At 53.4% G+C, this 461,373-nt stretch carries 373 protein-coding genes, 2 tRNA genes and 5 pseudogenes (2 of these 380 running past the window's edge); 158 read left to right on the top strand and 222 right to left on the bottom strand.

The features are described from left to right. Positions 1 to 511 carry the final stretch of a chloride channel protein gene (locus ABGT88_RS05105; protein ID WP_258326671.1) on the top strand. It extends 1,253 nt beyond the left edge of the window, so the window shows 511 of its 1,764 coding nt (coding positions 1,254–1,764); its start codon lies off the left edge, out of view; it ends in the stop codon at positions 509 to 511. A 6-nt stretch (positions 512 to 517) separates the two neighbouring features. Next, complete coding sequence (gene fmt, locus ABGT88_RS05100) at positions 518 to 1,486, top strand: methionyl-tRNA formyltransferase (RefSeq protein WP_258326444.1); 969 nt, start codon at positions 518 to 520, stop codon at positions 1,484 to 1,486. Between the two features lie 15 nt (positions 1,487 to 1,501). On the opposite strand, the gene ABGT88_RS05095 is transcribed toward fmt, so the two are convergent. From ABGT88_RS05095 to ABGT88_RS05050, 10 genes are all read right to left on the bottom strand, one after another. Continuing rightward, on the bottom strand, positions 1,502 to 2,440 hold the full coding sequence (locus ABGT88_RS05095) for an EamA family transporter (RefSeq protein ID WP_346700792.1): 939 nt from the start codon (positions 2,438 to 2,440) through the stop codon (positions 1,502 to 1,504). A gap of 85 nt (positions 2,441 to 2,525) precedes the next feature. Continuing rightward, on the bottom strand, positions 2,526 to 3,884 hold the full coding sequence (locus tag ABGT88_RS05090; protein WP_346700790.1) for an undecaprenyl-phosphate glucose phosphotransferase: 1,359 nt from the start codon (positions 3,882 to 3,884) through the stop codon (positions 2,526 to 2,528). 153 nt (positions 3,885 to 4,037) lie between these two features. Beyond that, positions 4,038 to 5,813 carry a DUF349 domain-containing protein gene (locus ABGT88_RS05085; protein ID WP_346700788.1) on the bottom strand — a complete coding sequence of 592 codons (1,776 nt, stop codon included), beginning with the start codon at positions 5,811 to 5,813 and terminating at the stop codon, positions 4,038 to 4,040. Between the two features lie 127 nt (positions 5,814 to 5,940). After that, positions 5,941 to 6,765: a CRISPR-associated endoribonuclease Cas6 gene (gene cas6, locus ABGT88_RS05080; protein WP_258326449.1), complete on the bottom strand. Its 825-nt coding sequence runs from the start codon at positions 6,763 to 6,765 to the stop codon at positions 5,941 to 5,943. Positions 6,766 to 6,770: 5 nt separating this feature from the next. Continuing rightward, positions 6,771 to 8,039, bottom strand: a complete 1,269-nt coding sequence (locus tag ABGT88_RS05075; RefSeq protein WP_258326450.1) for a pitrilysin family protein — start codon at positions 8,037 to 8,039, stop codon at positions 6,771 to 6,773. A 4-nt stretch (positions 8,040 to 8,043) separates the two neighbouring features. Next, positions 8,044 to 8,817, bottom strand: coding sequence for a peptidylprolyl isomerase (locus ABGT88_RS05070; protein WP_087408094.1), 774 nt, complete (start codon positions 8,815 to 8,817; stop codon positions 8,044 to 8,046). A 273-nt stretch (positions 8,818 to 9,090) separates the two neighbouring features. Continuing rightward, positions 9,091 to 11,679, bottom strand: a complete 2,589-nt coding sequence (locus tag ABGT88_RS05065) for a T9SS-dependent choice-of-anchor J family protein (RefSeq protein WP_087408095.1) — start codon at positions 11,677 to 11,679, stop codon at positions 9,091 to 9,093. 125 nt (positions 11,680 to 11,804) lie between these two features. After that, positions 11,805 to 14,387, bottom strand: a complete 2,583-nt coding sequence (locus ABGT88_RS05060) for a T9SS-dependent choice-of-anchor J family protein (protein ID WP_346700785.1) — start codon at positions 14,385 to 14,387, stop codon at positions 11,805 to 11,807. Positions 14,388 to 14,404: 17 nt separating this feature from the next. Beyond that, positions 14,405 to 18,067 carry a T9SS-dependent choice-of-anchor J family protein gene (locus tag ABGT88_RS05055; RefSeq protein ID WP_346700783.1) on the bottom strand — a complete coding sequence of 1,221 codons (3,663 nt, stop codon included), beginning with the start codon at positions 18,065 to 18,067 and terminating at the stop codon, positions 14,405 to 14,407. Positions 18,068 to 18,670: 603 nt separating this feature from the next. Further along, a complete protein-coding gene (locus ABGT88_RS05050) occupies positions 18,671 to 19,048 on the bottom strand; it encodes a hypothetical protein (protein WP_087408098.1) in 378 nt (125 codons plus the stop codon). A gap of 265 nt (positions 19,049 to 19,313) precedes the next feature. Between ABGT88_RS05050 and ABGT88_RS05045 the strand changes: the two genes are divergently transcribed. From ABGT88_RS05045 to ABGT88_RS05035, 3 genes are all read left to right on the top strand, one after another. Then, a complete protein-coding gene (locus ABGT88_RS05045) occupies positions 19,314 to 20,276 on the top strand; it encodes a hypothetical protein (protein WP_346700781.1) in 963 nt (320 codons plus the stop codon). Continuing rightward, positions 20,245 to 22,425: a hypothetical protein gene (locus tag ABGT88_RS05040; protein WP_346700779.1), complete on the top strand. Its 2,181-nt coding sequence runs from the start codon at positions 20,245 to 20,247 to the stop codon at positions 22,423 to 22,425. The genes ABGT88_RS05045 and ABGT88_RS05040 overlap by 32 nt, the downstream gene beginning before the upstream one ends. Before the next feature lie 136 nt (positions 22,426 to 22,561). Further along, a complete protein-coding gene (locus tag ABGT88_RS05035) occupies positions 22,562 to 23,212 on the top strand; it encodes an AAA family ATPase (RefSeq protein WP_087408101.1) in 651 nt (216 codons plus the stop codon). A 6-nt stretch (positions 23,213 to 23,218) separates the two neighbouring features. Here the strand turns inward: ABGT88_RS05035 and ABGT88_RS05030 are convergent, their stop codons facing one another. Beyond that, positions 23,219 to 24,118: an exopolyphosphatase gene (locus ABGT88_RS05030; RefSeq protein ID WP_087408102.1), complete on the bottom strand. Its 900-nt coding sequence runs from the start codon at positions 24,116 to 24,118 to the stop codon at positions 23,219 to 23,221. Between the two features lie 353 nt (positions 24,119 to 24,471). Here ABGT88_RS05030 and ABGT88_RS05025 point away from each other — a divergent pair, with 353 nt between their 5' ends. Then, entirely contained in the window at positions 24,472 to 27,051 is a 2,580-nt protein-coding gene (locus ABGT88_RS05025) for a hypothetical protein (protein WP_300130313.1), read from the top strand. A gap of 49 nt (positions 27,052 to 27,100) precedes the next feature. Here ABGT88_RS05025 and sprA read toward each other — a convergent pair whose 3' ends face one another. Both sprA and ruvA read right to left on the bottom strand, forming a co-directional pair. Beyond that, positions 27,101 to 34,540 (bottom strand): cell surface protein SprA, encoded by a 7,440-nt coding sequence (gene sprA, locus ABGT88_RS05020; RefSeq protein WP_346700776.1) that lies wholly within the window; start codon positions 34,538 to 34,540, stop codon positions 27,101 to 27,103. A gap of 60 nt (positions 34,541 to 34,600) precedes the next feature. Beyond that, positions 34,601 to 35,182 carry a Holliday junction branch migration protein RuvA gene (ruvA, locus tag ABGT88_RS05015; protein ID WP_258326460.1) on the bottom strand — a complete coding sequence of 194 codons (582 nt, stop codon included), beginning with the start codon at positions 35,180 to 35,182 and terminating at the stop codon, positions 34,601 to 34,603. A gap of 368 nt (positions 35,183 to 35,550) precedes the next feature. On the opposite strand from ruvA, the gene ABGT88_RS05010 reads away from it, so the two are divergent. Genes ABGT88_RS05010 through miaA form a run of 3 tightly spaced genes read left to right on the top strand, consistent with a single transcriptional unit; the run spans position 35,551 to position 39,958 of the window. After that, positions 35,551 to 37,731 carry a S9 family peptidase gene (locus ABGT88_RS05010; RefSeq protein WP_346700774.1) on the top strand — a complete coding sequence of 727 codons (2,181 nt, stop codon included), beginning with the start codon at positions 35,551 to 35,553 and terminating at the stop codon, positions 37,729 to 37,731. Positions 37,732 to 37,749: 18 nt separating this feature from the next. Continuing rightward, complete coding sequence (locus tag ABGT88_RS05005; protein ID WP_346700772.1) at positions 37,750 to 39,048, top strand: hypothetical protein; 1,299 nt, start codon at positions 37,750 to 37,752, stop codon at positions 39,046 to 39,048. Continuing rightward, complete coding sequence (gene miaA, locus ABGT88_RS05000; protein WP_346700770.1) at positions 39,041 to 39,958, top strand: tRNA (adenosine(37)-N6)-dimethylallyltransferase MiaA; 918 nt, start codon at positions 39,041 to 39,043, stop codon at positions 39,956 to 39,958. Before ABGT88_RS05005 ends, miaA begins: the two co-directional genes overlap by 8 nt. An 83-nt stretch (positions 39,959 to 40,041) precedes the next feature. Here the strand turns inward: miaA and ABGT88_RS04995 are convergent, their stop codons facing one another. From ABGT88_RS04995 to ABGT88_RS04985, 3 genes are read right to left on the bottom strand one after another with little or no spacing between them, the layout of a single operon-like run. After that, the gene (locus ABGT88_RS04995; protein ID WP_346700768.1) at positions 40,042 to 42,333 is read right to left on the bottom strand and encodes a hypothetical protein; all 2,292 of its coding nucleotides are present in this window, start codon (positions 42,331 to 42,333) and stop codon (positions 40,042 to 40,044) included. 18 nt (positions 42,334 to 42,351) lie between these two features. After that, entirely contained in the window at positions 42,352 to 42,849 is a 498-nt protein-coding gene (locus ABGT88_RS04990) for a hypothetical protein (protein WP_087408110.1), read from the bottom strand. Positions 42,850 to 42,863: 14 nt separating this feature from the next. Then, positions 42,864 to 43,364 carry a hypothetical protein gene (locus tag ABGT88_RS04985; protein ID WP_087408111.1) on the bottom strand — a complete coding sequence of 167 codons (501 nt, stop codon included), beginning with the start codon at positions 43,362 to 43,364 and terminating at the stop codon, positions 42,864 to 42,866. A 195-nt stretch (positions 43,365 to 43,559) separates the two neighbouring features. Between ABGT88_RS04985 and ABGT88_RS04980 the strand changes: the two genes are divergently transcribed. Next, a complete protein-coding gene (locus ABGT88_RS04980) occupies positions 43,560 to 45,125 on the top strand; it encodes a fibronectin type III domain-containing protein (RefSeq protein WP_346700765.1) in 1,566 nt (521 codons plus the stop codon). Between the two features lie 215 nt (positions 45,126 to 45,340). On the opposite strand, the gene ABGT88_RS04975 is transcribed toward ABGT88_RS04980, so the two are convergent. Further along, positions 45,341 to 46,084 carry a WG repeat-containing protein gene (locus ABGT88_RS04975; RefSeq protein ID WP_158096841.1) on the bottom strand — a complete coding sequence of 248 codons (744 nt, stop codon included), beginning with the start codon at positions 46,082 to 46,084 and terminating at the stop codon, positions 45,341 to 45,343. A gap of 228 nt (positions 46,085 to 46,312) precedes the next feature. Between ABGT88_RS04975 and ABGT88_RS04970 the strand changes: the two genes are divergently transcribed. From ABGT88_RS04970 to ABGT88_RS04955, 4 genes are all read left to right on the top strand, one after another. Continuing rightward, on the top strand, positions 46,313 to 48,517 hold the full coding sequence (locus ABGT88_RS04970) for a sodium-translocating pyrophosphatase (RefSeq protein ID WP_346700763.1): 2,205 nt from the start codon (positions 46,313 to 46,315) through the stop codon (positions 48,515 to 48,517). A 535-nt stretch (positions 48,518 to 49,052) separates the two neighbouring features. Continuing rightward, positions 49,053 to 49,625 (top strand): RNA polymerase sigma factor, encoded by a 573-nt coding sequence (locus ABGT88_RS04965; protein WP_258326472.1) that lies wholly within the window; start codon positions 49,053 to 49,055, stop codon positions 49,623 to 49,625. Continuing rightward, positions 49,603 to 50,745, top strand: coding sequence for a RyR domain-containing protein (locus ABGT88_RS04960; protein WP_346700761.1), 1,143 nt, complete (start codon positions 49,603 to 49,605; stop codon positions 50,743 to 50,745). Before ABGT88_RS04965 ends, ABGT88_RS04960 begins: the two co-directional genes overlap by 23 nt. A gap of 214 nt (positions 50,746 to 50,959) precedes the next feature. Continuing rightward, positions 50,960 to 51,472 (top strand): ferritin-like domain-containing protein, encoded by a 513-nt coding sequence (locus ABGT88_RS04955; protein WP_346700759.1) that lies wholly within the window; start codon positions 50,960 to 50,962, stop codon positions 51,470 to 51,472. Positions 51,473 to 51,565: 93 nt separating this feature from the next. Here ABGT88_RS04955 and ABGT88_RS04950 read toward each other — a convergent pair whose 3' ends face one another. Beyond that, positions 51,566 to 53,485, bottom strand: a complete 1,920-nt coding sequence (locus tag ABGT88_RS04950; protein ID WP_346700757.1) for a hypothetical protein — start codon at positions 53,483 to 53,485, stop codon at positions 51,566 to 51,568. 311 nt (positions 53,486 to 53,796) lie between these two features. Between ABGT88_RS04950 and ABGT88_RS04945 the strand changes: the two genes are divergently transcribed. Together ABGT88_RS04945 and ABGT88_RS04940 are read left to right on the top strand one after the other, a co-directional pair. Then, positions 53,797 to 54,399, top strand: a complete 603-nt coding sequence (locus tag ABGT88_RS04945) for a porin family protein (protein ID WP_346700755.1) — start codon at positions 53,797 to 53,799, stop codon at positions 54,397 to 54,399. Between the two features lie 222 nt (positions 54,400 to 54,621). After that, positions 54,622 to 55,887, top strand: a complete 1,266-nt coding sequence (locus tag ABGT88_RS04940) for an ATP-binding protein (RefSeq protein WP_087408121.1) — start codon at positions 54,622 to 54,624, stop codon at positions 55,885 to 55,887. A gap of 86 nt (positions 55,888 to 55,973) precedes the next feature. Here the strand turns inward: ABGT88_RS04940 and ABGT88_RS04935 are convergent, their stop codons facing one another. After that, positions 55,974 to 56,831 carry an enoyl-ACP reductase gene (locus ABGT88_RS04935; protein ID WP_087408122.1) on the bottom strand — a complete coding sequence of 286 codons (858 nt, stop codon included), beginning with the start codon at positions 56,829 to 56,831 and terminating at the stop codon, positions 55,974 to 55,976. A gap of 310 nt (positions 56,832 to 57,141) precedes the next feature. Between ABGT88_RS04935 and ABGT88_RS04930 the strand changes: the two genes are divergently transcribed. Beyond that, positions 57,142 to 58,113: an ROK family protein gene (locus ABGT88_RS04930; protein ID WP_087408123.1), complete on the top strand. Its 972-nt coding sequence runs from the start codon at positions 57,142 to 57,144 to the stop codon at positions 58,111 to 58,113. A gap of 83 nt (positions 58,114 to 58,196) precedes the next feature. Here ABGT88_RS04930 and gltA read toward each other — a convergent pair whose 3' ends face one another. The 5 genes from gltA to ABGT88_RS04905 all read right to left on the bottom strand — a co-directional run bounded on the left by gltA (position 58,197) and on the right by ABGT88_RS04905 (position 65,938). Beyond that, positions 58,197 to 59,675: an NADPH-dependent glutamate synthase gene (gene gltA, locus ABGT88_RS04925; protein WP_346700753.1), complete on the bottom strand. Its 1,479-nt coding sequence runs from the start codon at positions 59,673 to 59,675 to the stop codon at positions 58,197 to 58,199. A gap of 23 nt (positions 59,676 to 59,698) precedes the next feature. Continuing rightward, positions 59,699 to 60,490: a sulfide/dihydroorotate dehydrogenase-like FAD/NAD-binding protein gene (locus ABGT88_RS04920; protein WP_346700751.1), complete on the bottom strand. Its 792-nt coding sequence runs from the start codon at positions 60,488 to 60,490 to the stop codon at positions 59,699 to 59,701. A gap of 192 nt (positions 60,491 to 60,682) precedes the next feature. Next, entirely contained in the window at positions 60,683 to 61,849 is a 1,167-nt protein-coding gene (locus ABGT88_RS04915; RefSeq protein WP_346700749.1) for a DUF6359 domain-containing protein, read from the bottom strand. 51 nt (positions 61,850 to 61,900) lie between these two features. After that, on the bottom strand, positions 61,901 to 62,923 hold the full coding sequence (locus tag ABGT88_RS04910) for a DUF5689 domain-containing protein (RefSeq protein ID WP_346700747.1): 1,023 nt from the start codon (positions 62,921 to 62,923) through the stop codon (positions 61,901 to 61,903). A gap of 24 nt (positions 62,924 to 62,947) precedes the next feature. After that, a complete protein-coding gene (locus ABGT88_RS04905; protein ID WP_346700745.1) occupies positions 62,948 to 65,938 on the bottom strand; it encodes a TonB-dependent receptor in 2,991 nt (996 codons plus the stop codon). Positions 65,939 to 66,502: 564 nt separating this feature from the next. Here ABGT88_RS04905 and ABGT88_RS04900 point away from each other — a divergent pair. Beyond that, positions 66,503 to 67,564 carry an endonuclease gene (locus ABGT88_RS04900; protein WP_087408129.1) on the top strand — a complete coding sequence of 354 codons (1,062 nt, stop codon included), beginning with the start codon at positions 66,503 to 66,505 and terminating at the stop codon, positions 67,562 to 67,564. Positions 67,565 to 67,674: 110 nt separating this feature from the next. Here the strand turns inward: ABGT88_RS04900 and ABGT88_RS04895 are convergent, their stop codons facing one another. Beyond that, positions 67,675 to 68,556 (bottom strand): hypothetical protein, encoded by an 882-nt coding sequence (locus ABGT88_RS04895; protein ID WP_346700742.1) that lies wholly within the window; start codon positions 68,554 to 68,556, stop codon positions 67,675 to 67,677. A 185-nt stretch (positions 68,557 to 68,741) separates the two neighbouring features. On the opposite strand from ABGT88_RS04895, the gene ABGT88_RS04890 reads away from it, so the two are divergent. Continuing rightward, the gene (locus tag ABGT88_RS04890) at positions 68,742 to 69,659 is read left to right on the top strand and encodes a bile acid:sodium symporter family protein (RefSeq protein WP_087408131.1); all 918 of its coding nucleotides are present in this window, start codon (positions 68,742 to 68,744) and stop codon (positions 69,657 to 69,659) included. Positions 69,660 to 69,750: 91 nt separating this feature from the next. On the opposite strand, the gene rmuC is transcribed toward ABGT88_RS04890, so the two are convergent. Next, positions 69,751 to 71,115, bottom strand: a complete 1,365-nt coding sequence (gene rmuC / locus ABGT88_RS04885) for a DNA recombination protein RmuC (protein ID WP_346700740.1) — start codon at positions 71,113 to 71,115, stop codon at positions 69,751 to 69,753. A 35-nt stretch (positions 71,116 to 71,150) separates the two neighbouring features. After that, entirely contained in the window at positions 71,151 to 71,966 is an 816-nt protein-coding gene (locus ABGT88_RS04880) for an SGNH/GDSL hydrolase family protein (RefSeq protein ID WP_258326493.1), read from the bottom strand. 238 nt (positions 71,967 to 72,204) lie between these two features. On the opposite strand from ABGT88_RS04880, the gene ABGT88_RS04875 reads away from it, so the two are divergent. Then, positions 72,205 to 72,681, top strand: coding sequence for a DUF695 domain-containing protein (locus ABGT88_RS04875; protein WP_087408134.1), 477 nt, complete (start codon positions 72,205 to 72,207; stop codon positions 72,679 to 72,681). Between the two features lie 109 nt (positions 72,682 to 72,790). Here ABGT88_RS04875 and ABGT88_RS04870 read toward each other — a convergent pair whose 3' ends face one another. The 9 genes from ABGT88_RS04870 to ABGT88_RS04830 form a co-directional block, all read right to left on the bottom strand. Then, positions 72,791 to 73,522 carry a YebC/PmpR family DNA-binding transcriptional regulator gene (locus ABGT88_RS04870; RefSeq protein WP_087408135.1) on the bottom strand — a complete coding sequence of 244 codons (732 nt, stop codon included), beginning with the start codon at positions 73,520 to 73,522 and terminating at the stop codon, positions 72,791 to 72,793. 43 nt (positions 73,523 to 73,565) lie between these two features. Beyond that, the gene (pheT, locus tag ABGT88_RS04865) at positions 73,566 to 76,025 is read right to left on the bottom strand and encodes a phenylalanine--tRNA ligase subunit beta (RefSeq protein WP_346700736.1); all 2,460 of its coding nucleotides are present in this window, start codon (positions 76,023 to 76,025) and stop codon (positions 73,566 to 73,568) included. Between the two features lie 137 nt (positions 76,026 to 76,162). Beyond that, complete coding sequence (locus ABGT88_RS04860) at positions 76,163 to 77,107, bottom strand: RluA family pseudouridine synthase (protein ID WP_087408137.1); 945 nt, start codon at positions 77,105 to 77,107, stop codon at positions 76,163 to 76,165. Between the two features lie 130 nt (positions 77,108 to 77,237). Beyond that, entirely contained in the window at positions 77,238 to 77,615 is a 378-nt protein-coding gene (locus ABGT88_RS04855) for a hypothetical protein (protein ID WP_087408138.1), read from the bottom strand. Between the two features lie 6 nt (positions 77,616 to 77,621). Further along, positions 77,622 to 78,860 (bottom strand): ThiF family adenylyltransferase, encoded by a 1,239-nt coding sequence (locus ABGT88_RS04850; RefSeq protein ID WP_258326504.1) that lies wholly within the window; start codon positions 78,858 to 78,860, stop codon positions 77,622 to 77,624. 6 nt (positions 78,861 to 78,866) lie between these two features. Beyond that, positions 78,867 to 79,070: a hypothetical protein gene (locus tag ABGT88_RS04845; protein WP_087408140.1), complete on the bottom strand. Its 204-nt coding sequence runs from the start codon at positions 79,068 to 79,070 to the stop codon at positions 78,867 to 78,869. Positions 79,071 to 79,113: 43 nt separating this feature from the next. Continuing rightward, the gene (locus ABGT88_RS04840) at positions 79,114 to 79,557 is read right to left on the bottom strand and encodes a hypothetical protein (RefSeq protein WP_087408141.1); all 444 of its coding nucleotides are present in this window, start codon (positions 79,555 to 79,557) and stop codon (positions 79,114 to 79,116) included. Next, positions 79,554 to 80,504 (bottom strand): Mov34/MPN/PAD-1 family protein, encoded by a 951-nt coding sequence (locus tag ABGT88_RS04835; protein ID WP_346700732.1) that lies wholly within the window; start codon positions 80,502 to 80,504, stop codon positions 79,554 to 79,556. The genes ABGT88_RS04840 and ABGT88_RS04835 overlap by 4 nt, the downstream gene beginning before the upstream one ends. 150 nt (positions 80,505 to 80,654) lie before the next feature. Beyond that, complete coding sequence (locus tag ABGT88_RS04830) at positions 80,655 to 81,620, bottom strand: IS30 family transposase (RefSeq protein ID WP_346699950.1); 966 nt, start codon at positions 81,618 to 81,620, stop codon at positions 80,655 to 80,657. Between the two features lie 361 nt (positions 81,621 to 81,981). Here ABGT88_RS04830 and ABGT88_RS04825 point away from each other — a divergent pair, with 361 nt between their 5' ends. From ABGT88_RS04825 to ABGT88_RS04810, 4 genes are all read left to right on the top strand, one after another. Then, complete coding sequence (locus tag ABGT88_RS04825) at positions 81,982 to 83,325, top strand: ATP-binding protein (RefSeq protein WP_346700730.1); 1,344 nt, start codon at positions 81,982 to 81,984, stop codon at positions 83,323 to 83,325. A 193-nt stretch (positions 83,326 to 83,518) separates the two neighbouring features. Continuing rightward, complete coding sequence (locus tag ABGT88_RS04820) at positions 83,519 to 84,178, top strand: phosphatidylserine decarboxylase family protein (RefSeq protein WP_346700728.1); 660 nt, start codon at positions 83,519 to 83,521, stop codon at positions 84,176 to 84,178. A gap of 3 nt (positions 84,179 to 84,181) precedes the next feature. Beyond that, a complete protein-coding gene (gene pssA, locus ABGT88_RS04815) occupies positions 84,182 to 84,883 on the top strand; it encodes a CDP-diacylglycerol--serine O-phosphatidyltransferase (protein ID WP_346702820.1) in 702 nt (233 codons plus the stop codon). A 58-nt stretch (positions 84,884 to 84,941) separates the two neighbouring features. After that, positions 84,942 to 85,211 (top strand): DUF4834 family protein, encoded by a 270-nt coding sequence (locus ABGT88_RS04810; RefSeq protein WP_346700726.1) that lies wholly within the window; start codon positions 84,942 to 84,944, stop codon positions 85,209 to 85,211. A gap of 90 nt (positions 85,212 to 85,301) precedes the next feature. On the opposite strand, the gene ABGT88_RS04805 is transcribed toward ABGT88_RS04810, so the two are convergent. The 3 genes from ABGT88_RS04805 to ABGT88_RS04795 all read right to left on the bottom strand — a co-directional run bounded on the left by ABGT88_RS04805 (position 85,302) and on the right by ABGT88_RS04795 (position 88,438). Continuing rightward, complete coding sequence (locus tag ABGT88_RS04805) at positions 85,302 to 85,730, bottom strand: hypothetical protein (RefSeq protein WP_087408145.1); 429 nt, start codon at positions 85,728 to 85,730, stop codon at positions 85,302 to 85,304. 169 nt (positions 85,731 to 85,899) lie between these two features. Further along, complete coding sequence (locus tag ABGT88_RS04800) at positions 85,900 to 87,369, bottom strand: aminoacyl-histidine dipeptidase (protein WP_087408146.1); 1,470 nt, start codon at positions 87,367 to 87,369, stop codon at positions 85,900 to 85,902. A gap of 28 nt (positions 87,370 to 87,397) precedes the next feature. After that, on the bottom strand, positions 87,398 to 88,438 hold the full coding sequence (locus ABGT88_RS04795) for a lysylphosphatidylglycerol synthase transmembrane domain-containing protein (protein ID WP_346700723.1): 1,041 nt from the start codon (positions 88,436 to 88,438) through the stop codon (positions 87,398 to 87,400). 137 nt (positions 88,439 to 88,575) lie between these two features. Here ABGT88_RS04795 and rsmA point away from each other — a divergent pair, with 137 nt between their 5' ends. The 8 genes from rsmA (at position 88,576) to ABGT88_RS04755 (ending at position 95,937) form a co-directional block, all read left to right on the top strand. Beyond that, positions 88,576 to 89,361, top strand: a complete 786-nt coding sequence (rsmA, locus tag ABGT88_RS04790; RefSeq protein WP_087408148.1) for a 16S rRNA (adenine(1518)-N(6)/adenine(1519)-N(6))-dimethyltransferase RsmA — start codon at positions 88,576 to 88,578, stop codon at positions 89,359 to 89,361. Positions 89,362 to 89,426: 65 nt separating this feature from the next. Beyond that, positions 89,427 to 90,776: a magnesium transporter gene (gene mgtE, locus ABGT88_RS04785; protein ID WP_087408149.1), complete on the top strand. Its 1,350-nt coding sequence runs from the start codon at positions 89,427 to 89,429 to the stop codon at positions 90,774 to 90,776. A 108-nt stretch (positions 90,777 to 90,884) separates the two neighbouring features. After that, positions 90,885 to 91,715 carry a lysophospholipid acyltransferase family protein gene (locus tag ABGT88_RS04780; protein ID WP_143240907.1) on the top strand — a complete coding sequence of 277 codons (831 nt, stop codon included), beginning with the start codon at positions 90,885 to 90,887 and terminating at the stop codon, positions 91,713 to 91,715. A gap of 306 nt (positions 91,716 to 92,021) precedes the next feature. Then, positions 92,022 to 93,287, top strand: a complete 1,266-nt coding sequence (locus ABGT88_RS04775; RefSeq protein WP_346700720.1) for a sigma-54 dependent transcriptional regulator — start codon at positions 92,022 to 92,024, stop codon at positions 93,285 to 93,287. Positions 93,288 to 93,300: 13 nt separating this feature from the next. Continuing rightward, entirely contained in the window at positions 93,301 to 93,801 is a 501-nt protein-coding gene (locus tag ABGT88_RS04770; RefSeq protein WP_289540482.1) for an LptE family protein, read from the top strand. Between the two features lie 4 nt (positions 93,802 to 93,805). Next, positions 93,806 to 94,555 carry a hypothetical protein gene (locus ABGT88_RS04765; RefSeq protein WP_346700717.1) on the top strand — a complete coding sequence of 250 codons (750 nt, stop codon included), beginning with the start codon at positions 93,806 to 93,808 and terminating at the stop codon, positions 94,553 to 94,555. Positions 94,556 to 94,561: 6 nt separating this feature from the next. Further along, positions 94,562 to 94,960 carry a preprotein translocase subunit SecG gene (gene secG / locus ABGT88_RS04760; protein WP_346700715.1) on the top strand — a complete coding sequence of 133 codons (399 nt, stop codon included), beginning with the start codon at positions 94,562 to 94,564 and terminating at the stop codon, positions 94,958 to 94,960. 65 nt (positions 94,961 to 95,025) lie between these two features. Beyond that, positions 95,026 to 95,937 carry a YwqG family protein gene (locus tag ABGT88_RS04755; RefSeq protein WP_143240908.1) on the top strand — a complete coding sequence of 304 codons (912 nt, stop codon included), beginning with the start codon at positions 95,026 to 95,028 and terminating at the stop codon, positions 95,935 to 95,937. A 90-nt stretch (positions 95,938 to 96,027) separates the two neighbouring features. Here the strand turns inward: ABGT88_RS04755 and recA are convergent, their stop codons facing one another. The 20 genes and pseudogenes from recA to ABGT88_RS04655 form a co-directional block, all read right to left on the bottom strand. After that, on the bottom strand, positions 96,028 to 97,074 hold the full coding sequence (recA, locus tag ABGT88_RS04750) for a recombinase RecA (RefSeq protein WP_087408155.1): 1,047 nt from the start codon (positions 97,072 to 97,074) through the stop codon (positions 96,028 to 96,030). 18 nt (positions 97,075 to 97,092) lie between these two features. After that, on the bottom strand, positions 97,093 to 97,545 hold the full coding sequence (bcp, locus tag ABGT88_RS04745) for a thioredoxin-dependent thiol peroxidase (RefSeq protein WP_346700712.1): 453 nt from the start codon (positions 97,543 to 97,545) through the stop codon (positions 97,093 to 97,095). 200 nt (positions 97,546 to 97,745) lie between these two features. After that, positions 97,746 to 98,852: an ABC transporter permease gene (locus tag ABGT88_RS04740; protein WP_298663405.1), complete on the bottom strand. Its 1,107-nt coding sequence runs from the start codon at positions 98,850 to 98,852 to the stop codon at positions 97,746 to 97,748. Then, complete coding sequence (locus ABGT88_RS04735; RefSeq protein ID WP_300130239.1) at positions 98,852 to 99,952, bottom strand: ABC transporter permease; 1,101 nt, start codon at positions 99,950 to 99,952, stop codon at positions 98,852 to 98,854. Before ABGT88_RS04735 ends, ABGT88_RS04740 begins: the two co-directional genes overlap by 1 nt. 1 nt (position 99,953) lies before the next feature. Further along, positions 99,954 to 100,691, bottom strand: a pseudogene (locus ABGT88_RS04730) (ABC transporter ATP-binding protein); the annotation flags it as partial. Continuing rightward, positions 100,691 to 101,605: an ABC transporter ATP-binding protein gene (locus ABGT88_RS04725; protein ID WP_258326526.1), complete on the bottom strand. Its 915-nt coding sequence runs from the start codon at positions 101,603 to 101,605 to the stop codon at positions 100,691 to 100,693. The gene ABGT88_RS04725 and the pseudogene ABGT88_RS04730, both read right to left, overlap by 1 nt. A gap of 37 nt (positions 101,606 to 101,642) precedes the next feature. After that, positions 101,643 to 102,536, bottom strand: a complete 894-nt coding sequence (locus ABGT88_RS04720; protein WP_346700709.1) for an HlyD family efflux transporter periplasmic adaptor subunit — start codon at positions 102,534 to 102,536, stop codon at positions 101,643 to 101,645. Between the two features lie 12 nt (positions 102,537 to 102,548). Continuing rightward, positions 102,549 to 103,835, bottom strand: coding sequence for a TolC family protein (locus tag ABGT88_RS04715; RefSeq protein WP_346700707.1), 1,287 nt, complete (start codon positions 103,833 to 103,835; stop codon positions 102,549 to 102,551). 4 nt (positions 103,836 to 103,839) lie between these two features. Beyond that, complete coding sequence (locus ABGT88_RS04710; RefSeq protein WP_298663394.1) at positions 103,840 to 104,460, bottom strand: TetR/AcrR family transcriptional regulator; 621 nt, start codon at positions 104,458 to 104,460, stop codon at positions 103,840 to 103,842. 389 nt (positions 104,461 to 104,849) lie between these two features. Further along, on the bottom strand, positions 104,850 to 106,046 hold the full coding sequence (locus ABGT88_RS04705; protein WP_087408165.1) for a saccharopine dehydrogenase family protein: 1,197 nt from the start codon (positions 106,044 to 106,046) through the stop codon (positions 104,850 to 104,852). 25 nt (positions 106,047 to 106,071) lie between these two features. After that, complete coding sequence (gene pdxA, locus ABGT88_RS04700) at positions 106,072 to 107,172, bottom strand: 4-hydroxythreonine-4-phosphate dehydrogenase PdxA (RefSeq protein WP_346700704.1); 1,101 nt, start codon at positions 107,170 to 107,172, stop codon at positions 106,072 to 106,074. Between the two features lie 113 nt (positions 107,173 to 107,285). Beyond that, positions 107,286 to 108,311, bottom strand: coding sequence for a 23S rRNA (adenine(2503)-C(2))-methyltransferase RlmN (gene rlmN, locus ABGT88_RS04695; RefSeq protein ID WP_346700702.1), 1,026 nt, complete (start codon positions 108,309 to 108,311; stop codon positions 107,286 to 107,288). Positions 108,312 to 108,416: 105 nt separating this feature from the next. After that, positions 108,417 to 110,513, bottom strand: a complete 2,097-nt coding sequence (locus tag ABGT88_RS04690) for a SurA N-terminal domain-containing protein (RefSeq protein WP_346700700.1) — start codon at positions 110,511 to 110,513, stop codon at positions 108,417 to 108,419. A 119-nt stretch (positions 110,514 to 110,632) separates the two neighbouring features. Then, a complete protein-coding gene (locus tag ABGT88_RS04685; protein WP_346700698.1) occupies positions 110,633 to 111,889 on the bottom strand; it encodes a hemolysin family protein in 1,257 nt (418 codons plus the stop codon). Continuing rightward, positions 111,886 to 112,557 (bottom strand): LPS export ABC transporter periplasmic protein LptC, encoded by a 672-nt coding sequence (gene lptC, locus ABGT88_RS04680; protein ID WP_258326538.1) that lies wholly within the window; start codon positions 112,555 to 112,557, stop codon positions 111,886 to 111,888. The genes ABGT88_RS04685 and lptC overlap by 4 nt, the downstream gene beginning before the upstream one ends. A gap of 185 nt (positions 112,558 to 112,742) precedes the next feature. Further along, positions 112,743 to 114,410 (bottom strand): C10 family peptidase, encoded by a 1,668-nt coding sequence (locus ABGT88_RS04675; RefSeq protein ID WP_346700695.1) that lies wholly within the window; start codon positions 114,408 to 114,410, stop codon positions 112,743 to 112,745. A 249-nt stretch (positions 114,411 to 114,659) separates the two neighbouring features. Continuing rightward, positions 114,660 to 116,111 carry a hypothetical protein gene (locus ABGT88_RS04670; RefSeq protein WP_346700693.1) on the bottom strand — a complete coding sequence of 484 codons (1,452 nt, stop codon included), beginning with the start codon at positions 116,109 to 116,111 and terminating at the stop codon, positions 114,660 to 114,662. 19 nt (positions 116,112 to 116,130) lie between these two features. After that, complete coding sequence (locus tag ABGT88_RS04665) at positions 116,131 to 117,006, bottom strand: hypothetical protein (protein WP_346700691.1); 876 nt, start codon at positions 117,004 to 117,006, stop codon at positions 116,131 to 116,133. A gap of 19 nt (positions 117,007 to 117,025) precedes the next feature. Next, complete coding sequence (locus ABGT88_RS04660) at positions 117,026 to 118,495, bottom strand: RagB/SusD family nutrient uptake outer membrane protein (protein ID WP_346700689.1); 1,470 nt, start codon at positions 118,493 to 118,495, stop codon at positions 117,026 to 117,028. A 22-nt stretch (positions 118,496 to 118,517) separates the two neighbouring features. Beyond that, positions 118,518 to 121,502: a TonB-dependent receptor gene (locus ABGT88_RS04655; RefSeq protein ID WP_346700687.1), complete on the bottom strand. Its 2,985-nt coding sequence runs from the start codon at positions 121,500 to 121,502 to the stop codon at positions 118,518 to 118,520. Positions 121,503 to 122,189: 687 nt separating this feature from the next. On the opposite strand from ABGT88_RS04655, the gene ABGT88_RS04650 reads away from it, so the two are divergent. Further along, complete coding sequence (locus ABGT88_RS04650; RefSeq protein WP_298663381.1) at positions 122,190 to 122,918, top strand: type III pantothenate kinase; 729 nt, start codon at positions 122,190 to 122,192, stop codon at positions 122,916 to 122,918. Continuing rightward, on the top strand, positions 122,905 to 124,149 hold the full coding sequence (locus ABGT88_RS04645; protein ID WP_346700685.1) for a hypothetical protein: 1,245 nt from the start codon (positions 122,905 to 122,907) through the stop codon (positions 124,147 to 124,149). The genes ABGT88_RS04650 and ABGT88_RS04645 overlap by 14 nt, the downstream gene beginning before the upstream one ends. Positions 124,150 to 124,271: 122 nt before the next feature. Here ABGT88_RS04645 and ABGT88_RS04640 read toward each other — a convergent pair whose 3' ends face one another. Continuing rightward, on the bottom strand, positions 124,272 to 124,961 hold the full coding sequence (locus tag ABGT88_RS04640; protein ID WP_143240911.1) for a hypothetical protein: 690 nt from the start codon (positions 124,959 to 124,961) through the stop codon (positions 124,272 to 124,274). Between the two features lie 130 nt (positions 124,962 to 125,091). Between ABGT88_RS04640 and ABGT88_RS04635 the strand changes: the two genes are divergently transcribed. Next, positions 125,092 to 127,989, top strand: a complete 2,898-nt coding sequence (locus ABGT88_RS04635; RefSeq protein ID WP_346700683.1) for an insulinase family protein — start codon at positions 125,092 to 125,094, stop codon at positions 127,987 to 127,989. 227 nt (positions 127,990 to 128,216) lie between these two features. Here the strand turns inward: ABGT88_RS04635 and ABGT88_RS04630 are convergent, their stop codons facing one another. Then, positions 128,217 to 128,768 carry a DUF4251 domain-containing protein gene (locus tag ABGT88_RS04630; protein WP_087408180.1) on the bottom strand — a complete coding sequence of 184 codons (552 nt, stop codon included), beginning with the start codon at positions 128,766 to 128,768 and terminating at the stop codon, positions 128,217 to 128,219. 289 nt (positions 128,769 to 129,057) lie between these two features. Between ABGT88_RS04630 and ABGT88_RS04625 the strand changes: the two genes are divergently transcribed. The 6 genes from ABGT88_RS04625 (at position 129,058) to ABGT88_RS04600 (ending at position 133,524) form a co-directional block, all read left to right on the top strand. Next, entirely contained in the window at positions 129,058 to 129,378 is a 321-nt protein-coding gene (locus ABGT88_RS04625) for a septum formation initiator family protein (RefSeq protein ID WP_258326558.1), read from the top strand. A gap of 11 nt (positions 129,379 to 129,389) precedes the next feature. After that, entirely contained in the window at positions 129,390 to 129,740 is a 351-nt protein-coding gene (locus ABGT88_RS04620) for a hypothetical protein (RefSeq protein WP_087408182.1), read from the top strand. Between the two features lie 315 nt (positions 129,741 to 130,055). Continuing rightward, entirely contained in the window at positions 130,056 to 130,418 is a 363-nt protein-coding gene (locus tag ABGT88_RS04615; RefSeq protein ID WP_087408183.1) for a BlaI/MecI/CopY family transcriptional regulator, read from the top strand. Between the two features lie 21 nt (positions 130,419 to 130,439). After that, on the top strand, positions 130,440 to 131,705 hold the full coding sequence (locus ABGT88_RS04610) for a M56 family metallopeptidase (protein WP_346700680.1): 1,266 nt from the start codon (positions 130,440 to 130,442) through the stop codon (positions 131,703 to 131,705). Positions 131,706 to 131,739: 34 nt separating this feature from the next. Then, positions 131,740 to 132,204 (top strand): TonB family protein, encoded by a 465-nt coding sequence (locus tag ABGT88_RS04605; RefSeq protein WP_346700678.1) that lies wholly within the window; start codon positions 131,740 to 131,742, stop codon positions 132,202 to 132,204. 120 nt (positions 132,205 to 132,324) lie between these two features. Next, a complete protein-coding gene (locus ABGT88_RS04600) occupies positions 132,325 to 133,524 on the top strand; it encodes a PDZ domain-containing protein (RefSeq protein WP_346700676.1) in 1,200 nt (399 codons plus the stop codon). A gap of 513 nt (positions 133,525 to 134,037) precedes the next feature. Here the strand turns inward: ABGT88_RS04600 and rodA are convergent. The 7 genes from rodA to ABGT88_RS04565 form a co-directional block, all read right to left on the bottom strand. Then, entirely contained in the window at positions 134,038 to 135,489 is a 1,452-nt protein-coding gene (gene rodA / locus ABGT88_RS04595) for a rod shape-determining protein RodA (protein ID WP_087408187.1), read from the bottom strand. Beyond that, complete coding sequence (mrdA, locus tag ABGT88_RS04590) at positions 135,470 to 137,332, bottom strand: penicillin-binding protein 2 (RefSeq protein ID WP_087408188.1); 1,863 nt, start codon at positions 137,330 to 137,332, stop codon at positions 135,470 to 135,472. Before mrdA ends, rodA begins: the two co-directional genes overlap by 20 nt. Further along, the gene (gene mreD / locus ABGT88_RS04585; protein WP_346700673.1) at positions 137,316 to 137,834 is read right to left on the bottom strand and encodes a rod shape-determining protein MreD; all 519 of its coding nucleotides are present in this window, start codon (positions 137,832 to 137,834) and stop codon (positions 137,316 to 137,318) included. The genes mrdA and mreD overlap by 17 nt, the downstream gene beginning before the upstream one ends. Beyond that, entirely contained in the window at positions 137,827 to 138,672 is an 846-nt protein-coding gene (gene mreC / locus ABGT88_RS04580; protein ID WP_087408190.1) for a rod shape-determining protein MreC, read from the bottom strand. Before mreC ends, mreD begins: the two co-directional genes overlap by 8 nt. A 114-nt stretch (positions 138,673 to 138,786) precedes the next feature. Next, positions 138,787 to 139,806, bottom strand: coding sequence for a rod shape-determining protein (locus ABGT88_RS04575; protein WP_087408191.1), 1,020 nt, complete (start codon positions 139,804 to 139,806; stop codon positions 138,787 to 138,789). Positions 139,807 to 139,834: 28 nt separating this feature from the next. Further along, positions 139,835 to 141,358: a bifunctional phosphoribosylaminoimidazolecarboxamide formyltransferase/IMP cyclohydrolase gene (gene purH, locus ABGT88_RS04570; protein ID WP_346700670.1), complete on the bottom strand. Its 1,524-nt coding sequence runs from the start codon at positions 141,356 to 141,358 to the stop codon at positions 139,835 to 139,837. A 130-nt stretch (positions 141,359 to 141,488) separates the two neighbouring features. Beyond that, positions 141,489 to 142,454, bottom strand: coding sequence for an IS30 family transposase (locus tag ABGT88_RS04565; RefSeq protein ID WP_346699950.1), 966 nt, complete (start codon positions 142,452 to 142,454; stop codon positions 141,489 to 141,491). Positions 142,455 to 142,752: 298 nt separating this feature from the next. Between ABGT88_RS04565 and ABGT88_RS04560 the strand changes: the two genes are divergently transcribed. Together ABGT88_RS04560 and ABGT88_RS04555 are read left to right on the top strand one after the other, a co-directional pair. Continuing rightward, positions 142,753 to 145,962 carry a SusC/RagA family TonB-linked outer membrane protein gene (locus ABGT88_RS04560; protein WP_346700668.1) on the top strand — a complete coding sequence of 1,070 codons (3,210 nt, stop codon included), beginning with the start codon at positions 142,753 to 142,755 and terminating at the stop codon, positions 145,960 to 145,962. A gap of 20 nt (positions 145,963 to 145,982) precedes the next feature. Continuing rightward, entirely contained in the window at positions 145,983 to 147,425 is a 1,443-nt protein-coding gene (locus tag ABGT88_RS04555; RefSeq protein ID WP_346700666.1) for a SusD/RagB family nutrient-binding outer membrane lipoprotein, read from the top strand. 126 nt (positions 147,426 to 147,551) lie between these two features. On the opposite strand, the gene ABGT88_RS04550 is transcribed toward ABGT88_RS04555, so the two are convergent. Continuing rightward, positions 147,552 to 149,057 (bottom strand): potassium/proton antiporter, encoded by a 1,506-nt coding sequence (locus ABGT88_RS04550; protein ID WP_346700664.1) that lies wholly within the window; start codon positions 149,055 to 149,057, stop codon positions 147,552 to 147,554. Between the two features lie 251 nt (positions 149,058 to 149,308). Here ABGT88_RS04550 and gnd point away from each other — a divergent pair, with 251 nt between their 5' ends. Genes gnd through pgl form a run of 3 tightly spaced genes read left to right on the top strand, consistent with a single transcriptional unit; the run spans position 149,309 to position 153,031 of the window. Beyond that, complete coding sequence (gnd, locus tag ABGT88_RS04545) at positions 149,309 to 150,769, top strand: decarboxylating NADP(+)-dependent phosphogluconate dehydrogenase (RefSeq protein WP_298663371.1); 1,461 nt, start codon at positions 149,309 to 149,311, stop codon at positions 150,767 to 150,769. Between the two features lie 13 nt (positions 150,770 to 150,782). Further along, positions 150,783 to 152,303 carry a glucose-6-phosphate dehydrogenase gene (gene zwf, locus ABGT88_RS04540; RefSeq protein ID WP_346700662.1) on the top strand — a complete coding sequence of 507 codons (1,521 nt, stop codon included), beginning with the start codon at positions 150,783 to 150,785 and terminating at the stop codon, positions 152,301 to 152,303. Then, positions 152,300 to 153,031, top strand: coding sequence for a 6-phosphogluconolactonase (pgl, locus tag ABGT88_RS04535; protein ID WP_258326573.1), 732 nt, complete (start codon positions 152,300 to 152,302; stop codon positions 153,029 to 153,031). Before zwf ends, pgl begins: the two co-directional genes overlap by 4 nt. Here pgl and trmD read toward each other — a convergent pair. Both trmD and ABGT88_RS04525 read right to left on the bottom strand, forming a co-directional pair. Further along, positions 153,023 to 153,697 carry a tRNA (guanosine(37)-N1)-methyltransferase TrmD gene (gene trmD, locus ABGT88_RS04530; RefSeq protein WP_206422479.1) on the bottom strand — a complete coding sequence of 225 codons (675 nt, stop codon included), beginning with the start codon at positions 153,695 to 153,697 and terminating at the stop codon, positions 153,023 to 153,025. The two genes, pgl and trmD, sit on opposite strands and share 9 nt — an antisense overlap. Before the next feature lie 98 nt (positions 153,698 to 153,795). After that, the gene (locus ABGT88_RS04525) at positions 153,796 to 154,935 is read right to left on the bottom strand and encodes a PDDEXK nuclease domain-containing protein (protein WP_346700660.1); all 1,140 of its coding nucleotides are present in this window, start codon (positions 154,933 to 154,935) and stop codon (positions 153,796 to 153,798) included. Positions 154,936 to 155,132: 197 nt separating this feature from the next. Between ABGT88_RS04525 and ABGT88_RS04520 the strand changes: the two genes are divergently transcribed. Further along, positions 155,133 to 156,749 carry an ABC-F family ATP-binding cassette domain-containing protein gene (locus ABGT88_RS04520; protein WP_087408200.1) on the top strand — a complete coding sequence of 539 codons (1,617 nt, stop codon included), beginning with the start codon at positions 155,133 to 155,135 and terminating at the stop codon, positions 156,747 to 156,749. A gap of 15 nt (positions 156,750 to 156,764) precedes the next feature. Then, the gene (locus ABGT88_RS04515) at positions 156,765 to 157,058 is read left to right on the top strand and encodes a Dabb family protein (protein ID WP_025278172.1); all 294 of its coding nucleotides are present in this window, start codon (positions 156,765 to 156,767) and stop codon (positions 157,056 to 157,058) included. 118 nt (positions 157,059 to 157,176) lie between these two features. Here the strand turns inward: ABGT88_RS04515 and ABGT88_RS04510 are convergent, their stop codons facing one another. After that, positions 157,177 to 157,308, bottom strand: coding sequence for a hypothetical protein (locus ABGT88_RS04510; protein WP_255376493.1), 132 nt, complete (start codon positions 157,306 to 157,308; stop codon positions 157,177 to 157,179). 291 nt (positions 157,309 to 157,599) lie between these two features. Between ABGT88_RS04510 and metA the strand changes: the two genes are divergently transcribed. After that, complete coding sequence (gene metA / locus ABGT88_RS04505) at positions 157,600 to 158,517, top strand: homoserine O-succinyltransferase (protein WP_298663368.1); 918 nt, start codon at positions 157,600 to 157,602, stop codon at positions 158,515 to 158,517. Further along, entirely contained in the window at positions 158,514 to 160,340 is a 1,827-nt protein-coding gene (locus tag ABGT88_RS04500) for a U32 family peptidase (protein ID WP_346700657.1), read from the top strand. Before metA ends, ABGT88_RS04500 begins: the two co-directional genes overlap by 4 nt. A gap of 186 nt (positions 160,341 to 160,526) precedes the next feature. Here ABGT88_RS04500 and ABGT88_RS04495 read toward each other — a convergent pair whose 3' ends face one another. Continuing rightward, positions 160,527 to 162,110, bottom strand: coding sequence for an IS1182 family transposase (locus tag ABGT88_RS04495; RefSeq protein WP_258328254.1), 1,584 nt, complete (start codon positions 162,108 to 162,110; stop codon positions 160,527 to 160,529). A gap of 373 nt (positions 162,111 to 162,483) precedes the next feature. Between ABGT88_RS04495 and ABGT88_RS04490 the strand changes: the two genes are divergently transcribed. Further along, positions 162,484 to 164,178, top strand: a complete 1,695-nt coding sequence (locus ABGT88_RS04490) for a serine protease (protein WP_346700655.1) — start codon at positions 162,484 to 162,486, stop codon at positions 164,176 to 164,178. A 111-nt stretch (positions 164,179 to 164,289) separates the two neighbouring features. Here the strand turns inward: ABGT88_RS04490 and ABGT88_RS04485 are convergent, their stop codons facing one another. The 4 genes from ABGT88_RS04485 to ligA all read right to left on the bottom strand — a co-directional run bounded on the left by ABGT88_RS04485 (position 164,290) and on the right by ligA (position 171,063). Continuing rightward, positions 164,290 to 167,277, bottom strand: a complete 2,988-nt coding sequence (locus ABGT88_RS04485) for an AAA domain-containing protein (protein ID WP_346700653.1) — start codon at positions 167,275 to 167,277, stop codon at positions 164,290 to 164,292. A gap of 264 nt (positions 167,278 to 167,541) precedes the next feature. Further along, positions 167,542 to 168,435 (bottom strand): 4-hydroxy-tetrahydrodipicolinate synthase, encoded by an 894-nt coding sequence (gene dapA, locus ABGT88_RS04480; protein WP_087408209.1) that lies wholly within the window; start codon positions 168,433 to 168,435, stop codon positions 167,542 to 167,544. 33 nt (positions 168,436 to 168,468) lie between these two features. Then, entirely contained in the window at positions 168,469 to 169,047 is a 579-nt protein-coding gene (locus ABGT88_RS04475; RefSeq protein WP_346700651.1) for a DUF6913 domain-containing protein, read from the bottom strand. A gap of 12 nt (positions 169,048 to 169,059) precedes the next feature. Next, the gene (gene ligA / locus ABGT88_RS04470) at positions 169,060 to 171,063 is read right to left on the bottom strand and encodes an NAD-dependent DNA ligase LigA (protein ID WP_346700649.1); all 2,004 of its coding nucleotides are present in this window, start codon (positions 171,061 to 171,063) and stop codon (positions 169,060 to 169,062) included. Between the two features lie 135 nt (positions 171,064 to 171,198). Between ligA and ABGT88_RS04465 the strand changes: the two genes are divergently transcribed. From ABGT88_RS04465 to ABGT88_RS04455, 3 genes are read left to right on the top strand one after another with little or no spacing between them, the layout of a single operon-like run. Further along, positions 171,199 to 171,978: an alpha/beta hydrolase gene (locus tag ABGT88_RS04465; protein ID WP_346700647.1), complete on the top strand. Its 780-nt coding sequence runs from the start codon at positions 171,199 to 171,201 to the stop codon at positions 171,976 to 171,978. After that, entirely contained in the window at positions 171,975 to 173,537 is a 1,563-nt protein-coding gene (gene murF, locus ABGT88_RS04460) for a UDP-N-acetylmuramoyl-tripeptide--D-alanyl-D-alanine ligase (RefSeq protein WP_346700645.1), read from the top strand. The genes ABGT88_RS04465 and murF overlap by 4 nt, the downstream gene beginning before the upstream one ends. 49 nt (positions 173,538 to 173,586) lie before the next feature. Then, the gene (locus ABGT88_RS04455; protein WP_346700643.1) at positions 173,587 to 174,768 is read left to right on the top strand and encodes a D-alanine--D-alanine ligase family protein; all 1,182 of its coding nucleotides are present in this window, start codon (positions 173,587 to 173,589) and stop codon (positions 174,766 to 174,768) included. 92 nt (positions 174,769 to 174,860) lie between these two features. Here ABGT88_RS04455 and ABGT88_RS04450 read toward each other — a convergent pair whose 3' ends face one another. From ABGT88_RS04450 to ruvX, 7 genes are all read right to left on the bottom strand, one after another. After that, positions 174,861 to 175,559, bottom strand: coding sequence for a hypothetical protein (locus ABGT88_RS04450; RefSeq protein ID WP_346700641.1), 699 nt, complete (start codon positions 175,557 to 175,559; stop codon positions 174,861 to 174,863). 1,106 nt (positions 175,560 to 176,665) lie between these two features. Further along, the gene (locus ABGT88_RS04445; protein ID WP_346700639.1) at positions 176,666 to 177,232 is read right to left on the bottom strand and encodes a hypothetical protein; all 567 of its coding nucleotides are present in this window, start codon (positions 177,230 to 177,232) and stop codon (positions 176,666 to 176,668) included. A gap of 239 nt (positions 177,233 to 177,471) precedes the next feature. Further along, positions 177,472 to 178,857 (bottom strand): transposase, encoded by a 1,386-nt coding sequence (locus ABGT88_RS04440; protein WP_346700154.1) that lies wholly within the window; start codon positions 178,855 to 178,857, stop codon positions 177,472 to 177,474. Positions 178,858 to 179,157: 300 nt separating this feature from the next. After that, entirely contained in the window at positions 179,158 to 181,311 is a 2,154-nt protein-coding gene (locus ABGT88_RS04435; protein ID WP_346700637.1) for a leucine-rich repeat domain-containing protein, read from the bottom strand. A 410-nt stretch (positions 181,312 to 181,721) separates the two neighbouring features. Beyond that, positions 181,722 to 183,407 (bottom strand): energy-dependent translational throttle protein EttA, encoded by a 1,686-nt coding sequence (gene ettA, locus ABGT88_RS04430; RefSeq protein ID WP_087408218.1) that lies wholly within the window; start codon positions 183,405 to 183,407, stop codon positions 181,722 to 181,724. A 33-nt stretch (positions 183,408 to 183,440) separates the two neighbouring features. Next, on the bottom strand, positions 183,441 to 184,007 hold the full coding sequence (gene def, locus ABGT88_RS04425) for a peptide deformylase (protein WP_346700634.1): 567 nt from the start codon (positions 184,005 to 184,007) through the stop codon (positions 183,441 to 183,443). 3 nt (positions 184,008 to 184,010) lie between these two features. Further along, complete coding sequence (gene ruvX / locus ABGT88_RS04420; protein WP_087408220.1) at positions 184,011 to 184,427, bottom strand: Holliday junction resolvase RuvX; 417 nt, start codon at positions 184,425 to 184,427, stop codon at positions 184,011 to 184,013. A 370-nt stretch (positions 184,428 to 184,797) separates the two neighbouring features. Here ruvX and ABGT88_RS04415 point away from each other — a divergent pair, with 370 nt between their 5' ends. The 3 genes and pseudogenes from ABGT88_RS04415 to ABGT88_RS04405 form a co-directional block, all read left to right on the top strand. Next, complete coding sequence (locus tag ABGT88_RS04415; protein WP_346700632.1) at positions 184,798 to 187,083, top strand: GH92 family glycosyl hydrolase; 2,286 nt, start codon at positions 184,798 to 184,800, stop codon at positions 187,081 to 187,083. A 33-nt stretch (positions 187,084 to 187,116) separates the two neighbouring features. After that, positions 187,117 to 188,067, top strand: a complete 951-nt coding sequence (locus ABGT88_RS04410) for an endonuclease/exonuclease/phosphatase family protein (RefSeq protein ID WP_258326605.1) — start codon at positions 187,117 to 187,119, stop codon at positions 188,065 to 188,067. Positions 188,068 to 188,242: 175 nt separating this feature from the next. Further along, positions 188,243 to 189,559 (top strand): annotated as a pseudogene (locus ABGT88_RS04405) (glycoside hydrolase family 125 protein); the annotation flags it as partial. A 514-nt stretch (positions 189,560 to 190,073) separates the two neighbouring features. On the opposite strand, the gene ABGT88_RS04400 reads toward ABGT88_RS04405, so the two are convergent. The 4 genes from ABGT88_RS04400 to ABGT88_RS04385 all read right to left on the bottom strand — a co-directional run bounded on the left by ABGT88_RS04400 (position 190,074) and on the right by ABGT88_RS04385 (position 194,854). Further along, positions 190,074 to 190,158 (bottom strand) — tRNA-Leu (locus tag ABGT88_RS04400). A gap of 87 nt (positions 190,159 to 190,245) precedes the next feature. Further along, positions 190,246 to 191,280 carry a S41 family peptidase gene (locus ABGT88_RS04395; protein ID WP_087408223.1) on the bottom strand — a complete coding sequence of 345 codons (1,035 nt, stop codon included), beginning with the start codon at positions 191,278 to 191,280 and terminating at the stop codon, positions 190,246 to 190,248. A 14-nt stretch (positions 191,281 to 191,294) separates the two neighbouring features. Beyond that, a complete protein-coding gene (locus ABGT88_RS04390) occupies positions 191,295 to 192,176 on the bottom strand; it encodes a DUF3316 domain-containing protein (RefSeq protein ID WP_298663349.1) in 882 nt (293 codons plus the stop codon). A 2-nt stretch (positions 192,177 to 192,178) separates the two neighbouring features. Then, positions 192,179 to 194,854, bottom strand: coding sequence for a DNA gyrase/topoisomerase IV subunit A (locus tag ABGT88_RS04385; protein WP_346700629.1), 2,676 nt, complete (start codon positions 194,852 to 194,854; stop codon positions 192,179 to 192,181). A gap of 215 nt (positions 194,855 to 195,069) precedes the next feature. Between ABGT88_RS04385 and ABGT88_RS04380 the strand changes: the two genes are divergently transcribed. From ABGT88_RS04380 to ABGT88_RS04355, 6 genes are all read left to right on the top strand, one after another. Beyond that, positions 195,070 to 196,614: a glycine--tRNA ligase gene (locus ABGT88_RS04380; RefSeq protein ID WP_087408225.1), complete on the top strand. Its 1,545-nt coding sequence runs from the start codon at positions 195,070 to 195,072 to the stop codon at positions 196,612 to 196,614. Between the two features lie 18 nt (positions 196,615 to 196,632). Further along, positions 196,633 to 197,211, top strand: coding sequence for a LemA family protein (locus tag ABGT88_RS04375; protein ID WP_087408226.1), 579 nt, complete (start codon positions 196,633 to 196,635; stop codon positions 197,209 to 197,211). A gap of 22 nt (positions 197,212 to 197,233) precedes the next feature. Further along, on the top strand, positions 197,234 to 197,794 hold the full coding sequence (locus tag ABGT88_RS04370; RefSeq protein WP_087408227.1) for an FKBP-type peptidyl-prolyl cis-trans isomerase: 561 nt from the start codon (positions 197,234 to 197,236) through the stop codon (positions 197,792 to 197,794). A gap of 172 nt (positions 197,795 to 197,966) precedes the next feature. Further along, positions 197,967 to 198,638, top strand: a complete 672-nt coding sequence (phoU, locus tag ABGT88_RS04365; protein WP_162611673.1) for a phosphate signaling complex protein PhoU — start codon at positions 197,967 to 197,969, stop codon at positions 198,636 to 198,638. 201 nt (positions 198,639 to 198,839) lie between these two features. Continuing rightward, on the top strand, positions 198,840 to 199,538 hold the full coding sequence (locus tag ABGT88_RS04360) for a DUF4919 domain-containing protein (protein WP_346700625.1): 699 nt from the start codon (positions 198,840 to 198,842) through the stop codon (positions 199,536 to 199,538). A gap of 66 nt (positions 199,539 to 199,604) precedes the next feature. Next, positions 199,605 to 200,168: a peptidylprolyl isomerase gene (locus ABGT88_RS04355; RefSeq protein ID WP_087408230.1), complete on the top strand. Its 564-nt coding sequence runs from the start codon at positions 199,605 to 199,607 to the stop codon at positions 200,166 to 200,168. Positions 200,169 to 200,257: 89 nt separating this feature from the next. Here ABGT88_RS04355 and ABGT88_RS04350 read toward each other — a convergent pair whose 3' ends face one another. The 4 genes from ABGT88_RS04350 to ABGT88_RS04335 form a co-directional block, all read right to left on the bottom strand. After that, positions 200,258 to 200,968, bottom strand: a complete 711-nt coding sequence (locus tag ABGT88_RS04350) for a DUF3667 domain-containing protein (protein WP_346700623.1) — start codon at positions 200,966 to 200,968, stop codon at positions 200,258 to 200,260. A 77-nt stretch (positions 200,969 to 201,045) separates the two neighbouring features. Beyond that, a complete protein-coding gene (locus ABGT88_RS04345; protein WP_258326616.1) occupies positions 201,046 to 201,543 on the bottom strand; it encodes a hypothetical protein in 498 nt (165 codons plus the stop codon). Positions 201,544 to 201,548: 5 nt separating this feature from the next. After that, positions 201,549 to 202,013, bottom strand: a complete 465-nt coding sequence (locus ABGT88_RS04340; protein ID WP_346700620.1) for a hypothetical protein — start codon at positions 202,011 to 202,013, stop codon at positions 201,549 to 201,551. Further along, positions 202,010 to 202,414 carry a hypothetical protein gene (locus ABGT88_RS04335; RefSeq protein ID WP_143240913.1) on the bottom strand — a complete coding sequence of 135 codons (405 nt, stop codon included), beginning with the start codon at positions 202,412 to 202,414 and terminating at the stop codon, positions 202,010 to 202,012. Before ABGT88_RS04335 ends, ABGT88_RS04340 begins: the two co-directional genes overlap by 4 nt. A gap of 215 nt (positions 202,415 to 202,629) precedes the next feature. On the opposite strand from ABGT88_RS04335, the gene ABGT88_RS04330 reads away from it, so the two are divergent. Together ABGT88_RS04330 and ABGT88_RS04325 are read left to right on the top strand one after the other, a co-directional pair. Then, on the top strand, positions 202,630 to 203,619 hold the full coding sequence (locus ABGT88_RS04330) for a GSCFA domain-containing protein (protein WP_346700618.1): 990 nt from the start codon (positions 202,630 to 202,632) through the stop codon (positions 203,617 to 203,619). Then, entirely contained in the window at positions 203,616 to 206,084 is a 2,469-nt protein-coding gene (locus ABGT88_RS04325) for a bifunctional UDP-N-acetylmuramoyl-tripeptide:D-alanyl-D-alanine ligase/alanine racemase (RefSeq protein ID WP_298663346.1), read from the top strand. Before ABGT88_RS04330 ends, ABGT88_RS04325 begins: the two co-directional genes overlap by 4 nt. 212 nt (positions 206,085 to 206,296) lie before the next feature. Here the strand turns inward: ABGT88_RS04325 and ABGT88_RS04320 are convergent, their stop codons facing one another. Both ABGT88_RS04320 and ABGT88_RS04315 read right to left on the bottom strand, forming a co-directional pair. Further along, on the bottom strand, positions 206,297 to 207,871 hold the full coding sequence (locus tag ABGT88_RS04320) for an Rne/Rng family ribonuclease (protein ID WP_087408237.1): 1,575 nt from the start codon (positions 207,869 to 207,871) through the stop codon (positions 206,297 to 206,299). A 350-nt stretch (positions 207,872 to 208,221) separates the two neighbouring features. After that, positions 208,222 to 208,494, bottom strand: coding sequence for an HU family DNA-binding protein (locus tag ABGT88_RS04315; RefSeq protein ID WP_025278206.1), 273 nt, complete (start codon positions 208,492 to 208,494; stop codon positions 208,222 to 208,224). Positions 208,495 to 208,882: 388 nt separating this feature from the next. Here ABGT88_RS04315 and ABGT88_RS04310 point away from each other — a divergent pair, with 388 nt between their 5' ends. The 3 genes from ABGT88_RS04310 to queF all read left to right on the top strand — a co-directional run bounded on the left by ABGT88_RS04310 (position 208,883) and on the right by queF (position 211,554). Next, positions 208,883 to 210,163 (top strand): hemolysin family protein, encoded by a 1,281-nt coding sequence (locus ABGT88_RS04310; RefSeq protein WP_087408238.1) that lies wholly within the window; start codon positions 208,883 to 208,885, stop codon positions 210,161 to 210,163. A 242-nt stretch (positions 210,164 to 210,405) separates the two neighbouring features. Then, positions 210,406 to 211,089, top strand: coding sequence for a queuosine precursor transporter (locus ABGT88_RS04305; RefSeq protein WP_346700615.1), 684 nt, complete (start codon positions 210,406 to 210,408; stop codon positions 211,087 to 211,089). Positions 211,090 to 211,098: 9 nt separating this feature from the next. Further along, complete coding sequence (gene queF, locus ABGT88_RS04300) at positions 211,099 to 211,554, top strand: preQ(1) synthase (protein ID WP_087408240.1); 456 nt, start codon at positions 211,099 to 211,101, stop codon at positions 211,552 to 211,554. A 153-nt stretch (positions 211,555 to 211,707) separates the two neighbouring features. Here queF and ABGT88_RS04295 read toward each other — a convergent pair whose 3' ends face one another. After that, on the bottom strand, positions 211,708 to 213,456 hold the full coding sequence (locus ABGT88_RS04295) for a choice-of-anchor J domain-containing protein (protein WP_298663343.1): 1,749 nt from the start codon (positions 213,454 to 213,456) through the stop codon (positions 211,708 to 211,710). A 72-nt stretch (positions 213,457 to 213,528) separates the two neighbouring features. Beyond that, on the bottom strand, positions 213,529 to 217,227 hold the full coding sequence (locus ABGT88_RS04290; RefSeq protein ID WP_346700613.1) for a T9SS-dependent choice-of-anchor J family protein: 3,699 nt from the start codon (positions 217,225 to 217,227) through the stop codon (positions 213,529 to 213,531). Between the two features lie 429 nt (positions 217,228 to 217,656). Between ABGT88_RS04290 and ABGT88_RS04285 the strand changes: the two genes are divergently transcribed. Continuing rightward, positions 217,657 to 219,408: a tetratricopeptide repeat protein gene (locus ABGT88_RS04285; RefSeq protein WP_346700611.1), complete on the top strand. Its 1,752-nt coding sequence runs from the start codon at positions 217,657 to 217,659 to the stop codon at positions 219,406 to 219,408. A 12-nt stretch (positions 219,409 to 219,420) separates the two neighbouring features. Here ABGT88_RS04285 and ABGT88_RS04280 read toward each other — a convergent pair whose 3' ends face one another. The 4 genes from ABGT88_RS04280 to ABGT88_RS04265 form a co-directional block, all read right to left on the bottom strand. Continuing rightward, complete coding sequence (locus tag ABGT88_RS04280; protein WP_346702817.1) at positions 219,421 to 220,353, bottom strand: TIGR01212 family radical SAM protein; 933 nt, start codon at positions 220,351 to 220,353, stop codon at positions 219,421 to 219,423. A 2-nt stretch (positions 220,354 to 220,355) separates the two neighbouring features. Further along, positions 220,356 to 221,714 (bottom strand): dipeptidase, encoded by a 1,359-nt coding sequence (locus tag ABGT88_RS04275; RefSeq protein ID WP_346700609.1) that lies wholly within the window; start codon positions 221,712 to 221,714, stop codon positions 220,356 to 220,358. Positions 221,715 to 221,728: 14 nt separating this feature from the next. Further along, a complete protein-coding gene (gene aroC, locus ABGT88_RS04270) occupies positions 221,729 to 222,802 on the bottom strand; it encodes a chorismate synthase (protein WP_346700607.1) in 1,074 nt (357 codons plus the stop codon). Between the two features lie 215 nt (positions 222,803 to 223,017). Next, positions 223,018 to 223,407, bottom strand: coding sequence for an IdeS/Mac family cysteine endopeptidase (locus ABGT88_RS04265; RefSeq protein ID WP_087408247.1), 390 nt, complete (start codon positions 223,405 to 223,407; stop codon positions 223,018 to 223,020). An 800-nt stretch (positions 223,408 to 224,207) separates the two neighbouring features. Here ABGT88_RS04265 and ABGT88_RS04260 point away from each other — a divergent pair. After that, positions 224,208 to 225,431, top strand: a complete 1,224-nt coding sequence (locus ABGT88_RS04260; protein WP_025279191.1) for a site-specific integrase — start codon at positions 224,208 to 224,210, stop codon at positions 225,429 to 225,431. A 21-nt stretch (positions 225,432 to 225,452) separates the two neighbouring features. Next, positions 225,453 to 226,775 (top strand): site-specific integrase, encoded by a 1,323-nt coding sequence (locus ABGT88_RS04255; RefSeq protein WP_025279190.1) that lies wholly within the window; start codon positions 225,453 to 225,455, stop codon positions 226,773 to 226,775. A 60-nt stretch (positions 226,776 to 226,835) separates the two neighbouring features. On the opposite strand, the gene ABGT88_RS04250 is transcribed toward ABGT88_RS04255, so the two are convergent. From ABGT88_RS04250 to ABGT88_RS04165, 18 genes are all read right to left on the bottom strand, one after another. Beyond that, positions 226,836 to 227,147 carry a helix-turn-helix domain-containing protein gene (locus ABGT88_RS04250; RefSeq protein WP_016273983.1) on the bottom strand — a complete coding sequence of 104 codons (312 nt, stop codon included), beginning with the start codon at positions 227,145 to 227,147 and terminating at the stop codon, positions 226,836 to 226,838. Next, on the bottom strand, positions 227,144 to 227,437 hold the full coding sequence (locus tag ABGT88_RS04245) for a helix-turn-helix domain-containing protein (protein WP_025279189.1): 294 nt from the start codon (positions 227,435 to 227,437) through the stop codon (positions 227,144 to 227,146). The genes ABGT88_RS04250 and ABGT88_RS04245 overlap by 4 nt, the downstream gene beginning before the upstream one ends. A 34-nt stretch (positions 227,438 to 227,471) precedes the next feature. Then, a complete protein-coding gene (locus ABGT88_RS04240) occupies positions 227,472 to 227,771 on the bottom strand; it encodes a helix-turn-helix domain-containing protein (protein ID WP_025279188.1) in 300 nt (99 codons plus the stop codon). Positions 227,772 to 228,001: 230 nt separating this feature from the next. Then, positions 228,002 to 228,418, bottom strand: a complete 417-nt coding sequence (locus ABGT88_RS04235) for a hypothetical protein (RefSeq protein ID WP_025279187.1) — start codon at positions 228,416 to 228,418, stop codon at positions 228,002 to 228,004. Positions 228,419 to 228,712: 294 nt separating this feature from the next. Beyond that, the gene (locus ABGT88_RS04230) at positions 228,713 to 230,029 is read right to left on the bottom strand and encodes a sigma-54 dependent transcriptional regulator (RefSeq protein WP_025279186.1); all 1,317 of its coding nucleotides are present in this window, start codon (positions 230,027 to 230,029) and stop codon (positions 228,713 to 228,715) included. After that, the gene (locus ABGT88_RS04225) at positions 230,004 to 232,343 is read right to left on the bottom strand and encodes an ATP-binding protein (RefSeq protein ID WP_346700604.1); all 2,340 of its coding nucleotides are present in this window, start codon (positions 232,341 to 232,343) and stop codon (positions 230,004 to 230,006) included. The genes ABGT88_RS04230 and ABGT88_RS04225 overlap by 26 nt, the downstream gene beginning before the upstream one ends. A gap of 106 nt (positions 232,344 to 232,449) precedes the next feature. Beyond that, positions 232,450 to 233,928, bottom strand: a complete 1,479-nt coding sequence (locus ABGT88_RS04220; protein ID WP_025279184.1) for a glycoside hydrolase family 30 beta sandwich domain-containing protein — start codon at positions 233,926 to 233,928, stop codon at positions 232,450 to 232,452. Then, on the bottom strand, positions 233,925 to 235,364 hold the full coding sequence (locus tag ABGT88_RS04215; protein WP_143240976.1) for a hypothetical protein: 1,440 nt from the start codon (positions 235,362 to 235,364) through the stop codon (positions 233,925 to 233,927). The genes ABGT88_RS04220 and ABGT88_RS04215 overlap by 4 nt, the downstream gene beginning before the upstream one ends. A gap of 31 nt (positions 235,365 to 235,395) precedes the next feature. Beyond that, entirely contained in the window at positions 235,396 to 236,505 is a 1,110-nt protein-coding gene (locus ABGT88_RS04210) for an aldose epimerase family protein (RefSeq protein ID WP_025279182.1), read from the bottom strand. Positions 236,506 to 236,509: 4 nt separating this feature from the next. Next, positions 236,510 to 238,777, bottom strand: a complete 2,268-nt coding sequence (bglX, locus tag ABGT88_RS04205) for a beta-glucosidase BglX (protein ID WP_025279181.1) — start codon at positions 238,775 to 238,777, stop codon at positions 236,510 to 236,512. A gap of 18 nt (positions 238,778 to 238,795) precedes the next feature. Further along, on the bottom strand, positions 238,796 to 241,939 hold the full coding sequence (locus tag ABGT88_RS04200; protein WP_289541439.1) for a glycoside hydrolase family 3 C-terminal domain-containing protein: 3,144 nt from the start codon (positions 241,937 to 241,939) through the stop codon (positions 238,796 to 238,798). Positions 241,940 to 241,982: 43 nt separating this feature from the next. Then, entirely contained in the window at positions 241,983 to 243,815 is a 1,833-nt protein-coding gene (locus ABGT88_RS04195; RefSeq protein WP_084547047.1) for a glycoside hydrolase family 127 protein, read from the bottom strand. Positions 243,816 to 243,919: 104 nt separating this feature from the next. Next, positions 243,920 to 245,188, bottom strand: coding sequence for a SusF/SusE family outer membrane protein (locus ABGT88_RS04190; RefSeq protein ID WP_087409434.1), 1,269 nt, complete (start codon positions 245,186 to 245,188; stop codon positions 243,920 to 243,922). A gap of 36 nt (positions 245,189 to 245,224) precedes the next feature. Next, positions 245,225 to 246,637, bottom strand: a complete 1,413-nt coding sequence (locus ABGT88_RS04185) for a glucan 1,6-alpha-isomaltosidase (RefSeq protein WP_346700601.1) — start codon at positions 246,635 to 246,637, stop codon at positions 245,225 to 245,227. Between the two features lie 17 nt (positions 246,638 to 246,654). Next, positions 246,655 to 248,217, bottom strand: a complete 1,563-nt coding sequence (locus tag ABGT88_RS04180; protein WP_346700599.1) for a SusF/SusE family outer membrane protein — start codon at positions 248,215 to 248,217, stop codon at positions 246,655 to 246,657. A gap of 26 nt (positions 248,218 to 248,243) precedes the next feature. After that, positions 248,244 to 249,977 carry a RagB/SusD family nutrient uptake outer membrane protein gene (locus ABGT88_RS04175; RefSeq protein WP_087409438.1) on the bottom strand — a complete coding sequence of 578 codons (1,734 nt, stop codon included), beginning with the start codon at positions 249,975 to 249,977 and terminating at the stop codon, positions 248,244 to 248,246. 21 nt (positions 249,978 to 249,998) lie between these two features. Further along, entirely contained in the window at positions 249,999 to 253,289 is a 3,291-nt protein-coding gene (locus ABGT88_RS04170) for a SusC/RagA family TonB-linked outer membrane protein (RefSeq protein WP_346700596.1), read from the bottom strand. A 127-nt stretch (positions 253,290 to 253,416) separates the two neighbouring features. Then, positions 253,417 to 253,812, bottom strand: coding sequence for an STN domain-containing protein (locus tag ABGT88_RS04165; RefSeq protein ID WP_346700594.1), 396 nt, complete (start codon positions 253,810 to 253,812; stop codon positions 253,417 to 253,419). Positions 253,813 to 254,008: 196 nt separating this feature from the next. On the opposite strand from ABGT88_RS04165, the gene ABGT88_RS04160 reads away from it, so the two are divergent. Genes ABGT88_RS04160 through ABGT88_RS04150 form a run of 3 tightly spaced genes read left to right on the top strand, consistent with a single transcriptional unit; the run spans position 254,009 to position 257,745 of the window. Further along, positions 254,009 to 254,596: an RNA polymerase sigma-70 factor gene (locus tag ABGT88_RS04160; protein ID WP_087409591.1), complete on the top strand. Its 588-nt coding sequence runs from the start codon at positions 254,009 to 254,011 to the stop codon at positions 254,594 to 254,596. Positions 254,597 to 254,605: 9 nt separating this feature from the next. Beyond that, entirely contained in the window at positions 254,606 to 255,625 is a 1,020-nt protein-coding gene (locus ABGT88_RS04155; protein WP_087409592.1) for a FecR family protein, read from the top strand. Between the two features lie 23 nt (positions 255,626 to 255,648). Further along, on the top strand, positions 255,649 to 257,745 hold the full coding sequence (locus ABGT88_RS04150; RefSeq protein WP_087409593.1) for a glycoside hydrolase family 97 protein: 2,097 nt from the start codon (positions 255,649 to 255,651) through the stop codon (positions 257,743 to 257,745). A gap of 65 nt (positions 257,746 to 257,810) precedes the next feature. Here ABGT88_RS04150 and ABGT88_RS04145 read toward each other — a convergent pair whose 3' ends face one another. From ABGT88_RS04145 to ABGT88_RS04120, 6 genes are read right to left on the bottom strand one after another with little or no spacing between them, the layout of a single operon-like run. Then, positions 257,811 to 258,599 carry a PRTRC system ThiF family protein gene (locus tag ABGT88_RS04145; RefSeq protein ID WP_025279170.1) on the bottom strand — a complete coding sequence of 263 codons (789 nt, stop codon included), beginning with the start codon at positions 258,597 to 258,599 and terminating at the stop codon, positions 257,811 to 257,813. Then, positions 258,596 to 259,300, bottom strand: coding sequence for a prokaryotic E2 ligase family D protein (locus tag ABGT88_RS04140; RefSeq protein ID WP_025279169.1), 705 nt, complete (start codon positions 259,298 to 259,300; stop codon positions 258,596 to 258,598). The genes ABGT88_RS04145 and ABGT88_RS04140 overlap by 4 nt, the downstream gene beginning before the upstream one ends. Then, positions 259,297 to 260,394 carry a hypothetical protein gene (locus ABGT88_RS04135; protein ID WP_025279168.1) on the bottom strand — a complete coding sequence of 366 codons (1,098 nt, stop codon included), beginning with the start codon at positions 260,392 to 260,394 and terminating at the stop codon, positions 259,297 to 259,299. Before ABGT88_RS04135 ends, ABGT88_RS04140 begins: the two co-directional genes overlap by 4 nt. Positions 260,395 to 260,429: 35 nt before the next feature. Beyond that, a complete protein-coding gene (locus tag ABGT88_RS04130) occupies positions 260,430 to 260,651 on the bottom strand; it encodes a PRTRC system protein C (RefSeq protein WP_016274015.1) in 222 nt (73 codons plus the stop codon). A gap of 4 nt (positions 260,652 to 260,655) precedes the next feature. After that, positions 260,656 to 261,741, bottom strand: coding sequence for a PRTRC system protein E (locus ABGT88_RS04125; RefSeq protein WP_025279167.1), 1,086 nt, complete (start codon positions 261,739 to 261,741; stop codon positions 260,656 to 260,658). 45 nt (positions 261,742 to 261,786) lie between these two features. Continuing rightward, a complete protein-coding gene (locus tag ABGT88_RS04120) occupies positions 261,787 to 261,996 on the bottom strand; it encodes a hypothetical protein (protein ID WP_025279166.1) in 210 nt (69 codons plus the stop codon). Between the two features lie 402 nt (positions 261,997 to 262,398). On the opposite strand from ABGT88_RS04120, the gene ABGT88_RS04115 reads away from it, so the two are divergent. The 4 genes from ABGT88_RS04115 to ABGT88_RS04100 all read left to right on the top strand — a co-directional run bounded on the left by ABGT88_RS04115 (position 262,399) and on the right by ABGT88_RS04100 (position 265,299). Next, complete coding sequence (locus ABGT88_RS04115; RefSeq protein ID WP_025279165.1) at positions 262,399 to 262,749, top strand: DUF488 domain-containing protein; 351 nt, start codon at positions 262,399 to 262,401, stop codon at positions 262,747 to 262,749. Between the two features lie 22 nt (positions 262,750 to 262,771). Next, a complete protein-coding gene (hcp, locus tag ABGT88_RS04110; protein ID WP_346700590.1) occupies positions 262,772 to 264,442 on the top strand; it encodes a hydroxylamine reductase in 1,671 nt (556 codons plus the stop codon). A gap of 5 nt (positions 264,443 to 264,447) precedes the next feature. Then, positions 264,448 to 264,870 (top strand): hypothetical protein, encoded by a 423-nt coding sequence (locus ABGT88_RS04105; RefSeq protein WP_025279163.1) that lies wholly within the window; start codon positions 264,448 to 264,450, stop codon positions 264,868 to 264,870. Positions 264,871 to 264,999: 129 nt separating this feature from the next. Further along, on the top strand, positions 265,000 to 265,299 hold the full coding sequence (locus ABGT88_RS04100) for a cupin domain-containing protein (RefSeq protein ID WP_025279162.1): 300 nt from the start codon (positions 265,000 to 265,002) through the stop codon (positions 265,297 to 265,299). 60 nt (positions 265,300 to 265,359) lie between these two features. Here the strand turns inward: ABGT88_RS04100 and ABGT88_RS04095 are convergent, their stop codons facing one another. The 4 genes and pseudogenes from ABGT88_RS04095 to ABGT88_RS04080 form a co-directional block, all read right to left on the bottom strand. Beyond that, positions 265,360 to 265,650: a nitrous oxide-stimulated promoter family protein gene (locus ABGT88_RS04095; RefSeq protein WP_025279161.1), complete on the bottom strand. Its 291-nt coding sequence runs from the start codon at positions 265,648 to 265,650 to the stop codon at positions 265,360 to 265,362. After that, the gene (locus tag ABGT88_RS04090; RefSeq protein ID WP_025279160.1) at positions 265,651 to 266,133 is read right to left on the bottom strand and encodes a pyridoxamine 5'-phosphate oxidase family protein; all 483 of its coding nucleotides are present in this window, start codon (positions 266,131 to 266,133) and stop codon (positions 265,651 to 265,653) included. A gap of 157 nt (positions 266,134 to 266,290) precedes the next feature. Continuing rightward, positions 266,291 to 266,491, bottom strand: coding sequence for a hypothetical protein (locus ABGT88_RS04085; RefSeq protein ID WP_087409611.1), 201 nt, complete (start codon positions 266,489 to 266,491; stop codon positions 266,291 to 266,293). A 241-nt stretch (positions 266,492 to 266,732) separates the two neighbouring features. Beyond that, positions 266,733 to 268,493: pseudogene (locus ABGT88_RS04080) on the bottom strand (DNA topoisomerase); the annotation flags it as partial. Between the two features lie 175 nt (positions 268,494 to 268,668). Here ABGT88_RS04080 and ABGT88_RS04075 point away from each other — a divergent pair. Genes ABGT88_RS04075 through ABGT88_RS04065 form a run of 3 tightly spaced genes read left to right on the top strand, consistent with a single transcriptional unit; the run spans position 268,669 to position 271,919 of the window. Further along, positions 268,669 to 269,913 (top strand): site-specific integrase, encoded by a 1,245-nt coding sequence (locus ABGT88_RS04075; protein WP_057256750.1) that lies wholly within the window; start codon positions 268,669 to 268,671, stop codon positions 269,911 to 269,913. Continuing rightward, a complete protein-coding gene (locus ABGT88_RS04070) occupies positions 269,900 to 270,904 on the top strand; it encodes a tyrosine-type recombinase/integrase (RefSeq protein ID WP_206422497.1) in 1,005 nt (334 codons plus the stop codon). Before ABGT88_RS04075 ends, ABGT88_RS04070 begins: the two co-directional genes overlap by 14 nt. Then, positions 270,894 to 271,919 carry a tyrosine-type recombinase/integrase gene (locus ABGT88_RS04065; RefSeq protein ID WP_057256749.1) on the top strand — a complete coding sequence of 342 codons (1,026 nt, stop codon included), beginning with the start codon at positions 270,894 to 270,896 and terminating at the stop codon, positions 271,917 to 271,919. The genes ABGT88_RS04070 and ABGT88_RS04065 overlap by 11 nt, the downstream gene beginning before the upstream one ends. Before the next feature lie 105 nt (positions 271,920 to 272,024). Here ABGT88_RS04065 and ABGT88_RS04060 read toward each other — a convergent pair. The 3 genes and pseudogenes from ABGT88_RS04060 to ABGT88_RS04050 form a co-directional block, all read right to left on the bottom strand. After that, a pseudogene (locus tag ABGT88_RS04060) lies at positions 272,025 to 272,363 on the bottom strand (toprim domain-containing protein); the annotation flags it as partial. A gap of 93 nt (positions 272,364 to 272,456) precedes the next feature. Further along, the gene (locus ABGT88_RS04055; protein WP_346700586.1) at positions 272,457 to 272,720 is read right to left on the bottom strand and encodes a DUF4099 domain-containing protein; all 264 of its coding nucleotides are present in this window, start codon (positions 272,718 to 272,720) and stop codon (positions 272,457 to 272,459) included. 45 nt (positions 272,721 to 272,765) lie between these two features. Further along, positions 272,766 to 274,538 (bottom strand): DUF3945 domain-containing protein, encoded by a 1,773-nt coding sequence (locus tag ABGT88_RS04050; RefSeq protein ID WP_346700584.1) that lies wholly within the window; start codon positions 274,536 to 274,538, stop codon positions 272,766 to 272,768. Positions 274,539 to 275,291: 753 nt separating this feature from the next. On the opposite strand from ABGT88_RS04050, the gene ABGT88_RS04045 reads away from it, so the two are divergent. Both ABGT88_RS04045 and ABGT88_RS04040 read left to right on the top strand, forming a co-directional pair. Beyond that, entirely contained in the window at positions 275,292 to 276,107 is an 816-nt protein-coding gene (locus ABGT88_RS04045) for a type IV toxin-antitoxin system AbiEi family antitoxin (protein WP_148330878.1), read from the top strand. Further along, positions 276,104 to 276,898: a nucleotidyl transferase AbiEii/AbiGii toxin family protein gene (locus ABGT88_RS04040; RefSeq protein WP_148330877.1), complete on the top strand. Its 795-nt coding sequence runs from the start codon at positions 276,104 to 276,106 to the stop codon at positions 276,896 to 276,898. The genes ABGT88_RS04045 and ABGT88_RS04040 overlap by 4 nt, the downstream gene beginning before the upstream one ends. A gap of 54 nt (positions 276,899 to 276,952) precedes the next feature. Here ABGT88_RS04040 and ABGT88_RS04035 read toward each other — a convergent pair whose 3' ends face one another. The 9 genes and pseudogenes from ABGT88_RS04035 to mobA all read right to left on the bottom strand — a co-directional run bounded on the left by ABGT88_RS04035 (position 276,953) and on the right by mobA (position 284,713). After that, positions 276,953 to 277,243, bottom strand: coding sequence for a DUF4120 family protein (locus ABGT88_RS04035; RefSeq protein ID WP_005801808.1), 291 nt, complete (start codon positions 277,241 to 277,243; stop codon positions 276,953 to 276,955). A 12-nt stretch (positions 277,244 to 277,255) separates the two neighbouring features. Then, the gene (locus ABGT88_RS04030) at positions 277,256 to 277,753 is read right to left on the bottom strand and encodes a hypothetical protein (RefSeq protein WP_005801807.1); all 498 of its coding nucleotides are present in this window, start codon (positions 277,751 to 277,753) and stop codon (positions 277,256 to 277,258) included. 12 nt (positions 277,754 to 277,765) lie between these two features. Continuing rightward, positions 277,766 to 278,017, bottom strand: a complete 252-nt coding sequence (locus tag ABGT88_RS04025) for a DUF6926 domain-containing protein (protein ID WP_289574491.1) — start codon at positions 278,015 to 278,017, stop codon at positions 277,766 to 277,768. Positions 278,018 to 278,027: 10 nt separating this feature from the next. Further along, entirely contained in the window at positions 278,028 to 278,285 is a 258-nt protein-coding gene (locus tag ABGT88_RS04020) for a hypothetical protein (RefSeq protein WP_005801804.1), read from the bottom strand. A gap of 228 nt (positions 278,286 to 278,513) precedes the next feature. After that, positions 278,514 to 279,746 carry a TraM recognition domain-containing protein gene (locus tag ABGT88_RS04015; RefSeq protein WP_346700580.1) on the bottom strand — a complete coding sequence of 411 codons (1,233 nt, stop codon included), beginning with the start codon at positions 279,744 to 279,746 and terminating at the stop codon, positions 278,514 to 278,516. A gap of 4 nt (positions 279,747 to 279,750) precedes the next feature. Continuing rightward, a complete protein-coding gene (gene ltrA, locus ABGT88_RS04010; RefSeq protein WP_346700578.1) occupies positions 279,751 to 281,403 on the bottom strand; it encodes a group II intron reverse transcriptase/maturase in 1,653 nt (550 codons plus the stop codon). A gap of 639 nt (positions 281,404 to 282,042) precedes the next feature. Next, positions 282,043 to 282,963: pseudogene (locus tag ABGT88_RS04005) on the bottom strand (YWFCY domain-containing protein); the annotation flags it as partial. Positions 282,964 to 282,999: 36 nt separating this feature from the next. Continuing rightward, complete coding sequence (mobB, locus tag ABGT88_RS04000; RefSeq protein WP_346700576.1) at positions 283,000 to 284,253, bottom strand: conjugal transfer protein MobB; 1,254 nt, start codon at positions 284,251 to 284,253, stop codon at positions 283,000 to 283,002. Continuing rightward, complete coding sequence (gene mobA, locus ABGT88_RS03995; RefSeq protein WP_346700574.1) at positions 284,243 to 284,713, bottom strand: conjugal transfer protein MobA; 471 nt, start codon at positions 284,711 to 284,713, stop codon at positions 284,243 to 284,245. The genes mobB and mobA overlap by 11 nt, the downstream gene beginning before the upstream one ends. Positions 284,714 to 285,386: 673 nt before the next feature. Here mobA and ABGT88_RS03990 point away from each other — a divergent pair. The 5 genes from ABGT88_RS03990 to ABGT88_RS03970 all read left to right on the top strand — a co-directional run bounded on the left by ABGT88_RS03990 (position 285,387) and on the right by ABGT88_RS03970 (position 289,093). Next, entirely contained in the window at positions 285,387 to 286,154 is a 768-nt protein-coding gene (locus ABGT88_RS03990; RefSeq protein ID WP_072545507.1) for a ParA family protein, read from the top strand. After that, complete coding sequence (locus tag ABGT88_RS03985) at positions 286,151 to 286,588, top strand: DUF3408 domain-containing protein (RefSeq protein ID WP_346700572.1); 438 nt, start codon at positions 286,151 to 286,153, stop codon at positions 286,586 to 286,588. The genes ABGT88_RS03990 and ABGT88_RS03985 overlap by 4 nt, the downstream gene beginning before the upstream one ends. A 2-nt stretch (positions 286,589 to 286,590) precedes the next feature. Continuing rightward, positions 286,591 to 287,046, top strand: coding sequence for a DUF3408 domain-containing protein (locus ABGT88_RS03980; RefSeq protein ID WP_346700570.1), 456 nt, complete (start codon positions 286,591 to 286,593; stop codon positions 287,044 to 287,046). 2 nt (positions 287,047 to 287,048) lie between these two features. After that, positions 287,049 to 287,804, top strand: coding sequence for a DUF4122 family protein (locus ABGT88_RS03975; RefSeq protein ID WP_346700568.1), 756 nt, complete (start codon positions 287,049 to 287,051; stop codon positions 287,802 to 287,804). Positions 287,805 to 288,187: 383 nt separating this feature from the next. Then, entirely contained in the window at positions 288,188 to 289,093 is a 906-nt protein-coding gene (locus ABGT88_RS03970; RefSeq protein WP_270361011.1) for an energy transducer TonB, read from the top strand. Positions 289,094 to 289,109: 16 nt separating this feature from the next. On the opposite strand, the gene ABGT88_RS03965 is transcribed toward ABGT88_RS03970, so the two are convergent. Continuing rightward, positions 289,110 to 289,553, bottom strand: a complete 444-nt coding sequence (locus ABGT88_RS03965) for a hypothetical protein (protein WP_346700566.1) — start codon at positions 289,551 to 289,553, stop codon at positions 289,110 to 289,112. A gap of 524 nt (positions 289,554 to 290,077) precedes the next feature. Here ABGT88_RS03965 and ABGT88_RS03960 point away from each other — a divergent pair. From ABGT88_RS03960 to ABGT88_RS03900, 13 genes are read left to right on the top strand one after another with little or no spacing between them, the layout of a single operon-like run. After that, positions 290,078 to 290,374 carry a DUF4134 domain-containing protein gene (locus tag ABGT88_RS03960; RefSeq protein ID WP_072531852.1) on the top strand — a complete coding sequence of 99 codons (297 nt, stop codon included), beginning with the start codon at positions 290,078 to 290,080 and terminating at the stop codon, positions 290,372 to 290,374. A 2-nt stretch (positions 290,375 to 290,376) separates the two neighbouring features. Continuing rightward, on the top strand, positions 290,377 to 290,709 hold the full coding sequence (locus tag ABGT88_RS03955) for a DUF4133 domain-containing protein (protein ID WP_346700564.1): 333 nt from the start codon (positions 290,377 to 290,379) through the stop codon (positions 290,707 to 290,709). Then, a complete protein-coding gene (locus tag ABGT88_RS03950; RefSeq protein WP_346700562.1) occupies positions 290,706 to 293,204 on the top strand; it encodes a TraG family conjugative transposon ATPase in 2,499 nt (832 codons plus the stop codon). The genes ABGT88_RS03955 and ABGT88_RS03950 overlap by 4 nt, the downstream gene beginning before the upstream one ends. 32 nt (positions 293,205 to 293,236) lie before the next feature. Further along, a complete protein-coding gene (locus tag ABGT88_RS03945; RefSeq protein WP_346700560.1) occupies positions 293,237 to 293,869 on the top strand; it encodes a DUF4141 domain-containing protein in 633 nt (210 codons plus the stop codon). Between the two features lie 18 nt (positions 293,870 to 293,887). Then, a complete protein-coding gene (gene traJ, locus ABGT88_RS03940; protein WP_032944415.1) occupies positions 293,888 to 294,892 on the top strand; it encodes a conjugative transposon protein TraJ in 1,005 nt (334 codons plus the stop codon). A 20-nt stretch (positions 294,893 to 294,912) separates the two neighbouring features. Next, positions 294,913 to 295,536 carry a conjugative transposon protein TraK gene (gene traK / locus ABGT88_RS03935; protein WP_029426967.1) on the top strand — a complete coding sequence of 208 codons (624 nt, stop codon included), beginning with the start codon at positions 294,913 to 294,915 and terminating at the stop codon, positions 295,534 to 295,536. 12 nt (positions 295,537 to 295,548) lie between these two features. After that, entirely contained in the window at positions 295,549 to 295,842 is a 294-nt protein-coding gene (locus tag ABGT88_RS03930; protein WP_346700558.1) for a TraL conjugative transposon family protein, read from the top strand. Positions 295,843 to 295,846: 4 nt separating this feature from the next. After that, positions 295,847 to 297,139, top strand: coding sequence for a conjugative transposon protein TraM (traM, locus tag ABGT88_RS03925; protein WP_346700556.1), 1,293 nt, complete (start codon positions 295,847 to 295,849; stop codon positions 297,137 to 297,139). Between the two features lie 20 nt (positions 297,140 to 297,159). After that, positions 297,160 to 298,131, top strand: coding sequence for a conjugative transposon protein TraN (traN, locus tag ABGT88_RS03920; RefSeq protein ID WP_346700554.1), 972 nt, complete (start codon positions 297,160 to 297,162; stop codon positions 298,129 to 298,131). 2 nt (positions 298,132 to 298,133) lie between these two features. Beyond that, on the top strand, positions 298,134 to 298,706 hold the full coding sequence (locus ABGT88_RS03915) for a conjugal transfer protein TraO (protein WP_346700552.1): 573 nt from the start codon (positions 298,134 to 298,136) through the stop codon (positions 298,704 to 298,706). 6 nt (positions 298,707 to 298,712) lie between these two features. Further along, entirely contained in the window at positions 298,713 to 299,591 is an 879-nt protein-coding gene (locus ABGT88_RS03910; RefSeq protein WP_346700550.1) for a toprim domain-containing protein, read from the top strand. A 45-nt stretch (positions 299,592 to 299,636) separates the two neighbouring features. Beyond that, entirely contained in the window at positions 299,637 to 300,128 is a 492-nt protein-coding gene (locus ABGT88_RS03905; RefSeq protein WP_346702815.1) for a DUF3872 domain-containing protein, read from the top strand. Between the two features lie 13 nt (positions 300,129 to 300,141). Further along, positions 300,142 to 300,654 carry a glycoside hydrolase family protein gene (locus ABGT88_RS03900; protein ID WP_217304510.1) on the top strand — a complete coding sequence of 171 codons (513 nt, stop codon included), beginning with the start codon at positions 300,142 to 300,144 and terminating at the stop codon, positions 300,652 to 300,654. Positions 300,655 to 300,744: 90 nt separating this feature from the next. Here ABGT88_RS03900 and ABGT88_RS03895 read toward each other — a convergent pair whose 3' ends face one another. Beyond that, a complete protein-coding gene (locus tag ABGT88_RS03895) occupies positions 300,745 to 301,668 on the bottom strand; it encodes a DUF932 domain-containing protein (protein ID WP_346700547.1) in 924 nt (307 codons plus the stop codon). A gap of 41 nt (positions 301,669 to 301,709) precedes the next feature. Then, the gene (locus tag ABGT88_RS03890) at positions 301,710 to 302,000 is read right to left on the bottom strand and encodes a DUF4120 domain-containing protein (RefSeq protein ID WP_258328191.1); all 291 of its coding nucleotides are present in this window, start codon (positions 301,998 to 302,000) and stop codon (positions 301,710 to 301,712) included. 332 nt (positions 302,001 to 302,332) lie between these two features. Between ABGT88_RS03890 and ABGT88_RS03885 the strand changes: the two genes are divergently transcribed. Next, on the top strand, positions 302,333 to 302,677 hold the full coding sequence (locus ABGT88_RS03885) for a hypothetical protein (protein ID WP_346700545.1): 345 nt from the start codon (positions 302,333 to 302,335) through the stop codon (positions 302,675 to 302,677). 63 nt (positions 302,678 to 302,740) lie between these two features. Here the strand turns inward: ABGT88_RS03885 and ABGT88_RS03880 are convergent, their stop codons facing one another. The 16 genes from ABGT88_RS03880 to ABGT88_RS03805 form a co-directional block, all read right to left on the bottom strand. Further along, positions 302,741 to 303,454, bottom strand: coding sequence for a hypothetical protein (locus tag ABGT88_RS03880; protein WP_338335946.1), 714 nt, complete (start codon positions 303,452 to 303,454; stop codon positions 302,741 to 302,743). Positions 303,455 to 303,458: 4 nt separating this feature from the next. Continuing rightward, positions 303,459 to 303,791, bottom strand: a complete 333-nt coding sequence (locus ABGT88_RS03875; protein ID WP_346700543.1) for a hypothetical protein — start codon at positions 303,789 to 303,791, stop codon at positions 303,459 to 303,461. Further along, positions 303,788 to 304,858 carry an LPD29 domain-containing protein gene (locus ABGT88_RS03870; protein ID WP_300131498.1) on the bottom strand — a complete coding sequence of 357 codons (1,071 nt, stop codon included), beginning with the start codon at positions 304,856 to 304,858 and terminating at the stop codon, positions 303,788 to 303,790. The genes ABGT88_RS03875 and ABGT88_RS03870 overlap by 4 nt, the downstream gene beginning before the upstream one ends. A gap of 11 nt (positions 304,859 to 304,869) precedes the next feature. Beyond that, positions 304,870 to 305,079 (bottom strand): hypothetical protein, encoded by a 210-nt coding sequence (locus ABGT88_RS03865; RefSeq protein ID WP_300131501.1) that lies wholly within the window; start codon positions 305,077 to 305,079, stop codon positions 304,870 to 304,872. Between the two features lie 11 nt (positions 305,080 to 305,090). After that, complete coding sequence (locus tag ABGT88_RS03860) at positions 305,091 to 305,687, bottom strand: hypothetical protein (protein ID WP_346700540.1); 597 nt, start codon at positions 305,685 to 305,687, stop codon at positions 305,091 to 305,093. Between the two features lie 10 nt (positions 305,688 to 305,697). Further along, positions 305,698 to 305,928 (bottom strand): hypothetical protein, encoded by a 231-nt coding sequence (locus ABGT88_RS03855; RefSeq protein ID WP_005801758.1) that lies wholly within the window; start codon positions 305,926 to 305,928, stop codon positions 305,698 to 305,700. 13 nt (positions 305,929 to 305,941) lie between these two features. Beyond that, positions 305,942 to 306,523, bottom strand: coding sequence for a hypothetical protein (locus tag ABGT88_RS03850; protein WP_346700538.1), 582 nt, complete (start codon positions 306,521 to 306,523; stop codon positions 305,942 to 305,944). Positions 306,524 to 306,562: 39 nt separating this feature from the next. Further along, the gene (locus ABGT88_RS03845; RefSeq protein ID WP_055172621.1) at positions 306,563 to 307,051 is read right to left on the bottom strand and encodes a DUF4313 domain-containing protein; all 489 of its coding nucleotides are present in this window, start codon (positions 307,049 to 307,051) and stop codon (positions 306,563 to 306,565) included. Positions 307,052 to 307,082: 31 nt separating this feature from the next. After that, entirely contained in the window at positions 307,083 to 308,015 is a 933-nt protein-coding gene (locus ABGT88_RS03840; RefSeq protein WP_005801755.1) for a hypothetical protein, read from the bottom strand. A gap of 84 nt (positions 308,016 to 308,099) precedes the next feature. Beyond that, positions 308,100 to 308,387 (bottom strand): hypothetical protein, encoded by a 288-nt coding sequence (locus ABGT88_RS03835; protein ID WP_343020447.1) that lies wholly within the window; start codon positions 308,385 to 308,387, stop codon positions 308,100 to 308,102. Positions 308,388 to 308,399: 12 nt separating this feature from the next. Further along, positions 308,400 to 308,714, bottom strand: a complete 315-nt coding sequence (locus ABGT88_RS03830) for a hypothetical protein (protein WP_005801751.1) — start codon at positions 308,712 to 308,714, stop codon at positions 308,400 to 308,402. A 12-nt stretch (positions 308,715 to 308,726) separates the two neighbouring features. Continuing rightward, complete coding sequence (locus ABGT88_RS03825) at positions 308,727 to 309,218, bottom strand: hypothetical protein (protein WP_346700535.1); 492 nt, start codon at positions 309,216 to 309,218, stop codon at positions 308,727 to 308,729. A gap of 1 nt (position 309,219) precedes the next feature. Next, positions 309,220 to 309,429 (bottom strand): hypothetical protein, encoded by a 210-nt coding sequence (locus ABGT88_RS03820; protein WP_225226238.1) that lies wholly within the window; start codon positions 309,427 to 309,429, stop codon positions 309,220 to 309,222. Positions 309,430 to 309,440: 11 nt separating this feature from the next. Next, complete coding sequence (locus tag ABGT88_RS03815; protein ID WP_346700533.1) at positions 309,441 to 312,443, bottom strand: N-6 DNA methylase; 3,003 nt, start codon at positions 312,441 to 312,443, stop codon at positions 309,441 to 309,443. Positions 312,444 to 312,523: 80 nt separating this feature from the next. Then, positions 312,524 to 313,465, bottom strand: coding sequence for a hypothetical protein (locus ABGT88_RS03810; RefSeq protein ID WP_057281942.1), 942 nt, complete (start codon positions 313,463 to 313,465; stop codon positions 312,524 to 312,526). 12 nt (positions 313,466 to 313,477) lie between these two features. After that, the gene (locus ABGT88_RS03805; RefSeq protein ID WP_072544942.1) at positions 313,478 to 314,308 is read right to left on the bottom strand and encodes a DUF4121 family protein; all 831 of its coding nucleotides are present in this window, start codon (positions 314,306 to 314,308) and stop codon (positions 313,478 to 313,480) included. Between the two features lie 568 nt (positions 314,309 to 314,876). Between ABGT88_RS03805 and ABGT88_RS03800 the strand changes: the two genes are divergently transcribed. After that, positions 314,877 to 315,590: an OmpA family protein gene (locus ABGT88_RS03800; RefSeq protein ID WP_346700530.1), complete on the top strand. Its 714-nt coding sequence runs from the start codon at positions 314,877 to 314,879 to the stop codon at positions 315,588 to 315,590. Positions 315,591 to 315,734: 144 nt separating this feature from the next. After that, on the top strand, positions 315,735 to 316,280 hold the full coding sequence (locus ABGT88_RS03795; RefSeq protein WP_087408249.1) for a DJ-1 family glyoxalase III: 546 nt from the start codon (positions 315,735 to 315,737) through the stop codon (positions 316,278 to 316,280). A 91-nt stretch (positions 316,281 to 316,371) separates the two neighbouring features. Here ABGT88_RS03795 and alaS read toward each other — a convergent pair whose 3' ends face one another. Continuing rightward, on the bottom strand, positions 316,372 to 318,990 hold the full coding sequence (gene alaS / locus ABGT88_RS03790) for an alanine--tRNA ligase (RefSeq protein ID WP_346700528.1): 2,619 nt from the start codon (positions 318,988 to 318,990) through the stop codon (positions 316,372 to 316,374). 217 nt (positions 318,991 to 319,207) lie between these two features. Between alaS and ABGT88_RS03785 the strand changes: the two genes are divergently transcribed. Beyond that, the gene (locus ABGT88_RS03785; RefSeq protein ID WP_087408251.1) at positions 319,208 to 320,179 is read left to right on the top strand and encodes a M23 family metallopeptidase; all 972 of its coding nucleotides are present in this window, start codon (positions 319,208 to 319,210) and stop codon (positions 320,177 to 320,179) included. 16 nt (positions 320,180 to 320,195) lie between these two features. Further along, on the top strand, positions 320,196 to 320,534 hold the full coding sequence (locus ABGT88_RS03780) for a MerR family transcriptional regulator (RefSeq protein ID WP_087408252.1): 339 nt from the start codon (positions 320,196 to 320,198) through the stop codon (positions 320,532 to 320,534). Here ABGT88_RS03780 and ABGT88_RS03775 read toward each other — a convergent pair. Next, positions 320,531 to 320,929, bottom strand: a complete 399-nt coding sequence (locus tag ABGT88_RS03775; protein ID WP_298663624.1) for a hypothetical protein — start codon at positions 320,927 to 320,929, stop codon at positions 320,531 to 320,533. The two genes, ABGT88_RS03780 and ABGT88_RS03775, sit on opposite strands and share 4 nt — an antisense overlap. Positions 320,930 to 321,203: 274 nt before the next feature. Here ABGT88_RS03775 and ABGT88_RS03770 point away from each other — a divergent pair, with 274 nt between their 5' ends. The 4 genes from ABGT88_RS03770 (at position 321,204) to cdaA (ending at position 324,617) form a co-directional block, all read left to right on the top strand. Next, on the top strand, positions 321,204 to 322,553 hold the full coding sequence (locus tag ABGT88_RS03770) for a sodium-dependent transporter (protein ID WP_346702813.1): 1,350 nt from the start codon (positions 321,204 to 321,206) through the stop codon (positions 322,551 to 322,553). After that, complete coding sequence (locus ABGT88_RS03765) at positions 322,554 to 322,841, top strand: hypothetical protein (protein ID WP_346700525.1); 288 nt, start codon at positions 322,554 to 322,556, stop codon at positions 322,839 to 322,841. Positions 322,842 to 322,984: 143 nt separating this feature from the next. After that, positions 322,985 to 323,851 carry a dihydropteroate synthase gene (folP, locus tag ABGT88_RS03760; protein ID WP_346700523.1) on the top strand — a complete coding sequence of 289 codons (867 nt, stop codon included), beginning with the start codon at positions 322,985 to 322,987 and terminating at the stop codon, positions 323,849 to 323,851. A 1-nt stretch (position 323,852) separates the two neighbouring features. Continuing rightward, positions 323,853 to 324,617, top strand: a complete 765-nt coding sequence (gene cdaA / locus ABGT88_RS03755) for a diadenylate cyclase CdaA (RefSeq protein ID WP_087408257.1) — start codon at positions 323,853 to 323,855, stop codon at positions 324,615 to 324,617. Between the two features lie 136 nt (positions 324,618 to 324,753). On the opposite strand, the gene ABGT88_RS03750 is transcribed toward cdaA, so the two are convergent. Both ABGT88_RS03750 and typA read right to left on the bottom strand, forming a co-directional pair. Beyond that, positions 324,754 to 325,722, bottom strand: coding sequence for a DNA methyltransferase (locus ABGT88_RS03750; RefSeq protein WP_087408291.1), 969 nt, complete (start codon positions 325,720 to 325,722; stop codon positions 324,754 to 324,756). 148 nt (positions 325,723 to 325,870) lie between these two features. Further along, positions 325,871 to 327,670: a translational GTPase TypA gene (gene typA / locus ABGT88_RS03745; RefSeq protein ID WP_087408258.1), complete on the bottom strand. Its 1,800-nt coding sequence runs from the start codon at positions 327,668 to 327,670 to the stop codon at positions 325,871 to 325,873. Positions 327,671 to 327,961: 291 nt separating this feature from the next. Between typA and rpsO the strand changes: the two genes are divergently transcribed. Then, entirely contained in the window at positions 327,962 to 328,237 is a 276-nt protein-coding gene (gene rpsO, locus ABGT88_RS03740; RefSeq protein ID WP_025278228.1) for a 30S ribosomal protein S15, read from the top strand. A 135-nt stretch (positions 328,238 to 328,372) separates the two neighbouring features. On the opposite strand, the gene ABGT88_RS03735 is transcribed toward rpsO, so the two are convergent. The 8 genes from ABGT88_RS03735 to ABGT88_RS03700 all read right to left on the bottom strand — a co-directional run bounded on the left by ABGT88_RS03735 (position 328,373) and on the right by ABGT88_RS03700 (position 341,776). Continuing rightward, entirely contained in the window at positions 328,373 to 328,966 is a 594-nt protein-coding gene (locus tag ABGT88_RS03735) for a hypothetical protein (RefSeq protein WP_346700520.1), read from the bottom strand. 42 nt (positions 328,967 to 329,008) lie between these two features. Next, complete coding sequence (locus ABGT88_RS03730) at positions 329,009 to 329,611, bottom strand: hypothetical protein (protein WP_346700518.1); 603 nt, start codon at positions 329,609 to 329,611, stop codon at positions 329,009 to 329,011. Positions 329,612 to 329,833: 222 nt separating this feature from the next. Further along, positions 329,834 to 330,703, bottom strand: coding sequence for a nucleoside phosphorylase (locus ABGT88_RS03725; RefSeq protein ID WP_346700516.1), 870 nt, complete (start codon positions 330,701 to 330,703; stop codon positions 329,834 to 329,836). A 170-nt stretch (positions 330,704 to 330,873) separates the two neighbouring features. Next, the gene (locus tag ABGT88_RS03720; RefSeq protein ID WP_346700514.1) at positions 330,874 to 332,247 is read right to left on the bottom strand and encodes a glycoside hydrolase family 57 protein; all 1,374 of its coding nucleotides are present in this window, start codon (positions 332,245 to 332,247) and stop codon (positions 330,874 to 330,876) included. 20 nt (positions 332,248 to 332,267) lie between these two features. Then, entirely contained in the window at positions 332,268 to 333,536 is a 1,269-nt protein-coding gene (locus tag ABGT88_RS03715) for a glycosyltransferase family 4 protein (RefSeq protein ID WP_087408263.1), read from the bottom strand. 18 nt (positions 333,537 to 333,554) lie between these two features. Next, positions 333,555 to 335,501: a glycogen debranching enzyme N-terminal domain-containing protein gene (locus ABGT88_RS03710; protein WP_087408264.1), complete on the bottom strand. Its 1,947-nt coding sequence runs from the start codon at positions 335,499 to 335,501 to the stop codon at positions 333,555 to 333,557. A gap of 275 nt (positions 335,502 to 335,776) precedes the next feature. After that, positions 335,777 to 340,924, bottom strand: a complete 5,148-nt coding sequence (locus ABGT88_RS03705; protein ID WP_346700512.1) for a hypothetical protein — start codon at positions 340,922 to 340,924, stop codon at positions 335,777 to 335,779. A gap of 255 nt (positions 340,925 to 341,179) precedes the next feature. Next, positions 341,180 to 341,776: a MarC family protein gene (locus ABGT88_RS03700; RefSeq protein WP_258326640.1), complete on the bottom strand. Its 597-nt coding sequence runs from the start codon at positions 341,774 to 341,776 to the stop codon at positions 341,180 to 341,182. A gap of 304 nt (positions 341,777 to 342,080) precedes the next feature. On the opposite strand from ABGT88_RS03700, the gene ABGT88_RS03695 reads away from it, so the two are divergent. Then, positions 342,081 to 342,695 (top strand): Crp/Fnr family transcriptional regulator, encoded by a 615-nt coding sequence (locus ABGT88_RS03695; protein WP_298663607.1) that lies wholly within the window; start codon positions 342,081 to 342,083, stop codon positions 342,693 to 342,695. A 226-nt stretch (positions 342,696 to 342,921) separates the two neighbouring features. Here ABGT88_RS03695 and ABGT88_RS03690 read toward each other — a convergent pair whose 3' ends face one another. The 12 genes from ABGT88_RS03690 to ABGT88_RS03635 form a co-directional block, all read right to left on the bottom strand. Further along, positions 342,922 to 344,385: a chitobiase/beta-hexosaminidase C-terminal domain-containing protein gene (locus tag ABGT88_RS03690; protein ID WP_346700509.1), complete on the bottom strand. Its 1,464-nt coding sequence runs from the start codon at positions 344,383 to 344,385 to the stop codon at positions 342,922 to 342,924. A gap of 474 nt (positions 344,386 to 344,859) precedes the next feature. Then, on the bottom strand, positions 344,860 to 348,423 hold the full coding sequence (gene nifJ, locus ABGT88_RS03685) for a pyruvate:ferredoxin (flavodoxin) oxidoreductase (RefSeq protein WP_298663603.1): 3,564 nt from the start codon (positions 348,421 to 348,423) through the stop codon (positions 344,860 to 344,862). Between the two features lie 44 nt (positions 348,424 to 348,467). Next, positions 348,468 to 349,646: an ATP-binding protein gene (locus tag ABGT88_RS03680; RefSeq protein WP_300130761.1), complete on the bottom strand. Its 1,179-nt coding sequence runs from the start codon at positions 349,644 to 349,646 to the stop codon at positions 348,468 to 348,470. Between the two features lie 277 nt (positions 349,647 to 349,923). Next, positions 349,924 to 351,099, bottom strand: a complete 1,176-nt coding sequence (locus tag ABGT88_RS03675; RefSeq protein ID WP_346700506.1) for an OmpA family protein — start codon at positions 351,097 to 351,099, stop codon at positions 349,924 to 349,926. 220 nt (positions 351,100 to 351,319) lie between these two features. Then, positions 351,320 to 353,353: a transketolase gene (locus ABGT88_RS03670; protein WP_346700504.1), complete on the bottom strand. Its 2,034-nt coding sequence runs from the start codon at positions 353,351 to 353,353 to the stop codon at positions 351,320 to 351,322. 140 nt (positions 353,354 to 353,493) lie between these two features. After that, the gene (locus ABGT88_RS03665; protein ID WP_298663600.1) at positions 353,494 to 354,978 is read right to left on the bottom strand and encodes an MFS transporter; all 1,485 of its coding nucleotides are present in this window, start codon (positions 354,976 to 354,978) and stop codon (positions 353,494 to 353,496) included. A gap of 225 nt (positions 354,979 to 355,203) precedes the next feature. Beyond that, on the bottom strand, positions 355,204 to 355,875 hold the full coding sequence (locus tag ABGT88_RS03660) for a YggS family pyridoxal phosphate-dependent enzyme (RefSeq protein ID WP_346700502.1): 672 nt from the start codon (positions 355,873 to 355,875) through the stop codon (positions 355,204 to 355,206). Next, positions 355,875 to 356,339, bottom strand: a complete 465-nt coding sequence (locus ABGT88_RS03655; RefSeq protein ID WP_087408274.1) for a DUF4494 domain-containing protein — start codon at positions 356,337 to 356,339, stop codon at positions 355,875 to 355,877. Before ABGT88_RS03655 ends, ABGT88_RS03660 begins: the two co-directional genes overlap by 1 nt. A gap of 56 nt (positions 356,340 to 356,395) precedes the next feature. Then, positions 356,396 to 356,866, bottom strand: a complete 471-nt coding sequence (locus ABGT88_RS03650) for a nucleoside deaminase (protein WP_258326647.1) — start codon at positions 356,864 to 356,866, stop codon at positions 356,396 to 356,398. Between the two features lie 184 nt (positions 356,867 to 357,050). After that, a complete protein-coding gene (locus ABGT88_RS03645) occupies positions 357,051 to 358,016 on the bottom strand; it encodes an IS30 family transposase (protein WP_346699950.1) in 966 nt (321 codons plus the stop codon). Between the two features lie 179 nt (positions 358,017 to 358,195). Then, entirely contained in the window at positions 358,196 to 358,813 is a 618-nt protein-coding gene (yihA, locus tag ABGT88_RS03640; protein WP_258326648.1) for a ribosome biogenesis GTP-binding protein YihA/YsxC, read from the bottom strand. Positions 358,814 to 358,980: 167 nt separating this feature from the next. Continuing rightward, positions 358,981 to 360,180, bottom strand: coding sequence for a WG repeat-containing protein (locus ABGT88_RS03635; RefSeq protein WP_346700499.1), 1,200 nt, complete (start codon positions 360,178 to 360,180; stop codon positions 358,981 to 358,983). Positions 360,181 to 361,564: 1,384 nt separating this feature from the next. Between ABGT88_RS03635 and recR the strand changes: the two genes are divergently transcribed. Genes recR through ABGT88_RS03620 form a run of 3 tightly spaced genes read left to right on the top strand, consistent with a single transcriptional unit; the run spans position 361,565 to position 363,957 of the window. Beyond that, entirely contained in the window at positions 361,565 to 362,188 is a 624-nt protein-coding gene (gene recR, locus ABGT88_RS03630) for a recombination mediator RecR (RefSeq protein ID WP_087409033.1), read from the top strand. 60 nt (positions 362,189 to 362,248) lie between these two features. Next, the gene (locus tag ABGT88_RS03625) at positions 362,249 to 363,424 is read left to right on the top strand and encodes a glycosyltransferase family 2 protein (RefSeq protein ID WP_346700497.1); all 1,176 of its coding nucleotides are present in this window, start codon (positions 362,249 to 362,251) and stop codon (positions 363,422 to 363,424) included. Beyond that, positions 363,421 to 363,957, top strand: a complete 537-nt coding sequence (locus ABGT88_RS03620) for a GNAT family N-acetyltransferase (protein ID WP_087409031.1) — start codon at positions 363,421 to 363,423, stop codon at positions 363,955 to 363,957. The genes ABGT88_RS03625 and ABGT88_RS03620 overlap by 4 nt, the downstream gene beginning before the upstream one ends. Here the strand turns inward: ABGT88_RS03620 and ABGT88_RS03615 are convergent. Next, positions 363,954 to 364,541: a YqgE/AlgH family protein gene (locus tag ABGT88_RS03615; RefSeq protein ID WP_158096865.1), complete on the bottom strand. Its 588-nt coding sequence runs from the start codon at positions 364,539 to 364,541 to the stop codon at positions 363,954 to 363,956. The genes ABGT88_RS03620 and ABGT88_RS03615 overlap by 4 nt on opposite strands. A 190-nt stretch (positions 364,542 to 364,731) precedes the next feature. Here ABGT88_RS03615 and ABGT88_RS03610 point away from each other — a divergent pair, with 190 nt between their 5' ends. Beyond that, positions 364,732 to 365,652: a cation diffusion facilitator family transporter gene (locus ABGT88_RS03610; RefSeq protein ID WP_346700495.1), complete on the top strand. Its 921-nt coding sequence runs from the start codon at positions 364,732 to 364,734 to the stop codon at positions 365,650 to 365,652. Between the two features lie 60 nt (positions 365,653 to 365,712). Here the strand turns inward: ABGT88_RS03610 and ABGT88_RS03605 are convergent, their stop codons facing one another. Then, a complete protein-coding gene (locus tag ABGT88_RS03605; protein ID WP_346700493.1) occupies positions 365,713 to 366,468 on the bottom strand; it encodes a helix-turn-helix transcriptional regulator in 756 nt (251 codons plus the stop codon). A gap of 104 nt (positions 366,469 to 366,572) precedes the next feature. On the opposite strand from ABGT88_RS03605, the gene ABGT88_RS03600 reads away from it, so the two are divergent. The 8 genes from ABGT88_RS03600 (at position 366,573) to ABGT88_RS03565 (ending at position 375,897) form a co-directional block, all read left to right on the top strand. Continuing rightward, positions 366,573 to 367,229: a DUF1349 domain-containing protein gene (locus ABGT88_RS03600; protein ID WP_346700491.1), complete on the top strand. Its 657-nt coding sequence runs from the start codon at positions 366,573 to 366,575 to the stop codon at positions 367,227 to 367,229. A gap of 530 nt (positions 367,230 to 367,759) precedes the next feature. Then, entirely contained in the window at positions 367,760 to 368,167 is a 408-nt protein-coding gene (locus tag ABGT88_RS03595) for a hypothetical protein (RefSeq protein WP_300130790.1), read from the top strand. Between the two features lie 19 nt (positions 368,168 to 368,186). Further along, a complete protein-coding gene (locus ABGT88_RS03590) occupies positions 368,187 to 368,870 on the top strand; it encodes a hypothetical protein (RefSeq protein WP_346700488.1) in 684 nt (227 codons plus the stop codon). A gap of 350 nt (positions 368,871 to 369,220) precedes the next feature. Continuing rightward, positions 369,221 to 369,694, top strand: a complete 474-nt coding sequence (locus ABGT88_RS03585) for a phage holin family protein (protein ID WP_346700486.1) — start codon at positions 369,221 to 369,223, stop codon at positions 369,692 to 369,694. A 90-nt stretch (positions 369,695 to 369,784) separates the two neighbouring features. Further along, complete coding sequence (lysS, locus tag ABGT88_RS03580; protein WP_087409025.1) at positions 369,785 to 371,518, top strand: lysine--tRNA ligase; 1,734 nt, start codon at positions 369,785 to 369,787, stop codon at positions 371,516 to 371,518. Positions 371,519 to 371,544: 26 nt separating this feature from the next. Next, positions 371,545 to 372,543, top strand: a complete 999-nt coding sequence (locus ABGT88_RS03575) for an NAD(P)H-dependent glycerol-3-phosphate dehydrogenase (protein ID WP_087409024.1) — start codon at positions 371,545 to 371,547, stop codon at positions 372,541 to 372,543. Positions 372,544 to 372,564: 21 nt separating this feature from the next. Further along, positions 372,565 to 373,908: a glucose-6-phosphate isomerase gene (locus ABGT88_RS03570; protein ID WP_300130797.1), complete on the top strand. Its 1,344-nt coding sequence runs from the start codon at positions 372,565 to 372,567 to the stop codon at positions 373,906 to 373,908. A gap of 135 nt (positions 373,909 to 374,043) precedes the next feature. Next, positions 374,044 to 375,897: a T9SS type A sorting domain-containing protein gene (locus ABGT88_RS03565; protein ID WP_346700483.1), complete on the top strand. Its 1,854-nt coding sequence runs from the start codon at positions 374,044 to 374,046 to the stop codon at positions 375,895 to 375,897. A gap of 117 nt (positions 375,898 to 376,014) precedes the next feature. Here the strand turns inward: ABGT88_RS03565 and ABGT88_RS03560 are convergent, their stop codons facing one another. The 3 genes from ABGT88_RS03560 to ABGT88_RS03550 form a co-directional block, all read right to left on the bottom strand. After that, a complete protein-coding gene (locus tag ABGT88_RS03560) occupies positions 376,015 to 377,385 on the bottom strand; it encodes a hypothetical protein (RefSeq protein WP_346700481.1) in 1,371 nt (456 codons plus the stop codon). 15 nt (positions 377,386 to 377,400) lie between these two features. Further along, positions 377,401 to 379,710, bottom strand: a complete 2,310-nt coding sequence (locus ABGT88_RS03555; RefSeq protein ID WP_346700479.1) for a TIM-barrel domain-containing protein — start codon at positions 379,708 to 379,710, stop codon at positions 377,401 to 377,403. Positions 379,711 to 379,921: 211 nt separating this feature from the next. Further along, entirely contained in the window at positions 379,922 to 380,728 is an 807-nt protein-coding gene (locus ABGT88_RS03550) for a hypothetical protein (protein WP_143240958.1), read from the bottom strand. 135 nt (positions 380,729 to 380,863) lie between these two features. Here ABGT88_RS03550 and ABGT88_RS03545 point away from each other — a divergent pair, with 135 nt between their 5' ends. The 3 genes from ABGT88_RS03545 to ABGT88_RS03535 all read left to right on the top strand — a co-directional run bounded on the left by ABGT88_RS03545 (position 380,864) and on the right by ABGT88_RS03535 (position 382,872). Beyond that, entirely contained in the window at positions 380,864 to 381,607 is a 744-nt protein-coding gene (locus tag ABGT88_RS03545; protein ID WP_346700477.1) for an HAD-IA family hydrolase, read from the top strand. A 14-nt stretch (positions 381,608 to 381,621) separates the two neighbouring features. Continuing rightward, positions 381,622 to 382,680, top strand: a complete 1,059-nt coding sequence (gene aroB, locus ABGT88_RS03540; protein ID WP_346700475.1) for a 3-dehydroquinate synthase — start codon at positions 381,622 to 381,624, stop codon at positions 382,678 to 382,680. 116 nt (positions 382,681 to 382,796) lie between these two features. Next, positions 382,797 to 382,872 (top strand) — tRNA-Pro (locus tag ABGT88_RS03535). A gap of 134 nt (positions 382,873 to 383,006) precedes the next feature. Here ABGT88_RS03535 and ABGT88_RS03530 read toward each other — a convergent pair. Next, positions 383,007 to 383,690, bottom strand: coding sequence for a hypothetical protein (locus ABGT88_RS03530; RefSeq protein WP_346700473.1), 684 nt, complete (start codon positions 383,688 to 383,690; stop codon positions 383,007 to 383,009). 1,271 nt (positions 383,691 to 384,961) lie between these two features. On the opposite strand from ABGT88_RS03530, the gene ABGT88_RS03525 reads away from it, so the two are divergent. Together ABGT88_RS03525 and ABGT88_RS03520 are read left to right on the top strand one after the other, a co-directional pair. Beyond that, the gene (locus ABGT88_RS03525; protein WP_241147844.1) at positions 384,962 to 385,843 is read left to right on the top strand and encodes a hypothetical protein; all 882 of its coding nucleotides are present in this window, start codon (positions 384,962 to 384,964) and stop codon (positions 385,841 to 385,843) included. 8 nt (positions 385,844 to 385,851) lie between these two features. Then, positions 385,852 to 389,709 (top strand): T9SS type A sorting domain-containing protein, encoded by a 3,858-nt coding sequence (locus ABGT88_RS03520; RefSeq protein ID WP_346700471.1) that lies wholly within the window; start codon positions 385,852 to 385,854, stop codon positions 389,707 to 389,709. Between the two features lie 139 nt (positions 389,710 to 389,848). Here ABGT88_RS03520 and ABGT88_RS03515 read toward each other — a convergent pair whose 3' ends face one another. Next, positions 389,849 to 391,087, bottom strand: a complete 1,239-nt coding sequence (locus ABGT88_RS03515; RefSeq protein WP_346700469.1) for a multidrug effflux MFS transporter — start codon at positions 391,085 to 391,087, stop codon at positions 389,849 to 389,851. Positions 391,088 to 391,319: 232 nt separating this feature from the next. Here ABGT88_RS03515 and ABGT88_RS03510 point away from each other — a divergent pair, with 232 nt between their 5' ends. Both ABGT88_RS03510 and ABGT88_RS03505 read left to right on the top strand, forming a co-directional pair. Then, positions 391,320 to 391,814 (top strand): outer membrane beta-barrel protein, encoded by a 495-nt coding sequence (locus tag ABGT88_RS03510; protein ID WP_346700467.1) that lies wholly within the window; start codon positions 391,320 to 391,322, stop codon positions 391,812 to 391,814. Between the two features lie 8 nt (positions 391,815 to 391,822). Next, on the top strand, positions 391,823 to 392,962 hold the full coding sequence (locus ABGT88_RS03505; RefSeq protein WP_346700465.1) for a glycosyltransferase family 1 protein: 1,140 nt from the start codon (positions 391,823 to 391,825) through the stop codon (positions 392,960 to 392,962). Between the two features lie 73 nt (positions 392,963 to 393,035). On the opposite strand, the gene ABGT88_RS03500 is transcribed toward ABGT88_RS03505, so the two are convergent. Continuing rightward, on the bottom strand, positions 393,036 to 393,539 hold the full coding sequence (locus ABGT88_RS03500; RefSeq protein ID WP_025278265.1) for an RNA polymerase sigma factor: 504 nt from the start codon (positions 393,537 to 393,539) through the stop codon (positions 393,036 to 393,038). A 288-nt stretch (positions 393,540 to 393,827) separates the two neighbouring features. On the opposite strand from ABGT88_RS03500, the gene ABGT88_RS03495 reads away from it, so the two are divergent. The 3 genes from ABGT88_RS03495 to ABGT88_RS03485 are packed head-to-tail and all read left to right on the top strand — an operon-like array spanning position 393,828 to position 397,291. Beyond that, positions 393,828 to 395,192 (top strand): NfeD family protein, encoded by a 1,365-nt coding sequence (locus ABGT88_RS03495; RefSeq protein WP_346700463.1) that lies wholly within the window; start codon positions 393,828 to 393,830, stop codon positions 395,190 to 395,192. Between the two features lie 36 nt (positions 395,193 to 395,228). Beyond that, a complete protein-coding gene (kdsB, locus tag ABGT88_RS03490; RefSeq protein WP_298663069.1) occupies positions 395,229 to 395,972 on the top strand; it encodes a 3-deoxy-manno-octulosonate cytidylyltransferase in 744 nt (247 codons plus the stop codon). Beyond that, on the top strand, positions 395,969 to 397,291 hold the full coding sequence (locus ABGT88_RS03485) for a pitrilysin family protein (protein ID WP_346700461.1): 1,323 nt from the start codon (positions 395,969 to 395,971) through the stop codon (positions 397,289 to 397,291). The genes kdsB and ABGT88_RS03485 overlap by 4 nt, the downstream gene beginning before the upstream one ends. Before the next feature lie 83 nt (positions 397,292 to 397,374). On the opposite strand, the gene ABGT88_RS03480 is transcribed toward ABGT88_RS03485, so the two are convergent. The 12 genes from ABGT88_RS03480 to ABGT88_RS03425 all read right to left on the bottom strand — a co-directional run bounded on the left by ABGT88_RS03480 (position 397,375) and on the right by ABGT88_RS03425 (position 412,415). Further along, entirely contained in the window at positions 397,375 to 397,581 is a 207-nt protein-coding gene (locus ABGT88_RS03480) for a hypothetical protein (RefSeq protein ID WP_346700459.1), read from the bottom strand. 106 nt (positions 397,582 to 397,687) lie between these two features. Continuing rightward, a complete protein-coding gene (locus ABGT88_RS03475; protein ID WP_087409007.1) occupies positions 397,688 to 398,173 on the bottom strand; it encodes a ferritin in 486 nt (161 codons plus the stop codon). Positions 398,174 to 398,650: 477 nt separating this feature from the next. Then, complete coding sequence (locus tag ABGT88_RS03470; RefSeq protein ID WP_087409006.1) at positions 398,651 to 399,661, bottom strand: GGGtGRT protein; 1,011 nt, start codon at positions 399,659 to 399,661, stop codon at positions 398,651 to 398,653. 18 nt (positions 399,662 to 399,679) lie between these two features. After that, a complete protein-coding gene (locus ABGT88_RS03465; protein WP_025278272.1) occupies positions 399,680 to 400,381 on the bottom strand; it encodes an iron-sulfur cluster assembly scaffold protein in 702 nt (233 codons plus the stop codon). Positions 400,382 to 400,673: 292 nt separating this feature from the next. Beyond that, on the bottom strand, positions 400,674 to 402,728 hold the full coding sequence (locus ABGT88_RS03460; protein WP_346700456.1) for a hypothetical protein: 2,055 nt from the start codon (positions 402,726 to 402,728) through the stop codon (positions 400,674 to 400,676). 202 nt (positions 402,729 to 402,930) lie between these two features. Next, the gene (locus ABGT88_RS03455; RefSeq protein WP_346700454.1) at positions 402,931 to 404,061 is read right to left on the bottom strand and encodes a helix-turn-helix transcriptional regulator; all 1,131 of its coding nucleotides are present in this window, start codon (positions 404,059 to 404,061) and stop codon (positions 402,931 to 402,933) included. 87 nt (positions 404,062 to 404,148) lie between these two features. After that, positions 404,149 to 405,981, bottom strand: coding sequence for a MutS-related protein (locus ABGT88_RS03450; protein WP_346700452.1), 1,833 nt, complete (start codon positions 405,979 to 405,981; stop codon positions 404,149 to 404,151). Positions 405,982 to 405,985: 4 nt separating this feature from the next. After that, the gene (locus tag ABGT88_RS03445) at positions 405,986 to 408,160 is read right to left on the bottom strand and encodes a hypothetical protein (RefSeq protein WP_346700450.1); all 2,175 of its coding nucleotides are present in this window, start codon (positions 408,158 to 408,160) and stop codon (positions 405,986 to 405,988) included. Further along, the gene (locus tag ABGT88_RS03440) at positions 408,157 to 408,453 is read right to left on the bottom strand and encodes a RyR domain-containing protein (RefSeq protein ID WP_258327883.1); all 297 of its coding nucleotides are present in this window, start codon (positions 408,451 to 408,453) and stop codon (positions 408,157 to 408,159) included. The genes ABGT88_RS03445 and ABGT88_RS03440 overlap by 4 nt, the downstream gene beginning before the upstream one ends. A gap of 109 nt (positions 408,454 to 408,562) precedes the next feature. Continuing rightward, positions 408,563 to 409,786, bottom strand: coding sequence for a hypothetical protein (locus ABGT88_RS03435; RefSeq protein WP_258327882.1), 1,224 nt, complete (start codon positions 409,784 to 409,786; stop codon positions 408,563 to 408,565). Positions 409,787 to 409,884: 98 nt separating this feature from the next. Next, positions 409,885 to 411,123: a hypothetical protein gene (locus ABGT88_RS03430; protein WP_346700447.1), complete on the bottom strand. Its 1,239-nt coding sequence runs from the start codon at positions 411,121 to 411,123 to the stop codon at positions 409,885 to 409,887. 92 nt (positions 411,124 to 411,215) lie between these two features. Continuing rightward, complete coding sequence (locus tag ABGT88_RS03425; protein WP_346700445.1) at positions 411,216 to 412,415, bottom strand: hypothetical protein; 1,200 nt, start codon at positions 412,413 to 412,415, stop codon at positions 411,216 to 411,218. 294 nt (positions 412,416 to 412,709) lie between these two features. On the opposite strand from ABGT88_RS03425, the gene ABGT88_RS03420 reads away from it, so the two are divergent. From ABGT88_RS03420 to ABGT88_RS03385, 8 genes are all read left to right on the top strand, one after another. After that, complete coding sequence (locus ABGT88_RS03420) at positions 412,710 to 413,099, top strand: DUF1573 domain-containing protein (protein WP_298663062.1); 390 nt, start codon at positions 412,710 to 412,712, stop codon at positions 413,097 to 413,099. Between the two features lie 2 nt (positions 413,100 to 413,101). Further along, entirely contained in the window at positions 413,102 to 414,172 is a 1,071-nt protein-coding gene (locus ABGT88_RS03415) for a DUF1573 domain-containing protein (protein WP_346700443.1), read from the top strand. Between the two features lie 22 nt (positions 414,173 to 414,194). Further along, positions 414,195 to 415,292 (top strand): methylmalonyl Co-A mutase-associated GTPase MeaB, encoded by a 1,098-nt coding sequence (meaB, locus tag ABGT88_RS03410; protein WP_298663060.1) that lies wholly within the window; start codon positions 414,195 to 414,197, stop codon positions 415,290 to 415,292. 11 nt (positions 415,293 to 415,303) lie between these two features. Then, on the top strand, positions 415,304 to 415,825 hold the full coding sequence (locus ABGT88_RS03405; protein ID WP_087408994.1) for an FHA domain-containing protein: 522 nt from the start codon (positions 415,304 to 415,306) through the stop codon (positions 415,823 to 415,825). A gap of 270 nt (positions 415,826 to 416,095) precedes the next feature. Next, the gene (locus ABGT88_RS03400) at positions 416,096 to 417,577 is read left to right on the top strand and encodes a TaqI-like C-terminal specificity domain-containing protein (protein ID WP_346700440.1); all 1,482 of its coding nucleotides are present in this window, start codon (positions 416,096 to 416,098) and stop codon (positions 417,575 to 417,577) included. After that, positions 417,570 to 418,304, top strand: coding sequence for a hypothetical protein (locus tag ABGT88_RS03395; RefSeq protein ID WP_346700438.1), 735 nt, complete (start codon positions 417,570 to 417,572; stop codon positions 418,302 to 418,304). The genes ABGT88_RS03400 and ABGT88_RS03395 overlap by 8 nt, the downstream gene beginning before the upstream one ends. 17 nt (positions 418,305 to 418,321) lie before the next feature. Further along, on the top strand, positions 418,322 to 420,823 hold the full coding sequence (gene galB, locus ABGT88_RS03390) for a beta-galactosidase GalB (protein WP_258327873.1): 2,502 nt from the start codon (positions 418,322 to 418,324) through the stop codon (positions 420,821 to 420,823). 121 nt (positions 420,824 to 420,944) lie between these two features. After that, on the top strand, positions 420,945 to 421,142 hold the full coding sequence (locus ABGT88_RS03385) for a hypothetical protein (RefSeq protein ID WP_298662999.1): 198 nt from the start codon (positions 420,945 to 420,947) through the stop codon (positions 421,140 to 421,142). 951 nt (positions 421,143 to 422,093) lie between these two features. Here ABGT88_RS03385 and ABGT88_RS03380 read toward each other — a convergent pair. The 4 genes from ABGT88_RS03380 to ABGT88_RS03365 form a co-directional block, all read right to left on the bottom strand. Next, positions 422,094 to 423,650 carry a leucine-rich repeat domain-containing protein gene (locus tag ABGT88_RS03380; RefSeq protein WP_346700435.1) on the bottom strand — a complete coding sequence of 519 codons (1,557 nt, stop codon included), beginning with the start codon at positions 423,648 to 423,650 and terminating at the stop codon, positions 422,094 to 422,096. Between the two features lie 814 nt (positions 423,651 to 424,464). Continuing rightward, on the bottom strand, positions 424,465 to 426,117 hold the full coding sequence (locus tag ABGT88_RS03375) for a diphosphate--fructose-6-phosphate 1-phosphotransferase (RefSeq protein WP_087408988.1): 1,653 nt from the start codon (positions 426,115 to 426,117) through the stop codon (positions 424,465 to 424,467). Positions 426,118 to 426,315: 198 nt separating this feature from the next. Next, complete coding sequence (locus ABGT88_RS03370; protein ID WP_346700433.1) at positions 426,316 to 427,704, bottom strand: tetratricopeptide repeat protein; 1,389 nt, start codon at positions 427,702 to 427,704, stop codon at positions 426,316 to 426,318. 84 nt (positions 427,705 to 427,788) lie between these two features. Then, on the bottom strand, positions 427,789 to 429,603 hold the full coding sequence (locus ABGT88_RS03365; protein ID WP_346700431.1) for an LTA synthase family protein: 1,815 nt from the start codon (positions 429,601 to 429,603) through the stop codon (positions 427,789 to 427,791). Between the two features lie 195 nt (positions 429,604 to 429,798). Here ABGT88_RS03365 and ABGT88_RS03360 point away from each other — a divergent pair, with 195 nt between their 5' ends. After that, positions 429,799 to 430,647 carry a glycosyl transferase gene (locus tag ABGT88_RS03360; protein ID WP_258327869.1) on the top strand — a complete coding sequence of 283 codons (849 nt, stop codon included), beginning with the start codon at positions 429,799 to 429,801 and terminating at the stop codon, positions 430,645 to 430,647. 90 nt (positions 430,648 to 430,737) lie between these two features. Here ABGT88_RS03360 and ABGT88_RS03355 read toward each other — a convergent pair whose 3' ends face one another. The 5 genes from ABGT88_RS03355 to ABGT88_RS03335 all read right to left on the bottom strand — a co-directional run bounded on the left by ABGT88_RS03355 (position 430,738) and on the right by ABGT88_RS03335 (position 435,246). After that, complete coding sequence (locus ABGT88_RS03355; RefSeq protein ID WP_087408984.1) at positions 430,738 to 431,361, bottom strand: hypothetical protein; 624 nt, start codon at positions 431,359 to 431,361, stop codon at positions 430,738 to 430,740. A gap of 2 nt (positions 431,362 to 431,363) precedes the next feature. Then, the gene (locus ABGT88_RS03350) at positions 431,364 to 432,464 is read right to left on the bottom strand and encodes a hypothetical protein (protein WP_143240953.1); all 1,101 of its coding nucleotides are present in this window, start codon (positions 432,462 to 432,464) and stop codon (positions 431,364 to 431,366) included. After that, complete coding sequence (locus ABGT88_RS03345) at positions 432,461 to 432,844, bottom strand: hypothetical protein (protein ID WP_087408982.1); 384 nt, start codon at positions 432,842 to 432,844, stop codon at positions 432,461 to 432,463. Before ABGT88_RS03345 ends, ABGT88_RS03350 begins: the two co-directional genes overlap by 4 nt. A gap of 156 nt (positions 432,845 to 433,000) precedes the next feature. Continuing rightward, complete coding sequence (locus ABGT88_RS03340) at positions 433,001 to 434,392, bottom strand: DUF5309 family protein (RefSeq protein ID WP_241147843.1); 1,392 nt, start codon at positions 434,390 to 434,392, stop codon at positions 433,001 to 433,003. Positions 434,393 to 434,484: 92 nt separating this feature from the next. Then, complete coding sequence (locus ABGT88_RS03335) at positions 434,485 to 435,246, bottom strand: hypothetical protein (RefSeq protein ID WP_346700427.1); 762 nt, start codon at positions 435,244 to 435,246, stop codon at positions 434,485 to 434,487. Between the two features lie 316 nt (positions 435,247 to 435,562). Here ABGT88_RS03335 and ABGT88_RS03330 point away from each other — a divergent pair, with 316 nt between their 5' ends. Next, positions 435,563 to 437,203 carry a fumarate hydratase gene (locus ABGT88_RS03330; protein WP_087408979.1) on the top strand — a complete coding sequence of 547 codons (1,641 nt, stop codon included), beginning with the start codon at positions 435,563 to 435,565 and terminating at the stop codon, positions 437,201 to 437,203. Between the two features lie 75 nt (positions 437,204 to 437,278). On the opposite strand, the gene ABGT88_RS03325 is transcribed toward ABGT88_RS03330, so the two are convergent. From ABGT88_RS03325 to ABGT88_RS03295, 7 genes are all read right to left on the bottom strand, one after another. After that, the gene (locus ABGT88_RS03325; RefSeq protein WP_346700425.1) at positions 437,279 to 437,923 is read right to left on the bottom strand and encodes a DNA alkylation repair protein; all 645 of its coding nucleotides are present in this window, start codon (positions 437,921 to 437,923) and stop codon (positions 437,279 to 437,281) included. 43 nt (positions 437,924 to 437,966) lie between these two features. Continuing rightward, a complete protein-coding gene (locus ABGT88_RS03320; RefSeq protein ID WP_346700423.1) occupies positions 437,967 to 438,989 on the bottom strand; it encodes a PDDEXK nuclease domain-containing protein in 1,023 nt (340 codons plus the stop codon). A 189-nt stretch (positions 438,990 to 439,178) separates the two neighbouring features. Then, positions 439,179 to 439,925 carry a bifunctional demethylmenaquinone methyltransferase/2-methoxy-6-polyprenyl-1,4-benzoquinol methylase UbiE gene (gene ubiE, locus ABGT88_RS03315; RefSeq protein WP_300130858.1) on the bottom strand — a complete coding sequence of 249 codons (747 nt, stop codon included), beginning with the start codon at positions 439,923 to 439,925 and terminating at the stop codon, positions 439,179 to 439,181. Positions 439,926 to 439,952: 27 nt separating this feature from the next. Next, on the bottom strand, positions 439,953 to 440,906 hold the full coding sequence (locus tag ABGT88_RS03310; protein WP_258327865.1) for a phosphoribosylaminoimidazolesuccinocarboxamide synthase: 954 nt from the start codon (positions 440,904 to 440,906) through the stop codon (positions 439,953 to 439,955). Between the two features lie 248 nt (positions 440,907 to 441,154). Further along, positions 441,155 to 442,171, bottom strand: a complete 1,017-nt coding sequence (locus ABGT88_RS03305; protein WP_346700420.1) for a PhoH family protein — start codon at positions 442,169 to 442,171, stop codon at positions 441,155 to 441,157. 130 nt (positions 442,172 to 442,301) lie between these two features. Next, positions 442,302 to 443,405 carry an A/G-specific adenine glycosylase gene (mutY, locus tag ABGT88_RS03300; RefSeq protein ID WP_346700418.1) on the bottom strand — a complete coding sequence of 368 codons (1,104 nt, stop codon included), beginning with the start codon at positions 443,403 to 443,405 and terminating at the stop codon, positions 442,302 to 442,304. A 214-nt stretch (positions 443,406 to 443,619) separates the two neighbouring features. Continuing rightward, the gene (locus ABGT88_RS03295) at positions 443,620 to 443,931 is read right to left on the bottom strand and encodes a hypothetical protein (protein ID WP_346700417.1); all 312 of its coding nucleotides are present in this window, start codon (positions 443,929 to 443,931) and stop codon (positions 443,620 to 443,622) included. A gap of 280 nt (positions 443,932 to 444,211) precedes the next feature. Between ABGT88_RS03295 and ABGT88_RS03290 the strand changes: the two genes are divergently transcribed. The 10 genes from ABGT88_RS03290 to ABGT88_RS03245 all read left to right on the top strand — a co-directional run bounded on the left by ABGT88_RS03290 (position 444,212) and on the right by ABGT88_RS03245 (position 455,026). Beyond that, complete coding sequence (locus ABGT88_RS03290) at positions 444,212 to 445,540, top strand: DUF3843 family protein (protein ID WP_346700416.1); 1,329 nt, start codon at positions 444,212 to 444,214, stop codon at positions 445,538 to 445,540. A 34-nt stretch (positions 445,541 to 445,574) separates the two neighbouring features. Further along, a complete protein-coding gene (locus ABGT88_RS03285; protein WP_298662989.1) occupies positions 445,575 to 446,405 on the top strand; it encodes an alpha/beta hydrolase family protein in 831 nt (276 codons plus the stop codon). A 105-nt stretch (positions 446,406 to 446,510) separates the two neighbouring features. Beyond that, on the top strand, positions 446,511 to 446,927 hold the full coding sequence (gene uraH / locus ABGT88_RS03280; protein ID WP_087409038.1) for a hydroxyisourate hydrolase: 417 nt from the start codon (positions 446,511 to 446,513) through the stop codon (positions 446,925 to 446,927). Positions 446,928 to 447,328: 401 nt separating this feature from the next. Then, a complete protein-coding gene (locus tag ABGT88_RS03275; protein WP_346700414.1) occupies positions 447,329 to 448,573 on the top strand; it encodes a 3-phosphoshikimate 1-carboxyvinyltransferase in 1,245 nt (414 codons plus the stop codon). Further along, complete coding sequence (locus ABGT88_RS03270) at positions 448,570 to 448,986, top strand: phospholipase (RefSeq protein WP_346700412.1); 417 nt, start codon at positions 448,570 to 448,572, stop codon at positions 448,984 to 448,986. Before ABGT88_RS03275 ends, ABGT88_RS03270 begins: the two co-directional genes overlap by 4 nt. 12 nt (positions 448,987 to 448,998) lie before the next feature. Next, entirely contained in the window at positions 448,999 to 449,820 is an 822-nt protein-coding gene (locus ABGT88_RS03265) for a metal ABC transporter permease (protein ID WP_087408968.1), read from the top strand. 48 nt (positions 449,821 to 449,868) lie between these two features. Then, the gene (locus ABGT88_RS03260; RefSeq protein WP_346700410.1) at positions 449,869 to 452,652 is read left to right on the top strand and encodes a tetratricopeptide repeat protein; all 2,784 of its coding nucleotides are present in this window, start codon (positions 449,869 to 449,871) and stop codon (positions 452,650 to 452,652) included. Further along, positions 452,639 to 454,180 carry a bifunctional response regulator/alkaline phosphatase family protein gene (locus ABGT88_RS03255; RefSeq protein ID WP_258327858.1) on the top strand — a complete coding sequence of 514 codons (1,542 nt, stop codon included), beginning with the start codon at positions 452,639 to 452,641 and terminating at the stop codon, positions 454,178 to 454,180. Before ABGT88_RS03260 ends, ABGT88_RS03255 begins: the two co-directional genes overlap by 14 nt. A gap of 9 nt (positions 454,181 to 454,189) precedes the next feature. Next, complete coding sequence (gene tsaE, locus ABGT88_RS03250) at positions 454,190 to 454,612, top strand: tRNA (adenosine(37)-N6)-threonylcarbamoyltransferase complex ATPase subunit type 1 TsaE (protein ID WP_087408966.1); 423 nt, start codon at positions 454,190 to 454,192, stop codon at positions 454,610 to 454,612. A 30-nt stretch (positions 454,613 to 454,642) separates the two neighbouring features. Then, a complete protein-coding gene (locus ABGT88_RS03245; protein ID WP_346700407.1) occupies positions 454,643 to 455,026 on the top strand; it encodes an immunity 17 family protein in 384 nt (127 codons plus the stop codon). Here ABGT88_RS03245 and ABGT88_RS03240 read toward each other — a convergent pair. Beyond that, entirely contained in the window at positions 454,930 to 455,382 is a 453-nt protein-coding gene (locus ABGT88_RS03240; protein WP_346700405.1) for a hypothetical protein, read from the bottom strand. The genes ABGT88_RS03245 and ABGT88_RS03240 overlap by 97 nt on opposite strands. Before the next feature lie 212 nt (positions 455,383 to 455,594). On the opposite strand from ABGT88_RS03240, the gene ABGT88_RS03235 reads away from it, so the two are divergent. Beyond that, a complete protein-coding gene (locus ABGT88_RS03235) occupies positions 455,595 to 456,569 on the top strand; it encodes a FimB/Mfa2 family fimbrial subunit (RefSeq protein ID WP_346700403.1) in 975 nt (324 codons plus the stop codon). Positions 456,570 to 456,698: 129 nt separating this feature from the next. On the opposite strand, the gene ABGT88_RS03230 is transcribed toward ABGT88_RS03235, so the two are convergent. Further along, the gene (locus ABGT88_RS03230; protein WP_346700401.1) at positions 456,699 to 457,235 is read right to left on the bottom strand and encodes a methylated-DNA--[protein]-cysteine S-methyltransferase; all 537 of its coding nucleotides are present in this window, start codon (positions 457,233 to 457,235) and stop codon (positions 456,699 to 456,701) included. Between the two features lie 82 nt (positions 457,236 to 457,317). Beyond that, positions 457,318 to 458,139 carry a hypothetical protein gene (locus ABGT88_RS03225; protein WP_346700399.1) on the bottom strand — a complete coding sequence of 274 codons (822 nt, stop codon included), beginning with the start codon at positions 458,137 to 458,139 and terminating at the stop codon, positions 457,318 to 457,320. Between the two features lie 157 nt (positions 458,140 to 458,296). Between ABGT88_RS03225 and ABGT88_RS03220 the strand changes: the two genes are divergently transcribed. From ABGT88_RS03220 to ABGT88_RS03210, 3 genes are all read left to right on the top strand, one after another. Continuing rightward, on the top strand, positions 458,297 to 458,986 hold the full coding sequence (locus ABGT88_RS03220) for a B3/4 domain-containing protein (RefSeq protein ID WP_087408961.1): 690 nt from the start codon (positions 458,297 to 458,299) through the stop codon (positions 458,984 to 458,986). A gap of 225 nt (positions 458,987 to 459,211) precedes the next feature. Then, positions 459,212 to 460,174, top strand: coding sequence for a hypothetical protein (locus ABGT88_RS03215; RefSeq protein ID WP_300130886.1), 963 nt, complete (start codon positions 459,212 to 459,214; stop codon positions 460,172 to 460,174). 61 nt (positions 460,175 to 460,235) lie between these two features. Beyond that, on the top strand, positions 460,236 to 461,373 hold the 5' portion of the coding sequence (locus ABGT88_RS03210) for a dicarboxylate/amino acid:cation symporter (protein WP_087408959.1). The gene runs 50 nt beyond the window's last position; only the first 1,138 of its 1,188 coding nucleotides appear in the window; it begins with the start codon at positions 460,236 to 460,238; the stop codon falls past the right edge of the window.

Genomic DNA, 461,373 nt, shown 5'->3' with positions numbered 1-461,373 from the left:
GACCGTGGCCTATGCCACCATCCGCATATTCGAACCTCACAGCATCTACACCATGCGTCTGGCCAAGAAGGGCGAGCTGCTCACCCACCACAAGGACAAGGCGGTGCTCACCCTGCTGAAGATGGACAGCGTAATCGAAACCGACTTCATAGAGGTTCACCCCGAGATGACTCTCGGCGACATGGTCAAAGTGATTTCGCAATCGCACCGCAACATATTCCCGGTTACCGACCAGGATGGCACGCTGCTGGGTATCGTCATACTCGACGACATCCGCAACATCATGTTCCGCCCCGAACTCTACAAGCGCTTCTATGTGCGCAAGTTCATGACCATGCCACCGGCCAAAATCGAGGTGGGCAGCAGCATGGACAGCGTGATGAAGACCTTCGACCAGACCAACGCCTGGAACCTGCCGGTCGTCGAGAACGGGAAGTATGTAGGATTCGTGTCGAAATCGAAGATTTTCAACTCGTACCGCCGTGTGCTGGTACACTTCTCACAAGACTAAACGAATATGGAAAAGAAAGATTTACGCATCGTCTATATGGGCACTCCCGATTTTGCCGTGGAGAGCCTGCGCCGCCTCGTCGAAGGGGGTTACAACGTGGTAGCCGTCATCACCATGCCCGACAAACCGGCCGGGCGCGGACACAAGATTCAGTTTTCGCCGGTCAAGGAGTATGCCCTCTCCCAAGGGTTACCGGTGCTGCAGCCCGAACGGCTGAAGGACGAGGCCTTTGTCGAGCAGCTGCGCAGCCTGCATGCCGACTTGCAGATTGTCGTGGCTTTCCGCATGCTGCCCGAGGTGGTGTGGAACATGCCGCCGATGGGCACCTTCAACCTGCACGCCTCGCTGCTGCCGCAATATCGGGGTGCCGCCCCGTTGAACTGGGCCATCATCAACGGCGACACCGAGACGGGCATCACCACCTTCTTCCTGAAACACGAAATCGATACGGGCGAAATCATACAACAGAGACGCATCCCTATCCTGCCCGAGGATAACGTGGGTACCATACACGACAAACTGATGGTGCTGGGTGCCGACATGGTGGTCGAAACGGTCGACGCCATCCTGGCCGGGACGGTGAAACCCATTGAGCAGGAGTCGATCCAGACCGACGAGCCACTGCGTCCCGCCCCCAAGATTTTCAAGGAGACCTGCCGCATCGACTGGTCGAAGCCCTGCGTGCAGATTCACAACCTGGTGCGGGGTCTGTCGCCCTACCCGGCCGCCTGGTGCGAGTGGGTATCGGCCGACGGCAACCGGTTGAGCGTGAAGATATTCCGAACCACCCCCGTACCGGCCGCTCACCACTTCGAGCCGGGCAGCATACACACCGACGGCAAGAGCCGCATCGACGTGGCCTGCGCCGACGGTTATGTGCGCATCGAGGAGCTGCAACTTGCCGGCAAGAAGCGTATGGCTGCCGCCGACCTGTTGCGGGGATTCCACCTCGACGACACGTTCAGATGCGAATAGAAATCTCTCCGGGATTCAACGCCTGTGCAGAGGGACGGACCGCAGGGCATGCCCGATGACGGTGGCCACCTTGTGCACCGGTATCGCCTTGGAGGCGATGATGAGCAACACGGCTACCAGAATCATAAAGATACCTATACCCAACCGCAGCGTAAAGGCTTCGCCGAAGACAGTTACCCCCACGACTACGGCCGTGAGGGGTTCGAGTGCGCCCATGATGGCCGTGGGTGTAGAGCCTATGGCGTGGACGGCCTGCGTCATGGTGACCAGCGAAATGACCGTGGGCACCAAAGCCAGCATGATGGAGAAGAACCACATGCGCGGCGTGGTGAGCGGCTGCAGCGGCGTGTGACTGCCGAGCGAGGCTTGCAAGGCGATGGCCGCCATGCAGACGAGCAGGACATAGAAGGTGAGTTTGATCGACGACATGACGATGGATGAGCGGTTGACCACCACCATATAGAGGGCATAGGTGAGGGCCGAAACCAACACCAGCACCACCCCCGTGGTGCTGAGCCCCACATTGCTGCCGCCCCGATAGAGCAACGCGATACCCGAGAGGGCCAACAGTATGGAGAAGATGGTGACTCCCGAAAGATGCTCCTTGAAAAAGAGGGCCATGATTACAGCCACCATGATGGGATAGACGAAGAGAATGGTGGCGGCAATGCCGGCATCGAGGTAGTGGAAACTGGTGTAGAAGGTGAGCGACGATACGGCAAAGAGGATGCCCAGCGTAGCGAGGGTCTTCAGCTCCTTGCGCGACAGCTTGAACGACTGATGCTGCACCCACATGATGCCGGCGAGAATAATCACCGCAAACAGAAACCGATAGAAAAGTACCGAACTGGAATTCAAACCCTCGCGGTAGAGGTAGAGGGCTCCCAGCGGATTGGTGCCGTAGCTTACTGCCGAAACGATACCGAGTATCGTGCCTTTGACTTTTGTACTCATTTGCTATCCCTTTTTCGGGGTGCAAAGATACACACGACATTGGTCTCGAAGGATAGGTTTCCGGCTGTTTTTTTCGGAGGAGTTATCAGAAGGCGTTCTTCTCGCCCTTGAAGGCATTGACTACGGTGAGGAAAATAATCTTGATGTCGAGCCAGAAATTCCAATGCTCGATATACCACACGTCGTACTCGACCCGACGCTCCATCTGCCACAGTTCGCGAGTCTCGCCCCGGTAGCCGTTCACCTGCGCCCAGCCGGTGATGCCCGGCTTGATGAGGTGTCGCAGCATGTACTTGTCGATAATCTTGGAGTAGTCGTGGGTGTGCTTGACCATGTGGGGACGTGGCCCGACAACCGACATATCGCCCAGGAATACGTTGATAAACTGGGGCAGCTCGTCGAGGCTCGTCTTGCGCAGGAACTCGCCCACCCGCGTCTTGCGGGGGTCGTGACGCGTAGCCTGCAACTCGTCGCTGGCGGCATTGACCCGCATGGTGCGGAACTTGTAGCAGTTGAACTCTTTCCCCCGGAAACCGGTGCGCTTCTGCTTGAAGAATACGGGGCCCGGCGACGAGAGCTTGACGGCTATGGCAATGGGGATGAAAATCACAGGCGAACATACCAGCACGACTGAAGAGAAGGCCAGGTCGAAGGCCCGCTTCAGCATGCGGGAGTAGATGTTTTGCAACGGCTCGGGATGGAGCGAGAGCACCGGCACGTTGCCGACCAGCTGGAACTCGAGCTGCCGGTGGATGTAGCGCCCTACGTCGGGCACCATGAAGAACGAGATGTTGTGCGACTCGGCAAACTTGAGCAGGCGGGTAATCTTCTCCTCCTGCCGCATGGGCAGGGCGCAGTAGATTTCGTCGACGTTGTTGGCCGTTGCAAAGGCCTCGACGGCCGAGCAGTCGCCCTGGAAGTTGGGCAACGACTTCTTCAAGGCAAGGTTGTCGTCGAAGAATCCCATGAACTTGTAGCCGTAACCGGCATCGGAACGCAGCTCGTCGAGCAGCTTCGTACCCATGGCACCGGCCCCTACAATAACTACCCGCTTGAAGTTGTAGCCCTTGCGGCGGAAGTATTTGAGCAGCTTGCGCGAACCTACCCACCAGACGGCCAGCAATACCGAGAGGAGCAGGTAGAACTTCAGCAGCACCAGCGAGCTGATGTCGTCGATTTGCAGGAAGAATATCAACAACAAAAATGCCGCCAGATGGCTCAACACCGACTGCGACACTTTAATCAATACTCTGTCTACATGGAGGATACGCAACTCGTGCACCTTGCCGAAGAAGAGGAAAACAGGGAAATACGAAAGATTGAGCAGGAGCCAGATAATCTTCTCGGCAAAGCCCCCTTCGAAGCCCCCACCCCACAGGCACACGGCGGCATAGGCGATGTTCAAACAAAAGAAATCTCCGATGATAATCAGCGACTTTATCATATGTCCATACCGACCTCGTGCCATTGTTTCTCTCTCTTGTTCCGATCTATTTTTATTCGACAAACCTGCGCTCCCCACCCGGTTTGGGTACCGCGGGGGAAATAACAGGGCAACCCGGTTTGGAAGGGTCGCCCTGCGTTGGCATCTTATTTACTACAAATTCTTATCTATAAGTTGCACCTTCTGCTCGATAAGCTGCATCTCTTCGCGGATTTTCTGCATCTTCCGCTCCATCTCCTTCAAGAGGCCGCTCGACTTCTTCGACGAGATGTTCAAGAAGCCGATGTTGTTTTCGTAGGTTTGCAGCTCGGCTTTCTTCTGGTCGTACATGCGCAACAGTTTTTCGCGCTCGCGATAGAGCTTGTCGTGGTTGCCGTCGGCCATTTGCTGAACCGAGGCCGAGAAGTTGCTCAGGCGGTTGCGAGTCTCGGTCATGTTGAGGCGGGCAAAGAGGATGTCGAGTTGAGCCTGATACTCTTTATAGATTTTGTCTTTCTCCTTGAAGGGTACATAGCCGATGGTGCTCCACTGGGCCATCAGTTCGCGTACGGTCTTTTCGGCTTCGGCCGGGTCGACCGACTCGTCGATGGCCTTGAGGCGGGCAATGATGTCGCGCTTCTTCTCGAGATTCTCCTGCTCGGTTTGACGAGTAGAAGCCAGCTGGCTGTTCTTCTGAGCAAAGAAGTAGTCGCAAGCGGTTACGAAGCGTTTCCAAATGGCGTCGGAGTGTTTCTTGGCTACGGGGCCAATGGTCTTCCACTCTTTCTGCAGAGCTACGAATACGTCGGTCGTCGCCTTCCAGTCGGTGCTGTCCTTGAGAGCCTCGGCCTTTTCGCACAAGGCTTTCTTCTTCTCGAGGTTGGCGGCCATCTTCTCTTTTACCGTCTTGAAATACTCAGCCTTGCGGGCAAAGAACTCGTCGCAGGTCTTGCGGAAACGCTCGAACAGCAGGTTGTTCATCTTGCGCGAAGCGAAGCCCAGGGTTTTCCAACGGCTTTGCAGGTCGAGCACGTGCTTGGTGGCCTCGTCCCACTGGGCAAACGAGTTAAGGGCATTCATGTCGATGGCCTCGATCTCTTCGCAGAGGGCCGTCTTGGCCTCTTCGTTCTTGCGCTCCACCTCCTTGCGGGCTTCGAAGAAGCTCTGGTAGCGCTTGTTCACCTCGGTCGAAGCATCCTTGAAGCGATTCCACAGCTCCTCGCGCAGCTCCTTGGCCACGGGGCCGATGCCCCGCCACTCGTCGTGAAGCAGTTGCAACTGCTTGAAGGCGGCCACCACGTCGTCGTTGGTGAGCAAGGCTTCGGCGGCCTCGCACAGAGCGGTTTTCTGCTCGAGGTTCTTCTTGAAGTCGTAGTCGCGCAGCTCCTTGTTAATCTTCAACAGGTCGTAGAAGTTCTCGACGCAAGCCTGGAAACTCTTCCACAGGCCCGATACCGCAGCCGAGGGGAGGTCGCAAGGTTCTTTGAAAGCCTGCTGCAACTCCTGGAAGCGGGTATATTGCTTGTTTATGTTGTCCGAATCGGCGGTAATAGATTTCATCTCTTCCAAAATCTGCTGCTTGCGGGCCAGATTCTCCTCGCGTTGTTTCTCGAGCGAGGCGGTATATGCGGCCTTTTTCTCGCGGAATACAGCCAACAGCGATTTGAGCGTCTCTTCCTGCTCGTCGGGTGTGGGGACGAACTCCGACTCGGGGTTACCGGCAGCGACGAAAGCATTGCGAGCCTCTTCTATTTCGATTTTTTTCTGTTTATAATAGGCTTGTTTCAATTCATCGACCTCTTCCTTCACCTCTTCAACCGGGCCCTCAATCAACTTTCGCAACTCGTCGATAATCTCTTCTCTCGAAAGTTTCGGAGCCGGCTGTGCCGAATTTTGTTCCTCCTCGGCGGGAGTCATAGTTTGACCTGCATGGAGTTCTTCTGCATTCATATCAGGTTTTTCAAGCTCTGTTGTCATAGTATATTCAGTTTTATGAAAGATAAAATCTTTATTCTCTATACAAATTAAAAAAATTTTTTTGTCATTTCATACAAAAAAGTCATATAATTTTCACGAATCAATCCTCTTTTTCGGGAAGTGGCGCCTCTTTCCCGGCAGGAAGGGCCTCACGACGGAGTATTTCGATGCAGCCGAAACCCAGGTTCACCTTCTCGCCGATGCCGGTCTCGTACATGATTTGATGCAACAGAGGGTCCATCGACACCCTGAATTTGTACATGTAGCCGATGACCTTCGACTCGTCGGGGGTAAATCGCATCATAAAGATGCCTTTACGCTTGGGCTCGGATAGAAGAGTCCACGAAAAATCGGTATTCCCCTCGAAGGGGTGACCGAATATTCTTTCGTACTTGGACAGAATCGAATGGTAGAAACAGTCGGCATACGAGGGATGGTCGGGCCCGATGTACTCCATGCTGCGGTTGGAACGAGCCACCATGAAGACAATGGGCGAGAGGGCCAGATACTCCGACACGGGGCCGAACTCGGGCGCAGGACAGTCGATAATCTCCTCGACCGCGAGCTCTACCCGGCTGCGGCGATCGCCCAGCACAAAGGTGGTATCTGCAAAAAGCGTCTCGACAAACTCGCGTGTCCCCCGTACGGGCAGAAACGAAATCCACATCTGTACCTTCTTGACCAGAATGTGCAGCCTATCGTTCTCGACCCGGATGCGCGGAATGTAGAGGTTGGAAAACGAAAAGAGCCGGTTGCGACAATCGTCGACCGGGGCAAACCCGTTGCTGGAAAGCCAGTGCAAGTAGGCATCGAAATTTTCACGAATGCGCCGATACACGGCTGCCGACAACTCGTACTGATAGCTTACCGGCAAAATGTTGCCAAAACTTTCGGACTTAACCGCCAAGACTAATTTGAATCGCATAATAACTACTCTATATCATTTATCAAAGGTGCACCGGAGGGTATCGACTTATACCACAAAGTCGAACTGTTTTCCGGCACAAACAAATCTCTTGCAACTCGCTGTAAATCGTGTGGAGTAAGACGCTTGTAACGGTCGACTTCACAATCGATATTTTCGGCTCCGCCCAACAATTCGTAATAGGCCAGGTTGGTAGCCTTGTTCAAATAGTGCAAATTGGAAAACAGGTCGTTCGACTCGAAACGATTGACCACCTTGTCGAGCTCACGCTGGTCGACAGGCGTGTCGCAAATGCGGCGCAACTCGACGTCGATGGCTGCCTCGCCCTGCTCGAGCGAGACGCCCGGCGAGAGTTTGCCCTTCACCAGGAAGAGCCCCGGCTCGATGTCGCCGGTTACCGAGGCGTCGAGCTCGGTGAAGAGTTTTTCGTCCATGACCAACCGACGGTAGAGCCGCGACGAACGGCCCGAGGAGAGCACATCGGAAAGGGCATCGCAAGCCTGATAATCGGGGTGCCGACGGGCCACCATGTGATAGGCCTTGAAGATGGCATCGAGCGGCACATCGCGCTCGACCGTCTGACGACGGGGCTGGGTCTGCACCGGCTCCTGCGGCAGATGGCGCGGAGCAATCTGTCGGCTGGGTATGGGGGCAAACCACTTTTCGCACAACTCGACAGCACGCTCGAAAGGCAGACTGCCCGAGATGCACAGGATGGCATTGTTGGGGGCATAGTGGGCAAAGAAGAACTGCTTCACCTCGTCGAGCGTAGCCTCGGCTATGTGCGAGACCTCACGGCCGATGACAGGCCACCGATAGGGGTGCACCCGATAGGCCATGGGTCTGAGCAGCAGGTACGAGTCGCCATAGGGTTGATTCAGATTCCGCTGCTTGAACTCCTCGATGACCACCTGTTTCTGCACGGCCAGCGACTCGGGCGAAAAGGCGAGGCTGAGCATGCGGTCGGACTCCAGCCAGAAGGCGGTCTCTATATTGTGTGTGGGAGCAACCGTGTAGTAATTGGTCACATCGTTGCTGGTCCAGGCATTGTTCTCACCCCCGGCCTTTTGCAGCGGAGTATCGAAATCGGGGATATGCACCGACCCACCGAACATGAGGTGCTCGAACAGATGGGCAAATCCGGTGCGCGAGGGTGACTCGTCTTTCGACCCTACATCGTACAGCAGATTCAACGCCGTCATGCGCGTAGAGGCGTCGTAGTGGTGTATGATGCGCAAACCATTGGACAATATGTGACGACGAAACGGTATCACTCTCTTACTCCTCGATTTTCATTTTTATGATTTTGACATCGGCCACAGGGCGATCGGCGGCACCGGTCTCGACCTGCTGTATCTTGTTGACCACGTCCATTCCCTCGATTACCTCGCCGAATACGGTATACTCACCATCGAGATGGGGCGTACCGCCCACCGTGGTATAGGCCTCGCGCTGTGCCTGAGTAAAGGTGCGCTTGCCCTCACGCTTGATCTGCTCCTGCATCTGGGCTACAAGCGTATCTTGCAAAGCCTGCAACCCCTGCATGTCGCGAGCCTTGCGCATTTTGATAATCTCCTCACGATGGTTGGCGGCCAAAGCCTGGAATACCGACTGTTGCTGTTGCATCTGCATCTGACGCTCCATCTGGTCGAGTTGCTGCGGGTTGTACACTTTGCCGGTAACGATATAGAACTGCGAGCCCGACGATGCCTTTTCGGGATTCACCTGGTCGCCCTGTCGGGCCGCAGCCAATGCCCCGCGTTTGTGGAAATACTTGGGGTAGACAAACTCGGCCGGGAGGGTATAACCCGGGTCGCCCATGCCCAGCATCTTGCCGGCGGGGGCATTTCGGGAGGTACCGTCGCCTCCCTGTATCATAAACTCGTTGATTACACGATGAAACAGTGTTCCGTCGTAATATCCCTCCTTGACCAGCTTCACGAAGTTGTCGCGATGCGCGGGGGTATCGTCGTACAGTTTCACCTTAATGTCTCCCATTGTAGTCTCCATAAGGACAACTGTCTCCTTATGGCCGTTTGAGGCACAACTCATGTTGAATATTATTAGCGATAAAAAAATAAAACAAATACTCTTATTCATATAACTCCTGTTTAGCCGCGTCGGTGCGAATCATGAAAGTATGCAAATAAAAAAACATCGGCCGTATGGACCGGGCCGAGCGACTTCTATTACCCGTACTTCATTTACAAAGGTACAAAATTAAATGATTTCTTAACATAGGAAAATAGAAATTTATATTTATCAAAAAAGGCGCCCCGGATTCAGTTGTACCGAGGCGCCTTTAATTTACTTATTTTCAGCGAGTTATCTTATCAGCACTTTTATCGTAGCGGGACCTTTATCGGTGGTAAAATATACCAGATAGAGTCCGGCATCGACCGGGATACAGATGTTTTGCTCGATTTCGGGAATCGAGGCGACCATCTGGCCTGCCGCATTATAGACCGTAGCCGACACCTTCTCGCCCGACATCGGCTCGACCCAGATGGCCCGGTCGCGGCCGTAAACCTTCGCGGCAGGGAGAGCAGCAGACTCTACCCCACTGTACTGGGTGGTGAAGAGATACTCGACCGTTTGCGACTCGCCCGACTCGTAGACCGCCTTGACACCGGCCGTGTAGGTGCCGTCGGGGAGCGACTCGAAGGTGTAGAAGTTGTCGGTTATTGCCGTGGCCTTCGTCTCGCCGTTGAGATAGACGTTGTAGGTAGCCTCGCCCACTTCGGGGGCAGGAGCGTCGACCGCAGGACCTACGTAGAAGTTGTCGACCTTGAGCATCCAACCGTCGTAAGAGACGTAATTGACGGCCAGGTAGACTTCACGATTGACAAAGTCGGGCAGGTCGACCGTCACCTCGTACCAGCCACCCTCCTCGAATGTACACTTATACAGCTCGACAAACGACGAGGGGTCGGTCGACGACTCGGAGGCCAGTACCCGAATCGACTCGGGTATGCCGGTAATCTCGCCCGGATTGCCGTAGACGTGTGCATAGAAGCGCAGCACATACCCTTCGTTGATCTTCTGCTTGGGAGCGATAAGCCAGTCGTCGGAGGCGGCCTGCTGGGCTCCGAAGAACATCACATACTTCTTGCCCCACATCGTGTTGAGGTAGCCGTCGACATCGCACGGAGGTGTCGTGGCTTCGGGATTGAAGATAAAGACAGGCGACTCGCCGGCATCGAATCCCGGGAAGGTGACATTCTGCCCGTTGACCGAGAGCAGATAGTGCTGCAGGCGGTCCTGGTCGTAGGTAACCCAGTCGCCGAAACGGGTGGCAAAGTCGTCGTACTCTTCGAAGCTATCGCTCCAGCCCAAATCCTGATTCCAACGGAAGAGGGCGTCGGTCGTATGGCTGTCTTCACGGTAGGTAAAATCGACCGAAAGGTTGTAGGGTTCGGTAATCTTCTCGACCAGCGAGAGGTCGATGGTCATGTCCCGATCGATATTGACAAAGGTATCGAGCGGCATGTAGCGGTCGTCGTTGATGCCGATTACATACTCGCCCTTCTGCAGCGAGGCAAAGTGCGATAGGCCCGACCGTATGGTGTCGGTCACCTGGTAGCTGCCCGAAAGATAGCTCACGGCAATTCCATCGGCCGACCCTCCGTTGACGGTCACCTGTACCTTGACATCGGCATAGGCCGAGGCTGCCGGAACTTCGATTTGGGTAGTAGCCACCGACGACTCGGAAACCCGGTAGACCGACTTCACACCCAAGGTGTGAACGCCGGCCTCCAGATTGTCGAAGAAGAAGGAATTGGTCTGCACCGAACCTACCTCGCGATTGTCGAGATAGACGGTGTAACTTTGCGGGTCGTCGCCAGCCGCTATATTGCGATGACGAATTGCCCGCGGCAACCGCGCCTTTACCTGCGAGGGGTTCAGCTTGGCCGACCCTACGAAAAAGTCGTCGACCATCAGCATCCACCCCGCCTGGGTAATATACTGAATGGCTATATAGACATCTCGACCTTCGTATTTCGAGAGGTCATACTCGATTGTACTCCATGCGCTCCACTCTACCGACTCGTAGTTGCCTTGCGTCAACGGGATGAAATCGCTCTCGGCGGTTCCGGTCGTCGAAATCCACACCTTGAAACGCTCGACAGGTGCATCGGCAGCCTTGGCCTTGAAACGCACGACGTTGTTCACTCCCACATGTATCTGGGGCGTGATGGCCCAGTCGTTATTGGTGGTACCGCTGGCCGTGCGGATAAAACCCATGTACTTCTTGCCGCTGTACGACCGCAGTTGCGGTGCGTAGAACCACCACGAGACGGGATAGACATCGCTGCCGTCGGAGGTTACCGAGACATAGGCTTCGTCGGGAGCCACAATCGTGGCATACTGCTTCAGCCCACTGTTGGGATAACCGCCCTGCATGAGTACAGCGGCCGACTCCTGGTCCTTGTCGATACCGGTCCACGGCGTAAGGTCGAGAGTAAACGAGGGGTAGTCTTCAAAATCGTCGAAGAAGTAGTCGGTCTCTTCGTTCCACACCAGCGAGGCATCGTTGGTGCCCGTCTTGGGGTCGTGCGCCAGTACCGCCTGCAGGTTGTAGGGGGTTCGCACCGGCTCTTCCATCACAATCTTGAGCACCGTATCGCTCTGTATGTCGAGCTCGGCATTGTCGTAGGTCTTCAATCCCTCTTTCTCAATAACCAGCCGGTGAATGCCCGGATATATACTTTTCTCGGTATAGACTCCGTTAGCTCCCAATACCCGGTTATAGACCAAACCCGACTCGGTTCGCTCCAGATAAAAGGGGGTTCCGCTCATGTCTTCGCCCGTAACGGAGGTGACCTGCAAGGTGAGCGAAACAGTCTGCTGAGCCATCGCCGCCAGGCCCCAGCCGGCGAGGGTCATTACCAGAGCTAAAATTTTTTTCTTCATTGCTTTTCTATAAAAATTTGGTATTTACGTATCGTTGTCGTGTGCTGTTCGCAAAAGGAACAAAGAGGGCTCCATCGACCAGGAGCCCTCCGGGTATATTCTCCCCCACCCTGCGGGGGTAGACTTTAGCGCTTCATCACCCGTGTCGTAACGACGGTGTCGCCCTGAGTGAGAGTTACGAGATATATGCCAGCAGCCAGGTCGTGCATCGAGAGCGACTCGACATCGGCCGCCTCGCGCACACAGTTGCCGGTCAGGTCGTAGACCCGCACGTGAGCCACACCACCGCTCCAATAGAGGTAATCGGTCGTGGGGTTGGGATAGATGGCCAGACGGGGTTGCGACAGTTCGTCGACGGCCAGGGTGGGCATACCGGCCAGGTCGCCCACATAGATTTCGTCGAGTGAACCGCCCGCAGACGAACCGGCATTCTCGGTGGCGACAAAACGCCAGCGCAGATTCACACTCTTGCCGGCATAGGGAGCCAGCGATACATATTTGTGACGCCACCGGGTGCGGTCCTGGGTATAGGCCAACGTAGTCCAGTTGTCGGCATCGACGGCCCGAATCTCGAAATAGAGGGTACCCTCGGTATCGTCGACCTCGTCGAGCGGCAATTCGGTAACGGCTTCATTTTCATATCCTGTCTCCAACCGGTTGCACAAAGCTCCACCCCAGGCAAAAGAGGCCACCATGTCGCCCGTTGCAGGGAGGACAATGACCGGCGTGGTGAGCGTAGACTCCTCGCCGGCATAGTTGTGCCATACCGAGGCCGAATATTCTCCGGCATATGGGCCGATATTGTTCGATTTCCACTGCTGTATGCCATCGCCCTGATGATTGGCGGCCCAACCCATGGGCGGCACGGCACCCGTCTCGAATCCTTGGGTGTAGGGGAAGTCGCGAATCGACTGGTCGGCCATGGTGGTAAACGACCAGGTGGCAACCTCGTTGCACTTACCTACGGCATTGTAAGGTACAACTTTCCAATAATAGGTCGTGGCAGGTGTGAGCATGGGAATCGTATAGGATACCGAAGCGTTTCCATCGAGCAGAATGCCATCGAGCAGCGAAGTGGGATTGTTTTCATCGGTTCCTACCGAGAGTTCATACCCCTCGGCAAAAAGGGAGGGCTCCCACGAAAGGGTGAGCCGTGCGTAGTCGACATCGGTAGCTCCGTTGGCAGGAGTGGGCGTAGTGATAGCCAGGGGAAGGTCGCCCACGCCATAGAGTTTGGGCAATACCACATTGTCGAAATAGATGTCGGTCACCACCATGTTGTCGAGGCCGCCGTCGCCGATTTCGAACTCGTAGGTCCAGCGCAGATAGACATCGTCGCTCACTACGAAGTTGCCGTCCCGGTCTTTGATTTCAATCTCTTTTTGTACCCACTCGTTGTAGCGGCTGTCGTCGAGCGAACACCACAACTCGGTCCAATCGGTGTCGGAACCCTTCTTGTAATAGCAAATGAAGTAGGTGGTGGGAAGGAACGAGTCGTCGATATACTCCTCGCCGGTGGTTTCGATGTAGTCGAATTTCACCTTACCGTTCCCGGCCGAGAGGTCGAGACGGGGCGAAACGATGTCGCAGGTAGTCATGCCGTCCACGGTTACCGACTTCACACCCGAGGTAGCTATGCCCTCGATCGTGCGCCAGCCTTCGTTGCGCGACCAACCGGCCGGCGGGAAGATGTCGCCCTCGAAACTCTCGAGCGTATACCCCTCTTCGAGCATCACTTTGGTTCCCGAGAGGTTGACCGAAAGGGTTCCGCCATTGGTGTGAATCTTCATTACCGTGCTGCGGGCCCCTTCGACCGTGGGGTTGTAGTTGATGCGATACTCAACCTCTTCGCCCCGCTTCAGCGACACCGTGGCGGGATCGAGCGTGGTAGAGAAGTCGGTACCCTCGAGGCCTTCGATACCGGTGATGGTCAAGACACCGTACCCGATGTTGCGAATCGTCATGGGCTCGGACTGAGCCAGATAACCGATGTAGGAGTTGGAGAAGGCATACGACGTAGAGCCTTCGACCTCGGGAAGCTGCTCAATCTTCTGATTCCCCACCTTCACATCGTCGACAGCCAGCGTGGCAGCGGTGTAGTTCTTGTACAACACCGACTGAAAATAGAAGGCAATCGACACGTTTTTACCCTCATAAGCCTTCAGACTTATGTTGGGAGTCAGTTTCTGCCAGTTAGTCACACTGCCGGTAGCCGTTCTATCCCACGGCCAGGGCAGACCCGAGTTTTCTATATCTTCCTGTGAAGCCACATCCCAAAGGTCGTTCCAGGAGGCCCCGTTGTCGGTCGATACCTTGATAACGAAACGACCGTATGTTTTTTCAGACGGGAGAAAAGCCGAGGCATTGCACCAGAAGACAAACGACAGTGTAGCATCTTGAGCTATATTTACAACCGGAGTAATGAGCCACTCCTCCTTCGAGATACCGGCTGCACCTTCGGAATAATTGCTTACTACCTCGGCACAACCCGACCCGGCGATGGGCGACCCCGTGATTTCGTTCCAATTCAAATCCCAATGTGCAAAGGCCATCGCCTCGAGGTTATCCGGCAGTTCGGTACCTGTGACAGTCCACCCTTGCGGCGGGAAATTCTGACTCTCGAAATTCTCGTTCAACACAAGATTTTCGGCGGCAAAAGCCCCTGCGCTGCCAATCAGCAGCGCGAGGGAAAGAAAAAGTTTTTTCATAGTAAACATAGTTTCGATTACTTTTTAACGATTTGGGTGGTTCGATGCTCACCGGCAGTTTGTACCGTCACCAGATATACTCCAGGAGCCAGCGCCGACATGTCGAGACTCTCGACCTGCTGAGCGGACAATACCTGTTTGCCCGTAATATCGGTAACGACTACACGGTCGCACGTTTCCTTGAAATAGAGCGTAGATGCCACCGGGTTGGGATAAACCTCGAGGCAATCGCCGTTCACCTCGTCGATACCCGAACCGTCGGTAATATTGAGTACAATCTCCTGTACCGTAGTTTTGGAGCCGTCGGTCACCGAAAGTTTCATAATAATCTCTTCGGCCTGTCCGGGGATACCCGACAATGTACCGCCGTTGGTACCCGGGGTATGGGTAATCCAGAAGGGTTTGCCTTGCAGCGTCACGGTCAAGGCATCGCCATCGGGATCGGCTACGGCATAGTTGTAGGTCCAGCGTTTGCCCACGGTAGCGGTAGTCTCGGGCACCGTAGTAAAGTAGGGCGCATTGTTGTCGCTGGCTACGTATTCGAAATTCTCGAAATAGAAGTCGTCGAAGAAGGTGACAAAGCCCTGACCCGGCGTATTGTTGCGGATGGCCACGTAGATGGGTTGTCCGGCATATTGACTCAGGTCGACATCAAACTCGGTCCACGACGTCTGGCTGTCGCTGTTGTTCTTGTGGGGTACCTGTACCGATTCGAATCCCGAAACGGGCGAGAAGCTCGACACGGCATTGTCGGTGGTACTTACCAGTACGGTGAGAGCGGCAAAGGGGTGATAGGTGTTGTCGCCGTCGTACGACTTGGCATAGAAGCGGAAGTGTGCATCGTCGCGAGCGGTCATCTGGTCGCTGATAATCCAGTCGACGGCCTCGGTGGCATCGCTGGTAGCCATGGTAGCCAGCAACTGGTTGCCCGAACGAGGATAGATGTTGCGCCAGTCGGCACCATTGGGAGCCGGCAACTGGTTGATGACGATGTAGGCATAGGGGGTGCCGATATTGGGGTAGTTGATCATTACCGGCGAAACCGTGGCTGCATGGTCGGCATCGACCGTGGTAAAGCCCTTGGGAGCAATGGAACCGAACTCGTCGTCTTCGAAACTGAAGTAGCGGGTGTACCTGCTCAGAGCATTACCCGATACGGGGAGCGAAATGGAAGGAGCGTTGTCGAAGGTGATGGTCATCTCGTCTTCGACCAGGGCCGAGGTGGTTCCGGCTGCAAAGGTGATGTTGAAGTCGACACTCTCGCGGCTGTCCAGTACCAGGTCTTTGTGCAACGAGGTAGAGAAGTTGGAACTGCGGAACGATACCCCGGTTATTGTCATCGCCTCTTCACCGTCGTTCAAGAGGTTCAACATCGCAGAGGTAACGGCTTTGTTGTAGTTGACATCGCCAGCTTCCCACGAGGTGGTATTGATGACGGCTTTGCCGGCTGTGGGCGCCTCTTCGAGCAGAATCTTGTCGAGCGAAGCACCCGAACCCATATAGTCGACCGTGCTGTAACGCCAGCGGAAGTTCACCGTCTTGCCCCGATAGTCGGAGAGGACGATGCGCTGCCGTTCCCAGCTTTGCCCCTCATCCTGAGCTGCCGAGATGAATGCCAACTGGTGCCAAGCGTTATCAACTTTGATTTCGAAATAGAGCGTATCCTTATTGATGATGGTCGTGCCTTGTACCGATTTGCTCAATCCGGCCGGTACGGCATTGCCCCAATAGAAACTGATCTGCATGTCCTTATCGGCAGGCAATGCAAAGGCAGGCGTCTGCAGAATGCCCTGCTGATGGGAACCGCCGGCCGAAATGTAGGCCGAGCCCTTGCCGTCGTACGTGGTGTAGTTGGTCAAATCCCATTCGGTATACCCCTCGCCGATGTTGCGCCAGCCCAGCGGCGGGAATGTCTCGCCGTCGAAACCTTCGGACCAGGGGAAGGTGCTCACGGTCTGGTCGGCCAGCGTGGTGAAACTCCATACCTCGGGCGAAGGCGTTTCACCTGCTTCGTTGCAGGCAACGACTTTCCAGTAATAGGTAGTAGCATAGTCGAGTACGGGGAGGGCATAGGAACACTCGGTCACCTCGGCACCATTGACTACCGAGAAGTCGGAGGCCGATTTTCCTACATACACCTTATAGGTCTGTGCAAACTGTACACCACCCCAGGTGAGCACGAGTTCTTCGTTGAAGACATCGACAGCCCCATTCTCGGGCGAGGGAGTCGTAGCAGCCCCGGGTATCGAAGAGCTTCCGTAATAGGGCGGCAAGATTACATCGTCGAGGAAAGTCGTAGAGTACTCGGGCAGGTCGTCCCAACCGCCGGTCGACAAATCGACGTCGAGCACATATTTGAACATCACATAGCAGTTGTCCGAAGCCGGAGTACCCAGGTCGATAGCCAGGTGCTCCCAACGGTTGATGGAGTCGCAAGAGGCAATCTGGGTCCAGGTATTCTTACCGTCTTTGGAGAAGTAAACCTCGAATCCGCTCTCGGAGGTGGCGGCATCGTCGGCCGTGGGTTCCCACACGTTGGCATAATTGAACTGCAACTCATACGAACCCTCGGAACAGTCGAGACGAGGGGTTACCAGCGTGGGGTTGTTCTCGGCAAAGCTACACGAAGCGGAATAATCGCCCGAGGTAGCATAGGCTCGTCCCTGAGACCAGCCCTCGTCAGCCGTCCAGCCCAACGGCGGGAAGGTGCCGCCCTCGAAACTTTCGAGATTGTAGTTGTCGGGAAGAATGATTTTGGTTCCCTCCAAAGCGATGGAGACATCGCCGCCATTGGTGTGAATCGTCATCGTGGCCGACTTGGCGCTCAAGGCCGAAGAGGGAGTATAGCGTACATAAAATTCATATTCGGCACCCGGTTTTATCGAAACATCGGCCGGGACCAAATCGGTAGAGAAATCGGTACCGTCGAGTCCCGAAATGCCGGTTACGGTAAGTAAACCTACACCCTTGTTGCTGAGGGCAAACTTGTCGGACCACTTGCCTACCCCGATGTAGGTACCCGGGAATACATACGAGGTGGGAGTTACTTCGGCTATGGGAGCCTCGATAGCAGCACCCGATTCGACTACCACATCGTCGACCCAGGCACAATTACCTTTACCCGAACCGCTCACCAGCAGGCAATGGACAAAGGCTATCTTTATTGTCTTGCCGGCATAAGCCTTCAGGCTGAGCAACGACGAGTTTACCGTCCAGGCAGTCCAGGGATAGACTACACCACTGTTCTCGACCTGTTCCTGATTGAGAAACGAGAAGATGGTCGTCCACGACTCCCCGTCGTTGTCGCTCACGCGCACCTGCAAGTCGTATTCGTTTTTGAAAGCGGCAGCCGACGCCCCTTCCCACAGGAACGACAAATTGTAATTGGTATTGCTCAACGTAATTGCCGGAGAGATAATCCACTCCTCCTTTACCGGTTCAACAGGATCCCACGATCCGCCGTCACAAAACAGACTTATCGAGCCAGAAAGCGCCGACCGCCCCGTCTCGAGAGTCCAATGGTAAATGGCTCCCTCCTGGGTATCGTTTACTACCGTCCAGCCATTCGCTGGGAAATTGGTTGCCGTCCAAGATTCAAAATTCTCGTTCAGCAAAACCTCTGCTCGCAATCCCACTATAAACAGGAAGAAAGCACAAATAAGCGTAATTCTCTTTGCCATCGTAAATATATTATTAGGTTTATTATGAAATTACATTACATGCAAAAACCAACAAAATATTACAACTATTTATTCATCTCTTGCAAATATAAAAAATTATTCGGAATAAACCTATATTTTCTATAAAAATATCACCATATAAAGCCGCATTTTTTAAACTTAGAATATTTATACAAGATAAAACAAATGTTATTTTTATAAAATTATAACTATTCCAATTGAGCTTTACAGTCAAATCCTGCGTAAGTATAGAAATTATTTCAAGTCTATTTAGCTATATAAACAATTAAGAATCAACCATATAAAAATTTATTCCACCAAAAGCGGCTACTAACAAAAAAATACTTCAAGAGTAAAAATCGCTACAAAAAGATTGATTTTATCGAGCAAAAACAACAAACATAAAAATCTCCAAGAAAAGCCAGAAGGGGGACAGGATAAATGGCCGGGAAGAAAACGGAGATGCCTTACAAGGGAAGAACAGGAGAGAGGAGCATCAGAAACAAGAACGCCGCCTCCTGCCCTGCTGCGAGCAGAAAAGCGGCGTATCGTTTATACGGATAACCGGGTAGATGCCGAGTTGTACCTTATTATATAATACAATTACATCACATCGTTGGCATAGACCCGCTTGTAAATACGGCGGAAATTGTCGCTCTGCCGATTCAACTCATCGACATGCGTCTTATAATCCTCGCCCCAAATACCCGACAGCAAATCGACAATGTATTTGTGTTCACGATCCTTTTGGAGCGAAGCGGCAATGAGCTTATCGATAATCTCCCTGTATTTGTCGGGGCCGGTGGCATGCAGATAGAGCGCAGCACTCACGGTAATCTGGCCGGTGAGGTCGACCCGGATGATATTGTCGGCCAAAGCAGGCATATCGTCGTCGCAGGTACCCATGTGGTTGGCAATATACTCATAGGTGAGCAGGCCATCGGTATCGCTGCTTAATATCTTTTTCAAATCGTTATTCATAGTTTGCCTTCTTTTGAATGACACAAATTAAATAAAAACTTTTGTCGCCACAAAATATTTCATAAAACAGTTTGTGCGAGGAGGCCAAAAAGCCTCACTTTTCGAAGCGGATTCCCAACCCAAGGAGCCTTCTTTACGAAATAGGTCGCACAGAAGCATTTCATACAGCCCGATAGCCATTTCGTACAGTCGGACCAAAAACAGTGCTGTCCATGCAACCATTTCACCATCTTTGCAACAGACTCCTCAAAAACAAAAACAAACTATGAAACTGCTACACCCCATCGGCCTGGTACTAATCGCGACAAGTGTGCTTATCGCGGGATGCACACGCCAGAACAAGACAACCGCGGAGTTTGCGAAACACAACTCGGTCTATTACTGGAAAACGACCTTTGCCCCCGACTCGGCCGAACGAGCCTTCCTGGCAGAACACGACATCGACCGCATCTACCTGCACATGTTCGATGTGGCCGTAGAGCCCGACTACGAGACCGGCGGCTCCGAAGTCGTGCCCATCGCCACGACTCGGTTCGAAGCACGGGTACCCGACGAGATAGAGATTGTACCGGTCGCCTATATCACCCTCGACGCCCTGCGGGTCATGGCGGGGAAAGAGCGGAAGTTCGCCCCCCTCATCGTCGACCGGCTGCTGGCCATGAGTTCGTATAACGAGTGCGGAAAGATAAACGAGATACAACTCGATTGCGACTGGACGGCATCGACCCGCGAGAGCTACGCCGTGTTGTGCCAGACGGTCAGAGACTCGTTGCAGAAAAAGGAGATAGAGCTGAGCATAACCGTGCGGCTGCATCAGTTGCGCGAACCGGCACCCCCGGCCGACCGGGGTGTACTGATGCTGTACAACACGGGGACATTGAAGGGGCACGACACCCGTAACTCGATACTGGACATCGCCGATGTAAAACCCTATATGACCCGGAAACGGTACCCGATTCCCCTGGACTATGCCTACCCCGTATTCGGCTGGGGTGTCAAATTCGAGGGAGAAAAATTCGTATCGATTGTGACCGAGGCCGACACGGTGTCGCAGCCCGGCGAGTCGGTGCGGCGAGAGCGGCCTGCCGCAGCCGAAATAGTAGCCGTCAAGAAGCTGGTCGAAAGCTATTTGGGCCAACCGGCAAGCGGCAACCTGCTGTATCACCTGGATTATGCACAACTCAAACACTACACCCATGAAGAGATCGATCAGATTCTTGGCCGTTAGTCTGGCCGCTCTGTTTACCAGCCACGAAGTTGCTGCCTGCTGGGAGCCCTGGTATGCCCCGGAAGAGTATTATATGTATAGAGTGTATGAGTCCGATTCTGCCGACCCATCGCCCCTCCGGGAGGACGAGGAGAATTGCCGGGAGTGGCAGCGGCTAACCTCGCCCGATATTCCTACGGCCGATATTTACCAAGCCGTATACAAGATGCCGCTCGAGGAGCTCGAACGGGTAGAGACTCACCGAATGGGAAAACACGACAACCCTTTCGTCGCGTGGATTGCCCAACGCGATACGGCCCTGCTCGACTTCCTGCTGCTGGCCAAGACCAACGAGTACATCCGCCTGAAGCGCAACTCGCGCTGGTACTACCCTTCGATGAAAATCGGGGCACGTATGACGCTCGAAGAGGTGGCCGAACATGCCCTGTCGAACCGGGAACCCAGACTGCGCGACCGCTATCTGTTGCAAGCAGTACGGGCACTCTTCACGCTGGGGCGATACGAGAGCTGCATCGACCTGTGGGAGTCGGAGGTGTCGCGACTGCCGGCCGACAACCTGATGCGCCGCCTGATCGAGCCCTACATAGCGGGGGCCGAGGTACGCACGGGACAAGCCGAGAAGGCTCTCCCCTACTTTGCCCGGACCGGTGACGTGGGCTCCATTCTCTTCTACACGGGGCAAGGCAGCAAGAACGTGTCGACCGTCGACGCCCTCTCGCTCGTGTGCCAATATGCACCGAACAGCCCTTACATAACTCAGACGTTGCAGAGCTACATACGCAGTCTCGAGGTGCCCGACACCTTCTATCCCTGCGATACGGCAGCGATCCGGGCCGAAAAGGCGAAGCTGCATGACCTGTGTATGAAGATGGCCCGCAACAAAGAGACGGAGATACCGGCCATGTGGTACTACACGGCCGCCTTCCTGTCGGGCCTCGACGGAGAGACCAGCCAGGCCTATCGACTGCTGCGGCTGGCCGAGCGGGCCCGGTCGAACCCGTTTATCGACGAGTCGATTGCGGTATTCCGCATCTACCTCGATGCCCGCACACAACCCTGCAACCAGGCTTACGAGAGGCGGCTGTTCAAGCAGCTCGAGTGGCTCGACAAACAAATCGCAAACCGCCTGACCGAGCCGGTGCGCGACGAGACCACCCACGGGTACAAGCTGATACGATGCGCCAGCTTTTACTACTGGAACGACATGATGCGCCGCATCGTGCTGTCGGAGGTGTGTCCCCGCATGCTCAAGGCCGGCAAAACGACCCGGGCTCTGCAACTGGCCAACATGGCCGACAACCGGCTGCTGGGGCTCGTCGGCAAGCAGGAGGTGACACTTGTCATAACCGACGAGAACGGAGATTGCCAGTTTGTGCAGCAGGTTCTGCCGCTGGACAAATACCGATACTCGGGCGAGTTCAACTCATACGATTACAGCAACCACTTTTTCGAGATGATCGACAGCCTCGGGACCGACGCCGCCATCGCCTACGTGCGGCAGGTACAACGGCCGCAAACGGCATTCGACCGATTCCTCAACGCCCGGGGCTACACGGGCAACGACTACCTCAACGACATAGCGGGCACGCAATGCCTGCGCGCCATGCGATACGGCGAGGCCATCGGCTATCTGGGTGCCGTGAGCGAGGCCTACAAGCACCACCTCAACGTCGAATCGAAATACGACCCCTTCGCCATACGGGCTACCCCGACCGAGAATCCGACCGACTTCAAATTTGCCTTTGCCCGGGAGATGCTCTCGCTGGAGCAGAGCATGAAGGCGACCCGGGAACCCAACCGCAAGGCCCGGCTGATGGTGCGCTATGCCATCGGGCTGCGCAACTCGTTCGACCGTTGCTGGAGCCTGACCCAATACTACCGGGGCAGCTGCTACTGGGGGCAGGTGTGCGAGAAGCGCGACTGGGAAAACGACCGATATACCCGCGCGGCCCTGGCCCGAGCCGAAGCCCTCGTACGGCAGGCTACCGACCTGATTACCGACGACGAAACGGGAGCCGACATACACTACACCCTGTGCAACTTCCGCACCGTGGCCCGGCGATACCCCCACACCCAAAAAGGGAAACTGGTTCGGGGTCATTGCGACCATCTGGCTGACTATCACGCCGAAAAGGTCGGACGTCGTTGAACCGGACCTTTTGCCGATGAAGCCCTGAACGACACATCGAAAAGCAGCCAAGCACGCAAAAAAAATATATCGGGATATAGGATTTCCTATTTTTTTAATGTAAGTTTGTTGGATAATCGAATCTATACACGACATTATGAACAACAACCTCATCATCACCATAGGCCGGCAATTCGGCAGCGGCGGCCGTGAAATCGGCAAGCGGCTCTCCGAACTGTTCGGTATCGCCTACTACGACAAGGAATTGATAAACGAAGCCTCGAAGTCGAGCGGACTCAGCACCGAATATTTCGAGAAGGCCGACGAACGCGCCCCGAGCGCCCTGCTCAATTCGTTCTCGATCAACTGGCTCACGGGGGCCGGAGGCTTGTGGGGCGACGGAGGTTTGTCGAATGAATACATCTTCAAATTCCAGTCCGACGTAATCCGCAAACTGGCCGAGACCCAATCGTGCGTAATCGTAGGACGATGTGCCGACTATATCCTGCGCCAATATCCACGATGCTACAACGTGTTCATACACGCGCCGCTCGAGGATCGCATTGCCCGCATACTGAGCCGCTCGCAAGGAATGACACGCAAGGAGGCCATCGAACTGGCCGAAAAGAAAAACAAACTGCGCGCCGCCTACTACAACTTCTATACCGACAAGGGTTGGGGGGTATCGTCGTCGTACGACCTGTCGATAGACTCGTCGATACTGGGCAGCGAAGAGACGGCTCTCTTCATACGCGACTTTATCCTGAAGAAAGACCAACGTCCCAAGTGGGAGAAGAAGAAAAAATAGAAGCCCTTACTTTTTGTGCATCTCCAGATAATCGGAGCAGAGCGAATAGATGATACCGTCGACGATACCGATGGTAGGCACCCATATCTCCTGCGCGCCGATGTGTGTGGCTATCTGCAGATAGATGTCGGCTGCAGGCACAATGACGTCGGCACGGTCGGGCTTGAGGCCGAAACGCTCGATGCGCTCGACAATGGGATAGCTGTTGAGCTCGTTTCTCAACTCGAGCAGGCGCTCTACGGTGAGGGGCTCGCGAGCCGGTATTTTGGCCAGATGGTGCAGCTTGTTGATGTTCCCGCCCGAGCCGATGATGGAGATTCGGGGATATGACTCTTTCACCCGCCTCAAGTCGCGGTACATGCGGAAGAGTTCGCTGCGACTCAACTTCTTGTTGAGGATACGCACCGTACCGATGTTGTACGACTGGGACTGCAACAACGAGCGGTTGCTGATGATGCTCACCTCGGTACTGCCGCCACCTACATCGACATAGACAAAATTGCCCTCCTGCTCAAACTGGTCGACAATGTGGCTGTCGTAGACGATACGAGCCTCTTCGAGACCGTCGATAACCTCGATGTGAATGCCGCTCTTTTCGGAGATATAGCGCACGATTTCGGCCCCGTTCGACGAGTCGCGCATGGCCGAGGTGGCACAAGCCCGGTAGGAGACTACGTTATAGACCTGCATCAACTGCGAGAAGGCGTGCATGAGTCGCAGCAGCTTCTCGGTCTTCTCGGTAGAGATACGCCCTTTGGTAAAGGTATCTTGCCCCAACCGCAACGGCACACGCACGATGAAGACCTTGGATAAATCGGTTACGTTCTCATCCGGATTGATACCCTTGATAAGCAGTCGCACGGCATTGGAGCCAATATCTATTGCAGCAAAATTGAGTTTGTCCATAAAGCCTATCTCCTTTCTGAGCGAAGATACGCATTTATCCCGTATGTTGAACGTCGCAAAGGCAAGAATATCGCCCCCGCCCCCCTATTTTTTGCATGTACGGCTCACCCCCGACTCAACCATTTGCCCCGCTCGCATGTTATACTCAGGTACAAACTCAGGCGCAAAACAGTGATTGGTTATGCTTGGGCAATGCGCCTTCTACCCCGCACCAAGGGGGCAAGGAGGCCCCTCCTGTTTTATTATCAGGTATTTATCAATAGTCGGGAAGGGCCTCCTTCTTTCAAAGAGTATCATCATGCCACAAGTCGAGAGAGAGCCGGCATTACTTTTACCGGAAATTTTTCTGTCCTATGAAATCGAGAATTATCTTCAACGGCATGAATCGCCATGCTTCGCCTGCGACTGCCCAGCCGGGCGACTGCTCGTCGGTGGTCAATCTGCGCAAACAATCGGGCCACCTGATTCCCGTGGGCACCCCCAAGTATCTGTACAATACCCAGGAGAAAGACCGCCGACTGCTCTATGTGCATACCTGCTACGACGGAGAGCATCACATCACGGCCAACGACTATGCCCTCTACTACGAGGTGAATATCGACCGGGATAGCGAAAAGATAACGCCTGTCGAAAAAGAGCTGTTTACCCTCAACGGGAGTACCGCTCTGTCGGTTCAGTCGATTGGCAACACCCTCATCGTCATCTGTGCCGAGCATACCTACTACCTGCTCTACAAAGAGGGCGAATATATATTTTTGGGCGAGCAACCCGACTTTCCCGAGATTTCGTTCTCGGCCTATACCCGCTATACCGACGCTTATATCGTGCCCGAGCACACCTTCTCCGAGACCTACAACAACCCGACCTACCTTAAGACCGAGGAGACCAACTTCTACAACGGGGCCTACTACGATGCCTTTTTCCAACTGCAGGAGCAGGCCTGGAAACGGCGTTATTTCATTCAGCCCATACTCATTCGATATGCACTCACCCTCTACGACGGCAGTCGCATATTCTCGTCGACTCCCGTCATGCTCTCGCAGGCCAACCCCATACAGCCTTCGCAACTGAGAATCCGCATCAAAAACTCGAACAACATCTGTACGGGAACCTACGAGGGACAGATTATTGCCGAAAACTTCATCGTCAAATATTTCATTCACAGTCTGAACCTCGAAAACTGGAAGGACATCGTGAAGAGTATCGACTTCTTCGTAACCCCCGAAGCCACGATTTTCGAGACGGGCGAAACGCTGCAAGGCATGGACTTCAAAATCGAGCGTACCCAAGAGAACGGCAACACCGTCTTTTACGTCACGGGCGACATCTCGTTTCTGGACCGGAACGAAATCAAGAAACAATACATGCAAAGTTCGCTCTTCTACAAAATAACTTCGATCGAAGACTGGAGCAACCTGAAGGTGGGCGAATGGTACGACTTTTACAGCGACATACGCCCCGACATGCTGGTACACGAAGAGGTGCTATCGCCCGACAATACGACCCTGCTCTCAACCGGAGCGCAAGTGAGCTACGTGCTCAACAAGCGGCTGCACCAGGCCAACCTGAGCCGCAAGATGTTCCCGGGGTTCCCGCTGATCATGCAGACTACGGGGCGAACCAATGCCGAACCGGCCGAGGCCTATATCTGCACCTACCTCAAAACCGAGCGAGGCGAAAGCATGGTGGTGTGGAGCGGGACGACCGACTACTTCTACAACCAGCTCTCGCCCTTCATCTCCTACCCCGACAGCAATGCCTACCTGATGGAGATTGTCGTGAAAAGCGCGTCGGGACTGTACCGCAAGCGCATCGAGCTCACCCCCTCGGAGTATGAAAACCGGGCCGACTACCTCGACGATTCGTTTGTGGCAGCACCTCTGGAGGTCGATTCGGCAGCGGGCTCGAGTGCCCTGACCATCCCCTCGCCCAGCAACGACGTCTATACGCAGGACAATATTCTGCGGGTATCGAAGTATGAAAACCCGTTTGTCTTTCCGGCCGAACAAACCTACTCGGTATCGAACGGAGCCATCACCGGCATCGCGAGCATTACCACCGCCCTGTCGGAGGGACAGTTCGGCGAGTTCCCGCTCTACCTTTTTACCGAAGAGGGCATCTGGGCCCTGCAAAGCGGCTCGGGCGAGGTGTGCTACAGCAACCAGCATCAGTTGAGCCGTGAACCTATTTCGAGGGAATATCCCATCATTCCCCTCGAAGAGGCTATCCTGTTTGCCACTCCAAAAGGGCTATCGATTTTACAGGGTGCAACCACGCAGCAGCTTCTGGCATTCGACGAACTGCCCTACGAAGACAATTCGAAGCTTCAAGACTATCAGCTCTCGAGCAATATATTACAGGCAACCTGCGACACGACACCGCTCTCCGACTTCATTCAAGGGTGTATCATCGCCTATAACCCCATCGAAAAAGAGTTGCTATTCTGCCAACCTCGACTCGGATATACGGTGGTTCTGCATCTGCCCTCGATGTATATATACCGCACGACACAAGTCTACACCTCGTATCTTTACGATGCCACACATCTGTTGGGTCAGGATGAACAAGGGAATATCTTTGATCTGCAAAAAGAGATACGGAACAATACGGCACAGATTGTACTGCTCACCCGTCCCATCACGCTCCAGAGCGAGAGCTATCAACGGTGGAGGGAACTTTCGCTGCGGGTCTCGTCGTCCGGGAAGAAAACGATTCTCTCGTTATGGGGAGGCAACGATGCCGAAAACAAGTTTGTCACCGTGGGGCAGCTGTCGAACAGCGGCAAAATACCGGGAAAACTGACCCTGCGCATTACGGGCCCGGCCTACAAATATTATCGGATTTTCTTTTCGGGCGACGTGATGCCCGACTTCCATCTGTGGGCGGCCGACACGCTCGCTATTCCTCTCGACCTCAACTCCCGACTGTACTGACAGAAGACCGACGTGAAGATACTCGCCTCCGTCCGGCTCCTGATGCAGACTATTTCACCAGCGAGAGGCGCACCGAGATACCGTAGTTGCTGTTGGTTATCGGGTAGGACGACGAGGATACCAGCGGGGTGTTGATCTGGTGGTCGAAGTAGGCTCCCACCGTGATGCGCTTGCTCAGCACGTAATTGGCCGTGAGCTCGATCATGGTGGTGCGGGTGCCGCTGGTGGCCTGGGTAAAGTTCTGCTCGATGCGGCGGATGAGCGACTGATTCTTGCGGAACGAGAAATCGGCGTTGATGGTGAGGTCGTTGCTGACACCCGTTTGCGAGCCCCGCAGCTTCAGGATGGTGTTGAAGTTGGCAATCTTGTACCCGGCCCCGATAGTGAAATCGGTAGTTGTGGCCTCTACAATCTGGCCGGCGGCCGAGTTGAGGGTGAGGGTACGGGAGTCGTTGAACTTGATATTGCCGGTAATGTTGTTCTTCAGCGTGACCGAGAGACCGATAAGGGGGGCGAAACGCTCGGTAATCATCACCGACGAGATGTCGAAGGGCGACGAGGGTATGGGGTTGCCCGAGAGTTCGTCGCGGATGAAACCGAAATCGCCGTCCGACTCCACCCAGTTGAGGTACGACGAGTAGGAGCCCACCGAATAGGTACACTGGTAGGTATGCGACAGGGTGAAGGCCTTGAAATACTTCTTAATCAGAGGCACCTGCATGAGGCCGTCGTAGGTGATGCGCCAGTTGGGCAGAATGGCCGTAATGTCGGGGAAGGGCGAGAGCCCTACCTTGTTGGCATCCATACCCGAATAGGCGGCCAGGAAGGCGGGTATCATCACGTCGGCCGAACTGCGGTTCACCCCGCCGTTGGCCACGTCGTAAGGCTGCCCGGCCAGGCCGGTCGAAGCGATAAATCCCCGGTTGGGATAGTTGCCCTGGGCATAGCGGGCCTCGAGACGCGAAGCGATAATCTCGCGGTTGCGCAGGAAGTCGTTGAAGGCTTGCGACGCATAGCCGTCTTTCGACGAGCTGCTGCGGAAGGCGGTCTTCAGGGCGATGTGGGTCTTGGTATAGCTTCCGCCCCGGGTGGTAGGCATGTCGGCATACATGAACTGCATCTGCGAGCTGCGCGTGTCGGTGCGGTTGCCCGTGAGGTTGATTTTCAACCCCCGTATCGGCTCGAGGGCAATCTCGATGTTGAACTCTTCGGTACGACCGATTACGGCGGGGCTTATCTGGGTAGAGTCGCACAGCAGCCAGCCGCGCTCCTTGGCCCGGTAGACATAGCTCTCGTCGGTAAAGCCGAAGGCAAAGTCAAGACCGGGCGACATGGGACCGTAGGAGTTCGACTGCCCGAATATGTCGCCGATGTTGGGCGAGAAGAGGGGCAGCGAGGTGGTGTTGGTCTTGCGGTAGCGCACGCTGGCGTTGCGCACCATCATCAGCCCCCGCAACGAATACTCGGCCGCCTCCTTCCAGAAGTTGGGTTTCTCCTTGCCGGGGGTAATCACCACATTCAGCCGCTGGGTACCCTTGTCGAGAATCATCACGCTGTTGGCGTCGATGACCTTGGTGCGCAGGGCCACCCGCTTGCCGGCATCGTCGCGGGCCACCACCTTCACCTTCTTGTTGTTGAGGTTGTGCCGCAAGGTCACCGTGGTGTCTTCGCGCAGCAGAATGGTGCGCTCGAACTTGCGCTCCTTCTTTTTAATCGACTGTCCCCGATTGCTCGACGAGAAACGGCGGTTGATCTTCTGCAGATATTTCGACTTGTTGTAGAGCTGCTCGAAGTTGAAGCGGCCATCGAGGCTGAGCTGTCCCTGGTTGCTGATGGTGTTGCCCAGATCGATGTCGCTCGATACCTGAGCTCCGCGGTCCCAGGTATAGGTGGCGTTGTACTTGGCCGTGAACGACATGTAGTCGATGACCGGTATCTTGCTGAACGGCGCGGTATACGAGGCGTTGAAAGTCTGGTTGTAGTTCCAGGGCGTACCCAGGTTCTTGATGCTGGTCATCACGGTATCTTTCCAGGCCCTATACTCGTCGGGGAAAAGCTCTTTGTTGACGGCCCCCACAGGCTCCTCGATATGAGCGTTGGTCATGGTCTGCAGCGAGAAGTTGAGCGACTTGGTGAGATTCCACGACAGCGAGAACTGGCGGTCCCACAGGAAGTTCTTGCTCACGCTGATGGGTAGGGCCATACCGCCCGAACCGTTCACGTCGCGAATCTGCTGCTCGTAGTAGTAGCGCGACATGTTGGTATTGAACGCGATGTTGCTGGGCAGGTAGTAGAGTTCCCACTCTTTCAGGAACTTGAGGTGCTTCGACTTGCTCTTCAACCCCTTGAAGGGAACCCACGGTTTCACAAACGGCGTGTAGGAGTAGGTGAAGCTGCCCCGGTAGTCGTAGGTATTCTCGAACTCGGTCGTGGGGTCCTGGTTGGACTGCCGGTTATAGGAGTAGCTGATCGAGAAGTTACCCGGGTCGTAGGGCATGGGGTTCTTGCTGCGGATGTCGAACATCACGCCCGAGAGGCTGAGGCTCTCGACCGTCGACCGCTCGATAGAGGCGTCGTTTATGGAGTCGCGCTCGTGCTGGCTGCCGGCATTCCGCAAGGCATCCTTGAGGAGAATATCCTGGTCGAGCGGGTTGTACTTGGGCGAAGTGCGCTGCTCGGTGAGCGAGTAGAACAGGGGGGCTCTGAGCTTGACCTTGTCGGGCAGGAAACGGCCCAACTCGACCATCGTGGCGATGTTGTACTGGTAGTAGTCGTCGAGGCGCCGCTCGGTGAGGCTCTGGTCTATGCCGCCGAAACCGGCCGTCTCGACATGGCCGGCAATATTGAGCGTGGCAATATCGGACAGTCCCAGGTTCATGTTGGCCTTGGCCGCCCAGCCGCCCGACTGGTCGAAATCGGTCAGGCGCATTTCGTTCACCCAGATGGTAATCGACTTGGTGGAGTTGGAGTTGTTACGCACACCAATCATCATGGTGCGCACGTCGCTCAACGAGGGGTTGCCCACGATGGTCACCTTGTTTTGCGCCTTGTCGGGGTCGTAGATCGAATAGCGGGTTTGGAAGGTTACGCCCGAACTCTCTTGCCGTTTCTTGGCATTCCGCTCCAGCTTCAGGTCGGTGAAGACCGAAAGCGGAAAGTCGAACATGTTGGACGAGGGCCAAACAGCCTCCTGGTCCTGCGTATTGTAGGTGCTGTATGTACCGGGCTCGGTGAGCGAGAGCGGTATCTCGTATTCGTAATAGTTCGATTTGTTGTCGGAACCCAACCGCAGGAATACCGACACGTCGCCATCGCGCAGGTTGGTGTTGTCGTCGATGAGTTTCTCGGCGTGGACAAACATCTGCAACCGCTTGTAGGTACGCATGTCCATGCCGCTGTTTTTGTAGACGGCACGACCCTCGCCGGTAGGCAGGTCGGTCACCTTCAACGACATGGCCTGCTCGTTGAGCTGGGTTATCTGCGACTGTCCCGGGTCGATGATACGGGTTACCCCCGGCGGCAACACATAGTTGACGGGCTCTTGACCGGCATTCTCCTCGATATTGACTACCGAGACGTCCAGGTTGCCCTGGGCCGGCGAGTTGGTGGCCTTGTCTACGGCGTAATCGTAGGTGCGCCATTCGCCCCGCACCAGCTCGAGGGTGGCAAAGCGCAAGTGGGTCTCGACCTCGAAGCCGGTCATAAACATACGGATGAAGCGGATGGTCTTGAAATCCTGAATAGAGCCCACCTTCTTCTGCGGTTGAGAGAGGGGCACCTTGAACTGGTACCACACGGCCTTGCCCTCCTGCCCGTTGCGGAGGGGTACGGTGGTCTCGCGCTTGTCGGTGATGTAGTTCTTGCCCACCACGAGGCTGTCGGGACAGAGCGAGATGCGGTATTGGTAGTAGCGTTCGTACTCGTTGAGGGTGTTGTCCTGGTTGATGTCCTCGACGTCGGGCACACTCTTGGACGACTGGTAATAGGAGTCGGCCACATCCTCGGTCGAGAGCGAGTTGCCCTCGGTACCGTTGTAGTGCTTGTAACGGTCCAGAATCGAGGTCTGGGCATCGTCGTAGTCGTGGCCGCGGTAGAAGTGATAGTTATCGCCGGCGGGGTCGTTGAAGGGCGAGAACTGGTCTTGCCGCATCTCCTCAACCACGGCAGGCGACAATTTGGCCTCGAGCTTGGCCAGATAATCCTTATACGACGAAAAGCCGTACTCCTCGTCGTTGGTCAGACCGTCGAGACCCACATCCTGCAGGGTGCGGGTTCCGCTCGTGTTGTCGAAGGCGTAGGTAAGCGACTGCCGCTTGGAGACCTTACCCCAGGCCGTAGTGGCTATTTGGGTGGTGTCGCCATCGATGGGCAGACCGTTTTCGAACGACTTCATTCCGTCTTTCAGAATATCTTCCGACACCTCACCCAGGTTGAAGTAGAGTTCTCCGCCCTTGTGGTTGGTCTGGTTCTCGTCGAGGAAGGGGTCCATGAGCCAGAACTGGATATACTCGATGTTGGACGATTCGAAGTCGGTATAGTCCATTTTGCGCATGATACCGCCCCACCGTTTTTCGGGATTGAGCAACCGGCCCTGCTCGTCGATGTTGTCGGCATCGAGGTTGTAGGGGCCCCGCTCCTGCGGATAGTACGAGAGGTTGAGTGTCTGCTGCGTCGTGGATTCGCCGTAGTTGATCTCCTTGTTGGGGAAAATCTCGCGCACGCTCACCTCGCGCACGTAGGGGTTGGAGAGCTGGTCCAGGTCGTTCTTCAAGTGAGCGGGTATGAGGCTCGAGGTCTTCTGCGTGAACATGCGGTCGATGTAGTACCACGACAGCAAGGCGCGGTTCTGCCCGTAGCGCACGTCGTTGGAGTAGCGGGCTTCGGGGAAAAGCGCGTCGGAGGCGGCATCGTAGGGAGTCGAAGCCAGCGTCCACGAGTAGGGCGACTTGAGGTCGAGGCCCGTCTGGGTCGACTCGAAGTCGTCGATATAGGAGGAGCCTTGCGAGCTGCCGGTCTTGGACTGGTGGGGAATGAGCTGGGCAAACTCGGCGGTGAGGGCCAGAGTCGACGGCGCCGTAGCGTTGACGGTGGGAATCTTGTTCATCCAGTTGGTGAGCCACTGGAAACTGGTGTTGTACGACAGGTTCACACCCCACAGCGTGTTGTTGAGCACCTCGTCGCCCATACTCACCTTCTCGGTCAGGGGCTTTTCGCTCAGGTGCATGATGGTGGCCCCTATGTTGAAGTCTTTGGAAAAGGCGTAGTTGAGGTCGAGACCCAACATGGTCTTGCGCTGCATGTTGAACATCGACTGGTTCTCGAGCGATACGCTGATGGGGGTACCCGACTCGATGATGCTCTGGTTCAAGATGGTAACGACACCCATGGCATAGTCGACAATGTAGTCGGAGTTCTCGACCAGCGTCATACCGCCGGCGGTCACCACCACCGACCCCCGCGGCACGTTCATGGCGTTGAGGCTTATCTCGGCACCCGACGAGGCCTTGTATTCACCGGTCATAATGAACTTGTTCTTCTCGGAGACCTGCTGGGCCACGGTGAGAGTCGAGTCGTACAACTCCTGATAGACATACTTCTCGGCAATGGCCGCGTTGCCTATCTGTTCGGCCAGGTGGCTGCCGAAGGGCTCGATGACCGGAAAGATGATGCGGCCGTTCGACGACTGTACGGTATAGCCCTCGATGTAGTCGAAGATACCGTCGGAATACTCGGTTTCGTTGGCATCCAGGCGGTCGAGGTTCATCACCTGCAAGAGGGTCTTGTTGGCAATGTTGCCCTCGGGTATGTTGTTGACGGCCACGCCGGTGGAGTCGCTCATATACTTGATATAGAGGCGGAACTTGTCTTTCTGCACCTGATAGGCGCCTAACGAATAGACGTTTTTCATCATCAGGTCCCAGATGGGCAGCGCGGTCGATACGGTCGAACTCTTCAGCATCTTCAGGTAGAGGCACTGGTCGGTATCGGTCACATCGCCCGAAAACTCGCCCACCTGGTAGACCTGCCCGTTGTAGGTATACTCGTAGGCCACGGCCAGCATCTCGTCGGCATTGAGCTTGCTCTTGAGCGAGATGTAACCCAACTGCGCATTCAACGTATACTCCGACGAGGAGAGCTTGCGGGCACTCTCGATCTTCACATAGTCCTGACCGCCCTCGATTCCGTAGGCCGAGAGGGGCTCCAGCGCCTGGGTCACCAGGTTGATGTTGCGGGCATCGGGGTAACCGTTCTTGATTTCGGAGTAGAGCGAGTTGGAGTTGTTCATCGGGTTGGGCTGGGCCGTCGTCGAAATCCAGTGCGAGTTGCCTATGCGGCTGTTCTCGGCCAAATCCATGAATCCCACGATGTTGCGCGACTCTTCGTAGCTGCCCTGCTTGTTGGTAATCCACACCTCGATGCGGTTGATGCTCACCCCCGACGATACGTAGGGCAGCTTCGAGGCAAACTTGTCGTAGTTGTCGCGGAAGAAGTGGGCCAGGAAGAAGTGGCGGTTCTCGTCGTAGGCATCGGCCTGAATCTCGAAGGGGGTCGTCTGGGCACCGCCGCTGGCGTTGACCGTCTTCGACTCGGACTGCTGCTGCGAGATCAGGGCCGTGGCGGTGAGCTTGCCGAACTGCATGGTAGTCTTGATACCGAAGAGGGCCGTGCTGCCTCGTATGAGCGACGACCCGGTAGTCATGCTCACGTTACCGGCCTCGATGTTCTTGATGATTTCGTCCTCCTTGCCCTCGTATTGCAACTTGAGGTTCTTGGAGTCGAAGTCGAAGGTCGCATCGGTGTTGTAGTTCATGTTGAACGACATCTTGTCGCCCACCTTGGCGGTGACCGATGCCTGTATCTTTTCGTCGAAATCGAAGTAGGTCTTTTTACGCGAACTCATCGGCAGGGCCGGGTTGTCGAGCTTGTTGTACTTCAAGCCCATATTCAGCTCGATAGAGCCCTGGGTGGTCAACTGCACGCCGCCGGGGCCGAAGACCTTCTCGAGGGGCCCGAGCGAAAAGTTCATGTCGAGGAAGTTGAACTCCGACTTGCTGTTCTCGGCAAAGTTCTGGGCATTGCGCTCGCGGTAATACTGCTGCATCGACTTGCGCAGCGTGTATTCGTTGTACTCGTCGGCCGAGAGCATGAAGGGGGTAGTGACATCGACACCGGCCACTCGCGTGTGAATCACATAGCAGTTGGTCTCGGGGTCATACTCCACCTCGGTCTTCAGGTTCGACGGGTTCTCCAGGTCTACGGGGGCCTTCTTGTCAATCTCGTCGTACGACTCGGGCACCGTTTTGGCCACGGGGAAACGCATCTCTATCGAGTCGGAAGCCGGACGATCGGCACTCCCCGCCTGCGCCGCCTGGGCGTTGCGCGCGGTATTCTGCGGCTCGGCCACCTGCAAGGCAGCAAAAGCGGAATAGACACCTAATCCGCTCAAAGCCAAAGCCACTATCGTTCCAATCCTTATCCGTCTTCTCATTCGATACTCCTGCACATAATCCCCGCTCGCCTTTCAAAGAGAAAAGGCACTGCGTCGGTATCAGAGCATTTTCAGAGCCTGTTTGATGACCGCCTCGACCTTCATCGAAGGGGTCTCGCGCAACAGTTTCTGCACCGCCTTTTGCGATTGAGGCTGCGAAAAGCCAAGCATCACCAACGCCGCCACGGCTTCCTCGTAAACCTCGGAGGCTGCGGGCGTACTTATTACTAACGGATTGTCGGTAGGTTTTATTTTATCCTTCAAGTCAACAATTACACGTTGTGCCGTTTTCGCCCCGATTCCCTTCACCGATTTCAGCAAATTCAGATTCTCCGAGACGATGGCCTGCTCCAGTTCGGCCGGATTGAGCGACGACAGAATCATGCGCGCCGTGTTGGGCCCCACCCCCGAAACCGAGATGAGCGACACAAACAGCTCCCGCTCGTGACGGTCGCCGAAACCGTAGAGCTGGTAGGCATCTTCGCGGATAGCCTCATACACATAGAGCCGCGCCGTTTTCCCCTTGGCCAGACCCGAATAGGTGTTCAACGAAATATTGAGCAGATAGCCTATGCCCATGCACTCGATTACGGCCGTGGCAGGAGTCACCTCTACCACCTCGCCGGTAATATATTCGATCATAATCCTCTCTTTTTCAAATTATTCATATTCAATAACCCGGACCTCGACCGGGATGCTCCCGGCATCGGCCCCTGCCGCTTGCCGGCCACGGCGGCCCTCGCCCGTATCGGATTGCAAACTTAGCAATTTATCGGGAATCGGGGAAATATCGCCCCGCCAAATCGCACGGGATGCACCCCCGCCGACCGGCCTGTGGCCGAAATAATTTGGCCGGATTGTACGTTTATCGATATAGAAATAGTTGTCTTTGTGGTATTTTTTCTACTTTTGTATAGATAAACGGAGCGGCCGCCGGGCACCCGGGCAGGAGTTCTGCCGGAGGAGCTGCGGGCGTTCCATGGAGTTACGAATCTATCATCACTCTCGAAATGAAAAGAATAGCATTTACCCTCATGTGCGCCATCGCACTGATTTCGTTCCGGGCCCAGGCCTTTACACTGGAAGATATTACGTCCGAAAAATTCCGTCCGCACGATGTGGCCGAGACCTACCCCTCGACCGACGGGGTGCACTACTACGCCGCCACCAACGGCAACACCCGCATTGTCAAGTGCGAGTACCGCACCGGCCACGAGGTCGACACCCTTTTCGACGTGAAGACGGCCCGCGAGTGCAACCTGAAGAGCTTCGACGGCTTTTCGCTCAGCCCCGACGAGAAGCACCTGCTCATCTATGCCGACTCCGAACCCATCTACCGCCGCTCGTTCAAGGCTACCTACTACACCTTCGAGATACGCCGCAACCTGCTCAAGCCGCTCTCCGAGGGGGGCAAGCAACAGGTGGCCGTCTACTCGCCCAACGGCCGCATGGTGGCCTTCGTGCGCGACAACAACATCTATATCAAGAAACTCGACTACGGCACCGAGGTGGCCGTGACCCGCGACGGCCAGCGCAACCAGATTATCAACGGTGTGCCCGACTGGGTCTATGAGGAGGAGTTTGCCATGACTTCGACCCTGCAATGGTCGCCCAACGACGAGACGCTGGCCTTCGTCAAGTTCGACGAGAGCCAGGTGCCCATGTATGCCTTCCAACTCTACGAGGGCTACTGCCCCGCCTACCCCGAATACCGCTTCTACCCGGGCAGCTTCACCTACAAATACCCGGTAGCGGGCGAGACCAACTCGCGGGTATCGGTCTACTCCTACACCGTCGACACGCGTGCCCTGAAGGAGATGAAGCTGCCGATTTCGGCCGACAGCTACATCCCCCGCATCCAGTTCACCCCCGACCCCGACCGGCTGGCGGTGGTCACCCTCAACCGCACCCAGAACGAGATGGACATCTACGCCGTCAATCCCAAATCGGGCGTGTCGAAACTGCTGTTGCGCGAGACCGACAAGGCCTGGATCGACGAGCCCATCCTCGACAACCTCGCCTTCTACCCCGACTTCTTCATCCTGGCCAGTTGCCGCAGCGGCTACCAGCACCTCTACCGCTACAACTACAACGGCACGCTGGCCCGCCAGATTACCCGCGGCGAGTGGAACGTGTCGAGCTTCCTCGGCTACGACGCCAACAGCGGCTCCTATTTCTACGAGTCGAATCAGGAGGGCCCGCTCTACAAGGCCATCTACAAGATAAATGCCAAGGGGGTGGAGACCAAGCTCTCGACCCTGAAGGGCACCAACACCGCCGTGTTCAACCCCTCGTGCACCTATTTCATCAACCGGTACAGCAGCAGTAGCGAGCCGCTGGTGGTGACGGTGTGCGATGCCCGCGGCAAGACGCTGCGCACCCTCGAGGACAATGCGGCTCTCAAGACCTTTGCGGCCCAGAGCCAACTGCCGGTGAAGGAGTTTTTCACCTGCCCCAATGCGGCGGGCGAACCGATGAACGGCTACATGCTCAAGCCGCTCAACTTCGACCCCTCGAAGCGTTACCCGGTGGTGATGTCGCAATACAGCGGACCCGGTTCGCAATCGGTACTTGACGACTGGAAAGTCGATTGGGAGTATTACCTGGCCAGCCAGGGATTCATCGTGGCCTGTGTCGACGGTCGGGGTACCGGCGGCCGCAGCCGGGCCTACGAGACGGCCGTCTACATGCACCTGGGCAAATACGAGACCGAAGACCAGGTGGCCGGGGCGCGCTACATGAGCTCCCTGCCCTATGTCGACGGTAACCGCATCGGCATCTACGGCTGGAGCTACGGCGGATACGAAACCCTCATGGCCATGTCGACCGGCGGGGGCATCTACCGCGCCGGAGTGGCCATCGCTCCCGTGACCGACTGGCGTTACTACGACACCATCTACGCCGAGCGTTTCATGCGCACCCCGCAGGAGAACGGCGACGGCTACCGCCAATCGGCCCCCATCACCCACGCCGCCAACCTCAAGGGCAATCTGCTCATCGTCTCGGGCACAGCCGACGACAACGTACACTATCTCAACACGTTGCAATATTCGGCCGCCCTGGTCGAGGCCGGTATCCAGTTCGATTCGCAGATCTACACCAACAAAGACCATCATATCCGCGGCTGCAACACCCGACTGCACCTGTTCACGCGGGTGTGCAACTTCTTCAACGACAAGCTGAACCGATAAACACCCGCCTACCCCGTGATGAAGAATCGTGAAATAAGCTGGACCAACATCTACTCGCTGCAGCTCCTGCCGGCTGTCGTGCTGTGGGTGCTCACGCCTCTGCTCGAAGCGCGGACGACGATAGTCGCCTCGATGGCCGTGGGGGTGGTCTGGATTGTGGTCTCGATTTTTCTCAGCAAACTCTACAAGGGGTGCGGCACGATTGGCTGGGTAGTCGGCTGGGCGCTGGCCGTGAGCGGCGTGCTGTGGCTCGGCCTGGCGCTGCTTCACCTCCCGTTTGTCCCGATGGTCCTCTTCCAGGCTCCCTTCATGGCGTTGCTCACCTACCTGTTCGAGCAGCGCAACATACAGCCCCCTTTCTGCCAGCAGTGCGTCATCAAACGGGGCGGCATCTGGGAGCGCAATCTGCTGGGCGACTATACCCGGCTCGAGGCCTACAACATCATTCGCATCCTCCTCTTCGGAGCCCTTATCGTGGCGGCGGTCGCGTGGGCGCTCTTCCTCTGGGGCATCGATACCCAGAGCCGGCTGGGCCGCTATTTCTACCTCTTCTTTCCGGCTGCCCTGTGCGTGGCCCTTATCCTCTTCGAGACCATTCGCCGCTGGCTCTTGGAGATGACGATTCATCCGTCGGGGAAAGGGTTGAAGTTGGCGATGAATGGAGAAGAGGGCATGGACGATTTTTTAGGAATTATACGAATAATAGTAATTGGTCAAGAAAAAATATTTTTAATAGAGCACCAGAGCAATAAAGAAATATGGAACAGTGGTTCTGGATTAGATATTCCTATACAGTATTATTATTCTAAGCATTATTTATCTCAAAAAGAAATAGCGCAACAAACCAGTCAAGTTATAAAGAAAGAATTAAACATTGAGTACCTTAATGTGAAACATTTAAACTCTGTCATTTCTGAAAACAGGCTACGCCATATTGATCATTATATCTTATTTCTCTCCGACAAAGATATACCCAAAATGGACCGCTACCCCGGCCGTTGGTATACGGTCGAAGAGATTGCCCGGCTCAACCGGGAGCACCGGCTTCACCCCCTCTTCCGGGAGTGCTACGCCCGCCTCTGCACGGTAGTCAATGCCGCCCGCACCTACCGCATGAGCGGCGAGCGACGATACCCCATCCGGGGCTACAAACCGGCCTTCACCCTGCGTCACCTGCAAGAAATGAATATCGAGTTCGACGACCCTATCTGGCTCTACGTGAGCCGGCACAACGAAGACCGGCTGCTGGGCCGCATCGATCTCTGGTTCCAAAAACTTTTACGAAAACATCACTCTTCAACCTGCTGCGATGCTTGACTTGATAACCATACTGGGCCCCACCGCTTCGGGCAAAACCTCGCTGGCCGTCGCCCTGGCGGCCCGCCTCGATACCGAAATCATCAGTGCCGACTCGCGCCAGATATACCGCTCGATGGATATCGGCACGGGCAAAGACCTGGCGGAGTATACCGTGGGGGGCAAGATCATTCCCTACCACCTGATAGACATCTGCCCCCCGGGCTACAAGTACAACCTCTTTGAGTACATCCGCGACTACCACCGGGCCTACGACGAGATTGTGGCTCGGGGCAAAACACCCATCCTCTGCGGGGGGACCGGCCTCTACATAGAGGCGGTGCTCAAAGGCTACTCCCTCCCCCCGGTGCCCGAGAACCCCGAGCTGCGCCGGTCGCTCGCCGACAAGTCGCTGCCCGAACTCGAGGCGATACTCAAGACGTACAAGACGCTGCACAACCAGACCGACACCGACACCTGCAAGCGGGCGATACGGGCCATCGAGATAGCCGAGTACTATTCGCGTCAGGAGCCTTCACAACTGGTTCCCCACCCGGTGGAGCATGCCCTCATCGTGGGGGTGAATATCGACCGGGAGAGCCGACGGGCCCGCATCACCCAACGGCTGCACGACCGCCTCGAGGCCGGCATGGTGGCCGAGGTACAGGGGCTGCTCGACCGGGGCATCGACCCCGAGGCCCTCATCTACTACGGGCTGGAGTATAAATACATCACCGAGTACCTTATCGGCCGCACTACCTACGACCAGATGGTCTCGCTCCTCGAGATAGCCATACACCAGTTTGCCAAGCGGCAGATGACCTGGTTTCGCGGCATGGAGCGGCGGGGATTCCACATCTTCTGGCTCGATGCCTTCCTCCCGATGGAGGAGAAGCTGGCCCGCATCGAGGCCGAGATAGCCCGCCGATAGAGCGCTGTCTGTTGGATATTTGGCCGCAACTTGACCGATATACAAACCGAGGGCCGTGCCGATACCGGCACAGCCCTCGCTGTTCAGTTCCCCGCCGATGGCTTGGGTGGGTTTGTGTTGGATCGCTTTTGCGGCTCACCATAGACCTCGTCGTAAAAGCGTTTGTAGCGCTGCCACTGGGGGTCCTCCTCCCACAGCAGGCGGTAGGGCTCCCGCTCCATCTCGGTCAGGGGGGTACCTAATCGATTGTTATACTCCACCTCACCCAATTGTCGCCGCACCTCCCGATTCCAGGCCGAAATAGATTCATCATCTCGTAAAACTCTACGGGACAACATAATAATATGCCGTAACTCCCCGTCCGAGAAATTCATGCCCGGCCAGAAAAGCCGAAGCATACCGCGCAGTTCGGTACAAATCTCCTGCCAAGTCGATTTATATGTATTGATGGATGCCATATCGGCTAAATACTCTTCGGCATCCGTTTTACGGGCCTCCCACGAACTTCCCCGCAATTTCCACACATTGGGCATGGAGCGATAAACCTTCATCAAAAATTCATCCTTAAAGTAAGAATTGCCAAAGAGAGCTTCAAGTCCCCGATGCCCTACCGCCTCATGTAACAGAACATGCTGTAAAATTTCATACGAAGGGATATTATCGAGGACAATACCTATAATTCCATTACTATATCGATAAAAACCGGCAATTTTCCTTTCTTTTTTGTTTGAAAACGAATCCGGCAAATCCGACTGATGTTCATAGATATAGACATTGTCGAGCCCCATGCGATCGGCCAAATCTTTGGTAAGGTGGTATTTCCCGCGGGTAGACATCTCGCGCCAAGCCTGATCTTTGGCGGGGTCGCGCAACACCGTCTCCAGCGGGTCGGGTTCGTGCAGCGCCCGGGCCTCCCGGGCACGCTGTTTCAATTCACCCGTGGAGATGGGGCGCATCATGTCGATGTCGACATCGGGGACCTTCACCGGCTTTTCGTACTGCGGGTGCATCACGGTAGCAGTGCGGGTCTCGGGGTCGTAGTCGACGACATCGGTGGTAAAACCGTCGTACTCGAGGGTGCCGATAATCTCCTGCCGGTCGCGCAGGGCGGCATTGCGTCGGCGGTTGACCACCCGGCCCAAGCCTCCGGCCACGCTCCCGACCGTAGCCCCCGCGGCCATACCGACGGCGGCATTCTGCAAAATGGAGCTGAGGGTGGGATAATCTTCGGGATTGACATAGACCATGCGCCCCACGTCGTGGATGGCCGAGTTGGCCCCCTCGGAAACGGCACCGACCCCCGCATCCTTGACTACCCCGAGCGTAGTGCGGGCAAAATCGGTATAGTGCAGACTGTTCATCAACTTGGTCGCCTCGCGCCGCGCCTCCTTGTTCTTGAGCAGCTCATCCTTGAAATATTGCGAAGCCCGCCGCTTGACGCCCCTCGAGAGGTTGCCGAGGTAGCGGCTCTGGAGCAGGGCATCGAAGAGGAAATCGGCCCCCATGCTGATGGCGGTATAGGCCGCCCGCTGTCCGGCCGAGAGCGGTTCGCCCGTCTCCTCCTCGTAGTTGTCGAGCTCCATTTGCGCCTGGGCATGGCTCTCGGCTACCGACGCCCCCACGCTGGCCACCCCGGCGGCCACACCCATCGGCGCCGAGATAGCCCCCAACGCCACGGGGATACCCATGCGGGCCACATCGGAGAGGATTTCGCCGGCCACGGCCGCCCCCTCGGTCTCGGGGAAGGCGTTTTCGGTGGCGCGAGCCTCCTCCATGATGCGCCGCCCTTCGTTGCCCCACCGGGCCGTCTCGGAGAGTTGGCGGGCAATCTCGCCCTGCGGCAGTCCCTCGCCCTGCAAACGGCGATACTCCTCGAGCCCCTCCAGCTCGATGCGGGGGCGGTCGACGGGTTTCTGCTCGGGCTCACGGCCCAGCGAATCGGCCTTCTGCTGCAACTGCTCCGGCGTGCTGCCCGCATACTCGGGCAGGTGCTCCAGCGCGCTTTTGGCCGCGTCGCTCTTGTCGTCGGAGAAAAGGTCCTGAATATACCCTTTGGAATATTTCAGGTCGTTCCAGATGCGTTTCCCCGCCAGGTTCAACCCTTCGGTGAGCGACTGCAGCTTGCGCGGCTCCTCAACCTTGGGGTCGGGATTGACGGGAAAATCGGGCTGAAGCGGAACGGTCACCTGGTGCGACGGCACGGCACCCGCGCCCGCCGGGAGGTTCTCGCCCGGCAGCGGAACCGTATAGGCCGGCAAGTCGCCGTCGGCCCCCTCCTCCTGATTCCGATACAACTCTTGCAGATAGGGATTGATAAGGTCCCAGCCATATATTCCGTTGCCCTCGACAGAGGGCATGCTTTGTAACTTGTTCATACTCTTCGACAGATAAAATTAGTTTGTAACTCGATGGCCCAGATACTTGGCCAGCAGGCAGGCCAGTTTGCGGGGGAAGCCGGCCGATACCAGCAGGTTGAAAAGGTGGTGTTTGCACTCGAAATCGTTGTGCCCCGCCTGCAACGCCTTCAGCAGCGCCTTCTCGCTCAGGGCGGGACAGCGCGACTCGGGCCGGTATTGCCCCGACGCGAAGTCCGACCACAGCCGGAAGTTGCGGTATCGACGCTCTTTCTCGTCGAACGAGCGGGGAAGCCAGATGGCGGCGATACCCGAGTCGATGTCGCGGTCGGGTTGCCGCAGCAGCTCCAGCACTTCGCGCAGGGCCGCAAGCTCGCGGCGGGCCTCCCCGCGACGGTCGTCGGGGTCGTCCTCGCGGTGCAGGTCGTCGAGGTAAGCCCGGCACGACTCCAGGAAACACTTCCCCCCGCCCATATAGTCGGCGAGCTGGGGCGATTGGGGAGCCGACTCCCCGTTGGCAGTTATGCGATTGCTCATTGTAAAATGGATTTTTAGTTAAACAAATTCTTCAGCGTGTTGAAAGTCGACGAGAAGGAACTGCCGAGGATATTGCCCATGTAGTTCGACTTCACCGGTCGGTAATACTCCTCCAGAGCCGTACGGGCCGAGAGGTAATTCTTGAGTGCATTCTCCTTCCAGCCGGTCGCATAGCTGGCCACCTGGCTCACCGCCTTGCCGTAGGCCTGGTTTTGAGCCTTCTGGGCAGCCGTAATCGACTCGGGAGTAGCCCCGGTGACACTGGCCTTGTTTTTCAGAGCCTGGGTCGAGGTAGCCATCTGCTCGCGCATATCGCTGAGCAGCCCCCTCACGTCCGACCGGTCGAGCATGTTGCTGTAATAGGTGCGGTTGAAGAGGTTGTCCAGTTGCGACAACTCCTGCTCATACTGCTGTTGCTGTGCCTGCAGGGCCTGGTTGGCCTGCTGTTTCCCCTTTTGCGTGGCAAAGAGACTGCCCAACAGAGGAATGGCGGTAGAAAGTACATTGTAAATCATCTCCTGCTTGTTTGTTTATGGGTTGGTAATATCTGCCGCAAATATCTGTCGCCCTGCGGCGATAATCGTGGCACGATTGAAAAATGCGCGGCATACCGGCTGCATCCCGGTCTGTCATTACGATAGCAAAAAAGTCATAACGGTTCCATTTTTTACTATAGGTTTAATTTAGGAATAAACTCTTTTCTTATTTTTGTGACAAGACTTCTGGATGGCGCCACCTCGTATCTCGTAGACCTCTATTACAAGGATGAGAACAACCAAAAAGTCTACAAACTGAAAGATGAAGAGACTACGACCACGAGCCTTCAGGTTACGGGTCTGGAGGTTGAGACCACCTACTTCTTCACCGTTCGCGGCAAGAACGCCGCCCAGCTTTCGCCCTACTCCGAAGAGTATGCCATCTTGTCCGAGCTCGTTTCGCCCGACCTCATGTCGTGTGTCGAGTATACCGGCGACTCGTTCAAGGCCCGCTGGCGTCCGGTCGAGGGTGCTACCTCCTACCTGGTAAGCGTCTATAATCTGGTGGTCGACAACTACACGATGGAGCCGAATTATCTGCTGCGCCAGGAAGAGACGACCGACACCTGCATGACGGTAACCGGCTGCGACCCCTCGCTCACCTACTACTACATTGTACAATCGAAGGGTGCCGGCGTATCGGCAGAGTCGGGATATGCCATGCCGGCCGTTCCGCAACTCACCGCTCCCCTGCCGCTCGAGCCTACCAACATCACTTCGAACAGCTTCACCGCCAACTGGGAAGAGGTTCCCTATTCGCAAGGCTACACCCCCTTCCTGTATAAGGAGCATACGGCTCTGGCCGACGAAAAGCTGTCGATTATCGACACCGACTTTGCCGATGCCGTTTGCCCGCCCAGCTATCAACCTTGGGGCGACATGACCATCACCGATCCCTTCGAATCGTTCAGCCCCTACTACTTTGACGAATTTGCCGGCATGGCCGACTGGTACATCAGTGTAACCGCCTTTGCCGACGGTGCCCTGGGTATCGACAACATGTATTCCGACTTCTTCGACATGGGCTACATGATTTCGCCGAAACTCGACTTCTCGCTGGGCGACGGTACCGTAACGATCGACGTCGACTGGTTGAGCATCCACGCCTCGTCGACTACCGATGTATTTGCCATCGTTGCCTTTGCCACGGTAGGCGAAGACAATAGCATCAACATCGAGGGTACGCCGCAAACCTTCCTGGTTCCCAAAGGCACCTTGAAGCACGAGACCATTACGCTCACGGGCGGACAACCCGACAGCTACCTCATCATCTTCACCGAAGACAACGGTATCATCATGCTCGACAACCTGAAGGTAGAGATGAGCATGAACAAGGACCAGAAGGTGATGCTCCCCTTGCAATCGCTCTTCACCGAAGAGACCCACATGGACTTCACCAACCTCGACAACTTCCCCGGCGAGCGTTATGCCTATAACGTATCTTCGGCCTACCTGGGCGACGGTACCTTTGTATACCAGAGCGGATACTCCGACCTGCAATTCATCGACCTCCTCCCCTCGTCGGTAACCAGCGAGAAGTTCGACGGTGTCAAGGCCTACGTGAGCGAAGGCAAGCTGCACGTTGTCAACCCCGACAACGAGCCGGTCAACCTCTACGACGTCAAGGGAGCCCTGCTTCTGTCGGTTCCCGCAGGTGAATCGGAGGGCGTCTACGACCTGCCCGGTGCGGGACTCTACATTGTAAAAGTGGGTAACCATGCCATCAAGGTGGTTCGGTAACAATCCACATATAGTTCAACCTATATAAAAGCGGGGGCGGCACAATTCGTTGAGTCGCCCCTCTTTTTTCAACCGTTTATCGCCGTACGGACGACTCGCCCGCCCCAGCCTAAGCCGGGCAACAGCAGAGTCAAAAAAAGAGCCAGCCTCACCTCACAGGAGGCGAGACTAGCTCTTTTATCCGTATAAATAGTGATATGGTTCGTTGCGTGTTTTCAGATGCACTCTTCGTTTCTCTGCCAGGTACCCGTCTTGTCGATGACACCCCACAGCGTATCGAGTTTCACCTCGGCGAGCCCTTTGGAGAAGGAGTCGGCCTCGTCGTAGAGGAAGGGCAGAAACTCCTGCCCGGCCTTGTCGATGTAGCCCCATTTCCCGTTTTGTTTCACGGCGGCGACATCCTCCTTGAAGTTCCAGGCAAAATCGTATTGCAGCGGTATGAGCAGGTGGCCCGTCTTGTCGATGAAGCCCCACTTCTCGTCCATCCGCACGGCAGCCAGCGATTCGTTGAAACACCACGAGTCGTCGAAGCGCGGCGGAATCACCACCTTGCCCGAGGGGTCGATAAAGCCCCATTTGTCGTGCAGCTTCACCGGGGCGAGGCCTTCGTGAAAATCGGCAATATGCTCATATACGATAGGGACTATCTCCTTACCCTCCTGGTTGATGTACCCGTATCGGCCGTTTCGCTCTACCAGGGCCAGACCGTTATGAAAAGAGTGAGCCCAATCGTAGTCGAACTTGACTACTGCCAGCCCGTGCCGGTCGATGAACCCATACTTGTGGTCGATCATCGCCACGGCAACCCCCTCGTGAAACGAGTGGGCGGCGTCGAATTGAGGAGCAATAAATACCTTACCGGAGTGCTTCTCCCGGTAGCCATATTTCCCCGATTCGTCCTTGAACGACTCCAAATCGGGGAACCCTCCCAACGAGTTAAACTTCGAACTGCTTTTCATAAGTCGGTAAGAATAAAAAGGAAACATCAACAAATATATTTTTTTTAATTGACAATTCCAAGAAATATCCCGAAAAATATTTGTCTCAGAAGCGCATGGACCCATTGTTTTGAGCCGGGATGTCGAGCCTCTAAAAAAACAAAAATTAGAGAAAAAGATTTGGCTGTTTATACAAACAGCCGTACCTTTAACCTCTATAAAATGTTAACTTAATTTCAATATTTTGCTATGACAAATGCGTTATTCTGGCTTGTACCCATCTCTTCGGTACTGGCTCTACTCTTTGCTTGGTATTTTTATAAGCAGCTGATGAAAACCGACGAGGGAACCCCTCAGATGCAGAAGATTGCGCTCCACGTGCGTAAGGGAGCCATGTCTTACTTGCGTCAGCAATACAAGGTCGTCGGGCTTGTTTTCCTGGTTCTGGTCGTTTTGTTCTCGATCATGGCCTTCGGATTCGGGGTTCAGAACAAATGGGTTCCGGTAGCCTTCCTCACCGGCGGTTTCTTCTCGGGCCTGTCGGGCTATCTGGGCATGAAGACAGCCACTTACGCGTCGGCCCGTACGGCCAATGCCGCCCGCACCTCGCTCAACAGCGGCTTGCGCATCGCCTTCCGCAGCGGCGCCGTCATGGGCCTCGTGGTAGTGGGTCTGGGACTGCTCGACATCTCGTTCTGGTATCTGCTGCTCAATGCCGTGATTCCCGACGAAGCCTTGAACCCGGCGCATAAACTCTGTGTCGTCACCACCACCATGCTTACCTTCGGTATGGGAGCCTCTACCCAGGCCCTCTTTGCCCGTGTAGGCGGCGGTATCTACACCAAAGCCGCCGACGTGGGTGCCGACCTCGTGGGCAAGGTCGAAGCCGGTATCCCCGAAGACGACCCCCGCAACCCGGCTACCATTGCCGACAACGTGGGCGACAACGTGGGCGACGTGGCCGGTATGGGCGCCGACCTCTACGAGTCGTATTGCGGCTCTATCCTGGCCACCTCGGCGCTGGGTGCCGCAGCCTTTATCGGTGCGGGTGAAACCGAAATGCAGATGAAGGCGGTCATCGCCCCCATGCTCATCGCCGCCGTAGGCATTCTGCTCTCCATCATCGGTATCTTCTCGGTACGTACCCACGAAGATGCCAAGATGAAAGACCTGCTGAAGTCGCTTTCGTTCGGTACCAACCTCAGCTCCATACTCATCGTATTTGCCACCTTCGGTATTCTGTGGGCTCTGCAACTGCAAAACTGGGCCCTGATAGGCGGCTCGGTAGTGGTGGGTCTGCTGGTGGGCATCATCATCGGACGCAGCACCGAATATTACACCTCGCAATCGTACCGCCCCACCCAACGCCTCTCCGAGAGCGGTAAGACCGGCCCCGCCACCGTCATCATCTCGGGTATCGGTCTGGGCATGATTTCAACGGCTGTCCCCGTCATTGCCGTGGTAGCCGGTATCATCCTCTCCTACCTCTTTGCCTCGGGCTTCGACCTGAGCAACGTGACCCTGGGCCTCTACGGTATCGGTATCGCAGCCGTGGGCATGCTCTCGACGCTGGGTATCACCCTGGCTACCGACGCCTACGGTCCCATTGCCGACAACGCCGGCGGTAACGCCGAGATGAGCGGCTTGGGCGAAGAGGTACGCAAGAGAACCGACGCCCTCGACTCGCTGGGCAACACCACCGCCGCTACCGGCAAAGGCTTTGCCATTGGCTCGGCCGCCCTCACGGGTCTGGCTCTGCTGGCCTCGTACATGGAGGAGATTCGCATCGGTCTGACCCGCATCGGCGAGACCGTCCTCGAGTTTGCCGACGGCACTACGGTGATGATCAGCGAAGCCTCGTTTACCGACTTCATGCGCTACTACGACATTACCCTGATGAACCCCAAAGTGCTCTCGGGCATGTTCATCGGTTCGATGATGGCCTTCCTCTTCTGCGGATTGACCATGAACGCCGTAGGTCGTGCCGCCGCACACATGGTCGAGGAGGTGCGCCGCCAGTTCCGCGAAATCAAGGGCATCCTCACCGGCGAGGCCGAACCCGACTACGAACGCTGCGTGGCCATCTCGACCCAGGGAGCTCAACGCGAAATGGTCGTACCCTCGCTGCTGGCCATCGTGGCTCCCATCGTGACGGGATTGATATTCGGTGTATCGGGCGTGGTAGGCCTGCTCATCGGCGGCCTCAGTGCCGGCTTCGTGCTGGCCATCTTCATGGCCAACGCCGGCGGTGCCTGGGACAATGCTAAGAAATATGTCGAGGAAGGTAACTTCGGCGGCAAGCACAGCGACGTGCACAAGGCTACCGTCGTGGGCGATACCGTGGGCGACCCCTTCAAGGATACGTCGGGCCCGAGCCTGAACATCCTCATCAAGCTGATGAGCATGGTAGCCATCGTCATGGCCGGTTTGACCGTGGCCTGGAGTCTGCTGTAAAAGCAATCGTTCATAACCATAACCCCGAGAGGCCGTACCGGAAATTCCGGTACGGCCTCTTCTGTTTACCGATGAATACGAAATATTCTCATCCTCCACTGATAGATTCGCGGCACAAGAGCCCTCTCTTATTCCAAACGGCCCCAGCTGTCGCCTACCCTCTTCGAGGTACAGGATGCCGACAGCCGGGATTGGTATCTGCTCGATACTCACGGCTACATAGTCGAATAGATTTTGACACACCAACGGGAACGACGATAAACGGTTTCCCGCCTTCTTCTCTTTCTTGAGCAGGGCTGTACAGGGGGCTATCGGCCTCGGCACAGCCCTCGCTCTGTTTCCATTTCAACCTCGAGCCGCCACATTCGGGCTATCTTTTAGCTGCAAAATATAGGGCGTTGAAATAAAAATCGCTATTTTTGCAAATGTCGAAACACACCTCGACATACAAGGACAAAACAAGAAAGGGATCATATTTCATACCGTGGGACTATAGACCGGGCTATGAAACACAGACAGTTCAAAGCGAACAGAAATGACAGATAACCAACTGATACAATCACTGATTGACCGGGACGAACGCATCACGCAGCAATTCTTTTTTCAGAACTGCCGACCGCTTTTCAAGAAGGTCATAAGCCTGGTATTCTCCTATCCGGTCGATTACGATGAATTTGTCAACGAGTTTTACCTCTACCTCATGGAAAACGAGGCCTGCCGCCTCAAACAGTTCCAGGGCCGGAGCTCCATCTACCAGTGGTTGAAAACCGTGGCCATACGCTACTTTATCCACAAACGCGACTGCCTGATAGATATGGAACCTCAAGAGCCTCTGTTAGATAAGACCCCGGTCGACGAAACCGTCGACGAGGAAAAGAGGCTGACGTCGCGACTGGACCTGGAATATCTGCTGGCCCGGATGACCAACAAACGTCAGGTCTACGTCATCAGAGAGCTGGTACTGCACGATGCCGAACCCCGCGAGGTGGCCCTCGCCCTGCAAGTGACGGTAGATAATCTATATAACATCAAGAAACGGGCTATTGAGGCGCTGACTAAAATAGCCATTAACGAAGCAGAAAAGTATGAAAAAAGAAGCGACCGATAACAACTACATATCGTCCGAACTGCTGGCGGCCTATCTGGACGGGAGAGCTACGGCAGCCGAGAATGAACGTGTGCTCAAGGCTCTGGCCGAGGATTCCCGGTTGCGCGAGGTCGTGAAAATAGCACAAGCCGTTGACGAGCCCGAGAGCTTCGAAGCCGACGAAATCGACCTCCTGCCCATGACGGCTCTGGCCGCTTCGTGTGGCGACGAGAACTATTGCTGCCTCGAGTGCGAAACCTATATCCTCAACCGCCACCCAATTGCCTTCGACGAAAAAGAGTTGTTGGCCGACGCCGTGCGCAACAAGTGGCAGAAACCCGACGGCACCCCGCTGCACCACATCGGGCGGCATCTCGAGCGATACGGCCTGTCGGTGACTCGCCGCTACCAGTGCAGCCTGTCGGACATCGTCGCCGCCCTCGACGCCGGGTGCGACGTGATTGCCGCCGTCGACGGAGGCGAACTGCTGGGCCACCCGAGCGACGAACTGGCCGAAGACCTCTTCGTCGGGCAGATACCCGACCACACGGTGGTAATACTGGCCTGCGATACGGCGCAGCACACCATCACACTCCACGACCCCAACAGCTCCCGGCCAAGCGACAGCTACCCGACCGAACAGTTTATGAACGCCTGGGCCGACTCCAAATACTATTTGGTAACCGCAACCAACGACAACAGCATGAACCAATATACACCCCACCCCATCGACCTTACCGATGTAGTGCTGGACGACGATTTGAACGACCTGCGCGAAGCCATCGCCGAGAACGCCCACGAAATCTGGGCCGAGAACCGAAAGGCCGAAGGCTGGACCTACGGTCCGCAGCGCAACGACTCGCTGAAGCAGACCCCCGACATGGTGTCCTACGGGCAACTGCCCGAATCGGAAAAACGGTACGACCGCGAGATGGCCATGCAGACCATCAAGCTGCTGAAAAAGCTGGGCTACGACCTCATCAAACGGGAAGATACCGAGCTCTATCAGGTACTCAAGCGCCGCATACAGGAGTCGAAGCTGGAGTACCGCTGCCCGCAATGCGGCAACACGGTCTACCGCCACCAGCACTTCTGCGACCAGTGCGGTACCCGCCTCGACATGACGTGGGACAAGGAGTGAGTAATGGGGCTCCTTTGATAATCAATAATACCCAACGACAACAAGAAAAACAGTTGACCCTCCTCGGAAAAAGCGGGCGCTTTGTCAGCCAAGCAGGCTTCGCTTTTCTGCAGGAGGGCAGCTTCCTTTTACCCCCAACGTCTCACGGGGGCGAACCAACCGGCGACACGGGTTGTTATAGGTACAGTTTCTAATCTAAAAAAACAGAAGTCCTATGGCAAAAGAAAGTGTTGCTATCTTGAGTGGAAAAATCGACGTGGTAGAGGTCCTCGCCGAGTTGAATGCCGCCTTGTCGGAAGAGTGGTTGGCCTTTTATCAATATTGGGTAGGAGCTCTGGTCGTGAAGGGCACGATGCGGGGCGACGTGCAACGCGAATTTCAGGCGCATGCCCTGGAAGAGTTTGAACATGCCCGCCTCCTGGCCGACCGTATTGTCGAACTCGAAGGAATGCCGGTTCTCGACCCCAAACAGTGGTTCGAGTTGGCCAAGTGCCCCTACACGGCTCCGACCGATACTGATGTCGTGAAACTGCTGAAACAGAACGTAACCGGCGAGCGGTGCGCCATCCTGCGCTACCAGTCCATTGCCTCGCTCACCGACGGAAAAGATTTTACCACCTGCGATATGGCCAAGCACATCCTGGCCGAAGAGGAAGACCACGAACAGGAGTTACAGGACTTCCTCGACGATATTGCCCACATGAAATCGTACGTGTCGAAACAATAATACTCATATTTAGGATAACAAGCAATGCAAAGGCAGCCCCCGGGAAACATCGCGGAAGGCTGCCTTTATCATTCTGTACAGGGAGGCGACGGCTCAACCCTGCGGCGGGTTGGCTGCCGGGATTCCCTGCCCCCCGGCCTGTGCGGCCAGAGCAGCCGCCTGTGCCTGACTGGCCGCCTGTGCCTGCTCGAGCTGACTTTGCCGAATCGACTGCAACAGCTTGTCGGCAAAGGGGAAGGAGCCGTTCTCGAGCAACATCTCGAGCGAAATTTTCCCACCCCGGAACAGCTCCATGAGAAACTCGTTCGAGGCCAAACGCAAGGCCGGAGTCGAGAGGGTCTCGGCAATCGAGAGGTCAAACTCGGTGTTACGCACCTCGGCAGGTGTATAGGTCGAGGCATCTTTCCCGGCACTGCTCCCCGCGATGGTCTGGTAACGGGCATCGGTGTAGAACTGCTGGATGGTCTTCATGATCTTGATGTCGCGATCTTCGCGGAAGGTCTTGAACGACTCGAAGAGGTCGAGCAGGTTGGTCGACGAGTATTGCACCTGCTGCGAGTAGAGCGAGGCCGGTGTGCCCGAGTTCGGAGCCTTTCCCTGCATGGCCCCGTGCACCCCCGAAATATCCTCGAACAGCCGCATCTGCAACGACAGCATCTCATAGGCTCCCACCTGCGTGGCGTTGACCGCAATCTGCTGCGGCATGGGCGACCCGGGCCTGGGGCGGAACAGAATGATGCCGTTGTACTTGGTCCACTCGTCGGCAATATCCTCGATGGTCATGCCGTCGGGTATCTGGTCTTCGGGGAAAAGCAACACACCCTTGGCACTCGAGCCCATGATGAAGTCGATCATCGTAATGAGGCGGTTGATGTACCGCTGCTGGTCGATGACATCCTCGACAAAGGCATGCACCTCGCCGTCGACCAGCGGGTAGAGCTTGAACACATAGGGGTGCTCGCCATGCCAGTAGGGCGTCTCGCCCTCGTCGAGCAGGTCGCCCAACGGCGAGAAAAACCGGTAACGCCACGTCTGCTCCACCCCCCACTCGGTCTCAATCAGAGGTACCGACTCTTCGGCGATACCGGCCTCGCGCGCCGCCCGCTTGCGGGCCTCGTTCTCCTGCTCGACCACCTTTGCCTCGGTAGCCGGCAAGCTGTAATATTCGCCCGAAGCAAAATCGTGACAGTTCAGCGCCTCGCGGCTCTCGAGCTTCCACACCTCGATTACCCGGCACATCTCGGGCACCGAAGGCATGTAGAAGTCGAGCCGGTCGACACTCCGCGTCGTCAGGTTCTCGAAGTTGTGACGTGCCGTCTCGGTATCGGCCTCGGAGTAGATGTTGCGCAGCTGTACCGCCCGCTCGCGCGACCCGAAAGCAAAGCGCGATATGACCTCGGCAATGGTCATGTCGTGCAGCTCGCCTATGAGCGTGCAATCCCAGTGCCGGCTATCCTCCATCGCGTTGAAGAAGATGCGGTTGGGGTTAATCTCGTCAATCCACACATCGGTCTTTCCCCGACGGTATCCGTAACCGATTTTCTGAAAACAGATACCCGAGATAAGGAACTCCTCGAGAGTGCGGCTGTCGAGCTCCTGCAAGCGGTTATGCTGGTAGGCATACTGCACGGCAGCACTCATCAGCTCGCCCAGACTCTGTTCCTCCCGGTCGCGCGCCACACACACCGGCTGAGTCTGGTTGTTGCGGAACTGCCCCAGCACCGACTTGACCATCTGGCGAATGAGGTTATTCTTCAACGGCACCTTACCCTGCTGGCGGATATACTCCTCCTCGGTCATCACCCGCCCGTCGGGCAGTTTTATCCGGTCGTTCCACTGCCGGCCATAGGTATAGTCCCGGTTTCGTTTTCGTTTGAGCCTGAAGTGATCGATCTCCTCCCAGGCCTTCTGCGCCTGCAACAGCACCGGGTAGTCGGCCCGTTCTATCTCGCCGCTCGGTTTGCGCCGGCCGTTTTTCCCCGCAGGCGGGGCTTTGTACGCATGATTTGCCATATTCGGTCTTGTTTTTAGTTCGCTGCAAAGAAAAGCACGACGTGCCCCCCGTTTATGGCATCGTGATACAAAAGGCACTGTTCCACCTGTTTATAAGACATACTTCCGAGATTTCGCACGGTATATCCAAAAAGGGCTGAAAAAATATGACAAAATGTTGCAGGAATCGTTTTTTTAATCTCTATATTTGTTATCGTGTCGATGCGGGCGGCAGAGCTCCCCTCCCCGGGGAGTGCGGTCGTTGTTCTCCCCGCAGCGGGAAATCAAACAAAATACCCTCTGGAGAACCGGGTATAACAAATTAAAAAGCTATGAAAAAAATTTTGCTGGCGGCAATTGCTGCCGTAGTGTGCGTAGGCGGAGCTTTTGCACAACTCTCCATGGGTCCCAAAGTAGGCCTTAACGTAAGCTCAATAACGGGCGACGGTTCCCAATACCGGGCCGGCGTGAATGTAGGCATCTTTGCCAACTACCGCATCAACAGCCTGTTTGCCATCCAACCCGAGTTCCTCTACTCGATGCAGGGCAGTGCCTTCGACGATGTCACCGTCCTCAACCAGACAATCGAGTCGAACTACACCTCGCACTATATCGACATCCCGGTACTGCTGAAGATCTATCCCTGGCGGGGATTGAACGTGCAGGTAGGCCCTCAATTCGGATTCTGTGTCGACGATGAATATAAGCTAAAACTGGGAGGGAAAGAGATTTCGAGCAACGACCTCAAGCAATACGGCTACGACGAGAAGGCCAACACCTTCGACTTCGCCATCGCCGTGGGCCTGGGCTACGAGTTCGATTTCGGCATGACCATCGACGCCCGCTACAACTGGGGCCTCACCAAGATTTACGACGATGACAAGGCCAAGAACAGCGTATTTATGATTTCGCTGGGCTACAAGTTCGATTTCTAATCACTACCCTCAACGATACAGCAAGGGGATATGTTGCAGATAGCAATCTCGACATATCCCCTTGCTCATATCTACGTATGAATCTCTGTCCATAAATAGCCTCTATTATTGCTCATAGAGAATACATTGCTCGTGAAAGCGCTCACGAATATTGAAAATTATGGGAATATACTATTGAAAATTACGGGGATTTTGTAAATTAGTCCCCAAAACTTATTTCTCATGTACTACCAAAGACTCATCGAAAAGGAGATAGAATTAAAGTTAAGGACATCGGGGGCCGTAGTTGTAGCAGGTCCCAAGTTCTGCGGTAAGACAACAACTTGCATGCGGTATCAAAAGAGTTTTGTAAAACTAAATACCAGGCAAGCCATCGCCATGGCCCGGATGAATCCCAAAGCCGTCTTAAAAGGAGAGACACCCCGATTGATTGACGAGTGGCAAAAGGCTCCAGATATATGGAACCAGATTAAAGATGACCTGGACTACGACTATCAATTCGGGAAATATATTTTAACCGGCAGCTCTACACCTGCCGATAAAACCGAAGTACACCATAGCGGAGCCGGTCGAATAACTCCGGTGAAAATGAGACCGATGAGCCTATGGGAATCTCAAGAATCAAAGGGAACGGTCTCGCTGTCGGATTTGTTTGAAAAAGGCAGGAATTTCCCCTGGGACCTCAATACCGATTTCACGCTCGACGATGTCGCATTTTTGATTTGCCGCGGCGGTTGGCCCATCTCGGTTTTGGCTGACAAAGAGATAGCCATAGAGATTACCAAGAACTATTACAATGGACTCTTTGTTTTCGAAGACTGCGAAAACGAACGGTTTCGGAACAAGAAACCTGAAGTTCTGAAAATGATTCTGCGAAGTTATGCACGGCACATCTCCACCGAGGCCGCTATCTCTACCATCATTGCCGATGTGCGCCAAAGCAACGAACGCACCATGGATAGCAAGACTTTCGACGATTACATGGAAGCATTGAAAGACCTCTACATCATCGAGGATATTCCCGCCTGGAACCCCAATATTCGCTCAAAGACCTCTATCCGCAGCACTCCAACGCGCCATTTCATCGACACCTCTATTGCATGCAGAGCATTGGGGATAGGGCCCGAGGATTTGAAACGAGACTTGGAAAGCTTCGGACTGTTTTTCGAAGATTTCGCAGTTCGGGATTTGTCGATATATGCCAATGCTTTAGGAGGACAAGTAACCCATTACCGAGACAATGCCGGACTGGAATGCGATGCCGTGATTCATCTCGAAGATGGACGATGGGGGGCCATCGAAATAAAACTCGGAGGCGATACCCTTATCGATGCCGGGGCAAAATCGCTGAAAACGCTACGCAACAAAATCATAGGAAAAAGCGACGAGAAAGCACCTGATTTTCTGTTGGTTCTGACTTCGGTCGGAGGTGCATATCAACGGGAAGACGGCGTTTATGTAGCTCCCATAAATCTGCTGAAGCCCTAATACCCATACCTAATATAAGTAAGAGAGGCCATGTTGGTATTCCCCGACATGGCCTCTCTCCTTATCTAAACCAAATTTACCATACTTTATCCATAGCAGATTTCGCCCTTTTCGTTGCGATACTCGTCGAAGCTCTTGTTGTACTGGGTCATGGCACGCAGGCTCATGCCCATGCTCGAGAAACCACCGTCGTGATAGAGGTTCTGCATGGTCACCTTGCGGGTGAGGTCCGAGAACATCACGATACAGTAGTCGGCACACTCGTCGGCATCGGCGTTGCCCAGGGGCGACATGCGGTTGGCAAAGTCCATCAGCGACTCCATGCCCTTGACACCGCTACCGGCTGTCGTCATCGTAGGCGACTGCGAGATGGTGTTGATGCGCACGTGCTTCTCCCGACCGTAGATGTAGCCGAAGCTACGGGCAATCGACTCCAGCAGCGCCTTGGCATCGGCCATATCGTTATAGCCGAAGAGCGTACGCTGAGCAGCCACATACGACAGGGCCACAATCGAGCCGTACTCGTTGATGGCATCCATCTTCTTGGCCACCTGTATCATCTTGTGAAACGAGATGGCCGAAATATCCAACGTCTTCGACAGCATGTCGTAGTCCAGATCGTCGTACGGACGTTTCTTTCGCACGTTGGGCGACATGCCTATCGAGTGCAATACAAAATCGATTTTACCTCCCAGCACCTCCATCGAGCGGGCGAAGACCTTCTCCAGATCCTCTACGTTGGTGGCATCGGCCGGAATAATTTCGGCGTTCAGTTTTTCCCCCAAAGCGGTTATCTCGCCCATGCGCACAGCCATGGGTGTGTTCGAGAGCGTAATCACAGCCCCCTCCTCTACCGCTTTCTCGGCGACTTTCCACGCAATAGACATCTCGTTCAATGCGCCGAAGATTACGCCTCTTTTTCCTTTCAATAAATTATAACTCATATATTTTTCGTTTAGGCACAATCCTGCACAGTTTGCACGAATGTGTGCCGTTTTGCGGCTGCAAAGATAAGACTCTTTTTGCAAACGCAAAACAAAACCACTCAATTTTGTTAAGCCCAGATAGCAATTCGGCCAGGCAATGCCGTCAATTTCCCATCGGCAAAGGGTTGCGACTTTCATATTGCCCTACCCCACAGCTCTTAAAAAAATACATTTTTTTTCTAAACCACTTTTCAAACAAAAAAACCAACCGTATCAGAAATTTATGCTTATATTTGTGTCGTGAAATCAACCAAATAATAACTTTTATATACACACAACCATGAGTAAACCATATGTTGTAGGTATCGATATAGGCGGTACCAATACAGTATTCGGGATTGTCGATGCCCGCGGCTCTATCTTGGCCACCGGGTCTATCAAAACTCAGAAATATACCGAGATTAACGACTATGTAAATGCTTTGTACGAAGAGTTGTCGCGCCTTTTGGCTCAAGAAAACGTAACCGACCAGATTGCCGGTATCGGTATAGGAGCCCCCAACGGCAACTACTTCACCGGGAATATCGAGTTTGCACCCAACCTGCCCTGGAAAGGTGTAATTCCTCTGGCTCAAATGATGCGCGAGCGATTCAATATCCCCGTAACCATTACCAACGACGCCAACGCCGCCGCTATCGGCGAGATGACCTACGGCGCTGCCCGCGGTGTGAAAGACTTCATCATGATTACCCTCGGAACCGGCGTTGGTAGCGGCATCGTTATCAACGGTCAGATGGTATACGGCCACGACGGATTTGCCGGAGAGCTGGGCCACGTAATCGTACGTCGTGGCAACGGCCGTCTCTGCGGTTGCGGTCGCACCGGCTGTCTCGAGGCTTACGCTTCGGCTACGGGTGTAGCCCGCACGGCTCGCGAATTCCTCGAAATCCGCAACGACGAGTCGTCGCTGAGACAACTGCCCATCCAGGACATCACCTCGAAAGATGTTTACGACGCTGCCGTATCGGGCGACAAACTCTCGCAAGAGATTTTCGAGTACACGGGTAAGATTCTGGGCGAGGCTTTTGCCGATTTCGTAGCCTTCTCGAGTCCCCGCATGATTGTGCTCTTCGGTGGTCTGGCCAAATCGGGCGAACTCATCATGCGTCCTATCCGCGAAGCCATGGAGCGCAACTTGCTCCCCATCTACAAGGGCAAAGTGAAGATTGTACTCTCCGAACTGAAAGAGAGCGATGCTGCCGTATTGGGCGCCAGCGCACTGGGCTGGGAGGCCAACTAAGGCTAATCGCACACTAAACCATAAAAGAAACGGGGAAACGTCGTTGATGGCGTTTCCCCGTTTCTTTTTGTATACAGTTGGGCTTATGCCCCTTGTTGTTTCTGCAAAGCCTCATGCATGGCAGCGGCAGCCCTGCGGCCATCGCCCATGGCCAGAATCACGGTAGCCCCGCCCCGCACAATATCGCCTCCGGCATATATATCGGGAATCGACGATTGCAACGTGTCGGCATTGACCACTATCGTACCCTTGGGCGTCACCTCGAGGCCATCGATAGCATTGGGCACCAACGGGTTGGGCGATACGCCTACACTTACAATCACCTCGTCGACATCAATCGTCTCGATAGCACCGGGAACAGGTACCGGCGAACGGCGCCCCGACGCATCGGGTTCGCCCAGCTCCATCTTCTGGAGCTTCATCTGGCGCACGCGTCCCCGCTCGTCGCCTATATACTCGATGGGGTTGTGCAGCGTGAGGAACTCTACCCCCTCCTGCTTGGCATGGTGCACCTCTTCCTGACGGGCCGGCATCTCGGCTTCGGAGCGGCGATAGACAATCATCGCCCGGTCGGCGCCCAGGCGGCGGGCCGTACGCACCGAGTCCATGGCCGTGTTGCCACCGCCTATCACAGCTACCCGATGCCCCTTGTATACCGGCGTATCGCTCTCGGGGTTGGCAGCATCCATCAGATTCACCCGCGTGAGGTATTCGTTGCTCGACATCACCCCGTTGAGATTCTCGCCGGGGATATTCATAAACCGGGGCAATCCGGCCCCGCTGGCCACCAGGATGCCCTTGAATCCCATCTCGTGCAGGTCGTCATACGAGAGGGTTTTGCCCACGATGCAGTCGGTCACAAACTCTACCCCCATGCGGCGCAGACTCTCAATCTCGACATCGACGATGCGGTTGGGCAACCGAAACTCGGGGATACCGTATTTCAACACCCCGCCAATCTCGTGCAACGCCTCGAATACCGTCACCCGATAGCCTCGCTTGGCCATATCGCCGGCAAACGACAATCCGCAGGGACCCGAACCTACCACGGCAATCTTGATACCGTTGTCGGGCTGCATCTCGGGCAGAGCCACCTCGCCCGAGGCCTGCTCATAATCGGCCGCAAAGCGCTCCAGATAACCGATGGCTATCGGCTCCTTCTTCAACTTCTGCAGATAGAAGCACTTCGATTCGCACTGACGCTCCTGGGGGCACACACGGCCGCACACGGCCGGCAGGGCACTCGTCTCTTTCAGCGTGCGGGCCGCCGACAGGAAGTCGCCCCGCTCTATATTCTTGATAAACTTCGGGATATTGATACCCACCGGGCACCCCGTCATGCAGAGGGGCTCCACACAGTCGAGACAACGGGTAGCCTCCAGCACGGCCTGTTCGGGCGTGAGGCCCCGGTTCACCTCTTCGCGGTTGGTTACACGGTAGGCCGGGTCGAGCTCGGTCATTTTCACCCGCGGAATATCGGTACGCTCCTTGGCTTTCTTGCTTTTGCGGAGGTTCTCCCTCCACTGTTCGGCACGTTGTGCCGCTAACTCTTCTTTATTCATACGCTTAACATCCCTCCTCTCTTTTATTCCACATCTTTATACGACGACAACCGCATGAGCAGCTCGTCGAAATTGACCTGATGGGCATCGAACTCCGGCCCGTCGATGCAGACGAAACGGGTCTTTCCCCCCACCGTGATACGGCAGGCACCGCACATGCCGGTACCGTCGACCATGATGGTATTGAGCGAGGCCACCGTAGGAATATTGTATTTCTGGGTAAGCAGCGAGACAAACTTCATCATCACGGCCGGCCCGATGGTCACACACAGGTCCACCTTCTCGCGCTTGATTATCTCCTCGACACCCTGGGTCACCAGACCCTTCTGACCATACGAACCATCATCGGTCATGATAATCACCTCGTCGGAGTATTTGCGCATCTGCTCCTCGAGAATAATCAACTCTTTGGTACGGGCTGCCAGCACGGTAATCACCCGGTTGCCGGCCGCCTTCATGGCCTCGACGATAGGCAACAGCGGGGCACAGCCCACACCGCCGCCGCAGCACACCACAGTGCCGAAACGCTCGATATGCGTCGCCTTGCCCAACGGGCCTACTACATCGGTAATATAGTCGCCGGGATTGAGGGCACACAGCTTGGCCGACGACTTACCCACAGCTTGTACCACCAACGTGATGGTGCCGGCCTCGACATCGGCCGAGGCAATGGTGAGCGGTATGCGTTCGCCCTTCTCGCCTACCCGCACAATCACAAAGTGACCGGCCTTGCGGGCCCGAGCAATGAGGGGAGCCTCTACCACCAGTTTTACCACTTTTTCCGAAAAGTGTTCTTTCGCTACAATCTTATTCATGATATATCCTTGTAATCTCTTTTCTAAAGAATCCTACCTCAAAGTTGCTAATTTTTTGGCAAAACTGTTGTATCCCGGGCCAAAATTATTCTCCATTTTCAGATAAAACAACACTCTCCGCACCCGCATAACAAACGAAGGGAGGGCCACCTTGCGGCAGCTCTCCCTTCAATAGGTTTTATAAGCAATCGATTATTCGCCCAGTTTCCAACCTTCGATATCACGAACACCGGGAAGGCCCGTAAACATGGCCATTTTTTTACCTTTGGCATACAGAATCTTACCTGCGTTTCCAGGATTATCTTTCAACGAAACGGCATCACGCAGACCGGCAGCACCCGGGAACTCAGATACCTGATCGTTCAGTTTCACCCAGAGACATTTGCTCAAATCGGTCTCATTGGCATTGTCTGCAATAATTACAGTAGTAGAACCGGTATAGGTATCGACACCCATTTCTACTTCGCTGGCAGCAGCTTCAGGGCTAGAGATAGACGATTTGGCACCATATTTCAAGCAACCTACAATGTAACCTTTTACCGAGATAACGGTCTTATCGGCGTTGTTGTAACCCAAAGCATCGGCTACACTGATAGCGTTCGACCAGTCTACATCGGGAGTAGGATCGGGAGTAGGCTCGGGGGTATCGCCACCACCTTCGCCCATGTAGTGCTCAACCTGTGTGCGACCAAAGGCGAAGTCGTCGATGCAGTAGGTAGTCGAGTTGCTCTTACCACCTTGTGCCTGATAACGGAAACCGATGTATACAACGTCACCCTTGCCTGCGAGGCTGATGTCACCCGAAGCTACCCAAGTGTAATCGCCATCGGTCGAAGTGGCAATACGTACATTACTCAACAACTCTTTGCTCGAAGCGTTCGAGGTGGGTTCGTTCAGTACATATACCTCGAGCGACGAAGTCTCTTTCCAATAAGCGCCCTCGCTGTAGAACGAGAATACTTTGTTGGCGGCATCCTTCACATTCAAGGCCGGAGTAATCATCCACAAATCATAGGTCTTGCCGGCATTCGCATCTTTACTGTCGTGAGCCGTAGCCTGGATGTATTTCTCGGTTACGCCCGTCGAGTTGTTGGTAAAGGTCTTGCTTTGCCAGGTACGGTCGTCGTCAACCGGCGAAACAATCTCGTGCGTCCATCCCGGGCAGAGCTCGTTGATGGGCGTGTATTGAGCCTCGATGTTGTTGAACTGATAGATGGTATCGGTAATCATTACACTCGATCCAGAACCATCACCATCGCCACCACCCAAACCGGGCAGAGGATCATCTTCGGTATTCGAACAAGCCGAAAATCCGGCAACCGTCATGGCTGCCATAAAAATCCATGCAAATTTTCTCATTTTTTTCATATTTAAATTATTTGAGGTTATTGTATCATAGTATCATATTGATTATTCGGGAAATTCAAAACCCTCGAGGTCGGCAAAGGGATTGTCGAGCGAGCGGATAGTCAACTGCCACGAACCGGCATAGGCTGCATTGTCTTGGAACCAACCTACAATAGCCGTGATGTCGCCACGGTTGTCCGAGCCGAATACCGGGAGTCGACGGTCGGCAAAGCGGGCATACTCGCTGGTCGAGATGCTTACGCTCGTGGTGTTGCCGCTATCGTCGGCAATCTCGCGCGAGCGGGGGAAACCGATGTTGTACTTCTTGCTGCTGTCGTAGGTAGCCGGTGCAAAGGTGGGGTTCTGACCATATTTGGCCAAAGCCGTCGTCACACCCTGTCCGTCGGTCGGGAAGGGATATACCACATCGTTCAGTTTCTTGCCGTCCGAATCGTAGCCGGTAAAGTAGGCATTCTTGATTTTTACAATCTTGAAGTAGCCATACTTATCCAGTTCGGTAATCTGTTTCAGGGTCATCTCCTCGATTACGATTTTCGAGGGGTCGGGGTTGCCGATTTTCTGGATATGTTTCATAGCCAGCGTGTAGGGAATACGACCCGGCTCTTCGCGTATCTTGTTGTCGTTGCGGTATCCGCGCACACCCAGTTGGGGAGCACCGGCATAGCGGCCCAATACCAGACCATTGCAGCGGATGGCTACCACCTGACCGATGGGGAGCATGCCCGACAGACTGCCGGCATCGACCGACACCTTCAGACAGGTGTGGTCGTCCTCGAGGCTCTGAATCACAAAGTATTTATACACGTTGCCGGCACGGTCGTCGGTGATGATGCGGCCGCGCACCACGATGTCGTTGGGCGAATCGATGGTGTCGATTGTAAACAGCCCCTCTTTCGTATCGAAGTTCTCGATAAGGTCTTTGATGGTCACCGTCTGAGCCCAAGCCTCGGCGCTGCCCTCGGGCACGGTGGCAATCTCCTCGGGTATGGCATCGAACTCTTTTTCACACGCCGTAAACATCGTCAGGACGAGCAGTACGGCTCCGATATATTTCAGTTGTTTCATATCTATATCTCTTGTATGGGTTGATTAAAATTTGAAACCTACGTTGAGGAACATGTTGAAGCCCCAGGCGTAATAGTATTTGTTGGGGAACTTGTCGACCGACTGAATATCCTTGGTCACGCTCTTGTTGTCGCGGCTTACACGACCTTGTTGGTAACCACCGGTTATCATGCTGGTGTTGTTGAGGATATTGTTCAGGCTCAAGTTGATGTTGAGCTGTTGCTTGCGGTTGTTGAGGTAGATGAGTTTACCCACCGAAGCGTCGAGCATGAACCCGCCTTTGAGTTTCTCTTGCGAGCCGATCATCTCTTTCTGGTTGTAGAGCTTCACGATGTCCGAACCGTCGCCTCCCGATACGTTTTGCAACAGTACCGGTTTGCCCGTGTTCTGGTCGAAGCCCCATACCATCGAAGTCTGACCGTTCTTGTCGATACCGATGATGCGGTAGCCGTTGTAGTATTGTTCCAGACCTACCTCATTGGGGTATTTGCCACCATACATGTTCATGTGGGTGAAACGCGAGGGAGAGAAGTCGAGATAGTTGTTGTCGAAGTACGAGAGAGTCACATCGGCAAACCACATTTTGGGGTGGAAGTAGTCGATGGTGATGCTGGCGGCCAGTTGCGGACCGTTGCTTACATGCAGACCCTCGGTGTATACCCGCTCGGTGTAGTCGGTCGAGGGAGCACGGCCGTCGACAATCACGGGCAACTGCTCGGTGAAGAGGTTCATGCCGTTCTCGGCGCTCATCGTACCCCAGCAGTTGTTGGTGTATTTGTAGCTGGCATAGGTACCGGCAGCCGACACGGTGAAGCTGTTGTTGAGTTTCACGCTCACACCGGCCTCGACACCCATGTGACGTTTGTTCACGCCCGAGAGGGTGTGGTTCACATAGGTACGGAACTCGTCGTGGTAGTAACCCGAGCTCTCCACTCCGTCGCGGAACTCGGTGAAGAATGCCGTTACACGACCTTTTACCACCGACGTATTCAGTTGATAGGTGAGGTCGCCCGAGAATACCTTCTCCGATTTCAGACCCCGTATCTGCGTATCCTTCACACGGGGAGCCACATAGGCATAGCCGGCCAGCGGGGCACGCGACTCGGCCAGAGCGTTGAACGACAAGCGGTTGTGACCGTCGATCTTATACACGATACCAGCCTTGATACTGGGATCTACAAAATAGAGCTGTTTGCCGAAACCTTTCGACTGGGCACCGATAACCTCGGCACGACCGTTACGCATCAAACCTTCGCGTTGGAACGAGGTGTAGGACAACCGAGCGGCATAGTAGATGTCGAAGAGCGGTAACTTCCAGTCGTTCTGGGCAAATACCGAAGCCTTGATGACGTGCATGTTGTAGTTGTAACCGAATACGTCGCCCTTGCGCACAGCCTTGTTGGGGTTGTCCACATCGTTTTGTATGATGGTGAGGTTGTCGGTAAAGTCGCGCTCGGCAAACTGGTCGATGTCAATCCACTGGTTACCGCCCAGCATGTCGTCGATGGTCTTGTAGTGCATGCCCTTGGCATACTTGGCCTCGACACCGGCAGTAAGTTTCAGCTTGCTGTTCAGCTGGTTGGTATAGAGGAAATTCAAGGGAATCTCCATCAAGTCGTTGTGACGACGTTCCAAAATGTACTTGGCGCTACCGTTGGGGTTCACCACGTTGTTGGTGTAGTTGGCGCTGTACATGGCATCCCAGTTGATTTGCGTAATGTCGGGATCACCGGCACGCCACAGGTCGGCCAGTTGGTTGGCCAGATCTTTGTTTACCTCGCCGTAGTAGGCGTTATATACATCGTCGGGACCGTTTACACCCAACTGATAGTATTGCCAGCTGGGCAGGTTGCGGTAGTAGTCGGGACGGGGGTCGGGCGCATTGTAGAACGAAATGGCCGAGTTGCTGTACATACTGTAGTGGAAACCCAAGCCGGCAGCCAGGTTGCTGCGGTCGTCGATTTTCCAATCCCAGTTGAAGATAGCGGTGGGGTCGTAGCTGTGTACGATACGCGAGTTGCGTTTCTCGCCGTTCTGATAGCCCCAGTAGGGGTTGTAATAGATACCGCGGTAGTCATAGACCTCTTGCGATACGGCAGCCGATTGAGCCCGTTTGGTAGGAGCACCGAAGGTTGTAAAGGCAAACCGATGATTGTCGAGCACCTTTTCGGCAGCAAGGAAGTAACCGAACGAGTTGTAGAACGTACCCTCGGTGCGACCCTCGTCGGCCCAGCGGTAAACGACCGACCCGGTGAAGGCCCAGCCGTTATCCATGATACCGGTCGAGTGGATGGCCTGTCCGCGCAGTTTGTAAGCACGGTTGGTATAGGCGGCGTTCACGTTGGTACCGGCGGCATAGCTGGTGGCGCGGGTGTTGATGTTGGTCGTTCCACCCAGCGAACCGAAGGCATAGCCCGGCATCTCGAGACCGTTCACAGCATCCTTGTTACGCATGGCGTTGTTCAAGCCACCCAGACTCGAGTAGTTGAAACGACCACGCTCCAGGTCGTTGAAATTAACCCCGTTGATATAGGTCGACGACTCCCGTTGCTCGTAACCGCGCACATTGAAGCGCATGGGGCTGTAGGAGTAGCTGGCAGCCTGCAGATAGACATCGTCGGCTGCACCCGACAGATACGAAGCCGATTGGGAAGCAGCGCTGCCCTCTTCGTCGAACATCGACTCGTCGAGTTCAAAGATATTGTCCTCGAGGGCCTGTTGGTTGAGCGACTCGTCGGCTCGCTTCTCGTCGAGCGTCATGTTCAGGGTATTGTCTCCCTGCTCCACTACATAATCGACCGAATGAACCTTGTAGTCCGCAGCTGTAAAGACAACCGAAACGGCTCCTTCACGCACTCGCTTCAACTCATATTTACCATCCAGATCTGTAATTGCCGACGATTTCCGTATCGTCACTTTCACATTCGCAATAGGTTTGTTTGTTTCATAGTCAACGACAACGCCTCTCACCGTCGCGGCCTGCACCAGGGCAGGTACCAGAAGAAGCAATGCCATCAATAACCATTGTTTACGATTCATTACATCAAAAGGTTTAATTATATACTGTGTTATCTGTGTTTACACCCTTCATTTATCGTCCCTTTCCACCTCAAAAATGGGAGAGGAAAGGAATTTGCAAATTAAAAGATTATTTTTCATTATACAAACATCTACGAAAGGAATATTTTATTACAATCGTGTTAAATTGTAATCCCTTAGCCCCCTCGTTTTGTGTACAAATGGAAAGTTCGAAGGCCAAATCGATTAAATTTCAAACCCTTAATCTATCACTCTGCCAGAAACCTGCAACTCTATGCACAAAACGGAATCTTATGCATTCTCTTCGGCTCACAGTTTGTTACGTTTCGCCCCGGCACCTTTAGTGGGCCTATAACAATTTATATTTCAAATATTTAAAAATTACGCACAACAGATTTCCGCCTCCCGGTATCCTGGTTTCTTCTCATTTGTAGCAGAGATTTATCCCCAAAAATTTCGCATATTTCCCAAATTGAACTATCTTGCAGCCCATTTAATCCAAAATTGAAAATTTCAAAAACAAAAAATTTCACACACGCTATGAAAAAAATAGGACTGTTGCTACTTGCCGTATTGTTATTGGGCTCGACTGTTTCACAAGCTCAAACGCCAAAGAAACACTTTGCCATATACGCCGTAGCCTTCTACAACCTCGAAAACCTGTTCGACACCATCAACGACCCCGCCACAAACGACGAGGAGTTTACCCCTTCGGGCTCTTACCGCTGGGGCGGATTGAAATACCGCAACAAACTGAACAACCTCGCTTTTGCCATCAGCAACTTTGCCACCGACAACACCAGCCCCTTCAAGCTGAAAAACGGCCCGGCCGTAATCGGTGTTTCCGAAGTGGAGAATCAACAGGTACTCGAAGACCTCATCCACACCGGCAAGCTGGCTCAACGCAACTATGGTATCGTGCACTACGATTCGCCCGATGCCCGGGGTATCGACGTGGGCCTCATCTATGACAAAGACCAGTTTACGGTCGAGTCGAGCAGCAGTGCTCGACTCCACTCCCAAGAGTTCCCCAACCTCCTCACCCGCGACCAGCTGGTGGTATCGGGCCGCTTGGCCGGTGAGCGCGTGCACTTCATCGTAAACCACTGGCCCTCGCGCCTGGGCGGTGAAAAACAGTCGAGCCCCAAACGCGAGGCCGCTGCCGCTCTCACCAAACATCTGGCCGACTCGCTGCTGGCTGCCGACCCCGATTCGAAGGTCATCATCATGGGCGACCTCAACGACGACCCCACCAACAACAGCTGCAAGGTGGTACTGGGCGCCAAGAAGAAACAACAGGAGGTGAAACCCGGCGGATTCTTCAACACCATGTGGGAGATGTACGACCGCGGTATCGGCACACTGGCCTACAACGGTGCCTGGAACCTCTTTGACCAGATTATCATCTCGTCCAATCTGGTAGGGAAAGACCGCTCGACCCTGAAGTATATCCGCTCCGAGGTCTTCAACCGCGACTTCCTCAAACAGAAAGAGGGCAAATACAAAGGGTATCCTCTGCGCACCCACGCCGCCGGTGCCTACCTGAACGGTTACAGCGACCACTTCCCCACCCTCATCTACCTGGCCAAAGAGGTAGAATAATTTCTCCCGACTCTCCTATATAATATATATATAGTATGTAGTATGAATACACGAAGAGCCGCAGCGACGCTGCGGCTCTTCGTGCTTTTACCGTCATACCGGGTCTGCTGTCACAATGCCACGCGACAAGCTACCCGTCGGTCGTGCGACGAAAGGGCCACGATATAGATGCCCGAGGGATAGTCGCTCACCGGTATCGACACCTGCGTCTCGCCCGAGAGATAGTCGCACCAGAGCACACGTCCCGAAAGGTCGAGCAACTCGACCACCTCGAACTCGCCCTCGGCACAGGTAATCTCGAGCCGGTCGCCCTGGCGGGCCATGCGCCAACTATCGTTATCGATTTCGTCCACTCCGCTGTAACAGGGGTCGTTGGCAGCATCGGCCGTGGCATACTCTACCGTACCGTCGGGAGCCTGGGCATAGACCAGCCGGTCGTGCGTGTCGAAACCACTCGTTTCGCCCGAGCAACCCGGTCGCAACCAGTCGCCCTCTTCCACACCCAGCCCCTCGATCCACAGCACCGAGCCATCGGCCCAAAAGCGTTGCCGCAAGGTATTGCCCACCTCGATGGTATCAATCCGGCTGATGGTAGAGTTTACCTGGGTTTGGGTCATCCAGTCGAAGTGAGCCACCGCCTCGCCCACCTTGACCCCGAAGTCGTAAATCAGAAACTCGTGGCTATACAGATTCTCGACCGGCATCAGCTCCTGGTTAAAAGTGATGTAAACCTTCTTGTCGGCCTCGCGCACAAAGGCCAGGTTCTCGTCGGCCGTAGGTTCACAGCCCTGGAAGGTATAAAACCGCTTGTACGACTCGCCGTTCACCACGGTGTCGCCCTGAATGAGATTGCGGTAATAGCTCTTGCCAAAGAGTTCTTGAGAATAGCCCCACTCGGCACCGTCGCGTACCAGGGGCACATAGGCATACTCGGCCGACTGCGCCAGCCCCATCGAGCCCCACACGAGGGCCCACCACATGATTTTTCGCATAACTACACTATATTTTAGATTGGGTCTAATGTACCGTTGGGGTAAATTTACACCATATTCACAAGAATACCTACCCCATGCCCCCTTTTTATCAATCTGGCTTTAAACTCTTTTCAAACAAAAACATTGCGTTTATCGCCGGTTTGGCATTACTTTGCAAAAATTTCCCAAAAGAGGTATTGTCCATGTCACCCAAAGCCAAGACTTATATGCTGCCCACGGCCATGATTGCCGGGAGTGTAGCCGGCTATCTGTTCCCCCGGGCCATTGCCTACTGGGCCACCCTGCTGGCACCCTGCCTCATCTTTGCCATGCTGCTGGTCACCTATTGCAAAATCTCCATCAAAGAGCTGAGCATCAAACCCCTGCACTGGGGGCTACTCTCCATACAGATTATCGGCGGGCTTATAGTCTTCGGAGCTCTCTACTTCTGGGACCCCATCATTGCCGAAGGTACCTTCATCTGCCTCTTCTGCCCTACGGCGACGGCGGCCCCCGTCATCACCGGCATGCTGGGCGGCAGCGTATCCACGCTGGTCTCCTACAGTCTGGTCAGCAACCTGGCCGTGGCATTGCTCTCGCCTCTCATCTTTGCCTTCATGGGTGTACATGCCGACATCTCGTTTGTCGACTCCTTCCTCATCATCTGCAGCAAGGTACTGCCGCTGCTCATCTTGCCTCTGGTCATCGCCCTCGTACTGCAACGATTCTTCCCCCGCATACACAACGAGTTAAAGAACCGGCAGGCCCTCTCGTTCTACATGTGGGCCGTATCGCTTTTCCTCGTAGTGGGCAAAGCGGTCACCTTTATCATCGAACAAGGTTGGGAATCGGTACCTTTCGAAATTGCCATCGCGCTGCTTTCGCTCGTGGCCTGTGTAGGGCAGTTCTATCTGGGTCGTAAAATCGGCGGGAAATATGGCGACAAAATATCGGGAGCCCAGGGTCTGGGTCAGAAGAATACGGTGCTGGCCATCTGGATGGCTCTGACTTACCTCTCGCCCATCACCTCGATAGGTCCAGCCTCGTACATCATCTGGCAAAACAGCATCAACAGCTACCAGCTCTACCTGAAAGAGAAACGCGCAGCGGCCCACCGATAACCGTCACTCCCGGTTACCACCCCGCCACGATTCCAATCGAATCACAAATGATTATTATCCCCCTCAAACAGGGGGTGGTCGCAAGCCACCGCTAATCGGCCGACTCATCGTCGCCGGTCGTGGCCGGCAGGTTCTTCTTGGCCTTCACGCCCATGCCCTTGAGTTTCTCCACACGGCCTATCAGGTTGCCCGTACCGTTCTTCAACTTCTTCATCGCCTCGCCATAGGTGGTGTTGGCCGTTCCCAACGCCTTGCCAATCTTCTCCATGTCGTCGATGAAGCCCACAAACTTGTCGTACAGTTTGCCCGCCTCCTCGGCTATATCGATGGCGTGACGCGTCTGCTTGTCGCGCTGCCACAAGTCGGCCACCAGCTTCAAAGCCGCAATCAGGTTGGTCGGGCTCAACAGCAATACCCGCCGGTCATAGGCATACTGCCACAACGAATGGTCGGCCTGCATGGCAGCCAGGTAGGCTGCCTCGTTGGGCACGAACATCATCACATGATCGCCCTTGCCCACGTAGTCCTGATAACTCTTGTTCGACAGTTCGTCGATATGTTTCTTGACCGAAGCCAGATGCTGCTTCAGCGCGGCGGCAGCCTCTTCGGGCGTCTCGGCATTCACATAATTGACATAGGCCGTGAGCGACACCTTCGAGTCGATGACCATCTGGCGGTTGTCGCCGCCGGGGTAACGGATAATTACGTCGGGGCGCATCTTGCGGCCCTCGGCACTCTGTATCGTGTGACCCTCGTCGTCGCGCAACGTCTCCTGAATGAAATACTCGCGGTCCTTCTCCAACCCCGACTTTTCGAGAATACTCTCCAATATCATCTCGCCCCAGTCGCCCTGAATCTTCGAGTCGCCCCGCAACGCCTGGGTCAGTTGCTTGGCCTCTACACCTATGGTCTCGCTACGCTGCACCAGCTCCTTGATCTGCTCCTTCAAAGAAAACCGCTCGCGAGCCTCGCTGCTGTAGGTCTCCTCGACCGTCTTCTTGAAACCCTCGAGCCGCTCCTTCAGCGGGTTGAGCACCTCGGCCAACCGCTCCCGGTTCAACTCCGAGAAGCTCTTCGATTTCTCCTGCAATATCTCGTTGGCCAGCACCTTGAACTCGTTGCTCATCTCCTGGCGCACCCGCTGTACCTCCTGCTTCTGCACCTCCATATTCTCGACGAGCACCTGGTTGCGTGCCTGCAAGTCGCCCTTCTCGCGATTCAGCTGCTCCCGCTCCCGGCTGGCCACGTCGAGCTGCGTCTGCATCTCGGCCAACCGAGCCGTACAACTGTTCACCTGCGCCTCGAGCACACCGTTGCGCACCCTCAACTCCTCCGCTTCGCGGGCTCGCCCCTCCAAAGACTCCTGCCAACCCTTGCGTCGCGAGTTGTACAGAAACCAAAACACCACGGCAGCTACAACCAGCGTCGCCAATATACCAATCAATACAGCCATCATCGTTATATCCAATAATTATTATCTATCAATTATTCTCAATCTATCCGCAGCACCTCGAAAAACCGCCGGGCAATCTGCTCAAAGCCCCTGTCACCGGGGTGAGAAGCCACACCCTCATCGGTAGTAATCGTTTCGTATCCCTGCCAGGTCAGGGTCTTTGCTTCGACATTATCGCTATATCCCGTCACCTGCACGGTTGCCTGGTACGCTCGCCCGCCAATCGTGAAATCGATTTGCAGACGATTGTCCGGCAGCACAGCATAACGGGTATATTTCAAAGTCTGAGACGTCGGCTCCGTACGGGTCACGACAGTCCCTATCGAGCTGCTGTTGGCAGCAGAGCGAATATCGTTTATCGTAATAAGCGCCACATCGTGAGGCCGACAGGCATCCTTTATCGCCGTCGTAACCTGATTCGAAGCGTACCAGCCATACATCCACACGATACGGGCCCGAGGTGCTCCGCTTCTTATGGTCCTGACAAGCGCTCTGGCCCCTTGCACAAAAGCAGCTCGCTTGCTCTGTGTGTTTACATTCTCGCCAATCTGCACGACTACCAGATCCAAATCGTCGCTCAACCGGGGCTGCAACATGTTTTCCAACCAGGCCCTCTGCTGCTTCTCATTCTCGCAAGCCTCGAACCCCGTCCCCGACAACCGTATGTCGGTATACGCCGGATTCTTTTCCAGAAACCGCTTCTGCAGGATAGCGTGATAATCGCAATCCTCACAAGTCGCATTCATGCCAAAAGTACCATTACCCAACAGCAAAGAATTCCCGATAAACAGAGCCTTATCGGGAACTTCCAACTTACCTGTCGCCTTCTCTTCCCAAACGGTATCGCACGACATCGTTATAAAGAGCAAAAGAGTAAGACATAAACAACGCAAGAGACGGTTCATGGGACTACACGATACAACGATACACAATTATTTGACAAAGATATTAAATGACACGAACAGAGACAAACGAAAAAAATCATTCCCCCGCAAATATTCTCGCACTTCTCCCCCACAAACCGACAATAAATTTCTCCATTCTCACTTTTATAATTACATTTGTAACCATAACCGACAAAAATTCCAGCGTATGAAATTAGGAGATGTATGGTTCTCGGCCCTTACCGAAGCCGAAAACAACGACCACATGATTATCGTTTCGGGCCGTACCGAAATCGAGCCGTTCATTCAATCGGGCAAGTTCAAGGAGCGGGTCGAAATCACCTGGAAATACGAGCCCGACAGCAAAGGCATGCCCACCGAAAAGACCAGCGAACTCATGGAGGAGGCACAAACCGCTCTGAAACGGGCCATGGAGAAGGACAAACTGGCTATCTTCACCGGCATCTATACGGGCGACGGCGAGCGTACCTGGGTGTTCTACACCCGCAACATCCCCGCTTTCGGCCGCACCCTCAACGAAGCTCTCGCCCCCTTCGAGACCCTGCCTATCACCATCTATACCGAGAAAGATCCCGAGTGGAACGAATACCGCGAGATGTGTGAGTTGAAGGGACAGGACGACGACTGCGAAATCGACGAATACGACGACAGCCCCGAGGAGTAACCACCTCCAGCCCCGGCTGCCTCATCCCGGATAAGACAAAAGGGAGAACTCGACACCATCGTGCGGGCTCTCCCTTTTTGTTTATCGGTTTACGACTCTTGTACAGATTTTACTCTTCCTCGTCGTCCTCTTCCTTCATGTTGTGGAATACGTTCTGCACATCCTCATCCTCTTCGAAACGCTCGATAAGCTTCTCGATCGAGGCACGTTGTTCGGGAGTCACCTCCTTCACGTCGTTGGGAATACGCTCAAATTCGGCGCTGATAATCTCATAGCCGGCCTCCTCGAGGTGGTGCTGGATGTTATTGTTCTCCGAGAACTCGCCGTAGAGTACGATTTCCTCGTCGTCGGCCTCCAGCTCGTCTACGCCGTAGTCGATCATTTCGAGTTCGAGGTCTTCGAGCGACACACCCTCTTTGGGTTTGATGTGGAACACACACTTGTGGTCAAAGAGGAACGAAAGGCTACCCGTCGTGCCCAGCGAACCGCCGGCCTTGTTGAAGTAGCTGCGCACGTTGGCTACGGTACGGGTAGTATTGTCGGTAGCAGTCTCTACCACGATAGCGATACCGAAAGGACCGTATCCTTCGTAAACGACCTCTTTATAATCACCGGCATCTTTCGACGATGCTTTCTTGATAGCCCGTTCTACATTCTCTTTGGGCATGTTGGCGGCTTTGGCATTCTGCATCAGCACGCGCAGACGGGGGTTGGCATCGGGATCGGGACCGCCGGCTTTTACGGCAATAGAGATTTCCTTACCAATCTTCGTGAACGTACGGGCCATATTGCCCCAACGCTTCAATTTTCTGGCTTTACGATATTCAAAAGCTCTTCCCATAGGATAATTTTATCTTTTACTTTTATTTTTTGTTAGTATTGAATCATCTCAACTGTGCCTCCAGCTTCTGTTGCAGATTGGAGACTATCTTGTGCATGACAGCGTCAATCTGCTTGTCGTTGAGGGTCTTGTTCTCGTCTTGCAACATGAAGGTAACGGCATACGACTTCTTGCCCTCGGGCAGATTCTTACCCTCGTACACGTCGAAGAGGTAAACCTCCTTGAGCAGTTTGCGCTCACTCTCGCGAGCCACCTTCTCGATGTCGGCAAAGGCCACCGTGTTGTCTACCAGCAGAGCCAGGTCGCGCTTCACGGCCTGGAACTTGGGCAGGTCGCTGAAGAGTACGGCGTGTTTGGCGGCCATCTTCATCAGGGCATCCCAGTTCAGTTCGGCAAAGGCCACATCGGCATCGATGTCGAACCGCTTCAGTATCTTGTGCGATACGAGACCCATCTTGCCGAGCAGTTTGCCGCCGCGGTTGCTGTAGGTGAGGGCTGCCGAGTAGACCTCGTCGCTCGTCTGCACGGCCACGATGTCGCCGGCAATGCCCAGGCGGGCAAAGATATTCTCGACGTAAGCCTTCATCTCATACACGGTCGACTTCTCATCGGGGTGAGCCCAACTGCCTTCCACCCGGTTTCCGGTGAGCCACAAGGCAAAATGCTTCTCCTCGCTGTAACCCGAGAGAATCTTCTCGCCGTTGTGTGCCTCGGGGTTGAAGTAGTAGCAGTTGCCGTTCTCGTAGAACCGCAGATTGGCCCGACGACGGTTGATGTTGTGCGAAATGCTCTCCAAGCCGCCGAACAGCAGGGTTTGACGCATCACGTTCAGGTCGTTGCTCAGCGGGTTGAGCAGCGTCACGCAGTGAGCACGGGGCCAGCATTGCAGGTCGTCGTAGTAGGCACCACAGGTGAGCGAGTTGTTCATAATCTCGTTGAACCCGCAGCCGGTCAACTGCTCCGAAACCAGATTCAGCAACTGGTGGGCCTCATCGACCGGAGTCTTGTAGGAGAGGCTCGAGTGTACGCGGTCCGAAATCTCCACCTGGTTGTATCCGTAGATACGCAGCAGGTCTTCGATTACGTCGACATCGCGCTGTACATCCACCCGATAGGTGGGCACCCGCAGGGAGAGCTCGCGCTCATTCTCGCTCACAATCTCGATTTCGAGGCTGTGCAGGATGCTCTTCACCGTTTCGGCAGGGATGTGCTTGCCGATAAGGGTATCTATCTTTTCATAAGTCAATGTCACGGGGAAAGGCGCTACGGGCGACGGATAGATGTCGACGATGTCGCCGCAGATTTCGCCGCCGGCCAACTCTTTCACCAGCATGGCAGCCCGTTTGAGGGCATAAAGGGTATCGTTGGGATCGACGCCCCGCTCGAAGCGGAACGACGAGTCGGTATTCAATCCTTGACGACGGGCCGTCTTGCGCACCCACGTGGGGTTGAAGCAGGCCGATTCGAGGAATACATCGGTCGTCTCGTCGGTCACGCCCGACTTCAAACCACCGAATACGCCGGCAATACACATAGGCTCCTCGGTGTTGCATATCATCAGGTCACGGTCTGTCAACGTGCGTTCCACCTCATCGAGCGTAACGAACTTGTCGCCCTCCTTGGCCGGTTTCACAATCACCTTGCCGCCGGCGATGCGGTTCAGGTCGAAGCAGTGGAGCGGTTGCCCCGTGCCGTGCAGCAGGTAGTTGGTAATATCGACCACATTGTTGATGGGTCGCAACCCGATAGCCGACAGACGTTGCTTCAACCAGTCGGGGCTCTCCGCCACCTTCACGTTGCGCACCGTCACGCCGCTGTATCGGATACAGGCCTCGTGATTCTCCACCTCGACAGCGATGCCGCCATCCTTGCGGTCGATGGCAAAGCCCTCTACCGACGGACGATGCAGGCCGCCATCGTGTCCGTGCCGGGTCAGATAGGCTGCCAGGTCACGAGCCACGCCGTAGTGCGATGCAGCATCGATGCGGTTGGGGGTAATGTCGACTTCGAGAATGTAGTCGCTCTTGATATTGTAATACTCTTTGGCGGGCGTACCGGGTTTCACCGGCTCGGGCAGCACGATGATGCCATCGTGCGAAGTGCCGATACCGATTTCGTCTTCGGCACAAATCATGCCGAACGACTCCACGCCGCGGATTTTCGATTTCTTGATGGTAAAGCTCTCGTCGCCGCTATACAACACGGTGCCCAGCGTGGCCACTACCACATATTGCCCGGCAGCGACATTGGCGGCGCCGCACACGATTTGAGCCGGCTCGGCTTCGCCCAGGTCGACGGTCGTAATATGCAGGTGGTCCGAATTGGGGTGATCTACACAGGTGAGCACTTTGCCGATAACCAGGCCGTTGAGGCCTCCTTTTATCGTCTGTACCTCCTCGATGCCGCCGGTTTCGAGGCCGATGGAGGTAAGAGCAGCCGAAAGTTCCTCGGGAGTGAGGTCGAAATTTACATAATCTTTCAGCCAGTTATACGAAATATTCATAATGAACCAATTTTATCTTCTATCCTATCGCATTCCGAAAGAGCCCTTTGAACGGGCTCCCCGAAAAATTTTGCCAAAGTTAATAAGAAACTGTTTAAAAGCCAACCGCTCTACCGATTTTTCAACCCGCGCCGACGCTATTTCTTTTCGGTATCCTGCACGCCCGAGCCTGCCGTAATCGAGAGGAAACGGGGCGGTATGGGAGTCTCGAAATTCATCTCCTTGCGGGTAACCGGGTGGGCAAAGCGCAACTTGTAGGCATGCAGAGCCACCCGACCCAACGGGCTGCCGTGAGCGCCATACTTGCGGTCGCCGGCAATGCTGTGACCCAGGTCGTGCATGTGCACACGTATCTGATTCTTGCGTCCGGTAGCCAAGTTGAGCTCTACCAGCGAGAAATGCTTGTTGCTGCTCAACACCTTGTAGCGGGTAATGGCCAACTGCCCCTCCTCGGGATTGTCGGTCGAGTAGACCTGATAGGCCGAATTCTCGGCCAGATACGACCGCACCATCCCCTCGGGCTGTTCCATCTGACCCTCGACCACAGCCACATACTTGCGCTCGAGCACCATGTTGTGCCAGTTGTGCTGCATCTGCTCCTGTATGCCTTTGCTCTTGGCAAACATCATCAGCCCCGAGGTGTCGCGGTCGAGCCGGTGTACGATGAAGAGTCTGTTTTCGGGGTTCTGCGACTTCACATAGTCGCTCAAGATGCTGTATGCCGTGCCGGTCTTGATGCGCTCGGTCGACATCGACAGCAAGCCGTAGCCCTTGTCGATGACCAGGATATACTCATCTTCATAGACCAGCCGCAGGCGGTTGTGCTTGAACACGCTAAACCCGGCCTTGAAGTTGATTTTCAACTCGTCGCCGGCATGCAGTAGCGTGTCGAACTGGGTCACCGGCATATCGTTCACCGCGACCTGGCGATGGACCAGATACGACTTGACCGTAGTGCGGCTCTTGTCGCCGAAGAGCGTATACAGGTAGTTGAGCAACGTGTCGTCGTGCTCGACGGTGTAGTGCTTGACATCCTTGTCGGAAAACCGACGGACTGGCCGTTTGTGAGAAGGTTGGCGCATACGTTTTCTATTTTTGCAATTTTGTCGTGCAAAGATAGTGCAAAGCCACCGCAAAGACAAACATAACCCGCTCTTTTATACGCAAACGGCCGGTCCGCACCGGCCGACCCGTCTGCTCTGCACGGCAAGACTAACCGTCGATCATACCCAGCTTGCTGGCTATCCCCACGGCAATCGACCACACGATAAATGCAATGAATCCCACCACCAGCGCCGACAGGAAACCGTCGCTTATCCATGCCGAGATGAATGTCACGACCACTCCCAGAAGCCCCCCGAACATGATGATATACCCCATGGCCCGCCAGACGAAGACAATAGCTGCCAGAATGAAGGCAACGACCGACCAGAGGAAACTGAATACCCGGCGCACCCCGTCGCCCACCCGCTCCCAGAAGGTGCGTTGGGGACGGTGTATGTAATCGGGGCGGCCTTGCGAAATGATTTCGCCGGTCGACATGTCTACCCGGGTGCCGTTGCGCAGGGTTATGATGCGATGCTTGCCCATGGATTCCTATTGTCTGCACTCCATACACTCAGCATCCTTTTTCAACTTCACGCCATACCAGCGCAGGATGGTGAGGTGACGCTTGGGGTTGTTGTTGAACGGGGCCCAGTTGGCAAACTGGTAGTCGCGCCGGTTGGCCCAGATGTAGTAGTCGTAGGTGAGCTCCTCGAGCAGCGACGAGATGCCGCACTCGATACCCCTCGACAGTTCGTTGAGGGCCAGCTTCACCATCATGTTGTTGATGGGAGCGATGTCGGTCGACAGCCCCACCTGCACCATGGCATTGGCATCTTCGTCGGACACGTAGGCCGGGATGATGCCCAGCTCGCGGGCCCGGCGCACATCGGTAATCTCGTCGTTCTGGTGATAGATGGGATTTCCCGTGAGGCAGGCGTAACAGGGTCCGCCCGGCCGCACCCGCAGAATATCGCCCCCTTCGGCCCGGGTAACGGCCCGGCCGAACAGCCCCACCTTGCCCAGCTTCACCAGCCGGGCGTTGATGTTGTAGCGGCTGGCATACTCGTCGGTAGCCACGATGGTGAGGTCGCTCTCGGCAATACATCGCTCGAGCTCGTCGAGGTGCCGGTTGATGTCGATGGCCAGGGTCTCGACCTGCGCATAGGGGTTCTTCAGCAGGATGGCATCTTTCACGGCGTTGACCTTGAGACGCCCCAACTCGTTCACGCCGCAAATGTGGCGCGAAATGTTGTGCAGTTCTATGCGGTCGAAGTCGATGAGGATGAAATGCCCCACCCCGGCCTTGGCCAGCTCGACGGCAATAGGAGCACCACCGCTCCCGAGCCCCACAATCAGCACCTTCTTCTCCTCCAGAGCCCCCACCTCGAGCAACCCTTTGCTGCGGGTATAGAGCTCGCTGCGGCGGGGCACATACTTCACGGCAGCCTCGACCTGTTGCTCGCCATCGACGATAAAGGCACGCGACTTCACCCGGTTGTCGGCCTCGACCCGGATGCACACAATCACCACCGGCACCCGCCGGGCTTCGGCCGGCAAATCGCGATAGACGGCAGCCGCCTCGTCGTCGGCCCGCTCATACCCCGCCTGGTCTACCACTCTGAAGAGGCAGGGCATCGAGTAACCCGTAGGGGCCACCTGCGGGTACTTGAGGTAGACGTGGTACACCTGCTCGCCCTTCCACTCGAAGGCAGCCCCGAAACACTGCGCCTGCCCGCTGTTCCAGAACTCCTGCAGATGATTCTGATAGAGATAAACAATCGGTTCCATACCCGGTCAGTTGGCATAGTAGGGTTTCGTGCCGATGGTCGTGCCCACCTTCTCCTTTCCGCTGCGTTCGGCCTCGGCCGGAGTCATCGCCTCCAGTTCGCCGTCGTCGCCGATTACCAGTTCCACTTCGCGGCGTCCGCTGTTGGTCTGCGCCAGAGCTTCGCCCAAATCTACACAATCGTCGGTTTTCTTTTTGTCGAACAGTCCCATAATTACTCTTTTTTATCGGTTTTACAATTCATTTTCAACAGGTTCAATAGGCCGCCCCCTTCAGAAATTCGTCGAGGGTACGCCCCGTTTTCAGGTGGCACTCGTACATCTCGAGCCAGATGCGCACCTTGATGATAATCTGGTAGAGGGTGATGCGGTTGGGCGCCCAGTCGGCATGGCCGTAGTGGCATACCCGCACACAACCATTCTCGCCGGCCAGCGTGTGCATGCTGTGGCTGGGCGAGAGCATACTGCCACCCGAGCGGGTCAGCAGGGGTTTAGGACTGGTGATGAACACCTTCGGGATATTGTAGGGGTAGTTGTCCGAGAGGTCGATCTTCACCACGTAACACCGCAGGGAGTTAGTCTGGATGGCTACCGCCAGATAGGGATGCGATGTATTCATATCCATAAACCGGTATTGTTTGGGTTTGATGGTCGAGTTTTGCAACACGCCCAACTCGATTTGGTACCTTTCATTTGTCATATCGATAAATCTTTTAAACGGTTAATCACTGACGGGGCTATCCCATCGGACAGCGGACTCCAGAGAGGGGCCCCGGGCCGCCCCAAAGCTCCCAGATTCCACGACGAAGTCTCCCCCGCCTGATAGCGCACCACATAAGGGGCCCTCACCGGGAAATCCGGACCGAATACCAGCCGCCACGAGGCCCGGCCGGGCACTTCGAATCGCACCTCGATGGTCTCGTCGTCGACCTTCAGCAGTTTCGCATCGGCATAGCGCCCCTGTATGTAAGCCACAATCTGCTTCAGTTGCAGGCGGTTCGCCCGGTCGTTCAGCCAAAAGCCGCGCTCGAAAGTCACCTGCTCCGCGGCAGGAGCCTGCTGCGCGCCCCGGGCATTCATCTCGCCATATACGGCTACGGAGGTAAACGGGAAAATCAGACTGTCGCCGTGGGCTGCATCGTAACGGGCCCGTACCGGCCCCTCGCCCGGCACGACCAGCCACGGGCGCTGCTCCATCGTCACCCGATGGTGCAGATTCACAAACGAGAAAGCGTTGGCCGAGGCCCTCTGCCGCACACATACCCCGATGGCCAGCACGCAACGCGACAGACCGTCGGCATACATACCCTCGTGTATCGACTGCACGTCGCCTCCGCTCGGATGCGAAAGACCCAGCCCGTGATGCGAATGCCACACCCCGATGTGCGACAACCGATGCTCCCGCGACAGCAGGTCGACATGGCGTTGCAGATAATCGGCATCCTGGACGAAACTGGTAAACCGGCGCACCGATTTCGGCCCCGGCCCCAGCACATACACCACCACGGCATCGCCCTCGGCAGTCCAGTAGCCGAACAGGTTACCCCCTGTCTCCATCTGTGGCGAGTCGAGGATAACCCGCATCATGAAATCCAACTCTTCCCGGTAAACATAGATGTCCCCATAAATCCCCTTATCAGTCTCCATACGGATAGTGTTTTTCGCTTGCCAAAAACAGGTTACTCTCTCTTTACGCAATATAAGCAAAAAATATCGACATATACAAACTTATGGCCAAGAAAATGAACACAGCGAATCCAAACCGTCGCAGGGTAGAGTCCAACAGCAAATGCAAAACTACAAAACGTTTATGAAGAATCTGTATTTGGGCGAATCAAAATTAAGTTTTTCCCGAGGTCTTCGATTCAATTTCTTTTGTATCTCTTTGATTTTCCAGTCGGAGAAATCCTGAAAGTTGGCCTTTTTTGGGATATATTTCCGAATAAGCTTGTTTGCATTCTCAATGGCTCCTTTCTGCCAGGCTGAATAAGCATCCGTAAAATAAACCTTAACTGGCGGCCTACCTTTGAGGCTGAGTTGTTTGGTTATCTCCTGATGTGCTGCAAATTCACAACCGTTGTCGGTGGTAATCGTATGTATCGTTTGCCTATATGGGAACAGCAGTCGGATGACCGCCCGGGCCGTCGGTAGGGCTTTCCGTCCCTGAGGCAACTTTTCCATGAGTATGAAATTGGTCGAACGTTCGGTTAGGGTGACGATGGCATGACCGCAGGAGTCGATGATGGTGTCCATTTCCCAATCGCCGAATCGGGTTCCGTCTGCCTCCTTGGGGCGCTCGTGTATGCTTGTGCGGTTGGGTATATTGGTCGCTTTTGTCGGACACAGGATTTTGCCTCGCTTTTTGTATTTGAGCCCATGAGGCATATGCAGAGCCAGTTTCCCGGTCGTATCGGCATGGACATGGTTGTAGATGGTCTGCTTGGCGATGTGGATACCTTCTTTCCTGAGTACTCCCGCTATCTGGGCCGGAGACCATTCCTCCTCTTCGATCATGCGCTCAATTCGCCACCATAGATCTTCCGGTTTCCTGTGATGGCCCTTAAATCCGTGCTTGCGGCTATCACACTGCCTCTGAGCATATTTCCATATATACTCTCCTTCCGGCTTTGAGTTGCGCCTGATTTCCCGACTGACTGTCGATTTTGATACTCCTATTTCCTCTGCTATGCGAGAACGGCTCCATTTCCTTTTCAGACCAAGATATATTTCATATCTTTGGGCTTCGATTAGTTGATTTGACATGGCAATACAAAATTAATTAATCGTAGGGAGATTTCGGTCTCCCTTTTTTGTATTGCTGTTGGACGCTCTCAGGGGCTTTGCGCCCCCGCCGCTATGGCTTCCCCCGCAGTGTTTTTCATAGTTCTTGTTCCTTCCTTACTCGAAAAACGTTGCGTTTTGATTTGGATTCTTCACCAAACCGTCGCAGCAACAGCAATCGGCAGCCCCTCCCCGGGTGAGCTGCAAATGATCAAATCATACAAAAACACAAGGAGAAAAAGTTTTATCCGCAAAATTTGCCAGTTAAGAAAAAGGACTTTACATTTGCAATAGAGAAACAGCCGTTTCGGAAACAGCCGTTTCGGAACTAACCATTCAGGCCATGAGATTTTTTGACAGGACAGAAGAAATTCAATCACTGAAAGAGATACGGACATTGTCGGAAAGCAATGCTCAGTTTACCGTGGTAACGGGGCGCCGTCGCATCGGCAAGACAGCACTCGTATGGAAGGCATACGAAGCGGAAACCATACTCTATTTTTTTGTCGCCCGAAAGGCCGAGAGCGATTTATGCGGCGATTACCTCCTCGAAATAGAAAACAAGTTGGGCCTCCCGACCCTGGGAAAGGTGGAGCATTTTTCCGAAATTTTCGAATATCTGATGAAACTGTCCGTCACACGCCCCATCACACTGTTTATCGACGAGTTCCAAGAGTTCTTCAGAGTCAACAAGTCGATATACAGCGACATGCAACGTATTTGGGATTTATACCACACAAGGGCGCGCATCAATCTCATTGTATGCGGTTCCATCTTCTCGATGATGACCAAGATATTCAAAGACAAGAAAGAACCCCTGTACAATCGCCAAACACGATTCATGTCGATAAAACCCTTTACGACCAAAGTCTTGAAGGAAATCATGGCCGAGTATAATCCCCAATATACGCCAGAAGACTTATTGGCCCTCTATTCTTTTACCGGCGGTGTAGCTAAATACGTTCAGTTACTGATCGATGCAGGAGCTACAACCAAAACAAAAATGCTAAACCAAATGATCAAGGCCGACTCCATATTTCTGGGAGAAGGCAAGGCAATCCTCATCGAGGAATTTGGCAAAGACTATGGCAATTATTTCTCCATCCTCTCTGCCATTGCGCGCGGCAAGACTTCGCGTTCGGAAATCGAGAATGTCATCGGTAAAGAGATAGGAGGCTATCTCACCAAGTTGGAAAAAGAGTATGAGATGATTGCCAAGAGACAACCCATTTTTGAGAAAAATTCGACAAAGAATGTTCGCTATACGATTAAGGATAACTTCTTTACTTTCTGGTTCCGCTTCATATACAAGTATAACTATATGCTTGAAATAGAGAATTACGACGCCGTAAAGACAATCATCAACCGGGATTACGAAACTTTCTCGGGGCTGATGCTCGAGCGCTACTTCAAGCAAATGCTCATTGAGAGCAAGGAGTATACCCGCGTAGGCAGTTGGTGGGACCGCAAGGGAGAAAACGAGATAGACATCGTTGCCGAAAACGAACTGAACGACAACGCGGTTTTCATCGAAGTAAAACGTAAATCCGACAATTTCGATCCCGGAGCACTGAACAACAAGGCAGCAACCTTCCTTCGTGCCACGGGCAAATTTAAGAATTACACGATTTCCCGGAAAGGATTGTCTATGAACGACATGGAATCGGCGACTCTGAACCTGTCATAAAACCCGACAACAACAGCACACGAACAACCGGCCCGGTATTCCCAATCTCAAAAACCCTTACCGATACACTTTGCCGTTAAGGGACATACGGTCCCTTCAATTCCCGAAGAAGCAAAAAACAGTCATTATCTTGGTCTTTCCACAAATAACTATTACCTTTGCCCGCTGCATCTAAATCGAGTAAAAAATGAAAATGAAAATACACCGAGAAGGTAAAAACATATTACTCTTACTGTTTGTAGTCCTGCTTATTTTGAACATACCTATCTACATGTGGGTAAAAATCGCCTGGATAGCAATCTTTGTGCATGTAGTCTCGATTGTGTTTTTCCTGCTGGTTGTTAACTTCTTCCGCTCTCCGAAGCGTCGGTTCAAAGGCGACCGTAAAAATGTGGTGGTGGCTCCGGCCGACGGTGTGGTAGTCGTGCTCGAAGAGGTACTCGAGGACGAGTATTTCCACGACAAGCGCATGCAGGTATCCATCTTCATGAATATACTCAATGTGCACGCCAACTGGTTCCCCGTAGCCGGCGAAGTGCTCCACGTGAGTCATCAACAGGGCCGGTTCATGGCGGCCTATCTGCCCAAATCAAGCACCGAGAACGAACGCTCGACCATCGTCATCAAGGCCGAAAACGGACAAGAGGTGCTGGTTCGCCAGATTGCCGGAGCCGTAGCTCGCCGCATCGTCTCTTATGCCGAGGTGGGCGACTCGTGCCAGATAGACGAGCACATGGGCTTCATCAAGTTCGGCTCGCGTGTCGACCTCTACCTGCCGCTCGACAGCGACATCAAGGTGAAACTGAACGACAAGACTACAGGCGATTTAACCGAAATAGCCCGCCTAAAATAAGCAATCATGAACGCAATTGTCAAAAATATACCCAACTCAATCACCTGCCTGAATCTGCTCTCGGGATGCTTCGCCTGCATTTTTGCATTTCAGGGCCAATACGATTGGGTTGCCTTGTGCATAGGGTTGTCGGCCCTCTTCGATTTTCTCGACGGCATGGCCGCCCGGTTGCTGCACGCCTACTCTCCGTTGGGTAAAGAGCTCGATTCGCTGGCCGACCTCATCAGTTTCGGGCTGGCTCCAGGTCTGATGGTGATGCACTTGATGGCCTACAACAGCACATTCCACGGCATGGCCGAATACCAGTCGTGGTGGGCATTGAGCGCGCTGCTCATCCCGGTATTTTCGGCACTGCGGTTGGCCAAGTTCAACATCGATACCCGCCAGACTACCTCGTTCATCGGGCTGCCCGTACCGGCCAACGCCCTCTTCTGGATAGGTATCTGCCAGGCCGTGCTGCGCATGGAGAGCCCCGTATGCGGCTACGCCATCGTGACGCTGGTCATCATCTTCTCGCTGTTGCTGGTATCGGAGATTCCCATGTTCTCGCTCAAGTTCAAAAACCTGAAGTGGGAAGAGAACTACCTGCGCTACCTCATCATCGCCGTTGCGGCAATCTGTCTCATTTCCTTGGGTTTGGCCGGTCTTGCCGCCACCATAGGCTTGTATATCGTCTTGTCGCTGTTGACAGCCCGCAAGCGATAAAAACAAAAACGGAACGATTTTTGTTCCTACTGGGATATAAACCTAATATGTATCGATTATGCACTTGGCATTTTTGCTTCTGATTATACTCTTTATCATCTTCTTTGTTCCCCTTTTGGCCCTCATCCAACTGGTGGTCCGTTTCATTGCCCGCCTCTTCTTCGGGCGGAGAGAAAGCTCCACGAGCAACCCCTTCGGCCGGCAGGAACAGAGCAGCCGCTCACAGGGCGAACGCTCCACGACCTGGTATACCAGTACCAAGAAAGGGAAAAAGAAGATTGACAGTTCGGAGGGCGAGTATATCGACTTCGAAGATATAAAGGAATAAAAAAAAGAAGAGAGACCCGTCGCGCGGCCTCTCGTCAAGAGGTCTGCAGCCAGTCTCTCCCCTGTCTCGTGGCGGCTTGTAGCAGCCGCGCTATTTCACCGACAGAATCTCTTCAACGATAAAGTTGCTGTATCCCCTCCAGGGCAATGCTCCCAGATACTCGTTGTATTTCAGTTCGACATGACGTCCGCTCATGCGCATGAGCGAATCTGCCAAATTGGCATCATCGACCGAAAAGACAAACTGGTTGGACTGCAGCGACCCTTGCCCTGCCGTGCGGAATCCCTCCATGATGAGAGTCCCCTCGTAGGTCTTGAACACATAGCCCTTCTTCACTACATAGTTGAGAGTACCCGCCTTCACACCCGAGCCGAATACAAAATAGTAACGCACATACACAAAGGCGCCCAGGGCCACTACCAACACCACTCCCGCAATCCACAGGAAGCGGCGGAACGACCGGCGCAGGGCTTCGCCCCGGCTGCGGCCTGTTTGAGTCTCGTTTATTTCACCGTTCATTTCATTCTGTTTTTCGCAATCTCTCCCCACAGGCTATCTCGGTAGGTTCCACGCCTCGCCCCGTTTGCCCCGGGCCCCGATTGCACTTGACACCAAAGAATATATTTCAAAACAAAAAAGCGGTCGATGCGAGCAACCGCATCGACTGCTTTTAGCATTTATTATCGTTTCACTCCTTCACCGGGATATTCTCCAAGGCAGCCACCAACAGCTTCCAGAAGGTCTCGACCGTAGAGATTTCTACCTTCTCGTTGGGCGAATGCGGGTGCTTGATGGTGGGGCCGAACGAAATCATGTCGAGGCCCGGATAGTTGGCACCGATAATACCGCACTCGAGACCGGCGTGCATCATCTTCACTTGAGCCTCACGCCCGGTTACCTGCGGGTAGAGCCGTTTCATCAGGTTCAGAATCTGCGATTTGAAGTTGGGTTCCCAACCGGGATAGGCACCATCGAAATCGACCCGGGCACCGGCCAGCGAGAAGGTGCTCTCCAACTCCGAAGCCAAAGCCCGTTTCATGCTCTCGCTCGAGCTGCGCACGAGAATCTTCACCTCGATATACCCTTCGGAGGTACGCACAATCGAGAGGTTCGACGAGGTCTCCACCACGTCGGGGGCATCGGGTATCATGCGATACACACCGTTGTGGCAGGCCACGATGGCGTTGATGAGGTCGTCCTGTATCTCCTCGGGCAGGAGCGAATGCGGCAGTTCGGTCTGCTCGGCCGTAAAGTAGAGGTTCTCTTCGATGAAGCCATACTCCCGCTTGAGCGTAGCGGCAAAGTCATTCACGGCATCCATGAAATCCTCCTTGTCCTCGGCCAGAATCGTCACCACGGCCTCGGCTTCGCGCGGGATGGCATTGCGCAGCGTACCGCCGCTGTAACTGGCCAAGCGGGCCTCATACTCCGACACCGCCTCTTTCAGGAAGCGGAACATCTCCTTGTTGGCATTCATGCGGCCCAGGTGAATATCCACACCCGAGTGGCCGCCGTGCAGTCCGCCCAGAGTCAGCTTCACGGCTATCTCGTTGGGAGCCGGCGTATAGGGTTCCTCCTTGTAGCGGAACTCGATATTCACATCCACACCGCCGGCACAGCTCATGTAGAGCTCGCCATCCTGCTCCGAGTCGGTATTCAGCAAAATTTCGCCATGCAGCTCGCCCGGTTCCAGCCCGATAGCGCCATACATGCCGGTCTCCTCGTCGTAGGTAAAGAGCGCTTCGAGGGGGCCATGCTTGAGATCTTTCGACTCGAGAATAGCCAGAATCGACGAGATGCCGATACCGTTGTCGGCGCCCAGCGTCGTCTCGGTAGCCGTCACCCAGTCGCCGTCGACACGGGGGAGAATAGGATCGGTCTCGAAGTTGTGCTTCACCGACTTGTTGGCCTGAGGCACCATATCCATGTGACCTTGCAGAATGACCGGCTTGCGGTTCTCCATGCCGGGCGTAGCCGGCTTGCGAATGATGACATTTCCAGCCTTGTCGTGAATCGTCTCCAAACCCAGCGAACGACCTACACCCATGATATACTCGGTAATCTTGTCGAGGTGTCCCGACGGACGGGGAATCTGACAAATCGCCTGAAAATGTTTCCACACAGCCTGCGGCTGAAGAGATGTGATTTTGCTGTCCATAGTTATAATTTTATAGATCCGTAAATTGTCAAAGGCGATCCGACTCGGGAATCTCCGTCACAATATCGTCCACAACCCGTTCGCCCTTGGGTTTCTTCTTATCGCATGCCATCGAAATGAAGGCATATATTCCTATCAGCACAACCAGCACCATTTGCGACCCGTGTGCCACAAAGGCAAAGGCGCCGGCCTCGTTGCCCGTGATACCGTAGTACGACAGACCCGCGATAACCGCCAGGTGCCACGGTCCTATACCCCCCTGCACGGGAAGTCCCATGCCCAGACTGCCCAACACATAGAGCAGCAACACGGCAGCCACCGTCAGATGCGACGTGCTGGGGAAGGCAAATATGCACAAATATAACTGCATAAAATAGCAGAACCAAATAAAGAAGGTATAGAATATGAATTGAAATTTACCGTGCATGGTCACAATCGAAGCAAAACCGGCCCACACGTTGGCCATCAGCCCCTTGATGCGCTGCACCAGCCGGCTCTGGCTGTTGGTGCGGAAAAACCAGATCACCACCCCGATGCAGACGGCAATACCCACATAGAGCCACACCGATGTGAGCACGCTTGTCACCCCCGCCTCGATCGAAGGGTTCTCGTCGAGAAACCGGATAAACGGCTTCATCTGCATGAAAAAGACCAGCAGCGTGAGCAACGCCACCATCACCGTATCGGAGAGGCGGTCCGACACCATCGACCCCAGCACCTTGCTGAACGACGCCTTCTCGCGCTGGGCCACATAGCCGCAGCGCCACACCTCGCCCAGGCGGGGGAAGAGCAGGTTCATGGCATACATGCCGAAGATGGCATTGATGAGGACACGCATCGACGGCTCTATATGCAGCGCGCGCAACTGCAAACGCCAGCGCAAGGCCCGGGCTATATGACTGAAAACGGCCACCCCCATCGAGAGGACAACCCAAGTATAGTTTACATCGGTTTTAAGAATCTGGAGTATGGTCTCTACATCGAGTTGCTGGTAGACATACCAAAACAACCATACGCCGCAGAGCAGAGGAAGCAGATATTTTACAATATCGCGGATTATCCTTTTCAATTTTCCCGTTTTAAAAATTTGTTATACCTTTGTATGCTGCAAAGATAAAGGTTTATCTCCAACTTTGTAGCGAACGGAGGCCTGAAAAATCTCCGCTGTAAATATTTTATTGACTCACAACTGAAACCGGAACCTTCATGAGCTACATGGTCAAACCCAAGAAATCGCTGGGACAGCATTTTCTCACCGACTTGAGCATAGCCGAGGCGATTGCCGACACCCTGGCCAGCTACAAAGGCATGCCCGTGCTCGAGGTGGGGCCCGGCATGGGAGTCCTCACCCGGTTTCTGCTGGATAAAGGCCACGACCTCACGGTGGTCGAGCTCGACCCCGAGTCGGTCGAATACCTGCAGGAGCACTTTCCCGAGCTGCGCGACCGTATTGTCGCCAAAGACTTTCTCAAGCTCGACCTGGCCCAACTCTACGAAGGCCCCTTCTGCGTCATCGGCAACTATCCCTACAACATATCGAGCCAGATATTTTTCAAGATTCTCGACTATAAAGACCGCATACCCTGTTGCAGCGGCATGATTCAGAAAGAGGTGGCCGAACGCATGGCCGCCCCTCCCGGCAGCAAGACCTACGGGATACTGAGCGTGTTGCTGCAGGCCTGGTACGATATAGAATATCTCTTCACCGTTCCCGAGCACGTGTTCAATCCCCCGCCCAAAGTCAAGTCGGCGGTCATCAGGATGACCCGCAACCAGGTCGAGCAACTGGGGTGTAACGAACGGCTCTTCAAACAGATTGTCAAAACCGCCTTCAACCAACGGCGAAAGACCATGCGCAACTCACTGAGAAGCCTGGTCGGGAAAGAGTGCGAAGTCCTGTCCGACCCCATCTTCGACGAACGCCCCGAGCGGCTGTCGGTCGAGCGGTTCATCGCCCTCACCAACCTGTTAGAGAGTTATATCATCCCATAAACAACCTGCCGGAATACCGTCGGCCTTCCACCCTGTTCCGGATTCAAACCCAAGGAGGCTGAGACATGGAAAAGTTTACGCCCGAATATATACAGAACGTCCAGCAAATCATCAAGAACGACGAGAAAGACAAGGCTCGCGAACTGCTCAAGGAGCTGCACCCCGCCGACATCGCCGAGCTGTACCAGCAGCTCAACCTCGACGAGGCCGAGTACATATACATGCTGCTCGACGGCGAAAAGGCGGCCGACGTACTGCTCGAACTCGACGAGGACGACCGCAAGAAGATGCTCAAGCAACTGCCCAGTGAGGTGATTGCCAAGCAGTTCATCGACTACATGGACTCCGACGACGCCGTAGACCTCATCCGCGAGATGGACGAGGATGCCCAGGAAGAGATTCTCTCGCACATCGACGACGTGGAGCAGGCCGGCGACATCGTAGACCTGTTGAAGTACGACGAGGATACCGCCGGCGGTCTCATGGGTACCGAGATGGTGGTCGTGAACGAAAACTGGAGCATGCCCGAGTGCGTGAAACAGATGCGCATCCAGGCCGAGGAGCTGGGCGAACTCTACTACGTCTACGTGGTCGACGACGACGACCGGCTCAAAGGCGTCTTTCCCCTCAAGAAGATGATTACCAACCCGTCGGCCTCCAAGATCAAGCACGTCATGCGCAAAGACCCCGTATCGGTCAAGACCGACACCCCCATCGAAGAGGTGGCCGTCACCTTCGAAAAGTACGACCTGGTGGCCGTTCCCGTAATCGACAGCATCGGGCGGCTGGTGGGGCAGATTACCGTCGACGACGTGATGGACGAGGTGCGCGAACAGTCGGAGCGTGAATACCAGTTGGCATCGGGTCTTTCGCAAGACGTCGAGTCGAACGATACCGTCTTCACCCAGACGGCGGCCCGCCTGCCGTGGCTGCTCATCGGCATGTTCGGCGGTCTGGCCAACTCGGTGATTCTGGGCAACTTCGAGGCCAACATCGCCCGCAATCCAGCCACCGCCCTCTTCATCCCCCTCATCGGTGGTACGGGCGGAAACGTGGGCATCCAGTCATCGGCCATCGTCGTGCAGGGCCTGGCCAACGGCAAGCTCGACATGAAGACGGCCGGCAAACAACTGTTCAAGGAGCTGGGCGTAGCCCTCATCAACGCCTGCATGATTTCGCTGCTGGTTTTCGTCTACAACTGGTTTTTCCTCGACAACATGGCCACCACCGTATCGGTGTCGCTCTCGCTATTTGCCGTCGTGATATTCGCCTCGATATTCGGTACTCTCGTGCCCCTCACCCTCGAGCGGTTCAAGATAGACCCGGCCATTGCCACAGGCCCCTTTATCACCATTACCAACGACATCATAGGCATGCTCATCTACATGAGCATAAGCTATATGCTCTCGACCTAAAAGGGGCTGAGACGAAAAATTTTGCATACTTTTGTGTATTTCAATCGTTATTATATATATTTTTGTCCACGCGATTGAGACCAAGATTTAACCGACATAAACTCAAAAATGAAAAGAAGCATATTAGATATCTCCGATTTACAGGAAATCGTCCCCCAGTTGAACAACGAGAGAGGGGGCAAAATACTCCAACGATTAGCCAAAATCTGTAAACTCGATGATATCAATGCCCTCTACGGACGCCACTGCGATTTGAGAGGAGCCGATTTTGTCAACGCCATCATCGACGATTTGGACATCACCTGCAAGGTCGACAACGAAGAGGTGCTCGACCACCTGCCCGAAGGCTCGTTCGTCACCATATCGAACCACCCGTTCGGTGCTCTCGACGGAGTCATCATCATCAAACTGATTGCGGCACGCCGCCCCGACTATAAGGTGATGGTCAACTGGATACTCAACTACATCAAGGCCATGTCCGACAACTTCATTGCCGTAGACCCCTACTCCAACCCCGAGCGACGTTACGTCTCGCTCAACGGCATACGCGAAGCTCTCTTGCAAGCCAAAAACGGCCATCCTCTCGGATTCTTCCCCGCCGGTGCCGTGTCGCGCCTCAAGTGGAGCCTCAAGATTGAAGACCGGGAGTGGCAACCCAACATCATACGTCTCATCCAGCAAATCAAGAAGCCGGTGATTCCCGTCTTTTTTCACGGACACAACTCCCTGTTCTACAACCTACTGGGATTGATAAGCTGGCAATTGAGAGCCTTGCGGCTACCGGCCGAGGTATTCAAGAAGGAACACCAGACCATACACATCTCTATCGGCAACATCATTCAGCCCGAGACCTTGGCCCAATACCGTACCACCGAAGAGCTGGGAGCATTCCTGCGGCACGAGACCGACAAGCTGAGAAAACTGAAAAGCCAGCGCTAAAACACACCACCTACACCCGCTTTTTCAGTATCGATGGGAAAACAGGATGCGGTTCGGGATAAAAAATATCTGAAAACAAACTGCGATATTTTATTCTCCGCTCTCCTTTTTACTATCTTTTCAGAAGATAGGATGCGGTTCGGGATAAAAAATATCTGAAAACAAGTTTCGATATTTTATTCTCCGCTCTCCTTTCACTATCTTTGTAGGGGATAGCGGGCAACGAGACGCCAACCCACTCCGTGAAACAGGAGCGGGAGAACGTGTCGTCTCCGCGCTATCTCGACCCTAAAAGATTCAGCAGTTATGATTCCCACAGACGTACAGCAAACCAAACAGCGGTTCGGTATCATCGGTAATGCCCCCGGTCTGATACGGGCCATCACCCGGGCGCTGCAAATTGCACCCATCGACCTGGCCGTGCTCATCACCGGCGAGAGCGGTGCCGGCAAAGAGTTCTTCCCGCAGATAATCCATGCCAACAGTTCCCGCAAACACGGCAAATACATAGCCGTCAACTGCGGTGCCATACCCGAAGGTACCATCGACTCCGAGCTCTTCGGTCACGAAAAGGGAGCCTTCACCGGTGCCCTCTCGGCCCGCAAGGGATATTTCGAGGAGGCCGACGGCGGCACCATCTTCCTCGACGAGGTGGGCGAACTGCCCCTCACCACACAGGCCCGCCTGCTGCGTGTACTCGAGAGCGGCGAGTTTCTCAAGGTGGGTTCGTCGACCGTACTGAAGACCAACGTGCGCATCGTGGCTGCCACCAACCTCGACATGGTCAAGGCCGTATCCGAGGGGAAATTCCGCGAAGACCTCTACTACCGGCTCAGCACCATACACATCGAGATTCCCCCCTTGCGCGAACGGGCCGACGACATCCTGCTGCTCTTCCGCAAATTCTCGACCGACTTCGCCGAGCGGTACCGCATGCCGGTCATCCAGCTCACCGACGACGCCCGCAACGTGCTGCTCAACTACCGCTGGCCGGGCAACGTGCGCCAGCTGAAGAACATCACCGAGCAGATCTCCATCTTCGAGACCAACCGCGAAGTCGACGGCGCCACCCTGCAGGGCTATCTGCCGCAATACAACATCGAGAAACTGCCCGCCCGCCAGACAGCCACTCCCGGCGAGCAAGACCACACCTTCTTCGAGAAGGAGCGCAAGATGCTCTACAAGACGCTGTTCGAGATGCAGAAGGAGCTGGCCGACCTGCACGCCAAGGTCGAAGAGCTCACCAAGGCCGCTCAGGGACAGGCGCACTTCACCCCCTCGCCCCAATCGGTGACCGTGGCCCGCTCCATGGCTCTCGCTCCCATTACCACGGCCGTACCGGTACACGTCCCGGCCTCCAAGGGCAAAACCATCGACGAGACCGAGGGCGAGGTTATCCCCAACGAAGCCGAGTATGTGGAGGAACAGCCCACCACCCTCGAGGATACCGAGCGCGAGACTATCCGCAAGGCGCTCATGCGCAACCACGGAAAACGGAAAAAGACGGCCGAGGAGCTGAAAATCTCGGAACGGACCCTCTACCGCAAAATCAAGGAATACAATCTGGAATAGTATATACATGCCTATGAAACGATTCATCGCCATACTGCTCGTAGCCCTCACCTCTTGCAGCATCTCCTACAAGTTCAACGGGGCCTCGATCAACTACGACACCACCAAGACCATCTCGATCGCCAACTTCCCCATCAAGGCGGCGCTGGTCTATCCGCCTCTCGAGGAGCTCTTCACCAACTCGCTGAAGAACGCCTACACGCGCCAGACCCGGCTGCAGATTGTCAGCAGCGGCGGCGACCTGCAGCTCGAGGGCGAAATCACCAACTACGACCTCACCCCGCAGGCCGTAACCGAAAACGCCTACGCCTCGCAAACGCGGCTCACCATTGCCGTGCGGGTGCGCTTCACCAACACCAAAGATCCGCAATTCAACATCGACAACCAGACCTTCTCGGGCTACAAGGATTTCTCGAGTACCCAGATGCTGACCGATGTCCAGGACGAACTGATAAAACAAATCACCGACGAACTGGTGGACCAGATTTTCAACGCCACCGTAGCCAACTGGTAATGCCATGATCACCCGCGAACAAATACGCAACCTGCTGAATGGCGTGTGCGACCAACCCATCGCCCGGGCCGACGCCGACCAAATGGCCGCCGACTACCCCTACTTTGCCATTCCGCAACTGCTCTACCTCAAATACACCCCCGGCGCCATGCCCGACGAACGGCGCATACAACAGGCGCTGCTCCACGCCAGCCCGGGCGAGCACCTCGAGAGTGTGCTCGGCATCGAGGACGAGTCGTTTGCCGACCTCTATCCCCAGGCCCCGCGCACCGATACCACCATGCAGGCCATCGACCTCTTCCTGGGCACCTACCAGAAAGGGGGAAAACTACCTACCGAAGAGAGCCTCGACCGCCTCATCTCGGGCAACATCATCGCCCAGACCGACTACATGAGGCTGTTGCAGCAAGACGACCCGCAACCCGCCGTACAATCGGCTCAACCGATACAACCCACCGTCGAGGTACCCAAGCCTTCCCCGGAGCACAAGAGCGAACCGGCTCCCGCCCCGGCGCCTGCCCGCAAGAGCCCGGCCGAACGCGAGAATACCCCGCAAACCGTCCCCTCTGAACCGGCTGCCGACGACACCTTCTTCACCGAAAGCCTGGCCAAAATCTACATCAAACAGCGGCGATATGAAAAAGCATTGCAAATAATTAAAAAATTAAGTTTGAAATATCCAGAAAAAAATATTTACTTTGCAGACCAAATAAGATTTTTGGAAAAATTGATTATTAACATAAAAACAGAATAACAGAAAATGTCAGTAGTATTAACCGTCTTTATCATCTTGGCATCGGTGCTGATGATAGGCATTGTATTGGTACAGAAATCAAAAGGAGGGGGTCTTGCCTCTAATTTCGCATCATCAAACCAGATTATGGGTGTTCGCAAAACAACCGACTTCGTAGAGAAAGCCACTTGGACTCTCGCCGTGGTAATCATGGTTTTAAGCATTGCCACTGTATTTGTTTCGCACAATAGCCAAACCACTTCCGGTTCGGAAATCAAAGACATCGTAAACACCGAAGCCCCTGCTGCTCTCCCCGGTTTCGAGACTCCGGCTGCCGGCGACAACACCGCTGCTCCCGCTCAACAGGCTCCGGCTCAGGAAACTCCGGCTCAGGAAACTCCGGCTCAGGAAACTCCGGCGAAATAATCCAGAGATTTATAACACACTTTCATATCGATGCCCGAACCTACTATGTGTAAGTTCGGGCATTTGTGTCTTATCGTATAACCCGTATCTTCACCATGGACGACACCAAAAACTTCTGGCAACGCCTCTTCAAGCGTAACCGCAACGACTCCCCTCAATCGGAAGCCGAAAAAGAACACTCCCTGAGGGAGCAACTCGAGTCTCTGGCCTGCAACGGCATCTTCTTCGATTTCGATAAAACAAGTCAGGTATCGCCCTGGCAATCCAAATTCGGAGGCCGTCCCGCCCTGCCGCCGAAATGGAAATGGCCTCACTACACCGATGAATACGGCAACGAGACAGCTTTGCCCTTCCTCCTGCAAATCAACTGCGAAGAGCTGGCTCCCTACGACACCGACAACCGGCTGCCGCACGAGGGCATGTTCTACCTCTTCTACGACCTCATCAACCAGCCGTGGCTCAACAGCAAAGGGGCCAAACTGCTCTACACCCCCACCCCGGCGGCCGAGCTCACCCCGACCGAATATCCCGACCAACTGGCCGAGGCTCAACGCCTCTACGAGATGGGGCTCCGGTTCGGCAATCAACCTTCGGCTCCCGGCTGGGACGACTATTACAGCCTCATGGGATACGACCAAAACACCTATGCCTACACCGATTGGGACCTCATCGAGAAGCGGCTTGAGAGCTGGGGTTACACCCACCCCGAATCGGCAGGCCAGATGCTGGGCTATGCCCAACTCATCCAGAACGGCATCGCCGAGGTGTGCGAGTCGAGAACCCGGGGCGACAAGCCCGAGAGCTATACTACCGAGTCGGCTCGCGAATGGGTACTGCTGCTGCAACTCAACTGTATCGAAGAGCCCGAGGTCGACATCTCCTTCGGCGACTGCGGCAGCCTCTACTTCTACATCAGACGGCACGATCTGGAACGCGGCGACTTCGGCCAGATTCAGTTCGAGATGCAATGCTATTGACCATCCACCCCCTATACTAAACGAGGAGCGAGCCCGGGTGACATCCCCCCGACTCGCTCCTCGCTTCTATTCGTTCCAATTCGTCCCTGCCTACTTGGCCGGCTTCAATGCCTCCATGATGGCGGCTTCGAGCTCGTCGGCCAGTTCGGGATTGTCTTCTACACACTTCTTGGCGGCATCGCGGCCCTGACCCAGTTTGGTATCTCCGTAGCTGAACCACGAACCGCTCTTCTTGATGATACCCTTGTCGACACCCAGGTCGATAATTTCGCCCGAGCGCGAGATACCCTCGCCAAACATGATGTCGAACTCGGCTTTGCGGAAGGGAGGTGCCACCTTGTTCTTCACCACCTTCACACGAGTCTGGTTACCGATTACCTCGTCGCCATCCTTCAGCTGGCTGATGCGGCGAATATCGAGGCGCACCGAGGCGTAGAACTTCAGGGCGTTACCACCCGTCGTCGTCTCGGGGTTGCCAAACATCACCCCGATCTTGTCGCGCAACTGGTTGATGAAGATACAGGTCGTGTTGGTTTTGCTGATGGTGGCCGTGAGCTTACGCAGGGCCTGCGACATCAGGCGGGCCTGCAGACCCATCTTCGAGTCGCCCATATCGCCCTCGAGTTCGGCCTTCGGTGTCAGAGCTGCTACCGAGTCGATAACCACAATATCGACCGCCGACGAACGTATCAGCTGGTCGGCAATCTCGAGAGCCTGCTCACCGCTATCGGGCTGCGAAATCCACAGGTTCTCCACATCCACACCCAGCTTCTCGGCATAGAAGCGGTCGAAAGCGTGCTCGGCATCGATAATGGCGGCGATACCACCCGCCTTCTGGGCCTCGGCAATGGCGTGGATGGCCAGCGTGGTTTTACCCGACGACTCGGGACCGTAAATCTCGATGACACGTCCGCGCGGATAACCGCCCACACCCAGCGCCGCATTCAGCGCAATAGAGCCGGTGGGAATCACGGCCACCTCTTCGACCGAGTCGTCGCCCAGTTTCATGATGGCGCCGCGACCGTAACTCTTCTCGATTTTATCCATGGCCGCTTGCAGAGCCTTCAGTTTCTCCGAAGGCACCGGCACCCGCTTCTTGGCACCGGCAGCAGCTTGAGCTTGTTGTTGTTCTTCCATAATCTTCCTATTTTTTATTTACTTTTTCAAAATCTGGGCGGCGTGATTCTTCGTGTCTACCTTCTCGATAACATCGGCTATCACGCCATTCTCGTCGATGATAAAGGTGGTGCGCACGGTCCCCATGTAGGTACGGCCGGCCATCTTCTTCTCGCGCCACACCCCGAAGGCCTCGTTCAGCTTCAACTCCGTGTCGGCAATCAGCGGAAAGGGCAACGACTGTTTCTCGATAAACTTCACATGCGAAGCCTCGCTGTCCTTGCTCACGCCCACCACGGCATAACCGGCCGACTGAAGGTCGGCATAGTTGTCGCGCAGGTTGCACGCCTCGGCCGTACAGCCGGGGGTGTTGTCCTTGGGATAAAAATACAGTACCAACTTGCGACCGGCGAAGTCGCTCAAACGTATCTCTTTGCCCGATTGGTCCACGCCCAATACTTCGGGGGCTTTATCTCCTGGTTTCAGTGCCATAATCTTTTCTATTTAATTCGTTACACAAAGATAACTATTTTTCCCCTCCGTCAAAAACCGATACCGAAATATCCGTTCCCGCTTCGGATATGACAAAGATAGCAACGCACTTGCGCATAAGAGATACACAGGTGCGTTAATATACGTTTATTATCTAAGAAAAGAGATACCGCTGGAACAACCGGTCTCCCCACCTCCCCTCACGACTGCTTCTTGTAGGTGAGGGCCGCCACGGCGTTGAAGAGCCCGGCATAGCCCACCAGGGCGAGGTACTGCGGCCACAGCTCCACAATCGAAGCCCCCTTGAGATAGACGGCCCGCATCACCTCTACAAAGTAGCGGGGCGGCAACAGGTAGGTGATGGCCCGCGCCCAGGCGGGCATCGACTCGATGGGGGTGAGCAGTCCGCTCATCAGCACAAAAATCATGATGAAAAAAAACATCACAAACATGGTCTGCTGCATGGTCGACGAGCGGTTGGCTATGATGATGCCCAACCCCGACATGGTGAGGATGAAAAAGAAGGCGGCCAGATAGACCGAACCGACAGAACCGGCCGGAACGAGACCATAGACCCACCAGGCCAGCAGCATGGCGAGGGTGAGCACCACGAAACCGATTATCCAGTAGGGGATGAGTTTGGCCAACGTGAAGAGGAAGCGGCTCACCGGGGTGACATTTATCTGCTCGATGGTGCCGAACTCCTTTTCGCTCACCAGATTGATGCCGGGCAGGAAGCCGCAGATAAGCACCAGCAGGATAATCATCAGCGCCGGCACCATGAAGTGCTGATAGTCGAGTGTGGGGTTGTAGCGATTCTGCACGACAAAGAGGTCGGTCGCCACCACGGGCATCTGCTCCTGCTGCAACTCGGCCAGGGCCTGCCGCACAATCTGCACCATGTATTGCGAGCCCAGAGCCCCCTTCAGCGCATTGGTACCGTTCACATCGATGCCGATGCGCCGGGGCGAACTCCCGGCCAGAGAGCGCTCGAAGTGCTCGGGAATGGAGAGTATCACATCGGCATCGCCCTCCTCGAGCGAAGCATAGGCCGCCTCGTAGCTCTCGGTCACACTTTTGAGGCTGAAGTAGTCCGACGACCGTATCTTCTCGACAATCCGGCGGGAGGCCTCGGAGTGGTCGTTATCGACAATCGACACCCCCACATGGCGCACATCCATCGTCGCCACCCACGGGATGACCAGCATCACCAGCAGGGGGAACACAATCACCATCTTGGGCATGAAGGCATTCCGCATGAACTGACGGAACTCCTTTTCCAGCAAAACGAGCAAGGTCCTTCTCATCACGATTCGAGTTTATCGTTAAACTTCTTCAAGGCCACAACCACCAGCACCACCGTCATGGCCAGCAGGATGGCACTCTCCTGCCACACGGCCACAAACGGCTGCCCGCCAATCATCAGCTTGCGCACCGCCTCGATATACCACCGGGCCGGAATCACACACGAGAGAGCCCGCAGGATACCGGGCATATTCTCGACCGGGAAGAGCATGCCCGAGAGCATGATGACCGGCAGCATGAGCAGCATGCCCGAGATGAGTATTGCCACCACCTGCGTGTGCGAGACGGTCGAGATAAAGAGTCCCAACGCCAGCGAGAGCACCAGATAGAGCAGCGAAAGCCCCACCAGCCCCACCATCGAACCCGACATGGGTACCCCCAGCACGTAGTGTGCCAGCAGCAGAATGGTCGCCAGCGCCAGACACGACAGCAAAAAGTAGGGAATCATCTTGGCCGAGATAATCCAGATAGGCCGCACCGGCGACACCAGGAGCACCTCCATCGTGCCGCTCTCCTTCTCGCGCACAATCGAGACCGAAGTCATCATGGCACAAATGAGGATAAAGATAAGCCCCATGATACCGGGCACGAAATTGTACGAGCTCTTCATCTGCGGGTTGTAGAGGATACGCACCGCCGGGGCCGAACCGGCCGCCACCGAACCGTCGCCCAGGAAAGCCTGTTGCAGGTAAATGAGGTCGGTACCGGCATTGTTGGGATTCGAGGCATCGACGACAAACTGCACCGCCGCCTCGTCGATGGCTCCGACGGCAGCCCCTTCGACCAGACGGTCATAGTCATCGGCAAAGACCACCACGGCAGCCGCCTGCCCGCTGCGCAGCACCCGGTCGATGCGCTTCTGGTCGATATACCCCTTGAACGAAAAGTAGGGGTTGGCATTCATGCGCTCGATCTGCTGCCGCACCGCCTCGGTACGGTGGGGTGCCACGGCAAAGAAGGGGATGTTGTTCACCTCGGTCGAGATGGCAAACCCGAAGAGAAGCACCTGCACCACCGGCATGAGCAGCACGATGAGCATCGTGCGCCGGTCGCGCAGAATATGCAGGGTCTCTTTCTTGACAAAATGTAAAAATCCGCTCATACTACTCACTCCGTTTTGCTCCTCGGGCCAGAATCCTGAACACTTCGTCCATCGACTCGGCCCCAAACTCTCTCTTCAACTCGGCCGGTGCACCCAGGGCTTCTATCTTGCCGTCGACCATAATCGACACCCGCGAGCAATACTCGGCCTCATCCATATAGTGCGTGGTGACAAATACCGTCGTACCGCCGGCCGCCGCCTCGTAAATCATCTCCCAGAACTGACGCCGGGTCACCGGGTCGACCCCACCCGTGGGCTCGTCGAGAAAAACCACCTCGGGCCGGTGCAGCGTAGCCACCGAGAAGGCCAGCTTCTGCTTCCACCCCAGCGGCAGCGAACCCACCAGTGTATCGGCCTCGCTCCTGAAGTGCAGCCGGTTGAGCACCGATACCGTGCGGCGCAACGTCTCGTAACGTCCCAAGCCGTAGATGCCGGCATAGAGGCGTATGTTCTCGCGCACCGTGAGGTCGTCGTAGAGCGAAAAGCGCTGGCTCATATAGCCGATGTGCCGCTTGATCTGCTCGCCCTGCGTCATCACGTCGAAGCCCGCCACCCGGCCGCTGCCCGAGGTAGGGTAACTCAACCCGCACAACATGCGCATGGCGGTCGTCTTGCCGGCACCGTTGGCTCCCAGGAAACCGAAAATCTCGCCCCTCCGCACCTCGAAGGTGATGTGGTCGACGGCCGTAAAGTCGCCGAAGCACTTGCACAAATCCTGTACCGATATGATTACGTCGTTCATCGTTGCATCAGTTTCATAAATACATCTTCAATCCCGGCCTGCACCGGCTCTACTGTCACCGCCTTGAACCCTCGCTGCCGCAACTGCCGCTCGAAGGCCTCGGCATCGAACCCCTCGGCCACCACCAGATGATGGCTCGCCCCGAAGGGATAGCACTCCTTCACCCCGTCGGCCCGGCGCGCCTCGAGCAGCAGCCCGTACATGTCGCTGCCCGAGAGGGCATAGAGCGGCTCGTCAAACTGTGCCACGATACCGGCCGGGGTGTCGATACCCAACAGATGCCCGTTGTCGCACAGGGCAATGCGGTCGCAACGGCACGCCTCGTCCATGTAGGGGGTAGAGACCAGTATCGAGATACCCTGCCGCTTCAGGTCGAAAAGCATGTCCCAGAACTCCCCGCGCGACACGGCGTCGACCCCCGTGGTAGGCTCGTCGAGAAAGAGTACCGAGGGGCGGTGTATGAGGGCACAGCAGAGGGCCAGCTTCTGTTTCATACCTCCCGACAGCTTCCCGGCCCGTCGTTTGCGGAAGGGCTCGATTTGCCGGTAGATGGGGGCTATCAGGTCGTAATTCGCTTCCACTTTCACGCCGAACAGGGCGGCGAAAAACTCGAGATTCTCGGCCACCGACAGGTCGGGATAGAGCGAAAAGCGCCCCGGCATATACCCCACCCGCTTGCGTATCTCGCGATATTGGGTCACGATGTCGAGCCCGTCGACCGTCGCACGCCCCTCGTCGGGGTCGAGCAGCGTGGTGAGCAGGCGGAAGAGCGTAGTCTTGCCGGCACCGTCGGGCCCGATGAGACCGAACAGCTCGCCCCGCCACACCTCGAAGGTGATGTGGTCGACGGCCGTCAGGGTACCATACCGCTTGGTGAGCCCCGCTATCTCTATGGCATTGGGTGTAGTCATCGCTGTGAGATTAAGGATATGAGATTAAGATAATGGATTATTCGGGGAGACGCACCTCGCCATAAAGCCCGATTTTCAACCAGCCGTCGTTCTCGACCGCAATCTTCACGGCATAGACCAGATTGGCCCGGGTGTCGCGCGTCTGAATGGTCTTGGGGGTAAACTCGCTCTCCGAGGCTATCCAGGTGATGCGCCCGGGATATTCGCGCTGCTGGTCGTCGCCGAAGTCGGCCACCACCGTCACCTCCTGCCCCACCTTCAGACGGGCCAGTTGGTCCGAAGTGAAGTAGGCCCGCAGATAGAGGTGGCTCATGTCGGCCACCTTCATGAGCGGACGCCCGGCGGCGGCCAGTTCGCCCGCCTCGCCATACTTCACCAGCACCGCCCCGTCGATGGGCGAAGCGATGCGGCACTTGGCCAGACGGTCCTCGACCTGAGCTATCTGCAGATCGATGGCCGAGGCATTGGCATCGAGCGACGAGGTATTGTTCCTGAGACTGGAGAGCAGAGCCTCCAGCTGTCCGTTCAACACCCGTATCGAAGCGGTGATGTCGTCGAGCTGCTTCGTCGTAGCCGCCCCGTCTTTCAACAGGTTTTCGACCCGGCTGCGCTCCCGCTCCTGCTGGGCTATCTGGCTGCGCAGGGCCGCAGCCTGCTTGGCGATGTCGGGCCGGTTGCTGTGAATCGAGGCCCGCTGCTGCTCGAGTTGCAGCTTCTGCAAATACAACTGCACGGTATCTATCGCCCCCACCTGACGACCGGCCGTGAGGGTGTCGCCCTCCTCGACGTCGAAATAGAGAATACGACCCGTCGCTTCGGCCGAGACCACCACCTCGGTAGCCTCGAAAGTTCCCGTCGCATCGAAATCGTTGCGGTTGCCACACGAGACAAGGAGCAGCGCCAACGCGCTGTAAACTGCAATCTGTTTCATCTTGTTCAGGATTTATCGGTTTATCGTATGTTTCAGTTCATAAAGCGTCTTCAGCAGTTCGATTTCGCGCATGCTGCGGGCCATCGAGGCGTTGGCCTCGTCGGTAATCTTCAGCAGCAGGTCGTGGGTATCGATTACCCCGTTGCGCAGTTTCGACTCGGCCGCCTCGCGCACCGACCGCCGCAGGGCCACGATGCGGTCGTCGTCGGCCAGAGCCCGGCGCAGGCGGGCCACGTTGCCATTCTCCTGCGTACTCTGCAACTGGGTATTAAAGAGGAATATGTCGCGTTGCACCTCGACCTGCAGACGTGAATTGCGCAACTTGTCGAGGTTGTTCTTCTGGGTATAGTAGGCCCCGAAGTTCCACGAGAGCTTCACCCCCAGCAGGGCGTTCCAGCTCCAATTGTCGTTCATCATGCCCTGCATGAAGTCGAGCCCGGGGTAGCCGTAATAGCCTTGGGCAAAGAGTCCCAATCGGGGCATCGAAGCCGACTTCACCAGCCGCTCCTGAGCCGCAAGCCGGTCTATCCGGGCGGCAAACAGCGAGAGTTCGGGCCGCTCGTTACCCCCCATCGGCGGCTCCACGACGGCAGGCCGCAACAACGTGCGGTCGCCCAACGCCTCGCCGATAAAGAGCCCCAGCATGCTGCGGTAGCTCTCGCGCGACGCCTCGAACTGCCCCAACTGCTGCCCCACCGTGAGCAGCTCGGCCTCGAGCACATCGGCATCGCTCTGCATGGCCACGCCGTTGCGCTGCAACGCCTCGACCTTGGCCAGGTTGCTGCGCAGCAAATCCTGCGTGAGGCGGGTCTGGGCAATGCGCTCGTCGAGCAGCAGGATACCGAAATAGAGTTCGTCGATACGACCCTCGAGCGTATACATCTCGACATCGGCCGTCGAGCGCTGTTCGGCCGCTTCGGCCCGCGCCATACTGCGGTCGGCGGCCGACTTGCCGCCGTCCCAGATAGTCTGGTTCAGCTCCAGCCCCACCTTGTACTGGTCTTTCTGCAAGCCGGGAATCTCCAGCCCCTGCCGGGCCAGCATGCCAGTAAGCACATCGGGGAAGGTGGGCACATCGGTCTGCCAGGTAGCCTGGGCCGAGAGAGCCACCTGCGGAATCCAGGCCCGGGCGGCATTGGAGAGGTTGTACGACTCGGTCTGACGTATCAAATCGTATTGCCGTATCTCGGGATAGTGCTCCCGAGCCATCTGCCGGCAATCGTCGAGCGTAAGTTGGGCCTGGGCCCCCACGAGGCCGCACCACAGCCCCAGGCATAAAACAACGACACGTTTCTTCATGGCTCTATTTTTTTATTCGACGCATAATTACTTCTATATTCTCGGCCTTGCGCATCTCGAAAAACTGGCTTCGGTCGGCGGCGACAGGGCCGAATACGGGTTCGATCAAAGGATAGGCGACAAAGGGGAAGACGTTGAGACAAACAATGTCGAGCAACAGATGGCGCACATCGATGGCCACGACCTCGCCCCGCCCGACCAGCACGTCCATCTCCCGCTGCAGTTGCTGCATGAGCCCGTCGGCTATGCGCGAGATATTCTCGCGCATCACTTCATACCGCTCGGGGCGCGAGAAGACCTCGTTCACGATGAACCGGGGCAAATCGGGGTTCTCCATGAGAAAATCGAAATGACTGCCTATCCCCCTCTTCAACCGCTCTAGCACCGGGAGGTCGGGCGTGCCAAAAGAGGCAAGTACCGACCGCCCCATCAGGCTCAGCTTGTCGGTGAGAATGCGGTCGAAAAGCTGCTCCTTGGTCCTGAAATAGTAGTGGAGCATGGCATGCGTCACCCCGGCTGCCCGGGCTATCGACGCCGTCTTGGCTCCGTCGAATCCCTTGAGCATGAACTCCTGCTCCGCGGCCCGCAGTATCTCACCCTCAGTATCTTTTGTTTTCATTCCCATACAAACAAAACGGTTTAACAAAATCGTCTAACAAAATTGTTAGTTCAAATATACACATATTCCCATATAAATATCCTACGACCTCTTTCTTTTTTATTTTTTTAAGAATATTTACTGAACACCCCTGAACCGGATAGAAATGAAAAATAACCGAACGTATAGTTTTGAATCATTAAAACACAATTCTTTATCAACAAAAGAATAACAGGCGGCAAAGTGCCCAATAGCCTACACGCCCCAATAGTCCAAACGGAACATTCCGAGCAAATAGAACAAAATCAACCGGATATATTCGGCAAATATCTCTGTTCGACAACCGCACAAAAGCAGTCGAGGCCGCCCCGGATACCGGAGCGGCCTCGATACTGAATATCAATCAACTATACGGTTTACAATTCGATGTCGCCGTTGAACACCTCGTGCCAGGGCAATCCCTGCTTGTTGAGCTGCTCCATGAAGGGATCGGGGTCGAACTCCTCGACGTTGTGAACGCCCGGCATGTTCCACTTGCCGGTGAGGAACATCATGGCACCGATCATGGCCGGCACACCCGTGGTGTAGCTTACGCCCTGGGCACCGGTCTCGAGATAGGCGGCGTGGTGGCTGCAGTTGTTGTAGACGTAGTAGGTCAACTCCTTGCCCTCCTTGTCGATACCGCGGATGCGGCAACCGATCGAGGTCTCGCCCGTGTAGTTCTTGCCCAGGTCGCCCGGGTTGGGCAACACGGCCTTGAGGAACTGGATGGGCACAATCTCCATACCGTTGTACATGATGGGCTCGATGCTGGCCATGCCGATGTCCTGGATAACCCGCAGGTGCGTGAGGTACTCCTGCCCGAAGGTCATCCAGAAGCGGGCCCGCTTGAGGGTGGGATAGTTTTTCACCAGCGACTCCAGCTCTTCGTGATAGATGAGGTACGACTCCTTGGGACCGATGTTGGGATAGGTGAGCGGACGGTGAATTTCGTGCGGCTCGGTCTCAATCCACTGGCCGTTCTCGTAATACTTACCCTTTTGAGTCACCTCGCGGATGTTGATTTCGGGGTTGAAGTTGGTGGCGAAAGCCTTGCCGTGGTTACCGGCGTTGCAGTCGACGATGTCGAGATAGTGCATCTCCTTGAAGTAGTGCTTGGCGGCATAAGCCGTATAGACGCCGCTCACACCCGGGTCGAAACCGCAACCCAGGATGGCAGTGAGGCCGGCCTGCTCGAAACGCTCGCGGTAGGCCCATTGCCACTTGTATTCATACTTGGCCTCGTCGAGCGGCTCGTAGTTGGCCGTGTCGAGGTAGTTGACCCCACAGTGCAGACAGGCATCCATGATGGTGAGGTCCTGATAAGGCAGAGCCACGTTGATGACAATATCGGGCTTGTGCTTCTTGAACAGAGCCACCAGCTCGTCTACCTTGTCGGCATCTACCCGGTCGGTCACAATGCGTTTGTCGCCTATGGCCTGGGCAATCGCATCGCATTTAGACTGCGTGCGGCTGGCCAACACAATCTCGGTAAATACATCGGGGTTCTGCGCCACCTTGTGCGCTACCACCGTTCCAACGCCACCGGCGCCGATAATAAGAACTTTTCCCATTATATCTGTTGTTTTTCTTTTTGAATTATTCATCCTTGTCGGTGTCGGCCGTCAGGTCGAGCACCTCTTTGTCGCCGCTCTTGTCGAAGTATTGCTTGCGCAGCGGAGCGGCCGAAATCTCCTTGTGGAACTGGCGGTTGTGATAGACATCGAGCGCCAGATAGAGGGCGTGGCGGAACGACTGCTCGTCGGCCTTGTTCTGCCCGGCAATATCGTAGGCCGTGCCGTGGTCGGGCGAAGTGCGCACGACAGGCAGCCCCGCCGTAAAGTTCACACCGTCCTCCATGGCCAACGCCTTGAAGGGGGCCAGACCCTGGTCGTGGTACATGGCCAGTACACCGTCGAACTGCTTGAAGTGGCCCGTCCCGAAGAATCCATCGGCCGGATAGGGACCGAAGCAGAGCATGCCCTTGCCGATAGCCTCCTGAATGGCCGGCTTGATGATGTCGTTCTCCTCGCTGCCCAGCAGACCGTCGTCGCCGGCGTGGGGGTTGAGCGAAAGCACGGCAATACGGGGCTTCACCACGCAGAAATCCTGCTTGAGCGACTGTTCGAATATGCGCAGTTTCTCGAGGATGGCCTCTTTGGTAATGGCCCCGGGCACCTGCGAAATAGGCAGATGCGTAGTGACCAGAGCCACCCGCATCACCTCGTTGAGCAGAATCATGAGCGACTTTCTGCCACGCCCCAGCCGCTTCTCCAGGTACTCGGTGTGACCGGGGAAGTCGAACTTGTCGGAGTGGATGGCGTGCTTGTTGATAGGTGCCGTCACCAGCACATCTATCGTGCCGGCCTCCATATCGGCGGCAGCCCGTTCGAGGGCAGCATAGGCAGCCTCGCCGCCTACGGCCGTAGCCTTGCCTATCTCTACCTTCACCTCGTCGTCGACGCAGGTAATGAGGTTTATCTTGTTGTCATCGGCCATCGAGGCATCGGCCACGATGTTGAAGTTGACGGCCGGTATGTCGAGGGCCTTGCGGTGATAGGCGGCCACCTTGGCCGAACCGTAAACCACCGGTGTACATATCTCGAGGATGTGCGGGTCGGAGAGGGTCTTGAGAATCACCTCATACCCTACCCCGTTAATATCTCCCTGGGTAATACCCACTTTTATCTTATGTTCCATATATGCTTTTTTTTGACTTTCTTACTGGACCGCAGAAAAAAATTTCGGCCCACTAAGATAAGAAAAATCCCCGATATACATCGCTGCCGGGGACTACTTTTACACCTCGGCCCCTATTTGCGCTCTTTCTCGGCTGTCGAGAGCATGCCGCAGGCGGCAAATATGTCCTCTCCGCGCGAAGCCCGTATGGTGGCTGTCACGCCGTGCTGGTTGAGGCGGTCGCGGAAGGCCTCCATCGACCGGGCATCGGAGCTCTTGAGGTTCACCCCCGGGATGGCGTGGAAGCGGATGAGGTTCACCCGGCAGTCGAGCCCCTTGAGCAGACGGGCCAGCGCATCGGCATGCACCAGGTCGTCGTTGAATCCGTTGAAGAGGATATACTCGAACGAGAGACGCCGCTGGTGCGAGAAATCGTACCGACGCAGCAGGGCCAGAATGTCGTTCATGTGGAAGGCCTTCTCTACGGGCATAATCTGCAGACGCTCATCGGGATAAGGCGAGTGCAGACTCACGGCCAGGTGGCAGTGGCTCTCGTCGAGGAAACGACGTATGCCGGTCAGGTGACCGATGGTCGAGACGGTGATGCGCTTGGGACTCCAGGCAAAACCCCACTCGGAGGTAAGAATCGTGAGGGCCTTCATCACCTCGTCGAGGTTGTCGAAGGGTTCGCCCATGCCCATAAACACCAGATTGGTGAGCTTGTCGCTATGCTCGACCGAGAGTATCTGGTTGATAATCTCGGTGGCCGTAAGGCTGCGCTTGAACCCCTGCTTGCCGGTCATGCAGAAGCTGCAGTTTATCTTGCACCCAACTTGCGACGACACGCACAGGGTGGCCCGGTCGCGGTCGGGTATGTAGACGGTCTCGACAAAGTCGTTGTCGCCCACACGGAACAGGTATTTGACCGTGCCGTCGACCGACCGTTGCGACTGCATGGGCTCGGAGCGCCCCACGTCGTAGCGCTGCGACAGCTGCTCGCGGTGGCGCAGCGAGAGGTTTGTCATCTCCGACAGGTCGCACACCCGCTTTTCGTAGAGCCACGAGGCCATCTGCCTGGCGGCAAAACGGGGCATCCCCGCCTCGGCCACCACGGCCTGCAACTCCTCCCAGGTTTTTCCCAACAAATGTTCTTTTTCCATAAACCTCGATTGGTTGTGTGATACAAATACAGAGTGCGTGTATCGAGCCCTTTGCTACGATATACGCACTCTGTGTGTGGTCTTATATCGAACGATTCGTCTCGATTAGAAGAAACGGATCATCGTGTTTTCGATGTCGGCTTTGTCGCGGAGCACCTCCATCAACCGGCTGTTGATCAGGTAGGTGTAGTTCTGCTGCAACTTGCGGGCCTCGTTCTGTGCATCGAAGGGTTGTTCCGAAACCGTCTTGTCGGTAACGGTAAATACATACACGCCTCTTACACCTTTCACGGGACCTACGAGCTTACCGTTCTCGGCCGTGGGAGCCAGAGCGCTCAATACCGGTTCGTAACCTACACCGGCAATCGAGGGCGACGAGAACGACACGAACTTGGCGCTGTCGACCTGGGCTTTCATAGCCTCGGCATAACCGGCCAGCGTGGTGATGTTCTTGGCCTTGAGGTCGGCAATCATCTTCTCGGCCTTCTTGTCGTTGCGAATCTGGATGGAAAGCATGTCTTTCACCTGATCGAGCGGAGCATAACCCTCTTTGGTTACGTGGTCGAGAGCGGCTACGACAAACGCATTGTCGAGCGTAAAGATTTCGGACACGGCACCTTTGTCGGCGTTGAAGGCCCAGCGGATAGCCTGACGGGCATCGTTGAGACCGGGCAGCGAGTAATCCTCGGCACTGCACTCATAGCTGTTGACCGTGTAGCCGGCCTCTTTAGCAGCGGCGTCGAACTTCTCGGCCGTATTGTTGGTAGCGCTGTACGACGACAGTTGGTTGTAGAGAGCCGTGTGCGTCTCGGTGCTGGGGTTCACGGCCAGTACGTAAGCGGCCACTTTGGCTTTCTTCACGGGAGCGGTGCGCGACAAGATTTGAACAATGTGCTCACCACCCAGGCTTTCGGCCTTGAAATAGCCGTTACCGGCCTCGCCGAATACTTTGTTGATGAAGGGACGACCTACGCTGACAGCCATCTCCTCGGTCAGCCAGATTTCGTCGTTGCCGTTGAACTTGGGCGAAAGCTCGGCAAAGCTGCCACCGTTGTTCAATACGTTGAGCACGCTATCGATTTGGGTCGAACGGGGTTGGAACGAAAGCAGACGCACCTTGATCGAGTCGGGGGCTACCTTGGTATCCATGAGACGATACATCGTATAGGTGTCGTTCTCAAACTCGAGCGGCGACGATTCGCCTACGGCAGCCGTCTGGGCAAACTGTTTCATCTTCTCGGGCATGGACGAAACGGCTACGAAACAATCGTCGTAAGCCTCGTCGGAGTTATTGGCCACGAAAGCAGCCACGTCGTTGGTCGTGGCGAATACGTTCTTGTTCATCTCTACCTTCTCCTTAGCCTTGGCATAGTCGTCCTGGCTGGGCACGATATTTACCGTGATGTATTTGATACCACGGCGCTCGGGCATCTTGTAGAGCTCTTTCACCTTGTTGTACTCGGCCTTGAGTTCGCTGTCGCTGATGGCGATGGTCGAGTCGGCAATCGTGGTATAGGGTTCCAGTGCATAGGCGATGTTGGCCGAAGTCTTACCCTCGGCATACGAGTTCTCGAGATCGAGCTTGTTGGGCATGATGGCGCGGTTCAGCAGGTTGGCAAACTTCTGGATGGCGCGATCCTCTTTCACCTGTTTCTCGAGACGGAGCCACATTTGACGCTGGGGCTCGATTTGGGCCAGTTGCTCGGGCGTGGTGTAGCCGTGAGCCTCGGGGTCGAGAATCACCTGCATGAAGTTGAGCAGACCTTGACGGTCGAACACTCCGGTTTGGGGATTGGTGAAATACTGACGTACCATCGGCGAGATGTTGTCGCCGGTCAGCAGGTCGGCCAACTCCTCTTTGCTCACTACGATACCCAGTTCGTCGAGCTCTTCGTTGAGCAATATTTCGTTTACCATTTGGTCATAAACCTCCTGGTTGATACGCGATACATATCCTTCGGGCAAAGACATTCCGCGTTGAGCATACATCTGTTGCAGCTCGTCGGTACGAACCTTTACGCGCTCCTGAAATTCTTCGACTCCGATATTGGTCCCGTTCACGACGGCGACTTTGCTTTGATTCATGGCGTAGAAGGTATGCCCCGAATTGAGGAAGTCCCCTACGATAAAAGCGAGCAAGGCGACTCCGATGATTACCACGAGCAAACCTGCTTTACTTCTGATTTTGTTTAACGTAGCCATTTGTTACTTTGTATGAATTTTAGTTTTATATTTTATTATTTTTTTATCCTCTTTTACTAAGGGCACGAAGATACAAAAATTTGAATTTATCTCGGCACAGAATAACTAAAAAAAATATCTTATTTCTCTATTTTCATGCGCACAAGCTCTATTTTCGTAGCCTTGCGACGTAAAATCGTAAACCGATAGTTATTAATCTCTACCGTCTCGCCCAGGCGGGGCAGGGTCTGGTAGTGGTACAGAATGTAACCGGCCACGGTCTGGTAGTCGTCCGACTCGGGGATGTCGAGCCCGAACTCTTCGTTGATGCGCCCGATCTCCATGCGGCCCGAGAACTCATACTCGTCCTCGCCCACCCGACGGGCCACGAGGTTCTGCGTGTCGTGCTCGTCCTCGATGTCACCGAAAATCTCCTCTACCAGGTCTTCGAGAGTCACCAGTCCGGCCGTACCGCCAAACTCGTCGACCACGATGGCCAGGCTCTTCTTCTGCTGCATGAGGTTGCGCATCAGCTTGTTGGCCAGCATGCTCTCGGGAGCAAAGACCGCCGGGCGAATGCTCTTGCGCCAATCGTCGTGCTGGCGGAACATCTCCGACGAGTGTATGTAACCCAGTATGTTGTCGATATTCTCGCGATAGACCACCACCTTCGAGATACCCGTACTCACAAAGGTGTGGAGCAGCTCCTCGTCGGTCACCTCGTCGATGTCGACCGCCACGAGCTCGGTGCGGGGTATCATGCAGTCGCGCAGGTGCACGTTCGAGAAGTCGAGGGCATTCTGGAATATCTTCATCTCGGGCTCTACGGGAGCCTTCGAGTCGCTCTCGTCGATACTCTTCTGGATAAACGAATCGAGCTCGATCTTACTCATCAGCGTGTTGGTGTGGTGGGCTATCCGCACCCCGGCCATACGCATCACCCCTTTCGAAACCATCGAGGTGAATTTGGAGATGGGATAGAGAATCACATAGATGAGCCACACGAGCGGGGCAAAGAACCGCATCGTGGCGTTGGGATCGACCCGAAAGATGGTCTTGGGCATGAACTCGCCCACAAACAGAATGAGCAGCGTGGAGATAAGGGTCTGCATGAGCACCACAAAAGCCTCCTGGTTCCACACCAGCGCGATGACCGGCTCGAGCAGGGCGGCCATGCCCATACCGTAGATGACCAGCGCGATGTTGTTGCCCACCAGCATGGTCGAGATAAACTGCTCTTCATTGCCATAGAAGAGGCTCAGTATCTTCGACAGCAGCCCCTTCTGTTTCATATCCAACTCGGCCCGTACCTTGTTCGACGACACGAAGGCAATCTCCATACCCGAGAAGAAGGCCGAGAAGAGCAACGCTATGATAATGATTACAACCCAATTCATGATTTCTTCATTTGTTTGGCACGCACGGCCGGTACAGGCTGCGGCTTCACGCTATCGGTCCGTGCCGAGTCGGCAGCAACCGTGTCGCGCTTGATGGGGAAGATACCGCTCGTGCGGCGTATGCGGTAGCGGGTCATCTGCTCGTTCGAGTTGAATCCGTAGCCCTCGATTACCTCGTCGGGAGTCTCGATGTGGATAAACGAGTCGGAGTAGATTTCGCGCTTGCGCTGGTCCCAGAATATCTGCGAGGTGAGGAACACCTCCTGCTTGGTGTTTTCGATGCGTACGTTCTTGTCGAGACGCCACAACTGCTGATTCTTGAAATAGGTGGCCGTGTCGCCCTGGATGAGGGCCTCGGTGGCGAATACCGAGTCGAACTTCTCGACATACAACCCCTTCGGGAAAAACCAGTAGGGCTCCTTGGCATTCTCGTAGATAAGCCACTCGGGGGCCTTGATGCGGTAGCGGGTAATCCCCGAGTCGGAGATGAGCGTCTCTACGCCGAGCGTGCGCAACGTGGGCACCTCCGAGACGTCGTCAAAGCCCTCGACTACCTCGTTTTTCGAACCCGAGCAGGCACACCACAACAAGGGGAAAGCCACAAAACACACGAGCCCCCAGCGCGAAACGCGCAGAAACCACCGGTCGCTGTTCTTGTTTGTTGTCATTCTACTGAAACTATGTCGCAAAATTATAAATAGTTGCAGGGCACTCCAAATATTCCCGCAAAAATTATGCCTCTCACCAGGGCTCCCGGGGCTACCCCGCCTCGCCCCACCCTGCCGGGCCGAGACAAAAAGAAGGGTCGCACCCCGTAGGGAACGACCCTTCATATCACTATGGTCAATGTTTTTTATTTCACGATGAATGCCTTGTTCACCACGCCTTGAGCCGTCGAATATTGCAGCATGTAGCTACCACGCGAGAGACCCGACACGTCGATGGTCGTGAGGGTATCGCTCACCTGGCCGCGCAACAGTTGCGTGCCGGCTACGCTGTAAACCACATATCGGCCCTCGGCCTCGGGAGTCTCCAGGTTGAGCACATCGTCGGCAGGCACAGGATAGAGTTTCACACCCTCGGCCAATACCTCGTCGATACCCGAACCCGACGTGTAGAGTTGCAGGTCGAACTTCTTCTCATACGAGTTACCGCTCGAAGCATTGATAGCCTTGATATATACCGTTTTGTGGATAGCCTTGTCTTCAATCAGTTTCGTCGTGTAGAGCTTGCCGTCGCGCACTTCGTAGCTGGCCTCGGCATAACCGCCGCCAAACAGCTGCTGACCTTTCAACTCAAAAGTATACTGGGCATCTACCATATCACTGTATACCGTTACATCGGCTACCGGGGTACCGGCAGGGGTACCGATGGCTACACGGGTGGTGCTCAAGCGGATGTCATACGGAGTCTCCGACAAAGGAGCCACGCCTACTACGGCACGATGGTTGTCGGGATACGAACCTTGAATATCGTCGCCCAGGTTATTGAGGGTAAAATAGCCGTTGTTCTGGCCGCCCCAGCCCCAGTTGATGTGATACTGGTTGAAGCCGTCCCAACCGTCGAGGTTGAAGCAGTGCCCTACGTTGTTGCCTTGGTTACCGGCATAGATTACGCAGCGGCCACGTCTCAACTCGTTTCGCAGCAATTCATGCCAGGCGTCATCGCCACCCTGATAACGGTCACGGCTGTAACATACGCAGGTTTCGGGGAAACCATAATAGGTCTTGAAGTAACCGGGAATGTTATCGGTAATGGCACCCGACCCCTCGGCGCTATACTCCATGTCGATGAGTACACCGCAGTGGTAGAGCAGACGAGCCACCTCGTCGTAGTTGTTGGCACCCGAGAGAATGGCATCCCAATCGTAGTCGGGCTCGTTATCGAAGTTCACACTCAATACCGTACCGGCCTGATTCGAATAGTACGATTTCGTTCCCGTACCACGCAGGGGATAACGTATAACCGAGAGTGCCTGACCCATGGCCACAGCCACACAACCTACATAGGCACGGCCACCGGGGCCACCCGTTGCAGCCGGGCAATAGGCGTTATAAGGTACACCCTGGTTCCAGGTTACCTGCACCAACGGCTCGATGCGGTCTTCGGTAGCGCGAGTCACTACATCGCCTGCCCAGCGGAAATGACGTTGCAGAGCGGGCGACTTGCGCGCCAACTTAATCTGATCGGTATAATCTTTCAACCAGCTTTGTATCCAGGCAGGCTGACCGTCCGACACATACTCACTGTCAAACGAATAGCCCAGCAACGGGTCTACCGTATCTTCAGCCGAAATCAAAGCCCAGCCGCCTTTTTCAAAACGTACGATGTAGTACATGGGAGCGCCATCTTGCGAAACGGTTTCTACTGTGGCATTTCCGCCTTTGAACGATGAGCCGCCACGCACGGTTAACAACTTGGTTGCGGTATCTACCGCGGTCTTCTCAGACACTACTGCTGCAAAACTTCCTCCAGCAAACGAGAAGAGCAGCATTACGAAAGCTAATAATCTATATTTCATAATCGGTTTTTGGTTCGTTTTACAGATACACGATTTATCGATTGACAAAAATAGATAATTCGAATGTATTCTGCAACAATTTAACATTCTCTATGTTTTTAAACATACAAAATGATGTTTTCCCCTACTCTTTTCTATCAAAAAAGAGTCAAACGAGCAAAAAAATAGAGACCTGAGGTAAAAAAACAGGCCGATACCTCGCGGGTACCAGCCTGTTCCATATAAAGATATCAATATCAATCTAGCTGATTAGAAGCGTTTTGCCTTGATGCCCTTCACAGCTCTTTGAGCTTTGGCTTTCTCGCTGCCTGTCAATGGTCTGAAGAGCGACCAGTCAACCTGGCGAACACCCAGCTTCTTCACTACAGGAGCTGTCGCATTTATGCCGGCCGAAGGCGAAGCTTGAACCGAGCCCTTCATAAATACAGCCAAGTTCCAGACATCATACCAACCCAGATTGAAGCCTTCGGCATCCGGATTCTGGATAAGGTCGAAATTAAATAGATATAATCCGCACCAGCGATCGGCAACATATCCTGTAACACCCTGAGCGTCGGTAGCATTGAAGTTAATCCACTCAAATTGTTCACCCTCGCTCTCGGGTACACCGGCAAAACATACAAGACAATTGAAAGATGCGCCAGATTGATCTCTCATGGGAATCACACCCATAGGCAACATATCGGCAATCTTGAAGTTATTACCCTCTACGACAGCCTCCAACGAGTTTTCTCCAGCGGTAAATGCCGAAGCTTCGAAATAGAAATTCTTGATGACTATCGTATCGGGATTATCCTCATGCTTCAATTCAAACTCGGTATCAAAGCCATAAGGATCAGTACCGGGCTGCTGAGTTTGGAAGTCATACTGATAGAACATAAAGCCAAAGGTCCCCGTAAACTCACTGTCACCCGTGCTGCCACCCGGTACATACTCCCAGTAAGGAGCACCTACGAGTTGAGTCTCCTGGTCTACACCACCCTTCAGAGCAGCCGATTGGTTACCGGCACCGTCGACAAATGCTCCGGCAGCGAAGTCGAGGAATACATACGATTTAGCTTCGTTTGGATCGAATGCAACCGATTCGGGCAACGTAATGGTAACCGACTCACCGTTGATAACCACCGTTTCGATGGTACCGCTGGCATACGAGGTAAGGTCGCCCTTCGTCACGTTGTAGGTGATGGCACCTTCGCCACGAGTTACCGTCTCGTTATACGTAAGCGTTACCGAACGACCGCTGTTCGTTGCCGTGTAAAGGTTACCATCGGGTACACTTACCAGATAGGGAGCCTCGGTATCGGGCAGGTCGACCGTTGCCGAAGCTACGGCACCGCAAAGACCATTGGCATCGGAAGCTACGGCATATACATAGTAAGTAGTACCTATCGTCTGATTGTTGTAGGCTTTGGAAAGCGAGGGAGTCTCGGCAGCTTTCAACAGCTCGGCACCTTCATAACCAGCCTGCAACAGCGTTTCGGCATCGATGGTCTGAGCCTGGTTGGTTACGATGTAAGCATAATAAACCGTACCCTCGGCCGGAGTCACCGTCAAGTTGAAGGCATCGACATTGGTCTTTTCGACCGAGAGCGTCACAGCCGGGCCCTCTCCCATATTGACCGGAGCATAATCCTCAAACTCGGTGCAACCTGCCCCCATGAGGCAGATTGCTGAGAATAATCCTATAATATACTTTTTCATTGTTCTATATTTTTATCGTTTATTCAACTTTGGTCATTGTACAGGTGCGTACACCGGTCACATAGCCTGCCTGAGTTCCATCCTGGTATGCAACAGCCAAGACAGGCGAAGAGATCGAAATCGTACCGTTCGATACCTGTGCGGCAGCAGCTCCAGCACCGTTAAAGTCAATCTGCAAAGTATAGGTCGAACCATATGTACCCATATCCTGCGAACCGTTGATGGTGATTGTTCTGAAGTCGGAATCTACAGTACCCATTATCGATTTGTAAGTAATGCCACTAACCGTCGGAACAAGTTGCGTGAACCATACACGGTCTACATAGTCGGGATCTTTCTGTACCTCGCAAGTCCAGGTATATACGACACCCTCTTCACCTTGGAAGGGCGACTCACCGCGTGCGGTGTACGTACCCAGAATACCGGCAGCAGCCAGCGGGTGGTCATCGTCGGCAATCGTTACCGAGGTGGTGTAGTTGGCACCCAGGCTGCAACCGCTGGGCGACGACAAGCGAATATCGAAGCAAACATCGCCGTCGTAGTCCCCGTTGTCGATAGGTTCAACCGTAATGTATCCTACCAATTCACCCGTGCTGGTATAGGTCAGGGTCGTCGACGTATTTTTCAGACGATAGTTCACACCCTCCTTGGCGGCATTCTTGCCGGCATAGGCGGTCGTGTCGATTTCGAAATTCACCGATACATCGAGGGCCTTCGAAGCCACCAGCGATACCGGAATCTGAATCTCTTTATTGGCGTTCTCCTCGATAGTAGTCGAGGCATTGTCAAACGCTACGAAAGCGTCCTTGTCGCTGAACATAGGAGTCTCTACCGATTGGCACGATGCAAACAGCGCCCCTACAACAGCTACATATATAAATTTATTGATTTTCATAATTCTTCTCTATTAAAAATTATTTGCTCTGATAGCCGGGATTTTGAACCATATTCGAGTTGTAGAGGATATCATTCTCGGGAATCGGGAAGGCCCAACGGTAGCTGGGGAATTCGATATCCTTCGTGAGAGGATCAAGATCGTAGTCGGTACGGGTCAACGACCGTTGCAGACGTTTCATGTCGAAGTAAACCTGACCTTCGAAGAGGAACTCTTTGCGACGCTCGTTGAAGAGGTTCTCGATATTGAACTGGCTGTAAGCATTGGCACCACGGCTGGTAGCTACCTGATTGAGGTCGTCGAGAGCCGTTACACCGCTGATGGTAGCACCCCGGTAGATAGCCTCGGCACGAGTCAGATACATCTCGGAGATACGGATGATAGGCACGTTGTTGTAAGCCAACTGACCCGATTTACCGGGATATTTGGTCGACCAGCGATAACCGGGATATTGCGGATTGGTTTTGGTCAAACCGGTGAGACGTACATCGTTCTCGTCGTAGAGCGAGAGCAGGTCGTTCGATACGCGCACGTCACCATAACCGGCGCCACCGGCAGCCTCAGGAGCGGTCAGGTAGTCGCCCAGGTCACTGCTCGAACCGTCGCTTTGCGAGATGTAAACCTCGAAGATAACCTCGCTGCCCGATTGGGGAGCTACATCGAGGCTGCCATCCCACATCGAAACGTAGTTGTTACCCGAGAGCAGTCTGAAACGACCGTTGCGGATTACCTTGTTGGCATAGTCGGCAGCCAGCTGCCAGTCTTCGTGAGTCAGATATACACGAGCCATGAGGGCTTGGATAACCGGCGTAGTAACGGTGGCAACCATATCTTTTACACCAGCACGTACATACGAGGTGCTCATCAGGCGCTCGGCCTCTTGCAGGTCGGGGATAATGAGGTTTTCGTATACCTCGGCTACCGTGCTACGAGCGGGACGGGCCGACAGGTCATCTTCCAGTACAATAGGTACACCCAGAGCCTCGGTTCCGGTAATACCGTTAGCTTTAATATATCCGTAAGGTTGAGCATACACGCGAACCAGATCGAAGTAGGCCAAGGCACGCAAGAAGAGGTTCTCGGCTTTCACGTTGTTGATTTGCTCGTCAGTCACACCCGCACGGTCAAATTTACCCTCGTTGATGGCGGTCAACACTTTGTTACAACCCAAAATGGCGTTGTAGGCACCGGACCACAAACCCAGCGTGCTGGTCGACGAGTAGTTCCATGCCGGCTCCTGGCGCATACGGCCCGTGTTTACAGGGCCTACCATACCGTTGCCGCACATCACGTCGAAGGTGAGGGGGAACGTGGCACCATACCACGAAATAACGGCGCGGTAGTTACCGGCAGTAGCTCCGTCGATACCCGTAAAGGTAGAGAGAGCCAGTTCGTCCGATTGATCCATGGGCGGCTCTTTGGTCAAGAAGTCATCGCAGGAAGTAAGAGCCAGCGCCAAAACTGCTATCGATAAAAATATTTTTTTCATTGTCTCAATCTTTTTTTAAGGGTTAGAAAGTAATGTCCACACCTACGATCATCGAGCGGGTCATCGGGTAGCTGATGACGGTAGCACCGGTGGTACCGTGCTCGGGATCCCAGTAGTTCATGTTGTGGAACGTATAGAGGTTAAGGGCGCTGGCATAGATGCGCACTCCGCTCATGAGGGCCTTTTTGGTCCACTTCGAAGGCAAGTTGTATGCCAGGGTAATGTCTTTGATACGCAGGTAGCTACCATCCTCGAGATAACGGGTAGAGGTTTGCATACTGTTGCTCGAGTTGTTGTATACCGGTTTCGGCAATACGTTCATGTCGCCCGGTTGTTTCCAGTAGTTCAAGGCACCTTTCCAGATGTTCTGGTCGCCATAGTAACCGTCTGATTCGAACAAAGAACGGTCTTGGTTCAATACCTTGTTGCCGTAGCGGGCTTCGAGCTGGATACCCAGCGAGAGGCCTTTCCAAGAGAGCTCGGTGTTGAAACCACCGGTCCACAGAGGTTCGGGCGAGCCGGCATTGATACGACGAGCTTCTTGCGAATTTTCGGTCAACAGACCCTCTTCGTTACGCCACAGAGCGTTACCGTTCTGGGGGTTCACACCGGCGTAGTCGTACAACCAGTAGGTGTAGAGTTGCTCACCTACTACATAGCGCAGCGAGGTACCGATGAAGTCCTGACCCGGAGCCAGTTCGAGCACTTTCGAACGGTTGGCGGCGAAGTTCACACCGGCCGACCATTTGAAGTCGTTGGTGTTGAAGATGTCGGCATCCAACTGAACCTCGATACCGCTGTTGCGGATTTGACCTACGTTTTGAGCTTGCGAAGAGAAACCGGTGGTATAGGGCAGCGGCGAGTCAATCAACATGTCCTCGGTACGACGGGTATACCAGTCGATCGATCCGCTCAAGCGGTCGAACAAGCGGAAGTCAACACCGATGTTGTGAGTCTTGTTGGTTTCCCAAGTCAGTTTACGGTTCTGCAGCTGCGAGGGGAGCTGACCGGTGATACCGTTGTAAACGATGTCGGAGTAGAGACCGTAGTGAGCATAAGCGGCGATGTTGTCGTTACCGTTCACACCGTAGCTGTAACGCAGTTTCAATACATTCAGTACATTCTTGATATCTTGCATGAAAGCCTCGTTGTGGATGTTCCACGATGCACTGGCTGCCCAGAAGGTACCCCAGCGGCGATCGGGACCGAACTTGGAGCTACCATCGGTACGGAGCGAACCTTTGATGTAGTAGCGACCGTCGTAGCTATACTCGGCTACACCGAAGAACGAAACCATGGCCGTTTGAGTAAGACCGTCGTGGGCCGTTTGGTCTTCGACCGAAACACCTACCGAGTGATAGGGACGTTGCTCGTTTACGTGATACGATATAGCTTGGTTGTGGGAGTATTCATAGGTATTGGCCTCTTGACCCAACATGATGTTCAGCGAGTGAACGTCGTTGAAGAGGTCGTCGTAAGTAACCGTGTTAGAGGTAGTCAACAGACGATATTGCACATCGGCCGTATTCAGCGATGCACCAAACGAAGTTTTGTTGATGAATGACGGCGAGAACTGGCGGCTGTTGGTATAGGCATACTCAACCGAGTTGTTGGTGCGGAAGGTCAATTGCTTGATGGGTTTCCACTCCAAATAAGCCGTACCGTTGAATTTGTATTGCTTGTCATATTTGTCCGAGCCTTTGATAGCAGCCAGCGGGTTGATATTGAACACGAAGGGGAGGTCGAAGTTGTAGCTGCCGTCCTCGTTGTAAGCCGGCATCGTCGGGGCCAGAGCCATACCCGAATAGAAGGGGTTCGAGGGAGCCAGACCGCTATCGCCGAGCAAGCTGTTCTGAACGTCCGATACCTTCATGTAACCGGCGTTGATACGGGTACCCACTTTCAACCATTTGTTGAGCTCGGTATCGAGGTTGGCACGAACCTGCATCTTCTCGAAACCTACGGTGGGAACGATACCTTCGGTCTTGTTGTACGACAACGAAGTATAATAGGTAGTCTTACCGGTACCACCCGAAGCAATCAGCTCATACTCTTGCAAGCTACCGTTGCGGGTCAACTCTTTCATCCAGTTCGTACCGCCTTTGGCAGCCAGCGAGAGGGGGAAGTAATATTCCGATGCGGGGTTATCTACGTCGTAACCGGCGTTGATACGGGCATCGCGTTGATATTGGATATACTCTTGCAGGTTGGCCATACCGAAGTCGTTGTCGTTGGCCAGCGTAGTGACACCGTAACGGGCGCGGGCGGTAACTTTCGACTTACCGGCTTCACCCGATTTGGTGGTAATCAAGATCACACCGTTGGCAGCACGCGAACCGTAGATAGAGGCTGCGGCAGCATCCTTCAACACGGTTACCGAAGCAATATCGCTGGCATTGATCATGGCGATGGCGTTCATACTGTTGGAGAGAGCACCGGTATTACCGCTCTCTACGGGGATACCGTCCACTACATACAAGGGGTCGCTACCGGCACCGATAGAACTGGTACCACGCACACGAATCGTAGCGGCAGAACCCGGCTGACCGTTGGTCGACGAAACCGACACACCAGCCATCTTACCCGAGAGCATCTTATCGACCGAGGTTTCGGGAATCGAAGCCAGGTCGTCGCCTTTCACCGTGGCGATAGAACCGGTCTTGGCCTCTTTACGGATGGTTTGGTAACCTACCACAACCACATCGTCGAGAGCCTGATCGCTCGAAGTCAATTTTACTACCATGCCATTACGGGCAAATACCTCTTGTCTCTCCATTCCGATGTAGGTAATCACCAGGGTTCGCCCGGCTCCTTCGGGAATTTTGATTGAAAACTTACCGTCATTATCGGTAATGGTAGAAGCGTTCGTGCCCTTCACCAAGATAGACGCACCGATAACCGGCTCGTCGTCCTCTGCTGTCAATACCGTACCGGAGATGCTCGTCTGAGCCACCGCTAACGAAATGCCAGCCAACAGAGCGCACAATAACAATGTTAATTTTCTCATACGACTGAAATTAAATTTAAATAAACGATTTATTCCTTCTTCTTTCTTTTACTTTCTTTACACACCCGGCGTGTTACGGCCGGACTTTTACATTACACTCCTTGCAATTAAACTAACTCTTAAAACTCCTCTTCTTTTAAACCTTATTATAATATAAACCTTAAATTGAACCTATGAGAATCACTCTCATTCACACTTCTTATTGAAGTATTCAGCATGCAAAGATAGAAAAAAAACGACAATATAAAATTCAATTTGAAAGAAAATTACCCACATCGCCTTTCTTTTTGACAAAGCCATTGTCCAGCTCTCCCGAAATGGCCCGTATACATTTTTTCACAGCACAACTAACTTGTTAAGATACAACCATATAGAAGAGGCATTTTTTCTGCCACAAATATGCACAAACCGGAGAATAATCCATTTGTTAATAAACATTAAACACACAACCAATACCACCGTATTATCACCAAACTGCGCTAATCTTATCGAAAATTTAACTCAAAAAGTTTATTCTATTAACAGATTAGTATCTACAATTGCCCGCCTGCCCTCCCGACAAATCGAGGAGGAAAAAGCAACAGGCGATAGACAAAATAGCCCCGTTGGTATAATTCTATGAAAAAAATGAGCGGCAAGTGCCTCCATACGCATTCTCTTTTGTATTTTTGTCTAAAATTTTGAGTAGTGAATCTTATTATCGATCAAGGAAATTCGGTAACCAAAATGGCACTTTTTCGGGCCGGCCAATTACAAAATGTCGATTTCTACCCGAAATGGGGCCCCGATGAAGTGACGCGGTTTCTCGATACCCACGCAGTCGATGCGGCTATCTTCTCGACCGTTACCGACCCCGACCCCGAAGCTCTGAAGCTCTTGCAGCAACGGGTGCGCTGCTTCGTACGCTTCGACCACACGTCGCAGATACCGGTGCGCATAGGTTATCACACCCCGCACACCCTGGGCCTCGACCGCATTGCGGCCGTGGTGGGAGCCTCGATGGAGTGTCCCGGCCGGCCGGTGCTCATCGTCGATGCCGGCACTTGTGTCACCTACGATCTGCTCACGGCCGACGGCACCTTTGCAGGCGGCAACATAGCCCCCGGCATCAGGCTGCGACTGCTCGCCATGCACGAGCACACCGGCAAGCTACCCCTGGTAGACGACTCGGGCGAGATTCCCGAGATTGGCTTCAGCACCGAGACGGCCATGCGGGCCGGCGCCACGCTGGGCGTGGCCTATGAAATCGAAGGCTACATGGCCCGTCTCAACGAGATTTACCCCGACCTTTTCGTTTTTTTAACAGGGGGAGATGCCTTAAAATTGGCTGCAAAAATAAAAAGTCGCATCTTTGTGAACGAAAATTTGGTATTAACCGGCTTAAACAGAATATTACAGGAAAATGCTGAAATATAAAATTCTCTTGATAAGTTTGGCGATAGGACTTGTCGCATGGGCCCAAAACGGCACCACCTCGCCCTATTCCCGATTCGGATACGGTATACTCGGCGACAATGCCATAGGAGCCCAACGAGCTATGGGCGGCGTAGGTTATGCCCTGCACAACAACCGGCAGATCAACGTAATGAACCCCGCCTCCTACGTCAGTATGGACTCGCTCACCTTCCTCTTCGACATAGGCCTTACCTACCAGGCCGTCACGACTCACGAAGGGCAGTTGAGCGAAACCGCGCAAAGCGGATCGCTCGACTACATCGTCATGCAATTCCCTCTGGGCCGCCACATGGCCGGTAGCATCGGGTTGCTCCCCTACTCCAACGTGGGCTATTCGTTTGCCAGCTCTATCTCCAACGGTACCGACAGCCGCACGGGCGAAGGCAACATCTCGCAGGCCTATGTGGGTGTGAGCGGCAACCTGTTCAAGGGCTTCTCGATCGGGGCCAACGTGAGTTACCTCTTCGGCAACCTCACCAACGCCAACACCGTAATCCCGGCCAACGGCAGTACCGGTATATTCGAGACCGACCTCAAGGTGCGCGACTACCACCTGCAGTTCGGCGCACAATATGCCATCGAGTGGGACAAGAAGCACACCATCACGCTCGGTGCCGTCTACTCACCGGGCAAAGCGCTGCTGGGTAAAGCCTACACCAGCACCTACGATGTGAGTTCGAGCTCGATTATCGACGCCGACACCCTCAACATGAAGAGCCACTACTCGCTGGCCTCGACCTATGGCGGAGGTATCAGCTACAACTACGACAAACGACTCACCGTAGCGGCCGACGTCACCTACCAGAACTGGGCCGATGCCAAGTTTACCAACCTCAACACCGGGCAGTTGCAGACCTCGACCGGGCAATTCAACAACCGGCTGAAAGTAGCTCTGGGTGCCGAATTCCGCCCCAAGAGCATGGGCGGCAACTATCTGCAACGCATCAACTACCGGGCCGGTCTGTTCTACAACCGCTCCTACCTGAAGATAAACGGCAACGACCTGAACGAGATAGGTGCCACCTGCGGTTTCGGATTCCCTCTGGCCACCGACAAGTCGGTCGTAAACGTAGCCTTCGAATACATCAACCGCCAGTGCTCGCCGGCCAAGCTCATCAGCGAAGACCACTTCCGTATTTCACTGAGCCTTACCTTCAACGAGATGTGGTTCTGGCAACGCAAGTTTGAATAAAATCTACTATCCATAAAAAACAAGAAGCGGAACGAGGGGCATCCCCTGTTCCGCTTTTTTGTTGTTCCGTTCAGTTTGTATTGGGGAGGAGCCAGGCTCCACCCCGACACAAGGCGCCACCGCTACTTGGCCAGCAACGGCGAGATATACTCGAGCACCTTCTGCAGACCCTCCTCCCGGTTCCACTTCACCTTGTTCTTTTTCAAGAAGGTGTTGAACTCCTTCTGGTCGGCCTCGGGCAACAGTTTGGAGATGGTGCGCTTGTTGGCGTTATAGAGCTGACCGTCGATGACAAAACAGAAACGTACCGAAAGCGGCAGCGTCTGGCCATTCTCACGTTCGACCCGGATGAGATCGTAATTAAGATTGGTGAGACCGCCTATCTGCAGACTCGACAGATTGTCTACGGCCGAAGTCGACGACGACGTACCATAGGCTCCCGTCCCCTGCGTCAAGCGATCGAAGTCGCCGGTCGTACGGCGGCCCAGAATAGCCTGGGGAGTCTCGCCCAACACCTCGATGTAAAGATTTTCACACCGCACGAAGGCCGTACTGTCGGGCAGCACGACACGGGCCACATCGTTCTGATTGTCGGTAGTAAATATTTTCGAACCATTCAAATAGTGCAAATCGTTATGCAACAAGTGGATATTGACCTTCGCCTGGCCCGTCTCACCAGAGCGGAAATGGAGCGTGGCTTCGGTAAAATCGGTAAACAGATAGGGCCACATGGTCGTGGGTTCCTGAGCACTGACACTAAGCCATAATGAGGCGAACAATCCCACCATTCCGGCAAATAAAAACTTTCTCATATGAATAAATTTATAGACATTAAAAAATTAAATTTGTCGAAAAAACGTCCACAAGTTAGTAATTTTATGCTACTTTTGCTCACATGGTTAGGAATATTTTGACATTTTAATCACACAAAAACTTAACAATATGAAAATCAAACAGCTATTGTGCCTTATCGCACTATGCCTCTTATGGCTCCCCGGTAAAGCGCAACAATTGAGTGTAATGACCCTGCGGAACGGCGCTACGGTTTACATCTGGGAAGACAAGAGCAAACCCGATGTATTCGGTATGGTTGCCTTCAAAGTGGGCTCGGTCGACGACCCGGTACAATATACCGGTCTGGCCCACTACCTCGAACACGTCATGTTCAAAGGCACCCAGACAATCGACGCCCTCGATTGGGAAAAAGAGAAACCTATCTACGAGAAAATCATCGCCAAGTATGATGAGCGTGCCGCTACGACCGACCAGGCCAAGCGTGACGCCATAGACCTGGAAATCAACGAACTTACTCGCGAAGCTGCCCAGTATGCTGCCGGCAACGAGTTTTCGCAGCTCATCGACCACATGGGCGGCGAAGGGCTGAACGCCAGCACGGGCTTCGACCAGACCGAGTATCACAACTCGTTCCCCCCTTCGCAACTCGAGAAGTGGCTCGAGGTTTACTCCGAGCGCCTCATCGATCCCGTGTTCCGCGGATTCCAGACCGAGCTCGAGGCCGTATATGAGGAGTACAACATGTACAACGACAACCGCGGTTCGCGCCTGGGCGAGTTCATCAACGAGCAGGCCTTCGGCTCCCACCCCTATGCCCGCCCCATCATCGGTCTGCCCGAGCACTTGAAGAACCCCCAGCTGAGCAAGCTCATCGAGTTCTACAACACCTGGTACGGCCCGCAAAACATGTCGATTATCCTCGTGGGTAACGTCGACACCAAGACGGCTATCCCCTTGATTCGCGAGAAATTCGAGCGTATCCCCCGCCGGGCCGAAATCCACCGCGAGAAACAACCCGTGCCCCAGTTCAAAGGCCGCACCGAGAAGAGCGCCAAGATATACTACTACCCCATGTTGGCCCTCATCTACAACGGTGTACCCTCGAACGACAAGGACGAAATACCTCTGCAAATCTGCTGCGAACTGCTCTCCAACTCGCAAAAGACCGGTATCCTCGACAAGCTGCAACTCGACGGTGACATCATGAGCGTAGGTGCCGGACAGAACGCCATGCGCGATGCCGGTGTCGTCATGATCAACGCCATTCCCTCGTTCGACGCCAACCAGAACCGCTGGGACAGCCACAAGGCTGTCGAGAAGATTCTGCTCTCGTCGCTGCAACAGTTGCAAAACGGCGAGTTCGACGAGACCATCCTCAACTCCATCAAGCAGAACATGATTCGCGAATATGAGCTGAGCCTCGAATCGAACGAGACGAAAGCCTACATTCTGGCCTCACTCTTCAACACGGGCTCCGATCCCTCGGAGATACTCAACTACAAAGAGCGCGTAAATGCCGTTACCCTCGACGAGGTAAAGGCTACGGCCAAGAAATACTTTACCGACAACTACCTGGCCCTCAACATTCAGGAAGCCAAGAACCTCGACAGCAAAGGCAAAAAGCTGAAAAAACCGGCCTACAAACCTATCGAGACGAAGAAGGGCGAAATGTCGGAGTATGCCAAATGGGTAGAGAGCATTCCCGCCCCGCTGCCCGAGGTGAAATATTGCGACTTCAACTCGATACAGCAGAAGCGAATCAACACACGCAGCAAGCTGTTCTACAACTTCAACCCCGAGAACGACGTCTTCACCATGACGCTGAAATATGGCGTAGGTACTCACCGCATGCCTAAACTCGAATATGCCGTTGCCCTGATGAACAATGCCGGTATGCTGCCCGACGTCGAGCCGCTGGCTATCAAGCGGGCCATGGGCGAACTCAACGTCAACTGCTCTTACGCCGTCGACGACAACTACATGTATGTGATGATGAACGGCTACGAGAAAGACCTCGTGAAAGCCTGCCAGTTGCTCTCGAAACAGATTCTCTTCCCCAAACTCGACGACAAGCAGCTGCAAAGCCTTATCGGTAGCGCATTCGGTTCGCGTCAGATGGAGAACAGCGACATCAGCACGCTGGAGAGAGCCCTCACTTCGTATGTGCTCTACAAAGACAGCTCCGACTACCTGCAACGCATTCCTACCCGCGACCTGCTGGATCTCTCGATTACCGACCTCACCACCCAGTTCCAGGCCGCTACCAACTACGAGTGCGAAATCTACTACACGGGTACCGCTCCCTTCGACGAGGTGTACGACGTATTGAGCAAGAACCTGCCGTTGAAAGCCGAGGAGATGCCCTCCTCGTCGCCCGAACTGCGCACCCGCGAGAAGTATGCCGAGAACACCATCTTCTTCTTGCCCAACAGCAAGGCTACACAAAGCAAGATCTACTTCTTCATCGAGGGTAAACCCTTCGACGTGAAGGACGACATTGCCATCGAAGCCTTCTCCGACTACTTCGGAGGCGGATTCGGTAGCCTCGTCATGGACGAGATTCGTGAAAAACGGGCCATGGCCTACAGCGCCTACGGTGTGATTTCGACCCCCTCGGTTGCCCGTCGCAACTTTCTCTTCCAAGGTTTCGTAGGTACCCAGGGCGACAAGACCCTCGATGCCATCGACATCTACATGAACCTGCTCACCGACATGCCTTCGATGCCCGAGCACTTCGACGTCGTAAAGACCAACATCAAGGAGTCTATCCTCAGTGCCAAACCCGGCTTCCGTTCGGCCAGCGCCGTATATGAGGCTTGGAAACGCATGGGCTATACCCAAGACCCCGCCATCGACAAGATGAAGAAAATCGAAACGCTCAAGTTCGAAGACATCGTCAACTTCTACAACGAGAATATCAAGGGTAAACCCATCGTGATGGCCATCGTGGGCAACCCCAAAGATTTCGATGTGAAAGCGCTCGAGAAATACGGCAAGGTAGTGAAGGTTTCCGAATCGAAACTCTTCTCCGAATCGGGCTTCTAAACAACCGGCCGCAAACCATACGGGCAAAGGCTCCTGCCATCGCAGGGGCCTTTCCTTTTTTCAGGCGATACCAATCTTCCGGCTCTCTGGCCGGGGCCGGCTACAGCTTACACTCCAAACCGAGCCAATCCTCAAGAGACAAAAAATGCCCGCTCCTTCCGTCGGGGCGGGCATGAATTAGGTGTATGCCGGGACAAGGGCTGCAACTTCAGCCCCACCCGTCGCCATCACAGGGAAGAACCCTTGAACACACGGCTCTTGTCGAGCGGCAGGATAATGCCCTTGAGGGTAATGTTGTTGGAGTGGAAATTGGGCACAATGTTGACAATGGCCTGATTGCTGCCGTTGTAGAGCGTAATATCCACCCGGGCCGAGATACCGGTCCCCATGACATTGAGCGAAAGGAACAGGTTGCCCTTCTTGTCTTTCCGCAGGTCGTAGTTCGAGAAACTGCCCTCTACGGTCACACCGCCCAGGCCGTTAAGGCCGCTGACGGGTATGTTGAATGCCGTCTGTACCACGGCACGGTCCCCGTCAATCGAAACAAAGTTGGTATTCGAAGCCACGAATGCCGTCTCTCCGTGCTTGAAAATCACCTGGTCGGCCTCCATCGTGAAAGCCTTCTCGTAAATGGCCCGCTCGGCATCGGCATGTTGCAGACTGTCGATACGCTCCTGCAGAGCCTTTTTCTCCTCCTTGGTCAATTCCCGCTCTTGAGCTGCGGCGCTTCCTGCCCATACCAGCAGAAACATCGCCAAAACAAATGCAATTCTTTTCATCGTTCTCTCCTTTCAATCCCCGACAAGCGGGGTTTTCGTTTGGTTCATAGATAGCAAATTGTATACCATAATAACGGTTATCAACTGATTAACAAGGCATAAGAGGCCTGTAAATTATACATTTTTAATTTCAAATAAGATATGCTTACTCGAAAACCGAGGTCATGCCTCAGGAGTGGGTCTCGACCCTGCCAAATATTCTTTCTCACAGGAATAGCCCAGCCGATTGGTCGAACCAAAAATTTTTCGTACTTTTACCCGAAAATAGGGTGATACTCATTTCGCTTCGATGAAAATAGATAAAAAGAAAATATTCGAATTCGTACGCAAGCACTTCTCGCTGGGGAAGGCGTTTCTGGTCGTATTTGTCATTTTCATTCTCTTTATCGACGAAAACAGTTGCATCCAGCGGGTACGTTACGACCGGCAAATCAACGACTTGCGGCAACAGATTGCGGCACAGAACGATACGACCGACTACTACAACCGGCAAATCGAACGGTTGAAAACCGATAAAAACGAGGTCGAACAAATTGCCCGCGAACAGTATTATATGAGTAAACCCAGCGAAGATATTTACATCATAGAACCGAAAAAACAAACCCACTAAATACTACCGACATGAAACAGCATACGCGCGACATGCTCTTTATGGTTTCCTCCATCGCTGTCATCATCGGGGCAGCTCTGCCTCTGTTCATGATCAAACTGCCGTGGGTCCCCTACCTCTATGCCTGCGGTGCCGCCGGTATGGCCGTCTGCCGACTCACCTTCCGCTACAAGGGCAAGAACTTTCGGTTGAAACGGCTTTTCCACATCGAGACCTTCTCGTCGCTCTTCCTGGTAGCCTCGTCCTATTTCATGTTTCGCAACGATCCCGACTGGGTAATGCTGCTCACCGTGGGGGCCGCCCTGCAACTCTATACGGCTATTCTCATTCCCCGAGTGGCCAAGAAAGAGGGCAACGACTGATACTCACCGCGCTGTCACAGACGCTCCCCCCCTTCCGATTCTCGCGACTCGGAACGATGGTTCGTGCCATATTGTCTACCTGACAGCGGTACACCGTCGCAGCCCGAACGCTCTCCAGTTGCCCCCATCTTCTCCATCCGTTCGCCCCAATATATCCGGCATCCCCTTTCCCGGAGGTATTCCCAAGTAGGAATATAATCAGAACGAAATCAACTCATTAAACATACGCACCATAAAAAATCCATTATTTTGTTTGTTATTCTACGAAATTTTCGTAGATTTGCGAAGTAATCGTAGTTAAGATTAAACAGAGCAATGGAGAAACTGACTCATCAAGAAGAAGAGGTGATGCTCGTCATCTGGAAAAAGGGACGGGGCATCATCAAAGACTTTCTGGAAGAACTGCCCGAACCGCGCCCGCCCTACACCACCGTGGCTTCGGTCGTGAAGAACCTGGAGCGCAAAGGCTACCTGGCAAGCGAGAAGATAGGCAACACCTATCTCTATACGCCCCACATCAGTCAGGACGACTATAAAAAGCGGTTCCTCTCGGGAATCGTCAAGAGCTATTTTTCCAACTCCTACAAAGAGATGGTCACCTTCTTTGCCCAAGAGAACAAACTCTCTGAAGAGGACCTGCGCCAGATTATCGCCATGATCGAACACGAAAAAGAGTAAACCCACTAAAAAAACGGCACGATGGATTTCCTGATTTACCTGCTGCAAGTGCACATTGCACTCTCGCTGCTTTTCATAGCCTACAAGGCCCTCTCGGCCCGCAACACCCACCTGGTCACGAGGCGGGCGCTGCTGCTGGGTATCCTGCTGTTTGCCCTCACCTACCCGCTCTATCGCCTCCCCTCCGTGGCCGACGCCATGCCTCATACGCTGCAATTCACACTGCCCGAACTGTCGATAGCGCCGGCCGCTGCGGCCCAAACCCCGGCCAGCTTCAACCTCTATCGACTGGGAGCCTGGCTCTATGGCGGCATAGCCCTGCTGCTGGGGCTGCGCATGGTCATACGGCTGCTCTCCATCGTGGGGCTGCGCCGGCGGGGCCGGTTATACCGCGAGGGAGCCTGGCGCATTGTCTTCTGCCCCGAGCCGATACAACCCTGCTCGTTCTTCCACTGGATATTCCTGCCAGCCTCGATGGCCGATACCTCCGATGCCCGGGCGACCATTCTCAAACACGAGAAGGCGCACATCCGACAAATGCACACCCTCGATATTCTGCTGGGCGAAGTGGTAGCCGTGCTCTGCTGGATGAATCCGCTGGCTTGGCTGCTGCTGAAAGAGATACGGCTCAACCTCGAATACCTGGCCGACCGCGCCGTACTGGCCGACGAGCCCGAGAAGCGCGCCTACCAATACCTGCTGCTCGACCTGGCCCTTGACAACCGACCGCATGCCTCGGCCATACCTTTCGGCCATTCGTTTCTGAAAGAGCGCATCGCCATGATCAACCGCCGGGCCTCCTCGACACGGTCGCGGTATCGCTACCTCCTCGTGCTGCCGCTCTGCCTCCTGCTCGTCGTCGGGAGCCAGAGTTGCCGACAATCGGCTGACCACAAGGCTGCCAACTCGCCAGCCACGACCACCGAAACCCTGCCCCAAACGGCCACACTCCGCGAGGTACCCGAGCAAGAACCCGTATTCGAGGTAGCCGAGGTGATGCCCGAATTTCCCGGTGGGCCCCAGGCCCTCTTCGAGTTTATCCGGGACAATCTCAAGTATCCCCAGGAGGCTATCGACAACCAGACCGAAGGTCGCGTAATCCTCCAGTTCGTGGTCGACAAAAGGGGGAAAGTGAACAATATTCAAGTCAAACGAAGCATCGACCCGGCACTCGACCGGGCCGCCATCGACGTAGTGCGTGCCCTCCCTGCCTGGAAACCGGGCATGCAGAACGGCAAGCAGGTGAATGTGCGATATACCTTACCGATTGTCTTCAAACTATCCTGACCAATTTGTATACCTTAAATAAAATTTTACTGCAATGAAAAAAGAACTGTTATTCGCTGCCCTGGCTTCCGTAAGCCTCCTGTTGGCCGGCTGTAATGCCAACCCTCAACAAACCGAAACGGCCGCTCCCGACGCATCCGACACCGCCACCGAAACGGCCGCTCCGGCCCCAACGCCCACCGACTCGGTATATGAAGTTGCCGAAGTGATGCCCGAGTTTCCCGGCGGCACACAAGCCCTCTTCAAGTTTATCAGCGAAAATCTCGAGTATCCCCAACACGCCATCGACGGCCAAATCGAGGGGCGTGTGATTGTGCAATTCGTGGTCGACAAAACGGGGAAAGTGGGTAATATTCAAGTCGTTCGCAGCATCGACAAGCTTCTCGACCAGGCCGCTATCGACGTGGTGCGTGCCCTCCCTGCCTGGAAACCGGGCATGCAGAACGGCCAGCCGGTGAACGTGCGCTACACGTTGCCCGTCAGCTTCAAGCTGTCATAAGCCAACCGCTAAAAACCGATTCATCGCAAAAACCAAGTATGGCTCGGGGGCTGGTCCCAACCAACCGTACCCCGACCATGCCATACCCGATTTCGAACCACACCCCAATTCGTTTCCACTATGAGAAAAACAAGTTGCTTCATCTTCCTTTTGGGGGCTCTGTGTCTCCCCAAAAGTCATGCCGCACGACCCGACGGAGCCATACCCTTTATCTTCGACAGTCACCTCTATCTGCAGGCCACGCTGAACGATACCGTACCGGTCACGATTATCTACGATACCGGGGCCGACTTCCTCTATCTCGATAAGGATTTTCTGGAGCTGAACCACCTGCAAGAAGCCTTCGGACGCAAAGGTACGGCCCGCATGGGCGGTGCCGGCAACAGCGACCCGCAGCGGGTCGACATCTTCATCGACCCGATTAAAATCAGGTGCGGCAAACTGGACTACCAGAACAAGATAACCCCCATCATCGGGTTACGCGATATTCTGGGGCGATACATCGACGGTCTGCTGGGCAACACCCACCTGTTGCAGGCTCCTTTGATGATAAACTTCAGCGAGAGCTACATCGCGCCTTTGGCCGAGCCCCTCCCGCCCGACTCGCTTGCCGGCTACCACAAGCTCGAAACCCGATTCGAAGAGAACCGCATCGACGTGAAGGCACGCCTGCAAATCGACTCGGCAAACGTGGTAGAAGGCTGGTTCCGTATGGATTTGGGCAGTGGTTCCACCGTCTCGCTCACCAACGAGAGCTCCTCGGCACTTCACCTCGACCAGGTACCCAAAGCCTATTTCCGCACACAAGCCGGCGGCGTGGGTGGCGGTTCCGAAGACATCACGCTAAGAGCCTCCCGCTTCTGCTTGGCCGATACGCTCGACAATCTGGTCATCGACTGCTCACTCAACCAGAAAGGGGCCTTATCGTCCAACCGCCCCTATGTGGGTATCATCGGCAACGAAATCTGGTCGCTCTACGATATAGTGATAGACCCGCTCCACGCCTCGGTTTGGGTAAAACGCAACCAAAACGAAGGCACCTACTCCCGGTCGTCGCTCTCGCACATGGCTACCGTCGACCGCACCGACATCAGTGACGGCTGGATTGTCAACGGCCTCTATCAAGGCGGCATCGCCGAGCGGGCCGGCATCGAAATAGGCGACACCATCATAGCCATAAACGGTCGGCCGGTGAAAGAGATAACCTGGGAGGAGCAACGAAACGGTTTGGGTCTCAAAGGCGAAACCCGGTATACGGTACGAAAGGCCGACGGAAAAACCGTCACCTACCGACTCTTCATTCACGACCAGATTATCTGACCCCGCAAAGAGCCCCCAATCAAAGACAATACAAAAAGCTACTCAACAGCAACACAAAACGACTGAAAACAAAAACCGGCAAGCAATCCTGCCTGCCGGTTTTTATCGTTTACACTGCTCGAGGCGAGCCGATCGGTTTCCCTCTATTCGATGGCATAAAACGGGGAACTCCTCTATACTCCCGAACTGCATCTGTGCAACCAAAACTCTCGAGAAGCTGCAAACGCCATCATCCTATCTTCGTAGGATTTTTTGTCCCCTTTCCCAATTACCTAAACTATTTTATCAGCTCTATAATGCAAACTTCACCTTACAAATATAAAACTAATTTCTAAAAAGTGCATAAGAGGGGTTAAAAATTAACATTCTCAATCTCCTATTTTTGAAGCTCAAAAATACGGTACAACTCCGATAGAATGGGCCATCCCCACTCTCAAAAAAAATTCTGTACAGAAACTATTGCGACTCACAACCAACGCCCGGCAAAAAGGGCATGACCGGGAACCGACAGGACTAATGGCGCTCGGTGCGCGACGCATCGATACGCAACAGCACAAAGAGCAGAATGGTAAATCCCCACAACGACGAGCCGCCATAGCTGAAGAAGGGCAAAGGTATCCCTATCACCGGGCACAACCCGATGACCATACCCACATTCACCGCCAGGTGGAAAAAGAGTATCGACACCACACAATAGGCGTAGACCCGACCAAAGGCCGAGTGCTGTCGCTCACCGATAGCAATGAGGCGGAAGATAAGGGTCACAAAGAGCAGAATCACCCCCACAGCTCCCCAGAATCCCTCCTCTTCGCCGATGGTACAGAAGATAAAGTCGGTATCCTGCTCGGGCACATACTTCAGCTTGGTCTGTGTTCCGTTGAGGAAACCCTTCCCCCAGAAGCCGCCCGACCCGATGGCAATCTTCGACTGGTTCACGTTATAGCCGGCACCCCGCAGGTCCTCCTCCATACCCAGTGCCACCTTGATACGCTTTTGCTGGTGAGGCTCCAGTACCTCGTTGAAGGCATAGTCGACCGAGAAGAGGAAAACCACCGACACGAGCGCCGTAGCCAGTATGGTGAGCACGCGCAACGAGCGGGTCGAGAAGTAAAGCACCAGCAGATACACCGTCGTAGCCACCGTAGCCCCTATGCACACATAGAGCAGATTGACCGGCACGTCGAAGTAGAGCAGCACACCGCACACCAGCCCTACGGCCAGATAGCCCCACAGCAGATACCGGGCAGCCCGTCCGTTCTTCTGATAGAGCAACAGCATACCGGCCACCACCAGGAAGATGAGGATAAACACCAGCACCTCGCCGGCCGCCACACTCCCCCACATGAGGCCCGAATACTTGACCGCCACCACAAAGTAAACGATGGCACACAGCCCGTAGAAGAGGAAGAGCCCCGACAGACCCTCGCGATAAAGCACAAAGATGAGCGAAGCAAAGACCAGAGCCGACCCGGTCTCCTTCTGGGCAATAATCAGGACAATAGGCAGCACGATGATGCAGATGGCCTGGATGAGGTCGCGCCGGTTCTTCAGCGAAAAGCCGTAGGTCCCGAACGACTTGGCCAGGGCGAGCGCCGTGGCAAACTTGGCAAACTCGGCCGGCTGCAAACTCACCGGCCCCAGCACCAGCCACGAGTGCGACCCCTTGATGTCGGGGGCCAGAAATATGGTGGCAATCAACAGCAGTATCAGAATGCCGTAAAAGAGGTAGGCATAGGCTTCATAGACCCTGAAGTCGACCATCAGAATCATAAAGGCCAGCATGAGCGAGAGCCCTATCCACATGAGCTGCTTGCCCGACCGCTCGGCAAAATCGAAAATACTGGCATTGTCGAAGTCGTAGCTGGCGGCATAGATACTCACCCAGCCGCAAAAGATGAGGATGAGGTAGAGAATCACCGTCATCCAGTCGATCGAACGCCATATGTTAGTGCTTCTTGACTCCACTGTAAATAATCGTATTGGACTGTAACATACGTTCTTCGAGATATTTCCGCTCCGGGGCAATCTCCCGGTTCAGATACATCTCCATCATCAAGCTCCCGATAGGCACGCCGTAGGTGGCCCCGAAGCCGGCATTCTCGACATACACGGCAATCGCAATCTTGGGGTTGTTCATGGGAGCAAACCCCATGAAGGCCGAGTGGTCTTTGCCGTGAGGGTTCTGAGCCGTACCCGTCTTGCCGCACACCTCGACTCCGGGAATGGCCCCGATGCGGCAGGTACCGCCGGTCACCGCCATGCGCATACCCTCGACCACATAGTCGTAGTAGTGCGCGTCGACCATCGTGTGCTTGGGGGTGGTATACTCGGCACTGATGGTCGAGTCTTGTATCTCGCGAATGAGGTGGGGCGTGTAGTAATGGCCCCGGTTGGCGATGGTGGCCGCCAGATTGGCAATCTGCAACGGGGTGGCCAGCACCTCGCCCTGCCCGATGGCCACCGATATGATGGTGAGGGCGCTCCAGCGGTTCTCGCCGTATATGTTGTTGTAGTAGTTGCTGTTCGGAATAAAACCGCGACTCTCGCCCGGCAGGTCTATGCCCAGCCGGTAGCCGTAGCCCATCGAGACCAGATAATCCTTCCAGATGTTGAAGGCCTCGGCGGCCGACTTGTACTTGGTGCGGTTGTCGATCATCGAGCGCAACCCGTAGCAGAAAAAGGCGTTGCACGAGGTTTGCAGGGCCGGCCTCAACGCCAGAGGCGAAGCGTGCCCGTGGCATCCCACCTTCAACCGTCCCGCCACGAAACCGTGGTAGCAGGGATAGAGCGTGTTCTCGGTGATGATACCCTCGTTGAGGAAGATGAGCCCCTGCGTGGGTTTGAAGGTCGAGCCCGGCGGATAAGCGGCCATCAGCGCCCGGTCGTAGAGCGGTTTGTATTTGTCGCGATTCAGCTTCAGGTAGTTCTTGCCCCGTTCGCGCCCCACCAGCATCGAGGGGTCGTAGGTGGGGCTCGAAACCATGGCCAGCACCTCGCCCGTCGAGGGCTCGATGGCCACGATGGCACCTATCTTGTTCTGCATCAGCTTCTCGCCATAGGCCTGCAGCTCGATGTCGATCGAGAGCTTCAGGTTCTTACCCGATACGGGGGCCACGTCGTAGCGGCCATCCTCATACCGTCCCTTGATGCGGCCGTGGGCATCGCGCAAGAGAATCTCCACCCCCTTTTCGCCACGCAGCACCTGCTCGTACGACCGCTCGATACCCAGGTCGCCCGTGTAGTCGCCCCGCTTGTAGTAGTCGTCGCGCTCGATGTCGCGGGGCGACACCTCGCGGATGTTGCCCAGCACATTGGCCGCCACGGGGTAAGCATACTGGCGCAGCATGCGGTTCTGGATGAAGAAGCCGGGGAATCGGTAGAGCTTCTCCTGCAGGCGGCCATAATCCTGGGCCGAGAGCTGTGTCATGAAAGTCTGGGGCGTATAGGAGGAGTATCCGGGATTGAGCCGCGGGTTCTTCATGTCCTCCATGCGCTTGTCGAACTGCTCGCGGGTGATACCCAACGTGCGGCAGAAGTCGAGCGTATCGAAGGGACGCACCTCGCGCACAATCATCATCACGTCGTAGGCCGGCTGGTTGAACACCAGCAGCTTGCCGGTGCGGTCGTAGATGAGGCCTCGCGAGGGATATTGGGTCTTTTTCAAGAAGGCATTGCCGTCGGCATACTGCTTGTAATCGTCGTTGAGTACCTGCAACGAAAAGAGGCGCACGATGTAGATACAGGCTACCGCCAGCACGATGCCCCCGATTACATATTTGCGTTTGGCCAGCTTATAATCTTTTCTCACGTCCGATCTTCGTTAAACTGTCCATTCCCAAAACCACCAGAAACGTCAGTGCGGTACTGGCTACGACCCGAAGGATGAGCCGCCCGACGTTGAGCAGGCTCAACGACTCGACCAGAAACAGCACCACGCAGAAACAGAGCGAAAGCGTGAGGAGATACCGCACATAGAGCGACATGCCGAAGCTGCGAATCGACGGAATCGCCTCGGCATAATCTTCGCCTCGCGGCGTATAGAGGTTCAACACCGGCTTGCGCAAAGCCGCCATCACCACACACGCGAGGGCATTCATACCCGGCGTGTTGCTGAAGATGTCGATTGTGAGACCCAGCACAAAAGCCAGCGTGAGGGTCCAGTTAATCGAGAGCGACAAGGGCAGCCGCAAAATAAAGTAGATGTAAAAGAAGGGTATGGCTACCCCGAACAGATGTATGTCGTTGCCAATCGTCACCTGCAACAGCACCATGACGATAAACAGAAACAGGTATCGCAGCCAGTTACTCATAGCGGGCCTCCTTTTCCAGTTGGTCTTGCTCCTCTTTCATGCGGTTCGAGATGATGCGCACATATCCCAAACAGCTGAAGTCGGTACTCAATTTCACCCGCAGCGCGTAGAAGTTGTCGTCGCGCTGCTTCTTGTAGTCGCTGATGACTCCAATCATCAACCCTTCGGGGAATACCGACGAGTAGCCGCTGGTCACAATCGTGTCGCCCGGGGCAAACTCGACATGACGGGGCATCTCCTCGAGCACGGCATAGCGGGGACTCACGGCGTCCCACACCAGCGACCCGAAGTAGTCGCTCCCCTTCACCTTGCAACTGAGGCGCAACTTGGGATTCAGCACCGAGATAGCCACGGCATGATGCTCGCCCACCACGTTGATGATGCCCACCACACCGTTCTGGTCGACCACCCCCATCTCGGGCTCTATGCCTTCGGCACGCCCTTTGTCTATGGTGATGTAGTTGTTGGTCTGGGCCACGCTGTTGTTCACCACGCGAGCCACCACGAAATCGTAGTCGTGCAGCACCGAGTCGGCCGGAATCGTATCCTTGCCCGCTGCAGCCCGGTAGCTGTTGAGCTGCTCCTTCAGGTTGACCACCTCCATCTCGAGCTCACCGTTGCGCAGCTGCAGGTCGCGGTTGGCCTGGCGCAAGCCCAGATACGAGGTGACCTCCGACTGCAAGTCGTAGACCACCACCGCCACCCGGTTGGCCGACGAGAAGTAGACACTGCGCTGATAGGGATTGCGCCCGAACAACAAGACGCAACTGAGCACCACATAGAATGCAAAAACAATCCATGAGCTATGTCGCCACAAAAAATCGATCAAATTGCGCATTGTTTCCTCGTTTGTCTACCAACAACGAGTTACAAAGGCTTTTTCGGCCTCTGTAACTCGTCTCTATACTTGTCATACCCGGCCGGGACAACCCGGCCCTCTCGTCGTCCGCTCTTATCGGATGAGGAACGAGAACTGGTCTATGTTCTTCAAAGCCACGCCCGTGCCTTTGGCCACAGCATGCAGGGGATCGTCGGCAATGCGGAAGGGGATACCTATCTTGTCGGTCAACCGTTTGTCCAAGCCTCTCAGCAGGGCACCGCCACCGGCCAGCCAGATACCGTTGCGCACGATGTCGGCATAGAGTTCGGGGGGGGTATGCTCGAGGGCGTTGAGTACGGCAGCCTCGATTTTCGAAATCGACTTTTCGATACAGTGGGCAATCTCCTGATACGAAACGGGTACCTCCATCGGCAGGGCCGTCATGCGGTTGGGACCGTGCACCACGTAATCCTCGGGGGGATTGTCGAGCTCGGTCAGAGCCGAACCGACGTTGATCTTGATCATCTCGGCCGTACGCTCGCCCACCTTCACATTGTGCTGGCGACCCATGTACTCCTGAATATCGCTCGTCAGGTCGTCGCCGGCTACCCGTATCGAGTTGTTCGACACGATACCGCCCAGCGAAATCACGGCGATTTCGGTCGTACCGCCACCTATATCTACAATCATGTTGCCCTCGGGAGCCAACACGTCGAGACCGATACCGATGGCAGCAGCCATAGGCTCGTAAATCATGTAGACGTCGCGGCCGCCGGCATGCTCCGACGAGTCGCGCACGGCACGAATCTCGACTTCGGTACTACCCGAAGGGATACCTATCACCATACGCAGCGAGGGCGAAAACCAGTGGCTCTTCGAGCTTACCATCTTCACCATGCCGCGAATCATCTGCTCGGCAGCGTAGAAGTCGGCAATCACACCGTCGCGCAAGGGGCGTATCGTGCGTATGTTCTCATGAGTCTTTTCATACATCAAACGAGCTTTTTCCCCGACTGCCAGCAGCTTGTCGGTACGCTTGTCCAACGCAACCACCGACGGCTCATCGACCACAATCTTGTCGTTGTGGATAATCACCGTATTGGCCGTACCCAAGTCGATGGCTATCTCCTGCGTGAAAGAAAACAATCCCATATTGACTATTCTTTTTTAATGTTTAATATTAGTGTTTGAAGTGCCGTATGCCGGTCATCACCATAGCCATGCCGTTCTTGTTGCAATAGTCGACCGACTCGTTGTCGCGAATCGAACCGCCCGGTTGTATCACGGCATTTACCCCGGCCTCGTGGGCTATCTCCACACAGTCGGCAAAGGGGAAGAAGGCATCGGATGCCATCACGGCTCCCTGCAAATCGAAGTGGAACGAACGGGCCTTCTCGATGGCCTGACGCAGGGCGTCGACACGCGAGGTCTGACCGATACCGCTGGCGCAGAGCTGACGGTTCTTGGCCAGTACGATGGCGTTCGATTTGCTATGTTTTACAATCTTGTTGGCAAACAGCAGGTCTTCGACTTCGGCAGGAGTTACCGACTTGTCGGTTACCTGGCGCAGCTCCTCGGGTTTCTCGCGATAGAGGTCGCGGTCTTGTACCAGCACGCCGTTGAGCAGCGAGCGGAACTGACGGGCAGGAGCCTGGAAGGGTTTCTGCACGAGCACGATGCGGTTTTTCTTCTGCTCCAAAATGGCGAGGGCCTCGGGGTCGTAAGCCGGAGCGATGCACACCTCGAAGAAGATTTTGTGCATCTCCTCGGCCGTAGCCTTGTCGACCGGACGGTTGGTGATGAGCACACCGCCGAAAGCCGATACGGGGTCGCCGGCCAGGGCATCTTTCCAAGCCTCGAGCAGCGTGTCGCGCGAGGCCAGACCGCAGGCGTTGTTGTGTTTCAGAATGGCGAAGGTGGTCTCGTCAAATTCCGAAATCAGCGAAACGGCGGCATCGATGTCGAGCAGGTTGTTGTACGAAATCTCCTTGCCGTGGAGTTGCTCGAACATCTCGTCGAAGTTGCCATAGAATACACCCTTCTGGTGGGGATTCTCGCCGTAGCGCAGCACCTTGGCGTGGTTGCCGGCATAGCGGAAGGCCGAGCCTTCGCCACCGTCGAAGTAGTTGAAGATGGCGCTGTCGTAGCCCGACGACACAGCGAATGCCTCTTTGGCAAACCAGCGGCGGTCTTCGAGCGAGGTGTTGGCACCCTTCTCTTTCAGCAGCGAGAGCAGCGGGGCATATTGGGCTTTCGAAGCCACGATGACTACATCCTTGTAATTCTTGGCAGCGGCCCGGATGAGCGAGATACCGCCTATATCTATCTTCTCGATGATGGCGCTCTCGTCGGCACCCGAAGCTACCGTCTCTTCAAACGGATAGAGGTCGACGATTACCAGATCGATCGAAGGTATTTCGTATTGAGCGATTTGCTGTTGGTCGGTTTCATTCTCCCGACGGTTGAGGATTCCGCCGAACACTTTGGGGTGAAGGGTCTTTACCCGGCCGCCCAGAATAGAGGGATAACCGGTCAGGTCCTCGACTGCACCGCAAGGGATTCCCAGCGATTCGATAAACGACTGCGTGCCGCCGGTCGAGATAAATTCTACTCCTTCGGCATGTAAGAGTTTCAAAATTTCGTCTAAGCCATCTTTATGAAAAACCGAGACAAGAGCTGTTTTAATTTTCTTATTTTCAAGCATAAAGCATTACACCATATAAATTTGCCACAAAAATACAAAAATATATAGGTTTTGCCTTGCATAATCGGCGAAAGTTTTTCATCAAGAGCCAAATCTTTTTATAGGGTAGAGTCCAACAGCAAATGCAAAACTACAAAACGTTTATGAAGAATCTGTATTTGGGCGAATCAAAATTAAGTTTTTCCCGAGGTCTTCGATTCAATTTCTTTTGTATCTCTTTGATTTTCCAGTCGGAGAAATCCTGAAAGTTGGCCTTTTTTGGGATATATTTCCGAATAAGCTTGTTTGCATTCTCAATGGCTCCTTTCTGCCAGGCTGAATAAGCATCCGTAAAATAAACCTTAACTGGCGGCCTACCTTTGAGGCTGAGTTGTTTGGTTATCTCCTGATGTGCTGCAAATTCACAACCGTTGTCGGTGGTAATCGTATGTATCGTTTGCCTATATGGGAACAGCAGTCGGATGACCGCCCGGGCCGTCGGTAGGGCTTTCCGTCCCTGAGGCAACTTTTCCATGAGTATGAAATTGGTCGAACGTTCGGTTAGGGTGACGATGGCATGACCGCAGGAGTCGATGATGGTGTCCATTTCCCAATCGCCGAATCGGGTTCCGTCTGCCTCCTTGGGGCGCTCGTGTATGCTTGTGCGGTTGGGTATATTGGTCGCTTTTGTCGGACACAGGATTTTGCCTCGCTTTTTGTATTTGAGCCCATGAGGCATATGCAGAGCCAGTTTCCCGGTCGTATCGGCATGGACATGGTTGTAGATGGTCTGCTTGGCGATGTGGATACCTTCTTTCCTGAGTACTCCCGCTATCTGGGCCGGAGACCATTCCTCCTCTTCGATCATGCGCTCAATTCGCCACCATAGATCTTCCGGTTTCCTGTGATGGCCCTTAAATCCGTGCTTGCGGCTATCACACTGCCTCTGAGCATATTTCCATATATACTCTCCTTCCGGCTTTGAGTTGCGCCTGATTTCCCGACTGACTGTCGATTTTGATACTCCTATTTCCTCTGCTATGCGAGAACGGCTCCATTTCCTTTTCAGACCAAGATATATTTCATATCTTTGGGCTTCGATTAGTTGATTTGACATGGCAATACAAAATTAATTAATCGTAGGGAGATTTCGGTCTCCCTTTTTTGTATTGCTGTTGGACGCTCTCAGGGGCTTTGCGCCCCCGCCGCTATGGCTTCCCCCGCAGTGTTTTTCATAGTTCTTGTTCCTTCCTTACTCGAAAAACGTTGCGTTTTGATTTGGATTCTTCACAAATCTTTTTATAGGACTCTCTTTTAACAAGGTTATCGCCTACGAATATCGAACAAAAGGGGAGGCGCGCTCGTTATCCTTTCTCAAAAAAACATACTCTTTAACCCGAAAAAAGAGAACGATTATGAAAAAACTAAGTCTATTTCTGGCGCTGCTGGCCTGTGCGGTTTCCGTCGTCGGGGCACAAGAGCGTACCATCACCGGCCAGGTTATCTTTGCCGACGACAACGAACCCATCATCGGGGCCACCATACTCGTACCGGGTACCTCGATAGGCACCAGTACCGACCTCGACGGCAACTTTACCCTCCGGGTTCCCGACTCGGCCCGCGAGGTGACCGTCTCGTACGTGGGCATGGCTACCCGGCAGGTTCCCATTGCCGACCGCATGGAGATCGTACTCGAGAATGCCGACCACAAAATCGACGAGGTGGTAGTCACCGCCCTGGGTATGAAGCGCGACCGCAAGGGGCTGGGCTATGCCGCCCAGGACCTGAAAGGCAACGAACTGAACAAGGCGGGTACCACCGGCCTCTCCGACGCCATGCAGGGCAAACTGTCGGGCGTGGAGATTGTACCCTCGAGCGGCATGCCGGGGGCCTCGTCGCAAGTGGTCATCCGGGGAGCCCGCTCCTTTACCGGCAACAACACCCCGCTCTATGTGGTCGACGGCATGCCCATCCAGTCGACCCCCGACTTCTCGACCGGCCAGAGCGTGAGCGGCACCGATATTGCCGACCGCTCCATCGACATCGACCCCAACGACATCGAGAGCATCAACGTGCTCAAGGGGCAGGCGGCGGCCGCCCTCTACGGCATCCGGGCCTCGAACGGTGTGGTGGTCATCACCACCAAGAGCGGGCGCGGGCTCTCGATCGGGCGACCTCACGTCACCTTCACCACCAACCTCAGTGCCGAGACGCTGTCGCGCCGCCCGCAGGTGCAGAAGCAGTGGGCCCAGGGCTATTACAGCGACTCGCAGCAGGCCCAACGGTTCGACCCCACCTCGTCGATGAGCTGGGGCCCCCGCATCGATGCTCTGCCCGACGACCCCACCTATGGCGGCAACGTGGCCACGGCCTTGAACAACTACGACACCTCGGGGACCCAAGGCCTCTACTATGTGCCCCAGCTGGCCCAGGCGGGCGAAAATCCCTGGGTAGCCCCCGACGTCTACGACAACATCGGCGACTTCTTCCGCACGGGGGTCACCTTCAACACCTCGCTCAACATCAGCCAGCGGTTCGAGAAGGGTAACTACTCGTTCGGTATCGGCACCGCCCAACAGGACGGCGTGATTCCCTCGACCGGCCTCACCCGCTACTCGGTGCGGGGCATGGCCGAGGTCAACCTTAGCGAAGAGTGGAAGACCGGCTTCTCGTCCAACTTCGTGCGCAACAACATCGACAAGGCCCCCACCGCCAACAGCGGCGTGCTGGGTGCCGTCTACGGCGCACCGCCCAGCTACAACCTGCGGGGCATTCCCTACGCGCTGCCCGAAGACCCCTATACCCAAATCAACTACCGCTCGCTCACCTTCAACAACCCCTACTGGGCCACGCGGCACAACTCGTTCAACGAGAACACGCACCGCTTCTTCGGCAACACCTTTGTCGAGTATACCCCCCGGATTGACTGGAGCAGCGACAAAAAACTCTCGACCCGCTGGCAAATCGGTATCGACGCCTACACCTCGCGCTACAAAAACATCTACGAATACGGTTCGCAGGGGCAGGCCGGCAGCATCGAGTCGAACGGCGTGACCAACGTCATCTTCAACTCGCTCTTTACCGTCAACTACGAGATGAACATCACCGACGACTGGCACCTCACGGCCATGGTGGGCAACGAAATCAACCAGGAAAACAAAGCCTTTTACGAAGACTACGGCCAGAGCTTCAACTTCGGCGGCAACCCCACGATACAGAACACCGCGATACAGAGCGCATCGACCTCGGTACTGCGGGCCCGCACGGTGGGATTCTTCGGCAACGCCACCCTCTCGTGGCGCGACCAGGCCTACCTCAACGTCACCGGCCGTGAAGATGTGGTGTCGACCATGCCCCGCGGCCACCGCGCCTTCTTCTACCCCTCGGTGTCGGTAGCCTATGTGCTCACCGAACTGGAACCTCTGCAGGGAAACCCCGTCCTCACCTTTGCCAAGGTGCGGGGCTCGTTTGCCCAGGTAGGGCAGGCAGGCCGCTACTACAACAACTACTACGTCACCCCCAGCTATACCGGCGGCTTCTGGAGCAATCCGCCCATACTCTACCCCCTCAACGGCATTACCGCTTATGTGCCTTATGCCGAGCTGTACGACCCCGACCTGACGCCCCAGAACACCAACTCGTTCGAAGCGGGATTCGACCTGCGGCTCTTCCACAACCGGCTTGCCGCCAGCTACACCTTCTCGCGGCAGAACATCAAGAACCAGATATTCCCCGTGCCGCTGGCCGGTTCGACCGGCGCCGCCCAATACGTGACCAACGGCGGTAAGATACACACCGACGCCCACGAGATAGAGCTGAACGGCGAGATTTACTCCACGGCCGACATCACCTGGGACCTGGGAGTCAACTTCACCGTCATCCGCAACCGGGTCGACGAGCTGGCTCCTGGTGTGACCAACATCTTCCTCGGCGGCTTCGTCACGCCGCAGGTCCGGGCCGGTGTGGGCGACTACTACCCGGTCATCTACGGTACCGCCTTCAAGCGCGACAGCCAGGGCCGCATCCTGGTCGACGAAGACCCCAACAGCGCTACCTACGGCATGCCCATGGCTTCGGGCAACCCGCAGGTCATCGGGCAGTGCGCCCCCGATTTCACGATGGGCATCAACACCTCGTTCCGCTACAAGCGGCTTTCGCTCTCGGCCACCTTCTCATGGCGGCACGGCGGCGACATGTATTCGGGCACCAACGGCCTGATGGACCTCTACGGCATCAGCAAGAAGACCGAAGAGCGCACCACCCCCTTCGTCTATCCCGGCTATAAGGCCGACGGCATCCCCAACGACATCGTGCGGGGCGGAGCCGACGATGCCGGAGCCTACGAGACCCTCTATGCCGACGTGCTGGGAAACATCGACGAGTCGTACATCTACGACGCTTCGTTCTTCAAACTGCGCGACCTCACCGTCAAATACCAGTTCCCCCGCGTCGGAATATTCGACATCTCGCTTTTTGCCTTTGCCCGCAACGTGCTGCTGTGGGCCAAGATGCCCAACCTCGACCCCGAGTCGTCGCAGGGCAACAACAACATGAGCGGTACCTTCGAGCGATTCTCCCTGCCCCAGACCTCGAGCTACGGAGGGGGACTCACTGTAACTTTCTAACCTTCAAACACGACATGGATATGAAAAAGCTCATCTATATCTTCTGCGCCGCCAGCCTGCTCACCGCCTGTACCGACGACGTGATGGACCGCCTCAACCGCAACGAAAACGACCCCGAAGAGGTGCCGGCCCGCTACCTCCTCACCGATGCCGAAACGGCTTCGGCCGTCAGTGTCGTTTCGGGCGACTTCGCCTTCTATACGGCTGTTTACATGGAACAGCAGGCGGGCATCTTCAACCAGATGTACAACGCCGAGATGCGTCTCGCCGAGGTCTACTCGGCCGCTACCTTCAACAACGCCTGGAATGCCACCTACCGCAACCTGCTCGCCCTCAGGATTATCCGCGAACGCTGCGCAGCCGGCGGTGCCGAGGCGGGCTCGAACCATCTGCTGGGTATGGCTCAGGTGCTCACGGCGCTGAACCTGGCTACCCTCACCGACCTCATGGGCGATATTCCCTGGAGCGAAGCCCTGCAACCCGGTGCCGTTTACCAACCGAAGCTCGACAGTCAGGAGTCCATCTACCAGGATGTCTTCGACCTGCTCGACGAGGCTATCGACAACCTGCGGAAAGAGGATCTGGCTACCCTCACCCCGGTGGGGACGCAAGACCTCATCTACGGCTCGCTCGATGCCGACCGACAGGCCGAGCTCTGGATCAAGGCAGCCTATGGTCTGAAGGCCCGCTATGCCCTCCGCCTCTCCTTCCGCGAACCGCGCTACGACCAGGTAATCGACTATGCCGACAGCTCCTTTGTCTCATCCGACGAACAACTGGCCTACCCCTACGACGGCAGCTCGTCGATCAACCCCTTCTATGCCTTCTACCTGAACCGCCGCTACTTCGGGGCCAGCGAGAGCCTGCACCAGAAGCTCGTCGAGCGGAACGACCCGCGCGAAAGCCTCTTCTTCAAAGCCTATCCCGGTACCGGCCAACTGGTGTTCGCCCCCAACGGCGCACCCGAGCAACGGCAGGGCTACTACGGCATATCGGGTCTGCTCTCGCCTACACGCCCCACCCTGCTGCTCAGCTACCACGAATTGCAGTTTGTCAAGGCCGAGGCGCAAACCCGACTGGGCCAGACCGGCGATGCCATCGGCTCGCTCTACAACGCCGTGGTGGCCGCCTTTGCCCAGGTGGGTCTCTCGGCCAGTGAGGCCGACGACTATTTCCAGAACGTCGTCCTGCCCCGCTTCGAGGCCGACCCCCTCGGCGAAATCATCAACCAGAAGTATCTGGCCTGCTACGAGGGCGAGGTGCTGGAGACCTACCACGACTACCGGCGCCTCCTGGCCATGGGCGAGGGTGACCTCCTGCCGCTCGCCAATCCCCTGCCCTTCCCGCTGCGGCTCCCCTACGGCAACAGCGACGTGGTGAGCAACGACCATGTGGCCCAGGCCTACGGCAACGGCGACTACGTCACCACCGAACCAGTGTGGTGGGCCGGAGGCAGCCGATAGCGAATCGAACAAAGTCTGTCATTGTCAACCTTTCAAAAGCAGCCGGCTCCGCTTCCGGGGGAATCTCCCCGGGGCGGAGCCGGTCGTTTATCCTATCGCGGTTATCCTCGAGACAAGCCGCGGCATTTATCGGTTCTTGCGCATGGTATAGCGGCTGATGCCCAGGCTCTCGTAGCTGCGGCGCAGCTCCTCGTCGTTGTCCGAGATGACCAGCAGCCGGTCGCCCGGCTCGAGCTGAGTATGCCCTTTAGGTACGAAATATTGCGTGCCCCGCTTCACCATCACCACCAGCGTATTGTCGGGCAGCGAGAGGTTCAGCAGCTTATTGCCGCCCGCCAACGTCTCCTCGGTCAGCTCTATCTCACTCATGGCCGACTTGATTTCATCGGGCAGCGCCACGTTGAAAATCTCCTTCTCCTCGCTCTTGCCAATCAGTCCCAGCCAACGGGCCATGGCACTCACGGTGGTGCCCTGCACCAGCAGAGAGACGATAGTCACGAAAAAGACCACGTTGAAAATCATGCGGGCATTGGGTATCTCGGCCGACATGAGCGGATAGGTGGCAAAGATGATGGGCACGGCACCCCGCAATCCCACCCACGAAATATAGACGCGGGCCCGGGTCGTGAACTTGCGGAAGGGCAGCAGACTCACAAAGACCGAGAGCGGACGCGAAACCACTATCATGAAGAGGGCGACCAGCAGACTCACACCGGCCACGGCGGGCAGCTCCGAGGGGTTGACCAGCAACCCCAGCGTGAGGAACATCACAATCTGGAACAGCCAGGTAAAACCGTCAAAAAAGGTGGTGAGACTACGCTTGTGCACCAACTTGCGGTTGCCCACCACCAACCCGGCGATATAGACAGCCAGATAACCGTTGCCCTGCAACAGGTTGGTAAAGGCAAAGACAAAGAAGACACAGGCCAGCAGCAACACGGGATAGAGCGACTCGTTGGGCACGTCGATGCGGTTGATCACCCACACGATGGCATACCCCAGCGCGAAACCCAATGCCGCCCCTACGACCAGTTGCAGCACCAGCAGCAGGATGGCATCGCCCCAGTCGACCGTACCGATTTCGATAATCTGGATAAGCAGCAGGGTGAGCATATAGGCCATGGGGTCGTTACTGCCGCTCTCCAACTCGAGCGTGGGACGCAACCGCTCTTTCAGCGAAATGCCCTTCGACCGCAGAATCGAAAAGACCGAAGCCGAGTCGGTCGACGACATCACGGCCGCCAGCAACATCGACTCGAGCAGCCCCAGCTGAAAATCGCCGGGCAGGAAATCGGAGAGCGAATAGATGAAAAGTCCCGTGAAGACCGTCGTCATCAGCACCCCCAGCGTGGCCAGCGTCACACCCGGGGCCAGTACCGGTTTTATCTCGCGATACGAGGTATCCATACCGCCCGAAAACAGGATGATACACAGGGCCACCGTACCGATAAACTGGGCCGCCGGCGCACTGTCGAAGTGGATGCCGAACCCGTCGGAGCCGGCCAACATGCCCACCCCCAGAAACAGCAACAGGGCAGGCACTCCGAACCGGGCACCGGTTTTACCTACAAGCACACTCAGGAACAACAAAACGGCTCCTACCAACAAAACATTTTCGGGACTGATAACCATAAAACTCTCTTTTCGAAAAAACGGATCAAAGATAAATGATAGTGAAAGTCGAGAGCAAGAGCAAAGGGAATCGCAGTTTTTACTTTGACTATGCCGAGCCGCATCCTCTCTTCGTGGTACAAAGATAAATAAAAAGCGCGAGACCTACAACACCACACCCTCCGGCGGGGAGATAAAAGCGCCCCTTTTCTCCTTGAACAAAAGATTTTGAGAAGTGTTTAATAGACAATCATTTTAACCACACGTCAAATATGAAAAAATCGGATATAGGTCTCGTGGGACTGGCCGTCATGGGCGAGAACCTGGCCATCAACCTCGAGTCGAAAGGCTACCGGGTGTCGCTCTACAACCGGCTGCACCCCCACACGCCGCAGGTCGTCGACCGCTTTCTGGCCAGCCAGGGCGAGGCGAAACGGTTTTACCCCACCTATTCGCTGGCCGAGCTGGTGGAGTCGCTCGAGAGGCCGCGCAAAATTCTGTTGATGATTCGGGCCGGCGAACCGGTCGACGAGACCCTCGCCGCCCTGCTCCCGCTGCTGTCGCGGGGCGACATCGTCATCGACGGCGGCAACTCCGACTATCGCGACACCCGACGTCGGCAACAGACGCTGCGCGAGAAGGGTATCTACCTGGTAGGATGCGGCATCTCGGGTGGCGAAGAGGGAGCCTTGCACGGCCCCTCGATCATGCCGGGCGGCGACGAAGCGGTGGCCGGCGAGGTGCTGCCGCTGTTGCAGGCTATCGCTGCCCGACTCGACGACGGTACCCCCTGCTGTGCCTGGACAGGCCCCGACGGCTCGGGACACTTTGTCAAGACGGTACACAACGGCATCGAATACGGCGACATGCAACTCATCGCCGAGACCTACTCGCTGCTGCGCATCAAACTGAAAAACGACCACGAGGCGATGGCCGACACCTTCGAAGCGTGGAACAGAGGGGTGCTGGAGAGCTACCTCATCGGCATTACCGCCCCCATCCTGCGCTATCGGGAGGAAGACGGCGGCTATCTGATAGACCGCATTGCCGACCGGGCCCGCCAGAAAGGCACCGGCAAATGGAGCGTCGAAGCGGCCCTCGACAGCGCCACCCCGCTCTCCGTCACCACCCAGTCGGTCTTTGCCCGCTTCCTCTCCGACCGGGCGCAAGAGCGCACCCGGGCACACAGGCTCTACCCCGACATCGACCCGGCTCCCCTCCTCGACCTCGATGTCGACGACCTGCACCATGCCCTCTACGCCGCTAAAATCATGGCCTATGCCCAGGGGTTCGACCTGCTCTACCAGACCTCCGTGCAGTACGACTGGCACCTCAACCTCTCGACCCTGGCCACCATCTGGCGCAAGGGGTGCATCATCCAATCGCGTTTTCTCCGCGAGATTGCCACCGTATACCGGCAGGCAGGCCACTACGAACCGTTGCTCTTCAACCCCTACTTCCGCGAGAAGATAAGCCTCTGCCTCCCCTCCTGGCGCCGAGTGGTGGGGGCGGCACTCTCGGCCGGAGTAGCCCTGCCGGCTCTGACGGCAGCACTTACGGCCTTCGACGGCTGGCGGTGTGCCAAGTCGCCCGCCAACCTCATACAGGCCCAGCGCGACTACTTCGGGGCCCATCTCTACGAACGGGTCGATGCCCCCGAGGGGGTACTTTTCCACACCGACTGGCTCCGCCGCGAGCCGACCCACACGCCCCAATCTACCCAACCCGATTAACGAAACAACCGCTATGAACAAAATACCCGACAGTCAGATTCTGGTGATTTTCGGCGCCTCGGGCGACCTGACTCACCGCAAACTCATCCCCGCCCTCTTCGAGCTTTTCGAGCGAAAACTCCTCCCCGCGAAATTCCTCATCGTGGGGGTGGCCCGCACCCGGCAGAATACCGAGGAGTTCCGCCAGTCGCTCCTCGACTCGATGATTCAAAACCGCACCACCTATGCCATCGACAACCCGCACCTGACCGATTTCCTGCGCAGCGTCTACTACATCGTGTGCGACACCACCCGGGGCGAAGCCTACGAAGCGCTGTTCCGGGAGATTGAGCAACTGCGCAACGCCGCCGGCATCGACGACAACCTGCTTTTCTATCTGGCCACACCGCCGGTGATGTATCCGACAATCGCCTCCTCCATCGAGGCCCGGCACCAAAACCGGTCGGCCGAGGGGTGGCGACGCATCATCATCGAGAAGCCCTACGGCAGCAACGAGGCCGAGGCCCGCGCGCTCGACCGGCTGCTCTGCGCCATCTTCCCCGAGCGCGAAATCTACCGCATCGACCACTTTCTGGGAAAGGAGACGGTGCAGAACATTCTGGTGCTGCGCTTTGCCAACAGCATTTGGGAACCGCTGTGGAACCGCAACTACATCGACCACATCGAAATCACGGCTACCGAGACGCTGGGGGTAGAGCAACGCGGTCTCTACTACGATTCGGCCGGGGCCCTGCGCGACATGGTGCAGAGCCATCTGCTGCAAATCATGGCCTTCATCGCCATGGAGCCGCCCGCCACCTTCGAGCCCGAGGCCATTCGCGACGAAATAGCCAAGGTGTTCCGTTCGCTGCGGCCGCTCTCGCCCGACGACATCGCCCGCCACACCCTGCGGGGGCAATATGCGACCGGCACCGTCGACGGTCAAAAGGTACCCGCCTACCGCGACGAACCCCGTGTCGACCCGCAATCGACCACCGAGACCTTCGCAGCCCTCAAGCTCTACATCGACAACTGGCGCTGGGCCGACGTGCCCATCTACATCTACACCGGCAAACGGCTGGCCGAGAAGCGGTCGAAGGTGGTCATCCACTTCCGCAACACACCCCGCACCTTCTTCCCGGGGCAGTGCTGCGGCAACTCGTGCAACCAGCTGGTCATCACCCTGCAACCCGACGAGAGCATCCGCCTGCGCTTCGGGCTGAAACAACCCGGCACCAACTTCGAGGTGAGCCAGGTGAGCATGGACTTCTTCTACTCGTCGCTTATCGAGACCCGCCTGCCCGGCGCCTACGAACGGCTGCTGCTCGACGCCATGCGGGGCGACTCGCTGCTCTACTCGCGCAGCGATGCCCTGGAGCTGAGCTGGCACTTCCTGGCTCCGCTGCTCGAGAGCTGGGAGCGCGACGGAGACGAAGGCCTCATCACCTACCCCGCCGGCTGCAAAATACCCCGCGAGGTGGTCGACCGCATCCTGCCCGATCCCTGTCTGCTCGAAGAAAATGCCTGTACCCTTTGTAATACCCGTCGCCCATGAACTCGACCCCCGTACAATTCTACCCCGATGCCGCCAAATCGCTCATCGCCCTCACCGAAGCTCTGCTCGTATCGGTAGCGGCCCGCACCCGCAAACCCTTCTACCTGGCCCTCTCGGGCGGCGAGACGGCACAGCAGCTCTTTGCGTTGTGGCGCAGCCGCTACAACGACCCCGTGCGCTGGAAAAACGTGCACTTCTTTTGGGTAGACGAGCGGTGTGTGTCGCCCGACAGCGAGGAGAGTAATTTCTATTGGGCCAATCACCTGTTTTTCACCCCCGTAGGAATACCACCCGAACACATCCACCGCATCCGGGGCGAGGAGCCTCCCGCCCGGGAGGCCGAACGATATGCCCGCCTCATTGCCGGGCTTCTGCCCGACCACGAGGGGGTACCACGGTTCGACTGCACCCTGCTGGGCATCGGCGAAGACGAGCATGTGGCCTCGATATTCGGCAACGACACCGACCTGCTACGCTCGGACGACCTCTATGCCGTATCGCAACAACCCGTCACCGGACAATACCGGGTGACGCAGACCGGCGAAGTGATACTCGCCTCCCGCGAAATACTCATTGCATTGGTTGGGGAACGGAAAAAAGAGCTGCTGCACCGGCTGGTTACCCGCCAGGAACCCACGGTGACACCCGCCACCTACATACTCTCGCACACGTCGCGGGCTACTATCTTCACCGAGATCGAACTACACAGCCGGGAACTGTCACTTTAACAGGTCGGGGCGCAGACGACGCGTGCGCTCGAGCGACTGTTCGTGTTTCCACTCATCGATTTTGCGCTGATGCCCCGAGAGCAGCACGTCGGGCACACGCCACCCCTTGTACTCGGCCGGGCGCGTATAGACCGGCGGGGCCAGCAGGTTGTCCTGAAACGAATCGGAGAGGGCCGACTGCTCGTCGCCGATGGCTCCGGGGATAAGCCGCACGATGGCATCGCACATGATGGCCGCCGCCAACTCGCCGCCGGTGAGCACATAGTCGCCTATCGACACCTCTTTGGTGATGAAGTGCTCGCGTATGCGGTAGTCGATGCCCTTGTAGTGGCCGCACAGAATAATGAGGTTGCCCGCCATCGAGAGGCTGTTGGCCATGGGCTGGTCGAACTGTTCGCCATCGGGAGTGGTGAAAATCACCTCGTCGTACTCCCGCTCGCTCTTCAACTGGGTGATGGCCCGGTCTACCGGCTCGATCTGCATCACCATACCGGCCTCGCCCCCAAAGGGATAATCGTCGACCTTGCGGTGCTTGTCGAGCGAATAGTCCCGCAGGTTGTGGACCACAATCTCGACCAGTTTCTTATCTTGCGCCCGCTTCAGAATGGAGTAGTTCAACGGGCTCTGCAACAATTCGGGCAGTACGGTGATAATATCGATGCGCATCATAACACTCACAATTTGTCTGCAAAGGTAGCCTTTTCCCCCGGTTTCGCAAACTCGGGAAGGGCAATCTCGCACCCGATGCAATCAAGCCATATTTCTTACAACAACTTTTTGAGATCCTCTACATCGGGCAGAGCCTTTCTCAACCGTTCGGGCATATCCGATGCCGTTTTATAGGTAGCAACTCCCATAGGCTTATCGTAATCCCGAATCGCATATTCGGCATACGCTTTATCGGCACTTTTGCATAGCACGATACCTATCGAAGGATTTTCATTCGGCTTACGCACAAAATCGTCCAATACCCGCAAATACATGTTTAACTGACCGAGATACGCCGTTTTGAATGGCCCTGTCTTCAGTTCAACAGCCACCAAAGCCGAAAGTTCCCGATTAAAAAAGAGCAAATCTATCACATGCGTATGGCCCAACGCTTCGACCTGAAACTGATTTCCCACAAAAGCAAAGTCCCGACCAAAGGTCATAATGAAATTCTTGATATTCTGAACAATCTTATTCTCTACAACTCTTTCATCTATATCCTCAATGTCTCGAGCGCCGAGCTCTTCCACATTGATAAAATCAAGCAGATACTCATCTTTGAACGTCATTACGGCCCTGCGAGCCAATTCGGCCGTCGGTAACTTTTCCATAAAGTTGTTGGCCAACGCACCTTGCTTGTGATAAACATCCTCACGTATTAACCGTTTTAATGAATCGACACTCAGGTATTCTCGAGCACTTAGCTTTATGTAGAAATAACGCTCTTCAATGGACTTAACTTGCGACAAGATGGCTATATGATGAGTAAAACCGATTTTGAAAAATTCCTCTACCGGAAAATCTTTGAAGTTCGGCAGTTGTAATTGCCGAATTTCTGCGGAACTGTCATCCTCTGTACAACCTTCCTCTGGTAAATCGGCAGTTACAACTGCCGATTTAGAATCCAATGATTGCCACTCTTCATAAAACGTGCGCATATTCTTCAAATTACGTTCCGAAAAGCCCCGGAGCCCAGGCAGCTCCATCTGCAATCTATTACTGATAAATGCAATAGCCCCTGTCCCCCAATATTCCTTACGAGAATTTTGAGAAATATAACGGCCAATACCATAATACAAAACCAACTGCTCCCTATTCACGAGCTTGCCAGCCCGATATTGGCTCTGCAATATGGCAATTTTAATCGCTCGAACGGCTTCACCATATTTGGCCTCAGACAATTTATTCATTTCCATACCTGCTTGCACGCCCTCAAAAAATTCGATTTACACTCTTTTCATTCCCCCAACGGAGGTTTACAAATATATCATTTATATACGATTCGACCACTATCTGTTCTTATTTATTCTTCCCTATTTCGAGCTATTCGCTTGAACATGATTTATATCTCGAAAAAAAGCGCTACCTTTGCGCCCTGAAAAACAGGTAAAAGATGATTACGGTAAACAACTTAGGTATTCAATTTGGTAAAAGAGTTCTTTTCCAAGACGTTAATTTGAAGTTCACCCCGGGCAACTGCTACGGCATTATCGGAGCCAACGGCGCCGGGAAATCGACCCTTATGCGCATCTTGAGCAACCAGCTCGAGCCCACGCACGGCACCGTCACCCTGGGGCCGGGCGAACGACTTTCGGTCTTGAGTCAGGACCACTTTGCTTTCGACGAGTTTACCGTCATCAATACCGTGCTGATGGGCCACACCGTGCTGTGGGACATCATGCAGGAGAAGGATGCCCTCTATGCCAAACCCGACTTCAGCGATGCCGACGGCATCCGCGCCGCCGAGCTTGAAGAGAAGTTTGCCGAGCTCGAGGGGTGGAACGCCGAGAGCGACGCCGCTACCCTGCTGAGCGGCCTGGGCATCAAGGAAGACAAGCACTACATGCTGATGAAGGACTTGAGCGGTAAGGAGAAGGTGCGCGTGCTGCTGGCCAAGGCCCTCTTCGGCCACCCCGACAACCTGCTGCTCGACGAGCCTACCAACGACCTCGACCTCGAGACGGTGATGTGGCTCGAAAACTACCTCGCCAACTTCGAGAACACCGTGCTGGTGGTGTCGCACGACCGTCACTTCCTCGACTCGGTCTGCACCCACACGGTCGACATCGACTTCGGCAAGGTGCAACTCTTTGCCGGTAACTACAGTTTCTGGTACGAGTCGAGCCAGTTGGCCCTGCGTCAGCAACAGCAACAGAACAAGAAGGCCGAGGAGAAGCGCAAGGAGCTGCTCGAGTTTATCCAGCGGTTCAGCGCCAACGTGGCCAAATCGAAACAGACCACCAGTCGCAAGAAGATGCTCGAGAAACTTACCATCGAGGAGATTCAACCCTCGTCGCGCCGCTACCCGGGCATCATCTTCACCCCCTCGCGCGAGCCGGGCAACAAGATTCTCGAGGTGAAAGGGCTCGAAAAGTCGATCGAGGGCACGCTGCTCTTCAAGGATGTGAACTTCTCGATCGAGAAGGACGACAAGGTGGCCTTCATCTCGCACGACCCGCGTGCCATGACTGCCCTCTTCGAGATTATCAACGGCGAGATGAAACCCGACGCCGGCACCTACGAGTGGGGACAGACCATCACCACAGCCTACCTGCCGCTCGACAACAGCTCGTTTTTCAACACCGACATGAATCTGATCGACTGGCTGGCCCAGTTCTCCGAAGACACCAGTGAGCTCTACCTCAAAGGCTTCCTGGGCCGCATGCTCTTCTCGGGCGAGGAGCTGCTCAAGAAGGCTTCGGTCCTCTCGGGTGGTGAGAAGATGCGCTGCATGATTGCCCGCATGATGCTCAAGAATGCCAACACCATGATACTCGACTCGCCCACCAACCACCTCGACCTCGAGTCGATACAGGCCTTCAACAACACGTTGCAGAGCTTCAAGGGCAACGTGCTGCTCTCGTCGCACGACCACGAGTTCATCCAGACGGTCTGCAACCGCATCATCGAGCTCACCCCCGGCGGCATCATCGACAAGATGATGGACTACGACGACTACATCACCGACGAAAAGGTGCAGGCCGCCCGCGAACGATTGTACAACTTATAAACAAGATATTCGGTTATGGTAAAACACATTGTCACTTTCAAACTCACCGGCACACCCGAGGAACGCAAAGAGGTGGCCACCCGATTCAAAAACGCCCTGCTCGAATTGCCCGCCGTTATCGACGTGCTCCGCAGCATCGAAGTGGGTATCAACGAGAATCCCGCCGAGAGCTGGGATGTAGTGCTCACCGCTACCGTCGACTGCATGGCCGACGTGGAGACCTATGCCAAACACCCGGCTCACGTAGCTGCCGCCGGCCTGCTGGCCGGTCACAAGGCCGACCGCGCCTGCGTCGACTACACCTGCTAAACCCGGCCGGAAACGACATAAAAAAAACGAGAGCGGAAAATCGGGGAAACCCGGTTTTTCGCTCTCGTCGTATGTCATACGACCCACCCTGGTGGGGAGCCTCTATCTTTTCTAAAAGTCAGGCAACCGCAGTTGCCAGTTTTTGTTGCAACAGGGCTGTTAACTCCTGGCACATGGCGCCATTTCCCATGGCACGATACTTCGCTATCTGATACCGAAGCATCTCTACTGTCATTTGTTCTTTCATCATAATTCAGCCTTTTGTGTTCTCCACCCGTTGTGGGGAACGATTTATTCTTTACTCTTTTTACAAGGACAAAGATAATACCATTTTCGAGAAAAACATGTTGTACAACATAAAAAATATGTTGCTTTTTTATGTATTTTATATTTCACGCTCAATTAACCCTCGACCTATACAACTATTAACAAAATAAATTTCAATAGTTTATCCCCGAATCGGCAAAGATTTTATCAGCCCGCCATTTTTTTATACTTTTGTACTGACAGAAAAGCTGCCAACCAACCGAAAGGAGAAACCATGCCCGTAAAGATTCCCGCATCGCTGCCGGCTGTCGAGATACTCAAAGCCGAAAACATTTTCGTCATGGACGACCTGCGTGCCTCCACGCAGGACATTCGCCCGCTCAGGCTACTCATTCTCAACCTGATGCCGTTGAAGATCGTCACCGAGACCGACCTGCTGCGGCTCATCTCGAACACCCCGCTGCAAATCGAGCTCGACCTGATGAACGTCTCGGGCCACATCTCGCACAACACCCCCGTCGAGCATATCGACACCTTTTACAAGGATTTCAGCGAGATACGCACCCACAACTACGACGGCATGATCATCACCGGCGCACCGGTCGAACGGCTCGACTTCGAGAAGGTCGACTACTGGGACCAACTGACCGAGATTTTCGACTGGGCCCGCACCCACGTCACCTCCACACTCTACATCTGCTGGGCGGCGCTGGCGGGGCTCTACCACTTCTACGGCATACCCAAGCATGCACTGCCCCACAAGCTGTTCGGCGTGTTCACCCACCACAAACACGACGAGAAGAATCCCATCTTCCGCGGCTTCGACGACCGCTTCGAGGTGCCTCACAGCCGCTACTCCGAGGTGCGCCGCAGCGACATCGAGCGGAACCCCGAGCTCACCATCCTCTCCGAGTCGGAAGAGGCGGGGGTCTACATGGTCATGGCACGCGGCGGTCGCGAGTTCTTCATCACGGGCCACTCCGAATACTCGGCCCTCACGCTCGACATCGAGTATCGGCGCGACCGGGCCAAGGGGCTCGACATCGCCCTGCCCCGCAACTACTACCCCGGCGACAACCCCGACAACCCGCCCGTGGTCACCTGGCGGGGACACGCCAACCTGCTCTTTACCAACTGGCTCAACTACTTTGTATATCAACAAACTCCTTATAACCTGAACGATATTCGATGACAAACGCTCGCCGCATAGAACTGTTGGCTCCTGCCAAAAATGCAGAGATAGGGAAAGAGGCCATCCTCCACGGGGCCGATGCCGTCTACATAGGTGCACCCCGGTTCGGTGCCCGGGCCGCAGCCGGCAACAGCCTCGACGACCTGGCCGGGCTCGTCGACTTTGCCCACCGCTTCGATGCCCGCATCTACATCACTTTCAACACCTTGCTCTACGACCACGAACTGGCCGAGGCCGAGCGGCTCATCCGCCAGCTCTACCACATCGGGGTCGATGCCCTCATCGTGCAGGACATGGGCATCACCCGGCTCGACATCCCGCCCATTGCCCTGCATGCCAGCACGCAGACCGACAACCGCACCCCCGAGAAGGTGCAGTTTCTCGAACGGTGCGGATTCTCGCAGGTGGTTTTGGCCCGGGAGCTCTCGCTCGACGAAATACGAGCCATCAGCTCTACCGTGCGGGTTCCGCTCGAGGTATTTGTACACGGGGCCCTCTGTGTAAGTTACAGCGGGCAGTGCTACCTGAGCCAGGCCCTGTGCGGCCGCAGTGCCAATCGGGGCGAGTGTGCCCAGTATTGCCGGTTGCCCTACACGCTCGTCGACGGCCGCGGCCGCATCATAGCCCGCGACAAGCACCTGCTCTCGCTGCGCGACCTCAACCAGAGCGACCGCCTCGAAGAGTTGCTCGATGCCGGCGTCACCTCGCTCAAAATCGAGGGGAGGCTCAAGGAGATGGCCTACGTGAAAAACTGCACCGCCTACTACCGGCAGGCGCTCGACCGCATCTTCGAACGGCGGCCCGAGTACCGGCGCTCCTCGTCCGGCAGTTCGATTATCGATTTTACCCCCCGGCTCGAAAAGAGTTTCAACCGGGGCTTTACCCACTACTTTCTCGACGGACGCACCGCCGCCCCCATCGCCTCGCCCGACACCCCCAAGTCGCTGGGCGAACGTGTAGGCCAGGTAAAACAGACCGACCGCAACTCGTTTGTCGTGGCCGGGACCGCCTCGTTGCACAACGGCGACGGGCTCTGCTTCGTCAACAGCCGGGGCGAGTTCGAAGGGGTACGGGTCAACCGGGCCGAAGGGAACCGCATCTACCCCGCCTCGCGCATCGACATCGCCCCCCGCACGGTGCTCTATCGCAACCTCGATTTCGAGTTTGAGAAACAGCTTGCCCGCCCCACGGCCGACCGCCGCATCGGGATAACCATGCGACTCTATACCGTGCCCGACGGTTTTGCCCTCACCCTCACCGACGAGAACGGCCTCTCGGTGACCGTGCGCGAAGAGGCACAGCACCAGCCGGCCCGCACCCCGCAGCAGGAGACGCAACAGAAACAACTGGGCAAACTGGGCACCTCCGTCTACACTGCCACACGCATCGACATCGCCCTCGACGAGAGCCTCTTCATCCCCGCCTCTACCCTGTCGAAACTGCGGCAACGGGGCGTCGAATGGCTCGACCGCGCCCGCCGCATCGCCTGCCGACCCGAACGCCGTCGGCCCGAGGAGCTCACGGCCCGATTCCCGCAAAACGCCATCAACTACCTGGGCAACGTGTCGAACCACCTGGCCGAGCAGTTCTACCGCGACCACGGCGTCACGAGCATAGCACCCGCTTTCGAGACGAAACCCGTCGAAGGGGTACCCCTCATGTTCACGCGCCACTGCATCCGCTACATGCTGGGATATTGCAGGAAGACTCCCGCCGGCAAGGAGTTGCCCGAACCGCTCACCCTGCTCTACAAGGGCGAACGACTGGCCCTGCACTTCGACTGCCAGGCGTGCCAGATGACCATACAGCGAGAGGCGAAATAGGCCCCCATTCATACAGTCAACAGCCACATATTAAACTACATAGGAGGCCGACCCAAAAGAGATTTTGGGCGGTCTCTTTGTTTTATTATAGAAAAAGATGACCACATTACTTTTTACCGGAGCAGGAAGTCTCCGGGAAGGGCTGGTTTACTAATACCTCTGATTTTCGTCTTTCATGTTTTTGGGCTATGCCATTCCCAATGACGGAGAGTTGTCAGACACACCCAAGAGTCCGTCGCGGACATGCGCCGCATATTTTCTGAGGTTATGGGCGAGGGCGACAAGGCCGAACTCGACATTGACCTTTCCGGCTGACTTGAGACGGAACCTCTTGAAGCCGTGATTGAACTTGATGTCACCGAATACGGCTTCCGGCTCGATCGGACGTCTGCTCCTGTGCATCAGGCCTCTCTCTCCGGTCAGCAGTTCCCGTGCCTTCCTTTTGAATGCGTTCGCAGTGTGGTTCACTTCAATGGTACGCCTGCCGGACTTCCCCTTGTAGCACATTCCACGCAGCGGACAGCCGGCGCAGTTCTTTGCCCGGTATACTGCCACGGATGACCTGTATCCCAGGTCGGAGACAGTGCTCCATGTCCCGGCCCGCTCCAGACGCTGCCCCATCGGGCACACATAGAAGTCTTTCTCCTCATTGTAGTACATGTTCTGTACCAAGAAGGCGTTGTCCCGGTATTTCCGCTTCATCTCCGCATGGAACATGGTGTATTTCACATACGCGTCAATCCCCTCTCCATCCATGTACGCGTAGTTCTGCTCGTTGCCATAGCCCGAGTCCGCGACTATCTCTTCGCTCTGCCGGCCGTATCTTTCCCTGAACGACTTCAGGAACGGTATCATAGTGCCCCAGTCCGTCGGCCTCCGGTAGATTCCGTAGTTCGTGATGAACTGGTTCTCCGTCGCTATCTGGACATTGTATCCCGGCTTGGTCTGACCGTTGCGCATCGCGTCCTCCTTCATACGCATGAACGTCGCGTCCTTGTCCGTCTTGCTGTAGCTGTTCCTTTCCCCCAAGGTCTCCAGATGATGCTTGTAGGATTCTAGCTTCGGAAGGGACTCGTCCTTCACCTTCTCTACGGACTTCCTCAGCTTTCTGTCGCTGATACCCTGCTCGTCCATCCTGCGCAGTATCCTTTCCGTACGCTCGGCCAGATCCGTCACACCGGACTCCTCCGAAGCACATTCCCTGTTCTCTTCGGAGAGGACCGACTCCGCCGTCTTGAGTACGGCATCCACTTTCGCCTCCAGTTTCTCCTTGTTCTTCTCGACACTCCTTTTCCATACGAAAGTGTACCTGTTCGCCACAGACTCTATCTTCGTCCCGTCGATGTACTGCACTTTCAGCGACACGAGCCCCTCTGCATTCAGAAGCAGGACAACCTGCCTGAACAGCCCGTCAAACCGCCCGTCCGCCAGACGCCCGCTCCTGAACCGGTTGATTGTTCTGAAGTCCGGCCGCGACATCCCTGAAAGCCACATGTAGTTCACGTTCTCCTGCAGAAGACGCTCCATACGGCGGCCGGAATAAACATTGCACAGGTAGGAGTAGACTATCACTTTCAGAAGCATGCGGGGATGGAAACTGCTCGTCCCTCCGCCCTTGTAGGTCGATTCTACAGAAGATATGTCCAGCCTGTCTATCACTGCGTTCACGATCCGCACCGGATGGTTCTTTGGGACGAGTTCTCCCAATGTCGGCGGAAAAAGCAGACTTTCGTTCTGATTGTAATCTTTATACACTATCTTTGCGCTCATGGTAAATGCTTGACTTTATTTTTAATTCTCACTTTAAATATAGCAATTATTTACCATAAAAACAACGGTTATTTCTTTGAAAACAAAGAGATAACCGTTAATTTTTTCTCCCCTCCACACTCACTCTCACGCATTCATTCTCTCATTGTGACCATCTGGCGTAATCCAAACAAAAAAGGATGACCCTTTAAAGTCTTTGACTTTTGGGTCACCCTCTTCCTCCTTTTTCAGATTTTTTACCACATGCCCACTTTCATCTTTAGCCCAGACTTAATATTATAAAAACACAATCTATCGGGATAAAGTCTTTTTTATCAGCCAGAAATTCATATCCTTGTAAAAATCTTCTTACCACCATCAAGAACACACTTCTATGAAAAAACAGTTTTTGACTTTTTTGTCGTTGATTTTGGCATTTGCCGCATCGGCTCAAAACCTGCGCGAAACGGTGGCCATCGTACGCCCCAAACTCAGTGAAACCACACAAACCTTCCTGGCCGACTTCAGCAAATCGCTTCGCGGCGACGGGTTCCATGCGGCAGCCGACGTACTCCAGAACTACGGGAAGGGCTCGTTCGGTACCGGTTTTGCCTACCGCGACAAACACAACAACCGGTTGTACATCATCACTAACCGCCACGTGGTGGAACAGGCCGACCGGGTCGACATCGAGTTTTCACTGCCCGACAACAGCACCAAGCGATTCGACGCGTGCCCGGTAGTAGGCGTACACGACGACTTCGACCTGGCCTTTATCGCCCTACCCGAAGGAGCCAACGTGCCTGCCCTCGAGACTACCGACCAGAGCATAACCGACGGCACAACCGTATTCACGGCCGGCTTCCCGGCCTTGGAAGACCGCCCCTCGTGGCAGTTCGGACAAGGCATCGTGTCGAATGCCAATGCCCTCATCAAGTCGTTGACCAACAGCAAAGAGCTCCCCTTGATACAACACACGGCGCAGGTCGATGCCGGTAGCTCGGGCGGTCCGCTGCTCATCCGTGACGAACAGGCTGCCACCGGTTACGCCGTGATTGGTATCAACACCTGGAAAGCCGCCGGCCGCGAAAACACCAACTTCGCCATCCCGGCACGCGCCATCGACGACCTGCTGCAAAACTACCCGAGTAATACCCAGCTCCTGCTCACCCGCGACGAAGTGTCGAAGCGAGCCACCGAGATGCTCCAGGCCGCCCAGTCGTCCTACCAGGCCATGATGCCCTTCGTTTCGTACCAATACGTGTCGAATATCTCGGCCGACACCTTCTACGACCTGGTCATCGCCGCCTCCGACGCCGCGACCGACGCCATGGAGTCGTGCTTCGAGCAAGGGAGCCCGCTCGAAGGTATCCGCATCGGACTGGCCGACATCATCTGCCGCCAGTTCTCGGGCAAGAATTATACCTTCTCTACGGTAGCCAGCCTCGATACACTCGCCCGGAAGGCCGAGGTGGTCTACACCGCAGGCAACAAAAGCATCTCTACCCAATGGATGATGGAGCAGGGGCGCTGGCGGCTGGTCGATGCCGAGAATGTGAAGGCCAGCAACATCGAGCCCAACGGCATCTCCAAGAGCTACGGCTTCGGTACGTCGGTCTATCTGGGCCTCATCTCCCCGCTTAACAACGCATTCGACCTGTCATACAGCCTGGCCTTCAAGCGTACCATACTCACCTTCGTGACCTACGAGATTACGGGGTCGCTCCTGAAAATCAACACCGAGAAGACGGAGTGGGAAGATTTGAACGAAGTGATCAAACCCGGTACCCAGAATGTATTCGACATCGATTTCAACCTGGGCGGACAACTGCCCGTCAAGTGCGGTCCCATCTACCTCGTACCCTACGCCAAGGTGCTGGGTGGTCTCTACCTCGGTTCCGAGCTGACCGGCATCGACTACGGATTCGGAGCCGGTGTAGAGGTAGCCTACAAGTTCGGGTATCAAAACTATGTATTCATCAATCTGGGCTACCTGGGCAAGAAGATGAAACCGTTTGACGATCAGGAATACCGCATGAAATCGAAGACTCTTTCGGGTCTGGCCTGCTCGATAGGTATCAGCTTTTAACCCCGAAAAAACTCACCACCTCATAAAGCAGCCCGGCAGACCATGCGTCCGTCGGGCTGTTTTTTTTATCGCTGTCTCCCCCCGCTTCGGGGTGAGAATCCTGTTTTCTGTCTAATCGGGCTCTTGTTCCAGAAACTCCACCAATTGCCGGTATAGCGGATTGCGGGACAGCAACGCGCTGTTGCCCAACACGAAGAGTTGGCACCGGGCCCGGGTGAGGGCCACATTCAGCTTGCGGTCGATGAGCTGGCCCGCCTCCTCGGTGTAGCTGGGCAGCCACTCGAGCTGCCGCTCGTCGTTCACCGAAAACGAGTAGACGATGCAATCGCTCTGCGACCCCTGGAACCGCTCGACCGTATCGATGCGTATCGCGTCGAATGCCGCCACCTGCAACCGGTCGAGCTCCTGACGGATGCGAGCTATCTGGTGCCGGTATGGGGTGATGATACCGACCGACTGGCGACCGAACTCGAGTCCGTTGTGGCCATATAGCCGATAGAGGGCATGCACGATTTGGGCCACCTTGCGGGCCTCCTCGTCGTTGTATTTCTTGCCGGCATACACCGTAGCGGTGGGCAGGAAAGCCAATCGCCGCGTGGCCACGAGCTGCTCCCACTCATCGTCGCCCCTGCGGGTAAACGGCAGCGGCGAAACCTGATGGTCGGCCGTGCCGTTGTGCAGCAGGCCGTGATAGAAATAGCGGTTGGCAAAGGCGGCAATGTCGGGGTGCATGCGCCACTGGCAATCGAGCATGTCGGCAAAGGGCGACCCCTCGGGCAACGAGCGGTAGAGGCGTTCGAAGAGCGACACCCGGCAATCGGTGAAGCCGGCGGCCCGCAAACGGCTGTCGGTGACGGCCGACTCCTCGGGCGGCTCCACCACGATGGCGGGTAGCTGCTTGTGGTCGCCGATGAGAATAAACTTGCCTATGGCATCGCGCCCCGTAGGCGTAGCGGCCGAGAGCACCCCCACAAGCTGGGGCTCGAGTATCTGCGAAGCCTCGTCGACGATGGCCACATCGAACCGCTTGAGGCTGAAGAGTTCGGTCTTGCTCGAGAGCGACGACAGCGTGGCCACGAAGATGCGGCACTCACCGATGGTACGGCTCACCTCCTCGCGGTTCCGGCACAACTTCATACGCTCCGATAAGAGGTGCGACCGATAGGCCACATCGCACGAGAGGGTTTGCCCCACCCGTATGTAGTCGTCCACCTCGGCAATCGAATCGAGTTTGTCGCAAATCTCGTCGACCGCCCGGTTGGTATAGGCCATCAGCAATATCTGGCAGTCGGGGATGGCCATGAACTCCCGCACCATGTGGCGCAGGGCCATCGAGGTCTTGCCCGTGCCCGGCGGCCCCACCAGCAGAAAGTAGTCGTCGGCCTGCACCGCCCGGGTGAGGATGCGCGCCAGGTGCGGATTGTCGTAGTCGTAGGTCAGCCGGCGCAACTCGTTGCGCTGCGGCTTTTCGTCGGCATCGCCCGTGAGCAGCCCGCGCCGGTGCGGCGAGGCCCCCAGCAGCGTGTAGAGCCCCTTGTACTGGGTGGTAAACGAGGAGTCGACATAGTCGTGCTCGATGGCATAGAGCGACTCGGCCGGCAGGGCCCCGGCAAAGAGCTGACTGTCGCGCAGCCGCAGCACGATGCGTTCGGGCGAAAGCGTGGCCACGGTCGCCTTGAATATCTGGCAGGTCGACACCTGGTCGGCCTCACCATCACATCGGTAGAAGAGCACAATATCGCCCTCCCTGAAATCGGGTAGCAACCGCTCGCCCGAGAGGGCAAACTCCACCTCGGGAGTCTCGGCCGCCGCATCGTTGCGCACCAGCCTCAACCCGGTGAACATATACCCCTCCTGCTCTTTCTCGCTGCGCGACATGCGCCACAGCGAAGCAGCCCCCGAGATGCCCGAACCCGAGGCATACCCCACCTTCGACAGGTAGTGCTCGCGCGCCACAAAGGCATAGAACCGGTAGAAATAACTCAGGGCCAGCAGATTGTCGGGACGGCGCTCGAGGCGGGCACGTCCCTGCTGAATCTCGGGGCGGATGTAGCGGTCGGTAAACCGGCTGGGAAAGGGAATCAGATTCTCCACACTCAACTGGCTGGTGAGCCACTCGGCCTGCGAGGCCCCGTAACGGGCCACATCGCGCTCGGCCGCCACAATCTTGTTACGCAGATTGACGAGGGTGCGCAGCTCGTCGGGCGTAGCCACCACCGGCCGCAACAACCCGTCGGGGTAACGGCTGCGGGCATAGAGCAGGTAGAACCGCTGCTCGTCGAGGCGCACCCCCAGCACACTCTGCATCATCAACTGGTAGAGCACCGACTGGGCCCGGTGCGGCGGGGCTATCTTCGTGCAGTTCTCCTCGGGGAAGGGCGGACGCCCCGCCTTCAACTCGATGCCGCACAGCCCGCCCTCGCGCTGCAGAAAGTCGAGACGCCCCTGCAACCCCAGCGCCTCGCACACAAATGCAGGCTCGACCATGGCCCGCCGGCGGTCTATCGACTGGGCCGGCAACACATGCTCCATGAGTAGCTGCAACGTGTCGAACTGCTGGCGAAGGGTCTGGAAAAACGAGCGGTCTATCGACGAGGTAGCGGCAAATTCGGTAGGATAGCGGGCAAACAGCTTGGGCATCAGCAACTCGAAGGTGACCGCCCGGCAATCGTCGGCCGTCACCAGCTCGTCGAACATCAGGTTCACCGAGTTACCCAGCAGTATCGAGTCGGTCACCGCCTTGGGCCGGATACGGTTCCAGAAGTAGCGTTGCCACCCCGCCCCATACTCCTGCACACACTCGGCCAGAGCACTCACATCGACCAGGTAGTCGGGCTCCAAAACCAGATAGTGCGGCAGCAGCGCATCGTCGACCACCGCCACATCGACCAGATTCAACCGCGAGCCCGGCTCGACCAGACGCAACGTCTCGTCAAACTCGCCGTTCACCCCGGCCCGGTGCACAAGCACCTGCATCTCGGCCGGCAGATCCGGCTCGTCGAGGCGCACCCGCAGCCCCTCCTCGCCTACCGCTATCACTTCGGCCCCGATGCGGCGCAACGGGTCAAACTCATATACTCCACTCTTCGGGTGATTCATCGTTCCTCCTTGCTTTTCTCTCTACAAAAATACCCAATCGCCACCAGCGACCCAAATAAACGGAGCAGAGATTTACGGAGATTCAAACGAACCGTATCAGGCACCATCCCTTATCGCCATACCAATTTCCCATCGAAACCCCACCGGTAAAATCCTGACTCGATTGACAAAAAAAGCGCAACCGCAGGGGGTTGCGCTTTCTGTATAAAGAAATTGGAAATTCGTTGTCATCTGCAAGAGGGTTCGTCCCTCCCGCTCCTTACATTAAGGAATGTAGTGCAGGCTTTGCAGCACGGCGCGTATCTTCTCGTAGGTGGTGATGCGCGTAGGCACGAGCGGCAGGCGCAGTTTGTTCTCGATGTAGCCCATGGCGTTGAGCAGACACTTCACACCGGCGGGGTTGCCGTCGACGAAGAGCAGGCTGAAGAGCTCGGTGAAGCGGTGGTGTATGGGCAGGGCGTTCTTGAAATCGCCGTTGAGCGCCAGGCGCACCATCTTGCTGAACTCCTTGGGAAAGGCGTTGCCGATAACCGAGATGACCCCGACAGCCCCCAGCGTGAGCAGCGGGAAGGTGATGCCGTCGTCGCCCGAGATGACCATGAAGTCGGCGGGCTTGTTCTTGATGATGTCGTCCATCTGGGTGATGTTGCCCGACGCCTCCTTGATGGCCACGATGTTGGGATACTCCTTGGCCAGCCGCAGCGTGGTCTCGGCACTCATGTTCACACCCGTACGACCCGGCACGTTGTACAGGATGACCGGCAGCCGCGAGGCTTGCGCGATAGCGCTGTAATGTTGATAGATGCCCTCTTGCGAAGGTTTGTTATAGTAAGGTACAACCGACAGAATGGCGTCGTAACCCGTGAAGTCGTCGTGCTTCAAATGCTCCACAATGCCGCGCGTGTTGTTGCCGCCCAACCCCAGAACCAGGGGGATGCGGCCCTTTACCCGCTCTACGACAAAACTCTTGATGGCTGCCTTCTCCTCCTCGGTGAGTGTGGGAGTCTCGGCAGTAGTTCCTAAAACAACCAGATAGTCGGTGCCGTTTTGTATCAGATGTTCAATCAGTCGGGAAAGGGCCTCGAAGTCGATACTCTCGTCTTCTTTGAACGGCGTGATAAGTGCCACACCCATTCCGCTTAAATTGATTCTTGCCATATTTCTACCCTCTATTTATTTTCGCTTCCAAAATTACAGATTATTCTCTTTTACGCCAATTTTCTTCCAATAAAAAAGCGCATTCTTCAACAATTCGCCTGCATCGAGACCTCTTTTCCCCGAAGCCGGAGCATCGCCATCGGCCTCTTTCCCAGGGTGATGAGCGGGTACCAGTATCTGCAGGTGGAAGGGGTTGGCCTCCTCCTTGGGCACCCCTATCTTGAAGGTCGCCCGCGAGTGCACGGCCAGGCAAAGCAGCGGCAGCGACCGGGCGGTAGACACGTCGATGAGCACCTCGCCGTCGTGCCGGTCGAAGTTCTCGAGGAACTGCCGGGTGGGCCTACGCCACAACCACGAACTGCGCAGGGACAACACGGGGTCGCACCCCGGTATGGAGGCGGGAAGCTCGCTTTTGCTGCGCGCCTCGACCACCAATGTTATCTTTTTACCGGCGGCCGCCAGTTCGGCCAGCACCGGCCGCAACGACGGTATATCGCGCCCCAGGGCCAACACGACCAGCCGCTCGGCATCGTCGAAGGCTCGAAACCGCTCGGGGGCAGGTTGCTGCAACCTGCGCCTCAATCGCCATTCAGTAATCCACGAAAGACACATATCACACGCTGTTTATCGAATCATCTCCAAAAATTCATCTTCCGACAAGATGCGCACCCCCAGCTTGCGGGCCTTCTCGAGCTTGGCCGGACCCATGTTCGCACCGGCCAGCAGATAGGTGGTCTTGCCCGATACCGAGCCGGTATTCACCCCGCCGTGCTGCTCGATCATCGCCTTGTACTCGTCGCGCGAATGGTGGGCAAAGGTACCGCTGATGACAATCGTGGCACCGGCCAGCTTGTCGGTCCGCTCCGAGAGTCGCTCCTCGGGAATCTGCATCTGCACGCCATAGCCGCGCAACCGCTCGATGAGCCGCAGGTTGTCGGCATCGGCAAAGTAGGCCACCACGCTTTGGGCGATACGCTCGCCGATGTCGCCTATCTGGGTGAGCTCCTCGACCGTGGCCTCGCGCAGCCGGTCAATCGAGTGCAGGGCCAGGGCCAGCTTCTTGGCTACGGTCTCGCCCACATAGCGTATGCCCAGGGCAAAGAGCACCCGCTCGAAGGGCACCTCGCACGACTGCCGCACGGCATCGACGATGTTCTGGGCCGAGCGTTCGCCCATACGTTCGAGCTCGGCTATCGCCGGGGCTTGCAGGGTATAGAGGTCGGCCACATCTTTCACCAGCCCGGCGTTGTAGAACTGGTTCACCGTCTCGCTGCCGATGCCGTCGATATTCATTGCCCGGCGGCTGATGTAGTGCTCGATACGTCCCTTGATTTGCGGCGGGCACCCCTTCTCGTTGGGGCAGACCCAGGCGGCCTCGCCCTCGATGCGTTTCAGCGGCGTGCCGCACTCGGGGCAGTTGCGTATGAAGCGCACCTTCTCGCCCACCAGCACGCGGGCCGAGGTATCGACGGCCGTAATCTTGGGTATGATTTCACCTCCCTTCTCGACATAGACCATATCGCCTATGTGCAGGTCGAGGGCGTTGATTATATCTTCGTTGTGCAGCGTGGCCCGCTTGACAATGGTGCCCGAGAGCAACACCGGGTCAAGATTGGCCACCGGGGTAACCGTGCCCGTGCGCCCCACCTGGAACGACACCGAGTTGAGCCGCGTGAGCGCCTGCTCGGCCTGGAACTTGTAGGCAATGGCCCACCGGGGCGACTTGGCCGTATAGCCCAGGTTCTTCTGCTGGCGCAACGAGTTGACCTTGAACACCATGCCGTCAGTAGCCACCGGCAGATGCTTGCGCTCAGTGTCCCAATAGTTGATATACTCCTTCATCTCGTCGACCGAGTGGAGAATGCGCATGGCGTCGGAAATCTTGAAGCCCCAGGCACGGGCCCGCTGCAGATTTTCGTAGTGGGTATCGGCCGGCAGATTGTCGCCCAGCAGATAGTAGAGGTAGGCATCGAGCCCCCGGGCGGCCACCACAGCCGAATTTTGCGACTTGAGGGTACCGGCCGCCGCGTTGCGGGGGTTGGCAAAGAGGGGCTCTTCCTGCTCCTCACGCTCCTTGTTCAGCGCCTCGAATACGGCCCAGGGCATGAGTATCTCGCCCCTGATTTCGAACGAGTCGGGATAGTCGTTGCCCCGCAGTTGCAGGGGAATGCTGCGTATGGTCTTCACATTCTCGGTCACATCGTCGCCCCGCGTGCCGTCACCCCGCGTCACCGCCTGCACCAGCCGGCCATGCTCGTAGATGAGCGAGATGGAGGTACCGTCGAACTTCAGTTCGCCCACCAGCTCAAACTCCTCACCCATCAGTCCCGTGCTCACCCGGTCGTAAAAGGCAGCCACCTCTTCAATCGAATAGGTGTTGCCCAACGACAGCATGGGGTAGCGGTGCTCGACCTGCGTAAAGGCCCGGTTGATGTCGTTGCCCACCCGCTGCGTGGGCGAGTTGGGGTCGAAATACTGGGGATAGGCCTCCTCGAGCTGCTGCAACTCGTGCATCATCTCGTCGAAGGTGCGGTCGTCGATGGTCGGGGCATTCAACACATAGTAGTTATAGTTGTGCTCGTCGAGCTCCTTGCGCAGGCGAGCTATCTTTTCCTGGGGAGATTCCATGTAACAGTGAGGTTTTTAATTCTACACAAATGTAAGATTTTTACCCAGAAAATCGGGTATAATTTGCCAAGAATGTTATACGCCGATAGCCATAAATAACTTATCTTTGCGGGTAAAATCATCAAGCGCAAAAAAATGCTGCAAACAAAAAATTTGTGTGGAGTGACGCTGCAATACAACGTCGAAGGCGAAGGTCTGCCCGTGATACTGATGCACGGCTGGGGGTGCAACCACACCACCGTGGCCTCGATCGAACGGCTGTTGACGCCTCACTTCAAGGTCTATAACCTCGACTTCCCGGGATTCGGCGGCAGCAGCACACCGCCGGCCGTGTGGGGCGTAGAGGAGTATACCCGCCTGGTCGAGGCTTTTGCCCGGGCCGAAGGCATCGAGCGTCCCATCCTCATCGGCCACTCGTTCGGCGGCCGGGTGTCGATACTCTTTGCCTCGCGCAACGCCACCCGCAAGGTGATTCTGGTCGATGCCGCCGGCGTGAAACCCCGCCGTCCGCTCAAATACTACGTGAAGGTCTATTCGTTCAAACTGTGGAAACGGCTGCTCCCCCTCGTCGTGGGCCGCAAACGGGCCGACGAAACCATCGAGGCCTATCGCCGCAAATCGGGGTCGGCCGACTACAACGCCCTCACCGGCACCATGCGCAACATTCTGGTCAAGGTGGTGAACGAAGACCTCAAGGCGGTGATGCCCCGCATCCAATGCCCCGTGCTTCTCATCTGGGGCAAGAACGACACCGCCACCCCCCTGCGCGACGCCCGCACCATGGAGCGCCTCATTCCCGACGCCGGGCTCGTGGCCTTCGACGATGCCGGCCATTACAGCTTCCTCGACAAGCCCTACGAGTTTAATGCCGTAGTACAAAACTTTTTACAGCCCGATATAAAACAAAAATCATGACTCAGATACTCTCCATCATCACCTTCCTGGCCCTGCTCTTCTACACTGCAACCGAAGTGAAATTCCAGTTGCAGATGATGCAGCAGAACACCTACCGCAACGACCGCTACAACCGTTGGCTCAAAGGCGAATCGTTCGCCTCGGTATCGCGGCTCGTCGACCTGTTTCTGCTCCTGCTGCTCTCGACCAACTTTTTGCCGCTCTTCGTGCAGATTGTCGCCATCACGGTCGCCCTCTACAAGAGCGTGAACCACCTGAAGGCCAAGTACAAAAAGCCGTTGGTATTCACCCGCCGGGCCACCCGCCTCTATGTGGCCGCCCTGCTGCTGACCCTCATCATTGCCGGCCTTGCTGCCGCCACGACCACGCTCGACAACGGCAGCCGCGCCCTGCTGGCTCTGGCCATCCTGGCCCCCTACCTGATGATGATTGCCAACTGGCTGATGCAACCCGTCGAGAAACAGATCAACCGCAAATATTACAACGAGGCCAAGCAAATACTGGCCCAGATGCCCGGCCTCACCATCATCGGCATTACCGGTAGCTACGGCAAGACCAGCACCAAGCACTACCTCTACCGCATCCTGTGCGAGCGGTACAACGTGCTGATGACCCCCGGCAGCTTCAACACCCCCATGGGCGTGATACGTACCGTGCGCGAGCAGATGAAGCCCTACCACAACGTATTCATCTGCGAGATGGGTGCCAAGCAGATAGGCGACATCAAGGAGATTTGCGACCTGGTGAATCCGCAGATAGGCATCATCACCGCCGTGGGCGAGCAGCACCTCGAGTCGTTCAAGAGCATCGAGAACGTGCAGCGCACCAAGTTCGAACTGGTCGACGCCCTGCCCGCCTCGGGCTTTGCCGTGGTCAACAACGACTTCCCCTACATCGCCAACCGCCCCGTCAACAACGTGCCGGTGAAACGCTACACCATCGCCGACACCGGTGCCGACTACCACATCGAGGAGATCCGCTACGACAGCGACGCCACCCGATTCACCGTAGTGGGCGGCGGCGAACGCATCGAACTGAGCACGAAACTCATCGGCGAGTGCAACCTGTCGAACCTCATGGCCGCCGTCATCGTGGCCCGGCACCTGCAAGTGCCCGTGCAGTCGATACAATACGGCGTGAGCCGCATCGAGCAGGTGGAACACCGCCTGAACATGAAACGGACTCCCGGCGGCATCTCGATTATCGACGACGCCTTCAACTCCAACCCCGACGGCGCTCGCATGGCACTCGACGTGCTGCGCCGCATGACCCAGGGCAAGCGCATCGCCATCACCCCGGGCATGATCGAGCTGGGCGACAAACAGGTCGAATACAACCGCACGCTGGGCCGCCAGCTCGCCACCGCCTGCGACTACGTGATGGTGGTGGGCCGCTACAACCGCGACGCCATTCTGGCCGGATTGCAGGCCGAGAACTTCCCCGAAGAGAAGCTCTTCGTGGCCGACTCCTTTGCCGAAGCACAGGCCCGCCTCGCCCAGGTAGCCGAAGCCGGCGACACCGTCCTCTACGAGAACGACCTGCCCGACACCTTCAAGTAAACCCGATTATTCACAACACAACAAAACATATCGTTAGCACAGAAAGATTATGAAAACTACCGTTGGTGTTTTTTTCGGAGGCCGCTCGACCGAGCACGAAATCTCCGTCATCTCGGCCCTGCAGTCCATCAATGCCTTTAACAAGGAGAAGTACGAAATCGTCCCCATATACATAACCAAACAGGGCCGCTGGTTCAGCGGCGACGCCCTGCTCACGGTGAAGAACTACCGCGACATGGCCGCCCTGCAAAAGATGTGTACCGAGGTATACATGATTCCCGAATACGGCGACTACAACGTCTACCGCAAGAAGAAACCCCTCTTCGGGAGCGACATCTGGGCCAAACTCGACGTCGTGGTGCCCGTGCTGCACGGCAGCAACGGCGAGGACGGCATCTTCGAGGGTGTGCTCGAGTCGATAGGTATCCCCTATGCCGGTTGCAATACGCTGGCCTCGGCCAACGGCATGGACAAAATCACCATGAAGATGATTATGCAGCAGAGCGGAATCCCCATCGTCGACTACGTGTGGTTCACCGACAAGCAGTGGTTTGCCCAGCGCGACCAGCTTATCGAAGAGATTGAATCGAAACTCGGCTACCCCGTCATCGTGAAACCGGCCAACCTGGGCTCGAGCGTGGGTATCTCGCACGCCGACAACCGCGAGGAGCTCATCGCCAAAATCGACGTGGCCGAGAAATACTCGACCCGCATCGTCATCGAGGATATGGTCGAGGAGCTGAAAGAGATCAACTGCTCGGTGCTGGGCGACTGCGACGACTACCGCACCTCGGTATGCGAGGAGCCTATCAAGAGCGGAGACATCCTCACCTATGAAGACAAGTACATGGGCGGCGGCAAGTCGAACAAGGGCATGCAGGCCACCCAAAAGCGTATCCCGGCCGACCTCTCGCCCGAGGAGACCGCCCGCGTGCAGTTCCTGGCCGGCGAAACCTTCCGAGTGCTCTCGTGCCACGGCGTGGCCCGCGTCGACTTTATGATCGACGGCAAGAGCGGCAACATCTACGTGAACGAAATCAACACCATCCCCGGCTCCCTCTCGTTCTACCTGTGGGAGGCATCGGGCATCCCCTTCGACCAACTCATGGACCGTCTGGTCGACCTCGCCCTCAAACGCAAGCGCGAGTCGGCTATGAAGACCGTCAGCTACGACCAGAACATCTTCAACCTGGGCAAAGGGCTCAAGGGCGGCAAGATGGGAGCGAAATAAGAAACAATCACTATCCTTGTTAAAAAAAAGAGGTCATGGGGATAACAAACGCCCCACGACCTCTTTTTGATTGAAATCCCTATTCAAGCACGTTACTCTCCCGGCGATTCTATCCAGTATTCACGCAACAAGGCCTCGAATTTTATCTTTCCGCAACAAGCCGATTTTTCGGCATTATGAAAACGCCACGAAGCCGGGTGATTTACCAGCTCAATAGCAATTCCCTCCCACACAATCGCTTTTTCTTTACAGTAATTCAAAAAAGAATTGTAGGCCAACTTGCTGAGAAACACAATCAACTCGGGCTCCAAAACCCGGATAATCCCCGTCAGCGCTTCCCCCGCCACATCGAGGTCGACCGGCTGGGGCACAAACTGTTTGCGACGGCCGATATCGTGCGCCGGGCGCAAAAAGTAGTTATAAAAGGCCGATTCGCAAAGGGCATCTTCCTCGTGCTCGATGTGGTTCTCGTCGAGTATCCTGTTCATGCAATCATATACCCGAGTGAAAGTCTTGTAGGTTTTCCAATTACCCACATCGGTCTTTCGATACTCAGGAATCAATTTCGCATCAGGATTGCGATACCACTCTTGGGGTTGCAAAAAATCGCTATACGGAATATCCGCATCATCGAAATAATTGCTTTCTCCAATCAACAGCATCTTTTTGTGCGCACGGCCTTCTCGCCAAAAATGATTACCCCAAGCGGGAACCAACTCGGGGAAACGAACAAAGACACCCTCTTCTACGATTCCGCCTTTCCCTATTTTCTTCAAGTCATCATTCATCATAGTTTATTTATAATTAAATAATTATCTTATAAAAATCACAATTCAATAACTCTTTTCAGGTTCTAAAATTTCACAACAGCAGGTGGGCATTTTTGTGCCCACCTGCTGTTCTCTTACTTTTTAGGGACAAAGACAAATGTTTTACCACTAATACATTTTGCCTCTCCTCCCATCAGACGTGCAGCTGCTAACATATCATTATACGAAGCGTAAGTCTGCACATTTCCATTCGGAAAATTCAATGTGTACATAACATATAGATTTAAAAATGTCTCCCAATCCCCAAGAGACCTATCGATTAAAGAAATGCAGGATTGCATTACCTCTTTACCGGGTAACGACATTTCTATCACACAATCTCGTTCCGGGAGCTAAACAGGAATATCCGGTATAATTTTCATGGTGCACAACTCTTTCCCCAATACTCACGTGATTGGGATTAACCAGCTGTGATAGTGAAATGACAGATACGAAAAAAGGACACAACTCTCACTTTTGACCTATCTGCCCGGTACGGTTCTGGAAAACCTTGGAGTCCAAATAAGGGAAAAGCAGTCTATGTCCTTCGGGGAAGGATACAGAACTCACTTGCCAAATTATTTAGGACTCCCTTGTTTAATTTCCAGATTTAACCGGGTCTCAATAATCAGCTTACGCGATGTTATGTAATATTTTTATTACTCTTTGTTTCTCATGTTTTTTCTATTTCAAATATAGTGGGCAAGGCAAATCAAAATACATTTCCAAATTTGACTATGCAAAGCCGCATCCCATACTTGCTTTTTGCAAATATACAAATATTTGTAAACAATAGGAACTCATATAAAAAAATATCATAGACCGCTCTTCAATATTGCAAAGATAGGCCACGAGCTATGCCGTATTGAAGCATACCATAACCCCCATTCGTCATTTGCCAAAAGAAAAAGGAGAAAGGGAAATAGGAAGAAAGATACTATTACCGAAAGTTCAAAGAAAGAAAAATGCTTTTTATCCCCCCAAAAAAAATCTCCCGTGGTGCAAGACTGACGTCACCCGGGAGACATTGCGTTGAATACCTAAAACACCTATTTTATTCTCTCGAACTTTATACCTTTGAACGAAACCTACTCGCGAGGCTCGGGTCTTCCCGGCTTGTCGGGCCCGGGATTAAGATACGGCTTCAGCAGTTCCTCTTCCATGGTTTTCCATTGGGCATACTGCTCTTTACTGAGCGCTTTCTTCAATTTCTTGTCGCGCTTCTGAGCCGCTTTCGTCAGGTTCTTGGCTATCTTTTCGGGGTCGGGACGGTCGTCACCCCAATCCATTTCTCGAGGAGGCATGGGAGGCCGACCGCCTCCCATACCTTCAAAACCGCCACCTCTGTGCGGTCGGCCGCCTTCCATACGATGGACCTGGAGCGGCATTTCCCCTAAATCTTTTTCTATACCCCTCTGTGGAGTTGGCTTGTATTTGAATATGGTCTTCTGTTCGACAAGCTGAATCTTGTACACCTTCTTGTACTGCTTTTCGGTAAGCCCCAACCGGCTCTGCATGGCCTCGGTGATGAGGCGGGCATTCCGCTCGGGCGAAGGTATATCCTTGTACGATTTGAGCGGGGCATCGGCCCAGACTGCCATCCAAAGGGTCGACAGTGCAACCAGCAAAGTTCCTATTTTCAATCGACTGTTCATCTTGGTTTTCCTTTTCCTTCGCTACAAAGAAATAACGAGCATACGGCTTTTGAAAATAGTTTAGGGACAGTCGTTTAATTCCGTCATTATGAGTCAATCGGCAGACTGTCCCGGTAATTTTTCCGATCGAACTCATCTTTTTATATTTTCGGCTCCGTTTCGGAGCCCCTTTTTTCATTTTTGGACCCAACTGGAGCCAATACTCCAGTGAAAGGGCCGTTTCTCACTCACCTCGAACATCAGGCAGCCTGAGCAATTTCGTTGACTTCCCGCCGGACGAGCTGTACTGCATTCGCCGTGTGGATGCCAAAGAAGATGTACAGGATTTCGGTCAACTTCGTCCTTGCCTTGATGCGTTTCAGGCCATAGTGTTCCTTCTGCGTTCCGAACGAGCCTTCCATCCTCGTTGCCCTCACCCTCGCCAGCTCGTTGCGGATGATGTCGTTCTCTTTCTTTTCCAAGGACGGACGGCCACGCTTGACGAATGACGTCTGTATTCCTCTATCCTTGCAGTACCCCCTGTTGGCGCTGCCGGCATAGCCTGCATCTCCTCCGACCTTCTTCGCCTCCACACCGAAGAGCTTTCGGTGCATCTTCAGGCAGTGCGTAAGCCTGGTTCCCTCGTTGAAGGCATTGAATGACAGCTTCTCGATGAATGAGAGTCCGTCAACCTGGATGTTGTTGCACTTCGCACCGAACTCTACGCTCTTCACTTCCTTGCCTCTCACGATTGGCCTCACATACGGCTTGCTGATGCTCACTATCCTGTCCTTGACACTCTCGCGAGGATTGTTGTTCTCGAAGTGGGCCTTCTGCTGGCGGTACACTCTTGTGATGATTTCAATATCGCTCTTCTGTCTGGCTGTCAGCAATTTCTCCGCGCCTGCATTCTCCCTCTCCAGTGTGCGGGTCTCCTTCAGTATCTTCCCCAAAAGGTTGAGCAGGCGTCTGGTCAGTTTCCTGGTCTGGACTTTCGTATGCCTGCGCCGCTTCCTGTACGACAGGTTGGCCTTCTCTACGTCTACGTACTTCGTCCTCGGACGGTGCACATTCAGCTTGGCACTCAGAGTGCACATTATCTCATATGACTTCTCTATTCCTTCCCACAGAAGCTTCGCATCCGTAGGATAGCGCATCTCGCTCTCGTAACAGGTCGCATCCGTATACATCGTGTCCAGGTCCTTCATGTACGGTTTCCAGGCTCTTGCCAGTATCTCCTGCTGCTGTTGGATCTTCAGCCCGCGGGCCAGCTCCGAAAACACGTCGTCCAGAAGTTTGTAGTTCGTCAGAGGATGCATCGGGTCTATTCTCACATCGCAGAAGAGCTGATAGTGGACGTTGCCGTTAAGATGCTCCATCAACTTCGGGCTGCTCAGACCTGTGTACATCTTCAGGAACATCAGCGCAACCTTGCCCTCCGGGGTGAAGTATGTTTTTCGCCCTTTCTTCGCTCTCATGCTCTTGCTTATCAGTCCAAAGTTCTCTGCCATCTCACCAAGCGGCAGCCTCTTCCTGATTTTTCCCAGCTCGCTAGTCTCGAACGTCCGCCTATACAATTCATAAAAATCGAACTCCGTGAAAGGAAGATCGGGTGATATTTCAGAGAAATTTTGTACCTTAGCCATGCAGATTAATTTTTGCGATACCTCCAAATTTGGCTTTTCTAGGGCAATTGGAGGTATTCTTTTTATCTTTAGCTAAGATACAAATTTTATATTACATTGGCAATCAATTCGTTATAAAGTTTTATTCTTTTTACGACAGTCCCTAGTTTAGACAACTGGCTCGATTGTCACGACAAACCGTCCCGGGAAGGCCGCAAAACGGGGAATGAAGCCATTCCCCACACAGGCGCCCAATATAACCAAGAGGGCCGTACCCTCAACATAGGATACAGCCCTCTCGCCCTATTCAACAAAAATTATCTACAAAACCACTTTGACAGTCTGCCGTGCTACTTTTACCAGATACATGCCAGAACCCGGGAGTTCGATATTCGAGGCTTCACCCCGATATACCAACTGGCCACCCAAACTGTACACCTCGACCGGCAGGTTGTCGGCAGCGCCCTCTATGCGAATGCGGTTGCCATCGACTACCACCTGCAGGGCAGCATCGGCGCAATTGTCGATACCCGAGGGATTGTTTACCTGTATATTCTTGAACAGTTTCCAGCCATCGCTTGTCTTGTAGGAGTCTACCGAGCCATCGGGCACAAGCAGCTCGGCGGTGTTGTAAACGGTTTCGTCGAAGGCCGACTCGCTCAACACCGGAGCTGTGGTACTCAGCGATACCACCGATGTGATGGACGGACAACCGGCAAACGCCTCGAAACCGATCGACGTTATCGTCGAGGGCAACTTAACCGTGCGCAAGCCCGTGCACTCGTAGAATACCGAAAAGCCTACCATGGTCGTACCCTCCGGCAACTCGGCCATGGTCAGTCCGGTACACCCGTCGAAGGCTCCGTCGCTGATTACCTTCACCGTCGAAGGCAGTTTTATCGAGGTAAGGGCCACACAACCCTTGAAGAGTTCGGATGAAATTTCGGTTACTCCCTCGGGGATATTCACGCTTACGAGGCTGCTGCATCTTTCAAAGGCGTGCGCACCTATCGACTGAACGGTTTTCGGAATTTGCAGCGAGGTCAAAGCGCTGCAATCGACAAACATATACGACTCGATTGCCGTAAGCGGTGCCTGAATGTCGACCGATTTCAGAGCGCTGCAACCGTTGAATACCGAATAACCCAGCGAACTTACTCCCTTGGGAATTACAATCGACTCCAACTTCGTACAGTTGGCAAAGGCCGACGCACCGATAGAGGTAACCGTAGAGGGAATCGTTATCGACTCCAGCTTGGAACACCCCACAAACACGTTGTAGCTGATGGTCTCCAGCCCCTCGGGCAGGTCGATGCCGGCCAAAGCCGAACAATTCTCGAGCGACGAATACTCCAGTGACTTTATATGAGCAGGCAAATTGATGGAACTCAGCCGGGTACAACCGTAAAAGGTGTGATGCTCCAGGCTGGTCAGCTGGTCGGGCAGGTCAACTTCGGTCAAAGCGATGCAACCGGCAAAAGCCCAGTTGCCTATCGCCGTCACCTTATCGGACAACTGTATGGATTTCAGACTCCGGCACTCGTAAAAGGCCCACTCGCCAATCGAGGTAACCGACTCGCCCATCTCGACCGACTCCAAACCCGTGCAATAATAAAAGACTTCGTCGCCTATCGAGGTAAGGTTTTCAGGGAGCACAATCGACTTCAAACCGGTGCAATCGTAGAAGGCCGAATTGCCGATGGTTTTGATGGAAGTCGGAAACTCGATTTCGGTCAAACCGCTGCATCCGCTGAAGGTCGAAGCGGCCAGATGAACGATACCCTCGGGGATGCGGAAGGTGGTGAGGCCGCTGCAATCCCACAAGGCATACTCGCCTATCGAGTCGACACTGGCCGGGAACTCCAGCTCGGTGAGCGAACTGCAACCCGAGAAAGCATAGCTGCCAATCAAAGAGACCCCATCGGGTACGGTTACATCCGACAGGTTGCCGCAAAATTCGAACACCGAGTCTTCGATTTTCGATACCGTCGACGGCACGGTCACCTTCGTCAGGCTACTGCAACTGGCAAACATCGAGGTGCTAAGCACTTCGATACCCGTGGGCAAAACAACCTCTTCCAACGCCCGGCAGCTATAAAAGGCCGATGGACCTATCGAGGAGACGGCTGCCGGAATGTCCAGAGAGACCATATTGGTACACCCCGAAAAGGCCGACTCGCCAATCGCGGTAACCGACTCGGGAAGGATGACACCAAGCAACGATTCACAATCTTGGAATGCCGTTGCCCCAACTCCCGTTACCGTATACGTTTTACCCTCGAAAGTAACCTCTTCGGGGATTCGCACAGTTCCGGAATAGGCCGGAATCGGGCCCGGGGCCACTTCTACCGTAAGGTCGTCGGCCGAAAGCACATTGTAATATACACCATCGGTCGAGAAGTCGGACGCATTTACAAAAAATCCGATTGACAGGCAGACAGCCACGGAGAACATTTTCAGAATAGATTTTCGCATAATTCAACAATTTAAGGTGGGTTTAAAATAAAGGGGAAATATCTAGCTGAGGATTAGGTTCATAGTATAGAGATTTAGATTTCAATATTTCAAATTAAAATGTTTAGATGATTATTACTATTCTTTTCGATGCCTAAATCTACAAAAAATTATCGAATTGCAAATAATTTTTGTAAAAAAACTGCATTAAGTCAAAAGAAATATACAATAAGACTAAATAATATGAGACTTTCGGGGCCGTATCGGGTGAAAAAAAGATTGAACAGCCACCCGAAAAGGCCGGCCGGAAAGAGCTGTCTCCACAGGGTGAAGGCAGCCATCGGTCCCCTCAAATCCTCCCCTCCCCCCAAAAACAGTCACGGCGAACCTTGCGGCCCGCCGTGACTTTATGCGGTATATAAAACGTATATTTATGCCATGAACTTGCGATAGCGCACCCGGTGGGGCTCCACATCGCCCAGGCGTTTCTTCTTGTTCTCTTCGTACTCGGAGTAGGAACCCTCGAAGAAGAATACCTTCGAATCGCCCTCAAAGGCGAGTATGTGGGTACAGATGCGGTCGAGGAACCAACGGTCGTGCGAGATGACGACGGCACAGCCGGCAAAATTCTCGAGACCCTCCTCGAGTGCCCGCAGCGTGTTCACATCGATGTCGTTGGTAGGCTCGTCGAGCAGCAGCACGTTGCCCTCCTCCTTGAGCGCCATGGCCAGGTGCAGGCGGTTACGCTCGCCACCCGAGAGCACCCCGATGAGTTTCTCCTGGTCGGCTCCCGTGAAGTTGAATCGCGACAGATAAGCCCGCGCATTCATGTCGCGACCTCCCATGCGGAAGGTGTCGAGACCGCCCGACACTACCTGATAGACGGTCTTGGCGGGGTCGATGTCCTTGTGGGTCTGGTCTACGTAGGCAATCTTCACCGTCTCGCCCACCTCGAACGAACCCTTGTCGCACTGCTCCTGCCCCATGATGAGCTTGAAGAGGGTGGTCTTGCCGGCTCCGTTGGGACCGATTACCCCCACGATGCCGTTGGGCGGCAGCACAAAGTCGAGGTTGTCGAAGAGCAGCTTGTCGCCGTAAGCCTTGGCCACACCGTGAGCCTCGATCACCTTGTTGCCCAGACGGGGACCGTTGGGGATAAAGATTTCGAGCTTCTCTTCGCGCTCCTTCTGGTCCTCGTTCAACAGTTTGTCGTAGGAGTTCAGACGAGCCTTACCCTTCGACTGGCGGGCCTTGGGAGCCATGCGCACCCACTCCAGCTCGCGCTCGAGGGTCTTGCGACGTTTGCTGGCCTGCTTCTCCTCCATCTCCATGCGTTTGGTCTTCTGCTCGAGCCACGAGGTATAGTTGCCCTGCCAGGGGATACCCTCGCCGCGGTCGAGTTCGAGAATCCAGCCGGCCACATGGTCGAGGAAGTAACGGTCGTGCGTGATGGCGATAACCGTACCGGGATACTGGTGCAGGTGCTGTTCGAGCCAGTCGATCGACTCGGCGTCGAGGTGGTTGGTAGGCTCGTCGAGCAGCAGGATGTCGGGCTGTTGCAACAGCAGGCGGCAGAGGGCCACCCGGCGGCGTTCACCCCCCGAGAGGTATTTCACGAGCTGGTCTTCGGGCGGACAGCGCAAAGCATCCATCGCCTGCTCCAGCTTGTTGTCGATATTCCAGGCATCCGAGGCGTCGATATGGTCTTGCAGTTCGGCCTGGCGAGCCATGAGGGCATCCATCTTGTCGGGATCCTCGAGCACTTCGGGGTCGCCAAACGACTCGTTCACCTTTTCATACTCGGCCAGCAGGTCGAGGATAGGCTGCACGCCCTCCTGCACCACCTCCTTCACCGTCTTTTCGGGGTCGAGCTTGGGCTCCTGCTCGAGGTAACCCACCGAGTAGCCCGGCGAGAATACCACTTCGCCCTGGTACGACTTCTCCACCCCGGCGATGATTTTCAGCAGGGTCGATTTTCCCGAGCCGTTGAGACCGATGATACCGATCTTGGCCCCGTAGAAAAACGAGAGATAAATGTCTTTCAATACTTGTTTGTGGGGCGGGAACATTTTGCTCACGCCCACCATCGAGAATATAACTTTCTTGTCGTCGGCCATATAAAAGCAGATAAGAAGATTTTGAAATGAGTTTTATTTTTTGACGGGTGTCGCTTTCACCCGATAGTCGCAACGTACGCGTCCCTTGATGATGTTGACCAGCTTCGACTTGATGAGCTGCTTGCGTATGGGCGAGATGCGGTCGATGAAGACCTTGCCCTCCAGGTGGTCATACTCGTGCTGTACCACACGCGAGAGGTTGCCCTCGATCACCTCGTCGTGAGCCACAAAATCCTCGTCGAGCCATTTGAGACGAATCTTCTCGATGCGGGGCACCGGCTCGTGAATGCCGGGCAGGCTGAGGCAACCCTCCTCGCGGGTCTGCTTGGGACCATCCTCGAGCACCTCGAGCACGGGATTGATGAGGGTCAGCTTCTTGCCCTCGCAGTCGGGGAAGTATTCGGCCATGGGGCTGGCATCGATGACGATGAGCCGTATCGACAGGCCTATTTGCGGCGCTGCCAGCCCGATGCCATCGGCGGCATACATCGTTTCATACATGTTGGCAATCAGCTCTTTGAGCTGAGGGTAAGAAGCATCGATCTCTTCGGTCTCCTTACGAATGACGGGGTGTCCGTACAGGTAAACAGGTAATACCATATCTTATTGTTTTTTACTTTCCAAATAATCTCTGAGGATAATCGTAGCGCTTATCTCGTCGACAAGCTCCTTGTTGCGGCGAGCCATCTTGGGCAGACCGCCGTCGAGCATGGCCCGATGGGCCAGCACCGAAGTGAACCGCTCGTCGAAAAACTCGACAGGCACCTGCGGGAACAGTTTCTTGAACCGGTTGACAAAGGGGGTGATGTAGCGCATGCTCTCCGACGGCTCGTTGTTCATCTGCCGCGGCAGCCCCACGACCACCCGCTCGACCTCCTCGCGCTGCATGTATTGCGTGAGAAACTCGATGAGTTGCGACGAAGCGACGGTAGTCAAACCGTTGGCGATAATCTGCAGCGGGTCGGTCACCGCGATACCCGTGCGTTTCTTGCCATAATCTATTGAAAGTATTCTGCCCATAATGCTGGTGCAAAGATAGTGAAAGGCGAGAGCAAAGGCAAATGGAAAACAAAGTTTTCAACATTTGACTATGCCGAGCCGACTCCTATCTTATGAAAAGATAGTGAAAGGCGAGCGGAGAATAAAATATCGAAACTCTGTTTCAAATATTTTTTATCCTGAGCCGACTCCTGTCTTCGTGTAACAAAGATAGTGAAAGGAAAAGACTGAAACAAACAGAAATCACCGTTTTCATTTGCCTCGGTTCGTCTCTTTCATTATCTTTGAACACTCGTTTGCGGTTGTCTGCCAAGGGGACGGCCGCCTCAACGGGAAACCGAACTATACACTTTGCTTATTTATTTGAAAACATACACACAACTATCACGCCATGAAGCGACATTCGATTTATCGTAAATTGTTTTTTATCAGTGCTATCCTCTGCGGACTTCCGCTATTCGCCAAGTTTTCGCCCGTCGACTATGTGAACCCGCTCGTGGGTACCCAGTCGAAATACGAACTCTCTACCGGCAACACCTACCCGGCCATTGCCATGCCGTGGGGCATGAACTTCTGGACTCCCCAAACCGGCGATATGGGCGACGGCTGGACCTACACCTATACCGCCGACAAGATAAAGGGCTTCAAACAGACTCACCAGCCCAGCCCCTGGATGAACGACTACGGCCAATTCTCCATCATGCCGGTGACCGGCGGCGTGGTCTTCGACCAGAACCAGCGGGCCAGCTGGTTCTCGCACAAGGCCGAGGTGGCCAAACCCTACTATTACAGCGTCTATCTGGCCGACCACGACGTAACTACCGAGATGACGGTAACCGACCGGGCGGCTCTCTTCCGCTTCACCTTCCCCGAGGAGGCCAACTCGTACGTCGTTGTCGATGCCTTTGACCGGGGTTCGGCCGTGAAAATCATTCCCGAGGAGAACAAAATCATAGGCTACTCGACCCGCAACTCGGGCGGTGTTCCCGAGAATTTCAAAAACTACTTTGTCATCGTCTTCGACAAGCCGTTCAAGTTCACGGCCGTGGCTCTCGACAACGCCATCAAGACCAACCAAAACGAGGCCCGGGGCAACCACGCCGGAGCCATCGTAGGATTCTCGACCCGCCGGGGCGAGCAGGTGCACGCCCGGGTGGCCTCGTCGTTCATCAGCCCCGAACAGGCCGAACTGAACCTGAAGGAGCTGGGCGACGGCAACTTCGACCGCATGGTCAAGCTGGGTAAGAAACGGTGGAACCAGGTGCTGTCGCGCATCGAAATCGACGACACCCGCATCGACGACCTGCGCACCTTCTACTCCTGCCTCTACCGCTCGGTACTCTTCCCCCGCACCTTCTACGAAATCGACGCCGTGGGACGTGCCGTCCACTACAGCCCCTACAACGGCCAGGTATTGCCCGGCTACATGTTTACCGATACCGGTTTCTGGGACACCTTCCGCTCGCTCTTCCCGCTGCTCAACCTCGTGTACCCCTCGATGAACCACAAGATGCAGGAGGGGTTGGTCAACGCCTACCGCGAAAGCGGATTCCTGCCCGAATGGGCCAGCCCGGGCCACCGCGACTGCATGATTGGCAACAACTCGGCCTCGATTGTGGCCGATGCCTATGTGAAAGGCATACGCGGATACGATATTGAGAAACTGTGGGAGGCCCTGAAACACGGAGCCAACGCCCACCTCGAGGGGACGGCTTCGGGCCGTGTGGCCTTCGAGGCCTACAACCGTCTGGGCTATGTGCCCAGCAACATCGGCGTGGGGCAGAGCGTGGCCCGCACGCTGGAGTATGCCTACAACGACTGGTGCATCTACACCTTGGGCAAACGGCTGGGCAAACCCGACAGCGAAATCGGCATCTACAAACAGCGCAGCCTCAACTACCGCCAGGTATACAACCCGCAGGAACGGCTCATGGTGGGCCGCGACGACCAGGGCCGCTTCAACCCCCAGTTCCAGGCAACCGACTGGAGCGGCGACTTCTGCGAGGGGAACAGCTGGCACTGGAGCTTCTGCGTGTTCCACGACCCGCAAGGGCTCATCGACCTGATGGGCGGTGCCTCCGTCTTCAACCACATGATGGACTCGGTATTCGTCATGCCCAGCTACCTGGGTATGGAGAGCCGCGACATGATTCACGAGATGCGCGAGATGCAGGTGATGAACATGGGTCAGTATGCCCACGGCAACCAGCCCATCCAGCACATGGTCTACCTCTATAACTACTCGGGCCAACCGTGGAAAGCCCAGAGCCGCATCCGCGAAATCATGCACAAGCTCTACGCCGCCACCCCCGACGGCTATTGCGGCGACGAGGACAACGGCCAGACCTCGGCCTGGTACATCTTCTCGGCCCTCGGTTTCTATCCGGTTTGCCCCGGCACCGACCAGTACGTACTGGGCACGCCCCTCTTCCAGAAGGCTCTCCTCCATCTCGAGAACGGCAAAACGCTCACCATCGAGGCCCCGGACAACAGCGCCGAGACGCCCTACATCCGCTCCATGAAGGTAAACGGCAAGGGCTACGACCACAACTACCTCACCCACGAGACCCTCAGCCAGGGAGGACGGGTGCAGTTCGTCATGGACTCGAAGCCCAATCGCAAGCGGGGAACCAATCCGGCCGATGCCCCCTATTCCTTCTCTTTGGAGAATGAGTAAAATGTCGTATATTTGAACACCAATATTCACATTATGCCAAACCGTATTGTCAAGTGGACGGGAATCGTGTCGGTTCTCGTTCTGGCGCTGGGCCTTTACGGCTGCCAGCCCAAAAGGAGCTGCACGTTTACCGTGGCCTCCTACAACCTGAGAAATGCCAACGCCGGCGACTCAGCTCAGGGCGACGGCTGGGGCCAGCGCTGTGTAGTCATGGCCGACCTCATCCGGTTCCACGACTTCGACCTCTTCGGCACGCAAGAGGGGCTCAAGCATCAGCTCGATACGCTGAAGAACCGCCTGCCGGGCTTCGACTACATAGGTGTGGGCCGTGACGATGGTGGAGAGCGGGGCGAACATGCCGCCATCTTCTACCGCACCAGCCGTTTCGAGCTGCTCGACCACGGCGACTTCTGGCTCTCCCAGACGCCCGACACCCCCAGTGTGGGCTGGGATGCCGTCCTGCCCCGCATCTGCACGTGGGGTCACTTCAAGGATAAGGAGAGCTCGCTCGAGTTCCTCTTCTTCAACCTGCACATGGACCACATCGGCAAGGAGGCCCGCGTCGAGAGCGCCTACCTCGTGCAACAGAAAATGAGGACGCTGGGCCAGGGGCTGCCTGTCATTCTCACCGGCGACTTCAACGTAGACCAGACCCACCGCTCCTACCGGGCTCTCACCGAAAGCGGTGCCCTGCGCGACGCCTTCGAGGCGGCTCGGCTGCGCTATGCCCTCAACGGCACCTTCAACGGCTTTGCCCCCAATAGTTACACCCGCAGCCGAATCGACCACGTGTTCGTGTCGCCCGATTTCCAGGTGCAGAAGTACGGTGTGCTCACCGACAGCTACCGCACCATCCGCCACGACAGCGGCAAGGCTCAGGTCGAGGACTACCCCGAGGAGATCGACATCGAGGCCTATCAGGCCCGCACCCCCTCCGACCACTTCCCCGTGATGGTGGTGCTCGAGACACCGGGCCGTCATTAAACGAAATCTCTATTTACCAATCATTATTTTCACTAACCTATTTTTTATGAAAACTATCGCAAAAATAAGCTGCTTGTGCGTAGCCCTCGGTTGCGGGGTATCCTACACCCAGGCAGCCACCGCTCCCGTGGCTGTTGCCCGTCAGGACAACACCCGCGTGCAGTACACCAGCCAGCGCCCGCAAGAGCGTCTGTTCGTGTCAAGTGCCGTAGAGAAACAGATCAAACGGGTGAAGGCCCTGCTCACCAACGCCCGCCTCGCCTGGATGTTCGAGAACTGTTTCCCCAACACGCTCGACACCACCGTACACTTCGACGGCAACGACGACACCTTTGTATACACCGGCGACATCCACGCCATGTGGCTGCGCGACTCGGGTGCCCAGGTATGGCCCTACGTACAACTGGCCAACGAAGACCCGCAGTTGAAGAAGATGCTGGCCGGCGTCATCAACCGCCAGTTCAAGTGCATCAACATCGACCCCTATGCCAACGCCTTCAACATGGGCCCCACCGGCGGCGAATGGATGAGCGACCTCACCGACATGAAACCCGAACTGCACGAGCGCAAATGGGAAATCGACTCGCTCTGCTACCCCATCCGCCTCGCCTACCACTACTGGAAGGTGACGGGCGATGCCTCGGTCTTCGGCGACGAGTGGATCAACGCCATCACCCACATCCTGCGCACCTTCAAGGAGCAACAACGCAAAGAAGGCGTGGGCCCCTATAAGTTCATGCGCCGCACCGAGCGGGCTCTCGACACGATGACCAACATGGGTCTGGGCAACCCCGTGAAACCCGTGGGGCTCATCTGCTCGGCCTTCCGCCCGTCGGACGACGCCACCACCTTCCAGTTCCTCATCCCCTCCAACTTCTTCGCCGTCACCTCGTTGCGGAAGTCGGCCGAGATTCTGCGCACCGTCAACCACAACGAAGCGCTGGCCCGGGAGTGCACCGACCTGGCTCAGGAGGTAGAGACCGCCCTGCAGAAATATGCCGTGTACAACCACCCGAAATATGGTAAGATCTACGCCTTCGAAGTCGACGGTTTCGGCAACCAGCTGCTCATGGACGACGCCAACGTGCCCAGCCTGCTGGCCATGCCCTACCTGGGCGATGTAGACGCAGACGACCCCATCTACCAGAACACCCGCCGCTTCGTCTGGAGCGAAGACAACCCCTACTTCTTCAAAGGTAAGGCCGGCGAAGGCATCGGCGGTCCCCACATCGGCTACGACATGGTATGGCCCATGAGTATCATGATGAAGGCCTTTACCAGCCAGGACGACCAGGAAATCAAAGCCTGCATCGAGATGCTGATGAAGACCGACGCTGGTACGGGATTCATGCACGAGTCGTTCCACAAAGACGACCCCAACAACTTCACCCGTCCCTGGTTCGCCTGGCAAAATACACTGTTTGGCGAACTCATCCTCAAACTGGTGAACGAAGGCAAGGTCGATTTGCTCAACAGCATCGACATCCAATAACTCCACGAAAATGTTAAGAGAAATGTTCCCGACCCCAAAATCGGGAGCATTTCTCTTTCTTTCTTTTAAAACAGGGCTCTTATCTTTAAAAAAGAGTTAAACAGAGAAACTTTTTCGCCAAAAACATGTTGTACAACATATAAAAGCACTATATTTGCACTGTGTTTTTCATGGTATTAGATTTAAGGTTAACAAAGATTGGTTGTCGTGAGACAATCAATTTTTTTTTGTACCTGCCCCAACGACATTTATCCCTGCACAAATACCCCCCTCTGACCCGAAGCGGCCAGATGCCCTCACCGGGTGATACACCGGTCGTATCATTCTGTTCCCGATACCACATGCTGCAAGAAGATTCAGTTCCCCCTGTCGCCCACCGGTATATCCCGGCACATGCACCTCATCGCATAGACCTACACACCCCATAAAAAAGAGGGTGACCCAAAAGTCAAAGACTTTAAAGGGTCGGCCTCCTATAACATACAAGGGGTATCTCAACTCTCCCCTTCCTCTCTGGTGCGGACGACGGGACTCGAACCCACACGTCGCAAGACACTAGATCCTAAGTCTAGCGCGGCTACCAATTACGCCACGTCCGCAAACGACGGCACAAATATACAAGAAGTTTACCTATTATACAATGAATCGGGTTACAAAGTTTACCCGCAGCAAGGGTGCACCGCCCCTCACGCTCCACCCGTAGCGATATAGGCGATGGCCCGGTCGAGAATGGAGTCGTGCCCCTGGGAGGCCTGTTCCAGATCCATGTCCATCTTGAAGCCTTCGGTAGGAGCCACTCCAAACTCGGTGTGCTCGCGATTCACGTCGTATATGGGCGAGGCCGAGAAACGGATGCTCCAGCCGTTGGGCAGCTCCGACGAAAAGGGCAACCCGCTGCCGCCGCCGGTAATATCGCCCATGACTACGACATTGGGCAACGCCTTCATCACCGACACGAAGTTGTTGGCCGCACTGAATGTACCTCGATTGGCCAGTATCACCACCGGCTTTTGGTACCGGATGCGATTCGAAGGTTTGTATTTGATGGGATAGAGTTCCGAGAAATCCTGATGCCCGGGCCCAGTCTTGTGCGAGATATAGCCCACAAGCGTCTCCTGATTGATGAAGCGCGAGACGAGAGTCTCGACATTCGACAGCGAACCGCCACCGTTGCTGCGCACATCGATAATCAGTCCCGTCGAAGTGGCCAGATAGGCCAGTATCTGGTCGAGGTTACCCTCGCCGATAGCACTCGAGAAGCTGCCGTAGTACATGTACCCCACGTTCTGGGGCAGAATCTTGTATTTGATACCGCTCGTATAACGGTAGTCGAAGTTGAGGTAATACTCGTCGACGAGCCGCTCCTGATAGTTCTCGGGCGAGTTGTTCAGCCAATCCCAATAGCGCGACGTATTGTGGGCCGAAACCAGATTCACATGACCGTCTTTCAACTCCATGAGCATGTCGCCGCACACGTCGAAGAGCTCTTCCGAGGTCATCCGCTCGGTCAGTTTCTTGCGGTATTTCATGCCCACCTGGCTCCAGTCTATATCCTTGTATTCGAAGAAACAGTACCGCTCGTCGAGAATGGTCCACAGCGCATCGAAGTTGCCGTAGGGGTCGTCTTCGAAAACCTCGACCTTGTGGCACGACGAGAGCAGAAGGAGCGAGAGAATCGACAGCAGCAATCCTGTTTTTACCGATATGTGTTTACGTTTCATAACCTATTTTCCTTTTAATAATAGAGCGACACTACCCGACGGGCCGGAGGGGCCGAACGGAATATCTCGCCCGAGATACCCAACACGAACATGTGGTTGAGCACCTGGGTGTCGATGTGGTTGACGTGGGTCGTGCGCATCAACTGCCGGTACCCCAACCGCAGAGCCATCTTGCCCAGGTGAAGGTCTACCGAGAGGTAGTTGCGCAGGTCTACCCGGTTGTGCCACGCCCCGAACTGGACAATACCGCCGGTATTGCCTATGTAGAACATCTCGTAGTAGGATTGACCGAAGGCCGGCGAGAAGTAGGCACCCACCACCGGCAGCGACACCTGATAGCGGAAGGTGAGCGGCAGCCGCCCCACCCGCAGGTGATACGAAGCCATAGCCGTGGCACCCAGGTCGATAGCGGCCTTGGCCGTAGCCGGGTTGTTGGAGTTGCGCTGGTTGTAGAGCCCGCCCAGCGTGAGGGCCGCCTCACCGCCACCGGCCAGCCACAGGCCGTCGAGCAGTTGCCAGCGACGCAACATGGCAAACGAATAGTCGAGGTAGAACGAGAGCATGGAACCACTGCCCGACTCGTTGGTCATCGTGGCAAAATTGGCCAGCACATTGTGACGGGTAAACCACTTTTCGGGAGCGAAACTCGCCGCCCGCAGCCGTTCGTAACCCAACGCCACGTCGAGCCCCCGATAACGGATAGGCGACAGATAGGTATCGAGCGCGCTCTGCCGCCCGATTTCGAAGGTAACGGCAGTCGCTACGGGGCGCAACGGCTCTTCCTCTTGCAGCTTTTCCCGCAACGGTTCCAAAACCGGTTCCCCGGCCCGCAGGCAACCCGGGAATAAAAGCGCGGCCCCCAACAGAGCACACAAAAGTGACTTACGTGTTGTCATAATCAAAACAGTGACATTTGTCCCGAGGGATTATCCTCCGGGGTATCTACCCGATTTTCGGGGTTGGTTTCGTCGGTCGGGGTTTCACCCTCGGCCGTCTCATCCTCCTCGCGACGCAACGGTTCCAGTTCGCGAATCTCGGCCACCGCATAGGTGGTGAGCCGCTTGCCCTTGGCCTTGAAACCCTTCACGGCAATGAAGTCGGTAGCCTCGACCACCAGCGGCTCGCGGAAGGCATCGCCCTCGCCGAAGGTCACCTCGATACGCGGATAGGCGGTATCGGTCATCAGCAACAGACGCGAGGCGGGATTGTCGCCCAGGAAACTCTGCTTGCGGCTGCTCGGCTCGAAAACAAAGCGCTTGAGGTAGGGATACCCCTGCGAAGCGTCGAAGAGCGCCACGGTCCACACCTTGTCGGGCTCGAACTTCTCGATGCGCAGGATATTGGAGTCGTAGTGGTTGGTAGCGTCGGAGGTAGTGGTACAATACTCGCCGTTGTCCAGCACCACCAGCACCTGGTCGTCGCCGTGGAACTCGCCCAGGTATTCGCCCCGGCCGTCGTAGTTGAGGCGCAGCACGTCGCGGTCGAACCACACCTTGCGGCCGCCCAGCGTAGAACCGCCCCGCTCCTTGAGCGAGATGCGGTGAATCTCGTTTTTGGTCAGGATATTGCCCATCGACTGGCGCCCCTTGATGGCGATTTCGCTGAAATCGCGGTCGACAAAGAGGGTCTTCATGCGAGGCTTGGGCACGAAGGTAACCCGCAGCACCTCGGCCTCGCCGTTGGGATTGGCCGAGAACCACACGACCCGCGACCCGGGCTTGCCCTGCGTGAGGTCATACTCCTTGTCGCGCGTCACGCCCGTCACGGCAAACCGCTTCATGTAGTGGAGCCCCGCCTTGCCATCGCGGTAGACCACGTTGTAGATGGTGCGGTTGTCGTTCTTCTTGAAGACGGCGATATGCAGCAGATTCTTGCCCACAAACATCTTTTCGCTCACCTTCACCACCTTGTACTTGCCGTCGCGGTAGAAGAGGATGATGTCGTCGATGTCGGAGCAGTTGCACACAAACTCGTCCTTCTTCAGCGAAGTACCTATGAAACCCTCCTCGCGATTGATGTAGAGCTTCTCGTTGGCCTCGGCCACCTTGGTCGCCTCGATGGTATCGAAGCTGCGCACCTGAGTGAGGCGCGGATAGCGACTGCCATACTTCTCGCGCAACGAGTCGTACCACTTGATGGTGTAGTCGACCAGATGCTCGATGTCGTAGTCGATGCTGGCTATCTGCTCACGCTTGGCGGCAATGAGCTCGTCGGCCTTGTCGGAGTTGAATTTGAGGATACGCGCCATCTTGATCTCCATCAGGCGGAGAATATCGTCGCGCGTCACCTCGCGGATAAACGAGGGTTTGAAGGGTTCGAGCCGGTGGTCGACGTGGGCAATGGCCTCGTCCATCGTGCGGCTCTCTTCGAACTCGCGGTCCTTGTATATGCGGTTTTCGATAAATATCTTTTCGAGCGAAGCAAAGTGCAGCACCTCCTGCGCCTCGCCCTTCTGGATGAGCAGCTCCTGGTGCAACAGCTCCTTGGTATTCTCGACACTGATGCGCAGCAGGTCGCTCACGCTCATGAAGTGCGGCTTGTCGTCGTTGATGACACAGCAGTTGGGCGAGATGCTCACCTCGCAGTCGGTGAAGGCGTAGAGGGCGTCGATGGCCTTGTCGGACGAGGTGCCGGGAATGAGGTGAACCAGAATCTCGGCGTGCTGCGCCGTGTTGTCGTCGACCTTGCGGATTTTGATTTTGCCCTTCTCCTGCGCCTTGAGTATCGAATCGATGAGCGACGAGGTGGTTTTGCTGTACGGAATCTCGACAATCGAGAGGGTGCGGTTGTCGATTTTCTCGATTTTGGCACGCACCTTCACGCTGCCACCCCGCTCGCCGTCGTTGTATTTGGTCACATCGATGTAGCCGCCGGTCTGAAAATCGGGGTAGAGATGGAACTCCTCGCCCCGCAGATAGGCCACGGCCGCCTCCAGAATCTCGTTGAAGTTGTGAGGCAGAATCTTCGACGACAAACCTACGGCAATACCCTCGGCCCCCTGGGCCAGCAGCAAGGGGAATTTCACCGGCAGTGTCACCGGCTCCTTCTTGCGGCCGTCGTACGAGAGTTTCCACTCGGTCGTCTTGGGATTGAACACCACGTCGAGCGCAAACTTCGAAAGGCGCGCCTCGATGTAACGGGGAGCTGCGGCCGAGTCGCCCGTGAGGATATTACCCCAGTTTCCCTGGCACTCGACAAGCAGATCCTTCTGCCCCAATTGCACCAGCGCATCTCCGATAGAGGCATCGCCGTGGGGGTGGAACTGCATGGTATGGCCCACGATATTGGCCACCTTGTTGAAACGCCCGTCGTCGAGCAGTTTCATGGAGTGGAGGATACGCCGCTGTACCGGCTTCAGACCATCGGAAAGGTGCGGAATGGCCCGCTCGAGAATGACATACGAGGCATAGTCGAGGAACCAGTTCTGAAACATGCCCGAGAGTTGGAATTTGGTATCGGGCTTGTCCGGTGTAGGTACTTTGTAAGTCGAGTGCGACGCTGTCGAATCTTCGTTTTCGCCAGCGGGTACTTGGGGCATATCTTCTTCCTGCGGTGTGGTTATATCGTCGCTCATGGGCAAATTTTGGATTTTGAAACGGGGAAAGCGCATGCTCAAGTGCATGCCCTTTTTATTTTTTAAAGAAATGTATTGCTACATTCCCCTGCAAAAATACAAATTTAATCGAAAAAAATCATTTACTTTGTGCTCTAAAATAGCCCGATTAAGCGATAAATCGAGCCAAAAAATGCAAAGATAACACGAAAAGCAAGCAATAAACCTACAAAGAAATGGCACAAGAAGACGTTTTCAAAAAATTGGTATCACACTGTAAAGAGTATGGTTTCGTATTCCCCTCGAGCGAAATATACGACGGTCTGGCCGCCGTGTATGACTACGGTCAAATGGGAGTAGAACTGAAAAACAACATAAAGAAATACTGGTGGGACAGCATGGTGCTGTTGCACGAAAACATCGTGGGCATCGACTCCGCCATCTTCATGCACCCCACCATCTGGAAGGCCTCGGGTCACGTCGATGCCTTCAACGACCCTCTGATTGACAACAAGGATTCCAAGAAGCGTTATCGCGCCGACGTCCTCATCGAAGATTGCATCGCCAAGATGGACGAGAAAATCGAGAAAGAGGTCGAGAAGGCTGCCAAACGGTTTGGCGACTCGTTCGACGAGAAGCTCTTCAGAGAGACCAATCCCCGCGTGCTCGAGCACAAGGCCAAACGCGACGAGCTGCACGCCCGCTATGCCAAGGCGATGAACGACGTCGACTTGAACGAACTGCGTCAAATCATCCTCGACTACGATATTGTGTGCCCCATCAGCGGCACGAAAAACTGGACCGAGGTACGCCAGTTCAACCTGATGTTCTCGACCGAGATGGGCTCGACAGCCGACGGTTCGATGAAGGTCTACCTGCGTCCCGAGACGGCTCAGGGTATCTTCGTCAACTTCCTGAACGTACAAAAGACGGGCCGCATGCGCATCCCCTTCGGTATTGCCCAGATAGGCAAAGCTTTCCGTAACGAAATCGTAGCCCGCCAGTTCATCTTCCGCATGCGCGAGTTCGAACAGATGGAGATGCAGTTCTTCGTACGTCCCGGCGAAGAGCTCAAGTGGTTCGAGCAATGGAAACAGACCCGTCTGAAATGGCACAAGGCTCTGGGCCTGGGCGACCAGAAATACCGCTTCCACGACCACGAGAAGCTGGCCCACTATGCCAACGCCGCTACCGACATCGAGTTTGAGATGCCGTTCGGGTTCAAGGAGGTAGAGGGTATCCACTCGCGCACCAACTTCGACCTGAGCAACCACGAGAAGTTCTCGGGCAAGAAGATTCAATATTTCGACCCCGAACTGGGCGAATCGTACACCCCCTACGTCATCGAGACCTCGATTGGCGTAGACCGCATGTTCCTGAGTGTGATGGCCGCCGCCTACTGCGAGGAGCAGCTCGAGGGTGGCGACAGCCGCGTAGTGCTGCGCCTGCCGGCTCCGCTGGCTCCCGTAAAAGCCGCCGTGATGCCGCTGGTCCGCAAGGACGGTCTGCCCGACAAGGCCCGCGAAATCATCAACTCGCTGCGCTTCGACTTCAAGTGCCAGTACGACGAGAAGGACTCGATCGGTAAGCGCTACCGTCGTCAGGATGCCATCGGTACTCCCTTCTGCATCACCGTCGACCACCAGACTCTCGAAGACAACACCGTGACCGTACGTTTCCGCGACACCATGGAGCAACAACGTGTGGCCATCGACCAGCTGCAGAGCCTCATCGGCGAACAGGTGAGCATGAAATCGTTATTGAAAAAAGTAGCAGAATAAACTATAAAATCGTTGAATATGAGAAATTTCATTCGAGCCATTTTTGCCATCGTCATCGTTGCCTCGTTCTCGTCGTGCAGCTACAACAGCATAGTCGAAGCCGACGAAAACATAAACGCGCAATGGGCGAAAGTAGAGAACCAGTATCAACGACGTGCCGACTTGGTGCCCAACCTCGTCAACACCGTCAAGGGATATGCCTCTCACGAAAGCGAAACGCTCGAAGCCGTGATTGCTGCCCGCGCCAAAGCGACACAAGTCACCGTCGACCCGGCCAACCTCACCGAAGAGAACCTGCAAAAGTACCAGGCCGCTCAAGGCGAGTTGTCCAGCGCATTGGGTAAACTGCTGGCCATCACCGAGAACTATCCCGACCTGAAGGCCAACCAGAACTTCCTGGAGCTGCAGGCCCAGCTCGAAGGCACCGAAAACCGCATCGCCACCGAGCGGTCGCGCTACACCGATGCCGTGAACGCCTACAACCAGAAGATTCGCAAATTCCCCGCACTCATCACCGCCAAGCTCTTCGGGTTCGACCCCAAGCCGCAGTTCAAGGCCGAAGAGAGTGCAGCCCAGGCACCTGTCGTAGAATTTTAATCAATAGCTCTAAATATTCATTATGAAGAAGTTACCTGTTTTTCTATTACTCGCTCTCCTTGTGGGAATTATCTCGTGTAAGGAGACCGAGGACTATTGGACCCAGTATGAAACGTGGCGCAACAACAACGACGCCTGGTTCATCGAACAGCTCGGGGCCAAGGATGAAGCCGGAAACCCCGTCTACACCAAGGTGGTGCCCAGTTGGGACCGCAGCATCTACGTGCTGATGAAATACTACAACGACACGAGCCTCAACCGCGACGCCCAGTCGCCCTACCAGACCAGCACGGTCGACGTCATCTACAAGGGCATGCTCTACAACGGCACCCCCTTCGACTCGTCGTACCAGCAGACCGACAGCATCTACCGCACCCGCGTAAACCAGAACATCAAGGGATGGATTATCGCGCTCGAACAGATGAAGGTGGGCGACAGTTGCCGGGTAATCATCCCCCAGACACTGGGCTACGGTTCGCAATACATGTCGTCGCTGATTCTCCCCTACTCGACGCTGGTCTTCGACATGAAGCTGGTGGCCATCCCGGGGTTGGAGAAACCGGTGTACGACGACTACGAGTAAAGGCAACCCTTTTTCGCCATATGAAAAACGGCTGTCTCTTTTCCGGACAGCCGTTTTCTATTTGCTCCGTTTTGTCATATATTTGTAAAACCGATGTAACGAGGAGGAAACAACAACCGCTTTTCTTTGTTCCATTAAACAGATTATCAACACTTACGTCTAATATACTACCATCATGATATACATCGAAAAAGAACTCGACGACCTGAAAAAAGAGGTTCTCGAAATGTGGGACTTGGTAAACTCGCAACTCAACCGTGCCGGCGAAGCCCTGCTCTCCATGGACAAGGAGCTGGCCCACGAGGTCACTTATCGCGAGAAGAGAGTCAATGCCTTCGAGCTGAAAATCGACAGCGACTGTGAAGACATCATCGGCCTCTACAACCCCGTAGCACTCGACCTGCGCTTCACGCTGGCCATGATGAAGACCAGCAACAATCTGGAACGCATTGCCGACTTCTGCGACGGCATTGCCCGCTTCGTCATCGACTACCCCGAGGTAAACATCGAGTCGGAACTCTTCGAAAAGACCGGCATCAAAGAGATGCTCGACATCGTGAAGGCCATGATGACCCAGGCCGAAAACGCCCTCATCGAGGAGAAGTCGTCCGAAGCCATCGCCGTCTTCAACAAAGACAACCGGGTCGACGAGCTCAACCACGCCGCCGTGCCCATCATTGCCGAGTATCTGCAACAGTTCCCCGAGCGGGCCATCGAGTGCCTCAACCTCATCAGCATCATCCGCCGGCTCGAGCGCATAGGCGACCACTGCAACAATATCGCCGAGGAGATTGTATTCTACCTCGATGCCAAGATCTTGAAGCACGCCGGCAAACAGGGCTGATTCAGCCCCTGCACACGCGGGGAGTGGTACAGGCTGTAAAATGTTTTATCATCTTTTACGGTAAAAAATCGACCTATTGTCGAAAGAAAAGGTTATCTTTGTCTATCAGAATGAGCCCGATGTCTCACTCTGATAGACAAAACATATATCGCCCGGGCCGGGCGAAGGGGCTACGGCCCACCAGCTAATAAATCGTAAACGATGAAACATTTTTACGCCATACTCATATACCTGCTCGGGTTGAGCGTTCTGCCGCTCAGCGCAGCCGAATCGCACACCTACGAAATTCCCGATATGGAAAAAATCGAAGAGGCCGTGCGCGACAGTCGGTCGCCCTACTACTACCCCGACCTGCTGAAAAAATACTTCAGCAACGACACCACCATGACCTTGCAGGAGTTTCGCCACCTCTACCTGGGATATGCCAGCCAGGAGGATTACAACCCCTACCACACCATCGAGGTGCCCAACCACATCGAGCAGATGTATCTGCAAACGGTACACACCGAGTCGGAGTGCGACTCGCTCATCAAGTATGCCCGCAAGATTCTGGCCGATGTCCCCTTCGACCTGCGGCAAATCAACTTCCTCGTCTACGGTCTGCGCCAGAACGGCAAGAACCGCGAGGCCGACCTGTGGGAATATAGGCTCAAAGGCATTATCAATGCCATCCTCTCGACCGGCGACGGCAAGGCTCCCGAAACGGCCTGGTTCGTGATAAGCCCTACCGACGAGTACAACATCGTCAACCGGCAGGGATTCACCGCCACCGAATTTATCTTCGTCGAGCCCTACTTCGACTACATCTCCATCGAGAGCAACCCCCTCAAAATCGAGGGCTTCTACTTCAACGTCAAGAAACTGCTCAAGGAGTATAACCGCAAGTTCTACGACCGGTAGGCCCGCGAGTGGTTATCTGGATTCCCAACCGACAAATATCTAACCATTTAATCGATACAAAACCTTATGGAAATTAAACCCGGTAAATTTGTGGTTCTCACCTACGACCTCTATGCAGGCGCAGGCGAACCTGAAGAGACTTTGATGATGCGTGCCACCGACGAAATGCCCGACCAGTTCGTTTACGGTGTGGACCAAAATATCCTCCCGGCCATGCTCAAACGGCTCGACGGACTGAAAGAGGGCGACAAGTTCGACTTCGTGCTCACCAGCGACGAGGCTTTCGGCGAGCGTAACGAAGAGCATGTAATCGAGCTCGACAAAGAGATTTTCATGGTCGACGGCAAGTTCGACGACCAGACCGTATTCGAGGGCAACACCGTGCCCATGATGACTGCCGAAGGCTACCGCATCAACGGCTCGGTACTGAAGGTCTCGGACGACAAGGTGCTCATGGACTTCAACCACCCGCTGGCCGGCGAAAACCTGCACTACGTAGGTGTAGTGAAACTGGTACGCGACGCCACCGACGAGGAGCTGCACCCCCGCCACAGCTGTGGCTGCGGTTGCGGTCACGACCACGGAGGTTGCGGCGACGGCTGCGGCGATTGCTGCGACGGCTGCCACTAACCGGCACCCGCATCCAACCCTAACACGAGGGGGAGAACCCGCCAACCGGCCGGTCTCCCCCTCGTTGTATCTCTATCGCGCCTCGCTGCCTAATCCACAAACGGGTAAATGAGAGCGACGCCGATTACCGAAAAAAACAGCAGATAGAGCACCACGGCCCACAGGGTGCGCCTCAGGGTTATCCAGAACTTGTCGGGGAAGAGCGAATAGGCGGCCCAATAGGTAGGAATCAGACTGAGCACCATACTGCCCCACTGATAGGCCTGATAATACGAAGCATCCAGCACCCACCCGACCGGTATCAACACCAGCGAAAGCAGAATGTACAGCACCGACAGGTAGCAGCAACCCAGCAGATACTCTACCCAGTTGTACCTCGCCGAGCCGGCCTTGCGGAAGGCTATCTTCACAGCCAACACCATGAACGGCACCGTAGCGATGGTGAGCAGGGTATAATGCTCGACGATCCAGTTGTGCATGGCCGACGTCTCAAGGGTCGAGATGCTCCCGGGCAACCCCTTGATGTGTCCGAAAAAAAGCAGAATCACACACCACACCGCCAGCAGCGGGATGGGAGCCATATATCCCTTGCGACGCCCCTCAAAGTAGTCGCTCAGCAGCCGGTCGGGGTGGACAATCAACATGCGCGTGGTCTTGACAAAAGTATTGTCGACATGGAAAATACCGTGCAACAGGTTGTCCCACACACTCTTCCAGGTCAATCGTCCCACCGTGGCCTTCTGCCCGCACTGGTTGCAGTAGTTTCCTTCGAACTCGGTTCCGCAGTTTTTGCAAATCATCGCTCTATCCAGATTAAAATCAGTGCACAAAGATACATCATCCCTCCCTGCCCGCCAACAACCTCAAGCCCGAAGTTTCAAAAATAGTTCGTCGGGCGATGCGGGCGGCGGTTGCGGGCCAGCCCGATGTCGCTCTTGACGGCCGACAGGGCACCCTCGTACTGCAACTGCCGGCGGGCACTCTCGTCGGGCAGCTTGGTGGCAAACCATTGCGCCAGCACATGGTGCACGATGGCCCGCTCGAGCTGGTGGCAAATGGACTCGTCGAGCCCCTGCGCCCGATGCTCGGGCAACACGATGGCAAAGACCACCCGGTTGTCGGTCGAGGCAAACTCGCCCGACAGGTAGGCCGACAGGGAACGCGTCATCGCGTCGCGGGCATCGGAAAGCCAGCGGTCGAGAAACAGCCGGTCGTCCTCGGTCACAACAATCGAGCGACTCCACCCCGGTTGCAACTCGGCAGTGCCGACCAGACTCTTGGCCACATACGAACTCTCGGCTGTCAGCTCACGCAAAATCTCATCTTCGGAAAACGAAAACAGTACCGTCTCCCACACTTTTTTCTCATCTTTCATCTCTCTCATCTCCTTTTTATTATGATGTAAATAATCGATAGAACTACAACGATTGCCCCGACCAGCCCCAGAAGCGACAGGCCCGGGGTGCGGGTTTGGCGCGTGTCATGCGCAGACTGCTCGCTCCGCCCCTGCACCTGCCCCTTCGACCGCACGGCCAGCGAGTCGCCCACCGCACTCTCACGACGGGCCGCTACCGAGGCCGTGCGGGTGAGGCGGGTCACCCGCAAGCGAGGGGCAGTTGCGTCGGGACGCACGGTATCGAGCGAACAGTCGAGTTGCGTCCACTCCCACCGGGTGCTCCCCTCCAGTTCGTAGCGAAGCACCGAGTCGACCACGGCCGTCAGCTCACGCTCGACCTCGCCCTCCCACTGCGCCCGCTGCGACGCCGTGCTTTGCCGGACACTCTTGCACCCGGAAGCCTCGGCCAGCAAAATCAGCAGGCACACGCAACGGACCAGGCGCCTCATGAGGCACCTCCCCTCTGCATGCGGTAAATGATAAGCAGGGCCGACCGCTCCGACAGATAGAAACGGGGTGCAGGCTTCTCGGCCAACACCGCGCAGAGCGCTTCGTTGAACGTAGCCCGGGGCCGACGGCGCAGGTAGCTGGCCAGCAGGTTGGCCAGGTCGTTGTACATCGCAATGCGGACAGCCGAGGCACAACGAGGCGACTGCCCGCTGAAGATGCGCTTCACATTGCGGCGAGCCTCTTCGTAACTGATGTAGAATCGGGGGGCTACCGAATAGACCACCCGGCGGATTACCTTCTCGCGAGGGGTATCCAGGGCGGCTTTTCCCAGCGACTTGAGGGCGGCATTGTAGGCCCGGTACAAATCGCGATCTCGTTCTTCCTTGTAATATAATTCCATACTCTCTTATATTGCAGGAAGAGCTACAAACGGGGGCGCTTCACACGCACCCGGCAAAACAGGTAGTGCAAATATAATTCAATTTTGGTATTTTTACAAGAATAATGTGGTTATTTTACCACCATGTTATATTTTTTTATTTTTTCAGATGTTAAAACAGTGTGTATATCGGTAAGAAAATAACTATTTTTGAAATTAAAAATCGAGCGAGAGTTATGAATTTCAGAACCGTCATCGACCCGCCGCGACACCTCGGCTATCTGGACCACAGGCAACACCTGTTGCTGCTGGGTTCGTGCTTTGTCGAGAATATGGGTGCGTGGTTGCAACAGCGCAAATTCGATGTCGACATCAACCCGTTCGGCACACTGTACAATCCCGAGTCTATTGTCCGCAACTGGGAGCGCATGGTCTCGGGCGCACCCTTCACAGCCGACGACCTGTTCCTCTCCGGCGGGTTGTGGCACAGCTACGACCACCACTCCCGCTTCTCGAGCCCCGACCGCGACAGCGCACTGGCACACATCAACCGCCGCCTGGCTGCGGCACACGACCGTTTGCCGGCAACCGACCGCATCGTCGTTACCTGGGGCAGCGCCTACGTCTACCGGCTCAACGCAACCGGCCAGGTAGTGGCCAACTGCCACAAGCAACCGGCCTCGACCTTCACGCGCGAACTCCTCGCGGTCGACGACATCGTGGCCCGCTGGCTCCCCATCGTGCGCTACATCGAGAGCTCCCTGCCCCAATGCCGCCTGCTCTTCACGGTGAGTCCCATACGCCACCTCAGCGACGGAGCTCACGGCAACCAGTTGAGCAAGGCTACCCTGCTGCTGGCCATCGACCGGCTGCAACGCGAGAGCCGCATTTGCGACTACTTCCCCTCCTACGAAATCCTCATGGACGACCTGCGCGACTACCGCTTCTACGACACCGACATGACGCACCCCTCGGCCTCGGCCATCGCCTACATCAGCGAGGTGCTCACCGAGTCGTACCTCACCCCCGATAGCCGCGAGATAGCCACACAATGGTACAAGATATACACCGCTCTGGCCCACCGCCCCCTCACCGGCGACACCGAGGGCTACCGCACGTTCCTGCAAAAGACGCTCGACCGGGTCATACGCTTCCATCAAGCCTATCCCTACATCGACATCTCCCATGAAATCGAAGAATTAAAAACAAGAATCAAACAGATATGAACTACACGACTACCGAAATAGCCACAATCGTCAAAGCCCAGAAACGGGACTATCGGGATCATATCATCACCGCCCTGCTCACCGACAGCCGGTCGCTCACCTTCCCCGAAGAGACCCTCTTCTTCGCCCTCGTGACCGAACGCAACGACGGCCATCGCTACATCAAGGACCTCTATCGCAAAGGAGTTCGCGACTTTGTAGTCGAACATTCCATTCCCGGCGAAGAGGAGATGGACGATGCCAACTTCATCGTCGTAAAGGACACGCTCGACGCCCTGCAACAACTGGCTGCCGCACACCGCCGCCGCTTCCAGATACCGGTGATAGGCGTCACGGGCAGTAACGGCAAGACCACGGTCAAGGAGTGGCTCTACCAACTGCTCCAGCCCGACTACAATACCGTGCGCTCGCCCCGCAGCTACAACTCGCAAATCGGTGTTCCCCTCTCGGTATGGCAAATCGGTCCCAAGACCGAGATGGCTATCTTCGAGGCCGGTATCTCCCAACCCGACGAAATGGTACACCTCGAGGAGATTATCAAACCCACACTGGGTCTCATCACCAACATCGGCGAGGCTCACCAGGAGGGGTTCCAGACCATACAGCAGAAATGCCTCGAGAAGCTCATCCTGCTGAAAGCCTGCGACTGCATCATCTACGACGGCGACAACGAGCTCATCGGCGAGTGCGTCGAGAAGCTCTGCTTCGGATGCCGCGAAATAGCCTGGTCGCGCAAAGACCGCGACAAACCGCTCTACATCTCGAAGATTACCAAGGGCAGCGACTCGACCCGAATCGAATATACCTACCTGCAATACCATTGCAGCTTCACGATACCGTTTGTCGAGGATGCCTCGATCGAGAATGCCATACACTGCCTGGCCGTGATGCTCTACTTCAACCGGCCGCCCGAAGTCATTGCCGAGCGCATGGCCCGGCTTACCCCGGTGGCCATGCGTATGGAGGTGAAAGAGGGGATAAACAACTGTCTCATCATCAACGACAGCTACAACTCCGACATCAACTCGCTCACCATCGCCCTCGATTTCCAGAACCGCCGCGCCGCCGCCAAGGGCATGCGCCGCACCCTCATCCTCTCCGACATCTACCAGACGGGGCTACCCCCCGCCAGCCTCTACCGCAAGGTGGCCGACATCGTCCTGCACAAGGGCATCGAGCGGCTCATCGGCATCGGCCCTGTCATCTCGGATAACGCCTACCTCTTCAACCTCAAGAAGGAGTTCTACCCCTCGACCGAGAGTTTCCTCGCGCAACTCGACCCGGCCGACTTCCACAACGAGCTGATATTGATCAAGGGGGCCCGTGAGTTCCACTTCGAACTCATCTCCGAAACCCTCGAGCTGAAACAGCACGAGACCATTCTCGAGGTGAACCTCGACGCCATCGTACACAACTACAACCTGTTCAAATCGAAGTTACGCCCCGAGACCAAGGTTATCTGCATGGTCAAAGCCTTCGGCTACGGGGCCGGCTCCTACGAACTGGCCAAGACCCTGCAAGACCGCGGGGCCGACTTCCTGGCCGTGGCCGTGGCCGACGAAGGGGCCGAGCTGCGCAAGGCGGGCATCACCATGCCTATTCTGGTGATGAACCCCGAGATGAGCAGCTTCCGAACCCTCTTCAGCTACTACCTCGAACCCGAGATTTACAGCTTCGAACTGCTGAAAGCCATCATTGCCGAGGGCGAAAAGCTGGGCCTGGCCGGCTATCCCGTGCACATCAAAATAGACTCGGGCATGCACCGTCTCGGCTTCGAAGAGAAAGACATGCCCCGCGTAGTCGAGATTCTCAACGACCAGACCGTAGTGCTGGCCCGCTCGGTATTCTCGCACTTTGCCGGCAGCGACGAACCCCGCTTCGACGAGTTCTCGCACCAGCAGATCGACACCTTCACCCGCTGTGCCGACTACCTGCAACAGCACTCCAAACACAAGATACTGCGCCACATACTCAACACGGCCGGTATCCTGCGGTTCCCCGAGTACCAGATGGACATGGTGCGCCTGGGCATCGGCCTCTACGGCGTGTCGCCCATTGCAGAGCCCTGCGGACTGGAGACCGTGAGCACCCTGAAGACCACCATTCTGCAAATCAAGTCGCTGCCTGCCGGCGAAACCGTGGGCTACGGCCGCAAAGGCGTGCTCTCCCGCGACTCACGCATCGCCGCCATTCCCATCGGCTATGCCGACGGACTGGACCGTCACCTGAGCAACGGCAAAGGGTGCGTGGTGGTGAACGGCAAACGGGCCCCCATCGTGGGCAACATCTGCATGGATGTGTGCATGATCGACGTGACCGACATCGACTGCCAGCCCGGCGACCGGGTAGAGATATTCGGCGAACAGTTGCCCGTCGACGAGATTGCCGAGACCTTGGGAACCATCCCCTACGAGATACTCACCTCGGTATCGACCCGTGTCAAACGCATTTATTACCGGGAATAGACGAGACCGTTCGTCTACTCCCCCGGCCCTCCTTCCCCCGACAGCCCTGCAGCACCCCTGCGGGGCTGTCTTTATATCCGCCCAAATCCACCTACGCGGCACAGATAGCCCCTCCCAAACAAGAGAACCAACCGCCCTGCCTCCCGCACAAAAAAAAAGAGAGCCCGCCGTCAGGCGAGCCCTCTCACAACCGGGAGACCCGAACGGGTCTCTCATTTCTTGATTTCAATCTCTTCTTTCAGGTCAATCTCGTTTTTCTCGGCATCGAAGAACTTATATTCGAGATAAGCGAGCGACTGATTGGGTATCACCTTCATCTGGAAGGTATATTTGCAGCGCCATTTCATCTTCAGCGAGAAGACTCCCTGATTGATGTAAGCAGCTACGAAAGGATGCACGTGTAAAGTGAATTTTCTGATTTTCAACTTGTACACCAAATAATGGATTTTCGACTCCAACAAATCGGTAAAGAGCAAGGAGGGAGGAATAGTGCCTTTGCCGTGGCAAGTCGGACAATCTTCGCTGGTAATGATATCGAGGGCCGGACGTACCCGCTGGCGGGTAATCTGCATCAACCCGAACTTGCTCAAGGGCAAGATATTGTGACGGGCACGGTCGTTGGCCATCAGTTCGCGCATGCGATCATACAGTTTCTGACGATTCTCGGCCTCGTCCATATCGATATAATCGATCACGATAATTCCGCCCATATCGCGCAACCGCAGTTGCCGGGCAATTTCTTCGGCAGCGTTCATGTTTACATCGAGGGCATTGCTCTCCTGGTCGGAGGAGGCTTTGGAGCGGTTGCCACTGTTCACGTCGATTACGTGCAACGCCTCGGTATGCTCGATGATTACATACGCTCCGCTTTTGAAAGATACGGTCTTTCCTAACGAAGATTTAATTTGTTTCGTAATGGCAAAGTTGTCGAAAATCGGTAATTCGCCCTCGTAGAGTTTGACAATATCCTTGCGTTCGGGAGCGATGAGACTCACATAGTTGTGAATCTGCTTGTAGGTCTCCTTGTCATTCACATAGATATTCTCGAACGAAGGGCTGAAAATATCGCGCAGCAGCCCCACGGTACGCCCGGTCTCTTCGTAGACGAGCGAGGGGAGTTGCGCCTTCTGCAACTTCACCAGCATATCTTCCCAACACTTCACCAGAGTCTTGAGCTCGTTGTTCAACTCGGCCACCCGTTTGCCCTCGGCCACCGTGCGCACAATCACCCCGAAGTTGCGGGGCTTGATGCTCTGTATCAACTGGCGCAGGCGCAGCTTCTCCTCGTTCGACTTGATTTTTTGCGATACCGAAACCTTGTCCGAGAAAGGAATCAGCACCAGAAAGCGGCCCGCAAAGGAGATTTCGGCCGTCAATCGCGGGCCCTTCGACGAAATAGGTTCCTTGGCAATCTGTACCAGAACCTCCTGGCCCACCTTCAAGGCATCGTTTATCGTGCCGTCCTTTTCAATATCGGGCAGCAGATTGAACTTGGGGAGCGACAACACCCGCTTGCGGTCGGCAAGCGACTGTTTCAAGAACTTGGCACTCGAGTTGAATTGAGTACCCAAATCGAGATAGTGCAGGAAAGCATCCTTTTCGTAACCTACATCGACAAACGCAGCGTTGAGTCCCGGCATCAGCTTCTTGACCCGACCCAAATAGATGTCGCCCACCGAAAACGATATGTTCCGAGCCTCCTTCTGGAGCTCGACCAACCGTTTGTTCTCGAGCAGTGCAATAGAAATCTCTTTGGGTTGTACATCTACTACAAGTTCGCTGGTCATAATTTGTGATTTATAGATTACTGTTAGTTCGGCGGGGGTACCGGCAGTTTGCAAACCGCCCGGTCTTTCCGCCCAAAAAATTTCAACAAGCCCCTTTCGCACATACGACGAACGGGGCCGATAAAGCAGAAAGAACAAATCCAATGCCTCCTCGAAACGAAACGCATCAAATTTGTTCTTTATGTGCTGTCATTCATTGAGAGCAGACAGACATTATTTCTTCTTATGTCTGTTTTTTCTCAATCTTTTTTTGCGTTTGTGAGTAGCCATCTTGTGGCCTTTTCTTTTCTTTCCACTCGGCATAACGATATGTTTTAAAGATTAGTATTTAATTGTGTTTGTGTCGTGCTTTATTTTACCTCGCCCATGAATGTTTTAGCAGGCTTGAAAGCGGGGATGTTGTGAGCCGGGATGATGATCGTCGTATTTTTGGAAATATTGCGAGCTGTCTTTTGGGCTCTTTTCTTTACGATGAAGCTGCCGAAGCCTCTCAGATATACGTTTTCACCCTTTGCCAAAGAACCTTTTACGGTTTCCATAAATTTTTCAACGGTTTCAAGAACCACAGCTTTTTCGATACCTGTGTTTTTAGAAATTTCGTTTACGATGTCAGCCTTTGTCATTTTTGTATAAATTATAATTATGTACTAATATATTGTTTTTAATTTTTTGGACTGCAAATATATAGCTTTTTGCCCATCTAAAAAAGCAAAAGCCTCTTTTTTTCTCAAATAAACACTTCTTGAGGGAGCCTCTCCGGTTTAGTGGTGCAAATATCGCACTTATTTTTCATTTTCGCTTCATCGTTTACCATTTAATTCTTTCGAATCTGCTGTTTTTCACTCATCAGAGGTTGCGGCAACCGCTGCGAAGCTGCCTTCGGAGAATCAACAGGGAGACAGAAATAGCCAATTTAACTAAATAAAATTAAAAATAAATTCCTACCCTCATATTCCTGCCGCATTCCCATATATATTTTGTATCTTCGACCTGTAATTTTTTAATTCTCACATGGAAATCTTTATCATAGTACTCCTCATTCTTTGTAACGGAGTGCTCTCTATGTCCGAAATCGCCTTGGTTTCGGCCCGAAAAGTCAAACTCGAAAACAGTGCCAAAAAGGGGAGCAAGGCCGCACAGTCAGCCCTGAAACTCTCGCAAGACCCCGACCGATTCCTCTCCACCGTACAAATAGGCATCACCCTCATCGGTATCCTCACCGGTCTCTACTCGGGCGATGCTCTGGCCCAAGACCTGGCCGGCGTATTGGCTCAAAGCCCGGTGCTGGCCCCCTATGCGCTGGTTGTCTCCAAAGCGATTATCGTCATAGCCGTTACCTACCTCACCCTCATCATCGGCGAGCTGGTGCCCAAGCGCATCGGTATGGTTGCAGCCGAGCGGGTTGCCAAAATCGTATCGCGACCCATGTCGTGGCTCTCGCTCATTGCCGCTCCTTTCGTATGGGTACTCACCAAGAGTACGGCAGGGGTATGCAAGTTTCTGGGTCTCTCGTCACAGAAGGAGGCTATCACCGAAGACGAAATCAAAGCCATCGTGCGCGAAGGTACCGAGGACGGCAGCGTGCAGGAGGTCGAGCAGGATATTGTCGAACGGGTATTCAACCTGGGCGACCGTAACATCTCGTCGATCATGACCCACCGCAGCGACCTCGTCTGCCTCGACATACAGGACGACAACGCCACCCTCAAGTCGAAAATCATCCACGACCTGCACGCCGTCTACCCCCTCTGTGAGGACAGCCTCGACGACATCATCGGCATCGTGTCGCTGAAGGAACTCTTTGCCAAAATCGACGACCCCACCTTCAACATCAGGGAGGCGGCCGAGACTCCCTACTTCTTGCCCGAGAACATGAGCGTATATACTGCCATGGAACGGCTGCGCAACGAGAACCACCGTTACGGTCTGGTGACCGACGAGTTCGGCAGCATCGAGGGTATCGTCACCATCAGCGACATTCTGGGGGCCCTGGTGGGCTCGGCCTCGGCCGGACCTTCGGCCGACATCGTCACCCGCGAAGACGGCTCGTGCCTTATCGACGGACAGTGCTCGTTCTACGACTTCCTCGACCACTACGACATGACCGACCGCTACCAGGAGTTCAACTACAACACCCTGAGCGGCCTCATCCTCGACCTGCTCCAGCACATCCCCACCGAGGGCGAAAAAATCGAGTGGCTCTGCTTCTCGTTCGAGATTGTCGACATGGACGGGGCACGCATCGACAAGGTACTGGTACACAAACACGAAGAGCCCAAGCCCGAAGAGTAACCGAATCACAATCGCCATACCCACAACCGAGGGGTGAACCGCGGCCTCACACCGGGATTCGCCCCTCGTGTCGTATCCGGGGGGCACCCGACCGACAACACATCCTCGCTACCCCTCCCGACAAACCGGTTTGCGAATGTGCAAAAAAGTCGTACCTTTGCAGCCGAAATTTTTGCAGAACCTGTGAGGCGGACCTGCGTGCGCCTCCCGTGTGCTTGAACACCACGTAAAAAACAAGACCTATGAACCGTACCGTATCTCTGCCCTTTCTCGTGATGGGCATCGTATTTTGTGTGTGCCTCATCTGCTCCAACCTGCTCGAGGTGAAAATGGTTTCGCTCGGAGGCATCACCGCAACCGCCGGACTCATCGTCTTCCCCATCTCCTACATCATCAACGACTGCATCGCCGAAGTGTGGGGTTACCGCAAGGCGCGGCTCATCATCTGGATGGGCTTCCTCATGAATCTGCTGGCGGTCATCTTCATCCAGCTGGCCATCGTCCTGCCCGCCGCCCCCTTCTGGGAAGGCCAGAATGCCTTCGTGGCCACCTTCTCGTCCACCCCACGCATCCTGCTGGCCAGCTTCATCGCATTCCTGGCCGGCTCGTTCCTCAACGCCTATGTGATGAGCAGGATGAAAATCTCGAGCGGAGGCAAACACTTCTCGCTGCGGGCCATCGCCTCGACCGTCGTAGGCGAGAGCGCCGACTCGCTGCTCTTCTTCCCCATCGCCTTCGGCGGGGTAGTCCCGGTCAAGGAGCTGGCCGTGCTCATCGTCACCCAGGCCTGCCTCAAGACCGCCTACGAAATCATCATCCTGCCCGTGACCGTACGGGTGGTGCGCCTGGTCAAGCGCATCGACGGCAGCGACGTGTACGACCGTCAGGTATCGTACAACATCTTCAAGATAAAAGATTTACAATAATTCAATCTTATGGAATCGAAAGAACCTCAACTTACTTTGCTGGGGCATAAGACTACCTATCGGCAAGACTATGCCCCCGAGGTGTTGGAAACCTTCACCAACAAACACCCCGAAAACGACTACTGGGTGCGCTTCAACTGCCCCGAGTTTACCAGCCTCTGTCCCATCACCGGACAGCCCGACTTCGCCACCATACAGATCGACTACATTCCCGGCGAGCGTATGGTCGAGAGCAAGAGCCTCAAGCTCTACCTCTTCAGTTTCCGCAACCACGGAGCCTTTCACGAAGATTGCGTCAACATCATCATGAAAGACCTCATCCGCCTCATGGAGCCCAAATACATCGAGGTAACCGGCTTCTTCACCCCCCGCGGCGGTATCAGCATCTACCCCTACTGCAACTACGGACGCCCCGGCACCGAGTATGAGCAGATGGCTCGCCAACGGTTGCAAAACCACCAGTAACACAAGACCTCCCGCCTGGTCGGGAGTCCCTACCCTGTATACACGTGTAAGCCCTATCGGTTGCCTTTACAGCTCCGACAGGGCCCACACGTTATGAAATTTGACCGGTTGTCCTCCTGCTCTCCAGGACAGCAACTGGTCGTCAAAAAAATACTATCTCACCATCTTCCCCACAGGCCTACCGCCAATACAAACCACATAGACGCCACTCGAAAGGCCCGACAGCGATACGACCGTTTCGGCCTCATCCGTAGCACCGGTGGCCACCATACGGCCCGACAGGTCGAACACGCGATAGAGGTCACCGGCAACGGTTCCCCGTATATACAGTGTCTCGCCCGTCATACTCAGCGAGAGGGCCGAGTCGTTTGCGACATTCTGAACCGCCGAAACCGCTACAAACCGATAGCGGGGCGAAATCATCGACGACAGATTGGCGCCGCCATAGAGGCTGTTCATCGCATACCAGCGGCCCTGATAGTTGGCATAAGCCGTGCAGTCGTCTTGGGTACGGCTCTTCGTCGAAACCAACCCGAGCATATTGTCGGCATCGGGTGTAATCTCGGGGAATTCCAGCACCACGAAGAAACTGCCCGTCACCTCTACGGCCGGGAAGAATGCCGTACAGAACTGGCCCACCGAGTTTTCACTTCCGAAGAGTTCGCCCAGGCGCCCCGAGAACGAAGCGACAGCTTCGCCCGGCAGTCCGTCGGGACCCTCGTCATAGATACTCAAAATCAAACTCTTCTCCTGGTTCGCGGCATCCAGAGCATAGAGGTAGGTATAGATGACCACCTCGTCGACCTCGCCCCGGGCATTGTCGGGGAGGGTAAACTTCTCGGCAATCGTCGTGTAATTCGAGTTCAAGCCCAGCATGAAACCATACTCGCTCACCTGATAGGTCGTCAGCTCGTCCGATTTCCGACGGTTGCACACATAGTCCATCACGGCAGGCGACAGGTGCACGACCCCGGTCTCCAGCGTATCGCTGGCCGTCCCGTTCTCATTGGTGGCTGTCACTACACCCTGTTTCACCCCATCGGTGACATACACGACCGAGGCCGAGGCTGCCTGTACCGACGCGGGAGTGGCATCGGTACCGAACTCCCAGCTGTACGAATCGACGTTCTGCCCGGTAGCCCCGTAGTTCAACGGCTCCGAATCGCCCACATAGACCGTATCGGCCGTAAACGACCAGAGGCCGCCCGTATAGTAGGCTTCGACCGACGGCAACTCCACGAGAGGTTCACTCGATACCGTAAAGTCATCGAAGCCGACCGCATTGCCCTGCGTCCAGGCCGGGGTACAATGGTGTATGGCAAAGTAATACTCGCCCGCCGTCTCGGGGGTAAATACCCCTTCTACCTTGGTCCACTCGGTACATATCTCGGCCTGCTCGCCGGTGCGGTCGACCAGGCGCTGCGTCTGCGCGGCTGCCGAAGCCTCGGAGCCCACCGTAATCTCAAACTGGTCGGCCACGCCTTGGTAACCGGGGGCAAAACAATACAAGGCAATATAATACGGCTTGCCCGCCTCCAGACTCAAGGCCGGCGAAAAGGCCCAGGCATCCCGGGCATTCCCGCGACTGTCGGGACCCGAAACCAGATAATACTTGCCCGAGTGTGCCGTAATTCCGCTCAACGCATTTACCTGTATGGTGAACGCCGCGGTAGCACTCGCGTCGGATACGCTCCAGCCCGCGGGCAAAGCGGTCGACACATCGGGGGTGTCGAAATTCTCGGTATACGGCAGGGTGGCACCCGCCGTCGAATAACAGATGACTTTCGAATCCAACGGACGCTCCCGGAGCAACGTGTTTATCCGGGGCAACTCATACATCGGTTGTGCCGAAACTCCCAGGCTCAACGCCATGGCGAGCCCTGCAAAACAAAACTTATTCATGCGAAAATCCAATTAAATACGAGAGGGGCATGCCTGTGAGAGCATACCCCTCTCTTGCTTAGTTATCTGAAATTATGGAACAAGTATCTTTCCCGAAATTACCCGGTTGCCGGTAAGCAGTCGGACAATATAGACTCCGGACGAGAGGCTGCTCAAATCGATAATCGACTCGTCGCGATAGGTACCCATCGCAACACCCCGACAGTCGTAGAGCGCCACCTCCGTATAGTCGCCCACGATGTGAAGCCGCTCGCCATCGAAGAAGAACGAGGCTGCATCGTTGTTCACATCCTCCACACCCGATACGGTATGAGTGCGCTCCATATCGAAGGCGTAGATGCGCATCAGGGTAGCCGAGAACTCCGGCGGGCAATCGGCCTTCACACCAAAATAGTAGATGCCGTCGTGAGGAATACAAACCGTACCCGATACCTCGCTGCGTTCGTCTATCACATCGCCCTCAGCCACCAGCGTGGTATAGGAGTCGGGGGTATCTTTGTCGGCCATGTAGATCTTCAGGTTCTGCCCGTGGTTGCTCGAGGGGTCGTCGATCATGATCATGTAATCCATCGTCACCTTCACCGAATCGCCGGCCGACAAGGCCACCGAGGGAGCCACCAGCAGACCCGGCAGCGCATTCGACTCCACGTCGTAGTCGTACCAGATATACATCGACTCCATGAAGGTCTCGTCGCCCTCGGTCTGGGCCGACCACTGCTCGATGTTGGAGGCCGGGCTGTAGTGGTACCACTCATCTTCGTGTGTCAGGAAGTCGGAACTGTACGGGAGGGTCGTCTGGGCCTCAGAGGTCGGCTTCAGTTCAATATCGTCGAGATAGAGGCAACCGTTACCCTTGGGCGAATAGCAGTTGATGACGATATAATAGTTACCGTCGGCAGCCACCGTCACCGGTACCAGCAGCTTGGCATAATACTTGTCTTTCACGATTACGCTGTCGTTGTCATACAGCAGCGTGGCCTGAGACATGTCGTCGGGGTCGGTCGTCAAATAGACTCTGAATCTCTGTACATAAGACAGAGGGCTATCCGGCGACGAGGGTTGATTCAACATCGTACGATAGAACATCGAGAACTCATATTCGCCGGCCGGAATCTCTATGCACTGCGACCGGGCCCAGGCATCGACATCGGCACTCATCTGATCGGTGCATCCCAGCAATCCCATTCCATCGTAGGCCGAACCCGAGCCCCACTGGGAATGAGCAATCACCAGAGTGGCCGACGTAGACGAATGCAGGCTCCAGTACTGGTCGGTTGTAGCATCTTCGAAATCCTCTTTATACGGCAGGGTAGCATTGGGCCAGTTTTGCAAAGTAGCACTCGGCAGAGCATCGTTGTAGCTGTCGGTATCGGCCGAGCCCTTTGCCGAGCAGGTAATGGTGTAGCTTCCCGTAGCCGAAATATCGGCCTTCTGGGTAAAGGTATAGACGGCCGTATCGCCGGGAGCCAGCGGACCGGCAAACAGCTCCGACACGGCGGTCTCGCTGTTATTTACCGTATACGAAACCTTCACATTCTCCTGAGGCGAAACACCCGCATTGACAAAGCGCATGGTCACGGCTGCCTCGCTCAAGTTGAACCCGCTCTGGCAGTCGAGCGAAACCGAGGTCATGGCTATATCCTCGGCCGCATCGATGCGCACATCGTCGAGAATCACATTGCGGCCCGTACCTTCGTTGTAGAAAGCGAAATAGTAATTGCCGGCCTCGGGTATATCGAAACTGGCATACCCGTAATGATATTGCCCGGCCACATCCAGCGGATACGAGCACAAGAGCGTGGTCATCTCGTCGGGGTCGTCGCTGCGTCCCATATAGACCTTCAGTGAGCTTTCGCCCGTCGTGTAGACGGTTGCATAGTAGAACGAAATGCGGGCTTTTCCCTGCGGCATCGCAATGGCCGGACTGATGTACCAGTCGTTGTGCGTGATGCCTGCAAAAGAATCGATGTAACCTATACCGCTCCCCTCTTTGGGCAAACCTTTCGTGGCATTCAATACGGGTTCCCAGTAAACCCCGTCCTGGTCGGGATTATACGACGACCAGTAAATCACGTCGGACGAGTCGTCGTTGAATCCCATATCGTGCGGGAAGGGGCGCGCCGTATATACCTCCACGCGGGTAGAGACGGTATCATTCGTCAAGTCACCATCGGCAGCCATGGCCGACCATACTTTCACCACCTTCTCGCCCGGGGTGCTCCAGTCGCACGTAGTTTCAAATACATACTCCTTGCTTTCGTTGGCAGCCAACTGGTCGATCTCGCCCGATACGATTTCACCGTTGTCGACCTGGAAATAGACCGGGATATGGCTTTGTGCCATCTTGCCGCCATTCTTGAACCGGGCCGCAACCGTCACCTGGTTGTTGACCAGCTTGGCCGACAGCTTGGGCGAGGTGATGCGCTCGGCGATAATATCTTCGTAGGGGTCTTTTATCTGGATATTCTTCACGACAACCTGAGCCTCGGTGTTGGCCTGCAAAGCCAGCGAAACCAATCCGGCCTCTTCGATCGAGCAGACAATCGCCGCTTTGGCAAATTCGGTTTCCGATGCCGGCAACTTGTCCGATACACCCACCTCGACATACTCTTTCTTTACGAAATAGCCGGTCTTGACCGACATGGTAAAGTCGAGACTCGACATGTATTCAAATTCGACCCGCACACTCCCGGCCGGCAGCGAGATACAGTTGCTTCTCAACAACGCCGTGTTGCCTTTATACGGTACCGAAACCCAACCTTCGTTCTCGACACTGTATGCCCAATAGGCCGATCGCATGGAGGGTGTACTGGAACTCGAGAAATCGGTCGTGGCATTCTCGGTATTCATCTCATACGGGTACTCAATCGACGGTCTCACCTCAATCTCGGTCGAAAGGGTATCGTTCTCGACATTCAAGTCGTTCGAAACACCATCGACCCAAGCCGTTATCACACTCGTCTCATTTTCTACACACAGAGCTTTCAGGGCAAAGAGATACGTTTTATGTTCGCCGGAAAGCAACGGCTCCGTCACTACCTCCGAAACCACGTCGCCATCGCCTACCCGATAGTTCAGCCGATACGAGGTGACCGACAAACCGGTATTGACAACTTCGACTTGGACAGGGTGTTCCGTATCGCAGGATGTGCCCAACCCCTCTACCACGTAGATAGCCATGTCGGCACCCGGATTTCCATCGATGTTCACATCGTCTACATAGGTCAAATTGGAAACAAAAGAGTATCCTCCGTGACCTCTTTCATGGAATGCCACATAGATAGACTTGCCGGCATACTTCGACAGGTCGAACACATAGGCGCCCCACGGCAATAAATTCTGCGGCGAGATGCACATCAGGGTATCGGTAAAATTGACTCTTGCCGTATCGGACTGGGAAACAAGCACCTCAAACGCCCGCTCTTCGGACTCAATACCGGATGCCCAATTGGCACCCAACATGAAGTGCAAATACTCTCCCGCTTTGATTTCGACTTGAGGGGTCACCAGCCACGAGTCGGTCTCCAGTCCTTCGCCGAAACCTCCCGATTTGGAATAGGCAGCATAGCCGCCGGTGGTGTATCCCAATACAAACGGATCGATATCTGCGGTCGAACTCCATCGAGGATAATCGTTCAGCGTACTCGGTATGCAAGTCGTTGTCCAACCCTCTGGAGGGAATGTTCCACCATCGAAAGTCTCGTGCAATTCGGCAAACCCAAGGTTTACATTCAATAGCACAAGTAAAACAATCAGTAAACTCTTTTTCATAAAAACAACCATTAAATAAACAAAAACCAAATAGAGGTAATCAGTGTGACAAATTCTCCAATCTGTCGGTCTTTTTACAAATGAAGACAAAAACTGATAAACCATAAAGTTTTATCCCCCCAGCCAACTACTGCAAATTAAATTCGATTCGATAAAACACTACGGCACAATACTGCATTTATATAATAATCAGTTGTTTATATATCCATTTAGAATAGATTCGCGCGTAATAAAAAAGCATAATGGAGTTCAAGGGCGATAAAAATTCATTTTCCACACAGCAATGAAAATAATAAATTATAAATATTTCGTATCTTTGTCATACACATTCAAAGTGCTATGGTCATGAGAGAGCCTTGTCGAAACCGTCTTTTTCTGAAAATTGTCTTATGCGGAGTTCTATTTCTTGTTTTTCCCGTTCAATATGGCATGGCTCGAAATTACTCGACCAACTTGAAACAGTTTCTCCAAGAGACCCAACAAATATATACAGTCGGAAACCTCAAAGACAAGAGCCATGCCTCTCAGAACCAAGCCTATATCGACTCAACAACACACCTGTTGCAAACGGCATCGCTCCCCGACTCGACTGCGATAGCCACCTTGTACGACATGGCGGTCAAGCTCAGTGAGAGCCGACTTTACAACCCCACCATCGAATACACCAAACTGGCCCGGCGCTTCCTGCAGGAGAACTTTTCCGACGGGCTCGACAAGGAGAAGGCCATCGTCAATCTGGCTCTTATCCAGGCTTCGGCCTATCAGTCGTTGGGCATGTCGACCCCGGCCATCAACATCTACTTCAACACCCTCGAAGAGACCAAAAAGTATCGCATGGACGATATGACGGCCATCATCTACAACAACCTGGGCAGCACGTTTCAGCATCAAAAAGAGTATGCTCAAGCCGATACCTTTTTCAACAAGGCGATACAACTCAACGAGGCTCATAAAGACAAGCAGAAACTGTTTGTCAACTACAACAACCTGGCTATCACCTACGCCAAACAGCAAAATCACGACAAGGCCTTGGAATACGCCTTCCTGGCCATACACCAGCTCGATGCCGAGAAGGACAAAGACATGATTATGCTCATGCAACAGAGCATTGCCTCGATCTATCTCAATCGCAACGAACCGCTGCTGGCTCTGAAAATCATACAAGAGGTGGAGAAATACCAGCGCCAGAAAGGGCAAAGTCCCTTCCTCATCTATACCTACCGGCTGTTGGCTCAAATATACCTGCACCTCAACCGCACCGACGCGGCACTGGAAGCCCTGCAAAAGGCAAAGCAACAAGCCGACCTTTGCCACAACGACAAGGAACTGGTTCCCCTGCTGAACCTGTTTGCCAAAATCTATGCCGAAAAAAACAATTTAGCCCGGGCATACGACTGCCTCTCCGAGTCTGTATCGATTAAAGACTCTCTCTCCGAGATAGAGAGCAAGTTTCTGTTTTCCAACATCGAAGAGATGTATCTGAACGATCAGGAGCGCAACCGGCAAGAGGCAATGGCGGCCGAGCAGGCGCGAGAAAGAAATATTATCGTCTACACGCTGTTGGGAATCATTATCGCCGTGATGGTGGTCGTTCTGCTCCGTTACCGAACCAACTTGGCACACAAACGAGCCGACAAAGAGGCTTCGATACAAAAGACTCACCAACAGTTCAAGAGCGAATTGCAACAGAAAGAGGGCGAAAAGGAGCAGTTGGAAGAGCAGATTGCCATCCAGGACGAACAGTTGATGCAACTGAAAAAAGAGCTGACCTCGCTCTCGATTCAATCGGTACAGAACGAAAACTACATCGAGAAACTAAACGAAGAGATGAAGAGACTCCTACTCGAAATCAATGTCAAGGAGACCGAAAAACGGAAACACATCAAAGAGATTATCTCGAAAATCAATCAATACAACACCCAAAGCAGCTGGGAGGAGTTCCGCTACCGATTTGAAAACGTACAAGACTCGTTCTTCCAAAAGCTGTCGGCTCAATACCCCGACTTGACCACCAACGACCAGCACCTCTGTGCCCTGCTGAGGCTGGGCCTCTCGACCAAGGAGATTGCCGCCATCACCTTCAAGGAGGTGCGCAGCATCGAATCGGGCCGAAACCGGTTGCGCAAAAAGCTGGGACTCTCCGAAAAAGAGGACCTGGTCAAATTCCTGACCCGGTTTTAATCTCGCGGCTATTCACACACCCTCCTCGCACAAGCGTCCCTGCCAGGTATCGCGTTCGCGCATGCGACGCAACAGACGGGCGGTAAACTCGTGGTTCTTGAGCCCCCAGTTGGGGGCAATGAGCAGCGAGGCAGGCGACTGCGACACAAACCGCTCGATGGCGATGCGGGGCGACAGCCGTTCGGCAAAGTCGATAGCCAGGTCTATGTACTCGTCGACCGCATAGAGGTGGAAATCCTGCGGCCGCTCCTCATACTCGCGAGCCATGCGGGTGTGCCTGATGAGCTGCAACTGATGCAGCTTGAGGGTATCGAGAGGCAACTGCGACATGCGGCGGGCATGGTCGAGCATCTGTGCCCGGGTCTCGCCCGGCAAGCCCAGTATCAGGTGGGCACCCACAAACACCCCGGCAGCCGCAGTGCGACGAATGGCATCGGCCGAGGCGGCAAAGTCGTGCCCGCGGTTGATGCGTCGCAGGGTCTCGTCGCAGGTACTCTCCACCCCATACTCCACCAACACGAAGGTGCGGTGCGACAGCTCGGCCAGATAGGCGAGCAGGTCGTCGGGCATGCAGTCGGGGCGCGTACCGATGATAATGCCCACCACACCGGGGTGAACCAGCGCCTCCTCGTACTTGCGTTTCAGCTCCTCAAGTTCTCCATACGTATTGGTATAGGCCTGGAAATAGGCCAGATAGCGCATATCGGGATATTTACAGGCAAAAAAGGCGATACCCTCGTCGATCTGGCAGGTAATGCTCTTGCCCGTATGGCAATAGTCGGGGCTGAAAGTCTGGTTGTTGCAATAGGTGCACCCCCCTACCCCGATAGTGCCGTCGCGGTTGGGGCAGGTAAAGCCGGCATGCAACGAGATTTTCTGCACCTTGCCGTCGAAGCGAGAGCCCAGGAAATCGGCAAAATCGCGATAGCGCTTCCGCTCCATCATCCTCAATGCCCGAAACGGTTATAAAACTCGGTCACGGCCACGATACCCTTCTCGTACATCTCCATGAGGAAGTTCTCGTTGGGCGAGTGGGTAGCGTCAGACTCCAGACCGAAGCCCATCAAGACCGATTTCACACCCAGCACCTTCTCGAAGGTGGCGATAATGGGGATACTGCCCCCGCGACGCACGGCCAGCGGCTGTTTGCCGAAAGCCAGCGTATAGCCCTGCTCGGCAGCCTTGTAGGCCGGCAGGTCGATGGGACATACATAACTCTCGCCACCGTGCATGGGAGTAACCTTCACCTTCACGCTGCGGGGAGCCACCGACTCGATATAGTCGATAAACATCTGCGAAATCTTCTCGTGGTTCTGGTGAGGCACCAGTCGGCACGACACCTTGGCATAGGCTTTCGAGGGGAGCACCGTCTTGGCACCCTCGCCCGTATAGCCGCCCCAGATACCGCAAATATCGAACGTGGGACGAATGGCCGTACGCTCCAGCGGAGAGAATCCGACCTCACCGGCCAGCTCGTCGACATCGATGGCCTGCTTGTATTTCGTCTCGTCGTAAGGCACGGCACCCAGCATGGCCCGCTCCTCGGCCGAGACATTCTCTACATCGTCGTAGAAGTGCGGGATAACGATACGCCCGTTGCCGTCGACCACCCCGGCCAGCATCTTGCACAGCTCGTTGATGGGGTTGGCCACCGTACCGCCGAAGATACCCGAATGCAGGTCGCGGTTGGGACCGGTCACCTCGATTTCCCAATAGGCCAGACCGCGCAACCCCGTCGTAATCGACGGCGTTTCGAGCCCCACCATACTGGTGTCGGAGACCAGAATCACGTCGCACCGCAACAGGTCGAGGTGCGTTTTGCAAAACTCCTCGACACCGGGCGAGCCAATCTCTTCGCCACCCTCGATCAGGAACTTCACGTTGCAACGCAGCAACCCTTCGCGCACGGCAATCTCGAAGGCCTTCAGCTGAATGAACCCCTGCCCCTTGTCGTCGTCGGCACCACGGCCCCACAGGCGCCCCTCCTTGATGACCGGCTCGAAAGGCTCGGTGTGCCACAACTCCAGCGGCTCGACGGGCATCACGTCGTAGTGGGCATAGACCAGCACCGTGGGATAAGACGGGTCGACCAACTTCTCGGCAAAGACCACCGGCGAGGCCGACGTAGGCATCACCTCGGCCCGGTCGGCACCGGCTTCGAGCAGCAACTCGCGCCACCGCTCGGCGCAGCGCAGCATGTCGTCCTTATGTTCGGGCAAAGCGCTTATCGAAGGGATGCGCAACAACGAAAACAGCTCGTCGAAGAAGCGATCGCGATGATCGGCTATATACTTTCGTGTATCCATATCGGTTATGTTTTTTATAGTTTATGACTTTGTGCCAACAGATAGTAATCGAGCATCACCATGGCCGCCATGGCCTCGACCACGGGCACGGCCCGCGGCAGCACGCAAGGGTCGTGACGCCCCTTGGCCTTCAACACCGTGGGGTTTCCCTGCACGTCGACCGTCTCGATGTCGCGCAACAAGGTAGCCACCGGCTTGAATGCCACCCTGAAGTAAATATCCTCGCCGTTGGAGATACCCCCCTGGATACCCCCCGAGTAATTGGTGCGCGTGGCGATGTGGCCGTCGTGCGACTCGAACACGTCGTTCACCTGCGAACCCCGGCATTTCGCCCCGGCGAAACCCATGCCATACTCAAACCCCTTGACGGCATTGATGCTGAGCATGGCACTGCCCAGAGCAGCGTGCAGCTTGTTGAAAACCGGCTCGCCCAGCCCCACGGGCACATGACGGATAACCCCGGTGATGACTCCGCCCACGGTATCGCCCTGCGACTTCACCTCGGCAATCAGCTGCTCCATCTGCCGAGCCATCCCGGCATCGGGGCAACGCACGGCATTCCGCTCAATCTCGGCCGGGTCGTAATCGCGATAGTCGCCAGACAGCGACAGCTCGCCCACCTGCGAGGTATAGGCCCACAACTCGATACCCAACTGCTTGAGCACCAACTTGGCCAGAGCCCCGGCCACACAGCGGGCTATCGTCTCGCGGGCCGACGAGCGGCCTCCGCCCCGGTGGTCGCGCACTCCATACTTGCGGGTATAGGTATAATCGGCATGCGAGGGACGGAAGAGCTCCCGCATGTTGTCATAGTCGGAGGAGTGCTGATTCTCGTTCCACACCACAAACCCGATAGGGGCCCCGGTAGTCTTGCCCTCGAAGATTCCCGACAGGAATTCGACCCGGTCGCTCTCCCGGCGGGGAGTCACCAGAGCCGACTGTCCCGGACGACGCCGGTCGAGCTCATGCTGTATAAAATCCATATCGACCGATATACCGGCAGGCATACCGTCGACAACGCCCCCGATGGCCGGGCCGTGCGACTCGCCGAACGAGGTGAGCGTGAAAAGATTTCCTATCGTATTCATCTATCCGTCTATGCTGGTTATACATATATGCTATACAAAGATAGAAAAAAAGTCCGAATAGATAATGATTCGACAAAATTCAACAACCCGAAACCGCCATTTCGCTCTCTCCGCAGGCTACTGGTAAAGCAACCGATAAAAGAAGGCGGGGACTGCCTCATCGAGAGGAGCCCCCGCCCTGTATGCGATACCGGTGTTATCCCGGCGGATGTTCATTACTCTACATCACCAAAAGCCTGCTTCCAGATATCCTGGCGCAAGTCGACCAGAACAAGCGCCGTGATAAGAGACGTTCTCCGCGACCCGCCAAAAGGTTTAGGCAATTGAATGGTATAAGCCACGTCGCCCATGGAAGGGATTGCCGGATTCTCATCATAGGTAATACCAAGTCGGATAATGGCGGCCCCGTTGGCATCCTGATCGACCAGGTTGTTGTCGCAATAGTAGATGTGCGACACATATCCCTCCTCGTCGAACTCGGCACCCCAGATGGTCATGGCGTGCAGACTCTCTCCTCCGGTGGTAAATTTATAGGCCGTAAAACCTATCGCCTTGTTCTCGGTGAAAGCCCGTTTCATCATCTCGTTGAAATTCTCCTTGGACATGTTGCGACTGTCCTCGATAATAGTCGCCGTTCTTGACCACGACCGAGAAGTCGGTCAAGTTGTCGCTTCGCAGCAAATACTCTACCTCGTCCATTGCCACACTCTTGCCGGTATCGGTATCCATATACCACCGATACGAGGCTCCTTGAGCCGACGATACCCAACAAAGGGCACAAACGAGCACCATGAAATAAGGGAATCTGAATTTTCTTATTCGTTTTTATTTAAATTGATTCATACTATACACTTGGTCACATCGCAGCCATTCGACCACATTTGCATCGCTGCACAACAGGGAGAAATCCAGGATGGAATCACCACCATCCGATATTGGAATCGGCACATACACAACCGTTTCGGTCAGTCCGAAGGGCAGACAAGCCACCCGTTCGCCGGGCAAAGATAAACAGAATTCGCGAAACTATGGCAATAAATGGGGAATAAAGTAATATGTTGAGAGTTAGGAGAGATCGGCATTGTTCGTCCGAAGGGTGCTTTCGGCGGAAAATTCGGTTTTTGGAAGGGTTAGGAGATTGAATCGCTACCTATCCGTTGCCTTTTTCCTGTCCGGAATTCCGGTCTTGAAGACGGTTTTGCCGATGGATGATTATCCCTGTCTTATGCCATAGAACCCGCTTGTCAGGCATCTTTGCTACTGCAAATTTAGCGATTTTTCCCGGCAATGCGAAGAAATATAGGCTCCGGGATGGCATCTGTGATTCCTATTCGTGGTTCCGCTACGTTTTGCATACCTACAAATGACTCTATATCAGTTAATTTTGCAAACAAAGAATAGAGTTATGAAAAAGAGCGGATTAAAGGTTTCGTTCTACCTTAAAAAGAGCGAGATATCGGAAGACGGCCTGTGCCCGGTGATGGGGCGCATAAATGTCGGCAGATACTCCGAGGCGGCTTTCAGCGCGAAGCTCTCGGCATCGCCGAAGGCATGGATGCTCGGCCGTGCCACGGGCAAGAGCGCCGCGTCGAGGGAAATCAACCGCCAGCTTGACGAAATCAGGGCAAGCGCACTTTCCGTCTATCAGGAACTGTCGGCTGTCCGCATGGGCGTGACTGCCGATGATGTGAAGTGCCAGATACAGGGCATGGCTTTCGGACAGGAGACACTGATGGGATATTTCAGCACGTTCATAGAGAATTTCTCAAAGCGTGTCGGCGTGAACCGGGTCCATGCCACTTTGAAATCCTACCATTACACATACAAATGCCTGGCAACATTTCTGGAAACGGAATATAAGTTGTCCGACATTCCGTTTACGGCTATCGACCGTTCCTTCATAGACAAGTATGACATCTACCTGCGTACACAGCGCCGACTCGCTATATCCTCCGTGAAATTCCATACCACACGGTTGAAGATGATAGTGTCGGAGGCTATCACCGACGGCATAATAACCGCAGATCCTTTTGCCGGATACGAGGCGGAGAAGCCACAGCGTGAGCAGAAGTTCCTTACTTCGGAGGAACTCCACCGGATTATGACGACACCGCTTCATGACAGCCGTCTGTACCATGTCCGCGACCTCTTCCTGTTCTCCTGCTATACAGGCATTCCATACGGCGATATGTGTCTTCTGACTGAGGATAATCTTGAAACTGCCGAGGACGGTACGGTTTGGATAAAATCCTCGCGCAAAAAGACGAAGATGGAATATGAGATACCGTTGCTTGAGTTGCCGTTGAGGATTATCAAGAAATACCGTGGAATGGCACCTGAAGGGAAACTTCTGCCGATGTACAGCAACTCCACCCTGAACACATATTTGAAAAGGATTGCCAAGATATGCGGCATAGAGCGCAGACTGGTCTATCACTGCGGGCGTCATACCTACGCCACCGAAATCACGCTGGCGCACGGTGTGCCGCTTGAGACCGTCAGCCGTATGCTGGGACATAACCGGATTACCACGACGCAGATCTACGCGAAAGTGACCGATGACAAAATCGGCACAGACACACAGAACCTTGACAGCCGGATAGCGTCACGCTTCACTGTCGCCATTTAATAAACTAAAACTCACATAGTCATGAAAAAGGATAAAGACAACAATACACCCAAACGGCGCAGCACATTCGCCATACTCTTCTACATCAACCGGACAAAAGTCCGCAAGGACGGGACATGCCAGCTTTTGTGCAAGGTCAGCATAGACGCCGAATGGGAGCAGATAGGCACGAAAGTGTCTGTGAATCCTGATATCTGGAACCCCGAAAAAGGGCGTGCCGACGGACGCAGTGCCAATGCCGTGACCGTGAACCGCGCCATAGACTCGCTGACAGTCGAGATAAACGAGCATTATGAGGATATAAGGCGCAGTCTTGGCTTCGTCACCGCCGAGCTTGTGAAGAACGCCATGAAAGGCATCGGTCGCAAGCCATCAACCCTTCTGGCCCTTTTCCGCGAGCATAACGAGGAGTTCCACAAGCGTGTGGGAGTAGACCGCACTAAGGAATCATATGAGAGCTATCTCAACTCCTACCGGCATCTGTCGGCATTTGTAACCGGGAAACGGAATATGGAGGATGTTCCGCTCCGCGCTCTTGACAGGGCTTTCTATGACGACTTCGAGGTGTTTCTCGGCGCAGACCGTGGGCTAAAACCCAAATCTGTCCATGAGCACCTTTACCGTCTGAAGAAGATGACGATGCGAGCCGTCAGTCAGGGTACACTCCGCCGTGACCCTTATGCGAGACTCCATCCCCCGTTGCCACGGCGCAAGAGCCGCCACATGAGGCTTGACGACTTGAAACTGCTTATGGAAAAGCAGATTGACGCCCCCAATCTCCAAAGAGTGCGCGACTGGTTTATCTTCTCGACATTCACCGGCCTTGCATACGCGGATCTCAAACAGTTGTCGGAGGATGACATATCCCAGGCTCCCGATGGCACATGGTGGATACACGTCAACAGGCAGAAGACCGGCAGCCGCTCGGCGATACGTCTGCTTGACATCCCAATGCGGATAATGGAGAAATACAGGGATGAGCGCCAAAACGGGAAGATTTTCAATCTATATTGCAGGAACCACTTGATAAGGTTGACCAGACAACTTGGCGAGGAATATGGATTTTACCTTACCTTTCACAAGGCGAGGCATAATTTCGGAACGCACATCACGCTGTCGATGGGCGTTCCTATTGAGACCGTCAGCCACATGATGGGACACAAGAGCATTACCACAACCCAGATATACGCCCAGGTGACTGACCGCAAGGTGGATGAGGACATGAAGCGTCTGCGTATGCAGGCAACCGGTTCTGAAATAACCTTGATTGACGAAAGCATGGATAAGGCAATGGAAAAGAGAAGGAAATATAATTTCAGGAACAAGGCGGGAAACGGCCTGTGATTGCAGACCGTTCCCGCCTATGTCTGATAGTGGCGCGCATATTGCGGAAATCAGCGGCTTTTACAGCCACTTCTGTTCCTCCACGCATTTCCGGTGCGCCTTTTCAAGAAGGCTCTGTATCTCGGATTCCCGGTATAGGGCCTTTCCCTGTACAATGTAGTAAGGAATAAGACGAGCGGTGCGGTATTCCTGCAAGGTGCGCCGGCTCACTTTCAGCAGGCGAGACAGTTCCTCGTCAGTGAGGAACCTGTCCCCCTTGAACATGGGACGTGCTACCGATTCAACTTGTCCGAGCGCCTGCCCGATGTTTCCGAGGCGGCGCAACAGGTCTGCCACACGCGGATCCTGCCTGTCGATAAAATAATGGCTCATAACTGTGATGTGTTGGGGTAATACGATGATTGGAGCAGTTTCTCTACATCCTCCGGACGGTAGAAGAGCTTGTTTCTTATACGGCTGAACGGTAGGATACCCTTGTCGCGGTAGGTCTGCAAGGTGCGCTTTGAGATTCCGAGAATGTTGCATACATCCTCATTGTCGAGCCATTTCTTAAGGCCGATGTCCTCGTGCTTTCGGCTCAGCAGTTCGGATTTTTCCTCGATTTCCCTGATTCTGGAGAACAGGGCGTCGAAAGTTCTGATGTCCATGCTTATTATTTCCATGATGTTACGTTTTTTAGATTTTACGATATGTGTTTCAGTGGCTCACGGCGGCGGGTAGCGACTTCCCTTTCATCTGTAGGAATTCCTGTATCTCGGATGCCTTGTAGTAGGTACGTCCGTCTATCATGTAGTAGCGGATAAGCTTCTTCTGGCGGTATCTCGCAAGGGTGCGCTTGGTGACGCCGAGCAACCGGCACAGGTCGTAATTGTCGAGCAGCGTGTCGCCGTCCAAACAATCCTTTAGCTTGTTCATCCGCTCGAATGCCCGCTCCATCTTGTCAAAGCGTTCCATGAGCGAGGTAAACATCTTATGCACTGTTTCGTTATATAGCATAATCGGTTCTTTTTGATGTAAATGAATTGGTTTGTTCTACACCGTGTTGCGCAATCGGTTATACTACATATATTGGCTAATGCCGTGCCACCGCCACCAAAAGGCATGACAAGACACCGATATTCATCAGAATATCAGTGCGATAAAAATATTCAAGCGTGAAATGATGGAAATCAGATGTATTGCAAAATGCAAGACTTTCCGGCGGTATGCAATAGTCTATTGCGAGATTATCGCGCTTTGCGCCGGTAGATGTTTCGGCAAATCCCGTTCTTTAACCGGCTGGATTTGCTTAATATCCACCCTGACGGCACGCCGTTTTGAAAGATATGGGTTCCTGTTCCTGCAATTTCAGGCAAAATATGGATTACCAGTTCGTCTATTATATTGTAACGGAAGAGCCGTGTCATAAGCTCCATCCCGTCCAGATCCGATACTTCGGCGGTGTATATGCAGGATTTGTCGGTGCTGTCCTTGTCACATACAAGATCAAGGACCGGGTAATCCGCTTGGAGTGTGTATGTGCCTATGTCATGCCAGTGCCGGAACCCTTTGGCATCGGTCATAAGCCAACGCATCCGGGGATTGTCGGCATCCGGGAGGAAACCGTCGATAGTCATTGCTGTTATGATGCGTACCGTTGCCATGTCGTTTCATTTCTCTGTTACATTGCAAAAGAAAAGCGCGATGTCCACGCACTCAGACAGCGGTTCTGGCAAAACCGTAAGGAGAATACGCAACACCACGCTATGCGATACGCACAGCATAAGTATTACGCAATGATTCTCCTTAAACATCAACTGCCAGATTTCTGTCTGAGACTCTTGCGAACTTATGTATGTAACGGCAGGCATATCGGAATACGCCTACCTGTGTTTTCTATTTCACGCCCCAAAGTTACAAAAAAGTAGCGAGAAGGGCTGTATGTCAGGGCATAAATGTTACTCTATACCGTATTTGTTCATCTTGCGATATAATGTCGTAGGATTGATGTTGAGCATTTTCGCCGCCTTTGTCTTATTGCCATTGCTTGATTCCAAAGTGCGGATGATCAGTTGCTTTTCAGCTTCATCATCCTTTATGGGGCGCAAATCGGGAACGACTTTTGTGACATTATCACTTGTGGATTTACGGATATTCAAATCCGAAGCTGCGATAACAGGTGCTTTGGAAATAAGCACAGCCCGACGCACCCGGTTTTGAAGCTCGCGTATGTTGCCGCTCCATGAGTGTGCCAGCATAATCCGCTCGGCATCTGCGCTGAATCCGGATGTCTCCTTGTGAAGCTCATCAGAGAACTTCTTGCGGAAGAACTCGGCCAACGGGAGGATATCTTCGGGACATTCCGCCAGAGATGGCTGGTGTATCTCGAACTCACAAAGACGGTGATAAAGGTCCTCGCGGAAACGACCTTCGGCTATGGATTTCTCCATATTCTCGTTGGTTGCCGCGACTATGCGCACATCGGCACGGCGTTCGGTGTTTCCTCCGACCGGCATATATACATTCTCCTGCAATACCCTAAGCAATGATGATTGAGTGTGATAAGGGAGCGTGCCGATCTCGTCAAGGAACAGAGTGCCGCCTTTCGCGGCATCGAAATATCCTTTTCTGTCGGAATCCGCTCCTGTGAAAGCGCCTTTGACATGGCCGAAGAACATGGAGGCTATAAGTTCCGGCGGTATGGCGCCACAGTTCACCGCGACAAACGGCTCGTCTTTTCTTGGGCTGTTGAAATGAATGGTACGGGCTATGGACTCCTTGCCGGTTCCGTTGGCGCCGAGAATAAGCACCGATATGTCGGCAGGAGCTACAAGCTTCGCCAGGTGCAATGCCTCACGCGCCTTCGCGCTGTCACGCTTGAAAAGCCGTTCAAGAGAATGCTGTATGGTCACAGCCGGATGCATCAGCTCCTTCACAATCTCGAACAGTCGCTCACGGTGTACCGGTTTTGGCAGATAATCCTTCGCGCCCATCTTTATGGCTTTGACGGCATCGGGATATGAGGCATATTCCGTCATAATGATAACAGGAATGCCCGGCTTCTCTTTTTTCAGCCAAGCAAGCAGTGACAGACCGTCCCCTTCGGGCAGGCGTACATCAGAGAGTATCAGGTCAAAATCCGTTCTGCGTATATGCCTGCGTGCCACGATTGCATCTATTGCAGTCATGACGTCATATCCCTCGCGTGTGAGCCAGTCCTTCTGCATCTGGGAGAGGGTCACGTTGTCCTCAACTATCAGTATCCTGCTCTTCATTCTTTATTGTTTCCAGTTCTTCGTTTATATTCTCAATCAGATTCTCCATTGCCGAAATCACATCTGACATGAGGATTTCAATATCAGCCGTGGTTGTACTCCGTTTCTTGACAGCATTTCTTAACGGTTGAAGCACGCTTTCAATGCCAACCATTTCCCATACAGGTTTTATTCTGTGCAACACGGATGAAATGGCTTTTCTATCGTTTTTAGCGACAGACTCTTTCAGTTCTGCAATGTCATCGTATGTTGAATCTGCAAGTCCCTGCAATATGACTACGGGATTGGCGACATTTGCAATCAGTGGGGAAAAGTCAATCCGGTCTCCATCAAGCGGCAATGATTTGGCCATTATAATGGATATGCGCTCAAGCAGTTCCTGCATGGAGAAAGGTTTGAATATACAGCCGGAGAACCCGCATTGAATCAGCGGTCTGGTCTCGTCATCATCCCTGGCTGTCATTGCCACCACCGGGATTGTCCTTGAATTTCCTATATTGGACTTGCGCAACAGTTCAAGCAGTGCGAATCCGTCGGTGCCGGGCATATTTATATCGGTAAGCAGTATATCGTAGTCGCGTTCACGCATTGCCTTCACCACATCAGAGGCTGTGGCGCATACCTTACACGAAACAGCGTTGCGTTCAAGCATCTCGCTTATGATATCACGCTGGAGCGGATCATCGTCTATAACGATTACATTATGCGGCAGACGCAAAACACCGACAGGCTTTACTTCCGGAATGCTGGATGATTCTATATTCCCGGTCAGTTCAAGCGGTATGGTGATATGGAAAGTTGTGCCTTTGCCGACATTGCTTATCACGTCGATAGTTCCTCCGAGCATAATTACCAGTCCCTTGGTGATGGAAAGTCCAAGTCCGAACCCCTCCACATGCTCCACGTTGTCGGCACGCTCGAACGGCCTGAATATGCGGTCCACGGTTTCTTCCGACATACCGATGTCTGTGTCGCTGATATCCATTACAAGCCGGCCGTCGTCGTATGATGCCGCGATTCCGACGGATCCGGATTGTGTGAACTTGACGGCATTCGACAGCAGGTTGTCGGCAATCTGCTCTATTCGGTCCTCGTCTCCGATTACTGTCACGTCGATATTCCTGTAATCGTGCTTGAACAGCAGACCCTTGTCATTGATTATCTGCGCCGCACCGATGGCTATCCTGTCAAACAGTACGTTCAGCCTGAACGGGACATTGTTCGGGGTCTCTTTCGCCTCATTGAGCCGGTAGACATCCAGCAGGTTGTTGAGAAGGTGAACCACGTGGCGGCAAAGGTACCGTGCATTGTTCAGGTAGCCGTCACGCTTCCTTTTGTCGCGGGTGTCAATGGCAAGTTCTGCACTGCCGCTTATCACGTTTAGCGGACCGCGTATGTCATGGGATATGGTGAGGATTATTTTCTTACGCATTTCAAGCAGCGACCGGTTCTGCCGTATGCTTTCCTCCAGTTTGTGCTTATTCCGGTCTCGCCGCTTCATATCGCGGTGTATTACGACATAAGAAACGAACAGCATCAATAGGGTGATGGCTGTCAGTACACCTATATCACGATATGACTCTTCACGGGTAGCTGCAATCTCAAGTTCCTGCTGCCGGAGATCAGCCTGGGCCTTACCGTCAAGATAACTTATAAGATTCTGCAAGCGGACGTTAAGATTCCTGTTTTGCCGTGACAGGCTGTCTGCATGGGCTTTAAGGCTTTCGTTCTGCGCCCTGCGCTCAGCCATGAGACCACGGTTGAAACTGTACAGCATGGTCGTGGTGGCAGAGGGTTTTGGTTCTTCCTTTTTGCCGAATAAACCGAGGAAGCCTTTGCGCTTAGGTTTCTTTGGCTCCTCTTTGGCGCTCTGGCGAGCTATCACAGGCAGTTTGTTGGCCATCTCGTCACCGAGAGCCTTTTGACGCCGGTATATTTCTGCAAGCTGGAGCAGTTTCTTCTCCTTGTCCTCAAGAAGAATACGGAGGCTGTCTATGTCGGCTGCCTCCGAAATGAAGATCCGGCTGAACTCACACAGTGTGCTGTCGATATGGAGTCTCTGGCGATGATATCTGTCCCGCTCCATGTCAGTCCACTCCATCGCGGTTTCGCCCATAAGCGAGAGTGCTGTCATGTGCATGTTAAGTTCGTTTATTTCCCGACGCAGCTCATTGGCGGAACGATTCCTCTCATCCATCAGAGATAAAGTGTGCTCCTCGTTATAATAGGCATAACCTATTGCAACAGTGAGCACAAGAATAAGGATATATCCGGATATAATCGGTATATGAGGAAGGCCCGATTTTCGAATCATATTTATTACGAGACAAATATTGGTGGAGACATTACAAAATGGTATATAATAGTCTGTTTATATGAGAAATACCGAATCTAAAAGCTATAACGATATTAGCGAAAGTTCATTGCCAACGATAGGATGCCGCAGTGAGAGGTGGGATATCAATGCAAAAGTATCTCTTGCCATCATAAATCGTCACTTTCTTCGCATTGACAGAATTGTTGGTAGCTATGATTCCTGTTGTACCGTCTGGATTTGAAAAGGCTACGAACTCCGTGTCGGCGACATTCCCGTCAACAGACGCTCTGTGTCCACCGGGTCGTGAGGCTGTCATCGCCAGGCAAATTGTATAGTAAAATGAATTATATGTTATCTTGCCATATGTCTCGATATCAATGTCAACAGCTCCGTTACCGTTAAAGCATCCTCCCGGACGATACGGTCCATGATTGTTATCAAGTATCATATTCCACACTATCGCACCGCGCCCCCAGTTGTTGACAACATCAAAAATCAGATTTTTCACATCTTCGAGAATTCTTGCATGATCCACTCGCAGGTACCATTCTCCTGCCGTCCATTCCGTAAAAAGCAATGCCATATCAGGATTGGCGTCGTGTATTGCGGTCATTTCCGAAGCATCCCCGCTATAATTATGATATGCGGCTCCAGAAATATATTGTTTGGCTTGAGAATCGGAATATATCAGACTGGGATAACCTATCTGTCCCTCCCAATTATCGTAGCTATAATTATGGTCAAACACATAAATTTTAGTGTCGATATTATTGTCTCTGAACGACGGACCAAGGGCTGTCTTGATGAAATCGCGTTGCTCTTCCCAAAGCATAAACATCGAAGCGCTATTACCTCCATGGAGAGGTTCGTTCTGAGGGGTGACAGCAGTAATGTGGATGCCATTTTCAGCAAAAGCCTTTATCCATTTCACGAAATACAAGGCATAATCCTGATAACATTCTTCACGTAGATGACCTGCTGTCCATTCTCCGTTAGTTTTCATCCAGCGGGGGGCAGTCCACGGGGCGCCGATAATTTTGATATCGGGATTAATCTGCAATATTTCCTGCAACACAGGAATAATATAACGAGTTTCTTCGTTAGTGAGTGCAAAATTCTCGATACCGGGTGTATCACAGCATGTATAGTCGCTCAACGAAAAGTCGCTGCAACCTATGGGCACCCTTAAATAAGAGCATCCATAACCGACATTCTCATCGGGCGAGAATGTACGGACAAGAAAATCGTGGCGTCGATATGCTTCCATCTTGGATAGATTGTATGATGCCGAGCCGGTGATGGCAAAGCCAAAACCGTCGATTTCCTGATATAATTGATTGGTGTTTATGTTTATCATACCCTCTGACTTGTCCCGGCTGCTGTCGTCAAATTTCAAGTTTTCGGTCGACAGCAGCTTCGATCCATCATATGATACATAACAGGCTTTTATATCTGCCGGCGTTGTATCGTGTTCTATAAGCAGAGTTGGATTGGGAAGATAATGATTCTGACACACCGCACCGGCGGTACACATTATCAGACAGAGGTGCGTAAGAATACTGTGTAATGTCATTCTTTTCATCGTATATATATTTTTTCGCTTATCTGATTGTTATGACGGATATAAATGCCCTTTGTGGGGCGATTGACTTTCATTCCCTGAAGATTGAAATAGTCATAATGTATTTCGGAATTAGTAATCAGTGGTGGCTCTGTTATTGAGGTTGGCTTATTGCCTATGCCATCTGCTTTTAGAGTCATTCTCAGACGAGTGTCGGAATTCGCATTATCAATGCCGTCAAAGCGGATGTTGTCTCCCACGGTGGCGGCATAGTCAAGACAGAAGTTCTTGCCCGCTTCTATTTGTTCTTGCGTCTTTGTCCCCAACTGGATATTCCACTCGCGGTCTACTATCTTGAAATCTCCGGTGAAATGAGGCGTGTTAAGAGTATATGTTCCGTCATTGTAATCGAACGCATAGAATGGCAGTATGGTCCAGTCGTTAAAGTCGCCGACGAGATAAAGCATCGGCATTCCGATACATGACAGAGTGAGGTTGTTCATATCAAGTGTTATGGCCACTTCCTGAGCAATCGGTTCCTCGAAATACATGTTGCACTCGTTTTGGGCAGATTCAAGTGGTATCACTTCATTGTATTTAATACCCTTAACCATTGATCCAAATTGCCATTTCCAATCGGGTGTGGTGATTTTGAACTCACCGGTGAGGCGTGGAATCTTCAATTCATAAATTCCCTCTGACCCGATGAAACGCATCCGTTCATCATGAGGATTCCAATTATTGAAATCGCCGGTAAGATAGTATGTCAGATTTCCGGAGATATCAGAAAATTTATTGACTGTCAGTCGATTGTTTACTTTGTTAAATACCAGTTCAATATCGCCGAGAGGATTTTCAATCGTCATATCACAGCCATCGCGTTGTAATTGATATGTCCTGCCTGATTTAATCGATGCCACGCCACCATATTGCGCATCCCACTCTGGAGCAACAGCGGCAACAATCTTGAATCGGCCATTTAAATCTTTTGTCCGCAGCACATAGGAATCGCCCTCTTTGATAAATCTGTATCCTTTCTTGTGATTGCTCCAGTCAGTGACATCACCGGCTAGATATATGTCAGGACACACTGTCAATGTTGGTGCCGAAGGATTGCTATAATCAAACAGAAGTGTCGCGCCGTACACGGTCGTCGAATTTCCATTGATCTGTTTTACACGGAAATTGTTGCCATAAGCATTGATGCAGGCCATTGGCACATCAAATTCAAAAGTGTCTGTCGAACCATATTGAAGCGAGTAATCCTCCGTGCATATCTTGAATGTGTAGACCGACGACAGTTCATCGATGTAGAGTGAATATACGCCGTTATCATTTACCATCCTGTATTTTTCCTGAACGGTCCAGTCATCGGAGATTCCACGGACATATAGTTCAGGTGCTTGTGCGAATGTCGTATGGTAAGCCAGGAATGGCAGACATAATTTCAGCATCACGATAAGTGTTCTAAATCTATACATAATAGTTCTAACGTATTGAAAATGAATATACAGTCTCAGTATGGTACTTTTCTCCGGGATTAAGGCGCACAGATGGCCAATCTAAGTGATTAGGGCTGTCAGGATAGTGTTGTGTCTCAAGGCATAGAGCAGACCGTTTCGGATAGGCAATTCCATTCTTTCCACAGACCTGGCCGTCGAGGAAATTACCTGAATAGAACTGTAAGCCTGGCTGATCTGTGCTAACAGTCATTACAATACCACTCACGGTATCATAAAGCTGCGCTGCAAATGGGCAACTCTTGTCAAGGACAAAGTTATGGTCATAGCCCATTCCATTGATGATTTGCTCGTCGTCAGCATTGATGTTTTCTCCAATAGCGTGCATGTGGTTGAAGTCGAATATTGTTCCCTTGACGGAACGGATTTCTCCTGTCGGCATAAACGTCGAGTCGATAGGGGTAAAACCTGAAGCCTTTATTGTCAGCAGTTCATCGGTTATCTCTTTTGTATGGTCTCCGCTAAGATTAAAATAGCTGTGGTTTGTGAGATTGATGATGGTCGGCTTATTGGTATAGGCGGTATAGGCGATTTTCAATCCACAATCGGAAGTTAAACTATATACAACTTCGACGTTTAGGTTTCCCGGGAAGCCGGCATCGCCGTCAGTGCTGTGCAGTGTAAGTACAAGTGTGGTGTCAGTTGTCTGGGTGGCACTCCATATTGAATGATGAAAACCTATCGGCCCACCATGGAGACAATGCCCATAGTTGTTCTGTGGCAGTTGATAAACTATTGAATCGAGCGTAAAGCGGCCTCTGTTGATTCGGTTGCCGTATCGTCCGATAATCGCTCCGAAGTTGCCGTCGATCTCGAGATAGTCACGGATGTTGTCATGCCCGAGCACGACATCGCGTGGTCGGCCGTCTTTATCTGGAACCATAAGCGACACAATTCGGCCTCCGTAGTTTGTGACGCAGACTTCCATATCGCCGTTGTGCAAGGTGAACAGGGATATTTTCTGATTGTTGACAATGGTGTCAAAATCATTTTTGTCAAGGCCTGATAAAGTCGTCTTTTGATTTGATGCGCAGCCAACCATTATCAGTGCGGCTGCGAAATAGATAATATGTTTCATTGTTTTATTCGGCATAAAAAATCAAGGATTGAAGATCCTTTGAGTCTGGACCCACCATAACGCGGAATTCACCCGAATCATAACCATATTTCAGCTCGTTGTCATAATATTTGAGCATGTCGCTGTCTATCTCAAAGCTGACATTCACGGTCTCACCCTTCGGGATGAATACCCGTTTATAAGATTTCAATTCTTTGACAGGACGGGCTATCCGGGCAACTGGATCATTGATATACAATTGCACAATTTCGTATCCATCGTAATCCCCGGCATTGCTGACATCTATTGAAAGCGATATAGCCCCTCCTTTTGCCAATCGGTCGGTGCTTATATATGGTTTTGAATAAGCGAATGTGGTATAGCTGCATCCATAACCGAACGGATAAAGAGGTTCGTTGCTCACGTCGATATAGTTGCTTCGATAGGGGTTAAACTGCGTGGAATCAAAGTCGGGATGACTTGAGGGCAGATGATTGTAATACAGTGGTATCTGGCCGATTGAACGCGGCCATGTGGTAGTCAGTTTCCCGGACGGCACCTTTTCGCCGAAGACAACGTCCGCTATGGCATCGGCTGCCTCGCTGCCTCCGAACCACACATTCAGTATGGCTGGAATGTGATTGTCCTCCCAGTCAAGCACAAGAGGACGGCCGGTGAAAAGCAACAGTATTACAGGCTTCCCGGTAGCGTATAACTGTTTGAGAAGATCGCGCTGAGTATCGGGGATTGTGATTTCCGCACGGCTCGACGACTCACCGCTCATTTCCGCGCTTTCGCCAAGCGCACAGATTATGATATCTGCGTTATTTGCAATTTCTATGGCCTGACGATGCATCTCGTCATCGTTCCCGCGAGCGATAGAACGGCCCCAGTCGCAATTTCGTTGGGTAGTCTCATCATAGTAGATATTGCTTCCCTGCGCATAAAGCAGTTCAGCATCGGTGCCGAGGGCGTCGCGGAAAGCGTCAAGCAGCGACTTGTGATTTTCAGGCTTGCAATAGCCGCTCCAAGTCCCGCTCATGTTGTTTGCGGCATTGGCGAGAGGACCGATAAGCGCAATCCGACCTTTCTTTTGCAAAGGAAGGAGATGCTTGTCGTTTTTAAGCAATACAAAGGTTTCGGCGGCGATATCCCGGGCAATCTTGCGATGTCGGGGCGTGTACATATCTTTAGCCAGACGCTCAGGCTTGCAATATTTATATGGATCGTCGAATAGTCCGAGCCGTTGTTTGGCAATCAGGATGCGACGGCACGCGTCGTCTATCATCTTTTCAGTAACAAGTCCGCGCTCAAGAGCACCTTTTAAATCGTTGAGATATCTGCCTGTAACCATATCCATATCTGTGCCGGCCCTTAATGTGACAGCGGCGGCGTCTTCTTTGTCTGCCACTCCCATAATCGGCAGCTCGTCTATTGAGCCGTAGTCAGTGACAACAAAACCGTCAAAATCCCAGTCGTTACGCAGAACCCCGTTGATAAGCCACTCCGAGGCAGTGGCGTGCTGACCGTTGATAAGATTGAACGATGTCATCACCGAACCGACACCGGCATCCGCGGCAGCCTTATAAGGGGGCATATAATAGTTGAACATACATTCGCGGCTCATGTCAACGCCGTTGTAATCGCGTCCACCTTCCGCAGCTCCATATAATGCGTAGTGTTTCACACAAGCCATAAGGGATGAGTCAGAACGCATCCCGTCGCCCTGATATCCATGAACATACGCTTGGGCGAGAACACTTCCGAGATACGGATCCTCGCCGGATCCTTCGGCGATACGGCCCCAACGCGGGTCTCGGCAGATATCGACCATCGGGCTATAATTCCAGTTTACACCGTCGGCTGTAGCCTCGATAGCTGAGATACGGGCCATTTCGGCTATGGCGGTGCTGTCCCATGAACACGACAATGCCAAAGGGATTGGAAAGACTGTCTCATAACCATGCACCACATCAGCTCCCACGAGCAAGGGTATGCCGTGCGGACCTTTCTCAACTGCTAACCTTTGAAAGCGGGCAACCGCATCAACTCCTTTGACATTGAAGAAGCCGCCAATTTTTCCTTGCATGATAAGAGAGTCGAGCACGGCTGCCTGTGCTGTTCCTGACACCACATCTCCGCCGACGGGCAAATTCAGCTGCCCGATTTTCTCCTCAATGCTCATCTCAGCCATAAGACTGTCGATGAAGCCGTTGTTATCTGTATCACGAGCCTGAGCGGTAGCGGCATAGAGTAAAAGCAGGACGGCTGTGGTTATATTAGAATGATTCATACTATTGCTTCGGTTGGTTCAGAATTTTGTTGCTGGCACCCCTGTGAAAGTCATCTTCACGGGGCGTATTCTGCCATTTGAGTCGAAATGAAGCTCATCGACGCATGTGACGCGGTCGTTGCCGTCGGTCGCTCCGAGCGGATGGCGGTGGTAGACGATATAGTATTTGCCCGTTTCGCCAGACCGGATCACGGAATGATGTCCCGCGCCGGTTCCTATTTCCGGGTCTGATTCCAGGATAGTGCCTACCCGTTCAAAAGGACCGAAAGGAGAATTGGCGATTGCATAGGCCACCCGGTAGTCGTCTTTGGTCCAGTCGCCCTCGCTCCACATGAAATAATATTTCCCGTCCTTAACAAGCATGAACGGCCCTTCTGTATAATCCTTTGGAGTCACTTCTTTGTAGAGCGAGCCGTCGGGGAAAGGGACAAGAGATTTGAAATCGTCGGCGAGACGGACCATGTTGCAGTGTCCCCAGCCTCCGTAATACATATAATAACTCCCATCCTTGTCTTTGAAAACGAACTGGTCGATTGGCTGCGCCCCGTTCACTATCTCATTTATCAGCGGTCGGCCAAGCAGATCCTTGAACGGACCTGCCGGCTTGTCGCTGACTGCGACACCAATACCGCCGATTTCGCCCTCGTGGACATCGTTTGCCCCGAAGAAAAGATAATACTTCCCGTCCTTCTCAAGCACTGCCGGAGCCCACATCGCACCCCAGGCCCATTTGACATCTTCTGTACTGATGATGTTTTCATGTTTAGTCCAATGGATGAGATCGGTGGTAGAGAAGCAGTCCATTGCGGTCTGCTCCTTGAAAGGAAGGCTGCGCGTAGGATATACGAACACCGTGTCGCCATACACGATTCCCTCCGGGTCGGCATACCACCCGGGGAAACAGGGATTTCCCCCTATATCGGTCGCACTATCATATTTCACAGCGACTTTATGTGGCAGGTCGGCTGATGACGAGCCTACGGAAAAGACATATTTACCATCCAGTATACGTTCAGAAGCCGTTTCCTCATCATAATAAGCCAAAGAAGAGAACGGAATGTCAACAGACACACTGCGGGTTTCGCCCGGTGCGAGATCCACTTTTGAAAAACCAACAAGTTTCTTCTTTTCCCTAAGCAGTCCTTTCAGTTTGGGAGCCGAGACGTATACCTGTACCGTTTCTGCGCCGGATGTCGAACCGATATTCGATACATCCATTTTCAGGTTATAGCCAATACCAGTCCGGGTCACGACCGGTTTACCGATGTTAAAATCAGTATAACTCAGGCCGTAGCCGAACGGAAACAACACCGGAAGTCCATTGTAATCATACCAACGATATCCTATAAGAATATCTTCGTCATAATATATGTCATAAATGTCGGAATCAGCCCGTCGGATTCCCGGATAACGGCGCTCACCATTAGTAGGCAAGTCCTCAATGCGCTTTGGGAAAGTAAATGGCAATTTCCCCGACGGGTTGACTTTGCCGGTAAGGACATCGGCAAGACTGTTGCCAGCCTCACTGCCGAGATACCAGTCCTGGACAATAGCGGCCACTTTATCCGCCCAGGGCATCAATACCGGTGTGCCTGAAATATTTACCACAATCAGATTGGGATTTATATCGGCAATAGCTGAGATAAGTTCGTCCTGTCCGTATGGAAGCTGCAAAGTCTTACGGTCGGAATTCTCGGTGTCCTGGCAGAGGGAGTGATTCAAGCCGCCAATGAATATCACGACATCGGCGTCTTTCGCTTTTGCAAGTACATCGGTTTTAAGTTGCTCGGGAGTTCGCTCTTCGGCCAACATCTCGAAGTCCTGACTTTTCACATTGTCGAATACCGTGCTTCCCGCTCCGATATATCCTCGTTCCCAGTCAACAACCACATCATGTAATGCCGACTTCAATCCGGCCAATGGAGTAACTTCATGCTGTACCTTCAGAGAAGCCGAGCCACCTCCGACGGTCATCATCTTCACTGCGTTTTCACCTACTACAAGAATTTTGCGGATATCTTGTTTCAAAGGGAGTATACCGTTGTTTTTAAGGAGAACAATTCCTTCGGAGCCGATTTTGCGGGCTGTGGCATAATGTTCGGGGCAAGTGAAGCGGCCTTTCCAATTGGAAGGAGCCATTGACGTGCGGAAAATTGTGCGGAGTATGCGCCTCACTCTGTCATTGAGATCGTCAACGGATTCACGACCATCCCTCAGTCTCTCGAGATAGGGGTTGGCCATATAATAGCTGTCGTAGGCATTCATATTTACCGACACACCGTCAGTGCCGGTACCCATTTCAAGGTCAAGCCCACCTTCAAGAACAGCGTCGGTGTTGTGCACACCTCCCCAGTCGCTGACTGCGACACCGTCGAATCCCCATTGTTGTTTCAATATGTCTTTCAAAAGTCGCGGGTTCTCGCAGCAGTTGCGGTTTTCAAAGAGATTATAAGCCGGCATAATGGCCCATGCGCCGCCGTCTACGGCAGCTTTGAACGGTTTGAGGTATATTTCATGCAAAGCACGTTCTCCGACATGTACATTCGTCGTATAACGGTTGTCTTCGTTGTTATTCAGAGCAAAATGTTTGACACATGCCGCAACATTATTGCTTTGAACGCCCTGGATATAAGGCACGACCATTGTTGACGTAAGAAACGGGTCTTCGCCCATATATTCGAAACTACGGCCGTTGAGAGGTGTACGCATCATATTCACTCCGGGGCCAAGCAGAATGTCTTTGCGGCGATATCGCGCTTCCTCGCCTATGGCTCTGCCGTATTCACGGGCTAATTCCGGGCGCCATGTGGCAGCCAGGCAGCTTAGAGCCGGGAATGCAGTGCAAGAGTCATTGGTCCACTCGGCGCTGTTCCATTCGTCCCAGAATACTTCCGGACGAATGCCGTGAGGCCCGTCAGTACACCATAGTTCCGGGATTCCGAGACGGGGAACACCGGCAGAGGAGAATTTCGACTGGGCATGAACCATCTTGACTTTTTCCTCAAGAGTCATACGCGAAAGTGCATCCTCGATACGCTCTTCCAGTGGAGCCGAATAGTCGAGGTATTTCGAATCAGTAGCATGTGCAATGCCTTGTGCACAAATAATTGAACCAAGACATAATATTAATGACACTACGACGGTCTTGAAATGGTATTTCATTGCGATATATATGATTTGATTGGCAGAAGGTAGTTTTTTAATATTATTTGCCCAGGTCGACCCAGACTTTCATTTTACCTGGCTTGCGGTTATCCCACGCGAAATATGGTATGAATGTGATATTTCCTTCGTTTGTTTTTAGAATCTTGAAATTACGGAGCAATCCCTCCCCGTCTTCAACACAAAATTCAGAATCGTGATTAATGGTGGCAGCATCGTAGCAGGGATTGTCACATTCCTCCATGCAATAAACCAAAGGGCCACGCATAACAGCTCTCTTGCAAAGATTCTCTTTTACCTTCGGGTCGGCCGCCATAATATTGACGGGCATTGCCATACTGAGTTCTATGTCTGCTCCCATCTTATCAACAGGAATAGTCACGTATCCGTTTTGTTTCGTAAATTTTCGGTTCTCACCATTGATTTTTAGCGCATACTCATCGCACCATCCGGGAATTCGCAGCTTTATGTTTCTCGGCAGGCTTCCTTCCGGTTTAACTGTAATCTTGACATCCCCTGCAAAAGGATATCCGCCAGATATCGACATATGCACAGGCACGCTGTCTACGTCAATCTCTGTTTTATTTCCGATAAAAAGATTGACGTAAATATTGTCTTTGTCAATCCCATAGATATAATTCCCCATAGAAGGTAGGAAGCGTGAAATGTTACTCGGGCAGCAGGCTGTCCCATACCATTCCTGACGATGGTGTGAACCATCCGATTCGAGAGGATTCACATAAAAGAATTTTTCACCTCCTAATTGGACACCGGCAAGAGCGGCGTTATACATTGTCCGCTCTAGAACATCGATATATCCGGCATCTCCAAAAAGACGGTTCATCCGCGATGCCCACATTATAAGACCCACCGAAGCACAGGTCTCGCAGTAAGCTTCACGATTGGGTAGGTCATAGTCTTCCGTGAAACCCTCGTTATGGACTGAGGATCCAATACCCCCGGTGACATACATATTGCGCTCCGTCACATCTTCCCATACCAGCTGAAGCGCGTCGAGATAAGTTCTGTCAGCTTTTTTAGCGGCAACGTCAGCCATACCGCAGAACAGATACATGGCTCGGACGGCATGCCCCGTGATGTCTGTTATCTCCCTTACTGGTTTATCATCCTGGCAATACTCGGTTCCCCATGGCGCACCGTTGCCATGCGATCCGTAACCGTGACCTCTCTCTTCAAGAAGCCAATGGGCAAAATCGAGGTATTTTTTATCTCCTGTAGCATCTGCCAGACGCACAAGGGCGAGTTCCACTTCCTCGTGTCCAGGCACCCAGTGTCGCTTATCCGGACCGAAAGTCTGCATCATATGGTCGGCAAATCGTTTCGCAACATTGAGAAAGGACTGTTTGCCGGTTGCGGAATAATAAGCAACAGCAGCTTCAAAGAGATGGCCTCCGCAATACATCTCGTGCATTATCATATCTGTCCATCGAGGAGTTGGAGCTACGATGGTATAATATGTGTTCAGATAGCCGTCATCCCATTGCGCATCTGCAATCATATTGATCCAGGTTTCCAGTTTTCTCTCAATTATCGAATCCGGATTATTGATGAGGCTGTAGGCCATTCCTTCCATTGCCTTATACACATCGGAATCATCATAACATAGTCCGGAATGCTCGCCATGCCCCTTTGCGGCATTGATAAAGTTACTCATTCGTAATGTCTTATTCTCAATCTGATCAATGCAGTGAGGAATGGTTTTATTTGCCAGATCATCCAACCTCGGCGACCAGAAAGAATCGCATATCGACACGTGTGAAAAATCAATATTATCAATCTGTGACATATGCCGGTCGGCCTGTGCTGTAAATGCTACTAAAAGGGCTGATGCTATGACGAAATGTTTTATGGCCATGGTAAAAATACGTATTGTTTGTTTCGTGAAATGGAAATAACAAGGATTGCAGTTCATGCTCAGTCGATGGACTGCAACCCCCGATATTGTATTATATCCTTTTGTTAGCGGATGATAACTTTTCTGACTGTAGTCCCGGTTCGCTGAATGTATACTTCCCCGGCAACAGGATTCATTACACGGATACCCTGAAGGTTAAAGTATTCGCAGGTGGCATTGCCGCCATCTTGAATGATTTCTGTTATTGATGTCGCGGGTTCGTTGTTGGCTGAGACTTTCATTTTGTTGAGATCGAAGCGGATTTTGTAAGTGCCCGGTTCTTTGGTTGTCCAGTTGTAATCTTCGTTCTGATCCATCTTGATATCCAGACCGTACTTGTTGTCGATTGCCAACTCAGTATTGTCTATTTCGGGGCGAAGATGTGTTCCCCATACGGGAGCCATCGATGCGCGGAATCTTTTGCCAGACTCGCAGTTGTCGAAAGTCGCCTCAAAGACGTTAGGCGAAACCTGTTCCATTGGCTGGAAAGACCAGTTTGTAAGGTCGCCTACCATATAGAGCTGGTTAGCGATAACTTTGTCGCTGAGGTATTCTGCGCTCATCTCCATGTTACGCAAATCAAGCGTAATCTTGTATGTTCCAGCTTCAGATACAGTCCACTGGTTGTCATTCAGGTCGGCTCCGCGGAATACTTCTATGGCGCATTTTTTCAAACCTTCTGCACCAATGGTGATATTCTGCGCCGGATGAATCCAGTTTCCATCCCACTCCTTATCATTGCGCAGGCTGAACTTGAAAGCACCGCCCTTCATATATGTCTGATATGTGAAAATGTAGGGATTAGTCGCGTCCAGGGTCAAAGGAGTGCCTTCGGCCGGATTCCAGCCTCCGATAGTGGCATCGCCCACTGCGTATACGCTGGGAGTAATCACGGGAAGGACTTCGCTGAAGTCCGAAGTGATGGAAACGATGGCCTTATCAAGGTCAAATACGATACGGTAGTTGCCGCTTTCGGCGATATACCAGTTCTTATCGCCGCCTTCCATGTTGTTATAGTCGATGTTGGCAGTCGCCGATGTCGCGGGGCTGAGGAGAGTCTTGTCCTCGACGGCATGAACCTGAGGACCGTTGAATACGACATCAGCACCCCATGCACTGGCACGGAAGCGTCCGGTGGAGACACCGTCGCCGCCTTCCACCTTGCCTTGATAGAAGAAGACATGATCAGATGTTTTGACGAGTTCGAATGCACTCCATTGGGTAGGATCTCCTACCATGAAGAGCTCGGAAATTTCCGACAGGGTTGCTTGAGCTGATGCAGTGCCTGATATCGACAGGGTTGCAACAGCAGCTAACCAACAGATTTTTTTCATGATTAATTGTTGTTTTTCGGGGTTGAACTATTTATATTATTTGGAAAGCCTTACTATTTTGCATCCATGGGGCTCGATTTGCGCGTTGATTGCCGAGGCGGTGCCTTCATCGGCATGCTCCCAGAGGTCTCGCACTTTCATAGGACTGCTGATTCCCAAGTCCGCGAAAGCTACATTGAAGACTTTAGGATTGTCCTCTCTGTTAAAAAGACCTACGATGTAATCGCCGTTGCTCATTTGGCCATACCACACATTACTGCCTTCAGAATTAACTACATCTGACAGCGGTTTACCAACAAAACGATCATGGTTCAGTGCCAACATTTCATCGTTTGTGTAGTATTTTAAATTATCACCAATGGTACCGGGTTGGTCTGCAACAGCTATCGGTCCTCCGGCCATCAACTGTATGGAGATGCAGAATTTCTTCTCAGCATCGGTTTCAAAACTATGGGCAATCGTGAAATCGCCGTCAAGTATGACCTTGTCGCGGCCGCTCAAGTGGCTCCAATAAGTGAAACCGTCAAACTGGTTATTGAGATTCGGCCAACGGTTATAGATTTTGCCGCGGTCATGAGAAGATGTATGCAGCCAACCCCCGGTCCAAGTGTCACGGACTATACGTATCATATGGCCATAACGTTTTTCAATCTCGGCATCATTATATAAATGTGGCATTACAAGCGAAACCATAATGTCTTGTTCTTTGGCTTCCAATGCAATAGTCTCCAATAAATCGGCATAGTTCTGACGGCCATATCCTTTGCCGACAATATTATTCCTGTCGAAACCATCTTCGTAATGACTCAGATAATCAAATCGAAGGAAATCCGCTCCAAGCTCTTTGTAATATCTAATCAGTGCCCGGATATATTCGCGTGCTCCCGGATGCGACATAACTATATATTTATACGGCTCATTAGCCTTCGGATTTATAACTTCATCAATGTCGGGATTATATAGAAGGCTGCCCATGGAATATTCAGTACCGGGAACCTTATCGCGTTCTGCGCAGGTATATGTCATCGGAATATCATATATTCCGACTTTCAGACCTTTGGAATGTGCATAATCGATTATATCCCTGTAAGCAGTACCTCCATAATGTGTTTTGAAGATACCATCTACACATTGCGTATCAAGGAAGCCATCAGTGCATACCATATCGTATCCATGAGGTTTGAGTTCAGTCGCAACCCAATCGATAACCTCCTTCCATTGCTCTAAAGAAAAGTGCTGTTTTTCAACGGGCAGATCCTGTTGGTCGAGACACGCTTCATATATACTCCAATATAATGGGGCTTTGTAAGAATGGAAGCCTGCGATGTCTGTCAGTTCGGGATGTTCATGCACATCCGGACGATTCATAACATAGTTCGGATCGTCTGAACATCCAGCCATCATGATGACAAGGATGTTCAAAATCGTGAAGAATAAGTATTTTTTCATGCTTCAGTGAGTGTTTGTCAATCTTTATATTCGGCTTTAATTGTCCAATGTTCGAGGTCGAAAGTTAATTTATAGTTTCCAGCTTTCTCTACGTTCCAGTTATAGTCTGGATTCGCAGTATATATGAATCCTGATGACGCAACTCCGTTGATGCCAATGGGTGAGTTATCAGATTTCGGCCTAACATGAATTCCCCAGTCCTTGACAGGAGTCGCACGCATGCGCCCGGCATTGAGATGCCCATCATACACGAAAATATACTTTGATACTCGTGTGACGGGGGTGGGATTATATATATCCCATCCAGAAGGAGCGGCGTCTCCCAGAATGAAGAATTCTTCGGTCTCAATCGGGTTTACCGGTATCTCGATATCTTCAAGGGTACCGAGATAGCTGCAGCTCATCGTCCATTTACTTAGATTTAAGGTCAGACGATACTTCCCGGCATCTTTTACAACCCACTTGTAGTCAGGGTTAAGAGAATAATCGAATTCTTCTTCTGTTATGTCAGTCTTAGTAATCGGCCTGTTTCCGCCCAACGGTCGGATCGCATCCCACGACGGATATTCATCTCCGCTTTTGGGATAAACCTTGAACTCTCCGGCATAAAGATTGCCCTCATAGGTGAAAACATGGCTGTCTGACGCATCACGAGTCAATGCCGTCATGGCATCACCGTTCCATCCATTCACAGTAGCATCGCCGACCATAAACAATGTAGAGGTCTCAATCGGATCCTTATCCGACGGTCGGTCGGGATTCTCTCCACCAAGGAATTCGGTTTTAAGAGTCCAATTCTCAAGGTCGAATGTCAGATGATAATTGCCTGGATCGGTGACAAGCCAATTGATGTCGGGATCCCAAACATACATGAAGTTTTCATTTTCTATTCCGTCTTTCCCGATTTTGACATGGTCTGTTACCGGGCGAATATGATAGCCCCAGGCTCTTTTAGTGGTGGCGCGAAGTTCACCTTCGTTCAACCAACATTCATATTCAAAAATATATTTGCTTTTCTTAGCTGTCTCGAGAGCATTCCCTACGTTCCAACCGATTGATGTGGCCGATCCAACAATATAGAGGGTCTCCGTTTCGATAGGCGCAACCTCCGGCTGCACGAATTCACCGAGATATTCGGTGCTCAGTGTCCAGTCGCGCAGATTAAAAGTGAGTTCATAGGTGCCGTTGGCGACAACAAGCCATTTTTCATCAGGGTTGTCGGCATGCATCTGGAACTTGACCGCTTCAAGCGGTTCCTCACCTATTTCCTGGCCATAATACATCGGACGGATGAAATCCACATCAAGACTTGATGTCGGTGCGAGACTCACCTTGAATTCTCCCTCATGCAGTTGGCCCTTGTAAACGAATATATATGGATCCGTCTCGGAGCATTGCATCGGAGTTGGATCTTCGAATGACCAGCCGGTCGGCACTGCATCACCTACAAGATACAGTTCTTTAGTATGTATCGGACTTTTAAAGTCAGATACAATCAAATCCTTCTCTCCTTCACAAGAGCTCATTACGCATAATGTGAAGAAAAACATCAGGACTTGAGATAATTTAATTCTATTCATAGTTCTATTGATGAGTGATGGATTTGTTAATAACCTTTGTTTTGCACCAGATGTGGATTAGCCTGAAGTGCTTTGAATGGTATAGGGAATATATCCGTATGGTTGTCGACGTCAGGAGTTTTATCCCACCATTTGCCTGAACTGAATTTGCCATATCTTACCAGATCTGTTCTTCTTCGAGTTTCGGCAAAGAATTCACGCCCCCATTCGTCAAGCATTTCCTGCATATCCAATTTCGCGCTTCCTTCAGGCTCATACAGGACTTCTGAAAGATTTTCAACCGGATAGTTTCTGCGTCTGACGCTGTTCAGAAGCGCAGCGGCATCCGGGGTGTTTCCGGAACGGAGCTTGCATTCGGCGAGCATATATATAATTTCGGGGAGACGAATTTCGGCATATGCCGCTTCCAATTGGTGTGGGTCATCATCGCTGTACATGGGATATTTCACATAATGCCATCCTGAATTATGATCGCCGGTTGTCATAGAGCTGGTTTTGTTTGATGGCCAAAGTTCAGGATCGAGGTTCTGGAAATCACCAACTGCGTCACGGATATATAAGTCATAGTCACGCTCCGGAGCACGAACCTTCTTAACTTTACCATTATCATCAGTATATTCAAGATAGCCATAAAGGAATAAACCTTCACGCCTACCATTGCCGAGATTCTTGTAAAGTTTCATTCGTTCATCGCCGGGGTATTTACGGAATTTCTGAATAGGCATTCCCAATTCATCGGTATAAAGCTTGCCTGTCAAGTCATATGAGGGAGCGGCGGCATATTTGGTGTTGTGTCCACCTGCTTTGCACTTTTGATCTTTAAGGTATAGATGGGCATTCGCAGGAACAGTCCACCAATATGTATTTGCATGATAATTCCAATATTCATTACCACCGGGATAATTCGGGAATGCAAATATGACCTCATCACAGGTATTGTTGTCCCAATCAAATGCAGCGTCCCAACGATTTGCCACTTCATAGGTTCCATATACACCGTCAAGAATATCCTGGCAGAGTTTAGCGCAATCTGTGTATCGCTCTGATCCAACATATACCTCGGCATTCAGATATAGCCTTGCAAGTAGGGCTGCCGCACCTGCTTGAGTCCATTTGCTTAGAAATTCCGATGATGTGCCGAGAGCTTCTTTCTTTGGCAGCTTGGGTATGAGTGTTGATAGCTCAGTTTCAATAAAATTGAAAATCACCTGTGGTTCCACTTGCCCCTCAGTGTTTTTAGTCTGATCCTCGAATGACACTACATAGGGAATGTTCCTGAAACCATCGAGCAGGCTAAGATAGCAGAATGCCCGCAATACACGCAATGAAGCTATGTAGCCGTCAATCTCTTCCTGGGTGAAATTAAATTTCGCCTTATCGATTTTTTCAAGTTCTTCTATGCCGAAATTGCACTGACCGATGCCTTCGAAGCCACTGTTCCAGAGAAACTCGAAGTAATCATCCTCCGCAGTCCATGTATGATAGTGATAACGCCGCCATCGGCCACCGTCATCCCACCATCCATCGCGAGACGGAGAGATAATCTGATCGGAGGGAAGCTCCTGAAGGAAGTGGCGGAATTGCAGCATATGATAACAGTGCTCGAAGGGTCGTGCTACAACTCTTTCAACGTCCTTTCGTGTATTGTAGAAGTTGTTCGATTCAACCTGGTCATAGATGGTTTCGTCGAGGTTTGTGCATGCTGATAGAAACATGATCCCTAAAACGATGCACAAGGATTTTATGATGTTTTTTTCCATGATGTCGATCATTTTTGTTAATTAGAATTCAATCTGTGCTCCGAGGATAAACTGCCGGGTTGTCGGATAGTACATACACGACCCTTGCGCTCCCGGCGTAAGGCCATTGACAGGATATGTACTGGGGTCAACCCCGGAAAACTTGGTAATCGTAAAGACATTTGTTACCGCTCCGTAGATTCTCAAGCTATTCATATATTTTGCCTTGGGGACATTTAAAGTATAGCCAAGAGTGATTTGGTCAAGTTTGAAATAGTCGCCTCGTTCAAGGAAATAGTCAGTTACGGCATGAGAGCCGGTTGAACTTATTTTAAAATTCTTACCATATGCTTTCTTCAACATATTTCCACTATACTTGCGTGTGCCATAATAGAAATCGTGGATATTGAACAAATCAAATCCGAAAGCGCCACGGAAGAAAAGGACAAGGTCGAAGTTTTTGTAACGGAAATTATGAGTCGTTGACATGGTGAATTTTGGCAGACCATTGCCAACTTTCACTTTATCCTCTTCAGTCGCACGGCTGGCCGAAATCACATCTCCGTTTCTGTCATAAACCAGCCATTCGCCGTTGTGATCGATTCCATGATACTTCCACATATAGAAATTTCCAATCGACTGACCTTTTTCAATGCGTTGCAGATAATAGTACGGAAACGGATTTTCCGTCTCACACATGTTGTAGAAATCCTGGCCGATATATTTTGAGTTACTGAAATCGATAAATTTGTTTTTCATCGTGGAGCCGATGACATTGAAGCTGTAGGTAAAATCGCGTGTCTGCACGGCATTTACATTCAGATCAAACTCAAAGCCAGAATTCTCCATCGTACCGACGTTCACAAAAGCCGTAGGCCACATATAAGGAGGGACCGAGACATTGTAGTCGCCGAGCAGATCTTCCGTTCTTCTGCGGAAGTAGTTCAACGATCCAGAGAACCGGTTGTTGAACATCGAGAAGTCAAGTCCGACATTCCAGTTTTTCGCACGTTCCCATTTCAGATCAGGGTTAGGATTCTTAGATGCTCCCCATCCTTGCAGAAAATGGCCATTTATATAAGCATAGCCGTAGCCGCTCATTGTTGCCAACGACATATAGCTGTCGAAATTCTGATTACCGCTTTCGCCGTAGTCAGCACGGATTTTCAAATCATTCAGCCACGAGCGTGTCGATTCCATGAAATTTTCATTACTTATGCGCCATCCAACTGAAACGGCGGGAAAATTGCCCCATTTGTGGTTTTTGCCAAATTTTGATGAACCCTCGTGTCTTATTGATGCAGTCATAAGGTACTTGCCATCCCAGTCATAGCTGACACGACCAAAAAAGGCAATGAGTTTACTGTCATTTTTATAACTACTCATCCCGATAATACCTTCATCTTTAGCGTATTCACCAGAACCAAGATTATCAGCACCTAATCCATCATTCGGGAAATCGCTGTTTTCAGCGCTGAAACCGGAATTTTGAAAATACTGGTATGAATAACCAAGCATTAGCTTTACATTGTTTTTACCAAATTTACCGGTGGCATTGCCTATCCATTCCAAAACATCCTGCCTGCTCTTTGAATAGGAACGGCTAGCCTGACCTTCAAAACCTTCGTTGACGGCCAATGTGCTTGTTGACGGACGGAACCATGTTTGGTCATATGTATAACGGTGTTCTGCAAACGTAATCTGAGTATTCAATGTAATTGGGCACTCCCTACTACCTGTCCAAAGAAGAGGCAACAGATTGAGTTTCACAGTGCCATCCATATCAATCAATTGGGTATCAGTATGATTTTTCTCTAATTTCTGTACTTCCACCGGGTTATAGGCACTTGTCTGACCAAAGAAATTGTAATAGCGGGTCGGATCTTCTCTATCCATCAACGGGGTTGTCGGATTCGCTGAAATTGCGTTTCTGAATACGTTCCAATCAGCAGCATCACTGGAAATAATTCGTGGCGCAAGATTGATATTCAGGTTAAAAAGCCCACCTTTGGAATTCAGTCCGGCGGAAGCTCTACCTCCGTACTCTTCTCGTTTTGAACGTAAATCTACGCCGTGTGAATTTTTATAATCCCCACTGACACGAAAGTTAGCACGTTCATTTCCACCTGAAACACTAATATTATGGTTATGGCCAAAGCCTGTGCGGCTAACTCCATCAAACCAATCGTAGTTTCCTCCAAGGTCTGTTCCATTGTCACCCCAAGGAAGACGGACATTCCTATAATCATCGGCACTCATCATATCCAGATCCTTATTTACTTTATCCCATGAAAGAGTGGTTGAATATGTAACATTATATGTGCCGTCCTTACTTGCTTTCTTTGTAGTTATAAGAATAACGCCATTCGACCCCTGTGTGCCGTAGATTGCTGAAGCCGCACCGTCCTTTAACACATCAAAAGACGCGATGTCATTCGGGTTCAGATTTGCCATACTTCCACCTGGTACACCGTCAATTACGATAAGGGGATTTAGACCTGCTGAGCGGGAGGAAACACCTCTGATCTGGATGCTTGAGGTGTTGTTGGGGTCGGCTGCTGCAGTATTTGAAATCGACATTCCGGATACTTTTCCCTGAATCAAACGGGCTGGGTCTGATGAACTGATAGTCAAGAAGTCTTTCTCGCCAACATGGCTTATCGCCGACGTCAGTTCTTTCTTATCCATTGTGCCATAGCCGATAACCACGACTTCACTTAACAGCTGAGAGTTTTCGGTTAGAGTGACATCCAGTACCCCGCTTTTCTCTGCTTTCTTATTTTCGGAGCAATAGCCTACATATGAAAATAGAATGTTACTGCCGGCAGGCACCTCTATTTCATATCGGCCATCAATATCGGTTGACACACCGACTGCTGAAACGTCACTCCTTACCGAGACTCCAATCAGAGGCTCCCCGGAGGGATCCGATACAATACCTGAAACTTTAATCTTATTACCTTTGGATGCAGAGTCTTTTTTATTTACCTTAGTCGACCTACTGTTGAGTACAATTTGTTTTTTGTCGATAACATAGCTTATACCATGCGTGGCAAAAAGTTTATCAAGGACAGATGTTAAGGTCTCATCCTTGACTTTGAGTGTTACGGGAACATTTACATTTATAGTCTCTTTGCTATAAATAAACCGGTATTTTGTCTGCTGTTCTATGGATTTAAGAACATTTTCCAAGGCAATTCCATCGACATCAATGGATACCTTGCTGTTGGATGCGTAGGCCGATAGCCCATAGCCAAACATCATCAGGAAGAGCATAGCCCTAATCATCAGATGCCAACGGCTGCGCATTGGATGTGAATTTGTTTTTTCCATTATTTTGATATGATTGGTATTGTTTTCTGGTATGATTTTTGAGGTAATTTATAGATTTTTATTGTAATCTAAATAAAGAACGATTGTGAAAAAATAATCCACATCGAGAAAGTACAAAATTTTCAATTTATTCATTTTTTGTTTGATTACCTTTGGATGCAGAGTCTTTTTTATTTACCTTAGTCGACCTACTGTTGAGTACAATTTGTTTTTTGTCGATAACATAGCTTATACCATGATTGGCAAGAAGTTTATTAAGGACTGATGTCAAGGCTTCATCCTTGACTTTGAGTGTTACGGGAACATTTACATTTATAGTCTCTTTGCTATAAATGAACCGGTATTTTGTCTGCTGTTCTATGGATTTAAGAACATTTTCCAAGGCAATTCCATCGACATCAATGGATACCTTGCTGTTGGATGCGTAGGCAGATAGCCCATAGCCAAACATCATCAGGAAGAGCATAGCCCTAAACATCAGATGCCAACGGCTGCGCATTGGATGTAAATTTGTTTTTTCCATTATTTTGATATGAGGTATTGTTTTCTGGTATGATTTTTGAGGTAATTTATAGATTTTTATGGTAATCTAAATAAAGAACGATTGTGAAAAAATAATCCACATCGAGAAAGTACAAAATTTTCAATTTATTCATTTTTTGTTTGAAGTGCTTGGAAGCGAGCGTAATAATAATTAACTTCGCAACAAATATCATAACATGGAAAACGAAAAATTTGAAAACGAAATGCTTTTAGTGGCTGCCTTGAAGATAGACAGCCATGAAGCGTTTGTTAAAATTTTTCGACATTATTATTCAGACCTTGTAATCTTCGCATCCCGTTTCATCCCGGATAATGAGACATGCGAAGATATAGTCCAGGAAGCATTTGTGAAAATCTGGACGAACCGAAAAGTTCTTGAAATTCGGACATCACTGAGGACATATCTTATATCCTTAGTACAGCATCTTGCTTTAGACGAAATCAAGCACCGCAAGGTCAAGACCCTATATCAGGATATGAACCATGAGATTATCATGTCCCTGCCGGCCGATGAACATGTCATGTATTCGGAATTGAGTGACGCTATTGACAATCTGCTCTCACAGCTCCAACCGGATGTTCTTGAAACATATAGGTTGTCAAGAACACATAATCTGAAATATACCGAAATCGCCGAGAAACTCAATATTTCGGTTAGGACTGTGGAATCTCGCGTCAGCAAAACGGTAAAATTTCTTCAACAGCATCTCAAAGATTATAAGATCATCATATATTGGATTCTAACGTTTCAACACCTTTTATAAGAAATTACGATGGATAATAACATGAATAATACGATAGATTCCTTAATTAGCCGTTATCTGATGGGTAATGCTTCATCGCATGAGATTGAGGAATTACGGCGTTGGATTGAGTCGGATGAGCAAAATAGAAAATACTTTCAGCGACAACAGGATATATGGGCAGTCTTGAATCCGACTTTAGATATAAACGATATAGATACCGTAAGCGCAGAATTGAAAGTGCTTCGTAAGACCGGTATTGTATCTTTACGTTTTGCAATATTCAAGAAATTGCTCGGATATTGGTCGCGCATTGCAGCTGTTGCTATTTTGCCACTACTTGCAGTGGTAGGATATCTGATTTATAGGCCATCGGAGGGACGAGATATTGCTGATGTGACAATCACCACCTCTTTTGGCTGTCTCAGCAGCACGGTTCTTCCAGACGGCACAATCGTATGGCTTAACGCAAACAGCTCATTGCAATATGACCCCATGATGGATGACAATGTGAGGAATGTGATATTACACGGAGAGGCATACTTTGATGTCAAAGCTGATGCGAAACATCCATTTAATGTAAAGACTCCATATATGACAGTCACGGCAACCGGTACGGAATTCAATGTAAATGCCTATGACTCGTCCGCTTCCATAACATTAGTCGATGGTAAAGTAAGTGTAGAAGTAGAAAGTAAATCAATGACACTTAATCCCGGCGAACATCTGGCAGTAGCAGATGGCCGTCCAACAATTAGCAACCATATAAATACAGAAAAATATTGCTGTTGGAGAAATGGCACGTTAATCTTTGAGGATGAACCTCTTTTTAATATCTGTAATAGGCTTCAGCAAATATATGATGTTGAGTTCGATATTGCGCCAGAATTGAAAGAGAGAACATTCCGGATGATTCTTAACGGCGAGAACATAAGCGAGGTGGTGCGTTTCTTTGAATTGGCCGCTCCTGTGACGTGTGAATTTGAGAACCTGAAATCCCCCAACGATACAACCAAATTTAAATCAAGAATCCGCATAATGCCTTCCTAAAATCATATAATCGAATCTTTCATATGAATGTACATATAAAATTATTCGCTATTGCCCTTGTCCTTACCAGCTGTAGCTCTACCACTGAAAATCTGCTTTCGCCAGACGGCAATATCGAGATTGCCTTTACTCTCACAGACAAAGGCGAGCCATCCTACTCCGCAAAGTACAAAGGCAACGACATCGTTCTTCCTTCTTTGCTGGGCTTTGTGCTTAAAGATACAACCTCTCTAACCGACAATTTCAAGATAACAGGCATCGAACGCTCTGATTTCAATGAGTCATGGACACCAGTATGGGGCGAAAACGACACTATCGAGAACTGTTACACACAGATGATCGTCAACCTCCAACAGGGCGACCGGAAAATGGACATAGAGTTCCGAGCATATAATGACGGCTTCGGCTTCCGATATATATTCCCTGAGCAGACGGCCAAAGCATTTGTAATCGCAGACGAAGCCACACAGATAGCAATGGCTGGCGACCATACGGCATGGTGGATCCCCGGAGATTATGACACCCAGGAATATGAATACACTACATCACGCCTAAGCGAAATACGCGCACACGCCGACGACAACTTCATGAATAATGCGTCGCAACAAAGATTCTCACCTACGGGAGTGCAGACAGCCTTGATGCTAAAAACCAACGATGGTCTTTATCTTAATCTCCACGAGGCGGCATTGGTCGACTTCCCTGCGATGAGTCTCGAACTCAATGACACCACAATGACATTTAAAAGCCATCTCACGCCCGGACAAGGCGGTACGATCGCAACTATACACACTCCCTTTAAAACGCCGTGGCGCACCATCACCGTAGGAGAGAAAGCAACTGACATTCTCGCATCAAATCTTATTTTAAATCTGAACGATCCATGTATTCTGGACGACGTATCATGGATTCATCCTACCAAATATATGGGAGTATGGTGGGAAATGATTACCGGCAAAAGTTCATGGAGCTATACATGGGCCGATAATTTCAATCTTGCGACTTTTGATTATTCAAAAGCCAAACCGAATGGCATTCATGGGGCTAATAATGAGAATGTGCGGAGATATATTGATTTTGCGTCAGAGCATGGTTTCGACCAACTTCTTGTCGAAGGCTGGAATATCGGTTGGGAGGATTGGTTCGGCAAAGAGAAGGACTATGTATTCGATTTTGTCACTCCTTACCCCGACTTTGACATCGCTGCACTCAATGATTATGCCCACCGCAAAGGTATCAAATTGATGATGCACCATGAAACTTCCTCTTCGGTCGATAATTATGACCGCCACATGGACGCCGCCTACGACTTGATGAAGCGATACGGCTATGACGCAGTGAAAAGTGGATATGTCGGTAATATCATACCTAAAGGAGAACATCATTACAGTCAGAAGCAGGTAAAGCACTATCTCGATGCTGTAAAAAAAGCAGCAGATAAACATATTATGGTAAATGCCCATGAGGCTGTACGTCCGACAGGCCTATGCCGCACATACCCCAATCTCGTAGGCAACGAAAGTGCTATGGGACAGGAATTCGCCGACATGAGTCCGCAACACTGCACCATACTGCCTTTTACCCGCCTTAAAGGAGGTCCTATGGACTTCACTCCGGGCATATTCCGTATGAAGATAACCGATTTTGCGCCTGGCGGTCAAGGTAAACAGAAGCGTGCGACCATCCCCAACCAGCTTGCATTGTATCTCACCATGTACAGCCCCTTACAAATGGCTGCGGATATGCCCGAGCACTATCAAAAGCACATGGACGCATTCCAATTTATCAAAGACGTACCGGTTGATTGGAGCAAAAGTGTATATCTTGATGCAGAACCGGGAGATTTTATCGTAGTCGCCCGCAAAGACAAAGGCAGCGATGCATGGTATGTAGGAGGCGTTACTGATGAAAATGCCCGAGACTATACACTTGATTACAACTTCCTGCCACCCGGTAAAACGTATGAAGCAACCATTTATGCCGATGCTCCGGATGGCGATGGCTTCGACAATCCCGAAGTTTATACCATTACCACCAAGACGGTAGACAGTACGTCAAAAGACAAAATCCATATGGCTCGTGGCGGCGGATTCGCAATTTCAATAAAACCAGTAGATTAAATTTAAATAATTAGTTTATCCAGGCGAGAGAAAATTTCTTTCGCCTGTTTATTGTAGATTTTCAATTATACTGAGACTGGATTTACTTTCATAGTAGCGAGATTTAGGTACAGGCCTTGATGCTCTATCATACCGTGACGGAACATTTTCCACAGCAGGTTGCAGCCGAGCTGCGCCAATGTCGAGTTGATAAACAGATCCTGTTTCTCCAATGCTTCGGCGAGGGAGCAGCTTGGACCTGAATCATTATCTTTCACTTTTGAGTACCGCACAAGGCGTGTCACCACTTTCAGTGAGCTTACCGTTTCATAAAGATGCGATTCCGGTTGCTTTATTTTTCTTGGCACAGTTCCCAATACAACCTGTCCGCTTGACTGCGAATTGCCAAAGTCGAGCCAATATATCGGTGTACCATGATTGGTGTAGTCTGATTCCTGTATCGCTTTCAGCACTTTCCATAAATTCATACGAGATTTCACATTGTCGGTGCATGTAATTGTGATATTGGCAAGATTATTCTTTCGTACATCCTTGGGACATACAGGATATAAGTCCGGGATTGCAGTCCAGTCATTCCCGAAGAAATTGTTTATCCGTGTCACCAGACACTGTGCCTTGTTCAGCCCGATATCCGACCAACCGAAAAGTTGACGCCCGATATTGGCCTCGGTAACTATGTCCGGGTCATAGACTGTCACGAATAGACCGGGATGGTTCAATGCCCTAAGTGTCACATCGAGCCGGGCGAGATTTGTAAGGACCTGTGAACCCGTGCCGCCGGCACCTATAAGGTTTACCGTAACCGGATGCTGCGGATTGAGCAGGTAATTGTGAATATAATGTACACGTTTCATTTCAGAAGGTCTTTTAGTTTAAGATTATTCAGAGGTATAAGTTCATTGAGGTTGAACGGTTTGTCACGTGCGGCCTTTGTCACCAGCACAAGATTGGACTTCGTAGGATTACGGCCTCCGCCCAAGTGTGAGAACTCCGTCAGCCAGAACCTTTTCTCAAGATATTCCAGAAATGTTCCGAATGTCGGTTGCCTCGGACTTTCAATTTTCGGATTCCCCATGCACACGCTGGCACTCGTGACGTTGAAAAACGGGGCGGCGTACAGTTTTGTCTCCGGAGTGGGGACTTCTCCTTTGAAGGCATACACGTTCATTCCGCCACCTTCCTTTGATTCATAGATCACTCCCGGAACATTATATTCCGCATTTTCAATCTTCAGGCTTTCCACAAAATACATCATTCGTCTTTGCGGCGGATTATACCATACATACCGTTCAGACCCCTTGCGTGTATCGCAATACAGCAGATTTGACGGCAATATCCCGCATGGAGTGCTGTCATGTACTTCCGAATAATTTCTCACAAGGTCATTCATGAACTCCAAGGTCACGGGGCGTCCTTCACCCATGTTTCCATTCTTGTCTATTGCACGCATCTCCAGAAAATGCTTCTTCTCGTCCTCGCTGACATAGGCGATCAGAACGGCCTTGGGATATATAACGGAACTTATCTCCCGTGTCAGTTGGTTAGTATTTGTCATGATTCAAAATTTCTTATGATGTTAATGAATTTGTCGGACCATTGAAAGAACCGTTCGGGATACTCATCCGATATTTTGAAGAGAGATTTGGTGTCAGGAGTCAGTTTCATGGTTGTCACCGGTATTATCTCGTATGATTCCCGGTAATCAGAGTTTATGAAGTCAATCAGTGTCCTTGTCACTATGTCGTCATCCTCATAAACAATGCAGATCTGGCGGTGCAGCCTCACCGGATATATGTCCGGCTCTTCCTCAAAATATGGGTCATAGTCATAATCCATTATCGGTTTCTTCGGGTCAAGGAATTCCATACCGTCCAGCATGGCGTCTATCAGTTTTGATTCCCATGCGCTAACCGGCTTATAGTCATGTAACGCAGTGTGTATGTCATCATGATATGACTTTGTTTCAACACGTTTGAGTAGCTTGTTTATCGCGCCGGTCTGATATGACTCTATGCGTTTCCTGTCCTTGATAATTTCTTTGTCTGTCTCATTGGTGTCATGTTCCCAAAGGATACTTTCCATTATACACTCATGTTCATCACAATCCAATATTGAACCTATCCCGTTTGCGCGCATGAACCTGTTAAGGAACGATATGGCTATACGTCTAAGTTCGGCGTTGACTTGGGTTAGAAATTTTATTGGGAAATAATACAGCTCGCAGGTTCCCCAGCGATGGTATTTCCAGAGTGTAAAATGAAGTCTGCCGTCATACATCTCGATATTCAGACCAATCTTGTCGGAGAGAATGGTCTCCAAGTCATAGAATAACTGGTTGATGCTATCATTCAGGGTTCTGCCGGGTGTATGGTCGGCCTTCACGTTCAACAATTCCGCATATCGGAAATATGAATCACGCAGGAAATCATAGTTCTCCTGCGTGATTATGTTGAAAGTCCCATCCCCATAATCCTTGATTATGAACGAAGGTACTGTGCTCTGGAAGGTCGTTTTCAGAAAAGAATTACAGCACCGCTGGGCGCTGTAATTCTTCTTTGCCGGTTCACTCCGTAATGATAGCGCCTCTCGGTCTGGCTTATGAGCAGTTTTGCGAGCTGTTCCGACTGTGATTCGCTCAGGAGTCTGCATTGGTTCTCTTTTTTAGGTTTTACGGGCATTGGTTCTTATCCTTTGGTTCCGATTGTGGTCTTGAACTCATAGACCGCCGCATCGTCCTTCATGGTGGGACCGTGGACAGTGGCGGTTGTCAGTTCGGGATAGGTGTTGGAATAGAAACCCATCACCATTTCGGGGCTGTCCGATGGATTGGGGTCGTCAAGTGTGATTGTGGCTGTTCCTTTCTTGAAAGTGAACACGCGTTTGATTCCTGTGATTTCGAGTGCCATAGTCTTACATCATTTGAGGTTGAACATAGTTTCCTTGTAACATTGATGCCGGGAAGTCGGGGTAGTCTGCATATTCCTCCGGCCGGTAAGGAGGAGCGTCGTCAGGGTCCGCCATTCTTGGTGCATGAGCTGCCATGTCATGCTCGAATGGCATCGGCTGCTGCGCATACCGTGGCTGCCCGTTGGGAGGATACGTGCCGTGTTGTCCCCCGTTTGGCGGCGTCATCCCGCCATTTTGATGCGCATATTGCGGATAACCACCGTTGGGATGTGCCTGCTGCGGCCATCCCTGCGGCTGTTGCGGATATCCGTACTGGCCACCATATCCCTGTCCTGGGTTGCCGTATGGTTGTTGAGCGGGATGTGCGGCTTGTGCCGGCATTTCCTGCTGTGGCATGGTAGGTTGCTGTTGTGGCCCGGTTTGTTGAACAGTTTGCTGTTGAACTTGCGGTACAGGTTCCGGCATTGGCAGAGGCTGTGCCTGCGGTTGCTGTACCTGCGCCGTCGCGGGCTGTTGCACCGGTTGCTGGACTTGGGGCTGCTGCGGTTGAGCCTGCTCGGGTTCCTCCATCATTGCGAAGAGATCTCCTTGTCCCACTAACTTCTTCTGTTCGTCAAGCCGCTCGTCGATTGTCTTCAAGTCGTCGGGTTTGGCGTACTTGCGTGCCTCGGTAAGCGCGTCCACAGCCTCCTTGTGTCTCTTGGCGGCGATATGCTCCTCTGCCTTCTTGAGATTCTTTTCATACTTCTCGCGCTTCTCCCTGTCCTCTTTGGATTCTTTCGTCTTGGCTTCCTTAGCTCCCTTGCTCGATGACGCTGCTTTGTTGGCCTGCGCCTCGAACTGCGCCATGTTGGAGATCAGTCCTGATGCTTTTTGCATAGGACGTGCGACCACCTGCATGAAGCCTGAGTCGAGTTCTTCGGGTGTGCCGTTAAGTGTCAGCGGCACGATGCTGTTCTGCGCCTCGTCCTTGAGTGTGTTTGACTTCGGGAGCACCGACACCGCCATGCGTCCCTCGGCGGATTTGCGGATGACCAACGTGATATCCACGTTAGGGGTCATCATCTGGTTCATTGATTGAAAAAACATATTCTTATCGTATTTAGTGTGAATATTTCCGGTTATTGCCTGCGCTCATCCCTTGAAGAATTCAGCGAGAAGCCTGTTGCGATCGGGATGGCGGCTTATCTCAATTATAGGATCCAGGATGGTGGAGATATGCACCGGTCCCCCTGTCCTGCGTGACGGAAACTTGATTTCCGGTCTTTGGATCCGGACGATTCTTTTCTTCGGCACCGGGATTGTCACCGCCGGCTGTGCCGCTGTCATGATAGCCTGTCTCATAGTCATTTCTTTTTTAATTTATTATTGAATATCCGGGCTTGGCAGCCCGATGAACTACAAGGGCATTACAGCGGCCGACTCCGGTAATGCAAGGCTTTCGGGAAAAATACCGGAGCGTAGCGAGGATGATTTTTCCCGAAACCGACAGGCCCGGCCTTGCAGTCCGAAAGAGGCGGGCGCTAATTTTGCCCGGTAGTTCCTTCGGGTCTGTCAGCCAGACTATTCCACTCGACCCTGGTTCATGCAGTCATTTTTCAACGGGGTACTACTAATATCAAGTTTTGTGGTATGCTTTATTTCAAATAAAATTCAATCCTAATGACGCATTATTAATTATGAACCATACCGCAGATACAGGTGTTGAAATTGGATAGTAAATAGTAATATGTAATATCACAGTTTATGACACAATATCAATTAAAACGGGCTTACGAACCCGCTTCTCCGGAAGACGGCTTCAGGGTATATATAGACAGACTTTGGCCGAGAGGTCTCTCGCACGAGACTTTCCATTATGATTTGTGGGATAAGGATATCGCGCCGTCCACAGAACTCCGCGAATGGTTCCATGAAGATCCCACTGACCGCTGGCCCGAATTTGAGATACGATATACCAAGGAACTGGAGGAAAATCCTTCATTCGGGACATTGCGACATCTTCTTGCACAGAAATCTGTCGTGACGTTACTTTATTCCTCTCATGACGAACAACATAACAATGCTATTGTGATCTATAATCTTCTAACAACATAACTTCTTAACATATCCTCCACTTATGAAAATGTTCTGTTACCAGTGCCAGGAGACGGCACGCGGCAAAGGCTGCGAGATACAAGGTGTATGCGGAAAGAAACCCGAGACGTCTGCAAGAATGGATCAGCTCCTTTATATAGCCCGGGGAATCGCCATCGTAAACCGGCAGTTGCGCGAGAAAGGCGCATCAAGCAAGGGTGCATCCCGGTTTATCGTCGACGCACTGTTCACCACCATCACCAACGCGAATTTCGACAATGATATGCTCGACGGCTATATCACAAAAGCCCTCGAACTGAAAAACGAACTCGAAGGAGAGTCGAAAAAACGCGGCATGGAGCCTCCTTTCATGCCTGAGGTGTCGTATCATATTCCAAAGGAGGAATATGGCGTACATGAGGTAATCGAACACGGAGGTACTCTTAAAGAAGAAATCACAAGTGTTCTCCACGACAAGAACCCGGACATAAGAGGTCTCAAACAGCTTGCCATGTACGGCTGCAAGGGTATGGCGGCCTATGCCCGTCACGCCTGTAACCTCGGTTATGAGGACGAAGATGTATATGTCATCATCGAGAACGCCCTTGCCGAGATAAGCCGTCCTGACATAGATGTGGACGAACTGTTCTCGCTTGTCCTTAATGTGGGCGAGGGCGGTGTAAAGGCTATGGCGCTGCTTGACAAGGCAAACACATCGACCTACGGCAACCCCGAAATCACCAGGGTCGACATTGGTGTCAGAAACCATCCGGGCATACTCGTGAGCGGTCATGACCTCAAGGATCTTGAGGAACTGCTCGAACAGTCCGCCGGCAAAGGTGTCGATATCTATACCCACTCGGAGATGCTCCCCGCCCAGAGCTACCCGTTCTTCAAGAAATTTCCCCACTTCGCAGGAAACTACGGCAACGCATGGTGGCGGCAGATTGACGAGTTTGAGACATTCAACGGCATGTTCCTCTTCACCTCCAACTGCATTGTGCCCCCGCGTCCGAAAACCACCTACATGGACCGCGTCTACACGACCGGTGTCGTCGGAATGCCCGGCACACATTTTATCCTCGAGGGGAAGGACGGCAAAAAGGATTTTTCCGAAATCATAGAGCGGGCGCAGACATGCCAGCCGCCGACAGAGATAGAGCACGGTGAGATTGTCGCCGGATTCGCCCATAACCAGGTGCTCGCTCTGGCACCTAAGATTATCGACCTCATCAAAAGCGGTAAAATCCGCAAGTTTGTGGTCATGGCAGGCTGTGACGGCAGAATGCCCTCGCGCAAATACTATACGGAATTTGCGGAAAGGCTCCCTAAAGACTGCGTGATTCTCACCGCAGGCTGTGCCAAATACCGCTACAACAAGCTTCCGCTCGGTGATATCGAGGGTGTTCCGCGCGTGCTCGATGCCGGACAGTGTAACGATTCCTATTCGCTCGTCGTGATTGCCAATGCTCTCAAGGATGCTTTCGGCCTGGAGAGTGTCAACGATCTGCCGATTGTCTACAACATCGCATGGTATGAGCAGAAGGCGGTGATAGTGCTTCTGGCCCTGTTGAGCCTCGGAGTGAAGAATATCCACACCGGCCCGACGCTGCCGGCGTTTTTCACCCCCGAAATTCTGAAAGTGCTTCAGGAGAAGTTCAATATAGGTACCATCACCACCGTTGACGAAGATCTGACTACCCTTATCGGCTGAAAGAAATGGACGGTCGGAATGTGAATCGGTTTATCCATAAATATGTGATAGCGGCGGCACACGCCATCCTTTGGCTGGCGGCGCTGTCGCTTGCAGCATATTTCCATCTTGACCACGGGTATTCGGCTGCCGAGGCGCTTCTCGGTTCCACACTCATGGCATACTGTGCATATGTCTGTGAGTCCGGACTCGGCACGTGGCGCGTGGCGGCCGCTGCCGGTGATGTTAGGATTGATTTCAGGAAGGCCGGATTGTGGGGATGGATTGTCGTGAACATAGCGGTAGCAATAACCCTGTCGTTGCTTTTTCTGAAATACCCCGAATGGTGGATATTGCTCCTTATCATACTGAATGCCGGATGGCAGAAATATATGAACGGGCGAATACCGCCGCGTTTGCAGGAAACCTTTAAATCAGTCAAGTCATGAGAATATCATCCGAACTGTTCCTCTGCCTCGGGCTTGCCTTCACCGCATTATATTTTCTTATATTCGGCATCGGCTTTGTCATCACTATGAAGATTCGCAAAAAAAGAAACCTCTAAATAAATTTACGACATGTTCAGATTAAAAGACAGAATTCCATACGCGGACGGCTCCATAGCAAAGGAGATTGTCATGCAGAACCATAGCGGGCTTTCGCTCCTTATGGCAGTAGACAAGGGACTTGAGATTCCCACACATACGGCTAATGCCGACGTGCTCGTCCAGATAATAGAAGGAAGCATGGAGTTCACTATTGAGGATAAAGTGCTTGAGTTGAAAGAGGGTGATGCGCTCACTATGACACCGGGTGTGAAACATTCCTTAAAGGCTACGGAACGGTTCAAGGTTCTTGTCACCAAACTCAATGCATAATCCCGTACTGGCTTTCACAATTAAGACATTCGGAGAGCATAGACTCCTCGGATGTCTTTATTATTTCCCTGCCAAATGGCGTATAGCCATGACGGGATGATAAAACAGCATTCTCGGACCGGAAAAACGCATGACCTCTTTTATTTTTTCTTTCATATCCGGGCGGTAACAATGTATCTTACAGTTACGGCAGCTTCCCTTTTCATCACCGAAAGGACAATGGCGCAGACGGTTTTCCGCATATTCCGCCAGTTTTTCACAATCCGGACAAAGATTTTTGTACCCTTCTTTCAAGCGGCAGTATAGACGAATCATCTGCCATACCACCTTGATTTCATATTTGATCTTCATCTATGGCTTGGATTTTCCAACCGACGGCTCTGTGAGCGTTATCTTTACAACAACGGTTCGTTCGAGACTGCGCTTTATCGCTTCATCAAAATTCTCCATATGTTTAGGGAGAAAGCGTTGACAGAGCAGACGCAAAGCCATAATCTTTTCCGAATTATCAGTCACAATCTCCGCTTCCCCTAAAGCAATGGCAGAGTCATAATACATCGTAAAATTCTTTTTCTCGGCCTCAAACTTCGGGGTGCATCGACTGACGGCACTCAGACTTACAACGGGATTGGCCCTTATGCAATCCAGCTTATCCCCCTCGTCGGCGCAATGGAAATAAAACGTGCGTCTGTTACTCCTTATCAACGACAGCGGGAGTCCGTACGGCGTTCCGTCCAGACGAATCATTGACATAGTTACAAAGGGTGCACGGTCAAACACATTAAGTGCCCATTCCTCATCTTTCTGCCTTGCTGCTTTTCTCATCTGCTTCATGTTGCAAATTTAAGAAAAATAAAAAATAAAAGAATAACAATCTGATTGTTTCTGAAGCATCAATAACCATCCAGTCACATCGGATAGAGAGACAGCATTATCATATCCGATAAAATATTGTGATTAACATTTATAGGACATATGGCATTGTGACATTTCAGAAAATCAGACCGCTGATTATGGCGAACAGCAGTGCCGCCGCCACTATGATGCAGGCAATTTTATAGAGGAATCGGAAGAATCCCCTGAAAAAGACTATTGCCAACGCCGCCCATACAGGTGATACTCCCCTTGTATAGAGGTATCCGAACACGGCGGCCAAAGCGAGTATCAGGATCGCTTTCCACAGCCACCTCATGCCTATGATCCTTGTGATAAGTGCAGATGCTTTCATAACTATATATATTTACCGGGGTGACACGGTGTCATCCGGATTTCGGAGGCTCCCCCGTGGCGCGCCTCCACAGGCAAGGCTACGGGTAAAAATACCGGAGCGAAGCGAGGATGATTTTTGCCCGTACCGCAAGGCCCGGCCTTGACGGTGGAAACGGGCGAGCCACGAACTTCGCCTCCGAATCCGAATGACGGCATTCACTGTCCTATCTCTTTCTTGAAGTCTTCCTGTCCGGGAAAGCGAGCGTGACATTGTAGCCGCCGTCGAAAACAAGCATGGCATCGAATGAATTTCCCTTCTTTCCCTTGAATCCCTTTATCAGCTTAGTCTTGCCGGATGACAGCAACTGCTCGATATGGCCGTCCGTGAGTTCCTTGTTCAAGAATCGTCTGAATACCAACAGACCGCAGGTTGTGTTATCGCACCGGGCAGTCTTGGCTCGAATGACGACATTCCCTTTGCCGCATTTGGGACACGGTCGGGAATGTACCGGGGTGACTGGCACGGTTATTCCGAGAATTTCAGTGGTGGCCTTGCGCGTATAGCCGACGATGGCGTTCATGAAGGTAGAGGGTTCAAGAGTGTGCCGTTCAATCTGCAACAGTGTGTTTTCCCAGCTGCCTGTCATGCCTACATCCGCCACGAGCATATCCTTTACGGCATCGTACAGTGCCAGACCTTTGTCGGTGGGTACGATGCTCTTGCCGGAACGACGTATGTAGTCGCGTTTCACCAGCGTGGCGATAATGGCCGCACGAGTGGCGGGCGTGCCGATGCCTATGTCGCGGACAGCCTCGCGCGCCTTCTCATCGGTGATATCCTTGCCGCACGATTCCATTGCGGCAAGGAGGGTGGCCTCGGTGTACAACGGACGCGGCATGGTCTTCCTCTGCGCCAGCCCTTGTCCCGAAACCGGTGCGGTGTCACCAACTGAAAAGGCTGGGCAAGCCGCATTTTCATCGGATTCATCCTCGCCACGGTCCTCCTTGCGGTCAAACACGGCACGCCAGCCGGGTATTACGACGGACGAGGACTTGGAACGGAACGGCATCCCGCAGATTTCGGCTTCGGTCAGGTATGTTTCGGTGACACACGGTGGCGAGAATGCTTCGAGTATACGCCCGGCAATCATCAGATAGACGGCACGTTCGTCGCCTGAAATGCCCGAGGAGGTGACACCGGTGACAATCAGAGCGTGATGGTCGGTCACTTTGGAGTCGTTTACGCTGCGGTTGTTGAGCGTTGAAAGGTCAAAAGCAGTGCCGTAGGCGTGGAATTCCGGCATGGCGCACACCTTTTGCAGCAGTTCCGGCACGGTTCGCATGACATCCTGCGGTATGTAACGGCTCCCGGTTCGCGGATAGGATATCAGTTTCTTCTCGTAGAGCGACTGCGCCACGGCCAGAGTCTTTTCGGCGGTCATGTCGTGATGTACGTTGCAGTCCTTCTGGAGAGCTGTGAGGTCGTAAAGAAGCGGAGGCTGGCGGTCGGAACGCCTGCATTCCGCCTTGGTGACACGCCCCGTGGCACCGGGTACGATACGGGAGAAGGCGGCGTCAGCTTGTGTCTTTTCCCTGAAATCATCCTTGTGGAAGAAACGGCACAGACTGCCGTCCCTGGAGAGAGTCACATGGAGCTGCCAGTAAGGGGAGGACACGAAATCACGGTTCTCACGGAAACGGGCGCACACCATAGCCAGCGTGGGTGTCTGCACACGTCCGATTGAGCTGTTGGAAGTGCCCGACACGCAGGCGAGGGCGCGGCTGGCGTTCATCCCCACAAGCCAGTCGGCTTTCGCGCGGCAATCTGCGGCGGCATGGAGGCTGTCGTACTCACGACCGTCGCGCAGGTTCGCCATGCCGGTACGGATTGCCTCGTCTGTGAGCGACGATATCCACAGTCTGCGGAAAGGCTTGGTGTAGCCGAGGTATTCATAGATATAGCGGAAGATGAGTTCCCCTTCACGATTATCTAAAGTTGTGATAAGCGTGATTATCCAAAGTAAAAGATTATCCAAAGCAATAACAACTATAAGTTTCCAATAAATTGATTTTCAATATTACTTTTGATAATGTTGTTTGGATAATATAATGGTAATTTCGCATAGGGTTGGAACAAACCACCCGTTAAAATCAATAAATATGTCCAACAACAAAAAGAAAAACATTCATGTTCTGATACAAGAATGTACAGAACACTTGCGGTTTCTTGGGTATTCGGAAGCCTGCATTACTTTACACCAGAAGAAATGGTCGGAATACCTGTTGCCTTATCTACAGGAAAAAGACATCGTGTTCTACTCGACTGAAGCCGGAGAATGTTACCTGAAATCAGTTCTTTCGAATTTAACCCCATTCTCCAAGCGGGTACTTACTCGTAGTGTGCATATCCTTTCCGCTTATTTGGATACAGGTATTATTCCAAAAAGGATAGTACCAATAGAAGAACATCCTTTGCCCGGAGAGATTGGAGAAGCTGCACATCTTTTTCTGGAAGAGCTGGTAAATAGTCGGCGTAATGATATTACGGTTTTAAAACATCGCCGTAATTTGAGTTATTTTATTGAATTTTTGGAAACCAAGTCAAAATCAAAACTTTGCGATATTGGAGAAGATGAAATCGTGACTTTTTTGAGTACGAGTAGAAACGCCAGGGACAGATATTCTTCTATACGGCTGTTTCTCCGATTCCTGGCAGGTAAAGAATATATTCAGACAGATTTTGAATATGTTCTTTCTCGTAACCGTTATCCCAAACGGGAAAAACTGCCTTCCATATATAGTGCCGAAGAAGTCAAACAAATAGAGTTGTCGGTTGAACAATCAGGTCCGGTAGGGAAACGTGATTATGCAATATTGCTTCTTGCCACACGGCTCGGTTTACGCGCTTCGGATATTTGCAGATTGGAGTTTGACCATTTGGATTGGGATCACAATGTCATTGCATTCATCCAATACAAAACAAAAAAATCGATAGAGCTTCCGTTGCTTACTGATGTCGGTGAAGCCATAGTCAATTATCTGCGTTATGGCAGACCGATTTCCGGGCATTCGGAAATATTCTTATCGGCACGTCCACCTTATCGTCCAATGTTCCGTTGGGGAATAAACGGTGTAATATCAAGAATTATGAGAGAATCAGGCGTTGATATATCCAAACGTAAGTTCGGTCCTCATGCTATGCGTCATTCTCTCGCCAGCAGACTGCTTGCCAACGGTGTTTCGCTGCCAGTCATATCTGAATCATTGGGACACGAGAGTTCCTTGAGTACAATGGAATATTTAAGGGTAGATTTGTCAAGCCTGATGAAATGTGCCCTTGACGTACCGCTTGTCAATCCCGCTTTTTACGAACAGAAAGGAGGTATCTTTTATGGAAAAATGTAAATTTATGAGCGTATTCGCTCCATATATGCAAAAGTTTGTGGATGCAAAAGAAGCTCTGGGTTTTTCAAGGAAATATTTTGAAAGTGTTTTAGGGTTACTCGATCGGTTCTTCATCGAAGAAAAGGTACGGACTCCTTTTATCCCAAGTGTACTGATAGACAAATGGGGACATACTTTGATTAATAACAGCTATAAAACGATTTGTAGCAAATATTCTATATTGGCACAGTTTGCAAAGTATATGAATAACATAGGTTTTCCTTGTTATGTACCTCGAATTCCAAAGAGCAAAGCCAATACGTATGCACCATACATCTTCACGCACGAACAAGTGCTTTCCATTTTTACAGTGTGTGATTCTCTTGTGGCCAGCGATCACGGAAATATGGACAGCCGTCTTTTTTCTATACCTGCCATTTTTCGCCTGCTGTATGGTACAGGGATGCGTGTGAGTGAAGCCACGTCATTGTTGAACCAAGATATAAATCTCGAGAAAAGAGTAATCACAATAAGGAAAACCAAGAACCAGCGCCAACGCCTGATACCTGTCTGTCCGTCATTGCACCAGATGTTAAGCCAATATGTGGAAGCGAGGAACAGGCTGCCTTTACCCCATGTAAATGCCATGGAGTCTCCATTTTTTATTTCTCCATCCGGATTGCCTCTGAACCAGAGCAGGGTTTATGCGTGGTTCAGAATTATATTAAGAAAATGCAGTATTCCGCATTGTGCTAAAAAAGGACCCAGAGTACATGATCTAAGGCATACATTTGCCGTACATTCGTTGATGCGCCAAGTAAGAAACGGGGCGGATATATATTGTACGCTTCCTATTCTTTCCGTTTTTCTTGGACATAAGAAGCTGTCCGATACGGAAACCTATGTGCGGCTGACACAAGAGATGTATCCGGATGTACTGAAACTGGAAAGTTCCATTACAAGTTTTTTATACCCCGCTTTACCTAATAATCCTGTAGCCTATGAAAGATGATTTTGCAAAGTATCTGACTCGCTTTTTTACAAGTTATCTGTCCGGAGAACGAGGTCTGAGCCATAACACCATAAGGGCATATGGAAATACATTCTTGTCATTCATAGATTTTATGGAAAAAACAAGATGCATTAAGGCAGACAGGATATCGCTGGAACATCTGACACGAAACAACGTTTCGGATTTTTTACATTGGACGGAAGAAAACAAAGGATGCGGTACAGCAACACGCAATCAAAAGCTCTCCGCATTCCATACTTTTTGTAAGTATATGCTGTATACTGACATCTTCCATTTGGACCAATGGCAATCCATATTATCTATAAAATCGAAACATTGCGAAAAGCAGTCGGTAAGTTATTTGTCTATTGACGGAATAAGACTATTGTTGTCGTTAATACCAGTAAATACGAGAAACGGACTTCGTGATCTTGCCTTGATAGCGTTACTGTATGACAGTGGAGCCAGAGTTCAGGAACTCATAGATTTGACACCGACAGACTTGCATTTGGTTAAGCCATATTATGTGTCATTATTTGGCAAGGGACGGAAAAGAAGGCTTGTTCCGCTACAAGAACAGCAAGTGGAATTACTTAAAAAGTATATGGAAACCGAAGGTCTGTTGAAGCAATCGTTGAACCAACGTCCTTTGTTTGTAAACAACAGAGGGGGAAAACTCACAAATGCGGGGGTAACTTTTATTTTGATGAGATACGTGAGGAATGCACATGTTGCAGATCCGAATCTTATACCAGCCAAAATCAGCCCTCATAGCCTACGGCACAGCAAGGCGATGCACTTGTTGCAAGCCGGAGTAAACTTGATTTATATTCGGGATATACTCGGGCATGTATCTATACAAACTACAGAAATATACGCTCGGGCTGATTCCAAACAGAAAAGAGAGGCTCTTGAAGCTGCTTATGCAGACATCATTCCTGTCATGGATAAAGTAGAAGGCTCTTGGGAGAAAGATTCAAAATTGAAGCACTGGTTAAAAGGACTTGGAAAGTAGGACTAATTATTATCCAAAGTAGTTTTTGTAAGTATTAAATATAACTATCTCATAATCAAATACGAATAGAATTCTACTTTGGATAATCTTTTACTTTGGATAATCGCGACCGGCATCGGTAGCCACGATGATGCTGTCACAGCGGTTGAACACGCTTTCTATGACTTTCAGCTGTTTCGAGGCGGCGATGTCCGTGACCATTCCCCTGTCCGTGCGCACCTGTCGGGAGACCAGGCGGAACGGGTCCGGCAGCATCGGTAGCTCCTCCGCCGTCGTTTTCGTGTAACCGTAAACGTCCGGCATGGCCAGCGACACGAGGTGTCCCAACGCCCAGGTTACCATGTATCCGTTGCCGGAACAGTAGCCGTCATTTCTTGTATCAGCCCCGACTACACGGGCTATGTCCAAGCCTACGCTCGGTTTTTCTGCGATGATTGCTATCATAATGTTCGGATAAAATTAAGGCCGTTTCCCGTTTTCCATGGGAAGACAGGAAACGGCGGTAAGACATCGGTTTACTTGATCAATGTTTTCAGGCTATCTGCCCAGCGGCGTCACACCCTGAATCTCCAGCAGCGGCGCCTCGCCCTTGCGGACCAGCTGCAGCGTGGCGTCCATCACCACGTCCACGCCGAGGAGCACCAGTTTCAGGGGCATCACTTTCGTCTTCTCTCCCCTGAGGAGGGTGTCCAGCTCACCGGAGAGTTCCAGCTCGTCCTTCATGATGCCGATGTCGTGCAGTTCGTCCCAGTTCACGTCTTCCGCCTTGAAAGGCATGTCGTTTCCGTTTTCCTTTTTCATATTTCTTTCTTTTTTGATTCAACATTCATTTTTCAGTTCCCGCCATCAGGAAATGCTGGCTCCCTTTGACTTGCGGTTACCCTGTTCCTGTCGCTGGCTGTTGGCCACCACGTTGCGCTGCGAAGCGTCACGCTTGCAGTCGGGATTCTCGTTGTAGAAGTCCAGGCGTCCCTGGTTGAAATTGGCCTTGACGTACTGCGAGATGGTCTTCCCGTCATAACCCTTGATGCCTTCCACCAGCACGGCCTTTCCGCTCTGCAGGTCGGCACGCTGCTTTCTGGTCAGGGGAACGTCCCAGACCTTGTCGGGAATCTTGAAATCGGCCCGCTGCTCAAATCCGCCGGGCGTGCGGGAGTAGCTCAGGCGTCCCGTCTCCAAGTCCACCTTGATAAAGGAGGAGAACTCCTCTCCCCTACGGTTCACCATGTCGTTGAGGAAAATCACCTTGCCGTCACGGAGCTGCTGCTGTTCCTCCGCCGTAATCTTCACTCCATTGATTTCGTCGGGGATATAGATTTCGCGTGCGCCCTCCGGGGAATCCGGATTGTAGCGGGTGTATGACGGACGGCCCGTCGCCTCGTCCAGCTTCACGTAGGAGGAGAATACCTCGCCGTCCTTGCGCTGCATGCCCTCCACGAAGATAGCCTTTCCGGCATTCAGCTCCTCGACCTGTTTCTGTGTCAGTTCCACACCTCCGAGTGTCTGGCGGTTGAAGAGCTTGTCGTTTTCGAAGATGAACTCGACACCCCTGCGCTCGGCGTTCACCTGAATGAAGGCGTTGAACTCGTTGCCAGACTTGGCGATCATGCCTTCGACATAGACCTTCTTACCTTCACGCAAGTCCTTTTGTTCCTGCTCGGATAGTTGTACACCCTTGATTTCCTTTGGGATAAAGGCGTTCTCCGCTTTCATGGCAACCACCTCGTTGGTCAACTTGTCGATGCTGATGAAAGAAGGGATAAACTCCCCATTGCGTCCTTTCAACTCCACGACACGCCCCATGTTGCCCGTCTCGAGCAGGTTATGCTTATCCTCCTCGGAAAAGATATGCCCGAAATATGGGCGGTCGAGGTCGGGTTTCTGCCGGATACCGTGGATACCGAGCACCACGTCGCCCGACATAGATTGCTGGAAGGACAGACGAGCATCCGTTCTCAGTACGGCCGAGCCGAAGTTCATGCTGATGGGCACGACCTGATTGGTCTTGTAGCCCTTGAGCATCTGTTCGAGCAGTCCGCGTTCCTGGAGGTATTCACGGGAGATTCCAAAATTCTTGAGCTGTTCCCAGTTGATCATGGACTCGTTGTAACGGTACTGTGGGGACTGGGTCTGCGGCTGGCTGTCAGCTGCGGCAGCCTGCTGCTGGGTTTCATTTTTCTTTGCCATTTCTTCTTGATTTTTTTGGTTGATACTTTGGTTTTCCTTGTTGCGCGGAACAATCTCGTACTGCTTGAGAAATTCTTCCACGGCTTTTGTCTTCTTTCCTGCGGCGATGTCCTCGATGGCCTGCTGCACGGCAGGGTCGTCCAGCCTGTCTTCCTTGACGGAGAGGATTCCGAAACGTGTCGGGTCTTTCAACTGGCTCCAGAAGTTCTTGATGAAGTTCTCGAAGGCGTCGGCATAGCGGTCAATCTTCAGGAAGGAATTGCGGTGCTGCCTGTCGGCGGCTACCGTGTTGAATTTTCCGTCCTTTCCGATTTGCGATACCGCTTCCAGAATCAGTTCCATCTTGTCGAGGATGAACACGATGTCACTCATCTGCTCATTTTCGGTGACCTGCGGTTTCGGGGGTTCTTCCCTTGCATTTTTCTTTGCCATAACATTTGATTTTTAGTGTTGATAACTCATGTTGTCACTGCAAATATATAGGAGAAAAATCGATAAATAATTGATTTGCAATGCGTTAGGATATACATTGCATCATGTGTCATCACATTACACCGCAGGCCGTAGAAAACGGAGCGAAAATGCGTGCGAAAACGGCAGGAAAAGAAGAAAAAAACAAGGGACGAAAAAGGAAAGGGAAAAGACGGGAACAGGCCGGACAGACACGGGCACGGCGGTACACGCTGCCGCACGGAAGAAAAGGAAAAACTGTAATTATGCAGAGTTGGGAGCGAGCTGCTTTTGTCCCCCCTTGATGTGTCCTTTTGTGACAGGAGGCGGATTTCTGTTTACGGGAATAACAGGATGGCGTAATCCATTGGAACGGCATACGGGAGCATGGTTCTCCCGTCAGATTCTTTTTTATATTGACCTGTATCTATGCGTCGTAGGTCGCTTCGCTTGCTAAGTCCCGGTCCTTTCCCCAACTCGGACGGCAATACCGGAGCGTTTTTTTGGGCGGAAAATTACCGCAGGGAATTTTGTGTCCCGAAAACCGGAGGCTTGAACGTGGAGGTATTCGCCCTCCGAGTTAACTTCTCTGAAGGGACTTATCAAGTGAAGCGTGGCTTATGATGCCATTTTATAGAAATATGGAGAAAAATTCCCTTTCAACACAAAAAATGCAATAAATCTGCGTAAGTAGTCAAAAAATGACTACTTTTGCAATGTCATTGCAACTAAGTTATGAAGAAGCATATAGAAACTTTGTCAGATTGGATTGAAAGCCGGGAAGTAAGGGGATATTACACCTTCACTAAAGAGGATATAGAAAAGCAATTCCCTTCAGCGGGTAAGGTATATATCAAAACCGCATTGTACCGTTTGGCCGCCAAAGCGAAGATTGTTTCTCCCTGGCGTAATTTTTATGTCATTATGCCTGTGGAATATTCGTTAAAAGGCGTAATTCCGCCTGTTTTCTATATGGATCAGCTGATGTCCTATCTTGGGAAAAGATATTATGTTGCTCTTTTGAATGCGGCTTCATTTTATGGCGCGTCACATCAAAGAGTACAGACATTTTCCCTCATGGTGGAACAACCGAGCATGAGGAATACTTCAAAGAGCGGAACATCCATATTGTTCTTTTCCAAGAAGGAAATAAGTATGGAATTTGTAAGGAAGCACAAGACGCAGACAGGTTACATCAATGTTTCTTGTCCTGAACTGACAGCTGTTGACCTGGTGGAAAACGAAAAAAGTGTAGGTGGTCTGAATCGCGTCTGCACCGTGTTGAATGAATTGGCTGAGACAATGAATCTGGACAGCCTCGATGATTCCTTTTTCAAGACATCGGCCATACCGGTCTTTCAACGTCTGGGTTATATTCTGGAACATGTATTGGAAAGAGCGGATTTGGCGGAAACCTTATATTCCAAAATGGAGGTTGCAGGACTGAGATTTAGAAAGATACCGTTTAAGATAAACAAACCGACAGAGGGTTGTGAGGTTGACAAGAAATGGAAAGTAATCATTAACCAGGAAATAGAAATAGACGAATGATACCGGAATTTGCAATCAGAGAATGGAGCGAACATGTTCCATGGACAGAGTCCGAACAGGTCGAACAGGATCTGCTGATATGCAGAGCCTTGACTGAGATATACAAGGATGAATATCTTGCTTCCCATCTGGCTTTTCGCGGAGGGACCGCATTACACAAGTTGTTTCTCTCGCCCCAACCCAGGTACAGTGAAGATATTGACTTGGTACAGATTAATGCAGAACCGATCAAAGAGACCTATGACCATATAAGAGATACACTCGCTTTTCTCGGGGAGCCGAAAGTGAAGCAGAAAAAGCACAACAACACTTTGATTTTCAGGCTGGAATCAGAATCCATACCAGTGGTCCCGATTCATCTGAAAGTGGAAATCAACTGCAAGGAACATTTCAGTGTACTGCCTATGCAACGTATGCCATTTTCAGTGGTCAACAAATGGTATAACGGAAAATGCGATGTCCTGACTTACCAGTTGGATGAACTGGTAGGTACAAAACTGCGTGCCTTGTACCAACGGAGAAAAGGACGTGATTTGTATGATTTGTACAAGGCCTTGACCACATCAGACATCAACATAGACAACGTGCTGGCTTGCTATCAGAAGTATATGGAATTTGTGGTTGACCACATTCCTACTTACAAAGAATTTATTATCAATATGGAAGACAAAATGCAGGATGATGAGTTCTTGGGTGATACCATGCAGTTGCTTCGGCCGGATGAGGAGTTCAATCCGCAGGAAGGCTATGAGGTGGTACGAACACTCCTGTTAGACAGGTTACAAAAGTGATGAAAGCCCATTTTCTCATTTACCGGGGGAAATGGGCTTTACAGGATTTTATCTTCAGGTGTGTATGCTCCATCCATGGAACGGATTGAGCATCACGGCGTATGATTCGTCCGGTCTGCCATGATAGAGTACCCCTCCGACGACTCCTGTCCGTCCGTCGGGAGTTCTTTCGGCGAATCCGAACGAATGGGGTGCAAAGTCCCAGTAGAGTTCTATTTCATATTTCCCGTTTGAGTTCTTTTCCCACTGTTGCAATCGTTCGATGCACTGTTGTAAGGTATTGTCTCCGATACTTTTTGCGTATTCCACCACCTTGTCGTAGTGTTCCTGACATTTGATTATCATATTCATTCATTTTTATGTTGTCTGTAACAGCTCTTCATATTCACCGAATCCGAAACATCCGGCTATGACAAAATCTTCCCCGCTTCTGTCAGCCAGCGACAGCAGGCTGTCCAGAGTATCGCAGTAGAAGAAGATTTCATCGTCCATTTCCGTATCGGAATCCATGTCCAGGGCTATTCTTGTCTCCAGTGTCTCCAAGGTGTCGTTCCAGCGTATGATGCATTCGAGGAAATGCGGTTCACGTCCCTTTTCAGTACGGTATTCCTGATATTTTTCACGGATTTCCTTCTTGATTTCCTCCGGCTTCTTCCAGGAACTGTCATCCACAATTTCAAGACTCAGCCCCTCGACAAGCAGGCACGTGCCTCTATCATATACCATCAGGGTACGTTTTCCCATGTGGCTTTTTCTCAAGTTTTCCCAATCGGGAATGTCCCACCGTTCGGTAGTCCATACTCCCCGGTAATTTTCGGGGACAGCGAGGTATTCGCTCAGTGTCATTCTTTTCATCTTTCTGTGTATTTATGGTGAAACAAAAAGAACCTTGCAGGTCTTGCAAGGCTCTCCAAATGCGGGATAGCGGTCAAACTCGTTGCAGGCGTCCCAGTCCACGCTCATTGTGTATCCTTTCGGGAAATGTGTGCCGATAAATTTTTCAATCATGGCCCGTTCCTCTTCGTTCAGGCTGCCGTCCTCTTCCGTTCCGTATTCCAGGGCGTATATGGCCCATTCGGGAATGTTGTCCCATTCCGTCTGTTTCATGTGCGCTGCCATAGCATACCGTTTATGCGGCGGAAAGCCTGCCGATTATCTCCTGAAGTTCCTGTTCCCATTTTCCGTCGCCATTGCCGAAGGATGGATAGGTAAGCTGGTACCAGTTGTGGTAGTCGAAGAGTTTCATCCTCAGCGGATAGTAGTCGAACATTTTCCGTCCGTCCCTGAAGATACGGATATGGTTTGTACCTATGTTCATGGCCTGTAGTCCGTGTCCGTTTAGAATCTCATGGAATCTTTCCATCGGGGTGAAGTTGCTTCTGCTCATATCTTTCATTTTTTGAGTTAGACATCTGCGGCTTGTCAAGCCGGTATTTTATTTCTTGCCTGCCTTTCTGTCCCGTGCCGGATTGCGCAAGGCTTTGCGAAAAAATACCGGAGCCCCCGGGCGAGGATGATTTTTTCAGCAAACCACGGAGGGGCCCGGCCTTGCACAATCCAGCGGGCACGGGACGACCTTTGCAGGCGGAAATAAAACAGCGGTCTCCTTTTTCCTTTATTCTCCGTCATTGTTCTCTTCTTCCTCCTGCTGCGGGATGAGGTGTCTCAGTTCCGGATCATTTTTTATGCGTGTTATCTCATCCTCTATTATCTGCAACACGTCCGCCTTTATCTGCGAGTAGTTGCGGTCAATCTGTTGCTGCATGATGTCGTTTCCGTCCGCGTCCCTGAACTCGTTGATGACAGGAATTTTCCTGTAGGCTTTCATCTCTTCCGATACCTTTGTGCTGTCCACGATGATGCGGGCATGGAAAATCTTCTGGTCTATCTCTTCCCCGAAATTGTCTGCCACGCTGCCAACGAATGTACCCTGCGAAAGATTGGCTATCTTGGAAGCGGGTATCAGGGAATCAAGCTGCGTGTTGATGGAAGTCGAAGTGTCCTGACGGTTGATGGATATGGACTGCCGCTGCTGGAGAATCTTGCCGAACCGTTCCGACAGTGATTTTGCCGTTTCTCCGACCACCTGTCCGCTGAAGATATTGCCCACCGTGTTCTGGATAACCTTCGCCTCCTTGTCGCCGTAGTCACGTGCAAGCTGCGAGAAGTCCTGGAAGCCGAGACAGACGGCCACCTTGTTGCTTCGGGCGGTCGCAATCAGGTTGTCAATACCACGGAAATAGATGGTCGGTAGCTCGTCGATGATGATGGAACTTTTCAGTTGTCCTTTCTTGTTCACCAATTTGACGATGCGCGAATTGTACAGGCCGAGAGCCGCCGAATAGATATTCTGCCTGTCCGGATTATTGCCCACGCAGAGGATTTTGGGGTGTTCGGGATTGTTCAGGTCAAGGGTGAAATCGTCTCCCGTCATCACCCAGTAAAGCTGTGGCGAGATCATTCGCGAAAGAGGGATTTTCGCACTTGCTATCTGGCCCTGGAGCTGGTCTTGAGCTCCACCTTGCCATGCGTCCATAAAGGGGGAAAGATAGTTTTCGAGGGACGGATAAGAGGTAAGAATCGTGAAGATATCGGCATACGGCTTGTTAAGAAATTCGATTGCATGAGGGAACGTGCAATACTTCCCGTCCTTGTAAATCCGCAAATACCAGATGATTGCGGCAAGCAGGATAATCGGTGACTCCACGAAAAAATCACCCTGTTTCTGTATATCGGGTAAGTCAGAGGCATTACTGCCTCTTCCTCCCCTAAGAACCGTACGTGAGAGTTTCCCCTCATACGGCTCAAGCAACTCAATATTCCTATTTGTTATTAGAAATCGGCTCATACTTTCAACATTTTCGTTTATTTTGCTTGTAGCAGTTGTTGTGGACAAGTTGTCGTACAATCGAACCGTTAACATGTATTTCGTTGACGTTCCATGCTTTTGTACAATCTATGACTTTTCCACATAACGGACATGTCCGATTCTGCTTGTTCCATAAATATAAGAGAGACTTACGTCCTTTGAGAGATTCCAGCATTTGTTGTTCCTTTCGCTGAGAGAAATAATCATCATATTCAGGGTCGAAAGGATTTGCTTCACCCTTGATTTGTTTATACGGAGTATAATGTATATCCGACAACCTTTTAAGAGTCAAGTAATTTACTTTCTTGTTCTTTGATTCATATTTCCATGCAAATGTCCATTTACGCCCCCGAATTTCGTGCCAATACTTGTCTGCCACCCAGGTTATGCGTTTCTTCGGATGACGGCGTAAAGCCCATTGTTTCGTGAGGTTATAAATGTGGTAGTCGCAATCATGAAAAGCAGCGGTTGATGCACCATATCGGTAGTAATTTCCCCAGCCTGTAATTACAGGATTGAGCATTCGTATCAGCGATTCCTGCTTACACGTTTTATGTCCTTTAACGATGTCACTGATTTTAGCTCTAAAGCGTTTCTGTGCCTCTTTTGACGGTGACGTGTATAGCCTTTTGCCAAACTTCCTTATATTGAAACCTAAGAAATCAAAACCGTTGTGTATGTTTGTAATGGTAGTTTTCTCTTCGGATAAAGTAAGACCTCTTTCTTTGAGAAATTCTATTACTATAGGTTTGACCTCGTTTTCCAAAAGCTCCTTATCCCGACCAGTGATTATAAAATCGTCCGCATATCTGATAAGATTCACTTTGTAGTGGAATGTCTTATAGTTGATGAAACGTCTTTTGAATCTTTCAGCCAAGAGTGGTTGAAGTCCGTCAAGTGCTATATTTGCAAGTGTAGGTGATATGATACCTCCTTGTGGTGTACCTTCTTCTGTCGGGAACAGTTTGCCATTGAATACAGCTCCACATTTCAGCCATTTTCTGAGTATCGTCTTATCCATAGGAATATGATTAAGAAGCCAGTCGTGGCTGATGTGGTCGAAGCAGCCTTTAATATCTCCCTCCAAAATCCATTCGGGGGAATGTTGGCGGTTTAGAACCGTGTCAATCTGACGGATAGCGTCCATTGTCCTGCGTTTCTTGCGGAAACCATAGGAAAAACGGTCGCCTGTCGTTTCGGCTATCGGTTCCAAAGCCATTAGGTATAATGCTTGCATCGCTCTGTCTTTCATTGTCGGTATTCCCAACGGTCGAAGTTTGCCGTTCTTTTTCTTGATATGAACCCTACGGAGCGGTTGAGGTTTATAACCACGGCGTTTGAGTTCATCAATTGCTTTGTACTTGCGCTTGGGAGAATCCCAAAGCTGTTTATCTACTCCAGACGTATTCTTCCCTTTGTTGGAAGTAACCCTCTTTACCGCCAATGCCTTGGCGTAAAAAGAGTGAGTAAGCATCCATTGTAAGGCTTTTACCTTATTATGTCTGCCTTCTTTCTGAGCCTTTACAATACGCGCTTGTAGCTTTCGGACATAGGTTTCACACTTGGACCAGTCCATACCGTCCCAAGTCTGATTCCTGTTGTCAGCAGGCGCACACGATGTTTTAGTTTCGTTCATTTGCTTTCCTCCTTTTGAAAGTTCTATAAGTTATCTTGTAAAGAGTTACCATATACGGAAGTCTGCCCACTTTCGTGTCGGATGATGTCACCAACAGCAACCCGTGATGTCGATTCAATCCGTATCCACCCCATTACAGGATGGCGTTCGCTTTTTCCGTTATCTCATACCTGCACCCCATTCGGCTTGCCTTGCGGTTTGCTTACTCGCTTTCTTACGAGAGAGATACAGGCTTGCCCTGTTCCACGTAATTGACAAACGGATAGTTTAGGTTCTGCCAAGTCCGCCGGCAGTTCTGTGTCCGTGTAACCCTAACATGGGCAAGGGTTATCCGACTGCTTACCTTTTGGTGAGAGCTAAAGTATCTTGCGCTCCTTCAAACCTTACGACGGCTAAAGTCAGTTCACTTACGTTAACCATGCTATCCAGCCTCGCCACTTGGCAGTATGATACTAACCACCCTTGACTTTCCCTCACGGTTCAGTCTTGTCCTTTCGGAAAGTGTACTTTGTCCTATAAGCTTGGCACAACCCATCACTGGAGATGCACCTTATAGTAGGCTACCGCTGACGGAACAGCGGGTTAAATCTTACAATATACATTGTTGTTTAACAATCAATTACGTGACTTTTCAGGTCACACCCAGGTCTTGTTCAAATTGAGCATTATGGTATAGGCACTTTCGTAGGCATCGCTGATATCTGCCATGAATCTTGGATTGATTGGATTGCATCGGTGGCTGCGTCTGGGGTCATCGAAATTGATGACATAGAATTCCGGCTTGACTTTGTAATGTTGTCTGTGCTTGAGCAGATGGTTGTAGGCTATCTCCGAGAGGTCCGGAAACTTGTAGTCATAGATATACATGGCAAAGGATTTCTCGATTTGCTGTTTGATGTAGTTGTTCACCACGGCATAGCTCTTTCCGGAGCCCGGTGTTCCCAGCACGATGGAGGCTCGGAACGGGTTCACGATGTTAATCCAGCCGTCCCATTCCTTGCCCTGATAGACAAATTTCGTGGGCAGGTTGACGGAATACTCGTTTTCCATAAGCCTGGTTTCCTGCATGAAACTTTCGTTGGCGGTGTTGAATACGTCTTCCATGAGGTTGTGCTTCAGCGTACGGCTGATCCATACTCCCGACATGAGCAGGAGAATGTAGCCTACGGTGAGCGTCAGCGTATATGTGGCCGCATTCACCGTCGGGCTGAACGGCAGGTCGAGCATCCACCAGTTCATGAAGAAAAGGACGATGCCGCCGAGGAAGGCGGCGTATATCTTCCGCCACGTCATCTTCTGGTTCTTGACCCCTTTCGTACCCAGGCACGAAAGGCCCAGGAATATGAAAGCGAACACTTTCGTCACAAGCAGGTTGCTGAACAGTCCTGCCGTCCTCTGGAAGTTCAGCAGTATGCGGTCCACGACTCCGATGTTCACGCCAAGGTCGGTTATAGCCTGGTAGCAATACCAGTAAACATGTATCACTACGAATAAGATGGAGATGGCGCGCATGAATTCCATGACTTTCGCCAATCCCCTGAGGTCATCTTCCTGTTGCATATTGTATAATTTTTTAAGGGTTTATGATGTCGGTTTTTATTGCAGCCCGCGATAACGGCGTTTCTTCTTTTTCTTGCGTTGCAGTTTGCGGGCGAGAGCCTCTTCCTGCGGGTCAGGACCGTTGATGTCGGGACTGAATATCCCGAAAGCCTGCTCGATGGTACTTTCCATGCTGTCAGAAAGGCTCTCCCGTGTGTCGGCATATTGTCCGGGAGCTTCCTGTTCCGGAAATTCCTGCGGCCTGCTGAAAAGCTGTTCGAAGGCGTTGGCGGAAAACTCCTTGCCCAAACGGGAGCCGTTATATACCTCACGGTTCTTGTGGTCGATGAAGGTCACGCCGTAGATGCGGCCTTCCTCGTTTTCCCTGAACACCACGTCGATGCCCTTTTCCCCGAGAAGCCGGATGAAGTCTTCCCGGTTTCCTCTGCAGCCGTGCATGGCCAGCGCGACGGTATCATTGATTTTCGGCTGCCATTTCCGGGTCCTGAAGTCACGGACGTTTACGGCAATCCTTTTTTCTATTCCTTCGTAGCCGAAGCGCTTGCCGATGAGTGAAGATTTGATGGGCGTGCATACCGGCCTGCCCGTATCGTCCGTCAGGGTATAGACGATACCGTTGTAGGGTGAGCCTTCAAATTCTCCCCGAACCTGTTTGGCCTCGATGTTGAAGCATGAGAGCATGGCACTGAACTCCCCGAATGTCTGGAAGCGGTAGGCGGTGAACACACTTTTGAGGATATTGCCGACCTGACGTTTCACGTCCCCGTCCCGGTAGTCCGCCTTCTTGAGATACGGTTCCAGCAGTTCGTTCCGCTTGTCAGCCACAGGCTTGAGTCCGAATCTGTTTTCCAGTTCCCGGCAGGCTTTCATCGAGCGGTTCCATTCGTATGCGTCACTGATTTTCTCGCCGTTCTCCTTCACGCAGGTGGAGACGATATGGACATGCCTGCGGTCGATGTCCTCATGCAGATAGACGATGTAGGGCTGGTCGCCGTAGCCCATCTTCTGCATGTACTCACGTGCCAGTTCCGCGAACTGCCCGTCCGTGAGGCGGTCGTCCACCGAGGGATTCAGGGAGATGTGCAGTACCGGCTTCTCCGTGTTCCTGTTGGCGGCGAGGTAGCTGTCGAAAGCCCACAGCGTCTGCTGCATGACATTGTGGGGATTTCCGGTGAGGTCGGTAATCATGCGGTTGCCCGCGATGATACGGGCGGTTGCCTCGTCCACTTTACGCTGGTTGTAGATGACCGCCCCGTAGAGCGATACACCCCGGTTGATTTTAGCCACCATTCTGCTGTTCCTCCTTCCTTCTTTTTATAAGGTATTCCTCCTCGAATTCCCGGGTAAGCATGACAATTCGCTTGCTCAGTACCACCAGGTCAATGGTAGCTTTCTCCAGATTGCGGAGCAGGACGAACGCCCGCTTCTCGCCGAAATTGGACTTGACGGCTTTCACCGTCTGGTTGTAGTTGTTGCCGATGGCCTGGAACTGGTGGTAGAAATTGGTCAGTCTGATGTAGTAGTCCATCGCCGCCTTGTCGATTCTGACCACCTTCATTTCATGTCCGAAAATCATCGCCTTGATGAATCTTGCCCGTTGTTTCATCCCGGATTTTTCAAACAGCAGCTCGAAATTTCCGTTCTCTTCCGAAGTCAGTTTGATACCGTAGCGGAATACTGCCGGGTCGGTCTTCGGTTTTCTGCCCGTGCTTCTTCTTGTTCTTCTTTTACTGTTTTCTTCCATACGCATTGAGATTTTCTGTTTCTGATTTTACGTCATGGATTTCCGACTTTGGAGGAAATCCCTCCCGAGCCTTCAGGCGAGTGGCAAGTTTGTTTTGGGATGCCCGAATCATTTCGGGCTGCCCAAAACACAACTTGCTATGTTCGCTTGAACATGAATTTGCCTGAAATCAAATTGAGTTTTGACCTTCAGCCTCATTCTTCGGCTTCGGGATAGCTCCATCCGGCATCCATTCCGTTGTCGGTGGCAAAGTTACGGCGGTATATTTATCTGTAAAACAGAGGATTATATGTAACAAGATGTCATACGATGACAAGGGTCGTCACCGACTCCGGATGATGGCGATTATTCGGGAAAATCCTTTTTTATTTGCAGTGCGGACGGTTGCAACCAGCCTTCTGATAGCGGAATAATGGTCATATTATCCGATGATTCCGGTAACGGTTGGGATGATGGAAGCAATATCGGACGGGACCGTTGACGGATTGTCATGACCAACAGACAGACCGCGGATGGAAGCGATGTCGGAAAGATGCGGTAACAGTAGCATCAAAGGTTATGACACTGGATGATACCGTTAATGGATGCGGATTTGGATGGTTGGAAAGAAACGTCTGCGGATTCACGGATTAGTGGATGACACCGGTATTTATTCAATAACAATTAAAAAGAAAGACTTATGAGTAAAGAAACTTTGTTCGTTGCGATCAGCAACCAGAAAGGAGGGGTCGGGAAATCGGCCCTGTCCGTAGTGCTTGCCAGTTACTTCCATTTCGAGAAGGGACTGAACGTGGCTATCGTTGACTGTGACTCTCCCCAACACAGTCTCGTACGTATGAGGGAGCGTGACAAAAAGGCTGTTTCCAACAGTGCCTATTACCGGCAACTGATCAAACAGCAGTGGAACCAAGTGCAGAAAAAGGCCTATCCCATTGTAGGCTCCACCGCTGAAAAGGCAAGGGAGGCGGCTGATGCGATTGCGGCAAGCGGGGATTACGACCTTATTTTCGTGGATCTTCCCGGAACGGTCGAGTCCACCGGGGTATTCCGTACGATTGTCAATATGGATTACGTGCTTACTCCCACCGTTCCGGACCTGATTGTGATGCAGAGTACGCTGTCCTTTGCCACGACTGTACTTGACCATATCAAGAAGATGGAAAATACCCCGTTACTCAAGGACATCTTCTTTTTCTGGAACAAGTTGAAAAAACGTACCAATGTGGAGATTCTCAGGTCATATTCGGAAGTCATGAGGGAGCTGCATCTGACAGTCCTCGACAGCACGCTTCCTGACCTGTGCCGTTATGAAAAGGAGATTACCCATGCCAAGCGTGCCTTTTTCCGTTGCACGCTGCTGCCGCCTCCGGCCAGACAACTGGAAGGCAGCGGACTGGTGGAACTTGCGGAAGAACTTATGGTCAAACTTAAACTTGGACAGTCATGAAAAAGAAAATCGTAGAGGTGGACGAAGATGTCCTGAAGGATATCATCGTCGGCGACATACCTGTTTTCGGCAAGGACAGCCCCGCCCCGGAAGAAAAGGCCGTAGAACGGCAGGAAGCGAAAAGCCCCGCCGCAACCGTACCGGCAGATACTCCAGCGGAAAAGCCCTCCGTGGAGAAGCCCAAAAGGAAAAAGGATGAAACCTTCGGATACCGGGAAAGGTTTCTGGTCAATATACCCGCGTCAAACCGTTCCCATGTGTATATCAACCGTGAAGTGGCCGAGTGCATCAAACGGGTACTGCCTGTCATCGCTCCGGAGATGAGCATATCCGGCTTTATCAGCAATATCCTTGTGGACCATCTGCAGAAACACTGGGACGAAATCAACGAATTGTATAACAAAGAGTATTATAAACCATTAAAACCATTTTGATTATGACACAGATTATTTTTCAGGCCATTGTTGCCTGTTGCTGCATTTACACTGTTTACAGATTGTCATTGTTTATTTTCCGTAGGCTGTTCAAGGGCAGGAAAAGCGGAAAGGATGTCCGCGACGTTTCTGTAGAAACGGCAGACATCACAAGACATGACAATGGGGATGATGATACTTCCGAAATAACATTTGAGGTACTGGAAAACACATCCGCTTTCAAGTCTTCGGAAACCGGTTCTTATAAATCCTCCTATTTGGTAAGTTATCCTGTAGGCAACCGGATACAAGTATATATCAACCGGGAGAGTTATGCCTACATCAAGCGTTTTCTGGCAGTTACCGCTCCTGAGATGCCCATTTCCGGTTTTGTAAACAGGATTATAGATGAACATTTGAAGAAGTACGAGCATGAGATGTCAAAGCTGTACATGGAATGTATTACCAAACCTTTATAATTATGACTGAGATATTTTATTTTACCGTGAAGGCAGTATGTGCTGTCTATATATTGTGCCATTTGTGGACATTCATTTTCCACAGACGTATGTACGGAATATGGGACCGCATTTTAAGACTGATGCGGATTGCCCGTGTCAGAATGTGGAGATACCGCAGACAACGCAAGGAAGAGGCGGAGCGTCGTGCCCGCAGAAAGGCAAGGCGCAGAAAGCCGGAAACGGATAACTCCAAAGGAAAAACCGAAACGGTTGTTCCGTCCTCTTCTTCGGATGACGATGATGTGATAGGCAAGACAAAGGTCATCTATCTGGAAGACCCGAAAGTTGCAAGGATGACTCCAACCCGTTCCGAGCCGATGGAGAAAATTCCATTGGAGGAAGACGAGGATATCGGTTCTGATGATGTGGAGCAGGAAAACAAAGGGCTGACGGAAGAAGAGCGTGAGGAACTGATGGCTCCCGTAGATACCGAACCCGACCCGGATTTCAACACGGCATTGACAATCGAGGAAATAAACAACGTAGCGGAAGTACTTACTTCCGGGATTGTTGACGAACAGAAAGCCCTGCGTGCCGCAAGAACCATCCATTACAAACTGAGTGAAACGGAGATACTGGCTTTCCTGACCGACAAGCTGAGCAATCTGGATAAGGTAAACGGTTTGCTTGACAAGTATCTGGGTAGCCGGAGGGGTGTATCAGGGAGAAAAGGCAGTAAGGAAGATGAGCCTTTCGATATAGATAAGTATGCGTGATCAAGAAGTTCAAACGTGGCCAGTCTGAAACGGTTAGGCCGTTGAAAGAGATACAGGTTGAATCTGAAAGAGTGATACGCACATGAAAACTTTGCTTTCATATCCCTGCTTCCCCTTTTCGTATTTAGGGAGAAGTGGGGGTATTTCATGAATAGGGATATGAAGCCTTTATCCGGTTTACACAGGCAGGAAGTGTTTTTTATAAGTGAAGTAAAAAGCACTGTAGAAATTGTTGTTAAATGAATTGTATTGTCATGGGATCAAAACAGTTTAGATAAAACAATAAGAGTTAATTGTCTTAAACTTAACAGAAAAGGAATAGTCTGATAATTAGTCAGGTTGTTTCTTTTTCTTATTTTTGAGTATCATTATTATGACTGGTTATGAAGACGCTTTTGTTTATATTGCTTTCGTGGATTGTAGTGAACGGACTTTCTGCCCAGAACAACCATTTTGCTGATATATCCGTTTTGTCGGCAAGCAAGATGCAGGAAGAGAGGATGAAAGAAAAATGTCTGGACAGTATTTGGCGTGCAGAGAACATTTGGAATTTGGGCGTTTTGGACATGTCGGGAAAACCATTTAAAGACTTGTCCGTAATCGAATCTCCAAGATGGGCAGTATGGGGTTATGATCTGGAGAAATATTTTACTTCCCGGATGGTTTATCCCAAACATATGTTGACAAAGAACCAGGCCGGATATTCCATCGTCATGTTCTCTCTTGATACTTTAGGCTTGCCTCATAATGTCAGTATTCTGACAACCAGGCATAAAGACTTTGACAAGGAAGTAATCAGATTGGTTAAGGAGCTTCCACACTGTCTGCCATGCCGGGACAAGAACGGCAAACGCATGGAATGTCTATACACGGTATATGTTCCATTTCTGCCACAACATTATAGAGACAGAGTAAAGGCAGACAGTATTGCAGAAGAAAATGCGAAACAGAGCTTTGTAGAATGGGAAGCCGTGTCTTATTTCCAAGATGGAAAACCGGGTGCTGCACAAGATTACATCACTCAACGCCTGGTGTATGACCCTTCATTGTTGGGCGACAAACAGCAAATAAGAGGACTTTATACGATACGAATCAATTCGTATGGAGAAGTATATGAGGCTGATGTTGTGCGAAGTTGTGGAATACAGGAATGGGATAATCAAGTATTGGAAATAATCAAAGACATGCCTCGCTGGACGCCCACTATCAATTATTATGGCAAAGGGGAATATCGCAATTCTGTATGGACAACACCCATATTCTTTAAGAAGGGAGAAAAGACAGACTGATTGGTTAAAGGAAAGTTTATAATTTACTATTCAGTAAGTTATTCAACTTTTGTATGCATGATGCTTCCAATGTTCCTATGTAGAATTTTTTTAGGCTTCCATTTCTAAAGTGAATATTAATTCCTAATGTTTTTCCGTAGAAAAATCCATCCTTAAATATTTCAAATTTATGGATGTTTTTGAAAGGGATAAATTCTTTTTTAAGCAATCCTGCAATTAAAAGAGACTCTTTATTGAAAACTATTTTTTTTGCACGTTTCATTAGAATGAATCCACTTAATATACATGGGATTATATATACATACCAAATATGTTCATTATGTGATATGACTGCTAAAAATGATGTACAAGCAAATAATAGAATTATTGTACTGCTTATGTATTTGTATGTAAATTGCATAATTGTTATCAAAAGATTGTTGAACATGCTATAAGTCCTATCCCTATAGTTTGTTGTCATAAAGTTACCTGTCACCATAAGGAATAACAATATTTGTTGGATTGTCATCCATGCGTTTATAGAGTTCAAAGGTAGGCATTTATTTAAAATGATGTTCTCTGTTCGTCGCCTTTTTATTGCAATATCTCTATAACTGGTCCTCCTTTCATTCCCGTTTGGTTCACATATTTTTCTTTAGTCCGCATTTTCCTGTATCAGCCATTGTTCCAGCTATCAGGAAATGAGCTTCTTTTTATCTCCTTTTACATACCGTTTGTCCTTTATGAAAATCCGTCGTATGTACGGATTATGATTCTCTGCTATTCCGGCTGTCGCATGTCGAGAAGTAGCGAAGGCACGAGCTACCTTCGCCGGAAGGATCAAAAGCCGTTTTTCCACTGTTTTTCCGTTGCTGGAATCCCCCTACCGATGTAACGTAATGACACCCGATGTCACGCATCGTCAGTATTGTAAATCAATGAATTACGTATTATATATTCGTGGTCGAAATCATTTTTTGTCTCACCAATTAAAAGTTTCGACACATGAAAAAAAGATTCTTTTTTGCAGCCATGGCGCTGCTTGCAACGACAGGGGCTTTCGCCCAGGGTAACGGTATCGGTGGCATCACTGAAGCCACCAACATGGTCACTTCCTATTTCGATCCGGGAACCAAACTGATTTATGCCATCGGAGCCGTGGTCGGCCTTATCGGGGGCGTGAAGGTCTATTCCAAGTTTTCCTCGGGAGATCCCGACACCTCCAAGACGGCAGCCAGCTGGTTCGGCGCCTGCATCTTTTTAATCGTAGCCGCCACCATCTTACGTTCATTCTTCCTCTGATTATGGCGAAGTATCCTATCAACAAGGGAATCGGCCGCAGCCCTGAGTTCAAGGGGCTGAAAAGCCAGTACCTGTTCATCTTCGCCGGCGGACTGCTCGCCCTGTTCGTTCTGTTTGTCATCATGTACATGGCAGGCATCGACCAGTGGGTATGTATCGGTTTCGGTGTCACCTGCGCCTCGGTGCTTGTCTGGGTGACTTTTCGCCTGAACACGAAATACGGTGAATGGGGACTGATGAAATTGCAGGCGCTGCGTCGCCATCCCCGCTACATCATCAGCCGGAAGAGTTTCCTCCGGTTGATTTGTCCAACCCTGAAAAAACGAAGCGTATGAGAAATGTAATGAAAGCCGCCACGCTGGAAAGCCGGTTTCCGCTGATGGCCGTCGAACACGGGTGCATCATCAGCAAGGATGCCGACATCACCGTGGCCTATAGGGTGGAACTGCCGGAAGTGTTCACGCTGACACGCGCCGAGTACGAGGCCCTCCATTCCACATGGGCGAAGGCTGTGCGGGTTTTGCCGAATTACAGCATCGTCCACAAGCAGGACATCTTCATCGAAGAGAGCTACAAGCCCGACATCTGCCGGGATGACCTGAGTTTCCTCAGCCGCAGCTTTGAAAGGCATTTCAACGAACGGCCATACCTGAACCATACCTGCTATCTGTTCCTGACCAAGACCACGAAGGAACACAGCCGCACGACCAGCAGCTTTAACGCCCTCACGCGCGGGTTCATCATCCCCAAGGAGATGCAGGAGAAGGATACCGTCGCACGGTTCCTGGAATGCTGCGGGCAGTTCGAGCGTATCGTGAACGACAGCGGCCTGGTCCGCATGGTCAGGCTGACGGACGAAGAGATTATCGGTACGGAAACCTCCGCGGGCATTATCGAAAAGTATTTCTCGCTCTCGCAGGAAGATACGGCCAGCCTGCAGGACATCACTCTCGGAGCCGGGGAAATGAAGGTCGGTGACAAGCTGCTCTGCCTGCATACCCTCTCCGAAACTGAGGATTTGCCGTCATCCGTGGGTACGGACAGCCGTTATGAACGGCTGTCCACGGACCGCAGCGACTGCCGCCTGTCCTTTGCCGCACCGATAGGGATACTGCTCACGTGCAACCATATCGTGAACCAGTATCTCTTCATAGACGATTCGGCGGAGAACCTGAGGAAATTCGAGCAGACCGCCCGCAACATGCACTCGCTGTCCCGTTACAGCCGCTCCAACCAGATCAACCGTGAATGGATTGAGGAGTACCTGAACGAGGCGCACAGCAAGGGACTCACTTCCATCCGTGCGCACTGCAATGTCTTTGCATGGAGCGACGACCGCGAGAAGCTGAAGCGTATCAAGAATGATGTGGGCAGCCAGATTGCCCTGATGGAGGCCAAGCCCCGCCATAACACGGTTGATGTGCCGACACTCTTCTGGGCGGCCATTCCCGGCAATGCCGGCGATTTCCCGTCTGAGGAAAGCTTCTACACCTTCATCGAGCAGGCCCTGTGCCTGTTCATCGGGGAAACGTCCTACAAGGATTCGCTTTCTCCGTTTGGCATCCGCATGGTGGACCGTCTGACCGGAAAACCTGTCCATCTGGACATCTCCGACCTGCCGATGAAGAACGGTACGATTACCAACCGCAACAAGTTCATCCTCGGACCTTCGGGCAGCGGAAAGTCATTCTTCACCAACCACATGGTGCGCCAGTATTACGAACAGGGAGCGCATGTGCTGCTGGTGGACACGGGAAATTCCTATCAGGGACTGTGCAGCCTTATCCATGCCCGCACGCATGGCGAGGACGGCATCTATTTCACCTATGAGGAGAGCGATCCGATAGCCTTCAATCCTTTCTACGTGGAGGACGGTACTTTTGATATCGAAAAGAAGGAGTCCATCAAGACGCTTATCCTTACCCTGTGGAAACGTGACGACGAGCCGCCGACACGTGCCGAGGAGGTGGCACTCTCCAACGCGGTCAATCTCTTTCTGGAGAAGATACGCACGGACAGTACCGTGGTTCCGTCCTTCAACACCTTCTATGAGTTCATTCGCGACGAGTATCAGGAAATCCTGAAGACCAAGCGTACACGGGAGAAGGATTTTGACGTGTGGGGATTCCTGAATGTGCTGGAACCCTATTACAAAGGTGGCGAATACGACTATCTGTTAAACTCCGACAAGCAGCTTGATCTGTTGTCCAAACGCTTCATTGTCTTCGAGTTGGACAATATCAAGGACAATAAGGTACTATTTCCGATTGTCACTATCATCATCATGGAAACCTTCATCAACAAGATGAGAAAGCTGAAGGGAGTACGCAAAATGATTCTGTTGGAGGAGGCATGGAAGGCCATTAGCAAGGAAGGCATGGCGGAGTATCTGAAGTACCTTTTCAAGACCGTCCGAAAGTTTTTCGGCGAGGCTGTTGTCGTTACCCAGGAGGTGGAAGATATCATTTCGTCACCCATCGTCAAGGGAACCATCATCAACAACAGCGACTGCAAGATTCTGCTGGACCAGCGGAAGTATGTCAACAAGTTCGATGAAATCCAGTCCCTGCTGGGCCTGACCGACAAGGAACGTGCCCAGATTCTCTCCATCAACATGGCCAACAGCCCGTCCCGCAAGTACAAGGAAGTGTGGATAGGTCTCGGCGGAACGCAGTCGGCGGTCTATGCCACCGAGGTCTCGCCAGAAGAGTACTATACCTACACGACCGAGGAGACGGAAAAACTGGAACTGATGCGACTTAGCCAGAAACTGGGTGGTAATATCGAGCTGGCAATCAGGCAGCTGGCTGATACAAGAAGAAAACAGTAAAATCATTTATCAACCATTAAACGATTAACCACATGAAGAAAAGAATTTTGACAGCCCTATGCTGTATCTGCCTCCTTTCGGCAGTCAAAGCCCACGCCCAATGGGTAGTGACCGACCCCGGAAACCTGGCCCAGGGTATCATCAACGCCGCCAAGAACATCGTCCACACCTCATCGACGGCCAGCAACATGCTCAACAATTTTCAGGAGACGGTCAAGATCTACCAGCAGGGCAAGGAGTATTATGACGGCCTACGGAAGGTCAAGAATCTGGTACGCGATGCCCGAAAGGTGCAGCAGACCATTCTGATGGTCGGCGACATCACGGAAATCTATGTGACCAGCTATGAGCGTATGCTCAGTGACCCCTACTTCACCCCCGAGGAACTGAGTGCTATCTCCATCGGCTACACGAAGCTGCTGGAGGAGAGTGCCAACCTGCTGACCGACCTGAAGACCGTGGTCAATGAGAACGGCCTTTCGATGAACGACAAGGAGCGTATGGACATCATCGACCGCTGCTATACCGACATGCTGCAATACCGCAGTCTGGTGCAGTACTATACCAACAAGAACATCGGCGTGTCGTACCTGCGTGCCAAGAAACAGAATGATCTCGACCGTGTGATGGCTCTGTACGGTTCACCCAACGAACGCTACTGGTAATTTCAAGGAGGATTGCTTATGGTATTGTTGGCTGTGAATTTTGACAATCTGCACCAGATCCTGCAAAGTCTGTACACGGACATGATGCCGCTCTGTTCGCAGATGACCGGCGTGGCCAAGGGCCTTGCCGGATTGGGAGCCCTCTTTTATGTGGCGTATCGTGTCTGGCAGTCACTGGCCAGGGCCGAACCTATTGACGTGTTCCCTTTGCTGCGTCCGTTTGCTCTGGGTATCTGCATCATGTTTTTTCCGACCATCGTGCTGGGTACGCTCAACAGCATTTTGTCACCCGTCGTGACCGGAACGCACAGGATTCTGGAGACGCAGACCTTTGACATGAATGAGTATCGGCAGCAGAAGGACAAGCTGGAGATTGAGGCGATGCGGAGGAATCCCGAGACGGCCTACCTGGTGGACAAGGAGGCTTTTGACAACAAACTGGATGAACTGGGAGCTCTGGACGCTATCGAGGCTTGCGGTATGTATGTGGACCGTGCCATGTACAACATGAAGAAGTCCGTGCAGAATTTTTTCCGTGAGCTGCTGGAACTGATGTTCAATGCGGCCGCGCTTGTGGTGGACACGCTAAGGACATTCTTCCTGATTGTCCTTTCCATTCTCGGACCGATTTCCTTTGCCATTTCGTGCTGGGACGGCTTTCAGGCCTCGCTGAGCCAATGGTTTGTCCGCTATATCAGCATCTATCTGTGGCTGCCCGTCTCTGATCTTTTCAGCAGCGTGCTGGCACGCATACAGACCCTGATGCTTCAGAGGGACATCGAGCAGCTGTCCGACCCCAACTTCATTCCGGACAGTTCCAATGCCGTGTACATCACGTTCCTGATTATCGGCATCATCGGGTATTTCACGATTCCGACCGTAGCCAACTGGATTGTTCAGGCCGGTGGAGGTGCGGGAAATTACGGCAAGAACGTGAATCAGGCTGCTTCCAAGACGGGCTCCATTGTGGGCGGTGCCGCAGGTGCTACTGTAGGAAATGTGGCCGGAAGACTAATCAAGTAACAATCATAAAACGAATAAGAATGGAATTCAAATCATTGAAAAATATCGAGACCAGCTTCCGGCATCTGCGCCTGTTCGGAATAGTCTATCTGGGTGTCTGCACCCTGCTTGTGGGCTATTCCGTGTGGAAGGCATACAGTTTTGCCGAAGCCCAGCGCCAGAAGATCTATGTGCTGGATGAGGGGAAGTCGCTCATGCTCGCCCTCTCGCAGGACCTGGAGCAGAACCGTCCCGTAGAGGCAAGGGAACATGTCAGACGTTTCCATGAGCTGTTCTTCACGCTGGCCCCTGACAAGAGTGCCATCGAGGGGAACGTACAGCGTGCCATGTTCCTGAGTGACCGTTCCGCCTATTCCCATTACGGGGATCTGGCCGAACAGGGTTATTACAATAGAATAATTTCGGGCAATGTCAGCCAGCGTATCGAGATAGACAGCGTGAAATGCGACTTCAACACCTATCCGTATGATGTCATGACATACGCACGCCTTTTCATCATCCGTGAGAAGAGCGTGACGGAACGCAGCCTTGTCACGCATGGCAGGTTGCGGAATTCCACCCGCAGTGACAACAATCCGCACGGGTTCATCCTGGAAGGGTTCCATGTGCTGGAGAACAGGGATATCAGAATGTATGACAGATAAAACAATGTATGTATGAGAAAAATGTATGTAAAGTTCAAGGATTGTATCGGGGGCAGGCTGCGCGGCCTGTGTGACAGGCTTACACCCCGTCAGAGGGCTATTGTCGTCATCGTGATGGCTTCCCTTTTCGCACTGGTGAATTTCTACATGATTTTCCGTGCGATTTATGACATCGGACGGGAGGATGCCCGGCAGGACATCATCAGGATAACCCCGCTTGAGGTTCCCGACTTTGTGCCTGCGGATACCCTCTCCGATATGAAAGTCCGTGAGATGGAAGAGTTTTTTAACCAGTTCAACAAGTAAGATTATGAGTACAGATGCAGAAAAATTGAAACAGAAGCAGAAAATCAGGAAATATCTGGTTTTCACAGGCATGTTCCTGCTGTTCCTCGGGTGCATGTGGTTAATTTTCGCCCCGTCCGAGAAAGAGAGGCAGGAGGCGGAAAGGAAGACGGGCTTCAATGCCGAACTTCCCGATCCGAAAGGTACGGGTATAGAGGCGGACAAGATGGCTGCCTATGAGCAGGCAGACATGATTCGCCGGCAGGAGGAGAAGAAGCGTACGCTGGCCGACTTCTCCGCCCTGACCGATGGACACAGACAGGATAATGTCCCGGAAACAGAACCGGCGCAGGACATTGCAAGTGAAAATGAAAGCCGTGCGTACCATTCAGGAGGAAACGGCAGGACGGGAGCCTTCGCCTCTTCAGCCTCGGCTTACAACGACATCAACGCCACTCTCGGCAGTTTTTACGAGAGTCCTGAGGAAGACCCGGAAAAGGAAGCCCTGAAAGCAGAGGTGGAACAGCTCAGACAGGCTGCCGCAGCGCAGACGGCCGGACCGAGCTACGAGGAACAGGTGGCTCTGCTGGAGAAGTCCTATGAACTTGCCGCCAAATATATGCCTTCGGGCGGCAGCACGGGAACAGCGGACAGTCAGGAGACGGAAAGTCCCTCAAGGGAGAGGAAGGCGAAAGCCGTTCCCGTCGGGTTGGTGTCCTCTCCGGTCGTGTCGTCCCTTCCTCAGCCTCTTACCGATTCGGTACAGTTCGCGAGACTGCTTTCCGGTGCTGATATTGGCTTCCATACGGCTGTGGGCAGTGCCGGGACACAGATGGCGAGGAATACCATACGGGCCTGCGTGCATGGCGACCAGACCATTATCAGCGGACAAAGCGTGCGTCTCAGGCTGCTGGAGGCTATGCGTGTGGGAAGACATGTGCTTCCCCGCAATACCCTGCTGACCGGTGAGGGACGTATCCAGGGCGAGCGGCTTGGCATTGAAATCCTGCAGGTCGAATATGACGGCAATGTCATTCCCGTGGAACTGACCGTGCTGGACAGTGACGGACAGGCCGGGATATTCATTCCCGGTTCGACGGAAGCGAATGCGGTAAGGGAAGTGGCCGCCAACATGGGACAGAATCTCGGCACGACCATCTCCATCACCAACCAGTCGGCAGGCGACCAGCTTCTCTCCGAGCTTGGACGAGGGGCCATACAGGGCGTGTCGCAGTACATTTCCAAGAAGATGCGCGAGGAGAAGGTGCATCTCAAATCAGGCTACGAACTGATGCTTTATCAGAACCACAATCAATAACCCATTAAAACAGTAAAGACATGAAAAAGATTCTTTTGATGCTTGCCCTCGCAGGCGGCGTTGCAAGTGCACATGCACAGTCGGCTGAAACCGCGGCCGTAAATGATTTGACCCTGAAGGCGGATATCTATCCGCAGCAGGAGGACAGCGACCTCTATCACGGGCTGTCCAGAAAACTCACCTTTGACCGGATGATTCCGCCATACGGGCTGGAAGTGACGTATGACAAGACGACCCATATCATCTTTCCCTCGGCTGTCCGTTATGTGGATCTCGGTTCTCCGAATCTGATTGCGGGTAAGGCGGACGGTTCAGAGAACGTCATCCGTGTCAAGGCTACCAGAAAGAATTTCCGTGAGGAGACCAACATGTCGGTGATTACCGAAAGCGGAAGTTTCTACACCTTCAATGTGAAGTATGCCGACGAGCCCCTGCTGCTCAACATCGAGATGGCCGATTTCATCCATGACGGCAGCGAGGTGAACCGCCCGAACAATGCCCTTGACATCTACCTGAAGGAGCTCGGCAGTGAGTCGCCCAAACTGGTACACCTTATTGCCAAGGCCATCCACAAGGACAACAGACGTCATGTCAAGCATATCGGGAGCAAGGCGTTCGGCATCCAGTACCTGCTGCGCGGGCTCTATACCCACAACGGGCTGCTCTATTTCCACACCCAGGTGAAGAACACGTCGAACGTGCCTTATGAGGTGGATTTCGTGACGTTCAAGATCGTGGACAAGAAGGTCCTCAAGCGCACGGCCATTCAGGAACAGGTGATATTTCCGCTGCGTGCCTACAACTATGCCACGGCTGTTGCCGGAAAGAAGGACGAGCGTACCGTCTTTGTCTTTGACAAGTTCACCATTCCCACCGACAAGATGCTGGTGGTGGAGATGCACGAGAAGAGCGGAGGCCGTCATCAGAGCTTCACCGTGGAGAGTGAGGACATCGTGAGAGCGAGGGTTATCAATGAACTTAAAGTGAAATGACCATGAAGAAGTATCTGTTTCTTTTTGCCGTATGCGTATCGCTTGCCCTGTCATCGGGGCAGGCATACGCCCAGCGTTACCTTCCCGGAATGAAGGGCGTGGAACTCAGGGGAGGCTTTGCCGGAAGCCTGCAATCTCCGGTTGACTGGTACACGGGGTTTGCCGTGTCGGGCTATACGAAAAGGGCCAATCATTGGGTGGCTGGCGTGGAATACCTGCTGAAGAACTACGGCTATCGCGGGACTTCCGTTCCACGGGCCCAGTTTACGGCCGAGGGCGGTTATTACCTGAAGTTCCTGTCCGACCCGGCGAAGATATTCTTCCTCTCTGTCGGCGGTTCCGCCTTGGTGGGATATGAGACATTGAACTGGGGAGAAAAGATTCTGTATGACGGTTCCATGCTTTCCCACCGCGATGCCTTCGTCTATGGCGGAGCCCTGACGCTGGAGCTGGAAAGCTATGTGACGGACCGTATCGTGCTGCTTGCCCATGTGCGTGAACGTGTGCTATGGGGAAGTTCTCTGGGAAAGTTCACGACACAGTTCGGGCTTGGAGTCCGTTTCATCATCAATTAGACGCCTATGGATATAGAGATGATCAGAGGCATTCCCATTGAGGAATTCCTGTCCCGTCTGGGACAGGAGCCGGTCAGACGGCACGGCGACGAATGCTGGTATCTCTCCCCGTGCCGTGAGGAAAGGACACCTTCGTTCCATGTGAACACCCGCAAGGGTGTGTGGCACGACTTCGGTACCGGGCATGGAGGCGACATCTTCACCCTTGCCGGGGAACTTTCAGGAAGTGACGGCTTCATGGCACAGGCAAGGTTTATCGCCGGAGTATATGGAGGCACAATACCTGAATATGCCGGACAGAAAAAAGGAAATAAAGGTATCAGGGCAGAAAAGCGGAAAGAGGCTTCCCGCTTTGAGGAAGTGGTACGGAGTCCCTTGTACTGCAATGTCCTGCTCGGTTATCTGAAGGGACGCGGCATTCCTGCCGAAATTGCCCGCGCAGAGTGCGAGGAAGTACGGTTCCGGCTGTACGGCAAGCGGTATTTTGCCGTAGGCTTCAGGAATATGAGCGGAGGCTATGAGCTACGGAGCAGGTTCATGAAATGGTGTCTGCCGCCCAAGGATATTTCCGTTATCCGCAACGGCTCGCTTACCTGCAACCTGTTTGAGGGTTTCATCGATTTCCTTTCGTGGAAGGTACTCGGCATCAGCCGCGGTGAGGACTATCTGGTCCTCAATTCGGTGGCCCTGCTTGAACGCTCGTTCCCTTATCTGGACCATTACGGGAAAATCCGGTGCTACCTGGACAATGACGATGCCGGAAAAAGGACACTGGCCGTCCTTCGGAAACGCTACGGTGACAGGATTGACGATTGTTCCGACCTGTATGCCGGATGCAAGGACCTGAACGAATATCTGGAAAGCAATTTTCCGCCTGAACAGTAATTTTTTTATAAACCGTTAAAACAAGAAATGAATATGAAACCGATTATGAACAAGAAAGGGCTGTTTGCCCTTGTATGCGCCCTGATGGGCATGACCTTCACTATATTGACCTCGTGCAGCGATGACCTTGACGTGCAGCAGTCCTATCCCTTTAAGGTGGAGACGATGCCGGTTCCCAAGCGTATCGTGAAAGGCGAGACCGTGGAAATCCGCTGTGAACTGAAACGGGAAGGACGGTTCTCCGACGCCCGCTATACCATCCGCTATTTCCAGCCGGACGGCGAAGGCAAGCTGCGCATGGACGACGGGATGGTGCTGCTGCCCAACGACCGTTATCCCCTGGACAGGGAAGTGTTCCGCCTTTATTACACCTCCGAGTGTGAGGACCAGCAGAGCATCGACATCTATTTTGAGGACAACAGCGAGCCGGCACAGCTTTTCCAGCTGACCTTCGATTTCAACAATGAGACGGAGGATGAGGATACCGTGGTTACCTCCGGCGGTAAGGAACAGCCTGTCGTCATCGTATCACAATGAACCTGACCTGCCTATGGGAATAAGAGCAAAATTGTTTGCGGCGTTTTTCGCCATCGCCTGCTTCGGGAGCATACCGTTGCGGGCGGAGAATCCGGTAAGGGAGAAACAGGACAGGTTCAGTCTTGCGGTCGAGTGTATCAAGCGGTTCGAGGGTTGGCATGGAGAAAAAAGACACTGGCCTTATGTCGGGTACGGGCATAAGGTCCTTCCCGGGGAAAGGCTGACCAATGACATTACTAAAGAACAGGGGGATTCAATTCTGAGAGCGGATTTACGTAAGCTGTGCCGTATGTTCAGTTATCTGGGACGTGATTCATTGATCGCCGCTGTTTTGAGCTATAATGTGGGGGCATACCGTCTGAAAGGTTACGGCAAAATGCCCAAAAGCAAATTGTTGAAGAAGCTGGAGACCGGAGACCGGAATATCTATAAGGAGTATGTTTCCTTCCGGTGTTATAAAGGCAAGGTAGTACCGAGCATTGAACGGAGAAGGAAGGTGGAATATATGCTGCTCTTTGAAGAGTAAAAGAAAAGGGAGAATCTGACGGCATATTACCGTCAGATTCTCCCTTTCTTACATCTTGTTTTTCTAAATAGCAGTTGCGATTAGTTTGAGTTAACTTACCAGAACGGCATCCTGTATTTCCACCTCTGCGGGCAGACGGGAAAGCAGGAGTTCCGCCATGGCTCCGTTCTGCGGAATCAGTGCCGGGAAATCTGTTCTGCCCGGTTTATATATCTCAGTCGCTACGCTATACAAGTCCCAAGCGGTGATCTGTCCCTTTTCGCGGGCCAGTTTCAGCACCTCTTCCGTGAAGATGGAAATCTGGCTCTGGTTCAGCGGGTAGGTTTCAACCGAGGATGACAGGTTCCTGTCCGAACTGTCATGGGAGACACGCAACGCTGTCAGCAGACCGATATACATATACACTTCTTCCAGTGAGACGATTCTGCGTTTCAGCCGCTGAATGCGTGCAATGTCCTCGTTCATGTTCACTTCGAAATTGGCCAGCCATCCGTCCACCGTCTCGAATACACCTTCCGTTGTCACCTTGTTCTTTCCGTAGTTGCAGATGCTTCTTTCCGGTGAGAGGATACACTGGTTATGGCATACTTTCACGCACGGGCCTATGGCTGCCTGTATGCCGTCCTGATGGTAGGCGACGACCAGCGTAGTCGTCAGCTCGTCCGTTTCCCAGTCCTTGATCCGGATGGTAGCGAAGATACGTCGGAGAATGTGAGCTTCCACAGCCTTTTCGCCGTGTGTCTGTTCCACCTGTGGGAGAATGCTCACTCCCGGTTGTGTCTTGTTCCTATTCTGGGCCGCGAAGATTTCCTCTACCTCGTAATCGAGATTATACTTCTCGCAAATGTCCATCATACGCTGCAGGACCTGGTAATGATAGATGCCCTGGACAGGCTTGCCATAGATATCATTCTCCTTGTAGGTACGTTGAAGAGTCTCGAAATTCATTACTTCGATTCCGTTGTTCTGAAAATCAAACTGCTGTTGCTTTTCCAATACTGCCAATGCTTCCATAATCTTGAATTTTATAAAGTTAATACTATGATTGTCTGTTTTTAAGTATGTATCTGCCATCCGTGGAACGGTTGCAGTGTTACAGCGAAAGAGCGGTCCGGTATGCCGTGATAGAGCAGCCCGCCTACAATGCCGATGCTTCCGTCGGGATAGCGTTGTGTGAAACCGAACGAATACGGAGCATGGTCATAATAGAGTGAGATTTCGCTTGGATGGTTAGGATCGTCTTCCCAGCTCTTCAGTCGGTCCAGACAGTTCTGGAGAGAGGTGTCGCCAATGGATTCGGCATAGCGTTTTACATTCTGGAAATGTTCTTCATTCAGGATTTTCATGACTCATTGTATTTTATCTGTTAAACACGTCCGGCTCCGGGAACCGGTATTTTTTATTTCTCGCCTGCCTGACTGTCCCGTGGCCGTACCTGCAAGGTTTGGCGAAAGAAAATACCGCAGCCTTGGCGAGGATGATTTTCTTTCAGCCAACCCCGCAGGGGCCTGACCTTGTCCGGGTACATTGGACACGGGACTACCTTTGCAGGGAGGGAAATAAAATATACAAGGGGTATTTGCTGTAGTTTTCCGTACATGTTATGGTGATATTCTCTCTGATTTGTTCGTCATTGCCGGAGGAATGGTGTACTTTTGCAAATCCTAATTTGAAAATCATGGAAGATTATATAAAGAAAGCTGCGGATGCTTTCCTTGTGGAGCGCCCGTATGGTATGCGTGTGGATTACCGTAAAGGAGGATACGTGCTGTTCAACCGTAACCTTAATGTGTTGGGCAATGGGGAACATGCCCGCCTGGAGGAACTGCCTCTGGAGGAGTTTGATGTGGACGAGATTCCCCTGGAAGGTGAAATCATAAAGGAACATGCGGGTTTTACCGACGTATTTTTCTATTCGGACTGTACCAATCCCTATGCAGGGTATGTGCTGGATCTGAAGAAGCTCAAGGTCTATAACCAGTTTATCTATCCCTTGGCGATGATACTGAACAGGAAGCTGTAAATCCTGATATGTCTTGATAATAGCGGTAACAGTTGCATAGGATGGCTGTTACCGCTTTGGATTTTATTGGCTGATTTCATCTTCGGCAAGGAATGCAAGATAGTCTGTTACAGCCTTATGACATCCGGTAAAGTCGGGAGTACGGCGGCCTTTGTATTTTCTGAAACTGACGGTTCCGTTCCGGTCGATTGCTGTTACATGTCGGTTGAATGTCCCTTTGGTTCTGATATGGATGTCAAAGCCGTCCCTTCCTGTGATTTCAAGAAACATTTCTGCCGTTATTTTCTCACCGTTCAGGAATTTCCGTTTGTTTTCGTCGAGTTGTTGATGCCATCGGGATTCTTTCTCTTTTTTTTCCTGTTCTTCTTTTCTTTTCCGTTCCAGACGCTTTTCTTCCTGCCTTTTTGCATACGTCTCACGGGCCTGTACCAAGGGAGTGGAGTCAAGACCGAGGGCATTGAATACATGGACAGACAAGAGGGGGATGATTTTTCCATCCTCCGCATCCTTCAGGATGTTTTCAATCCAGTTCTTGCAATAGGCTGCCGCTTCTTCCCGGTGACCCTCCTTGTCAAGGATTCTGCGTGAATACTGTCCGCAGGAAAAATGGATATCACCTATCTTGCAGATTACATGGAAACTGTCTTCACTTTCGTTTCCGTATTCGTTTTTTCTTGCCAGCGAGATGAATACATTCTCCGCATACGGTTCAAGTTCCATGTATGGGGCAACGATGGTGTTGCCGTCAAACTTGTATTTCAATACTTTTGCTTTCATATTTCTATTCTGTTTTTCTGTCGGTACATATTTCATCTATTATCTCTTTCTCTTTTCTCTCACCTTTGAGGAAGGCAAGCAGCCGTCCGAAAAAGAACGGGGCTTGGTCTGTCCCCAGCTGTGAGCTTTCCCCGTTACGGGTGGCGCATATTGCAAACCGTCCCAGTCCGAGACTGTCCTGTGGCGGTACGATATGGAATGACAGATCTTCCGTACCGTTGATATGAACCCCGCCACGGTAGGTGTAGAAAGCCTTTGCGGCTCTACTGTCCGTATCAATGTCCACCCGGCTGTAGCCGCGGCGTTTCAGTTCTCTGATGATTTCCCTGTTTGTCATAATTGTATCTGTCTGATTGGATTTGAAATGTCCGGGTGTATGCTTCCCGTATTTGAGGATACGCCGTGTTCTGACATCCACTTCCGGTATGCCGTGGCATATTCCTGCCTTTCCCGTTCCAGACTGCTTTCCGTTTCCGGAGTATATCCGAGCAGACGTATGTATCCGCCGTTGCAGCCTGTCAGTTCGCAGCGCATTCCGGCTGCCTCCAGTTTTCCGATGCGTTTCTGTGCCGTCTTCGCACTAGAATATTCCTTGGGCCAGAAATAATGTTCTCCCTGTGAGCCGTAAAAGTCTTCTCCGAGTATCATTTCTCCGATATGTCTCCGGCTCTCGATGAAGCCGAAACGGGCCTTGCCCAGTGCCTGGCGCATTGCCTTGTGTGCCGATCCTTCGGGATGGCGGAACACTTCAGGACTGTCTTTTCCCGTAATCTTCGGCAGTTCCATCCGGTACGGCTGTCTGTAGCTGCCGATTCCGAGCGTAAGGTAGAAGTTGGTGTGGAAATAGTCCGTCATAGGGTCGCTTTCATCGAAATTGTATGACATCACAAAATCCCTGACGTTTGTCATCACCTCCTTGGCCCGGTCTGTCAGACTGTCCGATGCCTGGATGTTGTAGTGGTTGATGTCTCCCTGTACCTTGCCGGATTCTTTTGTAAAAGCCTCGAAGTCCGCTTTCATCAGCCGGACAAGGATTGAGCTGTATCCGTCCCTGCGGACCGAGAAGGTGTATCTCGGATAGGTCTCCTTGAGCCATGCCCTGACCAGTTCCGTGATTTCCGGCGAGGACTGTCCGGTATAGTTACGCCCTTTCCAGCGGTATTCATTGTACACGTACTCGGTGTATTCCCTTGCGGTGGCATCCTGATAGTCGTGTTCATACCCTGTAGCGGCAGAGGAGACACCAGGCCGGTCTTTCCATATCTCGAAAAGTTTCTCAAACTCGGTGTTCAGCTTTTGCATGAGGACAGTGTCACCACCCTTGTCGGGGTGGTGAAGCATTGCCAGTCGGCGGTATTCCTTCTTCAGGTCCGCCAGTGAGTGTATGTTCTGAAAATAAGTCATGATCGTAGATGTTAAAGTCCCGCGAGACGGTTGATGAAATATATCTGCCAGTCCTGGTCGAGTCCGAGGTTGCTGCACGCGATCTCGAAGTCTTCGCTTCTCAGGTCGTTGTCCTCCTGAAGTTCCTGCAGGTTCCTTATCTCGTCGTCCAGGTATTCCTGTGCCTCTTCCTTGCCGCAACTGCATGAGTTGCAGATCAGGTCAATGATGTTCCGTGTCATATCCGTTGCCTTTAGTTGTTTGTCAGGTATATGTCCCGTTTCCCGTCATAGCTTTTGCCGTTCCACCACTCATCGGCGGCATCGGCGAATGTCTGCCCGGAATCGTCTGAAGGGAAGTCGGACGCCTTGAGTCCGGTCAGGTATTCAAGAGCTTCGGTATTGTTGGACTTCCACCATTCCTGCATCTTTTCAAGAAAGGATTGTCTGGAGCAGGTCTCCACATTGTCCGCGCACCGGGAGCACCAGATGTCGTCGTCCACATCACTGTGGTATTCGTTCGTGTTGACGTCCACCCATGCCTGTATCTCAATCTCTGCAGAACCGCAGTCGCTGCATACCCGAATTCTTGAATCGTCAGGGAGCTTGCGTCTGGCCTTGCCGTCATATAGACTGACGGCCCGTTCCACCAGTTTTTCCCGGTAATGGTCCGTCAGTTCCGCATAGAACCGTTCAGCGGCTCCGAATATTCCCTTGTCCGTCATCAGAGACCATTTTTCCCAAAAGTGTGGGTGCATTTCCTTGAATACTGTCCTGCACTCTTCCTCGCACCAGGCATTCCACATGTAATAGAAGAAGCTGGAGACTGCATTTTCCGCTTGATATTTCATAATGTTGTTTTTATTTAAGGTTATACATCCTTGCAAAATAGCTGTTCACTTCAGGGATCCTTTTCTTGTAATAGGGCTGGTTGTCCCTGCACCAGTCCGCCAGTTCCTGTTTGTTCCTGAAAGGTTCCCTCCAGCTTTGCCCGCTCATGATCATTTCCACCTGCGGGGCCAATTCCCTGATGAACGCTCCGACAGTCCATCCTTCCCAGACGTATCTGTCCATATTGATTTTTGTTGCCATATTGTCTTTCGTTTCAAGAGTTTCCTTTTGTATTTTCAAGTTGAAGCCTTACTGCTTCGTACATTTGATTAAGCCAATCAATGTTGCTGGCTCCGAGTTCGAAAGGACTCTGACAGAAAACCTCTTCCATACTGTCCTTTATTGTTGCCAACACGGTAATGTGCTTGTCAGTAACCTCAATTCCTGTAATATAACACTCGTATGGTTCTGCATTATCGTCAAACCAGATGATCCATACAGGGTCTTCTTCGTTGTCGGTAAACGTGATTTTTTTCAGGCCGTGCGCATCGAGCAGTTGCCTGATGGCTTCGATTATGTCCTTTCTCAGTTCTTCAATCCTGTCTCTGAAACACATGGCCGTGTATCTTACCTTGCCTTTATTGTTCCGTTCCCTGACAGAGAGGATCTGCATGTCGGGGTGAGAGCCGAAATTCCAGTCTGTCACCTCGTCATCATCGCAGGTAGTGTGGATGTTTCCGCCCAATACCAGACCGCAGTCTTCCGTTACAATTCTTTCCGCCTCGTCGCGGTCTTCCGCCACGACCTTGTAGGTACCCTCGAAAGTGTACCTTACTCTTACATCGTACTTTGCCATAATTCCTATGATTTGGTTAATGATTTCTATTGTTGATTCTTATTCTTGGTTCTCGAACGATTCCGGTGACAACCGGTACAGTTCAGCAAGGTTCAGTTTTGCCATCGGGTATTCCACCCATCCGCTTTTGCGTCTGTATCCCGTATCTTCTGCAAGGCTGTTCCTTATGAGGAATTCCATCGCTTCCGGATTGTTGTTTATGTCAATGAATGCCTGGTCGGGAATCCCGAATGCCGGGGAGTCTTCCAGATTGACGGTAAGTACCGTGTATAGTTCCCCGTTGTCCGGTGATTCCAGACTCAGAACCGGCCATCCGTTCGGGTAGAAGCCGGTGACAAGCCTGAATTCCTTTTCATGGTACCGGAATGTCCTTTCAGACCGGTTTTTCCCGGATTCCTGAATTTTGAAGTCGTCTTCTCCTTCAGTGAATGTCCTCACCGGGCAGGACACATCGTAATGGCAGCCGTCTTCGTGTCCGCACAGGTATTCTTTTCCCTTGAATAGGATGATTGCATATTTCTTTTCCATGATTTGATATCTTTAAGTGACCATACTTGATTTATGAAGCGACAAGACCTATCTTTTCTCCGAAGAAGGAATCGCATACCCCGTACACATGCTTGATGGAGCATTCATATTTTGAGTTCTCGCTGTCAAGACGGAAGCGGAATCCGTGATAGTCCCTGACTTCCAGTTTCAGTCTGACATCTTTCAGGAGTTCCATTTCCAGGAGACTTCCACCGCCGTACATGGAGCTGAAGATGCCGCAGCAGTTGCCTTTGGGAATAATGACTTCCCCAAGCGAGAATCCGGCATCATAAAGTTCCTGCAGGCTTACCTTGCCGATATAGGTCAGCAGGTTGGCACCGCAGCAGGAGTTGATGAGTTCATGGTAGAACTGTTCATAGGATACCTGTTCCTTGCCGTCCCTGTATTTTTTGTCGGGGAACCGGCCATATACCGTGTAGCCTTTCTCCACCAGCATTTTCTTCACTTTGGCTGGATTGAGGTTCAGCGCGTCTATCATATCCCCGAAATAGGATTCCTTGTACCGGTATCCTTCCTGCGATTCCAGCCAGTTGGAATTGATGCAGTCGTAGTTTGACAGCATCTCGACACGCACGGGGATGTCATCCGTGTTTTTGAGAAGTTCTTTCAGCGTGTCAGAGTCGTTTCTGTCATAGATTTCTTCCCTGATTTCGTCTTCGTGTTCTTGAAAGAACTTGTCCACTTCCTCTTCCCCGAAATCATGGAAACGGATACATTCATCCTTCAGCTTTGAGACGATTTCACGGACAGCTTCCCATTCGGCGTCACCGTACCATTCGTCCACTTTCTCCCACAGACTTTCACAGCTCCTTTCTTCCAGACACTTCTGGATGGTGTCACGGCAGTTGTCGAGATTGTCGTTGTAGTCCACCCATACCAGCGTGTAGGACTTGTCCATGAGCGATTTCACGAATTCCATTGTCAGTCTTTCCTGTTCTTCCATTTCTGTTACCTGTGTACGGCAGGATTCTGTTTCCCGTACATGTCGTTTATAAATGAGAAGAGCGACCTTTCGGCCGCTCCCTTGTCATTCGTTCTCTTCCTTGAGCCTTTCATATTTCTCTGTTTCCATTTCCGTTTTGCCGTCGAAGTGGAAATGTGCCATATGACCGTATCCGGTTTTAGGCTCACCGCCGCATTTGTGCAGTGCGGTGTCTATTTCCCAGTCGGTATCACCGATGCCGAGGGATATGTATGTCCCTCTGAGCATACACCCGGCCAGTCTCAGTGCGGCATCCTTCCTTTTTTCCCGGCGGAGCCTGTCAAATGCCGCGAGCGCGATTTCCCGGTTGAGTATTTTTACCGTAGTTTCCATATCGTTTCATTTTCAGTTTGCCGTTTCCTTGTCTTTCCCGCTGTCTTTTGCTGCCAGGACACCGAAAGGCAGATCGAGTATCCTGTGGTTAAAACATAGCGTTGAATTGTAGTCCGTGCGTTGCCAGAGGGTAAAATGGTCTCCGGCGAACGACCATCTGAAATAGCCTGACAGTGAGCCGAACTGCGGATTGACATTCCTGCTTATGAGGAAGCGGTTCACGTCCACGATGTGTCCCGCCGTCAGTAGTATGTTCAGTATTTCCACGAATGCCAGCTGCGAGTATGGGTCGATAGGCATTACAGGTCCTTTGAAGTTGATTTCCATATCTTTTGTCTTTTAGTCATAATTGTCATCAAATATTTCGTAACGGAATGGAAGCATGTCGCAGTAGTAGCTTGATACGCCCGTGTATATCAGGGCATCTTCTCCCGTGTCCGCGTCTTCTTCCGTTTCCGTGACGGTATCCCCGTACAGGTCATGGTAGTGTGATACCATCATGTGCGGGTCATCCGTGGTGATGTCATATCCGTAACTTCTGCTCCAGCTTATGAAAAACTCCGTTTCTTCCTCTTCGAGCCTTTCAAGGGCATCCCTGATCTCGAAGAAGTTGGGACAGAGCCATTCACGACTGACCAGTGTGTCCGGAATGTTTTCCCATTTCGGATACCGGTATTCCGGTTCCTTTTCCCCGGGAAACAGGTCGGAACAGGCACTCAGGAACTCGCCCATGTCGCTGTAGCCGGACAGGTGCAGCCAGTAGTCCCTGTAATCCTTTATGTCAATGAGATGCTGTGTGGTCACGGCAATCTCTGCATTGTTCAGATCCATATTACTTGTCTTTTATGTATGTGGATGCCGGGGATTCCATTCCACCGACCTCGACAAGGTGCCGTGTCCCGGCTGTGCAGGGTTTTTCGGGAAAATACCGCAGCTCCGCGAGGATGATTTTCCTGAAAACCGCCTGCGGCCTGACCTTGCTCAGCCGATGGGGACGCGGCTTACCTTTGTCGGTGGGAATGGAACTCCCGGTCTTCTTCATACGGTTCATATTTATTCTGTTATGCGCTGGCTTCCCCAGCTGATGTGTATTTTGCCTTCACTGTCCTGCGTGCGGATGAGCAGGCTGTCGATGACAGACATTGTGATGTCGAACTCCTCGAAGATTTCTGACTGTTCCTTGACCTCACCGGTCTTGATGAATTCGTTCAGACGCTCCTTGGTCAGTACCAGTGCCATCAGGTTCTGTTCGACCGAATCTTCGTAGGTGACGTAGTGGACATCCTTCATTTCTTTGGAATCGAGACGGATGAAACGGAAGTAGAACTGTTCCATACGGGGGATGTTCCACTGCAGGGATTCCAGTATCACGTCGTTGCAGGTAGGTATGTTCACGGAGCTGCTTAGGCTCTGCTGTGTGCATATCAGGATGCCGTTGATAGTGGAGTCGAATTCGGTCACGATGCTCTGCCGTTTCTTGAAGGCTACATCTCCCTTGACCACAAATACAGGTCTGTCGGGAAAATGTTCCCGGATATAGCTCTCGTAGAGGTCGAAGGCCGCCAATGTGGTACATCCGATGGCAACCTTACCCGGTATTGTCCTTATGAGCCTTTCAATATAGCGGGTCTTGGAAGGATAACTGTCACCGTAGTATCCCTCTATCAGGTGAGGTACCGAACAGGCTTTGATAAGCAGCTTGATCTGCCTCATGAGTCTCAGTCCTGCATCCTTTTTCGTGTCTCCCGTGCTGTTGTAGTACAGCTCACAGATGCGGCAGAATTCCTCGATGATGACACGGTATACCTCGTGTTCTCCTTCCGAGGGACGGACGGTATGTGTCCGTATCCGGTATTTCTCTCCTGCGAAGTCCCTGAATTTACGCGTGATGACCGTCTTGCCGATAAGTTCGGAGAGTTCGTCCTTGTTGTACACGTCCTGGTTCTGTTTCTCGATGCCGAATACAGTGGCTTTCCCCGGACAGTGGCAGGCACGGAAAAGGACATGCCCCCTGAAGGCGGGGAACGGTGTTCCGTAATCCGGGTTGTTCTCTTCCTCTATCTCGTGGTCCCTGTTTTCGTGGTAGACCTGCGGGCTCCAGCATATCATGTTTACGGAGTTGTTGTAGAGTAGTTCGAACTGGCTGTACAGTTCCGCGATGTTGTTGCGGGTGGTTGTTCCCGTGTCGAGGATCTTGTACCTGAGCCTCCTGAATATGCGCAGGATGTTTCTTGTACGCTGCGATGTGGGATTGGTGATTTCGTCCGACTCGTCGAAGACAAGGCACAGCTTGCCGGAAGTGCGTTTCACGAAACGCATCAGTCCTCTTTTCAGTTTCCGGAGCATGGAGGTGGAGACGACAAGGAATGTCCCTTCCGGTATGTTGTTGAGGTCGCCGGCGGTCTGTATTGTACGGAAGCGTTCCTTGTTTATGGTAAGGAACGGTATCCAGGTCATGTTGGTGGCGATGGCCGGGGCAAGTATGATGACGTTCTTTGCCTTTCTGAACTTGAGCAGGTATTTCGCCCTGTGATAGACGGCGGCAGTCTTGCCTGAACCCTGCTGCCAGTTCAGCAGGGCGTAGCGTTTCTGCAACACGAGGTTCAGGTCGTGTTTCTGCAAGTCCGTGAATTCGCAGACTTCACCGTCCTTGTTGATGAATGTGGTGCGGTCCAGGTATTCCTTCAGGCCGGCATCTTCCCGCATTTCCACAAACTGGAGATTCTGGGTCTCGTATTGCCTCTGTTTGCGCCGTATCAGTTTACTGGCGGCACGGATCTGCCGCATGTTCTTTTCTGTGACGTTTTCCGGCATCGGGAGTTCGGCCCTTCCGAGTATGAGGTCGTTGATGCCTGCGGCCTTGTGCGTGACCTTGTCAAGCAGACGCGGGGCATATTGCTTCAGCTTGAAGCCATAGGATGTCTTCACCAATGCCACTTCCTTGCGCGGCACCACGTTCTGCGAGGTGATGTACCTGCGGATGATGCCGAGAACCTTGCCGGTGGTCAGCTTCTTGCGTTCCCATTCCTTTATCTGTTCCCGGGTGGCATTTTCCGGCGGTTTCTGGTTGCGGAATTTGGACACCAGCGCCTCCGCCTTTTCGACATGCCTGTTCAGCACGGCATGGGCTTTCAGCTCATACATGTATTTGGCGAGCCTGTACTCGAACTGTTCCAGCTCTTCTTTGTCTATATGGTTGCACTCCCGCATCAGCTGGAGGCGCAGCCGGTGTTTCATTTTCCGCACTTCGGCTATGCGTTTCTTCAGCTCATCCATGCTGACAAACTCTTCCGCGTTGTACGGCTGCATTTCAATATGGAGGGAACGGCGGAGGAATACCATGATTTTTGTTGCGAAATTCTGCACGCCCACCGTAGAGAAGGCTGAATGTTCCAGCCTGGTCTGGCCGATGAAGGAGAAATTCGAGTTGATTTTCGCCACGCGTGTCTTTTCCCAGAACTCGTTCTGCATGAAGGAGAGAGGGACGATGACCATCAGGATTCCGGCAGGGTTGAGCACGTCATAGGCCTTGTCCATGTAGAATTCCTGCGACAGCCTGTAATCAAATTTCAGGTTGAAGGGCGGATTTCCGACAATGATGTCGAAACGCTGTTCGGGATTGTACAGCTGTATGTCGCATTTCTCGATATGAGCTTCCGGGTAGAGGTATCTGGCAACGGCCACCGCCTTGCCGTCAATGTCGAATCCGTAGGCATTGTGCAGGTTGGGCAGATGGTTGAAGAAGTTGCCCATGCCGCAGCACATGTCAAGTACCATTTCCGCCGATGTCGGAGAAAGGGTCTCCACCATGCTCCGGCATATGTCGTGCGGGGTGAAGAACTGTCCCATCTCGAATTCCTTCTTGGCCTCGGCGTATTCATGGTAGCTGGTGAAATCCGACTGCCTGAGGTTGTGCAGTCCTCCGATTCCCGTGTAGCAGTTGTAGATGCTTTCCTTCGGAACGAGGTCCTTGCCGGAGTCTATGGCGAAAAGGATTTTCTCGTTGATCTCGGCACGCCTGTCCTGAGGAATCTGTTGGGGTATGATGGCATACATGTCTTTTCTTTTTTAATGGTTGGAAACGAAGACACCCCGCAAGGATGTCTTACGGGGTGTCTGAATAAGTATTTCATGAATCACTCTTCTCTGAGTGTGATTTCATCCAGCCGCAGCCTTCTGTAGCAGTTCTCTGCGGCCTGGCTGTCCTTGAAGCGTACGTCGATGCGTCCGTTCTTGTAGAACTTGATCTGTTCTGCGTTGCTCAGGGTGAGGTTGTACCATTCGGTTATATCCACATCGCGTCTGTCAAGGCCGATGACCATACCGCTTGAACCGTTTATCACGTCATCTGCTCCGTATGCGATACCTTCGCAGAAAATGTCCACTTTCCTTCCGCAGTCATACGAGAACTCATATTCCCGGTGGTATTCCAGATGGATGCTGTCCCAGGATACGATGTCAGGGAAAGTTATCTTGTCCTTTTTCAGTTCGGGCTTCACCTTGCTCCAGCGGGAAGGCTGTACCGTTTTCAGGAAACGGGCCAGCAGTTCTTCCTCTGCGGTCTCACGGAAACTTTTTCCGCCGAGGTGTTCAATGACCATGTCCACGTAAGTCTGGTAGACCGGACGGAATCCCATGCGCATGGCCTTCTCGTCGATTACAGGAATGGGGACATCTACATTGTAGGTCCTGTTGAAATAGGAAATGATGCGACTCGCGAAATTCGCGTTGGCATTGCAGTTGTTGTCCGCAAGCTCGTTGATGAGGTCAAACGGTTTGAATTCGTTGTGGGTATAGTCATCCTCCCCGCTGTTGTTGAAATAGAAATTCCGTATGGAGACCTTACCGTTATTCTCATACTTGAAACTCTTGATTTCCCGATACCGTTCCGCTTCTTCCTTGAAGATGTCATACCATCGGTCGATACGGTCAAGTGTCCTGTAGAGCTGGTCCTGCTGTAGCTGGCAATACTGCCGGTCCTGTTCTGTAATTTTGTCCTCGTTCCTTACTTGCACGTTCAGGATACCTGTAAGCAGGTCAGTGTGGCTGCCTGCTGTTCTTGTTGCTGTTGTCTGCATAACTGTATTGTTTTAGAGATTGTCAATTTCGGGTTTGATACGGTAACAGTAGGTGATGTGGCTGTCCATGTCCTTGACCAGCTTGACCTGTTCGGGATGGAAGTTGAGACGCCGTTCCATGGCCGGGGCATCTATCTTGTCCCATTCGTGCTGCGGCAGGAACCGGTTTTCATGTCGGAAACACCAGAGTACGATCTGGTTTTCCCAGTTGCCCTTGAACACAGTCCCTTCATAGTCCTTCAGGAACTGCCGGAAGTTCTCTTCGGTCCTGAAAGCTATGTCGTAGCCCTGGTACAGGTTGCGTGCGTCCGGACCCGTGTCCTTGGTCAAATAATATTGTCTCCATGTTTCCGTGGTGAAATCACCGTAGAGCGGATCAGGTTCGGAATAGGACCATAACGGTACTTTTGCCGTGAATGTGACGGCACCGTTGGCACACGCTCCGCAGTTTCCCCAGTCCTTGAATGCACCTTCCGTCCATCTGACGAATTTCAATTGCTTGGGGTCAATATGGTGGAAGGCCCCTCCGCTGACGCTCAGCCGGATATTGGCGTCCTGCTCCCATACAAAGGGAATATAAGGTTCTTCACAGATGGAAATCCGACCGCTCTCTTCATCATTGTTTTCAATAAGGGCATTGCCGTAATATTTCCCGTATCTGTCCACATAGATGAGTCTGTCACCTATCTGTGGAGTCTTTTCCGAGCGTGTCCTTTCTATCAGTTCCACATAGCCGTTGGCCATATCCACGTCCTGCTGTGTCAGCCAGTGTTCATGATCGTACAGAATGTTCAGTGGTTTGAGTGTTTCCACCGTGTACTTGTTCTTTGTTGCCTGTAACATAACATTTGATTTTTTGTTAGTCCGGCTTCTGGGGCCGGAGTTCCCATAACTACAGGCCTAAAAAGGTCGTGTTCCGTACATGCAAGGCTTCGGGAAAAAATACCGCAAGCCCTCCGGGGCGAGGATGATTTTTTCCACGAACCCGAAGGGCTTGGCCTTGCTTGTACGGGAAGAACACGAATTACCTTTGCCTGTGGTTATGGGGACTCGGCTACGGTATGCTCGTTTTTCCCGATATGTTTTTATTCCGTAAGATTGCAGCCGTTTATATGGCCTTTTCAGAAAGAAATGTTATCTTTGCAAGTGAGATAAAGAGTTATTTGAAAGCATGAGAAATATGGCGGTTCGGAACAGTCCGGCTTTTTCTTATCCATTGCCCGTTCTCGTGCGAGTTTTATCCAATCTGTTGATAGTCAAATAAAACCTACCTGATTACAACAAATATATTTAAATTTTCCAAAATCTGCCGAAAGCAAACAATTTTCTCCCTCATTTATTATAATTATTATCAAATACCATATCGTTTTTTTTCTTACTTTTGTGAAGCAAATTCTAAAACCCAAATGATATGAAATCTATTAAAGTTCTGTCTTGTATTCTGATAGCCGGTATGCTGTTTACAGGTTGTAACATGTCAAATACCGGCAAAGGAGCCCTCATCGGAGGCGGTAGCGGTGCTGCCGTAGGTGCCGGATTGGGTGCCATCTTCGGAAAAGGCAAAGGTGCTGCCATCGGTGCCGCCGTAGGTGCTGCCGTAGGTACGACCGCCGGAGCCCTTATCGGTAAAAAAATGGATAAGGCTGCCGAACAAGCCAAACAGGTAGAAGGCGCACAGGTCGAGCAGGTAACCGACAATAACGGTCTGCAGGCTGTAAAGGTAACCTTCGACTCGGGTATCCTCTTCTCGACAAGCAGCTCTACCCTCAGCGCATCGGCCCAAGCCGCTCTGAGCAAGTTTGCCAACAACGTGCTGAACCAGAACCGCGACATGGATGTCGCCATCTATGGATATACCGACAATCAAGGCTGGAAAAACTCGACGGCCGAGCAAAGCTACCAGAAGAACCTGAACCTGTCGCAAGAGCGCGCACAGAGCGTAGCCAGCTACCTGCTGGGTTGCGGTGTGTCGTCGATACAAATCAAGACCGTCGAGGGCATGGGCGAGGCTAACCCCGTTGCCGACAACTCGACCGCTGCCGGCCGCCAGGAGAACCGCCGGGTAGAAGTATACCTCTACGCCAGCCAGCAGATGATTCAGCAGGCCGAAGCCGGAACGCTTTAAGCCGCACCTCTCACAGCACGAACCCGGCCCTCGAAAGCCGGGGCTTGTTTGCCCCACAGCATCGGCCATACCTACCGACGGGATGGCCAACAGGGTCTTGTGAGCCTCTATAAACCTATATTGACAATAAAAAAAATCGAAATAATGAAAACTGTTTATTTATTTCTCGCTACAGGATTTGAAGAAATGGAAGCCCTCACGGTTGTAGACATGCTGCGTCGTGCCGGAATCGACATCACCACGGTTTCCATCTCGCGCAATCTTCAAGTCGAGGGATCGCATGGAGTTACCGTAACCGCCGACTGTACCTGGGTAGAGCTGTCGGCCGATGATGTAGAATGGCTTGTCCTGCCCGGTGGAATGCCCGGCACCAAACACTTGAGCGAATGCAAGCCCCTCGTGTCGCTGCTGCAACGCCAGGCTGCCGCCAACAAACACATTGCCGCCATCTGTGCAGCCCCCTCGGTATTGGGTCAGGCCGGACTGCTCAACGGCTACAAAGCCACCTGCTACCCCGGTTTCGAACAATTCCTTACGGGTGCCACCGTCACCGGCGAACTCGTAACCATCGACCGCAACATCATCACGGGCAAGGGCCCGGCTGCTGCCATCCCCTTCGCTACGGCCATCATCGCCCAAATTGCCGGCGAAGAGAAGGCCAAGGAGGTGAGAGCTGCCATGCTGTTGTAATCGGCAGAAATAAATCACTGCATAAAAAAACTCCGGTTCTCGAAAGAACCGGAGTTTTTTTATATCGCGCGAATCGCAGGTTGCGGGAGATTTAACCCACAACCAGCGAAACCATCTTTTCCAACGCATCGGACAGGTGCTCGGCATTCTTACCGCCGGCCTGTGCGAAGTAAGGCTGTCCGCCACCGCCACCCTGTATCAGTTTGGCAGCTTCGCGCACGATAGCCGACGCATTCTTGCCATCGGCCACCACGTCGTTGCTAAACATCACCGTCAACAACGGTTTGTCGTTGTCCTTGGTAGCAGCTACAAAAGCCAATCCCTCGGCCACCTCGTTGCGCAGCATGAAGGCGATGCCCTTCACGACATCGGCAGGCATAGGCCCGATGAAACGAATCAGCTTCATACCGTTGACATTCTCGGCCGTCTTGAGCATGCGCTCCTTCATATCTGCCATTTTCTCCTTCACATACTCCTCGGTCTGCTTGCGCAACTCGGTATTCTCATCGATAGCCTTGTGGATAGCCTGTATCAGGTTGGGAGCATTGTTGAAGAGAGTCGCTATCTCCTTGAGCGAATCCTGCAACGAGTAGATTGTCTCCTCTACACGGGCTCCCGTGATGGCCTCGATACGGCGGATACCGGCCGCAATCGAGCTCTCGGATACAATCTTGATCATACCGATGTTACCGGTATTGGCCACGTGGGTACCACCACACAGCTCAACCGACGAACCGAAGCGGATTACTCGCACCTCTTCGCCGTACTTCTCGCCGAAGAGAGCCATGGCTCCCATGGCCTTGGCCTCGGCAATAGGCACGTTGCGGCGCTCGTCCAGCGGAATGGCTTCGCGCACCTTGCGGTTGGCCAAAATCTCTACCTGGCGCAACTCCTCGTCGGTCACCTTCTTGAAGTGCGAGAAGTCGAAGCGCAGCGACTGGGGCGATACATACGAACCTTTTTGCTCGACATGCGTACCCAGCACCTCGCGCAGGGCCTCGTGCAGCAAGTGAGTGGCCGTGTGGTTGCAGGCCGTAGCCTGGCGGGCCTCCTTGTCGACAACGGCATGGAACTGAGCCGTCACCTCCTCGGGCATGTGCTCGGTAATGTGTATACCCAGGTTGTTTTCCCGTTTCGTCTGCAGAATCTCTACCGTCTCGTTGGCCGAAATCAGTTTGCCGGTATCGCCTACCTGGCCACCCATCTCGGCATAGAAGGGGGTGCGGTCGAGCACAATCTGGTAATATTCCTTGTTTTTCTGTTTTACCTTACGGTAGCGCAGGATGCGGCAGTCGCACTCCAGCATGTCGTAGCCCACAAACTCGGGCTCGCCCTCGCGCAGCACTACCCAGTCGCTCGTCTCTACGGCAGCGGCGTTGCGGGCACGCTCTTTCTGCTGCTGCATCTGGGCGTTGAATCCGTCGAGGTCTACCCCCATGCCCTTCTCCTTGAGGATGAGCTCGGTCAGGTCGATGGGGAATCCGTAGGTATCGTAGAGGGTAAAGGCATCTACCCCGCTTATCTCGTTCTTGCCGGCAGCCTTGGCATCGGCTACCACCTTGTCGAGCAGCTTGATACCGGTCTCGAGCGTACGCAAGAAGGCATCTTCCTCCTCCTTGATTACCTTGCCGATGAGCATCTTCTGCTCCTTCAGTTCGGGATAGGCATCGCCCATCGTCTCGATGAGAATATCGAGCAGCTTGTAGAGGAAGGCCTGTTTCTGACCCAGGAAGGTGTAACCGTAACGCACGGCCCGGCGCAAGATACGGCGGATTACATAGCCGGCCTTGGCATTCGAAGGCAACTGTCCGTCGGTAATCGAGAAGGCGATGGTGCGGATGTGGTCGGCAATCACACGCATGGCGATGTCGACCTTGGGGTCTTCGCCGTAGGTCTTGCCGCAGAGGCGGCCAATCTCCTTGATGATGGGCTGGAACACGTCGGTATCGTAGTTCGAGGTCTTGCCCTGCAAAGCCATACAGAGGCGTTCGAAACCCATACCCGTATCGATTACCCGGGCAGGCAGCGGCTCGAGCGAACCGTCGGCCTTGCGGTTGTATTGCATGAACACGAGGTTCCAGATCTCGATTACCTGCGGGTGGCTCTGGTTCACGAGCGTGAGGCCATCGACCTCGGCCCGCTCGGCATCGCTACGCAGGTCGATATGAATTTCGGAGCAGGGACCGCAGGGACCCGTATCGCCCATTTCCCAGAAGTTGTCGTGACGGTTACCGTTGATAATGTGTTCCTTGGGCAGATGAGCCTCCCAGTACGAGGCAGCCTCGTTGTCGCGCTCGAGCCCTTCGGGAGCATAGCCCTCGAACACCGTAGCATACAAGCGGTCGGGATCGATTTTGAGCACATCGACCAGATATTCCCAGGCCCAGTTGATGGCCTCTTTCTTGAAGTAGTCGCCAAACGACCAGTTGCCCAGCATCTCGAACATGGTATGGTGATAGGTATCGAGACCCACCTCTTCCAAATCGTTGTGCTTGCCGCTCACGCGCAGGCACTTCTGTGAATCCGCGACTCTCTTGTATTTGGCAGGAACATTGCCCAGGATAATATCCTTGAACTGGTTCATGCCCGCATTGGTAAACATCAATGTAGGGTCGTCTTTAATGACCATAGGAGCCGACGGCACAATCTGGTGGCCTCGTTCCCTAAAAAAATCCTTAAACGATTCACGAATCTCTTTTGCTGTAAGCATAACAATCTAATTAAATTAAGTTCTTACGACGCTCCCGCTCCGTTACCGAAGCCGAAATCGCCTGTCTGGTATCTTAATATTACCAAAAACAATTTGCAAAAATAGCTCAATTTATTATTTTTGTGACCATGTGCAGATAAAAAAATGTTCAACAACATCTTTTTTTTGACGATTTACCCCGACGGGTGCCGATAGGACCGGCCTGTTAGTTATATCCATGAGTAAAAAGGTTTTCTACATATACAACCCCAAGACACTGACCTACGAACGGGTGTACCCCTCCCTGCGCCAACGTATCGCCGTGGTGCTGCGCCACCTGCTCGTCGGGGGAGTCATCAGTATCGCACTCGTGGCCGGCCTCTACTTTTGGCTGGGCTCGCCCAAAGAGGAGATTCTCAAGCTCGAAAACGAGCAGATGAAGACTCAATACAAACTCCTCTCCAAACGGGTAGATGCGGCACTGGCCGTGATGAGCGACCTGCAACAGCGCGACGACAACATGTACCGCGTGGTGCTGCAAGCCGAGCCCGTGAATGCCGAGGTGCGCGACAACGGCATCTACAACCCCAGCCGGTATGCCGACCTGCTGAAGATGAGCGATGCCCAGCTGGTTGTATCGACCAGCCAGAAGGTCGACAACCTCACCCGCCAGGTCTATGTGCAATGCAACTCGATGAACGAACTCGTGAAGCTGGCTCAGGGACAGGAGGAGCGCATCAAGCACCTGCCCGCCATACAGCCGGTAGCCAACAAAGACCTCAAGCGCACCGCCTCGGGCTACGGCTATCGGGTCGACCCGGTATACAAGACCACCAAGTTTCACGAAGGCATGGACTTCTCGGCCAACATAGGAACCCCCGTCTACGCCACCGGCAACGGCAAGGTGATCGAGACCGGCTGGCAACAGGGCTATGGCAATACGGTCGTCATCGACCACGGCTACGACTACAAGACCCGCTACGCCCACCTGAACAAGATTCTGGTACGACAAGGTCAAACGGTCGTTCGCGGCGAAGAGATTGCCGAGGTGGGCAACACCGGCAAATCGACCGGGCCTCACCTCCACTACGAGGTATTGTATAAGGGGAAGGCTCAGAACCCCATCAACTACTATTTCTTCGACCTATCGCCCGAAGACTACGACCGCATGATTCAACTGGCCGAAAATCAGGGCCGTGTCATGGACTAACCTAATACGCTATCGCATGAAAGAGACAGATCCCGAAAAACAAAAGCTCTATTACACCATCGGCGAGGTTTCCGAAATGCTCGATGTGAACCCCTCGCTCCTCCGTTTCTGGGAGTCGGAGTTCAAAACCATCAAGCCCAAACGCTCACCCAAGGGCACCCGATACTATTCGCAAAAAGACATCGAGGAGATCAAACTCATCCACTACCTGCTCAAAGAGCGCAAGCTGAAAATCGAAGGGGCCAGGCAAATCCTCAAAAACAAACGCGAAAGCGTGACCCGCACCCAGCAGGTGGTCGAGCGACTCAAAGCCTTGCGCAACGAACTTGCCGACATGATTGCCGACATGGATTAGCGGCGGGAGTGCCACCGCATCCAGAGACGGGGCAACACATAGAGACTCAACAGAAATCCCAGCAGGGCTCCGCAACTGTTGGCGGCAAAGTCGAGCCAGTCGGCACTACGGCCCAGCCCCATCGCCCCTTGCAACAGCTCCATCACACCACCCCACATGACGGCCACAACCATCCACCCGAGACGGCCTCGTACCGACGGGCGCCCCACCCGATACAAATCGTAGCTACCCACCACGACCAAAGCCAGATACATGCAGCCATGCACTACCTTGTCGGCCCCCTCGAAGAGGTGCAGCCCCTGGGTATGCACCGGGTCTTGAGCCAACGACAGATAGGTAATGGCCACCAACACGACGATTGTGGGGACAAAAGCCCCGCGCTTGAATAGTTGCATAGATCTCGTTTTTCGTTTTTCCATATAACACCTGTGAGCCGGGAATATCTCAAACCCTCGGGCCGAAGTAGCCGGCGCGGCAACAAAGTTAACACTTGCTCCCGGTAAAACCAAATACCTCCGTTGCGGCTTGTCTGCCTCAAAGCCATGCGACTCGGTGCAGCCTCGAAGACTACACTTTTATACCAAAATCGTTAAATCTCCTTTTTATCATTACTTTTGCAGTCGAATAGATTAAAAATTTATATTTTTGCAATCATATTCCGAAAATGTCATAACGATGGGAGAACAAGCAAAATTTGCAACAAAACTGGGTATTATCGCCACCACAGTGGGCTCGGCGGTAGGATTGGGAAACATCTGGCGATTCCCCTACGAAGCCGGTATGAACGGCGGCGGAGCCTTCCTGATGGTTTATATTCTGTGTGTACTGATACTGGGCATACCGGTCATGTGTGCCGAGTTCATCATAGGCCGGCACTCCAAGAGCGACACGGTCGACGCCTTCCGCAAACTGGCACCGGGCAGCCGCTGGCACTACATCGGCTACATGGGCATATTGGCCTCAGTCCTCATTCTGGGCTACTACATGGTCATCTCGGGGTGGACCCTCGAGTACCTCTTCCGCGCCCTCGGCAACGACCTGGCCGGGAAAACGGCCGCCGAGTTCAAAGCCGAACAGAATGCCTTTATCCAGAGCGATTTCCGCCCGCTGCTGTGGACCTATCTGTTCTTGATAATCAACTACGTGATTCTGTCGCGAGGGGTACAGAAGGGCATCGAAAAGATGTCGAACATACTCATGCCGCTGCTCTTCGTCATTCTCCTCGTCTTCTGCGTACGGTCGCTCACCCTGCCGGGCTCGAGCGAAGGGCTCGCCTTCTTCCTCCACCCCGACTTCTCCAAAATCACGCCGCAAGTCATCATCCGGGCCATGGGGCAAGCCTTCTTCTCGCTGAGTCTGGGCATGGGCATTCTGGTCACCTACTCCTCCTACTTCACCTCCAAGACTCATCTGATAAAGACCGCCTCGACGGTAGCCGTACTCGACACCACAGTGGCTATTCTGGCCGGGGTCATCATCTTCCCTGCCGTATTCTCCTGCGGTCTCGACCCCGTGGCCGGCCCCGACCTCGTGTTTGTCACCCTGCCCAATGTCTTCAACCAGATGCCGGTATCGGCGCTGTGGTCGGTGCTCTTCTTCCTGCTGCTCACGGTGGCGGCGCTCACCTCTACGGTTTCGCTCTTCGAGGTGGCAGTCGCTTTCCTCATCAACTACATGCACATGAGCCGTAAGAAAGCTACCCGGATAATGATACTCGTCATCGCCCTGCTGAGCACCGTCTGCTCGCTCTCCATCGGGTCGTGGAGCCACATCCGGATTTTCGGGAAGACCATCTTCGATGCCTTCGACTACTTCTCGGCCATCATCCTGCTGCCCGTGAGCGGACTGCTCATCAGCATCTTCATCGGCTGGGTACTGAAGCGCAACATCTCGCGCGAGGAGCTCACCAACCGCAACAAGTTGCACGAGCCGCTGTTCAATGCCATCTTCTTCTCGATCAAATACATTGCGCCTGTCATTATCATACTTATCTTCCTGTCGGGATTCGGCATTCTGTAAATGGCACTCAGACGCGACAGCTTCTTCAAACTCTCGAGGGGCGAACGACGAGCCGCCCTGTGGCTGACAGGCATACTGGCCGTGCTTGCCGTCGCCCGCATGGCCAAGTCATACCTGTTTCTGCACAAAGTTCCCGACACACCGGTACAGGTAGAGGCATTCCGGAATGACTTGAACGTGCTCGACAGCCTGCACCAGAGCCAGGTCGATGCTACCGATGCACCCGTTACGACCGACCCGAAACCCGGCCCGCCCAAAGAGCTGGATGCGGTTCCGCGCGAAGAGTAGCCAGCCGGACGAAGTTTTTCGTCCAATCATGCCGTGCCATTCAACAAAAAGCGTTATCTTCGCTTAGTTAATCGGCACCCTCGACAGGCCGGTGCCACAAACCGGCCGGGACCGAAACCCGACACCTGCAAGAGATTGTCTATATGATATTTCGCAACGTACCGAACAAACCGCTATCGCTGAATCTGGGAGGAGAACTGGTCTCCCTCTCGAGACCTCTGGTCATGGGTATACTCAACGTCACCCCCGACTCGTTCTACGCCGGGAGCCGCACCCCCGCTCCCGAACAAATTGAGGCACGGGTGCACCAGATTGTCGACGAAGGGGCCGACATCATTGACATCGGGGCCTACTCGTCGCGGCCTCAAGCCGACGACATCGCCCCCGACGAAGAGATGCGCCGCCTCGCTTCGGGGCTCGAAATCATACGCAAGCTCTACCCGCAGGCTCACGTATCGGTCGACACCTTCCGGGCCGACGTTGCCTCACGCTGCGTGCGGGAATACGGGGTGCAGATGGTCAACGACATCTCGGGCGGCGAGCTCGACCCCCGCATGTTCGAAACCGTGGCCGACCTCAAGGTGCCCTACATCCTCATGCACATGAAGGGCACGCCGCAGACGATGATGCAACAGACCCACTACGACCACCTCATCGCCGAGATGCTCTACTACTTTGCCGAGCGCATCGCCCGGCTCGAGAGCCTCGGCGTGAACGACATCATCATCGACCCGGGATTCGGGTTCAGCAAGACCCTCGACGACAACTACCGCCTGATGAACCGGCTCGACGAGTTTGCCCGCATGGGCCGCCCGCTGCTGGTGGGCATATCGCGCAAGTCGATGATATACAAACTGCTGGGCACATCGCCCGACGAGAGTCTGAACGGCACCTCGGTACTCAACACGCTGGCCCTGCTGGGGGGCGCCCATATCCTGCGGGTACACGACGTGAAAGAGGCCGTAGAGACGGTAAAAATAGTTTCAAGAACCTTACAATCTGGAGATTAACATGTTTTCATTCGGCATAAAAGATATTATCGACATACTCATCGTAGCCCTGCTGCTCTACACCCTCTACAAGATGATGAAGGAGTCGGGCACGATAAGCATCTTTACCGGTGTACTGGCCTTCGTGGGCGTGTGGATTGTGGTGAAGCAGATACTCGACATGCGGCTCATCGGCTCGATTATGGACAAGTTCATGAGCGTGGGCCTGCTCATCCTCGTCATTCTGTTTCAGGACGAAATCAAGCGATTCCTCGTGCAGCTGGGCTCGCACAAGCGGTGGCGATTCTTTTTCAACTTCTTCCTCAAGCACAAGGACCAGGGCGAAAAGCCCTATATCATCCCCGTCGTGTATGCCTGCATGAACATGGCCAAGACCAAGACCGGCGCCCTCATCGTCATCGAACAAGGGGTGTCGCTCGACAACTACAAAAACACCGGCGACACCATCAATGCCAACGTGAACGCCCGCCTCATCGAAAACATCTTTTTCAAGAACAGCCCCCTGCACGACGGTGCCCTCATCATCGCCGACAACCGCCTGGCCGCAGCGGCCTGCATTCTGCCGGTATCGCACAACAACAAGATTCCCAAGTCGATGGGGCTTCGCCACCGCTCGGCACTGGGCATCACCGAGGTGACCGACGCGCTGGCCATTGTCGTGTCGGAAGAGACGGGCAACATTTCGCTTGCCCACAATGGCAAAATCACCACCAAGATTTCGGGTAAAGACCTGGAGCGCATGTTGGTACAGGAGTCTATCGACTGATACGAAAACACTGCGAACGGGCCCGATGCAAGAGACTCGTACCCCACGGTTTCCGACCGCCGGCTGCGGTCGAAATCGTCTTACCAATATCTGCAAATAAAAGTCAGGTAACCGAACTGCCCCGATGCAAGGCAGTTCAATCTTTGTCGTGCGGTGTCGCCGGGCGCGACTTCTGCACGGCCAGCGTATTGCGCTCCCAGAATACCCCGTCGGCATAACCCTGTATCGACGGGTCGCTCTCGGCCAGACACAACCGCTTGGCCGCCCACAGGCAATACTCCTCGTTCACCTCCACCCCCAGGTAACGGCGATTCAGCTTCCTGGCCACCACGGCCGAGGTGCCGCTCCCCAGGAAGGGGTCGAACACGAGGTCGCCCTCGCGCGACGAGGCCAGAATGAGCTTGGCATAGAGTTTCTCGGGTTTCTGGGTGGGATGGTCGGTATTCTCGGGCATCGACCAGAAAGGGATGCTGATATCGTCCCAGAAGTTCGAGGGGCAGGTGAGGCGGAAGTTTCCGGCACTCGTCTCCTGCCAGTCCTTGGGCTTGCCGTCCTGCCGATAGGGGGCTATCACCCGCCGCTTCTGCTTGACCGCCTCCACATCGAAATAGTAGTGCCGGGCATCCTTCACGCCGAACCAAATATCCTCCATCGCATTCTTCCAGTTGTGCAGGGCCCCTTTGCCCTTCTCGCGCTGCCAGGTGATGCGGTTGAGCACCGTAAGCTCCTCGTCCATCACCGTCTGTAAGGCCGCCGTACAACGCCAGTCGCCGCACAGGTAGAGCGACCCGGTGGACTTCAGCTTCTCGCACACCCGGTGGAACCAGCTGCGCAGATAATCCAGATAAGCCTCGTGCGAACGGGCCTGAAAGCTCATACCGTGAAAGTTTTTCGACAGATTATAGGGCGGGTCTACGATAATGAGGTCGGCCACACGGTCGGGGATACGGTCGAGCACGGCCAGCAGGTCGCCTTGGATGATGCGGTTGTCGAAGTCGAAATCCGCCGTCACCCGCCCGGCCGGGGTGATGAGCGGGCGCAACCGCTCCACCTCGTCGGGTTCGACGGTCAGGGTCCTGTTGTTTTTGGCTCGTCTCTTTTCCATACGACAGAAACAGGCAGCGTCCATATCGCCGCCCCGAAAGATGCGTGAAGATACGCAATTTTCTGCAGAAAGCCCCGCCCCACCCCCCAAAAAAACGGGATGCGAAACAAATCCGCACCCCGCTATATCATACAAAGTTTTATGGCTCTTACGAACGGTTGGCCCGCTTGCGCTCGGTCTCGTCGAGAATAATCTTGCGCAGGCGCAGGTGGTGAGGCGTCACCTCTACATACTCATCTTCCTTGATGTATTCGAGGGCCTCCTCGAGGCTGAAGATAACCGGCGGCACGATACGGGCCTTGTCGTCGGCACCCGACGCACGCATGTTGGTCAGCTTCTTCGACTTGGTCACATTCACCACAATATCGTTCTCCTTGGCATTCTCGCCCACTACCTGACCGGCATAGACCTCCTCTTGCGGGAAGATGAAGAAGCGGCCGCGATCTTGCAGCTTGTCGATGGCATAGGCATAGGCCGTGCCCGACTCCATGGCGATGAGCGAGCCGTTGGTACGGCGCTCGATATTCCCCTTCCAGGGTTGATATTCGAGGAACCGGTGCGCCATGATGGCCTCGCCGGCCGAAGCCGTCAGCACATTGGTACGCAGACCAATGATACCGCGCGAAGGTATCTGGAACTCGATGTGGATGCGGTCGTTCTGGGTCGTCATCGACACCATCTCGCCCTTGCGGCGGGTAACCATATCGATAATCTTGCTGGCATACTCCTCGGGCAGGTTGATGGTGAGCAGCTCGATGGGCTCGCACTTCTGCCCGTCGATCTCCTTGATGATAACCTGCGGCTGACCTACCTGCAACTCGTAGCCCTCGCGACGCATGGTCTCGATCAGGACCGACAAGTGCAGCACGCCACGGCCATAGACCGTCCAGGCATCGTCGCTGTCGCCACGCTCTACACGCAGGGCCAGGTTCTTGTCGAGCTCGCGTTTCAGACGGTCGGCAATGTGGCGCGAAGTCACATACTTACCATCCTTACCAAAGAAGGGCGAGTCGTTGATGGTGAAGAGCATCGACATCGTAGGCTCGTCGATGGCGATACGCGGCAGAGGCTCGGGCTCGGCAGCATCGGCAATGGTGTCGCCAATCTCGAAATTCTCGATACCCACGAGGGCGCAAATGTCGCCCGAAGCTACCGACTGCACCTTGGTACGGCCCATACCCTCGAACACGTCGAGCTCCTTGATGCGTTGTTTTACGGTCGAGCCGTCTTTCTTGCACAACGAAACCTCCATGCCCTCTTTCAATACGCCCCGGTGCACACGGCCCACGGCGATACGGCCTACATACGACGAGTAGTCGAGCGAGGTGATAAGCATCTGGGGAGTACCCTCGAGATACTGAGGTTCGGGGATGTATTCGATAATGGCATCGAGCAGCGCCGTAATGTTGTCGGTAGGTTTACGCCAGTCGGTCGAGAACCACCCCTGCTTGGCCGAACCGTATATGGTGGGGAAGTCGAGCTGGTCTTCGGTTGCATCGAGGCTGCACATCAGGTCGAAGACCATCTCCTGCACCTCGTCGGGGCGACAGTTGGGCTTGTCGACCTTGTTGATAACCACAATCGGCTTCAGCCCTATCTCGATAGCCTTCTGCAAGACAAACCGGGTCTGGGGCATCGGGCCCTCGAAAGCGTCGACCAGCAGCAGACAGCCGTCGGCCATGTTGAGCACACGCTCCACCTCGCCACCGAAATCGGCATGCCCCGGAGTATCTATAATATTGATTTTGTAATCCTTGTAACGAATAGAAACATTCTTGGAGAGAATCGTGATACCTCGTTCACGCTCCAAATCATTGTTATCCAATATCAACTCTCCGGAGTTCTGGTTCTCGCGAAAAAGATGTCCGGCCAAAAGCATTTTGTCTACCAGCGTCGTCTTGCCGTGGTCGACGTGAGCGATAATCGCAATGTTTCTGATTTTCTGCATATAACCTATTTTAACCAAGTAGAGAGACCCAACCGCCACGCGAGTTGCGCATGCGCTTGCCTCTACGTTTCAAGGTGCAAAGTTACTATATTTTTTTGAAATGATACATCACTCTATTACTTTTAGTAATGACTTACCCCACTCTTCACGCCTCAGATACACCTCACTACCCCTGCACAACCACCCGGATGGACCACCTTTCAAAAAAAGAACAGCCAAATGTTTGTATACTCAAAAACAAATAACTACCTTTGTGCGCTCAATAATTTATTAACAACAAAACTCAAAGAAATGTACTTAGATTCTGAGAAAAAGAAAGAGATCTTTGGGAAATACGGAAAGTCCAATACTGATACTGGCTCACCCGAAGCGCAGATTGCATTATTTTCCTACCGTATAGCCCATTTGACTGAGCACTTGAAGTCAAATCACAAAGATCATAGCACCGAACGAGCTCTGAAAATGTTGGTTGGTAAACGTCGTCGTTTGCTCGACTACCTCATCAAGGTCGACATCAACCGCTACCGTGCCATCATCGCACAAAAAGAGCTGGGTATCAGAAAGTAATTCTTTACGCTACACAGCAAAAAGAAAAGCGATTCGAAAACGAATCGCTTTTTTTGTATCCTTACCGAAGGTGCCGGCGAGAAGCGTATGGAGACCGAGGTCCCAGCCGCCCCCTAACCGAGATACCCGGCCCGCTCAATCGTCATAACGCTCCATTTCATAGCCATAGCTGGACGAGCTATAACTGTCGCTGTAAAGAATCAGCGTAGTGGCATAATCCTCGTCCCGACCATAGGCCCACAAATTGGCCCGATAGTGGAACATCTCGCCATCGCCACTAAGATCGACCCACTCTTTGTAGAACTCGCGATAAGCGCTGCCTTCTTCCGACTCAAAACCAAACACGAAGCCGACGAAGCCGTCGCCATCGAGGTCGCACGGGCAAGTATAATCGGTAATCATCTCCGACGGGAGGGTGCCCCCACCCAGACTTTGACGGTTCAAAACCACCTCACTCGAGAAATGGAAATGTGCCTGGCCGTTGGAAAACTCAATCCACTCAATCGAACAGGGCAGTTCTTCACCCACATAGGCCATCTCGCCCGACGGGTTCTCGACATAACCGGCTTTTACTACCCGCCACTTACCGGCCAGAGCCGTGGTATAATTCCCTTGTATGGGTTCGTCGTCGCCCCCGAAAAGGTCGTCCATCAACTCGCTACACGAGGTCAGAGAGACTACCGTCAGGGAGACCAGCAGCATCCGCAATATACTATCTTTCAGTCTCATATTCTTCTTTTTATTAAACTCACAAACTCATAGCTTGTACAATCAGTCGTCGTAACGCTTCATCTCATAGCCAAAGTCGACACACTCGGCATTGGTGCCATAGAGCACAAGCGTGGTGGCATAGTCCTCGTCCTTGCCATAGGCCCACTGACGCACCGACGAGTAGAATATCTCTCCGGTATCGCCCATATCATACTCGGTATAGGTCTCGACATAGCTGTCCCGATCGCTGTCGTATCTGAACCCGAAGACGAAATTATGGAAACCACTCCCGTCGAGTTCACACGTACAAGTATAATCGGTCATGGTTGTCGAGGGTCTCTCACTCCCGCCAAAGACGAGGTAATCGAGGGTTACCGGCTGTGAAAAGTGAAAATGAGCCTGACCGTTGGAAAATTCGATCCACTCGAGCGAACAGGGCACTTCACCCCCTTCTCTCACATGAGCCATCTCTTCCGGTACATTTTCAATATCCCCGGCAGCTACGACCCTCCACTTACCGGCAAGGGCTGTCGAGAAATTACACTGAATGGAGTCCTCCTCTCCATCTCCAAAAAGTTCCTCCATCAATTCGCCGCACGATGTAAAAGAAAGCAGCGCACTCAGGCACAGCAATGCGCCTGTCAGTTTCCTTAATGTTTTCATTGCTATTATACGATAAGAGTTTATCTATTCAGTCCTGTATTTACGTATATTCAGTTTCTACGCCTCAAAGATAACACTTTTTTACAAGTCCAAGGTTGATGAACGGACATTTTTTCTCGCCTCACCCTCACCCGCCCCCTCTTGCTTCCTCCTATTAAGCCACAGGGCCGCAGCTGTCGAATACAGCCGCGGCCCTGCCTTTCTTTTATCCCGGGAAAGGTTCTATATGCGTTCCAGAACGGTCTGGATAAGATCCGAGACGGCCGTCTTGTAGTTGGGGTTGGCGTGATGGGCCACCCGATTGGCAATGATGCTGCACACGGTCATGGCCTTGTGCCCCATCAACTTCGACAATCCGGCCAGAGCCGAGCTCTCCATCTCGTAGTTGGTGACTACATGCGAGCCATACTTGAAAGACTCGATTTTCCGGTTCAGCTCAGGATCGGCCAGCGGCAAGCGCAGCTCGCGACCCTGTGGGCCATAGAATCCGTTGGCCGATATGGTCACGCCCCGCACCATATCGTCGCCGCCGATGCGGGCTACCAGTTCGGGGTCGGCATCGACCACATAGGGAGCGGCCCACAAGGGGTTCCACTGTACCGACTCGCAAAAGGCTTTCTCGAAATCGAGGTCGCACACTTCGTTGCGCCCGGCGTAGAAGTTGAGCACCCCGTCGAAGCCGATAGACTTCTCGGCAATGACCGGCGTACCTATGGGCACATGGGGCTGCAATCCGCCCGAGGTCCCTACCCGCACAAGGGTCAACTGGCGGAACTGGGGCTTCTCGTAACGCGTCGTAAAGTCGATATTGGCCAGGGCATCGAGTTCGTTGACCACGATGTCGATATTGTCGGTACCGATGCCGTGCGAGAGGCACATCAGCGGTTTCCCCTTATAGGTACCGCCTATGGTATGAAACTCCCGGCTCGAAACCTCGAAATCGCGGGTGTCGAAAAACGAAGCGACCAGATTGACCCGACCGGGGTCACCGACCAGGATTACCTTGTCTCTCAACTGCTCGGGGAGCAAATGCAGATGGAACGCACTGCCATCGGCATTGATAATAAATTCAGACTCTGGGAAATGTTTCATATTGCTAAAAATTTTACCACGCCGCCCGATTGGGGACGGCGTGGTACGAATATACGGATTGTGAGTGAATCGGCGAAATTGTTTCCTCTAATTTTGTCTAAAAGGCTCTGATTCGCCCTGGCAGATGTCCGTTGCACTCCGAGGAGAGAACCTCGGCGGCACCACCCCCATCACTCTTGCTTCTCGGCAGCCTTCTTGGGAGTCTCGGCCTTAGCCTCTTTCTCCTTCTTGGCCTCGGCCCGTTTGGAGTGGCGCTCGGTGCGTGCCGACTTCAACTCTTTCTGCAACATCTCAATCTCGGCAGCCTGGTTCTTGATGGTTGTCAACAAGGCGTTCAACTCCTCGTTTTCAATCGACTCGGGATACTGGGCCTCGACGCGTACGATAAAGTCGCTCAACACATTCATGTAGTTGGTGAATGCCTCGTAAGGACTGTCGTAGGGGCTGTAATGGCTGTGCACGGCACCGTCGGAGAGATACTTCGTGCACATGTAGTAGAAGTGGTCGCTGGCCTGCAGATAGTTCCAGTCTTGTTTCAGACGGCGGTCGTCGCACAAGCGTACCCGCTCGGCTACCGAATAGAGTTTGCGGAAGGCCTCGTTCTGCAACGTGTTACCCAACCAGGCACTGGTATCGCGAGCCTCGTCGGCCCACGACATGGGATAAGGTACCGACAGTGCGTCGACCGGTTTGAGTTTGCTGATGGCTTCGGTAGGCGTGCAGAAACCTATCCCCTCTTGCTCGGCAAAGCGAGGCAAAGCCTTCATAAACTCGAAGATGCCCGACTCGCGCGGTTGCAGCTCGCCCAGCGTCTCGTAGTTCATAAAGAGGTTGACGATAGGCTCCTCGGCCGGGGTATTCTTGATCCACGAGATAAACTTGTCGGCAGTGAGAGGATAGTCACTCCACTCGTAGTTGGAGAAGCGGAACGAAATGTCGTCGCTCATCTTGTAGTTCTTCAGCAACATTTTCAGTTTGGGAGCCGCAGCCGAGCAGTAAAGGTAGTTGGGACTCTTCCAACCCAGGATGTGCTTGGCCCCTTCGGTGATAACCCCCTTGAAGCCCATCGAGGCAATCATCGAAGCTATATCGTCGGAGAATATCAACTCGGTATTGCGGAATACCTTGGGTTTCACGCCAAAGAGTTGCTCGATTTTCTCGTCGTGGTGCTTTACCTGAATCTTGAACTCCTCGGAATCGGCCAACGAAGCAAGCGAGTGGGCGTATGTCTCCGAGAGAATCTCCACGCAATCGGTCTTGACCAGCTCCTTCATGCTGTCGATAAACTCGGGCACATAAATCTCGAGTTGCTCGAGAGCTACACCCGATATCGAGAAAGCCACCTTGAACTTGCCGTTGGCATTCTTGATCATCTCGAGCAGCGTGGCATTGGCCGGCAGATACGACCGTTGAGCAATGCGGGTGATAATATCGTCGTTGGCAAAGTCGTCGTAGTAGTAGTGGTCGTTACCTATGTCAAAGAAACGATAGCGTTTCAATCGAAACGGTTGATGAATTTGAAAATAGAAACAAATTGTTTTCATATAAGGTTGTGTTTTTTCATTTATTTATAATTGCGCAGCACATTGTGGTAGATGTCGAGTACCTTCTGGCCGGCATACTTCCACTTAATCTCGTTTACTTCACGCTCGCCCTCTTCGCGCAACTGTTTATAGATGGCGGGATAGGTGATGATCGAATAGATAGCGTCGGCCATAGCGTCGATGTCCCAATAGTCGATTTTGATGACATTGGTCAAAATCTCGGCACAGCCCGACTGTTTCGAAATGATCGAAGGCACGCCCACCTGCATGGCCTCGAGCGGCGAGATACCGAACGGCTCCGATACCGACGGCATCACATACACGTCGCTGGCCTTCAACATCTCGTAGACCTGACGTCCCCGCAAGAATCCGGTGAAGTGGAAGCGGTCCGATATGTTGCGTTGTGCCGACAACATAATCATCTTGTTCATCATGTCGCCGCTACCGGCCATTACAAACCGCACGTTGTTGGTCTTGCGCAATACCCGGGCAGCCGCCTCGACAAAGTATTCGGGTCCTTTCTGCATGGTGATGCGGCCCAGGAAGGTAACCACCTTTTCCTTCGGATTGTGCGGCACCTCTATCGACTTGATTTCGTCGCTCAACGGCTCCACGGCATTATGTACCGTAGTCACCTTGGCCGGGTCGATGTGATACTTGTCGATAACCGTCTGGCGCGTGAGGTTGCTCACCGTGATGATGTGGTCGGCATGCAACATACCGTCGCGCTCGATGTTGTAGACCGTAGGGTTCACATTACCCCGGCTGCGGTCGAAGTCGGTCGCATGCACATGAATCACCAACGGCTTGCCGCTCACCTGCTTGGCATGAATGCCGGCCGGATAGGTGAGCCAGTCGTGCGAGTGAATGATGTCGAACTGCTCGGTGCGGGCAATCACACCGGCTACGATAGAATAGTTGTTGATCTCTTCCATGAGGTTGTCGGGATAGCGCCCCGAAAACTCGATACAACCCAGGTCATTGGTCTTCAGATAATTGAAATCTGCATAGATATGACTGCGAAGGTCGAAATACTCCTGCGGGTCCATGCAGTAGCCGTAGCGTTGCTGCACGTAATCCCAACTTACATCGCGCCAGGCGACAGGGGTATTGGCGGCCCCGATTATATGAGCAAAAGTTTTATCCTCATCTCCGTAGGGTTTAGGTATGACAAAGGTGATTTCAATATCGCCACACTCGGCCATGCCTTTGGTCAGGCCATAACTGGCCGTGCCCAAACCTCCCAGAATATGAGGGGGAAATTCCCAACCAAACATTAGCGCTTTCATAGATATAGGAATTAGGCTTTACATGTTATACTTCTTCAATAATTTCAACACTCTCAATATTTCACCGACGTTGGCGGCATAGCTGATGGCTCCACGACCGGCGAAGGGCGGGTTGCCGTCGAACAGCTCGGAGATGGACCCGATACAGGTTTGCGACATCTCGTCTTCAAACCCGATGAGCATCCGCTCCAGGAACGAGACACCACTGATGCCGAACACCTTCAGATAGGCCTCGGCATAGGCGCCCATCAGCCACGGACGTGCGGGCCCCTGGTGATAGGCATACTCCCGCTCGGTCTGCGAACCTACATAGGTGGGGTTATAGCCGTAGCTCTTGGGGCTGAGCGTGCGGATACCCTTGGGGGTAAGCAACTCGCGCGTAACCACCTCGAGAGCCCGCTTGCGCTGACGCTTGTCGAGCGGCGAGTAGTCGAGCCCCAATGCTATGAGCATGTTGGGCCGTACACTCCAGTCTGACATCGAGCCGTCGACATAGTCGATCAGGTAACCATAATCGTTCAGGAAGGTAGCTACAAACGTCTCGCCCGCCTTATCGGCAATGGCATTCCACTGTTCTACCCTCGAAGCCAATTCCATATCTTCGGCAAAAAGGGCGGCGGCAAACTTCAAAGCATTGTACCACAACGCATTGAACTCTACCAAATAACCGCTGCGCGGGTTCACGGGGCGACCGTCAACCACGGCATTCATCCACGAGATCACCCGGTCTTTGCCATTGGAGTAGAGCAGCCCGTTGTCGTGCAGGAAAAGGTTGGGATGCTTGCCTTTGACAATGTAGTCGAGAATATCGCACAGGAAACGGCCATACTTCTCGCGACAAGTCTCCATACCCTTCTCCTTGGCATACTGATAGATAGTCCAGGTAGCCCACAGCGGAATATCGGGCAGGTCGAGTTCGCCGATGTTTTCGTCGAGTTCGCCGGTAGTCATAAAGTGGCGCAGGGCCTTCTCGGCCGAAGCCATCACGTCTTCAAACGTCTGGTCGTCGCCAATGGCCAGCGTACACCCCGGCAGGGCAATAAACTGGTCGCGGGCCCGTACCCTGAACCAGGGATAACCGGCCAACAGATAGTGCCCCTTCTTCTGCTTGAAGTAGAACTGCTGAGCCGAGTTTTTCAGGCAGTTGTAGAAACTCGAGCGACACATGTGGCGATTGGCCAACTCTACTTCGTAAGTGTGAGCCAACGAGCGGGGTTTGGCCTCGACGGTTCCCGCCGAGAAGATGATGCTTTCGCCCTTCTTGATAGGTATCTCGAAGTAGCCCGGCACATAGAGGTCCTCCTGATAGGGATAGCCTCGCTCCTGGTCTTTGATATACTCGATGCCCTTGTACCAATGGGGGTCAAATACAAACTTGGGGGCCTTGTTGAACTGCATGTACAACCGGGGATAGCCCTGGTACAGACAGCAGCTTATGCCGTTGGCCGCCTCTTCGTAACGCTGGTCGAGCGCATAGTTTTCCACACACAGATCGTTGGCATTGCGGAAGGCAAGAAACGGACGGAATTGCAGAATCGTCGGGGAGTGAGCATCGACGAGCGTATACTTGATAAGGATACGGTTCTCGTGCGAGATAAACACTTTTTCTTTCGTCAGAATCACACCGCCCACCCGATACATCGTCTGGGGCACCGACTCGCAATTAAACTCTCGAATGTACTTGTGTCCGTTCGGGCTGAAACAGTCGCCCTTGTACTTGTGCAAACCCAAGTTAAACGCAGCGCCGTGCTGAATCACTGTCTCGTCCAGCGACGACAACATCACGTGATTGTCCTTATCCAGCTCGGGGATAGGAATTACCAACAACCCGTGTTGCTTGCGGGTGTTGCAATCGACGATAGTCGTACAATGATACGCGCCCGACTTGTTGGTACGCAGCATCTCCTTGGGCAGCGACCACTCGAGGTTTATCATCAGGTTCTTGTCAAATTTCAGATAACTCATATCTCAATTAATTTCTCTTACTTGTGTCTTTTTCATAATTTTTTCAGACTCTTCGGTCTATTGCAAATCATCCGATCCCTTGCCCTATTCCAAAGATTCCGAAATGCGCCATTCATATTTGTTTCGAATTTAACATAAACCGAAATAAAATGCAAACATTTTATCGGCGAAAAAGGCATGTTCTTCAACATACCTCCACAAACAACAATATATCAACGCATTAGAACGATTATAAAATCAAAAAGGTTCCGGCCGAAACCGGAACCTTTTCTGATTTATCGCTTGATGATTCGTTCTACCCGATCGCCACAGCGCACCAGGTAGAGCCCCTGAGTCAACTGCGACATCTCTACGACGGTCAATCCTTCGGCAGGCTCGACAATCGAGACCGTGTGGCCCGACAAATCGTAGAGATAGATTGTCTGCTCGGCCCCGCTCACATAGAGCTGATGGTCTACTACCGTAGGATAGATGCGTACCTGAGCCGACATCGTCGACTCGATTGCCGAATAGCCGGGGTCCTCCTCGGTCAGCACGGGATAGCCCTCGTTTTGTGCGGCATCGACCATCCAGTAGAAGGCCTTATGCTCGGTATTGGTCGCATTGTATGCACGGGTCCAGTTGTTCAAGCCGGCGGCAAACGTGCGGGTCTTCATTTCGTCGGCACTCAATGCACGGCCCAGATAATCGCCGGCAACCACACACCCCGACTCATAGTAGCTATTCTCTACGTTGGCATCTTGCGGAGCAATCGGGGCAACGATTCCACCCGTCGTCGACACAGCACCCACATTGTAGCAGTTGGCCACCCAGGCATCTATAATCCAATTGCCCGATATGCCACCCACATACGCCAACTCACCGGCAGAGATTCGCCCGGTATTGTAACAGTTCACTACACTCGACTCCTCATCGGAATACCCCAGGATACCTCCGGCAGAAGAGTAGTCGTGCGTCGAACCCTCGACCGTCACATCGGCTCTATTGGCACAATTCAAAATCGTCGAACTGTACAAACATCCTCCTATACCACCCGTGTAGGCTATATAGACCGAGTAATTGCCCGTTATCTGCACCTGGCCTGCTATCGGGCCCCAGTTTTCACACCGGTCGATAACAGAGTTAAACACATTGCCCACAATACCACCCACATAGCCATAGGGTGCCTCGAGTTCGACCGAAGCTCGGTTGATACACGAGACAATCGTCGAATTATAGACATAAGCGGCAATACCACCGCCATAGGTCGAACTCTTTACGATACAGTCGTCGGCCAGCACCACGTGGGAGATGTGAGCTTGCGCAATCTGCCCGAAGAGCCCAGCAACGGCGGTATAGGCCGAGATTACCTCGCTGTGCAGATTGTGAATCTCGTAACCGCCGCCGTCGAAGGTACCACGGAAGGCCACGTCTACCGAACCTATCGGCTCCCACTTGAGACCGTCCAAATCGATATTGCCGGCCAACGTCACCGTCTTCCCTTCGAAGGTAGTGCCTGTCTTGACCAGATAGGCCAAACCGGCCAACTGTGCCGGGGTCGAGAGGGTAAACTCGGTTTGCGACTCGTCGTACCACGAAGCATCGTAGTTCCCTTCCGAGGTCCACCAGCCACCTACCTCGATATTCCCGCCCAATACGGGATAGCCGTTGTTCTCACCGGCCCGGATTTCCCAGGCGGAAAGAGTGGGCGAATAGGGATCGCTATCCATCACAGACGTAGCATTGGCGGTGAGCAGTCCGGCAAATTCGGCACGCTTCATTTCGTCGGGCTGCATGGCCACACCTTTGATATTCAAGCCGGTCGTATCGGCCATGCACGTCACATCGTAGTACCCGTTTTCCAAAGAGAACTCTGTCGGATTACCCAGAGGCGAAATCTCTACAATAGCCGGATTGCCATCCACCTCTATACCCGTGGCCGATAATTTGCCTGCATGATATACATTCGTCTGATTGGAATAGGAAGCACAAATTCCACCCACATGCACATCGGGGCCGGTTCCCGATATGTCGCCTACATGGTAACAATTTATAATACGGGCATTTACACCTGCCAAACCAGACACCCAGATAGTCGCATGGTCAGACACGGCAACGATACGGCCACTGCTCGACGAGTTGTAGATGGGGTTGTAGGATATGTCGAATCCCACCAGTCCTCCTACGAACGACTCGGTATAGCCGGCATGGTTTACCTCTATCGAAGCCTGGCTGTGACAGTTATCCATACTTGGCCCTTCAAATGCACCGGAAACGGTACCTATCATTCCTTGCGACGAAGAGATTATCTTTACACGCACCGAGCAGTCATCGGCCAAGGTAATATTCTTGACTTCACCTGAAGCAGCCCCCATAAATCCGACCAATACCGCACCTCTTACTCGTCCGTAAGAATAAGACTCTACATCCACATCCATGTGATGAATCGCATGGCCATCACCATCGATGTTACCCCGGAAGACGTGAGAATTGTACCCGATGGGTACCCAACGGTGGCCGCTCAAGTCTATATCGTTGGCCAGCTTCACCGTTTTACCCGTGAAATCATAAGAGTGATAGGCCAGATAAGAGAGGCCGGCCAACTGTGCCGGGGTCGAGAGGGTAAACTCGGTTTGCGACTCGTCGTACCACGAGATGTCGTAGTTTCCCTCCGAAATCCACCAGCCGGTAGCCTTCTGTTGGTCGAGACTCAACTCGGGGCCATTTGCACCCTGGCGCCACTGCGACAGCGATTCGACCCACGGATCTTTCTCCAAAATGGTCATGACCGCCTCGTTCATCGTGGCCACCTGAGCCTGAGAGAGCAACTCCCCTTGCGAGAGGGCATACTCGTTATCGCTCACTCCCTCGGGCAAGCAACCGGCCCGGTAGTAGCCATGTTCTACAAATTCGTTTTCAAAAGTACCGGCCAAACCGCCAAACCGGGGAGCCTCAGCCACTCTGTCGGCAGTAATCGGCAATCGCCACCCATCCAGATAACCCACAGATTCTCCATTTTCATAAGCAGAGATGAGTATCACTAAATTTTCGTCCGTGAAAGTAATTGCATTCCCATCCGTCGAAAGCGTTACCACAAATTCTCCACTTGCTCCCGTCTCATTTTCCAATGTCAACGAATAGCGGTTGGAATACATTCCTACCATCTGTCCCATGGGAATATGCAGCTTTCCATCACTTTCCAGACTTCCGGTCATCGAATAGCTCATCTCGGCACGAGTAGAATATAACGACAAAATATATTCATCGGCCGAATCAATCGAAGGCGAAATCGTCACGTCTAACGGAATTTCAAGCTCCTCTTCTCCCTGGAAAGGCGACAAAGCCGAGGCGTGATACGTGCCCACCCATTCACTGTCGGCACCTTGTGCGGCTACCCGGCCATTAAATATCGAAGACAACAGCATGGCATTTATACAGTTGCCTGCCAAACCGCCTGCCGTATGGCCATATACCGTGGCATCGGAGCGACAATTCGTAATCGAACCCGCGCTTATCAAGCCCGCTATCGAACCGGCCGTCAAGCCCGATACCGTACACGTAGAGGAGAGCATAAGGTTACAGATCTCGGCACCCTCGGCATACCCGAACAGCCCGGCATAAGTCACGCCGTCGACCTGCATACCCGAGATGGTATGGCCACAGCCGTCGAACAGTCCCACGAACGAGCGAGCCCCATCCTTGGTTTGAATACCAATTGGCATCCACCGATAGGCCGACAGATCTATATCGGCTCCCAAACGAACCGTCACGCCATTCGCAAGACCGGTGTGATAGACCAGATAGGACAAGCCGGCCAACTGAGCCGGAGTCGAGAGGGTAAACTCGGTTTTCGTATTGTCGTACCACGAGGTATCGTAATTGCCCTCGTCCCACCACGAGGAGGTGGGGCACACCTCGGTACTCAAGGCAGGGCCTGAACCCCCCGATGTCCACAAGTTCAAACGCTTCTCGGTTTGCGTCGGAGCCACCTCACGCACATACTCATTCAGGTCGTCGACCAACTGCGACGATTGCATTGCCTCATCGGTAAGTGCCGTACCCACTACCTGATTGGCATTGGTTACACTGTTTTCGGAGTAGTAGCAATACGCCCAGTCATATCCGCCGCTACCGACAAGCGCTCCACTCACGTCATCGCTCAGTAACCGGGCCGAAAGGGGCATCAACAAACTTTCACAAAGATATAAAGACTCTCCGTCTTCGGTCATCAAAACAGCAAACGTATTGCCCTGCGATGTGGTCAAGGTCACCGTCCTTCTATCGTCGGAGAGCGTTCCCAAAAATTCACCATCGACAAAGGCCGTATTTCCATCCAAAGCACACAAATAGAGCTGCCAGGTATCGCTCGAGCCTACATATTGGCCCAATGGAATGTGCAGCAGGCCATCGCTCCCGACCTTTCCACCAAACTGATACGACAATTGCATTTGTGTACCCGTTAATGAAATATCCAGGCTATCGGGATAGTCGGCGCGTGGTACAAATCCTATCTGAAAGCCATACGAAACCGAGCTGTCGGATCCATTGGGTGCATATCCAAGATAATTACCCGACCATTTCTCGGGGAGAAACTTCGAAACCCGACCATTGAATACACACAGGCGAACCCGCGTACCATTGCAGGCCCCGACCAGTCCGCCTACCGTATGGCCCGAAACAGTAGCTTCGGAGTAGCAATTCTCTATCACTCCCTCTTCGTCTATCGAACCAACTATGGAACCGGCGGTATTGCCGCTTATCTGACAATCGGAGGCCAACATCACATTGCGTATCTCGCCCCCTCGCACATACCCGAAGAGTCCGGCATACTCCTGACCGGTCACATGCAGGCCCGAAATCGTATGCCCGCCACCGTCGAATGTACCTCTAAACGAGATTTGAGAGGTGCCAATCGGTATCCACTCGTGGGCCGACATATCCAAATCGGCCTCCAATCGTATGGTTACATTCCCAAAAGAATAACCCGAAGAGAGCCTATAGGCCAAACCGGCCAACTGCTCGGGAGTGGTCAGCCGATACAGTCTGACCGAACCATCGAACCACGATATATCGTAGTTTCCCTCATCGATCCAGGTCGTAGTCTGGGCCTGTTGCCGCCGGGCCATAACCTGCTCCCGACCGGACTGCAGCCGAGACCAGTCGCGCCCTGTAACCTGAACGGGAACCGACCACGACGGAATCGTCACCTTCGAGAGTCGCTTGCCGGAGAGCGACAAAACCGATTGCCCCTTCGACACCTTTGCCTGTACAGACTTCTGTCCGGGGAGGGCCTGCGAACGGTTCGGAGCAGAAGCCTCGTTCAAACCCTTCAGCCGCATCTGAGCCAGCTGTACGGGCGAGAGCCGCTTCAACGGCTGTTCGGTAGCCCCTACGATTCCCACAGCCAAGCAACTCAATACCAATAATGTAAGAATTCTTTTCATATATATTTCGATTAAAGTTTGTCCCTGTCTCCAAAATATAGCGAAGTAAATAAGCAGTCCCAAAGTCCTCCTTTTGATTTCAGCCCATCGTTTATAAATGCAAAGAAAATAAAAAATATAATACTCGAGCTGTTTTTCCTTTCCTTTTTTTTACATACCGACCCACAGAGTCAACAATTTATATAACAGCAGCGAGGCGGAGCACCCCAATCGGGTACTCCGCCTCGACGATATATCGCTATAAAAAAGTTACTACTACGAGAACGACTCGAGCGCTACGGCCAGATTCTGCAAGAACATGCGCACCGAGAGGGCCAGCAGAATGATACCGAAGAACTTGCGCAGCACATATACACCGGTCTTGCCCAGCACTCGTTCCAAGATGTGCACGTTGCGTATCACGATGTAGATGACAATGATGTTGAGCACCAAAGCCGCCAATATACTGCCCAGGCCATAGAGTGCCCGCAGCGAGAGCAGCGTGGTGAACGAACCGGCTCCGGCAATGAGCGGGAATACGATGGGTACAATCGAGGCGGCACCCTCGGGCCCGTCGTTTCTGAAAATTTCAATACCCAACAGCATCTCGATAGCCATCACGAAAATGACCAGGGCTCCGGCGATGGCAAACGACGAGATGTCGACCTGGAACAACTCGAGAATCATGTTTCCCATGAAGAGGAAGGCCAGGAAGGTAATGAGCGAATAGACGGCAGCCTTCCACGCCACAATGTTATGACCCTTTTGCTTCATGTCGATAATAATCGGGGTAAGACCCGTAATATCGATTACCGCAAACAAAATAATAAAAGCACTCAGGAAATCCTGAAATTTAAACGACAGTATATCCATATTCCATATAGTTTAGGCGTGTGTGACAACAATTCAAAACCGGCTGTGCAAAGGGCTATACACCCGTCGGTATCACTCCGAACAGACCTTCGTGGCCGCCGCAAAGTTAATGAAAAAAAAAGAAATCAATACTTTCTAAACAAAGAAGATGTTTTAGCATTTCAAACGAAACATAGTGAAAAAAATTTGTTAGTTTTGAGAATCCTAATTGAGACACTATATGGACAGCATGTATGATGTTTTATTACAACTCCCTATTTTCCAAGGAGTAAGCCGGAATAAAATATCGGAGTTGATCGAGAAAATGAAATTCCATTTCCTCAAATATCCCAATGGCGAGAAAATCGTCACAAGTGGTGAAGAATGTAATCATCTGAAATTTCTCATTTCGGGCGAAATCAGGTCGGAACTGATTACGCAAAACGAGAAGATGAAAATTACCGAAAAAATACAGGCGCCTAATGTCATAGCCCCCGAACATCTGTTCGGCCGCGATACCTATTTCCCGGCCAACCTGTATGCCGAAGGCACCGTAGGAATCATGCAAATCGAGAAGAGTTCGGTCGTACAAATGTTGCAAGAAGAACCTATATTCCTCATCAACCTGCTCAACATTCTGTCGCGACGTTCGCAAAAGGCTCTCGAAAGCTTCACCGCCCTCTCGTCGAACGACTTGAAAGAACGGTTGGCATTCTGGGTGCTGAGCCTTACGCAACAAAAATCGAGCGACATCCACATCATCTGCAAGCAAAAAGACCTCTATGCCTTCTTCGGGGTACAGCGGTCGGTATTCCTTTCGACACTCGACAGTCTGAAAGAGAGCGGCATCATCGACTACACGGCCAAAGAGATTGTCATCCTCGACCGCTCCCGATTGAAAGACCTGTTGCTCGGCTCGACCGATAAAGAGGACTTCTAACCCAAACATTCCACCTCATCGAACGAGGTACCCAAATGGTCACCTCGCACCATGAGTGTCCGTATAAAATCATAAGAGAGAGAACCGCGCTCAGCCACCACGACACGGTTCTCTCTCTTTTTTCTACCCTCTTCCACACAAAAACGAGAGGTCTGCCGAATCCGGCAAACCTCCCGTTTTATCTCCGCTTCCCGTCAAACGGGAAACAGCAGCACATCACTTCTTCTTACTTTTTCACTACACGGAAGCTCTTCGAACCCTCGTCGGTAGTCACAACCAGAATCATGCTACCGACAGGAAGCGTATTGGCTTCTATTCTGTTTTCACCTTCGCTCACGGCTACACGTTTCAGCAAACGACCGGCCAAATCGTATACACAGGCTTCGCCGGCGGCTGTCGAGTTGAGGTTGATCTCACTCGTAAACATCGTGGGATAAACCGTCATTTGGGCAGCCCGATTGCCATCGATTGCCGAAGGAATATCTTCGAACTCAGCTTCAATATCGAGGCTTTCGGCCGGTACATCAACGGTGAGTTTGTTGTCCACCACGTCGGCCGTTCTATCGACCGAGTTTACCATGAGGCTGGCTACCTGGTAGTTCTCGTCGGGAATTAAGGTAATCTCTACTTGTTCACCCACGATTATCTCGTCGTTGTTGTTGAGCAGCGTGTTTTCACCGACATAGCGAACCTCGATGGCACCGTTGGCGGGCGAATTGAGATGCAGCACAGCCAAGTCTACGGGAGCAGGCTCCACGATATTCATCACGAAGTCGTAGCAACCACCCTTGTCGATAGCATCCATAGCCGTGTGGGTATGACCTTGTTCATCTTTCTTATGCCAAGCATCCGTAAACTGAATTCTCAAACGAGTCTCGGCAATCTTGGCATCGGCAGGAACGGTGATATCGACCGAGAAATCTTTCATCATGGTATTACCATTGGAGGACAGATTGCTGTCTTCAAACGGCTCTTTACCTACTCGCTCGATCATCTCGCCCTCGTCGTTGAAGTCGTAGTCGCGGTTCCAGTCGGCAAAGAGAACGGCATGACACCAGATCATCTGAGCCGTACATTGTACACGCAGCGTAAAGGTCTGACCGGCCTCTACCGTAAAGGGAGCCTGCGTATCGATAAACACGGTCGAAGGTTTGCTCGACTGGGTGTAATCGAGATTTTCAACGGCATCGGTCGTAGTGGCCGAAGTTACATAACGATTCTCGGTCGCATGAATCGTACCGGTAGGTTGTTCCCATCCGGTCAGGAAAGTATAGGTAGCCGAGGCCATCACACTGTTCGACATGCCCTCTTTCACGGCAATGGCTTTGACGGTAACCGTCTCGTTCAACGTAATGGGGCCTTCATAGAGGGTCGATTCGGTAGTCGGAGTCGTATCGTCGAGCGTATAGTAGATTTGAGCATCTTCGGTCTCGGTCGTAATCGTGAGGGTTTGTTCCTCGGTATAGTATCCACTCTCCAGCGAGAATACGGGAGTAGCGACAGCTTCCATACCCGAAGGTTCGGTATAGGTATCGGCGTTGTCGGTGAGCCAGTCGAGCGAAACATTCAGGAAATAGGTGCTGTAATCTGTCGTGTTGTAGTTCTCTTCGACATATACACCTATCGTACCATCCTCGAGAATAGCGATTGACGAGTAGGCCGAACCGGTAGCGCAAAGCGTCTTCTTCACGGGCCAGGTTTCACCTTCGTCGTAGCTGAGGAAGAGCGATACGTTTTGTCTTTCGGTAGCGTGGTTGGGAACCGTGTGCAGAATGCGGTCCTTGTCATAGCCGTCGAGTGTAGAGGTATATCTGACGATGTCGCCGTTGCAGTTACAACATATTCATGAAATGTATTGCATCTCCCCGTACCTCAGTCCTCAGACATAACACTATTCATACACAAAGCCTCTAAACACCCTATCGATACAATGCCCCTGCCTCATCACATATCGCCCCGTTACAGATACACGACCAGGATAAAGAGCCCCGATAAATAAATATCTTTATTTTATAGACCGGAATTTTCGAGACGACACCCATTAGGCATCTACCCGCATGCGCCTCGATTTATAAACGAAAAAGTCTTAAAAAAAGAGGTCCGAGACCTTTACAGGCCCCGGACCTCCCGGTTTTTATGGTGCGACTAAACGCGTCTTGTGTTTTTAGTCTTCCTGTTCAACACCCCATTGCTGTTTGGCCAGACGACGGTAGTTGTTGTAACGCCATCTTGCATTGTCTTCGGCAGCCTTGAACAGTTCGGCAGCCTCGTTGGGATATTGTTTCATCACCGAAGCGAAACGAACCTCGCCTTTGAGGAAGTCTTGGAACTTCGACCAGTCGGGCTCTTTGCTGTCGAGCGTGAAGGGGTTCTTGCCCTCGGCTTCCAACTCGGGGTTGTAACGCCACAGGTGCCAGTAACCGCAAGCTACGGCAGCAGCCTCTTCGGCCTGCGATTTACCCATACCGGCCTTCAGACCGTGGTTGATACAGGGAGCGTAAGCGATGATAATCGAAGGACCGTTGTAAGCCTCGGCTTCGCGGATAGCCTTCAAGGTTTGAGCCTGGTCGGCACCCATGGCTACCTGAGCACAGTATACATAGCCGTAGGTCGAGGCGATAAGGCCGAGGTCTTTCTTACGTACGCGTTTGCCGGCTGCGGCAAATTTGGCGATGGCGCCGACAGGAGTAGCTTTCGAAGCCTGACCGCCGGTGTTGGAGTAAACCTCGGTATCGAGTACCAGCACGTTGACATTCTTGCCCGAAGCCAATACGTGGTCGAGACCACCGAAACCGATGTCGTACGAAGCACCGTCGCCACCGATAATCCATTGCGATTTCTTGATGAGGTACTGGCTGAGCGATGCAATCTCCTTGCAGATTTCGCACTTGTCGGCGTTAGCCTTCACGATGGGCGTGATTTTGGCCTCGAGCTCGACGGTGCGGTCGGTATCCTCACGGTTGGCAATCCAGTCGGCAAAGAGCTCTTTGGTCTCGGCCGGACAGCTGTCGCTTTCGATAGCCTGGTTCATGAGTTTGGCCAGACGGTCGCGCATCTTCTCTACGGCGAGCGTCATACCCAGACCGAACTCGCAGAAGTCTTCGAACAACGAGTTGGCCCAAGCTACACCTTTACCTTTTTCGTTGGTGGTATAGGGAGTCGAAGGAATCGAACCCGAATAGATCGACGAGCAACCCGTGGCGTTGGATACCATCTCACGGTCGCCGAAGAGTTGCGAAATGAGTTTCACATACGGAGTCTCGCCGCAACCCGAGCAAGCGCCCGAGAATTCGAACAACGGCGTAGCGAACTGCGAGTTCTTCACATTCGACTTGATGTCTACCAGGTGTTGTTTGCTCTTCACGTGATCGGCGCAATATTCCCAGCGGGGAGCTTCGCTCAACTGGCTTTCCAGATCGGCCATCGAGAGAGCCTTGCCGTTCTTGTTGCCCGGACATACATCGACACAGTTGCCGCAACCCAGACAGTCGAGCACATCGACCTGCATGCGGAAGTGCATGCCCTTCATCGTGGCCGGTACCTTCATCTCGAGCGTCTCACCCTCTTTGAAAGGCGAAGCAGCGAGCTCGTCTGCATCGAGAACGAACGGACGAATCGAAGCGTGAGGACAAACGTAGGCACACTTGTTACATTGGATACAGTTGGCGTTGTTCCATACGGGAACGAAAGTAGATACACCGCGTTTTTCGTATTTGGCGGTGCCGGCAGGCCAAGTACCGTCCTCGATACCCGAGAAGGCCGAAACGGGCAGGTCGTCACCGGCTTGTGCGTTGATGACTTTCACCACCTTCTCTACAAATTCGGGAGCCTTGCTTTCAACGGCCTCGTCGTCGGGAAGGTTGGCCCATGCGGGATCAACGGTAACTTTTTCGTATTCACCACCACGGTCTACGGCAGCGTAGTTCTTGTTGACTACATCTTCACCCTTCTTGCCATACGACTTCACGATGAATTTCTTCATCTGCTCGATAGCCAGGTCGACCGGGATAACCTCGGTGATACGGAAGAAGGCCGATTGCAGGATGGTGTTGGTGCGGTTGCCCAAACCGATTTCCTGAGCAATCTTCGTAGCGTTGATGGTATAGAACGAGATGTTCTTCTGAGCCAACGTACGTTTTACGTTGTTGGGCAGGTGTTTTACCAGTTCGTCGGCCGTCCAGATGGTATTGAGCAGGAAGGTACCGTTGGGACGGATACCGCGCAATACATCGTACATGTGCAGGTAGGCCTGAACGTGGCAAGCCACGAAGTTAGGCGTATTTACCAGGTAGGTCGAGCGGATGGGGGTATCGCCGAAACGCAGGTGCGAGCAGGTGAAACCACCCGACTTCTTCGAGTCGTAGGAGAAGTAAGCCTGGCAATATTTGTCGGTGTTGTCGCCGATGATTTTTACCGAGTTCTTGTTGGCACCTACCGTACCGTCGGCACCCAAACCGTAGAACTTGGCCTCGAACATGCCTTCGCCACCGAGAGCCAGCTCCTCTTTCGGGGGCAGCGAGGTAAAGGTAACGTCGTCGACGATACCGATGGTGAAGTGATCTTTAGGCTCGGGCAATGCGAGGTTTTCGTAAACCGACAGGATTTGAGTCGGGGTAGTATCTTTCGAAGCCAAACCGTAGCGGCCGCCTACGATCAGCGGGGCATCGGCCTTGCCGTAGAATACGTCTCTTACATCGAGGTAGAGGGGCTCACCGTTCGAACCGGGCTCTTTGGTACGGTCGAGTACGGCAATGCGTTTTGCCGTCTTGGGCACAGCAGCCAGGAAGTGCTCGGCCGAGAAGGGACGATACAGGTGAACGGCTACCAAACCTACCTTCTCGCCCTTGGCCATGAGGTAGTCGATAGCTTCGCGGGCAGCCTCGGTTACCGAACCCATGGCGATGATTACGCGGTCGGCATCCTCGGCACCGTAGTAGTTGAACAGGTGGTAGTCACGGCCCGTGATTTCGTTGATTTTCTGCATGTAGTCCTCTACGATAGCCGGTACAGCCTCGTAATATTTGTTGGAAGCCTCACGATGCTGGAAGAAGGTATCGGGGTTCTCGGCCATACCGCGCATAACCGGTTTCTCGGGGTTCAAAGCGCGGGCGCGGAACTCGGCCAAAGCCTCTTGGTCGATGAGCGGAGCCAGGTCTTCGTTGTCGAGAGCTTCGATTTTCTGAATCTCGTGCGAAGTACGGAAACCGTCGAAGAAGTTGATAAACGGTACACGCGAACGAATCGTAGACAAGTGAGCGACACCGGCCAGGTCCATCACCTCTTGAACCGAACCTTCGCACAACATGGCGAAACCGGTCTGACGAGTCGACATCACATCCTGGTGGTCACCGAAAATAGAGAGTGAGTGAGAGGCCAATGTACGAGCCGATACATGGAACACGCAGGGGAGCAACTCACCGGCAATCTTGTACATGTTGGGGATCATCAGCAAAAGACCTTGCGATGCCGTGTAGGTAGTCGTCAAGGCACCGGCCTGCAACGAACCGTGAACGGCCCCGGCAGCACCGCCCTCCGACTGCATCTCTTGTACGAGAACCGTCTCGCCGAAGATGTTTTTACGACCGGCAGCAGCCCATTCGTCTACATACTCGGCCATCGTCGAAGAGGGAGTGATAGGATAGATGGCAGCCACCTCGGAAAACATATACGAGATATGTGCAGCGGCTTGGTTACCATCACAAGTTAAGAATTTTTTCTGTTTACTCATCTTTACTGTTATTAAGTAATTAGTATTGTTTTTTCATCTCTATATCAATATACAAACCCAAACAGCCACAAAGGTATCAAGTTTTCGCTTCCAATCTTCATATTGTCTATGGCATAATAGAAATTGGGATTGATGCGGCTGCGGGGCACATTGCCCTGGACACGGAACAACTGCTCGCGATTGACCAGGAACTGCGCGTTCTTGCTGCCCATGTTCAACCGGTGGTCCTTGTGCAACGTGTTGTAAAAGAAGGTCTCGCGCACGGCCTGGTCGTTGACTTCGACCGAGCGGTTGGAATATATGATGTTGGTATTGTGCATATAGACCATGGCCGGCTTCTTGGGAAACTCTTCGCCATCGCGATAGAGCATGTTGATGAGCCGGGCATCCTTCAGGCTCTTGATGTAGTTCATCACCGTGGCCCGCGAAATCTGTATGTCCTTGCTCAACTGACTCACATTGGTGGGCGCCGGCGACTGCACCGAGAGCAGGTACATGAGCCGCCGCACCTTGGGCAGATACGACAACTCTATCTGCTTGATCAGGAGTATATCGACCTCCATAATCATGTTGATGTTCTTCACCAGATTTTCCGAGAAGTTGGTCTTATCGAGGAAGAACGGATAGTAACCGTGGTGCAGATAGCCGGGGAAGTAATCGAGCGGATTGACCTGACTGCAAATCTCTTGAGCTATCGTCTTGTGATGGGCCATGATGTCGTCGAGCGTGTAGGCGGGGAACCGGGTCGAAGCCATCAGATTCAGATACTCTCTGAACGAGAAGCCCCGCAGGTTGTACGAGTCGACCAGGCCGGCCAGCACGGGATTCTCCTCTTTCAACCGCATCACCGACGAACCGGAGAAGATAATCTTCAACTCGGGGAAAGTATCGTAGCAGTATTTCAGCTCTTCGGACCATCCGGGATACTTGAACACCTGGTCGATGAGCAGCACCCGGCCGCCCTGACTGTAAAAGCGCTCGGCAAACTCCCTCAACGTATGCTCCGTAAAGTATAGGTTATTGAGATTGATATACAGGCACGACCGGTCCAAGCCGTAATTTTCCTTGGCATACTGCAACAGAAAGGTGGTCTTGCCCACTCCCCGACTGCCCTTGATGCCTACCAGACGGCTGTTTTTGTTGATTTGATACATCAAGTCGCGTTTGACCGGCGACTCGACATGCTCAACGAGATACTTGTGTGTTCTATAAAACGATTCCACGGCTTCTCTCTTAAACAGGGGGCAAAGATAATAAAACCCGACTATTTTGGCAAGCCGACTTTGCAATTTATAGTGAGATTGTGGAGTTTACATCCGATTTTAACATTCTTTCAACTCTCTCTGTTCTCTCGATTTTCATCCCCTTCTCCCACCCGACGGGGCTTTGCGAGACACTCCATTCAACCGGGAGAGCCTCTCTCAAGGAGAAACAAAAAAAGAGAGAGGCTGCCATTCAGCAACCTCTCCCCCTATTGTGTTTTGTTCTCTTGTGCAGTAATTACTCAGCCGGCGAAATAGTAGCGGCACGGTCGAGGATATAAGAACCGAAGCGATCGAGTTTGGCATCGCTGGTCTTTTGCTCCAGTTGGTCGGGATTTACACCGTAAGAAACCAAAGCATCGTAAACTCTTTCGGCACGAGCCTTGCGCAGTTTGGCATTGAAGGCAGCCGTACCCGTTTCGCTGTCGGCATAACCGGTGATGACATATTTCTTGCCTTCGTTAGCCTTGATGGCTTTCGCTACGGCTCTCAACACTACGCGGTCTTTCGATTGCAGTTCCGAGCTGTTGATGTTGTAGTAAACCGTAACTACGGGAGCAGGTTCTTCAACCACTTTCTCGGCCGGACGATTCTTGCACTCGGCCAATTGTTGCTCGAGGTTGGCAATCTTGCGGTTGGCATCGCGCAACTGAGCTACCAGAGCATCGCCTTCGGCATCGCTATATTTGCCTACAACCGGTGCTACAACAGGAATCTCGGGCGACTTCCATCCACGATCTTTGAATTTGTAGGTTACACCTACCAAAGCCGAAAACGCTTTGCCGTGATTTCCTTCATTAGAAACGGTCGTTTCCAATACGTCGAAACGCAAATCGAGGTTGATGGCCCAAGCATCGCTCAAGCGGAAGCGGTTGAGCAAACCACCACGCATACCCATGTTGGCCCAACTGGGAATATCACCTTCGCCCGATATGCCTACAGGGACACTCATACCGACGTACAGGATAGGCGAATAAACGCGTTCGCGATAACCACAGAACAGACTCGCCAAGTCACCCATCACATCGAGACCGGGAACAATAAGGCCATACGATTGTTTATAATAGGTGTTGTCGAGCATTTCATTGCTAACCCCATGCCCCCACAAAGCGGCACCTTTGATTCCGTAATAATCGGCGCCCAAACGCAAGCCGATAATAGGTGAGAACCATTTCTCAACATTCAGTCCAAACACAGGGGCGATACGTTTGCCAAAAGAGGCATTACTATCAAAACGTCCCAAGCTAAAATCGGCTCCGCCCTCAAGCGAAATCATCCAATTGTCCTTAAAGCTATTCAAGACAATCTCTTTGGAAGATTCTGTTTTAGCTTCCTCCTGGGGAGCTGCTGCAAGCATTGCCGGCGTTGCTACTCCAGTAGCCATAAGCAAAACCGCAAATACAGTCTTCTTCATACTTTTTCCTTTTTTTAATTAAAACTACTTTAATATCGGCAATCCGACCCTCTTCTTTCAAGGAATAGAGCAGATTGCGTCATAGACCCAACTAAATTTTCGGATAAAGGTACACGTTTTTTTTTACTCAGCAAACAATTTTTATTTAAATTTACAAGAAAATCGCTTCTCCGTATTCCAGAGAAGCGATTTCGGTCAAATATGGCAATAGTTTCAACCTTTATTTACCAATGTATGAAGCTATTTCGTGCGCAATATGATCGGGTGTAAAGCCCAATTTCTCGTCGAGCACCTTATAGGGAGCCGAATAACCGAAGCGGTCCAGCCCGTAAATCTTACCACCTGTACCCACAACCGGCAACAGCGTCGAGGGCAAACCGGCCGTCAACCCGAATACGGGCAAGCCGGCAGGGATTACAGCCTCGCGATACGACTGCGGCTGGTCGAGGAAGAGCCCGATCGAGGGCACCGATACGATTTGTACTTTTACTCCCTGACCGTGCAGTATCTCGCTCGCACCGACCAGAGTCGACACCTCTGAACCGTTGGCAACCAGCACCACATCGGGGTTCTCGTCGCGCATCAACACATAGGCGCCCTTCTCGGCCTGCAAGGCATCGGCATAACGGTTGCCCGTAGCCGAAGGCAGGTCGGGCACATCCTGCCGCGACAGAATCAAGGCCGTAGGCGTATCGTTGTTCTCCATCGCCAGCTTCCAGGCGACCAACGTCTCGGCACTGTCGGCCGGGCGCAACACCAATACGCTGTTCTTTCCGCTGTGGTTTTTCAGCTGTTCCAAAAGCCGGATTTGTGCCTCTTGCTCTACGGGCTCGTGAGTAGGACCATCTTCGCCCACCCGGAATGCGTCGTGTGTCCACACATACTTCACCGGCAGCTCCATCAGGGCAGCCATGCGCACGGCAGGTTTCATATAGTCCGAGAATACAAAGAAGGTACCGCAAGCGGCCTGCATGCCGCCGTGCAGCAAAATGCCGTTCATAATCGAAGCCATGGTGAGCTCGGCTACACCGGCGTGCAGGAAGGCACCTTTGAAATTTCCTTTCGAGAAAGCACCGGTCTTCTTCAAGAAGGCCTCGGTCTTGTCCGAGTTGGCCAGGTCGGCCGACGAAACCACCATGTTTTTCACCCGCTCGCCCAGATAGGAGAGCACGTTGGCCGAAGCCGTACGGGTAGCCACATTGGGCTTGTACTCAATCGAAGCGAAATCGAGTTCGGGCAATTTGCCGGCATAGAAGTCGTGCAACTCGGCAGCCAGTTCGGGATTCTCCTTCTCCCAGGCGGCCTGCACGGCCTTGCGCTCGGCCACAATCTTTTTCAGCTCCTCGGCCCGACGGGCATACAGGTCGGCTACCTCGGGGAATATCACGAACGGATTCTCTACGTTTCCGCCCAAATTTTCAACCGTCTTTTCGTACGAAGCGCCCGATTTGCTCAAGGGTTGCCCGTGCGTAGAATATTTACCTTCGAACTTCTCGCCTGTAGCCGTCACGCAGCCACGGCCCATGATGGTCTTGCCAATGATGAGCGTGGGGCGTTCGGTCTCGCGGTTGGCCAGAGCCAAGGCATCGCGAATGGCCGCAGGGTCGCACCCGTCTATCTCGATGACATTCCAGTTCCACGCCCGATATTTGGCAGCCGTATCTTCGTCGGTCACCGCATCGGTATCGGTCGAGAGCTGCACGTCGTTGCTGTCGAAAAACATAATCAGGTTGTGCAACCCCAGGAACCCGGCTACACGACCGGCTCCCTGCGAAATCTCTTCCTGTATACCACCGTCGGAGATAAACGCATAGATCTTATGGCTGCACCACTCGCCGAAACGAGCAGCCATGAAGCGCTCGGCAATCGCTGCGCCCACAGCCATCGTGTGCCCCTGCCCCAGCGGACCCGAGGTATTTTCGATACCATGTTTCACATCGACTTCGGGGTGCCCCGGCGTAATGCTGCCCCACTGGCGGAACGATTTCAAATCGTCCATCGTATAGAAACCCGCCATCGCCAGCACGCTGTACAACATAGGGGACATGTGCCCGGGATCCAGGAAGAAACGGTCCCGATTGATCCATTGCGGATCCTCAGGATCATACACCAGAAACTCGGAATACAACACATTGGTAAAATCGGCACCACCCATGGCTCCGCCGGGGTGTCCCGATTTGGCCTTTTCAACCATTGCTGCCGTCAATACTCTTATATTGTCAGCCGCTCTGTTCAACAAGCTCGTATCGTTCATGGAATTTTTTTTACAAAAATAATACAATTCGCGAGTATAAACCTACAAAAACAGACAAAAGTTCTCAAAAAGAAAAAGAGAGCGAGGCTCCGGCCCCACTCTCTTTTATCTATATATTTATGCGATAGACAAATAGTCGATCAATCTTCGGTAGGAATATCGGTATTGACATTCTTGCAACCGATCAAGCCGTAGTACAGCAGGTAAACCAACATGGCGATTACCAGCCAATAGCTGGCCAGATAGCCGAAGCTACCCGAGAGCATGTTCTGGATAAACGGCATCACACCGCCACCCACTACCATGGCCATGAAGATACCCGAAGCCTTGGCCGTGTATTTGCCCAGACCTTCGACTGCGAGGTTGAAGATACCACCCCACATCACCGAGGTGCACAGACCGCAGAGTACCAGGAAGAGGGCACTCAGGGGAACCTTGGGCGTTTCGAGCGATTTCATCACCGACTCGGGAGTCATCTTCTCCGTAGCCAAGGCTGCGGCATTTTGCTCCAGGAATTCGGCAGAGGGATTGGCCACGAAAGCCTCGGCCTCGGCAGCCGGGATACCGGCATTCTCCAGAAGCTCGACGGTCTTTTTGGCCGGGTCGTATACAAACTTCGGTACATCGAAACCTACGGTTTTGGGCGTGAAGATGGCAATCAACGTGAGGACAATGGCTACCGACGAAACGGCTATCAACTGAGCGCGGGTCGAAACCTTGCCGCTGATCAAGCTACTCAAGAAACGGCCTACCAGCATCAGCAACCAGTAGATGGCCACGATGGCACCACCGATGGCGGCCCCGTTCACCAGAATACCGGCACCCTTGGCACTCGTATCGGCCATGAAGAAGTTCAACTGAGCGGGGATACCTACCTCGATACCTACATAGAGGAAGATGGCAATCACACCCAGCAACGTGTGACGGAAGGCCAGCGGGCTATGCTCGAATTTCTCTTGGGGCTCACCCTTCTTGGCCAGGTGAGGTTCAGGGATGGCAATCGCCGAGATGATAATGAACGAAACGGCAAACACGGCCATGGCGATGAAGAGCAGCGGAGTCACGTCGCTCATGGCGGTCTTGTCGGTTACCGAACCGATGAGCACACCCACGAAAAGCGGGGTAAGCGTAGCGGCCAGCGAGTTGAGGGTACCACCGGTTTGAATCAACTGGTTACCTTTGTTACCGCCACCACCGAGCAGGTTCAGCATGGGGTTTACCACGGTGTTGAGCATACATACGCAGAAACCGCAGATGAAGGCACCCAACAGATAGATAATCAGGTTCAGATACACCTCTTGTCCCCCTACGGAGAAGAGAGCCGTATCGGCACCCACAACACTCGACAAATACTGAATAAAGAGGCCCACGAAACCTACGGCCATAGCCGTAAGAGCTGTTTTCTTGTAACCGATTTTCACCAGCATCGTACCCGCAGGTACACCCATAAACAGATAGGCCAAAAAGTTCATCATGTTACCCATCATGCCGGCCCACGAATACTGGTTACCCCAGATAAGTCCAAACGGTGCCGCCAGATTGGTGACGAAAGCAATCATTGCAAACAGGAACATCATTGCGATAATGGCAATAATTTTCCCCTTGTTTTTCTGATCTGTACTCATTTTATAAGATTTTAATTTTAATGTATTTAGAATAATATAAATGTCTCTATTGATATATGTGTGTGTCTATTCACGTGAATTCTTTTTCGGCCTTCTGTTTTTCTGGAAAACTTAAAATTAAGGACAAAAGTAATGCTTATTATTCAGCTACGAACACAACAAATATATGTTCTTAAACATAAATTTCATGATCAAACGCTCTTTCAAGCAGACGAGCGGGCCTGCTCAATAGACCCGCTCGCCGAATATCGAAGTACCTATGCGCACCAGCGTACTGCCATGCCGCAGAGCCAACCGGTAGTCATGCGACATACCCATCGACAGCTCGGTAAAGGCTGCAGCGTCGACCGTACCCGAGGCCCTCAGTTCGTCAAACAGACTCTTCAGCTCGCCGAACTCCCGGTCTACCTCGGCCTCGTCGTCGGTGAGCGTGGCCATACCCATGAGACCGCACACCCGCACATGCGGATACCGCTCCAGGGGCTTCCCGCTCAGCCACTCGCGGCACGACTCGGGGGTGAATCCATACTTGCTCTCCTCGCGGGCCACATGTATCTCGAGCAGACAATCGACCACCCGGCCACACTTGGCTGCCTCGCTGTCGATCACGCCCAGCAGCTTCTCGCTGTCGACACTGTGAATGAGGGAGATGAAGGGGACGATATATTTCACCTTGTTGGTTTGCAGGTGGCCTATGAAGTGCCACTCGATATCCTTGGGCAGCGCCTCGTACTTGCCCACGAGCTCCTGCACCCGGCTCTCGCCAAAGATGCGTTGCCCCGACTCGTAGGCCTCCATCAGGGCCTCGGCGGGGTGAAACTTCGACACGGCCACCAGGCGGGTACCCGCCGGCAGCTCCTGTCGTATGTTGGCTATATGTTGCGCGATTTCGTTCATCACTCTTTCGGTCGGTCCTCCTCCTGCGTCTTGCCTTCGGGATTAAACGGATAGACATCCATGAGCGGGGTCTCGGCAATCGACACGATTACCCAGTCGGCCATGGTGCCCTTCATGCCGGCATTCAGATTCTTGAGTGCGGTCTCAAAGTCGGCAGCCTGCACCAGCATGTACGATGCGGTGCGTTTCTCCATGCCGCTCTTCTCGTCGAGGGTGATGAAATTGATTTTACACTTGTACCAGCGGTCGCCCGTCTCGTCGAAGAAGAGCTCGCTGAAGTTGGCCCGCTTCACGGCCGACACCGAAAACTCGCCCGAGATAAAGGGCGACACCTCTTCGATGATGCGCGCCTCGGCCTCGGTAAAGGAGAGGGCATCGACCAGATAGGGTTCCGTTACTTTCTTCTGCATGCCGTTTTCCAGCATCTTGTCATATTTGACTCTGCATTCAAACCAGTTTGCCATACGTTTCTATTCAAAAAAAGGAGGTGCTGCGCACCCCCGGTGGTTCGTTATATCGGTTAATATTCTATTTTGTCGCTTTTGTTCTCCCACTTCTCGAAAGCCTTGATAGCCTCGTCGTGCATGAGGGGGATGGCCTTCAAGTGCCGCTCGTCCATCGGCAGGGCCAGCTCGTCGTAGATGAACGAGTCGTCGAACCCGATAGCCTTGGCATCGGCCTTGGTGTTGCCGTAATAGACCTTGTCGAGGTGCGCCCAATAGATGGCCCCCAGACACATGGGGCAGGGCTCGCACGAGGTGTATATCTCGCACCCGCTCAGGTCGAAGGTACCCAGCACGCGGGCCGCCTCGCGAATGGCATTCACCTCGGCATGAGCCGTAGGGTCGTTCGAGGCCGTCACCCGGTTGGCGCCCCGGGCGATTATCCGGCCATCCTTCACGATTACGGCTCCGAAGGGACCGCCGCCGTGGTCGATATTGTCGAGCGAAAGGGCTATGGCCTCGCGCATAAAGGTATCTTTTTTACACATATCTTCTCTATTAAAAACTCAAACATGCGGTGCCGGTTGCCCGACAGTCCGCCTCAAGGGTACATCTTCCCTCTTGGGTATACAAAGATACGAATCAAATCGGGAGAAACAAAAGAACTCCCGCCGAAAAAGAGCCGCCCGCCTCCGATTTCAATCGGGGTAGAGTCCAACAGCAAATGCAAAACTACAAAACGTTTATGAAGAATCTGTATTTGGGCGAATCAAAATTAAGTTTTTCCCGAGGTCTTCGATTCAATTTCTTTTGTATCTCTTTGATTTTCCAGTCGGAGAAATCCTGAAAGTTGGCCTTTTTTGGGATATATTTCCGAATAAGCTTGTTTGCATTCTCAATGGCTCCTTTCTGCCAGGCTGAATAAGCATCCGTAAAATAAACCTTAACTGGCGGCCTACCTTTGAGGCTGAGTTGTTTGGTTATCTCCTGATGTGCTGCAAATTCACAACCGTTGTCGGTGGTAATCGTATGTATCGTTTGCCTATATGGGAACAGCAGTCGGATGACCGCCCGGGCCGTCGGTAGGGCTTTCCGTCCCTGAGGCAACTTTTCCATGAGTATGAAATTGGTCGAACGTTCGGTTAGGGTGACGATGGCATGACCGCAGGAGTCGATGATGGTGTCCATTTCCCAATCGCCGAATCGGGTTCCGTCTGCCTCCTTGGGGCGCTCGTGTATGCTTGTGCGGTTGGGTATATTGGTCGCTTTTGTCGGACACAGGATTTTGCCTCGCTTTTTGTATTTGAGCCCATGAGGCATATGCAGAGCCAGTTTCCCGGTCGTATCGGCATGGACATGGTTGTAGATGGTCTGCTTGGCGATGTGGATACCTTCTTTCCTGAGTACTCCCGCTATCTGGGCCGGAGACCATTCCTCCTCTTCGATCATGCGCTCAATTCGCCACCATAGATCTTCCGGTTTCCTGTGATGGCCCTTAAATCCGTGCTTGCGGCTATCACACTGCCTCTGAGCATATTTCCATATATACTCTCCTTCCGGCTTTGAGTTGCGCCTGATTTCCCGACTGACTGTCGATTTTGATACTCCTATTTCCTCTGCTATGCGAGAACGGCTCCATTTCCTTTTCAGACCAAGATATATTTCATATCTTTGGGCTTCGATTAGTTGATTTGACATGGCAATACAAAATTAATTAATCGTAGGGAGATTTCGGTCTCCCTTTTTTGTATTGCTGTTGGACGCTCTCAGGGGCTTTGCGCCCCCGCCGCTATGGCTTCCCCCGCAGTGTTTTTCATAGTTCTTGTTCCTTCCTTACTCGAAAAACGTTGCGTTTTGATTTGGATTCTTCACCGATTTCAATCGGCATCGGCCGCCTCCTTCAGGCTCCGGTTCACCTGGTCGATATAGTCGAGCAGTTCGTCGCGCCCGCTCCCCCGCTCCGACGAAGTAGCGAAGACCGGGGGCAGCTCCTCCCACGTCTCGAGCAACACCTGTTTATAGTGCTCGATGGCCGACTTGAGGGCCACGGGCCCCACCTTGTCGGTCTTGGTGAAGACCAGGGCAAAGGGCACGCCGTTCTCGCCCAACCAGTGTATGAAGTCGAGGTCTATCTGTTGCGGCTTGTGACGACAGTCGAGCAGCACAAACAGGCAGGTGAGCTCCTGACGATGGAGGGCATACCCCTCGATCATCTTGCGCAGTGCCTCGCGGCTCTCCTTGCCCCGGCGGGCATAGCCGTAGCCGGGCAGGTCGACCAGATACCAGCTGTTGTCGATGAGAAAGTGGTTGATGAGCATCGTCTTTCCCGGCGTGGCCGAGGTCATGGCCAACCCCTTCTGCCGGGTGAGCATGTTGATGAGCGACGACTTCCCCACGTTGGAGCGTCCGATAAAGGCATACTCGGGCAACCGATGCGACGGGCAATCCTGCACCCGACTGCTGCTCACCACAAACTTGGCGTTTTTTATCTCCATATCAATCTCTTTTTTCAGATGTTCAGGGAGGACAAATATACAGATTTTTTCCGGATTTCCTAAAGCACCTTTGTTAAAGGCTTATATAAAGAGCTTACCGTCAAAATGGTAACAATTTAAGTTCCCCTTTATAAGAATTACTTTCATATAACACACTCTCATAAACTTTAATCAATATTCCAATATGCCTCTGGGTCTCCATCAAACGCATCATCAATATCCTGATCACTATATCCCATCACATCTTGAGCATAAGAACCATTATATTCATTATACGTAGACTCTCTATAATTATCTAACCCCCTCTGAATGTCCCTCTCTTTAACTTTTTGGTAGCCATTGGGCATCAACTGCCGTGTAAAGAAATGGAATTCAAAAATCTGGTCATCAGACTCAACACGAGTATATGATAAAGATTTATTATAAAAGTTCCAGATATTCTTATAAATAGGTTTCAAAACCTCATTCCCATTTTCATCAATTATCCCCCACTGATTATTCGACTCTTGACAACCATTAGAACTGCGTCCCAGTTTTATACGAGCAAAACCCGTATCATATCCATCAATGTAATTATATTTACCAAATGGTACAATAAAATTTCCTCTAAAATCTATTACCGCATACCCCTTATTGTAAGAATGAAGCACAATGCGATTTGAGTAGATTGGCATAGCAATATCCTCATACTCCATTGGGAAAAGCAGTTCTCCATTAGCCTTAAGTAAGCCATACCTTTCATAGGCATATACCCTCGGAGCCGAACTTTTACGTTCAAAAGCAACAGTATAAGGTTCACCTACTCGAACTAAAGATTGTTCATTATGAAAGTCATCAAGAACAAATTGATACAACGCAGGAATAACAATCTCCGCCTCCTTATTCATAAAACCTATTTTTGTTTTTTGAATAAATGGTATCAAAAACCTATCATCCTCTTTAATCTCATATTTCGACCGAGATACTAATATTTTTTCTTCATCAATCTTTTCTCTTACGTAATCCTGAGAAACATTATGACGGCAAATTTCGCTGGCTTCCTCAACAGAGACATCTGCGTCCAAGTTAATTATATAATGGTCTCGAATATCTCCATCTTCGTGGAGTATATAATAAGGGATACCAAACTCATCTACTACAAGTGAAATTCGAGGATTATTAGGAATCCCATGAACAACAACAAATCCCATAATCTTACTAAATGAAAAATAAAGAAATCCTCGAGGATGTTTCTTTACATCTATTTTATTACACCCGAAACTGGCTTTAAATTCTTCAACAGTAAATGTTTTTATAAATTTAAGATTGCGAAGCTCAACAGAAGCTGTCGACAACTCTTTATTTTCAAGAATATATTTTGTAAACATGGCAAAAATTACTTTTTAATTCCTTAGTCAAAACCATTCACTCTAAATACAAAAATACGAAAATGTCTTAATAAGACACTCTATTATAAATAAATTATCGTACGCTATTTCTTTGCTCAACCCACCGTACTGCATACCGGGTGGATACCGCATCAAGTGCGGTATGACTGCACGTCACCCCGCGCTGCGACGCGGGGTCCAGAGAGGAACGTAAAAAGGAATAGATTTGGCGGACACTCTTGCCTGATCTTTTCCTGGATACCGCATCGGGGTGCGGTATGACCTGCACGTCACCCCGCGCTGCGACGCGGGGCCAGAGAGGGACGTAAAAGGAATGTATCTTGCGGACACTCCTGCCCGAGCTTTTCCTGGATACCGCATCAGGGTGCGGTATGACCTGCACGTCACCCCGCGCTGCGACGCGGGGCCAGAGAGGGACGTAAAAGGAATGGATTTGGCGGGCTCTCCTGCCCGAGTTTTTTCTGGATACCGCATCGAGGTGCGGTATGACCGAGGGCGTCACCCCGCGCTGCGACGCGGGCCAGAGAGGGACGTAAAAGGAATGTATCTTGCGGGCTCTCCTACCCGAGCTTTTCCTGGATACTGCATCGGGGTGCGGTATGACCGAGGGCGTCACCCCGCGCTGCGACGCGGGGTCCAGAGAGGGACGCAAAAGGGAATGTATCTTGCGGGCTCTCCCGCTCGAGCATTTTCTGGATACCGCATCGGGGTGCGGTATGACCGAGGGCGTCACCCCGCGCTGCGACGCGGGGCCAGAGAGGAACGTAAAAAGGAATGTATTTTGCGGGCTCTCCCGCCCGAGTTTTTTCTGGATACCGCATCGGGGTGCGGAATGACTGCGCGTCACCCCGCGCTGCGACGCGGGGTCCAGAGAGAGACGTAAAAGGAAATGTATTTTGCGGACACTCCTGCCCGAGCTTTTCCTGGATACCGCATCGGGGTGCGGTATGACCGCGTGTCACCCCGCGCTGCGACGCGGGGTCCAGTAGAAAGGGCATCGATAAAGTTGAAAAACAACTTTTCCCGTTTGCCTTTTCCCCTCACCTTTCACTATCTTTACATAAGACAGGATGCGTCTCGGGATAAAAAATATCTGAAACAAGTTTCGATATTTTATTCTCCCCTCGCCTTTCACTATCTTTTCAGAAGAAAGGATACGTCTCAGCATAAAAATCAAGCGAGCTTGTTTTTCTGCTTTCGACTTTCACTATCTTTGCATACTGCGAAAATAGGAGTCGGTTCGGCAAAAAGCTCAAGTAAACTTGGCTTTCTGCTCTCACCTTTCACTATCTTTGCACCACGGCTTTGCGGAGGGGCGGAAGTGCCGCACCTCGTCGGGAGCCGCGAAAGGGAAACTATTCGTATGGATCAACAATACTCTTCGGTTCTGCTCGAAAATGCAGTGAGCGAGTTTGCCAAACTGCCGGGCATCGGCCGCAAAACGGCGCTGCGCCTGGTGCTCTACCTGCTGCGGCAGGAGGAGGGCGAGGCCGAGAAATTCGGGAATACCATCATCAAGCTGTGCAAGGAGATCAAGCACTGCCACGTGTGCCACAACATATCGGACACCGATACCTGCGCCATCTGCAGCGACCCGTCGCGCGACGCCTCGACGATATGCGTGGTCGAGAATGTAAAGGAGGTGATGGTGGTCGAAAATACCCGTCAGTTCCACGGGCTATACCATGTGCTGGGGGGTGTCATCTCGCCCATGGACGGCATCGGGCCGGCCGACCTCGAAATCGAGAGTCTGGTCGACCGTGTGGCGGCCGGCGGCATCAAGGAGGTGATTCTGGCCCTGAGCGCCACGATGGAGGGCGACACGACCAACTTCTACATCTTCCGCAAACTGGCCCCCTTCGACGTGAAAATCACCATCATCGCCCGGGGTGTCTCGGTGGGCGGCGAACTGGAGTATACCGACGAAATCACACTGGGCCGCTCCATTCTCAACCGCACGCTCTTCAGCGAAAGTTTCAAGGGATAGCGCACACTATTTCGGGCGGGGTATCGTTATACATTATATAAAATAGAGGAGTCGCATTCTGTGGTAAAAATCAGCATCGTCATCGTCAACTACCGGGTGAAATACTTTCTGGAGCAGGCGCTCCGGTCGGTACGGGCTGCCCTGACGGCTCACCCCATGGAGGCCGAAATCTTCGTGGTCGACAACCACTCGCAGGACGACTCGCTCGACTACCTCGCCCCCCGATTCCCCGAGGTGCGATTCATCGCCAATACCGAAAACGTGGGATTCGCCCGGGCCAACAACCAGGCCATGGAGCTGGCTACGGGACAGTACGTCCTGCTGCTCAACCCCGATACCGTCGTTGCCGAAGATACGCTGCACGAGGTGTGCCAGTTCATGGACTCGCACCCCGATGCCGGCGGTGTGGGGGTGAAGATGCTCGACGGCAACGGCCGTTTCTTGCCCGAGTCGAAACGGGGATTCCCCACGCCGTGGGTCTCGTTCTGCAAGATTTTCGGGCTGTCGGCCCTCTTCCCCCATTCGCGCCTCTTCGGCCGCTATCACCTGAAATACCTCTCGCCCGACGAATGTCACCAAATCGACATCCTGTCGGGGGCCTTCATGTTCATGCGCCGGACCACGCTCGACAAGAGCGGATTGCTCGACGAGAGCTTCTTCATGTATGGCGAGGACATCGACCTCTCCTACCGGCTGGTACTGGCGGGATACCACAACTACTACGTGCCCACACCCATCATCCACTACAAGGGCGAGAGCACCAAGAAGGGGAGCCTGCGCTACGTGCGCATCTTCTACGAGGCGATGCTCATCTTCTTCGAGAAGCACTACCCGCATTACAGCAAGGGGTACTACCTGGCGGTGAAGTTCTCGATTTTCTTCCGGGCCATGCTGGCCGCCGCCCACCGTATTGTGCTCCGCCCCTTCCGTCGCAGGCAGGGCGAGGGCGACAAGCGCGAACGGGGCGAATGGTATATCCTCTCCCGTGAGTCCGATCGTGTAGCCGGCCTCATACCCGGCACTCCCCGCGCCACAACCATAGAGTCGATGCAACAACTGCCGGCCCCCCACAAAGGGTCGCCCCTGCGCTACATCGTGCTCGACTCAGGGCTGCTCACCTATCGCCAGATTATCGACATCGTGCAACAGGGGTGCCACGACCGCAACCGATTCCTCATCTACAACCCGCAAGCGCAAGTCATTGTCTCACCCAAAGAAATTCATTCCCGGCCATGAACTACCTCACAGGAAAACAGATTGCCCTACGGGCTCTCGAACCCGAAGACCTCGACATCCTCTACCGCTGGGAAAACGATACCACGCTGTGGCAGCATGGCTGCACCGTAGCGCCGTTGTCGCGCTACCTGCTCAAATGCTATATTGAGAATTACACGGCCGACATCGCCCGCGACAACCAGCTGCGACTGATGATTGTACGGCGCGACAGCCTCGAGCGAGTGGGACTCATCGACTGCTTCGACTACGACGCCTCCAACCGGCGGGCCGCCATCGGACTGCTCGTCGACCCGGCCTGCACCCGCCAGGGGTTGGGCCGCGATGCGCTCGAAACCTTCATGGAGTATGCCTTCCGATTCCTGCATCTGCACCAGCTCTATGTGCATATTGCCGTGTGCAACACGGCCAGCCTGGGGCTCTTCCGCGCCTGCGGATTCAGGGAGTGCGGCCACCTGGCCGACTGGGTGCGGCTGCCTCACGGCTATACCGATGCCCTCGTATTCCAGAAAATCAATCCCGCAGAAAACGACTAATTGAGCGACGGCTCTTGCGGCGAGTTGAGCCACAACAGATACCCCTCGCCCATGCTGCGCACCGTCTCGCGCCAGAAAGTATCGTCGGTCGCCGCCAGACAACTGGCTGCCGACTGCATGGTGGTGACCGCCCACGACTCTTGCCGCAGCTCGCCGTCGAGCTGGCCGGGCGACCAGCCGCTGTAACCGATGAGGAATTTCACGTGGCGGCACACACTCTCGTCGCTGCGCATGAAGTCGAGCAGCATGTCGAAATCGCCATTGGCAAACAACCCCGGCGCCACCTCGACCGCCCCGGGCAGCGAGGCGATGTCGTGCAGGAAAAACAGGTGGTCGGTACCCACCGGACCACCGCAATAGACCGGTATCGAAGGGATGTGTCCCACCCCCTCGAGCAATTCGTCCAAATGGTATTGTGTAGGGCTGTTGAGCACGAATCCCACGGCCCCCTTTTCGGAATATTCGGCCAGACAGATGACAGCCCGGCGGAAACACCCCTCGTCGAGAAAGGGCTCGGCTACCAGCAGAGCTCCCCGATGAGGCTCAATCAGCTGTCGGCGTATATGTAACGACTCGATGTGCATATCTCCTCCTGTTTGTATCTCTACAAACATACAAAAAAGTGATGAAATTCTGAAACACCCAAGACGATTTTCGTCGCCTCATCGGACAAAACGCTATGTAGAACAGGTATAAATTAACCTTCGTGATGCCGGAAAGCGATATAACCTGTCACAAAACCCTATATATTTGCACTGTTTTTATCACATAGCAATGAACGAGACCGAACAAATAAGCGACATCGACCGGGAGAAAAAAGCGGCCCGGGTCACGTGGGTAGGATTCTTTACCAACCTCATACTCTCGGCTGCCAAAATCGTAGCTGGCGTAGTGGGCCGAAGCAGCGCCATGGTGGCCGACGGTATCCACTCGCTATCCGACTTTGTGACCGACTTTATCGTCATCATCTTCATCAAAATCTCGTCCAAGAACGAAGACAGCGACCACCCCTACGGCCACGGCAAGTTCGAGACCTTTGCCACCATGCTCATCAGCTTTGCCCTCTTCATCGTGGCCATCGGCATCTTCTACTCGGGCAGTGTAAAGATATACGAGGTACTCAACGGGCGCACCATCGAGCGGCCCACCTACCTGGCCCTCGTCATGGCCGCCGTATCGATTGTGGTGAAAGAGGGGCTCTACTGGTATACCATCATCATCGGGCGCAAAATCGACAGCCCGGCCGTCATTGCCAACGGCTGGCACCACCGGTCCGACGCCTTTTCGTCGATAGGTACCCTTATCGGTATCTCGGGCGCCATGTTTCTGGGCGAACGCTGGCGCATACTCGACCCCATCACCTCGGTCATCGTGGGAATATTTATCGTAGCCGTAGCCTGCAAACTGGCCCGTCCCAGCATACAGGAGCTGCTCGAAATGTCGCTCCCCAAAGAAATCGAGGCCGCCATCAAAGAGCAAGTAAAAGAGACGCCAGGCGTCAAGGCTTTCCACCACCTGCGCACCCGCAAGAACGGCAACGCCTTCATCATCGACATGCACATCAAGGTCGATGCCCGTTCGTCGATTGTCGAGGCTCACGACATCGCCACCCACGTAGAGAACAACCTCAAGGCCGCCTTTGGCAAACACACCCAGGTAAACGTGCACATCGAGCCCTACCAGCCTAAAGCCTGAGCAGCCCCCTGTGGTTACCACCGCAAGCGGGGAGGCACACAGCCGCCACACGCCACACGGTCAGAGCAGCCCCAGGTCCTTGGCCACGCGGCACGCTTCGATTGAGTTGCGCACCTGCAACTTGGCCAGAATCTCCTGCCGATGCCGGCTCACGGTGTGGATGCTGATTGAGAGTGTATCGGCTATCTGCTTACTTATCAACCCCTTGTCAATCAGCCGAAGTACCTGAATCTCGCGATCGGACAAAATCTTGGACTCGCCGCGCGCCCCCAGCTCGACCACGGCCCCCGTGACCGTATCGACCAGATGGCCCCCGCCCGGCCAGTCGAACGACAGCGGACCATACAGACACAACGCCAGCCACAACGAGTTGTTGAACGGGTCGGGCACATAAAACATGCGGTGGCACACCCACAAGCAATCGCCCGAGGGCGACCGCATGCGCAACTTGCTCACCAGGCAGTAGTGCTGGCGCCTCTCCCTGGGCAGACGCTTCACGAAGTTGAAAAAACGCAACTCCTGCAAATACTTGTCATACAAGTCCTCACGAGGAATCAATCCCAATATGTTCTCCTCCCAAATCGAGGCTATCGACTCTTCGGTGCCGGGGCGCTTCAGATTGAGCGTCTTGGCAAACCCGCCATAATAGAGGTAGCTCACGTTGGCGTGCATGTCGCTCAAAACCGACACCGTCCCCTCCATCAGGCTGTAGCTGCGAGCCACCCTCTTGTAGCGCTCCAGCTCGTCGAGGTAACGGCGCCCCTTGGCACTGTCCTGCTTCAGAAACAGACTGTTAAGTTTACCGACTATATCCACGATAGAAAATGGTTATTTATAATCATTGTATATTCTATTTCAGCTCTATACATTTGCAAATATAAAAAAAGTAATGGTTATTTACCGCTTATAGACACATACAAATGAAACGCTCAATTCTGTTAACCTTCGCCGTGCTGCTGGCTGCCACCTCGGGCATGGCCCAATCGTTAGAAAAAATGCAATGGTTCAACGAACCCGAACAATGGGAAATCAAAGACAACACCCTCGCCATGTTTGTAACCCCCAAGACCGACTACTGGCGCATCTCGCACTACGGCTTCACCGTCGACGATGCCCCCTTCTACTACGCCACCTACGGCGGTGAGTTCGAGGTCAAGGTCAAAGTCACCGGCGACTACAAGACCCGATTCGACCAGGCCGGCATCATGCTGCGCATCGACCACGAAAACTACATCAAGGCCGGTATCGAGTTCGTCGACGGCAAATTCAACCTCAGCACCGTGGTTACCCACCACACATCGGACTGGAGTGTCATCACGCTCGACCGGGCCGTGCCCTACATCTGGATCAAGGCCGTGCGACGCCTCGACGCCGTCGAGATATTCTACTCGTTCGACGACAACGAATATACCCTCATGCGCAACGCCTGGCTGCAAGACAACACCCCCGTTCAGGTGGGCGTGATGGGTGCCAGCCCCGACGGCGACGGATTCCGTGCCACCTTCGAGCACTTCAAGGTAAAACACCTGCCCGACATGCGCCGCCTCGAATGGCTGAAAAAGAACAGTGCCCAATAAGGGACAAGTTGCTATACGTCCCAATCCCGCGATGCTCTCACCCTCCCTCCCGACGAGCCCGCGGGATTTTCTTTCTCCGTCCCTTCCCCGCCGGCATGCCGCGCCACGACGTGGTGGCGTTCGTCATTCCGCGCCACGACGCGGAATCCAGAGAGAATCTAACTCAACAAGTTTTATTCCTGATAATTAAAAATCATATATATAGATTTTTTTATTAGAATTTTGTACCTTTGTATCATACAGATAAAAAACAACCATAGAAACGATTTTTTTAATACCTAATAGGAAAGGAGATATACTTGTAAATAGAAAAATATTTTTATCGAAATAATTGAGCTTTTAGCTCTTGTTCTCTTTACGTTGAATACCGCCAATCATTCATTCCACGAGAACAAGCGTCTGAAGGTTCACGTTGTAACGGCGTGGACTGTTCTGTGCTTGTTGTGGAATATGGTCACTTGGCGGTAACCAAACGTAAAGACAAGCGAAGAATAGTTACACGCCATTTTTATATTCAAACCATAAAGAACATGAAAAAAATTATCGCCCTGCTAAGCGCTTTATTAACGCTGTTAGCATTTTCTTCTTGTACCAATGATGAACCCTCTCCATCAAACACCCAACCGGAAACCGAAACCGGGACCGAAACCGATGCGAACTACTATGTAAAATACACAGCACTCGCCTATGGAGGTGTAGGCTATGAAAATGCCAGAATAGAATCAGTTACCGTCGAAACCGAAACAGGCTCAAAAACGATTGAACCAAATGTAAAATCCTGGGAGGAAACCTATGGTCCTGTATCTAAAGGATTCAAGGCAAAAATTCAAGCTACTGGGGCAAGCAAGACTGTTCGCATCTACGTTTGCCGTGGAGAAGAGCCATTCGTTATCAAAGGCGAAGGTTCATCATCAGCTTCTTACACAATAGATTTCTAATTACTAATACGCTAAAATCATGAAAAGACTATTAACACTCTCGATGCTGTTCGTTTGCGTAACGGCACTATTTGCACAGAACGATGTCACTAAATTTTTGGGAATTCCTGTAGACGGAAGCAAAAGCGAAATGATTCAAAAGCTCAAGGCAAAAGGATTTCGATACGACAGCGAATTAGATTGCTTGAAAGGAGAGTTCAATGGCCGAGACTCCTACATCTCCGTCGTAACAAACAGCGATAAAGTATATCGCATCATGGTAAGAGATGCCATAAGTTCAAGTGAAAGCGACATCAGAATACGGTTCAATGCCCTCTGTCGACAATTTGAAAACAATAAGAAATATCAATCTGTATCTTCCGAGTCCTACATCATACCAGAAGATGACAACATCTCTTATGAGATGTCCGTGAATAAAAAACGATACCAAGCATCTTATTTTCAAGTCCCGGAAGGAGGAATAGATTCGACTGCCATTGCGCAAGAAACCCAAGCATTCATTTTTTCCAAATATTCACAGGAACAATTATCATCCCTTACCGAAGAGCAAGGACAAGAGTTTATGACGGAATTGCTGCAATACATGACTGACAAGCTTTATAAAAAATCCGTTTGGTTTATGATTGCCGAACAATACGGCGAGTACTATATCCTTCTATACTACGACAACGGTTACAACCAAGCCAACGGCGAAGACTTATAAATCTTACCCTTAAAAGAATATCGGCAGAGATGAAGATTTTCAAGCCTCTTCATCTCTGCTGTATTTACACCTCACTCATACACATTACCCACACCCAGTGCGGGGGGGACTTCCACGTCATACCGCACCACGATGCGGTATCCAGAGATACCGGCAAAATTACCCGCAAAATACATTTTCCTTTGTGACACTTGCCTGGACCCCGCATCGCCGTGCGGGGTGACACGGTGCGCATCGGGTGCGGGGGTATCCTCGCAACGGGGTGACTCCCTCTTTTTATCAACAGGCCACGGCGGGGCGGGGCGGGCGACCGAAATTTGCAGCAGAACCACTTAAATGCAAATTCCGACATGAACGAACGCAACGTAATCAACGGCACCCTGGCGTCGTATCTGGCTTGGGCGGCCGACCTGGTCTCCCCCATCCGCTGGTTTCTGCTGGCAGCTCTGGCTCTGGTACTGGCCGACCTGAAATTCGGCATCGACGCGGCGCGCCACCGGGGCGAGGTCATCCGCAAGAGCCGGGCCGTGCGCCGCAGCATCAACAAAATAATCGACTACATCTGCTGGATACTGGTAGCCACGAGCTTCGGCCAGGCATTCGGCACCCCCTTCGGCATACCGGTGCTGCCGGCCATCGTGCTGCTGGTGGTCTACGGCTGCGAAATCAACTCGTGTTTCAACAACTACTTCGAGGCCCACGGCAGCCGGTTGCGCATCAACATCTTCAAGTGGTTCAAGGGCAAGAGCGACATCATCGCCCCCGAAGAGGGCGACGACAAACCGGACGACAGACTCAGGCCCCCGCACGAGACAACGCCCTGAATGACCGTTCGATAACAATAATTTACGCCAAATCGTAGACGTTTTCGCCCAAAGTTTTGTATTTTTGCGAAAATTTACAAACTTACGTCTATGAATATTCTCGATCTGAGCGAACAAGAGATCATTCGCCGCAACAGTCTGGACGAGTTGCGCAAAATGGGCATCGAGCCCTATCCCGCAGCCGAATATCCGGTAAATGCTTACTCTCAGGAAATAAAAGATAATTTTGTCGACGGTGCCGAAGAGCCCCGTCAGGTATCTATCGCCGGCCGCATCATGAGCCGCCGCATCATGGGCAAGGCCTCGTTTATCGAGTTGAAGGACTCGGTGGGCCGCATCCAGGTATATATCTCGCGCGACGACCTTTGCCCCGGCGAAGATAAGGAGCTGTACAACACGGTATTCAAGAAGCTGCTCGATATTGGCGACTTCGTGGGTATCCGCGGTTTCGTATTCCGCACACAGACGGGCGAAATCACCGTACACGCCCAGGAACTGACGGTACTCTCCAAATCGCTGCGCCCGCTGCCTATCGTCAAGATGAAAGACGGCGTGGCCTACGACTCGTTCGAAGACCCCGAACTGCGTTACCGCCAGCGCTACGTCGACCTGGTAGTAAACGAGGGAGTAAAAGATATTTTCATCAAACGTACGAAGGTCTACACCTCGATGCGCGAGTATTTCAACGCCCGCGGCTATCTGGAGGTCGAGACCCCTATTCTGCAATCGATTCCCGGCGGTGCCGCCGCCCGGCCCTTCATCACACACCACAACGCCCTCGACATTCCGCTCTACCTGCGCATTGCCGATGAGCTCTACCTCAAACGCCTCATCGTGGGCGGCTTCGAGGGGGTATACGAGTTCTCCAAGAACTTCCGCAACGAGGGTATGGACCGCACCCACAACCCCGAGTTTACCTGTATGGAGATTTACGTCTCGTACAAGGACTATAACTGGATGATGGACTTCACCGAGAAGATGCTCGAGAAGATTTGCATCGACGTGAACGGTACCGACCAGATCAAAGTGGGCGACAACGTCATCAGCTTCAAGCCGCCCTTCAAGCGCATCACCATGCTCGACGCCATCAAGGAGCACACCGGCATCGACATCAGCGGCATGAACGAAGCACAACTGCGCGAGGTGTGCAAGCAGATAGGCGTAGAGATCGACGAGACCATGGGCAAGGGCAAGATCATCGACGAAATCTTCGGCGAAAAATGCGAAGGCCACTACATACAACCTACCTTCATCACCGACTATCCCATCGAGATGTCGCCCCTCACCAAGCGTCACCGCCACAACCCCGAGCTGACCGAGCGCTTCGAGCTCATGGTCAACGGCAAGGAGCTGTGCAACGCCTACTCCGAGCTGAACGACCCCATCGACCAGCGCCTGCGCTTCGAAGAGCAGCTGCGTCTCTCGGAGAAAGGTGACGACGAGGCCATGTTTATCGACAACGACTTCATCCGCGCCCTCGAATACGGCATGCCCCCCACGTCGGGCATGGGTATCGGCATGGACCGCCTCGTGATGCTGATGACCGGCCAGACCACCATACAAGAGGTGCTCTTCTTCCCGCAGATGCGTCCCGAGAAGGTACAGAAACGCGACAAAGAGGCCGCCTATACTGCCATAGGTGTACCGGCTCAATGGGTAGCCCCCATCCAGAAAGCCGGCTACCTCACCGTAGCCGACCTGGCCGAGGCCAACCCCAACAAGATGCACCAGGAGATTTGCGGCATCAACAAGAAATATAAACTCGACCTGGCTAACCCCACGGTCGACGACGTAAAAAATTGGGTAGAAAACGCAAATAAATAATCCTCCAAAAAGCCCTATCCTATCACATGACCATTCCCGGTAAAATAGCGATCATGGGGGGCGGCAGTTGGGCTACGGCGCTGGCCAAGCTGACGCTGAACAATGCCGACAGCATCCTGTGGTACATGCGGCGCGACGACCGTATTGCCGATTTCAAGCAAACCGGCCACAACCCGGTGTACCTGTCGGATGTCGCCTTCGACACCTCGCGCATCCACTTCAGCTCCGACATCAACGAAATTGCCGAAGCGGCCGACACCCTGATACTGGTGACGCCCTCGCCCTACATGAAGGCCCACCTCAAGAAGCTGGACACCGACATCAGCGGCAAATTCGTAGTGACGGCCATCAAGGGCATCGTACCCGACGAGAACATGATTGTCACCGAGTATCTGCAAACCTTCTATCACGTGCCCGAATCGCAGTTGGCCGTCATCGGCGGCCCCTGCCACGCCGAGGAGGTGGCCCTCGAACGACTCTCCTACCTCACCGTGGGATGCAACGACCTGGAGCGGGCCCATGCGCTGGCCAACGCCCTCAACGGAGCCAAACTGAAAACCATCGTCTCGACCGACGTCAGAGGCATCGAATACTCGGCCGTGCTGAAAAACGTCTACGCCATTGCCGCCGGCATCTGCCACGGCATGAAGAGCGGCGACAACTTCCAGGCCATGCTTGTCTCCAACGCCCTCAACGAGATGAACCGCTTCTTGCGGGCCGTATCGCCCTGCGAACATCGAAACATCAGCGACTCGGTGTACCTGGGCGACCTGCTGGTGACCGCCTACTCCCGCTTCAGCCGCAACCACAATTTCGGCTCCATGATCGGGCGCGGTTATTCGGTCAACGCCGCCAAGATGGAGATGGAGATGATTGCCGAGGGATACTACGGCACCAAGTGCATCTACGAGATAAACGAGCGCTACCACGTGAACATGCCTATCCTGCAATGCGTTTATGATATACTTTACAAAAAGGTATTGCCCCGGCATGCCATCGAAAATATTTACGATACATTTCTATAATCAACAAATAGAGTCAAAGCTATGAAATCAATCGAATTGAACATCGAAAAAGCTTTAGGAACCGTATCCAAGAGCGACGTCTTCGCTTTGCAAGACAAAGCTGCAAACGGCATCGAAATGCTTCACAAAGGTACCGGCAAGGGTAACGACTTTCTGGGTTGGCTGCACCTGCCCTCCGAAATAACCGAAGCCCATCTGGCCGACCTCGAAGCCACAGCCAAACAGATGAAAGAGCGCTGCGACATCGTAGTCGTTATCGGTATCGGCGGCAGCTACCTGGGTGCCAAAGCCGTAATCGAGGCCCTCTCGGATACCTTCGAGTTCCTGCACCACGAACATAAAAACCCCATTGTCCTCTTTGCCGGACAGAACATCGGCGAGGACTACCTGTATGAACTGCAAACCTTGCTGAAGGGGAAATCGTTCGGCATCGTCGTTATCTCCAAATCGGGAACGACTACCGAGCCGGCCATCGCCTTCCGTCTGCTCAAGGAGCAACTCGAGGCTCAAGTGGGCAAAGAGGAGGCCAAACACCGCATCGTGGCCATCACCGACGCCCACAAGGGTGCCCTGCGCAAACTGGCCGACACCGAGGGTTACAAGACTTTCGTCATCGCCGACAACGTAGGCGGCCGCTTCTCGGTACTCACCCCCGTAGGTCTGCTGCCCATCGCCATCGCGGGCTTCGACATCCGCGCCCTCGTGGCCGGTGCCGTTGCCATGGAGAAGGCTTGTGGCGAAGAGGTTCCCTTCGAGCAGAACCCCGCCGCCATCTATGCCGCTACACGCAACGCCCTCTACCAGAGCGGCAAGAAGGTCGAGATTCTCGTCAACTTCAACCCCAAACTGCACTACTTTGCCGAGTGGTGGAAACAACTCTACGGCGAGAGCGAAGGTAAGGACCACCTGGGCATCTTCCCCGCTTCGGTCGACTTCACGACCGACCTGCACTCGATGGGTCAATGGATTCAGGAGGGCGAACGCATCATCTTCGAGACCGTTCTCTCGGTAGCCCAGATGAAGCACACGGTTACCATCCCCTCGGACCACGAGAACCTCGACGGCCTCAACTACCTGGCCGGCAAACGCGTAGACGAGGTGAACAAGATGGCCGAGCTCGGTACGCAAATCGCCCACGTCGACGGCGGTGTGCCCAACCTCAAAATCGTGGTTCCCGAACTCACCGAAACCTATCTGGGCCAACTCATCTACTTCTTCGAGAAGGCTTGCGGTATCAGCGGCTACATCTTGGGCGTGAACCCCTTCAACCAACCGGGCGTAGAGGCTTACAAGCGCAACATGTTCGCCCTGCTCAACAAACCCGGCTACGAAGAGGAGAGCAAAGCCATCCAGGCTCGCATCTGACCATCGCACTTCTGGTGACAATTATAAAGCAAAAGCCTGCCGATTTTCGGCGGGCTTTTACTTTATATAGCTTTTCAGTAACATTTTTCCATATATTTTCCTATCTTTACGGGGTAAACTTTATTCGTTCGAGCTATGAAAAAACTGATTGCTCTCCTGTGGGCGCTTTATGGCCTGCAAGCGACACAAGCCGCCATCGAATCTCCCGTCGCTCTCCCGGCTACCGATGTGACCACCACCTCGTTCACAGCCAACTGGCAGCCCGTCGAAGCGGCATCGGGCTATCAACTGAATGTTTTTGCCTACACAATGGCCGATTCGGGTACCCCCGAGACCTCGATTACCGAAAGTTTCGAGGGGCTGGTCCCCACCACGCTGGGATCGAAGCGCAACAAATACATCGACTTCGACCGGTCGACCCTGCCCGAGGGGTGGAGCCTCGACGTGACCGGCGGCTCGGTGCGCCAGCTCTACACCACGACGGTCGCCACCGACACCACCTCGGTACACTCGGGCACGATAGCCCTCGCCTTCGATTCCGAGCTCGACTCGATAGTCACCCCCATCCTCCCAGCTCCCGCTTCACGGTTTTCGTTCTGGGTCAAGAATGCCAACGGCAACGGCACCGTAGCTGCCTACGGTTACGACGGCAACCAGTGGAGCCTGCTGGGCGAAACCTCGACCATCTACTACCCGGCCGGCGGCATCGTGGAGTATAGCCGCGAAATTCCCGTGGGGTGCATCCGGTTCAAAATCACCTACACCGACGAGGCTCCCGACATGAACAGCCCCACCGCCATCGACGACATAGCCATCACCTACGGCGGAATGGTCAAGACACGCGACTATCTGATAGAAGGGTTGGAGACCACAAACACTTCGGTCCCCGTAAGCGGTCTGCAACCCGATACCGACTACTTCTATACGGTGCAGAGCATCCAGGGCAGCGAACGCTCGGCCGAGTCGAACATCGTCGATGTCTTCGGCTTTGCCGGCTCCCTCGAAACGCCCCGCCTCAACGACTTTACCGAAGTGCACGGCGGGCAGTACACCGCCAACTGGAGCACCGTAATCGGGGCCGACGGCTACGTGCTCTACAACATCTATACCCACACGGCCCAACGCGACGAGCCGGGACAGACGGTTCTCTATGAGAACTTCGACGCCTTCACCGGCGGCACCGTAGAGCTACCGGTCGACGACATGGGCGGCACCAACTACGATGACTACACCACCGTGCCCGACTGGTCGGCCTTCTACGGCTGCTGGACCGGCGGCATGCTCGGCGGTATCAGCATCTCCACCCCCACCATCGCCATGAGCAACACCGGCGGATACACAGCCAAGGCCCGCATCTACGGAGCCATGGGCGACCAGGTCGACTTCAACAACTACTACCAGACGGGGAATGCCGAGAAAAAGAGCGTCACACTCTCCCACCCCGGCTACAACGAGGTCACGATTACCTTCGACCACAGCAGCCCGGCGACCAGTCTCGAAATCTACTTCCGACAGAGAGACTATACGCAAGAGATGTATCTCGACGAACTCACCCTCACCCAGGACCTCTCCACGGGCGACAGCTTCAGCTACAACTACGACTACCGGCTCGTCGAGGGACGACGCATCAACAGCTATACCTTCACCGACCTGCCCCAGGCGTGGGGCGACCGCTTCGCCTTCCGCATGAGTGCCTATGCCGAATCGGACGGCAAGCTCTACCAGTCGTCGTGGACCGCGCTGACCGAGGTTCCCCTCCCGGCCAGTGTCGAGAATCTCGAGAGCGACCCCGCCGGGGTGAAGGTGATGGCCCGTCCCGGCGGCCTCGTCGTACGCCTGCAAGCCTCGTGCCCCTTGACGGTCTATAACCTGCAAGGGCAACTGGTACGGCAACAGCCGGGCCTCGAAGGCGACAATACCCTCGACCTGCAACCCGGCCTCTACCTGCTGCGCTGCGGCAACCACACCCTCAAGGTGGTGGTACCGTAACCCGCCGGCCGGCCAATTCTACACACAGACAGACACATACCTGACAGAAAAATCGAAGGGGCACCGACCGATACCGTTGTATCGTGCAGTGCCCCTCTCGTTTACAGGTCGCACAGATTAGCGTACCAGCACTTTAAGATTAGCATAATTCAATCCTTTTTCGTCGCGCAACACGACCACATAACAACCACGCGCCAAGGTTATATCGGTACTCCCGACAAAATTGCGCTGGGCAACCAGTCGCCCGTCAAGGGCAAATATATGGGTCTGCAAAGCCACTGCAGTCGTGGTGTGCAGCGACAGCGTATGATTCCACGCATACCAGGTGAGGCCGCCCAACTCCTCGACGGGAGCGATGCCGCTGCCCCCGATGGTCTCCTCGGTATCGACGCGCATCTTCATCCGATTGAGGTCGAGCGTGATGATACACGGGTCGGTGGCAGCCACGGTAAACTTGTAGTCGTTGCCCTCGACAAACGAGTTGTACTCATAGACTACGTCGTGCTCCTCACCGGGGTGAACCGGCTCGTCGCGGGTCGTGGCCACATAGCAGCGTTCCCAGGTACCCCGCCGGCGCAGGAATTTGAAATCGCCGCCCTGCACCTCGCCCTGCCAGCGGTATACACCGTCGGCAATGGGGTCGAGCACCATCGGGTGCGAGTTGTCCCACCCACAGGGCATGGCGGCACCTGCGGCAAATACCGAGAGGGGGAAGGGATCCTCGATCAGGTCGGGTTCGAACTTCTCGACCGTCATGGTCATGTGGAGCAGATCGACCTTGATTTCGTAGTAGCCGTCGCCGCTGCGGTCCGAGGCGATGCTCCATTTGTTATCCTCGCCATTCAGCCGCATGTCGAGCGGTTGACCTATCTTGTCGGCAATCGGGCAGTCGCCCGTGAGCGCCGGGTGATACTTGTCGTCCCATGTCAAGTGCGGTATGAACATGAAGCTGCCGCACTCGTCGCCCTCGTCGTTGTAGCGCATCACCCCTTTGTAGTAGAAGATATAGGGATACTGCGTATCGGGAACGAGTTGCTTGGCATCCTGGAATTTCCAGAACTGAATCTCGCGGTTGAACGGGCCGCCGATGATGTAGAGATTCTTCGGCAACTCTATCCGCTCGGCTTTCAGACTCTTCTCCTCACCGTCGACGGTAAGGGTGAGCCGGTATACATCGGTCTTGCCGGCATAGCGGATGCTCATGCCCCGCTCGTCGGGGTCGGCCTCGCGCAGGGGTATGGAGTCGCCCAGAGGGTTGTTGCTGCCACACTCCTGAATATACTGGGTAGTACCGTCGGTTACCTTGAAGAGCTCTTCGACCATAGGCCCTACATACTCAAACCGATTGGCGTTGTCGCTCACCGGCGAGAATACCACCGGACTCTTCAGCTCGGCCGTATCGCCCACGAGTTTCCATTCGGCGCCTGCTGCCGGAAACATGCCCCACAGCAAGGCAAAAGCAACTATATATTTACCTGCTTTTCCCATAACCGCCTCCTCCTTTTATTCAACGGTGAGGGTTATGGTTTCGCTGCAAGCCGTAGCGGGTACCGAGATGACAATCTTCTTACCCTCGGCGTCGTATTCATAGTCGGCAGCCGTACCGTCGGCGTATGTTACCCGGGCAGGAGCCTCGTCGCGAGCCAGAATCTCGAGGCGATAAGAGCGCGACTGAGGCATGCCCTCGAACGAGCCGGTGCGCGGATAGATGGTGCAGACGGTCTTCTCTCCGTCGCTCTGCTGGGTGATGCGGGTAAAGGTATAGGCGGTTTCGTAGTCGGCACTGTTGCCGGCATCTTCGTAGAAGTTGAACTCACCCTCGGCACCCGGAGCAAATTGCAGAATCAGCGTTTCGGGGCGCTCCTTCAGGTGCATGATGCGCGGGTAGAGCGGCACGATGGCCCCCTCGCGATAGTAGTAGGGAATCTGGTCGCGGGTAAAGGTGCGCGTCACCACACGACCGCCGTCGAGCACCTGGCCGGTCATCACCTCGTACCACTTGCCTTCGGGCAGCCAGATGGTTTTCTCGCTCTGGTTCGTACCGTTGTCGGTAGCCGTGATGGGAGCCGCCAGAATGTCGTTGCCAAACATGTACTGACCCTCGTAGCGGTAGGCCTCGTCGGCCTCGGGATAGTCGTAGTACATGGGGCGGCAGATGCCTACGCCCGTGTCGTACGACCAGCGGGCCATCGTATAGATATAGGGGATAAGGGCGTAGCGCAGATAGATGGCATCGCGCATCTGCTCGAAGTTCTCATATTTCCAGATACGGCGCTCGATGTGGCCGGCAGCCGTCGAGTGGGTGCGCAAGATGGGCGAGAATACACCGTATTGAATCCAACGCAGGTAGAGCTCGGAGTTGTTGGGCCAGTCTTGAATGTGGCCGCCGATGTCGTGGCTCCAGTAGCCATAGCCTACATTGGAGGCGGTAGCGGTGAAATAGGGCTGGAAGGCCAACGACGAGAAGGTCGAATGCGAGTCGCCCGAGAATCCGATAGGATAGCGGTGGTTGCCCAGTCCGCCCCAGCGGTGGAAGATGAAGGGACGGTCCTTGCCTTGCAGCTTCTTGTCGTTGAAGAAGACATGGTTCAACCAGAAGGTGTTGCCCAGGTTGGGTTCGTTCTGGGCAATCATCCATTGTTGCCAGTCGACCCACCAGAAATCGACACCGATATTCTCGTGCGGGCGCAGAATGTGCTCGAAGAAAGCTTCGTAGAAATCCTTGTTCTCGATATTCCAGCGGATGGTACCGTCGGCATTGGTCAGGCTGTCGGCCGTGATGTCGGAATAGCGGTTGGACAAGTCGGCATACAAAGCCTCGTAGTTATCCTCTTTAGGGAAAACACCATCGGCCGGGTGCAGGTTGAGCGTCGTGTTGAGGTGCTGCTCGTGCAACCAGGCGATAAAGCCGGCCGGGTTGGGAAAGAGCGCCTTGTTCCAGCTCCAGCCGGTCCACTCGGTACCGTTGGTATCGCCGGTCTTGCCGTTGCGGTGCCAGTCCATATCGATGACGAGCACATCCATGGGGATGTCGCGCGAGCGGATGTCGTTCACAATATCCCGCATGTCCTGCTCGGTATAGCGTTGATATTTCGAATACCAGTAGCCAAAGACGTAGAGCGGGGGCAACGGCATTTTACCTGCAATGCGGGTGAAATCGTACAAAGCCCGCTTGTAGTCGTGACCGTAGCCCATGAAATACAGGTCCAGCGAGTTGGGGTCTTTGCGTTGGGCCACCCAGTCCATACCCCCGTCGGGGTCTTTCTCGAACATCAGGCTCAGGCTGCCATCCTTGCGGGGCTCGCGCTCGTCGATTACCGCCCAGCCCGACCGCGACAGCAAACCGTTCTCGAGCCATTCGCGCACATCGCCCTCGGCATTGTCGAGGGTACGGGTGGTACCTTTCAGGTTATAGGGGTCCTCTTTCCCGGGATACCACACCTCTTCGGCACCATTCACCTCGAAGGCTATCTGCAGGTTGTGGTCGCAACGGTCATTGTTCACCGGGTAGGTACCCAACTTGTACTGCAGCTCCAGCTTGTCGGTCGTGATATAGAGGTAACCGTCACGCTCTTCTTGCGTGAAACGGGGTACCGGCAAGTTGCGGTTGATGACCACAAACGAAGCCCGATCTTCGAACTGTTTCTTTTCGCTGTATTCGATACGAATCATTTCGGGAGTCAACACCGTGAAACGCATGTTTCCCGATTGGACAATGGCGGCCTCGTTGGCTACCGGATTGTTTTGTGCCCAGCCTCCGAACGAGAGCAGAAGAGTGGCGGCACTTAGGAGCATTTTTTTAATGTGATTCATGAATCTATAAATTTAAATAGATGTTTAAGGTCATTACACTTTTATGACAAAAAAAAGGCAATCAACCCTTATAGGCCTTTTGAAAAAATTTCGCCGTGTAGCCTAACAGACTCAAAGAGAATAAAAATAAATAGAAAAAGAAGAGGCCACCCCCTCGAAAGGAGCAGCCTCGGTACATGCTGTTACAATGCGTTATCGGCAACGGCGAGCGTCAATCTTCCGACTCCAGCTCGGCGTCATACTCTGCGGCATCGCCCACCGTATCGTCGTCTTCCAACGCTTCAGAATCGGTAAGGATAGCTTTGACAAAGGTCGGTTTTTCGTTAAACAGCACCACGGCCGACTGATAACCGTCGGGGGTGATAAACTCCACCCGGGCCACGGTGCCCAACACCTCGGCCGTATCGCGACCGGCATACTGGGCCAGCGACTCGTACGACCCGATATAGTCCTCGACGTTCACGCCCACAAACTGGTCGTAAGCCGCCTTGGCCTCTTCGTATTTACGGATGTAGGAGAAGTCGCGCTCCTTGTCGAATTTCACATAGGCCTCGTGATTTTCGGGCAAACGCTCCATGGCCAGTTTGTAGCCCTCGATTTTCGAGGCATAGTTGCGGTCGTTGCCATGGGCACGCTGGGCCTCCTGCAGTTTGCGGGCATAGTCGGCCCGGCGGGCAAACTGGCTGTTCTCGTCGAGCTTGTAGTTGTGCTCGGCCACCTCCATCTCGTATTTCAACTGTTGCTCGGTAGATACATAGGTATCGATTGCCGCTTGACGACCGGCCCGGAGGCTGTCGGCAATAGTCACCTCGTGCAGGGCCTCGACCTGAATCGAATCGACCTGGTCGGGGGTCAACCCCTCATCGGCCGACAAAACCCACGTACCGGCTTTCAGTTCCGATTTTACATACTCTTTGAACGCGCCGGCATAGTCGCCGTCGGCTACGTTGCTCCCGCAAGCACACAGAAGCACGCTCAATGCACAAGCCGGGAACCATTTCCTGATAACTGTCTTCATATCTCAACTATAATTTTTCACAAAAATAGTGAATGCTATTTTATAATCAAAAGATAAATCGAAGCATTCACAAATTTCCTCTTTGGCAAATTATTGCAAAACCTCTATTTTTGTATAACTAAACTACCGACAAAGATGTGCGAAAACAAAGCTATCCAAAACTACCTGATCAAACATAACGCCGCGTGCATCGACCCCAAGGCCGCCCTCATCGACATGGACGGCGTGCTCTACGACTCGATGAAAAATCACGTCGAGGCCTGGTATCGCACCCTCACGCCCATGGGCATCCGCTGCACCCGCGACGAGTTCTACCTCCACGAAGGCCGGACGAGCAGCAGCACCATACGCTGCCTGTTCGAGAAGCAATTCGACCGGCATCTCTCCGACGAGGAGTGCGCCCGCATCTACGACATCAAGAAGAGAATCTTTGCCGAACTGCCCGAAATTGTCCCCATGCCGGGTGCCGACCGCATGCTGCAACGCCTCCTGGCCAACGGCATACGCCCCGTGCTCGTCACCGGGTCGGGACAGAGCTCGCTGCTCGACCGCCTCGACCGTGACTATCCCGGGGTATTTGCCCCCGATTGCAAGGTGACGGCCTTCGATGTGAAGATAGGCAAGCCCAACCCCGAGCCCTACCTGATGGGGCTGACCAAGGCCGGCGTCAAGGCCAACGAGGCCATTGTCATCGAAAACGCCCCGTTGGGTGTCACGGCCGGTGCTGCCGCCCGGGTATTCACCGTAGCCGTCGATACCGGACCCATCGAGGCCCAGGCCCTCACCGAGGCCGGTGCCGACCTGGTGTACCCCTCCATGCCCGACTTTGCCGACCGGGTAGACCACCTCATCGAAATCCTGCGTACCACCAACCGATAACCCCCCTTTGCCCTATGGAGCCGCAAAAACTGATATTTACCGCACAACCCGGCGAGGCACTCACTCGTGAAATCGAACGCATCGCCCCCGACAACCTCTTTGTCCTCTGCGACACCCACACCCGGGCCCTGTCGTTGCCCCTGGTGGCCGAGTCGCTCCCCCCATCGACCCGCTACATCGACATCGAGGCGGGCGATACCCACAAGACCCTCGAGGCTCTCGCCCACGTGTGGGACGAGCTGAGCCGTCACGGGGCCAGCCGCAAGTCGCTACTCGTGAATCTGGGCGGGGGTATGGTCACCGACCTGGGCGGATTTGCCGCCGCCTGCTTCAAACGGGGCATCCGGTTTATCAACATGCCCACGACCCTGCTGGGCGCCGTCGATGCGGCCGTAGGTGGAAAGACCGGCGTCAACTTCAACGGACTGAAAAACGAAATCGGCGCCTTCCGTCCGGCCGATACCGTAATCATCTCCACCCGGTTCTTCCACACCCTGCCCCACGAAGAGCTGCTCTCGGGCTATGCCGAGATGCTGAAGCATGCCCTCATCGACAGCCCGGACTCCTACCGGGCCCTGCTCGACTTCGACCTCGCGACCCCCGACTGGGACCGTCTGCTCCGGTTGCTCGAAGAGTCGGTGCAAGTAAAACAACGCATCGTTGCCCAAGACCCCCTCGAGACCGGCATACGCAAGGCCCTCAACCTGGGGCACACCGTAGGACATGCCTTCGAGAGCCTGTCGCACCGACGGGGTACGCCCATCCCCCACGGCTATGCCGTAGCCTGGGGACTCGTGTGCGAGCTGCTGCTCTCGCACCACTACCTGCAATTCCCTTCCGACCTCATCACCGGCCTGGCCCAATACATCTACCGCCACTACGGAGCCTTTGCCATCACCTGCAAAGACTACGAAACCCTCTACGAACTGATGACCCACGACAAGAAAAACGAGGCCGGACACATCAACTTTACCCTCTTGCAGGCCATCGGTCACCCCGTTATCGACCAGCATGCCGACAAGGAAGAGATATTTGTTGCCTTCGACCTCTATCGCGACCTGTTTAAATTATAAATTTATCTACTCTCATTTACAATTAGTTATGAGAAATAGCAAAAAAAGTTGCAAAAAAAGTCCACAAAAATTTTGTCATTGTAAAAAATAGAGCTACTTTTGCATCACCAAATCAGCGGGGTGTAGCTCAGCCCGGTTTAGAGTACGCGTCTGGGGGGCGTGTGGTCGCAAGTTCGAATCTTGTCACCCCGACTGAATGAAAGGCCCGATAATCACTTGATTATCGGGCCTTTTCCTTTTTTAACCGCCCCCAAACCTACCCCTTCGCAGGGAGAGGGGGATCAACGTAAAAATCAGCACACGTCTATCTTCTTACCAAAGCAGTACTACATATAATACGAATAGTAGCCATTCTTGTCGGCAATGAAATAGGTGCCATCGGACAAGAATTTGATTCTGAAAACATCTATTTTACATTCTCTCAGCTTTTGCTTCAGATTCTCGGGAACATTCCCCAGAAATTTATATCCCCCCTCATAGCACAGCACCAATCCATCCTCCGTCATATGGGCTGCCCACAATTGGCCATACTTTTCTATCCCCTCTTCTATCCATTCATACACAGCCGGAGACGACGCCGAAATATACTCTTGACTAATCACTATCCAAGCGCCCGCATCATTAAAAGTAACCGATGTAATAACCTCATTGTCATTATTATATTCCCTTATTTTTTGTTCCAGGCTATACGGTATATCGTTCCATGCAAATCCATTATTCCCATATAGAATCAACCAGCGTCCACTTTCGGTAAGCTGAACATCATCTATAAATTCTTTATTTTCGTTCAACTCTTCCAACGCCTCCGACAGGCTTCGTGGAATTCCTGAAGAGGCATACGCATTATTCCAGTTCAGAGCCAAATCCCCTCCAGTCAATGTAATCGCCACATTGCGACAGGTGCCCCACTCGTTAATTGCCTGTTTAATATAAGAACGCCCCCCTTGAGCAGATGCAGGTACAATTCCAAACAGAAATACCCATAAAAGAAAAACAAATTTGATTTTCATATCCAACAACGATATAACTTCCCCCAGTTCCCAGAAGAAAAATATAAAATCAAAGCGTGGAACTGCAATGCCACGTCTTCGAGTGTAGGCCCTGAGAAAACCTATGTATGACGATATGGTAATAGCAGTCCACGCTATAACGTGAGAACCACTATGCCTTCTTGTCATACGATTGTTAAGTTTCTCAGGCTTTACACTCGCAAGAAAAGCACAACGCTTCTTTTTATTAACATGTCTTAGACGGAAATCTCCATCTGAGTACAAAGATAGGGGATTTTTACGATAATTTCCTATCTTCTAATATTTTTATTTGCTTTTGCTTCAGTATGTAAGAAATATTCTATATTTTCAGCCTTTTACTCTACTGTGTAAATGCCACCCGAATCGTTTCTCCATTCATGTGCTTTCTGTGCAAACAGAAGATTATTCACGCTTATGCGGTAATATTCTTTCCCGTCCTTATCCCCTTCTAATAAGGAAGCTGCATTTTCGTAACGGAAGCTCCTGTTGAGCATAGAAGAATAGAAGTCACCTCTCAACCTTACCTCCTCCAATTTGCACAACTCTTGTATTACACCCGTCAAAGAAGTCCATGATGTTTCGGCAGAAGTCAATCAACGGAAACAGTTTCTCTACGTGAGGGAAACACCGCTATATCTTGTCCATATACTCACTAAACTTGATACGTTCTTCCTTATGTTTCCCGTTCCATTATTTAATCAATTCTTCATTCTGACTTTCAAGTGCGAATATGCACTGTTGCAATTCCTTTCATTTTTCAACTTTCCACCACCTAAAAGAGAACCGACTTTTGCCACAAGTACTGCTTCGCTTCAATCATTCCGCACTTGATACGGAATCCCCAAATACCATCTGAGGCTCTTCCCCTTTTACAAGCCTCCCGGCCCACGCGCCGTAACTGAAAATCCACCCCTCGCCAATTAAACGACAAGTCTCTATTCCGCACCTCGAAGTCCCCCCAAAAAAAGCCAATCAAAAGATAAGCCACCTAAAACCTCGATTATGAAAGGGTTTTATCGGCATTCAAAGTTACTGTCAAGACAAATCCGCTTCTTGTAAATTTAATTTATTTATATATTGGAAACACTTTTTATATATAAATATCACACGTCTAAAATATATTTTGCTACCTTTGAATATCTAAAAAAACACAAAGACTCAAAACGACACTGAATTATCCTTAATAATCTATATCAAACCATGTAATTTTAATCGTTATGAGAAAAACATTTTTAGGAGTACTCGTTTTTATGAGTCAACTGATTTTCGCTCAAGGGATTGAGGTAATCAGTACCCAAGCTCTCAAACTCGACGGGCAAGGCGCATTTCTCCCGAAAATAAGTCCCAAGGGAGATTATATTCTGGTAACCGGCGACGACATGAGCGGGTTAAGAAAATTCGATCTCGCCACCGGCGAGCTCTCCACTATCACCAACGACCGCAGCGCAGGCTTCAACGCACAATTTGCCGGCGACGGCTCGATGATTGTCTACCGTACAAGCGAATACAAAGGCCGCTTGCGCTACTCTTCGCTGAAAAGTCTCGACTTGAAAACCGGTGAGACCAAGCAACTGATCAAACCGACCCGCAACCTCGAAGGGGTGAGCGTCGAAGGGGGTACGGTGCTGGCCGTAAACAATGGCAAACTGGTGACCAAACGGCTCTCGGGCGAGAGACTGAAAACGGTTCCGGCTATCCCCAGCATCAAAAACAGCCAACTCTACATCACCGTCAACGGCAAGACTCGCCAACTTTCGCCCAACGGCACCAACGTGGGCTATCTGTGGCCTTCGGTTTCGCCCGACGGCAGCAAGTTGCTCTACTACGTCATCGACGAGGCCAAAGCCTATGTCTGCAACATCGACGGCTCCAACCCCGTTTCGCTGGGCACCCTGCGCGCCCCGGTATGGATGGGCAACGACTGGGTAGTAGGCATGGTCGACTACGACAACGGCGAAGTTGTGACCTACTCGCAAATATTTGCCGTTACGGCTCAGGGGACAAACCGCACGGCTTTGACCGACCAATCGCAAATCTGCATGTATCCTTCGGCATCGGACGATGCTTCGAAAATTGTTTATACCACTCAAAACGGAGAAATTTATTTAATGAAAGTCGCAACCTCTAAATAATTATCACCATGAAACTCAATAAACTTCTTGGAACTGGTTTGGGTGTAGTGTTGGCCCTGTCGGCCAGCGCAAGCGACCTGAACGAAGCTCGTATATACATCAACCCGGGACACGGCGGCTGGGGACCCAACGACCGCCCCATGGCCACCATCAACTATGCACAATTAGACACGCTCGGTTTCTTCGAGACCAACACCAACTTGGTTAAGGCTCTCTCGCTGAAAGACGAGCTCGAAAAAGCCGGTGTGGGATACGTACGGATGTCGCGTACCGTAAACGGAGTGGTTGCCGAGGGTGACAAGAACAGAACCGAAAACGACCAATATACCGAGACTCAACCCGGCGAAAGCGGCACGCAACAACTGGTTACCCTCTCGGTAATCACGCAAGATGTCGAGGCCAACAACATGGACTACTTCATCTCGATACACAGTAATGCGGCCACCGAAGGCACCAGCACCAACTACCCGCTGCTGCTCTACCGCGGTACCGACAATGCCTCGGGCAACGGTCTGACCAATGCCCGCGAGATGGCTCTCGATGCCTGGCAGTATGTCAACAAAAACGACATCACCTACAAATCGGCCTATACCAGCGAAACGTCGAACAACAGCCGGGGCGACATCTCGTTCTACGGCAGTTCATCGGCCAACAGCATGGGCTACACCGGCTATCTGGGCGTGCTGAAACACGGCTGCGACGGGTTCCTCAGCGAAGGGTGTTTCCACACCTACCAACCCGAGCGTCAACGCCTGCTCAACAAAGACTATTGCAAGCAAGAGGGCGTACGCTACGCGCGGGCCATCCGGGCCTGGTTTGGCGACAACAGCGAGACGCAGGGCTGCATCATGGGTACCGTGAAAGACAAATACAACAGCCTCGAAAACGACCTGTATAACTACAAGGTAAACTCGGTCGACGCCTATGCACCGCTCAACAACGTGACCGTGGTTCTGCAGGATGCCGACGGCCAGGAGGTTGCCCGATACACCACCGACAACGAGTATAACGGTGTATTCGTATTTACCGACCTCGAGCCCGGTACCTACAATCTGGTATTCGACATCGAAGGCTTCTGGCCCGAGACCGAGCCTATCGAAGTGGTGGCCAACGAAACGGCCTTTATCAACCAACGCCTGACCGACCTCGAGCACGAGGAACCCTCTGACGAAGAGGTGGTAGAAGAGGTACTCGACTATCCGCACCCCGAACAGGATGGCGATATTGCCGCTGCCGGCTACTACAACTTCACCAAAGACCTCGAGCTCAACGACGTGGCTGCTCTCGAGGGCCTCACCGTACGTCGGGCTATCCTGCGCGACAACAAATATTATGTGCTGGCTGTCGATGCCGACAAGGCTCCCAAGCTGATGGTACTCGACCCCGCTACGGGAGCCCTCATCAAAGAGATGAGCACCGAGGGTATCGTGACCGAAGGCTACAACGGTAAGACCATGCCCTACGTCCTCTCAGACATCGGCTTCACCACCGACGGTGCCATTATCGGTACCAACTCGACCATTATCGGCAAAGAAGACAACGCGTACCAGACGGGCGACTTCTATGTCTATAAATGGCAAGGCGACGACACCACTCCGCTCGAGGATGCTACCCCTGTCGTACTGGCCACCCTGCCTACCAACACCAGCAACAGCCTGGCCGCTGCCGGTAACAACAACTCCAACTTCATTGCCAACACCATTGCCGTGAGCGGCTCGAGCGACGAGTTCCAACTCTACTTCGACTCGCACCCCGGCAACGACTGGACCACCGACTACGACATGCGCTACCTCTGCTGGAACTTCAAGAACGGCGAGTGGATTGGCTTCCAGAAAAACAATGCCGACTTTACCGCTCCCCAAATCGGCGAAGCCGCCCAAATCGTACTCTCGCCCCTGGCCAAGAGCCGCTTCATCATCGACGGTACCATCACCAAGCCGCAAGAGTTCATCATCGACTGGATGAGCGAAACGGGTGTCATCCTGGCCGAATTCTCCGAAGATATTCCGGTTGAATCGAAGGGTGCCAACTACTTCCGCTATGCCGACAAGATTTACATGAGTGCTCCCGTCTGCGAAGAGAACGAAGGCACCTACTCCTATAAAGTTCGTCTGTACGATGTAACCAACGGCATCGACCACGCCCAGAACGTAGGCGATACCGAGGCTGCCATCACCTCGAGCGAACTGCTGCCGATGAGCAGTGCAGGCGTAGTCGACAATGCCGACATCGACCTCTACCTGATGGTAGGCAACGACGTGGTACGCTACACCACCAAGGGGGTAGAACAAGCCGCATCGCCGGCCCGTATCTATGCCTACGACCTCTCCTACACCGAGAGCGAAAGCAGCTACACCATCCACTTCAAACTCAACGAAGACGCTACGGCCGTCGACCTGCTCCTCACCAATCCCGAGAGCGGCGAAACGGTAGAGACCATCTCGCTGGGTGCTCTGGAAAAAGGTGAAAACGAAACCACCATCAGCCGCACCGAACTGCCTGCCGAGCAACTCAACTGGAGCATCAAGGCTACGGCCGACAACGTGACCCGCTTCACCAAGGTTTCCGACGACAGCGCTCTCTATCAATACTACGCCCCCTACGGTGTAGCCATCGACAAATCGCCCGAGAGCGACTACTTCGGACGCATCTACGTGACCAATACCGCAGCCGGTACCGTCAGCGCCGGTAACCCCGCACAAGTACAAACCTCGAGCGTAGGCGTATATGTACTCGGTGCCGACATCAGCGACATCACCAACCAAGGCTCTACCGCCTACAAGGGCACCATCTCGTGGAGCGGAAGCACCGGTATGGGTCCCCGCAAAGCTGCCGTAGCAGCCGACGGACGTGTATTCCTGTGCGACGCCAGCGCCGATAACGCCGGTATCTACTACATGGATCCCGAGACCTTCGAAATCACTACCCTGTTCCCGGGTGCTACCAACAACGCAGGCAGCCTCTCGATCGACGGTACCTACGTATGCGGACAAATCACCGCTGTGGGCGTGCGTGGCGAAGGTGCTTCGACCCAACTCTATGCCATAGACAAAACGGCATCGGGCAGCTCGTGGAAGAAGTTTGTCAACGTCTACAACATCGGCGAGAGCAACACCTGGACGGCCGCTCCCAATGAGTCGAAGGCAGCCAGCAGCTATGTAGGCAACGACAACAGCAGCGTGGTACCCGTTTCGACCGGTTACTGGGCAGCCAGCTACCGCGGTGCCGGCAGTAACTCTACCGCCAACCCCTGTATGTTCTATTACAGCGACCAATACGGTGATGCCGTATTCAACTCGGCCGAACCGAACATCATCAGCGAATCGTCGCAAAACGGTGCTTTGGCCGTCAACGAGAAAGAGTCGCTCGTGGCTCTGAGTGTCAACGGTGGCGTAGGCATATACTCCTACAAGATGAAAGAGGGTATCCCCCAAGTAACCGAAGAGTTCAAGATTGTGATGCCCGAAATGGGTGGCTATGTCAACGACTTCGAGTTTGACTATGCCGGTAATCTCTACGCCGTTTCCAATGCAGGCGAACGCCTGTCGGTATGGGCCATGCCTACCTCCGACAACAGCTGCATCACCCCGGCCAAGAAGTCGCTCGTACTCAACAGCGTCTACACCGGCATCGAGAATACGGCTGTCGTTACCCGCATCGCTCCCAACCCCACGACCGGTCTCATCCACATCTCGGCTGCTGCCGAAATAGAGACTGTCGAGGTTTACAACATAGCCGGTGCTCAAGTAATGCGAGTAGCTAACGTAGGAGCCAACACGGTTTCGATCGACCTCGCCGATCTGGCCAGCGGCATCTACTTCGTGAAAGTAAACAACGGCAAGGCCGTGAAGGTAATCAAGAGATAACCACTTTTTTCAATAGCAATCCGGCCGTCGTGCGACGGCCGGGCCTCTCTTAAAACCCACAAGGGGTTGTGCCGATACGAAATCGGGCACAACCCCTTGCAGTTTATATATACCAAAGGATTCTACAACGCGACACCCGCTACTTCGAACGGCGCAGGAAATCCAGCCGCACAACCGGAATCAACCGGACTTTGAAGCTGTGCCACAGCCCCGTGTAGGTCTGGCGCAAGGCCAACACGGCAAAGCCCAGCGAACAGAGCGAGCAGACGAAGAAGATGAGCCCCGTGGTCGTGAGAATGTCGCCCAACCCTACCAGGGGCGAGACGATGCCGCCGAAAGCGAACCCGGCAGCCCCGAAGAGGGCCGAAGCCGTGCCCGAGTTGGCCCGCTCGCAATCCATGGCCAGCGTCGTGCTGGCCGTGAAGGTGAGTCCCAGCGCAAAGAGCAGCAGGAAGAGCAATGCCTCATACACCGCAAAGCTGCACCCCAGGCCAAGGGCCGCAAACTCGATGGCCGACAACAGAGTCATGCCCACACACCCGACAAACATGGCGTGCTCGGGATTGCTGAATTTCACCGACAGCCCGGCAGCCACCCCGATAGCCAGGGCATTGATGCCGAAAAAGAGACTGAACTCGAAAGCCGAAAAGCCGTAGTGCTGCTGCATGATGAAGGGTGAAGAGGAGATATTGGCGAAGAGCACACCCATGGCAAAGCCCATCTGCAGCACATAGTAGAGATACCGCCGGTTGTGCAGCACCGTCCCGAAGGTGGTCAGCAATCCCTTCACGCTGCCCCGCTTGCGGAGGTCGACCGGCAGCGACTCCTTGAAATAGAGGTTACCCAGCAACAGCAAAAAGCCGATAACCAGAAGCACCATGAAGATACCCTTCCACCCGATCGAGTCGGTAAGGAATCCGCCCAACACCGGCGAAGCGACAGGTGCTACCCCGTTGATGGCTCCGATGATGGCCATCGCCTTGGCCAGATCCTTACCCGTAAAGAGGTCGGTAGCAATGGAGCGCGACACCACGATACCGCCGGCTCCGGCCACACCCTGTATCAGACGGAAGAAGATGAAGCTCTCGATCGAGGTCGATAGCAGACAGCACACCGTCGACACGATAAAGAGTGCCATGGCGGCCAGCAGCGGCGAGCGACGGCCGTAGCGATCGCTCAACGGACCGAAAAAGAGTTGGCCCAAAGCCAACCCGATCATACTCGACGTGAGGCCCAACTGAACCATCGAAGCCTGCGTGTTGAAATAGCCCACCATCGACGGCAAACTGGGCAGATACATGTCGGTCACAAAGGGACCGAAGGCCGTCAATGCCCCTAACAGTACAAATAAAAAGGGGCCTGTATTTTTACCTTTCATAACTTTACCTTTAAAAACCGTGACAAAATTACCAAGAATGTAGCCACATCTCTACACCGACAACCCGGTTATTAACCTTTTTTCAAGGTTACCCCTTCATCCAGACCTCCCGCCCCGTCGCCCCCCCCGCGAGAATGCGTGAAAAAATTTTTTTTATTTAACCCTATTCTCTCCTTTCCGGTGCTCATATTCCCGGAAAGATACCGTATATTTGTTGCTCAAACTTTTGAAGATGAAAAAAATAATAGGACTTTTAGCGGCAGTCATGCTGCTCTCCATAGCGAGTGCCCAGGCCCAATCCTACAACACCAAAAGCCTGGGTGTGTCTGCCGGATACCTGTTCGAAAGCGAAAATGCTCAAGGGGGTATCTTCATCCACCTGCCCATTGCCAGGAACTGGCGGGTAGCCCCTTCGGTCAACTATACCTTTTCGAACCACAAGCGCAACAACCTCGAGATCAATGGCGACGTTCACTACCTGGTACCCTTCGCCGGACGCTTCTCGTTCTACCCGCTGGCCGGTATCACCTTCCAGAGCTGGCGGGGCAGCGGCCTGCAGACCGACAAGGAACTGTCCAACACCATCAACAAATTCGGCATCAATGCCGGTGCCGGCTTCGAGATGAATCTTTCGCAACGGCTCGACCTCCACATCGAGGGTAAATACATCTTTATCGACCGGTTCCACCAGGCCAACATATCCATCGGTCTGGGCTACAAATTCTGATTCGCCCCATGCCGTCGCCTCCTCTGCGCATTCATGTGGTATCGCTGCAGGTGCCCTTTCCCCCCGATTACGGAGGTGTAATCGACATCTACTACAAGCTGCGGGCTCTCAAAAGCGCCGGCTACGAAGTGCTGCTGCATACCTACCAGTACGACCGGCAGCAGGCACCCCAGCTCGACCAGGTGGCCGACCGTGTCTATTACTACCCGCGCGACCGCTCGTTTACTCGTCAGTTCTCGGTCGACCCCTACATCGTCTCGAGCCGACAGTCGTCGCAACTGCTCACCGACCTGCTGGCCGACGATGCCCCCATCCTCTTCGAGGGGATACACTGCTGCGCCCACCTGGCCGACCCTCGCCTGACCAGCCGCTGCAAACTGGTGCGCATGCACAACGTCGAACACGAATACTACGACGGGCTGGCCCGCAAGGCCACCGGCTGGCACCGCCTCTACTACCGGATAGAGGCCACCCGGCTGAAACGCTACGAGGCTATACTCGCCCACGCCGACGCCATCCTGGCCATCACCGAGAGCGACCGTTGCTACTTCGCCTCGAAGTATCCGCAAGTCGCCACGCTGTGGCTGCCCGCCTTCCAGGCCCACGACCGGGTGGCCCCCCTCTCGCCCAAAGGCGACTACATGCTCTACCACGGCAACCTCTCGGTCGAAGAGAACATAGAAGCGGCCCAATACCTGCTGCAACAGGTGGTCCCCTCCACCCCGGGCACATCGTGGGTATTTGCCGGGAAGAACCCCGCCGACCGGCTGGCCCGCCAGATTGCCGCCACCCCGGGAGCCCGGCTCGTGGCCAACCCCTCGGACGAGGAGATGGAACGCCTCATCGGCGAGGCGGCCGCCAACGTACTCATCACCTTCCAGCCCACGGGGCTGAAGCTGAAACTGCTCCACGCCCTCTACACGGGGGGCCACTGCATTGTCAACAGCAAGATGCTCGTCGGCACGGGTCTCGACCGGGCCTGCCTCGTAGCCGACACCCCGCAAGCCTTGAGCCATGCCGTAGCCACGGTACTGAAGAGCCCCTTCGACCACCAGGCTCGCGAGCGACGCATCCGCCTGCTCGAGCCATACGACAGTGCCCGCAACATCGCCCGGCTCACCCGACTGCTCACAGAAAAAACGCTCTGAACAGCCGACGACGGCCATCAGAGCGTCTTCCGGACAGGTAAATCCTCCCTGGACCCATAACACCATACAGTAGCTATTTATAATCTTTCAATATCTCTTGCAACCGCTGCCGGGCAAAAAAGATACGGCTCTTGACCGTACCCAGCGGCAGGTCCATCTTCTCGGCTATCTCGTGGTACTTGTACCCCGCCACGTGCATGGCAAAAGGCACACGATACTCCTCGCCGAAACTGTTGATGGCTTTGGTAATCTCTTTCACGGTATACGACCCCTCGGGCGAAGTGAAACCCGAATCCTGAGGCAAATTCAAATGGTACAGATCTTCGGTCTGGTCGATAATCGTCTGGTTGCGTACCACCCGGCGGTAGTTGTTGATAAAGATATTCCGCATGATGGTAAACACCCACCCTTTGAAATTGACATTGTCGATATATTTATCCTCGTTGTCAAGGGCTTTGAGCGTAGTGTCCTGGAGCAAATCCTTTGCCTCTTCCCGGTTAGCCGTAAGCATGTAGGCAAAATTCAACAGATTGTCTTGCAGATCGAGCAATCGGTCCTGAAATTTTAGAGAGCTCATATTTGATAATTCTTCTGATGATTTTTGTAATTTGTGTTTTGTCTCTTTTCACTACTACTCTGTATTACGAAAATGCACCGAAAATTCACTATCAACTACTACTGTCTGAAATCCCAACATTCTCCCAAAACATCCTCGCGACCTGCTACAATCTCGAGGGGAGCTCAAAAAGATCTATTTTCGCAAAATACAACACAACAATATCGGTTCTGATTATTTTTTTATTTACTTTGTAACATGTTTATTATCTCTTTTTATTTTGTTTCCTGACAATAAACACTTTCGCGTATGAAAAAGTTTCACAAAAATATTTTTTTTATCTTATTCTTTCTTAGTCTCTTTGCGGCGAACGCACAAGATACTATATATCAGATAGATATAGATAAAGAGATTGGCAGCACTACCTGGCGATACCTGCGTACCGGTCTGCACCAGGCGCAAGAAAAGGGTGCCAAAGCCGTCGTTCTCAGGCTCAATACCTACGGCGGGACCGTCGTACATGCCGACTCCATGCGCACCGCCATCCTCAACTGTCCCCTGCCCGTCTATGCCTTTGTCGACAACAACGCCGCATCGGCCGGAGCCCTCATCGCCATTGCCTGCGACAGCATCTACATGCGCTCCAGCGCCAGCATGGGGGCCGCCACGGTGGTGAACGAGACGGGGGCCGCCATGCCCGACAAATACCAGTCGTACATGCGCGCTACCATGCGCGCCACGGCCGAGGCGCATGGCAAAGACTCGACCGGCAACTGGCGGCGCAACCCGCTCATTGCCGAGGCGATGGTCGACGAGCGCATCGTGGTGCCTCACCTATGCGATTCGGGCAAAGTGCTCACCCTCACGGCCAGCGAGGCGATAGCCCAACGCTACTGCGAGGGGACGGTCGAGAGCGTCGACGAACTCATCGCCCAACAGCTGCACCGCGACCGCTACACACTGGAGCAATTCGAGCCCTCGCTCTTCGACGAGATTGCCGGCTTTCTCACCAACCCCGCGCTGCAGGCCATCCTGGTCACCCTCATCTTCGGCGGCATCTTCATGGAGCTGAAGACCCCGGGCGTAGGGCTGCCTGCTGCCGTGGCCTGCACCGCCGCCGTGCTCTACTTCGCCCCGCTCTACCTCGACGGACTGGCAGCCAACTGGGAGATTCTCATCTTCGTCGTGGGCGTCATCCTGCTCATCTTCGAGATATTTGTCATCCCGGGCTTCGGCATCGCCGGCATCTCGGGTTTCACACTCATATTCGCAGCCCTCGTGCTGGCACTGGTGGGGAACGTCAACTTCGACTTCGAGTTCGTCCCGGGCCGGGAGATAGGCCGCGGGCTCATCACCGTCTCCGCAGGCTTCATCATCTATTTCGTGTTGCTGCTCCTCTTCTTCAAAAAGCTCACGAGCAAAGGCCCCATCGGCCGGCTGGCCCTGAACTCGGCTCAGGATAAGGACGAGGGCTACATAGGTGTACCGCCCGAACTGCAACAGTACATCGGCCAGACGGGCGAGGCGGCTACCATCCTGCGCCCCTCCGGCAAAGTGGTCATCGACGGCACCCAGTTCGACGCCGTAGCCCTGCACGGCTATATCGAGCAGGGAGCTACCGTGCGGGTGGTCAAGTATGAGAACGCTCAACTCTATGTGGTTGAGGTGAAGTAACAGAGAAAACAACAACGCTATAAACCAACTACCGATATGAAATTCATAGGCATCATTCCGGCCCGCTACGCATCGACCCGATTCCCCGGGAAACCGCTGGCCGACATGAAAGGGAAATACATGATTCAGCGGGTATACGAACAGGCTCGCAAAGTACTCGACCACGTGTGTGTGGCCACCGACGACGACCGCATCTTCAACGCCGTACAGTCGTTCGGCGGAGAGGTGGTGATGACCTCGGCCCAGCACCGCAGCGGCACCGACCGTTGCTTCGAGGCCTACCGCACGCTGGGCGGTCACGAAGATGTAGTCATCAACATCCAGGGCGACGAGCCCTTCATCAAACCCGAGCAGATCGAGAGCCTCATCGCCTGCTTCGACTCGCCTCAAATCCAGATTGCCACCCTCGTGCGGCCCTTCGAGGCGTCCGAGGGGTACGAAGCGCTGGCCAACCCCAACTCGCCCAAAGTGGTGCTGAACGAGCGGCACGAGGCCCTCTACTTCAGCCGCTCGGTTATCCCCTACCTGCGAGGTGTGGAACCGGCCGAATGGCTGGCCCGCCACACCTATTACAAACACATAGGCATGTATGGCTACCGGGCCGACGTGCTGGGCCAAATCACCTGCCTGCCCCAGTCGTCGCTCGAACTGGCCGAATCGCTCGAGCAGCTGCGCTGGCTGCAAAACGGCTACACCATCAAGGTAGGTATCACCACCCAGGAGACTATCGGCATCGACACCCCGGCCGACCTGGAAAAAGCTATCGCATTACTGCCATGACCACGACTCTCGACCGCATAACCCCTCCGCCTGTGGGGGCATTCCCTCCGCTCGCCCTGCCCGAGCCCCAACGCTATCGCCTGACCAACGGCATCGAAGTGACAGCCTGCAACCTGGGCGACGAAGAGGTATGCCGCGTCGACCTCATGTTCGACGGCGGCTACTATGCCGACATCCGGCCCGGCACAGCCTCGCTCACCCTGCTCATGCTCAAGGAGGGGGCTGCCGGCAAAAGCTCCGAAGCGATAGCCGAGGCCTTCGACTACCACGGGGCCTGGCTGCAAACCACCACATCGAGCCACTACCAGTATGTGACCCTCTACACCCTCAACCGGCATCTCGACACCTGCATCGGTCTGCTGGCCGACATCGTGACCAGCCCCGACTTCCCGCAGCCCGAGTTCGACCGGCTGAAGGAGCGACGCATCCAGCAACTGCTCGTGCAGAACGAGAAGGTCGACTCGCTGGCCTCCGACACCTTCCTGGCACAGATTTTCGGCAGCGATCACCCCTACGGACGCATCGTCACCCCCGCCCACCTCGAGCGCATCGTCACGGACGACCTCCGGGCCTACCACCGCCAGCACATCCGCCCCGACCGATGCCACATCTTCGTCGCCGGCAAGGTGACCGACCGCCTGCTCGACAACCTGGAGCGTCACTTCGGCCAAACGTGGCACGGACCCGCCGACAAGCCTGTAGCCGACCCCGTCTACCCCATAGAACCGGCCAGTCAGCACATCGCCATCACCCACAAGGAGCACGCCCTGCAATCGGGCATCCGGCTGGGACTGCCGGTCATCAATCGCGACCACCCCGACTTCTTCGCCCTCAAGCTGCTCTGCACCGCGCTGGGCGGATACTTCGGCAGCCGCCTCATGTCGAACATCCGGGAAGAGAAGGGCTACACCTACGGCATCTCCTCGTCGGTAGCCGCCATGCGATACGGCAGCTACCTGGTCATCTCTACCCAGACCGGCACCGAGTTCACCCTCCCCCTCATCGACGAAGTCTTTGCCGAAATCGAGCGGCTGCGCCACGAACCCATCCCCGCCGACGAGCTGACCGTTGTCAAGAACTACCTGCGCGGCGACATGGCCCGCACCCTCGACTCGCCCTTCTCCATTGCCGACTACTACCTGTCGCTCAAGGCTAACGCCCTCACGACCGACTACTTTGCCCGGCAAGACGAGGCCATCCGCCGGCTCACCGCCAACGACCTGCTCGAGGCGGCCCGCCGCTATCTGGAGCCCGACCGCTTCTACATAGCCGTAGCCGGCGACCGCGAGAAGATTCCCGAGTTGTCGCTACCCCGATAACCCGACCTCCGACCCATAAAAAAATCCGGTCCTGCAACCATCTGCAGAACCGGATTTTTTTGCGGCACCCTCACCCGTCGGCACTACCGCAGCACCAGCCGGCGGGGCGAGCCGCTCCACGAGCAACCTATGCAATAGACCGTCTCGAGGTCGAATCCCTCGAGGCTTTCGCCCTCGTTGCGAGGCACCACCCGATAGTCGTCCGTCACATAGACCGACCGCCGTTCGCCCTCGCTGTTCTTCACATACAGGGCCGAGACCTTACATTGCGGGCACAGCAACTTTCTCATCATTCATGCGTTTTTACGATTACACAAAAAAATACCCCGACAGGAACAGAGTTTCTATCGGGGCAATTCTTTTCAATCACAACAGAGGTTTTAACTCAACGATCGATTATTCTCTTTCGCCCAGTTTGTCGTCCAGGAAGAGGACACCCGATTCGTCTTTGCAGCGTTTCAGTTTCTCAACGATGTTGAGAGCGGTAGCCTCTTCTTCAACCTGCTCGCGAACATACCCCCAGAGGAAGTCTTGAGTAGCTTTATCTTTCTCGGCCGAAGCTACGTTGACCAACTCGTCGATCAACGAAGATACGTGGCACTCGTGTTGATATACGTTCTCGAAAGCATCGAGCACGTTTTCCCACTCTTGAGGAACTACGTCGATTTTATCCACTTTAGCTACACCGCCACGTTTAGCCATATAGTCGGCCAAATCGTAAGCATGCTGCAACTCTTCCTGCGATTGTTTACGCATCCAGTTGGCAAAACCGTCGTATCCCAATTTCTTGAAATAGAACGACATCGACAGATAAAGGTTCGACGACCACATCTCGGCCGTAATCTGTACGTTAATGGCTTCTTGTAATTTCTGTGAGATCATAATGCTATGTTTTTAAGTTTAATATTCAGTTTTCAAAACCACAGAGAGTACTACAAAAATTGTACCACCCGCCAACCGGGCGGCCTATATGCCCCACTGTCAGTCCCCGAGCGTCGCTCCACCCCCATTTTCATGCCGTATTTTCGCCGTCGGCGCCATCTTGTCCGATTCCCGACGTGGACATTTTGGCAGGCCACGGCCGGCACGACCTGGATACCGCGTCGCAGCGCGGTATGTTCCAACACTCCTCACAACTCCCGGTGCACACCGTGTCACCCCGCACTCAATGCGGGGTCCAGTAAAGTGTCGCTTGCGGGTACCAGCCTTTGTCGGTATTCCTGGATTCCGCATCGCGGTGCGGAATGACATGAACGGGATATTCCTGGATACCCCATCGCAGTGCGGAATGACCCCAACAAAAAAACCCCTGCAACTCGCACGAGTTGCAGGGGTTTGTCATATCGATAGTGTTATCGATTACTTGTTCAGGGCTTGGGCTACGTCTACGGCGCAAGCTACGGTGCAACCTACCATGGGGTTGTTACCGATACCGAGGAAGCCCATCATCTCTACGTGGGCAGGTACCGACGAAGAACCGGCGAACTGAGCGTCGCTGTGCATACGACCCATCGTGTCGGTCATACCGTAAGAGGCGGGACCGGCAGCCATGTTGTCGGGGTGCAGGGTACGACCCGTACCACCACCCGATGCAACGGAGAAGTATTTCTTGCCTCTCTCTACGCACTCTTTCTTGTAGGTACCGGCTACGGGGTGTTGGAAACGCGTGGGGTTCGTCGAGTTACCCGTGATCGATACGTCTACGCCCTCGTGCCACATGATGGCTACACCTTCGCGTACGTCGTCGGCGCCATAGCATTTTACTTTGGCACGTTCGCCTTTGGAGTAGGGGATTTCACGAACCACTTTCAATTCGCCCGTATAGTAGTCGAACTGAGTCTGTACGTAGGTGAAACCGTTGATACGCGAGATGATTTGTGCAGCGTCTTTACCCAGACCGTTGAGGATGCAACGGAGGGGCTCTTTACGTACTTTGTCGGCTTTGGCGGCAATTTTGATAGCACCTTCGGCAGCGGCAAACGACTCGTGACCAGCCAGGAAAGCGAAGCATTTGGTCTCTTCGCGGAGCAGACGGGCAGCGAGGTTACCGTGACCGAGACCTACTTTACGGTCGTCGGCTACCGAACCGGGGATACAGAACGACTGCAGACCGATACCGATGGCTTCGGCAGCGTCGGCGGCGTTTTTGCAACCTTTCTTCAAGGCGATGGCGGCACCTACTACATAGGCCCACTTGGCGTTCTCGAAGCAGATGGGTTGAGTCTCCTCGCAAGTTTTATAAGGATCGAGTCCGTAAGATTCGCAGATGGCGTTGGCCTCTTCAATATCTTTGATGCCGTTGGCGTTCAAGGCAGCAAGAATTTGCTTGATACGACGGTCTTGACTTTCAAATTTCACTTCTCTAATCATAGTCTCTTCCTCCTTATTTTATTCGTTACGGGGATCAATATATTTCACTGCACCGGCCTCTTTGGTGAAACGACCGTAGGTACCGGTTACTTTCTTGAGAGCCTCGTTGGCGTCGGTTCCTTTTTTCACCTCTTCCATGAATTTGCCCATGTGAACAAATTCGTAGCCGATGATTTCGTCGTTTTCGTCGAGAGCCAGCGTCTTGATGTAACCTTCGGTCATTTCGAGGTAACGGGGACCTTTGGCCAGCGTACCGTACAGCGTACCTACCTGGCTGCGCAGACCTTTACCGAGGTCTTCGAGACCGGCACCGATCATCAGACCGCCTTCGGAGAAGGCCGACTGGGTACGACCGTAAACGATTTGCAGGAAGAGTTCGCGCATAGCCGTGTTGATGGCATCGCAAACGAGGTCGGTATTCAAGGCTTCCAAGATGGTTTTACCGGGGAGAATCTCCGATGCCATGGCGGCCGAGTGAGTCATACCCGAGCAACCGATAGTCTCTACCAGAGCTTCTTGGATAACACCGTTCTTTACATTCAACGTCAGTTTGCAAGCACCTTGTTGAGGAGCGCACCAACCGATACCATGGGTCAAGCCCGAAATATCAATCACTTCTTTTGCTTTCACCCATTTTCCCTCTTCGGGGATAGGAGCCGGTCCGTGATTAGGACCTTTCTTTACAACACACATGTGTTCTACTTCGTGTGAATAAACCATAATTCGCTCTTTTTATTTGATGAGTATTTTTATGCTCTTTTCAGCGATGCAAAGATAAGTTTTTTTCTTCATGTAAACAAGGGCTTCCCCCGGGCAATCGCATCAAAAAAATAAGGGAACCGGCATATTTATACCTCCCCGACCGGCGAGACGAAGGGCAACCTGTAGGCGGCGATGCCCTGTTCTCGATAAAGCAAAGTCCCGGCCTCAAGAGCCGGGACTTGATTCTGTGCATTACGCAATTTCTGTTTCTCATGCTATCGCGGGCGACATGCCGCTGTAACGACAGCACTTACCGCACGACCGCTTTCCGCACGGTATCGCCCACCTGCACGATATAAGCCCCACCGGGCAGCGTGATGGTGCGGTCGGTTCCCCGATATACCGAGCGACCTTGCAGGTTATAGACGGTAGCCGGGGCTGACGTGCCCGCTATGTGCAACTGGCCGGGGGTAGTGAAGATGCGGAGGTTATCCCCATCGACCGACTGGATACCGCTCACCTCGTTGCCGGTGAGCTGCACGAGAATGGCAAAGATACGGTAGTTCACCCCTTCGCCCACGGGGACGAGAAGCGTATATACCTCGCCCGGTTCAATGTCGTCGCTACCCGTATAGTAGAGGTAGCCGTCGGCTATGTGGGCGTCGAGTATGCGGGTGTCGCCCGAGGGTGTACCCAAGTAGGCTCCTTCGGGAATTTCGGGCAGGGCAATGGAGTCGCTATGGCCGGCGGCAATCATGCCGGTGGCCATCTTTTCGCCCGGCCATTCTCCCTTGTCAATGGTAATGTCAAACGGGGTTTGCCCATAATACCATTTGCCGTTTTTACTCAACAAGGTAGACATGACATGGTATGGCCCGGCATCGACCGGCAGGCCATAGGCGAACGGCTCGATGGTGTCCGTACGGTAGGCATAAACCGCACAAAGGCTGCCGGGAATACCTTCTACCGTGAAGTCGATACCAGCCTCTATCGGGGCTTGGTCATACGCCGGGTTTCCGGGCGTAATGTCCAGCGCAATATCCGTCCCGTTCGTATTCCGTTTGTACACACCATAGGGGAAGCCCTCGCGATACCCGGTCACACCTTCGCCCACCGGTATGGCTATGGCTCCTTCCGTCAAGTAGTCTGTGATTGTCGGCTCCACGAAAAAGCCACCTTCAACGACGTTGTAATTGCCCCATACCTGGTTGACCTCAAACCTGCCCATATATCCCCCCTTAATGGATAATTGAGTACCATCTTGTCGGTTGATAAAGATGTCTTTGTCACGAAATTCATCGCCCGGGGCCGAGTTATTGATGATAACACCGCCTGTGATGGAGATAGTGTCCACCCAGTTAGTCGAAACGCCGGCTCCGAAATAACCGATATTACCGGAAATGAGACCACCGTTGATAACGAGGGATCTCGCTTGATTCATGTAAATTCCTCCCCCCGAGTTGGAGCCCTCGCAAACATTGTCAATAATCAGACCGCCATTGAGCGTAAACTGGGAGTAGAGATATCCGTAAATCGCTCCGGCATCTTTTATCCCGTTGTTGCCCGATATTTCTCCACCGTTCATCACGAAGTGTGCTCTCGATCCTGAGATATAGACACCACCTCCTTTGTCGGCTCTGTTGCCCCATATCTTGCCCCCGTTCAGGGTCAAAGCCTCATAGGCAAATATACCTCCACCTCCCGAAACCGAGGTGTTACCGGCCACTTGACCGCCGTTGATGACAACCCTTCTTTCCATCTCACCCGGCTCATCACTACTATCCCAGATAGCGATACCGCCACCCCCGATAGGGCCTAAATTAGTGCGAGTAGATCGATTGCCGGCTATCGCACCGCTTTCGAGCGTGAAGCAAGCTCCCTCCCCATCGACAAAGACACCTCCAAGGGTAAGGCCACCGGTAATTACACCGCCATCAATCACGCCGATGGTATCGGCTGCCTCATACTGAGTGTTCCACTCGTCCGACCCGTCGTCGAACACGAACCGTCCTTCCTCATTTCTATAATACCGGTGCTGGTGCTCCGGAGCTTCGCTCCCCTCTTGACAGTCGCACACCGTGAGTTTGGAAGCATCGACACTGATAACCGGGTTGTCGCCCAGGCCGGTCAGTTGGTAACCATTCAGACACAGGGTAACCACCGCTCCGTCGGCTATGACGAGGTCGGCTTCCAGCCTGGTGTCGCCGGTGAGATAATACATGGCCGGCTGCTCGTCGGTAGAGCCGGTCCCAATCGTGTCCCCGCTTGCCGGTAACGGAATCCATCCGTCGCTGTGGTCGTGGGCACTCAACTGTGAGGTTGTCATTATCGCCAGAAAGGCGATGGCTGTGTAAAGCGATTTCATATTTTCAAGTTTTTAGTGATGGCATCTGTTGTCTCCCTGTCGGGTCAAACAAAAATAACCATAACCCAAAGGCAAAACAACCGCCATCCCCCCCTTACAGAGCAATTTTTGTTGATAGAGCAAAAAAAATTGTTGATAGAGCAAAAATTTTATGTGAATTGGGTGCTGAATGACAGAAAAGGCACAAAAAAACAGGGCTGCCTTATTGCTCCTCTACAAAACTCTTCCTCCACTTGGAGGGCGAGCACCCCTCCTTTTCGGTAAAAATCCGGGTGAAATAACTCAGCGAGAGGAACCCCGACTCCTCGGATATGGCTGCAATCGTCAACTCGGGATGCTCCACCATCTGCTGCTTGGCATACTCGATGCGCAGCCCGGCAATCCACTCGCGGAACGAAGCCTGATAGACAGACTTGATGTAGTCAGAGAGGTAGGTGCGGTTGGTGCCCAACTCGAGGGCCAGGTCGCCGATAGTCAGCTTCGGACTGGTATATCTCTGACTCCCAATCCAGGCGGCGAGGCGTATTTCCAGCTTCTTCCGATACGGCTGCGGGCCCAGTAGCATTTCCTCCTCGACGGGAACAAGGTCGTCGGCATCTTCATCTTCGAGAGGTTCCTGCTCCAGGATGCTTTCCACCTGTTCGTAGAAAAGCAGGTAGTTGATGTAGGAGCCATAGAGGTAAATGTAGAACGGTATGGAAGAGAGCACCCACAGGAAGAGATACCGGTCGGGCAGGAAGGTGAGCACCCCACAGCTGACCCCATAGATGACCGCCCACCAGGTGAAGATGGACATCCAGCGGATATAGGCCACGATATACTCGGAGTGCGTGTCGTCGAACAGGCGGACCGCCCATCGGTAGGTGCGGATGAGCCTGCGAGCCAGCCAAAGTCCATAGGCCAGCAACCACAAGTCCAGAAATACCAGCCCCACCTGCTGCACGGGACCCGAAGGCACGGCTATGAGAAGGAGGGCCGAAAGGGCGGTGAACAGCGCCCAATAGCCCATGTGCCGCCAGAAGCGGCGGCGGGTCAGATAAAAACGGTCGAGCAATATGGTAAGGGCTGCACTGAACAACCAATAGGCCATGAAGTAGGTGGAGAGGTTCATCAGGATAGCTTCCTGCTCGTGGAGAGGCCGAAGCCCGCAAAAGAGGTGTATCGAATAGTTGGCACTCAACACCAGCAAGGCTACACCCATGATGCGGCGCGAACGCAGATAGTTGACGAATATGGGCTTGTCGGGAGTTTTGCCCACCAGAAAATAGCCGGCAAAAAACAGCATCAGCACCAAGGCTATGCCCAATGAATAATCATAGAGAGCAAGATTCATCTTTTCACACTTTGCGACAACAAGATACAAAGGTACAAGGATTTCCGGTTAATTCGCACTCGGAATCGGTCCAAAAAATCAAGATTGTCATTCATACTCGCAGGAATCGCTCTCGGAGGCTTCGGCGGGAATGATACCCATCTTTTTCATCAGGAAACAGGCGTTCATGTTGCGGGCAATGCCAGGTTGCAGGCGATAGGTGAAAGTGAGTTCGTCGCCCTCGATGGTGGCCTCGAACCGGTAATTGCTTATCTGCCCGGGCAACTTCTCGGCCAGTTGGCCCAGCACCAGATCGTGGGTGGCGATGATGCCGGCGGCACCGGCCTCGACCAACTGCCGCACCAGGGCGAGCGAGCCGGTCTGCTTGTCGACCGAATTGGTGCCCCGCAGAATTTCGTCGAGGATGACAAAGAGTTTTTCGCCGGCACGCAACCGCACCACAATCTGCTGCAGCCGCTTGAGCTCGGCAAAGAAGTACGACTCGTTGTCGGCCAGCGAGTCGCTGGCCCGCAGACCGGTGAAGAGGGGCAGCGGCGTGAAGGTCATGCTGCGGGCACACACGGGGGCTCCCATGCACCCCAGCAGGTAGTTGATACCTATGGTGCGCAGGTAGGTGCTCTTGCCGGCCATGTTGGCCCCGGTGATGACCTGGAAGGAGCCTTCGTTTATGGGGGCCACGTCGTTGCAGACACAGCGGTCGCGGGGAATGAGGGGATGCCCCAACGCCTCGGCCTGCATCACGGGCCGACGGTCGAGCACAATCCGGGGGAAGACGTAGTGCGGATGATTGTAGCGGAAGGTGGCCAGCGAGCAGAGAGCGTCGAACTGCGCCAGCACATCGAGCCAACGGGGCAGTTGCTCGCGGTTCTCGTCGAGCCAGCGATTCAGCGCATTGAGTTGCCGCAGGTCCCACAACAGAAAGCCGTTGAGTACCGTGAAGCCCACGAAGTTACAGCGTTGGTCGAGGTTACCGAGCAAGCGGCGCAACCGGGCCACCCGCTGCGAAACCGAACCGTGACCGTCGACACACACGCGTTGCAGTTGGCCCAGCCATTCGCTCTCGAAGCGGTTTTGCTCTACCATCTCGAACAGGCGGGCGTAGTGCGACAGGGAGGCCAACGCGCCATTGAGCTGCTCCTGCAAGCGGGTCACCCGCTTGGCCAGCACACCAGCCACGGCCAGCAAGGCGATAAAGGGCCACACAATCACACTGCCGGCAATCGCTCCGGTCAGCCACAAGACAACCAGAACGAGGTAAAGGACAGGGATGGCGAGAATCAGACGGTGCACCAAACGCCCCGTGCCGAAGCGGGGCAACGCGGCCAGCTGCTCCAGCAAACGGCTGTCGGCCGGGCTCTCGCCCGAGCAGGCGCCCCACGACTGAAAATCGATGCGCAGGTCGGTGCGCCGGCTCAACTCCTCGATTGCTGCCTGCCGCCGACGAATGGTGTCGGCCGTGAGGTCGGGGTTCAACATGGTGCGGGCCAGTGCCTGGCGTCCCACCGCCGTAGCACTGCGGTTGAGGTAGGCAAAAAACGATTTTGACCCGAAGAGGTCGAGGTCGAAACTGTAATCGTGCGTGGGGTCGATAAACTCGTCACCGCCGTCGATGCCCTCGAAGCGGTATTCGAGCAGAGCGAGTTCCCGTCGAATGACACGCTCGCGACAATCGGCAAACTCTTTCCGGCGGAACCACCGGTCGTGCACCCGGGCCAGCCCCAGAAACACAGCAATTCCCATCAGGGCCACCGAGCCCCACGCCCAAGCTCCCGCATCGCGCAGCAGGTAGATGCCCGCCACGGCCCCCACAAAGACGACCAGGCGAAGCAGCCCGATGAACCGAATGCGCCCCTTTATCCGCGCCGCCTCCCGGGCGTTGGCTTCGAGACGGTCGCGGTAATCGTGTTGCATCTCTTCCATAAATCTATTCGGCTAAAGGCTTGTTGATGCGCCACAGATATTTCATAATCATGCGGTCATTATCCTTGATCTCTTCATCCAATTGGGCATACGGTTTGAGATAGATATGAGCAAAACAACTATTTTCTATCTCCTTTTTATTTCTCTTTCCCGATTTTATCAACTGATTCTCTTCAGGCGTAGTTGGTCGATACCCCTGAATCAGCCGCTCCATCACCCATCGGTTATGCTCGACCTGGGCCATTTTCTCCAACAGATCTTTATCCGCCAACAGATTCTCGGGTTCCTCCAATCCGAAGCTGCGTAACTTGGTCGGGATGGAGTGCGCGTTGTAAATATTGGACCAACGATATACCGTCGTGAGGCTCTTCCACAGCTCATCGGCCTGGGTATCATCCAAAGGCACCCATTCCTTCTTCTCCGGTTTTATTTTATTATAAATGAAATTAACCCGTTTGGCCTGCAACAGACTACTATCGTCTATGTCGTAGCACTCGTCGAGCATGCCGAAGGCCCTCAGCCCATTGTACTGACGGGCCTGCCGCACCAGCTCGATGGTCGAGCACGACACGTTTTGCCGCACCAATATCGAGAGGGCTCTTTTATAGACCTCCTGCGGCATGTAGAGAGCCGTAGCAATGCTCTTCTGGGGCACCTCGAAACAGATAGCGATAGTGAGCAAACTCCGATTTTCGGCACTCGTCCATGATTCGAGCAATTTCTGTACCAGCCGACTCTCGACCGCTCCCTTTACGAACTCAAACTCAATGTCGGACAACCCCGTGCCCTTATGCTCATAACTGCGCGAGTCATCAAGTGTATCGACTACCCGATAGTCGCACTGCTCAAAGAGCGCACTATATCGGCCTCGAAGCATATCGAACTCGGTATCGGCATTCAGGTCGATAAAGGTGATGCGGGTTTTCAACTTAGGGTCTCGTACGAAGTTGGGATAGTGGGCAATGTGCGCCGCCTTCATGGCCAGAGCCACCCCCATGCTGGTCATGCCCACAATAACCAGGTGTACGTAACGGTCACTCTCATAGTCGATACCCTCGCCGTCGAGCGGAGGGTAGACAATGGGGGCTACACCGTCGTTATGCGGGTCGTATTTCCCCCACACCAACACCTTCTCGGCCCACGTTTCGTAGAAGTTGAAAGGCAAAAAATCGATTAACCGTACGGTCTGTTCGTCATAATCTTTTTTCAAAGATTTCAACCGATCCAAAGTCGATTGGTCATTTTTATGCAATGCACATATTGCTCTGTACCACGAATCGTCGTCATCGGTACGTTTTTTAAACACCGTTTCGATATCGTTCCGCTGGAACACGGCAAAGGTCGATTGTGCTTCGAACAATACATGGCATTTTTTACGTTTTTCTTGCTCTCGCAATATCGCTTTTTCCATCATGTCAATATCCCGAGGCTTTTCCTCTTGCTTCTTATTTTCCAACAAGATACGATTGATTAACGTCACGCACTCGATATTGATCGAGTCGTGATCGGTCTCGCCCTCCTCGCCCAAGAGGAAAATCTCCTGACAATAGGGCAACCTCAAGCGTTCCAAATCTTCACGCGAATCGCGCCCGCCATGCAGGATAATAGTGCGACGGTCTATCTCGTCATCGAGTTTCGACAGCAGCTCGTGGCGCACGGTCTCTACCTCGCTGGTCGTCTGGATTACAAACAGATAGGGAATATCTTTAACTCGATTGTCGCTTTGCGCCTTTCGGTACAATTGCTTGATGAGCCCGATAGCCATCTTGTCAAACCCGATAATGACATAATGGTTCTTGAATTTATAACTTATCTGTCCCTCACGGGCTCGCTCTACCCGGCGGTCGATGATGTTCGAGAAAATCGAGATAAGCAGTCCGCCCATTAACACCGAACCCGTAATTGAGATAAACAAGGTCAGCACCCTGTTGCCCGTCCCCTCGACCACATACTGGTTGCCCGGGTCGGCAAAATGGTAATAGACATCGAGCAGAATGTTGCGCGGCTCGTTCTCCTTGATGGTGAGCGTACAGCCGGTGACCCACTCGATAACGATAAACAGCAGTATAAAAAAGACAATGACTACCGCCAAAAACAGCAACTGCCACCGAATACCCGACGACAAGATGCGGTCGATACCGATTACCGGGTATCTGAAAAGCTCCTTCAACCGTTTCATTTCCGCTTTACGATTTCAAACCCCGCCGCTTGGATAAACCGCAAGGTACCCAGGGCTGTATTTCGGTCATATGCTTTCTCGATTTCGGGCAGTTCTTCATACGGCACCAAGCAGGGGTGCGTCTTCGCCACGTCGTCCCGACGCTCGCCATAGCGCCACCCTTCGGCCAGGCGCGACTGGGCCCACACCTCATGCACATTTCTTGCCAAGGCTTCGACCAGCGGAGTCAACGCCTCGGGCAGCACCTCGCCCGAGGTATCGAGCGGTGCCGGCGTATAGGATTCTTTTCTCATGATTCTACGGATAAACGATTTTTTAATTTTAATAACAAAGATAGTATTATCGGGGAACCGAAACAAATTTCACACCGTCAATCCTACAAAAATCTGTCGAGAGCCCATCTCACCGCAACTCGAGCGTGCGCTGCATCACAAGATGCTCGTGCAGCTCATCGGTCTCGAGATAGAGATTCACCTGATAACGCCCGGCCCGGAATGTGTCGACGGAGCCGTCGGAACGCTCGTACCAAAAGGTTCCAGAAATCTCGAAATCTTTATAGAAGAGGCTCTGCGGGTCGAAAGGCTCGGTCTCCCGGTCTCTGGAACAGGAGTATATGAGATTGCCGTCCAGATAGAACCGGAAGGTCAGTTTCAAGGGATGACCCGCCTCGAGAGAGCGCCACTGAAATCCGGCAATCATGTACTTACAGGCATTGGCCCTGAACTGGAGTTGTCGGGCCACACCCCCTTCGAGGAGAGAGAGTCCGCAATCGTAAGCAACCCAGTCTGTCATCTCCTTCTCGTCGTTGTAGAAGTAGAACACCAGAGCCACCGGCTCAATCCAGCCACGCTGCATGGGCGACTTTTCGACCTCGAACTGCCCGCTGCCCACCTGCCGCCCCTTGTAACAAAGCAGATAGGTGTAACGTCCCGGGTCGTAGGAGTTGCCCGAATCGCTGCCCCAGCCGCACATCTGCAACCAGCCTCCGGCCGGGTCGAGGGTCACCGTGTGGTCAAATCGGCTCGTCTTGCCCGTCTGCTCGTTTCTGATTTCGACATCATATGTAATCTCGCGCTCGACATCCGACAGGCTGGAATATCGGCAACGCATCGCCATATAGCGGGGAGAGACAAAACTCCCGGTGCCCCAGTCGTCGATTACCGTCTGTTCGCTGTCGTTGTTGCGAAACTGGAAATCCGACTCGATGCGAATCCACCCCTGCTCGTCCCAAAGTTCTTCGACCGGGACAATGTGGAGCCGGGAACTAATTATAAGTTCTCCTTTCTTATCTAAAAGCTCATATTCCCACCAGCCCACGGTTTTAAAAGCGGTTCCCTCTTCCGACCCCCAGGCCGGCAGATTGGCCAGCCGGTTCTCACAAATCTGCAAGGGCGCCTCGAAATCATAGCTGTTCACCTTGCCATCGGGAGCCGTCATGCGCACCGTCATCGTAACCTTGCGCTCGATACGCGAGGTTATCCTCGCCACGGGCATCACATAGCGAGCGTTGTTATAAAGCCTATTCTCCGGACGGGAATCCCGTTTACCGTCTTTTCCCACCTCACAAAAATTGAGCGCATGGACTTTATAGCCCCGGTCTCTCTTGAAAAAATCAAACAGTCCCATAAGTCTTATTAGATGAGGTTAATGAGTGATTATGCGAATATACAAAAGCAACAAATAATCCATGGGATCCGCTCTTACCCGCGTCACCCTTTTTCGACCTATTTCATCAAATCGATGGTCTGTTGCATGACCAAATGCTCGGCGAGCTCCCGGGTTTCGAGGTACACCTTCACTTGATAACGTCCGGCCGGGAAAGGGTGCAACTCTCCATTAGAGTCTTCCAGCCGCATGGACCCGGAGACCTCGAAATCCTGTTCAAAAATATCTTGTTTGGTCAGGTCGGGATCATGAGTGACCACATGTGAAGAATTGGAATAGACCAGTCGGCCATCCATATAAAACTTGAATGTCAGTTTCAGCCGATGCCCCTTTTCAAGAGAGCGCCATTGAAAACCGGCTACGGCTTTTTTATACGCATTGGCCTTGAATGTCTGCTGCTTAATCAGTTCGCCTTTGGCCAAATCCAAATTCATGCCACAATCATAAGCTACCCACAATTTCAATTCGTCGTCGGTATTATAGAAATAGAGAACCAGAGCCTCGGGTTCGATCCAACCCTGCTGGCGGGGCGATTTCGCCACTTCGAAGCGGCCGCTTGCCAACCGCTTCCCCTTGTAGGAAAGGGTATAGATATAACTCCCCGGCGAGTAGGATGTGCCCGATTGCGAGCCCCAACCGCACATCTGCAACCACCCGCCACGGGGGTCGAGCGTGGCCGTGTAATCAAAGCTTTTGGTTCGACCCGTCTGCTCATGCTCGATTTCCACATGATAGGTAACTTTCCGCTCCACTTTCGAATAGCAAGTGTATCCACACCGCATCTGTATATACTGGGGCTCTACAAAACTCTTCGTTCCCCAGTCGTCGATTGCGTTGCCGCTGTAATCGATATTGCGAAATTCGAGATGTGTAGTCACATGAATCCACCCCGTGCCCTCCCAAATCTCATCCTCCGGAGCGATCTCGAGCGGGGCCTCGATTACCACCTCGTCGTTTTCGTCCAGCACCTCAAACCGCCAGGTACCCGTTTTGGAGAAAGCGGTACGGCTCTCCGACCCCCACCACGACAGATGAGCCTCCTGGTTTTCAAAGGGGCGCAAGGGGGCGTCCAAAGTATACGTACGCACCACCCCCTCGGGATTGGTAATGCGCACCGTCATCTGCACCGTGCGCTCTACGCGCGAGGTCATTCGCACCACGGGCATCACATAGCGGGCATCGTCGTACAGCCGCAGGCCCGGCCGGGTCTCCTTCTTCCCATCCTTGCCCACCTCGCAAAATTCGAGCGAGTGAATATCGTAACCTCTATCTTTCTTGAAAAAATCAAATAGTCCCATAAAAATTGAACAAGAATAATAGACAAATTATAAATACCATAAAAACAAACCACCGGGGGACAACCCCGTTCGACTGTCGGGAACCGACGAGGTCAATAAACATCGATAGTGCGCTCCATCACAAAATGCTCGGCGAGTTCTTGGGTTTCGAGATACACCTTCACTTGATAACACCCGGCCGGGAACGTAGATGAAGAAGTACGATATATCACACCCGAATACATGATTTTTTGCAGGGAACGCCCTATGGTCTCTCCGTTTGAGACCCAAGTGTACAGCAAATTACCATTATAGTAAAATTTGAATGTCAGCTTCAAAGGGTGATTCCCTTCAAGAGACTTCCACTGGAAACCGGCAATCAAACTCGTATAGCTGTCTCCCTTGAATGATTGCTGCTCGACAGGCTTCCCTACAACAATAGTCGATGCACTTTGCAGCTGCCATTTCCTTAACTCGTCGTCGGTGTTATAGAAATAAAGAACCAGAGCCTCGGGTTCGATCCAACCCTGCTGGCGGGGCGATTTCGCCACTTCGAAGCGGCCGCTTGCCAACCGCTTCCCCTTGTAGGAAAGGGTATAGATATAACTCCCCGGCGAGTAAGATGTGCCCGATTGCGAGCCCCACCCGCACATTTGCAGCCAATGGGTACCGTCCCGGGGGTCGAGCGTGGCCGTGTAATCAAAGCTTTTGGTTCGACCCGTCTGCTCATGCACGATTTCCACATGATAGGAGACTTTCCGCTCCACTTTCGAATAGCAAGTGTACCCACACCGCATCTGTATATACTGGGGCTCTACGAAACTCCTCGTCCCCCAGTCGTCGATTGCGTTGCCGCTGTAATCGATATTGCGAAATTCGAGATGCGAAGTCACATAAATCCAGCCCGTGTCCTCCCAAATGTCATCTAATGAAGCGATCTCGAGCGGGGCGCCTATGACCACTCGGTCGTTCTCATCGAGGACGTCGAACTGCCATGTGCCCACCGTGGTGAAATAATCCCGGTTCTCCGAACCCCACCACGGGAATTGCGCCGACATGTTTTCTCCCGGTTTCAGCGGCGCGTCAAAATCATACATATGCACCTTGCCGCCGGGCTCGGTGATACGTACTTTCATCTTGACAGTGCGGTCGATACGCGACGTCATCTTCACCACCGGCATGATATAACGCGAGTCGGTATAATGTTTGAGACTGGGTAAAGTTTCGCGCTTGCCGTCTTTCCCCACCTCGCAAAATTCGAGCGAGTGAATATCGTAACCTCTATCTTTCTTGAAAATATCGAACAGTCCCATAGTTGCAGCATTAGACGACAGTGTATATTCTGCGAATATATAAAATATTTTAAAATTGCCAAACTATCTGACGATAAAGTTTATAGCTCAATGACAGCAACGACAGGCGGGAGACCCCGACCGATTCCCCGACATGAGGAGCGGCAGCACGTTCCCGACCGTCGGGCCCGAGAGTATCCCCCCAATCGTCCGCCTCAAATTCGAGGTACAACGAGTAAACAAATTCGCGTCTCCCTGTTTATATTCCCATCTAAATTCCCTACATTTGCAAAGAGTAGAAAAACCAATACGAAGATGAAAAAAGAGTTGTGTCTGCTGCTGGCCATTTTGTTTACCCTGTCGCTCCATGCCGGCAACGGGAAGGCCAAGATTACGTTCGAGTCGCCCCGCTACGATTTCGGCTACATCCAGGAATCGAAGGGCAAAGTGACCCACACGTTCGAGTTTACCAACACGGGCAACGCCCCACTCATCATCGTCGACACCCGCAGCCTCTGCGGCTGTACCGCCTCGCACTTCACCAAAGAACCCATTGCCCCCAACGGCAAAGGCTCTATCGATGTCCAGTTCGACCCTGCAGGGCGACCCGGGCCATTCCGCAAAGAGATCAAGGTCTACACCAATACCAGCAAAGCGGCTGTAAAACTTATTGTCGAGGGGGTTGTTGTCTCTAAAAAGAAGTGATTATGAAACGTACTCTCTTAGCCCTCTGTTTCGGCTCACTGCTGGCTACGGCCCTGGCCCAGCCGCGCATCACGTTCGACGAAAAGGAGCACGACTTCGGCACCTTCGAGGAGGAGACCGGCCGGGTGACACACGTCTTCCGGTTTGTCAACTCGGGCAACGAGCCGCTGGTGGTGACCAACGTGCGCACGACTTGTGGTTGTACTGCCTCGCAATACACCCGAGAACCTGTGGCCCCCAACGATTCGGGTGTCATCAAGGTGACCTATAACCCCAAAGGGCGTCCGGGCCGATTCTCCAAACCGGTCTACGTCACGACCAACGCCTCGACCGACCGCGAGACCCTGCGCATCACGGGGGTAGTCATCGGGTCCAAATCGCGCCGGGCAGCCAACCCCTACCGCATAGGCGACCTGTCGCTGCGCAGCCTGCACATGCCTCTTTTCGACGTACCCAAAGGGCACCTCAAAACAGGCCAGCTCTTTGTGCGCAACGAAGGGAAGAGCGACCTGATTCCCATCTTCAAGCAGGTACCCTCGCATATCACGGTCGAGATGATTCCAGCCATACTCCACCCCGACGAAGAGGGAATTATCAAGATAAGCTACGACCCCGATGCCATCGACGACTGGGGATTCCGTCGCGATGAATTCAAACTGGGATTCGAAAGCGACACCGAGAGCACATTCAACACCATCACCGTATCGGCCAACCTGCTCGACGACTTCGGGTCATGGACAGCCGAAGAGCGGCAGCAAGCCGGCCATGCCACCCTCTCGACCGAGGTGGTCGACTTCGGCATCATCAAAGGGAACAAACCCCAAAAGCAAACCCTGACGATTACCAACAACGGGGAATCGAAATTGACCATACACAAGGTGACCAACGAAAACCGGCCCTTGCAAGTAAAACTGAAACGCCACACCATCAATCCCGGAAAGTCGGCCGAGCTGACTGTCGAGGTCGATCCCTCGCTGGCCCGTACCAACCTGCTGAACTGCCGGGTTATGCTCATCACCGACGACCCCAACCGTCCGTCGGTACCCATCCGGGTATTAGGCTCTTTTGAATAACCTCTTAACACAGAAAAAAATTATGGAACATCCCGAGAACGACGCACAATATGCCGGCCTTGCCGTAAACAAAGGCATTGAACAACCCCCCACGGTCAATCCCTATCTGAAAAAAATGCGGACAGCCCGTCGCCGCTCCTTCACCGCGGCCGAATATGTAGAGGGCATCATCAAAGGCGACACGAGTATCCTGAGCCAGGCCGTCACATTGGTCGAGAGCAACCGCTACGAACACCAGGCCATCGCCCAGGAGGTAATCGAGAAGTGTCTGCCCCACGCCTGCGACTCGGTGCGGGTGGGTATCACCGGTGTGCCGGGTGCGGGCAAAAGTACCTCGATCGACGCCTTCGGCCTCCACGTGCTCAAGCGGGGCGGAAAACTGGCCGTGCTGGCCATCGACCCCAGCAGCGAGCGCTCCAAGGGGAGTATTCTGGGCGACAAGACCCGCATGGAGAAGCTCTCGGTTCATCCCAACGCCTTCATACGGCCTTCCCCCTCGGCCGGTTCGCTGGGCGGCGTAGCCCGCAAGACCCGCGAGACCATCGTGCTGTGCGAAGCCGCCGGCTACAACAACATCTTTGTCGAGACCGTAGGTGTGGGCCAGTCGGAGACGGCCGTGCATTCGATGGTCGACTTCTTCCTGCTCATCCAGCTGGCCGGTACCGGCGACGAGCTGCAGGGCATCAAACGCGGCATCATGGAGATGGCCGACGGTATCGTCATCAACAAGGCCGACGGCAACAACATCGAGAAGGCCAAGCTGGCCCAGGCGCAGTTCCGTAACGCCCTGCACCTGTTCCCCCCCACGCCTTCGGGCTGGACGCCCCAGGTGCTCACCTACTCGGGCTACTACGAGATAGGCATCGCCGAGGTGTGGGAGATGATCGACAACTACGTGGCCTTCGTCAAGAAAAACGGCTACTTCGACTACAAGCGTCAGGAGCAGGCCAAATACTGGATGTTCGAAACCATCAACGAACAGTTGCGCGACCATTTCTACCGTAACCCGCAAATCGAGAAGATGCTCGAGGAGAAACAGGCCAAGGTGCTGAACAACGAGCAGAGCTCGTTCATGGCCGCCAAAGATGTGCTCGACTACTACTTCAACCAAGCCAAATAACAGTTGCCGCCATGAAACAGGTCATTTGCCCAAAATGCGATAAAGCCTTCACCTTCGACGAGTCGCGCTACGATACCTCGTGCAACATCTCGTTCATCTGCCCGAACTGCCGCAAGCGCTTCGTGATGACCCTCGACGAGATAGAGAGTGCCGAAGGGGGCAGACTCGATACCTCGCACGGCTACATCACCGTGCTCGAGAATGCCTTCGGCTACCGGCAGGAGTTTCCGCTGCACCCGGGCGACAACCTCATCGGCCGCGCCTCGAAGGGGACCGAGGTCGACATCGCCATCGAAACCACCGACATGAGCATGGACCGCCGCCACTGCATCATCCACGTCAAGGAGAAGGGGGGCCATCCGCAACTCACCCTGCGCGACAACCCCAGCCTTACCGGCACCTTCCTGCGCAACACCCTGCTGGGCGACCGCGAGCGGGCCCTGCTTCACGATGGTGACGTGGTGTCGATAGGGGCCGCCACCTTCATCGTGCACATCCCCGGCGAAGAGGAGGACGACGAGTATTTCGAATAAGAATTTTCAATCTTTAGAATGAGAGAAGAAGTATCTAACGCTACTTTACGGAACTGGCAAAAATTGCATGTCGACAAATCAAACAAGTTACTCAGCCGAGCCAATAAAAGCCGGTCGAGAAAACTTGTTTTACCTACCTCTTATCTGCCCGAATATCATCTCGAAGACTATATATCACACCTCCTGTCACTCCCTTATCGCATCGACGACATTATCTATTCGTTGTGCGTTTACAGATTATCCATCTTTGGGCTCATCGACAAAAAACATGTGCAGCAGACTTTTGCCGAATACAATCGATACCAATACATTCCCGAAATAGAATCGAAAGAGATTCTTACCATCGAGAAGGATATTTTAGGCTATATCTATCAGGCCATGACACCTGAAGGAGAGCGAAACAAAAGCGGTAAATATTATACGCTCGAGCATATCGTATCGGACATGACAAGCGATATTTGCCTGTCGAATGACAAACGCTTTTTAGATCCCTGTTGCGGAAGCGGGGCCTTCCTGACCCAAATAGCAGCATCAAATCCCGAGAACTTATACGGAATCGACATCGATCCCTTGGCCGTAATGATAGCGAAAACCAATCTCCTCATTCGCTATCCCCACAACACCTTCTCGCCCCATATCTTTTGTTTCGATTTCCTGCAAGGCATTACCATAGAGACCCCTCAAACAACAAAAGAGATACTGTCTACCACATTCGACTATATCTATACCAATCCGCCATGGGGAGGAACTCGCCAAAATATCTACCCTTCGGAACACATATCGTCGAAGGAGAGAGCCTCGCTGTTCCTGGAAAAAAGTTATTCGCTCTTGAAAAAGAAAGGAACTCTCAAATTCCTGTTACCTATTTCGATACTCAACATATCAACCCACAACGACATACGCACTTTCATCTGCAAAAATACGGCCATACGGGAAATACAGATTCATAATCGTAAATTCAACGGGGTATACACCGACTTCTTCGAGATAAAGCTGTCGAAAGAGACGCCGTCATCATCGATGCAACAGTATACCGTGTGCAAAGAGAATAATTCCTATACAGTCTCTTTCCGGTTCAACCAGACCGATAAATCCATGGCTATCCCTGTTACCACCTCATACGAGGCTGCCATTCTGGGGAAACTCGAACAAAAACGGCACGACGACCTCACTCACAGCATGTGGGCTTTGGGTATCGTAACCGGCGACAATAAGAGTAAATTGAAAACAGAGCCGGCCCCCTCGCTCGAAAAAATTTATACCGGGAAAGAGATAGAGCCGTACACGCTGAAAGAGAACAAATACTTTATCCTCTACGATAGAAACCAGTTGCAACAATGTGCAAAAGACGCCTTATACCGAGCTCCCCAAAAACTGGCATACAAGTTTATTTCCAAAAAGTTGATATTTGCCTATGACGACCAAGGCCGACTCTTTCTCAATAGTGCCAACCTGCTGATTCCGTCGGTCGATACGCTTTCCATAAAAAGCGTATTGGCATTCCTGAACTCCGAACTATACCAGTTTATCTATCAGATTCAGTTCAACGACATAAAAATCTTAAAGGGAAATCTCTCGAAACTACCTTTCCCCAAACTCACACCCGAAGAGGACCGATTCCTTTGTACGCAGGTCGACGAGATATTGTGCGGGAACACATCGGCTCGACAAGAAATTGAAGACTTTATATATTTCCTCTTTGATATATCGCAAGAAGAAAGAAACTACATAACGAAATTTCTATATGGATAATCTACTGATAGAACTAAAAAAGCTAATACCACAATTACCACAGGAAGAACAAAACAGATTGTCAGACGATGTTCTGGACAAACTGCACTCCATATATCCGTTCAATAAATTCGAATATATCATCTCTCATCTTATTGCCCATAAAATAATTTCCATACAAGATTATTACAATATTCGCTCCTCCTATTTGAATCGGAACAAATATTTGTATATCTTTGAAATTACGGCACCTCGCACATTCGGAGAGAATTGGGCACAACGTCATTTAAATGAAGTTGTACCCGAATTGCAACGCCCCTCTACACTATTGGATCCGGGCTACTCGGGAGAATATGATTTTTGGTACCACGGAATAAAAATAGAAGTAAAGGCATCGAGAGCTGTAAAAAGAGGAAGCAAAGAGACCCTCATTATGAAAGCCTTGAGCTACGGCAGCCCCTTTGGCTTTGATATGAATTTTCAACAGCTGAAACCGAAGTGCTGCCATGTTTTCGTATGGATTGGGGTTTGGAAAGACCGAATCATATATTGGGTACTATCCAATGCCGACGTCGTGAACAATCCTCATTACTCGAAAGGGCAACATCGGGGCAACACGGGGGAAGGGCAATTATGGATAAAAGAATCCAACATAAAGGAGTTCACCCCGTATGAAGTGGATGTACGGAATATCTTAAACAAAATAGAACAGAAATATACGGAATCTCAACTCATGACATCATTATAACACTCAATAAAAAATCTATGAAACTACGATTCACACTACTGGTGCTGTTGGCCCTGCCGCTGTGGCTTTCGGCACAAACACAGGTACGCACCGAGACGCTGCTGGAGAAGGGGTGGAAATTCACCCGCGAAGACAACGCGCAATTCAAGGATGCGCAATTCGACGACTCGCAATGGCAGTCGGTCCGCATTCCCCACGACTGGGCCATCTACGGACCCTTCAGTATCAATAACGACAAGCAGAACACGGCTATCGTCCAGGACGGCCAGAAAGAGGCCATGGAGCATGCCGGCCGCACGGGCGGTCTGCCCTTCGTGGGTACCGGCTGGTACCGCCGTTCGTTCGACGTGCCCCAATCGATCGAGGGCAAAAAGTATACGCTGGTATTCGACGGCGCCATGAGCCACGCCCGGGTCTACGTCAACGGACAGGAGGCTTGCTACTGGCCCAACGGATACAACACCTTCTTTTTCGACGCCACGCCCTACCTGCGCCCGGGCGAGAGCAACACGCTGGCCGTACGGCTCGAGAACTTCACCGAGAGCTCGCGCTGGTATCCCGGAGCCGGCCTCTACCGCAACGTGCATCTGCTGGTGACCGACGAGGCTCATGTGCCGGTGTGGGGTACGCAAATCGTCACCACCGACCTGAACGACCGCTATGCCAAGGTCGAGCAGAAAACTTCGTGGGAGATGCCCCAGGGGAAATCGATGAGCGACTATGTGATCGAGACCTCGATTGTCGACCCCAGCGGCAAGACCCTGATGACCGAGCGCATGCGCGGCAACGACTTCGACCACAACACCTTCGAGCAGGAGTTTGTCGTTGAAAATCCTGCCGTGTGGAGTCCCGAGACACCCAACCTCTACACCTCGGTTTCGAAGGTCTATGAGGGCAACGAACTGAAAGACGAATATACCACCACCTTCGGTATCCGCACCATCGAGGTGCGCCAGGGCGAAGGCTTCTTCCTTAACGGCAAACCGTTGAAGTTCAAAGGGGTGTGCAATCACCACGACCTGGGCCCGTTGGGCGGTATCGCCAACGAGGCCGGTATCCGCCGCCAAATCCGCATCCTCAAGGATATGGGCTGCAACGCCATACGTACCTCGCACAACATGCCCGCCCCCGAGCTGGTGCGCCTCTGCGACGAAATGGGTATGATGGTGATGGCCGAGTCGTTCGACGAGTGGGCCACCGCCAAGGTACAGAACGGTTACCACCTCGTATTTAAGGAGTGGGCCGAGAAGGACATCGTCAACCTCGTGCGCCACTACCGCAACAACCCCAGCGTGGTGATGTGGTGCATCGGCAACGAGGTACCCGACCAGTGGTCGGGCGACCAGGGCCCCAAACTCACCCTGTGGCTGCAGAACATCTGCCACCGCGAGGACCCCACCCGTCCCGTTACGCAGGGTATGGATGCTCCCGATGCCGTAGTCAACAACAACATGGCTGCCGTGCTCGACGTGCCGGGCTTCAACTACCGCCCCTTCAAGTATATCGAGAGCCAGAAGAAACTGCCCCAAGGCATCATTCTGGGCAGTGAAACGGCATCGACCATCAGCTCGCGCGGTGTCTACAAGTTCCCCGTAGAGCGTCGCTCCATGCCCAAATACCCCGACCACCAGTCCTCCTCCTACGACGTGGAGCACTGCGGATGGTCCAACCTGCCCGAAGACGACTTCATCCAGCACGACGACCTGGCCTACTGCATGGGCGAGTTCGTATGGACCGGCTTCGACTACCTGGGTGAGCCCACTCCCTACTACTCCGATTGGCCCAGCCACTCGTCGCTCTTCGGCATCGTCGACCTGGCCGGTATCCCCAAAGACCGCTACTACCTCTACCGCAGCCACTGGAACCCCGAGGCCGAGACGCTGCACATCCTGCCCCACTGGAACTGGGAGGGCCGCGAAGGTGAGGTAACCCCCGTCTTCGTCTATACCAACTACCCCACCGCCGAGCTCTTCATCAACGGCAAGAGCCAGGGCAAGCGCACCAAAGATCTCTCGGTGACCGTGCACAACAGCGGCGACTCCATCTCGACCGCCCAGTTCAAGCGCCAGCAACGCTACCGCCTCATGTGGATGGATACCCGCTACGAACCGGGTACCGTCAAGGTCGTAGCCTATGACGAGCAGGGCAACGCCGTGGCCGAGAAGGAGATGAAGACGGCCGGCAAGCCCTACCGCATCGAACTCACTGCCGACCGCTCGACCATTGCCGCCGACGGCCGCGACCTCTCGTTCGTCACCGTCAAGGTAGTCGACAAGGAGGGCAACCTCTGCCCCAATGCCTCGAACCAAATCTCGTTCAAGGTGAAAGGCAAAGGCTACTACCGTGCCGGTGCCAACGGCGACCCCACCTCGCTCGAGTCGTTCCAGGAGCCCCGCATGAAGGTATTCTCGGGCATGATGACTGCCATCGTCGCTTCGACCGAAGAGCCGGGCAAAATCACCCTCGAGGCTACCGCCAAAGGACTGAAGAAAGCTACTCTTGTAATCGAGAGCAAATAATACCCACACGCGGCATCTGCCGCGCATACCTCACCACCCCGGCCTCCCCCGAGTGCCGGGGTGTTTTTTATGGTTTCCCGTCACCCCGCACCTCGATGCGGGGTCCAGAAAAGGGAAGGCGTTGGAAACTGTTGCAGGTATTACCTATGCCGACAATTTTGCCCGTATTCCTGGATACCGCGTCGTAGCGCGGTATGACAAAAAAAAGGCGGCAGATGTAACCATCTGCCACCGTCACCTGAAAAAAGAAAGAATTGATGCAGTGAGAAATTATCTCACTACCACTTTTCATGAGCAATCGCTCATACGCACCACATAGGCCGGACTTCAGGCACAAAGCCATTATACCGTTGCCAGCATAAACCAGTCGTCCCGTGGTCGTATATACCCGGCAATCCCAATCGGGACCAACCTCTCACAACTTGTAGATTCCCGATTCGGGTATAACCTGGTGTCCCCTCGTACATTGATAAAAAGTTTTTTCTCTAACAATCGTCACCGAATAGACTCTCCGAATATAATTTATCGAACGCTTCAATCCTATCACCTGCATAAGGAGCCGGGCCGTCAAATAGCCATAGCCGCCTATGCAACCACAAATTATATAACATAGAGAATCACAAGCAACGAATCGGAGCCCCCAAAACAATTCCTCACAAAAGTCACTCCGGCAAATAAGATTTCATAATATCGTGTTTCATATCTGTCTTCCTGTTCCCCTTGAGGATAGACGTTTAAAAAAACGAAAGCGTAGGGAACAATCTGTCTATCTTCACGGAGGCATCGCCAAACGCCTATTCACGAAATAAACAGCCCACCCCACGCTATGCCATATAACAACACCCCTTGCCGGGGTGGATGTTGGCAAGCAGGAGCGTTTTTTTGACTGCCCGATCCTTCGTGAATTGAAATTTGGCGATTTTCCATGAAAGGATAAGCAAAAACGCTTTCTCAAAAACATGTCTGCCCTCGCAGAGAGAAATCCCTCCCCCGAAGGCCATGACCGACCACGGAAACCTCTCAACAGCGACAGAGCAACTCTATCTGCTACCGGGATATACCATCGCGGTCACGAGACAAAGATAGCATAACCCGATAATAAAAGCAATACCCTCAACCGGTTTTATTTCCACTTACTCCGACAGGGGGATAGCCGTCATACCCGCCGGATATTCCCTGGATTCTGCATCACGGTGCGGAATGGACCAGGCACAAAAAAGGCGGCAGAGTAATACTCCCTGCCGCCCAATCGTATCGAATAGATTCCTATTTACTTCACCCAAACCTTCTGCGACCGATTGCCCGCACATACGATATAGAGGCCTGCACCCGGCAACAATACCGTAGATTCGTCGCCCGCATAAACCAACTGCCCCATGGCCGTATAGACCCGATAAGCCTCATCGACATGCTCTACATACAAGGTATGACCTGCGGCATAGACGCGCATATCGTTGTTATCGACCGATTCCACGCCGGTTGGCGACTCCATGATGTTCGTAAAATTACTCCAATACGAAGCCTTCTGATATGCACTTTTACTGCCGGCAGGCACATACAAGGTAGCATTTTCATAGTGAGATTGAATAAATGTTCCCCAATATACAGTGGGCGGAGTTACAGCTTTCGAAACAATAGTTGTCAGTGCGGTGCAGTCGAAAAAGGCAGCTTCACCGATACTCATCACACCCTCGGGGATAGTTACCTCTTCAAGTTTACTGCATCCTCGAAAAGAATCTGTTCCAATATTCGTTACTGAATTAGGAATCGTCACCTCGGTCAAACCGCTGCAGTTCTCAAAGGCGTTATTCCCGATAGTTTTCACCGAATTAGGAATGATTACCTCGGTTAAACCAATACAGTCCTCAAAGGCACCATTCCCGATAGTCGTCACCGTTTCGGGAATACGGACCTCGGTCTTTACTACCGGACAAAAATACAACGTCGTTTTATCCTTGTCGTACAAAACGCCCTCTACCGATGAATAATAGGGATTCTCTTCCGATACCTCGACAAACCCCAGACTCGAACATCCCCCAAAGGCACCAGCCTCGATATTCGCCACCGACTCGGGTATAGTGATAGATGTTAAGCCCGAGCAACCGGAGAAGGCACTCGACCCAATACTGGTCACCGAATTAGGAATCGTCACCGCCGTCAAGCCAATGCAATTAACAAAAGCTCCGTTCCCGATACGCTCTACCGAATTACCCAAACTCAACATGGTCAAGCTCCTGCAATTAGAGAATGCTCTGGTACCTATACTCTCCACTGCATCAGGAATCGTCACTGCGGTCAAGCCAATGCAATTTTCAAAAGCATAATTATCAATACTGGTTACCGAGTTCCCTATTTCCACCGTAGACAAACCCGTACATGCGTAAAAAGCATATTCACCGATTGTCGTTACCTCGTCGGGAATCGACACAGACGTTAAACCGCTACACCCGCTGAAAGACATATACTCAATAGCTGTCAACGAAGGAGGAAGTATAATTGAGGTTAAACGGCTGCATTCTGAAAAAGCTTTCCAGCCAATACTCGTTATCGTATTCGGGAGGGTTATCGCAGTCAAGTCGCTGCAATCGGAAAAAGCAAACCACCCGATACTCGTTACCGAATAGGTATTACCCTCATACGAAACCGTAGAGGGGATAACCACGTCTCCCGAATAAGAATTCGAAACTCCACCTGTCTTACTGGTAACCGAGGCTTCGTTGCCAGTTACCTCGTAATAGATTCCATCAACCTGGAAACTGTATGCTCCCGCCGGGAATATGCCCGACAAGAGCACGATAAACAAGAACCACAAATGTAAATTTTTCATAGTAATATAATTAGCCTCACTACCTGTTCCCTCAAAGGCAGTCCCATTAAAAACAAGAAAAGCGTAGGGAACACTCTGTTTATTCTTACAAGAGGCATCGCCAAACGCCCATTCACGAAATAAACAGCCCACCCCACGCTATGCCATATAACAACACCCCTTGCCGGGGTTGATAGTGGCAAGCAGGAGCGCTTTTCGACTGCTCGATCCTTCGTGAATTGAAAATTGGCGATTTCCTTGTAAAGGATAAGCAAAAACGCTTTCTCAAAAATATGTCTGTCCTCGCAGAGAGAAACCCCTCCCCGAAGACCATGACCGACCACGGCAACCTCTCAACAGCGACAGAGCAACTCTATCCGCTACCGGGATATTACCATCGCGGTCACGAAACAAAGATAACACAACCCGATAATAAAAACAAGACATTCAAACGGTTTTATTTCCACTTACTCCTACGGGAACAGCCGTCATACCCCCCGGAGATTCCCGGATTCCGCGTCGCAGCGCGGTATGACACGGCAAGTCACCCCGCACCCCGATGCGGGGTCCAGAAAAGAGAAGGCGTTGGAAACTGTTGCAGATATTACCTATGCCAACAATTTTGCCAGTATTCCTGGATACCGCGTCGTAGCGCGATATGGCACACTCTCCGCAGTGCGAAATGGACCAGGCAGTGGAATCCAGAGTGATATATACACAAAAAATACCCCCGGTCCGGAACGCTCCGGGTCGGGGGATTTTTGCAAGCCGCAAGTGCGGATTTTTTTGATTAGTTTATTGATAACGGGCATGACGCCCTTTTGCTAAATCGGGATTAGTCGATTTTGCCGTTTTGCTCGAGCATCAGGGTCTTGGTGGGCTGGTCGCAAACCTCGGTGGGACCAAAGTATTGGATAGGACCGGGGTATACGTAGCAGGTGTTCATAGCCCACTCGTCGCGATGTGCGGCAAAGTATTTGAAGGGTGCACCGTCGAGGTGAACGAGGGCTTTTTGGATAACCGGTTTCATCTCGCCATGGCGACGCTCCATGTTCATCATCATGGTTACGGGCACACCGCCGGCAATCCATTCGCTGGCCGGTTTGGTGGTGTTGCGTACCGACGACATGTAACCCGTGCGGCCTTCGCCTACGAGCAGCGATGCGGTGTAACCCAACGAGTAGCAGTAGTCGGCGTCGAAGTTGGAGGGATCGGCGCAACGGCCTTCGTAACCGAAGAAGTGGTATTGAGTAGCGAATTTGCCTACATATTTACCGGCTTCTTTCATCTCGGCCAGACGACGACCTACCATCTCGCCCAGCAGTTTCTCGGTCTCGATGAGCGATACCTGTACGTTTCCGTGGGGGTCGCGGTCGAGCGTGAGCTGACGGGCCACACCCTCGGGCAGGCTGGCGTAGATTGTCGAGTTTTCGGGCGAGAGGTGTTTGATGATATAGTTTCTTTGCTCCGATTTCTTGATCATGGCAAACTCGGCACCATTCTTGGCCAAAAAGTCGTTGAGTTCGGCGATAAGGCGCTTCATGGCGGGGATGAACTCGATGAGACCTTCGGGAATCAGCACCGTACCGAAGTTGAAACCTTTGGCAGCACGAGCGGCTACGATGTCGGCAATGTAGTTGACGATGTCGTCGAGGGTCATCTGTTTGGCCTCGACCTCCTCGGAAATCAAGCAGATGTTGGGTTGCGTTTGCAGAGCACACTCCAGAGCGATGTGCGAAGCCGAACGGCCCATCAGTTTGATGAAGTGCCAGTATTTCTTGGCCGAGTTGCAGTCGCGTTGGATGTTACCGATAACCTCGGAGTATACCTTGCAGGCGGTATCGAAACCGAAGGAGCACTCGATCATCTCGTTCTTCAAGTCACCGTCGATGGTCTTGGGGCAACCGATTACCTGTACACCGGCACCGATTTGTTTGTAGTATTCGGCCAATACGCAGGCGTTGGTGTTGGAGTCGTCGCCACCGATGATAACCACGGCTTTGATGCCCAACTCTTTGATGATTTCGAGACCGCTGTCGAATTGCTCTTTCGTCTCGAGTTTGGTACGACCCGAACCGATGATGTCGAAACCACCCGTGTTGCGGTAGTCGTCGATGATGTCGGCAGTGAGTTCCATATATTTATGATCGATGAGTCCGCCCGGGCCCAACAGGAAACCGAAGAGACGGCTATCCTTGTTCATGGCTTTGAGTCCGTCGAAGAGACCCGAAATCACGTTGTGTCCGCCAGGAGCCTGACCACCCGAAAGGATTACACCCACGTTGATGGCAGGATACTCTTTCTTGGGAGCGGCTTCGAAACGAAGCACGGGCATGCCGTAGGTGTTGGGGAACAACTTGGCGATAGCCTCCTGGTCGGCCACCGATTGAGTGGCTTTGCCTTCGACGATGGTTACGCCGTTTTTGATGGCTTCGGGCAGCTTGGGCTGATACGAAGCACGAGCAGTTTGAAGTGCACTTTTCTTCATTGTAATCACTTTTATTTGTGTATGTTTGCTTTATCTTTTTTAGCTGGGCAAATTTCGCATTTTTTTTTCAAAGAGCCAAACAGCTGGGTATTAAATTCCAATAACGAAAACGGTAAAGAGTAATTCGAGCCGACAGGGAGGAGTGACCGTCCCCTCCCAAGATTCTGCCAGGTCCGTTCACGGGTGTCTTGCCAGAGCTCAATCACCGGCCTCATCGGCCTGTTTCGCACCAGACTGGAGCTCTTTAATCTGCACTATCTCCTGCTCGACGGCCCGGGTATACTCGTTGTCCCGTCCATACTCGCGTGTGTACACGGCCAAGGCCTTTTGCAGATACTCCAACGCATGGGAGTAATCGCCCTGGGCTTCATAAAGCGAACCGATGTGGCCATACGAGAGGGCCGTATCGGGATGTGCCGATCCCAGCGACTTTTCCCGAATAGCCAAGGCCTTGAACTGAAAGGCCAGAGCTTGGGGATAATCGCCCCGAATACCATAGAGATAACCAATCTGGCTATACAAATCGGCCTTGTTGGCATGTGATACTCCGTCACTCTTTTCATACGCAGGCAGAGCCTTGAGAGAATAGTCCATCGCGAGCGAGTAATCGCCCTGAACACCATAAAGATAACCGACCTGATGATAGAGTATGGCCGTATCGGGGTGTACCGTGCCCAACACTTTCTCCCGAATCGGGAGAGCCTTGAGGTAATATTTCAAGGCATCCGAAAAATCGCCCTGCAAGGTATAGATGCGACCGACGGCGCTACACAGGGTAGCCGTATCGGGATGATTTGCCCCCGACCTCTTTTCGCGAATAGCCAGAGATTTGAGATAATACTCCAGAGCCCTCGGACTGTTACCCAGCTCGTAACAGGCATGCCCGATGTTGGCATACAATACGGCTGCCAAATCAAGACCCTCCTCGGTCTGCACTTTTTCCCACACGGCCAAAGCCTTGAAGTAATAATCCAGGGCTTTGGAGTAATTGCCTTGACGGGTGTAAATATCCGCAATATTGTTATACACCAGAACGACAGAGGCATGCTCCTCGCCAAACACATTCTTATAAATGGCCAGGGCCTTGAAAAAAGAGTCCAGCGCCTTCGAGTCTTCACCCTGACCGTGATAGGCCGAACCGATGTTGAGATAAGAGAGGGCGGTGACTGCGTGCTCCTTGCCCAACTTCTTCTCACGAACGGCCAACGCCTTGAGGTGATACGCCAGCGCTTCGGCATAATTGCCCATATCGCCGTAGGCCACCCCGATATTGTTGTACGATTCGGCGGTATCGGGGTGCTCCTTGCCCAACACCTTTTCGCGAATGGCTACAGCCTTGCGATAATACGCCACAGCCTCGGGGTAATTGCCCAGACTGTCACAGGCGAGCCCGATATTGTTGTACAATTCGGCGGTATCGGGGTGATTCTCGCCCAACACCCTCTCGCGAATGGCCAGGGCCTTGAGATAGTAATCCAGCGCTTCCGCACGGTTGCCCCGGCAGAAACAGGCATACCCCTGGTCGTTGTACGACTTGGCTGCAGCCAGACTATCCGAATCGGGCGAAGCAGATGGTTGAGTATTCATAACGAAGATTTCATGGGTTTTTCAAATCGGGTTAACAATCGCGTTTCGAGTAATCGAGCAGGTCCACCACCAGCTCCAGGAGAGCTATTCCTTTTTCGAAAAATAGTGGCCGGTGAGGATGAGGTTCGAGATGTCCCAGGCCTCGCGCTGCCGCGGGACGAGGGGCGACCGGGTGTCGCCCACCACGCTGCGGTCCCAATAGACGGCGCTCTTTACCGGGGTGCGCAACAGACTGTACCCGAGCCCCTTCCAGGGATATTCGTTGCAACCCATCACATCGAGCAGTGTGGGGTAGATGTCTATCTGCCCGGCCACCGCCTCGTACGAAACAGTATAAGGTGTATTCAGCAGCAGGAGGGCCACCTCGCGGTCGGCCAGCGTACGGGTGGTGCGCCCCTCGAGCACATTCAGTCCCAGCTCGTCGTGGTCCGACACGATGGCCACGACCGAACGGTCGTAGAGTCCGCAAGCCTGCAGCGAGTCGATAAACTGGCCCAACTGACGGTCGAGCCGGTAGAAGGCCTCCATCGTGTTGATAAGTTCGTGCGACGACGTGGGGTATTGCGACAGGGCGGTGGGCTCGACCGGCTCACCGTTGGGAGCGTGGGTCGAGATGGTAACCAGCTGGGCAAAGAAGGGCTGGGGTGTCTGGCGCAGAATGGCGAGGCCCCGGGCCAGCATGGTAGAGTCGTCGAGTATCTCGCTCGACTCGAAAGCGCTCTTGTCGTAGAGGGTGTCGAACCCATAGGCGGGCGAAGTCTCCACCTGGTTCCAGTCCTGCGCCCGGTCGCAAACGATATTGAGGGTGCGGTACCCCTTCTGCTTCAGGGCATGGCCCAGGGCAGGATAGCGATTATCGCCATAGAGCACCGCCGTAGCCCCCGTGCGCACGGGCAAAAGGCCGGTATTGAACATGAGGTGGCCGTCGCTCGAACGGCCATCCTTCACCTGCGGTATCAGATGGAGAGCCGCGAAGGTCCCCTCTTGCCTCAACAGACGGTTCAGTCGGGGCATAATCTCCACCCCGCCTACCGTGCGGTCGAGCATCCACGAGTTCATCGATTCGACGACGATGAGAATCAGGTTGCGCCCCGGCTCCACGGCCAGACGGTTATCGGTATAGCGGGGCATGTCGACCAGGTAGTTGTCGACGGTTGCCCGTTCGTCGGCCGTCAACTCGTCCGACTGTACCAGTGACGACACCAGCACATAGCCCGTGTAAGGCACTACCCCGTGATAGATGAGGTATTCGCGGTAATTATAAGGAGTGATGAAGGCGGTCCAGGGCGATTCGCGGTCGGCCGACGCCCGATGGTAAATCTGGTACGACCGTCCACCGTAAGCCGCCAAGGCTATCACCAGCGACACGACGGCAGTTATCCACCGGATACGCGGCGAGGGGTACGACCGCTGCTTCCCGAAATAGAGCAGATAGGCCGCCAGCAACAACAGAGTAGGGACGAAAAGGGTGACATCGCGCCAGCGAAGCAGCCCCCGCACGCTGTTGAGCAGCACGCCGTTCACGTTGTCGAAGAGCAGAAACGACGAGTAGGGCATCACATCTTCGTAGACCCGGGCATAACAGCTCTGCGCCAAGCAGAAGAGATCGAAGAGGAAGAGCGGGATAAAGACCACCCACCGGCGGCGGGTGAAGAGCAGAAGGGGCAAGGAGAGTACCAAAGCATCGCCCACCGTAGGCAAGAAGGCCAACAGCGTGTCGCCTATCGGCCGTCCCTGAGGCAACAGGATGCGCAGATTGAAGATGGTCGAGCACTTCAGCTCGATATGCAGATACTCGATGGGATAGACGAAACAAAGCACCACGAGCAGGTGGAAGAGCAGGTATCGTCCCTCGCACGCCCAGGTATAAGCCGACAACCAGTTTCTGTTCAATCGCATGGCATTCACTCACATTCGATGCAAATGTAGTGAAATAAAAATTGATACCACACCCTCGAGGCGGGTTTTATACGAAACCATTCGGGGCGCCACACCTGAAAAACGGCATCGTCAAACACATCAACCCGCATCACACGACTCGACTTCCAAAATAAAGTCTTACCTTTGTCTCCTATTCAGAGTTAGCTATCATACATGAAAAAAGAGAGTATATGGCTCGTGCCCGTAGGCGGGCTGGCCAACCGCATGAGGGCAATCGACTCGGCCGTAGCCCTGAGCCGGCAATGTGGCAGCGAGTTGCACATCGTGTGGTTCAAGGACCCGGGGCTGAACTGCCGGTTCGACCAACTGTTTGCCCCCATCGATCGGCCGGGGGTTACCGTCACCGAGGCTTCGAGGCTCGACTTGCTGCGCTACGACCGCCCCCGCCGGAAAAACTTCTTCATTCCCCGCCTGTTCCAGCAGCCGGCATTCGACCGCCGCATGTACGAGATGGATACGTCGCGACGCTTCCGCGAGCATTTCGATTTCGAGGCGTGGGCCCGAGGCCACAAGGTCTACATCGCCGCCTTTGTCTACTTCTACGAACCCCGCACCGAGTGGGACCGCTTTGCCCTCTTCGAACCGCACCCCCTCCTGAAGCAGGAGATTGAGACGCGCCGGGCCCGATTCGGCGACCACACGATAGGGGTGCATATCCGTCGTACCGACAACGCCATCTCCATCGCCCAAAGTCCTACCCGACTCTTTGTCGACCGCATGCAGCAGGAGATCGATCGTAACGCCGATACCACCTTCTATCTGGCGACCGACTCCGAAGAGGATAAGGCCCTCATCACCGCCCGATTCGGCGACCGGGTATTCTGCTCGCCCCACCGGGCCGACCGCAACAGCCTCGAGGGGATGCGCGAAGCCCTCATCGAACTCTATCTGCTCTCGCACACCCGGCAGGTGCTCGGCTCGGTACACAGCTCATACTCCGAGACGGCTGCCCAGATAGGGCACATCCCTTACGAACTGTTGCAGAAAAAGGAGCCCCGATAAAACAGCAAGCCGGCCCCGGAGTGGTTGCCCCGAGGCCGACTATCCAGAGAGCCGGCAGCGTTTCTGCGACACGATGTCGGTCGCCCTGCCCTACTTGACGATGCTGCGCAACATGGCGGCCGCCTGCTCGGGCTGCCCCAGAATCTCGTAAACGAGAGCCGCACAGGTGTAACAAACCACCTGTACCAGCGAGTCGGCAATCTCGTACTTGTCGGCATCGGCCTGCGGATAAGCCACGTAACGGGCCGTCTTCACCCGATGCGCCTCGACGCGAGGCGGCAACGAGTAATAGTCGAGACACTTCTGGCCCCCCACGTTGGAGAGCACGCACACCGGAGTTGCCACGCCGCCGCGGGTGTAAAGGTTGAATTGCAACTCATAGGCGGGCGAGGTGTGGTCGATAAACGAGGTAACCGGCTGTCGCCACCCCTCCATGCAAAACTCGGTCATGCGCCACACATCCGAGGGCAGCACCACCCGGCCACTGCCGTCGGGCTGACGCTCGGGTTGCAGCGACGAGGCGCAGTCGGTCTGCGGCAACAGTTCGACCGGGGTCGAAGCCCACACCGACAGCAGCGCATCGGGCAACTTGGCCCGAATATACTGCTCGACATCGATGCCCACCTCCAACTTTACCGAGGCATTGCTCACATCGGTGAGCTCCTCCATGTTTATCTTGACCCGTTCGACGAGGTCATTGACACTTATCTCCATCGCTACCCCCTCTTCTGTTTCAGAAAGTTATTTTCGTCGACATAGATATCCCCCTCGGCCAGGGTGTCGCTCCACAGCTTCAACTTGCCACTCATCCCCTCGGGCGAAATTCGGGTCGAGCTTTGCACCTGCCCGGCACTGTCGAGTTTCGACAGCGTTATCTGCTGAGGTGTGACCAGTATCTGATGCGAGCCTGAGTCGTCGGACTGACTCAATGTCAGGCGAATATTATCGTCCGTATCCCAGTCGATGACCAGATTTTTCTCATCGGGTCCCCAGAATACCAATCCCTTCATCGTGGGGCTGATAATGATGTCGCACTGCTCCTTCGAGACGCGTAACTCACCGCTCTGCGAAAGGAAAGTACCCGACTCCAGATGGCGGATTTCGCCGTTACACAGCTCCCACGAAGAGTTGCCGCTGGTCGTTCGAATCGTCTGCTGCTGATCCAAGACCATCAGTTGGTCGGGCAGCATCTCCAACCGGTCGGCCACGGCGTAGAAGTGGGCAACCTCCTCCCAGTTCGACGACGCCCCGGGCGACAGACTGGTACTCCCCACCGAATCCTTCACCCGATAATAACGGCCCATGAAATAGACCACATCGACCACTCCGTTGGCACACGTGTAGGTTGCATCGCCATTCCACTGACCTCGATACATATATATCGGTCGGATGGCATCGTCGAAGGTCAGCGGCGTTACATAGTCGCGCCAGACCGAACCGTCCCATACCAGGGTGATAATGGCGGCCGAGTCGGTTACCACGGTCAAGGACGATCCCTCCTTCAATGCCGGGAACAGATGCGACCCGGCATAACCGGCCACATAGACAAAACTGGCCGGCTGGCCGCTCTCGACCGCCGGGCTAAAGGTGGCCGGGTCGGTGACCACGCCGAAAAACGGAGCGGGTGCCGCATGGTTGGTGTCGTACCACGAGCGGCCCGTAGAGTCCCATACCCAGATAGACTGGGTTTTGCCGTTGATGAAAAACTCGCCGGCCAAACCACCCTCGGGGTAGGCCGAGAGAAGCGCGTCGAGCCCGTAGAAAAATCCCAGGCACCCGTTTTGTCCGCGCAAATGACTGTGTTCTCTTACCTTCATCGTCTTTTCTTTTTCTTTAATTGTGTAAATACCAAATGGAACCGCTCGGCCGCCTGCTCGATGAGAGCCGGCGTGGAGACCTCCTCGTCGGAGAGGCCATAGGGTTCCTGCCTCAAATAGTCGCGGGCCGCCTGCCACGAGCGAATGCCGGGCACCAACTGGTAGGTCTCCTGCTCTACCCGGGTATCGGGTATCTCCATCAGCACAAAGCGCCGGCCGTATCCCCGGCTCTGCTCCAGTGCCTGCTGCAACGCCTCGTCTTCGGTCGAGAAGAGGCCGTTCACGCCGTCCCACGCGCGAAACTGAACCCGACGGGGCACCCCGTTCACCACGACCGAGGTACTCAAATTGCCCAATCGGGTCTGATAAATCTTGTTCATAGTTCTCCTTTCTTCTAAATTGAATATTGCCCACCTGCCGGTGGTCCAGAAAAAAACGGGGCAACCGGCTCGCCAAAATACCGGTTGCCCCGTTCAGTCCCCCTTGTTCAGATTTCGTTGCGAGCCGGGGGTGAGCCGGTCAGTCTTAACGGTTTATCATCCGAGCGGCTCGATGCGCATGTGAGCTGCCGGATAACGCAGCGTCAAGCAGCTGGCCTCGGTCAGTACCAGGGCATCGGTATTGCGCACGCCCGCCTTCTTCAGGTCGAGCTCCTGTGCACCGAAAGGCACATGCGACCACTTCTGGATGAACTCGGGATCGAAGATAAAGCCGTAGTCGTGCATGCCGCAGTCGTCGAACACCTCGGAGTAAAGCACATACAGTTTACCGAACTTCGAGCTGATTTCCGAGAAGTCGATGCCCCACTTCACCTTGTCCTCGCGAGCCATCACCACCTTGGTCATCTCAATCTTGTTGATAAGTCCGATGAAGACCGAACCACCAATCAGGATTTTACGCTTGTTGCCACCGTTGCCCGTGAAGGCCTGACGCATCATGTCGATCAAGTCGTCTTGCGTCATCTCTTTCGTCGGGTCATAGGTGTAGTGGTTACCGGCCTGCCACCAGATACCGCCCGTGAGCATCACGTTCTCCTTCTTGCGCGGGTCGAAAATCGTATTCTTCACCCCGAACATGAAGCTCTTCTCCATACCCAGACGCATGTCGTAGATGGCAGCCTCTTCGGCATCCGAGAAGTCCCACTCGACCTCTTTGTTGGCTATCTTCTGGAAGGTCGACTGCTCGATTTGCATCTTGAAAATCTGGCAATAGTTCTGACTCTTGACGGGCAATGCCGAGAACTGTGCCGTCTGTACGTCGAGTTCGGTAGCCGCACGGCCCATGCGGATGAGCTGTTTGTTGGCCGGAATCGAAGGCACACAATTCTCTACGGTACCGATTTTCATGCCGTTTACGGGATAGACCGTGAGCGAGCCGGTCTCCTCGTCTTTGGCGGCGATATAGAGCACCAGGTCGGCATTCGACTGGGTAGTACCGTCGGGCTCATACCCTTTCACGCCCTGCACGAGAATCGTCTCGGATACCTCGAAGATGCTGTTGTCCACGGCATCGATCTTGGCCTTCTTGTGCGACTCGTCGGCCGAACCCGAAGCGGGTGCCGTATACGCGGTTTTCGTAAACGACTTGGTGGGTTTCACGTCGACCGAATAGTAGTCGACAATCATCGACGACGACTTGCGGGCACCATTCCATCGCGACAACTGGTCGATGGGGGTCGACATGGGCCGGATGCGCACGATGCGCTTGTCAATCTCGTTGCGCAACAGCGAGGGGCTACCCTCGCGCACCAGGTCGGTAGTGAGCGGTTCGCCGGTCACGAGCTTACCGCCCGACACACCGGGGATGATGGCTGCCAGCGCCAGGCCACCGTCGAGCAGCCCGTCCCAAATCTGCCAGCAAACTACCAGAACCAACAGACCCGCCAGCCAAAGCAGCGGAGTTTTCCACTTCGTTAGAAACTGTTTCATCTCTTCTTTCAATTTTTCAAAATTCAACAAAAACATAGGATTACAAAAATTTAATTAGGGTATCAAACTCTTCACTCTCCTGACAACCGGGGCTACATATCCCACACGCTGCGACGGCGACGGTTGCCAAAAACCGGCGACAGCTCGGAGGTGTCCGACTCGAAACTGCCCCCGTTGCGCATGGGAGGCAACGAATCGCCACCCCGCTCGCGACGCTCGAAGACGATGCGCTCGTTGCGGCCCCGCACCTCGCCGTCGCGCTCGGCACACGACAAATCGCGGTCGTAGTAGAGCCCCTTGAAGAGCAGGTTCAGCACCTCGTCGTTCAACTCGCCCATGAACACATGGTTGCACAGGTGGTACACCCGGTCGAGGAAACCCTCGAACTCGGCATCGTTCATCCCCTTCTCGGTCTTGAAGCGCTCCATGCAACGGCTGCTCTTCTCGAGATTCTCGCGCATTTGCGACTCCAGTTCGTTGAACCGGGCCACCCGCGACAGATACTCGTCGTTGGCCCGACGCACCTCGGCCATGCGGTTTTCGTCCAGGGCACAGTCGAGCATATCGCGCCCGAAGTAGCGCACGCAGGCTACCAGCGCATCGTCGCCACCGATTACATCGGAGATGAAAGCCCCCATCTTGGGATTCGACATGAACAACTTGCACAGCTTGCTCTGGTCGTCGGCCAGCCGCTCATAGCGCTCGTTGCGGTACGAGTCGTACTCCTCCAGGGCATCGAACAGCTCGTCGTCGTTATCCAAGGGCCGGGTCGGGAATCGGTCCAAAAGCTTCTCTACGAGCAAATCGCGCGATTTCCGCCGATTGCGATTTTCTTTCTGATAATTCTTTTCCATAAATTTAATTGATTAGATTTCCCATATATGGTACCGCAAAGTAAACCCCGCACTCGCCCCCTTTTATGGCAGCTTCATACAAACTCGACTCCCGTCGAAAGATTTCGCCATCGGCGAAACGATTACCGAAAAATTTCTTTACCTTTGTTACACGAAAACAGGATGCGGTTCGGGATAAAAAATATCGGAAAACAGGTGCCGATATTTTATTCTCCGCTCACCTTTCGCTATTTTTGTGGCACGATTGACCGCGGCTCTCCGCCCGTGCGGAACCGACGCATCGACCGACAACTCAAACTAAATAACATATATAACTATGGCTATTACACCGTTCAAGTATCAACCCATGTTCCCGCTGGGCGAAGATACGACCGAGTATTATCTGCTTACGAAAGACTATGTGTCGGTAAGCGAGTTTGAAGGGAAACCCATCTTGAAAATCGAAAAAGAGGGACTCACCGCCATGGCCAACGCCGCCTTCCGCGACGTGTCGTTCATGCTGCGCCGCTCGCACAACGAGCAAGTGGCCAAAATCCTGAGCGATCCCGAGGCCAGCGAAAACGACAAATACGTGGCCCTCACCTTCCTGCGCAATGCCGAGGTTGCCGCCAAAGGCGTTCTGCCCTTCTGCCAGGATACCGGTACGGCCATCATCCACGGCGAGAAAGGCCAGCAGGTCTGGACCGGATACTGCGACGAAGAGGCTCTCTCGCTGGGCGTTTACAAAACCTACACCGAGGAGAACCTGCGCTACTCGCAAAACGCTCCCCTCTCGATGTACGAAGAGGTGAACACCAAATGCAACCTGCCCGCACAGATTGACCTCGAAGCTACCGAAGGTATGGAATACCGCTTCCTCTGCGTAACCAAAGGCGGCGGCTCGGCCAACAAGACCTACCTCTACCAGGAGACCAAGGCCATCCTCAACCCGGCCACTCTCGTGCCCTTCCTCGTTGAGAAGATGAAAACTCTGGGTACGGCTGCCTGCCCGCCCTACCACATCGCCTTCGTCATCGGTGGTACTTCGGCCGAGAAGAACCTGCTCACTGTCAAGCTGGCCTCGACCCACTACTACGACAACCTGCCCACCACGGGCAACGAATATGGCCGCGCATTCCGCGACGTAGAGCTCGAGAAACAGGTACTCGAAGAGGCTCACCGCATTGGCCTCGGTGCACAGTTCGGCGGCAAATACTTCGCCCACGACGTGCGCATCATCCGCTTGCCCCGTCACGGCGCATCCTGCCCCGTAGGTCTGGGTGTAAGCTGCTCGGCCGACCGTAACATCAAGTGCAAAATCAACAAAGAGGGTATCTGGATCGAGAAGCTCGACAGCAACCCCGGCGAACTCATTCCCGAGGAATTGCGTCAAGCCGGCGAAGGCAATGCCGTGAAGATAAACCTCAACCAGCCCATGAGCGAAATCCTCAAGGAGCTCGACAAATACCCCGTAGCTACCCGCCTCTCGCTCAACGGTACCATCATCGTAGGCCGCGACATCGCTCACGCCAAACTCAAAGAGCGCCTCGACCGTGGCGAAGACCTGCCCCAGTACATCAAGGATCACCCCATCTACTACGCCGGTCCCGCCAAGACGCCTAAAGGCATGGCCTGCGGCTCGATGGGCCCCACGACAGCCGGCCGTATGGACCCCTATGTAGACCTGTTCCAAAGCCACGGCGGCTCCATGATCATGCTCGCCAAGGGTAACCGCAGCCAGGCCGTTACCGACGCCTGCAAGAAACACGGCGGCTTCTACCTGGGCAGCATCGGCGGTCCTGCCGCTATCCTGGCCCAGAACAACATCAAGAGCATCGAGTGCGTAGAGTATCCCGAGCTCGGCATGGAGGCCATCTGGAAAATCGAAGTCGAAGACTTCCCCGCATTTATCCTCGTCGATAACAAGGGCAACGACTTCTTCAAACAGATCAAACCCATCTGCCCCGCCCACAAATAATCTCGCGGGACAAGTTCCTATACACCGGCGGGGCTGCCTTACTAAAGAGGCAGCCCCGCTGTATTTTTACGAGATTCAATTCATCTGCTTTCCCCGCTTCTCCTTCTCGAGAAGGTGCTTTGCCGCCAACCGATAGGTATAACGCACATTCGGGTCACTCTGATCCCAAGTGTCCAGTTCATCGAGAATCAACTGTGGGAACTTCTTGCTGATATCTCGCAACGCATTACCTACCGATTTTCTCACATACTCGCTCGAATCGGCCTTGTGTCTACTCAAAAAAGCAACAGCCTCCAAAGGATGCTCCTTGAAATAGGGCCGCGAGGTCCATATCCTCAACCCCTCGGTAACAGCCCGTACTACATTCGGATGACCATCGGCCAACCATTCAGCAATAAGAGGCAAAGTTCTTTCATATCCACGCTCTTTACAAATAAAGTCAAACGATTTGGCCAGCATCTCCTGCACACGCCAATTCTCATCGCAGCTTACCCGCTCTTTCAAAAAACTCAGGGCTTTTTCATTGTCTACTCCGGCATACCCCAATAAAACAACCGACAGCATACGCACCTGATAAGCCGGATGTTCGAATAATTCGAGCGAAAGGCCGTAACACTCTTCGTCACTACACGACTCGTGTATCCGATGAGCCGCATCCAAAATATGCTGAAATCCATTTTCAACCGTTACAATATGGGCAATAATCTCTTCGATGTTCATATTTATTAGGTTTATCCATCGCTGGAGTATGAAACCGCGCAATTCAATCGAGATTCTGAGCATGAGATTTGTGCTCCATCATCTCGCGTACACTGTTTACCTCGTCGATAAGTTGTGTTTGCGAAGGCAGATACAATTTATATTCACGGGCCAGTATGGTTTTATTATCTTCGGGAAGAGCCATCTTCACGGCCGTATCGTTCTTGCTGGTACACAAAAGGATTCCTACGGTGGGATTCTCGTCGGCCATCTTTTCCACCCGGTCGTAGTAGTTGACATACATTTGCAACTGTCCCAAGTCCTGATGAGTCAGTTTGCCCGTCTTCAACTCAACCACCACAAAACATTTCAGCAACCGGTTGTAGAAAACCAAATCGGCAAAAAATTCGTCATCCTCCAACAAGATACGTTTCTGCCGGGCCACAAAAGTAAAACCCTGCCCCAGTTCGAGCAAGAAGTGCTGCAAATGAGTGATGATAGCCGACTCCAAATCTTTTTCATAATAGGTTGCCTGAGGCTTCAATCCCAAAAACTCCAAATACATGGGGTCTTTGATAATCTCCTGCGGCGACTGCGGCATGCGCTCCTTTCGCGCCACAGCCAACACCGACTCCTTGTCGTTGCTCAACAGCAGCCGTTCGTACAACTGGGAGTTTATCTGTCGCTCCAGCTCCCGGGCCGTCCACGCATTGTTCACGGCCTCCAGTTCGTAATACTCCCGTTTATCGGCTTCCGATATAGCCATCAGCATTTTATACTGCGACCAATTCAATTGCGTCCGCAGTGTGGACGCAATTGGATACAACCGATAAAACTGCCGGCTTCGCTCCAACTGTCGCACCGAAAATCCGCTACCATAATCGGGTTCCAACTGCTTGGCCAGGTTCTTTATCAGGTAACTGCCATAGTCGGCCCTCTCTTTTCCTTGTTGCTCCTCCTCAAAAATGCGGCGTCCCAACTGCCAATACATCTGAACCCGGCAGAAATCCACACTACGCACCGCATGAGCACGAGCCGCATCGATAATGCCGCGGATGTCGTTCAAAAACAGTTCTTCCTTTTTCATATCTCCATCCATGGTATTTACTTGTCAGACTTATACATACAAATATAAACAATTCCTTTCACTTGACCAAATGCAGAAGGGTCCCCTCCGAAAACAGGCAGGGCCCGACGAACGGCAAGCGTTCGCGGGCCCTGTATGGTTGAGCTGTCGGCCTCGTAGGCGAAAGACTTTCCGCCTCGGCCGATGTGTTTAGCCTTTCTTTTTCTCCCCGATGTAGATGGTGCAGGCACCGAAGGTGAGGCGGCGGCAATAGCAACGGTCGAAGCCGGCACGACGGAAGATGTCGAGCATAGCCTCGCCCTGCGGCACGACAGCCACCGAGCGCGGCAGATAGCTGTATGCGCTGCGGTCTTTCGATACCAGGCGACCTATGAAGGGGATAAAGGTATAGGTATAGAACTTATAAAGCTGGCGGAAGGGAAAACGCTCGGGGGTCGACAGCTCGATGACACACAATGCACCACCGGGACGGAGCACCCGATACATTTCGCGGAATCCCGCCTCGAGGTGTTCGAAATTGCGCACCCCATAGGCCACCGTCACCACGTCGAAGCTGTTGTCGTCGAAGTCCATCGACAGGCAATCCTGCACCTCGAAGAGGATACGGCGCTGGGCATTGCGCTTGACCGCCTTCTCGCGGGCAATCCGCAACATACCCTCCGAGAGGTCCACACCGATAATCTGGTCGGGGTTGAGCCGCTCGTCGAGCAGCAGGGCCAGGTCGCCCGTGCCCGTAGCCACATCGAGTATATGGCGGTGTGGATAGCGCCGCAACATCTTCACGGCCACCCGGCGCCACCAGCGGTCTATGCCCACGGTCATGGTACGGTTCATCGCATCGTAGGCCGGCGCAATGGAGTCGAACATCTCGCGCACCTGCGTGGTCTTGTCGGTCTCCTCGTTATAGGGTTTTATCTCTTCTGCTTTATAGTCCATTCGTCATGTAATCCTTTCTCCGCCCCCTTATTTCTTGCGGCTGTTCAGGAAGTCGGTCACGTTCTTCTCGATACGGGCAGCCAGGTCTTCGCCTTCGGCCTTGACAAACTTCTCGCCCACGATGTGCTCGTAGAGTTCGATGTAGCGGTCCGATACGCTGTTGCAATACTCCTCGGTCATCTCGGGCACCTTCTGACCCTCTTTGCCCTGGAAGCCGTTTTGAATCAGCCATTGGCGCACAAACTCTTTCGAGAGCTGACGTTGCTCTTCGCCACGGGCCAGACGCTCCTCATAACCATCGGCATAGAAGTAGCGCGACGAGTCGGGCGTGTGGATTTCGTCGATCAGGATAATCTTGTCGCCAATCTTACCGAACTCATATTTCGTATCTACGAGGATGAGCCCCTTCTGAGCAGCCATCTCGCAACCACGTTGATAGAGGGCCAGGGTATATTTCTCGAGTTGCTCGTAGTCCTCGCGCGAAACGATGCCGCGGGCAATGATTTCGGCCTTCGAGATGTCCTCGTCGTGACCCTCGGCAGCTTTGGTCGTAGGCGTGATGATGGGGTGCGGGAATTTCTCGTTCTCCTTCATACCCTCGGGCATGGTCTCGCCGCACAGCGTACGGTTGCCAGCCTTGTATTCGCGCCAAGCGTGACCCGTCAAATACCCCCGTACAACCATCTCGACCTTGAACGGTTCGCAACGCAGACCCACGGTCACCATCGGGTCGGGAGTAGCCACTTTCCAGTTCGGAAGAATATCGGACGTAGCGTCCAGGAACTTGGCGGCAATCTGGTTCAGCACCTGTCCCTTGTAGGGAATACCCTCGGGCAGAATCACATCGAAGGCCGAGATACGGTCGGTTACCACCATCACCAGCAACTCGTCGTCGATGTTGTACACATCGCGCACTTTACCATGATATACACTCTTTTGTCCGGGAAATTTGAAATCGGTTTTTACCAAAGCATTTTTCATTTCTGTAATACTTTTTCTGTTTATAATATAGTCGTTGTATGTCCTCTGTAAAGACACGGCAAAGATACAACATAAAAACGAGATAGCACGTCAATTAAAACAGATTAAGCATTACCCGCGTCGACAATCTTTCTCCCCTCACGATACCGCTGCCCCTCCCGGGCCATGCACTCAAAAGGGCGATATTCACCCCGCCCAATCTCCATAAGTCTTTCGCTCCGTCGGGGCCAACCAACCGCCCACAGGCCTCACGCCTCAGGCTTCTCCTTACCGGCCTCTTTGGCAGCGGCACGCTCCTGCGTGCGGGCCTCGGCAGCCTTGCGCTCCTTCTCGTCGTGCTTTTCGTAAGCCTCGACAATACGCTGTACCAACTTGTGGCGCACGATATCCTTTTTGCCGAACTCCACGCGAGCTATACCCTCGACATTCTTCAATATACTTATCGCCTGCACCAGACCCGACGTCTGCGAGGCCGGCAGGTCTATCTGCGTCATGTCGCCCGTGACTATCATCTTGGCGTTCATGCCCAGGCGGGTGAGAAACATCTTTATCTGGTGTGTCGTGGTGTTCTGCGCCTCGTCGAGAATGATGACCGCATCGCTCAACGTACGGCCGCGCATGAAGGCCAACGGGGCAATCTGTATCACGTTCGACTCCATGTACTCCTTCAGCTTGGCGGCCGGAATCATATCTTCCAGCGCATCGTAGAGCGGTTGCAGATAGGGATCGATCTTGTCCTTCATGTCACCCGGCAGGAAACCCAGCTTCTCGCCGGCCTCCACGGCGGGACGGCTCAGGATAATCTTCTTCACCTCCTTGTTTTTCAGAGCCTTCACGGCCAGAGCAATAGCCACGTAGGTCTTGCCCGAACCGGCCGGCCCCAGGGCAAACGTGAGGTCGTTGTGGGCAAAAGCCTCGACCAGCTTCTGCTGGTTGGGCGTGCGGCCCGTGATGGGCTTGCCGTTCACCCCGTAGATGATAAGGTTCTCCAGCGGTTTCACGGTCTGCGGCTCATCGCCCTTGATGATGTCGATAATCACCTCTTCGCCCAGTTGGTTATACTCGGCACAATATTTCTCGAGCTGCTTGATTTTCTGCTCGAAAAGTTCGGTCTCCTTCTCGTCGCCGATTACCTTCATCACATTGCCCCGGGCAGCGATGCGCACCTTGGGGAAAAGATTCTTAATCACCTGCACGTTGGCGTTGTTCACACCGTAAAAAGTCACCGGATCGACGGCGTCCAATATAATTACTCTTTCTATCATTCGGCTGTTTCCTGTTCTTGGCCCGGCCTGTACACACCCGCCTGCCCCCTCGACCTTCACGCAGTCGACGACACAAGCCCGATACCTCCCGGGCAACTTATGCAAAAATAAAAAATTATCTGTTCATTTCTCAAAACAACGAGGGATAATTCATCGACATCTTTTCGAAGAAGCCCTCGGTAAGGCGCGACACCGCATAGTCTCCTATAGCTCCGGCCTCGATGCGCAGATAGCCCGGCATGGCAGGCATCTGCTCGGTCTCGACCACATAAAAGCGGGCATGGATTACCCGGTGCGAAAGCACATGCTTGCAACTGTACACCTGGGCCGACACGCTCACCCGACCGGCCCCGGCAAACAGTTCGCCCCACGCCTCGCTCTGCTGCAGGGCGTCGAACGGCTGCTCTTCGGCCGTCTCGACAAGCGGCAGCTCATACAGATTGCGCCAGATGTCGCGACCCTCGCGCCGGCGCACCCAGGTATAACCCTCGTGCCGCACATAGAAGTAGTTGAAGTAGCGGGGCTTCACCACCGTGCGTCCCTGCTTCACCGGCAACTCCTCCACACGGCCCGTTGCCAAAGCCATGCAGCGGTCGGCAAAGATGCACCCGCCGCACTGCGGCGAGCGGGGCACGCAATAGAGCGCCCCGAACTCCATCATCGCCTGGTTGTAACCGCCGGGATCCTGCCGGTCGAGCAGCTCGTCGGCCAGGGCGGCAAACAGTTTTTTGCCTTCGGTCGTGTCGATAGGGGTGTCGATGCCGTAGATGCGCGAGAGCACCCGATAGACGTTGCCGTCGACTACGGCATGAGGCAACCCATAGGCAAACGAGGCAATAGCCGCCGCCGTGTAGTCGCCGATACCGGGTAGCGAACGTATGTCGTCGTAACTCCGGGGGAACTCCCCGCCAAACCGCTCGACCACCTGCCGGGCAGCAGCCAGCAGATTGCGGGCCCGGCTGTAATAGCCCAGCCCCTGCCACAGTTTCATCACCTCGTCGTCATCGGCCGCAGCCAACGCCCGCACGTCGGGGAAGCGCGACACAAAGCGGTTGTAGTATTCATACCCTTGTACCACCCGGGTCTGCTGCAAGATTATCTCCGAAATCCAGATGCGATACGCATCGGTTATGCCCCGCCACGGCAACACCCGGTGATTCCGGGCATACCAGTCGTGCAGGTCGGCGGCCAACGGCGATACGGCCCCGTTCGATAGTTCTTCCTTTCGTCTCATATTCCATGCAAAGATAGGACACACCGTGGGTAGAAGCAAATTTATTTGAACACACCGATACCACAACCGCTCCCTCCCCTTCTTCATCTCGACAACCCACCAATAGCAGGAGTCGAATGGAGGATAATATTGGTTGCCATTACCACAAAAAGAGAGGCAGAAACCGATGGAAAATACCACCTGTCCCTGCCTGTTCCAAGCAAATCACTACAAACTATCGTTTATCCATGATACCAAATTTCACCCATTCCTCCTGAGGGAAACCGCTTTTAATCAAATAACGGAGGACATTGGCCTGGTCCTTTACCTCACAGAGCTGAACATTGGCTTTCCGCAGCTTCTCCGACACCTCGGCTCTAAGAGCATCTACTTTCCGAATCATCTCTATTGCTTTCGACGCTTCGGCTTCCAATTTATCAACAGCCGCTGTACCGATGCCCAATTTGGAAAGTTCTTGAAAATGAGACCTGATTCCTGCCACCATAGTTAACGCTTTTTGTGCATTTTGCTCAAATGTCTTTGACATAAACATTATAAATTTTAAATAAAACAAGGATCTACAACGCATCGAAATGCGCATGGATCCATAGCAAATATACGAAAAAAAACTTTTTTTTGTAACCTTAAAAAAGCAACTTTTTATATATAATTCACTCATTTCCAATCTATATAGAATCTCGTCCAGATAGATTTCACTCTATCCACACGACACAGATCGAACCTCAATCGGTACAAAAAAGTGACCGCACAAAACCGTCTTTTCCGATTTATACTTACATTTGCAATCGTACCTAATTTTTTTCGTTATGAACAACGACAAACAGCGCATATACAGCGGAGACTGGAAACCCCTGCATCCCTACACCGGCTCGGCATCGACCGACCTCTACTACATTACCCTGGCCAACAAAGTATTGACCGCGATTCGTTCCATCGAAAACGACCTGGCCGAAGACGACTACCGTAAAATCGACCCCTCGGAACAGAAAGAGCTGGCCTGTATCCTCACCGCCTACTTCGAGGATGTCATCTCGCAAACCGGCATCTTCCAGGCCTTCTCCCGCGTCTATCAACAGAAGTATGGCAAACCGCTGCCCTTCTATTCCCTCGACAGCGACTACACGCCCGGCGAAATCAATACCGAGGACATCCAGTTCCTCATCTGGCACTACCACATGCAGCTCAACAACCTCGACATTGCCTACTCGCCGGCTCTCGATACTTTTGCCGCCATAGCCGCCGACGTGATGGAGTTGTTCGAGGCTGAATACGAAACGGCGCCCGAAAACGAAAAACTGCTCCACTACCTTCAACCCGACGAGAAGGAGCAGCACAACCTCTACGCGCTGCATGCACGCTTCCTGTGGCTCTGCACCCAGTCTTACCTCTTCTCCAACAACGGATACCTGCTCGAAGACCAGGCCGAAGCGCTGGCCGACGAAGCCAAGGAGAACGGACTGGAAGACCAGATTCCCGACATGGTCAACCAACTCTGCAACGACTTCGGCTTCAACCAGGTCACCGAGTTCATGCGCCTCACGCCGCCCCACTGGCTGGCCGAGGTTCTGGGTCCGGAATCGCCCCTCTACGACTCGCTCAGGAGCATGGGCCACAAATACACCGGCTACTACCGCTACGAAGGGGGCGACGACCGGGTGACCCGCTTCCGCCACATCGCCACCGACCGAGTGCTCGAGGTGACCAACCGCTCGCTCGTGGGACTGCCCCGCGACATGAAAAACCCCTCGCTCATCCTGCGCACCGGCTTCGTCGAATGGAACGGCGAATGGTGGCTCTCGGGACAGATTACCAGCTACGAAGATAGCGAAGACCTCATCGGCCAAATCACCGGCGACGACGACGAATACAACCTGTTCGAACCCGACGACGACCTGCCCGACGACGAACAGCAGATTATCCTCACCGACATCCTCTCGACCACCGTGGGCGAAGAGGGGCAGACACTCGACGAGTCGGATACCGCCTGGCAGGCCATGCTGAGCGACGAGATAGGCGAAGACTTCTTCATCGCCCAGGTCGAGGCCGGCCAGATAAAAGGACTCCAGTTCTACGACGACCCGGGCCGACTGTTGCTCGACAACCTCCGCTTTGTCACCGAATACATAAAACGATAAACACTTTAACTTTAATCATTTAAAAGAATTCATCATGAAAAGATTATTGCTGCTACCCATCACCCTGCTGCTCTGTATCGTCAGCCTCTGTGCCCAACAAGTCGACACCGTCACGATACACAGCAAAATGGGTCACGACCTGAAAAATGTGGTCATCCTGCCCAAAAGCTACGCCGAGGGCAACACCCGGTACCCGGTTGTATACCTGCTGCACGGCTGCGGCGGCAACTACGCCTCGTGGATTACCATCAAACCCGAGTTGCCCCAACTGGCCTCGCAATACAACCTCATCATCGTCTGCCCCGACGGACTGATAAACAGCTGGTACTGGAACAGCCCGCTCAATAAGGACATGCAGTTCGAGGACTACATCTCCGACGAAGTCATCCGCTATACCGACTCGCACTACCGCACCATCGCCGACCGCAGCGCCCGGGCCATCTCGGGCCTCAGCATGGGCGGCCACGGTGCCATGTGGAACGCCATCCGTCACCGCGACGTATTCGGTGCCGTGGGCAGTACCAGCGGCGGACTCGACATTCGCCCCTTCCCCACCAACTGGAAGATGCAGAACCAACTGGGCGAATTTGCCTCCAATAAAAAGCGTTGGGACGAGCATACCGTCATCAACCTCATCCCCTCGCTCAAAGACGGCGACCTGGCTATCATCATCGACTGCGGGGTCGACGACTTCTTCCTCGAGGTCAACCGCCGGGCCCACCAATCGCTGCTCGACCACAACATCAAGCACGACTACATCGAGCGACCAGGGGCTCACAACAATGCCTATTGGAACAACTCCATCGACTACCAGTTGCTCTTCTTCCACAAATTCTTCGCACAGCCCAAAGAGCCGAAGAAATAACAGCCCTGCCGGGCATAGAGGGGGATGCCAAAACACGTACAGCCAACGAGCTATCGACGAATTAAACGATTGTCTAACCTATTATAAAACCAAACTTTTATGGCTATGAACAAAAATCTAATTCTTACAGCCCTGCTGACTATCCTGTTTTCCACCGCCTCGATGGCACAAGAGAAGGTCTATCAACTCTCCAGTCACATCCTCGACATCAACGCCGGCCAACCGGCCACGGGGGTAACCATCCAACTCTCGCGGCTGGCCGACGGGCAGTCGTGGCAACCGGTCGATGCCAAAACCACCGACGCCAACGGCCGGGTGAAGGAATTTCTCGAGAAACGCCCCGGCACCGACAACCGGGGCATCTACAAGCTCACCTACCTCGTAGGTCCCTACTTCGAGGCGCAGGCGCAAAAGTCGTTCTACCCCTTCATCGAGGTGGTATTCGAGATTACCGACGACAGCCACTACCATGTGCCCATCACCCTGTCGCCCTACGGATACTCGACCTACCGGGGCAATTGAGCGATTTATAAACAAATTACGAGATACGGTACTCCGTTTCAACAAAATTTTCCAAAGCCCGTTAAATAGTTAATAAAATAATTTGTTATACGACAATTACGTTAAAAACAGTTTGATTTTAAACTATCTGATTGGAATATTGAGCAATACGCCTTATATTTGTACCATGTTTTTTCATAGTATTAGATTTAAGGTTTACAAATTGGCTGTCGTGAGACAGCCTTTTTTTATTTTATATGCTCCCCTGCTACGCCGACAGTCACCTCTGCCGCGCCCCGGAGCAGAGCTCCCGTCCAACCGGGCGAAATACTCGGCGATTTCGCACGAAATCTCCGGTAGATAACCTGCCTATCATTCCTCTTTTTTTGCTAATTTTGCACCCAAATTTCATGGTAAGCCCTATGAACTATCAAGTTTTCGCACCCACCGACTGCTCGGCCACCATTGTACTGCCCACCTCCAAGAGCATCAGCAACAGAGCACTCATCCTCAACGCCCTGTGCCGCGACGCCATTCCCGTCGAGAACCTCTCGGAGTGTGACGACACGCGGGTCATGCGGCAGGCCTTTGCCGGCAGTGGCCCCGTCGTCGACATCCACGGTGCCGGTACCGCCATGCGATTCCTCACCGCCTACTACGCCCAACGGCCGGGCAGCCGCGTCACCCTCACCGGGTCGGCACGCATGCAACAGCGCCCCATCCGTATTCTGGTCGACGCCCTGCGCTCGCTGGGGGCCGACATCCGCTACACCGCCCGCGAGGGATTCCCCCCTCTCGAAATCTGCGGTCGCGAGTTGAAGGGCGGCGAACTCACCCTGCCCGGCGACGTCAGTTCGCAATACATCTCGGCCCTGCTCATGATAGCCCCCCGCATGCACTACGGCCTCACCCTTACCCTCACCGGCGAGATGGTATCGATACCCTATATCGAGATGACCCTCGGCATGATGGCCCGCTTCGGCATCGAGGCCCGGCGCACGGGAAACACCATACGGGTACCGGCCGGCGAATACCGCCCCGCCCCGTTCCGGGTCGAACCCGACTGGTCGGCAGCCTCCTACTGGTACGAGATTGCGGCATTGGCCCCGGCGGGCACCATCACGCTGCCAGGTCTCTCGACCGAAAGTCTGCAAGGCGATGCCCGCATTGCCGCCCTGTTCGAACCGCTGGGTATCAATACCCTGTTTTCTTCAGACGGAGCAAAACTAATAAAATCGGACCACCGCACAACCGAATACCGCTGCGACCTCTCCGAACAGCCCGACCTGGCCCAAACCCTCGTCGCAACCTGCTGCCTGCTGGGAGTTCCCTTCCACTTCACCGGACTGCAAACCCTGCGCATCAAGGAGACCGACCGCATTGCCGCCCTCTGTGATGAGCTTATAAAATTAGGATACAAACTATTATCTTCGGACAGCGCACTCACCTGGAACGGCGAAACCGTCGCCCCCGGCGAGTCGCCCGTCATACAAACCTACGACGACCACCGCATGGCCATGGCCTTCGCCCCGGCAGCCTTCCGCTTCCCCGGCATCACCATTGCCGACACGGCCGTTGTCGACAAATCGTATCCCGGCTATTGGGACGACCTCGCCCGGGCCGGCTTCACCCTCACCCCCCGGGAGAAAGGAGATATTTCGCTATGATTATACTCGTCATCGCCATCGTACTGCTGGGTCTCGTCACCTACTACTTCCACCGCCGCGACCAGCGCAAACAGGCCGCTGCCAGCACACCGCCCCCGGCCGAAGAGAAACCCGCACCGCCGCAAGAGTGTTGTGGGCAGCACCTCGTGTGCGAGCGCGACAGCCTGCTGGCCGGGGTGAGCAAGGCCATCGAATACTACGACGACGAGGAGCTCGACGAATGGAAGGGGACCCCGGCCGACCAGTACACCCCCGAGCAGGTAGAGCACTTCAGGGACATTTTCTACACCCTCCTGCCCACCGACGTGCCGGGATGGGTACGCAGCCTGCAACTGCGCCAGATCGAGGTACCCGAAGCCCTGCGCGACGAGATTCTGCTCGTGGTCAACGAGCAAAGAAACATCGACAAATAACCACCGTTTACAATGGATATTTTCAATTATACATTTTTTCAAAATGCCCTGTGGGCGCTCCTCCTCATCTCGATTATCAGCGCCATCATAGGCACCTATATCGTAGCCCGGCGCATGCTCTTCATCACCGGAGGTATCACCCACGCCTCGTTCGGCGGATTGGGTATAGGCTACTTTCTGGGAATAAGCCCCACCCTCTCGGCTCTCTTCTTCGCCATACTATCGGCGCTGGGGGTCGAGTGGATGTCGCGCGGGAAAACCGTGCGAGAAGACTCGGCCATCGCCGTCATCTGGACACTGGGCATGGCCGTCGGCATCATCTTCATCTTCATGACACCCGGCTACACCCCGGGACTCACCGAGTTCCTCTTCGGCAACATCCTCACCATCACCCGCACCGACATCCTGGTGTTTGCCGCCTTTGCCGCCCTGCTCGTCGTCTACACCCTGCTGCAATACCGCCGCATCGTCTACACCGCGTTCGACACCGATTTCGCCCATACCCGCAGTATCAACACCCGGCTCATCAACTACATCATGACCTTCTTCGTAGCCACGGCCGTGGTCCTCTCCATCCGGTTGGTAGGCATCATGCTGCTCATCTCCATCCTCTCCTTGCCGCAGATGATAGCCGAGCTCTTCTGCCACCGCTTCCGCGACATCATCTGGCTCTCGGGACTCATCAACCTTCTGGCCGGTATCGGCGGGCTGCTGCTCTCCTACTGGCTCGACGTGCCGGCCGGCGCCACCATCGTCTTCACCCTCATCGTCGTCTACCTGGTAGCCAAGCTCCTGACGAGTCAGATGCAACGCACCGTAGCTAAAAGACAATAAAACCGCCGTTTTTCAGTTTAAAAATATGGCTTCTTATCCCCGTAGCGTTTGAAAAAAAGAGTAATACATATCGTCGTTCTGCTGGTGACCCTGGCGCTCGTATCCTGTTCGACCAAGAAGAATACGGCCTTCACCCGCTTTTACCACAGCTTTACGACCCGCTACAACGTCTATTTCAACGGGATAGAAAACTACAAGGAGCAGATGAAAAACATGGAGACCGAGTATCAGGACAACTTCACCGACCTCCTCTACATGCACCCGGCCCAAGCCTATGCCAACCCCAAGGACCCGCAACCCTCGGGCAGCTTCGACCGCACCATCGAGAAGTGCCAGAAAGCCATCCAGCTCCACTCCATCAAGAAGAAGCCCAAGCGCGACTCCCGAAAGATGAGCGACCCCAAATATCGCGACTACCTCAAGCGCGACGAGTACAACCCCTTCATCCACAACGCCTGGCGACTGATGGGCCAGGCCCAGTATTACAAGGGCGAGTTCCTCGAGGCCGCAGCTACCTTTCTCTACATCTCGCGTCACTTCACCTGGATGCCCGACCTCGTAGCCGAGGCCAAGCTCTGGCAGGCCCGATGCTACATTGCCCTGGGCTGGCTCTACGAAGCCGAAGACATACTCCAGAAAATCAACAACGACAAGCTGCCCGAGTCGCAAAACAACTGGTTTGCCACCGTCAATGCCGACTACCTCATCCGCAGCGGCCAATACCAGAAGGCCATCCCCTTCCTCGAGACCGCCATCAAGTCGGCCCCGAGCAAGCAACAGCGCATCCGGCTCACCTTCCTGCTGGGGCAGCTCTACGAAAAAACCGGGGTCAACGCCAAAGCCTACGAGACTTTCGGGAAGGTTATCTCCATGAACCCGCCCTACCGCACCGAGTTCAACGCCCGCATCAAGCAGACCGAGGTCTTCTCGGGCAAAGACATCACCAAGGAGGTGAAAAAGCTCACCCGCATGGCCTCGCGCGACCGCAACAAAGAGTACCTCGACCAGGTCTACTACGCCATCGGCAACCTCTACCTCTCGCGTAAGGATACCCTCAAGGCGATGGAGAACTACCGCCTGGCCAACCAGAAGAGCACCCGCAACGGCATCGAGAAGGCCATCTGCCAGGTGACCCTCGGCGACCTCTACTTCGACCGGCGCGAATATGTCGACGCCCAGCCCTGCTATGCCGAGGCCCTGCCTCTGCTCAAGGAGGATTTCCCCCGCTACGACCTGCTCTCGCGGCGCTCCACCGTGCTCGACGAGCTGGTAGTCTACGCCCAGAATGTCGAGTTGCAGGACAGTCTGCAAGACCTGGCCGCCATGAGCGAGACCGAGCGCAACAAAGCCATCCAGCAGATTATCGACGACCTCATCAAGAAAGAGAAGGAGGAGGCCGAAGCCCTTCAGCGCGAAGAGTATCTGGCCCAGCAACAGGGGCCCCAGTTCAACAGCAACAACGCGGCCAAGAACAACGCCACCCTGATTTCGGGCGACAAGTCGTGGTACTTCTACAACAAGACCATGGTAGCCGCCGGTAAGACCGAATTCCAACGCACCTGGGGTAGCCGTAAGCTCGAGGACGACTGGCGCCGCCGCAACAAGTCGGGATTCTCGATGAGCGACTTTGCCGAGAAAACCGATGGAGGAGGCGACACCGAGGAAGGCATGGAGGTCGACGAGAACGGCATGCCCCTCGAGGAGAGCCCCGACAGCGCCCAGCTGGCCGATGCCGAGGATCCCCACAAACCGGCATTCTACCTCAAGCAGATACCTCTCACCCCCGAGGCCCTCGAGGTCTCGAACGAGGTGGTGGCCGAAGGTCTCTTCAACATGGGTATCATCCTCAAGAACAAGCTCGAGGACTACCCCGCCGCCATCGCCAACTTCAACCTGCTCGAAGAGCGGTTCCCCGAGAACCCCTACCGGCTTGACGTCTACTACAACATGTACCTCATGTACATGCGCAACGGCGACGAAGTCACCGCCGGCATCTACCGCGACAAGATACGGTCTACCTTCCCCGAGAGCGCCTATGCCCAGGCCATGGCCGACCCGCACTACCTCGACAACCTGCGGCGCATGAGCACCGAGCAGGACTCCATCTACGAGGATACCTATGCCGCCTATCTCGCCAACAACAACGCGGCCGTGCACCGCAGCCGCCAGTATATGGAGGAGAAGTATCCCCTCTCGCCGCTCATGCCCAAGTTCCTATTCCTCGACGCGCTCGCCTACGTGGGCGACAAGCAGTACGACAAATTCAAGGCCGGGCTGAGAGACCTGCTCGAGCGCTATCCGCAAGCCGACGTATCGCCCCTGGCCACCACCATGCTCAAGGGGGTAGCTCAGGGCCGGCAGGTAGCCGAGGGCAGCGGCAACCTGCGGGGCATGCTGTGGAAGGCCCGTCTGACCAACGACACCACGACCGTCCTCAACGACACGGCCCAGGTAGCCTTCACCCAGGACCTCAAGGCTCCGCACGTGCTTCTGCTGGTCTACGCCACCGACAGCGTATCGTCCAACCAGTTGCTCTTCGACGTGGCCAAACACAACTTCACCACGTTTGTTATTAAAGATTTCGACCTCGAAATAATGACCTTTAACGAAATAAGTATGTTAGTTGTCAAAGGATTTAATAACTTTGACGAGTTGTCGCACTATCGCCGGTTGCTCGACCACAGCGAGACATTCCGCTACCCGCCTGGTGTCAAGCCCGTGATGATCAGCGAAGACAACTTCAAGAAACTGCTCGAAGGATACAGTTTCGAAGACTATTTCTTATTTCTTGAAAACAACCCGCTACCAGAAGAGCCTTATGAAGAACGGTAAAATACTTTGGGCCGACGACGAAATCGATTTGCTGAAACCGCATATCCTCTTCCTCCAACAGAAGGGATACGACGTCACCACCGTATCCAACGGCCGCGACGCCCTTGAAAAAGCGGCTCACGAGGCTTTCGATCTCATCATTCTCGACGAGAACATGCCCGGCTTGAGCGGTCTCGACACCCTCAGCCAAATCAAAATGGACAACCCCTCCATCCCCGTGGTCATGATTACCAAGAGCGAGGAGGAGAACATCATGAACCAGGCCATCGGTAACAAAATATCCGACTACCTCATCAAACCCGTGAATCCCAACCAGATACTCCTGTCAATCAAGAAGAATCTCCACCACAAGGAGATTATCCTCGAGAAGACCTCGAGCGACTACCGGCAGGAGTTTCAGCACATCAGCAGCCAGATAAACGACTCCTATTCGTGGACCGACTGGTACGAGGTGTACAAGAAACTGGTATTCTGGGAACTGGAGCTCACCCAGGCCGAGAGCGACATGGACGAACTCCTCACCCTGCAGAAGAGCGAGGCCAACAGCGCCTTTGCCAAGTTTGTCAAGAAGAACTACGAAAAGTGGATTACCGGCGGCGAACACCCCCTGATGAGCCACGAGCTCTTCAAGACCAAGGTATTCCCCCTCATCGACAACGGTGAGAAGGTATTCTTCATCCTCATCGACAACTTCCGCCTCGACCAGTGGCGGGTCATCAAGCCGCTGCTCAGCGAATACTTCACCGCCGAGGAGGACCTCTACTTCAGCATTCTGCCCACGGCCACACAATATGCCCGCAACGCCATATTCTCGGGCCTCATGCCTAACCAGATTGCCCGCATGTTCCCCGACCTCTGGGTCGACGAAGACGAGGAGGAGGGCAAGAACCTCAACGAAGCGCCTCTCATCCAGACGCTGCTCGACCGCTTCCGCAAGCGTTACACCTTCTCCTACAACAAAATCAACGAGTCGGCTTTCGGCGAGAAGCTCATCCAGAACTTCCCGCAAATCGAGAACAACCAGCTCAACGTCTGCGTGCTCAACTTTGTCGACATGCTCTCGCACGCCCGCACCGAGTCGAAGATGATTCGCGAGCTGGCCTCGACCGAGGCGGCCTACCGCTCCATCACCGAGTCGTGGTTCAAGCACTCGTCGGCGCTCGACCTCTTCCGCAAAATCGCCGAGAAAGATTTCAAGATCATTCTCACCACCGACCACGGTACCGTACACGTGAACAACCCCATCAAGGTAATCGGCGACAAGAACACCAACACCAACCTGCGCTACAAGGTGGGCAAGTCGCTCAGCTACAACCCCAAGCAGGTTTACGAAATCAAGTCGCCCGAGCGCTACGGACTGCCCTCGCCCAACATCAGCTCTACCTACATATTTGCCACCAACCACGATTTCTTTGCCTACCCCAACAACTACAACTACTACGTGGGCTACTACAAGGATACTTTCCAGCACGGCGGCATCTCCATGGAAGAGATGATGATTCCACTGATTACACTCACCAAAAAATAGAATACGATTATGCACACCCTTGTCATAGAAAACCTCGACCAGATAAATAAGACCGCCCGCCAGTTCATCGAACTCATGGCCGACTACACCGTCTTTGCCTTCCACGGCGAGATGGGCGCAGGCAAAACCACCTTCATCAAAGCCATCTGCGAAGAGCTGGGCGTCGAAGACCCCGTCAACAGCCCCACCTTCGCCATCATCAACGAATACCGTTCGGCCACGACCGGCGAACTCATCTACCACTTCGACTGCTACCGCATCAACAAGCTGCAGGAGGCCTACGACCTGGGAGCCGAGGACTATTTCGCCAGCGGCGCCCTCTGCTTCATCGAGTGGCCCGAAAAGATTGAGGAGCTGCTCCCCGACGATTGTGTGAATGTAGAGATTACCGAGACCGACGGCGGCGTCCGCACCGTCAACATCGACCTGTAATCGGCCGTCCAACCGCAACCGTCGTCCGCCATGCACCACGCCCCCTCCCTCATACCGGCCCTTATCGTGCTGAGTCTGTTCCTCATCTCGGGACTGCTCGCACTCGGTGCGGCCCTGGGCAACTGGGGATGGTTCTTCAACAGCAAGAACTGCCGGCTATTCACCTCGCGGCTCACCCGCGGGCAAGCCCGTTGGCTCTACGGTATACTGGGGGCACTCATCCTGCTGATGACGGCAATCATCGCACGCGACATGCTGTCGCAAACGGCGTCCACCCGCGAACCACAACCCCACGCGGCACCGGCATCGCCCACGCTCTACCTCGGCTGCAACACGTCGACAAACGACTCGGGCAACACCACATTCTCCATCGTCAACGCCTCGGCAAAGAGCGGCGCAATCTCCCGGTCGTGAAACCCGGCTATGCCGCACCCGATGCGGGTCACATAGAAGAGCAGCTCGCGGTGTGCCCGGGCAAAGGCGAGAAACTCGTCGACATAGGGCTTGATAGTCTCCACCCCGCCCTGCATCGTGGGTATGGCGTATGACTGCCCTTGCAGCCCCACACCCTGCCCCCACACCGCACCGAAGTGCCGCATGGCCACACGAGCGGCTCCGCCGCCGTGCATACCGGCCAGATTGCTGCCAAACACAAACACCTCGCCGGGTGCCAGCGACGTGATACACTCCGGGGTAAACCGCCTCGGGCCTGCCGTCCGTTCGCCCGCCTCTCGAGCCGTCGAACGCTCCTTGTTTTCTTCCTGTTTCATATCTGCTTGCGAGCCTGTGGCTCGATACCAAAAGTAAGCAAATTCTTTCGATTACACACCCTCTGCCCTCCATTTTTCACACACGCCCCGGCAGCGCTCCCCATCCTTTGCGCTGCACCCGGTTCGGCCTGCGTTTGTCGGCACAAACAATTCGCAGCACGGGTTGTTATATATCCACAACATCTTACCGAACCACTTTAATAAACTGAATTATGAGAAAGATTCTGTTTGGGGCAACCGCCCTGCTGCTCGTGCCGGCCCTCTCGGCCTGCTGCGACGACAACAAGACCACCGACGAACCGGCTCAACCCGAGGCGGTACAACTGATCACCCCCAATGTGAGCGCCCGCATTGCCGACCCGCTCAACCAAAATCCCTTCACGGGCATCCTCGAAATCTATCCCTGCTATGCCGAGACCTCGACCTACTACGGCAACTACATCAACAGCAAAAAGACCGTATTCAACGGCTACTACACCATCATCGACGGACACATATACGGCGAGTACAACCGGCCGCTGCAACTGCCGGTGGGCACCTACAACATGGTCTACTGGGGCACCCCGAAATACGACGACCCCATCTACAACACCCCCGCCATCAACGAGCCCGGTATCACCCAGGATGCCGACCTCTCGACCCTCTACTTCAGACTGCGGGCCAACACCGACGGCACCTACATGCCCGTCTATGACCTGGTACACGCCGTGAAACCGGCCAACGTGGGACAGGAAGACCTGCAGGCGGCCCTCACCCGCGTGACGGCCGGCATACGCATCATTGCCAAGATGCAGGACAACTCCGAATTCAACCCCTCCATCACCAACATCCAGGCCCGTATCGGCGGCATTGCCGAGAAGATGAACTTCTACACGGCCGAGGTCGAAAACACGACCAAAATCGTCAAGTTCGACCTCGAACGCTCCGACGACAACACCATCATGAGCAACGCCACCGTCATGCTCTTCCCCTCGGCCGAAAATCCTCCGCTCGAGCTCATCATCACCCTGGCCAACGGTACCGAACACACCCTGTCGAAGAACCTCAGCTCTACCCTATCGCCCAATACCAAGCTCACCCTCAACATCGTCCTGGGCGAAATCCTGTCGGGCGAAACTCCGGGCGACTTCTCCATCGAAGACTGGAACGAAGTAAGCGAAACCATCGAATTCCCGATTATCAACTGAATACGACCAAGTCCATAGCGAGGCTGTCGATACAACCTCCCCCCTCAAACAGCAAGGCGCCCCCCGGTCCTCGGGAGCCGCCTTGCTGTCGTATCTTCACTCTACGGTTATCCGTTCGATATACAACCGTTACACTATCTTTTCAGGCACAGCGCCGGCCCGGCACTCCACCCCCTCGAGCCGCAGCAAAGCCGCCTTACGCTCCACCCCACCGGCATACCCGGTGAGGCTGCCGTCGCACCCCACCACCCGATGGCAAGGTACCACGATACTCACGGGGTTGTGCCCCACAGCGCCGCCCACGGCCTGTGCCGACACCTGGCCACCGCCCCGCTCGCGCTCCAGTTGCCGCGCTATCGCCTTGTAAGTAACCACCTCGCCGCGCGGTATCTGCTGCAACAGTCGCCACACGGCCAGCCGGAAAGGGCTACCCTCCAGCCGCAGAGGCGGAACCGGCCCGGGATTTTCGCCCGCAAAGTAGCGGTCGAGCCACGCACGGGTCTGGTCAAAGAGCGGTAACGCCTGAGCTTCGCAGGCCGGCAGGCCGGCCTCGGGGTAATACTTCTGCCCGTCGAACCACAGCCCCGTCAGCCGCTCCCCGTCGCTGGCCATCGTCATCGGTCCCAGCGGCGAAAGGTATCCCTGTCTGTAACGAAAAAGTTCCATCCTGCCGATATATAAAAACGACAAGCCTCGGGCATTGCACACACCCGGGAGCTCGGTATTGTAACGATAAATTGCGATTCGATTATTGCGGTTGAGCCGGATTCTCGGGCTCCGACTGTGCAGGCTCCGCAGCAGCGGCAGCCTCGTCGGCTACGGCGAGTTGTTCGCTCGCCTTAATCTGCTCATACAGGGTCACTATCATAAAGGCCGAAATGATGAGCGTCACCACCACGCCTACAATCAAGGCAATAAAGCCGATGATATTCAGTACTATCATCATCAGAACAGCAAGAATGATTTTCCCCATGTTCCCGTGAGTCATCGACCAACTGCGTTGAATGGCATCGAATACCCCCAGGGAGGAATCGTCGACATAGGCCAAAACCGTAAACATCAGGCGCAGGACCAGATACAAAGCGACCAGCGAGAAGAGGATGGAGACAATGCCCGATACCCCGCTGAACATCATACCCAACGTGTATCCCAACTCATAGGGATTGGAGAAATCGGCAACGGCCAAACTCGACCCGAGACCGGCTACCAAAATGACAACCCCGACCAACATGGGCAACATGCAGATGAAACTCACCACCACGTTCAACACAATCAAGCCGCCCAATTTAGGCAACATCTGTCCGAATGTCGAGAACGAAGGCTCTTCGCCCGCATGGGCATTCAGCATGATTTTATTCATACTGGCACTGAACCATACCGACAAAACGAGGCTTACGATATAGAAAAGCCACCACCGGATCGAAGTCATATCGCTGCCCCCCAGCAAAGAGACAATCCACGACACCACCATGATTCCCAAAAAGAGGCCGAGCATGACAATAAAGTGCTTACGGGTCAATGCCCACCCCGTCTTCAATGCGCCGTTAGGCGACAGCAATTGTGCTTTCATATTGTTTGTTATTTAATCGATAATCTTAATCAACTCTTGCAAATATAATATTATTAACAGAATTGGCCCTATTCACAGACAGAAAAAAAATTTTATACCCCTTTTCATTTGCCTCTGCAGCCACCTTTCACTACCTTTGAAGAAAAACGCATTACACATGAAAACCGTCTCTATCGAAAAGGAGTTTGCCGCCACCTGCCCGGCTCTCCGCATCGGGGTCATCCAGGCCCGGGTAGCCAACAGCGAGAGCGACCCGGCACTGTGGCAGCTCATCGGTGAGGAGGAGGCTCGCATCGCCTCGACCTACCGGCTCGACGAAATCAACAAACGCCCCGCCATACAGGCCACCCGCAAGGCCTACCGAGCCTTCGGGAAAGACCCCAACCGCTACCGGGTATCGTCCGAAGCGTTGTGCCGCCGCATCGTCAAGGGCTTGGGCATCTACCGCATCGATACCCTCGTCGACCTGGGCAACCTCGTCTCCATACGGGCCGGATACTCCATCGGAGCCTTCGACGCCGACCACATCGACGGCGACCACCTCACTCTGGGAGTAGGCCGCGAGGGCGAACTCTTCCATGGCATAGGCCGGGGCGTGCTCAACATCGAGGGGCTGCCCGTCTACCGCGACCGCACCGGCGGCATCGGCACCCCCACCAGCGACGAGGAGCGCACCAAAATCTCGCTCGACACCCGTAGCCTGCTGCTCCTCATCAACGCCTACGGCGAGGAGATGCCTCTCGACCAGACCATCGACTGGACGGTCGAGCTGTTGAAGCAGTTCGTCTCGGCTACCGACATCGATACAACAATCGTCGCCGCCTCGCAGTTCGTCCTCTCGGAATAGGCCCTGAAACCAAAGAAACTGCCGTTCAGAAAACCCGATTACGAGTACAGCCAGCCGCTTCGACCGCATGAACAACCGGAACTTGAGACAGGCATCGCATACCACGCAGTCCTTTTAGAATACATTTAACTTCATTTGGGAGAGGAATTGGCGACAGAAAACTTTGTCGGGGAATAAAAGATCTATAATTTTACGTATTGTTCCGTTCTAAAAAATTAGGTAGAAATGAAAAGTAAGATGATTTCCGTATGGGCGGTTTTACTGCTGGGTACTTCCCCGATTTGGGCACAGAAGTATCACGATGCCATTGTAGAGGATGCTTGTGGCCCCGTGAAGATGATAAAGAGTGACGGGGAAATATTCACTTATGATTCCGACGGTCGCTTGACGGCAGTCGACCATGAAGATGTGCCGGATGCCAAATATGACAGCAACGGTTATCCGGTGGAGAGGTGCAGCAACGTGTGTACGCAGTACGAGTATAATGCCGACGGGCAACTCACCTCGGAAAGCTACGAGACGTTGCTGGGTGTAATGGTTATCGATTACTCATACAATTCGAAAGGCGATCGGGTTAAAAAGATGACAACGTATGGTTTCTCCCTGATGAGTGTCGATACTTACCGGATTCTCCGTTATGACGACAGAGGTAACTGGATTGAGCGGGAAGTGCTGCATCGTAGTACGGACGACAATGGCAAGTTGGGGAACAGCAAGGTAACCAAAGAGACCCGAGAGATAATCTATTTCACACCGACAGCACCGTCGGGAAACTCTTCTCCGGCTTCCGGCACCGACAACTCCGACTGGGCATCGCTGCGCGAAAGCCTCATCGGGAAACAAATCACCCCCAATTCACCGGCATCGGCGGGCTGGCAGACTCTCATAGGCAAACGTCTGTCACTCATCACCTACGGCATCTCGCAAAACGGGCAGGAGGTAAACCGGTTCCAGTGCCAAACGGGCGAATACATCAAACTCGGCAGCAACGGAATCCTCTACTGGGAAAACCGGTACGACGGCAGCACCTCTTACCGGTACCGAATCGACGGCAAACGCATATACCTCACCCAAATTTCGGGAAAAGAGACCGGCGACAAATGGCTCGAACTGACCCGCCAAAGCAACGGGCTCATCAAGACCGAGAGCAATCTGGGCACCTACCGCTACTTCAGCATCGTCAACTAAATCCTCGAAAAACAGCTATCAACCCGATTTTTATCTCTACCTCATACACAAACTACCGATTATGAAAAAATTCCGCATCTCGCTCCTCTGGCAAGTGCTTATCGCCATCGTGGCCGGCATCGTGCTGGGGCAGTTCCTTCCGGCGCCCGTGGCCCGACTGTTTGTCACCTTCAACGGGCTCTTCGGCAACTTCCTCAACTTCATCATCCCGCTCATCATCATCGGCCTCATCATCCCCGCCATCGCCGACCTGGGCAAAGGGGCCGGCCGGCTGCTGCTCATCACGGCGCTCATTGCCTACGGCTCTACCGTATTCTCGGGATTCTTCACCTACTTTACCGGCGAAGCCATCTTCCCCCGGCTCATTGCCCAGTCGGCCCAAACCGCAACGGTCGACAACCCCGGCGAGATGGCCCTGAAACCCTTCTTCACCGTCGAGATGCCCGCCCCCTTCGACATCATGACCGCCCTGCTCCTCTCCTTCTGTATCGGCCTGGGGCTCTCGGCCATACCGGGCAACACGCTGCGCATGGCGGCCGCCGACCTGCGCGACATCGTCACCCTGCTCATCGAGAAGGTCATCATACCGCTGCTGCCGCTGCACATCTTCGGCATCTTCCTCAACATGACCATCTCGGGACAGGTAGCCTCCATCATCTCGGTGTTTGTCAAAATCATCATCGTCATCTTCGTGCTGCACATCCTGCTGCTACTCATCCAGTTCTCGCTGGCCGGACTCGTAGCCCGCAAGAATCCCCTGCGCCTGCTCAAGAACATGCTGCCCGCCTACGCCACGGCGCTGGGCACCCAGTCGTCGGCAGCCACCATACCTGTCACGCTGGCCCAGACCCTTAAAAACGGGGTGAGCAAAAACATCGCCACCTTTGTTATTCCCCTGTGCGCCACCATACACCTGTCGGGCAGCACGATGAAAATCACCGCCTGCGCCATGGCCATCATGATGATGGCCGGCATACCCATACACACGCTCGATTTCAGCGGCTTCATCTTCATGCTCGGCATCACCATGGTCGCCGCACCCGGGGTTCCCGGCGGTGCCATCATGGCTGCACTGGGTGTGCTCGAGGGAATGCTCGGCTTCGACGAGACGGCCCAAGCCCTGATGATTGCCCTCTACATCGCCATGGACAGCTTCGGCACCGCCTGCAACGTGACGGGCGACGGAGCCATCGCCGTAG

The sequence above is a fragment of the Barnesiella sp. An22 genome (genome assembly GCF_963931395.1).
Taxonomy (GTDB): Bacteria; Bacteroidota; Bacteroidia; order Bacteroidales; family Barnesiellaceae; genus Barnesiella; species Barnesiella merdigallinarum.
The sequence above is the reverse complement of the archived record's forward strand: the minus strand, read 5'-3'. Positions and strand labels throughout refer to the sequence as shown.

Bases quoted from the DNA above. Each gene is read 5' to 3' on its own strand.
- fmt (WP_258326444.1), top strand. From the start codon at position 518: ATGGAAAAGAAAGATTTACGCATCGTCTATATGGGCACTCCCGATTTT.
- ABGT88_RS05095 (WP_346700792.1), bottom strand. From the start codon at position 2,440: ATGAGTACAAAAGTCAAAGGCACGATACTCGGTATCGTTTCGGCAGTA.
- ABGT88_RS05090 (WP_346700790.1), bottom strand. From the start codon at position 3,884: ATGATAAAGTCGCTGATTATCATCGGAGATTTCTTTTGTTTGAACATC.
- ABGT88_RS05085 (WP_346700788.1), bottom strand. From the start codon at position 5,813: ATGAATGCAGAAGAACTCCATGCAGGTCAAACTATGACTCCCGCCGAG.
- cas6 (WP_258326449.1), bottom strand. From the start codon at position 6,765: ATGCGATTCAAATTAGTCTTGGCGGTTAAGTCCGAAAGTTTTGGCAAC.
- ABGT88_RS05070 (WP_087408094.1), bottom strand. From the start codon at position 8,817: ATGAGTTGTGCCTCAAACGGCCATAAGGAGACAGTTGTCCTTATGGAG.
- ABGT88_RS05065 (WP_087408095.1), bottom strand. From the start codon at position 11,679: ATGAAGAAAAAAATTTTAGCTCTGGTAATGACCCTCGCCGGCTGGGGC.
- ABGT88_RS05060 (WP_346700785.1), bottom strand. From the start codon at position 14,387: ATGAAAAAACTTTTTCTTTCCCTCGCGCTGCTGATTGGCAGCGCAGGG.
- ABGT88_RS05055 (WP_346700783.1), bottom strand. From the start codon at position 18,067: ATGGCAAAGAGAATTACGCTTATTTGTGCTTTCTTCCTGTTTATAGTG.
- ABGT88_RS05050 (WP_087408098.1), bottom strand. From the start codon at position 19,048: ATGAATAACGATTTGAAAAAGATATTAAGCAGCGATACCGATGGCCTG.
- ABGT88_RS05045 (WP_346700781.1), top strand. From the start codon at position 19,314: ATGAAACTGCTACACCCCATCGGCCTGGTACTAATCGCGACAAGTGTG.
- ABGT88_RS05040 (WP_346700779.1), top strand. From the start codon at position 20,245: ATGAAGAGATCGATCAGATTCTTGGCCGTTAGTCTGGCCGCTCTGTTT.
- ABGT88_RS05035 (WP_087408101.1), top strand. From the start codon at position 22,562: ATGAACAACAACCTCATCATCACCATAGGCCGGCAATTCGGCAGCGGC.
- ABGT88_RS05030 (WP_087408102.1), bottom strand. From the start codon at position 24,118: ATGGACAAACTCAATTTTGCTGCAATAGATATTGGCTCCAATGCCGTG.
- ABGT88_RS05025 (WP_300130313.1), top strand. From the start codon at position 24,472: ATGAAATCGAGAATTATCTTCAACGGCATGAATCGCCATGCTTCGCCT.
- sprA (WP_346700776.1), bottom strand. From the start codon at position 34,540: ATGAGAAGACGGATAAGGATTGGAACGATAGTGGCTTTGGCTTTGAGC.
- ruvA (WP_258326460.1), bottom strand. From the start codon at position 35,182: ATGATCGAATATATTACCGGCGAGGTGGTAGAGGTGACTCCTGCCACG.
- ABGT88_RS05010 (WP_346700774.1), top strand. From the start codon at position 35,551: ATGAAAAGAATAGCATTTACCCTCATGTGCGCCATCGCACTGATTTCG.
- ABGT88_RS05005 (WP_346700772.1), top strand. From the start codon at position 37,750: ATGAAGAATCGTGAAATAAGCTGGACCAACATCTACTCGCTGCAGCTC.
- miaA (WP_346700770.1), top strand. From the start codon at position 39,041: ATGCTTGACTTGATAACCATACTGGGCCCCACCGCTTCGGGCAAAACC.
- ABGT88_RS04995 (WP_346700768.1), bottom strand. From the start codon at position 42,333: ATGAACAAGTTACAAAGCATGCCCTCTGTCGAGGGCAACGGAATATAT.
- ABGT88_RS04990 (WP_087408110.1), bottom strand. From the start codon at position 42,849: ATGAGCAATCGCATAACTGCCAACGGGGAGTCGGCTCCCCAATCGCCC.
- ABGT88_RS04985 (WP_087408111.1), bottom strand. From the start codon at position 43,364: ATGATTTACAATGTACTTTCTACCGCCATTCCTCTGTTGGGCAGTCTC.
- ABGT88_RS04975 (WP_158096841.1), bottom strand. From the start codon at position 46,084: ATGAAAAGCAGTTCGAAGTTTAACTCGTTGGGAGGGTTCCCCGATTTG.
- ABGT88_RS04970 (WP_346700763.1), top strand. From the start codon at position 46,313: ATGACAAATGCGTTATTCTGGCTTGTACCCATCTCTTCGGTACTGGCT.
- ABGT88_RS04965 (WP_258326472.1), top strand. From the start codon at position 49,053: ATGACAGATAACCAACTGATACAATCACTGATTGACCGGGACGAACGC.
- ABGT88_RS04960 (WP_346700761.1), top strand. From the start codon at position 49,603: ATGAAAAAAGAAGCGACCGATAACAACTACATATCGTCCGAACTGCTG.
- ABGT88_RS04955 (WP_346700759.1), top strand. From the start codon at position 50,960: ATGGCAAAAGAAAGTGTTGCTATCTTGAGTGGAAAAATCGACGTGGTA.
- ABGT88_RS04950 (WP_346700757.1), bottom strand. From the start codon at position 53,485: ATGGCAAATCATGCGTACAAAGCCCCGCCTGCGGGGAAAAACGGCCGG.
- ABGT88_RS04945 (WP_346700755.1), top strand. From the start codon at position 53,797: ATGAAAAAAATTTTGCTGGCGGCAATTGCTGCCGTAGTGTGCGTAGGC.
- ABGT88_RS04940 (WP_087408121.1), top strand. From the start codon at position 54,622: ATGTACTACCAAAGACTCATCGAAAAGGAGATAGAATTAAAGTTAAGG.
- ABGT88_RS04935 (WP_087408122.1), bottom strand. From the start codon at position 56,831: ATGAGTTATAATTTATTGAAAGGAAAAAGAGGCGTAATCTTCGGCGCA.
- gltA (WP_346700753.1), bottom strand. From the start codon at position 59,675: ATGAATAAAGAAGAGTTAGCGGCACAACGTGCCGAACAGTGGAGGGAG.
- ABGT88_RS04920 (WP_346700751.1), bottom strand. From the start codon at position 60,490: ATGAATAAGATTGTAGCGAAAGAACACTTTTCGGAAAAAGTGGTAAAA.
- ABGT88_RS04915 (WP_346700749.1), bottom strand. From the start codon at position 61,849: ATGAGAAAATTTGCATGGATTTTTATGGCAGCCATGACGGTTGCCGGA.
- ABGT88_RS04910 (WP_346700747.1), bottom strand. From the start codon at position 62,923: ATGAAACAACTGAAATATATCGGAGCCGTACTGCTCGTCCTGACGATG.
- ABGT88_RS04905 (WP_346700745.1), bottom strand. From the start codon at position 65,938: ATGGCATTGCTTCTTCTGGTACCTGCCCTGGTGCAGGCCGCGACGGTG.
- ABGT88_RS04900 (WP_087408129.1), top strand. From the start codon at position 66,503: ATGAAAAAAATAGGACTGTTGCTACTTGCCGTATTGTTATTGGGCTCG.
- ABGT88_RS04895 (WP_346700742.1), bottom strand. From the start codon at position 68,556: ATGCGAAAAATCATGTGGTGGGCCCTCGTGTGGGGCTCGATGGGGCTG.
- ABGT88_RS04890 (WP_087408131.1), top strand. From the start codon at position 68,742: ATGTCACCCAAAGCCAAGACTTATATGCTGCCCACGGCCATGATTGCC.
- rmuC (WP_346700740.1), bottom strand. From the start codon at position 71,115: ATGATGGCTGTATTGATTGGTATATTGGCGACGCTGGTTGTAGCTGCC.
- ABGT88_RS04880 (WP_258326493.1), bottom strand. From the start codon at position 71,966: ATGTCGTGCGATACCGTTTGGGAAGAGAAGGCGACAGGTAAGTTGGAA.
- ABGT88_RS04875 (WP_087408134.1), top strand. From the start codon at position 72,205: ATGAAATTAGGAGATGTATGGTTCTCGGCCCTTACCGAAGCCGAAAAC.
- ABGT88_RS04870 (WP_087408135.1), bottom strand. From the start codon at position 73,522: ATGGGAAGAGCTTTTGAATATCGTAAAGCCAGAAAATTGAAGCGTTGG.
- pheT (WP_346700736.1), bottom strand. From the start codon at position 76,025: ATGAATATTTCGTATAACTGGCTGAAAGATTATGTAAATTTCGACCTC.
- ABGT88_RS04860 (WP_087408137.1), bottom strand. From the start codon at position 77,107: ATGCGCCAACCTTCTCACAAACGGCCAGTCCGTCGGTTTTCCGACAAG.
- ABGT88_RS04855 (WP_087408138.1), bottom strand. From the start codon at position 77,615: ATGGGCAAGCATCGCATCATAACCCTGCGCAACGGCACCCGGGTAGAC.
- ABGT88_RS04850 (WP_258326504.1), bottom strand. From the start codon at position 78,860: ATGGAACCGATTGTTTATCTCTATCAGAATCATCTGCAGGAGTTCTGG.
- ABGT88_RS04845 (WP_087408140.1), bottom strand. From the start codon at position 79,070: ATGGGACTGTTCGACAAAAAGAAAACCGACGATTGTGTAGATTTGGGC.
- ABGT88_RS04840 (WP_087408141.1), bottom strand. From the start codon at position 79,557: ATGACAAATGAAAGGTACCAAATCGAGTTGGGCGTGTTGCAAAACTCG.
- ABGT88_RS04835 (WP_346700732.1), bottom strand. From the start codon at position 80,504: ATGGAGACTGATAAGGGGATTTATGGGGACATCTATGTTTACCGGGAA.
- ABGT88_RS04830 (WP_346699950.1), bottom strand. From the start codon at position 81,620: ATGTCAAATCAACTAATCGAAGCCCAAAGATATGAAATATATCTTGGT.
- ABGT88_RS04825 (WP_346700730.1), top strand. From the start codon at position 81,982: ATGAGATTTTTTGACAGGACAGAAGAAATTCAATCACTGAAAGAGATA.
- ABGT88_RS04820 (WP_346700728.1), top strand. From the start codon at position 83,519: ATGAAAATACACCGAGAAGGTAAAAACATATTACTCTTACTGTTTGTA.
- ABGT88_RS04810 (WP_346700726.1), top strand. From the start codon at position 84,942: ATGCACTTGGCATTTTTGCTTCTGATTATACTCTTTATCATCTTCTTT.
- ABGT88_RS04805 (WP_087408145.1), bottom strand. From the start codon at position 85,730: ATGAACGGTGAAATAAACGAGACTCAAACAGGCCGCAGCCGGGGCGAA.
- ABGT88_RS04800 (WP_087408146.1), bottom strand. From the start codon at position 87,369: ATGGACAGCAAAATCACATCTCTTCAGCCGCAGGCTGTGTGGAAACAT.
- rsmA (WP_087408148.1), top strand. From the start codon at position 88,576: ATGAGCTACATGGTCAAACCCAAGAAATCGCTGGGACAGCATTTTCTC.
- mgtE (WP_087408149.1), top strand. From the start codon at position 89,427: ATGGAAAAGTTTACGCCCGAATATATACAGAACGTCCAGCAAATCATC.
- ABGT88_RS04780 (WP_143240907.1), top strand. From the start codon at position 90,885: ATGAAAAGAAGCATATTAGATATCTCCGATTTACAGGAAATCGTCCCC.
- ABGT88_RS04775 (WP_346700720.1), top strand. From the start codon at position 92,022: ATGATTCCCACAGACGTACAGCAAACCAAACAGCGGTTCGGTATCATC.
- ABGT88_RS04770 (WP_289540482.1), top strand. From the start codon at position 93,301: ATGAAACGATTCATCGCCATACTGCTCGTAGCCCTCACCTCTTGCAGC.
- ABGT88_RS04765 (WP_346700717.1), top strand. From the start codon at position 93,806: ATGATCACCCGCGAACAAATACGCAACCTGCTGAATGGCGTGTGCGAC.
- secG (WP_346700715.1), top strand. From the start codon at position 94,562: ATGTCAGTAGTATTAACCGTCTTTATCATCTTGGCATCGGTGCTGATG.
- recA (WP_087408155.1), bottom strand. From the start codon at position 97,074: ATGGAAGAACAACAACAAGCTCAAGCTGCTGCCGGTGCCAAGAAGCGG.
- bcp (WP_346700712.1), bottom strand. From the start codon at position 97,545: ATGGCACTGAAACCAGGAGATAAAGCCCCCGAAGTATTGGGCGTGGAC.
- ABGT88_RS04740 (WP_298663405.1), bottom strand. From the start codon at position 98,852: ATGAGAAGGACCTTGCTCGTTTTGCTGGAAAAGGAGTTCCGTCAGTTC.
- ABGT88_RS04735 (WP_300130239.1), bottom strand. From the start codon at position 99,952: ATGAGCGGATTTTTACATTTTGTCAAGAAAGAGACCCTGCATATTCTG.
- ABGT88_RS04725 (WP_258326526.1), bottom strand. From the start codon at position 101,605: ATGACTACACCCAATGCCATAGAGATAGCGGGGCTCACCAAGCGGTAT.
- ABGT88_RS04720 (WP_346700709.1), bottom strand. From the start codon at position 102,536: ATGAAACAGATTGCAGTTTACAGCGCGTTGGCGCTGCTCCTTGTCTCG.
- ABGT88_RS04715 (WP_346700707.1), bottom strand. From the start codon at position 103,835: ATGAAGAAACGTGTCGTTGTTTTATGCCTGGGGCTGTGGTGCGGCCTC.
- ABGT88_RS04710 (WP_298663394.1), bottom strand. From the start codon at position 104,460: ATGGGAATGAAAACAAAAGATACTGAGGGTGAGATACTGCGGGCCGCG.
- ABGT88_RS04705 (WP_087408165.1), bottom strand. From the start codon at position 106,046: ATGGGAAAAGTTCTTATTATCGGCGCCGGTGGCGTTGGAACGGTGGTA.
- pdxA (WP_346700704.1), bottom strand. From the start codon at position 107,172: ATGGAACATAAGATAAAAGTGGGTATTACCCAGGGAGATATTAACGGG.
- rlmN (WP_346700702.1), bottom strand. From the start codon at position 108,311: ATGGAAAAAGAACATTTGTTGGGAAAAACCTGGGAGGAGTTGCAGGCC.
- ABGT88_RS04690 (WP_346700700.1), bottom strand. From the start codon at position 110,513: ATGGCTACGTTAAACAAAATCAGAAGTAAAGCAGGTTTGCTCGTGGTA.
- ABGT88_RS04685 (WP_346700698.1), bottom strand. From the start codon at position 111,889: ATGAATTGGGTTGTAATCATTATCATAGCGTTGCTCTTCTCGGCCTTC.
- lptC (WP_258326538.1), bottom strand. From the start codon at position 112,557: ATGACAACAAACAAGAACAGCGACCGGTGGTTTCTGCGCGTTTCGCGC.
- ABGT88_RS04675 (WP_346700695.1), bottom strand. From the start codon at position 114,410: ATGAAATATAGATTATTAGCTTTCGTAATGCTGCTCTTCTCGTTTGCT.
- ABGT88_RS04670 (WP_346700693.1), bottom strand. From the start codon at position 116,111: ATGAAAAAGTATATTATAGGATTATTCTCAGCAATCTGCCTCATGGGG.
- ABGT88_RS04665 (WP_346700691.1), bottom strand. From the start codon at position 117,006: ATGAAAATCAATAAATTTATATATGTAGCTGTTGTAGGGGCGCTGTTT.
- ABGT88_RS04660 (WP_346700689.1), bottom strand. From the start codon at position 118,495: ATGAAAAAAATATTTTTATCGATAGCAGTTTTGGCGCTGGCTCTTACT.
- ABGT88_RS04655 (WP_346700687.1), bottom strand. From the start codon at position 121,502: ATGAGAAAATTAACATTGTTATTGTGCGCTCTGTTGGCTGGCATTTCG.
- ABGT88_RS04645 (WP_346700685.1), top strand. From the start codon at position 122,905: ATGCTGAAATATAAAATTCTCTTGATAAGTTTGGCGATAGGACTTGTC.
- ABGT88_RS04640 (WP_143240911.1), bottom strand. From the start codon at position 124,961: ATGAGAAAGTTTTTATTTGCCGGAATGGTGGGATTGTTCGCCTCATTA.
- ABGT88_RS04635 (WP_346700683.1), top strand. From the start codon at position 125,092: ATGAAAATCAAACAGCTATTGTGCCTTATCGCACTATGCCTCTTATGG.
- ABGT88_RS04630 (WP_087408180.1), bottom strand. From the start codon at position 128,768: ATGAAAAGAATTGCATTTGTTTTGGCGATGTTTCTGCTGGTATGGGCA.
- ABGT88_RS04625 (WP_258326558.1), top strand. From the start codon at position 129,058: ATGAAAATAGATAAAAAGAAAATATTCGAATTCGTACGCAAGCACTTC.
- ABGT88_RS04620 (WP_087408182.1), top strand. From the start codon at position 129,390: ATGAAACAGCATACGCGCGACATGCTCTTTATGGTTTCCTCCATCGCT.
- ABGT88_RS04615 (WP_087408183.1), top strand. From the start codon at position 130,056: ATGGAGAAACTGACTCATCAAGAAGAAGAGGTGATGCTCGTCATCTGG.
- ABGT88_RS04610 (WP_346700680.1), top strand. From the start codon at position 130,440: ATGGATTTCCTGATTTACCTGCTGCAAGTGCACATTGCACTCTCGCTG.
- ABGT88_RS04605 (WP_346700678.1), top strand. From the start codon at position 131,740: ATGAAAAAAGAACTGTTATTCGCTGCCCTGGCTTCCGTAAGCCTCCTG.
- ABGT88_RS04600 (WP_346700676.1), top strand. From the start codon at position 132,325: ATGAGAAAAACAAGTTGCTTCATCTTCCTTTTGGGGGCTCTGTGTCTC.
- mreD (WP_346700673.1), bottom strand. From the start codon at position 137,834: ATGAGTAACTGGCTGCGATACCTGTTTCTGTTTATCGTCATGGTGCTG.
- mreC (WP_087408190.1), bottom strand. From the start codon at position 138,672: ATGCGCAATTTGATCGATTTTTTGTGGCGACATAGCTCATGGATTGTT.
- ABGT88_RS04575 (WP_087408191.1), bottom strand. From the start codon at position 139,806: ATGGGATTGTTTTCTTTCACGCAGGAGATAGCCATCGACTTGGGTACG.
- purH (WP_346700670.1), bottom strand. From the start codon at position 141,358: ATGCTTGAAAATAAGAAAATTAAAACAGCTCTTGTCTCGGTTTTTCAT.
- ABGT88_RS04565 (WP_346699950.1), bottom strand. From the start codon at position 142,454: ATGTCAAATCAACTAATCGAAGCCCAAAGATATGAAATATATCTTGGT.
- ABGT88_RS04560 (WP_346700668.1), top strand. From the start codon at position 142,753: ATGAAAAAACTAAGTCTATTTCTGGCGCTGCTGGCCTGTGCGGTTTCC.
- ABGT88_RS04555 (WP_346700666.1), top strand. From the start codon at position 145,983: ATGAAAAAGCTCATCTATATCTTCTGCGCCGCCAGCCTGCTCACCGCC.
- ABGT88_RS04550 (WP_346700664.1), bottom strand. From the start codon at position 149,057: ATGGTTATCAGTCCCGAAAATGTTTTGTTGGTAGGAGCCGTTTTGTTG.
- gnd (WP_298663371.1), top strand. From the start codon at position 149,309: ATGAAAAAATCGGATATAGGTCTCGTGGGACTGGCCGTCATGGGCGAG.
- zwf (WP_346700662.1), top strand. From the start codon at position 150,783: ATGAACAAAATACCCGACAGTCAGATTCTGGTGATTTTCGGCGCCTCG.
- pgl (WP_258326573.1), top strand. From the start codon at position 152,300: ATGAACTCGACCCCCGTACAATTCTACCCCGATGCCGCCAAATCGCTC.
- trmD (WP_206422479.1), bottom strand. From the start codon at position 153,697: ATGCGCATCGATATTATCACCGTACTGCCCGAATTGTTGCAGAGCCCG.
- ABGT88_RS04525 (WP_346700660.1), bottom strand. From the start codon at position 154,935: ATGGAAATGAATAAATTGTCTGAGGCCAAATATGGTGAAGCCGTTCGA.
- ABGT88_RS04520 (WP_087408200.1), top strand. From the start codon at position 155,133: ATGATTACGGTAAACAACTTAGGTATTCAATTTGGTAAAAGAGTTCTT.
- ABGT88_RS04515 (WP_025278172.1), top strand. From the start codon at position 156,765: ATGGTAAAACACATTGTCACTTTCAAACTCACCGGCACACCCGAGGAA.
- ABGT88_RS04510 (WP_255376493.1), bottom strand. From the start codon at position 157,308: ATGATGAAAGAACAAATGACAGTAGAGATGCTTCGGTATCAGATAGCG.
- metA (WP_298663368.1), top strand. From the start codon at position 157,600: ATGCCCGTAAAGATTCCCGCATCGCTGCCGGCTGTCGAGATACTCAAA.
- ABGT88_RS04500 (WP_346700657.1), top strand. From the start codon at position 158,514: ATGACAAACGCTCGCCGCATAGAACTGTTGGCTCCTGCCAAAAATGCA.
- ABGT88_RS04495 (WP_258328254.1), bottom strand. From the start codon at position 162,110: ATGAGCGCAAAGATAGTGTATAAAGATTACAATCAGAACGAAAGTCTG.
- ABGT88_RS04490 (WP_346700655.1), top strand. From the start codon at position 162,484: ATGAAAAAACAGTTTTTGACTTTTTTGTCGTTGATTTTGGCATTTGCC.
- ABGT88_RS04485 (WP_346700653.1), bottom strand. From the start codon at position 167,277: ATGAATCACCCGAAGAGTGGAGTATATGAGTTTGACCCGTTGCGCCGC.
- dapA (WP_087408209.1), bottom strand. From the start codon at position 168,435: ATGGCAAGAATCAATTTAAGCGGAATGGGTGTGGCACTTATCACGCCG.
- ABGT88_RS04475 (WP_346700651.1), bottom strand. From the start codon at position 169,047: ATGTGTCTTTCGTGGATTACTGAATGGCGATTGAGGCGCAGGTTGCAG.
- ligA (WP_346700649.1), bottom strand. From the start codon at position 171,063: ATGGAATCTCCCCAGGAAAAGATAGCTCGCCTGCGCAAGGAGCTCGAC.
- ABGT88_RS04465 (WP_346700647.1), top strand. From the start codon at position 171,199: ATGCTGCAAACAAAAAATTTGTGTGGAGTGACGCTGCAATACAACGTC.
- murF (WP_346700645.1), top strand. From the start codon at position 171,975: ATGACTCAGATACTCTCCATCATCACCTTCCTGGCCCTGCTCTTCTAC.
- ABGT88_RS04455 (WP_346700643.1), top strand. From the start codon at position 173,587: ATGAAAACTACCGTTGGTGTTTTTTTCGGAGGCCGCTCGACCGAGCAC.
- ABGT88_RS04450 (WP_346700641.1), bottom strand. From the start codon at position 175,559: ATGATGAATGATGACTTGAAGAAAATAGGGAAAGGCGGAATCGTAGAA.
- ABGT88_RS04445 (WP_346700639.1), bottom strand. From the start codon at position 177,232: ATGAACAGTCGATTGAAAATAGGAACTTTGCTGGTTGCACTGTCGACC.
- ABGT88_RS04440 (WP_346700154.1), bottom strand. From the start codon at position 178,857: ATGGCTAAGGTACAAAATTTCTCTGAAATATCACCCGATCTTCCTTTC.
- ABGT88_RS04435 (WP_346700637.1), bottom strand. From the start codon at position 181,311: ATGCGAAAATCTATTCTGAAAATGTTCTCCGTGGCTGTCTGCCTGTCA.
- ettA (WP_087408218.1), bottom strand. From the start codon at position 183,407: ATGGCCGACGACAAGAAAGTTATATTCTCGATGGTGGGCGTGAGCAAA.
- def (WP_346700634.1), bottom strand. From the start codon at position 184,007: ATGGTATTACCTGTTTACCTGTACGGACACCCCGTCATTCGTAAGGAG.
- ruvX (WP_087408220.1), bottom strand. From the start codon at position 184,427: ATGGGCAGAATACTTTCAATAGATTATGGCAAGAAACGCACGGGTATC.
- ABGT88_RS04415 (WP_346700632.1), top strand. From the start codon at position 184,798: ATGAAGCGACATTCGATTTATCGTAAATTGTTTTTTATCAGTGCTATC.
- ABGT88_RS04410 (WP_258326605.1), top strand. From the start codon at position 187,117: ATGCCAAACCGTATTGTCAAGTGGACGGGAATCGTGTCGGTTCTCGTT.
- ABGT88_RS04395 (WP_087408223.1), bottom strand. From the start codon at position 191,280: ATGAAACGTAAACACATATCGGTAAAAACAGGATTGCTGCTGTCGATT.
- ABGT88_RS04390 (WP_298663349.1), bottom strand. From the start codon at position 192,176: ATGACAACACGTAAGTCACTTTTGTGTGCTCTGTTGGGGGCCGCGCTT.
- ABGT88_RS04385 (WP_346700629.1), bottom strand. From the start codon at position 194,854: ATGAGCGACGATATAACCACACCGCAGGAAGAAGATATGCCCCAAGTA.
- ABGT88_RS04380 (WP_087408225.1), top strand. From the start codon at position 195,070: ATGGCACAAGAAGACGTTTTCAAAAAATTGGTATCACACTGTAAAGAG.
- ABGT88_RS04375 (WP_087408226.1), top strand. From the start codon at position 196,633: ATGAGAAATTTCATTCGAGCCATTTTTGCCATCGTCATCGTTGCCTCG.
- ABGT88_RS04370 (WP_087408227.1), top strand. From the start codon at position 197,234: ATGAAGAAGTTACCTGTTTTTCTATTACTCGCTCTCCTTGTGGGAATT.
- ABGT88_RS04360 (WP_346700625.1), top strand. From the start codon at position 198,840: ATGAAACATTTTTACGCCATACTCATATACCTGCTCGGGTTGAGCGTT.
- ABGT88_RS04355 (WP_087408230.1), top strand. From the start codon at position 199,605: ATGGAAATTAAACCCGGTAAATTTGTGGTTCTCACCTACGACCTCTAT.
- ABGT88_RS04350 (WP_346700623.1), bottom strand. From the start codon at position 200,968: ATGATTTGCAAAAACTGCGGAACCGAGTTCGAAGGAAACTACTGCAAC.
- ABGT88_RS04345 (WP_258326616.1), bottom strand. From the start codon at position 201,543: ATGAAAGATGAGAAAAAAGTGTGGGAGACGGTACTGTTTTCGTTTTCC.
- ABGT88_RS04340 (WP_346700620.1), bottom strand. From the start codon at position 202,013: ATGAGGCGCCTGGTCCGTTGCGTGTGCCTGCTGATTTTGCTGGCCGAG.
- ABGT88_RS04335 (WP_143240913.1), bottom strand. From the start codon at position 202,414: ATGGAATTATATTACAAGGAAGAACGAGATCGCGATTTGTACCGGGCC.
- ABGT88_RS04330 (WP_346700618.1), top strand. From the start codon at position 202,630: ATGAATTTCAGAACCGTCATCGACCCGCCGCGACACCTCGGCTATCTG.
- ABGT88_RS04325 (WP_298663346.1), top strand. From the start codon at position 203,616: ATGAACTACACGACTACCGAAATAGCCACAATCGTCAAAGCCCAGAAA.
- ABGT88_RS04320 (WP_087408237.1), bottom strand. From the start codon at position 207,871: ATGACCAGCGAACTTGTAGTAGATGTACAACCCAAAGAGATTTCTATT.
- ABGT88_RS04315 (WP_025278206.1), bottom strand. From the start codon at position 208,494: ATGACAAAGGCTGACATCGTAAACGAAATTTCTAAAAACACAGGTATC.
- ABGT88_RS04310 (WP_087408238.1), top strand. From the start codon at position 208,883: ATGGAAATCTTTATCATAGTACTCCTCATTCTTTGTAACGGAGTGCTC.
- ABGT88_RS04305 (WP_346700615.1), top strand. From the start codon at position 210,406: ATGAACCGTACCGTATCTCTGCCCTTTCTCGTGATGGGCATCGTATTT.
- queF (WP_087408240.1), top strand. From the start codon at position 211,099: ATGGAATCGAAAGAACCTCAACTTACTTTGCTGGGGCATAAGACTACC.
- ABGT88_RS04295 (WP_298663343.1), bottom strand. From the start codon at position 213,456: ATGAATAAGTTTTGTTTTGCAGGGCTCGCCATGGCGTTGAGCCTGGGA.
- ABGT88_RS04290 (WP_346700613.1), bottom strand. From the start codon at position 217,227: ATGAAAAAGAGTTTACTGATTGTTTTACTTGTGCTATTGAATGTAAAC.
- ABGT88_RS04285 (WP_346700611.1), top strand. From the start codon at position 217,657: ATGGCTCGAAATTACTCGACCAACTTGAAACAGTTTCTCCAAGAGACC.
- ABGT88_RS04280 (WP_346702817.1), bottom strand. From the start codon at position 220,353: ATGATGGAGCGGAAGCGCTATCGCGATTTTGCCGATTTCCTGGGCTCT.
- ABGT88_RS04275 (WP_346700609.1), bottom strand. From the start codon at position 221,714: ATGGATACACGAAAGTATATAGCCGATCATCGCGATCGCTTCTTCGAC.
- aroC (WP_346700607.1), bottom strand. From the start codon at position 222,802: ATGAATACGATAGGAAATCTTTTCACGCTCACCTCGTTCGGCGAGTCG.
- ABGT88_RS04265 (WP_087408247.1), bottom strand. From the start codon at position 223,407: ATGTCCAAGGAGAATTTCAACGAGATGATGAAACGGGCTTTCACCGAG.
- ABGT88_RS04260 (WP_025279191.1), top strand. From the start codon at position 224,208: ATGAAAAAGAGCGGATTAAAGGTTTCGTTCTACCTTAAAAAGAGCGAG.
- ABGT88_RS04255 (WP_025279190.1), top strand. From the start codon at position 225,453: ATGAAAAAGGATAAAGACAACAATACACCCAAACGGCGCAGCACATTC.
- ABGT88_RS04250 (WP_016273983.1), bottom strand. From the start codon at position 227,147: ATGAGCCATTATTTTATCGACAGGCAGGATCCGCGTGTGGCAGACCTG.
- ABGT88_RS04245 (WP_025279189.1), bottom strand. From the start codon at position 227,437: ATGGAAATAATAAGCATGGACATCAGAACTTTCGACGCCCTGTTCTCC.
- ABGT88_RS04240 (WP_025279188.1), bottom strand. From the start codon at position 227,771: ATGCTATATAACGAAACAGTGCATAAGATGTTTACCTCGCTCATGGAA.
- ABGT88_RS04235 (WP_025279187.1), bottom strand. From the start codon at position 228,418: ATGGCAACGGTACGCATCATAACAGCAATGACTATCGACGGTTTCCTC.
- ABGT88_RS04230 (WP_025279186.1), bottom strand. From the start codon at position 230,029: ATGAAGAGCAGGATACTGATAGTTGAGGACAACGTGACCCTCTCCCAG.
- ABGT88_RS04225 (WP_346700604.1), bottom strand. From the start codon at position 232,343: ATGATTCGAAAATCGGGCCTTCCTCATATACCGATTATATCCGGATAT.
- ABGT88_RS04220 (WP_025279184.1), bottom strand. From the start codon at position 233,928: ATGAAAAGAATGACATTACACAGTATTCTTACGCACCTCTGTCTGATA.
- ABGT88_RS04210 (WP_025279182.1), bottom strand. From the start codon at position 236,505: ATGAAACATATTATCTATTTCGCAGCCGCACTGATAATGGTTGGCTGC.
- bglX (WP_025279181.1), bottom strand. From the start codon at position 238,777: ATGAATCATTCTAATATAACCACAGCCGTCCTGCTTTTACTCTATGCC.
- ABGT88_RS04200 (WP_289541439.1), bottom strand. From the start codon at position 241,939: ATGAAATACCATTTCAAGACCGTCGTAGTGTCATTAATATTATGTCTT.
- ABGT88_RS04195 (WP_084547047.1), bottom strand. From the start codon at position 243,815: ATGGCCATAAAACATTTCGTCATAGCATCAGCCCTTTTAGTAGCATTT.
- ABGT88_RS04190 (WP_087409434.1), bottom strand. From the start codon at position 245,188: ATGAAAAAAATCTGTTGGTTAGCTGCTGTTGCAACCCTGTCGATATCA.
- ABGT88_RS04185 (WP_346700601.1), bottom strand. From the start codon at position 246,637: ATGAAAAAATACTTATTCTTCACGATTTTGAACATCCTTGTCATCATG.
- ABGT88_RS04180 (WP_346700599.1), bottom strand. From the start codon at position 248,217: ATGAATAGAATTAAATTATCTCAAGTCCTGATGTTTTTCTTCACATTA.
- ABGT88_RS04175 (WP_087409438.1), bottom strand. From the start codon at position 249,977: ATGGAAAAAAACATCATAAAATCCTTGTGCATCGTTTTAGGGATCATG.
- ABGT88_RS04170 (WP_346700596.1), bottom strand. From the start codon at position 253,289: ATGGAAAAAACAAATTCACATCCAATGCGCAGCCGTTGGCATCTGATG.
- ABGT88_RS04165 (WP_346700594.1), bottom strand. From the start codon at position 253,812: ATGGAAAAAACAAATTTACATCCAATGCGCAGCCGTTGGCATCTGATG.
- ABGT88_RS04160 (WP_087409591.1), top strand. From the start codon at position 254,009: ATGGAAAACGAAAAATTTGAAAACGAAATGCTTTTAGTGGCTGCCTTG.
- ABGT88_RS04155 (WP_087409592.1), top strand. From the start codon at position 254,606: ATGGATAATAACATGAATAATACGATAGATTCCTTAATTAGCCGTTAT.
- ABGT88_RS04150 (WP_087409593.1), top strand. From the start codon at position 255,649: ATGAATGTACATATAAAATTATTCGCTATTGCCCTTGTCCTTACCAGC.
- ABGT88_RS04145 (WP_025279170.1), bottom strand. From the start codon at position 258,599: ATGAAACGTGTACATTATATTCACAATTACCTGCTCAATCCGCAGCAT.
- ABGT88_RS04140 (WP_025279169.1), bottom strand. From the start codon at position 259,300: ATGACAAATACTAACCAACTGACACGGGAGATAAGTTCCGTTATATAT.
- ABGT88_RS04135 (WP_025279168.1), bottom strand. From the start codon at position 260,394: ATGCAGACTCCTGAGCGAATCACAGTCGGAACAGCTCGCAAAACTGCT.
- ABGT88_RS04130 (WP_016274015.1), bottom strand. From the start codon at position 260,651: ATGGCACTCGAAATCACAGGAATCAAACGCGTGTTCACTTTCAAGAAA.
- ABGT88_RS04125 (WP_025279167.1), bottom strand. From the start codon at position 261,741: ATGTTTTTTCAATCAATGAACCAGATGATGACCCCTAACGTGGATATC.
- ABGT88_RS04120 (WP_025279166.1), bottom strand. From the start codon at position 261,996: ATGAGACAGGCTATCATGACAGCGGCACAGCCGGCGGTGACAATCCCG.
- ABGT88_RS04115 (WP_025279165.1), top strand. From the start codon at position 262,399: ATGACACAATATCAATTAAAACGGGCTTACGAACCCGCTTCTCCGGAA.
- hcp (WP_346700590.1), top strand. From the start codon at position 262,772: ATGAAAATGTTCTGTTACCAGTGCCAGGAGACGGCACGCGGCAAAGGC.
- ABGT88_RS04105 (WP_025279163.1), top strand. From the start codon at position 264,448: ATGGACGGTCGGAATGTGAATCGGTTTATCCATAAATATGTGATAGCG.
- ABGT88_RS04100 (WP_025279162.1), top strand. From the start codon at position 265,000: ATGTTCAGATTAAAAGACAGAATTCCATACGCGGACGGCTCCATAGCA.
- ABGT88_RS04095 (WP_025279161.1), bottom strand. From the start codon at position 265,650: ATGAAGATCAAATATGAAATCAAGGTGGTATGGCAGATGATTCGTCTA.
- ABGT88_RS04090 (WP_025279160.1), bottom strand. From the start codon at position 266,133: ATGAAGCAGATGAGAAAAGCAGCAAGGCAGAAAGATGAGGAATGGGCA.
- ABGT88_RS04085 (WP_087409611.1), bottom strand. From the start codon at position 266,491: ATGAGGTGGCTGTGGAAAGCGATCCTGATACTCGCTTTGGCCGCCGTG.
- ABGT88_RS04075 (WP_057256750.1), top strand. From the start codon at position 268,669: ATGTCCAACAACAAAAAGAAAAACATTCATGTTCTGATACAAGAATGT.
- ABGT88_RS04070 (WP_206422497.1), top strand. From the start codon at position 269,900: ATGGAAAAATGTAAATTTATGAGCGTATTCGCTCCATATATGCAAAAG.
- ABGT88_RS04065 (WP_057256749.1), top strand. From the start codon at position 270,894: ATGAAAGATGATTTTGCAAAGTATCTGACTCGCTTTTTTACAAGTTAT.
- ABGT88_RS04055 (WP_346700586.1), bottom strand. From the start codon at position 272,720: ATGAAAAAGGAAAACGGAAACGACATGCCTTTCAAGGCGGAAGACGTG.
- ABGT88_RS04050 (WP_346700584.1), bottom strand. From the start codon at position 274,538: ATGGCAAAGAAAAATGCAAGGGAAGAACCCCCGAAACCGCAGGTCACC.
- ABGT88_RS04045 (WP_148330878.1), top strand. From the start codon at position 275,292: ATGAAGAAGCATATAGAAACTTTGTCAGATTGGATTGAAAGCCGGGAA.
- ABGT88_RS04040 (WP_148330877.1), top strand. From the start codon at position 276,104: ATGATACCGGAATTTGCAATCAGAGAATGGAGCGAACATGTTCCATGG.
- ABGT88_RS04035 (WP_005801808.1), bottom strand. From the start codon at position 277,243: ATGATAATCAAATGTCAGGAACACTACGACAAGGTGGTGGAATACGCA.
- ABGT88_RS04030 (WP_005801807.1), bottom strand. From the start codon at position 277,753: ATGAAAAGAATGACACTGAGCGAATACCTCGCTGTCCCCGAAAATTAC.
- ABGT88_RS04025 (WP_289574491.1), bottom strand. From the start codon at position 278,017: ATGGCAGCGCACATGAAACAGACGGAATGGGACAACATTCCCGAATGG.
- ABGT88_RS04020 (WP_005801804.1), bottom strand. From the start codon at position 278,285: ATGAGCAGAAGCAACTTCACCCCGATGGAAAGATTCCATGAGATTCTA.
- ABGT88_RS04015 (WP_346700580.1), bottom strand. From the start codon at position 279,746: ATGAGCCGATTTCTAATAACAAATAGGAATATTGAGTTGCTTGAGCCG.
- ltrA (WP_346700578.1), bottom strand. From the start codon at position 281,403: ATGAACGAAACTAAAACATCGTGTGCGCCTGCTGACAACAGGAATCAG.
- mobB (WP_346700576.1), bottom strand. From the start codon at position 284,253: ATGGTGGCTAAAATCAACCGGGGTGTATCGCTCTACGGGGCGGTCATC.
- mobA (WP_346700574.1), bottom strand. From the start codon at position 284,713: ATGCGTATGGAAGAAAACAGTAAAAGAAGAACAAGAAGAAGCACGGGC.
- ABGT88_RS03990 (WP_072545507.1), top strand. From the start codon at position 285,387: ATGAGTAAAGAAACTTTGTTCGTTGCGATCAGCAACCAGAAAGGAGGG.
- ABGT88_RS03985 (WP_346700572.1), top strand. From the start codon at position 286,151: ATGAAAAAGAAAATCGTAGAGGTGGACGAAGATGTCCTGAAGGATATC.
- ABGT88_RS03980 (WP_346700570.1), top strand. From the start codon at position 286,591: ATGACACAGATTATTTTTCAGGCCATTGTTGCCTGTTGCTGCATTTAC.
- ABGT88_RS03975 (WP_346700568.1), top strand. From the start codon at position 287,049: ATGACTGAGATATTTTATTTTACCGTGAAGGCAGTATGTGCTGTCTAT.
- ABGT88_RS03970 (WP_270361011.1), top strand. From the start codon at position 288,188: ATGAAGACGCTTTTGTTTATATTGCTTTCGTGGATTGTAGTGAACGGA.
- ABGT88_RS03965 (WP_346700566.1), bottom strand. From the start codon at position 289,553: ATGACAACAAACTATAGGGATAGGACTTATAGCATGTTCAACAATCTT.
- ABGT88_RS03960 (WP_072531852.1), top strand. From the start codon at position 290,078: ATGAAAAAAAGATTCTTTTTTGCAGCCATGGCGCTGCTTGCAACGACA.
- ABGT88_RS03955 (WP_346700564.1), top strand. From the start codon at position 290,377: ATGGCGAAGTATCCTATCAACAAGGGAATCGGCCGCAGCCCTGAGTTC.
- ABGT88_RS03950 (WP_346700562.1), top strand. From the start codon at position 290,706: ATGAGAAATGTAATGAAAGCCGCCACGCTGGAAAGCCGGTTTCCGCTG.
- ABGT88_RS03945 (WP_346700560.1), top strand. From the start codon at position 293,237: ATGAAGAAAAGAATTTTGACAGCCCTATGCTGTATCTGCCTCCTTTCG.
- traJ (WP_032944415.1), top strand. From the start codon at position 293,888: ATGGTATTGTTGGCTGTGAATTTTGACAATCTGCACCAGATCCTGCAA.
- traK (WP_029426967.1), top strand. From the start codon at position 294,913: ATGGAATTCAAATCATTGAAAAATATCGAGACCAGCTTCCGGCATCTG.
- ABGT88_RS03930 (WP_346700558.1), top strand. From the start codon at position 295,549: ATGAGAAAAATGTATGTAAAGTTCAAGGATTGTATCGGGGGCAGGCTG.
- traM (WP_346700556.1), top strand. From the start codon at position 295,847: ATGAGTACAGATGCAGAAAAATTGAAACAGAAGCAGAAAATCAGGAAA.
- traN (WP_346700554.1), top strand. From the start codon at position 297,160: ATGAAAAAGATTCTTTTGATGCTTGCCCTCGCAGGCGGCGTTGCAAGT.
- ABGT88_RS03915 (WP_346700552.1), top strand. From the start codon at position 298,134: ATGAAGAAGTATCTGTTTCTTTTTGCCGTATGCGTATCGCTTGCCCTG.
- ABGT88_RS03910 (WP_346700550.1), top strand. From the start codon at position 298,713: ATGGATATAGAGATGATCAGAGGCATTCCCATTGAGGAATTCCTGTCC.
- ABGT88_RS03905 (WP_346702815.1), top strand. From the start codon at position 299,637: ATGAACAAGAAAGGGCTGTTTGCCCTTGTATGCGCCCTGATGGGCATG.
- ABGT88_RS03900 (WP_217304510.1), top strand. From the start codon at position 300,142: ATGGGAATAAGAGCAAAATTGTTTGCGGCGTTTTTCGCCATCGCCTGC.
- ABGT88_RS03895 (WP_346700547.1), bottom strand. From the start codon at position 301,668: ATGGAAGCATTGGCAGTATTGGAAAAGCAACAGCAGTTTGATTTTCAG.
- ABGT88_RS03890 (WP_258328191.1), bottom strand. From the start codon at position 302,000: ATGAAAATCCTGAATGAAGAACATTTCCAGAATGTAAAACGCTATGCC.
- ABGT88_RS03885 (WP_346700545.1), top strand. From the start codon at position 302,333: ATGGAAGATTATATAAAGAAAGCTGCGGATGCTTTCCTTGTGGAGCGC.
- ABGT88_RS03880 (WP_338335946.1), bottom strand. From the start codon at position 303,454: ATGAAAGCAAAAGTATTGAAATACAAGTTTGACGGCAACACCATCGTT.
- ABGT88_RS03875 (WP_346700543.1), bottom strand. From the start codon at position 303,791: ATGACAAACAGGGAAATCATCAGAGAACTGAAACGCCGCGGCTACAGC.
- ABGT88_RS03870 (WP_300131498.1), bottom strand. From the start codon at position 304,858: ATGACTTATTTTCAGAACATACACTCACTGGCGGACCTGAAGAAGGAA.
- ABGT88_RS03865 (WP_300131501.1), bottom strand. From the start codon at position 305,079: ATGACACGGAACATCATTGACCTGATCTGCAACTCATGCAGTTGCGGC.
- ABGT88_RS03860 (WP_346700540.1), bottom strand. From the start codon at position 305,687: ATGAAATATCAAGCGGAAAATGCAGTCTCCAGCTTCTTCTATTACATG.
- ABGT88_RS03855 (WP_005801758.1), bottom strand. From the start codon at position 305,928: ATGGCAACAAAAATCAATATGGACAGATACGTCTGGGAAGGATGGACT.
- ABGT88_RS03850 (WP_346700538.1), bottom strand. From the start codon at position 306,523: ATGGCAAAGTACGATGTAAGAGTAAGGTACACTTTCGAGGGTACCTAC.
- ABGT88_RS03845 (WP_055172621.1), bottom strand. From the start codon at position 307,051: ATGGAAAAGAAATATGCAATCATCCTATTCAAGGGAAAAGAATACCTG.
- ABGT88_RS03840 (WP_005801755.1), bottom strand. From the start codon at position 308,015: ATGGAAGAACAGGAAAGACTGACAATGGAATTCGTGAAATCGCTCATG.
- ABGT88_RS03835 (WP_343020447.1), bottom strand. From the start codon at position 308,387: ATGGAAACTACGGTAAAAATACTCAACCGGGAAATCGCGCTCGCGGCA.
- ABGT88_RS03830 (WP_005801751.1), bottom strand. From the start codon at position 308,714: ATGGAAATCAACTTCAAAGGACCTGTAATGCCTATCGACCCATACTCG.
- ABGT88_RS03825 (WP_346700535.1), bottom strand. From the start codon at position 309,218: ATGGATCTGAACAATGCAGAGATTGCCGTGACCACACAGCATCTCATT.
- ABGT88_RS03820 (WP_225226238.1), bottom strand. From the start codon at position 309,429: ATGAAGAAGACCGGGAGTTCCATTCCCACCGACAAAGGTAAGCCGCGT.
- ABGT88_RS03815 (WP_346700533.1), bottom strand. From the start codon at position 312,443: ATGTATGCCATCATACCCCAACAGATTCCTCAGGACAGGCGTGCCGAG.
- ABGT88_RS03810 (WP_057281942.1), bottom strand. From the start codon at position 313,465: ATGCAGACAACAGCAACAAGAACAGCAGGCAGCCACACTGACCTGCTT.
- ABGT88_RS03805 (WP_072544942.1), bottom strand. From the start codon at position 314,308: ATGTTACAGGCAACAAAGAACAAGTACACGGTGGAAACACTCAAACCA.
- ABGT88_RS03800 (WP_346700530.1), top strand. From the start codon at position 314,877: ATGAAATCTATTAAAGTTCTGTCTTGTATTCTGATAGCCGGTATGCTG.
- ABGT88_RS03795 (WP_087408249.1), top strand. From the start codon at position 315,735: ATGAAAACTGTTTATTTATTTCTCGCTACAGGATTTGAAGAAATGGAA.
- alaS (WP_346700528.1), bottom strand. From the start codon at position 318,990: ATGCTTACAGCAAAAGAGATTCGTGAATCGTTTAAGGATTTTTTTAGG.
- ABGT88_RS03785 (WP_087408251.1), top strand. From the start codon at position 319,208: ATGAGTAAAAAGGTTTTCTACATATACAACCCCAAGACACTGACCTAC.
- ABGT88_RS03780 (WP_087408252.1), top strand. From the start codon at position 320,196: ATGAAAGAGACAGATCCCGAAAAACAAAAGCTCTATTACACCATCGGC.
- ABGT88_RS03775 (WP_298663624.1), bottom strand. From the start codon at position 320,929: ATGCAACTATTCAAGCGCGGGGCTTTTGTCCCCACAATCGTCGTGTTG.
- ABGT88_RS03765 (WP_346700525.1), top strand. From the start codon at position 322,554: ATGGCACTCAGACGCGACAGCTTCTTCAAACTCTCGAGGGGCGAACGA.
- folP (WP_346700523.1), top strand. From the start codon at position 322,985: ATGATATTTCGCAACGTACCGAACAAACCGCTATCGCTGAATCTGGGA.
- cdaA (WP_087408257.1), top strand. From the start codon at position 323,853: ATGTTTTCATTCGGCATAAAAGATATTATCGACATACTCATCGTAGCC.
- ABGT88_RS03750 (WP_087408291.1), bottom strand. From the start codon at position 325,722: ATGGAAAAGAGACGAGCCAAAAACAACAGGACCCTGACCGTCGAACCC.
- typA (WP_087408258.1), bottom strand. From the start codon at position 327,670: ATGCAGAAAATCAGAAACATTGCGATTATCGCTCACGTCGACCACGGC.
- rpsO (WP_025278228.1), top strand. From the start codon at position 327,962: ATGTACTTAGATTCTGAGAAAAAGAAAGAGATCTTTGGGAAATACGGA.
- ABGT88_RS03735 (WP_346700520.1), bottom strand. From the start codon at position 328,966: ATGAGACTGAAAGATAGTATATTGCGGATGCTGCTGGTCTCCCTGACG.
- ABGT88_RS03730 (WP_346700518.1), bottom strand. From the start codon at position 329,611: ATGAAAACATTAAGGAAACTGACAGGCGCATTGCTGTGCCTGAGTGCG.
- ABGT88_RS03725 (WP_346700516.1), bottom strand. From the start codon at position 330,703: ATGAAACATTTCCCAGAGTCTGAATTTATTATCAATGCCGATGGCAGT.
- ABGT88_RS03720 (WP_346700514.1), bottom strand. From the start codon at position 332,247: ATGAAAACAATTTGTTTCTATTTTCAAATTCATCAACCGTTTCGATTG.
- ABGT88_RS03715 (WP_087408263.1), bottom strand. From the start codon at position 333,536: ATGAAAGCGCTAATGTTTGGTTGGGAATTTCCCCCTCATATTCTGGGA.
- ABGT88_RS03710 (WP_087408264.1), bottom strand. From the start codon at position 335,501: ATGAGTTATCTGAAATTTGACAAGAACCTGATGATAAACCTCGAGTGG.
- ABGT88_RS03705 (WP_346700512.1), bottom strand. From the start codon at position 340,924: ATGAAAAGAATTCTTACATTATTGGTATTGAGTTGCTTGGCTGTGGGA.
- ABGT88_RS03700 (WP_258326640.1), bottom strand. From the start codon at position 341,776: ATGGATATACTGTCGTTTAAATTTCAGGATTTCCTGAGTGCTTTTATT.
- ABGT88_RS03695 (WP_298663607.1), top strand. From the start codon at position 342,081: ATGAAATTCCATTTCCTCAAATATCCCAATGGCGAGAAAATCGTCACA.
- nifJ (WP_298663603.1), bottom strand. From the start codon at position 348,423: ATGAGTAAACAGAAAAAATTCTTAACTTGTGATGGTAACCAAGCCGCT.
- ABGT88_RS03675 (WP_346700506.1), bottom strand. From the start codon at position 351,099: ATGAAGAAGACTGTATTTGCGGTTTTGCTTATGGCTACTGGAGTAGCA.
- ABGT88_RS03670 (WP_346700504.1), bottom strand. From the start codon at position 353,353: ATGAACGATACGAGCTTGTTGAACAGAGCGGCTGACAATATAAGAGTA.
- ABGT88_RS03665 (WP_298663600.1), bottom strand. From the start codon at position 354,978: ATGAGTACAGATCAGAAAAACAAGGGGAAAATTATTGCCATTATCGCA.
- ABGT88_RS03660 (WP_346700502.1), bottom strand. From the start codon at position 355,875: ATGAACGAAATCGCGCAACATATAGCCAACATACGACAGGAGCTGCCG.
- ABGT88_RS03655 (WP_087408274.1), bottom strand. From the start codon at position 356,339: ATGGCAAACTGGTTTGAATGCAGAGTCAAATATGACAAGATGCTGGAA.
- ABGT88_RS03650 (WP_258326647.1), bottom strand. From the start codon at position 356,866: ATGTGTAAAAAAGATACCTTTATGCGCGAGGCCATAGCCCTTTCGCTC.
- ABGT88_RS03645 (WP_346699950.1), bottom strand. From the start codon at position 358,016: ATGTCAAATCAACTAATCGAAGCCCAAAGATATGAAATATATCTTGGT.
- yihA (WP_258326648.1), bottom strand. From the start codon at position 358,813: ATGGAGATAAAAAACGCCAAGTTTGTGGTGAGCAGCAGTCGGGTGCAG.
- ABGT88_RS03635 (WP_346700499.1), bottom strand. From the start codon at position 360,180: ATGTTTACAAAATATATTCTTGAAAATAAAGAGTTGTCGACAGCTTCT.
- recR (WP_087409033.1), top strand. From the start codon at position 361,565: ATGGATCAACAATACTCTTCGGTTCTGCTCGAAAATGCAGTGAGCGAG.
- ABGT88_RS03620 (WP_087409031.1), top strand. From the start codon at position 363,421: ATGAACTACCTCACAGGAAAACAGATTGCCCTACGGGCTCTCGAACCC.
- ABGT88_RS03615 (WP_158096865.1), bottom strand. From the start codon at position 364,541: ATGCACATCGAGTCGTTACATATACGCCGACAGCTGATTGAGCCTCAT.
- ABGT88_RS03610 (WP_346700495.1), top strand. From the start codon at position 364,732: ATGAACGAGACCGAACAAATAAGCGACATCGACCGGGAGAAAAAAGCG.
- ABGT88_RS03600 (WP_346700491.1), top strand. From the start codon at position 366,573: ATGAAACGCTCAATTCTGTTAACCTTCGCCGTGCTGCTGGCTGCCACC.
- ABGT88_RS03595 (WP_300130790.1), top strand. From the start codon at position 367,760: ATGAAAAAAATTATCGCCCTGCTAAGCGCTTTATTAACGCTGTTAGCA.
- ABGT88_RS03590 (WP_346700488.1), top strand. From the start codon at position 368,187: ATGAAAAGACTATTAACACTCTCGATGCTGTTCGTTTGCGTAACGGCA.
- ABGT88_RS03585 (WP_346700486.1), top strand. From the start codon at position 369,221: ATGAACGAACGCAACGTAATCAACGGCACCCTGGCGTCGTATCTGGCT.
- lysS (WP_087409025.1), top strand. From the start codon at position 369,785: ATGAATATTCTCGATCTGAGCGAACAAGAGATCATTCGCCGCAACAGT.
- ABGT88_RS03575 (WP_087409024.1), top strand. From the start codon at position 371,545: ATGACCATTCCCGGTAAAATAGCGATCATGGGGGGCGGCAGTTGGGCT.
- ABGT88_RS03570 (WP_300130797.1), top strand. From the start codon at position 372,565: ATGAAATCAATCGAATTGAACATCGAAAAAGCTTTAGGAACCGTATCC.
- ABGT88_RS03565 (WP_346700483.1), top strand. From the start codon at position 374,044: ATGAAAAAACTGATTGCTCTCCTGTGGGCGCTTTATGGCCTGCAAGCG.
- ABGT88_RS03560 (WP_346700481.1), bottom strand. From the start codon at position 377,385: ATGGGAAAAGCAGGTAAATATATAGTTGCTTTTGCCTTGCTGTGGGGC.
- ABGT88_RS03555 (WP_346700479.1), bottom strand. From the start codon at position 379,710: ATGAATCACATTAAAAAAATGCTCCTAAGTGCCGCCACTCTTCTGCTC.
- ABGT88_RS03550 (WP_143240958.1), bottom strand. From the start codon at position 380,728: ATGAAGACAGTTATCAGGAAATGGTTCCCGGCTTGTGCATTGAGCGTG.
- ABGT88_RS03545 (WP_346700477.1), top strand. From the start codon at position 380,864: ATGTGCGAAAACAAAGCTATCCAAAACTACCTGATCAAACATAACGCC.
- aroB (WP_346700475.1), top strand. From the start codon at position 381,622: ATGGAGCCGCAAAAACTGATATTTACCGCACAACCCGGCGAGGCACTC.
- ABGT88_RS03530 (WP_346700473.1), bottom strand. From the start codon at position 383,690: ATGAAAATCAAATTTGTTTTTCTTTTATGGGTATTTCTGTTTGGAATT.
- ABGT88_RS03525 (WP_241147844.1), top strand. From the start codon at position 384,962: ATGAGTCAACTGATTTTCGCTCAAGGGATTGAGGTAATCAGTACCCAA.
- ABGT88_RS03520 (WP_346700471.1), top strand. From the start codon at position 385,852: ATGAAACTCAATAAACTTCTTGGAACTGGTTTGGGTGTAGTGTTGGCC.
- ABGT88_RS03515 (WP_346700469.1), bottom strand. From the start codon at position 391,087: ATGAAAGGTAAAAATACAGGCCCCTTTTTATTTGTACTGTTAGGGGCA.
- ABGT88_RS03510 (WP_346700467.1), top strand. From the start codon at position 391,320: ATGAAAAAAATAATAGGACTTTTAGCGGCAGTCATGCTGCTCTCCATA.
- ABGT88_RS03505 (WP_346700465.1), top strand. From the start codon at position 391,823: ATGCCGTCGCCTCCTCTGCGCATTCATGTGGTATCGCTGCAGGTGCCC.
- ABGT88_RS03500 (WP_025278265.1), bottom strand. From the start codon at position 393,539: ATGAGCTCTCTAAAATTTCAGGACCGATTGCTCGATCTGCAAGACAAT.
- ABGT88_RS03495 (WP_346700463.1), top strand. From the start codon at position 393,828: ATGAAAAAGTTTCACAAAAATATTTTTTTTATCTTATTCTTTCTTAGT.
- kdsB (WP_298663069.1), top strand. From the start codon at position 395,229: ATGAAATTCATAGGCATCATTCCGGCCCGCTACGCATCGACCCGATTC.
- ABGT88_RS03485 (WP_346700461.1), top strand. From the start codon at position 395,969: ATGACCACGACTCTCGACCGCATAACCCCTCCGCCTGTGGGGGCATTC.
- ABGT88_RS03480 (WP_346700459.1), bottom strand. From the start codon at position 397,581: ATGAGAAAGTTGCTGTGCCCGCAATGTAAGGTCTCGGCCCTGTATGTG.
- ABGT88_RS03475 (WP_087409007.1), bottom strand. From the start codon at position 398,173: ATGATCTCACAGAAATTACAAGAAGCCATTAACGTACAGATTACGGCC.
- ABGT88_RS03470 (WP_087409006.1), bottom strand. From the start codon at position 399,661: ATGATTAGAGAAGTGAAATTTGAAAGTCAAGACCGTCGTATCAAGCAA.
- ABGT88_RS03465 (WP_025278272.1), bottom strand. From the start codon at position 400,381: ATGGTTTATTCACACGAAGTAGAACACATGTGTGTTGTAAAGAAAGGT.
- ABGT88_RS03460 (WP_346700456.1), bottom strand. From the start codon at position 402,728: ATGAAATCGCTTTACACAGCCATCGCCTTTCTGGCGATAATGACAACC.
- ABGT88_RS03455 (WP_346700454.1), bottom strand. From the start codon at position 404,061: ATGAATCTTGCTCTCTATGATTATTCATTGGGCATAGCCTTGGTGCTG.
- ABGT88_RS03450 (WP_346700452.1), bottom strand. From the start codon at position 405,981: ATGGAAGAGATGCAACACGATTACCGCGACCGTCTCGAAGCCAACGCC.
- ABGT88_RS03445 (WP_346700450.1), bottom strand. From the start codon at position 408,160: ATGAAACGGTTGAAGGAGCTTTTCAGATACCCGGTAATCGGTATCGAC.
- ABGT88_RS03440 (WP_258327883.1), bottom strand. From the start codon at position 408,453: ATGAGAAAAGAATCCTATACGCCGGCACCGCTCGATACCTCGGGCGAG.
- ABGT88_RS03435 (WP_258327882.1), bottom strand. From the start codon at position 409,786: ATGGGACTGTTTGATTTTTTCAAGAGAGACCGGGGCTATAAAGTCCAT.
- ABGT88_RS03430 (WP_346700447.1), bottom strand. From the start codon at position 411,123: ATGGGACTATTTGATTTTTTCAAGAAAGATAGAGGTTACGATATTCAC.
- ABGT88_RS03425 (WP_346700445.1), bottom strand. From the start codon at position 412,415: ATGGGACTGTTCGATATTTTCAAGAAAGATAGAGGTTACGATATTCAC.
- ABGT88_RS03420 (WP_298663062.1), top strand. From the start codon at position 412,710: ATGAAAAAAGAGTTGTGTCTGCTGCTGGCCATTTTGTTTACCCTGTCG.
- ABGT88_RS03415 (WP_346700443.1), top strand. From the start codon at position 413,102: ATGAAACGTACTCTCTTAGCCCTCTGTTTCGGCTCACTGCTGGCTACG.
- meaB (WP_298663060.1), top strand. From the start codon at position 414,195: ATGGAACATCCCGAGAACGACGCACAATATGCCGGCCTTGCCGTAAAC.
- ABGT88_RS03405 (WP_087408994.1), top strand. From the start codon at position 415,304: ATGAAACAGGTCATTTGCCCAAAATGCGATAAAGCCTTCACCTTCGAC.
- ABGT88_RS03395 (WP_346700438.1), top strand. From the start codon at position 417,570: ATGGATAATCTACTGATAGAACTAAAAAAGCTAATACCACAATTACCA.
- galB (WP_258327873.1), top strand. From the start codon at position 418,322: ATGAAACTACGATTCACACTACTGGTGCTGTTGGCCCTGCCGCTGTGG.
- ABGT88_RS03380 (WP_346700435.1), bottom strand. From the start codon at position 423,650: ATGAAAAATTTACATTTGTGGTTCTTGTTTATCGTGCTCTTGTCGGGC.
- ABGT88_RS03375 (WP_087408988.1), bottom strand. From the start codon at position 426,117: ATGAAGAAAAGTGCACTTCAAACTGCTCGTGCTTCGTATCAGCCCAAG.
- ABGT88_RS03370 (WP_346700433.1), bottom strand. From the start codon at position 427,704: ATGAATACTCAACCATCTGCTTCGCCCGATTCGGATAGTCTGGCTGCA.
- ABGT88_RS03365 (WP_346700431.1), bottom strand. From the start codon at position 429,603: ATGCGATTGAACAGAAACTGGTTGTCGGCTTATACCTGGGCGTGCGAG.
- ABGT88_RS03360 (WP_258327869.1), top strand. From the start codon at position 429,799: ATGAAAAAAGAGAGTATATGGCTCGTGCCCGTAGGCGGGCTGGCCAAC.
- ABGT88_RS03355 (WP_087408984.1), bottom strand. From the start codon at position 431,361: ATGGAGATAAGTGTCAATGACCTCGTCGAACGGGTCAAGATAAACATG.
- ABGT88_RS03350 (WP_143240953.1), bottom strand. From the start codon at position 432,464: ATGAAGGTAAGAGAACACAGTCATTTGCGCGGACAAAACGGGTGCCTG.
- ABGT88_RS03345 (WP_087408982.1), bottom strand. From the start codon at position 432,844: ATGAACAAGATTTATCAGACCCGATTGGGCAATTTGAGTACCTCGGTC.
- ABGT88_RS03340 (WP_241147843.1), bottom strand. From the start codon at position 434,392: ATGAAACAGTTTCTAACGAAGTGGAAAACTCCGCTGCTTTGGCTGGCG.
- ABGT88_RS03335 (WP_346700427.1), bottom strand. From the start codon at position 435,246: ATGGAAAAGAATTATCAGAAAGAAAATCGCAATCGGCGGAAATCGCGC.
- ABGT88_RS03330 (WP_087408979.1), top strand. From the start codon at position 435,563: ATGGCTATTACACCGTTCAAGTATCAACCCATGTTCCCGCTGGGCGAA.
- ABGT88_RS03325 (WP_346700425.1), bottom strand. From the start codon at position 437,923: ATGAACATCGAAGAGATTATTGCCCATATTGTAACGGTTGAAAATGGA.
- ABGT88_RS03320 (WP_346700423.1), bottom strand. From the start codon at position 438,989: ATGAAAAAGGAAGAACTGTTTTTGAACGACATCCGCGGCATTATCGAT.
- ubiE (WP_300130858.1), bottom strand. From the start codon at position 439,925: ATGGACTATAAAGCAGAAGAGATAAAACCCTATAACGAGGAGACCGAC.
- ABGT88_RS03310 (WP_258327865.1), bottom strand. From the start codon at position 440,906: ATGAAAAATGCTTTGGTAAAAACCGATTTCAAATTTCCCGGACAAAAG.
- ABGT88_RS03305 (WP_346700420.1), bottom strand. From the start codon at position 442,171: ATGATAGAAAGAGTAATTATATTGGACGCCGTCGATCCGGTGACTTTT.
- mutY (WP_346700418.1), bottom strand. From the start codon at position 443,405: ATGAGACGAAAGGAAGAACTATCGAACGGGGCCGTATCGCCGTTGGCC.
- ABGT88_RS03295 (WP_346700417.1), bottom strand. From the start codon at position 443,931: ATGTCAAAGACATTTGAGCAAAATGCACAAAAAGCGTTAACTATGGTG.
- ABGT88_RS03290 (WP_346700416.1), top strand. From the start codon at position 444,212: ATGAACAACGACAAACAGCGCATATACAGCGGAGACTGGAAACCCCTG.
- ABGT88_RS03285 (WP_298662989.1), top strand. From the start codon at position 445,575: ATGAAAAGATTATTGCTGCTACCCATCACCCTGCTGCTCTGTATCGTC.
- uraH (WP_087409038.1), top strand. From the start codon at position 446,511: ATGAACAAAAATCTAATTCTTACAGCCCTGCTGACTATCCTGTTTTCC.
- ABGT88_RS03275 (WP_346700414.1), top strand. From the start codon at position 447,329: ATGAACTATCAAGTTTTCGCACCCACCGACTGCTCGGCCACCATTGTA.
- ABGT88_RS03270 (WP_346700412.1), top strand. From the start codon at position 448,570: ATGATTATACTCGTCATCGCCATCGTACTGCTGGGTCTCGTCACCTAC.
- ABGT88_RS03265 (WP_087408968.1), top strand. From the start codon at position 448,999: ATGGATATTTTCAATTATACATTTTTTCAAAATGCCCTGTGGGCGCTC.
- ABGT88_RS03255 (WP_258327858.1), top strand. From the start codon at position 452,639: ATGAAGAACGGTAAAATACTTTGGGCCGACGACGAAATCGATTTGCTG.
- tsaE (WP_087408966.1), top strand. From the start codon at position 454,190: ATGCACACCCTTGTCATAGAAAACCTCGACCAGATAAATAAGACCGCC.
- ABGT88_RS03245 (WP_346700407.1), top strand. From the start codon at position 454,643: ATGCACCACGCCCCCTCCCTCATACCGGCCCTTATCGTGCTGAGTCTG.
- ABGT88_RS03240 (WP_346700405.1), bottom strand. From the start codon at position 455,382: ATGAAACAGGAAGAAAACAAGGAGCGTTCGACGGCTCGAGAGGCGGGC.
- ABGT88_RS03235 (WP_346700403.1), top strand. From the start codon at position 455,595: ATGAGAAAGATTCTGTTTGGGGCAACCGCCCTGCTGCTCGTGCCGGCC.
- ABGT88_RS03230 (WP_346700401.1), bottom strand. From the start codon at position 457,235: ATGGAACTTTTTCGTTACAGACAGGGATACCTTTCGCCGCTGGGACCG.
- ABGT88_RS03225 (WP_346700399.1), bottom strand. From the start codon at position 458,139: ATGAAAGCACAATTGCTGTCGCCTAACGGCGCATTGAAGACGGGGTGG.
- ABGT88_RS03220 (WP_087408961.1), top strand. From the start codon at position 458,297: ATGAAAACCGTCTCTATCGAAAAGGAGTTTGCCGCCACCTGCCCGGCT.
- ABGT88_RS03215 (WP_300130886.1), top strand. From the start codon at position 459,212: ATGAAAAGTAAGATGATTTCCGTATGGGCGGTTTTACTGCTGGGTACT.